Raw genomic sequence first — 369,508 nt, forward strand, 5'->3', positions numbered from 1 at the left:
AGACCTTGTCCAGCGGGATGCCGTCGAACAGCACCCGCATGTCCTCGATCGAGTCGATCGCCACACCGACCTTGCCGACCTCACCGGACGCGAGGTCGGCGTTGCTGTCGTACCCCATCTGGGTGGGCAGGTCGAAGGCGACCGACAGGCCCATGGTCCCGTTGGCGATCAACTGCTGGTAGCGGGCGTTGGACTCGACCGCGGTGCCGAAACCGGCGTACTGGCGCATGGTCCACGGCCGGCCCGCGTACATCGTCGGATGGACACCGCGGGTGAAGGGGTAGGCCCCCGGCTCGCCGAGCCTGCCCGCGGGGTCCCAGCCGTCGAGGGCGTCAGGCCCGTACACCGGCTCGACGGGCAGCCCTGATTCCGATGTGCGCATTTCTCGTTCCCCCGTGTTTCTGTTCCCCCGTGACCGCGAGCGCGGTCGCTCAGATGCGCGTGTCGAGGACGTACTTGCCCCTGGAGGCGCGCGTCTCCAGCAGTTCGTGGGCGTGCGCGACGTCCTTCAGCGGCAGCACCGTGGTGTCGACCCGCACCTCGCCGGCCGCCACGTGCGCGAGCGCCTGCTCCAGATGCGTACGCAGCAGTTCGGGAGCGCGGCCGGCGACGCCGCCCAGGTTGTAGCCCGCCAGCGAACTGTTCGTGTACCAGGGGTGGTTGCCCTCGAAGGTGACGTCGCTGTCGGCCGCGTTACCGAAGATCACATGCCGGCCGAACGCGGCGAGCAGGCCGGTCACCTCGGAGCGGAAGCTCCCGCCGACCGAGTCCAGGACGAGGTCGGCGCCCCGGCCGCCGGTGCGCTCGGCGACCTCGTCCGCCAGCTGCTCGTAGGGGACGACGCTGTCGTAGCCGAAGGTGCGCGCGTACTCCGCCTTGTCCGCGGAGCTGGTCGCGCCGATCACCGTGCCCGCGCCGAGGACGCGCGCCAGCTGGGCCGCGGCCGTACCGACACCGCCCGCGGCGGCGAGCACCACCACGGTCTCGCCCGCGGCCAGATGGCCCGCCGAGGTGAGCACGCCCAGCGCCGTCGTCACATTGCACAGCGCACCGGCGGCCGCCGCACGGTCGACACCGGCGAGGCGGCCGGTCAGCGGTACGACGTGCGCGGCGGGGACGGCCACCACGTCGGCGTTGCCGCCGCCGCCCAGGGTCAGCGCGGCCACCTCCTCGCCGACGGTGAGGCCGGTCACGCCCTCGCCGATCGCGCGGACGGTGCCGACGGCCTCCAGGCCCGGGAAGTGCGGCAGATCGACGGGGAACTGGCCCCGGCGGAACATCACTTCCGCGAAGTTGACGCCGGCGTAGCGCACGTCGACGGTGACTTCCCCGGCCTGCGGCTCGGGGGGCGTGAGTTCGGTGACGGCGAGGACCGAGGGGTCGCCGAAGGTGTCGAAGCGGACGACGCGTGACTGGCTCATCGGATGGTGATCTCTCCAAGTGTGGTGGCGGGCCCGTGCCCGGTGAGCAGGACCGTCTCCTCGGGGCAGAGCCGGGCTACTTCCCGTACCGAGACCTCGAGGCTCGCGGGGCTGGCGCCCGGGGCGTCCGCGCGGCCCCTGCCGGTGGCGAGCAGGGTGTCTCCCGTGGCGAGCAGCGGGCGGTCGCCGTCGAAGCGGAACATGCTGGATCCCCCGGTGTGGCCCGGTGTGTGCAGCACCGTGACCAGGCCGGCGGCGAAGGTCAACTCACCGCCCTGCGCGGGCAGTTCGCGGACCTCCTCCGGCTCCTGGTCGGGGTGTCCGACCAGGAGCTCCCGGGGGAAGGTGTCCGGCAGACCCTTGGCGGGGGCGCCGAACTGGTAGCGGTCGGCCGGGTGGATCCAGGCCGGGATGCCGTACCGCCGGGCGAGCGGGACGGCGTCCCAGGTGTGGTCCATGTGGCCGTGGGTGATCAGCACTGCTTCGGGTTCCAGGCGGTGCTCGCGCACGGCCCGCTCCACCGCGCCGGCGGCGTCGTGACCTGGGTCGACGATGAGACAGGGCTGCCCGGGGCCCGAGGCCACGATGTGGACGTTGGTTCCGAAGCGACCGGTGGTGGCAGACAGTGCGAGCATGCGCCCACCCTGCCCACCGCGACATTCATATGTCAACTGTCACCAGTAAAACAGAACTCTGTCTTATGGTCTAACACGAGTGACGAGCCGCGGGCGCGAACCGGATCCGCCCGCAGGGAGGTTGTGCAAGTGAAGGCAGTGGCCATCAACCAGTACGGCGGACCCGAGGTCCTGCAGCTCATGGACCTTCCCGAGCCCAAGCTGGGCCCGGACCTGGTCCTGGTGCGGGTCGCGTACGCGGGCGTCAACCCCGCGGACTGGAAGATCCGCGAAGGCTACATAGACGACTGGTTCGAGGCGCACTTCCCGATGGTGATGGGCTGTGACGTGTCCGGGGTGGTCGAGCGGACCGGCATCGGCGTGACCGAGTTCGCCCCCGGCGACGAGGTCGTCGGCTACGTCCGCTGCGACCACATGCAGCGCGGCACCTACGGCGAGCTGGTCGCCGCTCCCGTGCGCACCCTCGCGCACAAGCCGGCCGGCCTGGGCCTGCGGGAGGCCGCGGGCCTGCCCGCCGCCGGGCTCACCGCCTACCAGGCGCTCCGCCGCCATCTGCGCCTCGCGGCGGGCGAGGTGCTGCTGGTGCACGCGGCGGCGGGCGGGGTCGGTTCGCTGGCCGTGCAGATAGCCCGGGAGCTGGGGGCCACCGTCATCGGCACCGCGAGCGAACGCAACCACGACTACCTGCGTTCCCTCGGCGCCCTGCCGGTCACCTACGGTCCGGGCCTGGCCGAGCGGGTGAGGGCACTGGCGCCCGGCGGCGTGGACGCGGTGTTCGACCTGATGGGCGGGGAGACCCTGCAGGCCTCGCCGGCCCTGCTGCGGCCGGGCGGACGCCTGGCCTCGATCTCGGGCGACGTCGTCGCGCTGGGCGGCCACTACGTGTTCGTACGCCCCGACGCGGCCGACCTCGCCGAGCTGGCCGCGATGGCCGGACGGGAGGCGGTACGGGTGCACGTCAGCGCCGAGTTCCCGCTCGCGGAGGCGGCCCGGGCGCACGAACTCGTGGCGACCGGGCACGTCCGGGGCAAGGTGGTGCTGAACGTCGACGGGTGACACCGCCACCCGAACGTCAACAGGTCACCGCAGCCTGAACTTCTGCAAAGGGCCGTCCTCGCTCCGAGGACGGCCCTTCGTCGTGTCCGCGCAACCGGCAGGACACCCCGGTGGCCCCGGCCGGCCATGTTCCAGCGGTTCTTGAGTGAGTCTCCAGCAGCCCATACCGGGGTCCTCAGCCGTTCCCCGCGCGCTCTTCGATCAGGCACTGGGGGCGGCTGCCAGACTGGTCGTACGCCGCAGGGAGCCGCATCGGAGCGCCTCCCCCACGCCATGCAGAGCCCCTTTTCCGAGCCGCATGTGCGCCCGCGTGCCCCGCATCCCCCCAACCCGATATCCCCCCCAGATCCGAGATTCCCCACCCGAAATCCCCCCACCCGAAATCCCCCCCCCGCGATCCCGCCGATCCGAGTTCTCCCGATCCGAGTTCCCGAGTTCCGCGTTCCGAGTTCCCCCAAGTCGAACGGACTGCGTCATGCCCCTTGCCCAGCAGGAGCGAACCGTTGCGCCTGCGGCCCCACTCTCCTACCAGCGCCCCATGGACCGGGCACTGGTGCACCGCACCGCGGTGATGGAGGTGTTCGTCACGGACGCCGCCCGGCTGGGCGAGGACACCTTCGCGGTGGCGCTGCAGGGGCCGCGGGCACACGCCTACTACAACGACCACGCCTGGCGCCCCGAGCTGCTCGACCCGCTGTTCCTCCTCGAGGCCGCCCGGCAGGCGGTGACCGTCGTCGCCCACCAGTGGCTGGACGTGCCCTACGGCACCTCGTTCCTGATCAGCGAGTGGACGACCGGGTTCACCGACGTGGCGGCGCTGCGCGCCGACGGCGGGGCGCCCGCGGAGTTCGTCATCGAGGTCGCCGCCCGTGAGCTGAAGCGGCGCGGCACCCGGCTGCTCGCCGCGACGCTCGAGTGCGCCTTCGTCGTCGGCGGGCACCGCGTGGGCACGAGCACCGTGACCGCCGGATACCTCAGCGGCGACGGCTACCACGCCCACCGCGCGAAGAGCCGCGGCAGCGTCCCGCCGATGTCCTCGGCGATGCCCGCCGAGCGCGCCGGCGTGCTGGTCGACCCGGCTCTGGTGGGCCGGGAGCTGGCGCACAACGTTGTCCTGGTGGACTCCCGCAGCACCGCCGACGGCATCGAGGCCCGCCTCGACGTGCCGGTGCGGCACGCGGCGATGTACGACCATCCGCTCGACCACGTGCCCGCGATGGCCCTGTTGGAGGCGGCCCGGCAGATCGCCGTGCTCGCCGACGGCCGGGGTCCGGGCGACGTGTATCCGCACCGCTTCCACGCCGCCTTCCACCGGTTCGTGGAACTCGACAGCCCCGTCACGGTGCGCGCCCACCGGGACGGCGGGCAGGTGACCGTGGACTTCCACCAGGACGACGCCGTGCTGTGCACCGCCACGATCGGCGTCGCGGCCGCTGCGTCCGACGACGGGCGGTGAGGCCGGCATGGAGCTGACGTCCCCGCTCGGACTCGTCGCCGGGGCCTGGTACCCGCCCGAGTCGCAGACGGTGCAGGACGCGGTCGCCTGCGGCGACATCGACGCCCCCACCGCCCGCGACCTCGGCTACACCTCCCTGCCGGTGAGCACCGAGGTGGCCCCGCCCGACATGGCCACGGAAGCCGCCCGCGAAGTGCTGCTGCGCTGCGGCGCCCGGCCCGAGGAGCTGTCGCTGCTGCTGCACGCCAGCGTCCACCACCAGGGCCACGACGCCTGGTCGGCCCCGCACTACGTGGCCGAACGGCTCGGCGCGCACATGGCCGTGCCGATCGGGCTGCTGCAGCAGTGCAACGGCGGGGCCATCGGCATCGAGACGGCCGCCGCCCGGCTGCTGGCCGACCCGGCGGCGGGTCCCGCCCTGGTGACCACCGCCGACCGCTTCCTGATGCCGAGCTGGCACCGCTGGCGCAGCGACTACGGGATGGCGGCCGGTGACGCGGCCACCGCGGTCCTGGTCCACCGGGCCGACGGCGCGCTCCCGGCCGACCTGCTGCTGCACGCGATCGGCACCACGGTCGCCGCCGAGCTGGAGGTGATGCACCGCGGTGACGACGAGCTCAACGCCACCCCCATGGGGCACAGCCCGATGATCGACGTACGCCGCACCAAGCGCGCCTTCATCAAGGCCTACGGGGTCGAGCGGTTCACCAAGACCGCTCACGACCGCATCCGGGCCGCGGTGGACCTCTGCCTGCGGCGCGCCGGACTCGCCCCGGACGACCCCCGGCTGCGGTACGCCGTGATCCCGCGCCTGGGCACCAAGGCGATGGACGAGGCGTACCTCCCGCCGCTGCGCGAGTCGACCTCGGCCGAACCCCTCGACCTCGGCCGCGCCACCGGACACGTGGGCGCGGGCGATCTGAACGCCTCGCTCGCCGACCTGGCCCGGGGCGACCGGCTGGCCCCCGGCCAGTACGCGCTCGTGCTCAACGGCGGGGGCGGCTTCACCTTCACGGCCATGGCCGTGAGCCGGCCCTGACCGGGACACCGGCACCGACAGGACTCCGACACCGGGTGTCCTCTCCCATCCCATCCATCCCTGTTTCTCCCAGGAGTTGCACATGTCCGCCAACCAGGACCGCCTCTTCGCCCTCATCGTCGACAAGCTGGGCGTCGCGCTCGAGGAGCTGAACGCCGAAGCCACCTTCGACGCCCTGGACTTCGACTCGCTGGCCCTGATCGAGCTGAGCGTCGCCGTGCAGAAGGAGTTCGGCGTGCAGATCGACGAGACCGCGCTCACCCCGGAGAACACCATCGGTGACGTGCTGCGCAGCATCGACGCCGAGCAGGTGACCGTCTGATGCGAGCCGTCCGCACCGAGCGCTTCGACGTCGCGGTCACCGGCGTCGGCCTGGTCACCCCGGCCGGCATCGGCGTCGAGGCCAATGTCGAGCGGGTCTGGTCCGGCACCGCGACGGCCGCCCGCGATCCCGAACTGACCGGGCTCCCGGTCGACTTCAGCTGCCGTGTGCCCGGATTCGACGCCGGGGCGCTGCTGGGCCGGCGCACCGCGGTGCGGATGGACCCGATCAGCCACTTCGGGGTGGTCGCCGCCCGCCAGGCCGTGCAGGACGCAGGTCTGGACCCGGCGGCCTGGGACGGCGCCCGCGTCGGCGTCGTCATGGGTACGTCCCTGGGCGGCTGGTCCACCGTCGAGCGGGAGCACGGCAAGCACCTGTCCGACGGACCCGGATTCGTCTCGCCGCTGCTGATGGTGATGGGCCCGGTCAACATGACGGCCGGCTACATCGCGATGGACCTCAAGGCGCTCGGCCCCAACCAGGTCGTCTCCACCGCCTGCGCCTCCGGCAACACCGCGATCGGCTACGCCCGTGCGCTGCTGGAGTCCGGGGCGTGCGACATCGTCCTGGCCGGCGGCGCCGAGGCGGCGATGAGCCCGACCGCCATGGCCAGCCTGGCCCGCGCGGGCGCCCTGTCGACCCGCTCGGACGACCCGGCCGGCGCCTCCCGGCCCTTCGACGCCGACCGCGACGGGTTCGTGGCCGGCGAGGGTGCCGCGGTGCTGGTCCTGGAGCGGGTCGAGGACGCCCGGGTGCGCGGCGCCCGCGTCCGCGCCCGGATCAGCGGCTTCGGCGCCTCCGCCGACGGCCACCACGCCTCCGCGCCCGACCCGACGGGCGGGGGTGCCGAGCGGGCGATCCGGGCCGCGCTCGCCGACGCGCTCATCGAGCCGGGCGAGGTCGACCACGTCAACGCGCACGGCACGTCGACGCCCCTCAACGACAAGACCGAGTCGGGGGTCATCCGCCGGGTGTTCGGCGAGCGGCCCGCCGTCACGTCCACCAAGGGCGTGGTGGGGCATCTGCTGGGCGCCGCCGGCGCGGCCGAGGCCGTCTACACGGTGCTCGCCGTCGAGCAGGGCCTGGTGCCGCCCACCGCCAACCTCTCCTCCCTCGACCCCGAGGTGCAGGTGGACGTCGTCGCCAAGGAGGCCCGCCCGATGCGGATCGGCGCGGCGGTCAACAACTCCTTCGGCTTCGGCGGGCAGAACGCGGTGATCGCGGTGACGCCGGCATGACCGCGACCGACGCCCCCGGGGGCCGCTCCGTGCTGGTCACCGGGGGCAACCGGGGCATCGGCCTGGCCGTGGCCCGGGTGCTGGCCGCGCGGGGCGACCGGGTCGCCGTCACCTACCGCTCGGGCGAGCCGCCCGAGGGCCTGTTCGCGGTGCGCTGCGACGTCACCGACGAGGCGCAGGTCGAGCGGGCGTTCAAGGAGGTGGAGGCCGCGCACGGCCCGGTCGAGGTCCTGGTGGCCAACGCCGGGATCACCCGGGACCGGCTGCTGCTGACACTGGACGACGACGACGTCGACGCGGTGCTCGACACCAACCTGCGCGCGGTGATCCGGGTCGCCAAGCACGCGGCCCGCGCCATGCTGGGCCGCCGCTGGGGACGGATGGTCCTGATCTCCTCGGCGGTCGCCTTCACCGGGTCGCCGGGCCAGACCAACTACACGGCCGCCAAGGCCGGCCTGGTCGGTCTCGCCCGCTCCCTGTCCTGGGAGCTGGGCAGCCGCGGCATCACCGTCAACGTCGTGGCGCCCGGAATGATCGAGACCGACATGATCCAGGACCTGCGCCCGGCTCGCCGCGGCGAGTACCTGAGCATGACGCCGCTGGGGCGGACCGGCACTCCCGAGGACGTGGCCCACGCGGTGGCCTTCCTCACCGGCGAGCAGGCCTCCTACATCACCGGTGCCGTGGTGCCGGTCAGCGGCGGCCTCGGCATGGGCTACTGACGGCTCGCCGGCGCTTCCCGTACCGCATCAGCAAGCCACAACCATTAGGGGGACTTTCCATGGCCGTCGGTGTTCTGTCGATCGGCTCCCACACGCCCGACCGGATCGTCGACAACCAGCAGATCAGCGAGTGGACGGGCATGTCCGCCGAGTGGGTCGCCGAACGCACGGGCATCCTCGAGCGCCGCTACGCGGAGCCGGGCACCACCACCTCCGACCTCGCCCTGCCCGCGGCCCGCGAGGCGCTGGACGGGCTCGGCCCCGAGGTGCGCGAACAGCTGGCCGCCCTGATCGTGGCGACCTGCACCCCGGACGTGCCACAGCCGTCGACGGCTTCGATCCTCCAGCACAAGCTGGGCCTCGACGCCCTGCCCGCCTTCGACGTCAACGCCGTGTGCAGCGGCTTCCTGTACGGTCTCGCCGTCGCCGAGGGCCTGATCGCCACCGGGCGGCAGGGCTCGTACGCGCTGCTGGTCGGCGCGGACATGTTCTCCACCATCATGGACCGCGACGACCGCCGCACGGTGAGCCTGTTCGGCGACGGCGCGGGCGCGGTGCTGCTGGGCCAGGTGCCCGACGGCTACGGCCTGCAGTCGCTGCGGCTGGTCACCAACGGAGAGCTCAACCACTACGTGGGCGTGGAGGCGGGCGGCACCCGCACCCCGCTCGACCAGCGGGCCCGGGACGCCGGCGAGCACTTCTTCCGGATGGACGGGCGCGCGGTGCGCGACTACGCGCTGGGCGTGCTCGACAAGCTCGGCAACGAGGTGCTCGACGAGTGCGGGCTGCGCCTGGACGAGGTGGACCGGTTCGTCTTCCACCAGGCCAACACCCGGCTGCTGGAGACCTTCGTCGAGCGGGCCGGGATCGACCCGGAGCGGGTCGTCTACACCGCGCCCCACCTCGGCAACACGGTCGCCGCGTCGGTCCCCCTCACCCTGCACGCCGCGCACCGCGCCAAGCCCTTCACCCGCGGCGAGCGGGTGCTGCTCGCCTCGGTGGGCGGCGGCATGACCGCCGGGGCCGCCCTCCTGAACTGGTACTGACCCCAGTCCCCCCACTCACGAATGGAGGAGCCATGCGGCTCCACGGAAAGACCATCGTCGTCACCGGCGGTACCCGGGGACTCGGCCGGGCGATCACCGAGGCCTACCTGGCCGAGGGCGCCTCGGTGATCGCCGCCGCCCGCAACCCGTACGACATCAAGGAACTCGCCGACGAGCACGGCGACCGGCTCCGCTTCCACTACGCCGACGTCACCCACGAGGCCTCGGTCGCCGACCTGATGGCGGCGGCCGTGGAGACGTCCGGCCGGCTCGACGTGCTGGTCAACAACGCCGGCACCAGCCGCGACGGGAAGATCTCCCGGCTCAGCCTGGACGACTGGAACACCACGCTGGCCACCAACGTGACCGGGGTGTTCCTGTGCACGAGGGCGGCTGCGGGGCACATGAGCGCGCAGGGCGGCGGCCGGATCATCAACGTGTCGTCCTGCGTGGCCAGCCGGGCCGCGGTGGGCGCCGCCGCCTACAGCGCGAGCAAGGCGGCCGTGGAGATGTTCACCCGCACCTCGGCGGCCGAGCTGGCCCCGAAGAACATCGCCGTCAACTGCCTCTCGCCGGGTTACATCAACGAGGGCATGGGCAAGGACCTCGCGGCCAACGCCCGTGCCTGGGACACCTACCGGGGCCGCCTGCTGTCGGGCCGCCTGGGCGACCCGAAGGAGGTCGCGGACGCCGCGGTGTTCCTCGCCTCCCAGGAGTCCAGCTACGTCAACGGCAGTGTGCTGGAGGTCAACGGGGGCCTGATGTGGGCGGCCTGACGACCGGCCGGAACGTGCTGGTGGTCGGCGCGGGCCCGGTCGGCCTGCTGATCGCCTGTGAACTGCTGCAGCACGACATCCCGGTCCGGGTGGTGGACGCCGGGCGCGGCACCACCGCGCACTCGAGGGCCAACGTGGTGTGGCCGCGCAACCTCGAACTGCTCGACCGGATCGGGGTGACCGAGGAGCTGGTCTCCCGCGGCCACCGGCTGGCGGGCACCGCCTTCTACTCGCGCGGGCGCCGGCTGTCCACGGCCTGGATGAGCAGGCTCGCGGACGCCCCGTACCCCTTCGCGCTGACCATCCCCCAGCACGAGACCGAGCGGGTGCTGCGCGAGCGGCTCACCGAGCTGGGCGGCACGGTCGAGGAGGGGGTGCGGCTGACCGCTCTGGACAACTCCGGTCCGCTGCCCGTGGTCAAGCTGGAGCACGAGGACGGGCGGACGGAGCAGACGGAGCCGGACTGGCTGATCGGCGCGGACGGCGCCCACAGCACCGTGCGCAAGCAGCTCGGCATCGCCTACGACGGTCCGCCGGTGGACGTCTCCTTCGCCATCACCGACGCCCGGCTTTCGACCACCCTGTCCGAGGACCTGTCCCACTACTGCTACTCCCCGAGCGGCGCGATCGTGCTCGGCCCGATGGGCGGGGGCGTGCACCGCATCGCGCTGAATGTGCCGCACGACGCCTTCGACGAGGAGCACCCGCCGCCGGCCGAGCTGTTCCAGCGGATGGTCGACGAGCGGGCGGCCGGCCGCAGCCGGGTCGAGGAGCTGCTGTGGAGCGGCTCCTTCCGGGTGCGGGTGCGCATCGCCGCCCGGTTCCGCGCGGGCCGCTGCTTCCTGGCGGGCGACGCCGCCCATGTGATCAGCCCGGCCGGCGGCCAGGGCATGAACACCGGGATGCAGGACGCCTTCAACCTCGCCTGGAAGCTGTCCGGGGTGCTGCGCGGCGACTTCGGGGAGGAGATCCTCGGCTCGTACGACGCCGAGCGGCGCACGGTCTCGCACCAGGTGGCCCGCTCCACCGAACTGCTCACCAAGGCGGGTGTGGTCAGCACCCCGGCGAAGGTGGCGCTGCGGGACGCGGCGTTCTGGGCCGCCGACCGCACCGGGCTGTTCCAGCGCAAGGTCGCCCCCCAGCTCAGCCAGACCGATGTCAGCTACGGCGAGAAGCACCCGCGGCTGCCGGTCCGGTCGGCCGGCGGCCGGGCGGCCGGGCGCGGCACCTCGCCCTGGCCCGAGATCGACCGCGACCGGCCCACCGCCCTGCTGTGGCCCGGTACCCGCACTCCGCCGCCCGGCTGGGCCGGCACCCGGGACCGGCTGCGCGAGGCGCTGGCGCCCGCCCCGGTGGTGGAGCTGGACCGCGCGGTCGCCCCGGCGCTCGCCAGGGCGCTGGGACCGGCGCCCACCGTGGCGCTGGTCCGCCCGGACGGCCACCTTCTGTCGCGCGTCGACCCCGCCGATCCGCAGCGGGCGGCCGGCCTGCTGACGCGGGCGACGCACCGCACCACCCCGCAGCAACCTGGAGGAACACCACAGTGACGACCGATCCGTCCGGCCTGGCCGAGCCCTTCCACCCCGCCGCGCCCGACCGTCCCGTGGTGGCGTTCTTCGACGCCGACGAGACGCTGATCGCGATGAAGACCCCGTTCTCGCTGCTGCGCTACCGGCTCCGGCAGCAGGGCGACGTCTCGGGCGCGGAGTACGAGCGCCAGGTCGAGCCGCTTCGCCGGCTCGCCAAGCTGGGGGTGACCCCGGTGGAGGTGGTGTCCAAGTTCTACGAGCTGTTCGCGGGCGTGCCGTGGCAGGAACTGCGGGCGGACGCCCGCAACTGGTACGCCGAACTGCGCGCCCAGGGCTGCCCGTTCATCGAGCCGGTCGTCGCCCGGCTGCGCCGGCACCAGGCGGCGGGGCACCACACGGTGGTGATCTCCGGGTCCTGGCCCGCCACGCTGTACCCGATCACCGAGGACCTGGGCATCGACCTGGTGCTGTGCACCGAGCCGGACATCGACGCGCAGGGCCGGATGACCGGGGCGATCCGGCACGCGATGTTCGGGCCCGCGAAGGGCGACGCGATGCAGGAGGCGCTGGCGAAGTTCGGCGCGGACCCGGCCGACTGCCACGCCTACGGCGACGACCCCGGCGATCTGACCATGCTGCGCCGCGTCGGGCACCCCACGGTGGTCGGCGACCACCCGGCGATGCTGCGGACCGCCACGGACGAGGGCTGGGAGGTCCTCCCGGCCCGGCTGGCCGCGGGCACCCGGCGCCAGCCGGTGTGAGGGGCCTGCGACAAGGACCGGCCCCGAGGGCGCGCTGCGCCTTCGGGGCCGGTCGGCATGGGGGCGCGGGTCAGCGGACGCCGACCGCCGCCGGGAGGTCCGCGAGCCGTTCCAGGGCGGCGGGGGACAGCCGCAGGGAGCCGGCGGCGACGTTCTCCTCGAGGTAGCGGCGGGTCTTGGTGCCGGGGAGCACGGCCACGTGGTCGCCCTGCGCCAGCACCCAGGCCAGCGACACCTGGGCGACGGAGGCCCCGGTCTCCTCGGCCGCCTCGCGCACCCGCTCGATGATCGCCTGGTTGGCGGTGAGGGCCTCGGGCTGGTACCGGGCGAGCCCGTGCCGGCCGTCGGCCTTCGGCAGGTCCCCGGGGGAGGAGATGCGGCCGGAGAGGAAGCCGCGGCCCAGCGGGGCGAACGCGATGAAGGCGATGCCCTCGCCGCCGCAGTACTCCACCACCCCGTTGTCGAGCGACTCGCGGCTCCACAGCGACAGTTCGCTCTGCACCGAGGCCACCGGGTGAACGGCCTGCGCCCGCCGGATCTCCGCCACGGACGCCTCGGAGAGGCCGAGCGCACCGAGCTTGCCCGCGGCGACGAGTTCGGACAGCGCCCCCCAGCTCTCCTCCACCGGGACCTCGGGGTCGATGCGGTGGAGCTGGTAGAGGTCGATGTGGTCCACCCCGAGCCGGGTCAGGCTCGCCTCGACGGCGGCGCGCAGGTGCTCGGGGCGGCCGTCGCGGTGACTGCGGTAGGTGGCCGGGTCGTCGACGACGAGGCCGCCCTTGGTGGCCAGCAGCACCTGGTCCCGGCGTTCCTTCAGCGCCTTCAGGGCCTTGCCGACCAGGAGTTCGTTCGTGAAGGGGCCGTACTGGTCGGCGGTGTCGATCAGGTCCACGCCGAGCTCGACGGCCCGGTGGACGACGGCGATCGACTCCGCCTCGTCACGGCCGAGTTCGTCGTACCCCCACGACATGCCCATGCAGCCGAGCCCGACGCTCGCGAAGCTCCGGCCCCGGCCGCCCAGTTGTATCTCGCGCATCCCCGTGCGCACCGCCTTTCCTCTCCTGTGCCCGCATCCGCAAGACAGAGTCACATCCTTACACAGACCTCTGTCATACGCTATTGACACCGAGAACACACAGACCCTTAATCTATGACAGAGTTCTGTCTCAGCTGACGCCTTTACCTGGCTGCGCACTTGCCAGAGCACCCGTATTCACCAGAGAAGAGGAATCTCCGTGTCAACCGGCAACCCCCGGGCCACACTCGCCGCCGCGTGTGTCGTCGGCCCGCTGATGACCCTCGTGGTCACCGGACCCTCCGTCGCCGTCCCCGACATCAGCGCGGACCTGCACAGCTCCCTGTCCGCCGCCCAGTGGGTGGTGGACGGCTACATGCTCACGGCCTCCAGCAGCCTGGCCGCGATGGGCTCGCTGGCCGACCGGATCGGCCACCGCCGCATGTTCACCTGGGGCATGGCCTTCTTCGCCTTCTGGATGGCCGTCTCGGGCCTGTCGAACAGCATCCTGCTGCTCGACCTCTCGCGGGCCATCGCGGGCTTCGGCAGCGGCGCGGCCCTCGCCTCGATCACCGCGATCGTGGCCCAGTCCTTCGACGACGCCGCCCGCGCCAAGGCGTTCGGGCTCTTCGGCACGTTCCTGGGCGCGGGCCTGGCGTTCGGCCCGATGTTCGGCGGCGCGCTGGTCAACCTGTGGGGCTGGCGCTCGGTCTTCCTGGTCCTGGCCGGCGCCTCCGCCCTGGTGCTGCTGGCCACCCCCATGCTGCCCAGCCCCCAGCCGAACGGTGGTCAGCGCTTCGACTGGAGCGGCACGTTCGCCTTCAGCATCGGCATCGCGCTGTTCGTCCTGGCCCTGGTCGAGGGCCCCGCTCGCGGCTGGAGCGACCCGGCCGTGCTCGCCTCGCTGGCCGGCTTCGTGGTGCTGATGGTGGTGTTCGCCGTGATCGAGCGCCGCAGCGACAACCCCATGTTCGACCTGGGCCTCTTCGCCAACCGGCGCTTCCTGGCCGTGTGCCTGGTGCCGCTGGTCCTGGCCTTCAGCTTCGTCGCGCTGGTCATCGTGCTGCCGCCCTACCTCACCTCCGCCAGCGGCCTTTCCGCGTTCCGCATCGGCATGACCCTGCTGCTGCTCACCGGCCCCTCGCTGGTGGTGCCCGCCGTCACCGGCATGGCCGCGCAGAAGGTCTCCCAGCGCGCCCTGTTCGTGCTGCTGCTGTGCTTCTCGGCGGTCGGTGCCGCCTGGCTGACCGTGATCGAGCCCAGCTCCTCCACGCTCGCGCTGGCCGGTCCGCTGCTCTGCCTCGGCATCGGCTACGGCATCTCGCTGGGCATCCTGGACGGCGCGGCGGTCTCGGCCGTCGAGCCCGAGCGCATGGGCATGGCCGCCGGCATGTTCAACACCGTCCGGCTGACCGCGGACGCCGTGTCCATGGCCGGCCTGGGCGCCCTGGTCACCGTGCTCACCAAGAACGCGCTGGACTCGCACGCGGTGAGCGCCTACCCGGGCGGCGCCGACGAGCTGACCTCCCGCGCCCTGCAGGGCAGCCTGTCCGACGCGGCCGCCAAGGTGCCCGCGGGTGCCCGTGACGCCGTGGTGAAGGCCACCGCGGACGCCTACACCAGCGGACTGCACACCACCATGTGGATCGTCGCCGCCGCCTGCGCGGTGAGCGCGGTGGTCGTCGCCGCACTGCTGTCGGGCAAGAAGCAGGCCGAGGAGCCGGCCCTCGCCGCCGAGCCGGTCGCGGAGCCCACCGCCGTCACGACGGGCGCGGCCCAGTGAGCGTGACGGACACCGTGGCGCCCGCCACCCGGCTGGGACCGATCGAGGTGCTGCCCGACTACATCGGGCAGCAGCTGGTGGAGCGGCTCGGGATCGAGCTGACCGTCTGCCGGCCCGACCTCGTGGTCGCCACCATGCCGGTGGAGGGCAACCGGCAGCCGATCGGACTGCTGCACGGCGGCGCCAACGCGGTGCTCGCGGAGACGGTGGGTTCGATCGCGGCCTGGATGTACGCCGGCACCGACCGCATCATCGTCGGGCAGGAGCTGTCGTGCACCCACCACGCGGGGGTGCGCTCGGGGCTGGTCACCGCCACCTGCACGCCGCTGCACCTGGGGACGTCCTCGGCCACGTACGAAATCGTCATCACCGACGAGCGCGGTCGACGCACCTGCACCGCCAGGCTGACCTGCGCCATCCCCCCGGCACGCCGCAGGCGGGGGAAGTAGATGCCCGGAGTGCTTTATTTCGAGTTCTGCCATATACGAGAATACTGATATGGCGCAAACTACAGCGGAACAACTGGCCGCAGGCCGGCTGGGCCACACCATCAAGCGGGCCGAGCAGGCCCTGATCTCCCGCAAGACCCAGGCACTGCGGGAGTTCGACCTGACCGTGCCGCAGTACTCGATCCTGCTGCTGCTCTCCGTCTCCGACGGCATGTCGGCGGCGCAGCTGGCCCGCGAGTGCCTCGTCACCCCGCAGACCGTGGCCACCGTGCTGGCGAACCTGGAGAAGACCGGGCTCATCGCCCGCGAACCCTCCAAGCTGCACCAGAAGGTGGTCGTCAACCGGATCACACGGACCGGGAGGGCCGTGGCGAAGAAGGCCGACAAGGCGGCCCTCCAGGTGGAGGGGGCGCTCAGCGCCGCCTTCGAGCCCGAGGAACGTGCCCGCTTCGAGGAGTACCTGGAGCGAGCCATCGCCACACTGGCCGAGCTCGGGTGAACACGGCACGGGTCCTGGGGCCCGTGCCGTATCGCTTTGCGTCGGCCCCCGCAGCACAGGCGGGGGCTCCGACGACCTGTCTGCTCCAGGCCATGGGCCGTAGGTGAGATGTCTGTAACAGACAAATGAAAGATCTTGCAGCGTAACCGGTCAGGCCCATAGTTTGAATAACTAAGACAGACCTCTGTCATAGCAGCAGACGCTGTTCAAGAGGTATCACCTCCGCGCCCCCCGCGAGGCCGGCAGGCCCGGCCGGGGTGCCCGGGGTCGTCATAATGGGGGAACTGTGCACATACGAGTCCTCGGTCCGCTGACCGTCCTGGACGACGAGATGCGACCGATCCAGCTCGCACCCAAACCGAAACGACTCCTCGCCATGCTGGCCATGGACGCGGACCGGGCGATCTCCGTCCACTCCCTGGAACAGGAACTGTGGGGAGACGCGCCGCCACGCACGGCCACCGCCACCATCCAGACGTACATCGGACAGATCCGGCGCAGCCTGGCCACCGCTCTCGGCATCAGCGTCGCCGAGGCCGCCGAAACCATCCTCGTCACCGAAGGCAGCAGCTACCTCCTGTCCAGCGCCCGCACCACGCTCGACATCACGGAGTACGAGCGGCTGGCCGAGGCGGGTGCCCGGGCGGTCCGGCACGGTGACTACGCACGCGGCGCCGTCCTGCTGCGCGAGGCACTCTCCCTGTGGCGCGGGGCTCCCCTGGTCAACGTGGAGACCGGCGAGCTGCTCGGCGCCCGGGTCCTGCACCTGGAGGAGTCCCTGCTGTGCGCACAGGAGCACCGCATCTTCGCGGACCTGCAGTGCGGAGTGCACCGCAACCTGATCGCCGAGCTGTCCGAGCTGACGTCCCTTCACCCGCTGCACGAGAATCTCCACGGCCATCTGATGCTGGCGCTGTACCGCAGCGGACGGCGGGCCGAGTCGCTCGCCGTGGTGCGCAGACTCCGCCGCCGGCTGGTGTCCGAACTCGGCCTGGAGCCCTCGCCGTTCCTGCTGCAGATGGAACAGGACATCCTGCGCGGCGAGGCATCTCTCGACCCCACCCCGGCGTCCCGCACGACCTGCACCCAGGACCCCCACCGCTTCGAGCTGGCGCTCGCCTCCGCCGCGGGCTGAGCCCTTCCTGAGGCCGCACAAGGGGCCGGGCGCGGACCGTGTGTCCGCGCCCGGCCCTCACGGTGTACGGCCGGCCGACGGCACCCTCAGACCGTCGCGCCCACCAGCACACCGGACCAGGTGAACCCGGCCCCCGCGCTCACCACCAGGGCGTACTCGCCCCGGGAGAGCAGCCGCCCCGAACGGAGTTCGGCGAGGCTCGCCGCGAGGTCGCCCGCGCCCAGGTGCCCGGTGTCCTGCCCCACCCGCAGCAGTTCGGCACCGTCCAGCTCGCCGAGGACCGGGGCGTACGCCAGGTCGATGGTCTTGCGGCCGAGCCGGGGCGGCACGACGTACCGCAGCCGGGCGCCGGAGACCTGGAGAGCCGGGGCCTCGAGGCAGGCGGACGCCACCCGGCGCAGGGCCTCCGCGCTCGCCTTGCCGAATCCTTCGATCCCCTCGGCCTGAAGGAACGCCTTCTTGGTGCGCCGCACGTCGACGCGCTCGCTGATCGAGCGGGGGGCCGGGCCGAACGGGTCGTCCCCGCGGTGCATGCGCTCCAACTGGGGCGCGGCCACGGTGGCGATCGAGTGGAGCAGCAGGTCGGCCGGGCGCAGGCCGGGGTCGTGCAGGACGAGGGCGGTGGCGCCGTCGCCGTAGCCGATTCCGTAGTCACCGCTCCAGCGGTCGAAGCCGGGGTCGGCGAACCGGTCGGCCGTGGTGATCAGGGCGGCGCCCAGCTCCGGTTCGGCGAGCAGCCGGGCGGCCGCCAGCTCCAGGGCGGCCGCGCCGCCGTTGCACACCTGCTGGATGCCGATGGGTGTGGCGGCGTCGGCGTCGAGCCGGTCGGCTATGTAGTGGGGCGGAGACCACAGGTCGTGGCCCTGGTAGTGAATCCAGGCATGCAGCAGGAGGGCGACCGACCCGGCGTCCAGCCCGGCATCCGCCAGCGCGCGGCGCGCGGCCTCGACGGCCAGGTCGGGCGCGGCCTGATCGGCGACCGGCAGCGCACTGTGGCCGAGCTCCTCGGCCGTCTCGGAGTCGATCAGCCCCTGACGCACTGCCTCGGACGCGCTCTGGCGCCGCTCGGGGAGCCACAGCGTGGGACCGGAAATTCCGAAGGGACGGGAAAAGTGCATGTGACCATGAGTATCAGAAGTCTGTCACTCAATCTAGCCCTGTCGTAACCGGTGATCAGGCTGTATACCAGAACAATGACTCACTCATGACTTCGCCCGCAGTCACGAGACACCGGGTCGACAGGCACCCTGAGAGCTTCCTCACAGAAACAGGACGCCAAAACGACCACGGGCCGAGGGCCCCGGCCGCTGCGAGGCGCAAAGTGGCTGGATCACCGCAGTCGGTGGTCACTTGTTGCTCAAAGTAACGCCGCAAGGCAACGGCAGGTGACATCATCTGCGGTACTCGCGGCAGCCCTCTCCCTGCAGGCCTGCAGCGTGGGGGCTGGGCGCACACGCCGAGGGGGAGCCCGGCTCGCCCTCTGCTCGCCTGCGACGGTCCTACCTGTCCATGCACGACTTGGGGCCGTTCATGACCTGGTACCACCACAGCTGGCTCGCCGGATACGCGTTACCGGCCGCCCTCAGCGCCGGCGTCGCGTGGATCGGCTTAGCCCGCCATTCCGCCGGCAAGGGCCGGCTGCTGGGCAGCTGGAGATCCACCGGCCTGACGCTCCTGGTTCTCGCTCTGACAGGCGCAGTCGGGATCGCCGCCGGGCTGGCGCTTCCGCACCTGGCGAAGCTGCCTCCGATCGCCGCAGGCCTGGCCACCGGGATCACGACCATGCCGCGCAGGAGGCAGGACGACACGACTCAGCCCTACGTCAAGTTCATGACACTGGGCATTGCCTGGTTCAGGGAACGACTCGAGTACCGCATGCGGCTGGACGCTCGCCGCTGGTGTGACCAGTTCATGGACGGCTTCGAGAAGTCAACGCAGCTCCGTGTGTTCGTACACGAACTCAAGAACTACCTGGTGGACCGGCATCCCCAGCTCGCCAAAGCGGTCACCAACCTCTTCGACGCTGCCGACAAAGCCATGATCAACGCGCTTGAGGTGCAGACCAAGACAGATGAGGCCCGCCGTGAAATCCACATCGCCTGGATGCGGGAGCCGACCGAGGAAGAGGTCTATCAGTGCCGCAGTGCTTTCGGTGAAGCCGGCAACCGCTGCGGAGACCTGTTGCTGTACGCCTACGTGCACGGCCGCCGGACGGAACACGCCGATCTGGAGGCACTGCGCGCCAAGGCACTGTCCAACGATGCCTTCCACAGTTCCGCGCTGCCTCAGCAACGGCGAGGGTTCAGCCTCCGCCGCAGCCGCCCCTAGTGGCGGCAGTCGCCTCACCAGAGGCTCGCAAGTCCCTGGTCGGCAGCCGGACAGGCTCATCGATGCGTAGGGATGCCACTTCCACGCAAGGGCGAGGACTCTCCGCTGCCCGCAGACTGCCCCTCTGCGATGTGTGGGCGGCGGGGAGAAAACCTGATCTCGACGTCGGCGCCCAGCGCTTCCGCCGCCGCAGCCAACGTACGCACCGTCAGATTTGCGTCACCCGACATGATCTGACTGACCCGACCAGGGCTGACACCCATGGCCTTGGCGAGGTCCGAACGCGTCTTCCCCAGCCCTGCCAACAAGCCCGCGAGGGAAGCTGTTGCCTGCCGCGCCAACTGAGCGCCGGCTAATTCGGCGTTACTCTCACTGCGAGCGAAGAAGCTCATGGCATGACCCCCAACTCATGTAACGGCAGCGGATGTTGCCGCTGCCTCAAGGATGCCACCTTTAGGTCTAGCTAAACACTCAGTTCCCGCAAAATCCCCGGGTGTGACGACGCACATCACTCCGTCAGTGTGCCTTTGACCTGCGACTATGAGCTTCCCGTAGTAGTAGGTCCGTGGCTGGTTCAACATCACCCCAATGGGGGTGTGCGGTAACTCCAGCCCGGCGGGAGATCGTCAACGGCGCGACGCCGGTGGGCGTCGGGCAGCGTCCCTCACAGGCTGAGCAGGTACGCGCAGACTCGCCTTCGCCGCTACAGCAACACGCTGACATGCCCACGACCCGCCAAGCCCAGGTCGACGTCAGTGTCCGTCGACCGTGGAGTTGTCGCCTCCCCCATACGGTCAAGTACACGAAGGCCGAGGACGGCACGTGGCTTCTGGCCCACCGGGCAGCCCATCGTGCCCGGCAGGACGCCGGCCTCGACCGCCACACCAACAGCCTCCTAAAGGGCGACCACGCGCGCATCGGCCCGCGCTGCGCCGTGCGGCCCGATGCCCTTCCCTCCCCCGGCAGATGCGGCGCACCAGACGAATCCGGCTGCGGCCCCGAGCCCAGCCCGGTTGGCCCGCTCAAGATCAAAAAGTGGCTGGACACGCCGTCCCTCGGCGGCGAGCGACCACGCCGGCGCACCCACCATCGCCGTCAGACGAAAGAACCGAAGACCAGGACCCCGACCGGGCACCTCACACCCGCCGCCGCCCAGCCGGGCAAGCCCCCAGGTAACAGCACGACATCACTTGAAGAAAAGCCGTAGACCCCATCGGTGAGATGGCTCACCGATGGGGTCTCCCATGTCCGTTCCCAGGTGTGCGATCCCTCACAAACCCGGACACAACGAGAAACGGGCCCCTACCGTGACTTCCGTCACCGGTAGAGACCCGTTTCGTCGGTTTCTCTGTGCGCGAGGGGGGAGTTGAACCCCCACGCCCTTGCGGGCACTGGAACCTGAATCCAGCGCGTCTGCCTATTCCGCCACCCGCGCATTGGGTGTGTCTTCCGGCTCCGTCCCTTTCGGGCTGGCCCCTTCCGACACGCAGAACATTAGCACGTCGTACGGGGTGGGTTCACATCCCTTCCCGGCCGCCGGGACCCGCCCCGTACCCGGCCACGTTTCAGGGAGTCCCTGTTCACGTATCAACCTCGTACCGGTCCAGGGCATCTCCCCAGGAGGCGGACCGGGACCACAGCCGGGTGCGGGACACTGGTCAGTGCCCGCCTCTACGATCCTTGTCTGGAGGAGTTCGAAGGGGAGCGTCTCGGGGAACCGGCTGATTGCCGAGCGCGTAGATACGATCAGTAAGCAGTACCGGGCAAGACAGCGGCACAGAGCAGGGCTAAGGAAGCAGCGTCAGCGACGGAGGAGGTGCCCCATGGGAGTCCTGAAGAAGTTCGAGCAGCGTCTCGAAGGTCTGGTCAACGGCACCTTCGCCAAGGTCTTCAAGTCCGAGGTCCAGCCGGTCGAGATCGCCGGTGCGCTCCAGCGGGAGTGCGACAACAACGCCACCATCTGGAACCGGGACCGCACCGTGGTCCCCAACGACTTCATCGTGGAGCTGAGCGCGCCGGACTTCGAGCGCCTCAGCCCCTACTCAGGGCAGCTCGGCGACGAGCTGGCCGGCATGGTGCGCGACTACGCCAAGCAGCAGCGCTACACCTTCATGGGCCCGATCAAGGTCAACCTGGAGAAGGCGGACGACCTCGACACCGGTCTGTACCGGGTGCGCTCGCGCACCCTCGCCTCCTCCGCCAGCCAGCAGGGCGCGGCCCCCTCGGCTCCGGCCGGCCGCCCCGGCCAGGGCGGCTACGGCCAGCCGCCCGCCGCTCCCGCCGGAGCGCCTCCGATGCCGTCCGCGCCGCCGCCCGGCGCGCGGCCCGGCGGCTACGGCTACCCCCAGCCCGCCTCGCAGCGGCCCCCGGCCGCCCCGGCGAGCGGCGGACGCACCCGCTACTGGATCGAGATCAACGGCAACCGCCACCAGATCTCCCGCGCGACGCTGGTGCTGGGCCGCAGCACCGACGCCGACGTGCGGATCGACGACCCCGGCGTCTCCCGCCGGCACTGCGAGATCCGGACCGGAACGCCCTCGACGATCCAGGATCTCGGTTCCACCAACGGCATCGTGGTGGACGGGCAGCACACCACCCGCGCTACGCTCCGCGACGGCTCGCGGATCGTCGTGGGCAGCACCACCATCATTTACCGGCAAGCCGAAGGGTGAAGCGGGGGCAATGTCAGAGCTGACCCTCACGGTCATGCGGCTGGGTTTCCTGGCCGTACTGTGGCTGTTCGTGATCGTGGCCGTGCAGGTCATCCGGAGCGACCTGTTCGGTACGCGTGTCACCCAGCGCGGGTCGCGCAGAGAGGCCGCGCGTCCGCAGCAGGCGGCCCGGCAGCAGTCCGCGCCTCCGCAGCAGCGCGGCCAGCAGGGCGGCGGCGGGCGGCGGGGCCGCAACGCCCCCACCAAGCTGGTTGTGACCGAAGGCACACTGACCGGCACCACCGTCGCGCTGCAGGGCCAGACCATCAGCCTGGGCCGGGCACACGACTCCACGATCGTGCTGGACGACGACTACGCCTCCAGCCGCCATGCCAGGATCTACCCGGACCGCGACGGCCAGTGGATCGTCGAGGATCTCGGCTCCACCAACGGCACCTATCTGGACCGGTCCCGGCTGACGACCCCCACACCGATCCCGCTGGGCGCGCCGATCCGCATCGGCAAAACCGTCATCGAGCTGCGGAAGTAGTACGACAATGAGCGAGCGGAGCGAGCACGCAGCGGCAGGCCGCACCCCGGTCTCCGGCGCGCTCCCGACCGGAGGGTGGGCAGTGTGGCTCGACACGACCGGCTGTACCCGGAGCCGACTGGCGAGGTGCGCATGAGTCTGTCACTGCGCTTCGCCGCCGGATCGCACAAAGGCATGATCCGGGAGGGCAACGAGGACTCCGGTTACGCCGGTCCGCGTCTGCTCGCCATCGCCGACGGCATGGGCGGTCAGGCGGCCGGCGAGGTCGCCTCCTCCGAGGTCATCTCCACCCTGGTCACGCTCGACGACGACGTGCCCGGCTCCGACATCCTCACCTCCCTCGGCACCGCCGTGCAGCGCGCCAACGACCAGCTGCGCGCCATGGTCGAGGAGGACCCCCAGCTCGAGGGCATGGGCACCACCCTCACCGCCCTGCTGTGGACCGGGCAGCGGCTCGGTCTCGTGCACGTGGGCGACTCGCGCGCGTACCTGCTGCGCGACGGTGTGCTGACCCAGATCACCCAGGACCACACCTGGGTGCAGCGGCTCGTCGACGAGGGCCGGATCACCGAGGAAGAGGCCACCACCCACCCGCAGCGCTCCCTGCTGATGCGCGCCCTCGGCAGCGGCGACCACGTCGAACCCGACCTGTCGATCCGCGAGGTCCGGGCCGGCGACCGCTACCTGATCTGCTCCGACGGCCTGTCCGGCGTCGTCTCCCACCAGACGATGGAGGAGACCCTCGCCAGCTACCAGGGCCCGCAGGAGACCGTGCAGGAGCTGATCCAGCTCGCGCTGCGCGGCGGCGGCCCCGACAACATCACCGTCATCGTCGCCGACGTCCTCGACCTGGACACCGGTGACACCCTCGCCGGACAGCTGTCCGACACCCCGGTCGTGGTCGGCGCCGTCGCCGAGAACCAGCACCACCTGCACGACAACGGCATCATGCAGACCCCGGCCGGCCGCGCCTCCCACCTCGGGCGCCAGGGCCACGGACAGGGCGGCGGCGAGTTCGGCCCGCCCGGATCCGGCGACACCGGCTACATCCCGGGCGGCAGCTTCGGCGACTACACCGACGAGGACTTCGTCAAGCCGCGCAAGGGCCGCAAGTGGCTGAAGCGATCCCTCTACGGCGGCCTGGCCCTCGCGGTCATCGGCGGCGGCCTGTACAGCGGTTACCGCTGGACGCAGACGCAGTACTACGTCGGCACCAACGGCGAGCACGTGGCGCTGTACCGCGGCATCAGCCAGGACCTGGCCTGGGTGTCGCTCTCGGAGGTGGAGAAGGACCACCCCGAGATCGAACTCAAGTACCTGCCGCCCTACCAGCAGAAGCAGGTCAAGAACACGATCGCCGCAGGTGGTCTGCAGCAGGCCCAGACGAAGATCGAGGCACTGTCCGTGCAGGCCTCCGCGTGCAAGAAGCAGGCGGAACGCACGGCAGCGGAGACCGAGAAGAACGCCAAGACGGGCCAGGGCGAGGCCGGAGGCACCACGGGAACCACCCGTACCGCCTTCACGTCCAAGGCATCACCGACGCCGAACCCGTCGGCCTCCACGACGTCTCCCTCGTCCAAGTCCCCGACCCCGACCGCGACCGCCACGCCCAACCCCGGCCCGAGCCTCTCCGAGGATGAGCAGAAGGTCGTCGATCAGTGCGGCAAGCAGTAAAGCCGTGAGAGGCCCTGTCACACGATGAGCAGTACTTCGAATTCGTCGACCCACCACACGTCCACGATCGGCGCGATCGGCGCCCCGAGCCGCCGCAACACCGAACTGGCCCTGCTGATCTTCGCCGTGGCCATCCCGGTGTTCGCCTACGCCAACGTGGGCCTGGCCCTCAACGACCAGGTGCCCGCGGGCCTGCTGGCCTACGGCCTGGGCCTCGGCCTGCTGGCCGGCATCGCCCACTTCTGCGTGCGGAAGTTCGCCCCGTACGCCGACCCGCTGCTGCTGCCGCTGGCCACCCTGCTCAACGGGCTGGGCCTGGTCGCCATCTGGCGGCTCGACCAGTCCAAGCTGCTCCAGGGCATCGGCGTGGCCGGCGGCAAGGCGACCAACCAGCTGATCTACACCGCGATGGGCATCGCGCTCTTCGTCGCCGTGCTGTTCTTCCTCAAGGACCACCGCACGCTGCAGCGCTACACGTACATCTCCATGGCGGCCTCGCTGTTCCTGCTGCTGCTCCCGCTGGTCCCGGGCCTGGGCGCCGACGTCTACGGCGCCAAGATCTGGATCCAGGTCGGCAGCTTCACCATCCAGCCCGGTGAGTTCGCCAAGATCGTGCTCGCGGTGTTCTTCGCCGGCTACCTGATGGTGAAGCGGGACGCGCTGGCGCTGGCCAGCCGCCGCTTCATGGGCCTGTACCTGCCGCGCGGCCGCGACCTCGGCCCGATCCTCGTGGTCTGGGCGATCTCGATCCTCATCCTGGTCTTCGAGACCGACCTCGGTACGTCGCTGCTGTTCTTCGGAATGTTCGTCATCATGCTGTACGTCGCCACCGAGCGGACCAGCTGGATCGTCTTCGGTCTGCTGATGTCCGCGGCCGGCGCCGTCGGCGTGGCGAGCTTCGAGCCGCACATCCAGGTGCGTGTCCAGGCGTGGCTCGACCCGATGCACGAGTACGTGCTCAGCCGCACCCCGGGCGTCACCGGAGTCCACTCCGACCAGCTGCAGCAGGCCCTGTGGGCGTTCGGCTCCGGCGGCACCCTCGGCACCGGCTGGGGCCAGGGCCACTCCGAGCTGATCCGGTTCGCCGCCAACTCCGACTTCATCCTCGCCACCTTCGGCGAGGAGCTGGGCCTGGCCGGCATCATGGCGATCCTGCTGATCTACGGCCTGATCGCGGAACGCGGCGTGCGCACCGCCCTCGCCGCCCGCGACCCGTTCGGCAAGCTGCTCGCCATCGGCCTGTCCGGCGCCTTCGCCCTCCAGGTCTTCGTCGTGGCCGGCGGTGTGATGGGTCTCATCCCGCTGACCGGTATGACGATGCCGTTCCTCGCCTACGGCGGTTCCTCCGTGATCGCCAACTGGGCGCTGATCGGCATCCTGATCCGCATCAGCGACACCGCCCGCCGGCCGGCGCCCACGCCCGCAGCCAACCCCGACGCCGAGATGACCCAGGTGGTCCGCCCGTCATGAACAAGCCCCTGCGCCGGATCGCGATCTTCTGCGGGCTCCTCGTAATGGCCCTGCTGATCCGCGACAACTGGCTCCAGTACCTCAAGTCCGACGCGCTTCGCACCGACAAGAACAACCGTCGGGTCGCCATCGAGCGGTACGCGAACCCGCGGGGCGACATCATCGTCGACGGCGACCCGATAACCGGATCCGTCGAGTCCAAGAGCGGCGACTTCAAGTACAAGCGCACGTACAAGAACGGGCCCATGTGGGCCCCGGTCACCGGTTACTCCTCGCAGGCCTTCGACAGCAGCCAGCTGGAGAAGATCAACGACGGCATCCTCACCGGCAACGACGACCGGCTCTTCTTCCGCAACACCCTCGACATGATCACGGGCAAGCAGAAGCAGGGCGGCAACGTCGTCACCACGCTCAACGCGGCCGCGCAGAAGCAGGCGTACGAGGGCCTCAAGAGCCAGGGCGGCAAGGGCGCCGTGGTCGCCCTCGAACCGTCCACCGGCAAGATCCTCGCGCTGGCCTCGTACCCGTCGTACGACCCCTCGTCCTTCGCGGGCAACTCCACCGACGTGGACTCCAAGAACTGGACCAAGCTCCAGAAGAAGAACAACCCGGCCGACCCGATGCTGAACCGGGCGCTGCGCGAGACCTACCCGCCGGGCTCCACCTTCAAGGTGGTCACGGCCGCGGCCGCGCTGGAGAACGGGCTGTACAAGTCGGCGGACGAGAACACCGACTCCCCGCTGCCCTACATCATGAAGGGCACCACGACCGAGCTGAAGAACGAGGGGAACATCCCCTGCAAGAACGCCAACATGCGTGAGGCGCTGCGGGTGTCCTGCAACACCGTCTTCGGCAAGATCGGCGCCGACCTCGGCAACGACAAGATGCTGGCCGAGGCGAAGAAGTTCGGCTTCGACTCCGAGCAGTTCACCCCGGTGCGCGCCAACGCCTCGGTGTTCTCCGATCACATGAACTCCTCGCAGACCGCCCTGTCCTCCATCGGCCAGTACAACACCGCGGCCACCCCGCTGCAGATGGCCATGGTCGCCTCGGCCGTCGCCAACGACGGCAAGCTGATGAAGCCGTACATGGTCGACACGCTGGAGTCCTCCAACGTCGACCCGATCGCCAAGACCGAGCCGCATGAGCTGAGCCGGCCGCTGTCGCCGACGAACGCGCAGATCCTGCAGTCGATGATGGAGACGGTCGTCAAGAGCGGCACGGGTCAGAAGGCGCAGATCGGCGGCGGCGTCACCGTCGGTGGCAAGACGGGTACCGCCCAGCACGGTGTCGCGAACAGCGCGAACCCGTACGCGTGGTTCATCTCATACGCGAGGCTCAGCGACGGCAGCTCGCCGGTCGCCGTGGCCGTGGTGGTCGAGGACGAGAACGCCAACCGCGACGACATCTCCGGTGGCGGCCTGGCCGCCCCGATCGCGAAGAACGTCATGGAGGCGGTCATCAAGTCCCAGAAGTGACCCTGCACACGTCCCCTTCACATCGTTGCACGTTGCGATACCGGTCCTGTATCGGGTTACGGGCTTGGCCAGGTCACACAACGCGAGCCGGGTACGGTAGGCCCGGACGGCAGCCTTCGGCCGCACACGGACGTGCGCGGCCGAGACCGACGGAGAGGGCTGGTAGGTAGCTATGGAAGAGCCGCGTCGCCTCGGCGGCCGGTACGAGCTGGGCCAGGTGCTCGGCCGTGGTGGCATGGCGGAGGTCTACCTCGCGCACGACACCCGGCTCGGCCGCACCGTGGCGGTGAAGACGCTGCGCGCGGACCTCGCGCGCGATCCGTCCTTCCAGGCCCGCTTCCGCCGGGAGGCCCAGTCGGCCGCCTCGCTCAACCATCCCGCCATCGTCGCGGTCTACGACACGGGCGAGGACTACATCGACGGGGTCTCGATCCCGTACATCGTGATGGAGTACGTCGACGGCTCGACACTCCGTGAGCTGCTTCACTCCGGCCGCAAGCTCCTGCCCGAGCGCGCGATGGAGATGACCATCGGCATCCTCCAGGGCCTGGAGTACGCCCACCGCAACGGCATCGTCCACCGTGACATCAAGCCGGCGAACGTCATGCTGACGCGCAACGGCCAGGTCAAGGTGATGGACTTCGGCATCGCCCGGGCCATGGGCGACTCCGGCATGACCATGACCCAGACCGCGGCGGTCATCGGCACGGCCCAGTACCTCTCTCCGGAGCAGGCCAAGGGCGAGCAGGTCGACGCCCGGTCGGACCTCTACTCGACCGGCTGTCTCCTCTACGAGCTGCTGACGGTGCGGCCGCCCTTCGTGGGCGACTCCCCGGTGGCCGTGGCCTACCAGCACGTCCGCGAGGAACCGCAGGCCCCGAGCGTCTTCGACCCCGAGATCACCCCCGAGATGGACGCCATCGTCCTGAAGGCGCTGGTCAAGGACCCGAACTACCGCTACCAGTCGGCCGACGAGATGCGCGCCGACATCGAGGCCTGCCTCGACGGCCAGCCGGTCGCGGCGACGGCCGCGATGGGCGCGGTCGGCTACGGCGGCTACCCCGACGACCAGCCGACGACGGCACTGCGTCCGGGCGCCGACGCGGGAGCGACGACCATGCTCCCGCCGATGAACCCGGACGACGGCGGCTACGGCTACGACGACCGCCCCGACCGGCGCCGCCAGCAGAAGAAGAACAACACCTCCACGATCCTCCTCGTGGTCGCGGCCGTCCTGGTCCTGATCGGCGCGATCCTGATCGGGAAGTGGGTCTTCAGCCAGAAGAACACGGACGAGACGTTCCAGGCCCCGGACTTCGTCGGCAACAGCTACGCCACCGCCCAGAAGATGGCCGAGAACAGGGACCTGAAACTGGCGGACCCCATCCGCAAGCCGTGCGCGAACCAGCCCAAGGGCAACGTCTGCTCCCAGGACCCCAAGCCGCGTACGGACGTGAAGAAGGGCGACACGATCACCCTGGTGGTGTCGACGGGCGCGCCGAAGGTCGCAGTGCCGAGCGTCCTGGGCAAGAGCTTCGACGACGCCAAGGCGATGTTGGAGGGCGACAAGTACAAGTTCAATGTCGTGAAGAAGGAAGAGGTGTCCGCGGAGCAGGCGGGCACCGTCCTGAAGCAGAACCCGGAGCTCGGCACTGAGGTCCAGAAGGGCAGCACGATCACACTCACGGTCGCCAAGGCCGAGGAGAAGATCACGATCCCCAGCGACCTCGTCGGCAAGTCCTGCGACGACGCCAAGGCCGAGCTGCAGAACCTGGGCCTGGTGCCGACCTGCAACGACACCCCGACCAACAACCCCGACGACGACGGCAAGGTCCTCTCGACCAACCCGGCGGCGGGCGAGCAGGTCGTCAAGAACACCAACGTGGCGATCAACGTCGGCAAGGTGCAGGGCCAGCAGCAGACGCAGGTCCCGCAGGTCCAGAACCAGAAGCTCAAGGACGCCCGGAAGATGCTCGAGCAGGCGGGTCTTCAGGTCGCCGTCCAGGGCTCCCAGGACGACAACGCCGTCGTCGTCACCTCCAACCCGACCCCGGGCACCACGGTCAACCAGGGCGACACGGTCACCCTGTTCACGGTGGACCAGGGCGGCAACGGCAACAACGGCGGGACGATCTTCGGCGGCACCAACGGCTGACGCCCCGCACACGCGGACGGGCCCCTGCCGGGACTTCCCGGCAGGGGCCCTCTCGTCTCTGCGCAGTTCCTTCGGCGGCGTCCGCTCTGTCCGCACACGGGGGTCCTCACAGAACCCGAGTCAGCCGCGCAGCTCCGCCGGCAGCGTCCGCTTGCTGTCCACCTTCTCCACGCGGACCAGTTCGCCCCACACCACGTAGCGGTACTCGGACGTGTAGACCGGCGTGCACGTCGTCAGGGTGATGTAGTGGCCCGGCTTCTTCTTGCCGGACTCCTTGGGGATCTGGGAGATGACCTTGACGTTGTACTTCGAGGTCTCGGGGAGGATCGAGTACACCTTGTAGACGTACCAGTCGTCCTTCGTCTCGAAGACGATCGGGTCGCCCTTCTGCACCTTGTCGATGTTGTGGAACTTCGCGCCGTGGCCGTCCCGGTGGGCGGCGAGGGTGAAGTTGCCCTCCTTGCCGGTCATGGGGAGCGTGGCCTTGTCCGGGTCCGTGTAGTAGCCGGCCACGCCGTTGTTGAGGACGTCCGTGCCCGTGCCCTTCTCGACCAGGACCTCGCCGTTGCGCATCGCCGGCACGTGCAGGAAGCCGATGCCGTCCTTGGTGTCCAGCGCGCCGGGGCCCGAGTCGGTCGACCGGGCCCAGTGGTCGCGGACCTTGTCGGCCTGCCGGTCCGCCTTGCGGTCCGCTATCACGTTCGTCCACCACAGGGAGTAGACGACGAACAGCCCCAGCAACACCCCTGCCGTGATGAGGAGTTCACCGAAGACGCTGACCGCCAGGGCGATCCGGCCGGGGCGGCGGCGCGGGGCCGGGGCCGCGTCGGACGCGTCGGTGTGCTCTTCGGTCTCGTCGGCGGTCGCTGCCACTTGTTCCCTCTGCCTTACTCGATGAGCGCGTCCGGCTTGCCCTTGCTGCGTGGGCGTTCCTCGACCATCTTGCCCCAGACGATCAACCGGTACTTGCTGGTGAACTCCGGCGTGCAGGTGGTGAGGGTGATGTACCGGCCCGGCTCGGTGAATCCGGACCCCCTGGGGATCGGGTTCAGCACGCTGGTGTTGGACGGCGGGGTCACCGGCAGCATCGAGGTCACCTTGTACACGAAGTACGTGTCCTGCGTCTCGACCACGACGGCGTCGCCGGCCGCGAGCCTGTTGATGTACCGGAAAGGTTCACCATGGGTGTTGCGGTGCGCGGCCAGTCCGAAGTTGCCGGTCTTGGCGTCCGGCATCGCCGTCTTCAGCGCGCCCTCGCCGTAGTGCCCGACCATGCCCTTGTCGAGCACCTTCTTGTTGCTGACGCCCTCCGCGATCGGCGCCACCACGTCCAGCTTCGGGATGTGCAGGATGGCGAAGCCCTGCCCCGGCTCGAACACCCCGGGGGCCCGCTTGCCGCTGGCCCAGTCGTCCTGCAGCTGGTGGGTCTCGCTGCCCGCCTGCGCATGGGCGCGGACGTTCGTCCACCACAGCTGGTAGGTGACGAACAGCAGCATCAGCATGCCGGTGGTGATGAACACCTCGCCGATCGCCCGGCTCGCGACGACGGCCGGACTCGGCTTGCGCAGCCGCGCCTGGCGCCGGGCCTCGACACGGGAGAGCGGCCGCTGCGGCGCGGACTGCGAGGAGGTGTCCGGCCCGCCCGCCGGCCCTCGGGTCCCGCCATGGCGGCCGCCGCGCCGCTTGGCGGCCTTTCTGCGGGCCGCACGGCCGCCCGGTGTGGTTCCGGTGGTGGATGAGGCCGAGGAGGCTGCAGAGGCGCGCAGAGACCCGCTCTGCGGGCCCGGCGGCGGATCGGGGATCCGCAGCGCCACCGTCTCGTCGTCGATCGGCGGCAGCAGCGTGGTCGCCTGCTCGTCCACCGAAGCCGGCGCAGGCATCGCAGACGCCGGGTGCGCCTGATGTGCTTGAGGCACCTGATGTGCTTGAGGCGCCGAAGCCATCGGAGGCATCGGCGCCGTAGGAGGGTCGCCCGCGGCCGCGTACGGCGCAGAGCCGTAGGACTCGTACGGTGTCTCCCCGTACAAGTCCTCGCGCTCCGGGCGCAGCGCGGTCACGCCGTGGCCCTGCCCACCACCGGGGCGAGCCCCGCAGACCTCGCCACGGCACCCTGGTCGCCGCACTCCACCAGCCAGTTGGCCAGCATCCGGTGCCCGTGCTCGGTCAGCACCGACTCGGGGTGGAACTGCACGCCCTCGACCGGGAGTTCGCGGTGGCGCAGGCCCATGATGATGCCGTCGTGCGTGCGGGCCGTGACTTCCAGCTCCGCCGGGACGGTGGCCGGCTCGGCGGCCAGCGAGTGGTAGCGGGTCGCCGTGAAGGGCGAGGGCAGCCCGGCGAAGACACCCTTGCCCCCGTGCTCCACCGGGGAGGTCTTGCCGTGCAGCAGCTCGGGCGCCCGGTCCACCACACCGCCGTACGCCACCTGCATCGACTGCATGCCGAGGCAGACGCCGAAGACGGGGACACCGGTCGCGGCGCAGTGGCGGACCATGTCCACGCACACCCCGGCCTCCTCCGGAGTGCCGGGCCCGGGCGACAGCAGCACGCCGTCGAAGCCGTCCTGGGCGTGTGCCGTCGACACCTCGTCGTTGCGCAGCACCTCGCACTCGGCACCCAGCTGGTACAGGTACTGGACGAGGTTGAAGACGAAGCTGTCGTAGTTGTCGACGACGAGAATCCGCGCACTCACTGGTTGTCCACCGTCACATCGTTGAAGGGCAGCAGCGGTTCGGCCCAGGGGAAGACGTACTGGAAGAGGACGTAGATCACGGCCAGGACCAGTACGAGTGAGATCAGCGCCCTCACCCACGCGTTCCCCGGCAGATGCCGCCAGATCCAGCCGTACATGCCGTCCCTTCCGTTCCACCACGGCACCTGACTCACGCCGTACTGCACCAGACTAACGGCGCAGCGCCTTCGGTTCGCCTGACTCCACGGGCTGGGTGGAGTCCAGGTGCGCCCACACGATCAGCCGATGGCTGTGCCCCCATTCCGGATCGCACGTGGTCAGCGTCAGATACCGGCCCGGACGCGTGTACCCCGACTTACGTGGCACAGGGTCGATCACCTCAACGTCCGTCGGCACGGTTTTGTAGGGCCCTTTGTCGATCCGATACGTGAACCAGGTGGTTCCGTCCGTGAGCACCACCGCGTCGCCGGGCCGCAGCCGCGGGAAGTCCTTGAAGGGGTCGCCGTAGGTGCGCCGGTGGCCGGCGACCGCGAAGTTGCCCTCCTGGCCGAGCCGGGCGGTCCCGGTGTAGTGGGCGAGGCCCTTCTTCAGCACGTCGGTGCCCGTGCCCTCCAGCACCGGCTTGTTCCACGTGGAACCGAGCCGCGGGATGTACATGATCGCGAACGGCTTGCCGTAGTGGTACGCCGCCGGCTCCGCCGCGCTCGGCGCGGCCCCGCTGCTCCCCCCGGCGGGCTGGACGCTCCCCCTCGACCACTGCCGGTGCAGCTGATCGATCTGGTCGTTCATGACGCCGTCGGCCTGGACGCCGGTCCAGAACAGCACGTAGACGACGAAGAGCACGATCAGGGTGCCGACGGTGATGCACAGTTCGCTGACGGTCCGGACGATCACGCGCACCGGCGGCTCCTGACGGGGGGACCTACTCCACTGGCTTCGCGTAGTGCAGATCCACTGTGCCCGAGTAGCCCGGCAGAGTCACCGTCCCGTCCTCGGTGACTTTCCAGCCGAGGCCGTAGACGTTGACGTACACCATGTAGGTCTGGATCGCCTTGCTCTCGGCGAGCGCCTGCTGCAGCTTTCCGGGGTCCCCGATGGCGGTGATCTTGTACGGCGGTGAGTAGACGCGGCCCTGGAGGATCAGGGTGTTGCCGACGCAGCGCACCGCGCTGGTGGAGATCAGCCGCTGGTCCATGACCTTGATGCCCGTGGCGCCGCCCTGCCACAGGGCGTTGACCACGGCCTGCAGGTCCTGCTGGTGGATGACCAGGTAGTCGGGCTGCGGCTCGGGGTAGCCAGGGAGCTTGGCGGTCGCGTTCGGCGGGGCGTCGTTGAGGGTGACGGTGATCGCCTTGCCGGTGAGCTTCTGGGTGCCCGTGCTGTTCTCCAGCCCCTTGAGCTTCTCGTCCTGGGCCCTGGTGCTCCCGTCGTCGCTCTCGGCGAGCGCGTCCACACTGTCACGCAGCGTGGCGTTGGACTCGTCCAGCTCCTTGTTCTTGCGGCTGCGCTCCTGGATCAGGTCGGACAGCTTCAGCAGGGAGCCGTCCTGGCGGATGTCGGTGCCCTTGGCCGTGTTGAAGCTGGTGAAGAAGATGAGGCCGGCCAGCGCGAAGACGGCGATGGTGAGGAGCCGCACCGGGCGGAAGCGAAGTCCACGAGACGGGCCGGAACCCGTTGATCCCGTCCCGGGGGAGTCGGCAGAATTGCTCAACGTACCCTTATCTCCTTCGGCGCCGCGGAAGCACTACGCTAACGGACGCCCGGGGGAGCACTAAGTGTCCCCTTGTACGCTGCCCCGGACCGACCCAGTTACCTGCGCGGCCACGCAGCGCATCGACAGGAGAGACCCTCGTGCCGAAGTCACGTATCCGCAAGAAGGCCGACTACACGCCGCCGCCCGCGAAGCAGGCGCAGGCCATCAAGCTCACCAACCGCGCCTGGGTCGCGCCGGTCATGCTGGCCATGTTCCTCATCGGCCTGGCCTGGATCGTCGTCTTCTACGTGACGGACGGTTCGCTGCCGATCGACAGCCTGGACAACTGGAACATCGTGGTCGGCTTCGGCTTCATCGCCGCCGGGTTCGGCGTCTCCACACAGTGGAAGTAGCGGGTCCGCGCTAGCTCTGCCCAGGGCTGTTCACTGAGTTATCCACAGCCTCGATGCGTCGTCCACACCCTCCTGGGGAAAACACTACGATCTGTGGATAACCCATCGGGCGTTGACGCCGGTGTGACTGCCCTACTGCCCCTCATACATCCGTTCGCCCCCTGCCCGACCTGCGGAAACGCATCTGAGCGGCAGGGGGCACAGCTGTTTCCGCACAACGTGCACAAGATCCGGCACACACTGTGGACAACGGTTCGGTATCAGGTGAGCTGAGCGGTCCTGAGCAGCACCATGCCCACCACCACGGCCAGGACGAGCACACAGGTGCCGTACTGGACCAGGGTCCGCTTCTCGCGCGGGGCGTGGACCATGGCGTAGCCGGTGACGACGCCGGCGACGAGGCCGCCGATGTGGGCCTGCCAGGCGATGTTGTGGAAGCCGAAGGTGAAGATCAGGTTGATCACCAGCAGGGCGATGATCGGCCGCATGTCGTAGTTCAGCCGGCGCATCAGGACCGCGGTCGCGCCGAACAGGCCGAAGATCGCTCCGGAGGCGCCGAGCGAGGCCTCCGACGGGCCTGCGAGCAGATACGTCAGCGCACCGCCGGCCAGCCCGGAGACGAAGTACAGCGCCAGATAGCGGGCCCGGCCGAGAGCCGCTTCCAGCGGGCCGCCGATCCACCACAGGCTGAGCATGTTGAAGCCGATGTGCCAGGGCGCCTCGTGCGTGAACATCGACGTCACGAAGCGGTACCACTCGCCCTCGACGACGCCCATGGTCGGCTGGTACGGCTTCGGGGGCCACTGGCCGATCAGGACCAGGTCGTTCAGCAGCGAGCTCTTGGCCTGCACCGCGATGAACACGGCGATGTTGATCCCGATGAGGATCTTGGTGACCAGCCGCGGGTCGGCCGTGACCGTCCCGCCCGCCACCGTGCGCGGCCTGGCCGCGTCCGGGGCGTGCCCGGTGCCGGATCCGCTGCGGACGCACTCGGGGCACTGGAAGCCGACCGAGGCGCTGACCATGCACTCGGGGCAGATGGGGCGTTCGCAGCGGGTGCAGCGCACGCCGGTCTCGCGGTCCGGGTGCCGGTAGCACCCGGGCAGGCTCCGGGCGTCCTGCGTACTGCCTTCGGCCTGTTCCATGAGATCCCCTTGCTGGTCGTGGCCTGTCCCCCGGCCCATACCCCGTCCCGCTCTTCCCTACGGACGAGCGGGACGTTTGGTTCCCTGTGCTTCCCTTGGGGGCTTCCCTCGGTGATGCCGGGGGCGCCCGGGCTCAGCCCTCGCGCTTCTCCACGACGACCGTCTCGATGACGACGTCGTTGACCGGCCGGTTGTTCGGGAGGGTGGTCGGCACGGCGGCGATCGCGTCCACGACCTTCTGGCCGGCCCCGTCCGCGACCTCGCCGAAGATCGTGTGCTTGCGGTTCAGGTGCGGAGTGGGGCTGACCGTGATGAAGAACTGGGAGCCGTTGGTGCCCGGGCCCGCGTTGGCCATGGCGAGCAGATAGGGCCGGTCGAAGCGCAGGTCCGGGTGGAACTCGTCCCGGAACTCGTAGCCGGGGCCGCCGAGGCCGTTGCCCAGCGGGTCGCCGCCCTGGATCATGAAGCCGCCGATGACCCGGTGGAAGACCGTGCCGTCGTAGAGCTTGTCGTGGCTCACCGCGCCGGTGCCCGGGTGTGTCCACTCCCGCTCGCCCTGAGCGAGCTCGACGAAGTTTCTGACCGTCGCGGGCGCGTGGTTCGGGAACAGCCTGACCACGATGTCGCCGTGGCTGGTCTTCAGGGTGGCGTAGAGCTGCTCGGCCACGACATGCCTTCCGTTGTCCTCGTGTGACTCCCCGATCCTCGCACGGCGTGGGACCGGTGACGCCCGGCCGCCGTGAGTTCCGCCGTGAAGCGAGCGCCCGGCGGCGATTCGTGGCAAGGTCGACAGGAAGCCCTTGTTGCACCCATATGCCCGCCCTCGCATGACGCCCGGGCTGTGGGCAGGCATGATCCTCAAAAGGGTGGAAAGGCGAATTACCGTACGCCACCGAGGAGGAGGAAACCCGTGACCCGCATCGACAGCGTGCGCGCCGCGACCGGCTCGGCGAAGGACAGCGTGCTGCACGCCGCGGAAGTGGTGGCGCCCTACGCCGACACGGCCAAGGAGCGTGCCGCGTACTACGCGCAGGAGGCACGCGTACGGCTGGCGCCCGTCGTGTCCCAGGCCGCCGAACAGGCTCGTGTGCAGTACGACGTCCGGCTCGCCCCGCGACTGGAGCAGGCCCTCGCGCATGTGCCGCCGAAGGTGGACCTGGCGGCTCAGGAGGCCGCCGACCTGACCCGGAAGGCCGCCCGGCAGGCGGCCGAGTACTCCCGTCCGAAGATCGAGCACGCGATGGCCGCCGCCGCTCCGGTGGCGGACGAGGCCGCCGCGCGGGGTGCCGCCGCACTGGTCGCGCTGCGCGGTCAGGTCTCGGCACAGGAGATCCAGAAGCTGGCCCGCAGGAACGAGCGGCGCTCCCGCAGGGGCCGCACCCTGAAGGTGCTGGCGCTGCTCGGCCTGGTGGCGGGCGGTGCGTTCTGCGCCTGGAAGTGGTGGGACAAGCAGGCCAACCCCGACTGGCTGGTGGAGCCGCCCGCCGCGACGGAGGTCCCCGAGTCCGGCCGGCTGAGTTCGGTGGACGGCACCGGCCCCTCGGTGCTGGACCCGGAGGTCCAGGCGAAGCAGGCCGAGGAGGATTCGGGCGACCGCGACGACAAAGACTGAGGCGGGCCGGCACCGTCCGGGTGCCGGCTGAGGGCCGGTCGGGCCGTGGGGCGGACGACGTGCGGGTCGTCCGCCCCACAGCTCGTTCCGGCCGCCCTCGGCTCGTTTGCGGGCCCTGGCACGGCGGCCTCGTGCCAGGCGGCAGCACCTGTCCGGCTCCCGGCGCGGCGGTCGCGGCGCGGGCCGTCGCCGCTGCGGCCCGCATACGTGCCTTGAACGGATATCGACGGCGATATGCGACATAGTTGTACGGAAGGTGATCAAGAATCCGGAGAGGCGGCCCGGCCCGCCCCACCCTCCTGACAAGGACCGCCCCTTGAAGACCGTCGTCGTCACCGGAGCCACCAGCGGCATCGGCAAGGCCACCGCGCTCGACCTGGCCGCGCGCCGCTTCCACGTCATCGGCACCGCCCGCACCCCCGACAAGGCCGAGAAGCTCACGGCCGCCGCGGCCGAAGTCGGCCTCACCGTGCGCACCGTCCTCCTCGACGTGACGGACCCGCGCTCCTGCCAGGACGCCGTCACGGAGATCGACGAGCTGACGGAGGGGGGACCCTGGGCCCTGGTCAACAACGCGGGAATCGCACCGGTCGGCGCCTTCGAGGACGTGTCCGAGGAGGACGCCCGGGACGCCCTGGAGGTCAACCTGCTGGGCGTGGCCCGGATGACCCGTCTGGTGCTGCCGGGCATGCGGCGCCGGGGCGAGGGGCGGATCGTCCAGATGAGTTCGCTCGGGGGGCTGGTCTCCGTCCCGTTCACCGGCTGGTACTGCGCGAGCAAGCACGCGCTGGAGGCCCTGACCGACAGCCTGCGCATGGAGATCGCCGGCAGCGGCGTCCACGCCTGCCTGATCGAGCCCGGCTTCATCAACACGCCCATGCTCTCCAAGGGCCTCGCGGACTTTCCGGCCGACTCTCGGTACGCGCACGGCTACATGGCCGCCCGCCGGCTCGTCGCCTCGTGGTCACCGCCCGGCCCGGAGACCGTGGCCCGCACCGTGCGCCGTGCCCTCCTCGCGCAGAAGCCGCACCGCCGCTACCGCGTGGGTCCCGGTGCGGTGCCGGCCCCCCTGCTGCGCCTCGCGCCCGCCGCCGTCAGCGACCTCTTCGCCCGCACCGCCCTGCGCCTCGGCAAAGGGTGAGACGGCGCCCGGCGTGCGCTTCGGCTGATCTCGCCCCGGGCCCGCGACCGCTGCCGTCAGGCCGCCATGAAATGCCGGACGGCCTTGCCGGCAGGTGCCGCCGGAACGTCACGGCGTACCGATCTTCAAGATGCGCAGGAAGATCAGGGAACGCGACGACGCCCTGCACGGCACGGCCAACCCCAGCCTGCTGACGTACCGCTACGAGGCCCGCCACTGCAGCGGCCGTATGACGGAGCAGAACTGGACCTGCCCGTTCACGGCCCGCACCGGAGGCTGCCGCACCGAGGCACCGCGAAGGTGGCACTGGCAGTGACAGTCTCCGCGGGACTGCCGTCAAGTGGGATCTGGCTGTCCGCGGCCGTGCACCGGAGCCTGGGACGCATGACAACCGCTGACACCGCCACGACCCCTGCGGCCGCGCAGTCGACGCCGGTCCGGATGACCGGGCGCCAGGTCGCCGCCCTCGTGGTGCTCCTGGCCTCGCAGTTCATGATGGCCGCCGACTTCTCCGTCCTGAACGTCGCGCTGCCCGAGGTCGGGACGGCCCTCGGGTTCTCCACCGGAAGCCTGCAGTGGATCACCACGACGTTCGCCCTGTGCGCCGCCGGCTGCACCCTGGTCTTCGGCCGCGTCGGCGACTACGTGGGACGGAGGCGCATCTTCACCGCCGGAATGGTCGTCCTGTCCGTCTCCTCCCTCGTAGGCGGACTCGCCGGCTCGCCCACGATGCTGCTGATCGCCCGCACGCTCCAGGGCCTGGCCACGGCCGCCGTCACTCCGGCCGCACTCGCGCTGCTCACCACCGCCTTCACCGAGCCCTCCCTGCGCACCCGGGCGCTGGGCCTGAACAGCGTGATGATGAGCTCCGGGTTCAGCGTCGGCGCGATCCTCGGCGGCGTGCTCACGGATGTGTTCTCCTGGCGCTGGGCGTTCTTCATCAACATCCCCGTGGCCGTGGCCGCGATCCTCGTCGTGCCGCTCGTCGTCGACGAGAGCAGGGCCGAGCAGCGCAGCCGTATCGATCTGCCCGGCGCCGTACTGATCACCCTCGGCCTGTTCGCCGGGATCTACGGCGTCACTCACGCCGGCGAGAGCGGACTCGACCTCCCGGCCGTGGCCGCGCTGGTCGCCGCCGCCGCCCTGCTGGGTGTCTTCTGGGTCGTGGAGAGCCGGACGGCCGACGCCCTGGTCCCGGTGCGGGTTCTGAAGAAGCCCGACATCGCCCTGGGCAACCTGGCCGCCCTGTTCATCTTCGGCGGCGAGACCGCGCTGATCTTCTTCACCGGCCTGTACGTCCAGAACGTCCTCGGTCTGTCGTCCATGGTCGCCGGCCTGGTGCTGCTCGGTATCGGCGTCGGGCAGATCATCGCCGGCACGGTCGGTCCGCGGATCCTGCAGCGGGTCTCGCCGCGCACCATGCTCGGTGTCTCCCTGGCCCTCCAGGGCGCGTTCATGCTCCCTGCGCTGTGGGCCACCTCGGACCGGCACTGGCTGATCCCGCTGATCGCCACACAGTTCGTGAACGCCTTCTTCTCCATGACGGCGGCGCTGTCCTTCATGGTCATCGCCACCTCCTCCGTCGACTCCGACATGCAGGGCATGGCCACCGGCATGGCCACCCAGAGCCAGCAGGTCGGCATCGCGATCGGCATCCCGCTGGTGAGCGCGGTGTTCGCCACAACCATCGGCCACGGCACGGTGACCGCCGCCGAGGAACTCAGCGGCATCCACACGGCGATCGGGGTGGACGCCGTCTGCCAGATCGCCGTCGGCCTGCTCCTGTGGCTGGTGCTGCGCCGCACAGCCGCACAGCGGTAACACGGCACGAGGAAACCCGGTTTCCCCCAGACTCACGGCCGGGAGCGCGGCCCATCCCCCGTCCCGCGCTCCCGGCCGTGGCCGCATTGCCTCCCCCGCAGGGGACTTCATAATGAGAAGGGTGGAAGAGATCGTGAACACGGACCTCGGCAGCTATCTGCGGCAGATGCGTGAGCGCGTCCGTCCCGAACAGATGGGACTGCAGGCCCGCGGCTCGCGTCGGGTACCGGGACTGCGCCGCGAGGAAGTGGCCGCGCTGGCGGGTGTCAGCCAGACGTACTACACCCGACTCGAACAGGCACAGACGGCACACGCCTCACCGCAGGTCCTGCTCTCCATCGCCCGCGCCCTGCAACTGAGCGCCGACGAGCGGGACTACCTGCTCAAGATCGGTACGCCGGTGCAGAACCCGCAGCAGCCGGCGCCGCACGACGACCAGGTCAGCCCGTCCACGAGGATGCTGCTGGGATCGCTCGGCAACGTGGCGGCCGCCGTGCTGAACTACCGCTGCGACATCCTCAGCTGGAACGCCCTCTACCACCGGCTGTTCGCGCCACACCTCGACTTCGACGCCCCGGAACGCCCCGAACAGCGGCCGAACGTCATCAAGATGAACTTTCTCGACGACAACGTCCGGTCGCTGTACGCCGACTGGGCCACGGAGTCGGAGTCGAACGTCACGTATCTGCGGTTCATCTCCGGGGACCACCGGCACGATCCGCAGCTGGCCGAGCTGATCGGTGAACTGACCATCCAGAGCGAGGAGTTCGCCGCCCTGTGGTGCCGCCAGCGGGTGTCCAACTGCATCGAGGGCAGCAAGCTCTTCGACCATCCGGTCGTCGGTGAGCTGGAGTTGATGTACCAGTCGGCGGATCTTCAGGACGGCAACATCCTGAAGTTCTACCACGCGGAGCCGGACTCCCCGCACGAGGCGGCGCTGCAGCTGCTGATGGTGGATCTGGACTCGGTCCACCGTCACTGAACTGCGGAAACGCCGGCACCCCAGTCCTCACGGACTGGGGTGCCATTGACTGACGCGACGCGTCACGTCCGCTGGACGGCGGTCACTCCCCAGGTGAAGCCCGACCCGGCCGTGGCCACGATCACCAGGTCGCCGGAGGTGATCCGGTTCTCCCGCTCCAGCTCCTCCAGGGCCAGCAACGGGTCGGCCCCTCCGAGGTGGCCGTCCAGCTGGTACTGGAAGACACTGCGGGAGGCGTCCACGCCGAGTGCCGCCAGGTAGGCGCGGTGGGTGTCCTGGTTGCCGTGCGTGACCAGGAAGTACGCCACATCGGCCACCTCCCGCCCGATGTCGGCGAGGACCCTGTGCGTCAGCGTGGTGAAGTTGTCGAGGAACGCGTCGCCGAGCCCGTCGAGCTTCTCGCCCCGCTCGACCCTGACCTCGCCGTCCTTGATCTCCCCGTAGTACGAGTCCACCCACTGCGGGTCGGTGTGGTGCGCCGCCCCGAGGACCTCGTACTTGGCGTCCGCGGAGATCAGAACGGCGGCGGCGCCGTCAGCGAAGTTGAACAGCTCGATGTAGCCGGTGCCGTACTCGACGAGTTCGCTGAGCCGGTCCGCGATGATCACCAGCGCGTACTTGTGCGTGCCCGCCCGCACCTGGTCGTCCGCCAGTTTGACGGCAACCATGCCCGCGTTGCAGAAGTTGGAGACCTCGTAGCAGTGCGCCTGTGCGATGCCCAGTTCATGGGCGATCTTGGCCGCGGGCGACCAGAAGGGGGTGCCCCACTCACTGGAGCCCGCGTAGAGGACGAGACCGATCTCGTCCAGCGGCACCGCGTTCCGCTCCAGGATCCGGGCGGCGGCATCCCGGCCCAGGCTCCAGACGGTCTCGCCCTCGGCCAGCACCGAGAACTTCCCCGACGGCAGGATCTTGCCGAGCTTGTCGAGGCTGTACCCGGACTCCCGGCCGACCTCGTCGACGCTCCGCTTCCCGCTCGGCATCGCCAGCGCGTAGTCGGTTATTCCCACGGTTCCTCCACCTGCCAGTCAGACGTATTCCACGACGGCGTGCGGCACATAGGGCGCCTCGAGCCGGGTCAGTTCGGTGTCGTCGAGCGCCATGTCCAGGGCCGCGACCGCGTCCCTCAGGTGGTGCGGCCGGGTCGCGCCGACGACGGGGGCGGTGACCGCCGGTTGCCGCAGCAGCCAGGCGAGGGCCACCTGTGCCATGGGGCTGCCGCGTTCGGCCGCGATGTCCGCGACCACCCGTGCGACCGCCCGGTCGGCCTGCTCGGTCGGCCCGTAGAACCGCTCCTGGACCGGGTCGCCGGCGGTGCGCACCGACTCCGTGTCCCAGGGGCGGGCCAGCCGGCCGCGGGCCAGCGGACTCCACGGGGTGACGCCGACACCCTCCGCGAGGCAGTACGGGAGCATCTCCCGCTCTTCCTCGCGGTTGATGAGGTTGTAGTGGTTCTGCATGCTCACGAACCGGGTCCAGCCGTGCAGGTCGGCGGTGTACTGCGCCTTGACGAACTGCCAGGCGTGCATCGAGGAGGCGCCGAGGTAGCGGACCTTGCCCATGCGGACCACGTCGTGCAGGGCCTCCATCGTCTCCTCGATGGGCGTGTCGTGGTCCCAGCGGTGGACGATGTAGAGGTCGATGTAGTCGGTGCCCAGCCGACGCAGGCTCGCGTCGACCTCGCGCATGACCGCCGACCGCGACAGGCCTCCGGACAGGGGGTTGTCGGTGAGCTTCTCGTACACCTTGGTGGCGATGACCACGTCCTCGCGCCGGGTCAGCTTCCGCACCGCGCGGCCAAGGAACTCCTCGCTGGTGCCGAGGGAGTAGACATTGGCGGTGTCGAAGAAGTTGATGCCGAGATCGAGGGCCTGGGCGACGAAGGGGAGGCTGTCGTTCTCGGACAGCGACCACGGGTGGGTGCCTAGCCCGGGTTCGCCGTAGCTCATGCAGCCCAGCGCCAGCCGGGACACCTTGAGGCCGGACGAGCCCAGCCGCACGTACTGCAACGTTCTTCCTCTCGGGTCGTTCCGCGTGCGTGTCCTCAGCTGCCGACCTGGTCCTGCACCTCGGTCAGCCGGCCCCAGGAGGCGATGCCCTCGTCGAGCGGGATGTCCAGGCTGGCCAGGTACATGGCGGTCATGGCGCTGTGCCCGGCGAGGTGGGTGATCTCTGCGATCTCGTTCTGCGAGTAGAAGGCGCGCAGGGCACGGAACGCCTCCTCGCTCGCCTTGTGGTCGACCATGCAGTCGGTGACGTAGCGGACGAGCGCCGCGCGGTCGGCGGGCATCTCGTCGTAGCGGCCCTCCTCGATCGCCTTGATCTCGGTGTCGTCCAGGCCGGCCTGCCGGGCGAGCGGGTAGTGCAGCATGCGCTCGAACTCGCTGTCGCGCAGCTCGGCCACGCGCAGCACGATCACCTCGCGGTCCCGCAGGGTCAGCAGCCCGACGGTGAAGGTGGCGCCGAGCGCGAGGTGGGCGGCGGCCGAGTTCTTGGTCAGCAGCAGCGCACGGGTCAGGTTGGACTGGAACTTCTCGTACACCGCGCGCTGTTCGGGCGTCATGTCGGCGACGTCGGTGAGGGTGACACGGGGGGCCATGGGGATCTCCTTGTGCTGTGCGGGGTTCATGGTTCAGGCGGGTACGGCGGTGGGAGTCGCCGTGTCGTGCAGGTGGCGGGCGAGTGCCCTGGTCACCGTGTGCACGGCCGACTCGGGGTCGTCGTCGAGGGGTTCGAGGGCGTCGAGGTGGCCGTCGGGGCGGACCAGCAGGGCCCGGGCGGACGGGCCGAGCTTGGCGAGGAGCAGGCCGGGCGGGCGGCCGCCCAGGTCGGTGAGTTCGGCGCCGCTCACCTTGGCGCGCAGGGTGTTCACGGTCCTCGTCCAGCGCTCGTAGCGGTACTCCAGGCCCGGCCAGAGCAGCACCGTGTAGCGGTCGACGGCGAGGACCGGCTCGGTGCTGGTCGTGCGCCAGCCCAGGGGCAGCCGCTCGCCCGGTACCAGGGTGTGACGGCGGGGACGGGGCCCGTAATGGGTGTCGATCTGGGCGAGCTTCGGCGCCAGGACCTTCCCGAGGGCCCCGGTCGCCGTGCCGAGCCGGTACACGGCGTCACGGGCGAGGGTCTGGTGCCGGGTGCTGTACAGACCGATCCGGGCGAGCCGGGTGGACAGGCCCGCCACTTCGTCGACCGCGGGCCGGCGTTCGGTGTCGTAGCTGTCCAGCAGGTCCGGCCGGTAGTCGCCGCGCACCACCCCGGCGAGCTTCCAGCCGAGGTTGACCGCGTCCTGGATGCCGGTGTTCAGGCCCTGTGCTCCGGAGGGGCTCATCGCGTGCGCCGAGTCCCCGGCGAGAAAGACACGTCCGCGGCTGTAGGTGCTCGCGGAGCGGACGTGCGCGGTGAAGATGCCGCTGAACCGCATGTCGCCGAGCCGGCGCGCGCCCGGGACGCGTTCGGCCAGCAGCTTCTCGAAGAAGGCGCGGTCGGGGGTGTCGTCCGTGTAGTCGTCGGGCACGCTGGCGCCGACCCGGAAGATCCCGTCGCCCAGCGGCGCGAGCACCATGTTGCCGGTCCGGGTCAGGTAGTACGCCGCCTCACTGCTGGTGGTCTCGCCCAGGATCTCGGCATCGGTGATGGCCAGGCGGGTGCGCAGGGTCCGGCCCGCGAAGCGGAAGCCGAAGACCTCGCGGACGGTGCTGCCGTATCCGTCGACGCCGACGACGTAGTCGTACCGGCGCGTCCGTGTCTGTCCGTCGGGCAGCCGCAGCCGGCAGGTGACGCCGTCCTCGTCCTGGTCACCGTCGACGAACGTGGTGTCGTAGTCGATGGTGCCGCCGAGTTCGGTCAGGTGGTCCTCGAGGATCGCCTCGGTGCGCCACTGCGGGATGGTGATGGCGAACGGATAACCGACCCCCCGCAGCCGGTCGAACCGGACCAGGCCGATCATTTTCTTATTGGAGTAGTAGTTCATCTGGTCGAAGTAGTGACCACTCTCGACCAGCTTGCGGCCCACGCCCACGCGGTCCAGCAGCTCCAGGACCCGGGGCCACAGGATGGTGGCGCGGGAGTGCGGGCTCTGCCTGCGCAGCTTGGAGATGACGTCGGCCCGGACCCCGTACGCCAGCAGCTCGCAGGCGAGCACCATCCCGACGGGACCGGCGCCCACGATCAGGACGCGCGGTCGCTGCATGTCGCTCGCCACCGGTCAGCCGCCGAGGGGACGCAGGCGGTGGACCTGGGCGGGACGGGCGAAGGCACCGTCGGCCTCGGCAAGGAAGTCGGCGACGTACGCCTCCTTCATGTGCAGGTCGATGGCCTCCTGGTCGGCCCACTCCTCGACCAGTACGACCGCGTTCGCGTGCTCCTCCGACCGGAACGCGTCGAACCGCAGCGCGCCTTCCTCCTGCCGCGTGGCGGCGCACAGCTTCCGGAAGGCGGCCACGACCGACTCCATGCGGTCGGGCACGACGTCGAAGACGACGGTGATCTCGATGCTCATGTACGGGTCACTTCCTTGGCGGTGAGGTCGTCGAGGTCGACGAAGGGCAGGGGGTCGGGGGTGTGCCTCGGCTCGGCGCACTCCTGCGGGGCGACGTCCCACCGGCGCAGCGCGACGCGGGGGCGGCCCTCGGGGGTCCACCCGGTGTCCAGGCAGACCGCGCGGCAGGTACCGACCAGGACGTCGGGCAGGTCGTCGCGGTCGGCGGCCAGGGCCCGGGTCAGCAGGTTCAGCACGCCGCCGTGCGCAACCACCAGCACGAGCGCGGCCGCGGGCCCGGCGGTGACGACCTCGTGCAGCGCGCTGCCGAAGCGGGCCAGGGCGGCATGGCCGCTCTCACCGCCCGGCGGGGCGTAGGCGGGGTCGGTCAGCAGCCGCCGCATCGTGTCCGGGTGGCGCCGGGCGAACTCGGCGCGGTCCAGGCCGTCGAGCGTGCCGAGATGACGCTCGCGCAGCCCCTCGAGGCGGTGGTGGGGCACATCGAGCCGGCCGGCGGCGTAGGCGGCGGTCTGGGCGGCCCGGGACAGGGGCGAGGAGTACACCGCGGCCCAGCCGGTCGGTGGCAGCGAGCGGGCGGCTCGCTGCGCCTGTCGCGTCCCCTCGTCGTTGAGGGGGATGTCGGCCTGGGCCTGGAAGCGGTCGGCGGCGTTACGGTCGGTCTCTCCGTGCCGGAGCAGGACGACGCGCACCGGCTCAGGCCGCAGCCGGACCGGCGGCCGCCGGCGCGCCGAGCGTCTCGACCGCGTGTGCGGCCTCGTCGATGCTCTGCTGGGAGGTCAGCACGCCCTCCGCGATGGACACGCCGAGCCGCTTTTCCAGCAGCAGCGACATCTCCAGCAGGGCCAGGGAGTCCACCGCCAGGTCGTCGAAGACGGTGGTCCGGGAGACGTCCTCGGCGGGTATGTCGAACTTGCCGGTGAGAATCTCGATGATCATCGTGGACACGGAGCCGGTCATGGTCACCTCAACTAGTCGTCATTACGGTCGTTGTCGCGGTCGTCGTCGCGGTCGTCGATGCGGTCGTCGTCGCGGTCGTCGATGCGGTCGTCGATGCGGTCGTCGATGCAGGGGAACCGGAGCAGCGGTGCGGGTCTCAGCCGACCGGCAGCGCGGGCCAGGTCAGGGTGGCCGAGCCCCAGGTGGCGCCGCCTCCGAAGGCCGTCAGCAGCACCCGGTGTCCGGCGGTCAGCGTGCCGTCGGCGAGGCCGTCGGCGAGGGCGAGCGGTATGGAGGCGGCGGAGGTGTTTCCGACGCGGTCGATGTTCAGCACGGCGCGCTCCGGCGGCAGTCCCAGCTGTTCGGCAACGGCGTGGATGATGCGCGTGTTGGCCTGGTGGCCCACGAGCCGGTCGACATCGGCGACCTCCCAGCCGGTGCGGGCCAGCACCGTGCGCGAGGACTGGGCCATGCGGCGCACCGCGGCGAAGAAGACGGCCTTGCCGTCCATGCGGAAGTACCGGTCCTCCGGGCGTGGTTCCGCACCCCGGGAGCGCTCCTCGGCGCCGCCGCCGCGGACCGTGATCAGGTCGGCCATCGAGCCGTCGCTGCCGAGGTGCATGTCCAGGACGGCGCCCGGCTCCTCGGGCGTGCCCGCCCGCAGCAGGACGGCGCCGGCCCCGTCTCCGAAGATGACGGAGGTGGTGCGGTCCGTGGGATCCAGGATGGTACTGAACGACTCGGCCCCGACGACCAGCACCCGTTCGGCGAACCCGGAGGTCACGGAGGCCGCGCCGGCCTGGAGGGCGTAGAGGAAACCGGAGCACACGGCCGCCACGTCGTACGCCGGTACGTCGGTCAGGCCCATGCGGGCGGCGACGGTCGGGGCCGTGGCCGGGCAGGGACGGTCCGGTGTGGTGGTGGCGACGATCACCAGGTCGGCGCCGTCCGCACCGGCGTTCTTCAGCGCGCGCAGGCCGGCCTCGACGGCGAGGTCGCTGGTGGTCGTGCCCGCCTCGACGACGTGGCGTCGGGCGATGCCGGTGCGGGTGCGGATCCAGCTGTCGGAGGTGTCCAGGCGCTGGGCGAGTTCCTCGTTGGTCACCACCCGGGGAGGCACGTAGCCGCCCACGCCGGCGATCACTGCCGCTCGGGTCATGCCGCCACGCGCCCTTCCGGGAGCCGGTGCGTCACCGCGGAGCGCACATGGACACCGGCGAGCTCGCCCACCACGGTCAGCGTGCGCCAGGTGCCGTCCAACCGGTGCAGCAGGCCGGGCTCGTCCAGCCGGGTCGTGACCGGGATCGCCTCCGCGGGGCGGTCCGGGCGCGAGGCGGTCAGCGTGGTCTGCCGCATCCACAGGGTGTTGCTGTCCTGACGGCGGATGCCGTCGAGGTCGTACAGCATGATCTGGGCGAGCTGAAGGGCCGTCACGAAGGCGTCGATCACCGACACCGACGGCTGGTAGGCGCCTTCCAGTCCGGCCGTGGGCACGGGCGCCCCGTCCTCCTGGACGACGGCCAGCGCGGCATCGGCCCGCAGCACCCGGTGGTCCACCCGCACGTCGCGGATGAGCTGCCGCCGGGCGGTGAACCCGGTGCCGAAGTAACGATCCCCCGCCGGGCCGAGGAGCGCGTCGAGACCGGAGTACCGGGAAGCCTCCTGCCCGGACCGGACCGGCACCCGCCCGTGCTCGATCTCGCACCGCACCCGCATGGTGCCCACGGCACAGTCCACCACCGACACCACGCGCGCGGGGTCGCCCGCGACCGGTTCGGTACGGCGCAGCGTCGCCTCCGCCGGCAGCGCGTCGAGCTTCTCCTGCGGGCTGCTGCCGGCCGCCATCCGCACCGAGCGCAGCCAGGCGTCGCGCAGATCCGTGCCGGGCGCGCGCAGGCACGCCTCGGCCAGCTGGGCGGCGACGACGATCCCGTCGACGGTGCTGAAGTGCGGACGCAGATCGGTGCCCGCGGCCTTCTTCGACCAGTCGGACGGGTAGCGCACACCCACCGAGGTACGCGCCTGGGGCGAGCCGTCCGCCGTGCGGGCGAGGGACACCTCGCCGATGTCGTAGGCGACCCTGCGGAAGCCGCGGCCGAAGAACCGCTGCTCGGCCGGGCCGAGGTGGTCGTCGACGGAAGCCGACGCGGTCTGCGCTGAAGTGGAGGTCATCGGTGCTCCGTTCGTCGGGGAAGGTCCCGCGATGTGTGCCGGGAGGCTGCCGTGCGCGGGCCCGGTCTGCGGCCGCCGCCGCGCCGGATGGCACAGGTGAGCCGCGCCGTGCAGGTCCGGTTGCCGGAGTCGTCGGTGATGACGATCTCGTACGAGGCCATGGCCTGCCGCTCGGCCAGGGGCCGGCAGACGCCGGTGACGGTCCCCGAGGACACCCAGCGATGGTGCGTACAGGACAGGTCGACGCCCACGGCGTTCCCGTCGGGCCCCGCGTACAGGAAAGCGGCGACGGAACCCAGCGTTTCGGCGAACACGGCGTTCGCACCGCCGTGCAGAATTCCCACAGGCTGCCGATTGCCCGAGACGGGCATGCTGCCCACGACAAGTCCCGGCTCACAGGTGATGATTTCAATACCCATGCGCCGGGTGAGTTGCTCGCCTTCGTATGCGCTATCGACCCGAATTGGCCCCAGCATCATGTTCGGCATAACGCCCCCGTTTTTTTCGCGGCCCGCGTCGGCGGGCAATTGCGAGTCAAACACGGTGCCGGGCCCCCTGAAAGGTTCATGGCCTGTTGCTGCCATGCCGGTGACGCCTTCGCCGATTACAGGGAGGCTTGTACATGGGCGGTAACCCGCCCGAAACCTGGGAATGAAAGGAGCGCGGTCTCGGTGCAGCGCGTTTCGCTCGGCGGGCTCGATGTCACACGCATCGGACTCGGCGCCATGTCGATGTCCGACTACTACACGGGGGCGGGCAGCGACGAGGCGGAGGCCGTCCGTGCCGTCCGGCGGGCGCTGGACCTCGGCGTCGAACTCCTCGACACCGCAGAGATCTACGGTCCGTTCACCAACGAGGAGCTGGTCGGGCGGGCCGTCGCCGGCCGGCGCGACGACGTCGTGATCGCCACCAAGTTCGGTCTGGTCTCGCACGCGGGCGCGGGCCCGAACGTGCTCGACAGCTCACCGGCCAACGTGCGCACGGCGGTCGAGGGCTCGCTCAGGCGGCTGGGCACGGACCGTATCGACCTCTGCTACCAGCACCGCGTCGACCCCGGCACGCCGATCGAGGAGACGATGGGCGCGCTGGCCGAGCTGGTGCGGGAAGGGAAGGTCCGGTACGTCGGGCTGTCGGAGGCCGGGGCGGACACCATCCGCCGTGCGCACGCGGTGCACCCCGTGACGGCGGTGCAGACCGAGTACTCGCTGTGGTCCCGTCAGCCCGCCGAGTCGCTGCTGCCGCTCCTGCGCGAGCTGGGTATCGGGCTCGTCGCCTATTCGCCGCTCGGCCGGGGGTTCCTGACCGGCGCGATCCGCTCGAAGGGACAGCTCGACCCGGACGACTTCCGGCTGACCACGCCCCGGTTCGCCGAGGGCAACTTCGAGCGGAACCTCGGGCTCGTCGACGAGGTGGAGTCCGTGGCCGCCGACGCCGGTGCCACGCCCGCCCAGGTGGCCCTGGCCTGGCTGCTCGCCCGGAGCGACGACATCGTCCCGATCCCCGGCACCAGGCGCGTGGCCCGCGTCGAGGAGAACACCGCCGCCGACACCGTCGCCCTCACCCCCGAACAGCTCTCCCGCCTCGACACCCTCGCCCCTCCCATCGGCGAGCGCTACGCCGACCAGGACCTGGCCCGCACGGGGCTGTAGGCCCACGGGGCCCGTGCGTACGCCGGGTCGGTCGGGCCGTGCCGCCGGCGGAGCCGGCGTACGGACCCGTCCGCCATCCCGATGCGTGACCTGCAGCCGGAACCGCCGGCGGCGGCATCACAGGGACTCGAGACAAGAGAACCGCCACCGGCCCGGGTACGCCCCCACGCCAGGAAGGGCCGAGCCCCGTCCCGGAGGGCGGGGCATCCGAACCCTCCCGCCATCCCGGTGCGGGGCCGGTGCCGGCTACGGGACCGGGGCCGCGAAACCGTTCAGATCCAATCCCGTCGGGCCGCTTCCGCCCCCGCCTGGAAGCGGCTCTGGGCCCCCATCCTGGACATCACGCCCGCGATGGTCCGCCGGACCGTGCGGACGGAGAGCCCGGTCCGGCGGGAGATGCCCTCGTCGGTCAGCCCCTCGGCGAGGAGCGCCAGGGCCTCCCGCTCCCGCTCGTCCGGTGTGTCGCACTCCCCGGCGCCGAAGGGGGCGGCGGTGTGCACCCACACGTGGTCGAAAAGCGCCTGATAGACCCCCACCAGGGCCCGCCCGCGCAGCAGTGCGGCCGGGGCGTCGGTCAGGGCAGGGTCCGACGGGACGATGGCCAGGTCCCGGTCGGCGACGGCCATCCACACCGGCAGGTGCGGCAGGGCCCGCATCCGGGCGCCCGACGCGGCGATCCGCCGGGTGTCGAGGGCATAGGTGGGATCACGGGCCACGTCCGCCAGATGCAGGACGCGCACTTGCGCCCCACGGCCCACGAGTTCGGCGCTCAGCAGTGCGGCCCGCTCCCGCACCCGGCGGTCGTAGGGGCGCCGGGGGAGCGCGAGGCGCAGCTCGCGCACCGTGCGTCGGCGCAGGGCGTCCAGCAGGGCCACGAGGGAATCGGAATCGGTCAGGGGTTGGAGTGCTGTCCGGGCGGTGTCACATCCGATGAGTAATTCGTTTTCCATGTCACCATTCCGCAGCGAAAAATGTGCGCGGATTTAGCGCGGACGCCGCGCATCGTATGAGTCAACTCTCCGCGTGATCACCGTCGCTGAGTACAGTGACCGACCGCGACCGCTGGGCCACCGAGGCCCGCTGGACCGAGATTGCAGGCATCCCCGGAGCCTGTCAAGCGGCAAATATTTGCCGCTTTGCAGCGGCTTGAATGTGTGTACAGTGAATCTGGGGAGGGCGTCATCACGTCGGCATCAGCGCGACGAGACGGACGCCTGGACGGTAGGCGGGGAGGAGGACCTGGGCGGTGACAGCCAACTCGGTCTGCGAAACGTGGGGAAGTGACAGGCGGAAACATCCGCCCTGCCGAAACGCGATGATGCGTGGTCCGGCATCCCACAGCTCTCGGCACACAGGATCGCGCAGCGCGGTCGTCAGTAAATCCGTGAGCGTCGGGTCATCCGGCGTCCGGACCAGAGCGAATCTCAACTGGGCGAGGTACAGGGATGCCTGTCGTTTCCAGTCCACTATCCAGTTCCGCGACTCCGGGTTCTCCAGGACCCAGCGCATGAGATTGGCCTGCGACGCCCGGACCCAGGGAAACCACCGGGCCATCAGATCGTTGTAGGCGATGACGTTCCACGCGTGGTCGATGAGGTAGGTGGGAAACGTTGTCTGCGCGTCGACGAACTCCCTGAGCCGGGCGAACCTGCTGTCGCCGTTCCGCGGCGGCTGTTCGTCCGAGACCTCGCTCAGCCGGTACCAGTACAGCGCCGTACGTTCGTCCGGTCCGAGGTCCAGTGCGTCGGCGAGGCGGGTCAGCGTGTCCAGGGTGAGCGCGACCTGGGCCCCGCTCTCCAGGGCGCGGTACCAGCGCTCACTGACGCCCATCCGATGGGCGATCTCCTTCTGGGGCAGTGCCTTGTCGCGGCCGAGTTTCTCACCCGCCTCGGCACGCCAGGCACGCAGAAGTGCCGGCAGATCGGCGAATTCCAGTTGGTATTCGGCCGGTTCTGATTCCTCCGATTCCCATCGGCCGGTTTCTGCTCCACCCGGTCCGGTGCTAGGCGGCTCAGGTATGCCTGCTTCGCTCGATTCGGTCATGCCTGCCCCCGTTCGTACTGCACGTCGAATGAGCAACTCTAACCGGAGGCGTCATCGGCTCCCGCGGGTGCGACCGCGCCCGAAGCCTTGCCCGCCGAACGGTGTTCAACCATCCGCAAGAAGAAGACACGGAAATCTCACGGAACCGAAGGGAAAGCGTTTGCCATGGGGGACATGACGGACACGCGGGCAGCGGCCGGAATACGGCGCGTGGTGGTGACCGGACTGGGCGCGATCACCCCGCTTGGGGTGGGCGCCGGCACGCTGTGGGAAGGCCTCCTGGCCGGCCGCTCGGGCATCCGCCGGCTGGACGCACCCGAGTTCGCCGGCCATCCGGTCCGCATCGCGGGCACCGTGCCCGTCGATCCCGCCGAACTGCTGCCCAGGCCGCAGGCACGGCGCATGAACCGGGCCGCCCGGTTCGCGGTGCTCGCGGCTCACGAGGCGTGGCAGGACGCCGGGTTCGCCGAGGGCGGCACTCGCGAGAGCGACCTGGATCCGGAGCGGGTCGGCGTGAGTATCGGCACCATCATCGGCGGTGCCCCCGTACTCGTCGACGGCGACCGCACGCTGCGGAAACGGGGCGTTCGGGCCGTTCCGCCACTCACCGCGCCCATGACGGTGCCCTCCCAGGCGGCCTCGCAGATCTCACTCGCTCTGCACGTCACCGGGGAGGCCCGCACCGTCGTCAGCGCCTGCGCCTCCGGTACCGAGGCCATCGGGCAGGCCATCGACCGAATACGGTACGGCCGGCTGGACGTCGTGCTCGCCGGCGGAGCGGAGGCCGCCGTGACGCCCGAGGTCATGGCCGCGTTCACCGCCATGCGTGCGCTGTCCGCCCGCAACGACGAACCCGAGGCCGCGTCCCGCCCGTTCGCCAAGGACCGGGACGGCTTCGTGAACAGCGAGGGGGCCGGGCTGCTGGTGCTGGAGTCGGAGGAGCACGCGCTGGCTCGCGGCGCCCGTATCTACTGCGAAGCCGCCGGCTGGGGTCTGTCGGCCGACGCGCACCACATGGCCGCGCCGGAGCCGACCGGCCGCGGCATCGCGGCCGCGCTGCGGCGCGCCGTCGCGGACGCGGGCGCGGACAGCCGCGACGTGATGCACATCAACGCGCACGCCACCGCGACCGTCGAGGGCGACCGTGCGGAGGCGGCCGCCCTGAGCACCGTCTTCGGAGAAGCGGACGGGACCGTCGCCGTACCGGTCACCGCGCTCAAGGGGCACCTGGGGCACCTCCAGGGAGCGGCCGGCGGCGTGGAGGCCGTGGCGACGGCCCTGACCCTGCACCACGGAATCATCCCGCCGACGGTCAACTGTGACGACCTCGACGACGCGGTGCCGCTCGACCTGGTCAGGGCCTTCGCCCGTCCCCTTCCCGCACGCGGCGACCTCGCCCTGAGCAACTCGTTCGGCTTCGGCGGCCACAACGCGGTCCTGGCGCTGCGCCGCCGGTGACCCCTGCGACGCAGGCCGCCGACACGCTACGACCGCCGGGCGGACACGTGCAGGATGCGCCCCATGAACGAGTCGTCGGCCACCGCGTATCCGTGTTCGGCCGCGGCCCGGGACGCCGTCGACCGGTCGGTGTTCCATCCGAGTTCGTCCAGTTGGGCATCGGGGGCGGGCCGGTCGTCGGTGTGGACGAGGCGGGGCAGGTCGATGCCGATCGCCCGCATGCCCTCCGTCATGCCGGCGTCCGTCAGCACGCCCGCCATGTCCTGGATCGACTCGACGGCGAGTGCGCTGCCGGGTGCGGACAGCCGGTGCACGTCATGGAGCAGGCGCCGCTCGTCCTCCGGCGGCAGATAGGACAGCAGCCCCTCCGCGAGCCATGCGGTGGGACGCGCCGGGTCGAAGCCCGACGCACCGAGCGCGGCCACCCAGTCGTCGCGCAGGTCGACGCCGACGGGCCGGTGGTCACACGTCGGCTCCGCTCCTTCCGCCTCCAGCACCCGGAGCTTGAAGTCCAGCACCGCGGGCTGGTCCAGCTCGAAGCAGACCAGGCCGGGTGGCCAGGGCAGGCGGAAGGCCCGCGTGTCCAGGCCGGAGGCGAGCAGCACCACCTGTGCGGCGCCCCGGCCGACGGCCTCCCGGAGAAAGGAGTCGAAGGCATGGGTGCGCACGGCCAGGTTGATCCGCAGCACCTCCCACATCGCGGCCTGGGCTGCGCCGCTGCCGCGCGCACCGGCCGCCGTCGTGGGCAGCGCGAAGGCCGGCCGGGCCGTCTCGACGAAGCGGGCCGCGTAGGGGTCCCGCACCAGTGCCCCGGGGCTGTCGCTCTCGACGGCGCGGGCGGCCGCCACCATCAGGGCGGTCATGCCCACACCGGACACGATGTCCCACTGCTGGTCCGTACTCATCCGTGTCTCCGCATACGACTGGGTGTTCCGTGAGGGGCGAGGGTTTCGGGAGGGTCCGGGGCGGCGTCCCAGGGGGTGGTCCGGTCGAGGATGCCCGCGATCCGCAACGGCAGGGACACCGGGCCGCGCAGGACGACGTGCGGCCGGTAGCGGGGCGGCCCCCCGGCCGGCTCCGGTCCGACGACCCGCTGGGCGAAGCGGGTGAGCGCCAGCTCCGCCTCGATCCGGCCGAGCGGTGCGCCGAGGCAGTAGTGCGTGCCCAGCCCGAAGGACAGGTGGGGTGCCGCTTCGGTGCGCGTCGTGTCGAACCGGTGCGGGCAGCCGTACGCCGCGACGTCCCGGTTGGCCCCCGCGAGGAGCAGCACCATGGTGGTGCCGCGGGGAATCCGGGTGCCGCACACCTCCATGTCCTCGCGCGCGTGGCGGTGCACGAGCTGGAGCGGCGGCTGGAGGCGCAGGATCTCCTCCACCACCGCGGGCGCCGTCGCCGCGGGATCGGCCCGCAGGGCGGTCAGGGTCTCGGGGTGCTCCAGCACGGTCAGCAGACCGTTCGCGATGAGGCCGACCGTCGTCTCGTGCCCGGCGTTCAGCAGCAGGCGGCAGGTGCTGACGACCTCCTCGTCCGAGAGGGGTTCGCCGTCGATCTCGGCCGCCAGCAGCCGGGACATCATGTCCTCGCGTGGTGCGGCCCGCCGCTCGGCCGCCAACCGGGAGAAGAACCCGGTGAGTTCGGCCTCTGCCCGGCGGCGCCGCGCGAGACCGGGGGCGGACACTTGGAGAAACGCCGGATAAGGGTCGACCGCCCGGCCCAGCAGCGACGAGCGGGTGCGGTACCACCCCTGCTCCCCGGTGTCGACGCCGAGCACGCGGCAGATCACGGTCACGGGCAGCGGGGACGCGAGGTCCGCGACGCCGTCCAGCCGCCCCTTGGCCGCGGCCTCGTCCAGCAGATCGTCGATCAGCTCCTTGATCACGGGAACCAGCCGCCGGACGGCTCGCGGGGTGAAGCCGGGAGCGGCCAGCCGGCGCAGCGCGGTGTGCCGAGGCGGGTCCATGAACAGGAAGGACGGCAGTTCCACCGGGGGCCGTGCTGCCGCGGAGCCGCCGGCCGGGCCGGGTTGCCGGTGGAGCAGGGAGTGCCGGCGGTCGTTGCTGGCCCGCGGATCACGCAGGACGGCGGCACACGCCCGGTGGGAGGCGAACACCACCACGGGCCGGTGCGGCACCCACACGGGTTCCGCGGCCCGGATCTCCTCGTACACGGGATAGGGGTCCGGTCGGGACCGCGGGTCGAGAAGGCGCAGCAGGACGCGCGGCACCCCTTCCGCGTCCGCATCGACGCCCCGCAGCCCTGCCCCGGTGAGGGCTGAGCCCGCGGCGGTCGGCCCTGTCGCGGCGGCGCTCATCGTGCCTCCTCGAATCGCCGGACGGCCCAGTCCCCCGGAACCAGTCCGCGACGCGCGGCCAGGTCACCGAAGCGGCCGATGGCACGCAGCCCGTCAGCGGTGAGTCCGTAGCGCAACGTCCGGTAGTACGACAGCAGCTGCGCGGCGGTGAACCCGGAGCCCGGCGCGGCTTCGGCGGACACCTGCTCCAGCTCCGCCAGACCCAGGTCGCGCGCCGCGAGCAGCGCACGGTGCACGGCGGCCACGGTGTGCGGGTGCCGTTCGGCGTACTCGCGTCGTACCGCCCAGACGGCGAAGACCATGGGCAGCCCGGTCCACTCGGTCCACAGCGCGGCGGTGTCGTGCACGAGCGTGTGCCCTTCCCGCGGCAGGCCGCCGAAGTGGACGCGCAGCGCGGGGTCGCCGATGACGACGGCCGCGTCGCTGCGGCGCAGCAGGGCCGCCGGATCGGGCGGTCCGGTGAAGTAGCGGGGCGTCAGGCCGAACCGCTCCTCCAGCAGGAACCGGGCCAGCAGCACCGTCGTACGGCTGGTGGACGTCAGCCCCACGCGCGGGGTCGCCATGTCGTGCAGGGGACGACGGCTGACGATGCTGCACGACATGACGGGCCCCTCGGCCGCGATGGCCGGTCCCGGGAGCAACAGCAGGTCGTCGGTGTGCCGCAGGTATGCGGCGAGGCTGACCGGCCCCAGGTCGAGACCGCCGGCGACCAGGCGGTCCCCGGCCGCCTCCGGGCTGAGGGACACCAGGTCGAGGCCGGACAGGACACCGGAACGGCGCAGTCCCCACAGGATCGGACGGCAGTTGAGGAACGACAGGAGACCGACACGGGGCGGCCGCCCGGCGGCGCCGGCCCGGCGCGCTTCGGTGAGCTCGGTGGACGGCATGGGCGGCTACTTGTATCCCCAGGACTGCACCAGCGCGGGCGCCAGGTCCCAGAAGGTGTCGTCACACAACAGGGCGTAGAACTCGTCGAGTTCGTACGGGGTCACGTATCCGCCCGCGAGCAGCTGCTCGCGCGACATGTCGACGGTCAGCCGCCAGAAGTCGGCCAGCCTGGTCGCGCCCCGCAGGTTCTGCGTGACCGTGTGCGCGCCCACATCGCGGTAGCCGTAGTCGAGGAACGAACCCGGTTGGGTGCGGGACCACCAGCTGTCGGTGCCGAGCGTCCCGCAGATGAGTTTGCTCCAGCGCTGCATGACCCTGAGGTACGTGGGATGGGGTGAACTGTCGACCGGGAACCAGCAGAACGACTCGATCAGCACGAAACCCCCCGGCCGCAGCCACCGGAGCATGCGGCGCATGACCTCGTCGCGCTGCGGGAGATGGCTGAGCACCAGCCGGGCGTGGATGACGTCGAAGGAGTCGTCCGGGAACGGGTCGGTGGTGACGTCGTGCACCAGTCGGCGCAGCCGCGGCTCCGGCACGCTCTCCAGCAGCCTCAGATCCAGGTCGGTGGCGACCACCTCGCCGTCCTCGGCCTTCCCGCACAGCCACTTCGCGACGGAGCCGGAACCCGCCCCCACCTCCAGGCAGCGTGCGTCGGGCGCCACGCCGAGCATCTCCAGCGTGCGCGTGCACAAGGGGTCGAACACCTCGGCGAGCAATCGCAGCCGAATTTCCTCGGCCCGATCGAGCGCGAACAGGGTGTCGCCGTATTTCTCCATTGCGCGCCTTCCCGAAAACGTCGGCCTCCACGGAACTTTCAGCAGCCAAACATGTCGACGACGGCCGCGTTAAGTGCCGTCGGCGTACTGACAGCTTGCTGCCATTTCCCAGCCTGATGGTGTGCACCTGCGTCCGTCGGCCTACTTTCCCGATCGGGTCCTGACATTCCCTTCGGCAGAAGGAACAGGAGAGGAACACAGATGACGATCCGCCCCGTCTCAGCGGGAATTCAGCACGCCGGAAACCTTCTGGAGACCGCCGCACGGCAGGCCGGGGAGCACGGGGTGCGCTTTCTCTCCGCGGACCCGGCCCCCGGTGAGCGCGGCCGGGAGCAGACGTATCCGGAACTGCTCGGGCAGGCCCTTCGGCTGCTGGGCGCGCTGCGGGAGGCCGGGGTGGTTCCCGGGCGGGCGGTGGCGTTGCTGCTGGAGGACGCGGAGGCGCTCCTGCCCGCGCTGTGGGCCTGTCTGCTGGGCGGCCACCCGGTCTGCCCGCTGGCAGCGGTGACCGGTGATCCCGAGCGCTGGGCCGCCCAGCTCACCCATGTGGCCGGGCTCCTCGACGGCCCGCTGCTGATCACCGACGAGCGGACCCGCGGCACCCTGCCCGACGTGCCGGGCCTGGCCGTCACGGCGATCGAGGACCTGGGCAGGGTGGCCGCCCCGATCGACCCGGCCGCCGTACGACCGCACCCGTCCACCCGGGCCGACACGGCGCTGCTCATGCTGACCTCCGGGTCGACCGGTGCGTCCAAGGCGGTCGAACTGACCCACGGCAACCTGCTGGCCTCGCTGGCCGCGAAGGCCGAGGCCCGCTCGCTGACGGCGGCCGACACCACGCTCAACTGGATCTCGTACGACCATGTGGGCGCCCTGCTCGAGACGCACATGCTGTCGGTGCGGGCGGGCGCCCGGCAGCTACAGGTCCCGCCGGCAGCCCTGCTGACCGATCCGCTGCGGTTCCTCGAGCTGATCGACGCACACCGGGTGACGTCGACCTTCGCGCCCAACTTCCTGCTGGGACTGATCAACAAGGCCCTCGACCAGCCGGACCGGGCCCGCGACCTCGACCTGTCCTGCCTGCGCCACATCATCACGGGCGGGGAGGCCAACCCCGTCGCCACCGGCGTGACGTTCCTCGACCGGCTCGCCCCGTACGGGCTGCGCCGTGACGTCCTGTGGCCCGCGTTCGGCATGACGGAGACGTGCGCCGGCAGCATCTACCACCGCGAGTTCCCGCGGGCCGACCTGGGCGCCGAGTTCGCGGCCGTGGGCAGGCCCGTCACCGGAATGGAGGTGCGCATCGCCGCCGGGGACGGCGACGCGGCCGCCGAGCCGGGCGCGCTGGGCGAGGTGCAGGTCCGCGGACCGATGGTCACGCGCGGCTACCGCAACAACCCGGAAGCGACCGCCGCGGCCCTCACCGACGACGGCTGGTTCCGCACCGGCGACCTCGGCCGGCTCGACGAAGGCCGGCTGAGCCTGGTGGGGCGCAGCAAGGACTGCGTCATCGTCAACGGCGTCAACTACTTCAGCCACGACCTGGAGACCGTCCTCGACGAGGTCGAGGGAGTGGCGAGGTCGTTCGTCGCCGCCTTCCCCACCCGCCCCCGGGGCAGCGACACCGAGCAGCTGGTGGTCGCCTTCGCCCCGGCACCCGGCACGGCGTCGGACGACAACGCGCTGTACCGGACGCTCGTCGCCGTACGCAACAGCGTGGTCCTGCACTGGGGCTTCCGCCCCGCGCTGCTGCTCCCCCTGCCCGAAGAGGCGTTCCCGAAGACCAGCCTCGGAAAGATCCAGCGCTCGCTCATGCGCCGCCGCCTGGAGGAGGGCGCATACGACGACCACCGCAAGAGCACCGAGGAACTGATCACCCGCCAACTCGGCGGACACGTGGCTCCCGAGGGACCGACCGAGCGGCTGCTCGCCGAGCTGTACGCCGAACTCTTCGAGACCGACCCGGAGTCGATCAGTGCGACCGCCGGATTCTTCGACCTCGGCGGTACCTCACTGGACACCCTGCGCCTGAAGAACCTTGTCGAGCAGCGACTCCCCGGAACCGAGCTGCCGCTGATCAGTCTGTTCACCGCGCCCACCGTCCGCGACCTCGCCGCCCGCATCGAGGGCACCCGCGACGCCGGACAGTCCGGGTACGACCCGGTCGTCCCCCTGCAGACCAGCGGCACCGGAACACCGCTGTTCTGCATCCACCCCGGCGGCGGCGAAGTGCTCGTCTTCGTCAACCTCGCCAAGTACTTCGTCCACGAGCGGCCCTTCTACGCCCTGCGGGCCCGCGGGTTCGACGGCACGGCCGAACCCTTCGGCAGCTGGAAGGAGATGACGCGCTGCTACACGGAGGCGATCCGCAGGCGGCAGCCGCACGGACCGTACGCCGTCGCCGGCTACTCCTTCGGCGCGGCGGCCGCCTTCGAGGTGGCCAAGCAACTGGAGGCCGAGGGCGAGCGGGTGGACTTCGTCGGCAGCTTCGATCTGTCGCCGCACATCGTCGGGATGGACCGCTTCGACCACGCCGAGACCGCGGCGAACCTGGCCATGTTCCTCGGCCTGATCTCCCGGCAGCAGCTCGACGGACTGCCCGAACGGCTCCGTCCGCTGCCGAAGGAGGAACAGCACGCCCTGATCCTGGACATCTCCGACGCGCGCCGCGTCACGGAACTGGACGTGGACCTCGAAAAGCTCACGTCGTGGATGGACCTGGCGCACAGCCTGACGGAGCTGGCCCGCGTCCACCGGCCGTCCGGCCGGGTCGGCTCCGTGACCGTGCTGTACGCCACGCCGCTGCACGGCTCCAAGGACGAGTGGCTGCACAAGCACCTGAGGAAGTGGGACGACTTCACCCGCGGCGAGAACACCTATGCCGAGGTGCCCGGCGAACACCACACGATGCTCGACCCGCAGCACATCGGCGCCTTCCAGGCCGTCCTGCGGGCCGAGCTGAACCGCGCCCTGTCCGAGGGCTGACCGAGGAGACCCGGGCCGCCTCGCTTCCCCCGGCGGGGCGGCCGGTCCCACGGCCCGGGCGACCGGGCCGGGAAACGGAAGAGAGGACGAGGAGGATCGTGCGACCGCACATCACAGCGGATGCCGAACGGTGCTACGGGGCGGGCCTGTGCGTACTGACGGCACCGGAGGTGTTCGACCAGCGGGAGGAGGACGGCGTCGTGGTCCTGTTGGACCCCCACCCGGCCGCCCGCCTGTACGACGCCGTCGAGGAGGCGTCGCGGCTCTGCCCGGCGGCCGCCATCGGCCTCACCGCGGAGGCGACGCGGTGAACCGGTCCCGCACAGCCCCGACGGAGCCCGTCGCCTACCCCGGTCCGCGCGACCCCGGCCGTCCCTTCGACCCGTCGGTCGCTCATCTCCGGCTGCTGACGGAATCTCCCCTCGTCCGTGTGACGACCTGGAAGGGCGAGACGGCCTGGCTCGTCACCCGGCACGCCGACCAGCTGGCGCTGTTGAGGGACGGCCGGGTCGGCGCGGACAGCACCCGGCCCGGCTATCCGAGCATCAACGCCGTGAACGAGGCCTTCATCGCACACAACCGGACCTTCATCACGATGGACGGCGCGGAGCACCGGGACCAGCGCCGCCGCTTCGCCGGCTATTTCACCGTCCGCCGCGTGCAGGCCATGCGGCCCCGCATCCAGAGCCTGATCGACGACCTCCTCGACACCATGGAGTCGGCCGGGCCGCCCGCGGACCTGGTCACCGCCTTCGCGCTCCCCCTCCCCTCCCTGGTGATCTGCGATCTGCTCGGCATCCCCTACGAGGACCACGCCTTCTTCCAGCGCACCAGTGCCACGATGCTCAATGTGCGCAGCACCGCCGAGGAGTCCCTCGGCGCCTCCCGGGAGATCCTCGGCTACCTCGGCGATCTCCTCCGGGCCAAGCGGGAGAACCCCGCCGACGACCTGCTCGGCCACCTCGCCACCCACTACCTGGCAACCGGCCTGAGCACGGCCGACGAGTGCGCGAAACAGGCCCGTCTCCTCCTGGTGGCCGGTCACGAGACGACGGCAGGAATGATCGCGCTGGGCGTGTGCGCCCTGCTGCGGCACCCCGAGCAGCTCGCCGCGGTCCGCGCCGCCGACGCCGCGCAGACGGCGAACGCCGTCGAGGAACTGCTTCGCTACCTGTCCACCGCCCACACCGGCCGACGTCGCGTCGCACTGGCCGACATCGAGATCGGGGGACACCTCATCCGGGCCGGCGAAGGCATCATCTGCGCAGGTGAGCTGGCCAACCGCGACCCGGACGCCTTCCCCGCCCCCGAGCGACTCGACATCGCCAGGCAGGCACCGCACCGCCATCTCGCCTTCGGCTCGGGTCCGCACCAGTGCCTCGGCCAGAACCTCGCCCGCCTGGAACTCCGGCTCGCCTACCGAGCCCTGCTCGACCGCTTCCCGCACCTGCGACTGGCCCAGCCGCCCGACACCATCCCGTACCGCGCCGAGATGGCCTTCTACGGGGTGGACGAGCTGGCCGTCACCTGGTGAACCGCCAGAGAACCAGGGCATAAGCCCCGCTTCCGGTCGACTTCCCGCACCGCATACCTGCCGGATAGACCAATTGCGAAATTCTGCAATTGGTTAGATGCTGTGTTCGTCGTGCTCGCAAGCAAGGAAGTCGAGGGGCCATGTCGGTTCCGCTGTACCAGGCGAAGGCCGAGTTCTTCCGGATGCTCGGGCACCCCGTACGGATCCGGGTGCTGGAGCTGTTGCAGGACGGACCGCTGCCGGTGCGGGAGCTGCTGGCCGCCATCGAGGTGGAGCCCTCCGGCCTGTCCCAGCATCTGGCGGTACTGCGCCGCTCGGGGATCGTCAGCTCCACCCGCGAGGGTTCGACCGTCGTCTACGAACTCGCGGGCGGTGACGTCGCCGACCTGATGAAGGCCGCGCGCCGCATCCTGACCGAGATGCTCGCCGGACGGAACGAGCTGCTGGCCGAGCTGCGGGAAACCCCGGTCACCGCCCGATGAGCACGGCGTCGAGTACGGCGTTCGCCCGGACGGTCCGGGGGCGGATCGCCTCGCTGCTGCCCTCCCGCTCCGATCTGACCCGGATGCGGCGTGATCCGCGCCGGGACCTGCTGGCCGGGCTCACCGTGGCGATCGTCGCGCTCCCCCTCGCCCTGGGCTTCGGGGTCTCCTCCGGGCTCGGCGCCGAGGCGGGCCTGGCCACCGCGGTGGTCGCCGGCGCGCTCGCGGCCCTGTTCGGCGGGTCCGATCTGCAGGTGTCGGGGCCGACCGGGGCGATGACCGTCGTCCTCGTACCGATCGTCGGCCGGTACGGGCCCACCGGTGTGCTCGCCGTCGGGCTGATGGCGGGTGTCATGCTCGTCACCCTGGCCGCGCTGCGGACCGGGAAGTACATGCAGTATGTGCCCGCCCCCGTGGTGGAGGGCTTCACCCTCGGCATCGCCTGCGTGATCGGGCTGCAGCAGGTCCCGAACGCGCTCGGCGTGTCCAGGCCCGAGGGCGACCGGGTGCTCGTCGTCACCTGGCGGGCGGTCGAGGAGTTCGCGAAGGCGCCGAACTGGACCGCCGTCGGCCTCGCGGTCGCCGTGGCCGCGGTCATGCTGGCCGGTGCCCGGTGGCGGCCGGCGGTCCCCTTCTCCGTCGTCGCCGTGATCGCCGCCACCGTCGTCGCGCAGGCCGCCCGCCTGGACTCGGCCGAGCCGATCGGCGGCCTGCCGTCGGGGCTGCCCGCGCCCTCCCTGTCCTTCCTCGACCTCGGCTCGCTCGGCTCCCTGTTCACCCCCGCCGTGGCGGTCGCCGCGCTGGCCGCCCTGGAGTCCCTGCTGTCGGCGTCGGTCGCGGACGGCATGACGGTCGGGCAGAAGCACGACCCGGACCGTGAGCTGTTCGGACAAGGCCTGGCCAACATCGCCGCCCCGCTGTTCGGCGGTGTACCGGCCACCGGGGCGATCGCCCGTACCGCGGTGAACGTGCGCACCGGAGCGAGCTCCCGGCTGGCCGCGTTCACGCACGCCGCCGTCCTCACGGTGATCGTCTTCGCGGCGGCACCCCTGGTGGCGAAGATCCCGCTGGCGGCGCTGGCGGGCGTCCTGCTGGCCACCGCGATCCGCATGGTCGAGGTCGGCTCACTGAAGGCGATGGCCAGGGCCACCCGGTCCGACGCCGTGATACTCGGCCTGACCGCGGTCGCGACCCTCGTCCTCGACCTCGTCCACGCCGTCATCATCGGCCTGGTCGTCGCCGGCGCCCTCGCCCTGCGCGCCGTGGCCAAGCAGGCCCGCCTGGACCAGATGCCCCTCGACCGGGGCGACCACAGCGCCGAGGAGCACGCGCTGCTCGCCGAGCACATCGTGGCGTACCGGATCGACGGGCCGCTGTTCTTCGCCGCCGCGCACCGCTTCCTGCTCGAACTGACCGAGGTCGCGGACGTACGGGTCGTCGTGCTGCGCATGTCCCGGGTGTCCACGATGGACGCGACCGGCGCCCTCGTCCTCAAGGACGCCGTCGAGAAGCTGAACCGGCGCGGCATCCTCGTCCTGGCCTCCGGCATACGCCCGGGCCAGCGCCAGGTCCTCGAATCCGTCGGCGCCCTCGAACTGCTGCGGCACGAGGGCCGGGACCACGCCACCACGCCCGAGGCCCTCCGGGCCGCACGGAACCACCTGGAGCACGCCGGAGTCCTGCCCGCCCAGCCCGCCCCGGAGGCATGAGCCGATGGAGGCGGAAGCCCTGCCGCTGCGGCATGTGCTCACCCTGCCCGCCGTGTCGGCGGCGGTGCGCACCGCCCGGGAGACGACGGAACAGGTCCTGACGGAATGGGGGATCGGGCTGCGGCACCCCACCGTGGGCCCGGCCCTGCTGATCCTGAGCGAACTGGTGACCAACGGCGTCCGGCACGCCGCCGTGCTCTCCCCGCAGCTCACCGTGGTCTACGCGGCGAGCCGGGACTGCCTGGCCTTCGCCGTCCACGACCGTCACCCCTACCAGCCCCAGCTGTACGGCGCCCTGGCCGACACCAGGACCGGCGGGCTGGCCACCGTCATGGAGCTCACCCTCGGGCTGGGCGGCACCGCAGTCGTGCGCCCACACGCCGACGGCAAGGGGAAGGGCATCTGGATCACCTTGCCCCTGTGACCCCGGACCGCAGCCCCTCGCCGCCACCGCACAAGGAAGTTCCGCGGCGCCGGCCCGCCGAAGGCCGGCCCGCGTGACCCCCGCACGACATCCGTATCGGCTCACTGAATGAAAGAGACTGTTCCCATGAGCGAAAACCTCCCTTCTTGCCCCGAATGCTCCGGTGCGTACGCCTACGAGATGGGCGCACTCCTCGTCTGTCCCGAATGCGGCCACGAGTGGTCGACGTCCGAGGGATCGGCCGACGTGGGCGGGGACCGGGTGATCAGGGACGCGGTCGGCAACGTGCTGGCCGACGGCGACACCGTGACCGTGGTGAAGACGCTCAAGGTCAAGGGCAGCCCGACCGGCATCAAGGCGGGCACGAAGGTGCGCGGCATCCGGCTCGTCGACGGCGTGGACGGCCACGACATCGACTGCAAGGTCGACGGGTTCGGCGCCATGCAGCTGAAGTCCAGCGTGGTCAAGAAGGTCTGAACCGGAGCTCCCGGCACCCGTGCGGCCCGCCTCCTCGGTGCGGGTTCGGTTCTGCCGGTGCCGCGCGCGAGGATGGGTCGCATGTTCGTGACGAGTGGGTGGATGCGATGGCGAGTGGTCCGGCCGGTGGGACCGTGCCGCGCCGGGGAGGGGACGGCACGGTGAGTACGCCGCTCTACCAGATGAAGGCCGAGTTCTTCAAAACGCTCGGTCACCCGGCCCGCATCCGCGTCCTGGAACTGCTCAGCCGGCGCGAGCACTCGGTCGCGGAGATGCTGCCCGAGGTGGGGATCGAGCCCGCGCACCTGTCCCAGCAACTGGCCGTGCTGCGGCGGGCCAACCTGGTGCGGACCCGCAAGGAGGGCTCGAACGTGTACTACTCGCTGACCAGCCCGGAGGTGGCGGAACTGTTGCGGGTGGCGCGCACGATCCTGTCGGGCGTGCTGACGGGACAGGCGGAACTGCTCGCCGACCTGAAGGCGGCCCAGTCGGAGGGGAAGCAGCCGTAGCGCCGGCCCGGCGCTCGCGCCCACAGGAACGCGGGCCGCTCGCGCAAAAGACCCCTCCAACCGCGTTTCCGCAGGTCAGAGGGGTCATACAGTGTGGAGCCTAGGGGAGTCGAACCCCTGACATCCGCCATGCAAAGACGGCGCTCTACCAACTGAGCTAAGGCCCCGGAAAGGGAAGCGTCAGCCGGATCTTGCGTTCCGGCGGGCGCCGCAGACCAGAGTACCGGGTCACCCCCCGTATCCCGCAAAAAGATTGGGGGTCCCCGCGGATGACCACTCTCCGTAAGATGCTCGTCGTGGTTCGCTACAGCGAACCGCGGATTTTTTGGGGAAGCGATGGGGAGACGCAATGGACGCCGCACAGCAGGAAGCGACCGCGAGAGCGCGGGAGCTGCAGCGGAACTGGTACGGGGAGCCGTTGGGGGCGCTCTTCCGTAAGCTCATCGACGATCTCGGGCTCAACCAGGCCCGTCTCGCGGCGGTTCTGGGCCTGTCGGCCCCGATGCTGTCGCAGCTGATGAGCGGCCAGCGCGCCAAGATCGGCAATCCCGCGGTGGTCCAGCGGGTGCAACTGCTGCAGGAGCTGGCGGCACAGGTCGCGGACGGCAGCGTCAGCGCGGCCGAGGCGACCGACCGGATGGACGAGATCAAGAAGTCCCAGGGGGGATCCGTGCTCAGCAACACCACGCAGACCACGAGCGGTTCGGGGGCACCGACGGTCAAGCGCGTGGTGCGAGAGATCCAGTCGCTGCTGCGCTCGGTGGCCGCTGCCGGCGACATCATCGAGGCCGCCGACACTCTCGCCCCGAGCCACCCCGAACTGGCAGAGTTCCTCCGGGTCTACGGCGCCGGCCGCACCTCGGACGCGGTCGCGCACTACCAGTCCCACCAGAACTGACCCCGGGGCCCGGTTCCTCGGAGGGGGTCCGGGGCCGGGCCCAGGGGCGTAAGGGGGGATGCAGGGGGCACAGGGGGTAGAGGGGGTAGAGGGGGAACGCGAGGCTAGGGGGAGGAGCGGCGGACTGCCATGGGTGAGGTCTTCGCCGGCCGGTACGAGCTGGCCGACCCGATCGGGCGTGGCGGCGCGGGCGCCGTGTGGCGTGCCTGGGACCACCGGCGCCGGCGCTATGTGGCCGCCAAGGTGCTCCAGCAGCGCGACGCCCACTCACTGCTGCGCTTCGTACGGGAACAGGCGCTGCGCATCGACCACCCCCATGTCCTCGCCCCGGCCAGCTGGGCCGCCGACGACGACAAGGTCCTGTTCACCATGGATCTGGTCGGGGGCGGCTCGTTGGTCCACCTCGTCGGCGACTACGGACCACTGCCGCCGGCATACGTGTGCCTCCTGCTCGACCAGCTCCTGTCGGGGCTCGCCGCGGTGCACGCGGAAGGGGTCGTCCACCGGGACATCAAGCCCGCCAACCTGCTGCTCGAAGCCACCGGCACCGGCCGGCCGCGGCTCAGACTGTCCGACTTCGGCATCGCCATGCGGTTCGGGGAACCCCGGCTGACGGAGACCAACCTCGTGGTGGGCACGCCCGGTTACCTGGCGCCCGAGCAGATGCTGGGCGCCGACCCGGACTTCCCCGCCGACCTGTTCGCCGTGGGCCTGGTCGCCCTGTATTTGCTCGAAGGTGCCAAGCCCGACGCCAAGGCGCTGGTGCAGTACTTCGCGGAACACGGAACTCCCGGCCCGCCCAAGGGAGTTCCCGAGCCGCTCTGGCAGGTCGTCGCCACCCTGCTCCAGCCCGATCCGACGGCCCGTTTCCGCACCGCCACGGGAGCACGCAAGGCGCTCGCCTCCGCCGCCGAACTCCTGCCGGAGCCCGGCCCCGACGACGAGTTGATCGAGATCTTCGACCAACTCGGGCCGCTGCCCTCAGGGTTCGGCCCCGACGGCCCGCTCGAGCGGGCGTCCGGAGACCGGGTACGGGAAGCACAATCGGCCACGGACTCCGACAGCACCGAGGCACCGGCAGCCGACCCCCGCCCGAGCGACAGCGACTCGCAGCACTCCGCGCTTCCCGCGATGTCGGACACCGGCAGTTTCCACCTCCCGCCCCCACAGCCGACCCCGAGTCCCCAGCCGTACGCCCGGCAGGCACACCCCGGCGCCCAGCACGGCCTGCCCCCCGCCCCGGCAACCCCTCCGCCCCCGGTCCCTCAGGCGCAGCCGCTCGTCGACACCTCCACCGCTTCGTACACCGCGCAGGACCCGCGGGTTCCGCCTCCCGTGCGGCCGGCGGGAACACCCCGCGCGCGCGGCCGCCGGGGCCGCCGCGCCGCCCGCCGCCCCGGCCCCCCGGCCAAGGCGGCGATCCCGATCCTGCTTCTGGCGCTGGCCTGCTACGCCGTGGGCTTCTGGGCGCTGACCCGCGTCTGAGCCCGCCGGGCAGCCACGGTCCACACGCCCAGCACCAACAGCAGCGCGGTCCCGGTACCGATCCCCCCGACGGCGAGCGCCCGCATCGCGGTGTCACCGCCGCCCGTGCTCCCGGTCGCCGCCGCCTCCCGGTCCTGTTCCGTGATCGTGAAGACGTCGTCCGGTACGGGGCGCCCGGCGTACCCGGGCCCGCCCTGGGCCTGCCCGTCGAGCCGTACCCGCAGCGTCACGTCGAACGGCCCCTGCCCGAAGGTGTCGGCCATCTGCTCGCTGAGGTGCACGACCAGGTAGTAGTCACCGGCGAAGCGCATCGCGTTCTCCCCGGTGAACACGGCGTACCGGTTGGCGTACGAGACCGGCGGCAGCGGTGCGAGGGCGACGGGCTTCCGGGTGCCGGTGTAGCCGAGGGAGGCGTCGTCGACGAGCCCGCGGACCGGGTTGTAGAGCGACAGGTTCAGAGCGCCGCCGACATAGCCGTGGCCGCTCGTGGAGCCGGCCAGTTCGGCGACCGCGTGCACCCGGCGACCCCAGTCGACCGGCACCTTGTAGAAGAGGGTCCGCCCCGGAGTGATGCGGGTCCGCCAGACCCCTTCGCCCAGCAGCCGGGCGGTGGTGAAGCCGGTGCCGCCGGTCCGGTCGCGGGGGTCGCCGGCGAGCGGCTCGGGGGAGGCGGAGTCCCAGGCCCGGGGCGCGGTGGTGGGCCCGGCCTTCGCCAGGCGGGGTTCCGTGACCGGCTTGATCTCCAGGTCCCATGGCTGTGTCTGGCCCGCCGTACCGGAGTCGACGCGTTCCACGAGCACGTAGTACGTCCCCGCGCCCGGGCACAGCGTCCGGCCGGGCTCGCGCGCGGCCAGGGCCGTGACCGGACGGGGGCTCAGTGCGGCACCGAAGCGGGCGGAGGCGTTGGAGCAGGAGCCGCCTCCGGCGTCCCGGACCGAGACACGGATGCCGTCGGTGGCCGTGACCGTGGCGTGGGCGGGGGGTACGGCGGTGACCGGGACGTACGCCGTGGTGGTCGCGGTGGCGAGGTCGAGGCGGTAGAAGCGCCTGCCGTTGCTGGGAAGCGAACTGCGGTAGGTCCGGCCTGGCTCCAGCCGTGGGGCGTCGGCGGGGCTCGTCGCGCCGGTGACCGGCAGGGCATCCGGAGCGAAGGCGTAGGTCCCCGGATCGCCGGCTGCCGCGATCCCGCCCGGCAGCGCGGCCACGGCGCTGAGGACGGCGGTCACGACAGCCGCCCGGCCACCCCGCCGCCACCACGTCGTACGCCCTCGCCCCCGCACGTGCCACCCCTCCGCCGCCGCGTACCCGACCGTGGCCCATCCTGCCCCGGGCGCCCCTGCGCCATCCGTGGAATCCGTACGGCCGTCCGAAACACCCGCCCCGTGAGTCCCCGTGCCTCCGCGCCCCGCAGGAACGCGTACACCACCCGTCGAGGGCCCGCAACACGAGCCGTGCCGGGGGATCCGCCCGGACAACACAAAACCCCGACCGCGCAGGCGGCCGGGGTCTGATCAGATTCTGGATCGGTACTCACGAACCCGTGGGCACGGAGTCAGTCGCCTCCGTCCACAGATCCTGCTCGGCGCGATCCGCCTGGATCTGGCGGTACACGAGGAGCCCGCCGATGGCGGCCAGTGCGACCAGGAGCAGCTTCTTCACCGCGCGACCTCGTCTTTCTTTGACGTAGGGGACCTCTGCCGCCCGACTATACACACCGACCGATATCGATCGGTGACCTGCGTCGGCCCCCAACTCCCGCCCCCGGCAGCGCAATAGACCAGGTCGGCGCCGCTCCGATCGGAGGGTGATCACACCCCCACAGACCGTGACTTTGCTCCCCCTTCGCACTCCCTCACCTGGTTTTGGCGGTTTTCCGACCTTCTTACGCCCATCCGAGTGGTGTTCATCGGAACATCGACGCGCCACAGGCGGAGGTCCACCACTTCGCGAACCTCATACACATCATGAGGAAAGTACGCAAATCGCCCAACCCGAAAGTGAGGGGCCATGACCCAGAACAAGGTCATGAAGCTGTGGACCGCCATCGTCACCGCCTTCTTCGCGCTGTGCACGGCGCTCGGACTCGCCACCGCCACCACCGCGACGGCCGCACCCCGGACCGAGAGCCCGCGGGCCACCACCGCGCAGCGGACGATCCCGACGATCCCGGCGATGCACCACTGGTCCTGGTCCCATGGCAAGTCACTGCCCCCCACGATGAAGCAACGGATCCGGGCCGAGGCCCACGGAAAGTCCCCCAGCTGCCGGCACCGCCCCGTCGACGAGACGGAAGCGCAGACCGACCCGGCGGACCAGTCCACGGCACCCCTCGACTGCTGAGCCGCACGGCAGCACGCAGGACCGCAGACGTTTCGACATGACGGCGACTTGCGTACGCACCAGTCGACACGGACAGACCCCCGGCCGGGCCCGGCCGGGGGTCTCGCGCGTTTCACGGGACCACGACCGCCAGGTCGTCAGGTCCGCTTCAGGAGTCGTAGCCTGGACGCGTGCCCAGGGCCTACGAGGAGATCGCGGACGACAGGCCGCACGGGCGCGACACGTTCGTACGGCGTCCGCGCACCCGGGTGGTGCGCGACAGCGGCCGTCACCAGTGGGAGAAGGACCGGGCCCGGCAGCCCCGGACCACCCGGGCCGCGACCGGCGCCACGGAGCACGACAGCGGTCTGGTGCCGGCCGACCTCGTCTTCCTGGCGCGCTACCGCACGATCGAGGCACCCGGACCGCTCGCCGAGGTCTTCGGCGTGCCGGAGGGGACAACGCTCCTCGAACGCAGCTACCGCACGCGGTGCGCGGCGGAGACGGCCCCCTTCAGCCTCGTCACCTCCTATCTCCTGCACGCCGTGGCGGCGGCCAACCCCGACCTCCTGGACGTGTCCAACGAGCCCTGGCCCGGCGGCACCCACCACCAGCTCGCCACCGTGGGTGTGGAGATCGACCGCGTCGAGGAACGTTTCACCGCGCGTCCGCCGACCCCGGAGGAGACCCGGGAGCTGGAGCTGCCGGCCGGCACGGCGGTGATCCTGCTCCGGAAGACCTCGTACGACACCCGCGGCCGGGCCGTGGACGTCTCCGACGTCGTTCTTCCCGGCGACCGTACGGAACTGCTCTTCACCACTCGTCTGGAAAGGTGGTGAATGCCGCCGTGCCCCGGCGCATCACCGTAGTCACCGCTGTCCACGCCCCGTCCGCCCGCTTCCTGCCGGAGGCCTACAAGTCCCTGTGCGAGCAGTGGCTTCCGGACGGCTGGGAGTGGGACTGGGTGATCCAGGAGGACGGCACGACGGACGCGGTCCGCCCGTACGTCCCGCACGACGAGCGGGTGGGCTTCCGACAGGGCCGGCCGGGCGGGCCCGGTATCGCCCGCACGATCGCGCTGGCGCACGCCGCCGGGGAGTACGTGAAGGTCCTGGACGCCGACGACCAGCTCCCGCCCGGCACCCTCGCCCGCGACCTGGCCGTGCTGGAGGAGGACCGCACGATCGGCTGGACGACCTCCCGGGTCCTGGACCTGCTGCCCGACGGCTCCACGGCCGGCTTCCCCGGCGACCCGGACGACGGCCCGGTCGAGCGCGGGGCCGTCCTCCGCTTCTGGAAGGAGAACGGGTTCCGGGCCCAGGTGCATCCGGCGACGCTCTGCGTCCGCCGGGACCTGCTGACGGCCCTGGGCGGCTGGATGGCCCTGCCCGCCTCCGAGGACACGGGACTGCTGCTGGCGCTGAACGCGGTCAGCCGCGGCTGGTTCTCCGCCGAGGTGGGGCTGCTGTACCGGAAGTGGGAGGGGCAGGCGACCGGACAGGCCTCGCATGTCGACCCGGCCGAGCGGGAGGCGCGCATGGCCGTGGCGGAGGCAAGGGCGCGGGCGCTGGCGGACTTCGGGTGGACGTACCCCGCCGGTGGCTGACCGGGGCCCGCTCCGTCTCATCCGGTGAGCACGATGGCCTGCGAGGGGCACTTCTCGGCCGCCTCGCGCACCTGTGGATCGTCCCCGGACTCTTCCCGGCCGGGCCGGACCACGCCGTACTCGTCCTCGAACGCGAACACGGACGGGGCCCGGTGCGCGCACTCGGCGGAGCCGTAGCACACGGCACGGTCGACGGAGACCTTCATACGTCCTCCAGCCTCGACTGACTTTCAGGACGTCACTGCCCTGCGGGCCGCCCGGTGAACCGGTGGATCCTAGCCGCGCTGCGGCGCGCCCGCGGCGGCGAGCCAGTGGGCGACCCGGCGGACCGTCGGTTCGTCGAGCCGGTCGACCAGCGCCCGCACCGCCTCGGCGTCCTCGGGGGAGAGGTCGTACAGCCCCGCCTTGCTCAGACCTGCCATGAGCACCTGGTGGCGGCGGTCCGACATGCGCTCGGCGAGCTTGGCCGGCTCGTCGGGGTGTGCCGGGGACGGCTCGGGCGCGGACGGCCTGGCGGCCGGGGTGTCGAACCGGTGCCAGGCGCCGTCCTGCGGGCCCCACACCGCGACCGTCACCTCGTCTCCGCGCGCGCGTACGGTCTGGGCCATGTCTCCCACGGCGTACAGCACGGGGGTTCGGTCGGGGGACTCCGCGCCCAGCCGCCAGGAGGCCTGGGAGGGCTGGTAGAACATCGCGACCCAGCGCGGGGTACCGGGAGGTTGCGGGCAATCGGGACGATTCACCATGGCACTCACCCCTTCGGGAACGGCAGGCGGGCCGACCTTAGCTGACGGACCGTCAGGTTTCCAGGGCGATCCGCGGCACGCTTCTGGCCTCTTCGCGGCCGGCATGGCACCCTGCCCGCGCCCCGTCCCGACAGCACACGGAGCCGTCTCGGCAGAGGGAGACCGAAGATGAGCGGACTCGAAGAGGCAGTGACCGCAACCGCGGCGTCGGCGGCGCTGAGAAAGATCCACGCCGACCGCGCCCGCAGCGCGTACGACCGTGCCGCCGCCACCTGCCGCCATGCGGGCATCACCCAGGAGGCCGCCCAGCTCGTGCCGACGAGCCCCGTCGGCAGGGCCGCGGCCGCGCTGCGGCTGTCGGCCGGATCGCTCGACGCGCTGGCGGCGAGTGCGCCCGATCCCGCGGCGGACGCCCGCTGCGCCCGCAACGCCGCCGCGGCGGCCGCCCTGGCGGCCCAGGTGGCCGCCTCGCGCGACACCGCCGGCGCCGCCCCGGCCCTGCGCGCCGCCCTGACCGCCTCCCAGGCGGCGGCAACCGCCGCGGGCGGCACGGCACCCGGCCGGAACGCGGCACTGAACGCCACGGCCGACGAGGCCGAACACCATGCAGTCGCCGCCGCCCGCGCGGCGGGGTGGATCGTCTAGAAGGCAGGCGTCCAGGAGGTACCGGTACCCGACCCGTCCGGCACCGGCCCCTCCCCACGTGCGGGCCGGTGCCGAACGGAGCGGATGTCGTCGGTCCGTGCCGCGTCGGCGTGTCGGCACGGACCGAAGTGCATGTCCGTGATGTCGCTGGATGCCGTCGATGTCGCCGGCGCTCTCGGAGAAGTTGACCGAGAACGTTCGGCGCCCTGGGTGTCTTTCCGAGCGCTGAGCCGGTGGCCTGTCCGGACGGTGTGTGATGCGGCGGACACCGCGTCGTGATCCTGCCATTTGTCGTCCACGACGAGGAGGTTCCGGTCTCCGGACCCCGGTGTAACCGCAGGTCAGCCGTATAGGGTGAGTTTTCCGGTCCGGACGTCCAGACACGGTGGGAGTAAGGGGTGGGACCTTGGGTTCCGACTCAGGGGCACGCGTGGCCTTCGCCGAGCGTCTCGCGCTGCTCTACAAGGAGGCGGGCAACCCTCCCCTCAAGAGCGTGTCCGAGGCGGTCGTACGACTGCAGCGCGTGGACGAGCGCGGGCGCCCCGTGCGGGTGTCCGCCCAGCGCATCAGCGACTGGCGGCGCGCCAAGAACGTACCGGCCCAGTTCGCCGCCCTCGCGGCCGTCCTGCAGATCCTGATCCCGGAGGCCCGGCGCGCCCGGCCCGTTCCCGTCTCCAGTGGCCTGTACGACCTCGCACAGTGGCAGCGCCTGTGGGAGCGCGCGCTGGCCGACCCGGCCGGCGAGCGCCCCGCGGCGCCCCCGGAGGAGAACCGACAGGCGACGGCCGAGGCCCCGCCCGTCGCCGGCGGTGTGTGCCCCTACCGGGGACTGGCCCCCTACCGCCAGGAGGACGCCCGCTGGTTCTTCGGGCGGGAGCGGAGCACGGAGGCCCTCGTGGCCCAGCTGCGCGCGGCGGAACGGTCGGGCGGCCTGATCATGCTCGTCGGTGCCTCGGGGGCCGGGAAGTCGTCGCTGCTGAACGCCGGTCTGGTGCCCGCGGTGGAGAGCGGCGCGCTCGGGGACGGCGGCGGTCGGCCGAGCGCCGTGCTCCAGCTCGTGCCGGGCGCCGATCCGCTCGGCGAGCTGACCCGCCGCATCCCGGAACTCACCACCCTGGCCGCGAAGGCGCGGCAGGCCGAGGAGGACGCCGCGGAGAACCCGGCGGCGCCGGGATCCGACGCCCCGCACTTCGCCGAGGCGGTACGCGAGGCGGTCACGGCGTGGGCGCGCCGGGAGACACCCCCGGACGTGTCGGTCACCCCGGACGGCTCTGGCGGGGCCACGTCCGGCGACGCCTCGACGGCCACCCCTGCGGACGCGTCACCGGCGACCCGCCCGGTGATCATCGTCGACCAGTTCGAAGAGACCTTCACCCTCTGCCCCGACGAGCCCAACCGCCGTACCTTCCTCCAGTTCCTGCACGCGGCCTGCACCCCGCCCGCGGACTCGCCCGGCCCCGCGCCCGTCGTCGTGGTCCTCGGAATCCGCGCCGACTTCTACGAGCAGTGCCTCGTCTATCCGGAACTGGCCGACGCGCTGCAGCACCGGCACATGGTGCTCGGGCCGCTGACCACGGCCGAGCTGCGCGAGGCGGTGACCGGACCCGCCAAGGCCGTGGGACTGGAGCTGGAGCCGGGGCTGGCCGAGCTGATCGTGCGGGAGGTGAGCGCCGACGGCCCGCGCGGCGCACACGACGCCGGAGTGCTCCCACTCCTCTCCCACGCCCTGCTCGCCACCTGGCAGCGCCGCAAGTCGGGGCGGCTGACCCTGGCCGGCTACCGCGCGGCCGGCGGCATCCAGGGCGCGGTCGCGGCGACCGCCGAGCGCGCCTGGTCCAGCCTCGACCCCGCCGCCCGCACGGCCGCCCGGCTGCTCCTGCTGCGGCTCGTCCGGCTGGGCGAGGACACCCAGGCCACACGCAGGCGCGGCACACGGCGTCAGCTGGCGCAGGAGTCGGCGGACCCCGGCAAGACCGAGGAGTCGCTCGAAACCCTGGTCCGCGCCCGGCTGGTGACCCTCGACGCGGAGACCGTGGAGATCACCCACGAGGCGCTGCTGCACGCCTGGCCACGGCTGCGCCACTGGATCGACGAGGACCGCAGCGACCATCTGGTGCGCCAGCGGCTGGAGGAGGACGGCCGCGCCTGGGAGGCCTCGGACCGGGACAGCTCGCTGCTCTACCGCGGCTCGCGCCTGGAGCAGGCCCGCGGCTGGGCGAAGTCCGCCGGGGACACCTACCTGACCCGCAGCGCGGTGCAGTTCCTGGCCGCCTCCGTCCGGCTGCGCAAGCGGACGGTCCTGATCAGCCGCGGGGCCGTGGCGGCGCTGGTCGTCCTCGCCGTGCTGGCCGCCGGTTCGGCGGTGGTGGCGTGGCAGCAGCGGGACGACGCCGTGTTCGAACAGGTGCTCGCGGAGGCGGACCGGGTCCAGCACACCGACCCCTCGCTGGCCGCCCAGCTCGACCTGGTGGCCCACCGCCTGCGGCCGGGCGACGAGGGGACGTACAGCCGCCTCATCTCGATCGTGAACGCGCCCCTGGCCACCCCCCTGCTCGGCCACACCGGCGCCGTCTACCTCACCTCCTTCAGCCCCGACGGCAAGACACTGGCCACAGCCAGCTACGACCGGACCGTCCGCCTGTGGAACGTGGCCGACCGCAGCCGCCCCAAGCCACTCGGCAAGCCCCTCACCGGACACACCAGCTGGGTGAGCAGCGCGGTCTTCAGCCCGGACGGACACACCCTGGCCAGTGCCGGGGACGACGGCACCATCCGGCTCTGGGACGTGCGCGACCCCGCCCACCCGGTACCGCTGGGCCGGCCCCTGACCGGCCACACGGGCACGATCTACCTGGTCGCCTTCAGCCCCGACGGACACACGCTGGCCTCCGCGAGCGAGGACCGCACCGTCCGGCTGTGGAACGTGGCCGACCCGAGCCGGCCCAAGCCGCTGCGCACGCTGGGCGGCCACACGGCGGCGGTGCGCTGCGTGGCGTTCAGCCCCGACGGGCGCACACTCGCGGCGGGCGGCGACGACGACACGATCCGACTGTGGAACACCGCCGATCCGGGGCACGCCAAGGCCCTGCCCACGGTGCTGAGCGGCCACACGGACATCGTCCACTCGGTGGCCTTCAGCCCCGACGGGCACACGCTCGCCAGCGGCAGCGCGGACGACACCCTCCGGCTGTGGGACGTGTCCGACCCCGCGCACGCGGCACCGATCGGCTCACCCCTCACCGGGCACACCGGCCCCATCTGGTCGGTGGCCTTCAGCCCCGACGGCGGCCGGCTCGCCGCGGCGAGCGCGGACAGCACGGCGAGCCTGTGGAACGTCAGCGATCCGGCATCCCCGTCACAGATCGGCGCGCCGCTCGCGGGCAGCAGCGGCGAGATGTTCGCGCTGGGGTTCAGCCCCGACGGCCGCACCCTCGCCACCGGCAGCGGTGACAGCAAGGTCCGTCTGTGGTCGGTACCGACACGGGACATGATCGGCCGCAGTGGGGCCTTCCGCCCGGACGGCAAGATACTGGCCACGGCCGCGCGCGACGGCAGGGTCCGGCTGTGGAACGTGGCGGCGCCCGACCGGCCCGTGGCGCTGGGCAAGCGGTTCATGCGCGCCGACGGCGGCCACCGTTCGATGATGTTCTCCCCCAACGGCCGCACCCTCGCCGTACTGAACGGGACGGGGACGCTGTACCTGTGGAACGTCACCGATCCGGCCCGTCCGGTCCCCGCCGGGCCGCCCATCGCGCTGCGCACCCGCTTCGCGGGCTTCCACACGGTGGCGTACAGCCCGGACGGCCACACCCTGGCCACCGCCTACGAGGACCGCACCATCCAGCTGTGGAACGTCACCGACCCCTCCCGTACCGTCCCGCTCGGCAAGCCGCTCACCGGCCACCGGGGTTACGTCAACGCCCTCGCCTTCAGCCAGGACGGGCACACTCTCGCCAGCGGCAGCGCGGACCTCACCATCCGGTTGTGGAACGTGACCGACCCCGGCCACGTCACCCGGATCGGGCATCCGCTCACCGGTCACTCCGGCCCCGTCAACGCCCTCGCCTACAGCCCCGACGGTCGCACCCTCGTCAGCGGCAGCGACGACGACACCGTACGGCTGTGGAACGTCACCGACCCCCGGGCGGCGACCGCTCTCGGCTCCCCCCTCACCGGCCACACCGAGGCAGTCACCTCGCTGACGTTCAGCGCGGACGGCCAGACCCTGGCGAGCGGCGGCGACGACAACACGGTCCGGCTCTGGAACCTCACCCACCCTTCGTCGGCCACTCCCATCGGCCAGTCGATGAGCCCCTACGCCAAGACGGGCAACTGGCTGTCCTTCAGCCCCGACAGCCACGTCCTCGGGGTGTCCAGCGGCGCCGACACGATCCGCCTGTGGCGCCTGGACGCCGACGCGTCCATCCAGCACATCTGCTCGGTGACCAGGGACGTTCTGACCCCGCAGAGGTGGCACGAGTACCTCCCGCGCCTGTCGTACGACCCTCCGTGCGCCGACTGACCGATCAAGATCAGCCAACTACCCCAACCAACAGGCCCGTTATCTCCCGCAAGCGGCTCAACCTTGTTACCCTTGGCCATAGCCCGATCGCTGGTGCATCCCCCGTCGCCAGCGGTCGGGCCTTTTTTCGTACCGTGAAGCGGAAGCCGTGCGTTCCGCGAGGGTTCCGCAGGGTCGACCAACCGGCCCTGCGTGCTGGGCACCCGCTGGCCGGGCCTGCACGGTCGCCATCACGGTGGTACGGGCACAGGATGGAGATAACGGACCCCACAGCGACTCGGCCGTTCGCCGGGACGCGGCAGCCGGAAGGAGGCGCGACGTCATGCCCCAGTTCATGGATGTCCATCACGGGATGAACGGCATCACGGCCGACCAGCTGAAGCAGGCCCACGGGGCCGATCTCGCCATCGAGAAGGAAGAGGGCGTCCACTTCGAGAAGACCTGGGCGGACCCGGAGTCCGGCACTGTCTACTGCCTCTCTGAGGCCCCCTCCGCTGAAGCGGTCCAGCGCATCCACGAACGCGCTGGTCACCGGGCCGACGAGATCCACCAGGTCCCCCTGACTGCGTGAACAAAGCCCTCCGCCCACGAGAACCGCAGGCCTGGGGGCTCGTGCCACTTTTTTCCTGCCCGCGGTCTTGTCGGGGAAGAGAGTGCAGAGCAGTGAGAGTTGGCCCGCCCGATGGTTCCGTGACCGGAAAGCCCGGCAACAAAAGACCCCCGGACCAATGATCCGGGGGTCTTTTCGCTGGTGGGGCTAACAGGATTTGAACCTGTGGCCTCATCCTTATCAGGTCGATCACTGGGAGTCGGTAAGGTCGGCCAACCGACCGCTCTCCTTGGCCGACCGTCCGTTGCCATTCGGCGTCGGTCGGCGCTGTCCGCACCTGTTGGTGTCAGCCGTTGGTGTCAGTCGACCGAACCCCTCTTGACAGATTTCCTGTCAGTTCTTCTGGAAGGGGCGCAGCTGAGAAACTGTCCTCGTGATGGACAAGGCTGGTGGAGCTCGAGGTCAAACGGTGCACCCTGGAAAGTACGCCCGCGTCGAGAGGGAGAGACGATTCCTGCTAACTGAGCCTCCAACGGCATCATCAGTGACCGCCACCCGTGTGATCACCGATCGGTATCTGGTGGGAACACGTCTGCGGCTGCGACGTGCCGATTTCTCGGACGGCGGCTGCGAGCTCAAGCTGACCCAGAAGGTGCCGATGCGTCGTTCGGGCGCCGTTCAGGGCCTGATCACGAATACGTACTTGTCGTCGAACGAGTACGACCTGCTTGCCTCACTGCCAGCTGCGGTGCTCTCCAAGACGCGTTCCAGCGTGCCGCCCCTGGGCGTCGATGTCTTCGGCGGCCACCTCCAGGGCCTGATCCTCGCAGAGGCTGAGTTCACCACCGATGAGGAGGCGCAGTCCTTCGTCCCCCCTCCAGAATGCGTGGCAGAGGTGACCCACGATCTCCGCTTCACCGGAGGGCGCCTTGTTGAGGCATCTCGCCAAGACGTACTCGAATGGTTGAGCGAGTACGGGCTTCGCCCGGAGTGACATCTGACGCAAACGCTCGCCACCCGCATAAGCCAAAGCCGTCCCCCAGCTCCCATCCCGTCCGCCGTCGACCCACACACCGTGGAGCGGACGTGGTTCAGGGCGTCAAGGTGGAGCGCGCCACTGTACGAACGACCTTGACGCCCTGGGCCGCGTCCGCTCGGCTCTGCCTGGGTCGACGGCGGACGGGATGGGAGCTCCCCGCGCACGCCACTACGGACCCGCAGCCGGAAGCGGCGCCCCCTCCATCCCGGTGCCGGCCGATCCCCCGCCGGAGGCACTGTTCTGACCGTGGCCGTGATGTGCGGTGATCGACTCATGGCCACCGGCCTTATCCACCTGTGGGCGCGCGTCGGCGCAGCCCGCGCGGAGCGGGCCGAAGGCAGGAGCGTCGCGCGGAGCGGAGCCGGGAGCGTGCCCGGCGGAGCGGAGCGCAGCCGGGGCTTGATGAGGTAGAGAAACCTGTAACAGGCCGGGATCTTCGGTCGAAGATCAATCGCTCATAAGCGGGGCCAGCTTGCGGCCAAACGTGGTTGGGATGTGCGGCGCCTTGTCGCGTACGGCGTCCGTGATGCGGATCGCGTAGACCTCGGCCATCGCCGTCAGGGCCTGACTGCCTGGCGCTGAGCCGGTCCTAGATGGCGGCCTGATCGGTGGGAATGAGACGGCTAGTGAAGCCCTCGCGGCACAGGCGCTCGTACGCCTCCAGCACGTCGTCGGGCACAGCCTGACTGATCATGAATCCGCGCCCGGGGTAGATCAGCAAGCGCTGAAGCGCACCCACCAACATGTCGATGACCAGGCGGGCATCCCCGATGGAATCCACGTACTCCTCAAGCGTCATCGGCGTGGAGGCGCTGACGAACTCCACCTCAGGCCACTCCTTGCGGGCCGTGGCGTATGCGCGTCGCTCCTCGTACGGCTTGCTGATCAAGAGCACGGAGGACACATCCACTCCGGCCTCTTCCAGTACGGCCTTGGAGAAGCGGATGTTCTCGGCGGTGTTGCGGGCGTGCGGCTCGACAAGGACTGCGGAGCTGGGCACGCCGAGTTCAAGGGCTCGCTCGCGGTAGTGGACCGCCTCGCCCCTCGGCATGCGTTCCTGGGTTGTGGGGCTAGTGGCTCCGGTGAACACAAGCAGGGGCACCAGACCGCGCCTGTAGAGATCTACCGCCGTATCGGCCACACCCAGGTCGTGGCTGCCAAGTCCGATCGCAACCGAGCACGGCCGCAGGGTGTGGCCCATCTGGTGGTAGTCCCACAGGCGTCGCGTGTCGGCCCATGCCTGTGTCGAGATCATCACTGCCCCTTCTCGTCCTTCGCGGAGTCCGGCACCTTGAAGTCGTACTCCCACGCGAACCGCGACGCCGCGTGTACCCCGATGGCGAACTCGACCACTGTGTCAGAGGCCGTGTACGTCGTCCGATGCAACTCGACGACGGGTTCGCCCGGCGGCAGCTGTAGCAGCTTCACTTCATCGGGAGTCGGAGCCCTGGCGAAAAGCTCCTCCTTCATGTGGTCGATCTCGTACCCCGCGTCGTACAGCACCCGGAAGCCGCCGCCGCGGCCGGCCGGTCCGGGAGTCGGGTCTACGATGCGTGTCCCCTCGACGTGCTCGGGCCGGTAGTAGCTGGTCAGGGTGTGGGTCGGCTGGTCGCCTTCCTTCACGAGGCGTGCTCGTGCGTACACCTGTGCACCTTCAGGTAGACCATGCGCGGCTGCGACCGCTGGTGGGGCTTCCACCAGGCTGACGGTCTGGGTCTGCTCGTTCCGCCGGTAGCTACGCCCAGAGGCCACGCGGTCCGCGATGAACGCCACCTCGTCGCCATCCCGCCACTTGGCCTTGTCGTACCGGGCGATCCCGAGTCGCTTGAGCGGAACTCGCTCCCGCACGACGGTGCCGTGCCCACGAGACGAGGTCACCAGCCCTTCGGCCTCAAGAGCCTTGTAAGCCGCGTGGACGGTGGACTTGGAGCCCTCGCCCGCTGCAACCAACTCTCTGATCTGCGGCAACTGCTGGCCGGGGGCGTATTCACCTCGCTTGATCTGCTCAGCCAGCTTGTCCGCCAGCTCTCGCCACTTGGGCGTCATCGCGTGACTCCTCTCGATAGGTCCAGTACAGCACAGTCCCAGGACTGTTGACAGTCCCAGGACTGCGTGCCACAGCCTCCTTAAGCCGCTCGCAGTCCTGGGACTGCGACAGGAGAGGGTCTAGTTTGCGCTGCCCTCACACACCAACTCAGGGAGTGCTCCATGCCGTCCTTCAAGATCGACACGTCGACTGCCGTGGTGTTCGTGGCGACCGCGCCGACGCCGAAGCTGGCCAACGCCAAGACCGGTGAGCGGGCGATGGACCGGGAGACCGGCGCCGCCCTGTCGACGGTGGGCCTGCTGGTCTCGGATGAGGGTGAGGGAAACCTCTACCAGGTCACCATCCCGGAGACCGGTTATCCGGAGGGCTTGGCCCCGGGAATGCCCGTGAAGGTCATCGGCCTCAAGGCCCGTGACTGGGAGAACGAGTTCAACGGCCAGAAGCGCCACGGCATCTCGTTCCGCGCGGCCGCGATCACCTCGGCGGCCTGACCATGACCGATCTGTCCATGGTGCTGGAAGCCACAGGTGCTCTCGCAGGGGTCGGGGGTCTCGGCTACGCGAAGGTGCGGGCGCCGCGCGTGTACTGGTCTCTGGTCGGGCTGCCGGTCACCTGGGGCCGGTTCACCTTCACGTACCGCTCGACGATGGACGTGTGCGGGCTGACGGTACAGCCCTCGCGGATGCGGGCCTTCCTCGCCCGGAACGTGGCTCGTCGTGAGGTGTTGCCGGTCCCGCCGAAGGTCCGCCGCGTCCGTGGCACGTCGACCGGGCTTCGGGTGACACTGCGGCTTCCCGCCGGCCTGGAACCCGCCGATTTGATGGCCGCCTCCGAGCGGCTGCGGCATGCCTGGGGTGTGCACTCGGTCACCATCGCCGAGACCAAGCCGGGTTACGTCGAGCTGCGGATGACTGGCTATGACGTGCTGGGTCAGGTCAGGCTGCCGCGCGGGGCTCGCCCTGAGGGGCTGGCGGTGCCTGTGGCGCTGCGGGAGGACGGGACAGCTTTCGTCCGGGACTACCGCCAGGTGCCCATGGCGCTGACTCTGGGCGCCAACAGCTCGGGCAAGTCGGTGTATCAGCGGAACCTGGTCAAGGGGTTGGCGCGGCTGCCGGTGGCGCTGGTCGGGATCGACTGCAAGCGCGGTGTCGAGCACTCCGCCTATGCGCCTCGGCTGTCGGCTCTGGTCACCACCCCGGACGACTCGGCCTCGCTGCTGGATGTGCTGGTGGGGGAGATGGAGTCCCGCTTCGACCTGCTGAGTACGCATGGCGTCTCGGACATGTGGGACCTGCCCGAACGGTTGCGGCCGGTGCCCGTCGTCGTCCTGGTCGACGAGGTGGCCGAGTTGTTCCTGATCTCCTCGAAGAAGGACGAGGAGCGGCGGGAGCGGATCGTCACCGCGTTGATCCGGCTGGCGCAGATGGCCCGCGCGGTCGGGATCTACCTGGAGGTGTGCGGCCAGCGCTTCGGCTCCGAGCTGGGCAAGGGCGCCACCATGCTCCGCGCCCAGCTCACCGGCCGCGTCGTGCACCGCGTCAACGACAAGCAGACCGCCGAAATGGGCCTCGCCGACGTAGCCCCGGATGCCGTAGCGGCCGCCAGCCTCATCCCCGCCGAACGCCCCGGCACCGCCGTGGCGGCCGACTCCTCCGGCGGCTGGGCGAAGATCCGCACCCCCCACACGTCCCGCGATGAGGCGAAGGCGGCGTGCCGGGACTTCGCCCACCTGGTCCCGGACCTTCCCGCCCTGGACCGGTTCCGGCCGCACGTGCCCGCTGACGCCCCGAAGACGGGCCCGTCGCTGGTCAAGCCACGGCCGGTCACGGAGTAGGGGGATCGCCATGAATCGCTCGCTGCGCCCTGATGCCGTCCTCATCCAAGCCGTGATCGCCGGTGCTTTGTCCTTCGCGCACTTGCACGACTTGGCGGCGGCGGCCGGACAGTCGGGCTGGAAGGCGTGGGCCTATCCGGTCTCGGTCGACCTGTTGCTGGTTGCCGCCTGGCGTCGGCTGCGCGCCGGCCGGGACCGGTCCTCGTGGACCTGGTTCGCCATCGCCTTGGCGGCATCGCTCGGCGCCAACGTCGCCACTGCCGGACTCCTCAACTTGCACCAGGTGCCCGCCTGGCTGCGCATCCTCGTCGCCGGATGGCCCGCACTCGCCTTCCTCGGCGGCACCCTCCTCGTCCATGCCCCCGCCCCGGCTGCCGTGGAGCCGGAGCCGGACGAACAACCGTCCGCTCCGGACGTCGAGTTGCATCGCGTCCCCGCACCAGAACCGGTGCCCCCGGCCCCGGCCCCGGCTCCGGAACTGACCCCGGCGCCTGTGAAGCCTCCGGCCGCCGCGGCCGTTCCGCCGGCACTGCTCGACCACGCCCGTTCAATCGCCGACGCACACCGCACCAGCACCGGTGAGCAGATCACCGCCGACGCACTCACCGCCCGGCTCGGCCTGCCCGCCCCGACCTGCCAAGCCATCGCCGCCCAACTCCAGCTCACCTGACAACCAGGGAGGTCCACCCGTGCGCCCGAACCGCTTCTACAACGTGATCCGCATCGGCCCGGTCGAGGTCGGCACCTACAACAACGGCCGGGGCCAGACCAAGCACACCGCCGCCTGCACCGCCCCCGGCTGCGGCTTCTCCACCGAACACCGCGACCGCTCCGCCGCCGAACTCGCCGCCCGCACCCACCGCTGCACCGCCTGACAGGAGGAAGAGACCGTGTTCACACCGAAGTACCCGCCCCAGGACACCGCCGCCGCATCGGCACCGGTCACCGCTCAAGTCCCGGCGGCTCAGGCCCCGGCCCCCGTCGTCCCCGCGCCGGTCTCCCAGCGGCCGACCATTCAGCTGACCCCGGGCAGCGCGCTCGCCCTCGCGGCCGGTGGCGGCGCCGTCGTCCTCGTCGTCGGCGCGGTCCTGGTCTCCATGCTCCTGGCCGTCGCCATCACCGGCGTCTCCGTCGCCCTGGTCGCGGTCGTCCTGCGCCTGCTCCTCAAGGACCTGCACAACCACCGCTGAACGGCCCCCGGAGCGGCCTCGGTCGCCAAACTTCCGCCGCTCCGGGTGCCTTCCCACCTTCCAGATCCAACGGACCCGAAAGGCAAGCCCATGATGCCCCAGCACACGCCGCCCGCGCGGATCTGCCGCGACTGCGACGGCTTCGCCGCCGTCGCCATCACCACCGGCAGCCGCCACTGTGACGGTACCCGCGTCACCCTCCGCGTGACCTGCCCGGCCTGCAAGGGTTCGGGCACCGCGTCTGCCGCCCGCCTCGCCCGCGTCGGGAGGTGACCGCTGCCATGAGGACGCTCACTACCTCCGCCCACATGGAGCCGGACACCACCGCCCGCCTGAGCGTGTTCGCCCCCACGCCCGAGGACGAAGGCTTCGTCAGCCTCCGTGTCGGAGGCGAGTTCGTCGACATTGCGCTGATCGCCCGTCCGGGCACTGCCGACGCCCTGCGCGTCCTGGCCCGCGTCGCCGAGGAAGCCGCCGCAGTCCTCGACCAGCTCGCCGACACCGCTCTGGAGGGTTCCGCGTGACCGATGCCGCCACGATGGCGGGCCTGGACCCGGCCACCCTCGCCGACGTGCTGAGGCTGGCCGGGTCCACCGGCTTCGACCGCATCCAAGACCAGATCCGCCGCACCGGCGGCTGCACCGACCCGATCCGCCTGACGGGCACCACCGTCACCCGCGACGCGGCCACCGGCCACGTTCTGCACTCCTACTCGACCGACACCGAACCCGGCGGTGTCCTCCGCGTGGCCTGCGGCAACCGGCGGGCCTCACGCTGCCCGTCCTGCGCCTGGACCTACGCGGGCGACACCTACCACCTCATCCGCGCCGGCCTCGTCGGCGACCCCGCCAAGGGCACCCCCGAGACGATCCGCGACCACCCCCGCGTGTTCGCCACCCTCACAGCGCCCTCGTTCGGCCCGGTCCACAACCGGCCCGGCAACCGGCCGTGCCGCTGCGGCACCCACCACCAGGAGGACGCCCCCGAACTCGGCACCCCGCTCGACCCTGAGTCGTATGACTACGTCGGCGCGGTGCTGTGGAACAACCACGCCTCCGACCTGTGGCGCTACTTCACGATCTACCTGCGCCGCGAGATCGCCAAGCGGGCCGGGCTCACCCAGAAAGCCGCACACGAGCAGTCCCGCGTGTCCTTCGGCAAGGTCGCCGAGTACCAAAAGCGCGGAGCCGTCCACTTCCACGCCGTCATCCGCTTCGACGGCCCCGAAGGACCCGACTCACCACCCCCGCCCTGGGCCACCCTCGGACTCCTCACCGACGCCATCCAGGCCGCCGCTGACCGCGTCGCCGTCGACGTGCCCCCAGCCGGAGACCAACCCGCCCGCACCCTCCGATGGGGCGAGCAGATCGACGTACGGCCTATCCGAGCCTTCGGAGACGGTGCCGAGATCACCGAACAGGCCGTCGCCTCCTACGTCGCCAAGTACGCCACCAAAGCCGCCGAGACCACCGGCACCGTAGACCGGCGCATCGGCAACAAGGAGGCCCTGGCCCTCCTGGGCGTGCCCGACCACCCGGCCCGACTCATCGCGGCCTGCCTCGACCTGCACCCGCTCTACCCGGACCGGAAGCTCCGCGACTGGGCCCACATGCTCGGCTTCCGCGGCCACTTCTCCACCAAGTCCCGCCGCTACTCCACCACCCTCGGCGCCCTCCGCCAGGTCCGCGCCGACTACCGCGCCACCCAGCAAGGCCAAGCGCTCGGCCTGCCCGGCCCCGACGAGGAAGCGACCACGCTCACCCTCGCCCACTGGACCTACGCCGGTCACGGCCACACCCCCGGCGAATCCTGGCTCGCCGCCAACATCCGCCGCGACATCCAGCACAACCGCGAGATCGCCCGCGAAGAGCTACACGCCTCGAACGCCCTGGAAGGAGCCGACGCATGACCACTGCCGCCCCTGTCCTGCTGACCGTGCCCGAGGTCATGGCGCGGCTGAAGCTGGGCCGGACCAAGGTCTACGACCTGATCCGTACGCACCGCCTCACGTCCATCAAGGTCGACGGGTGCCGGCGCATCCCGGACCAGGCGCTGCACGACTTCATCAGGGCTCAGATCGGGGAGGCTGCCTGATGGCGAAGCGTCGGCCCAATGGTGGCGGCACGATCGCCAAGCGGTCCGATGGCCGGTACCAAGGTGCCGCGTACGTGACCGACACGGACGGCAACCGGGTGCGTAAGTACGTGTACGGCCGGACCTGGGACGAAGCCAACGAGAAGCTCGGCAAGCTTCAGGACCAGGAGCGCAACGGCATCCCGGTGCCGTCCCGGTCCTGGACGCTCGGCGAGTGGCTGGCCTACTGGCTGGAGCACATCGTCGCTCCGGAGCGCGAGCACAACACGTACGTCAAGTACGAGTCCAAGGTGAGGCTCTACCTCGTCCCTCACCTCAGTAAGAAGCCCCTGGTAAAGCTCACTCCGGCTCAGATCCGTGTCTTCATGGCCACGCTGGCGCGGGAGAAGGTCGGGGCCTCCGCCCGCTTCGAGGTCCTCCGCGTCCTCCGAAACGCGCTCAACCGGGCCATGCGTGAGGAGCTGGTCACGCGCAACGTCGCCCTGCTGGTCGACATGCCCAAGGTGACCAAGGACAAGGGCATGGCGTGGAACGCACGAGAGGCGATCGAGTTCCTTCGCTCCGTTCGCGCTCACCGCCTCTACGCGGCCTGCGTCCTCGTCCTGGTCCTCGGCCTCCGCCGCAGCGAGGTGCTCGGCCTGCGCTGGCAGGACGTCGACTTCGAGGCCGGCCACTTCACCCCGGTCAAGCAGGTGCAGCGGGTCAAGGGTTCGGGCCTCGTCCTGAAGGACCTCAAGACGGAGTCTTCCCAGGCCGTGCTCCCGCTCCCAGAGTTCTGCGCTCGCGTCCTGGAGGAGCGCCGGGAGCTCCAAGAGCTGGAGCGGAAGATTGCCGGTGACTGCTGGTCCCAGGAGCCGAATCAGGATCTGATCTTCTCCTCCGAGCACGGCGGCATGATCGACCCGGTCGGCTTCTCCCGGACCTTTGACCGCCTCGTCAAGAGGGCCGGTGTGCGGCGAATCACGGTCCGGCTCGCCCGCCATACCTGCGGCACCCTGCTCGCCTTCCTGAAGGTGCACCCCAAGGTCGCTCAGGCGATCCTGCGGCACAGTCAGATCAGCATGACCATGGACGTCTACACGCACGTTGTGGGCGACAGTGAGAGGGAAGCAGTGAGCCTGCTGGCCGAGCTTCTGGAAGACCCGCTCATCGGCTGATGTCAGCCATGGATGTCAAAGACCCCCAGCCGTTGCCGACTGGGGGTCTTTTCGCTGGTGGGGCTAACAGGATTTGAACCTGTGGCCTCATCCTTATCAGGGATGCGCTCTAACCAACTGAGCTATAGCCCCGCCGCGCTCTGCGGTGTGTGTCCCGCGCGCTGACTCCTGAAGATTAGCGCACGAGGGCGGCAGTCCCAAAATCGGTTGTCGGGGGACTGCCAGGAGAGCCCGGCAGGTGGGGTCACTCGTCCTCGGCCAGCGTCAGTTCGATGCCGCCCACGAAGCCCGCGGAGAGGTTGTAGATGAACGCGCCGAGGGTGGCCAGCGCGGTCGCGAGGACCACGTCGATCACCGCGATGATCGACGTGAACGTCAGGACGTGCGGGAGCGAGAGGAAGGCCTGGAGGTCGAAGCCGTTCGCCTCGTTGGAGCCGGTGGCCTCCGAGATCGTGCCGCCGACCGTGGAGAACACGCCCATCGCGTCCATGACCATCCACAGCACCGCCGAGGCGACGATCGTGCAGATGCCCAGCGCGATGGAGAGCAGGAAGCTGACCTTCATCACCGACCACGGGTCGGCCTTGGCGACCCGCAGCCGGGCCTTGCGGGTGCGCGGCGCCGTCTTCGCACCGGTGCGCGGCCGGCGCACCGCCCCGGCGGGAGCCTGCGCCGGATAGGCCTGCGGCGGGTGGTAGGGCTCCGCGGACTCGGGGCGCCGCTCACCGGGCAGCGGGGACGCCTGCTGCCGCTCGGCGGAGCCGGACTGGGTCTTCGGGCCGCGGGTGTCCGTCACAGTTCCCCCCTGGGATCCATCCGTGTCGGGCGAGGGCGAGTCGGCCGTGCCTGCCTCGATCTTGCGCAGTTGGGTCGTGTGCGGGTCCGCCGCACGCGCGGCGGAGCCACGGCCGCCGCCGTCCGTTTCCGTACCCACAGAGGTACCGGCCGATCCCGCGCCCGTGGCTCCGCTCACGATGACTCACTCCTCGTGCCTACTCGGCCGAGGGCGCCTCACCCTCGTCCGTGCCGGTGGTCGCGGCACCCTCGGCGGTCTCGTCGACGGCATCCTCGCCGTCGACCTCCTCCGCCTCGCGCCCCGCCTCGGCGTTACGTGCGATACCGACCACGGCATCGCGCTTGCCCAGGTTGATCAGTTGGACGCCCATGGTGTCACGGCCCGTCTCCCTGACCTCGTTGACTCGCGTACGAATCACACCGCCGGACAGGGTGATCGCGAGGATCTCGTCGTTCTCCTCGACAACCAGCGCGCCGACGAGAGAACCGCGGTCCTCCACGATCTTGGCGGCCTTGATACCGAGGCCGCCGCGACCCTGGACGCGGTACTCGTCGACAGCGGTCCGCTTCGCGTACCCGCCGTCCGTGGCAGTGAACACGAACGTACCGGGTCGAACAACATTCATCGACAGAAGTTCATCGCCCTCACGGAAACTCATCCCCTTGACGCCGGAGGTGGCGCGGCCCATCGGGCGCAGGGTGTCGTCCGAGGCGGTGAACCTGATCGACTGTGCCTTCTTGCTGATCAGAAGCAGATCGTCGTCGGCCGAGACCAGCTCGGCACCGATCAGCTCGTCGTCCGAGCCGTCCTCGCGCTCACGCAGGTTGATCGCGATCACACCGCCGGAACGGGGCGAATCGTAATCCTTCAGAGGCGTCTTCTTGACCAGGCCGGACTTGGTGGCCAGGACCAGGTACGGCGCCGCCTCGTAGTCGCGGATCGCGAGGATCTCGGCGATCGCCTCGTCCGGCTGGAAGGCGAGCAGGTTCGCCACGTGCTGGCCGCGCGCGTCCCGGCCGGCCTCGGGCAGCTCGTACGCCTTCGCCCGGTACACCCGGCCCTTGTTGGTAAAGAACAGCAGCCAGTGGTGCGTGGTGGAGACGAAGAAGTGGTCGACGATGTCGTCTTCCTTCAGCTTCGTGCCGCGCACGCCCTTGCCGCCGCGCTTCTGCGCCCGGTAGTCGTCCGTCTTCGTCCGCTTGACGTAACCGCCGCGCGAGACGGTGACGACGATGTCCTCCTCGGCGATCAGGTCCTCGATGGACATGTCGCCCTCGTACGGGATCAGCTTGGTCTGGCGGTCGTCGCCGTACTTCTCGACGATCGCGGCCAGCTCCTCGCTGACGATCCCGCGCTGGCGGACCGGGGAGGCCAGGATCTGGTTGTACTCGTTGATCTTCGCCTGGAGCTCGTCGTGTTCCTGGACGATCTTCTGGCGCTCCAGGGCGGCCAGCCGGCGCAGCTGCATCTCGAGGATGGCGTTCGCCTGGATCTCGTCGATCTCCAGGAGGCCCATCAGGCCGGTGCGCGCGACGTCGACGGTCTCACTGCGCCGGATCAGCGCGATGACCTCGTCGATGGCGTCCAGGGCCTTCAGCAGACCGCGCAGGATGTGGGCGCGCTCCTCGGCCTTGCGCAGCCGGAAGCGGGTCCGGCGGACGATGACCTCGATCTGGTGCGTCACCCAGTGGCGGATGAACGCGTCCAGGGAGAGGGTGCGCGGCACGCCGTCGACCAGCGCCAGCATGTTGGCGCCGAAGTTCGTCTGCAGGTCGGTGTGCTTGTACAGGTTGTTCAGGACGACCTTGGCGACCGCGTCCCGCTTGAGGACGATCACCAGGCGCTGGCCCGTACGGGACGACGACTCGTCGCGGACGTCCGCGATGCCGCCGATCTTGCCGTCCTTCACCAGGTCGGCGATCTTCTGCGCCAGGTTGTCCGGGTTGACCTGGTACGGCAGCTCCGTCACCACCAGGCACTGGCGGTTCTGGATCTCCTCGACCTCGACCACCGCGCGCATCGTGATGGAGCCGCGGCCGGTACGGTACGCCTCCTCGATGCCCTTGCGGCCCACGACGAGCGCACCGGTCGGGAAGTCCGGGCCCTTGATGCGCTCGATGAGCGCGTCCAGCAGCTCCTCGTGCGTGGCCTCCGGGTTCTCCAGGTACCACTGGGCGCCGGCCGCGACCTCGCGCAGGTTGTGCGACGGGATGTTGGTCGCCATGCCGACCGCGATACCGGCCGAGCCGTTGATCAGCAGGTTCGGGAAGCGGGAGGGCAGGACGGTCGGCTCCTGGGAGCGGCCGTCGTAGTTGTCCGTGAAGTCGACGGTCTCCTCGTCGATGTCACGGACCATCTCCATCGACAGCGGCGCCATCTTGCACTCGGTGTAGCGCATGGCGGCCGCCGGGTCGTTGCCCGGAGAGCCGAAGTTGCCGTTGGAGTCCACCAGCGGCATCCGCATCGACCACGGCTGGGCGAGGCGCACCAGCGCGTCGTAGATCGAGGAGTCGCCGTGCGGGTGGTAGTTGCCCATGACGTCGCCGACCACGCGCGCGCACTTGTAGAAGCCGCGCTCGGGGCGGTAGCCGCCGTCGTACATCGCGTACAGCACACGGCGGTGGACGGGCTTGAGACCGTCCCGGACGTCGGGCAGCGCGCGGGACACGATGACAGACATCGCGTAGTCCAGGTACGAGCGCTGCATCTCCGTCTCGAGCCCGACGGGCTCGATGCGCATCACGATGTCGCCGCCCTCTTCAGGGGTGACAGGAGTGTTCTCGTCGGCCATTGCTGGTGAAGATCCTTTCTGCTGCGGTCAGCTGAGACCGACTCAGATGTCGAGGAAGCGGACGTCCTTGGCGTTGCGCTGAATGAACGCGCGGCGGGCCTCGACGTCCTCGCCCATCAGGACCGAGAACAGGTCGTCGGCCTGGGCGGCGTCGTCGAGGGTGACCTGGCCGAGGACGCGGTGCTCGATGTCCATGGTGGTCACGCGCAGCTCCTCGGCGTTCATCTCGCCGAGACCCTTGAAGCGCTGGATCGAGTCCTCGCGGACCCGCTTGCCGCGCTGACGGCCCATCTCCAGCAGGGCGTCGCGCTCGCGGTCCGAGTACGCGTATTCGACGTCCTCCCGGCCCCACTTGATCTTGTACAGGGGCGGACGGGACAGGAACACGTGCCCGGCCTCGACCAGGGGCCGCATGAAGCGGAACAGGAAGGTCAGCAGCAGGGTGTTGATGTGCTGGCCGTCGACGTCGGCGTCCGCCATCAGGATGATCTTGTGATAGCGGAGCTTCTCGATGTCGAAGTCCTCGTGCACGCCGGTGCCGAAGGCGGAGATCAGCGCCTGGATCTCCTGGTTCTGCAGGATCTTGTCGATCCTGGCCTTCTCGACGTTGAGGATCTTGCCGCGGATCGGGAGGATCGCCTGGTACTGCGGGTTGCGGCCGGACTTGGCCGAGCCGCCGGCGGAGTCGCCCTCGACGATGAAGATCTCGCACTTGGTGGGGTCGTTGGACTGGCAGTCCGACAGCTTGCCCGGCAGGGACGCGCTCTCCAGCAGGCCCTTGCGGCGGGTCAGGTCGCGGGCCTTGCGGGCCGCCACGCGCGCGGTGGCCGCCTGGATGCCCTTGCGGACGATGTCCGCGGCCTCGACCGGGTTGCGATCCAGCCAGTCGTTGAGGTGCTCGTAGACCGCCTTCTGCACGAAGGTCTTGGCCTCCGTGTTGCCCAGCTTGGTCTTCGTCTGACCCTCGAACTGCGGCTCGCTCAGCTTGACCGAGATGATCGCGGTCAGACCCTCACGGATGTCGTCACCGGTGAGGTTGTCGTCCTTCTCGCGCAGCAGCTTCTTGTCGCGCGCGTACTTGTTGATCAGGCTCGTGAGGGCCGCGCGGAAGCCCTCCTCGTGCGTACCGCCCTCGTGGGTGTGGATGATGTTCGCGAAGGAGTACACGCCCTCGCTGTAGCCGCTGTTCCACTGCATGGCGACCTCGAGGGACAGGCTCTTGTCCTTGTCCTCGGCCTCCAGGTCGATCACGGTGGGGTGGACCGCGTCTCCCTTGCGGGAGTTGAGGTACTTCACGAAGTCGACGATGCCGCCTTCGTAGTGGTACGTGACGGTCTTGACCTCGGCCTTCTCGTCCGCGCCCGCCTCGTCCGCACCGCTGGTCGCCTTCGCCGACTCGCGCTCGTCGGTGAGCCGGAGGGTCAGGCCCTTGTTGAGGAAGGCCATCTCCTGGAAGCGCCGGGACAGCGTCTCGAAGGAGTACTCGGTGGTCTCGAAGATGTCGGGGTCGGCCCAGAAGGTGACCGAGGTGCCGGTCTCGTCCGTCGCCTCGTGCTGGTCGAGCGGGGCCGTCGGGACGCCGAGCTTGTAGTCCTGCGTCCAGCGGTGGCCGTCCGTCCTGATCTCGACGGCGACCTTCGTGGACAGCGCGTTCACGACGGACACACCCACACCGTGCAGACCGCCGGAGACGGCGTAACCGCCGCCGCCGAACTTGCCGCCCGCGTGCAGCACGGTCAGCACGACCTCCACGGCCGGCTTGCCCTCGGAGGGCACGATGCCCACGGGGATGCCACGGCCGTTGTCGACGACGCGCACGCCGCCGTCGGCGAGGATCGTCACGTCGATGGTGTCCGCGTAGCCCGCCAGCGCCTCGTCGACCGAGTTGTCGACGACCTCGTACACCAGGTGGTGCAGACCGCGCTCGCCCGTGGAGCCGATGTACATGCCGGGCCGCTTGCGGACCGCGTCCAGCCCTTCGAGCACGGTGATGGCGCTGGCGTCGTAGGACGCGGAGGCGGTGGCCTCGGCAGTCACGCCGGCGTCGGTGGACGGGATGTTCTCGTTGGGGTTGCCGGAATCGGCCACGAAGCGCCCTTTCTGGCACAGCACGAGCCGGGCTCGTCGGCGGGTTGCCGGAGCGGCTGCGGCATGTTGCGTTGGTAAGCCTTGATCAGCGTTGCTCAGCTTTTCCCGGGCGGTCCCCACGATTGGGGCGGGATTGGCTTCCAGTCTACCGGTAGCGCCGACAGTGATGGGGGTTTGCCGGTACCTGAGTCCTCATGTGCCGCCCTCAACCGGTCTCGGCCGGGTCCCGATATGCGGATGGGGGCTCCGAGGGGCTCACAGCGCCACTCAGCGCTTCGGGCCGTCAACCCTTGGCTACTGGGGGGTCAGCTCGCTGTCCACACCTGTGCACAGGGCTGCGACAAGGGGTACGACGGCACCACGCCCCGACCGCGCGACGTGAGGTACGTCACCCGTAGGTATCGCCCGGGCCCGTGCTTCCCGGAGCCCGCAGCGGACCGTAGCGCCGGGCGGGACCGCCGGGACCGTTGACCTTGAGCAGGCGGACCGTGCCGTGGCCGAGGTCCTCGTTGAGCCGGGCGACCAGGGTCGGGGCGAGCAGCCGCAGTTGGGTCGCCCACGCCGTCGAGTCGCACTGCACGGACAGCACCCGCTCGTCCTCGTCGTACCGCTGCGGCACACAGTGCTTCGCCAGGTCCTCGCCGACGATCTGCGGCCAGCGGCCCATGACACCGCCCACCGCGGCCGGCGTCTCCCAGCCGCGCTCGTTGAGCAACCGGTTGATCGCGGCACCGAGCGCCATCGGGTCACGCCCGTCGGCGCGCGCACCCGAGCGCAGACCGCCGCCGCGCCGCGCCTGCTTCTTCTGCCGCGCCGCGTCGCCACGCGCGCGTGCCTGCTCCTTCGCGGCGCGCAACGCCACGCGCGCGAGGTCGACACCGGAGGGCTCCGGAGACTTCCCGGGGTTCTTCGGGGTGGGTTCGTCGGTGCTCATACGCGCTCCACCGTCCCGTCGGCCACCGCATAGCGGGCGCCGACCAGTACATGCGGTACGTCGTCGTCCACAGCGGCGGTGACCAGCACCTGCTCGCCGGGCGCGACCAGCTCGGCCAGCCGCTCACGGCGGCGGGCGTCCAGCTCGGCGAACACGTCGTCGAGGATCAGCACCGGCTCGTTGCCCTCCGCGCGCAGCAGGTCGTACGAGGCCAGGCGCAGGGCGAGGGCGTAGGACCACGACTCGCCGTGGGAGGCGTAGCCCTTGGCGGGCAGCTCGCCGAGTTTGAGCATCACATCGTCCCGGTGAGGACCCACAAGGGTGACGCCCCGCTCGATCTCCTGCTTGCGCGCCTCCGTGAGCGCCGCCATCAGCTGGGCGTACAGGTCCTCGCGGGTGTGCGCCTCGCCGGGCGCGGACGGCTTGTACTCCAGCGCGATCGGACCGCCGCCCGGGGCCAGCTGCTCGTACGCCTTGTCGGCCAGCGGCTGCAGCGCGGCGACCAGGTCCAGGCGCTGGGCGAGCAGCTCGGCGCCCGCGCGCGCGAGGTGCTGGTCCCACACGTCGAGCGTGGACAGGTCCATCGAGCGGCCGCCGTGCCTGCGCGCGAGCGCCGCGGTCTTCAGGAGCGTGTTGCGCTGCTTGAGCACCCGCTCGTAGTCCGAGCGCACGCCCGCCATGCGCGGCGCGCGCGCGGTGATCAGCTCGTCCAGGAACCGGCGCCGCTCACCGGGATCGCCCTTGACCAGCGCGAGGTCCTCCGGAGCGAACAGCACGGTCCGCACGATGCCCAGCACGTCCCTCGGCCTGACCTGCGAGGACCGGTTGATGCGGGCGCGGTTGGCCCGGCCGGGGTTCAGCTCCAGCTCGACCAGCTGCTGCCGCTCGCCCTGTCTGACCTGCGCCCGGATGACGGCCCGCTCGGCACCCATGCGGACCAGGGGGGCGTCGGAGGCGACGCGGTGGCTGCCGAGGGTGGCGAGGTAGCCGACCGCCTCGACCAGATTGGTCTTGCCCTGCCCGTTGGGGCCGACGAAGGCGGTGACGCCCGGGTCGAGCGGGACCTCGACCCGGGCGTACGAGCGGAAGTCGGCCAGCGAAAGATGCGTGACGTGCATGGTCGTTCGCCGACCTCCCCCAGGGTTGTGGATCGCGGAGCGACCCTGTGGATTACTTCTTCTCTACGGCGTGGCCGCCGAACTGGTTGCGCAGCGCGGCGATCATCTTCATCTGCGGCGAGTCCTCCTGGCGGGAGGCGAACCGCGCGAACAGCGACGCGGTGATCGCGGGAAGCGGCACCGCGTTGTCGATGGCGGCTTCCACAGTCCAGCGTCCCTCACCGGAGTCCTGTGCATAACCGCGCAGCTGTCCGAGGTGCTCGTCCTCGTCCAGCGCGTTCACCGCGAGGTCGAGCAGCCAGGAACGGATGACCGTGCCCTCCTGCCAGGAGCGGAAGACCTCGCGGACGTTCTCCACGGAGTCGACCTTCTCCAGCAGCTCCCAGCCCTCGGCGTAGGCCTGCATCATCGCGTACTCGATGCCGTTGTGGACCATCTTCGCGAAGTGGCCCGCGCCGACCTTGCCGGCGTGCACCGAGCCGAAGTCACCCTCCGGCTTGAGCGCGTCGAAGACGGGCTGCACCTTGGCGACGTTCTCGGCGTCGCCGCCGTACATCAGCGCGTAGCCGTTCTCCAGGCCCCAGACGCCGCCGGAGACACCGCAGTCGACGAAGCCTATGCCCTTGGCGGCCAGCTCCTCGGCGTGCTTCTCGTCGTCCGTCCAGCGGGAGTTGCCGCCGTCCACGACCACGTCGCCGGGCTCCAGCAGCTCGCCGAGCCGGTCGATCGTGGACTGCGTGGCGTCGCCGGCCGGGACCATCACCCAGACCACGCGCGGACCGCTGAGCTTGCCCACAAGCTCTTCCAGGCTGTGGACATCCGCGAGATCGGCGTTGCGGTCGTATCCGATGACGGTGTGGCCCGCGCGGCGGATCCGCTCGCGCATGTTGCCGCCCATCTTGCCGAGGCCGACGAGACCGAGCTCCATCAGTTGTGTTCCTTAGGTTGCTGTGTGGCGTGTGGGGCACCTGCGTACCCGGGTCCGAGCCTAGTCCCGGACCCTCACGCACAGCTGTGGGCATACGCGCTCATACGTATGCCCTCACCTGGGGCTTTGTCCTGTGGATACCGGCGGCCGCGGCTCAGCCGCTGAGCCGCACCGGCATGATCAGGTACTTGTAGGCCTCGTCCGCCTCGGCGTCCAGCGCCGGCTTGCCGCTGAGCAGCGCGGGCTTGGTGGACGTCGTGAACGACAGCTGGGCCACCGGGGAGTCGATGGCGCTCAGACCGTCCAGCAGGAAGGTCGGGTTGAAGGCGATAGAGATGTCGTCGCCCTCCAGCTGGGCGTCGACCCTTTCCACAGCCTGTGCGTCGTCGCTGGAGCCGGCCTCCAGGATCAGCACGCCCTGCTCGAAGCTCAGCCGCACCGGGGTGTTCCGCTCGGCGACCAGGGCCACACGCTTGACGGCCTCCACGAAGGGGGCGGTCTCGATCACGGCGACGGAGTTGAACTCGGTCGGGAACAGCGTGCGGTACTTCGGCAGGTCGCCCTCGAGCAGACGCGTGGTCGTACGACGGCCCGCGCCCTCGAAACCGATGAGGCCCTCGCCCGCACCCGAGCCGGACAGCGCCAGCGTGACGCTGTCGCCCGCGCCGAGCGACTTGGCGGTGTCCAGGAGCGTCTTGGCCGGGACCAGGGCGACCGCGGAGGCGTCCGGGTTCTCCGGCTTCCACAGGAACTCGCGGACCGCGAAGCGGTAGCGGTCGGTGGAGGCCAGGGTGACCGTGTCGCCCTCGATCTCGATGCGCACACCGGTGAGGACGGGCAGCGTGTCGTCACGGCCGGCGGCGATGGCCACCTGGGACACGGCGGCGGCGAAGACCTCGCCGGGGACGGTGCCCGTCGCGGTCGGCATCTGCGGCAGCGCCGGGTACTCCTCCACAGGCAGGGTGTGGAGTGTGAACCTCGAGGAGCCGCAGACCACGGTCGCCCGTACACCGTCTGTGGAAATCTCCACCGGGCGGTTGGGGAGAGCGCGGGAGATGTCGGCGAGCAGGCGGCCGGACACGAGGACCGTGCCCTCCTCCTCGACCTCGGCCTCGACGCTCACGCGAGCGGAGACCTCGTAGTCGAAGCTCGACAGGCTCAGCTGGCCGTCCTCGGCCTTCAGCAGGAGGCCGGCGAGGACAGGCGCCGGCGGACGGGCCGGGAGGCTGCGTGCAGCCCACGCCACTGCCTCCGCGAGTACGTCGCGTTCCACCCGGATCTTCACCGTAAGCCGCCTCCTGCTGTTGCTACTGAGTCCTCCGACTCGGTGTCACCGCCCACTGCGAAGGGCAGGACACCGGGGACCAGTCTGACGCACCGCACTGACAGTAGGTGCCTGTCGGGGTCAAGTCGCTCCGACGGGCAGCCGGGCTCGAGAGCGCGAGTTGTGCACAGGCCCCGCTTCGAAACGGATTCCGAGCTCTCTCTAGTCGGGAGTAGTAGTAGGGGCTGTGGATACCGTGGATAACCACGTTTGCCCAGCTCAGAGCGGGAATTTTGTCCACTGACCCTGTGGGTGGAGGCGGTGGACAACCAGGGGTCTCTGTGGAGAACAGAAAGTTCTGCACACACCGCCCACAGCTCGAGGGCAGTTCTCCCCAGCTGTGTCCCCAGGTTTACCCACGTTTCCCACACCCCAATCCGGCAGCTTCGTGTGACGGCTTTCACTCGACGCGGTGAGAGGGTGCGTCGCGTTGCCGAACAGTGGACAGCCATGTGGAGAAGCCGGGGTTCACTGGGGACAACCGGGCTCAGCCTGTGGGCTTCCCGTGGAAAACCTCGTGCACAGCCTGTGGATCTCTGCTTCGTCCACAGGCTGTGGAGATCGTTCGTCCACGATTCCACAGGCAGCTGAGCTGGGCGGACGCCGCTTCCCCAGGCTCCCTGTGGATGCAGTTCGGGACAACTCGACAGTCCCCAGGATGTGGACGGAAGAAACTCACCGAATCTGTGGAGAGTGGCCGTAACCAGGCACTTAATCGAACACTCGGTGGCCGGGGAGGGACGCCCGCGGCACGGCGACGGGCCGTCGGCGGGACGCGATGAGCCGTCGGCAGGAGGCGATGACGGGTGCCGACGGCTGCCTGGGACGCGGAGGACGGTCGGCCGGGGATGCGGAGGACGGTCGGCCGGGGGCGCGAAGATCGGCCGCCGGGCATCCGAAGAACGGCGGCCAGGGTCGCGAAGATCGGCCGCCGGGGAAGTGGGAGCGGCTGCCAGAGGACCCGGACCCGGAGAACGGCCGCCGGGGACGCGAGAGAGGCTGCCCGGACGCGAAAAGGCGCCCTCGGGATGTCCTCCCGAGAGCGCCCTCAGTGCCTGCCTGCGGCTGCCGTCAGCCGTTCTTGATGCGGTTCGTCAGCTCGGTCACCTGGTTGTAGATCGAGCGCCGCTCGGCCATCAGCGCGCGGATCTTCCGGTCCGCGTGCATGACGGTCGTGTGGTCGCGGCCGCCGAAGTGCGCGCCGATCTTCGGCAGGGACAGATCCGTGAGCTCACGGCACAGGTACATGGCGATCTGGCGGGCCGTGACCAGCTGGCGGCCGCGAGAGGTGCCGCACAGGTCGTCGACCGTGAGACCGAAGTAGTCGGCGGTCGACGCCATGATGGCCGACGCGGTGATCTCGGGAGTCGAGTCCTCGCCCCCGGGGATCAGGTCCTTGAGGACGATCTCGGTGAGGCCCAGGTCCACCGGCTGCCGGTTGAGCGAGGCGAACGCCGTCACCCGGATCAGCGCGCCCTCCAGCTCACGGATGTTCCGCGAGATCCGGGAGGCGATGAACTCCAGTACCTCCGGCGGGGCGTTGAGCTGCTCCTGCACCGCCTTCTTGCGCAGGATCGCGATGCGCGTCTCCAGCTCGGGCGGCTGGACGTCGGTGATCAGACCCCACTCGAAACGGTTCCGCAGCCGGTCCTCCAGCGTCACCAGCTGCTTGGGCGGCCGGTCGCTGGAGAGCACGATCTGCTTGTTCGCGTTGTGGAGCGTGTTGAAGGTGTGGAAGAACTCCTCCTGCGTCGACTCCTTGTCCGCGAGGAACTGGATGTCGTCGACGAGCAGGATGTCCATCTCGCGGTAGCGCTTGCGGAAGCTGTCGCCCTTGCCGTCGCGGATGGAGTTGATGAACTCGTTGGTGAACTCCTCGGAGCTGACGTACCGCACGCGCGTGCCCGGGTAGAGGCTGCGCGCGTAGTGCCCGATCGCGTGCAGCAGGTGCGTCTTGCCGAGCCCCGACTCCCCATAGATGAACAGGGGGTTGTACGCCTTCGCGGGCGCCTCGGCGACGGCCACCGCGGCCGCGTGCGCGAACCGGTTGGAGGCGCCGATGACGAACGTGTCGAAGAGGTACTTCGGGTTCAGGCGCGCGGTCGGCTCACCGGGACCGCTCGCCGGCGCGGGCTTCGCGGCCGGCAAACCGGGCACACCGCTCCCGCCGGCCGGCGGCAGGTCCGGGCGGCCGGGGCCGCCGCGGTGCACCGGGCCGGCCCCGGCCGACTGGTCGGGCCGCTCACGGCGGACGGGGTCGCGCTGGTCGTACTCCGCGCGCGGAGAGTCGTAGTCCGGGCGCTCGTACTCCGAGCGGTCATAGTCCGGACGGTCGTAGTCCGGTCGGTCGTACTCCGGGCGCGGGGCGTCGTAGTCGCCGCGCTGCTGGTCGTACGACGGTCGCTCCATGCCCTTCGGGCGGTAGTCCTGGGACGGCGAGCCGTAGGTGTCCTGCCCCGGGGAGCCGTAGGAGTCCTGGGACGGCGAGGCGTACGGGTCGCGCTCGGGGAAGCCGAGGCGCGGCTGCTGCCAGCCGTACTCGTCCTGTCCGGGCCGCGGCCAGGCGCCGGGCTCGGGCCGCTGGTACTCGGACGGATACGCGGGCCGGGCGGTCGGCAGCTGGTCCCCGCGGGAGGCCGGCTCGCTGCCCGGGAGCGGTTCGGCGGCACGGTGCCGGCCGTAGCCCTCGTACGGTCCGGAGGGCAGCTCCGGCTCCTCGTAGCGCGGCTGCCGCTGCGGCTGGGCAGGGGGCGCCTGCGGGGCCGGCGGCTCGCCCGCGGAGTCGTCCACGGTGATCGCGATGCGGATGGGGCGGCCGCACTCGCGGCTCAGGGTCTCGCTGACGATCGGCGCGAGACGGCCCTCCAGTACGTTCTTCGCGAATTCGTTCGGTACGGCGAGCAGAGCGGTGTCGGCGACCAGCGCGAGCGGCTGGCAGCGTCGGATCCAGTGCTCGTCCTTCGCCTCGACACCCTGTCCGCGGCCCTCACCGAGGAGCTGCTCGAGTACTCGTGGCCACACTGCGGCAAGATCGGCAGGTACGTCAGCCACAGGGCACGCTCTCTCACAGGTCCCACGAACGTGTGGTTGTGGGACGGGTCGGGATGAAAATCGGGTCGGGCGGGGATAAGGGAACGAATCGGAGTCCAGCCACGGTAGTCAGCGCGGCGGGTACGGTTCAAGTTGTTGTCCCCAGCCTGTGGATAGTGTCTCTCGGCGCACCCCGGTTTGACCGGATGGCGTAGCCCCGCGTACCGTAACCAGGTCGAGTTGTCGATGGCTGCTGCCGCCTGCCTCCGAAGGGCACAGGTCACGTCAGGTGATCGGGAAGCGGTGCACTCGGGCGTGACGCGAGCTACTCGTGGGCGCACGGTGACAGCCAGGACGGCACCCGCCACCACCGATTTGATTTCTGGAGCCCCCGAGTGAGCAAGCGCACCTTCCAGCCGAACAACCGTCGTCGCGCGAAGACCCACGGCTTCCGCCTGCGGATGCGTACCCGTGCCGGCCGCGCGATTCTCGCGAACCGCCGTAGCAAGGGTCGCGCCAGCCTGTCCGCCTGATCCTGATCAGGTCATGACGTCGTGCTGCCTACCGAGCATCGGCTGAGGCGGCGCGAGGACTTCGCGACCGCGGTACGACGGGGTCGTCGGGCAGGCCGCCCGACTCTCGTCGTCCACCTTCGTAGCGGTGCCACGGACCCGCACGCGCCAGGGGAGAGCGCTCCCCCGACGCGTGCGGGTTTCGTCGTGAGCAAGGCTGTGGGTGGAGCGGTCGTGCGCAACAAAGTGAAGCGCAGACTGCGCCACCTGATGCGTGACCGAGTCGCCCTGTTTGCCCCCGGTAGCCTGGTAGTCGTACGAGCGCTGCCCGGAGCGGGCGACGCAGACCACGCACAGCTGGCCCGAGACCTGGATGCCGCCCTCGAGCGGCTGCTGGGAGGGGGCGCGCGATGAAGTACCCGCTGCTGGCTCTGATCAAGCTGTACCAGTGGACGATCAGTCCGTTGCTGGGGCCGGTGTGCAAGTACTACCCGTCGTGCTCCCATTACGGCTACACAGCCATCGACCGGCACGGTGCGATCAAGGGAACGGCACTCACCGCCTGGCGCATCCTCCGGTGCAACCCGTGGTCGCTCGGCGGTGTGGACCATGTTCCGCCGCGCAAGCGCCCGCGGTGGCACGAAATGCTGCGCAACGCTTGGCGCGCACGCAAGGGCGGGACCTCCGCCGCCGAACCGGCCATCGAGGAGAAGCCTCACTCCGAGCTTCCTTCGAGCCCGGCCGCAGAGACTTCGTCCCATGCCCAAGGAGCATGATTAGTGGACACGATTGCCAGCCTCTTCAGCTTCATCACGACACCTGTCTCCTGGGTCATCGTCCAGTTCCACACGGTGTACGGAGCCATCTTCGGCCCCGACACCGGGTGGGCCTGGGGCCTGTCGATCGTGTCCCTCGTGATTCTGATCCGCATCTGCCTGATCCCGCTCTTCGTGAAGCAGATCAAGGCGACCCGGGCCATGCAGACGCTCCAGCCCGAGATGAAGAAGATCCAGGAGCGCTACAAGAACGACAAGCAGCGTCAGTCCGAAGAGATGATGAAGCTGTACAAGGAGTCGGGCACCAACCCGCTCTCCTCGTGCCTTCCCATCCTGGCGCAGTCCCCGTTCTTCTTCGCCCTGTACCACGTGCTCAACGGCATCGCGTCCGGGCAGACCATCGGCGTCATCAACCAGTCGCTGCTGGAGAGCGCCCGTAAGGCGCACATCTTCGGGGCTCCGCTCGCCGCGAAGTTCAAGGACAGCGCCGAGACGATCCACGCTCTGGGCGCCTCGGTCGTCGACGTGCGTGTCGTGACCGTGGTCATGATCGTCATGATGTCGGCGTCGCAGTTCTACACGCAGCGCCAGCTGATGACGAAGAACGTCGACACCACGGTGAAGACGCCGTTCATGCAGCAGCAGAAGATGCTGATGTACGTCTTCCCCATCATGTTCGCCGTCTTCGGTATCAACTTCCCGGTCGGTGTCCTGATCTACTGGCTGACCACCAACGTGTGGACCATGGGCCAGCAGATGTACGTCATCCACAACAACCCGACCCCGGGTTCCAAGGCCCAGGCCGCCTACCTGGAGCGCCTCACCAAGCACGTCACGCACCACGGCAAGATCCGTCGCCGCAGCGAGAAGACCATCGTCAAGGCGATCGTCGCCAAGGGCCGCGACCGCAATGAGTTCGAGCGCAAGTTCATCAACGGCCTGAGCAAGGCGGGCCTCGCGGCCCAGACCGACGGCACCGTGGTGAAGAGCGAGAGCCAGGCCGTGGTGCAGACCGAGGACGGCACGACGGCGACCACCACCGCTGCCGCCCGGCGCCAGCAGCCCAAGCGTCAGACCAAGGCCCAGCGCCAGTCCGGCGGGACCAAGCCGGGCGACGAGACGTCGACCACCTCGCTGGAGAAGTCCGACGCCGACGAGCCGCAGGACGCCAAGCCAGCCGCTGCCAAGCAGCCTCAGAAGCCCGGCTCCGGCACCCGCAGCAAGGCCCAGTCCGGCCAGCGCAAGGGTGGCCCGCAGCGGCCCAAGTCCCCGTCCAAGAAGTAAGAAGGAGCCCATCCCGTGACGGAAGGCACCACCTCCGCTGCTGCCGAGGGTGCAGACACCCTCACCCGCCTGGAGCAGGAGGGCGAGATTGCGGCGGACTACCTGGAAGGTCTGCTGGACATCGCCGACCTCGACGGTGACATCGACATGGACGTCGAGGCCGACCGCGCCTCCGTGTCGATCATCAGCGACACCAGCAGCCGCGACCTGCAGAAGCTGGTCGGCCGCGACGGCGAGGTGCTGGAGGCACTGCAGGAGCTGACGCGCCTGGCCGTGCACCGGGAGACCGGCGACCGCAGCCGTCTGATGCTGGACATCGCGGGCTACCGCGCCAAGAAGCGCACCGAGCTGTCCGAGCTGGGTGCCAAGGCCGCCGCCGAGGTCAAGAACACCGGCGAGCCCGTGAAGCTCAAGCCGATGACCCCGTTCGAGCGCAAGGTCGTGCACGACGCGGTCAAGGCCGCCGGGCTGCGCAGCGAGTCGGAGGGCGAGGAGCCGCAGCGGTTCGTCGTCGTACTGCCCGCCTGATCGGTCCCTCACGTTTCACCGGCCCCGTCTGCCCGCAGACGGGGCCGAACTTTGTCAGCCTGGTAGTTCTGGTGGCCGGTGCGCGAAGCACCGGCGCTGTACGGAAGGACGGTCCCCGTGACGGAGGCAGCGGAGCTTCCCCCCGCGCCCGAGCAGGCTCGGGAAGTGTTTGGTGATCGCTTCGCCGATGCGGTCCGCTATGCGGAGCTGCTCGCCGAGGCGGGCGTGCAGCGTGGCCTGATCGGCCCACGCGAAGTGCCCCGTCTGTGGGAGCGGCACCTGCTGAACTGCGCGGTGCTCTCGGAGGCGGTCCCCGAAGGGGTGACGGTGTGCGACGTCGGCTCGGGCGCCGGCCTGCCGGGCATTCCGCTGGCCCTGGTCCGGGACGACCTGACCATCACCCTGCTGGAGCCCCTGCTGCGGCGCACCACCTTCCTCACCGAGGTCGTCGAGCTGCTGGGCCTGGATCACGTCACTGTGGTGCGTGGCCGGGCCGAGGAGGTCATGGGCAAGCTGCCGCCGGTCCATGTGGTGACGGCCCGCGCCGTGGCCCCGCTGGACCGTCTGGCCACCTGGGGCATCCCGCTGCTGCGCCCGTACGGCGAGATGCTCGCGCTCAAGGGGGACACTGCCGAGGAAGAGCTGAAGTCGGCGGCCACCGCGCTCAGCAAGCTCGGCGCGGTGTCGACCTCCATCCTGCATGTGGGCGAGGGCGTGGTGGATCCCCCGTCCACGGTCGTACGGGTCGAGGTGGGAGAGAGCCCGGGCGGTGTCCGTTTCGCGGCCAAGCGGGCCAAGGCGGCCCGGACGGGGCGGGCACGGCGACGTCGCTGACACGCGAGATCGGCGTTGCCGGCCCTGGAGGCAGGCGTCACTGATCCGCCCTGACGACGAGACGTACTCCACACAAGCTGCCAAACGTACGCAAGCCGGAGTGTCGCGAAGGTCAGGCCGCCGTCGCTGTGCATCGTGTTTCACGTGAAACGTCGCTCACTGCTGCACGGCATCATCAGTCGCGGCCGCGCCGCGGCCGAACCTCGCGACCGGAGGCCTCTCGGTTCACTCGGAGAGGCACCGGAGTTGTCCACAGAGGTGGATTTCTCCACAGAACACCAGGCCTCACTGGTTCACGACCCCGAAGACATGGGAGGCTCTGTTCATTGCGAGCCTGAAGTCGAGGAGAGTGAATCCGTGCGGTCCGACGCCAACATCGCGGGACCGATGACCGATCCGGTCCCCGGTCCCCGTACCGAGTCGATGGGGGCGGATGTTTCACGTGAAACACCGCCCCCGATGGACGACACTCCCATCGGTCGCGCTGCCCAACTGGCGGTGGAGGCTCTGGGCCGCGCCGGCGAAGGCCTGCCGCGCCCCGAGCAGACCCGAGTCATCGTGGTCGCCAACCAGAAGGGCGGCGTGGGCAAGACCACGACGACCGTCAACCTTGCCGCTTCGCTGGCTCTGCACGGCGGCCGCGTTCTGGTGATCGACCTCGATCCGCAGGGCAATGCGTCCACGGCGCTGGGTATCGATCATCACGCGGAAGTGCCATCCATCTACGACGTGTTGGTGGAGAGCAGGCCGCTCGCCGAGGTCGTTCAGCCCGTCCCCGATGTCGAAGGCCTCTTCTGCGCCCCTGCCACCATCGATCTCGCCGGTGCGGAGATCGAGCTGGTGTCCCTGGTGGCCCGTGAGAGCCGGCTGCAGCGCGCGATCCAGGCGTACGAGCAGCCGTTGGACTACATCCTCATCGACTGCCCGCCCTCGCTGGGCCTGTTGACGGTCAACGCGCTGGTCGCGGGCCAGGAGGTCCTCATCCCCATCCAGTGCGAGTACTACGCGCTGGAGGGACTGGGCCAGCTGCTCCGCAACGTCGACCTGGTGCGGGGGCACCTCAACCCCACCCTGCATGTGTCGACCATCCTGCTCACCATGTACGACGGCCGGACGCGTCTCGCCTCGCAGGTCGCCGAAGAGGTGCGTACCCACTTCGGTGACGAGGTGCTGCGGACGAGCATTCCTCGCTCGGTCCGTATCTCCGAGGCGCCGAGCTACGGGCAGACGGTGCTGACTTACGATCCTGGATCGAGCGGTGCCCTCTCCTATCTTGAGGCGGCCCGAGAAATCGCGCTGAAGGGCATTGGCATCAGCTATGACGCCAGTCAGGCCCACATCGGCGCCCAGAACGACCCGAGCATGGTGGAGGGGATCCAGTGAGCGAGCGACGGAGGGGGCTGGGCCGTGGACTCGGCGCGCTGATTCCTGCTGCCCCGACCGAGAAGAACCCGGCTTCGGCCGCGATGGGGAGCGGAACGCCCACGTCCCCGGCAGCGGTCCCGGTGCTGACGACCGACCGCGGGGTGGCCGCGGCGAAGGTGGCCACCCTGCCGCCTGTTTCACATGAAACCGAGGAGCCCTCGGTGAGCCCTGCCGCAGAGGCTCCCGCGCCTCCGGTGGGCGCCCACTTCGCCGAGCTGCCGCTCGACGCCATCACGCCGAACCCGCGCCAGCCGCGTGAGGTCTTCGACGAGGACGCGCTGCAAGAGCTGGTCACCTCCATCAAGGAGGTCGGTCTCCTCCAGCCCGTCGTCGTACGACAGCTGGGTCCCGGCCGCTATGAGCTGATCATGGGCGAGCGTCGCTGGCGGGCCTGCCGTGAGGCCGGCCTCGAGGCCATCCCGGCGATCGTCCGGGCCACCGATGACGAGAAGCTCCTCCTGGACGCCCTGCTGGAGAACCTGCACCGGGCGCAGCTGAACCCGCTGGAAGAGGCTGCCGCTTACGACCAGCTGCTGAAGGACTTCAACTGCACGCACGACCAGCTGGCGGACCGCATCGGGCGCTCCCGTCCGCAGGTCTCCAACACCCTGCGGCTGCTGAAGCTGTCGCCGGCGGTCCAGCGCAGGGTCGCCGCCGGGGTCCTCTCCGCTGGGCACGCCCGGGCGCTGCTGTCGGTCGACGACTCGGACGAGCAGGACCGGCTGGCGCATCGCATCGTGGCCGAGGGCCTCTCGGTGCGAGCCGTCGAGGAGATCGTGACCCTGATGGGTTCGCGGCCCCAGACGACCCAGCGCTCCAAGGGTCCGCGGGCCGGTGCCCGGGTCTCCCCGGCGCTGAGCGAACTGGCCACCCGTCTGTCGGACCGCTTCGAGACCCGGGTGAAGGTCGACCTCGGTCAGAAGAAGGGCAAGATCACCGTCGAGTTCGCCTCCATGGAGGACCTTGAGCGGATCCTCGGCTCACTCGCCCCGGGCGAGGGGCCGGTTCTTCAGAAGGGTCTCCACGACGGCGACTCCGAGGAGCAGGACGACTGAACCTCCGGCGGTCCCGCCGGAGGGTGCAGGGGAGCGGATCGCATCCGGTGTGTACCGGAACGCGGTCCGCTCTTTGCTTTGAGGCAGGTATCGAGGGAATCGCTTCGTGGATACGATGCGGATGGGGTATGGCGCATCCACCTGGCGGATCTCTGAGTGGGGAGACAGGGGCCATGCGATCGATGAGCCGCACCGGACTGGTGAGCGCTGGCCTGGGCCTTGGGGCCGTCGGCGGATTCGTCGGCAGCCTGCTCAGGGAACGCAGCGCTCTGACAGCCGCTCGCGACGCAGCGGGCGAAGGAAGCGAGGAACAGCCTTCATGGGGCGTCGGCTCGTACCGCTCACGCTGGACAACCTTCAGGACCTTCCCAAGCGCTGTCGCTCGTGCGTCTTCTGGGAGCTCGACCCCGTCAGCGGCGAAGCCGCGGTAAAGGCGGGCACCTCCGCGCTGGAGAAGGAGTCCTGGATCTCCGCCGTCCTGCTGGACTGGGGATCGTGCGGCCGGGTGGTCTACGTCGACGACGTCCCCGTGGGCTTCGTTCTCTACGCACCGCCGGCCTACGTCCCGCGCTCCACGGCGTTCCCGACGAGTCCGGTCTCACCGGATGCCGTCCAGCTCATGACGGCGTTCATCATGCCCGGCTACCGGGGGCAGGGGCTGGGCCGGGTGATGGTCCAGACGGTCGCCAAGGACCTGCTGCGCCGGGGCTTCAAGGCGATCGAGGCGTTCGGTGACTCCCGCTGGAGAGAACCCGCCTGTCTGCTGCCCGCCGACCATCTCCTGGCCGTGGGCTTCAAGACGGTCCGGCAGCATCCCACGCACCCCCGTCTGAGGCTGGAGCTGCGCTCGACGCTCTCCTGGAAGGAAGACGTGGAGATGGCGCTCGACCGGCTGTTGGGAGCCGTACAGAAGGAGCCGGTGCTGCGCCCGCTGTAGAGGTCGGTGTCAGCCGAAGGCCTCATACGAATGGGCCAACCCAGAGGGGTTGGCCCATTCGTGTTTCACGTGAAACGTCACTCGGCGATGAACTCGTCGAGGTCGCGCACCAGCGCAGCCTTCGGCTTCGCACCGACGATCGTCTTGACGACCTCGCCGCCCTGGTAGACGTTCAGGGTCGGGATGGACATGACGCCGTACTTGGCGGCCGTCCCCGGGTTCTCGTCGATGTTCAGCTTGACGATCTCGATCTTGTCGCCGTGCTCGGCGGCGATCGCCTCGAGGGACGGAGCGATCTGGCGGCACGGGCCGCACCACTCGGCCCAGAAGTCCACCAGGACGGGCTTGTCGTTCTTGAGGACGTCCTCGTCGAAGGACGCGTCGGTCGTGCTCTTCAGGGCCACGATGGGTTCCTTATCTTCTGCGGTGGGGCGGGGGAAGGGGAAGGTCAGACGGTGGCGGCGGCCTCGGCCTTGTCCTCGTCCGCGAGGGCGGAGAGGAAGCGCTCGGCGTCGAGGGCGGCGGAGCAGCCGGTGCCGGCCGCGGTGATCGCCTGCCGGTAGGTGTGGTCGACCACGTCACCGGCGGCGAAGACACCGGTCAGGTTCGTGCGGGTGGACGGGGCGGCGACCTTCAGGTAGCCCTCCTCGTCCAGGTCCAGCTGGCCCTTGAACAGCTCGGTGCGCGGGTCGTGGCCGATCGCGATGAAGAGGCCCGTCACCGGCAGGTCGGAGAGCTCGCCGGTCTTGACGTTGCGCAGCTTCAGACCGGAGAGCTTCTGGTCGCCCTGAATCTCGGCGACCTCGCTGTCCCAGACGAACTTGATCTTCGGGTCGCCGAAGGCACGCTCCTGCATCGCCTTGGAGGCGCGCAGGGTGTCACGGCGGTGGACGATCGTCACGGACTTGGCGAACCGCGAGAGGAAGGTGGCCTCCTCCATCGCGGTGTCGCCGCCGCCGATCACGGCGATGTCCTGGTCCTTGAAGAAGAACCCGTCACAGGTGGCGCACCAGGAGACACCGCGGCCGGAGAGCGCGTCCTCGTTCGGGAGGGCGAGCTTGCGGTGCTGGGACCCGGTGGTGACGATGACGGCCTTCGCCCGGTGCACCGTGCCCGCTGTGTCGGTGACGGTCTTGATCTCACCGGTCAGGTCGACGGAGACGATGTCGTCCGGGATCAGCTCGGCGCCGAAGCGCTCCGCCTGCGCCCGCATGTTGTCCATCAGCTCAGGCCCCATGATGCCGTCGCGGAAGCCCGGGAAGTTCTCCACCTCGGTGGTGTTCATCAGCGCGCCACCGGCGGTGACGGCCCCCTCGAACACCAGGGGCTTCAGCGACGCGCGCGCGGTGTAGAGCGCCGCCGTGTAGCCTGCCGGCCCGGAGCCGATGATGATCACGTTACGGACGTCGCTCACGGCTTGGTTCCTCGTCTCTGGTCTGCGTCAGTCGACCGGTGGGAGCCCCTTTCAGAACTCCCACCCCACCCAACGGATCCTAAGGGGCGCGCATTCCCGCTGTGTCCGGGCACACGGGGATCGCACACGGTACGGATGACCGCACAGACGGAGACGAATCCTCTCCGGACTCAGGTTCGAGGGAGGGACTGCCTGAGCAGGACCTTGCCGGCGGACGAGGGACCCTGGTGGACGCAGTCCGCGTCTACGACATAGGCCGTGACCCGGGTGCTGTTGCTGGCGTCGGGCATCACGACGAGATAGGCATTCCTGCCGGCATAGGTGCCGGTCTTGGCGCCGAGGACGTCGTCGCTGCTGTCGATCGCCTTCCGGACGCAGTCGGGAACAGAGGGCTGGGTCTGGATCAGGGTGTTCGCGCTCTGTGTGGACCCGGGGCTGTTCTGCTCGGAGCCGATGCCCGAGCGTGGCCGCTGGCTCGCGGAGCCCCGCTCCGTGCCCTGCTTCGTGGCGAGCAGATCCTTCACCTGGCTCTGCACGCTGTCCCCGGAGAACGCGCTGGCGGCCGGCGTCGGCCGACCGTGAGCCGTTGTATCGGAGCTGCCGCTGACGAGCGACTGAAGGACAAGGGACCCGGCCCCCAGGACGGCGGCGGTGAGAACGGCACCCAGAGCGACGGTCCTGCGGCGTCGGCCGCGCTCGCGTCCCTTCCGTCCCGGACCGGTAGATCCGCTGGGGCGCCCGAGGGGGCGGTCCGACGGGACCGATGTTTCACGTGAAACACGACCGCCGGTGCGGGCCGGCTCTTCGGAAACGAGGAGGGGTGCGTCCAGAGCTTCAGGTGCGGTGGAGGCCAGCAGCGCTTCGGCGGCGAGGGCGGCGTCGATACGCCCGGCGACATCCGCCGGCATCCGCGGCGGGCCCGGCATGGTGCCGAGCAGCCCTCGGATCTCCTCCAGCGAGGCAAGCACGTCCGCGCACAGCTCGCACCCGTCCAGGTGGCGCCGTACCTCAGTGGTTCGGTCCGGTGGGAGGAGGCCTTCGGTGAGGTCGGAGATCTCGGCGACGTCCGGGTGCCCGGCCGTGTCTGTCGAGGAAGTCACGCTCGCCCACCTCCGCCCTTCACTACGGTTGAATCGCTCGGACCCGTACGTCCGGGACCCTTGTCATGGGGACCCGACGCAGGTGGGACGGATTTCCCTTCCACCCGGTTCCGTCCCGGCTCGGGTTCTTTTTCGTCACCGGTGCTTCCGGGCCGCAGATGGGTGAGCAGCGGAAGGAGCCTGGCCCGGCCTCGGGCGCACCGGCTCTTCACCGTCCCCGTGGGCACATCAAGGATCCGGGCGGCCTCGGCCACCGGGTAACCCTGCATGTCCACGAGGACCAGAGCCGCACGCTGCTCATATGGAAGCGTGCCGAGCGCCTCGATGAGCTGGCGGTGCACATCGTTCCGCTCGGCGGGAGCGGAGGCCGACTCGTGCGGCTCCAGCAACTGCTCCAGCCGCTCGGTGTCGTCGACCGGAGCGGTCTTCCTGGAGGCGGCCTTGCGGGCCCGGTCCAGGCAGGCGTTCACGGTGATGCGATGCAGCCAGGTCGTGACGGCCGACTGCCCCCGGAAGGTGTGCGCGGCCCGGTAGGCGGACACCAGCGCATCCTGGACGGCGTCAGCGGCCTCCTCCCGGTCCCCCAGCGTCCGCAGCGCCACCGCCCAGAGCCGGTCCCGATGCCGCCGCACGATCTCACCGAAGGCATCGGGGTCGCCTTCCACATGGCGGGCGAGCAGATCCTGGTCGCTCACTCCGTCGTATCCGGCGCCCTCTGCCATCTGCCCCTCCCGAGTGGAGACCTCAGCTGGTCACCTTGATGTCTGCCACTCTGCCCCGCCAGTGGTCTCCCCCGTCCGAGGGCAGCTTGGTCAGCCACACCAGGAGGTACTGGGTCTTGAGGGAGGTGTCGGGCTTGAGTACCACCGTCGTGCCCGATCCGCTGGCAGCCTTGGTAAAGGCGTCAAGCGATGTCGGTTCCGACCCTGCGTCCGCGCTGGCGGCACGGAGCTCGACCGAAGTCTGCCCGACGAAGGTGATCGTCACCTTTCCGACCTGCTGGACCTTGCCGAGGTCGAGGACCATCCCGACGCCAGGCTTCAGATTGCCGAACTCCGGGCTCAGGTAGAAGCTCGTCTCCCAGTTGGTGGACGGGCTGTTGTCGAAGGCCTTCGTTATGTCGTCAGGGTTTTCAGAGTGGTCGTCGCTGAACGGGTCGAAGTCGCGGCCGCCCTTGATGGGGATGGGAGTGCCGGCGGTCGGCTTCTTCGGGCCCTTGTCGCCGCCGTCCTGAACCTGCGTCTTGTTGGTGTCGTCCGGCTTGCCGCCCTGGCCCATCAGGGCGTCCGCCAGCTGCCAGCTGCCCAGGCCCAGCGCGGCGATGAGGAGCGCCGAGACAGCCCACTTCAGAGCCTTGCCGGTGCGGCTCTGCAGCGGGGGCGGCGGGGCCGAGATCGGCTGCGTGGCACCGTGGTGCGCTGCGGGGCGGCCGTACGTGCCCTGCTGGTACGTCGTGCGCTGGTACTCCGGCGGGGCCGTGAACGCCGGCTCCGGCGGGCGGATGCGGGGCATCTCGCCGATCGCCTTGACCAGCTCCTCCGGCGTCGTGCACGGAGCCTCGTGCCGGGACGCGGTGGCCCCGTCGTTGACGAGGGCGCGCATGGCGAGTTCGGACAGGCCACGGTGGACCCCGGCGCGCACCTGGTCCGGGGCGATCAGGCCGATGTCCTTGGGCAGGCCGGACAGGCCGTAGGCGTCGTTCTCGTACGGCCAGCGCTGGGTCAGCGCCGCGTACAGCAGGGCGCCGATCGACTCGGTGTCGGTGCGTTGCGGGGTGTCGGAACTGATGCCGCGCAGCGCCGCGTTCACGGCGAGGCCGCGAATCCGCCACTGACCGGTGGAGGCACGCAGGACGGCGTTCGGGTTCAGCCGCAGATGGGCGAGGCCCTCGCGGTGTGCGGCGGCCATGGCGGAGGCGACCTGACTGACCATCTGGTACGCGTCGTGCGGCTCCAGTGGGCCGGCCGCGAGCAGCGCGGTCAGTTCGGTGGCATCGGGCAGCCACTCGTGCACGACGTAGACGAGGTCGTTCTCCTCGACGGCGTCCAGGACCTGGACGAAGCGCGGATCGCCGAGCAGCGCCGAGGAACGCGCGGCGGCCAGTACCGACCGGGCCCGCGCATGGTCCGCGGGCAGGATGTGGACGCCGACGGCGCGACGGAGTTTCTCGTCGACCGCACGCCAGCTGCTGAATCCGTCCAGACGGGTGACGCACTCCTCGAGACGGTAGCGTCTGGCGAGTTTGTGACCGCTGTGCAGTTCAGGCGGTGGGGCCTTCTTTCCGTGACCGTCCGTCCCGCCGCTCCCCTGCCTCTCGCTGTCCGTGTCCCGCTCCGGGTTCTGGGCCACCCCGTCGGCCGTGGACTGGTCCGCCTTGGCGGTCAGCGGCTGCTCGCCGCTGTTGTCTGCCACGTCGACGGCAGCCGTGCTCCGTTCCGCCACCGTCGTCCCTGCCTCCCCATCCGTTGCACGCTGTCCGACGCCGAATCCAATTGTGCCCACAGTCCGCCGCTATGCACGACACACAGCTGCGGACGATGGTTGTGCGCCTACCCCCGTCTCAGCGACCCAGACGCCCGCGCACCATGCCCACGAGCGAGTTGAGTTCGTCGATCCGCATCCGGCGGGCGGCCACGAAGAAGACGCCGAGCAGGACCGCACCGCCGACGACCAGCGCCGCGAAGGAACCGATGACGCCCTGGCCGAGGGTGTGCCCGATGCCATAACAGGCCGCGCCGCTGATCAGGGCCGCCGGCACCGAGGCGATGGCGAGCCGCGCGTACGTCCGCAGCACCCGTGCGCCGTCCAGGTCACCGCCGAGCCGCTTGCGCAGCCTCCGCCAGGCGACGCCCACACCGATCGCGTAGGCGAGGCCGTACGCGGCGGCCATGCCCGCGACCGCCCAGCGGGCCGGCAGCAGGAAGTAGCAGAGCGCGGAGGCAGTCGCGTTGACGGCCGCCACGATGACGGTGTTGTAGAAGGGCGTCCGGGTGTCCTCGTAGGCGTAGAAGGCGCGCAGGACCACGTACTGCACGGAGTAGGGGATCAGACCGAGGGCGAAGGCCATCAGCATGAAGCCCATGTTGGTGGCCGCATCGGTGCCCGCGGAGCCGAAGATCAGCGTGCACATCGGGATGCCGAGTGCGAGGAAGCCGAAGGAGATCGGGACGATGGCGACGGCGGTCGTCCGCAGGCCCTGGGAGATGTCGTCGCGGACGGCGCCCCCGTCGCCCTCGGCCGCCGAGCGCGAGATGCGCGGCAGCAGCGCGGCCATCAGGGAGACCGTGATGATGGCCTGCGGCAGACCCCAGATCAGCTGGGCGTTGGCGTAGGCGGCGAAGCCCGTGCCCTTGACGCCGGAGTCCTTGGCGGCCGCGGTGGACAGCTGGGTCACGATCATCGCGCCGGCCTGGTTCGCGAGGACGAACAGGACCGTCCACTTGGCGAGCATCGCGGCCTTGCCGAGGCCGTGGCCCCGCCAGTCGAAGCGCAGCCGGATCCGGAAGCCCGTCTCGCGCAGGTACGGGATCATCGCGAGCGCCTGCACGACCAGACCGAGCAGCACACCGACGCCGAGCAGCCGCTGGCCCTCCGGCGGAATGCTGGTGACGGTCATGTGGGAGTTGGCGGCGCTGCCGTAGACCCAGATGAACATGCCCAGCGTCACGATGATGACGATGTTGTTCAGGACCGGGGTCCACATCATCGCGCCGAACTTTCCGCGCGCGTTGAGGATCTGACCCATCACCACGTGGATGCCCATGAAGAAGATCGAGGGCAGGAAGTAGCGGGTGAAGGTGACGGCCACGTCGTTGGCCGCCGGGTTGGTGGCGATCGGGTTCGACAGCATGCGCACCAGCAGCGGCGCCGCGAGCATCGCGAGACCGGTCAGTGCGGCCAGGGCCACCATCACGAGGGTCAGCAGCCGGTTGGCGAAGGCCTCGCCGCCGTCCTCGTCCTCCTTCATGGAGCGCACCAGCTGGGGCACGAAGACGGAGTTGAGACCGCCGCCGACCGTGAGGATGTAGATCATCGTCGGCAGCTGGTAGGCCACCTGGAAGGAGTCGGCGAGGAAGCCGAGGCCCAGCGCGGCGGCGATCAGCGCGGAGCGGATGAAACCGGTGAGCCGGGACACCATCGTGCCCGCCGCCATGACGGCGCTGGACTTGAGCAGCCCGCCGGCCTTCCCGCCCTTCTTCGGGGCGGGAGCCGCGGGTGCGGAGGTCTCCGCGGGAGCGGACGCACCGGCGGGCTCGGGAGCCGCGGCCGGGGCCGGCACCGGCGGCTGGGCCGGCTGTCCGGCGGCGGGCGGACCGGCCTGGTAGGGCGTCTCGGCGTACTGGTTCGCGTACTGCGGGCTCTGGGCGTGCGGCGGCGCCGGGTACGGAGCCGCGGAGCCCTGCCCGGGGCCCGGCACGCCAGCCGGGCCGGGAACGGCCGGGGGATCCATCGGCGCGGGCGCACCGCCCTGCTGCTGGTCCCGGAAGAGGTGCGCGAAGGCGTCGGGCTGGTGGTACTCCTCGCCGGAGTGCGTCACCAGGTCGTCCACACCCACGAACTGGGTCGTACGGGGGTCGTCACCGTACGGCAGGTACTGGGCCGCACCCTCCGGCTCCGGCGCCGGCGTCTGCGCCCACACGCGCGGGTCGGGGGCGTACGGAGACTGGGCCGGAGGGCCGTACAGCGGCTGCTGCTGCTCGTACGTGCCCGGGGGCGGCGGGGGGTGCGCGGCACGGTCGTAGAGCGCCTCGGCGACCGGGTCCTGGGCGGCGAGATCGTGGTCGCGGTAGGGGTCCTGGTCGTAGGCGTCCTGGAGGTACATGTCCGCAGCGTGCTGCGGCGGCACCTGCCCGGGCTCGGGCGTCGGCTCGGGGTAGCCGGAGCCGGCCGCGCCCTGACCGCGGTCACCGTCGTACGGCGCGTTCATGGTTACCCCACCTCATCGTCCCGGGCCACACCGGCCACGACATCGCTCAACGGTCCACTCTCTCACCCGTCCCGGACGGGTCGGCGCTTTCCGGTGCGGTGTCCGGTGCAGGGTCACTCGGCTGCTCCGGGTCGTCTGCCCCGGAGGGGGCGTCCGACTCCTCCGGGAGACGGCCCCCGGGGGCGCCGGGGTTCCCGGGCTTCTCGCCGGTGTCCTCGCCCGCCGCGTCGGGGCCGTCGTCCTCGGCCTGACGGGCGGCCGCGCGCTTGCGCTGGGTGTACATCCGGAAGCCGGCCAGGACGAGGAGGAGCACGCCGCCACCGATGACCAGCATGACCGTGGGCGTGACCTCGGTGACCTTCACATCGAACTGGACGTAGTCGCCGTATTCCTGGCCGTCCTCGGTGTACAGCTGGGCGATGACCGCGACCCGGCCGTTGGCGTTGGCCGAGGTGGTGAACTTCACGGACTGGCTGTGGCCGCCGGAGACCTCGACGGGCTGCTCGTAGTAGGCCTTGCCGTGGATCTTCAGGCGGGTCGGGTTCGTCGAGGTGAGCCGCAGCACGAGGTGGTTCACGGGCTGGACGAGGTTGTTCTGGACGGTCACCGGGATGGTGGCGCTGCGCCCGGAGAGCTTGGTCTCGGACTTGTCGATCAGCTTGACCTGGTCGGCCAGCTCGTCGAGCCAGTTCTCCACGTCGCCCCGGAAGCTGTCCGCCTCGGTACTGCGGCCTCGCCACGACGTGGACATCTCACGGTTTATGGCCCGCCCGAACGGGGTGACCACGCGGGACTGATCGCTGAGGATCACCTTGAAGTTGTCGAGCTTGTCCTGCGTGCGCGCGATCTGCTCGAAGGCCGTCCTGGGCAGCTCCTGCTTGCGCAGCGAGGAGGGGTAGGCGGACGTGGACGGGATGCGCGTGGTGGCGTCCGGGTCGGGCTTGGCCTTGGCGGCCGCGGTGAGGTTCTGCGACTGCGACCAGGTGTCGTCCTGGAGCGTCTTCAGCGCCGTCGCCATCGCCTGGGCCTGGCTCGCCGACGGCATGCGCTGCGGAGCGACGACGATGCTGCGCTGCTCGTCCGTCTGCGCGTTCACCTCCAGGCTCTGCGCCAGGAACTCCTGCACGGCCAGCGTGGCCGAGTCCGCCTTGGTCAGATCGCCCTCGAAGGCCGTGGACAGCCGTGCGTCGGCCACCACCGCCGTCGTACCGCCGCCGACGGGGCGGGCGGCGGAGGGGGTGTAGGACAGCCCGGCGGTCTCCTGCAGGCTGTCGCTGCGGGCGATCACCCGGTCGGCGCCGCCCGAGGTGGCGACCTTCATGATCGACGGATCCACGGCGCCTTCGACCGGCCAGGCGAAGTCCGTGTTCGGTGTGACATGAAGCACGGTCTTCACAGTGGTGGCGGCGACGTCGGTGGCGTCCTTGAGGTGGCTGAGCGAGCCGGTGACGCTGGTGCCGTTGTGCGCGAGGGAGGCCAGGTCCGGGTCGGCGAAGGGCAGGGCGACGACCTCCTTGCCCACCACGGCCTTCTGCAGGTCGGCCAGCCACTGCTTGGCGACTGCCTGGTGGGTGCCGGCCGTGGTGGTGTTGCCGTCGCCCTGGACGCGGTAGTTGCCCGCCATCGCGTCCACCGACGCCAGCAGATCGGGGTCGATCACCCAGGTGACGTCGAGGTCCTTGCCCAGCTCCAGCATCTGCGCCAGCCGGCCGCCCGGGGCGATCTCCGTGGCCAGGTCGTCGTTGAGGAAGACCGGCGTCTGCAGCTCGCCGGCACCCGTCCTGGCCGTCATGTGGACCGGGGAGATCAACGGCCACAGGAACGTCGTCTTCGTCTTCGTGTCGGCCTCGGAGGGCTGCCACGGCAGGAACGTCCGCTGGACGCCGAGTACCTGCTCCCAGGGCTGTGCGGCGGTCTGGCCGGACAGGGCGACGTCGAACTCGTAGACGCCGTCGTCGCCGAGGTCGAGCTTGTCCACCGGGACCGAGATGCTGAAGTGCTCGGCGACGCCCGGGGCCAGCTTGGAGAACTGCTCCTCGTACTTTCCACCGACCTCGGTGCCGGTGCCGCTCTGGAGGTCGGTGGAGCGCTGAGCGATGCCGTCGATCGCCGAGCGCGTGTTCAGCATGCGACCCACCCGCAGGCCCACGTGGGCGCCGGTGACGGCCTGCTTGCCGTTGTTGGTCACCGTGCCGGATACGGTCAGCGTGTCGCCGTCCGTGGGGGCGCTGGGGCTGAGCGAGTCCACCGAGACGGACACGGCGTCCGAGGGGGCAGCCTGTGCGGGCCCCGCGGCGGGCAGCTGGAGAAGCCCGGCCAGGAGGGGCGCCCCGGCGAGCAGTCCTCCGGTGCGCCGCAGCCACCGGCGCACAGGTGAGGGACTGGTCCCCTGGAAGTCAGCCGCCTCGGCCACGCGCTCGCCCGTCCCTCGTCGTCGTCAGTGGTCGTCGGAATGTGCGTCCACGCATGGTAACGAGGCGCGCTGAGGGGAAGTGCCGCGGTCTGCTCCACAAGATCGGGGGACAGTAGCGACCCGTCCTCTATATCCAGTATCGAGGGGAGAGCGGATGTACGCCGTAAGCGCAGCCCTTGTGCGCTTATGGCAGGAGGCATCCGTGCCCGCCTAATCGAGGCGCCCCGGGTCGCCGGGGCCACGTACCCTCTTCTGTTGTGCCGAACCCCAACGATGACAATCCCTCTGCCCTGAGCCAGGCGCAGCAACGCGCTGTGAGCGAGCTGCTACGGGTGGCCCCCGTGGCTGACGACCTCGCCCGCCGTTTCCAGGAGGCCGGGTTCTCGCTCGCCCTGGTGGGCGGCTCGGTCCGCGACGCGCTGCTCGGCCGGCTCGGCAACGACCTGGATTTCACCACCGACGCGCGCCCCGAGGACGTACTGAAGATCGTGCGACCCTGGGCGGACGCCGTCTGGGAGGTCGGGATCGCCTTCGGCACGGTCGGGGCCCAGAAGGACGGCTACCAGATCGAGGTGACCACCTACCGGTCCGAGGCGTACGACCGCACCTCGCGCAAGCCCGAGGTGTCGTACGGCGACTCCATCGAGCAGGATCTGATCCGCCGGGACTTCACGGTCAACGCGATGGCCGTGGCGCTGCCGGAGAAGGAGTTCATCGACCCACACGGCGGTCTGGAGGACCTTGCGGCCCGCGTGCTGCGCACCCCCGGCACGCCCGAGGAGTCGTTCTCGGACGATCCGCTGCGGATGATGCGGGCTGCCCGGTTCGCCGCCCAGCTGGACTTCGCAGTCGCTTCCGAGGTCGTCACGGCGATGACGGACATGGCAGGGCGGATCGAGATCGTCTCGGCCGAGCGGGTCCGGGACGAGCTGAACAAGCTGATCCTCTCCGCGAACCCGCGCAAGGGTCTGAGTCTTCTGGTCGACACCGGGCTCGCCGATCACGTCCTGCCCGAGCTGCCGGCCCTGCATCTGGAGCGTGACGAGCACCACCGGCACAAGGACGTCTACGACCACACGCTGATCGTGCTGGAGCAGGCGATGGCGCTGGAGGAGGACGGCCCCGACCTCACGCTGCGCCTGGCCGCGCTACTGCACGACATCGGCAAGCCGCGGACCCGTCGCTTCGAGAAGGACGGCCGGGTCTCGTTCCATCACCACGAGGTGGTCGGCGCGAAGATGACCAAGAAGCGCATGACGGCCCTGAAGTACTCCAACGAGCTGGTGAGGGACGTCTCGCGTCTGGTCGAACTCCACCTGCGCTTCCACGGCTACGGCACCGGCGAGTGGACGGATTCGGCGGTGCGCCGCTACGTCCGTGACGCGGGCCCGCTGCTGGACCGCCTGCACAAGCTGACCCGCTCCGACTGCACGACGCGGAACAAGCGGAAGGCGGCCGCGCTGTCGCGGGCCTATGACGGCCTGGAGGAGCGCATCGGGCAGCTCCAGGAGCAGGAGGAGCTGGATTCGATCCGCCCGGACCTCGATGGCAACCAGATCATGGAGATCCTTGGCGTCGGTCCCGGCCCCGTCATCGGCAAGGCGTACAAGCACCTGCTGGAGCTGCGTCTGGAGAATGGTCCGATGGAGCACGATGCGGCGGTGGCGGCCCTCAAGGAGTGGTGGGCCGAACAGAGCTGAGCCTGTGGGAGAGGTCATGTTTCACGTGAAACATGACCGAGAACCTAGCGAGGGGGCGATGTTTCACGTGAAACATCGCCCCCGCTGCTGTCTCGGCGCCCTTCGAAGCGGGCCATCCCCACCGCGACCCCGCCATAGATCAGGGCGACGAACAACACCAACACCACTGAGCGGCCGTCCGACGGGAGCATCAGGGCGGCCACTCCGGCAGCGCCCACGAAGGCAACGTTGAAGAGGACGTCGTACACGGAGAAGATCCGGCCCCGGAAACCGTCATCGACCGATGACTGGACGATCGTGTCTGTGGCGATCTTGGCTCCCTGGGTGATCAACCCCAGGACGAAGGTCGCGACCATCAGGGGGCCGGTGGCGAACGGCAGACCCAGCGCAGGCTCCAGAACCGTGGCCGCGCCGGAGCAGACCACGATCCAGCGGCCGGGCCCGAGCCGTCCCACCGCCCACGGTGTCACCACGGCGGCCGCGAAGAAGCCCGCGCCGGACACCGCCACGGCGAGTCCGAGCAGCTGGAGTCCTTCGTCCGGGGTCGCGGCGAGGGTGTACCGGCACAGCATGAGGAGCAGGACGAGGAGCGCGCCGTAGCAGAAGCGCATCAGCGTCATCGAGGCCAGCGCCCAGGCTGCCTCCCGGCGCCGGGGCTCGGTCAGATGCCGCACGGCCGCGAGCAGATCGCGGGCGGTGTCGGCGACCGCGGTCGGTAGACGGGGCTGCGCCGGCAGTCGGTCGGGGCCCAGCAGTGCGGGAGCCATGCTCAGTGAGGTCAGCGCGGCACAGAGATAGAGGAAGGCGCCGAGCAGGACCACCGCGGCATCGGAGCCCGATGCCACGAGCCGTACGAGGAAGGCGAGGCCGCCGCCCGTGGTCGCGGCGAGTGTTCCGGCTGTCGGGGAGAGGGAGTTGGCGATCACCAGGCGCTCGGCGTCGACCACGCGCGGCAGGGCGGCCGAGAGCCCGGCGAGGACGAAGCGGTTGACGGCCGTGACGCACAGCGCGGACACGTAGAACAGCCAGTCCGGCACCGAGCTGACCATCAGCACGGCGGTGGCCGCCGCCAGCAGCGCGCGCAGCAGGTTGCCGTACACGAGGACCTGGCGGCGCCGCCAACGGTCCAGCAGGACGCCCGCGAAGGGACCGACCAGCGAGTAAGGCAGCAGCAGGACCGCCATCGCCGAGGCGATCGCCACGGCCGAGGTCTGTTTCTCCGGGGAGAAGACGACGTACGCGGCGAGCGCGACCTGGTAGACGCCGTCGGCGCCCTGCGAGAGGAGGCGTACGGACAGCAGGCGTCGGAAGTCCCGCAGACGCAGCAGGACGCGCAGGTCACGGACGACGGGCATGGAGCAAAGCCTCACATATGCCGAGGGTCCCCGGGTCAGGAAACCCGGGGACCCTCACAGCCCTGGCAGGAGCGTTCTGTGCGGTGCGCCTGGCTGGAGAGCTAGCGCACCGCGTGGTGCCGACTAGCGCTCGACTTCACCGCGGATGAACTTCTCGACGTTCTCGCGGGCCTCGTCGTCGAAGTACTGGACCGGCGGGGACTTCATGAAGTAGCTCGACGCCGACAGGATCGGGCCGCCGATGCCGCGGTCCTTGGCGATCTTCGCGGCACGCAGGGCGTCGATGATGATGCCGGCGGAGTTCGGGGAGTCCCAGACCTCGAGCTTGTACTCCAGGTTCAGCGGCACCTCACCGAAGGCGCGGCCCTCGAGGCGGACGTACGCCCACTTGCGGTCGTCCAGCCAGGCGACGTAGTCGGACGGGCCGATGTGGACGTTCTTCTCGCCGAGGTCCCGGTCGGGGATCTGGGAGGTGACGGCCTGCGTCTTGGAGATCTTCTTGGACTCCAGGCGGTCACGCTCGAGCATGTTCTTGAAGTCCATGTTGCCGCCGACGTTCAGCTGCATCGTGCGCTCGAGGCGCACACCACGGTCTTCGAACAGCTTTGCCATGACGCGGTGCGTGATGGTGGCGCCGACCTGGGACTTGATGTCGTCACCGACGATCGGGACGCCCGCCTCGGTGAACTTGTCCGCCCACTCCTTGGTGCCGGCGATGAAGACCGGAAGGGCGTTGACGAAGGCGACCTTGGCGTCGATGGCGCACTGGGCGTAGAACTTCGCCGCGTCCTCGGAACCGACGGGCAGGTAGCAGACGAGCACGTCGACCTGCTTGTCCTTGAGGACCTGGACGACGTCGACCGGCTCCTCGGCGGACTCCTCGATGGTGAGGCGGTAGTACTTGCCCAGGCCGTCGAGGGTGTGGCCGCGCTGGACCGTGACGCCGGTGTTCGGAACGTCGGCGATCTTGATGGTGTTGTTCTCGGAGGCGCCGATCGCGTCCGCGAGGTCGAGGCCGACCTTCTTGGCGTCCACGTCGAAGGCGGCGACGAACTCGACGTCACCGACGTGGTACTCGCCGAACTGCACGTGCATCAGGCCGGGGACCTTCGACGCCGGGTCGGCGTCCTTGTAGTACTCGACTCCCTGCACCAGCGACGCGGCGCAGTTGCCCACGCCGACGATGGCTACGCGAACCGAACCCATTCCGGTTGCTCCCTGTGTGTACGAGTGAGGCCCTGAGTGGGTCTCACGTGGCGGTGTCGCCGGGCGTATCCGTCCGGGGGGTTTCCCCGGGACGGGGCAGGCCGCCCGTCGCTCCAGTTGTGGTGTCCTGCTGAGCGGACCCCCCGGATGCGGAACCCTTCAGGTCCCGACCGGCCCGCTCGCTCTCGATGAGCTCGTTCAGCCAGCGCACTTCGCGCTCCACGGACTCCATCCCGTGGCGCTGGAGCTCAAGCGTGTAGTCGTCGAGGCGCTCCCGGGTGCGCGCCAGGGAGGCGCGCATCTTCTCCAGACGCTCCTCCAAGCGGCTGCGCCGGCCCTCCAGCACGCGCATGCGCACATCGCGCGACGTCTGCCCGAAGAAGGCGAATCGTGCGGCGAAGTGCTCGTCCTCGTACGCGTCAGGACCGGTCTGGGAAAGAAGCTCCTCGAAGTGCTCCTTACCTTCTGCCGTCAACCGGTACACGATCTTTGCTCGGCGTCCGGCAAGGGCAGCGGCAAGGGCGTCCTCATGGGTGCTGCCTTCCTCGATCAACCAGCCGTTGGCGACCAGCGTCTTGAGGCAGGGGTAGAGCGTCCCGTAGCTGAACGCCCGGAACACACCCAGAGACGTGTTGAGTCGTTTGCGCAGCTCATAGCCGTGCATCGGGGACTCGCGCAGCAGCCCGAGTACGGCGAACTCAAGGATGCCGGAACGCCGGCTCATGATCGCCTCCTCTCGGTCCGCAGCGTCTTTATCTCGCACTGATGTATCGACTCGATACATCACGACGATAGAACGGCCTTCCGTATGCGACAAGAGGGAGGACGGTGAACGGGATCACATCACCGATTCGTTGGAAGCGAGTTGCCTGTTTTGAGGTGAACTTCGGGGCTCGGCAGGTTTTGGCGGTGCGTAGTCTGTGCGGCATGCACGCCACCGGGAACCAAGTGACGCCTGGGGGGCGTCGTCGTCCCCGGTGCAGTACGGGTGAATGCGGAACCGACCACATCCGTACTTCGGGGGGACCGGAAACCAGCCGCCGTTTCCAGGCGCGCACGGGTGCGCCTGCCCGAGGAGTAATCGTTCGATGAGCGAGCACCGTCGCAAACCGCCGCCGCCGCAGGGAGGCGGACGTGCCGCGGCCCGACGCGGCCAGTCCGGCCCGTCCTCCGGCCGCCGTGCGGCACCGCGAGGCGCCACCGGGTCTTCTGCCGACTCCTATGGTTCCAGTTCCCATGGGTCGGGCTCCTATGGCTCGGGGGGTGAGGAGCGCCCCTACGGCAGCCGTGCCGAGGCCCGCCGGGCGGCGCAGAGAGGTGGCGGCAGGCGTCGTGCCGCCGACAACGGAGGTCCGGGCGGACCGACCGGGCCCGGACGCGGCAGAGGCCGTGCGCCGGCAGCGCCCGGCAAGAAGCGGTTCATCGACTACCCGCGGGCGGGCAAGTACGGCTGGCACCGCTGGGTGCCGTCCTGGAAGCTCGTCTCGGGTCTGTTCATCGGTTTCGTCGGCAGCCTCGTCGCCATGGTCGGCATCGGCTTCGCGATGGTGCAGATCCCCAGCGAGAACATCGCCGCCCAGTCGCAGAACAACGTCTACTACTGGGCCGACAACACTCAGATGGTGGCCACCGGCACCGGCGTCAACCGCCAGAACGTCACCATCGACAAGATCCCCGAGGCCATGCAGTACGCGGTGATCTCGGCCGAGAACAAGAGTTTCTACAAGGACTCGGGTGTCGACCCCATGGGTATCGTCCGAGCTCTGGCCAACATGGCGCGAGGCGGACAGACGCAGGGTGGTTCGACCATCACCCAGCAGTTCGTCAAGAACACGTACCTGAGCCAGGACCAGACCGTCACCCGCAAGTTCCGCGAGATGTTCATCTCCATAAAGGTGGGTGCCAAGCTCTCGAAGCCGCAGATCCTCCAGGGCTATCTGAACACCTCGTACTACGGCCGCGGTGCCTACGGCATCCAGGCCGCCGCTCATACCTACTACAACGTGGACGCGGTCAAGCTCACGCCGAGCCAGTGCGCCGTCCTCGCGGCGCTGCTGAAGGGTCCGACGTACTACGACCCGGCGGGCAATCCGGACCTCGACAAGTCGGCGACCCAGACTGACAACACCAAGCGCTCGAAGGAGCGCTGGGCCTGGATTCTCGGCGAGATGCACAAGGACAAGCACCTCACCGACGAGCAGTACCAGAAAGCCCTCGCGAGGTACCCCATGCCTCAGGGCCGCAAGGCGACCAAGGGCATGACCGGCCAGATCAGCTACCTGGCCGACACGGCGAAGAAGTACGTCCTGGCCCACTCCAAGATCACGGAGCAGGAGTTCGACCGGGGCGGCTTCCAGATCTACACGACCTTCAAGAAGGACAAGGTCAACGCCCTGAGCGCGGCGGTGAAGAAGATCCAGAAGGAGCGGTTGGACCCGAAGCACCGCAGCCTGGACAAGTACGTCCAGTTCGGCGCCGCGTCGGTGAAGCCCAATGACGGTGCGATCGTCGCTCTCTACGGTGGTGACGGCTACGAGAACGGCCACTTCACCAACAACGCCGACACCTCCGGTGTCCCCGTCGGCTCGACGTGGAAGCCGTTCGTGCTGGCCGCGGCCATGGAGTACGGCACGTACAAATCTCCCGGCACACCGGTCTCGCCGCTGAGCAAGTACAACGGCAACGACCACCTCAAGGTGATGAAGCCGGACGGGTCGTTCTACCTGAACAAGGACAACTCGACCTTCTTCCAGAACAACGAGGGCCCTCGCAAGTGGGGTTACATCACCCTGCGTAAGGCGATGGAGCAGTCCATCAACACGCCGTTCGTTCAGCTCGGCGTGGACGTTGGAATGACGCACGTGCGGGACGTCGCCAAGTCGGCCGGCATCCTCGACCAGAGCATGTCGAAGGACCTCAACCCGTCGTTCGCCATCGGTACGTCCACTCCCAGTGCGATCCGTATGGCCGACGCCTATGCGACCTTCGCGGCGTCCGGCAAGCAGGTGGATCCGTACTCGGTGACCGCCCTCAAGAAGGACGGCCAAGAACAGCCCGGCTTCCAAAAGCCCAAGGTCAAGTCGGCCATGGACGCGAACATCGCCAACAACGTCACGGACGTCCTGGAGAACGTGATCCAGAACGGTACGGCTCAGAACGCCAAGGCCCTGGGCCGTACGGCGGCCGGCAAGACCGGTACCACCGACAGCAACAAGTCGGCGTGGTTCGTCGGCTACACCCAGCAGCTGTCGACCTCGGTGGCGATGTTCCGCGAGAACCCCAAGGACCACGAGCTGCTCTCCATGAACGGCACGGCGGGCAAGGACTCCATCCACGGTGGTGACATCCCGACGCTGGTGTGGACCGAGTACATGAAGGCCGCGCTGAAGAACGCGAACGACTCGGGCTTCCCGGATGCCACCGAGATCGGCAAGGTCCAGGACGAGGCGGGCGCGCCTTCCCCGACCCCGTCGGTCACCATCACGCCGAGCCCGACGCCGGACGACTCGCCGAGCCCGTCGCCGAGCGAAACGGCCACGTCCCCGACTCCGACGCCGAGTGACTCCTGCCAGTTCGGCTGGGGCAACAACTGCAACAACACCGGCGGCGGCACAGGGAACGGTGGCACGGACGGCGGGACGACACCCACGCCGACAGCCACCGATACCACCGGTACCAGCACCGGCACCAGCAAAGGCAACGGCAACGGAGGCATCTTCGCAGGTCAGAACGGCTAGCCAGGCAGTCTGACCGATTGGCGGCCATATCGTTCGCCACGGGTGTTTCACGTGAAACGAGGGCCGCCGCACCCACGAGGTGCGGCGGCCCTCGGCGTATTCCTAGAGAGGTACGGCAGGATGTGGCCCATGCCCAGTGCAGAGATGACGCCCGCGAGCGTGCACGAGCCCGAGCCCGTGCGGCCTGCCGGTGCGGAGCCGGTGCGGCCGACCAGGGAGGACGAGGTCGCCGCGGCCGGGAGTGAGCTGATCGGTGGCCCCATCGGGCGGCGCGCCCTGCTCGGGACGACCTGGTGGACCCCCGTACGGGTCGTCGTGCTCGTCGCGATCGGCATGTTCGCGCTCGGCCTCTTCCAGAAGGCGCCCTGCTATCACAGCGCCTGGTTCTTCGGCGCGAGCTCGCAGTACACGCACGCCTGCTACTCGGACATCCCGCACCTCTATCAGGGGCGCGGCTTCGCCGACGGGCTGGTGCCGTACTTCGACAAGCTGCCGGGCGACATGGACTACCTCGAATACCCGGTGCTGACCGGTGTGTTCATGGAGGTGGCCGCCTGGCTCACGCCCGGCAGCGGCACCATCCAGCACCAGGAGCAGTGGTACTGGTTCGTCAACGCCGGGATGCTGATGGCCTGTGCGGCCGCCATCGCGGTCTGTGTGGCCCGCACCCACCGCCGGCGCCCCTGGGACGGCCTGCTGGTCGCTCTGGCGCCCGCCTTCGCCCTCACCGCCACCATCAACTGGGACCTGCTGGCGGTGGCTCTGACGGCCGCCGCGATGCTGATGTGGGCGCGGGGCCGTCCGCTGGCCTTCGGAGTCCTCCTGGGGCTCGCCACGGCCGCCAAGCTCTATCCCGTCTTCCTGCTCGGCCCACTGCTGGTGCTGTGCTGGAGGGCCGGTAAGTGGCGGGAGTTCTTCCAGGCCGTGGGCGGAGCCGTCGTCGCCTGGCTCGTCGTGAACCTGCCGGTGATGCTCTTCGCCTTCCAGGGCTGGTCGAAGTTCTACACGTTCAGCCATGACCGGGGTGTCGATTTCGGTTCTTTCTGGCTGATCTGGGCGCAGAACTCCAGCAACCCGCCCACCACGGACTTCGTGAACACCGCCGCCACCGTGCTGGTGGTGCTGTGCTTCCTCGGCATCGCGGCCCTCACGCTCACCGCCCCGCGCCGGCCGCGCTTCGCCCAGCTCGCGTTCCTGATGGTGGCGGCCTTCATCGTCACCAACAAGGTCTACTCCCCGCAGTACGTCCTGTGGCTGGTACCGCTGGCCGTTCTCGCCCGGCCCAAGTGGCGGGACTTCCTGATCTGGCAGGCGTGCGAGGTCGCGTACTTCCTGGGCATCTGGATGTACCTCGCCTACACGACCAGCGGAGACGCTCACAAGGGGCTGCCGACGCAGGGCTACCAGTGGGCGATCGCATTGCACCTGCTGGGCACGCTGTACCTGTGCGCCGTGGTCGTACGGGACATCCTCATGCCCGAGCGGGACGTGGTGCGCCGGTCCGGCGACGACGACCCCTCTGGCGGGGTGCTCGACGGCGCGGAGGACGTCTTCGTGCTCGGTGCGGCGGCCCATCCCCCGCGGCACGCCGCCCACTTCGACGCTCCTCGGGTGGACTGGGGAAGGCCGGAGCCGTCATCGCACGAGGACCGTTCGCTCTGAGCGAACATCCTCTCGGCGTCCCCCCGGCACCCCCTCGGGGCCCTCGGTGGGCACGAAGAAGGCCGTACACGAACATCGTGTACGGCCTTTCGCTTCGGCAGCCCGGACTAGCGGTCCACGATCCGGTCGAACTGCGTGGTGGTGTGCCGCAGATGGGCCACCAGCTCGTCCCCGACCGTCGGCTCGGGGGCGTCCGACGGGACGAACAGGATCGACACCTGCATGTGCGGCGGCTCGGCGAACCAGCGCTGCTTGCCGCCCCAGACGAACGGAGAAAGGTTCCGGTTCACCGTGGCGAGGCCGGCTCGTGCGACGCCCTTGGCGCGCGGCATGACGCCGTGCAGGGCCTTCGGGGCCTCCAGGCCCACCCCGTGGGACGTACCGCCCGCCACGACCACCAGGAAGCCGTCCGAGGCCGCCTTCTGCTGCCGGTAGCCGAAGCGGTCGCCCTTGGCCACGCGCGTGACGTCCAGAACGGCGCCGCGGTACTCGGTGGCCTCGTGGTCCCCCAGCCACAGCCGGGTGCCGATGCGGGCGCGGAACCGGGTCTGCGGGAACTGCTGCTGGAGCCGGGCGAGTTCCTCGGCCTTGAGGTGGCTGACGAACATGGTGTGCAGCGGCAGCCGGGCCGCGCGCAGCCGGTCCATCCAGCCGATGACCTCCTCGACGGCGTCCGAGCCGTCGGTGCGGTCCAGCGGCAGGTGGATGGCGAAGCCCTCCAGCCGGACGTTCTCGATGGCGGCGTGCAGCTGCGGCAGGTCCTGCTCGCTGATGCCGTGCCGCTTCATCGAGGACATCACCTCGATGACGACACGGGCGCCCACGAGGCCGTACACGCCGTCGATCGACGACACCGAGCGGACCACCCGGTCCGGCAGCGGGACGGGCTCCTCACCGCGCCGGTACGGCGTCAGCACCAGCAGGTCACCGCTGAAGTAGTCCTTGATGCGCGCGGCCTCGTACGTGGTGCCGACGGCGAGGATGTCCGCGCCCAGGCGCGTGGCCTCCTCGGCCAGTCGTTCGTGTCCGAAGCCGTAGCCGTTGCCCTTGCAGACCGGGACGAGGCCCGGGAACTGCTCCTGCACGTGCTTGTGGTGCGCCCGCCAGCGCGCGGTGTCGACGTAGAGCGTGAGCGCCATGGCCGGACCTGGAACCTTTCTCGTGGCTGCGGTGTATCAGTGGTGCGAAAGCTGTGAAGCCTATGGAATCAAACGCCCGCGGCTCAGCGGCGCGACATGTAGATGTCGAGCGCCTTGTGGAGCAGCTTGTTCAGCGGGAAGTCCCATTCGCCCAGGTACTCGGCCGCCTGCCCACCCGTGCCGACCTTGAACTGGATCAGGCCGAACAGGTGATCCGTCTCGTCCAGCGAGTCGGAGATGCCGCGCAGGTCGTAGACGGTGGCGCCGAGCGCGTAGGCGTCGCGCAGCATCCGCCACTGCATCGCGTTCGAGGGGCGGACCTCACGGCCGATGTTGTCGGAGGCGCCGTAGGAGTACCAGACGTGGCCGCCGACGATCAGCATGGTCGCGGCGGACAGGTTCACGCCGTTGTGGCGGGCGAAGTACAGCCGCATCCGGTTGGGGTCCTCGGTGTTGAGGGCCGTCCACATGCGCTGGAAGTACGACAGCGGGCGGGGCCGGAAGTGGTCGCGCACGGCCGTGATCTCGTACAGCCGCTGCCACTCGGCGAGGTCCTGGTAGCCGCCCTGGACGACCTCGACGCCGGCCTTCTCGGCCTTCTTGATGTTGCGGCGCCACAGCTGGTTGAAGTTCTTGTGGACCTCTTCCAGGGAGCGGTTGGCCAGCGGCACCTGGAAGACGTAGCGGGGCTGCACGTCGCCGAAGCCGGCCCCGCCGTCCTCACCCTGCTGCCAGCCCATGCGGCGCAGCTTGTCGGCCACCTCGAAGGCGCGCGGCTCGATGAAGTCGGCCTCCATGTCGCGCAGGCGCTTCACGTCCGGGCTCTGGATGCCCCGCTTGATGGTTTCCGCGTTCCAGCGGCGGATGATCACCGGCGGGCCCATCTTCACGGAGAAGGCACCCTGCTGCTTGAGGTGCGCCAGCATCGGCTGGATCCAGTCGTCCAGATTCGGCGCGAACCAGTTGATGACCGGCCCCTCGGGGAGGTAGGCGAGGTAGCGCTTGATCTTGGGTAGCTGACGGTAGAGGACCAGGCCGGCGCCGACCATCTCGCTGGTGCGCTCGTCGAACCAGCCGAGGTGCTCCGAGCGCCACTCCGCCTTCACATCGGCCCAGGCCGGGACCTGCATGTGGCTCGCCGCCGGCAGGCTCTGGATGTAGGCCAGATGCTGCTCGCGGCTGATGGTCCTCAGGGTCAGGCTCATGTCGGGGCGCTCCTCGGGCTGGTGTGTCCCCATGGGTTCAGGGGCTCCGGCTCTCGCGCCGAAGCCTACTGCGCCTTGCGAGCACCCCGACTGGGGCGTACGGCACCTTCGCCCCGGCTTCTGGCCGCCGAGGCGTTTTCACGGTGTCGGGGAAGGTGCCGGACCGACGGCCGGACGGGTCAGCCGATGAGGCCGCCGAACAGTCCGCCGTTCGCCATGCCGAGCATGAAGCCGACTCCGGAGGCACCGAGACCCAGGATCAGACCGGTCCGCTCCCGCGTGGTCTCCGAGATCCACTGCCCGTACATGCCGGTGATGATCCCCAGCAGGCCGGTCCAGGACGAGAGCAGGTGAAGGCCGTGGAAGAAGGACGTGATGAAGGCGATCAGGCCCAGGACCAGTGTCGCCACCGTCAGGGTGTCCTGGAGCGGATGAGGTTTGCCGTCGGTGGCGAAGAAGGATCCGGCGGTGTTGGGTCGCAATGCCTGCTGTGCCATGAGGCACCTCCTGCGGATCGCGGCGCACTGTAGCGCCATACACACCCGATGTGTACAGATTGAAGGGCCCCCACCGCCGGATTTCAACCGGAAGCACGTGTGCGGGTAGTCTGTACCGTCTGCACCGGTGTCTGCCCAGGCCGCTGCGGGGGATCCCTCCGAGGAGCCCCCGATTGTCAGTGGTGGCCGATACCGTTGCGTACGCATCACAACCCTCCTGCCACGGAACGACCGTGGCCGCTGAGTCCAAAGGAGGTGGGTTCCACATGCGTCACTACGAGGTGATGGTCATCCTCGACCCCGATCTGGAGGAGCGCGCTGTCGCCCCCCTGATCGAGAACTTCCTCTCCGTCGTCCGTGAGGGCAACGGCAAGGTGGAGAAGGTCGACACCTGGGGCCGTCGTCGTCTCGCGTACGAGATCAAGAAGAAGCCCGAGGGCATCTACTCGGTCATCGACCTGCAGGCCGAGCCTGTGGTCGTGAAGGAGCTCGACCGCCAGATGAACCTGAACGAGTCGGTCCTCCGGACCAAGGTCCTCCGCCCCGAGACCCACTGAGCTTTCCCGCTCAGCTGATCTCGGGATTCGAGTAGCAGCAACAAGCAGCCAGAGCAGCAAACCCGCCGAGAGGTTCCCCCATGGCAGGCGAGACCGTCATCACGGTCGTCGGCAACCTTGTCGATGACCCCGAGCTGCGCTTCACCCCGTCCGGTGCGGCGGTCGCGAAGTTCCGCGTCGCGTCCACTCCCCGCACCTTCGACCGCCAGACGAACGAGTGGAAGGACGGCGAGAGCCTCTTCCTCACGTGCTCGGTCTGGCGTCAGGCGGCGGAGAACGTCGCCGAGTCGCTCCAGCGAGGCATGCGCGTCATCGTGCAGGGCCGGCTGAAGCAGCGGTCCTACGAGGACCGTGAGGGCGTCAAGCGCACGGTCTACGAGCTGGACGTCGAGGAAGTCGGCGCCAGCCTGCGCAACGCCACGGCCAAGGTCACCAAGACCGCCGCCGGTGGCGCTCGCGGTGGCCAGGGTGGTTACGGCGGCGGTGGCGGCCAGGGTGGCGGCGGCTGGGGTGGAAACTCCGGTGGCGGCCAGCAGGGCGGCGGCGCTCCGGCCGACGACCCGTGGGCGACCGGCGCTCCCGCCGGTGGCAACCAGGGCGGCGGCGGCTGGGGCGGAGGCTCCGGCGGCGGTGGCGGCTACTCGGACGAGCCCCCCTTCTAGGGCTCGCATCCCCACTTCTTGATCACACAGGAGAAACACCATGGCGAAGCCGCCTGTGCGCAAGCCTAAGAAGAAGGTCTGCGCTTTCTGCAAGGACAAGGTCACGTACGTGGACTACAAGGACACGAACATGCTGCGGAAGTTCATTTCCGACCGCGGCAAGATCCGTGCCCGCCGCGTGACCGGCAACTGCACGCAGCACCAGCGTGACGTCGCCACGGCCGTGAAGAACAGCCGTGAGATGGCGCTGCTGCCCTACACGTCCACCGCGCGCTAAGGGAAGGGTGACCGACTAATGAAGATCATCCTCACCCACGAGGTCTCCGGCCTCGGTGCCGCTGGCGACGTCGTCGACGTCAAGGACGGCTACGCTCGCAACTACCTCATCCCGCGGAAGTTCGCTATCCGCTGGACCAAGGGTGGCGAGAAGGACGTCGAGCAGATCCGCCGCGCCCGCAAGATCCACGAGATCCAGACCATCGAGCAGGCCAACGCTGTGAAGGCCCAGCTCGAGGGCGTCAAGGTCCGCCTGGCCGTCCGCTCCGGCGACGCCGGCCGTCTCTTCGGTTCCGTCACCCCGGCCGACATCGCTTCCGCGATCAAGGCTTCCGGTGGCCCCGAGGTCGACAAGCGTCGCATCGAGCTGTCCGCCCCGATCAAGACCCTGGGCGCCCACGAGACGTCCGTGCGTCTGCACCCCGAGGTTGCCGCCAAGGTCAACATCGAGGTCGTCGCGGCGTGACGCTGCGCTCGTCTTGAGCAGCTGAGAGGGGCCGTCTCCTACGGGGGCGGCCCCTCTTCGCGTTCGGCGTCAGTGCGGCTGTGCGCCGGACGCTGCATGTTTCACGTGAAACGGTCAGCGCGTCGCACCCGTGACGATCCAGCGGCCCGAGCGGGCGCGGAGCCAGAGGGTCAGCATCCTGACCGTCATCATGAGCGTCATGGCCGCCCAGAGTGCGGTGAGGCCCCCGCCCAATGCGAGGACGAGCAGCGCCACCGGGGCGAACACCGCCAAGGTCGCCACCATCGCCCAGGCCAGATACGGCCCGTCCCCGGCGCCCATCAGGACACCGTCCAGCACGAAGACGATTCCGCAGACGGGCTGGGAGAGAGCCACCATCAGCAGTGCCGGAAGTGCCGCGTCCTTGACCACGGAGTCGCTGGTGAACAGCGGGAGGAACAGCGGCCGGGCGGCCACCACGAGGAGGCCCAGTACGACACCGGCGGCTATGCCCCACTGGACCATGCGGCGGCAGGCCTCGCGGGCGCCATGGGCGTCGTTCGCGCCGAGGTAGCGGCCGATGATGGCCTGCCCGGCGATCGCGATCGCGTCGAGGGCGAAGGCCAGCAGGCTCCACAGGGACAGGATGATCTGGTGGGCGGCGATGTCGGCGTCACCGAGGCGTGCCGCGACAGCCGTGGCGATCATGAGAATCGCCCGCAGCGACAGCGTGCGGACGAGCAGGGGAACTCCGGCCTGAGCCGAGGCCCGGATGCCGGCGGCATCCGGGCGCAGGGAGGCCCCGTGCTTGCGGGCCCCACGCACGACCACGGCCAGATAGACGGCTGCCATGCCGCACTGTGCGATGACGGTGCCCCAGGCGGATCCGGCGATGCCGAGTCCGGCGCCGTAGACGAGTCCCGCGTTGAGCACGGCGTTGGCGACGAAGCCTGCGAGAGCGACGTACAGCGGGGTCCTGGTGTCCTGCAGGCCGCGCAGGACACCGGTGGCGGCGAGGAGAATCAGCATGGCTGGTATGCCGAGTGCGGAGATGCGCAGATACGTCGTGGCATAGGGGGCAGCGGTGGCGGAGGCGCCGAAGAGGTGCACGATGCCCGGGGCCAGCGGGAGGACGAGGGCGATGACCGCCACTCCGAGGAGCAGGGCGAGCCAGATGCCGTCCATGCCCTGACGGATGGCTGCCTGGAGATCGCCGGAGCCGACGCGCCGGGCCACGGCGGCCGTAGTGGCGTAGGCGAGGAAGACGAAGACGCTCACGGCGGTGGTGAGGAGGGCCGAGGCGACGCCCAGACCGGCGAGCTGGGCGGTCCCGAGGTGGCCGACGATGGCGCTGTCGGCCATGACGAACAGAGGCTCCGCGACCAGTGCGCCGAAGGCCGGGACGGCCAGCGCGATGATCTCTCGGTCGTGCCGGCGGCGGGTGGCCTGGGGTATCGCTGGAGCCTGTGTCATGAGCACTAATCTAATCGTCCACAGGTAAGAGATGCAATCGCCGACTGACCCTTACTTTCGGTCTCGAACCGTGCACATGAGCGCACCGTTCGAGGCGATCTTGATCCGACTGGGGAAGTTTTTCTTCTGCACAGCCAGTGGACGGTAAAGGTGCAGGTCAGGGTGTTGCGCTCGGCGGGATCGAGGGCTTGTTCACAGGGCTGTCCACCGTGTCGTGCACAGGTTTCGGCAGGTTCTCCACAGCATCCGGGCCGTCGTCCACATGGCCTGTGGATAACCAGATTGGCTGACGGTGCCGACAGGCCTACCGTTGTCCGGCGCCCGCTCCTTCCCTCGGCCCGGGAAACGTCATAAAACCGACGCGCCAGAACCGGAGTTGGGCCTCTCAATTGTCAGTGTCGTGCCGTACAACAGAGGGCACGGCGAGGTCCGCCGTGCGGACGGGAGGAGGTGGCTCGGTGAGCATTTCCGAGCCCTTGGACGATCCGTGGGCCGACAGCGGACCCAGCGATCGTCTGCCCGCCTCCCGTCGCCGAAGCGACGGCGGCCGGGGCCGTGACGAGCAGCACGACCGGGGCCGGGAGAACGGTGACTGGGAAGGCGGCTCCTCCTTCGAGCGGGTGCCGCCGCAGGACCTGGACGCCGAGCAGTCCGTGCTGGGCGGCATGCTGCTGTCCAAGGACGCCATCGCCGACGTCGTCGAGGTCCTCAAGGGCCATGACTTCTACAAGCCCGCACACGAGACGATCTATCAGGCGATCCTTGACGTCTACGCCAAGGGTGAGCCGGCCGACCCCATCACCATCGCCGCCGAACTCACCAAGCGCGGCGAGATCAACAAGGTCGGCGGCGCGTCGTACCTCCACACCCTCGTCCAGACGGTGCCGACGGCGGCGAACGCCGAGTACTACGCCGAGATCGTCCACGAGCGAGCGGTCCTGCGCCGCCTGGTCGAGGCGGGCACCCGCATCACGCAGATGGGATACGCGGCCGACGACGACGTCGACGAGATCGTCAACCGCGCCCAGGCCGAGATCTACGCGGTCACCGAGCAGCGCACCAGCGAGGACTATCTGCCGCTCGGCGACATCATGGAGGGTGCCCTCGACGAGATCGAGGCGATCGGCTCGCGCAGCGGCGAGATGACCGGTGTGCCCACGGGCTTCACGGACCTGGACTCGCTGACCAACGGCCTGCACCCGGGCCAGATGATCGTCATCGCGGCCCGTCCCGCCATGGGTAAGTCCACGCTCGCGCTGGACTTCGCGCGTGCGGCGTCGATCAAGCACAACCTGGCCAGCGTCATCTTCTCCCTCGAAATGGGGCGCAACGAGATCGCGATGCGTCTGCTGTCGGCCGAGGCGCGCGTGGCCCTGCACCACATGCGCTCCGGCACCATGACGGACGAGGACTGGACCCGCCTGGCGCGCCGGATGCCCGAGGTCTCCTCCGCGCCGCTCTACATCGACGACTCCCCGAACCTGTCGATGATGGAGATCCGCGCGAAGTGCCGCCGGCTGAAGCAGCGCAACGACATCAAGCTCGTGATCATCGACTATCTGCAGCTGATGCAGGCCGGTGGTTCCAAGCGCTCCGAGAGCCGTCAGCAGGAGGTCTCGGACATGTCCCGTAACCTCAAGCTGCTGGCCAAGGAGCTGGAGGTCCCGGTGATCGCGCTCTCGCAGCTCAACCGTGGTCCCGAGCAGCGCACGGACAAGAAGCCGATGGTGTCCGACCTGCGTGAGTCCGGCTCCATCGAGCAGGACGCCGACATGGTCATCCTGCTGCACCGCGAGGACGCCTACGAGAAGGAGTCACCGCGGGCGGGCGAGGCGGACATCATCGTGGGCAAGCACCGTAACGGCCCCACGGCGACGATCACCGTCGCCTTCCAGGGCCACTACTCCCGCTTCGTGGACATGGCCCAGACCTGACGGTGCCGGCACCGTGGCCGTACCGGTTTCCTGGCCGTACCTGGTCACCCTCAGCCAGGTTGGAAGAATGCGAGCATTTTCTGGGCGGCGTCCGGCGACATCAGCAATTCCTTCATGTCCGCGGACATCCGGGCGGCAGCGCTGGTGCGTTCGAACATCTCGCGTTCGTACTCCTTGACGGCGGCGGGAAAGTCGTCCGGGTGCGCGGCCAGCGCGAGACCGAGCAGGGCGCCGTCGAGCAGCGCCATGTTGGCGCCCTCTCCCACCGGCGGCATCAGGTGCGCGGCATCGCCGAGCAGCGTGACGCCCGGCGTCGACGGCCAGGTCAGGCCGACCGGGAGAGCAGTGATCGACCGCGGCACGACCGTGTCGTCGCTGGCCGCGATCAGCGCGGTGAACCGTGAGTCCCAGCCGGGGAGCAGGTCGATCAGCCGCGCCCGGGCGGCGGCCGGGTCGTCGAACGGGATCCCGCTGGTGGCGAACCAGTCCTCGGCGGTGTTGTAGAAGCTGAGGCCGATGCGGACGCGGCCGTCGCCGTTGCGCTGCGCCGCCAGGGACAGTCCGTTGCCGAGCACCCAGTAGGTGCCGCGCCCGACCATCGCCGCGAGGTCGGGGTGTGTGCGATCGATGTCGGGAATGCCGATCTCGACGACGTTCTGGCCGATGTGCGCCGGACGGGCGTCGGTGAGCAGCGCGCGGACCCGGGACTGCGCGCCGTCCGCGCCGACCAGCAGGTCATACGTCGCACTGCCGCCGTCGGCGAAGTGCAGCAGGCCGTTGTCGGCGGATTCGTACGCGTGCCCCCAGCGCACCATGTCGTCGGGGAGGGAATCCAGCAGCAGGTTGCGCAGATCGGCGCGGTCGACCTCGGGTCGCTCCAGGGGGGCGTCGTCGGGCGTGTCCTCCTGGAGCAGCAGCGTGCCGTCCGGCTCGAGCAGACGCATGTCCTGGCCTTCACCACGGGCAATCGCGAAGAACTGCTCGATCAGACCGGCCTCGCGCAGCGCCCGCTGGCCGGAGTGGATGTCGAGCATGCCGCCCTGGCCGCGCGCACCGCGTGACGATTCACGTTCATACACGACGGCGTCGATGCCGTTCACGTGCAGCACCCGGGCAAGGGCCAAGCCACCCAAGCCGGCTCCGACGATGGCGATGGTCATGGTTACCTCTCCTCGATACGCCGTACTGGTCGATACACTGTATCGCTCGATGCGATGTATTGTTAGCGGCATGTTGGTGTGGGAGCGGCCGGAGCCACCGAATCGACCCGTGCCGGCCCCGTTGAGCCGGGAGCGGATCGTGCGAGCGGCGATCCAGCTGGCCGACGCGGACGGCCTGGATGCGGTGTCGCTGCGCAAGGTCGCCACCGCGCTGGACGTCCGTCCGATGCGGCTGTACGGCTACATCGCCAGCAAGGAGGAGTTGCTCGACCTGATGGTCGACGCCGCCCACGCCGAGATCCGGCCGGTCGGAGACGGCTGGCGGGAGGTGCTCCGGTCTCTTGCCGAAGCCACTCGGCACGCTGCTCACGAGCATGAATGGCTCGCCGATCTACTGGGTGGCCGACCCCAGCTCGGGCCGAACGCGCTGGCCAGTGGGGAGACCGTGGTGGCCGCACTGGACGACGTCGACGTGGATGCCGTCATGCCAGTGGTCGCCGCAGTCAACGCGTACGTGATCGGCGCGGTGCGTCGGGAGATCGCCGAGCGGCGTGCCGAGCGGGCCACCGGGATGGACGAGAAGCGTTGGCAGGCCTCACTCGGGCCCTATCTGGAGCGAACCTTCGCCACTGGCCGGTTCCCCGCGCTGGCCACGGTGGTGCACGATGCCGCCCACCTGGACGCCGACCACACCTTCCGGATCGGCCTCGACTTCCTGCTCGACGGCATCGAAGCCCGCCTCTCAAGGTGACGCGCGCGGCCGAAGGACCGGACCGGCCATAGCACCAGGGCGGCGCTGGCGCGTTGAGATGACGCAACCTCCCCAAAGCGCCCGGAGCCGGGGAAATGGACTCGACGCACGGCGCCCCAGCGGATGGACTGGGCCCATGACGACATCGCAAGAAGAGCTGCTCCCGGGCACCCGGCGGGCGTTGCTGCACCGGATCGCGGTCGCGCAGGCCGAAGGACGGGCGCCCTCGCTGGTCGCCGCTGTCGTGCGGGACGGGCGAGCCGTCTGGCACGGGTCGCGCACTTCGGTGGACGGGCACGGGCCGGACGAGAACGTGCAGTACCGGATCGGGTCGATCACCAAAACGTTCACCGCCGTTCTCGTGCTGCGGCTGCGTGACGAGGGTGCGCTCGATCTCGGTGATCTCCTGGAGAAGCATCTGCCGGGCACCGGAGCCGGCGAGGCGACGATCGCCGAACTGCTCGCACACACCGCCGGTTTGGCGGCCGAGTCACCTGCGCCCTGGTGGGAGCGGACCCCGGGCTCATTGCGCCCCGAGCTGAGCGACGTCCTCGGCGAACAGCCCCTCCTGCATCCCGTCGGCCGGCGCCACCACTACTCCAATCCCGGCTACACCCTGCTCGGCGCACTGGTGGAGGAGCTTCGGGGCGCCCCCTGGGAGGAGGTGCTGCGCAGCGAGGTGCTCGAACCCCTCGGCCTCCACCGCACCACCGCCCAGCCACAGGCGCCGCACGCGGGCGGCTGGGCGGTGCATCCCTGGGCCGACGCACTGCTGCCCGAACCACTGGAGGATCTCGGCCGGATGGCCCCCGCCGGACAGCTGTGGTCCACCACCGGTGACCTCGCGCGGTTCGCCGCCTTCCTGGCCGGGGGAGACGACCGGGTGCTGAGCGCGGAGTCGGTGCGTGAGATGCGGACACCCTCGGCGCCGGCCGAGGCCGCGGACGTGATGGACGGGGCGACGTACGGCCTGGGCATGCAGGTCCAGCGGCGGGACGGCAGGCTCCTCGTCGGACACTCCGGCTCGCTCCCCGGCTTCCTCGCGAACCTCACCATCAGCGTGGAGGACGACGTGGCGGCGGTGGTGCTGGCCAACTGCACCAGTGGCCCGCTGCTGGGAGCGGTCGGCGCCGATCTCGTCCGTATCGTCGCGGATGCGGAGCCGCGTATCCCCGAGCCGTGGCGTCCGCTGCGTGAAGTCGACCCGGACGTCCTGGAGCTGGCGGGGCAGTGGTACTGGGGGACGCACGCCTTCGCCCTGCGGGTGATGGCCGACGGGCTCCTCGCGCTGGGACCGCTGACCGGCGGCGGCCGCCGTGCCCGCTTCCGTGCGAACGGGGACGGGACGTGGACGGGCCTGGAGGGTTACTACGCCGGAGAGCTGCTCCGGCCCGTACGCCGACCGGACGGTTCCCTGGTCCATCTGGACCTAGGGTCGTTCGTGTTCACGCGGCAACCCTACGAGGAGGGGGCCGAGGTGCCCGGTGGGGTGGATCCGAAGGGCTGGCGGGGGATCGCGGAATAGGTGGCTCGTCGGCCGGGGGTGGGCGTTTCACGTGAAACACCCACCCCCGGCCGTTCTTTCAGAGCTGGAGCTTGAAACCCACATGCGAGGCGGTGAAGCCGAGGCGTTCGTAGAAACGATGGGCGTCCGTGCGGCTGCTGTCGGAGGTCAGCTGCACCAACTGGCATTTCTGGCGACGGGATTCCTCGACAGCCCACTCGATGAGCTGGGTGCCCAGGCCGCTGCCGCGCTCGTCGCCGTGGATGCGGACGGCCTCGATGATTGAGCGGGTCGCGCCCTTGCGGGAGAGCCCGTGGATGAGCGTCAGCTGGAGGGTGCCGATGACTCGGCCTTCCCGCACCGCCACGACGAGCTGCTGGTTCGGGTCCGCGTTCAGCCGGTCCAGCGCCGTGAGGTAGGGCGTCAGGTCGTCGGGTGACTCGCGCTGGGCACCCAGTGGATCGTCAGCGAGCATCGCGACGATCGCCGGCAGATCGTCCCCAGTGGCACGGCGTATTTCAAGATCTCCCATACCCGCACCCTATGCGGGCACGTTCAGGGACTCCACGACGCGTACCAGCGGGGCCAGTTCGGGGTTCCTGGCCGCCTCGTCCAGGGCCTCGCGCAGGGCGGCGTCATTGGTGGGCCGCGCCTCCTCCAGCAGCCGCAGACCCGCCTCGGTGACGTTGGTGTAGATGCCGCGACGGTCGGTGGGGCACAGGTAGCGCTCCAGCAGACCGCGGTCCTCCAGGCGGGTCACCAGCCGCGTGGTGGCGCTCTGGCTGAGCACGACCGCGTCGGCGACCTGCTTCATCTGCAGATGACCGCCCTCACCGTCGTGCTGCCGGCTGAGCACGTCGAGCAGGGAGTACTCGCGCACGCTCAGGTCGTGCCCGGTCTGCAGGGCGCGCTCGATGTGCGCCTCGATCCTCCCGTGCAGAAGAGCGAGGGCGGACCAGCCCTGAGCGAGGGCGGTGAGCGCGGGGTCCGTCGCTGTCATTGGCGTTTTCCTCCGTCCCGGAGCGGCTGGATCCAGAGTAGAGCACTCCCGCAATAGTCGGTGGTTGCACTTAGCCCGCGTCTGCAACTATTGTGGACGCACGCAAAGCGCTCCTGCAATCGTCTGGGAAGGTGTACCCCCACATGCCTCTCGCGCTTCTGGCCCTCGCGATCGGGGCCTTCGGGATCGGAACGACCGAGTTCGTGATCATGGGTCTGCTGCCCGAGGTCGCCGGAGACTTCGGGGTCTCCATCCCCACAGCGGGCCTGCTCGTGACCGGATACGCCCTCGGCGTGGTGATCGGCGCCCCGCTGATGACCGTGCTCGGCACCAAGGTCTCGCGCAAGCGGATGCTGATGCTCCTGATGGGCCTCTTCATCGCCGGAAACCTGGTCTCCGCCGTGGCCCCCACCTTCGCGATCATGCTGATCGGGCGAGTGATCGCCTCCCTCGCCCACGGTGCCTTCTTCGGCATCGGCTCGGTCGTCGCGGCCGAGCTGGTGGCTCCTGACAAGAAGGCCGGCGCCATCGCGATGATGTTCACGGGCCTGACCGTCGCCAACGTCGTCGGCGTCCCGCTGGGCACGCTCATCGGGCAGCATGTCGGATGGCGCGTCACCTTCGGCATCGTCGCCGCCCTCGGTCTCGTCGGCCTGGCCGGCATCGCCAGGCTGGTGCCCGAGATGCCCAGGCCCGAAGGCGTGCACCTGCGCCATGAACTGGCCGCCTTCAAGAACGCCCAGGTCCTGCTCGCCATGGCGATGACCGTGCTCGGCTTCGGCGGTGTCTTCGCCGCCATCACCTACATCGCGCCGATGATGACGCACATCGCCGGCTTCGCCGACGGGTCCGTGACCTGGCTGCTGGTCCTGTTCGGCCTCGGCATGGTCGGCGGCAACCTCATCGGCGGCAAGTTCGCCGACCGCGCCCTGATGCCGATGCTGTACGTCTCCCTGGGCGCCCTGGCCGCCGTCCTCGCGCTGTTCACGCTCACCGCGCACAACAAGATCGCCGCCGCCGTGACCATCGCCCTCATCGGCGCCCTCGGCTTCGCGACCGTCCCGCCGTTGCAGAAGCGCGTCCTCGACCAGGCCCACGGCGCCCCGACGCTCGCCTCGGCCGTGAACATCGGCGCCTTCAACCTGGGCAACGCCCTCTCCGCCTGGCTCGGCGGCATGGTGATCGCGGCCGGCTTCGGCTACACCGCCCCCAACTGGGTCGGCGCCGCCCTCGCCGCGGCCGCCCTGGTCCTCGCGGTCCTCTCGGCCGCCCTGGAGCGCCGGGACAGCGGGCGGAGCGCCGTGGTGGCCTCCGCAAGCGCCGCCGGGCAGCGGACACCCGTCCACCACTGAGCCCGCACCGTCCGCAGGGCATCAGCACCCGTACTTGACCGTCGACCGGACCGCTGGGGCGCAGGCCGTCCCCGGCCCGTGCGGCACCCCCGCACCTCACGCACACACCGCACCAAGGAGAACGTTCCATGAGCACCACCGCCGTCGCCCCGCTCACCATCGAGGACGCCGAGCTGCTCGTCGCCACGGCCCGTCGCGCGGCCGGGGAGGCCGGAGTCACCGTCAGCGTCACCGTCCTGGACGCCGGCGGCCACCTGCTCGCCTTCCGTCGGGACGACCGGGCCGTGCTGATCTCCGGGGAGACCAGCACCCGCAAGGCCTATACGGCGCTCCAGCTGAACGCGGCCACCGCCGACCTCGTCGACGCCGTCCAGCCCGGCGGCCTCTTCCACACGCTCCCCACGGCCCTCGACCGGCCCCTGCTCTTCATCGCGGGCGGTCTCCCCGTCCACCGGGACGGCCGGCTGATCGGCGCGATCGGCGTCGGCGGCGGTGCCCCGGACCAGGACCACGGCTTCGCCACCGCGGCCGTCCAGGCGCTCGCCTGAGCGCACGTCCCACGGCATGACAACGCCGGCCCTCACCGCCCTGGAGCGTGAGGGCCGGCGTCTGCCGTGCGACCGCTCAGCCCGCGGCGACCGTCAGCGGCGCGAACCGGCGCGTCCAGTCCCCCGGCAGCTCCGTGATGCCGTAGGCCATGACGGCATTGAAGGCCACGGACACCAGCCCCCGTGCCTTGGCCCAGGCCAGCAGCTCCTCGTGGCGTACGTCGATGTCGGTGCGCAGCGGGCGGTCCGTATGGGCCGCCAGCGCGGCGATGAGGGCCTGGGCCGTCTCGGTGTCCCGGGCGATCAGCGGGCCGACGACATGCGTGTCCATGTTGGGCCACGCGGCCGTGTAGCCGATGATCCGGCCGCCGTCCTCGGCCACGCGCAGCTGATCGGCGAAGGCGGGCAGGCGGGTGATGAGGGGAGTGCGGTCGACACCGAACACCTCCTCGTCGAGACGGAGGATCGAGGGCAGGTCCTCCGCGGTGGCCGCACGGGTCGCCACCCCGTGTTCCGGACCGCCGGGTACGAAGTGCCCCCGCAGCATCTCCGCCCGGCCCGTGGCCTTGAAGCCCAGTTCCTCGTAGAGCGGGCGTCCGTAGGGCGTGGCGTGCAGGGTCAGCGGCGTGGTTCCCATGGCGGCGACGACATGCTGCATCAGGCGGCGCCCGACACCCCGGCGGGCGTGGCGCTCGGCCACCAGGACCATGCCGATGGCGCCGAGGTCCGACCGCTCCCAAGAGCCGTACTCCGTGACGACACAGGCGGCGACGAGTCCTCCGTGGGGGTCGTCGATGCCGTAGCCCTTGCCGGCCGTGAGCAGGAAGCCCCACTTGTGTTCCTCGCGTGGCCACCCCCGATCTTCGGACAAGTCGGCGCAGGCGGTGAGATCGCGGAGCGTCAGACGGCGGACGGGCAGAGCAGCGAGGGAAGGAGTCGGCACGCAGGTCAGGCTGTCCGACCGGCACCCCTGACGTCCACCCGTTTCGATGCAGACGCAGGTGCTTTTGGCCATGTCGTGGCCGTTCGCACAGGCCGTCGACAGGCGTGCGTGTTTCACGTGAAACAGCGGGGAACGCGGCGGCGCCTCCCCTTAGCCTCAGCCCATGGCGAGACTTCATCTCTTCGACCTCGATGGCACTTTGCTGCATGGCACCACCGCTCCCGTGGAGCTTTCCCGCCAGTTGGGGAGGGAGGCGGAGACAGTGGCGCTGGACCGGGAGATCGCGGAGGGACGGATAGGTCCGCCGGAGTATGCGACCCGGGTGTACGACCTGTGGGCGGAGCTGCCCGAGGCACATGTGAGTGTGGCCTTCGAAGCGGCTCCTTGGCTGGCCCGGATCCGTGAGGTCTGGGCGGAGATCAGGGCCACGGGCGACTACTGCGCGGTGGTGTCCCTCTCCCCTTCCTTCTTCGTGGAACGCCTCCTGGGCTGGGGTGCACACGCGGCATACGGATCGCGTTTTCCCACCGTGCCGTTCACCGAGCCCGTGGACCCGGCCGGAGTGCTCAACGCCGCGGCGAAGGTGACCATCGCGGACCGGCTCTGCCAGGAATTCGGTGTGACCCGTGCGGACTGCGTTGCGTACGGCGATTCGCTGTCCGACAGGGAACTATTTGCTGTCGTACCGGTTTCCGTCGCGGTCAATGCGGACGGGCATCTCGCCGGACTCGCCACATACTCCTACACCGGCCGTGATCTGTGGGATGCCTATGAATTGGTGTACACGTCCGGTAGTTGAGGGAGTTCATGGTTCGCCCCTTGCTCGTTCCATGGGGATGCAAGGGGGGACTTGTGTGCATGGCGACGGCCGGTAGGGTCGACTCCGGTTCACGTCCGGGATGGAGTACACGCATCCCGTGCGGGCCGAGAGCAGGGCAGGCAGCCTAACGGGACGAAGAGATCGAAGACCCGCGTTTCCGGGTATACGGCCGCGGCATCCGGCCAGGATGGGATGCTGCGGAGAGTGCTACGGCTGGCCGCCCGCCGGGGGAAAGCATGCGCCTCCCGAGGAGGTGCGCAGACCGACCGAGAGATGTTCGAGGCGAGGGCACCCATGGACGCTCCGACCACCACGTCGGGGGAGAACGGCATAGCGGGCGGAGGCGGCTGGTTCACGCCGCACAAGACGCCTCCGACCCCGCCGCCGGGCGGTGATCAGGAGGCGGCCGAGGGACGCAGGCCCGCGGTGGTACGCCCGGTGGGCCGGCCGACCCGGGAAGGCACCGCCCGCCCCGCGTCCGACGCTCCCGCCGCCCACCCCACTCCTGCCGCTCCCGTCGAGCAGCCCACGCAGCCGCTCGCACAGGCCCCGCCCAGCAGCCCACCGATCCCCGAGCCCGCGGCGGCCTTCGAGCCTTCACACCCGGCCGCCGTGCCGACCGAGCCGGAGCGCGTGCCCCCTCAGCGCTCCGCTCCGCCCGTTGTCGAGGAGGCATCCCCGGACGCCCTCGCCATCCGGGGCACGATGGCCGAGATCGGCCCCGTCGCCGACAAGGTCACCTCCTATTTCTATGCGCTCCTCTTCGTTCGTCATCCCGAACTGCGTCCGATGTTCCCGCCGGCGATGGACACCCAGCGGGACCGGCTGCTGAAAGCATTGCTCACTGCGGCCGAGCACATCGACAACAAGCCGGTCCTCGTGGGGTACCTGCAGAATCTGGGCCGCGGACACCGGAAGTACGGCACGCGCGCCGAGCACTATCCGGCCGTGGGCGAATGCCTCATCGGCGCACTCAGCAAGTACGCGTCCGATATCTGGAACCCGGAGATCGAGGCCGCCTGGGTGCGGGCCTACACCACGATCTCCCAGGTGATGATCGATGCCGCGGCGGCGGACGAACTGCGCGCCCCGGCCTGGTGGTACGCCGAGATCGTCACGCACGACCTCAGGACCCCTGATGTCGCTGTCCTCACCGTCCGCCCGGACCAGCCCTACCCCTTCCTCGCCGGGCAGTACACCAGCGTGGAGACGCCCTGGTGGCCACGGGTCTGGCGGCACTACTCCTTCGCCTCGGCACCTCGCTCGGACGGCCTGCTGACGTTCCATGTGAAGGCCGTCCCGGCCGGCTGGGTCTCCAACGCACTCGTGCATCGCGCCCGGCCGGGCGACGTCATACGCCTGGGGCCGCCGGCCGGCTCGATGACCGTCGACCACGCCACCGACAGCGGGCTGCTCTGCCTGGGCGGTGGCACCGGCATAGCGCCCATCAAGGCCCTCGTCGAGGACGTGGCCGAGCACGGCCGGCGCCGTCAGGTGGAGGTGTTCTACGGCGCCCGCACCGACCACGACCTGTACGACATCGACACCATGCTCAGGCTCCAGCAGAGCCACCCGTGGCTCTCCGTACGGGCGATCATCGACCAGCTGGCCCATCTCCAGCTGCCCGATGCCGTACGGGAGTACGGCCCCTGGAACGAGTACGACGCCTACGTCTCGGGCCCGCCCGGCATGATCCGCAGCGGGGTCCACGCCCTGCGGGACATCGGCATTCCCTCGAACCGCATACGGCACGACTCGGTCGAGGAGCTGGTCGTCGTCGGCAACTGACCGGCGCCGGCCGGCTATCCGAGATCGGGGGCGTGCATGGCGCGGACGCCCTCGATGTTGCCGTCCAGGTAGTGCCGCAGCGACAGCGGTACGAGGTGGACGGAGGCGATGCCGACCCGGGTGAACGGGACGCGGACGATCTCGTACTCGCCCGCCGGCTCGTCCACTTCGGGGCCGTGCCGCAGCGACGGGTCCATGGACTCCAGCCGGCAGACGAAGAAGTGCTGGACCTTCACGCCGGTCGCGCCGCCGTCCTCGCCGATGTGCTCCACGGTGTCCACGAAGCAGGGCACGACGTCGGTGATCTTGGCGCCGAGCTCCTCGTACACCTCGCGGTGCAGGGCGTCGACGACGGTCGGGTCCGCGGCCTCGACCCCGCCACCGGGAGTGACCCAGTAGGGATCGACGCCGGGCTTGGTGCGCTTGATCAGGATCAGGTCGTCACCGTCCAGAAGAACGGCACGGGCGGTGCGCTTGACCACGGGTCGGACGGTCATGGGAGAAATGTGGCCCGGCTGGTTCCACGTGAAACATCCCACAGCGCCACCACCCGAGTGCACCGCGTAAAACCCCGGAGTGAGGGTTCAGCCCCAGCTGGCGGCCGCCCGCAGAAGCCACTCGTGCGCCCGTACGACATGCGGCATGGCGAGCGTTCCCGTGCGCACCGCCAGGAAGTACGTGCGCAGCGGTGGCACCGCGGGGTCGTGCAGCGTCACGATCTCTCCCCGCTCGAGACCAGGGGTGCACAGATAGCGGGGCAGCACCGCCAATCCGGCGCCCGCGGTCGCACAGGCGAGCACCGCGCGCAGATCGGGGACGATGACCGTGCCGGAGGCGGCCGGGCGCGAGTCGAAGACGGAGGCCCAGTAGCGCGAGACGAACGGCAGCGACTCGTGGACCTCGACGACCGGCAGGTTCTCCAGGGCGGGCGCCCCCTTGAGACGCAGCGCTCCCGGGCCGATCCGCTCGGCCCAGCGGGGGGCGGCGACGAGCATGTGCTCCTCGTCGCAGAGCGCGGTGGCGGTCAGGAGGGCGCCACGCGGCCGGACCGTGCTGATGGCCAGGTCGTGGTGTCCGGCGGCCAGCCCCTCCAGGGTTTCCTCCGCGGTACCGAAGGAGGCACGCAGGGCGAAACCCTGGCCGTCGTCACCGGTCAGCTCCGTCAGGACGGGAAGCGCGCGCTCGGCGGTGAACTCGGGAGGGCCGGCGAGATGCAGCGTCCGTAACGAGGACTCGTCGTCCAGGCCGCTCTCCGCTATCTCCACCAGGGCGTCGAGGTGCGGCGCGGCCTTGTGGGCGAGTTCGTCGCCGATGGTCGTCGGTGTCACCCCGCGGGCCTGCCGCAGGAACAGGGGGCGGCCCAACTGCCGCTCAAGGGTGCGGATCTGGGAGGTGACGGCCGGCTGGGAGAGGCCCAGCAGGGCAGCGGCGCGGGTGAAGGAACCGGCCCGGTGCACGGTGACGAACGTGCGCAGCAAGGCCAGATCCATGGCACGCCCCTCCCTCTCCCTGCCCTTCTCCGGCCCCCGAGGCAGGCACCAACTATAAATAAGTCGATAGGTCTCTGTCGCTACCGTGATTGGACACTGACAGAGAGTCAACTAGCCTTGTTCGCGCGGTTCTTCGCGCGCGGAACCGAAGGCGGTCCGAGCCACGAGGGGGGAGGCTCGGACCGCCGCAGAGCAGGTCGGGCGGCCCCTGATCCGGTCAGTCGGCGGACTCGTCCAGGGCCCGCAGGACATCCGCCACCAGATCCTCGGGATCCTCGGCGCCGACGGACATGCGGATGAAGCCCTCAGGGACGGGGTCTCCGCCCCAGCGGCCGCGGCGTTCGGCCGTGGAGCGCACACCGCCGAAGCTCGTCGCGTCCTCGACCAGGTGCAGCGCCTCGAGGAAACGCTCGGCACGCGCGCGTGTGGGCAGCGTGAAGGAGACCACGCAGCCGTAGCGGCGCATCTGCTGAGCGGCGACCTTGTGCGCGGGATCCTCGGGCAGCCCCGGATGGCGCAGCCCGGAGACCTCGGGCCGCTGCCGCAGGGCCTCGGCGACCGCGAGGGCCGTCGCGTTCTGCCGGTCGACGCGCAGCTGGAGCGTGGCGATGGAGCGGTGCGCGAGCCAGGCCTCCATGGGTCCGGAGATCGCGCCGACGATCTTGCGCCAGCGGCGTACGGCGGCCATCGCCTCGGAGTCGCGACCGGTGACGTAGCCCAGCAGGAGGTCACCGTGCCCGGTCAGCTGCTTGGTTCCGCTGGCCACGGAGAAGTCGGCGCCCAGCTCCAGCGGGCGCTGCCCGAGCGGGGTGGCGAGGGTGTTGTCGACGGCCACCAGGGCGCCCTTCGCGTGTGCCGCCCCGGCCAAACGCCGGATGTCGCACACGTCGAGCCCGGGGTTCGACGGCGACTCGATCCACAGCAGCCGCGCGCCGTCGAGGACCTCGAGCTGGGCGTCGCCGCCGGTGGGCGCGGTGCGCACCTCGATGCCGTATGCCTCCAGTTGGGAGCGGACCAGCGGCAGCGCCTGGTAGCCGTCGGAGGGCAGGACGACCGCGTCCCCGGCGCGCAGCTGGGAGAACAGCACCGAGGAGATCGCGGCCATGCCGGAGGCGAACACCAGCGTCTCGACGTCGTCCCGCCCCGGCGCCTCCAGCTCCCCGATGGCGCGCTCCAGCAGCGTCCAGGTGGGGTTGTCGTCCCGGCCGTAGGCGTACGGTCCGGTCACCTCGCCCGGCAGGTGGAAGTGCGCGGCGAACACCGGTCCGGGCAGCGTCGGCTCGTGCTTGACGGGCTCGGGGAGTCCGGCGCGCACCGCGCGCGTGCCGTCGCCGACGCGGTCCGCGTCCTTGCCGGTGTCGCTCATGCGGCCCGTCCCTCCAGATGCTCCCGTACGGCGGCGAGCAGACCGGTGCTCGCCGCCTCCACCATCTCCAGGCACTCCTCGAAGCCGTCCCGGCCCCCGTAGTAGGGGTCCGGTACGTCGAGGTCGTCGCCGGCCGCGGTGTCGTACGCGCGCAGCAGGCGCACCTTGCGGGCGTCCTCCTCGGTGGGCGCGAGGCGGCGCAAGGCCTTGAGATGACCGGTGTCGAGGGCGATCACCAGGTCGAGGCGGGTGAACCAGGAGGGCTGGAACTGCCGTGCGACGTGCTCGGTGCCGTAGCCGTGCTCGTCGAGAACCGAGACGGTACGCGGGTCGGCGGCATCGCCCTCGTGCCAGCCGCCGGTGCCGGCGCTGTCGGTCTCCACCAGGTCCGCGAGGCCGGCCTCTTCCACGCGCGCGCGGAAGACGGACTCGGCCATCGGGGAACGGCAGATGTTGCCGGTGCACACGAAACAGACGCGGTAGGTCATGGCGGGCTCAGTCCTCGTCGGGCAGGACGAGGTTCAGCGCCCACGAGACGACGGAGATGATCAGGGCGCCGAGCACGGCCGTCCAGAACCCCTCCACATGGAAGCTCAGGTCGAGCTTGCCGCACACCCAGGAGGTCAGCAGCAGCATCAGCGCGTTGACGATCAGGGTGATCAGTCCGAGGGTGAGGATGAACAGCGGGAAGGTGAGCACCTTCAGGATCGGCTTGACCAGGAAGTTCACCAGGCCGAAGATCAGCGCGACCACGATCAGCGTGCCGGCCTTCTTGGCCGTGCTGTCACCTGTCAGGGTGATCTTGTCGAGCAGCCACACGGCGACCGCCAGAGCGCCCGCGTTGGCGATCGTCTTGACTACGAAATTCTTCATGTGTCTGATCGTGGCAGACCAGATCGACGGCGAGCAGTGGGGCGAGGGCGGCAAACGGCGATGAAGGCATTCCGGCTGGACGAACTGGAGGCGGAGCGCGCCGCTAATGAAGGGGCCTACCTGCAGTTTCTGCGGGAACGGCACATGTCGGTCGGCCTGTACGCCCTCAACGCGGGCGAACACGACCCGCAGCGGCCGCACAACCAGGACGAGGTCTACTTCGTCGTCAGCGGCCGCGCATCGATCACGGTCGGCGAGGAGACCACCCAGGTGGCCCGGGGCAGCGTGGTGTACGTGCCGGCCGGCGTCGCCCACAAGTTCCACCACATCAGCGAGGATCTGCGGGTTCTGGTCGTCTTCTCTCCGCCTGAGGCCTGAGCCCGGCTCTCGGGGTTCCCTAGGGGGAGGGTCAGGGGAGGACAAGGGGTGCGAGGCCCCCGCGGGACCCTCTGGCGCCCTAGCATCGAGTGCAGACATCGAGAACTGCGTCCACGACAGCGCGCAGTACGCCGTGAACGCACCGGAACGCAAAGGACGAGGGCAATGCGAGAGATCTTCGCGGGGCTGCCGTGGTGGGTGAAGTGGGTCGCGGTGCCGGTCATCGCCCTGGTGGTCTTCGGCAGCCTGATAGCGACCGTGGTCGGCTTCGTGATCGGCCTGCTCTTCAAGGCGCTGATCTTCGTCGCCCTGGTCGGTGGACTGATCTATGTCGTGCGCAAGTTCATGTCGAACTCCTCGTCGCGCAGCGACTGGTGAGGGACACGGGAGCCGGTGACCGGTAACGGGAAATCACCGGTTCCCTCGGGCGAGGGAAGTTTCCCCGGCAGGCCGTCTGCACGCGGTGGCGGGCGGTTAGAGTCCGGAACCCCACGCGGGGCCGGGCCCCGCGGGCGGCGTACACCCCCACCCGTGCTTCCTCCGCACGGGCTGCCCCCACCCTCGCGCTACGGGAGTGACCCTTGGCCACGGTTGACACCGCACCGGCAGAACCCCACGCACCCCCCGCCCCGCCGCACTCCTGCACACCCCCCATGCAGCGGCCACCCTCCGCGGGCGTCCCGGGACAGCCACGCGCCGCGTCCCTCCCCGGACCCTCGCACTCCCCGGACGTTCCGGGTCAACCGTCCGCCGCGACCCTCATCGGATCCGTGCAGCGCGCGATGCGCCTGCTGGAGACCGTCGCGGCGCACGAGTACGGCGCCCCCGCCAAGCAGCTCGCCCGCGAGACCGGCCTCGCCCTGCCCACGACCTATCACCTGTTGCGCACCCTGGTGCACGAGGGCTATCTGCGCCGCGAAAAAGGGCTGTTCTTCCTCGGTGACGCGGCCGAGCGGCTGAGCAGCAGCGGAGCGCAGCAGAAACGTCGCAGCACGGTGGCCGACACCCTGGCGCACTGGCGCGATTCCATCGGTGTGCCGGTGTACTACGCGATGTACCGGGACGGCGAGATCGAGGTCATGTGCGTCGCCGAATCGCGGGAGGCCCCGGCGGTCGAGGAGTGGGCCGACTTCCGCGAGACGGGGCACGCGCACGCGATCGGCCAGTGCCTGCTCTCCCAGCTGGACGAGGACGCCCGCCGGGACCACCTGAGCCGCTATCCGGCGCAGTCCATCACCCCGTACACCGTGCGCGACAACCACGCCCTGTTGCGCCGGCTGGCCCGGATGCCGCGGATGGACCCGGTGGTGGAGCGTCAGGAGTACGCGCTGGGGACGGTCTGCGCGGCGATTCCGATCACGGTCGGCACCACGGCGGCCACGATGGCCATCTCGCTCCCCGCCCACCAGGCCGATCGTCTCCTGCCCGCCGCACAGCGGTTGCAGGGCGAGATCGGGCGCCATCTGGGCGCACTGATGCCCTCTATCAGTATCTGAAAACTCACTCCTTGTGATCTGTTGTGTACTTTCAGCAAGATTTGGCTACGGTCGAGGGATCAATCCCGGCCAGTCGATGTCATGTGACGGGGTAGGCGATGCGCGAATCCGTACAAGCAGAAGTCATGATGAGCTTTCTCGTGTCGGAGGAGCTCTCCTTCCGCATTCCGGTGGAGTTGCGCTACGAGACCTGTGATCCCTATGCGGTGCGGCTGACTTTCCATCTGCCCGGTGACGCCCCGGTGACCTGGGCCTTCGGTCGCGAGTTGCTGATCGACGGGGTCGGACGGCCGTGCGGCGAGGGGGACGTGCACATCGCCCCCGTCGACTCCGAGGTGCTGGGCGAGGTGCTGATCCGGCTTCAGGTCGGCGGCGACCAGGCCCTGTTCCGCTCCTCGGCTCCGCCGCTCGTGGCCTTCCTCGATCGCACGGACAAGCTCGTGCCGCTCGGGCAGGAGGGCGCGATGGCCGACTTCGACGCCCATCTCGACGAGGCCCTGGACCGCATCCTGGCCGAGGAGCAGAGCGCCGGCTGAGGTGTTGCGGCAACGGGGCGCCAGCCGCTCCGCTGTGCCGCGTACAGCTGTGCAGTAACGCTTCTTCACTGGCTTCCGATGGGCTTCCGGATGGGCTTCCGGCCTCTGCCGGACTCCCTCACCGCTTCCGGCGCCGGCCCCTGCCGCCGCGCGCCGGAGCGGGCTGTGCCCCGAAGGGGGCCGCCTTGTCCGGTGCCGTCCGGTCGGCCGACACCACCAGGGCGGCGAGCGCGGTGGTGACCGGTACGGAGGCGACCAGGCCGATCGAACCCACGAGCGTGCGCACGATCTCCTCGGCCACCAGCTCGCTGTTGGCGACCGTCCCCACGCTGCTCTGCGCGATCGAGAACAGCAGCAGCAGCGGCAGCGCGGCACCGGCGTAGGCGAGGACCAGGGTGTTGACCACCGAGGCGATGTGGTCGCGGCCGATCCGGATGCCCGCCCGGTACAACCCGCGCCAGCCCATTGCCGGATTGGCCTCGTGCAGTTCCCAGACCGCCGATGTCTGGGTCACCGTCACATCGTCCAGGACACCGAGCGAACCGATGATGACGCCGGCCAGCAGCAGACCGCTCATGTCGATCGACGGGTACAGGCCGTGGATCAGACCGGTGTTGTCGTCCGTGTTGCCGGTGAGTGCGGCCCAGTCGATGAACTCCGAGCCGAGGATGCCGATCAGCAGCAGGGAGGCCAGTGTGCCGAGCACCGCCACTGACGTACGGGCCGACAGCCCATGGCACATGTAGAGCGCGATGAGCATGATCGCGCTGGACCCGACGACGGCCACCAGCAGCGGATTCGAGCCCTGCAGGATCGCGGGCAGGATGAAGAGCGTCAGCACCAGGAAGCTCACGGCCAGCGCGACCAGCGCCATGAGACCGCGCATCCGGCCCACCACCACGACGGCGAGTGCGAAGATCCCCGCGAGCAGTGCCATCGGGAACTTACGGTTCACATCGGTGACGGAGTACTGCAGGTCCTTCGGTGCCGAGGGCTCGTAGGCGACCACGACCTTCTCGCCCTCGTGCAACTGCCGTGACTGGTCCGGCTGCACGATCTCGGTGAACGTACGGCCCTGGTCGTTGCCGGTGTCGACGCGGATCGTCGCCTTCCTGCAGGTGCCTTTCGCCTGTTGCTGCGCCGCGCTGCCCTCGGCGGTGGAGGTGTCGCTGGTCGAGGTGCCCCCCGACGCGTTCACCGACTTGCAGCTCACCTCGACCACCTTGGTGACCGTGGCCTGTTGTGTCTGGCGGTCGAAGCCGACGCCCGTCCGCTCGTGCGGCGGCGCTCCCCCGGGCCAGAGCACCATCAGGCCGACCACGACCGCGGCCGCGAACGGGATCAGGATCGCCGCGATGACCTTGCGCAGATGCTTCGAGACGGGCGCGGCGGGTCCGTGGCTGTGGCTGTGCCCGTGCGAGTGGCCGTGGCCGTGGCCGGTGCCCGGGCCGTGCTGGTGCCCGCGTCCGTGGCCGTCATGCCCGTGCTCGCCGCCCTGTCCGGACCCGCCTCCGCGCGGCGGTTCGGAAGGCGGGTACGGGTGCTGCTCCATGGTGGTCACCGCCAGATCATCGCAAGAACGCCAGGGGCCCCCTGTTCACCGCGCCCGAATTGACGCTAGCGTGGAGGCACCTTTGCACACGCGGGAGCTCGGAGCACCGGGCTGAGAGGGCGCTGACCTCCGTATTCGCGATGTTTCACGTGGAACGTGGTTTCACGGGAAACATCGGCAGACGGAAACCGCTGCGTCGACCGCCGAACCTGTTACCGGGTAATGCCGGCGTAGGGAGTAGGTCTCATGACCAACAAGGACGCACGCACGCCTGCCTCCGTTCCGGACGAGAAGTCCCAGGAGGCCGGGAAGTCCATCGGCTGGCACAAGGCGTACGTCGAGGGCACCCGCCCCGACCTGCGTGTGCCGGTCCGCCAGGTGCACCTCACCAACGGGCAGTCGGTCACGCTGTACGACACATCAGGCCCGTACACCGATCCACTCGTCGACACCGACGTCCGCAGGGGGTTGCCGCCGCTGCGGGAGAACTGGATCATCGCCCGTGGCGACACCGAGGAGTACGCCGGCCGTCCCGTCCGCCCCGAGGACGACGGGATCAAGCACACCTCACCGCGCGGCGGGCTGCGCAACCTGGACGCGGTCTTCCCCGGACGTCCTCGCCAGCCGCGCCGGGGCCGTGACGGCGCGGCGGTCACGCAGCTCGCGTACGCCCGTCGTGGCGAGATCACGCCCGAGATGGAGTTCGTGGCACTCCGCGAGAACGTTGATCCCGAGGTGGTTCGCGAGGAGATCGCGGCGGGCCGCGCGGTGCTGCCGGCCAACGTCAACCACCCGGAGATCGAGCCGATGATCATCGGCAAGCGGTTCCTGGTGAAGGTCAACGCCAACATCGGCAACTCCGCGGTCACGTCCTCCATCGAGGAGGAGGTGGAGAAGATGACCTGGGCGACCCGCTGGGGCGCCGACACGGTCATGGACCTCTCGACCGGCCGCAACATCCACACCACCCGCGAGTGGGTGCTGCGCAACTCCCCCGTCCCCATCGGCACGGTGCCGCTCTACCAGGCGCTGGAGAAGGTCGACGGCAAGGCCGAGGAACTGACCTGGGAGATCTACAAGGACACGGTCATCGAGCAGGCCGAGCAGGGCGTGGACTACATGACCGTCCACGCGGGCGTGCGCCTGCCGTATGTGCCGCTCACCGCCAACCGCAAGACCGGCATCGTCTCGCGCGGCGGCTCGATCATGGCCGCGTGGTGCCTCGCGCACCACAAGGAGTCGTTCCTGTACGAGAACTTCGAGGAGCTCTGCGAGATCCTCGCCGCCTACGACGTCACGTACTCGCTCGGCGACGGCCTTCGCCCGGGCTCGATCGCGGACGCCAACGACGAGGCACAGTTCGCGGAGCTGCGGACGCTCGGGGAACTCAACCGGATCGCCAAGCGTTTCAACGTACAGACCATGATCGAGGGCCCGGGACACGTCCCGATGCACAAGATCAAGGAGAACATCGACCTCCAGCAGGAGATCTGCGAGGAGGCTCCGTTCTATACGCTCGGCCCGCTGACCACGGACGTCGCCCCGGCCTACGACCACATCACCTCCGGTATCGGTGCCGCGATGATCGCCTGGTGGGGCACGGCGATGCTCTGCTACGTCACGCCCAAGGAGCATCTGGGCCTGCCCAACCGTGACGACGTCAAGACCGGCGTCATCACCTACAAGATCGCCGCCCATGCGGCCGACCTCGCCAAGGGGCACCCCGGTGCGCAGGAGTGGGACGACGCGCTGTCCGACGCCCGCTTCGAGTTCCGGTGGGAGGACCAGTTCAACCTCGCCCTGGACCCGGACACGGCACGGGAGTTCCACGACGAGACGCTGCCGGCCGAGCCCGCCAAGACGGCCCACTTCTGCTCCATGTGCGGGCCGAAGTTCTGCAGCATGAAGATCTCGCAGGACATCCGCCGTGAACACGGCGGTACCAAGACCGAGATCGAGGAGGGCATGGCCCAGAAGTCGAAGGAGTTCGCGGCCGCGGGCAACCGGGTGTACCTGCCGCTGGCGGACTGACGCACGCGGACGGGCGCTGTTCCTCGGGCCCGAGGCCCGGGGAACAGCGCCGACACCGGTCGGTGGAAAGGGGGTTGGGGGATGAGACCCGTGGAGTCGCTGGAGACGACGGCTCCGGCACAGTCGCTGGTCTGGCAGGACGACGGTCTGGTCGACCTGGTGGGCGGCCGCGCCTGGAACTCCGCCGGTGTGGAGCATCGGACGGTCACGGGCTACGGATCTGCGTTCGACAGAAGCGTCGTCTGCTCCTCCGGCCGCTACAGCGTCGTGTACGCCGAGCGCGGGACCAGGGCACTGCTGGTCCAGGGATCACGCGTCGTCCGTGAGCTGACGCGCAGCGATTATCACGCCGACGACTTCGACTACCCCGTCGCACTGGGAGTTCTGCCGGACGGGCGAGAGATCCTGGTTCACTGCCCCGAGGAGTACAACGTCCTCCACATCGAGGAGGTGGAGTCGGGTGAACGCCTCACTTCCGGCCCACGTGGAGACAAGGACGTCTTCCACTCCCGGCTGTCGGTGAGTCAGGACGGCAGGCATCTGCTCGTGGCCGGCTGGGTGTGGCATCCGTACGGCGTCGCGGAGGTCTTCGATCTGGAGGCCGCGCTGACGGACCCGGCCGCACTGGACGGGCCCGGAGTGCTGCCGATGGAGCCGGGCATCGACGCCGAGGTGGAGTCGGCGTGCTGGCTCGACCATGATCGCTTGGTGGTCGCGACCGGCGAGGAGTTCCTCGACGACGAAGAGGTGCCCGCTCTGGGTCCTCGGGAGCTCGGTGTCTGGTCCCTGTCCGAGCGTCGATGGATGCACCGGAGCCGGGTCGATTTCGAGGTCGGCACGCTGCTCGCGCAGGGCAGCAGAGTCATTTCGCTGTATGGGCATCCCCGGCTGATCGACATCACCACCGGCGCAGTCCTGGCGGAATGGCCGGAGGTGGCTGTGACACGCCGGGAAGGGGCGTACGGGGCCACCCACGTCCCGACCCCGGTCGCGGCGCTGCATCCCGACGGCACCCGCCTGGCAGTTGCTCAGACGGGAAGCATCGCGGTCATCCAGCTGCCGGATCCTGGCGACGGACAGGCACCGTAACGGAAGGAACACGATGCCGCCCGGGGCTCACAAGATCCCTAAGGTCTCCTGTGTGGGTGGGATCGATGTTGCCAACGGGGTGGTCGGTGCGGTCATCGGCATGCTGTTCGCGGTGCTCTTCCAACAGCCCTTGCAGGACGCGTGGTTCCGGGTGCGCAGACGCTCGGCGAGTGCGCTGCGGGGTCTGAGGAGCCGGGAGGAGTCGGGACCGGCGTGGCGGACGTTCTCGCTCGGGCCCCTGCAGACCTCGGCGCTGATCGTGGAGGGAGACGGCGAGACCCCGATCCCGGCAGAGACGATCTTCGTACACGTGCTCGACGAAGACGTCCGGCTCCCGGCCGACATGGAGCCTTGGCGGGACGAGATAGCCACCGAGAGCGAACACCTGCGCGCCGAGGGGCGTACCCCCCTGTGGAACGGGCCGCGTTATGCGGTCGAGTCGTTCGACATCTCCCGCACGTCACTGGACGAGACGCCGGAGGTGCACCTGCGGCTGCGGCCGACCGACTACTACACGTTCCTGACGGCTCAGCAGCTCGACCGCCGGCTGCCGGACGGTGCGACCCCCCGGTCGCGATACCTGGATCCCGAGCAGCCCCTGGCCGCCCCCGCGTTCCTCCAGTGCAGCTTCGCCGTCAACGTCGCTGTGGTCACCGCCGACGACATGCTCGTGGTGAGCCGTCGCAGCGAGCGGGTCAGGATGGCGCCCGGTGTGTGGAACTCCTCGGTCAACGAGGGCCTGTCCCGGCACATCGACTCGTCGGGACGGAGCGCGCCGGACCTGCACGCGGTGTGCCGTCGGGGAATGCGTGAGGAACTGGCCCTGGAGGCGCACGAGTACACACTCGACCTGCTGGCCTTTGTCCTGGACGTCGACAAGCGCCACTGGAGCGGCCACTACTTCGCCAGGCTCAAGGAGCTGAGGAGTTCCGACCTCCAGGCGCGGATGAGCAGGGGGGTGGCGGACCGCTGGGAGCATCAGACGATCGACTATGTGCCGTTCCGTCCGGCGTCCGTCATCAAATATCTGCTCCGGGAAGACCGTGTCCACCGCTGGGCGCCGCTGGCGCCCGCGTTGTTCCACCTCGCTCTCGTGCACGCCTACAGCCGAACGTCCGTCGAACGCGTCGAGGCGCAGATCGTCCGACGGCTGTAGCAGGACCCGGCCCGCTTCCGGCCGGGATTCGGCGTGTGCCCCGGGCGGGGCACACGCCTCACTCCGGCTGGTGTTCCGGGCCGCCGAAGTCGGGGCTCGTGTAGTCGGGGCTGGTGAAGCTCGGGCGGCCGGAGGCGGAGCCGTCGTCGGGGCTGCTGAAGCCGGGGCGGCCGTAACCCAGGCGCGGCATGCGGCCGGTCGGGGCCGGCGGGGCCGTGGGGTGCAGGGCGGCCGTGCCGGGCTGGGCGAGCGCGTCCCGCAGGAACGGCAGGATGCCGCGCTCCAGCAGGGCATCCCGCCAGGCCTCTCTGGCCCTGGCCACCTTCTCGCTCGCCGCGTCGTGGGTCGCGGCTTCCGCTGCGGCGCTGTTGCGCAGGGCGGTGAGCAGCAGCCCGACCGCGGCGACGAGGATCGCGGCCGCGGCCACGGCGCCGAACACCCAGCCCGCGGTGAGCATGGTCTGGGCGAAGGCCTGGCCGGGGGCCAGCATTCTCAGGATGTAGCCGACGAGCAGGAAGATCGCCGCGGCGGTCCCGGCGAGGACGGGGGCCAGCACCGCGATCACGGCGATGGCGCCCGCCCCGGTCGTCTCGGCGGCCTCGCCGAGGCTGGTGGCGAGCCCCATCGCGTCCGCACCCGGTTCGGCGGAACCGGAATCGCGGGCGGCCGAGGGGGTGGACGGCGCCGGGTGGCGCAGTTCCTCGCGGACCTTCACGTAGTGCTGGTACTCGGTCACCGCGGCCGCCGTGATGAGCGCGGTGGCGTTGAGGGCCATGGTGCGCAGTTGTTCGGGGTTCAGCCGCTGTCCGACAGCGGCCGGTTCCGGGCGGTGTGGTGCGGAGCGCAGCGCCTCATCGAGGATCCGCTCGAATTCCTGGCGGTCCTCGCTCAGCAGGTGCTGCGGAACGCTGTTCATGTGCATCCCCCGATGCTCCGTAGGGCTTGTGGCTCGCACGCCGGCGAGCCGTCGGGCAGAAACGGAGGGGAGCCTGCTACGGATAAGCCGATGGTAGAGCCGTGACGGCACGCGGTGACAGGGGGTTGCCGGAAATTGCGTGCCGACCTGCGCTCATACGGTATGGGGGCACCTGCCCCGCGAACGCTCAGATATCCAGAGGAAGTTGCTGGACCAGCAGCTTTCCGGCCATGGTCACGCCGCCATCCATGGCGATGGCGAGCCCTTCGGCGTAGACGTGCGGTCCCTCGACAACGGGTCCGCTGCCCTCCTCGTCGTCCTCGGATCCGACCTCGCCGAGCAGGTACGGAATGGGGCTGTGGCCGTGAACGATGCGGGTGCCGCCGTACGTATCGAGCAGGGAGCGTACGGCGTCGGCGCCGCCCTCGTCGCGGAAGGAGAAGCGCTTGGTGAACTTCCGGAACAGGTCCCAGCACTCGTCCGCGTCGTTGCGCGTGAGCGTCTCGCGGACTGTGTCGTTGACAGCCTCGATCGAGTCGCCGTAGTCGAGGTAGGCGGTGGTGTCGGAGTGCACGAGCAGGTAGCCGTCGACCTCCTCGACGGCGTCGAGGCGGGCCATCCACTGCAGGTGGTGGTCCTGGAGGCGGTCCATGTCGGTCTTCTGGCCGCCGTTGAGCAGCCAGGCCGCCTGGAAGGTGGCGGTGCCCGCGCCGGAGTTGACGGGGGTGTCGCCGAACCGCTTGGCGCCGAGCAGCAGCAGCTCGTGGTTGCCCATGAGGGCCTTGCAGTAGCCGCCGGCCGCGGCCGCCTCGGCGGACAGCCGCATCACCAGGTCGATCACGCCGATGCCGTCCGGGCCGCGGTCGGTGAAGTCGCCGAGGAACCACAGCCGGGCGGTGCCCGCGCACCACAGGCCGGAGGCGTCGATCAGCCCCTTCTCCTGCAGGGCGGCCACCAGCTCGTCCAGGTAGCCGTGGACGTCACCGACGACGTACAGCGCGCCGGGGCCGGTCGTGGGCTCTGCGGCGGGGGCTGCGGGGGCCGGTTCGACGGGGACCTGGAGCGTGTCGCCGCGGTTGATGACAGGCAGGTCGCGCTGGGTGGGCGTGTAGCCCTCGGGATAGGCCTCGTCCACGGCCGGGAGGGTGTCGCCGGACTGGGCGTGGACGTACGGACCGGTCTCGTGGACGTACGCGGGTACCCGGAAGTCGCGCAACGTCGCCGTCCGCTCCACCTCGGGTCCCTGACCGGCCCCCTGAGTCATCAGACCCCTCCACCATCGCGCCGCAGCTGCACCGCTTCGGACTGCCTGGTCGCAGCGGCCCGCGGTGTCGTGGGCCCATCATAGGAATGCGCGTCGCGCCGTGTGATGACCCAGGGGTGGTGAATCGGAGCAAGACTCCAGTTCACCGCGGCTTTCGCCCCGTTTGGGCAGGGGTTCGACCGGGTGCCGGTCCTGCGCCGGCCGCACGGCTGGACGGTCGACCGACCCGTTTGGGGCCCGCGGAACCGCGTGCCACGAGGCGGACGAGCCGTGGCGGCCGGGTTCGGCTCCCCACAGGGACCCCGCGGCCCCGCCCCCGGCCGCAGCGGGTGAACCGATCGCGCCACCCGCCGGGCTCCCGCCTGAGATCTCCCCGCTATCCCTCTTCCGGGGTTCGCGGCGGGCTGACGGTCGTGCGCGGGGAACGCCGCTGGGACGAGGTGCGCACGATCAGCTCCGTCGGTATCACCTGCTCGACGGGCTGGTTCGACTCGACGCCCTCGATGGCGTCGATGAGGAGCTGGACCACCGCGGTGCCGATCCGGCGCGGCTTCAGGGAGAGCGTGGTGATGGGCGGCTCGGTGTTGGCGTACACCGTGGACTCGCTGCAGCACACCAGCAGCAGGTCGTCCGGGACACGCAGGCCGTAGCGGCGGGCGGCGGCGAGCAGGTCGGTGCCGTTGGGGTCGAAGAGGCCGTAGACGGCGTCCGGGCGGTCGGGGCGGGCGAGCAGCCGGTCGGCGGCGACGGCGCCCGCGCACGGGTCGTGCGCCGGGTAGGCCTCGTAGACCGGATCCTGGCCGACTCGCTCGCACCAGCGCAGGTAGGCCGTGGTCGACAGATGGGTGTACGTGTCCGTCGTCGTACCCGTGAGCAGGCCGATCCGGCGGGCGCCCGCGTCGGCGAGGTGCTCCAGGATGCCGAGGACGGCGGCCTCGTGGTCGTTGTCGACCCAGGCGGTGACCGGGAGCGAGCCGGCCGGGCGGCCGTCGGAGACGACCGGCAGCCCCTGCCGGACGAGTTCGCTGACCACCGGGTCCTGGTCGGAGGGGTCGATGACGACCGTGCCGTCCAGGGCCACGTTCGACCACACGTCGTGGCGGGAGGTCGCGGGCAGGATGACCAGGGCGTAGCCACGGGCGAGCGCGGCCGAGGTGGCGGCCCGGGCCATCTCGGCGAAGTACGCGAACTCCGTGAAGGTGAAAGGTTCATCCCCGTACGTCGTCACGGTCAGGCCGATCAGTCCCGACTTGCCGGTACGGAGGGTTCGGGCTGCGGCCGAGGGGCGGTACCCCAGCCGGTCGGCGACCTCGCGGACGTGGCGCCGGGTGGCATCCGGGAGCCGGCCCTTGCCGTTGAGGGCGTCGGACACGGTTGTGATGGAGACCCCGGCGGCGGCGGCCACGTCTCTGATGCCCGCTCGGCCCGGCCGACTGCCTCGACGTGAGGTTTCCGCGCGGCTCACCTGGTGCTTCCCTGCTGCTGTCATGGCGAGCCGATAGTAGGGCTCATGCGGTGGGGTAGTGCGGACGCATATGCACGCGTTGACAGGTACGTTTCTGCATGGTCATTACGGCTCAACTACCTTAGAAAGTAAGGAAGTTGAGCGCTCTCATGGTGAGACGTGACTTGTCGACGCGCATGGGCCTGCCAAGTGCTCGATGTCTCGAAGAGGTCTCAACTCACCTGCACGGGTGATGCGCGCCACGGCGCGAGCCACCGGCGCGTAGATATATGTGCAGCGCGCCCCCCGATACGTACGCCTTCGTCTGGCGATGCCCCTGATGCCTGTGAGATCGATGAGGTTCGCCTCTTGGTGTCCCGCACCTGTTCGCAGGGGCGCCGAATCCTCATAAGGTGTGGAGTATTGAAAGCCGGCGGCGTCGACGGTCCGCCGGTGGTCGCGAGGAGGACTGCGGTGAGCGAGACGAGCCCGAAGCTGCGCGCCGAGCTGGCGGGTATTCCCACCTACAAGCCGGGCAAGCCCGCTGCAGCCGGCGGGCCGGTCGCCTACAAGCTGTCCTCCAACGAGAACCCGTATCCGCCGCTGCCCAGCGTGATGGAGAGCGTGACCGCAGCCGCCTCCAACTTCAACCGCTACCCGGACATGGCCTGCACGGGCCTGATGAACGAGCTGTCGGAGCGCTTCGGTGTCCCGCTCTCCCACCTGGCCACCGGCACCGGCTCGGTGGGTGTCGCCCAGCAGCTGATCCAGGCCACCAGCGGTCCCGGCGACGAGGTGATCTACGCCTGGCGGTCCTTCGAGGCGTACCCGATCATCACGCAGATCAGCGGCGCCCGGTCGGTGCAGGTGCCGCTCACTCCGGGCGATGTGCACGACCTGGACGCGATGGCGGAGGCGATCACCGACCGGACGCGTCTGATCTTCGTTTGCAACCCCAACAACCCGACCGGCACGGTGGTGCGTCGCGCGGAGCTGGAGCGGTTCCTCGACCGGGTGCCCGGCGATGTGCTGGTGGTGCTGGACGAGGCCTACCGGGAGTTCATTCGCGACCCCGAGGTGCCCGACGGCGTCGAGCTGTACCGGAACCGGCCCAACGTCTGTGTCCTGCGCACGTTCTCGAAGGCCTACGGTCTCGCCGGGCTGCGCGTCGGTTTTGCGATCGCGCACGAGCCGGTGGCGGCGGCGCTGCGCAAGACGGCGGTGCCCTTCGGCGTCAGCCAGCTCGCGCAGGAGGCGGCGATCGCCTCGCTGCGGGCCGAGGACGAGCTGCTGGGCCGGGTCGGCTCGCTGGTGTGCGAGCGCACGCGCGTGGTCGACGGACTGCGCGCCCAGGGCTGGACGGTCCCGGAGACCCAGGCCAACTTCGTGTGGCTGCGGCTGGGGGAGCGCACGGTCGCGTTCGCGGCAGCCTGTGAGGAGCACGGTGTGGTGGTCCGGCCGTTCCCGGGCGAGGGTGTGCGGGTGACGATCGGCGAGACCGAGGCGAACGACATCTTCCTGAAGGTGGCGGAAGCGTTCCACAAGGAGATCTGAGCGGGCTCCGTCGGGGGCACCGAAGCGGTTCCGGGTGGGCCTCGCGTGCGCGGGGCCTACTCGTCTATCAGTGCCTACTCGTGGATCAGTTCCACGCGTACGGGGTCGCCGTCCCGCACGGTCGCCAGGACTGCGGCGTCCCCGTCGAGTCGGCCCAGGATGTTGCACGGGCTCGCGAGCCGGCACTCGTCACCCAGTGAGATGGGCGTGGGCCCATAGGGGAGGGCGAGGGCGTCCCCGTCCGTCCAGAAGGCCACCGTGCCCGGCTCCACGACCTGCCGGGCATCCGTTTCACGTGAAACGGAAACACCTGTGTCGAAATACACCTCCTCGCCCCAGGTGTGGGCGGTGGAAGCGAGCGGCAGGGCCCCCAGGGCCTGGGTGGTCGGTGTGTCGTCGAGGGTCGCGGTGATGTTGCCCGCGGGCCAGGAGATCCGTATCTGCATGGCGCGCAATTCAACAAGATGTTGAAGTCGCTGCCAAGACCTTGACGGCGCGGCGAAGGGGGGACCCCCCGTTGGTTGCCGAAAATCAGTACGTCATAATGGCTTGTGAATGTGAACGCGTTCACAAGCGCATCCCGTTTGCTCCTCTATGTACGTGACAAGAGGGGCAAACCGCCGCAGTACCACGGCGTAGTAAGGAGAGTGATGACGTGGACCTGGCTCTGGCGCCGGAGACACTGGCGCGCTGGCAGTTCGGCATCACCACCGTCTACCACTTCCTGTTCGTCCCCCTGACGATCTCCCTGGCCGCCCTCACGGCCGGGCTCCAGACGGCCTGGGTGCGCACGGAGAAGGAGAAGTACCTCAGAGCGACGAAGTTCTGGGGCAAGCTCTTCCTGATCAACATCGCGATGGGTGTGGTCACCGGCATCGTGCAGGAGTTCCAGTTCGGTATGAACTGGTCGGACTACTCACGCTTCGTCGGTGACATCTTCGGTGCCCCGCTCGCCTTCGAGGCCCTGATCGCCTTCTTCTTCGAGTCCACCTTCATCGGGCTGTGGATCTTCGGCTGGGACAAGCTGCCCAAGAAGATCCACCTGGCCTGCATCTGGATGGTCTCGATCGGCACGATCCTGTCGGCGTACTTCATCCTGGCGGCCAACTCCTGGATGCAGCACCCCGTCGGCTATCGGATCAACAAGGCGAAGGGCCGGGCCGAGCTCACGGACTTCTGGCATGTCCTGACCCAGAACACCGCGCTCAGCCAGGCCTTCCACACCCTCTCCGCGGCCTTCCTGACCGGCGGCGCCTTCATGATCGGCATCTCCGCCTATCACCTGGCCCGTAAGCGGCACATCCGGGAGATGAAGACCTCGCTGCGGCTCGGCCTGATCACGGTGGTCATCGCCGGCCTGCTCACCGCGGTCAGCGGTGACGTGCTCGGCAAGGTCATGTTCAAGCAGCAGCCCATGAAGATGGCCGCCGCCGAGGCGCTGTGGGACGGGCAGAAGCCGGCACCGTTCTCGATCTTCGCCTACGGAGACGTCGAGAAGGGCCACAACACCGTCGCGATAGAGATCCCGGGCCTGCTGTCCTTCCTCGCCAACGACGACTTCACCTCGTACGTCCCCGGCATCAATGACGTCAACAAGGCCGAGCAGCAGAAGTTCGGTCCAGGTGACTACCGGCCCAACATCCCGGTGGCCTTCTGGGGCTTCCGCTGGATGATCGGCTTCGGCATGGCCTCCTTCGCCATCGGCCTCGCCGGACTGTGGCTGACCCGGAAGAAGTTCATGCTGCCGCAGCACCTGAGGGTCGGCGAAGACGAGGTGCCGCACCTGGTGCTGTTCCGGAACAGGGCGCTCGGCCCGAAGCTGACCACCTGGTACTGGCGCATCGCGATCTGGACCCTGGCCTTCCCGCTGATCGCCAACTCCTGGGGCTGGATCTTCACCGAGATGGGCCGTCAGCCGTGGGTCGTCTACGGCGTCCTGCAGACCCGGGACGCGGTCTCCCCCGGTGTCTCCCAGGGTGAGGTCCTCACCTCGATGATCGTCTTCACCGCGCTCTACGCGATCCTCGCCGTAGTGGAGGTCAAGCTGCTGGTGAAGTACGTCAAGGCCGGCCCGCCCGAGCTGACCGAGGCCGACCTCAACCCGCCCACGAAGATCGGCGGCGACACTCGTGACGCCGACAAGCCGATGGCCTTCTCGTACTAGGCCGGGGGAACAGTCATGGAACTTCACGACGTCTGGTTCGTCCTCATCGCCGTCCTGTGGACCGGCTACTTCTTCCTGGAGGGCTTCGACTTCGGGATCGGCATCCTCACCAAGCTGCTCGCCCGGAACCGGCCCGAGCGCCGCGTGCTGATCAACACCATCGGGCCCGTCTGGGACGGCAACGAGGTGTGGCTGCTCACGGCGGGCGGCGCGACCTTCGCCGCCTTCCCGGAGTGGTACGCCACCCTCTTCTCGGGCTTCTATCTGCCGCTGCTGGTCATCCTGGTCTGCCTGATCGTTCGGGGCGTGGCCTTCGAGTACCGGGCGAAGCGGCCCGAGGAGAACTGGCAGCGCAACTGGGAGACGGCCATCTTCTGGACCTCGCTCATCCCGGCGTTCCTGTGGGGCGTGGCCTTCGGCAACATCGTGCGGGGGGTGAAGATCGACCAGCACTTCGAGTACGTCGGCACCGTCGGGGACCTGCTGAACCCCTACGCCCTGCTCGGCGGCCTGGTGACGCTCACGCTCTTCACCTTCCACGGGGCGGTCTTCACGACGCTGAAGACCGTCGGGGACATCCGGCTGCGGGCACGGAAGCTGGCGCTGCGGGTCGGTCTCGTGACGGCTGTCCTGGCACTCGCCTTCCTGCTGTGGACGCAGGCCGACAACGGTGACGGCAAGAGCCTGGTGGCCCTGATCGTGGCGGTCGTCGCCCTGGTGGCCGCTCTGGTTGCCAATCAGATGGGGCGCGAGGGATGGTCGTTCGCGCTGTCCGGCGTGACCATCGTGGCGTCGGTGGCGATGCTCTTCCTGTCGCTCTTCCCGAACGTCATGCCGTCCACGCTCAACGGGGACTGGAGCCTGACGGTCACCAACGCCTCGTCGAGCCCGTACACCCTGAAGATCATGACGTGGTGCGCGGCCATCGCCACGCCGCTCGTCCTGCTCTACCAGAGCTGGACCTACTGGGTGTTCCGCAAGCGGATCGGCACGCAGCACATCGCTCCTGACGCTGCCGCACACTGAGTCCGCCGAGGGTGTGTTTCACGTGAAACACACCCTCTGGACCGAAGGGCATGTTTCACGTGAAACCAATCGATCCGCGCCTTCTGCGCTACGCCCGTGCCACCCGCCTCTTCCTGGTCGCGGTAGTCGGTCTCGGGGCCGTCGGGGCCGGGCTGGTGATCGCCCAGGCCATGCTCATCGCCGAGGTGGTGGTCGGCGCCTTCCAGCACGGGCAGTCGGTCGCCGAACTGCGCACTCCCCTGGTGCTGTTGGCGGCCGTGGCCGTGGGGCGATCGGTTGTCGCGTGGCTCACCGAACTCGCGGCACACCGCGCGAGCGCGGCCGTGAAGTCGGAGCTTCGGGGGCGGCTGCTGGAGCGCGCGGCCCAGCTGGGCCCCGGGTGGTTGAGCGGACAGCGGACCGGCTCGCTGGTCACCCTGGCCACCCGTGGAGTCGATGCCCTCGACGACTACTTCTCTCGCTATCTCCCGCAGTTGGGCCTCGCGGTCGTCGTCCCGGTGGCCGTGCTGGCGCGGATCGTCACCGAGGACTGGGTGTCGGCGGCGATCATCGTCGGCACCCTGCCGCTGATCCCCCTGTTCATGATGTTGATCGGCTGGGCCACGCAGTCCCGGATGGACCGGCAGTGGCGGCTGCTGTCCCGGCTGTCGGGCCACTTCCTGGACGTGGTCGCCGGCCTGCCCACGCTGAAGGTGTTCGGCCGGGCCAAGGCGCAGGCCGAGTCCATCCGCCGGATCACCGGCGAGTACCGCCAGGCCACCATGGGGACCCTGCGGATCGCGTTCCTCTCCTCGTTCGCCCTGGAACTGCTGGCCACACTGTCGGTCGCACTGGTCGCCGTGACGATCGGGATGCGTCTGGTGCACGGCGACATGGATCTGTACATCGGCCTGGTCATCCTGGTGCTGGCGCCCGAGGCGTATCTGCCGCTGCGCCAGGTGGGCGCGCAGTACCACGCGGCGGCGGAGGGGCTCGCCGCGGCGGAGGAGATCTTCGCCGTACTGGAGACGCCGGCACCGGTGGCCGGCACCGCGGCGGTGCCCGAGGGCCCGCTGGCCTTCGACGGGGTGACGGTTCGCTACCCGGGGCGGTCGGCGGACGCCGTGAGCGAGGTGTCGTTCAGCGTCGAGCCCGGCGAGACAGTGGCGCTGGTCGGACCGAGCGGTGCGGGCAAGTCGACGCTGCTGAACGTGCTGATGGGGTTCGTACGGCCCGTGGAGGGCCGGGTGCGGGTCGGGGGAGCCGATCTCGCGGACGTCGACCTGGCGGAGTGGCGGTCACGGATCGCGTGGGTGCCGCAGCGGCCGCACCTGTACGCCGGGACCATCGCGGAGAACGTCCGGCTGGCCCGGCCCGACGCGGACGACACCGCTGTACGCCGAGCCCTGCGGGACGCGGGCGCGCTGGAGTTCGTGGACGCGCTGCCCGAGGGGGCCGACACGGTGCTCGGCGAGGACGGGGCCGGGCTGTCCGCGGGGCAGCGGCAGCGGCTCGCGCTGGCTCGGGCCTTCCTCGCGGACCGGCCCGTGCTGCTGCTGGACGAGCCGACGGCCGCGCTGGACGGGGCGACCGAGGCCGACGTCGTGGCGGCGGTACGGCGACTTGCGGCGGGACGCACGGTGCTGCTCGTGGTGCACCGGCCGGCGCTGCTGGAGGTTGCCGATCGGGTGGTGTGCATGGAGGGCTCGGAGTCTCTGGCGCAGCGGTCCGGCGGTCGCCCTCCCGGGGGGCTCCGCCCCCTGGACCCCCGTCCTGGCCCACCCGCCATCCGACTCGGTCACTCGGTAAGCGGCCCGAAAGAGCGGCCCGCGGCACGCACTCGGAGTGCGCTCGCCCGGGTTCAGGGTCTCGCCGGGCCCCGGCGTGGCCGGCTTCTGCTTGCGCTGCTGCTCGGGAGTCTGGCGCTCGGCAGCGCTGTCGGGCTGATGGCCACCTCCGGCTGGCTGATCTCGCGGGCCTCGCAGCAGCCGCCGGTGCTGTATCTGATGGTGGCCGTGACGGCGACGCGGGCCTTCGGGATCGGGCGGGCCGTCTTCCGGTACGCCGAGCGGCTGGTGTCGCACGACGCCGTGCTGCGGATGCTGGCCGACACCCGGGTCGCCGTCTACCGGCGGCTGGAGCGGCTGGCGCCCGCGGGGCTGCGCACGGCCCGCCGCGGTGATCTGCTCACTCGGCTGGTCGCCGATGTGGACGCGCTCCAGGACTACTGGCTGCGCTGGCTGCTGCCGGCCGGCGTCGCGGTCGCCGTCTCCACCGCCTCCGTCGCCTTCACGGCCTGGCTGCTGCCCGAGGCCGGAGCTGCCCTCGCGGCCGGGCTCCTCGCGGCCGGCGTCGGCGTCCCCCTGGTCACCGCGGCCGCGGCCCGGCGGGCCGAGCGTCGGCTGGCGCCCGCCCGCGGACAGCTCGCGACCCGGGTGACCGACCTGCTCACCGGCACCGCCGAACTGACCGTCGCCGGCGCGCTGCCGGCCCGTACGGACGCGGCCCGGCAGGCCGACGGCACGCTCACCCGGATCGCGTCGCGCTCCGCCGCCGTCACCGCGCTCGGTGACGGGCTCACCGCGCTGCTCTGCGGCCTGACCGTCACCGCCGGCGCCCTGCTCGGCGTCCAGGCGGTGGCGGCCGGTCGGCTCGGGGGTGTGGCGATGGCCGTGGTGGTCCTCACCCCGCTGGCCGCCTTCGAGGCCGTACTGGGGCTGCCGCTCGCCGTGCGCTACCGGCAGCGGGTACGCCGGAGCGCGGAGCGAGTGTTCGAGGTGCTGGACGCCCCGGAGCCCGTACACGAGCCGGAGGGGCCCCGGCAGGCGCCCGCCTCGCCCTTCCCGGTCGTGCTCAGCGGCCTGGGTGCCCGGCACACGGGGCAGCACCGGGACGCGCTCGCCGGACTCGACCTCACGCTGGAGCAGGGTCGGCGGATCGCCGTGGTCGGTTCTTCCGGATCCGGCAAGACGACCCTCGCCCAGGTGCTCCTCAGGTTCCTCGACCCGCAGGCGGGCTCGTACACGCTCGCCGGTGTGGACGCGTACGCCCTGGCCGACGACGACGTGCGACGGCTCGTCGGACTGTGTGCCCAGGACGCGCACCTCTTCGACAGCAGCGTGCGCGAGAACCTGTTGCTCGCCCGGAAGGACGCCACCGAGGCCGACCTGCGCGACGCGCTGGCCCGGGCCCGGCTGCTGGACTGGGTGGACGGGCTGCCGGACGGGCTGGACACACTCGTCGGCGAGCACGGGGCGCGGCTGTCCGGCGGCCAGCGACAGCGCCTCGCGCTGGCCCGCGCGCTCCTCGCCGACTTCCCGGTGCTCGTTCTGGACGAGCCCGCCGAGCATCTGGACCTGCCGACGGCGGACGCGCTCACCGCGGATCTGCTGGCCGCCACGCAGGGCCGTACGACCCTGCTGATCACCCACAGGCTGGCCGGGCTCGACGCGGTCGACGAGGTGATCGTGCTCGACGCCGGCCGGGTGGTGCAGCGGGGGCGGTACGCGGAGCTGGCCGCCGTGGACGGGCCGCTGCGGGACATGGTGCTGCGGGAGACGGCGGCGGAGGAGTTGGTGGGAGCACGGTGACGGGCGCGCGGGTGGAGCGCCCGCGTTCACGGGTGCCTCGCCCGAGCGTCCGCGGCAAAAGGGACTGATTACGCTCGGGGCGCGCCCGTCGCACCAGGCTCTGAGCCGTCGTCAGACGCGTTCGGCGATCATCCGCTCGATCACGACCGCGACGCCGTCGTCGTTGTTGGCGACCGTGCGGCCCGAGGCGGCGGCGATGACGTCCGGGTGGGCGTTGCCCATCGCGTACGACTGGCCGGCCCAGGTCAGCATCTCGACGTCGTTGGGCATGTCCCCGAACGCGACGACCTCCTCGGGCGTGATGCCGCGCTCGGCGCAGCACAGGGCGAGAGTGCTGGCCTTGGAGACGTCCGGGCCGCTGAGTTCCAGCAGCGCGCTGGGGCTGGACCGCGTGACGTTGGCGCGGTCGCCGATCGCGAGACGGGCGAGGGCGAGGAAGGCGTCCGGGTCGAGCTCGGGGTGGTAGGCGAGGATCTTGAGCACGGGCTGGTCGGCGTCCGGGCCGTCGGCGGCGAGGAGGTTCTCGGCGGGCAGGAGGTTGTCCGGTATCTCCATGTGCAGCTTGGGATAGGCCGGTTCCTGGTGGAAGCCGTACGTCTGCTCGACCGCGAACACCGTGCCGGGTACCGCGTCACGCAGCAGTCGTACGGCGTCCAGCGCGTTCTCCCGGGCCAGTTCGCGCACCTTCACGAAGCGGTGGGTGCCGGGGCCGCCGTGCAGGTCGACCACGGCGGCGCCGTTGCCGCAGATCGCCAGGCCGTGGCCGTGGACGTGGTCGCTGACGACGTTCATCCAGCGGGCCGGGCGGCCGGTGACGAAGAAGACCTCGATGCCCGCGGCCTCGGCGGCCGCCAACGCGGCGACCGTCCTCGGGGAGACCGACTTGTCGTCGCGCAGGAGAGTGCCGTCGAGGTCGGTGGCGATCAGCCGCGGCGGTAGAGCGGCGGCCGTGGTCCCGGGCTGTCTGGTCGCTGAGGTCACCGGGTCATTCTCGCGCATATGCCAGCACGCCCGTGCGGAAGTCCGCACAGATGAGTCCACAGACACATCGGAGATGGCCGACGGGTGACGTCTGTCACTGAGTCACGCCAGCTGGGCGGGCGCCTCCATGGCGATCCGCTCGAAGACCTTCTCGTCCGCGGCGAAGTCCGAGTCCGGGATGGGCCAGTGGATCACGATCTCGGTGAAGCCCAGCTCCTGGTGGCGGCCGGCGAAGTCCACGAAGGCGTCCAGGGATTCGAGCGGCCGGCCGCGATCCGGGGTGAAGCCGGTGAGCAGGACCTTCTCCAGCTCGGTCACGTCCCGGCCGATCGACGCGCAGGTCTCGGACAGCTTCTCCAGCTGTCCGCGCAGCGCCTCGACCGACTGCTCCGGTGTGCCGTTCTCGTACAGCTTCGGGTCGCCGGTGGTCACCCACGCCTGGCCGTGCCGTGCGGCGAGCTTGAGTCCGCGCGGGCCGGTGGCCGCCACGGCGAAGGGCAGCCGGGGCCGCTGCACACAGCCGGGGATGTTGCGTGCCTCGTGCGCCGAGTAGAACCGGCCCTCGTACGTCACCGCGTCCTCGGTGAGCAGCCGGTCGAGCAGCGGCACGAACTCGGCGAACCGGTCGGCGCGCTCGCGCGGCGTCCACGGCTCCTGGCCGAGGGCGGTCGCGTCGAAGCCGGTGCCGCCGGCACCGATGCCGAGGGTGATACGGCCGCCGGAGATGTCGTCCAGCGAGATCAGCTCTTTGGCGAGGGTCACCGGGTGCCGGAAGTTCGGCGAGGTGACCAGCGTGCCGAGGCGGAGTCGGTCGGTGGCGGCCGCTGCGGCGGTCAGCGTCGGTACGGCGCCGAACCACGGGCCGTCGCGGAAGCTGCGCCAGGACAGGTGGTCGTAGGTGTACGCGGTGTGGAAGCCGAGCTGCTCGGCCCGCACCCAGGCCGAACGACCGCCCTCGCTCCAGCGGCGGTACGGCAGGATCACGGTGCTCAGACGCAGACTCATGCGTCCGAGGGTACGGGGCCCCACTGGCATGGGCCGAAATCGATCAAGAGAACCGCAGGTAGCGGGGTGGTACCTCCTTGGTGAGCCACACCCCGTTCGCGCTGACGTGGAAGACGTGGCCGTCGCGGTGCATGGCGCCGGCGTCCACGGCGAGCACGACGGGGCGGCCGCGGCGGGCGCCGACCCGGGTCGCGGTCTCGCGGTCGGCCGAGAGGTGTACGTCGTGCCTGCTCATGGGCCGGAGACCCTCGGCGCGGATCGCGTCCAGGTGTCCGGCCACGGTGCCGTGGTAGAGGTACGGCGGCGGGGTCGCCGGGGGCAGGCCGAGGTCGATCTCGATGCTGTGGCCCTGGCTGGCGCGGATTCTCGTGCCCTCGATCGCGAAGCGCTGCTTGTCGTTGGCGGCCACCACATGGTCGAGCTCCTCACGGGTGAACCGGAACCCGTGTGCGGCGGCCGCGCTGATCAGTGTGTCGATCTCGACCCAGCCGCCCGGGTCGAGTGTCAGGCCGATGCGCTCGGGCTGGTGGCGGAGGTGTTTCGAGAGGTACTTCGACACCTTCACGGTGCGTCTTTCTTCCATGCCTCCAGGGTGCTGGAGAGACGCGGATCACGCAGGTTGTTTTCTCTCCCGGGTTTGATCCACAAGCAAGTGTATTTATCCACAGGGGAATTGAAGAAGTTGTGGACAACTGGCGTGCAATTTAGGGTGATTCGCCAAGTTCGCTGCGGACGCGCTTCGGTGTGGCCAGGTCGTCCAAGGCCTGTGCTCTGAGCTCTCGTTCGGCGGCCAGTGCGATGAACGCGGACGTGTGTTCGCGGCCAACGAGGTGCTCCACAGCGGTGATCGTCTCCGTGGGCAGGTCGACGGAACGCGTTCGACCGCGCTGCTCGGGCGGATCATCGGCACCGAGGCGTCTTCGCAGGTGCTGGATCGCGAACACGCGCATGGCCCGGGCGAGTTCGGCGTCCACGGTCTGCTGGGCGAGGGGGCGGAGGCGGCGTACCAGTGAGGCCGCTTCCGCCGCGTGGGCGTCCGTGCGGTGGGTGGGGTCGTCGAGGTAGCGGGCGAAGACGTACTCGGTGGTGAACTCCAGGAAACGGGCGGCTATGTGCTCCACCTGGCCCCTCAACTCCCTGAGGTGACCCGAGATCGCGGAGAGCGGAACTCCGGCGGCGTGCAACTCCGCAGCCACGGACAGCTCTTGGGGGCTCGGTACCAGGAAGGTGTCGGGGTCGCCGTCCACCGGTTCCAGCACGCCGAGTTCGACCGCCTCGGCCACGGCGTCCTCGTCGGGGGCGCCGCCGAAGCGGGCGTCCAGCTCGGTGCGGGTGATGCGGGCCGGCTCCTCGTCGGTCCACGGGCCCTCCACCTCGGTGACCAGGCCGAGGACACCGCCCAGGCCGCGGCCGGTGTCCCAGGCGTCCAGGAGTTCCTTGATCGAGGCGAGGGTGTAGCCGCGGTCGAGGAGGTGGGCGATCTGATGGAGACGGGTGAGATGGATGTCGGCGTAGAGGTTGGCGCGGCCCTGGCGCTCGGGGCGGGGGAGGAGGCCTTTGTCCTGGTAGGCGCGGATGGTTCTGACGGTGGTGCGGGTGCGGTGGGCGAGGTCTTCGATGCGGTAGGTCTTTTGGGGCGGGGGGTCGGTCATGTGGGGGTTCCTTGGAGGGACACCGGAGGCTTCACAACTTCGGCTCCACCCGTGCAATCCCCCTCAACACCCCCGGCATGAACCGCGACAGAAGGTGCGCGCCCCTTGCCTCAGGTGTCACCGGTACCACCGCCTTGTTGTGGGTCACCGCGTCCAGGACGGCCTTGGCGACCTTCTCCGGCGGGTAGTTGCGCAGGCCGTAGAGGCGGGCGGAGTGCTTCTGGCGGCGGCGCTGCTCGGCCTCGTCGACTCCGGTGAAGCGGGCCGTGGAGGTGATGTTGGTGTTGACGAAACCGGGGCAGATCGCTGTGACTCCGATGTCCTGTCCGGCCAGTTCGGCGCGCAGGCACTCGGAGAGCATCAGGACCGCCGCCTTGGAGGTGCTGTAGGCGGGCAGCGCGCGGGAAGGCTGGTAGGCGGCCGCCGACGCGATGTTGACGATGTGGCCGCCCTGGCCGCGCTCGGCCATGCGCGCGCCGAAGAGGCGGCAGCCGTGGATCACGCCCCAGAGGTTGACGTCCAGGACCTTGCGCCAGTCCTCGGTCGTGGTGGTGAAGAACGAGCCCGACAAGCCGATCCCCGCGTTGTTGACCAGCACGTCCAGCACGCCGTACTCGCGGTGCACCTTCTCGGCGAGCTTCTCCATGGCTTGTTCGTCGGAGACGTCCGCCGTCTCCGCCCACGCCTCGGGGGCGCCGACCAGCCGGGACAGCTCGGCGGTGCGGGCGGCGGCCTCGGCGTCGCGGTCGACGGCCACCACGCGCGCGCCCGCCTCCGCGAAGGCGAACGCCGTGGCCCGGCCGATACCGCTGCCCGCTCCGGTGACCAGCACCAACTGCCCGCCGAACCGGTCCGCGTGGCGACCGGCGGCCTTGGGCTCCGGCCGACCGCCCTCGACGCTCGTCACGAACTCCTCGATCCAGGCGGCCACCTGGTCGGGGCGCGTGCGCGGGATCCAGTGCTTGGCCGGGAGCGTGCGCCGGGTCAGCTGCGGCACCCACTGCTCCAGGTCGTCGTACAGGCGCTCCGACAGGAACGCGTCCCCCTGGGGCGTGATGAGTTGCACGGGCGCGTGTGCGAACGCGTCCGGGCGGGGCCTCAGCAGCCGGGCGCGGACGTTGTCCCGGTACAGCCAGGCGCCGTGCGCCGCGTCGGAGGGGAGGGAGGGGGTCGGGTAGTCGCCGGCGGGGACCCCTTCGGTCCGCTGGAGGATCTTCGGCCAGCGCTTGCCGAGCGGTCCGCGCCAGGCCAGTTCCGGCAGAGCGGGGGTGTGCAGCATGTAGACGTACCAGGACTTGGCGCCCTGTCCGAGGAGCTGGCCCACCCGGCGGGGCGTGGGACGCTTCACGCGCGCGTTGATCCAGTGCCCGAAGTGGTCCAGGGAGGGGCCGGACATCGACGTGAAGGAGGCGATACGACCCTCCGTGCGGCCCACGGTGACGAACTCCCAGGACTGCACCGAGCCCCAGTCGTGCCCGACGACGTGCACCGGGCGGTCCGGGCTCACCGCGTCCACGACCGCCAGGAAGTCGTCCGTGAGCTTCGCCAGGGTGAAGCCGCCGCGCAGGGGCTGCGGTGCGGTGGAGCGGCCGTGGCCCCGGACGTCGTACAGGACGACGTGGAAATGGTCGGCGAGGCGGACGGCGACCTCCGACCAGACCTCCTTGCTGTCCGGGTAGCCGTGCACCAGCACCACCGTCGGCTGCTCCGGGTCACCCAGCTCGGCCACGCACAGCTCGACCCCGCCGGTGTGCACCCGGCGCTCACGCGCACCCTTCAGCGTCACTTCGCCTCCGCCCAGCGCCGCACGTGCGGCAGATCGTCGTCCAGCCAGAACGCGCTCTGCTCGGGGTCCCGGGAGTCGGTGACCACCAGGATCTCCTCGAACTTCGCGCCCGTACCCCGGAAGCCGAGGTGGGGTTCGACCGCCCACAGGCCCGGCTGCGGCGGGTGGTCGGAGAAGCGGTACGGCGACCACAGGGGCGACCAGCCCTCGCGGTGGCCGTGCAGGGCGTCGGCGGCCAGGCCCTTCAGGGACTGCGTGCCGAACCCGAACAGATGGGGTGACCAGCGGCGCTGCTTGACCCGGTCCACCTTGTGGGCGATCACGCCGAACGGGTACGCCCGGTGCCGGTTGGCGTAGCCCTGGCGGACCATGAGGCGGTCCACGTCCTCGTAGATCTCGCGCAGCGGCCGCCGCTCGCGCACCTCGCGAAGGATCAGCTCGCGGTGCGCCTCCAGGTCGGCCATCAGCCGGTCCTGCACCGGGTTGACGCCGAGGGAGCCCGAGTAGCCGATGTCGGCCGTGTATCCCTCGTGGACCGGGGCCATGTCCAGGATGAACGGCATCCCGGGCTCCAGGGCGCGGTCGGTCGGGAAGAACTGCAGCGGGATGCGGAAGTTCACGAACGCCGTGCGGTCGCCGAACCAGGCGAAGGGCAGGTGGAACCAGTCCCGCACCCCCCGCTCGCGCAGCCACTCGCGCTGCATCCGCGCCGCCTCGCGCTCGGTCACACCCGGTTCGAGGCGTGCCGCGATCGCCTCCGCGCACTCGTAGGCGAGGCGCTGCACCCGCCTGAACCCCTTCAACTCCACGGAGAGTTCGCTGCTCACTGCCGTCGTCATGCCGCCCCGTCCCGTCGACTGCGGTACGCGTCCGTAACTTGACACTGGTGAATGTGACAGTTGTTAGAGGCGGCGTCAATAGGCGGGATCAAGGCTGGGGACAACGCTCGGCGAGCTGCTGTGGATGAGTCTCTGGCAGGGGATCCCTCAGGGGTCCGTAATACTCGAGTCTGACGCGAAGACGGCTCTGAGGTCTGACGACCGGCGTGGTCCGGATCACTACCTTCGATGACGTGACTGTGATCGCGACCGAAAGCCTGAGCAAGCGGTTCCCCCGGGTGACCGCGCTCGACCGGCTGTCCGTGGACATCGGACCCGGTGTGACCGGACTCGTCGGAGCCAACGGCGCCGGCAAGTCCACCCTGATCAAGATCCTGCTGGGTCTGTCCCCCGCCACGGAGGGCCGCGCCGAGGTGCTCGGCCTCGACGTGGCCACCAAGGGCGCCGCCATCCGCGAACGCGTGGGCTACATGCCGGAGCACGACTGCCTGCCGCCCGACGTCTCGGCCACCGAGTTCGTCGTCCACATGGCCCGCATGTCCGGCCTGCCGCCCACCGCGGCACGCGAGCGCACCGCGGACACCCTGCGCCATGTCGGTCTGTACGAGGAGCGCTACCGCCCCATCGGCGGCTACTCCACCGGCATGAAGCAGCGCGTGAAGCTCGCCCAGGCCCTGGTGCACGACCCGCAGATGGTCTTCCTGGACGAGCCGACCAACGGCCTCGACCCGGTCGGCCGCGACGAGATGCTCGGCCTGATCCGCCGCATCCACACCGACTTCGGCATCTCGGTCCTGGTCACCTCCCACCTGCTGGGCGAACTCGAGCGCACCTGCGACCACGTCGTCGTCGTCGACGGCGGCAAGCTGCTGCGTTCCAGCTCCACCACGGACTTCACCCAGACCACGACGACCCTCGCGATCGAGGTCACCGACAGCGACGAACACCCCGACGGCACCCGCGCGGTCCGCGAGGCGCTCCACGCGCTCGGGGTGGACACCGACGACAGCAGCGGCCTCCCCGGCGCCGGGCACATCCTGCTGCTCACCGCGCAGGGCGAGGAGACGTACGACCTGGTGCGCGACACCGTCGCCGAGCTGGGCCTCGGGCTGGTGCGCATGGAGCAGCGCCGGCACCACATCTCGGAGGTCTTCACGAGCGAGGAAGAGCAGCGGAAGGAGGCGGCCGTCCATGGCAGTTGAACAGCCCATGCCGACACCCGTCGCACCGTCGGGTGACCAGACCCGGATCCACAACATCGGCTACCGCAACTACGACGGCCCCCGCCTCGGCCGCTCCTACGCCACCCGCTCGCTCTACTCGCAGTCCCTGCGCGGCGCGTACGGCCTCGGCCGCTCGGTCAAGTCCAAGGTGCTGCCGATGCTGCTGTTCGTGGTGATGTGCGTGCCCGCGGCCATCATGGTCGCCGTCGCGGTCGCCACGAAGGCGAAGGACCTGCCCGTCGACTACACGCGCTACGCGATCCTCATGCAGGCCGTCATCAGCCTGTACGTCGCCTCGCAGGCGCCCCAGTCGGTCTCGCGCGACCTGCGCTTCAAGACCGTGCCGCTGTACTTCTCGCGGCCGATCGAGACCGCGGACTACGTGCGCGCGAAGTACGCGGCGCTGGCCTCGGCGCTGTTCGTCCTCACCGCGGCCCCGCTGCTCGTGCTCTACATCGGCGCGCTGCTGGCCAAGCTCGACTTCGCCGACCAGACCAAGGGATTCGCACAGGGAATCGTCTCCGTGGCACTGCTCTCGTTGCTCTTCGCCGGCATCGGTCTGGTCATCGCCTCGGTGACCCCGCGGCGCGGCTTCGGCATCGCGGCCGTCATCGCCGTCATGACGATCTCCTACGGCGCGGTCTCCACGCTCCAGGCCATCGCCGAGGCGCAGAACAGCACGGGTGCCATCCCCTGGATCGGCCTCTTCTCGCCCGTCACGCTCATCGACGGAGTGCAGTCCGCGTTCCTCGGCGCGAGCTCGTCGTTCCCCGGAGCGGTCGGCCCCACCGACGGGGAGGGCGTGGTCTACGTCCTCGTCGCCCTTGGCCTCATCGCCGCCAGCTACGGCCTCCTCGTGCGCCGCTACCGGAAGGTGGGACTGTGACCACACTGTCCATCGACCACGTCTCCCGCTGGTTCGGCAACGTGGTCGCCGTCAACGACATCACCATGACCATCGGCCCCGGCGTCACCGGCCTGCTCGGTCCGAACGGCGCCGGAAAGTCCACCCTCATCAACATGATGGGCGGCTTCCTGGCCCCCTCCACCGGCACCGTCACCCTCGACGGCCGGCAGGTGTGGCGCAACGAGGCCATCTACAAGCACATCGGCATCGTCCCCGAGCGCGAGGCGATGTACGACTTCCTCACCGGCCGCGAATTCGTCGTCGCCAACGCCGAGTTGCACGGCCTGGGCGCCAAGGCTGCCCAACGGGCGCTGGCCACCGTCGAGATGGAGTACGCGCAGGACCGCAAGATCTCGACGTACTCCAAGGGCATGCGCCAGCGCGTGAAGATGGCGAGCGCCCTGGTGCACGACCCGTCGCTGCTCCTGCTGGACGAGCCCTTCAACGGCATGGACCCGCGCCAGCGCATGCAGCTCATGGAGTTGCTGCGGCGCATGGGCGACGAGGGCCGCACAGTGCTGTTCTCGTCCCACATCCTCGAAGAGGTCGAGCAGCTCGCCTGGCACATCGAGGTCGTCGTCGCCGGGCGGCACGCGGCCAGCGGCGACTTCCGCAAGATCCGCCGCCTGATGACCGACCGCCCGCACCGCTACCTGGTGCGCTCCAGCGACGACCGCGCACTCGCGGCCGCGCTGATCGCCGACCCGTCGACGTCCGGCATCGAGGTCGACCACGCCGAGGGCGCCCTGCGCATCCAGGCCGTCGACTTCGGCCGCTTCACCACCCTGCTGCCCAAGGTCGCCCGCGATCACGGCATCCGGCTGCTCACGGTCTCGCCGTCCGACGAGTCCCTCGAGTCCGTCTTCTCGTACCTGGTCGCGGCGTAGGAGGCCGAAGATGTACGACCCCACAGTCGCCCGGCTCACTTATCGGGCCCTGCTCGGCCGTCGCCGGGCCCTCATCCTGGGCGCCCTGCCGCTCCTGCTGATCGCGATCTCCGTCGTCGTCCGCGGCCTCGCGGGCGCCGACGACCAGACGGCCGCCGACCTGCTGGGCGGGCTGGCGCTCGCCACGATGGTGCCGATCATCGGCGTCATCGCGGGCACGGGCGCGATCGGCCCGGAGATCGACGACGGCTCCGTCGTCTACCTGCTGGCCAAGCCGGTGAAGCGCCCGACGATCATCTTCACCAAGCTGATCGTGGCGATCGCCGTGACGATGGTGTTCTCGGCCCTGCCGACGCTCGTCGCGGGCTTCATCCTCAACGGCAACGGTCAGCAGATCGCCGTCGCCTACACGGTGGCCGCACTGGTCGCGTCGATCGCCTACGCGGCGATGTTCCTGCTGCTCGGTACGGTGTCCCGGCACGCGGTGGTGTTCGGCCTCGTCTACGCCCTCGTCTGGGAGGCCCTGTTCGGCTCCCTGGTGTCCGGCGCCCGCACCCTGAGCGTCCAGCAGTGGTCGCTCGCCGTCGCCCACAAGGTGGCCGGCGGGGACCTGGTGACCTCGGACGTCGGACTGCCCACGGCGACGGTCCTGCTGGTCGTGGTCACCGTGCTCGCCACCTGGTACGCGGGCCAGAAACTGCGGTCGCTGACGCTCGCCGGCGAGGAGTGACAGGTCACGGCCTTGACGGGGGCTTCACCTCGGTCCGGGCACACTGGGCAGAGCGGATGTACGGCTGGCAGGCGGTGCACGGCTGGGAGGCCGGAGATGGCAGAGGAGATCCCGCAGTACGAGGGACGAGGGCGGACCGGCGGCGACGTCTGGGACGAGCTGGTCCTGGACGAGGACTTCGTGCGGGCCGCCGAGACCTCCGAGCCGTCCGCCCGGGCCCGGATGCTCGCAGCCCGCTGGCGCGCCGAGGAGCCGGAGCCGCAGCCGTGGCGGTCCGACGACCCGCCGGCGGGCTGGTTCTTCAGCAAGGCGCGTCGGCGCAGGTGGCGCCGCCGCTAGTGGCGGCCCCCGGTTAATTCGGTGGCGCCCGACTCGGTGGCGGGGCACAGTGGTTGTGCCCCATCCGCCGGGAGTGTCCCGGCGCCGCGTTCTGGGAGAGGAGTTGGGCGATGTCCATGCACGGCAGTACGTCCAGCTCCCCACAGGGCAGCCTGAGCCGGGCTCCGGAGTGATCCCTACCGCTCCGTAGAGCTCATGGGAGCTGCCCGGGGCGGCCGCTTCGAGCACGCGAAGTGTCTCTCGCGTGGGCCGCCCACCCGGAGGATTGGCCGAGTGGTAAGGCACCGGCTTGCTAAGCCGTGGTCGGGGGCAACCCCGCGCACGTTCGATCCGTGCATCCTCCGCAGAAGAAGCTGAAAGCTCGGCGCAGAAGAGACCGAACGCTCAGCCCAGCAACCGCTCCAGCACCATCGCGATCCCGTCCTCCTCGTTGGAGGTCGTGACCTCGTCCGCCACTGTCCTGAGCTCCTCGTGGGCGTTGGCCATCGCCACCCCGCGGGACGCCCAGGCGAACATCGGGACGTCGTTGGGCATGTCGCCGAAGGCGATCGTGTCGGCGGCCTTCAGACCCAGGCGGCGGGCCGCCAGGGACAGGCCCGTGGCCTTGGACAGGCCGAGGGGCAGCAGCTCCACGATGCCCTCGCCCGCCATGGCGACCGTGACGAACCCGCCGGCCGCCCGGCGGGCCGCCTCCACCAGCTCGTCGTCGCCCAGTGTCGGATGCTGTATGTAGATCTTGTTCAGCGGGGCGGTCCAGAGGTCGGACGCGTCCGTGAAGGGGGTGGCGGGAAGGGTGCCCTTGACCGCGTAACCCGGCCCCACCAGCACCTCGCCGTCCAGGCCGTCCCGGCTCGCCGCCAGGTACAGCGGACCCACCTCGGCCTCGATCTTCGCCAGGGCCACGCCTGCCAGCTGCCGGTCCAGGGTCACGGACGTCAGCAGGCGGTGTGCCCCGGCGTCGTACACCTGCGCGCCCTGGCCGCAGACGGCGAGGCCGTCGTAGCCGAGGTCGTCGAGGATGTGCCGGGTCCAGGGGACCCCGCGGCCGGTGACGACGATGTGCGCCGCGCCCGCCGCGGTGGCCGCGGCGAGCGCCTCACGGGTGCGCTGCGAGACCGACTCGTCGGAGCGCAGGAGCGTTCCGTCGAGGTCGGTGGCGATGAGTCGGAACGGGAATCCGGCGCTCACTTGGCGACCGGCTCCAGGACCTCCCGGCCGCCGAGGTACGGACGCAGCACCTTGGGCACGTACACGGAGCCGTCGGCCTGCTGGTGGTTCTCCAGGATCGCCACGATCGTGCGCGGTACGGCGCACAGCGTGCCGTTGAGCGTGGCCAGCGGCTTGACCTGCTTGCCGTCACGGACGCGGATCTGCAGCCGGCGGGACTGGAACTCGGTGCAGTCCGAGGTCGAGGTCAGCTCGCGGTACTTGCCCTGGGTCGGGATCCACGCCTCGCAGTCGTACTTACGGGAGGCCGAGGCGCCGAGGTCGGCGGACGCGACATCGATGACGCGGAACGGCAGCTCCAGCGAGGTCAGCCACTGCTTCTCCCACTCCAGCAGGCGCTTGTGCTCCTGCTGCGAGTCCTCGGGAGCGACGTACGTGAACATCTCGACCTTGTCGAACTGGTGCACGCGGAAGATGCCTCGCGTGTCCTTGCCGTGCGAGCCGGCCTCGCGGCGGAAGCACGGGGAGAAGCCCGCGTAGCGCAGCGGCAGCCGGTCGGCGTCGATGATCTCGTCCATGTGGTACGCCGCCAGCGGGACCTCGGAGGTGCCGACCAGGTACAGGTCGTCCTTGTCGAGGTGGTAGACGTCCTGGGCCGCCTGGCCGAGGAAGCCGGTGCCGGCCATGGACTGCGGGCGCACCAGCGCCGGGGTGAGCATCGGCGTGAAGCCGGCCTCGGTGGCCTGCGCGATCGCCGCGTTCACCAGGGCCAGCTCCAACAGGGCGCCGACACCGGTGAGGAAGTAGAAGCGGGAGCCGGAGACCTTGGCGCCGCGCTCGACGTCGATCGCGCCGAGGAGCTGGCCCAGCTCCAGGTGGTCCTTGGGCTCGAAGCCCTCGGCGCCGAAGTCGCGGATCGTGCCGTGCGTCTCCAGCGTGACGAAGTCCTCCTCGCCGCCGACGGGCACGTCGGGGTGGACGAGGTTGCCGAGCCGGAGCAGCAGCTGCTGGGTCTCGGCGTCGGCGGCGTCACGCTCGGCGTCGGCGGCCCTGACGTCGGCCTTCAGCTGCTCGGCACGCGCCAGCAGCTCGGCCTTCTCGTCCGGGCCGGCCTTGGGGATCAGCTTGCCGAGCTGCTTCTGCTCGGCGCGCAGCTCGTCGAAGCGGACGCCGGAGGACCTGCGCCGCTCGTCGGCAGACAGGAGGGAGTCGACGAGCGCGACGTCCTCTCCACGGGCGCGCTGGGACGCGCGCACACGGTCGGGGTCCTCACGAAGCAGGCGAAGGTCAATCACGAGGCCAAGGCTACCGGTGCGAGCTCCCAGGCCACGACCCACTATTGCGACTCGCGACTTACGTGCCGTTATGGGTCAATTGCGCAGAGTGTCCAGCGTGTCAATAAAGACCGTCTCATTCCCTGGAACGAGGCAGTCGGCCGACCCCTGGTTGACCGGATTCCCTTGTGGAGAGCGGGACTTGGCGGGCCGGTTGTCCACAGGAATCCAGGCGCCCGGAAGAGTTATCCACAGGCTGTGCGGAAAGTCTGTGGACTTCGGAATTGATCACTCCGGAAGTTCCGGCCGGACTGAAGAATTCCCGGTTCAAACAGGGGTGACACCCACTTTCGGGTGGAAAGAGGTCGCTCCAAAAGATGAACCAAAGGAAACGAGTGGACGAAGGGTGACCTGCCGGACGGTGGCCGCATCTGGGACTTCCAGGGCGATTTGTCGACCAGGTGGCACTGCCTTGTCGACTTGTCCCCAGGTCGAGAAGCGGACCTGTGGATAACTTCTGTGGATAACGAAGATATGCAGGTACGACTGGCTAGAACCGGCCGTCCTGGCAGCGCGCGACCCAGTCCGCGGCCGCCACGAACTCCTCGTCCGAGGTCCCCGGCAGGGTGGCCCGGGCCTCGCCGGGCTTGATGTCCGCACGCGGATAGGAACCGAGGAAACGAACCTGCAGACAGATCCGCTTCAGACCCATCAGCGCCTCGGCCACCCGCCGGTCGGAGATATGGCCCTCGGCGTCGATGCAGAAGCAGTAGTTGCCGATGCCGGCGCCGGTCGGCCGGGACTGCAGCAGCATGAGGTTGATGCCGCGGGTGGCGAACTCGCCGAGCAGGTCGCGCAGGGCGCCGGGGTGGTCGTCCCGCTGCCACAGCACCACCGAGGTCTTGTCGGCACCGGTCGGCGCGGCGGGCCGGGCCGGGCGGCCGACCAGCACGAACCGGGTCTGCGCGTTCTCCGCGTCATGGATCCCGGTCTCCAGGGCCTCGAGGCCGTACCGGGCGGCGGCGAACTCGCCCGCGAACGCGGCGTCGTACTGGCCCTCCTGGACCAGCCGTGCGGCGTCCGCGTTCGAGGCGGCCGACTCCCAGTGCACGTCCGGGAGGTTCTTCTTGAGCCAGTTGCGAACCTGCGGCTGGGCGGCCGGATGCGCGGAGACCGTCTTGATGTCGGACAGTGCGGTGCCCGGGCGGACCAGCAGCGCGAAGGTGATCGACAGCAGCACCTCGCGGTAGATCATCAGCGGCTCGCCCGCGACCAGCTCGTCCAGGGTGGTGGTGATGCCGCCCTCGACGGAGTTCTCGATCGGCACGAACGCGGCCTCGGCCTCGCCGGCCCGCACCGCGTCCAGCGCGGACTGCACCGACACGTACGGGATCAGCTCGCGGGTGGCCGCCTCCGGAAGCGTGCGCAGGGCGACTTCGGTGAAGGTGCCTTCGGGACCGAGATACGCATAGCTCGCTGGCATGTCCTCACCCTAATGGGCGCCGGCGAACGCGGCCCTCGCATCTCACGGACGCCACTCGACCGGGTGGTTTGAAACCCGGAATCACCCCTCCAGCAGTCGCTGTCCCACGTACTCTCCCTCGGCCGCACCGCCGGGCACCGCGAACAGGCCGCTCGACTCGTGCCGGATGTACTTCGACAGCGCGTCCCCCCGGTCGAGCTTGCGCTGCACCGGTACGAAGCCGCGCAGCGGGTCCGCTTGCCAGCAGACGAACAGCAGCCCGGCGTCCGGCGTCCCGTCCGTGTCGATGCCGTCGTGGTAGGAGAACGGGCGCCGCAGCATGGCCGCGCCGCCGTTCCGGTCGGGCCGGGTGATCCGGGCGTGGGCGTTGACCGGGACGACGTACTCGCCCTTGGCGTCCGCCTTCTCCAGGTCCATCGGGGTCGTCTCACCGCCGCCGGACAGCGGCGCCCCGTCGGCCTTCCGGCGCCCGATGACCGCCTCCTGGGCCGTGAGCGACAGCTTCTCCCAGTCGTCGAGGAGCATGCGGATACGGCGTACGACGGCGTAGGAGCCGTTCGCCATCCACGCGGGCTCGCCCGAGGCGGGCACGAAGATCCGCTTGTCGAAGTCGGCGTCGGCCGGCTTGGGGTTGCGGGTGCCGTCGAGCTGGCCCATGAGGTTGCGGGCCGTCATGGGGTGGGCGGTGGCGCCGGGGGTGCGGTTGAAGCCGTTCATCTGCCAGCGGACCCGGGCCGCGCCGCCGGCGTCCTTCTGGATCGCGCGCAGCGCGTGAAAGGCGACCAGGGCGTCGTCGGCGCCGATCTGCACCCACAGGTCGCCGTCGCTGCGTCCCTTGTCGAGGTGGTCGGAGGAGAAGTCGGGCAGCGGGTCGAGGGCGCTCGGCCGCTGCTTCTCCAGACCGGTCCTGCCGAAGAAGCTGTGACCGAAGCCGAAGGTGATCGTCAGCGCGGACGGGCCCGCGTCCCGCGCCACATCGGTGTCGTCGTGCGGCGCCGCCTCGCCCGCCATGAGCCGCTCGGCCGTCACCGACCAGCGGCGCAGCAGGGCCGCCGCCTCCTTGCGGCCCGCGCCCGCCGCCAGGTCGAAGGCGACGAGGTGGCCGCGGGCCTGCAGTCCCTCGGTGATGCCGGGCTGATGTTTCCCGTGAAACATCGCCCGGTCGGAGCCCACCGAGGTCAGCGGGGTGGCCTGGGCGGGCGCGGTCGCGTAGCCCACGGCTCCGCCGGCCGCGCCGAGCACGAGCCCGGTGGCCCCGGCGGTGCCGATCAGCGCGCGCCGGGAGATGCCGCGGCTGCCGTCGGCCGCGGGCTCCCGCACCGCGGACTCGGGCGTACGGGCCTGGGGAAGGGACTGGTCGGGCATGGTGGGGTTCAGCCGATCTGCGCGTTCTTGGAGACGGTCACCTGGTCGATGTCGGAGGTCCGCACGGTCACGGCGATCTTCCAGTCGCCCGCCATGGGGATCTGCACGCTGCTCGCCGACCAGTGGCCGGTGGTGATGTGGTCGGGGGTCACCGGAAGCGGCCCGATCTTCTTCGCCGTGAGGGTGAAGGCGACCTTCACCTCGGGGATGTCGAAGGCGCGCCCGTTGGGCCGCTGGACGTAGACGTGCATCTCGTTGCCGCCCACGCGCGCGGGGTCGAGGTCGACCCGCACGAGGCCCTTGCCGTCGGTGCCGCCGGTGTCGAAGGGCATGTCCAGGGTCAGCGTGCCGGAGGAACTCGACGAGGAGGACGAGGAGGACGACGAGGAGGACGACGTGGCCGCCTTGGCCTCCAGCTCGGTGCGGCCCGGCTCGGTCTGGGTGAGCCAGGTGGTGACGGCGAGCAGCACGACCGCGACGCCCGCCTCGGCGAGCACCGAGCGGCGCAGACCGAAGCGGTTCGCGTCGGCGTCCCGCAGCCGCTTCTGCCGGGCGGTGTCCACCGCGGCCCGCTGCCGGGCGAGCTGGGCGGCGCGCTTGTCGTCACCGGAGACGGCACCCTTGCCGGTGTTCTTCCCGCTGCCCTTGCCGGCGGCCTTCGACGCGGAGACGTGCTCCTTCTCACGCTCCTTGGCGCGTTCCTTCTCGGGCTGCTTCGCCTTCTTGGCGGCGGTGACCGTGTCCGTGGTGTCCGCCAGGCGTCCCGTCCAGCGCCGCGAGATCCATGCGATGCCCACCAGCAGTGCCACCAGCCCGATCTTGACCAGCAGCAGCTGCCCGTACCGGGTCTCGGTGAACGCGGACCAGGAGCCGAGCTGGCGCCAGGACTGGTAGGTGCCGGTGGCGACCAGGGCGAGGACGGAGCCGAACGCGAGGCGGGAGAACCGGTGGACGGCGGCCGCCTCGAGCGGCGTGTCCGCGGGTGCCCGGTACAGGGCGACGAGCAGGGCAGTCAGACCGCCCAGCCAGGCGGCGACGGCCAGCAGGTGGAGGACGTCGACGGGCATGGCGATGCCCGGCTGGAGCCCGGTGGAGGCGTGCTCGGCCATGGCCCAGCTCGCGGCGAGCCCGGCTGCCACGACCACTCCGCCGATGGCGAGCCCGAAGGTCAGGTCACGCTTCTCCTCGCCCTCCTCCCGCCGGTTGTAGGCGCCGAAGAGGACGGCGATGAACAGTGCGGCGGCGGCGAGCAGAAGCAGCCGGGAGACCAGCGCGGCGCCGGTCTTGGTCTGCAGCACCTGGCCTAGCAGGTCGAGATCGAAGACGTCCCCGAACTTCCCGGAGGAGGTGTAGGAGCCGCGCAGGAGCAGCAGCCACAGGGTGGCCGCGGTGAGCGCGAGCCAGCCGCCGCCCACGAGCCGCTGCAGGGCCCGTACGCCCGAGCCGCGCTGCCAGCAGGCCAGCACGAAGGCGGCGCCGCCCGCCAGCACGATGAAGCCGGCGTACGAGACGTACCGCCCGAACGCGTAGAGCCAGCCGACGACCGTGTCGCCCGCCGCGGTCCCCACTCCGGAGACGACGGTCTGCGAGGGCGCCCCGATGGAGAAGGTGAAGGCGCCGGAGACGGGGTGGCTGTCCGCCGAGACGACCTGGTAGGCGACCGTGTAGGTGCCCTTGGCCAGGCCGCTCTTCAGCTTCACCGCGTACGTCGTCCCGCTCAGGTTGGCGGGCGAGCCGACCTCGACCTTCTTGCCCTTGGGGTCGAGGACCTGCAGCGAGTCGTCGTTCATCGCCACCTTCTCGGAGAAGGTGAGCGACACCTGGGTGGGCGCCTTGTCGACCACCACCCCCTGAGCGGGGTCGCTGCCGGTCAGTGCGGCATGCGCGGATGCCGGTCCGGCGCCCGCGAGCAGCGCGCCGGCGACGGCGAGAAGCAGCAGCACCAGGGTCCGCAGGCGGGGGGTGATGGTCCGCGTCAAGGTGGTCCCTCCCTCAGTGGCCGGTCGACGGGTTGTACGTGGCGGACTCCACCGGCATCTCGACGGTGAGGGGCCCGGACTTGGCGAAGGTGAGCTTCAGGGTGACCTTCTGCCCCTGCTCCGGCCTGTGCTTCAGCTTCTCGAACATCAGATGGTTGCCACCGCTCTTGAACACGAGTTGACCATGCGCCGGGACGGCGAAGGAGGTCTTCTCCTCCATGGCCCCGCCGACGGTGCTGTGCATGGTGACCTGGTCGGCGACGTCGCTGGTGACCGAGGTCAGCTCGTCCTTCGCACCGCCCTGGTTGGTGATCGTCAGGAACCCGGCGGCCATGTCGGCGGAGACCGGCTGGGGCATGTAGGACGAACTCACCGACAGCTCGGCCCTGGAAGAGCCGGAGTCGGAGCCGGTGCCGCAGCCGGCCAGTGCGAGGGCGCCCGCCAGCGCGACTGCGGTCAGGACGGCACGCCTCACGGCTTGGCTCCCTCGACGAGCTTCGGCAGGTCCTTGGTGTAGTCGTCGACTGTGGCGTCCTCGCCGTAGAGGACGTAGCCCCCGTCGGTCTTCGGCGAGAACGCGATGACCTGGGTGCCGTGCACCGAGACGACCTTGCCGTTCTTGTCCTTCGTCGTCGGCTCGATGGAGATGCCGAGAGAGCGGGCGCCGGCCTGGATGGTGGAGAAGTCGCCGGTCAGGCCGATGAACTGGGTGTCGATGCCCTTGAGCCACTTGCCCAGTTCGGCGGGGGTGTCGCGGTCGGGGTCGGTGGTGACGAAGACGACCCTGAGGTCGTTCTGCGCGGCCTTGGGCAGCGCCTTCTTGGCCACTGCGATGTTGCTCATCGTCGTCGGGCAGATGTCGGGGCAGTGTGTGTAGCCGAAGTAGACCAGGGTCGGGTGGCCCTTGGTCTCGGCGCGCAGGTCGTACTTCTTGCCGTGCGTGTCGGTGAGGACCAGGTCGGGCTTCTCGAACGGCTGGTCGAGGACGGTCGCGGCCTTGCCCGAGTCGGTCTCCTCGGAGACCACGGCGACGGGCGACTTTCCGTCGTCACCGCTGCCGCAGGCGGAGAGGGTCAGGGTGGCGGCGGCGAGCAGCGCGGCCGCGGCGAAGGTCTTCTTGCGCATAGAAAAATGTCCCAGATGTGAGAACTCCGGTGCGCACCGGGGTCGTACGACAGCCTCGCACGACCCCGGTGCGCATGCGGAACGGTGGATCAGGCGGTCCGGCGGCGGCCGGCGAGGACGCCGTAGGCCACGCCCGCGACACCGATGACGATGCCGACCACGCCGAGCACACGCGCGGTGGTGTCGCTGCCGCCCTTCGCGTCCTCGTCGGCGGCCGTCGTCTCGTTCTTGCCGCCGGCCTTGCCCTCGGACTTGTCGGAGGCGTCCTCGGCGGTCGAGGCGCCGTGGTGGTCGCCGGTGGCTGCGGACAGCTCCAGCACCGGGGCCGGGTTCTCCGGCTCGGCCTGGCCCTCCTGCGGCACCTCGATCCAGCGCACGACCTCCTTGTCGGAGTACGTCTGGATCGCCTTGAACACGAGCTGGTCGGTGTCCTCGGGCAGGGCGCCGACGGAGAGCGGGAACTTCTGGAAGTAGCCGGGCTCGATGCCCTTGCCGTCGGCGGTCCAGGTGACCTTGGTGACGGCCTCGTCGATCTTCTCGCCGTGCAGGGTCAGCGGCTTGTCGAGCTTGGACTTGGTGACCTTGACTTTCCAGCCGGCGAGGGGCTCGGGCATGACGGAGGCCAGCGGGTGGTCGGCGGGGAAGGTCACCTCGACCTCGGTGGTCGAGGAGTCGTCCCGCTCGTTGGGGACCTTGAAGTCGACGACCGCGTAGCCGCCCTTGGCCGCGGTGCCTTCGGGCTGCACGCTGACGTGCGCGAAGGCGGGGGCGGACAGCGTGAGAACGGCCGTGCCCGCGACGGCAGCGGCGGCGGCGATACGAGAAGCCTTCATGGCGGGGAGCACTCCACTCCGAGTGAGTTCCGGTGGTGATCAGGAGTACGCGTGCGTGTGGCGGCACCACTCGTGGTGCCACGTGTCCGATGTGCGCACGCGCGCGTGCCGCACGACGGCGGCCCCTCCTGTCCGGTTCTCCGTCTCCGGCTCCGGTGGAGTGATGGTCGCGTCGTGTCAGGCGGCGAGGAGGAACGCGGCGGCGGGCGGGCCGCGCCGGATCACCGTGTGCTGGAGTGCGGTGGTGTGCGGGGCGGGTTCCTCGTCCCGGTCGGTACGACGGCCCGGCGGGCCGGGCTCGGCCGCGGGCAGCAGCCCGGCGCACAGGGCGTGCGCCAGCGCGAGCGCCCCACGCAGGGATCGTACGAGCGCCCCCTCTGCGACTCCGTGCGCCGACAGCTCGATCAGCCGCAGCACGGCCAGGTCGCCGCGGCGCAGCAGCCATCCGGCGGCGAGGGCCGCGAGGACGTGGCCGAGCAGCATCGGCAGGGAGGGCAGCAGCGACGCCGAGGAACCGGTGGCGTCGGCCATGTGGTGCGCGGCCGGCGTGGCGCCCACGGCCCGGCCGGAGGGGTCGATGAGGTGCGCGTTGAGCAGGAGCCGGTAGGCGTGTCCGGGGGTGAGCGCCGAGGGGCTGGACCCGCACACCAGCCGGGCGGCCCGTTCGACGAGTGCGCCGCTGCTCAGCGACACATCCGTCGAGCTCATCGGCATCGCGCCGGTCGCCCCGTGCTGGCCCAGCCCGAACAGCGTGTGCAGCACGGTCTGGCCGAGCGCGAGGAGCGCGGCGATGCCGGGCAGCGAGCGCTGCCGTCCGGCGAGCGGTGCCACCAGCAGTAGAGAGCCCAGGAATCCCGCGCCGAGCGTCCACAGCGGCACGCGCGCGCAGGAGGCCAGTGTGTGCCCGGCCGCGGCCAGCGCGACGCAGACCGCGGCGAACACCGCGGCCCGCAGGAACCGGAGCCCGGCTCCGGGGCGCGCCGTGCGCGGGTGGGGGGCAGTCATGGCGGCCTCATCATCGCACTGGCCTTACCCGGTTCCTACGGCAGGGCACGGGATCCGGCCCCGGCGAAAAAGATCACCAGAAAGAATGGAAGATCATCCTCCGCCCGGGGACCTGCCCTCATACACCGATTCCTCCCGGGACGCATCGACCGTATGGGCGGAGTCACGTCAACGGAGTGCTTACAGCCGTGCACGGGCGGCAATAGGTAACGGTATGTCGAGCCGCGGCCAGGAGGCTGGAGCATGAGCATCTGGTGGTCACTCCATCTGCGGCGCGAGGCTGCGAGCGTCCCGCTCGCCCGGCGGCTGCTGATCGGCACGATGGAGACGGCGGGCGTCGACCCGGATGTCTCCTACGACCTGTCCGTCGCCCTCAGCGAGGCCTGCGCCAACGCGGTCGAGCACGGCGGAGGCTCGCGCGACGGCTCCTCGGAGGCCTACCGGGTGACCGCCTACCTCGACGGCGAGAAGTGCCGGATCGAGGTGGCCGACTCCGGGCCCGGGTTCACCCGCACCCACGACATCAGACCAGCCCGCGCGGACGCCGAGCACGGCCGCGGGCTCTGCCTCATCCGGGAACTCGCCGATCACGTGCACATCGGCGCCAAGCCGGGCCGGGGCGGGACGGTGGTGAGCTTCGACAAGATGCTCAAGTGGAAGAAAGATCCTTCCCTGCTTACGGCATGACGGTCCCTCTCAGGAGTCCGCGCCGCTATGGTGCGCGCATGCATGGCAGACACATGGAATTGCAGCACGAGAAAATAGCGGGCGGAGTGATCCTGCGTCCGCTCGCCGCGGCCGACGCTTTCGCTCTCGCCTCCGCCTATACGGAGAACCGTAAACACCTGGAACCGTGGGAACCGGTCAGACCGGAATCCTTCTTCACCGCCGAGGGTCAGGCGGAGCGCATCGACGGGCTGCTGCGACAGTTCGCCGAGGGCGCCTTGGTGCCGTGGGTGTTCGAGGCTCCGGACGGCCGGATCGTCGGGGCGATCACCTTGTCCGGTATTTCGCACGGCCCTTTCTGCAGTTCCTATCTCGGGTACTGGGTGGCCGCCGACCAGCAGAACAAGGGGCTGGCCAGTTCCGCGGTGGAGCAGGTCTGCCGTATCGCCCGGGACACGGTCGGGCTGCACCGTATCGAGGCGTCCACGCTGACCGATAACACCGGTTCGCAGCGGGTTCTGGCGAAATGCGGATTCGAGGTGATCGGACTTGCGCCCGATTACCTGCACATCAACGGGGAATGGCGGGACTGCCGGCTCTTCCAACGCGTGCTGCACGACCACGCCCCGGTCCCGTAAGGGTGCGTTCTCGCCCAAGAGTGCGTTTTCGGCCTTCTTCTCGAACTTCCCATCTTTCACAGTGCTTTCCCAGGTCATGCCCATCGGACTGACAAGCGGCGTTCCTAACTTCCTCGGCCATGACGGGAAAACACAGAAACACCTCGATCACCCGGCGCCGGGCCCTCGCGGTCACCGGCGGCACGGTGGCGGCGGGTGGCCTCGCAGTCGCCGGTTAACCAGGGGCTCTGCCGTCTCCGTCAAGTTCGGGGCCGCGGGCGCGCGAGGTGAGGCACGGGCCGGGTTTCCGCATGTGCGGCGGGCGTTGGACGCGTTGGGCGCGGCGCGGGCGGGCGGTGCCGACGAGGTGCGGGCCCGGCTGGACGCCCTGCTCACCGTGATGTCCACCCTGCAGGACACCGAACTGCTGCACACCGCGGGCCCGATCGGCCTGCGGCAGGTGCAGGCGGGTGCCCGCGCCGTCCTGGGTCTGCTCGCGAGGGCGTTGTTCCTGGACGCGTTGCCGGTCAGCCCACGAGCGCCGACTCGGTGACCGCCCGCTCGGCACGGCCGGCGGCCCACCGGGCCGCCGGCCCCATCGCACAGGCCGCCGCCGGCATCAGCGCGCCCAGCAGCAGCCAGCCCGGGGTGCCCCAGCCCATGAGCAGCGAGGTCACCACCAGTGGCCCCAGGGTGCGGGCCACCGTGACACCCGTGCCGAAGAAGCCCTGGTACTCGCCCATCCGGTCGGCCGGGGCCAGATCGAAGGACAGCTGCCACGAGCCCGCCGACTGCTGCATCTCCGCGACGACCTGCAGCACCGCGCCGGCCACCAGGATCACCGCCGCGGGCCACGCGGACCGGCCCGCCGACAGCGCGAACACCGCGCAGGACGCGAACATCACCACCCCGGACCGGCGCAGCACCCGTACCGCCGTGGCCGGCCCGGTGACGGCTCGGGCCGCCCGCACCTGGAACAGCGTGACCGCCCCGGTGTTGAGGACGAACAGCACCGAGGCCAGCCAGGCCGGCGCCCCGGTCCGCTCCGTGATCCACAGCGGCAGCGCGAGGCTCAGCAGCGGCAGACGCAGCAGCAGTACGGCGTTGAGCAGCGCGAGGAGCGCGTACGGCCGGTCGCGCAGGACGGCGAACCGTTGCTCCCGGCGCCCGCCCGCCACTGCCGTCGCCGTCCCCGGCGCCACCGCCGGCAGCCGCAGCAGGATCAGCGCGCACATCACGAAGCACACCGCGTCCAGGATCAGCACCGCCCGGTACGCCCCCGCCGTACCGGCGTTCAGCGCGAGCCCGCCGAGCGCCGCGCCGACCGCCAGCCCTCCGTTCAGCGTCGACTGCAGCCGCGCCAGCAGCCCCGTCCGCTCCCCGGCCGGCACCAGCCCCGCCAGCAGCGCCTGCCGGGCCGCCGCCAGACCCGACTGCGCCGAGGCGTAGGCACAGGCGGCGAGGACGAAGGGCACGAACCCCCGCACCAGGAGGAACGCCCCGACCGCCGCCGCGGTGCCCAGCGCCAGCAGCACCGCCGTCCCGCGCGCCCCACGCCGGTCCGCGAGCCGCCCGAGCGGCACCCCGACCAGCGAGCCGACTGCCCAGGCGAGCGTCAGCCCGAGCCCCACGCGCGCGGGCGCGAGGCCGACGACCCTGGTGAAGTACAGCGCCGAGGTGACGTAGAAGGCGCCGTCCCCGACGGAGTTGGCGAGCTGGGCGAGGGCCAGGAAGCGCTGCGGGCGGAACGTCATACCGATGACGCTAGAGGCCTATTGGCTCCGTCATCAGGCCCAATCCGCTGCTGCTTCACTGGCCCACTTCAGGCCTCCAGGACCTTCGCCAGCACCTCCAGCGCCTCCGGATACGCCCGCTCGCGGGGGGTGCCGTAGCCGACCACCAGGCCCTGCGGCCGGCCGTCGGCGGGGGTCTGCCAGTGGCTGCCCAGACGGCCGACGGCGAGTCCCTCCGCCTCGGCGCGGGCCAGCACCTCGGCCTCGTCGGGGACGTCGATCAGCGCGTGCAGCCCGGCCGCGATGCCGCGCACGTTCCGCCGCGTCCCCAGCCGGTCCAGCAGCTGGTCCCGGCGGCGCCGGTAGCGCAGCCGGCACGCGCGCACGTGCCGGTCGTAGGCGTGGCTGTCGATCAGCTCGGCGAGCGCCAGCTGCCCGATGGTCTCGGTGTGGTGGTCGCTGTGCAGCTTGGCGTCGGCGACCGCGTCGACCAGCTGCGGCGGCAGCACCATCCAGCCGAGCCGCAGCGCGGGGCCGAGGGTCTTGGAGGCGGTGCCCAGGTAGACGACCTGGCCCGGGGCCATGCCCTGCAACGCGCCCACCGGCTGACGGTCGTAGCGGAACTCGCCGTCGTAGTCGTCCTCGACGATGAGTCCCCCGCGCGCACGTGCCCAGTCGGTGAGCGCCCGGCGCCGCTCGGGGTGCAGGGTCACACCGGTCGGATACTGGTGGGCCGGGGTGACCACCACCGCGGCCGCCTCGCCCAGTTCTGCGGGACGGACCCCGCGCTCGTCCACCCGTGCCGGCAGCACGGTCCCGCCGTTGCGCCGCACCACCTCCCGGTGGAAGGGCAGCCCCGGGTCCTCCATCGCGATCGAGGCGCCGTCCAGCACGCGCGTGAGGAGCGCGAGTCCCTGGACGTACCCGGAGGTGATCACGATCCGGTCCGGTGGTGCGAGCACCCCGCGTGCCCGCCCCAGGTAGCCCGAGAGCGCGGTGCGCAGCTCGATCCGGCCGCGCGGGTCGCCGTAGTCGTACGCCAGTGAGGGCGCCGTCGCTATGGCCCGGCGCAGCGCGCGCAGCCAGGCCGCGGCCGGGAACGCGCCCACGTCGGGACTGCCCGGCCGGAGGTCGAAACGCGGCGCCCGTGCGTGTGGCGCCGTTCCCGGCGCCTCCTCGCGCAGGGCGGGCAGCTCGGCGACCCGGGTGCCGGAGCCCTGCCGGGCCGTGAGATAGCCCTCGGCGACGAGCTGGTCGTACGCCGACTTCGCCGTGCCGCGCGAGATGCCGAGTTCCGTCGCGAGCCGCCGGGTGGCCGGCAGCCGGGTGCCGGGTGCCAGCCGCCCGTCGCGTACGGCGTCCCTGAGCGCCCGTTCCAGACCGACCCGGCGGCCGTCGGCCGCGTCGGGTTCGAGATGCAGGTCCACGCCCACACCGGACCAGAAGTCGTCCACGAAAACCCTCCCCCTAGGCACGTGAATCCTGCGCACACGTACGGACACGCCGATGGCCGGGCACCTTCCGGGTGCCCGGCCATCAGTGTCTTATCAGCCCTTGAGGGACGCCATCCAGGCCTCCACCTCGTCGGATCGGCGCGGCAGGCCGTCCGAGAGGTTCCGGTTGCCGTCCTCGGTGACGAGGATGTCGTCCTCGATGCGGACGCCGATGCCCCGGTACTCCTCGGGGACCGTCAGGTCGTCGGCCTGGAAGTACAGGCCCGGCTCCACGGTGAGCACCATGCCCGGCTCCAGCGTGCCGTCGACGTACGTCTCGGTCCGCGCGGCCGCGCAGTCGTGGACGTCCATGCCGAGCATGTGGCCGGTGCCGTGCAGGGTCCAGCGGCGCTGCAGGCCCAGCTCCAGGACGCGCTCGACCGGGCCCTCGACCAGGCCCCACTCGACGAGCTTCTCGGCGAGCACACGCTGGGAGGCGTCGTGGAAGTCGCGGTACTTGGCGCCCGGCTGCACGGCCGCGATACCGGCCTCCTGGGCCTCGTACACCGCGTCGTAGACCTTCTTCTGGATCTCGCTGTACGTGCCGTTGATCGGCAGCGTGCGCGTGACGTCGGCGGTGTACAGCGTGTGCGTCTCCACGCCCGCGTCCAGCAGGAGCAGGTCGCCGGAGCGGACCGGGCCGTCGTTGCGGACCCAGTGCAGCGTGCAGGCGTGCGGGCCGGCCGCGCAGATGGAGCCGTAGCCGACGTCGTTGCCCTCCACGCGCGCGCGGAGGAAGAACGTGCCCTCGATGTAGCGCTCGCTGGTCGCCTCGGCCTTGTCGAGGACCTTCACGACGTCCTCGAAGCCGCGCGCGGTGGAGTCGACGGCCTTCTGCAGCTCGCCGATCTCGAACTCGTCCTTGACCAGCCGGGCCTCGGAGAGGAAGACCCGCAGCTCCTCGTCGCGCTCGGCGGTGACCTTGTCGGTCAGGGCGGCCTCGATGCCGGCGTCGTGGCCGCGGACGACCCGCACCGGGCCGGTGGCCTCGCGCAGCTTGTCGGCCAGCTCGCGCACGTCGGAGGCCGGGATGCCGTAGAGCGCCTCGGACTCGGTCAGGGAGTGGCGGCGGCCGACCCACAGCTCGCCCTGGCCGGAGAGCCAGAACTCGCCGTTCTCGCGGTCGGAGCGGGGCAGGAGGTAGATCGTCTCCTTGTGGCTGCTCTTCCCGTCCGGGGAGTCGGTCGGCTCCAGGACCAGGACGCCGTCCTCGGTCTGGTTGCCGGTGAGGTACGCGTACTCGACCGAGGCGCGGAAGGCGTACTCGGTGTCGTTCGAGCGGGTCTTCAGGTTGCCCGCGGGGATGACGAGGCGCTCGCCCGGGAAGCGCGCGGAGAGCGCGGCGCGGCGACGGGCGGTCTCGGCGGCCTGCGGGATCGGCTGCAGGTCGTGCAGCTCGGTGTCGGCCCACCCGGACTTCATGTTCTCGGCCAGCTCGTCGGAGACGCCCGGGTACAGGCCGTTCTTCCGCTGCTTGATGGGCTCCTCGGACTCAGCTTCCGGGGTCTCCGGGTTGAGCTCGTCGGACACGTGATCCTCCTCGGTACGGCATGTGATCTCCCCCCGGGCCCGTGACGCTCGCGCTCGTGCCCGAGCAGGGGACCTCCATCATCGTACGGTCGTACACAAAGCGACCCGGGGCCGGAAGACCTGTTATGCCCACCCATGCAGGCGGTGCGGGAGCGCTCTCAGTCGAAGCGGGCCGCCAGCAGGACCACGTCCTCCTCGCTGTCGGCCGTGTCCAGGCCGTCGGGCAGGACGGTGCGCAGCACGTGGTCGGCGACCGCCCCCGGGTCGCGGCGCAGGGTGCGCGGGATGCTCGCGGCGGCCGCGTGCAGCCGGGCGAAGGCGCGGTCCATGGGGTCGCCGGTACGGTGCAGCAGCCCGTCGGTGTAGAGCAGGACGGTTTCTCCTGCCTCGGCCTGGATCTCCACGCTCGGCGCCTCCCAGCAGGCCAGCATGCCGAGCGGCGCGGAGACGGAGGTCTCGGCGAACTCGGTGCGGTGCTCGCCGATCAGCAGGGGCGGGCTGTGCCCGGCGCCGGCCAGGGTGATCTTGCGCAGGGCCGGCTCGCAGTAGGCGAACAGAGCGGTGGCCGAACGGGCGGGCTCGGTCAGGCGCAGCAGCAGCTCCAGGTCGGACAGGACGGCGACCGGGTCCTCGCCCTCCATCACGGCGTACGCCCGCATGGAGGCGCGCAGCCGGCCCATGGCGGCCACCGCGCTGGGTCCGGAGCCGGTGACCGAGCCGACGGAGAGGCCGAGGGCGGCGTCGGGCAGCGGCAGCGCGTCGTACCAGTCGCCGCCGCCGCGCGGACCGGTGCGGTGCCGGGCGGCGAGCTGGACGCCGGCCACCCGCGGCAGCCGGGAGGGGAGCAGTTCCTCGGCGAGGGTCGCCGCGCACGCGCGCGTGCGCTCCACTTCCGCCAGCAGGGCGAGGTGTTCGGCGGCGTGCCGGACGTACAGGCCGATCAGGTGACGGTGGTGCTCGTCCGGCTCGGCGGGCTCGTCGTACAGCCACACGGCGGCGCCGAGGCGGCCGGCGGACTCGGCGGTCAGCGGGAGGGCGTAGCTGGCGGCGTAGCCGAGGCGGGCGGCCACCTCGCGGTGGCGGGGGTCGAGGCCGTCCTCGGCGAACAGGTCGGCGTGCACGATCTCGGCGCTGCCGGCGCCGGTGTCGAGGAGGGGGCCGTAGGGCTGCGAGCCCCGTGGCACGGTCTCCAGGTGGCCGAGGTCGGCGCGGCCGAGGCCGAGGCCGAGGGAGGTGCGGGGGCCGAGTCCGTCGGCGGGTTCCAGGACGACCAGGCCGCGGCGGGCGCCGACGAGCGCGGATCCGGCGCGCAGCAGCTCCTCGAGGGCGGGCTCGAGTGCGTCCGTGCGGGACAGGCGTTCGGTGAGTTCGTGGAGGGTCGTGAGGTCCGAGACCCAGCCGGCCAGCCGGTCCTGGAGCAGGGTGCCGGGGGCGGGGCCGGCGGGGGCGGGGGTGTTCTTGACCGGAAGTGCGGTGTCCGGGGAGGGGGCGGCGGGTGTGGGCGCGACAGTGTGTGCGGGTGGGGGAACCGCTGGATCGATTCCAGCCACTTTCGGAGGGTGCGGGGCGTTCATGGCGTCCGGCTTTCAGACCGGTGCGTATTGCTCAGAAGCATCGCAAACCCCCATGTCATTCTGCACCGCTAGCAGTGTCTCCACATGTACACGCACTCGTGAGGGGATGTCCAGCATTGTCCTGCAGGGATTCCTGGTGTCCACGGGTCTGATGTGGGTTTCTTCCGAAACCCTTGCCTTACTGCCAAGTTGGCTTAAAACTGCCTCAGGTATCGGTCCATTGCGGTCGACTGGCCTTGCTCCACGGAGCGTCACAGCGGTCGTGATGGGTACGTACTCGGTGAAGGCCAGGGGTGGTTGGGGGCCACCCGGAACCTGGCGACGGACCCGGGCGTCATAGCCACCGACGGCCGAGCCCCATCCTCCCGTGGCGGAGGCGGAGAGAAATACGCGCGACGGCAAAACGCCAGACTTCGCCACCCCCACGCCGCACCCGTGCTTTTGATAGACGCACTATGGACGCGGCCAACGCTCGACCCTTTGGGGTTCCCCATGCCATGCGCAGGGGTGTGATGCGCCAACAGGTACGCACAGTGAAGTGATCGACACGTGATGTGATGTGGTCCACGGTGTTGCCAGCGGTGCAACGGAAAGGAACGAGCGCTCATGCGCGAGATCCTCGGAAGGCGACGCAGGCTCCTGTCCAGGCGGAAAGGCGGGAGGCCTGAGCTGATCAGCGCGGCCCTGACCTTCGCGACGGAATGGCAGTGGCCCGTGCTCCCGGGCGTGGCCCCGGACCCGCAGGGACGGGCCCGCTGCGCCTGCCCCGACCCGGAGTGCACGGTGCCCGGTGCGCACCCCTTCGACCCCGGCCTGCTCGCCGCCACCACCGACGCGCGCATGGTGCGCTGGTGGTGGACCAACCGGCCGGGCGCGCCGATCATCCTCGCCACCGGCGGCGACGCGCCCTGCGCGGTCAGCCTGCCGGCGCCCGCGGCGGCCCACGCCCTCGACCTGCTCGACCGGCGGGGCATGCGCCTCGGCCCGGTGATCGCTGCACCGACCCGCTGGTCGGTGCTCGTCAAGCCGTACTCCATGGAGCAGCTCGGCGAGCTGCTCTACGCCAAGGACTTCGTACCCGGCTCGCTGCGCTTCCACGGCGAGGGCGGCTACCTCGCCCTGCCCCCCTCCGAGACCGGCCACGGCGCCGTCCGCTGGGAGCGTGCGCCGCTGCCGGGCTCGGCCTCGCCCTGGGTGCCCGACGTGGAGGCCGTGGTGGACGCGGTGGTCGACGCCCTCACTCGTACGGGTGTGAGCGCACCCGAGTTGTAGGGGTGTCGGGCGCGGGCGCCGCCCGATGTCCGCCCGTGGTCGTTATCTTCCGCTACATGCTGCGCATTTCTGGGGGCCAGGGCACTCGTTCGCCGCACCGCGGCGGGCCGGACCCCCGAAGGCTTCGTCTGCTCGCCCTCGCGGGCGTCGTGGTGGCCGCCGTCGTGCTGCCGCTGGCCGTGGCGTCCGCGGGGCAGGTGGGCGACGCCGCGGGGCGCTCGGCGGCGGGCGGCCGGTCCGGCGCACACGCGCCGTCGTCCAAGGCGTCCAAGTCGTCCCCGGCCTCGTCCTCGGACGGTGACGCGAAGATGCCCGCCATCGATCCCACGCGCTCCCCGCTGCTGCTCGGTCTGGGCCTGGCCACCGCCGCCCGCTGCGGACCGGAGCTCTCCTCCCCCGAGGGCGTCGAGGCGCAGACCTGTGTGCTGACCCAGGGTGAGGACACCTGGGCGCGCACCTACTACCGCAACACCACCGGCGAGGCCCTGAAGGCCGTGCTGAGCCTGATGGAGCCGGGCGGCCGGACCGTGCAGACGCACTGCGCCACGGATGCCGACGACGAGCCCGCCACTTGTGAGACACCCCGCGAACGCACCCGGGGCTCGCTGGACGGCTACACCGCCGTCGCCGAGTTCGCCGCACACGGTGCCGGCGGGCCGCTGCTGCTGCACTCGGGCAGCAACTCCGAGGAGACGAACGGGAGTTGACGCTCCCCGACGCGCTGTACACCGGACGCGGACATGAAAAGGCCCGGTTGCTGGCGACGGGGGATGCACCAGCAACCGGGCTACTGGAACGGTAACAAGAGATCGGCGGTTCGCAAATTCGATCTCGGCTATTCGGACACCGATTTACCTGTCACGACGGGGAGTTGTGACAGGAGTCACCTATTTCGGGCACGCTGTCACGGCTGACCGACCGTTCAGCCGTGACACGTGCCCTCGGGGCCGGTCAGCTGAGCGTGACCTGCCGGTTGGTCAGTCCGCCGCGCGCGCGGCGCTCGTCGGCCGTGAGCGGCTCGTCGGCCGCGAGGGCGGCGGCGAGCCGCTCGGCGAACTCGGCGGCCGGCTTCTCCACGTCCTCGGCCGTGACCCCGCTCGGCAGGTCCCAGACCGGCACCGTGAGGCCGTGAGCACGGAAGGAGCCCACCAGTCGGGTGCCCTCGCCGAGGCTGGAGCGGCCGGCCGCGTGCAGCCGGGCGAGAGCGTCCAGAAGCTGCTCCTCCGGGTGCGGCATGACCCAGCGCAGGTGGTTCTTCTCCGGGGTCTCGCACCAGTAGGCGGCGTCCACGCCGGACAGCTTCACGGTCGGGATGGCCGCGGCGTTGGCCCGCTCCAGGGAGGCGGCCACGTCCGGTGTGGCGTTCTCCGCGTCCGGCACCCAGAACTCGAAGCCGCTGTGCACAACTGGCTCGAACGCGCCTTCCGGGTCGAGCAGGTCCTGCAGTCGCGGACCCTCGGCAGGGGCGCGGCGGCCCTCCACCGGCGTGCCGGGCGCGGCCTCCAGCGCACGCTGGAGCGTGTCGGCGAGGTCGCGGCTGATGTCGCCGGAGGGCGTGTCGTTCTGCAGGCCGAGCAGGACCGAGCCGTCGTCGCGGCGCAGCGCGGGCCAGGCCATCGGCAGCACCGTGGCGAGCGTGACCGACGGGACGCCCTCGGGCAGGCCGCTGTTGAGGGTCAGCTCCACCGTGGCGGCCGGCACCAGCTCGCGCAGCGCCACCCAGTCGCACTCGCCCGGGAGGCCCTCGAACGGACGCTGCACCAGCTCGGTCGCGGCGTGCGCGGCGGCCCGGCCATGGCACGCCTTGTAGCGCCGGCCGCTGCCGCAGGGGCAGGGCTCGCGGGCGCCGACAACCGGGATCTCTCCGTCTGTGATCTGCGGCTTGGCCTTCGTCTGGGGTCGCTTCTTGGCCATCGTGGGGTCTCCCGGTTACGGCGCGTCTGGTACGGGCGGGAGCCTAGCCGTTCGCGCCACGGCCGACGGGAACCTGTGGACAACGGACACTTGGACGACGCCGACGGGGTGAATCTGCGGACAGCTCCCGTGCCTGCGTCCGGCGCGGGCGGTCCGGGTCCGCGGGTCCCCGCCGCGCTCAGTCCAGGTTGTCGAACGCGTCCGCGAAGTCCAGTTCGGCCATGGCCGGAACCGCGGGGGAGGTGACGCGCGTAGCGAAACCGTCGGAGCGGCACCCGGCATCCGGATCATGGACGTCCTCGTTGACCACGACCCAGACCGTCACTTCGCCGTGGATGTCGTCCCGGACACCCCAGTCGTCGGCCAGGGCCGTGATGATGTTCAGCCCGCGGCCGCCGTGCGCGGTGACCGACGGGGTGGCCGGAGCCGGGCGGGTAGGGCCGCCGCCGTCCGTCACCTCCACGGTGAGCCGCCCGCGCGCGTCCACCCGCCAGGCGGCGCGTACGTCGCCGTCCCCGGGCGGAGCATCGCCCAGGGGCCGCCCGTGTTTGCAGGCGTTGCTCAACAGCTCCGAAAGGATCAGTACGGCATCGTCGATGACCGATTCCGACACCCCGCCGCTGCGCAACTGCGCACGCATCCGGTGTCTCGCCCTCCCCACGCCCGCAGGGCCATGGGGTACGGCCATGCTCGACGACGTGGGCACCTCCTGTGCCACCACCAACGCCACCCCCGAGACCTCCTTTGCCCCACGCCACGGTGTGGATGCCCCATTGGCCTGTACCGGAAACCGGCCAATCCTCTTCCGGTGACGCATTCGCAACGACCGCATACGGAACGAATGCGCCGGAGCACTCCCTGTGACGGGCCTGTCATCGTGTGGCTGGAATTCAGTGGTGTGGCCGAGAATGGAGGATGGTCGAGCCGGGCAGCAGGGTCAAGGGGTGTGCACCGGTCCTTACCCGGCTCTTGAGGCTCGCTTCCCCGCTCAGCGACCCAGTCGCCGCAACACCGCGCGCGGGCGGTTGGTGATGATGGCGTCGATGCCCAGCTCGACACAGAGGTCGACGTCCTCGGGCTCGTTCACGGTCCAGACGTGGACCTGGTGGCCGGCGCGCTTCAGCCGTTCCACGTACGCCGGGTGGTTGCGCACGATACGGATCGAGGGGCCCGCGATCCGCACGCCCGCCGGCAGCCGTCCGTCGCGCAGCCGGGGTGAGAGGAACTGGACCAGGTAGACCGTCGGCAGTGTCGGTGCCGCGGCCCGCACGCGGTGCAGCGAGCGCGCCGAGAAGCTCATGACCCGCACCTGCGACTCTGCGGCCGAGGCCGGGGCGTCCAGTCCGAACCGCTTCAGCAGGAGCAGCAGCCGCTCCTCCACCTGCCCGGCCCAGCGTGTGGGGTGCTTGGTCTCGATGGCCAGTTCCACCCGCCGCCCGGAGTCCGCGACCAGCTCCAGCAGCCGCTCCAGGGTGAGTACGGAGGTGTCCGCCGGGTCCTCCGGACGGTGCTCCCAGTCGGGCTCCTCGTCGCGTCCGCGCCAGGCATCGCGCGTCTTCCGGGAACCGAAGTCCAGGGCGGCGAGATCGGCCAGCTCCAAGGCGGAGACGGCCCCGCGGCCGTTGGAGGTGCGGTTCACCCGCCGGTCGTGGACGCAGACCAGATGGCCGTCGGCGGTCAGCCGTACGTCGCACTCCAGGGCGTCCGCGCCGTCCTCGATCGCCTTCTTGTAGGCGGCCAGGGTGTGTTCGGGCGCGTCCTCGGAGGCCCCCCGGTGGGCGACGACCTGGATCGGGTGCTGTGGTGCGTGGGTCACCGCGTCATGGTGCCACCCGCGCGGGGTACGTGGGGCGGCGCGGGAGCGTCCGTGCGACGAACGTGGGCATCCTTAATGCACTTTTATGTAGCTTTTGCAAGAAAGGTCCCATGTAAAGGATGACCCTGGACCCACAGCCACCGCTTATGGTGCTCTGACGGCCCGTGGGAAAAGCTGACTGCATACAAGCACGACGCAGGACCATGCACAGCTGTTCGCAACGGACCGACGACAGCGTGAACGAGCGTGACCGAGTGCGACCTATGACAACAGCCGTGGATCGAGGAGAAGAGCTGTGAGCACCGAGAACGAGGGCAACGCGGTACCCCCGGCGCCGTCCGTACCTCCCGTGCCGGTGGCATCTCCTGCAGCCTCCCCGCAGGGCCCCGCGCCCGACGGGGCGCCGACGGCCCAGCTTCCGCCGGTGCCCGCGGGCGCGCCCGAGCAGGGCCCGGCGCAGGCCGCACCGGCCCACGAGAATCCGGCCGACGGACACCAGCCCCCCGCCGGCTACCCCGGCCAGGCCCCCGACGGACACCAGACCCCGGCCGGCTACCCCGGCCCCGCCCCCGACGGCTCCTGGCCGCCTCCGGCCACGCCTGCCTACGCCGACGCCGGCTCCGGTGGCTCCGGCACCGTCTGGGGTGCGTCGTACCAGCAGCCCGCCCCCAAGCCCCGCAGCGGGCGCGGTGGGCTGGTCGCCGCGGTCCTGGTGGCCGCGCTGGTCGCGGGCGGTCTGGGCGGCGGCCTCGGCTACACCCTGGCCAAGGACAACGACAGCAACGGCTCCACCACCGTCTCCGCCTCCGACAGCAGCGCCTCCCAGGTAAGGCGCGCCCCCGGCACGATCGCCAACGTGGCCGCCAAGGCTCTGCCGAGCACGGTCACCATCGAGGCGGAGAGCACCAGCGGCGAGGGTGGCACGGGCACCGGGTTCGTCTTCGACAAGCAGGGTCACATCGTCACCAACAACCACGTGGTGGCGGACGCGGTGGACGGCGGCAAGCTCACGGCCACCTTCCCGAACGGCAAGAAGTACGACGCGGAGATCGTCGGCCACGCCCAGGGCTACGACGTCGCCGTCATCAAGCTCAAGAACGCCCCCTCCGACCTCAACCCCCTCACCCTCGGCGACTCGGACAAGGTGGCCGTCGGCGACGAGACCATCGCCATCGGCGCCCCCTTCGGGCTGTCCAACACGGTCACCACGGGCATCATCAGTGCCAAGAACCGCCCTGTGGCCTCCAGCGACGGCAGCTCGTCCAGCAAGGCGTCCTACATGAGCGCCCTGCAGACCGACGCGTCCATCAACCCCGGCAACTCGGGTGGCCCGCTGCTGGACGCCTCCGGCTCGGTCATCGGCATCAACTCGGCGATCCAGTCCACCGGCAGCGGCGGATTCGGCTCCGGCCAGTCCGGTTCGATCGGCCTCGGCTTCGCGATCCCGATCAACCAGGCCAAGTACGTCGCCCAGCAGCTGATCAAGACCGGCAAGCCGGTGTACGCCAAGATCGGCGCCTCCGTCTCCCTGGAGGAGGCCAGCAACGGCGCGAAGATCACCGACCAGGGCGCGGGCGGCGCCGCCGCGGTCGAGTCGGGCGGCCCGGCCGACAAGGCCGGCCTCAAGCCCGGGGACGTCATCACCAAGCTCGACGACAACGTGATCGACAGCGGCCCGACCCTGATCGGCGAGATCTGGACCCACAAGCCCGGCGACAAGGTCGCGATCACCTACACGCGGGGCGGCCAGGAGCACACGGTGGACCTCACCCTCGGCTCCCGGGCGGGCGACAGCTGACCCGCACACGCGCGCAGGGGCGCGACCTCTCGGGAAAGCCCCGCCGGCCCGGCGCAAGATCGGCCGACGACGGCTCCTGAGCGGACCACGCCCCACGGCCCGCCCCGCTCCCGGTACGCTGTACCCGCTCCGCCCCCGGATGGGTGGAGGCCGAGGTGGGTTGCCCGAGCGGCCTAAGGGAACGGTCTTGAAAACCGTCGTGGCGCGAGTCACCGTGGGTTCAAATCCCACACCCACCGCGTAGTTGAACGGCCCTGGACCGGGCGAACCGGTCCGGGGCCGTCGCCGTTGCCCCAGAGGACGGGTATCTCGGTTCTGGCCTGTGCACGTCACATGATCCGTGCGTGGTGACGGCACTGTCCCGAGTTCGTGACACGGGCTGTTCCGGCGGTGCGGTGAGCACGGACAGGGCATTACGGTCCCCATCCGGGAGCGGCCGGTCGGGCCGCCCGTGATCAGGGGGGACGTCCCAGATGAATGCCCATCGCCTCAGACCCGTTGTCGTCGCGCTCACGGCCGTCGCGCTGGCCGCCGTACTCACCGGATGCCAGGGGGACGACACCGCCGCGGGGGCCTCCGACGCGCCGAAGGCCGGGGCCACGGCCGGTTCGGCGACGCCCGGCACGGCAGGCGGCACCGACAAGGGCGCCGGCACCGGCACGGGAAGCGGCAAGGGCACCGGTACCGGCAAGAGCGGCGGGAGCACGGCGGGTTCGGGCGCCACCGCGGCCGCGACGCCCGCCGGCAAGGGCACCGGATCGGGCAAGACCGCGGCACCGGCCGCCGACTGCGTCACCAAGGCCCCGGACCCGGACCACTACGACCCCGACGAATTCGCCCTGTACCGCATCGAGGAACTCCCGGGCAGCACCGGCAAGGTGAACCTCGTCATCCAGCACGGCGCCTGGGGATGCGCAGGCAAGGACAGTGACGGCAAGCCGTTCGTCGTCAGCGGCGAGGAGGCCCGCTGGGCCATGGACCAGGCCGCGTACGTCACCGCCACCAACCCCGTCACCGGCAGCAGCACGAACCAGCGCATCGGCGTGGGGGAGCTGATGGACTGGGTCAAGGCGCACCCCGACTCCGGCCTGGTGTTCAAGTACGAGACCGGCGCCGACGGTTCCATCGACCGGCTGGAGCAGGTCTACACGCCGTAGGCACCCCGGCCCCGCCCTGGTTCCCCCGTCTCACGCCCGGTGTCCCGTCATCCGGGCCGCCGACGCGATCGTCGCGCGGGCCTCGCCTTCGGCCAGGCCGGTGTGGACGGCCGCCTCGGCCAGGGAGTCGAGCAGGGCAGGGCCGAGCCCGTTCTCGTAGGCGCGGCAGGCCGCCCAGAACAGGCGGGTGTTGCGCTGGCCCGCGTGTGCGGTCAGGACGAACTGGACCAGGCCGCGGCCGTGGTCGTCGGTGGCCGTGGTCGCCGGGCGGGTGGCGCGGGGCGGGGGCAGCAGCAGTCGTAGCAGCGCCGGCGGGCAGGCGGCGGGGGCCAGATGAGCGGTGCCGGGCGCGGCGGCGTACACGCCGTGGGCGGTGCGGGAGCCGGGGCCCACGAGGTAGCCGCCGGCGCCCCGGATGTCGATGCCGGGGGCCAGCCGGCCGGCCGAGTTGGGGACGACGACGTCCGGCGGGCCGGTCAGCCACAGGTGGCGGCCGCCGCTCGGGGTGAGGACGACGACCGTCTCGGGGATCGTGAACAGGTGTCGCAGGGCCAGTTCGCGCAGTGCGGCCGAGGAGTCCGTGCCGGACTTGGTGTCGAGGTCGACGCCGATGAGGTGGTGCGGGGGCAGCCCGCAGGCGATGCCGTAGCCGGTGGCCCAGGGCGCGGCGGCGAACAGCTCGCGGATGCGGACCGGGTCGGTGGAGGCGTCGTACACGCCGTGGCCGAAGCGGCCGCACTCGCCGTGACAGGGCGGCCCCACCGGTTCCGGGGCGTCGCGGTGCGGGGAGCGCAGGGCCGGGAGTTTGGTCCTGGACAGGGGGATGACGGCCAGTCCGCGTTCGGCGGCTGACAGGGCGTGCGCGAGGGCCAGCGTCGTGGCCTGCCGGTCTGTGGTGGCCATGGCTCCATGTTCGTACTCGTGTTCGAAAAAGGGAAGAGGAGGCCGCGGTGACGCGCCGGGTCGACAAGATTGGCCGGAAATGCGCCGGAACGATTCGCCTCCCGTGGTGCTTGATTCGTGAAGGTCTGGTCTGTGCCGTGTTGTGACGTGAGGTGACCAAAGGTGGCGATAGGGGTTTATCGACTTGTCATCACGCTTGCGTGCGAATCGGGTCTTCCGGGGTGGTTCGCCGGGGATTCGGTGGGCAACTCTGGATGCGCGACGTCGTTCACGAAAACCCGAGGCGGTCGGCCAACTGCCTTGGTCCAAGCCTTAAATGACGCATCCTCGGCCTCGGCGCCGAGAGTGTTCTGTTCTGGAGGAACAAACATGGCAAGCATCCGTACCGCCCGCGTCCTCGCCGCCGTCTCCGCTCTTCCGCTCGCAGCCGCCCTCTTCACCGGTGTCGCTGCCGCGGACAACGGCGCCTTCGCGGACAACGGATCGAACGCCGGCGTGGCGAGCGTCATCGGCAGCGGTGTCGGCCACGACAACAAGGGAAACTCGTCCACCACCCAGCAGAACGCGGTCGGCTCCGGCGCCTCGAACCAGAGCAACACCGCACAGGTCAACGGCTCCGCCTGGACGGCCCTCCAACAGGGCAACGAGAACGTCGCCGTCCACTTCACCAAGCTGTGGTGAGCCGGGGCCGAGGCCTCTCTCGCTGAGGGTCCTCGTGGGGTGTGCTTGGGGTCGTAACGCGTCTGCGCGGCGGTGCTTCGGTGCCGCCGCGCAGGCGTTTTCCGGTGCGCGGTTCCGAGCAGACGACCTTGACAGGGAGCAGTATCTGACGGACAGTCAGAAACCGTCCCGTCAGGCAAGCGAGGCCGGGAGGGCCCGCCGTGCACCTCGCCCCCACCGAGCGGCAGCAGCGGCTGCGTGCCGAACTCCGCGCCTACTTCCGGACCGTGCTGCCCGAGGCGGGCGAACCCGCCGACGGGCGCGCCCTGTTGCGCCGCATCGGCGCCGACGGCTGGCTGGGACTCGGCTGGCCGGTCGAGTACGGCGGTCAGGGGCGGGGCGCGGACGAGCAGTTCGTGTTCTTCGACGAGGCGTACCGGGCCGGCGCCCCCGTCTCCATGGTCACGCTCAACACGGTCGGGCCCACGCTGATGAAGTACGGCAGCGAGCGCCAGAAGGCCCACTTCCTGCCCCGGATCCTCGCCGGTGACCTGGTCTTCGCGATCGGTTACACCGAGCCCTCCGCCGGTACCGATCTCGCCTCGCTGCGGACCCGGGCCGTACGGGAGGGCGACGGCTGGCGGATCGACGGGCAGAAGATCTTCACCTCGGGCGCCCAGCACGCCGACTGGATCTGGCTCGCCTGCCGCACCGACCCGGACGCGCCCAAGCACCGCGGCATCTCCCTCCTCCTGGTCCCCACCGACGCCCCGGGGTTCTCCTGGACGCCGATCGAGACCGTGGGCGGGCAGACGACGACGGCCACGTACTACGACGGTGTCCGCGTCCCCGCCCGGAACCTGGTCGGCGCCGAGAACGAGGGCTGGTCGCTGATCACCAGCCAGCTCAACCACGAACGGGTCGCCCTCGCGGCCATCGGCATGCAGGCCGAGGAGTTCTGCGCGGCGGCGCTCGCCGCCGCCCGCACCCCCGATCGGGTGACCGGCAGGCGCCGGATCGACGAGCCGTGGGTGCGTTCTCGACTGGCCGAGGTGCATGCCCGGCTGGCGGCATCCCGCCTGCTCAACTGGCGTTTGGTGGGGGATGTGGGGGCGGGGCGACTGGCCCCCGGCGACGCCAGCGCGGTGAAGGTCGCGGGAACGGAATCGGCTGTCGCGACGTATCGCATGTGTCAGGAGATCGTCGGTGATGCGGGACTCGTCCGCTCGGGATCGCCGGGGACGTTCGAGGGTGGCGAACTGGAGCGGCTGAACAGGGCGGCACAGATCAACACGTTCGGGGGCGGGGTGAGCGAGGTGCAGCGGGAGATCGTCGCGACGATGCGGCTCGGGATGACGAGGGGGCGGCGGTGAGCGAGCGGACGGACGAGGTGGACAGGCGGCTCAAGGCGTACGAGGGCCGGCCCGCCGCCGTCGCCGGGGTGGGCAGGGACCCGGTGAACGCGCCGATGATCCGGCACTGGTGCGAGGCGATGGGCGACACCAGCCCGGCGTACCGCGGACCCGACGCCATGGCCCCGCCCACCATGCTCCAGGCGTGGACGATGGGCGGCCTCTCCGGCCACGAGGGCCGCGCCGGTGCCTACGACGAACTCCTCGCCCTGCTGGACGAGTCGGGCTGCACGTCCGTGGTGGCCACCGACTGCGAGCAGGAGTATCTACGGCCCTTGCGCCCGGGCGACGAGGTCACCTTCGACGCGGTGATCGAGTCGGTCTCCGACCGCAAGACGACGAAGCTGGGCACGGGGTACTTCGTCACGACCCGCATGGACGTACGGGTGGACGGCGAACTCGCCGGCACCCACCGCTTCCGCATCCTCAAGTACGCCCCGGCCCGCCGCACACCCCCGGCCGAGCGCCCCCGGCGCCCCCGCCCGGTGGTCAACCGGGACAACGCGGGCTTCTGGGAGGGCGTGGCCGGGCACCGGCTCCTGATCCAGCGCTGCACGGGCTGCGGCACCCTGCGCCACCCCTGGCTGCCGGGGTGCAACGCCTGTGGCTGCCCGGACTGGGACACGGTCGAGGCGAGCGGCGCGGGCACGGTCTACTCGTACGTGGTGATGCACCACCCGCCCTTCCCGGCCTTCGAACCGCCTTACGCGGTCGGCCTGATCGAACTCGCCGAGGGCGTGCGGATGGTGAGCAACGTGGTGGGGGTGCCGTACGACAAGGTGTGCATCGGCCTGCCGGTCCGGGTGGAGTTCACGTCCTACGAGGACGAGCAGGGCGTACTGGTCCTGCCGGTCTTCCGGGTCGTCGAAGGCGAGGGGTGACATGGACTTCACGCCCACCGAGGCCCAGGCCGAGGCCCGTGACCTGGCCGCGCGGATCTTCGGCGACCTCGCCACCCACGAGCGGCTGAAGGCCGCCGGCACCGGCAGCGACCCCGAGCTGTTCAAGGCCCTGTGCACGGCGGGCCTGGTCGGCGCCGTGACCGAGCTGGGCCTGCTGGGGCTCGTGCTGCTCCTGGAGGAACAGGGGCGTACGACGGCCCAGGTGCCCTATGCGGCGACGTGCGTGTACGGCCTCCTGGCGGTCGCCTCCCACGGCACGCCCGAGCAGCGGGAACGGCTGCTGCCGGGCATCGAGGACGGCTCGGTGGTGATCGCGGGCGCGCTTCCCGCACAGGGAGGTGTACGGGCCGCCGCGCGAGGCGAGCTGACCGGATCCGTCCCCGTGGTCCCCTGGCTCCGGGACGCCACCCACGTCCTGGTCGCCGACGCCGGCCGGCACCTGTGGCTGGCCCCGCTCGGCGAGGGCACCGGGAGCACGCCGGTGGAGCTGACGGCGCCCTGGTCCGCGGCCCGTCTCACCCTCGACGGGGCCCCGGCGGAACCCCTCGGCGGCCCGGGCGCCGCCGCCTGTGCCGACGTCCTCGCCACCGCCCGCACCGCCTTCGCCGGGCTTCAGGCCGGGGTGTGCGCCGGGTCGCTGGCACGGGCGGTGGCGCACACGAACACCAGGGAGCAGTTCGGGCGCCCGCTCGCCACCCGGCAGGCCGTCCAACTCCGCGCGGCCGACGCCCACATGGACACCGAGGCGATACGGGTGACGGCGTACGAGGCCGCCTGGCGGCGGGACGCGGGGCTGCCGTACGCCACGCACGCGCTGACCGCCGCCTGGTGGGCCTCCGAGGCGGGGCAGCGGGTCGTCCACACCGGCCAGCATCTGCACGGCGGGACCGGAGCCGACCTCGACCATCCGGTGCACCGGCACTTCCTGTGGGGGCGGCAGCTGGACGCCTACCTGGGATGCGGAGCCGAAGTGCTGCAGGAACTGGGGGAGTTGATCGCGCATGGGGAGTGAGCCGCGGGCACCACGGGCGGTGGTGGGCGCCGAGCTGCCGCCGCTGGAGATCCCGATCACCCGCACGCTGATCGTCGCCGGGGCGATCGCCTCCCGGGACTACCAGGACGTGCACCACGACGCGGAGCTGGCCCGGCAGAAGGGTTCCCCCGACGTCTTCATGAACATCCTGACGACGAACGGACTGGTCGGCAGGTACATCACGGACCACTTCGGCCCCTCCGCAGTGCTCCGCAAGGTCGCCATCAGGCTGGGGGCGCCCAACTATCCGGGGGACACGATGGTGCTGACGGGCAGGGTCGAGGAGGTCGACGGCGACACGGCGACGGTGCGTGTGGTCGGGGCCAACGCCATCGGCCGGCATGTGACCGGCACGGTGACGGTCAGCGTCCCGGCACCCGCACCGTCGTCGGCACCGGACTCGGTACTGGCACCGGCCCCGGAGCGGGAGGCCGCGTCATGAGCGTGCGCACCCGGGACTCCCTCGGCGGCCGGGCGGCGATCGTCGGCATCGGGGCCACCGAGTTCTCCAAGGACTCCGGCCGCAGCGAGCTCCGGCTGGCGGTGGAGGCGGTGGGGGCCGCGCTGGACGACGCGGGGCTCACCCCGGCGGACGTGGACGGTCTGGTGACGTTCACGATGGACACCAGCCCGGAGATCACCGTGGCCCAGGCCTGCGGGATGGGTGAGCTGTCCTTCTTCTCCCGCGTCCACTACGGCGGCGGGGCGGCCTGTGCGACCGTCCAGCAGGCGGCGCTCGCGGTGGTGACCGGTGTGGCCGAGGTGGTGGTCTGCTACCGGGCCTTCAACGAGCGGTCGGGCCGCAGATTCGGCGCGGGCGTGCAGCACCGGGAGCCGTCGGCGGAGGGCGTGGCGCTCGGCTGGGCGCTGCCGTTCGGGCTGCTCACCCCGGCCTCCTGGGTGGCGATGGCGGCCCAGCGGTATCTGCACACCTATGGGCTGACCCCCGAGGCGTTCGGGCACGTGGCCGTGGTGGACCGGAAGTACGCGGCGACGAACCCGGCGGCCTACTTCCACGGCCGCCCCGTCACCCTCGCCGATCACGCCGCCTCCCGCTGGATCGTGGAGCCGCTCAGGCTGCTGGACTGCTGTCAGGAGACCGACGGCGGCCAGGCCCTGGTGGTGACGTCCCTGGAGCGGGCCCGGGACCTGCCGCATCCGCCCGCCGTGATCGCGGCGGCCGCCCAGGGCGCCGGCCGCGCGCAGGAGCAGATGACCAGCTTCTACCGGGACGACCTGACCGGCCTGCCGGAGATGGGCGTGGTGGCCCGCCAGTTGTGGCGGACGTCGGGACTGCGCCCGGCCGACATCGACGTGGGGATCCTGTACGACCACTTCACACCGTTCGTACTCATGCAGCTGGAGGAGTTCGGGTTCTGCGGGAAGGGCGAGGCGGCAGATCTGGTGGCCGAGGAGCGACTGCCCGTCAACACGCACGGGGGCCAGCTCGGGGAGGCCTATCTGCACGGGATGAACGGCGTGGCAGAAGCGGTGCGCCAGCTGCGGGGCACGGCGGTGAACCAGATACCGGGGGCGGCCCGGACCCTGGTGACGGCCGGCACGGGGGTGCCGACGTCGGGGCTGGTCCTGGCGGCCGACGGGTGAGCGCCCTCAGGGGTGAACCCGCAGACGCGGTCACCCCGCAGTCCACCTTCAGGAGGTGTAGGCAGCCCCACCCGTACAACCTGAGGGGGACGCTGCTTCGGGACCTGGGGCCGATCCGCCGGAGTGCGGTCCGCTCCTAGCGTGGAGCCATGACCACACCCGTCTGCACCAGCGCCTCGGCCGCCGCCGCACCAGCGCGGCAGACCCATGCATACCCGTCGTTCTCCTCGTACGTGAGGGCCCGCCAGCCGGTCCTGCTGCGTACCGCGCGCTCGCTGACCGCGAACCCGAGTGACGCCGAGGACCTGCTGCAGACCGCGCTCACCAAGACTTACGTGGCGTGGGAGCGGATCGAGGACCACCGGGCGCTCGACGGCTATGTGCGCCGGGCCCTGCTGAACACGCGGACCTCGCAGTGGCGCAAGCGCAGAGTGGACGAGTACGTCTGCGACGAGCTGCCCGAGCCGGAGCCCGTACCCGGCGAGGACGACCCGGCCGAGCGGCAGGCGCTGCACGACGCCATGTGGCGGGCGATCACCAAGCTGCCCGCGCGGCAGCGGGCGATGGTCGTCCTCAGGTACTACGAGGACCTCAGCGAGGCCCAGACGGCCGAGGTGCTCGGGGTCTCGGTGGGCACGGTGAAGTCGGCGGTCTCCCGGGCCCTGAGCAAGTTGCGCGAGGATCCCGAGCTGGGACTGGTGCGCTAGGCCTCAGTTTCGCCTCCCCTAGTGACATACCGCGCGGTATGTGCGCAGAATCAGCGCAACCTCTACTCCCGCGTAGGCAATGTCGCCATGGAGGACGCCGTGCTGAGCACCATGCAGGACGTACCGCTGCTGATCTCGAGGATCCTGACCCACGGGGCGACGGTCCACGGAACGTCGCGGGTGAGCACCTGGACCGGCGAGGGCGAGCCGCAGCGCCGCACCTACGCCGAGGTCGGCGCTCGTGCGGCCCGGTTGGCGCACGCCCTGCGGGACGAACTCGGCGTCCGGGGCGACGACCGGGTCGCGACGCTGATGTGGAACAACGCCGAACACGTCGAGGCCTACTTCGCGATCCCCTCCATGGGCGCGGTCCTGCACACCCTCAACCTCCGCCTCCCGGCCGAGCAGCTGGCGTGGATCGTCAACCACGCCGCCGACCGCGTGGTCATCGTCAACGGCTCGCTGATCCCGCTGATCGCACCGCTGCTGGCCAAGCTGCCGACGGTGCAGCACATCGTCGTCTCGGGTCCCGGTGACCGTTCCCCGCTCGAGGGCGCCACCGCGCGGGTGCACGAGTACGAGGAGCTGATCGCCGGCCGGCCCACCGCCTACGACTGGCCCGAGCTGGACGAACGCCAGGCCGCAGCGATGTGCTACACCTCCGGCACGACCGGCGACCCCAAGGGCGTGGTGTACAGCCACCGTTCGATCTACCTGCACTCCATGCAGGTGAACATGACCCAGTCGATGGGCCTGACCGACCAGGACACCTCGCTGGTCGTGGTCCCCCAGTTCCACGTCAACGCCTGGGGCCTGCCGCACGCCACCTTCATGAGCGGCGTCAACCTGCTGATGCCCGACCGCTTCCTGCAGCCCGCCCCGCTCGCCGAGATGATCGAGGAGGAGCGGCCGACGCACGCGGCCGCCGTCCCCACCATCTGGCAGGGGCTGCTCGCCGAACTCACCGCCCGCCCCCGGGACGTCTCCACCCTCGGCCAGGTCACCATCGGCGGCGCCGCCTGTCCGCCCGCCCTGATGGCGGCCTTCGACAAGCTCGGTATGCGGGTCTGCCACGCCTGGGGCATGACGGAGACCTCCCCGCTCGGCACGGTGGCCCGCCCGCCGGCCCACGCGGTCGGCACCGAGCAGGAGTTCGCCTACCGCATCACCCAGGGCCGCTTCCCGGCGAGCGTCGAGGCCCGCCTCACCGGCCCCGGCGGCGAACGCCTGCCCTGGGACGGCGAGGCGGCGGGCGAGCTGGAGGTGCGCGGCCCCTGGATCGCGGGCGCCTACTACAACGGCCCCGACGCCGAACCGCTGCGCCCCGCCGACAAGTTCAGCGAGGACGGCTGGCTGAAGACCGGCGACGTCGGCACCATCTCCCCCGAGGGTTTCCTGACGCTCACCGACCGAGCCAAGGACGTCATCAAGTCCGGCGGCGAGTGGATCTCCTCGGTCGAGCTGGAGAACGCGCTGATGGCCCACCCGGATGTCGCCGAGGCCGCCGTGGTCGCCGTACCCGACGACAAGTGGGGCGAGCGCCCGCTGGCCACGGTCGTCCTCAAGGAGGGTTCCGCCGTCGACTTCGAGACCCTGCGCACCTTCCTCGCCGAGGAGGGGAAGATCGCCAGGTGGCAGCTCCCCGAGCGCTGGACGATCGTCGAGGCGGTGCCGAAGACGAGTGTGGGCAAATTCGACAAGAAGGTGCTGCGCCGACGGTACGCGGAGGGGGAACTGGACGTCACCAGCCTCTGACCGAGGAGGTCACCGGCCTCTGACCGAGGAGGTCACCGGCCTCTGACCGGACGAGGGGTGGGCGTCCGCACGGCAGGTGCGGGCCTCAGCGCCGTACCGCCGTGGTCGCCCACCCCAGCACCAGCCACACCCCCGCCACCGCGCTGACCCCGCCCCAGCCCCAGTGGCTGAAGGCCAGGCCCGCCAGGGTCGAGGCGAGGGCGCCCCCGGTGAAGCCGGCGACCACGTAGGCGGTGTTGGCGGTGGCCGGGGCGGAGGTGGTCGTCAGGGCCAGCGTCTGGTTGGCGACATGGGAGGCGACCAGGGCGGCGTGGATGGCGACGGCGGCCACGAACAGCGCGGCCGGCACGTGCCCGCCGAGCCAGAACAGCGGCACGGACACGGCCGCGAGCAGATACGCGGACCGTACGACCTTCGCGGCGCCGAAGCGGTCGACCAGGCCGCCCGCGAGCGGGGCCACCGCGGTGGCCGTGAGGCCGAAGAGGCCGAACAGACCGGCGGTCGCGGTGGACAGGCCGTACGCCGGGCCGGTCAGCAGCAGGGCGAGCGAGGTCCACAGGGCGCTCCAGGCGCCGAACATCCCGGCCTGGCGTATGCACGCCCGCCACAGATCGGGTGAGCGGCGGACGAGTCCGGGCAGCTCGGCGATGCCCGAGAACAGCGCTCCCGCGCGGGGGCGCCGCTCCGACGGCAGGGCCAGCGCCGTGGCCAGACCCAGGACGAGGGTCAGCGCGCCGGACCCGGCGAACACCCAGCGCCAGCCGAAGGCCTGCCCGGCGAGTCCGCCGACCACCCGGGCACCGACGATGCCCGTGAACAGTCCGGCGATGACCGCCGCGACATGGCGGGCACGGTGGTGGGCGGGGGCGCGCTCGGCGACCAGCGGGACGAGCAGTTGGGGGATGACGGTGGCCGCCGCGGCGACGAAGACGGCGACCGCGAGGGCGGCGGTGCCGGTCGCGGTCGCGCCGAGCCCCAGCGCGGTGGCCGTGGCCACCGAGAGCAGGGCGACCAGCGGGCGCCGGTTGACGCGGTCGCCGAGCGGGGCGAAGAAGAGCAGGCCGGCCGCGTAGCCGAACTGGGCGACCGAGGCGATCCAGGTGACGGCCGAGGGGACCGTGCCGAAGTCGTGGGCGATCAGGGGGAAGAGCGGGGCCGCGAGGTAGATGTTGGCGGCCGTGACGGCGGTGCAGACGGCGATGAGCAGGAGGAAGAGCCGCCCGGAGGCGGGCTGTTGCCGGGTGGGGACCCGGACTTCGGGTTCCCGGTGGGTGGTGCTGGTCGCTGACGGCATGGGCGGAGCTACTCCTTCGAGCCGACTCTCACAACTAACTGGTTGGTTGGATGCCTCAACAGAGTGCGCCTTCTCGGAATTCCCTGTCAACCAAACGGTTGGTTACTTGTCCGGTTACGCTGGCCGCATGGCAGCAGTCAGGGACCCCGAGGCCACCAGGGCCCGCATCTTCGACGCGGCGGTCGCCGAGTTCGCCCGGCACGGCGTCGCGGGCGCCCGCATCGACCGCATCGCCGCCGAGGCCAAGGCCAACAAGCAGCTGATCTACGCCTACTTCGGCAACAAGTCGGAGCTGTTCACGCAGGTCCTGGAGAAGTCGATGCTCGACCTGGCCGTCGCCGTCCCCGTCGACCCCGATGACATCGAGGGCTGGGTCGACCGCGTGATCGACTACCACGCCGCCCATCCCGAGGTCCTCCGCCTGCTCTTCTGGGAGGGCCTGGAGTACGGCGCGAGCGCCGAACTGCCCGACGAGAGCGAGCGCCAGGAGCACTACCGCAAGAAGATCGACGCGCTGCGGGACGGCCAGGAACGGGGCGTGATCACCGACGCGATCCCGGCCCGCGACCTGCTCTTCCTGCTCATCGCCCTGGCCAACTGGGCCGCCGTCGTCCCCCAGATGCGCCGCATCGTGGTGGGCGCCGAGGACGCCGACCGGGACCGCCTGCGCGCCTCGATCAGAGAGGCGGCCCGGCGGCTGATCGCACGCTGACCCCGGCGCCCGAAAAGAGGGACTAGTTGGTCCCGATCCGCGCGAGCAGGTCCACGATCCGGCCCTGCACCTCGTTGCTGGTGGACCGCTCCGCGAGGAACAGCACCGTCTCGCCCGAGGCCAGCCGCGGCAGGTCGGCCGGGTCGACGGCGGCGGTGTAGACGACCAGCGGGGTGCGGTTGAGCTGCCCGTTCGCGCGCAGCCAGTCGATGATCCCGGACTGCCGCCGGTGCACCTGCATCAGGTCCATCACCACGAGGTTCGGCCTGAGCTGCCCCGCGAGCGTCACCGCGTCGTCGTCGCTCGCGGCCCGCGCCACCTGCATCCCACGCCGCTCCAGCGTCGACGTCAGCGCCAGCGCGATCTCCGCGTGCTCCTCGATCAGCAGCACCCGCGGCGGATGCTGCTCGCTGTCGCGCGGCGCCAGCGCCTTCAGGAGTACGGCGGGATCGGCGCCGTACGCTGCCTCGCGCGTCGCCTGTCCGAGCCCGGCCGTGACCAGCACCGGCACCTCGGCCGCGACCGCCGCCTGGCGCAGCGACTGCAGCGCGGTACGGGTGATCGGCCCGGTCAGCGGGTCCACGAACAGTGCGGCCGGGAAAGCCGCGATCTGCGCGTCGACCTCCTCACGGGAGTGCACGATGACCGGCCGGTAGCCGCGGTCGCTCAGCGCCTGCTGGGTCGTCACGTCCGGCGCGGGCCACACCAGCAGCCGGCGCGGGTTGTCCAGCGGCTCCGGGGGCAGCTCGTCGTCCATCGGCTGCGGCCGCGGCATGTCCGCGACCTCGATCGCCCCACCGGGACCGTCCAGCGGCTCGGGCCCCTCGGCCGCGTTCGCGTCCGGGGCGCCTATGGCGTACGACCGACCGGCACCCTCGGTGGCCGGGGCGAGCCGGGACTGCCCCGCGAGCGAGGGCTGCGCGGGCACCGGTTCGGCCTGCGGATGCGGACGGGCCGCCTGCTCCGGCTGCGACTCCTGGCGCGCGGCCGGGTCGGGCGGCGTGCCCAGCTTCCGCCGGCGGCCGGAACCGCCCGGTGCGTGCGGGGGCGGCGTCGCCGTCGGCTGCTGCACCTGCGCGGCCTGCCGCGCGAACGGCACGCCCTGCCCCAGTGTGCGGACACTGATCGCCCGGCCCTGGGTGGAGTTGGGGTCGACCGCGGGCCCCGCGGCCTCGGCGGGCAGGGGCTGAGCCGTCGCCCGCCGGCCACCGGTGTGCTCCGGCGGGAGGGGGGTGCCGGGAGCCGGGGTGGCGGTCCGGGGTGCCGGGACACCCGCACCGGAGGTGTCGTCGGCGCCGGGCCACTGCTGGGGGACCGCGGCCGCGGGGGTGCCTGCGGCCGGCGTCGGCGCACCCTGGCCTGCCGGCACCTGACCGGGAGCCGCCTCCGCCGGGAGCGGCTGACCGGGCTGGGGCACGGCCGGGGTACCGGCGGGCGGGGTGGTCTGTCCTGCCGGGACGGGGGCGGCGGGGGGCTGCTGGGCCTGGGGGGCCTGCGCCTGGGCGGGTACCGGCTGAGCGGGCACGGGCTGTGCGGGTGCCGGCTGTGCGAGTACGGGCTGGCCGGAGGCGGCCTGCGCGGGCACGGGCCGGCCGGGCGTCATCTGCGCCGGAACCGGCTGTCCCGGCGGAACCGGTACGCCCTGACCGACGGTGCCCTGCGCGGGCACGGCGGCGTTGGGCACGGCCACCGGCTGCCCGGGGGCGGCCTGGACTGCCATGCCGGGCTGAGCTGCCATACCGGGCTGAGCTGCCATGCCGGGCTGAGCCACGACACCGGCCGGCGCCGCGACACCGGTCGGCGCGACGACGCCGGGCTGACCCGCAGCCCCCGTCGGCGCGCCCGTACCCTGCGCTGGAATCCCGTGCCCCGGGGTCGGCTGACCCGCGGCGACCTGAGCAGCCTGCGGAACCTGGCCGGGCTGCACCGGCTGCCCGGGAGCGGCCGGCACGGGAGTCGCCTGAGCCGGGAGCGCCGGAACGGCCTGGCCAGGGGCGCCGGGAGCGGCAGCGGCCAGCGGGGTCACCGGCTCCGTGGGCTCGCCGGGACGGGCCACGGCCCGCCGACGGCGGCCGGTCGGTGCGGTCGTGGGGTGCGCCTGGGGCGGGGTGTGGTCCTCGGCCTGGTCGAGCGGTACGGCGTCATGCCGTCCGTCGTCGCCGGGAACTCCCTCCGCGGCCCCCTGCGCCTGACCCGGTACCTGGGCAGCCGCGCCCGGAGCCACGGCCGCCCCCGCACCGGCCGCCGCGTCGGCGGAGTCGGGTGAACGGTCGGCCTCGGCCGGGGGCAGTGCGAAGACCGTACGGGCCCCCGCCTCCTGCGCGGCGGCCCGCTCCGCCGCGGCGGCCAGCGCACGCCGGCGCCGCCCGGTCGGCTGCTCGTCCCCGGCCGCCTCGGCCGGAACAGGCTGTGCGGGCTCGCTGCCGGCCGCGGGCAGCGCGGGCGGCAGGGCGGCCTGCGGTGCGCCGGAGTCCCGCCGGGCCCGGCGGCCCGTGGGCGCGGGCACGCCCTGCGGCGGCACGGTGCCGCCGAGTCCGTTGCCCATGGCGGCGGTGCCCGCGGCATGCTCGGCCGCGGTCACCACGGCACCCTCGGACACGCCGTCCTGTTCCGTCCCGGCGTCGGTTTCGGCGGGCCGTCCGCGCCGCCGCCCGGTCCCGCCGGACGCGGTCTCCACAGCCTCAGCGACGACCGGAGGAGCCGCCTCGACGGCGGCCGCCGCACGCCTGCGGCGCCGCCCGGTCGGCACGGGCGCCTCCGCCTCGCCGTCACCCGACTCGGCGGACTCGACGGGGGTGTCGCTCTCCAGGAAGGCGTCGGTGGAGGCCCGCCGGGCCCGCCGCCGCCCGCCGCCGGTGGTCTGCCCGTCGGTTCCGGCAGCATCGGCAGCGGTGTCCTCGGGGTCCGCGGCCTGCGCGGCGACCGCCCCGGCGCCACCGCCGAGCGGCACTTCGAGGACGTACGCGCTGCCGCTCATGCCCGGCACCTCGTGCGTCTGCAGCACACCGCCGTGCGCCCGGACGATCCCGCGCACCATCGGCTCGTGCACCGGGTCTCCCCCGGTGTAGGGCCCGCGTACCTCGATACGCGCGACCTCACCGCGCTGCGCTGCCGCGACCACCACGGTGTTGTCCAGGTAACCGCCCGCGGACACGGGCGTGTTGCCGGTGGCGTCGACGCCCGCCACGTCCGCGACGAGATGCGCGAGCGCGGTGGCGAGCCGCTGCGGGTCCACCTCGGCCTCGATGGGCGGCGCGTGCACGGCGAACTGGACGCGCCCCGGCCCGATCAGCTCGACGGCCCCGTCCACACCGGCGGCGACGACGGCGTCGAGCATCACTTTCGTACGGGTGATGTCCTCGGTGCCCGCGTCCAGCCGCTGGTAGCCGAGGACGTTGTCGATGAGGGTGGTGATGCGTGAGTAGCCGGCCGAGAGGTGGTGCAGCACCTGGTTGGCCTCGGGCCACAGCTGCCCGGCGTCGTCCGCGGCCAGGGCGGACAGCTCGCGCCGCAGCTCGTCCAGCGGTCCGCGCAGGGACTGCCCGAGCAGCGTCAACAGCTGCTCGTGCCGCCCGGAGAGGGCCTCGTACCGGTCCTTCTCCCGCTCGGCGAGCGCGGCGTACCGCTCCTCGCCGGCCGCCAGCTCCTCCTGGTGCTGCTCGCGCAGTTCGTCGACTTCGGTGACGTGCTTCTGGCGCAGCGCGGTCAGGTCGGAGGCGTGCTCCTCGGAGAGTCGCTCCAGCTCCTCGGCGTGCGCCTTCTCCTGCGCGTCCTTCTCCTCGGCGAGGGCGTCGTACGGCCGCCGGTCCGTGAAGGTCATGACGGCGCCGACGAGCTGGTCGCCGTCGCGCACGGGGGCGGTGGTCAGGTCGACGGAGACCTTCTTCTCGCCCTTGGACCACAGCACCTGCCCGCGCACCCGGTGCTTGCGCCCGGAGCGCAGGGTGTCGGCGAGGGGCGACTCCTCGTACGGGAAGGGGGAGCCGTCGGCACGGGAGTGCAGTACGAGGGTGTGCAGCTCCTTGCCGCCCAGCTCACCGGCCCGGTAGCCCAGTATCTGGGCGGCGGCCGGATTGACGAGCACGATCCGCCCGTCGGTGTCGGTGCCCACGACACCCTCGGCCGCGGCCCGCAGGATCATCTCGGTCTGCCGCTGCGAGCGGGCCAGCTCGGCCTCGGTGTCCACGGTCCCGGACAGGTCCCGTACGACGATCATGAGCAGCTCGTCGCCGGTGTAGCCGTAACCGTCGTACGCCTGCTGCCCGTTCTCCAGGTTCGCGCTCGTGACCTCGACCGGGAACTCGGATCCGTCGGTCCGCCGCGCGATCATCCGCGTGGGCTTGGTCCGCCCGTGCGGATCCATGTGATCGGGGCGCCGCATGGAGCCGGGGATGAGCCGGGAGTCGAACTGCGGCAGCAGATCGAGCAGCCCTCGCCCGACGAGGGCGGTGCCCGGTGCCTCGAAGGCCTCCAGGGCGATGGTGTTGGCGTTGACGACGGTTCCGTTGGCGTTGACCAGCACCAACGCGTCGGGCAGCGCGTCGAGTATGGCTGCGAGGCGAGCAGCGCCTCGGGATGGCCTGCTGCTCACGAGACGCTTCCTCCCTGTTACCGCTTTCCGACCGCTCGGGCCATCTTGCCAACCGGCCCGCAGCGTGTCACGCGAGGGAGTCTAAAGGCACGGGTTGCGCTTGCGACGCCGGATGAGAGGGAGGTCGCACGAGGAAGTGACGGCGAACATGTGACCGAATGCCCGGTGGGCGCCCCGGTTCCGGCCCCGGCTCCCCAGGACCTTCGCGGGACCTTTACGAGGCCGGTGATTCCGCCAAGAAACGGATGAGAAGCACCGAAGCCCCTACTGAAGCGAATCCGAGGGCGAACCCGAACCCGAACCCGAAGCCGAAGCCGAAGCCGAAGCCGAACCGAGCCTCGGCAGCAGGGGCACCATCCGGTCCCACCGCCCGATCTCGCACCCGTTGCTGCGGTCGTACGAGGCGTCGACCGGACGTCCGGCCCAGGTGCCGGTGACGTGGGCGGTGGCCGGGCCGCCGTAGATCATGGTGCAGCTGCTGCCGGAGGCCACCGGCGCGAAGGTGTCCCGCCCCCAGCGCGTGTGCGAGTCGAGCACCCGGCAGGCCCCCGCCACGTCCGGGTGATTCCCGGCCCCGGGATGACAGGACACCTCGTACGTCCCGTCCCGCCCCGCGCCGGCGTGCTCCACGACGACGGTGAGGTGATCACCGCCCCGGTCCTCGGGCCGCACGGGCGGGGGCAGGGCCGGAGCGGCGGGCGCGGCTGCGGCGGCGGGTGCGGCGGCCGGGCCGACCAGTGACAGGACCGAGAACGAGACCGAGGCGGCGGCAGCGGCGGCGGTGCGGGACACCACCAGCGCGCCCCGCGGGACGGCCGACAGGAGAGAGACCATGCCTGCCCAACGCTCGCGCCCCCCGGATGTTGCGCAGGGCCCCGGACCTGCCGCCCCGCCGGGCGAAGCCCTTTGCCCTGTGGCCCCCGCGCCTAGTACCGTGGGAGCCGATTGGTGACACCACACTCGACTGTGTCATCATCTGCACGCACCAATCGCGCGCTCGCGTGAGTGGTTGTGCTGGAGGCGTCGCCTAGTCCGGTCTATGGCGCCGCACTGCTAATGCGGTTTGGGTCTTAAAGCCCATCGAGGGTTCAAATCCCTCCGCCTCCGCACCGATCCCGAAGCCCCGGTCCCCAGGACCGGGGCTTCGGTGTTCCCGGGGTGTTCCTCGGAGTGCTCCAGGACCGCCCGAGGATCTTCCTCATCCCCGCCCGAACCTTGTTTCCGCAGGTCACAACGGGTATGCGAATCGGATTTCACATGACGGCGGCAGTCATGTAATGTTCTTCCTGTCGCCGCGAGCGGGCCGAAAGGGCCGGGAGCGAAGACGAAAAACAAGCACTCGTAGCTTAACGGATAGAGCATCTGACTACGGATCAGAAGGTTGCAGGTTCGAATCCTGCCGAGTGCACACAGGTTGAAGGCCCCGGAGAGATCCGGGGCCTTCGGCGTTTCAGGGGCGTACCACGTGTGCCACATGCTGGGCGGCCAGGGCGTGGGCCAGACCATGGGCCTCTACTCGTGCTGCGACGAGGGCCCGGAGGGGAGCCTCCGGGCCCTTCGCCGGGCGTTCCAGGACGCCGTCGTGGAGGTCAGGGCTGGATCGAGCCCTCGGGCGAGCACTCCATCGCGTGGTACTTCGGGATCGTGCCGCAGATGGTGATCGTGGTGGGCGGAGCCCCGTCGGTCACGGCGAGCATGCTCGTGTACGTGTCGCGGTCCACGCGGATCGTGGCGGACTGCTGGAGGTCGTACTTGTCCTTGATGGTGACGGAGTCGCCCACCGCGCCGTTCTCGATGCGCCCCCAGACCGCACCGCAGGCCCGGCTGTAGCGCAGCTCTATGTGCATGCCGCGCAGCCAGGTCTCCCGGGCGGTCGTCGCGTCCCACTGGCAGTCCATGGCCTGGGGGTCGCGCCGCAGGCAGGTGTCATGGGAACAGCCGGCGCTCGGGGGCTTCGGGCTGTGCTGGGTGAGGTTCTGTCCGCTGGCGGCGGAGTCCGTGCCGCCCGAGCGGGAGGTGGCCTGCACTCCGGTCAACACGGCCACGGTGACCAGGCTGCCCGCGAGGGCCCCGGTGGCGACGAGCCCGGCCCGGCGGAGGTTGGTCCGCCAGGTCAGGGTGGTGGCTTTCCCGTCCCGGTCGGCGGGCGCGGGCTCGGACTCGGAGGTCGGTTCCGGTAGTGGTCCGTCCACCGGGGTGTCGTCCGCCGGGGCCTTGTCGGCGGAGGTCCCGGCGGGCGAGGTCTCGATGTCCGTGGTGGTGGCGGTCGCCGGTGTCCCGGCCGGCGGGACCCCTTCGGGGGGACTCTCGTCCCCCGCGGTCTCGTCGCCGAAGTCTCCTGCTCCCGTGGCTTGTTCCAGTAGTCCTGTCAGGTACTCGGCGTCCGTCTCCATGACGGCCGCGAACTCCTGCAGGGCGACCGAGGTCGGCAACTGCTTCCCGTTCAGGAAGCGTTCCCAGGACGAACGGCTGTAGTGGGTCCTGTCGGCCAACCGCCCGAAGCTGAGCCCGGACTCCTGCTTCAGCCGCCGCATCTCGGCGGCGAGCCGTTCTCTGCCGGACGGCTCGCCGCCACCCCCCTGATCACCAGGCATCTGCTGTCCCCCTGTTTCAGTCACGACCAGTTTTCGGTCACTATCAGTGCAGTTGAGCGGGGAGATTATCGCGCGTAGGTGAAGGGACCGATCAGCCGCGCGGGCGTGACGCCCTCCTCTTCCGGTGTCTCTCCTCACTCCCTCCCCGGCCGTCTCAGGGACGTCCCGCCCGTATGCGGGACGTCGTCGGCCGTCTCGGGACGCCTCGCGGCGGGGCAACTCCCGTCCGCTGACCCAGCATTCGAGGCCGCGAGCCCCCGTGCAGCCGTTCGACCAGGCTGCCCGCCCGCCGCGTTCGTGCGGCGCGGGCCGCTCGTTGCTCACTCCTGGCAGGCCCCTTCTTCAGCAGGCCAACTCCCCTTTGGTGGCGAACATGTCAGTGTGAGGTCCTTCGTTCGACGAGGTCGTGGCCGCTTCCGTGTCGCGTCGCCACGTCCTGGCCGGCGGTACCGCGGCCCTCGTCGCCTTCCTCGGCCTCTCCGCTCCCGCTCCCGCCTCCGCCGCGGCGCAGCCGGAGCGATCGGGCAGAGCGAGAGGGCGCGTGGGTTTCGCCGCGGTCCCGGCGAGCACGGCGGACACCGTGACCGTGCCGACGGGCTACTCGGTGCAGACGCTCGCGTCCTGGGGGCAGCCGGTGCGCGGACACAGCCCGCGCCGGCGCGCCGACGGCGGCGGTGGCCGATGAGCGCGGCGCCCCACCAGCGGGCCGGGGAGACCAGGGGTCAGCTACAGGAGTGCCCAGTGGTCCGCCACCAGGACGGCTCCGAAGCCGAGGACCAGCGACGCGGGGTGGGCGAAGAGCGCCACGGTGCGGTGGGCGGGCTCCGAGGGGCTCAGCACTCCTCTTCCGGGTCGTTCCGGTTCAGCTTCTCCAGGTACTCGTGGGCCAGCGCCGTCGCCCGGGTGAACCAGTCCGTGATGATCGCCAGCTCCTCGGGGGAGTAGTCGGCGAACAGGGTCGTGAGGCGCTTGTAGTGGCCCGCGTACACGGCCTCGACGCGGGTCACGGCGGCCGGTACGGCGGCCACGCGCACCCGGCGGCGGTCCGCGGGGTCGGGGCGGCGGGTGACGTAGCCGGCGCGTTCGAGGCGGTTGAGGATTCCGGTCACCGCGCCCGTGGTCACATGGGCGCGGGCCGCGAGGTCGCCGGCCGTGAGCAGGTCCTCGCCGGCCTCCAGGACGAAGGCGAAGCAGGTCAGGTCGGTGACGTTCAGTCCCAGCCGCCGGGCCAGTTCCTGTTGTCCGATCAGGTGGGCGGCGATGAGGTGGTCCATCGCCGACAGCGCCCGGGCCGGGGTGGCGGGCGGTCGGGGGGTGCCGTCCATCTTTCGTAATCCCTTAGCTCGTGAGATATTCGGGTGATAAATGTCTTAGCCCGTGAGGGATCTTGCCCTGGAGGCGGTTCCATGAGTCTGTACGACGAGGGTCACACGATCGCCGGTTGGACCGGCTTCGGCATCGCTGCCGTCGGAAGCGGCGTGGTGGGGTGGGGGGTGTGCACGGCCTCCGTGCCGCCCGTCGTGGGTGGACTGGCGATCGTGGCTGTGAGCGTCCTGGTCACCTGGCTCCTGCACCTGTCCGGCTGGGGCAAGCCGCCGGGCGTGCGGCCACGGGACCAGTGGGGGATGCGGGTCCGGGACACCCGGGCCCGGGAAGGGCACGCCGGGTGTGTGGGGTGCCGGCTGGCGGGGCGGGGGCGAAGTGCCGCGAACACGGCGCCGGTGCCCGTGGCGCAGGGCGCTGTCAGTGGTCCCCTCTACCCTCAGGAGTGATGGCACACAGGTGGAGATGTTCCGGACTGCGCTGGACGCCGGACGGCCCCGTGCTGGTGTGGGACGGCGGGCGGCGCAGTGCGCTGCCGTGGGGGAAGCGGGTCGCGTTCGGTGTCGCCGAGGGCTCGGTGCGGCAGTGCGTGGGGGCACGGGGGCATGTGTGTCCGGTGGGGGCCGTGGTGTCGGGGCGGAGTACGGGGGCCCGGTGCGAGGAGTGTGCCCGGCTGGACCGGGCGCACTCCGTGGCCGCGGACACCATGGCCGATGATCCGCGGCCGTACCACGTCTATCTGGCCTGGTTCGGGCCCGGCATGGTCAAGGTCGGCATCACCGCCGTCGAGCGCGGTTCGGCGCGGCTGCTCGAACAGGGTGCGGTCTGCTTCAGCTGGCTGGGCGCCGGTCCGCTGATGGCGGCCCGGCGCACCGAGGAGCTGCTGCGCGCCGCCCTCCAGGTCCCGGACCGGATTCCGTACGCCGAGAAGCGTGCGGTGCGGGCGGTGCTGCCGGAGACGGAGGAGGAGAGGGCCCAGGAAGTGCGGGAGGTGCATGCGCGTGCCGTCGTACTCGGCGGCTGGCCCGAGTCGTTGACCCGCGAGCCGTGTCGACCCGTCGATCACGGCAGGCACTTCGGACTCTCCCGCCCACGGGCCGCCTTCGGTGACGTCGTCGAGCTGGTCCCGGGCGGGGCCGTCAGCGGTGAGCTGGTCGCTGCCGCCGGGCCCGATCTGCATCTGGCGGTCGACGGGCGTGGGGTCGTCGTCCTCGACACCCGGCTCATGACCGGGTGGGAGCTGATGCCGCTGCCGAGGGAAGTCAGCGCTTTCACCGTCCCGGCAAGGGAGTTCAGGAGGGAGCAGGACGGACTCTTCTGACCCGCGGCTCGAAGGTCAAGACTTGGATCCCGTGCGGATCCCTTTGGGCAAGGTCCATGGACCCCCGCCACCGCCCACGGGCATCGTGGCCGACATGAGCGAAAACCACCTTGCCCCTGTCGCCCCCGTCCCCAGCCCCGCCCCTCCCGCCGAACCCCCTTACTACGCCGTCGTGTTCACCTCCGCCCGCACCGACCTCGACCCCGACGGCTACACCGACACCGCCCGCCACCTCTCCGACCTCGTCCGGAGCATCCCCGGCTTCCTCGGGGAGGACTTCGCCCACACCCCCGGCGGACTCGCGATCTCCGTCGCCTACTTCCGGGACCTCGCAGGGATCGAGGAGTGGCGCCGGCACCCCGAGCACCTGGACGCCAAGCGGCGCGGGCGGGAGCGGTGGTACGAGCGGTACGTGATCCACATCGCCCGGGTCGAGAGCAGCCACGGGTTCGCGCGTGCGTGAGTGGTTCCCAGGCATTCCCTGAGAGGCGCCTGTGTGTTTCTTAGGGAAATCACAGATTCGTGAAAGCGTGTTCTCAGAGGACCCCGACATGGTGTCCACCATGACCACGACCTCGCCCCAGGGGCGCACCGAACTGCTGAGGCCGGACGGGAGCCCCGTCCGAGTGCTTGTGGTGGACGACGAGCTGTCGATCACCGAACTGCTGAGCATGGCCCTTCGATACGAGGGCTGGCAGATCAGGAGTGCGGGTGACGGCCAGGGGGCCATCCAGACGGCCCGTGAGTTCCGGCCCGACGCCGTCGTGCTGGACATGATGCTGCCGGACATGGACGGGCTGACCGTCCTCGGGCGGCTGCGCCGCGAACTGCCCGACGTGCCCGTCCTCTTCCTCACCGCCAAGGACGCCGTCGAGGACCGTATAGCCGGCCTCACCGCCGGCGGCGACGACTACGTCACCAAGCCGTTCAGCCTGGAAGAGGTCGTGGCACGGCTGCGGGGGCTCATCCGCCGGTCCGGGGCCGCCGACCGGCGGTCCGACTCCGTGCTCGTCGTGGGGGACCTGACCCTGGACGAGGACAGTCACGAGGTCTCGCGGGCCGGGGAGTCCATCCACCTCACCGCCACCGAGTTCGAGCTGCTCCGCTTCCTCATGCGCAATCCGCGGCGCGTGCTCAGCAAGGCGCAGATCCTGGACCGCGTGTGGTCGTACGACTTCGGCGGGCAGGCCAACGTGGTCGAGCTGTACATCTCGTATCTGCGGCGGAAGATCGACGCCGGGCGTGAGCCCATGATCCACACCCGGCGTGGAGCCGGATACCTGATCAAGCCCGCCGCGTCATGAGCGGGCGACGACGGCCGCGTCCGCAGAAGCGGCATGGGGGTCCCCTCGCTCGAGCGAAGTCGAGAGTGGGGGAGGGACAACCGCGCACCCTGCGGACGCGGCTCGTCGTCGCGTCCGTGGTGCTGATCGCCGTGGTCTGCGCGGTGATCGGCACCGTGACGACGCTCGCGCTGCGCACCCATCTGTACGACCAGCTGAACGGCAAGGTCGACGACATCGCCATGCGCGCGGCGGGCGGCCGGCTGCCGGGGGGTACGGAACCGGGCGGCCCGACGGCACCCGAATCACCGTCCAAGACCAGCACCACGCCGAGCGAACGGATCGAGCACCTCCTGACCTTCGGCCCGACGCAGCCCAACACCGTCGCGGCGTACGTGCAGAACGGCTCGATCGCCAGCGCCGGCAAGGCCGTGCAGCTGAACGACAGTTACAACCGGTTCCGCAAGATGAGCGCCGTCGGTCTCACCGCCGCGCAGAAGCGGGCGCTGGCCACGGTGCCGAAGGACAACAAGGCGCACACGGTGGAACTCCCCGGTCTCGGGGACTACCAGGCCGAGTACAAGGTGAGCCCCGACGGCAGCGAGGCCTACTACGTCGCCCTGCCCACCAAGGACGTCGACGACAACATCGACACCCTGATCGTCGTCGAGGTCTGCGTCACCGTGGCGGGGCTGATCGCCGCCTCCCTCGCCGGCTTCGTCATCGTCGGCGTGGCCACCCGCCCCCTGCGCAAGGTCGCCGCCACCGCCACCCGCGTCTCCGAACTCCCCCTGCACACCGGCGAGGTGAACCTCAGCGAGCGGGTCCCCGAGTCGGAGTGCGACCCGCACACCGAGGTCGGTCAGGTCGGCGCCGCGCTCAACCGGATGCTCGACCATGTGCACGGCGCCCTGCACTCCCGCCAGCAGAGCGAGATGCGGGTACGGCAGTTCGTCGCCGACGCCAGTCACGAACTGCGGACTCCGCTCGCCTCCATCCGCGGCTACGCCGAGCTGACCCGGCGCGGACGGGAACAGGTCGGGCCCGACACCCGGCACGCGCTGGGGCGGATCGAGTCCGAGGCCGGACGGATGACCCTCCTCGTGGAGGATCTGCTGCTCCTCGCCCGGCTGGATGCCGGCCGACCGCTGCAGTTCGAGCAGAGCGACCTCATCCCGCTCGTCGTGGACACCATCAGCGACGCCCGCGCGGCCGGCATGGACCACAACTGGCGGCTCGACCTGCCCGACGAGCCCGCGCTCGTGTCCGCGGACGCTGCCCGGCTGCAGCAGGTGCTCGTCAATCTGCTGGGCAACGCCCGCAACCACACCCCGCCGGGTACGACCGTCACCGCGCGTGTGCAGCGGCGCGGGCCCTGGATGTGCATCGAGGTCGAGGACAACGGGCAGGGGATTCCGCCCGAACTGCTCCCGCACGTCTTCGAGCGGTTCGCGCGCGGGGACTCGGCGCGCTCCCGTGCCACCGGCTCCACCGGACTCGGCCTCGCCATCGTGCAGGCCGTCGCGGCCGCGCACGGCGGTGCCGTGACCGTGGACAGCGTGCCCGGACGGACCGTGTTCACGGTGCATCTGCCGGCCCTCGCCCCGCAGCCGGAAATGAGCTGGCAACAGCACTCACAGGCGCAGCACAGTGCCACCACATGGGTGCAACAGGGCGCTTGACGAGAGTCGGTTCCATGCGAACCGACTCTTCTCCCGGCACCCTGCCGGCGCGGGAGCACCTCCCGGCCGGAAACGCCGGTACGCCTGTCCTGGACGTAGTGATCCCCGTCTACAACGAGGAGAAGGACCTCCAGCCGTGCGTGCTCAGACTGCACGATCACCTCACGCGCACCTTCCCGTACGCCTTCCGCATCACGATCGCGGACAACGCGTCCACGGACAGCACCCCGCTGGTGGCGGCGCGGCTGGAGGCGGAGATCCCCGAGGTCGCCAACTTCCGGCTGGAGCAGAAGGGCCGTGGACGCGCCCTGAGGACCGTGTGGTCCGCGTCCGACGCGCCGATCCTCGCGTACATGGACGTCGACCTGTCCACCGACCTCAACGCCCTGCTGCCGCTGGTGGCGCCGCTGATCTCGGGCCACTCGGACCTTGCGATCGGCTCCCGGCTCGCCCGTACCTCCCGGGTCGTGCGCGGTCCCAAGCGTGAGTTCATCAGCCGGGCCTACAACATGATCCTGCGCGGCTCGCTGCAGGCCCGCTTCTCGGACGCGCAGTGCGGCTTCAAGGCCATCCGCCGCGATGTCGCCCAGGTGCTGCTGCCGCTGGTGGAGGACACCGGCTGGTTCTTCGACACCGAGATGCTGGTGCTCGCCGAGCGGGCGGGGCTCAGGATCCACGAGGTGCCGGTCGACTGGGTCGACGACCCCGACTCCACCGTGCACATCGTCAAGACGGCCACCGACGACCTCAAGGGCGTGTGGCGGATCGGCAAGGCGCTGGCCGGCGGTTCGCTGCCGCTGGACCGGCTCACCCGACCCTTTGGCGACGACCCGCGTGACCGCGACATCCAGGACGTGCCCAAGGGGCTGGCCCGCCAGCTCGTCGGCTTCTGTGTGGTCGGCGGCCTGTCGACCCTCTTCTACCTCGTGCTCTACAGCGTCTTCCGGCAGTTCTCCGGCGCGCAGGTCGCCAACGCGCTCGCCCTGCTGGTCTCGGCGATCGCCAACACGGCCGCCAACCGCCGGCTGACCTTCGGGGTGCGCGGCCGGGGCGGCGCCGTCCGGCACCAGGCGCAGGGTCTGGTCGTCTTCGGCATCGGACTCGCCCTGACCAGCGGCTCCCTGGCCGCCCTGAACGCGGCCACCGGCGACCCGGCGCACTCCACCGAGCTGGCGGTGCTCATCGCCGCCAACCTCGCGGCGACCGTCCTGCGCTTCCTGCTCTTCCGCGCCTGGGTGTTCCCGGACCGCCGGGAGTCCGGCCGGGAATCGACGGTGGTGGCGACGCACCACCCGTCCACGCCCACCTACAGCACGACGGCTCCGTACGCACCGCTCCCGCAGCGCCCGGTGCCGTACCAGCAGCCGTACCAGACCATCCAGGTCCGCGCCGGTGAAGCCGCGGACGGCAGCTGGAGGGACGCCACCATGCGGCTGCAGCCGGTGCGCCCTCACGACACCGACCCGGGGGACCCCCGATGACCACCCACTACGATCAGCCGACCACCCGGCAGGACGGTCCCGGCGCCTGGGGCCCGCCGCCGACCGCTCCCCCGCAGGCCGGTGAGCCGCGGCAGCCCCTCGTACGCAGACTGTGGCGCGGCCGCCCCGAGGACCCGCGCTGGGCACGCCCGGCGCTCCTAGGCCTGCTGGCCCTCACGCTCGTCACCTACCTCTACAACCTGAGCGCCTCCGGCTACGCCAACTCCTTCTACTCGGCGGCCGTCCAGGCGGGCAGCAAGTCCTGGAAGGCGTTCTTCTTCGGCTCGCTGGAGCAGGATCAGGAAGGCCTGCAGCGTCTTGGAGAGGAACGCGAAGCCGATCGCGGCGCCCGCCCACACCAGCCACCTGGTCCGCCCGTCCTCGACGGCACGGACGACGAAGTAGCAGGCCAGCGCCATCAGCAGGGCCAGCAGCGCGTCCGGGTTGTTGAACCGGAACATCAGCGCCGCGACGGGGGTGAACGCGAGCACCGCACCCGCGATCAGTCCGGCCGCGGGGCTGGACCGGCGCCGTACACCCGCGTACACGACCGCCACCGTGCCGACGCCCATGAGGACCTCGGGGGCGAGGATCGCCCACGAGTTCAGGCCGAAGATCCGCACCGACAGCTCCATCGGCCACATGAAGGCCGAGGGCTTGTCGACGGTGATGGCGTTGCCCGCCGCTGGCCGTCGTCTACGCGGTCTGCGGTCCGGTGAAGCTGCGCAAGCGGCTGGTGCAGCTGGGCCTGGCGACCGTCGCGCTCGTCGTGGCCGGCGGCTGGTGGGTCGCGATCGTCGAGCTGTGGCCGGCCTCCTCCCGCCCCTACATCGGCGGTTCGCAGAACAACAGCTTCCTGGAGCTGACCTTCGGCTACAACGGCCTCGGCCGGATCAACGGCGACGAGACCGGCAGTGTCGGCGGCGGTGGCGGCGGCAACGGCTCCGGCCGCTGGGGCGCCACGGGCTGGGACCGGATGTTCAGCTCCGAGATCGGCAGCCAGATCTCCTGGCTGCTCCCGGCCGCGCTGATCCTGCTGGTCGCGGGCCTGTGGGCGACCCGCAAGGCACGGCGTACGTCCGTCACGCGCGCCTCGTTCCTGGTGTGGGGCGGCTCGCTGCTGATCACCATGGTGGTCTTCAGCTACATGGCGGGCATCTTCCACCAGTACTACACGGTGGCCCTCGCCCCCTACATCGCGGCCGTCACCGGCATGGGCACCGGGCTGCTGTGGGAGAAGCGGAAGGAGACCTGGGCGTCGCTCACGCTCGCCGCCGCCGTGGTGGCCGCGGCCGCCTGGGGTTACGTCCTGCTCAACCGCACCTCCGGCTATCTGCCCTGGCTGAAGTGGCTGGTCCTGATCGGCGGGCTCGCGGCCGCGTTCGGACTGGTCTTCGCGGGCCGCCTCTCGCGGCAGCTCGCCCTCGGTGCGGCGGCGGTGGGCCTGGTGGCCGCGCTCGCCGGTCCGACGGCGTACACCCTCAGCACGGTGAACTCCGCGCACACCGGCTCCATCCCGACGGCCGGCCCGGCGGGCGCGAGCATGATGGGCTTCGGCGGCGGACGTCCGGGCGGCGGAACGGGCGGCGGCTTCGGCGGCGGAATGCCGGGCCGGCAGAACCAGCAGGGCCAGGGCCGGCAGAACGGCAACGGGAACATGCCGGGCGGCCAGGGCCAGGGCTTCCCCGGCGGCGGAATGCCCGGCCAGAACGGCAACAGCCAGGGGCAGGGCCAGGGCCAGAACCAGCAGAACGGCAACGGCTTCCCGGGCGGCGGCGGGCTCGGCGAAGGCGGTCGTATGGGCGGCGGAGGTGGCGCCGGCGGCCTGCTGAACGGCGCGAACGTCAGCTCCGCGGCCAAGAAGCTGCTGGAGAAGGACGCGGACAAGTACACCTGGGTCGCGGCCTCCATCGGCTCCCAGAACGCCGCGAGCTACCAGCTGGCCACCGGGGACCCGGTGATGGCGATCGGCGGCTTCAACGGCACCGACCCGTCCCCGACGCTCGCCCAGTTCAAGAAGTACGTGACGGACGGAAAGATCCACTACTTCATCGCCGGCGGCGGCATGGGCGGTGGCATGGGCGGCAGCAACAGCGGTACGTCGTCCCGGATCACCTCGTGGGTCGAGAGCAACTTCAAGAAGGTGACGGTCGGTTCGGCCACCTTCTACGACCTCACCCAGAAGGCCCGGTGACTGAGGGCCGGTAGCGGACAGAAACCTGGTGCAGTCCGGGCTGCTGCTCACCGCGGGCAGCGCCGCCGACCTCCCCCACCAACTGCCGGGCTCGGGGCCGGGAAGTTGGTGGGGGAGGTTGCTGTGCTGGTGGGGGGGACTGGTGGCAGCGGCGTTGTTGCGGCGGGCGGAGCGGGTGGTCGCGGGTGGTCGCCTAAGAGCTCGGGGGGATGGGTATGCGTGCGGCTGCGGGTGCGTCGTGGTCGTTCGCGCAGTTCCCCGCGTCCCTGGGGTCGGCTGCGGATCTGGCATCTTGAGAAGTGGCCGCAGGTTCAGAGAGGTGGGTTGATGGCGAAGGGTGATGCGCGGTCGGTGCGGGCCAGTGTGTGGTTGGAGGGGAAGGCGCGGCGTGGCGGGCGCAGCGCGCAGCCCTCGGGGCTCGACCGGGAGCGGATCACCGCCGTGAGTGTGCGGCTGCTGGACGCCGAGGGGCTGGCGAAGTTCTCCATGCGGCGGCTCGCCGGTGAGCTGAACGTCACCGCGATGTCCCTGTACTGGTACGTCGACACCAAGGACGATCTGCTCGAGCTCGCCCTGGACGCGGCCTACGGCGAGCTGCGGCTGCCCGTGTCGCAGGACACCGCCGACTGGCGGGAGGAGCTGCGGGCGCTGGCGGCCGAGTACCGGGCGCTGCTGGTGCGCCACCCCTGGATGTCGCCGCTGGCCGGCCGGTACCTCAACATCGGCCCCGAGTCGCTCGCCTTCTCGCGCAGTGTGCAGCGGGTCATCCGGCGCGCAGGGCTGCCCGCGCACCGGGTGACGAGCGCCATCTCGGCCGTGTTCCAGTTCGTGTACGGCTACGGCACGCTGGAGGGCCGGTTCCTGTCCCGGATCGCCGACTCCGGGCTGCCCCCGGACGACTACTTCCAGCAGGCCATGAGCTCGGCCCGGCAGGACCCCGAGGCCGCGGACTACCTCCAGGAGACCAAGGAGATCAGGGACGCCCGCGGCGGCGACACGGTCGCCGAGATGCTGGACCGTGACTTCACCTTCGCCCTGGACCTGCTGGTGGCCGGGATCGAGGCGATGGTCGAGCGCGGCTGACTATTCCGAGACCAGCCGTGCCGGGAAACCGCCCGTTGCCACCGGCCCCCACCGTTGCGGAGTGACCCGGACGATCGACTTGCCCTGCTTGACCATCGCCTCCCGGGCCCCTTTTTGTCTGCGCTCCTCGCACTGCTTCGCAGGCTTCGGAGCGCTGCGCCGGACTCCGTCCGTCGGTCTGTGCCGGGCTGGGCCGTCTACCCCTCAGCCACCAGCCGCGCTGGAAATCCCCCGGTCGCCACGGGCCCCCACCGTTGCGGAGTGACCCGGACGATCGACTTGCCCTGCTTGACCATCGCCTCCCGGTACTCGTCCCAGTCGGGGTGCTCGCCGGCGATGTTGCGGTAGTACTCGACCAGGGGCTCGACCGAGTCGGGGGCGTCGACGACCTCGGCCGTGCCGTCGATCTGGACCCAGGGGCCGTTCCACTCGTCGCTCAGGACGATCAGGCTGACCCGAGGGTCGCGCTTGGCGTTGCGGGTCTTGGCGCGCTCGGGGTAGGTGGAGACCACGATCCGGCCCGAGTCGTCCACGCCGCAGGTCAGCGGGGAGCCCTGGGGGCTGCCGTCGGTGCGGCGGGTGAGCAGGATGGCGCGGTGGCGGGGGCGTACGAAGTCCAGCAGTTCGGCCAGCGAGACCTGGGTGTTCGTCGCGATGTTGGGTGCCATGGCCGCAGCCTAGAGCGAGCAGGGCCCGGTGAGCCTGACCCTGCCGGGCTCAGGCTCACCGGCGTGCCTCAGGCGGCGGGCAGTGCGGCGCCCTGGACCGCCTGGATGTCCAGCTCGACCTTGAGCGTCGTGCCGATGGCGGCGATGCCCGCCTGGAGGACCTGGTTGTAGTTCATCGCGAAGTCCTCGCGGTGGAGTTCGGTGCTGGCGCGGAAGGCGGCGCGGGTGCCGCCCCACGGATCGGCGCCGGTGCCGAGGTAGGCCAGGTCCAGGCCGACCGGCCGTACGACTCCGTGCATCGCCAGTTCGCCGTGGACCGTCCAGCGGTCCGGGCCGGCCTGGGTCAGGCCGGTGGAGCGGAAGGTGATCTCCGGGTGCTGCTCGACGTCGAGGAAGTCGGCGGACCGCAGATGCGTGTCGCGCATCTCGTTGCCGGTGTCGACGGAAGCCGCCCGGATCACCGCTTCCACGCGCGACTTGGTGACGTCGTCGGGGGCGATCTCGATGGATCCGCCGAACTCCGTGAACCGGCCGTGCACGCTGGAGATGCCCAGGTGCTGGGCGACGGCGGCGACGGAGGAGTGCACCGGGTCGATGGTCCAGGGGCCGGGCGGCGGCAGTTCGGTGCCGCCCTGCCGGGCCAGGGTCACGGTGCCGACCTCGGCCCGTCCGCTCGCGGTGACGATCGCACTGGAGGCGGCGGGCGCGTACCCGACGGCGGTCACGATCACCGTGTACGCCCCCGGCGCCAGCCCGGTGGCGTCCCGTACGGCACCCTCGGCGTCCGCCTCGGCCCGCAGCACCTGCGTGCCGGTCATGTCGGTCACCGTGACGACCGCGTGCGACACGGCCCATCCGTCGCGGGTACGGATCCTCGCGGTCAGTCCCATCCCGTTTTCTCCCTGCAAGGAATTACAAAGGCTTACAAATTGGTCGTATGAAACCGGCCCGTGGCGCGCGCATGGCGGTGCGCGCGCCACGGGCCGGGGCCGAACTACTCGCCGGGGTGGGCGAGTTCGATGTCGTGGCCGTCGACTCCGGTGCCGGAGAGGGTCAGGGCGGTGGCCGCCGGCGGGTAGCCCGTCGCGATGACGGTGTACTCGCCGTTGTCCAGGTCGGCGAAGGCGTACGCCCCGTCCGTCCCGGTGGTGGCGGTGCCGACCACGTTGCCCGCCGCGTCCACGAGGGTCACGCGGGCGTCGGCCAGCGGGCCGTGCGGGGCTCGCACGACACCCTGCAGCTGGGCGCCGGCGTCCAGGTCGAGCCCGATCCGGGTGATGCCGGTGGCGCCGATCTCGACCGGCAGGGCGCGCGGACGGAACCCGGCCGCGTTCACCGCGACGGTCACCACGCCCGGCACCAGCTCGGTGAAGGCGAACTCGCCCTGCTCACCGCTGGCCGCGGTGGCCAGCAGGTCCCCGCGCACGTCGGTGACGATCACCATCGCGTCCTTGACCGGCAGCGCGCTCCCGGCCGCCCGCACCACACCGCTCAGCCCGCTGGTGCCGCTGAGCAGGATGTCGTACGACAGCGGCTCCTCGCCCACCACGATCGTGGAGGCCTGCGGCTGGTAGCCGTCGGCTGAGGCGATCAGCACGTACGAGCCCGTGCCCGGTGCGTTCAGGCCGTAGGAGCCGTCGACGTGGGCGACCGCGCGGCCCAGCTGGCGGCCGGCGAGGGAGATCAGGGTGACCGCGGCCTGCGGGACCGGGGCGCTCTCGGCGCCGCGGACGAAGCCGTGGACCGGGGTGCCGCCGGAGGAGCCCGCCGCGTCAGCGGCAGTTGCCGACGCGTCGGGGGCGGGCAGGGTGGCGACGGCGGTGAACTGATCGGTGGCGGTGGCCTCCGTACCGTCCTGCGTGCTCACGACCGGGGCGGCCCAGCTGGGCACCTTCTCCTCGGCGGGGGCGGTCTGCGCGGCGGCGGCCGGAGCCTCGGCCTTGTCGGCCTCGGCGGCCTGGGCCAGGGCGCCCGTCGTGCGCAGCGGGACCTCCTTGATGAACAGGGTGACCAGGAAGGCGAGGAAGGCGATCGGCGCGACGTACAGGAAGATGTCGGCGATGCCGTGCCCGTAGGCGCCCTCCAGCCAGGCGCGGATGTGCGTGGGCAGCAGGTCCATGTCCGGCAGCTGACCGGAGCCGCTGGCCTTGGCGGCCGCCAGCTGCTCCTTGGGGCTCAGCTGGCCGATCGTGTCCTTGGCGTAGTGGGTGATCCGGGTCGACATCACGGAGCCGAGCGCCGAGACGCCCACCGCGCCGCCGAGGGAGCGGAAGAAGGTGACGACCGAGCTGGCGGCGCCGAGTTCGTGCGGGGCGACCTGGTTCTGGGTGGACAGGACCAGGTTCTGCATCATCATGCCGATGCCGAGGCCCATGACCGCCATGAAGATCGCGATCTTCCAGTAGTCGGTGTCGTACCGCATGGTGCCGAGCAGACCCAGACCGGCCGTCAGCAGCACACCGCCGGTGACCAGCCAGGCCTTCCACTTGCCGGTCTTGGTGATGACCTGGCCGGAGACGGTGGAGGAGACGAACAGGCCGGCGATCATCGGGATCGTCATGACACCGGACATCGTCGGGGACTTGTCGCGCGCCAGCTGGAAGTACTGGCTGAAGAACACCGTGCCGGCGAACATCGCGATGCCGACGAAGAGGGAGGCGACCGAGGCCAGCGCGATGGTGCGGTTCTTGAAGAGGCGCAGCGGGATGATCGGCTCGCTGGCCTTCGTCTCGACGAAGAGGAAGATCAGGGCGAGGAGGAGCGCGCCGCCGACCATCGTGTAGGTCTGCCAGGACAGCCAGTCGTACTTGTCGTCGGCGAAGGTGACCCAGACCAGCAGCAGGCTGACGGCGGCGGTGATGAAGAAGGCGCCGGCCCAGTCGACCTTGACCTTGCGCTTGGTCTCCGGCAGGTGCAGCGTCTTCTGCAGCACGAGCAGGGCGATCAGCGCGAAGGGGATGCCGACGAACAGGCAGTAGCGCCAGCCGAGCCAGTCGGCGTCGGTGATGACACCGCCGACGAGCGGGCCGCCGACGGTGGCGACGGCGAAGGTCGCGCCGAGGTAGCCGGAGTACCGGCCGCGCTCACGCGGGGAGATCATCGCGGCCATGATGATCTGGGCCAGCGCGGTCAGACCGCCTGCGCCGAGGCCCTGGATGACCCGGGCGCCGATCAGCATGCCCGGGTTCTGTGCCAGACCGGCGACGATCGAGCCCGCTATGTAGATGACCAGGGCTATCTGGACGAGCGCCTTCTTGCTGACCAGGTCGGCGAGCTTGCCCCAGAGCGGGGTCGAGGCGGTCATCGCCAGCAGCGCGGCCGTGACGACCCAGGTGTAGGCGCTCTGTCCGCCGCCGAGGTCCTGGATGATCTCGGGCAGGGCGTTGGAGACGATGGTGGACGACAGGATGGCGGCGAACATGCCGAGCAGCAGCCCGGAGAGCGCCTCCATGATCTGCCGGTGGGACATCGGGGCGTGCCCGGAGGCGCCTTGGGAGCCTCCCCCGTGCTTGGCGTGAGCCCGCACACCGGCTGGTGTGGTCGTTGCCATGGGCTTCCTTTGCTTACGTGCTTGCGGGTGTACGGGTGGTTTCTGCGACTACGGGTGCGGGCAGCCGTGGCGGGGCGGACCGGCAGTCGCCGAAGCTGGCGCGCAGGCGCGTCATCAGCCGGATGAGCTGGCCGACCTCCTCGTCGGTCCAGTCGCTCAGCCGGTCGGCGAGCAGTTGGGTGGTCCGCCGGGACAGCTCGTCGAGCTGCTCCAGGCCCGTGGACGTCAGGCGCAGGATGCGCGAGCGCTTGTCCGCGGGGTCCGGTGACCGCTCGATCCAGCCACGTGCGGCGACGTGCGCGACATGCCGGCTGGTGACCGACATGTCCACGGCGAGCAGCTCGGCGAGCTTGCTCATGCGCATGTCGCCGTGGCGACCGAGCAGGGTCAGCACGGCGGCCGAGCCGGCCGGGCACTCGGGCGGCAGGATCCGCCCCATGTCCCGTTTCACGGCTCCGACGGCACTGAGCTGACGCGCCAGCTCTTCGTACTGCGCCTGCTCGGCCATCACACCTCCCGTATTCGTTGCTTGGGGCAACCATAGATCTGTTGGTTGCTGCAGGCAAACAAATCGGGGCGGGCGGGCGCAAAAACTTGGCAAAGGCAAGTATTGCAACCGTAAACACGCAGGTGGCGGCGGGTGGCCTGCCCCCCTCTGTCCCGGTGGCCCCGCACTTGGGTCGGTCACCTGGATTCGCTAGTGTCTCGGGCCATGGCTAACACCCAGGGCCCCCAGGGCAACTACGACCCCGCCGGCAGCACCCAGATGTTCCGCGCGTTCGTCGAGGAGGCTCCTCAGGGAGGCCGACAGCAGGCGGCCACCTCCTCCGGCCCGCGCATCGGTCTGATCATCGGCGTCGTGGTCGCCGTGGCCGTCGTCGCCGCGGTGGCCTGGCTGGCGATCAAGTAAGGGCGCGACCCCCGGGCGGGGTCACTCGCTCCACCGGACGGACACGTCCCGCGTCTCGATGTGCATGCCCAGCGGGACGCGCCAGGCGTCGACGCACACCGTCCAGGTGTGGTCCGTGCGCGCCCTCGGTCCGATCGGCACCGGGAGGTCCACGGTCGACTCGACCGTCCCCCAGTCGATGCCGAGTGCGCCGATGATGTGCGTCCCGAACGTCACCGTGCCCGAACGCACCGACGTACCGCCGGAGTTGTGAAAGCCGACGGTCACCTTCTCGCACCACCGCTTGTCCGTGTCCTTGCGCGAGGGGTCGCCCCAGCTGAGATCGGCGGGCGCGGGAGGCTTGGTGGGGCCGGGAGTTGGGGCGGGGGACGATGGCTGCTCCGGGGCGGTCGTGCCCTCGCCGGTGGTGCTCGGTGAGGTGTCCGCGGGGTCGGGTGCGGCGCTCTCGTCGGCCGACGGGGCGTTTGGCGGGGTCACATCGGAGGGCGGATCCGAAGCGGACGCGCCCGACGACGAGTTGGAGGCTGCGGTCGGCCCGTCCAGCGGGACCATCCGTACCGCTCCCGTCGGAGCCCCTGCCGAACCTGCCGGGCTCGGTACGCCGCCCACCGCCACGTATCCGTCCCGGCCACCGCCTCCGCACGCGGCCAGGGTCACGCCCAGGCACACGACGGCCGCCGACGCTGCCGTGACGGCGCCTCGGCGGCCCTGTGTCCCTGTCGTCGTGCGAAGCGTCCGGGTACGAGGCATCCGGCCATGGTGGCTGACGCTCCGTCAGATGGGAAGCCTCGTGCGGGGTAGGGGCGCGGGGAACTGCGCGAGCAGCCACGACGGTGCAGCACATCCCGGCACTTCCCGTCGCGGCGCCCCCAGCGGAGCGCTAGTCGGAGATGAGCCCCTCGCGCAGCTGGGCCAGGGTCCGGGTCAGCAGGCGGGAGACGTGCATCTGGGAGATGCCGACCTCCTCGCCGATCTGGGACTGGGTCATGTTGGCGAAGAAGCGCAGCATGATGATCCGGCGCTCCCGAGGCGGCAGCTTGGCCAGCAGGGGCTTGAGGGACTCGCGGTACTCCACGCCCTCCAGCGCGGTGTCCTCGTAGCCGAGCCGGTCGGCCAGGGAGCCCTCGCCGCCGTCGTCCTCGGGGGCCGGGGAGTCGAGCGAGGAGGCGGTGTAGGCGTTGCCGACCGCGAGGCCGTCGACCACGTCCTCCTCGGAGACGCCGAGGACCGCGGCCAGTTCGGTCACCGTCGGGGAGCGGTCCAGCTTCTGGGACAGCTCGTCGCTGGCCTTGGTGAGGGCCAGCCGCAGCTCCTGCAGCCGGCGCGGGACCCGCACCGACCACGAGGTGTCGCGGAAGAAGCGCTTGATCTCGCCCACGACCGTCGGCATCGCGAACGTCGGGAACTCCACGCCCCGTTCGCAGTCGAAGCGGTCGATCGCCTTGATCAGGCCGATGGTGCCGACCTGGACGATGTCCTCCATCGGCTCGTTGCGCGAGCGGAAGCGGGCCGCCGCGTAGCGCACGAGCGGGAGGTTCAGCTCGATCAGGGTGTCCCGGACGTAGGCCCGCTCGGGGCTGTTCTCGTCGAGTGCGGCGAGCCGCAGGAACAGGGAGCGGGACAGGGTGCGGGTGTCGATGTCCGCCGTGGCCGGGACGGCCGGGGCGGCATCGGGAGCCTGTACGGGCGGGGCCGGCACGGTCTCGAGGGACGTGACGTCGTCGAGCACGTCGATGGCGTCGAGCTGCTTGGGCGCTGCCTCGCTCGTGGGCGTGAGCACCTTCGAGCTGCCCTGGTGTGCGGACATGCCACCCCCTTTGGGTCGCGGGACGGTCGCGGCGGCGATGCCTTTCGAGCAACGCAGCCTTCACCTGAATACCGGAGCCGGAGGTCCGGCAAACGCGCTTCCCGCAGAATGTCACATGTCGGCAACACGCTGTAGTGACATGTCGACATGCGAGATGTGAATCGGCCCTGGAAAGAAGGGGTCTGACGGTTTTTCGGCGCACAACTGTCGGGAACCGCCCTGGTGAGCGATTCGCTCTCACCGGTTACCGATCGATCCTGCTTGCGAACCGGTGCGAGCTGGTGTGTTCCGGTCCGTGCCCCCGTGCGCCGGTTATGCCTCGATCCGATTCGCGGAACGCAGCCGCTGGAAGCTACGCGCGAGTAGTCGGGAGACGTGCATCTGGGACACGCCGAGTTCCGCGCTGATCTGAGACTGGGTGAGATTGCTGTAGTAGCGCAGGAGAAGGATTCTCTGTTCGCGTTCGGGGAGTTGGACGAGGAGATGGCGGACCAGGTCGCGGTGTTCCACGCCGTCCAGGGCGGGGTCCTCGTAGCCGATGCGGTCCAGCAGGCCCGGCAGCCCGTCGCCCTCCTGTGCGGCCTCCAGGGAGGTCGCGTGGTACGAGCGCCCGGCCTCGATGCAGGAGAGCACCTCGTCCTCGCTGATCCGCAGGCGCTCGGCGATCTCGGCGGTCGACGGCTGGCGCCCGAAGGCCGTGGTGAGATCCTCGGTGGCGCTGTTGACCTGTACCCACAGCTCGTGCAGCCGGCGCGGCACGTGGACCGTGCGGACGTTGTCCCGGAAGTACCGCTTGATCTCGCCCACGACGGTCGGCATCGCGAAGGTCGGGAACTGTACGCCCCGGTCGGGGTCGAAGCGGTCGATGGCGTTGATCAAGCCGATGGTGCCGACCTGGATGACGTCCTCCATCGGCTCGTTGCGCGAGCGGAAGCGGGCCGCCGCGTAGCGCACGAGCGGGAGGTTGGCCTCGATGAGCGCCCCGCGTACGCGGTTGTGCTCCGGGGTGCCCGGCTTGAGGTCCTTCAGCTCGCCGAAGAGCACCTGGGTCAGGGCGCGGGTGTCGGCGCCGCGGCGCTTCTCGGGGGCGGGAGGGGCCGTGGCGAGGCCGGGGGGAACGGGCACGGGGGCTGGGGCGGGCGCCTCGTCCTGGGGCGGCGCAGTACTGGCCGACACGGTCAACGCCACCTCTTCATCGGTCAATCATCCGTCAAAAGCGGTCATAGCATCACAAGACATGTGCACTGTGTGCAAGCACCGGATAACACCGTGTTGTGGTCAGGCAGCGCCAAGTTGGGTCACGAGACGCACGAAAGCCCCCCGCCGTTCCCGGCGGAGGGCTCCCGGAGCGAGGGGCTCAGAACTCGTAGTCGGCGATCACCCACGTGGCGAACTCCCGCCACAGTGCGACACCCGCCTGATGGGCCGGGTGCTCCAGGTAGCGCCCCAGCGCGTCCGTGTCCTCGACCGCCGAGTTGATCGCGAAGTCGTAGGCGATCGGTCGGTCGCTGATGTTCCAGGCGCACTCCCAGAAGCGCAGCTCCTCGATCTGGCCGCCGAGCGCCCGGAAGGCGGCGACGCCCTCGACGACCCGCGGATCGTCGCGCTCGACGCCCTCGTTGAGCTTGAAGAGGACCAGGTGGCGGATCATGGGGGTGTACCTCAGCTCTCTCGGCTTTCCGCTCAGCTCTTTGCTCCGTCGGCGAGCCAGGTCATGAAGTCACCTATGGCCTTGGCCGCGTCCGATATGCCCTCGAAGGCTATCTGGACGTAGTCGGCCGCCTTGGCCGGATCCGTGATGATCACGTACAGCGCGAAGACCACGAGCACGTACACGGCGATCTTCTTGGCGTTCACCGTCACCGCGGCCTCCCCTGTGCCTGTGTGCCCCGTGGGACCCCTGTTGCCGGCGGCGAGTGTAACCTTCACGCCCCCTGCGGGGGCCAACGGCCCGCCCGCCGAGGTTCTTTGCCGGGTTCCTGCCCGGTCACGCAGGAAGGGCCCCGTCTTGCGACGGGGCCCTTCTTCAGCGGTAGCGGAGGGATTTGAACCCTCGGTGACTTGCGCCACACTCGCTTTCGAGGCGAGCTCCTTCGGCCGCTCGGACACGCTACCGAGGGAGACCTTACAGCAAGGTGGGGCATGGTTTGAAATCGGTATTCAGCGGCCTCGGAAAAACTCCGTGAGAATCCGGGCGCAGTCCTCGGCCAGGACGCCCTCGATCACCTCGGGCCGATGATTGAGCCGCCGGTCGCGCACGACGTCCCAGAGGGAGCCGGCCGCCCCCGCCTTTTCGTCGCGGGCGCCGTAGACCACCCGGTCCACGCGGGACTGCACGAGCGCGCCCGCGCACATCGTGCAGGGCTCCAGGGTGACCACCAGCGTGCAGCCGGTCAGCCGCCACTCGCCCGCCCGTCGCACACCACCGCCCTTGTCGGAGGCGCTTCGCGCCGCAGAATCTCTCAAACTGGCCGCGGCCCGCCGGATCGCGAGGACCTCCGCGTGGGCCGTGGGGTCGCCGGTGGCCTCGCGCTCGTTGTGCCCGGCCCCGAGCACCGTCGTGCCGTCCGGGGACAGCACGACGGCGCCGACGGGGACGTCCCCGCCCCGGACGGCCAGCTCGGCCTCGTCCAGGGCGAGTCGCATCGCGGCCCGCCAGCGGTCGCGTACCGGGTCCGGCGTGCCCTCCGTGTGCGAAGCGGTCAGCGGACGGTCTCCAGGACCTCCGAGGCGCCCAGGGCCTCGGCGATCTCGGCCAGCGCCTCGTTCGGGTCCAGGCCGCGCAGTTCCTTCTCGCTGATGCCCAGATCGTCGAGGATGCTGCCGTCGCCCACCGGGCCGTGCGGCACCGCGCCGACGGCGGTCTCCTCGTTGTCGTCCTCGTCCTCGTCCTCGGACTCGCCGTCCTCGGTGCCGTCGAGGTCCAGGGAGTCCAGGTCGGTGCCGTCGTCGGCGCCGGGCTCCCGGCCGAGCAGCTCGTCGGTGAGCAGCAGCTCACCGTAGGCGCTGCGGGCGGCGGCGGCCGCGTCGGAGACGAAGATGCGAGGGTCCTCCTCGCCGTCCACGCGGACGAGACCGAACCAGGAGTCCTCCTGTTCGATCAGGACGAACACCGTGTCCTCGTCGGGAGTGGCTTCCCGGGCCAGGTCGGCCAGATCCGACAGGGTCTCCACATCGTCGAGCTCTGTGTCGCTCGCTTCCCACCCGTCTTCGGTGCGCGCGAGCAGTGCGGCGAAGTACACCGTGACTCTCCCACTGGTCATAGGCGTGCCGGTTGGGGGTCCCCCCGGCGGAGGTTCTGGGCGGGGAGAGCTGTGCTCCGAGCCCCGCCCACTCGGAATCGTGGCAGAAACAAGGCGTTCAGGGGACGTCTTCGGCTCCCTGTGTCTGGCTGTTTTGATCGTGTGTCCGCATCCCGGGGGAAAAGGACTCACCAGCGCACTCGTTGCCGCCACCTGCGGATCGTACGCGGCTTTTCCAGGCACCCACGCACGCCCACCTCCCAAACGCCGGAGCAGGCACGGATCTTCCTCACCTGGATCTCACCTTGACGTCGCCCGTTCACCGGACTTCGCCTACCAGCGGAAGGTCCGCATGCGCATGGCGTGGCGCAGTCGGGCGGCCTTGGCGCGTCGGGGCTGGACGCGTTCGCGCAGCGCGCGGGCCTCGGCGAGTTCGCGCAGGAACTGGGCGCGGCGGCGCCGGCGCTCGGCGTCGGTCTCGGGCTGTTCCGGTCCGACGGCGTCCTTGGCGGCGTCGCTCTTGCGGTCAGGCAGGTCAGGCACAGTCACACCACCCCTGGTCCGTCCCTCCCACTTTCCCTCGGACGGGCGGTTTGATGCCAGAGCGAGGGGCCACCGAGCGCGGTTACTGTTAGGGGCATGCGTCTCCACGTCGTCGACCACCCCCTGGTCGCCCACAAGCTCACCACGCTGCGCGACCAGCGCACCGACTCCGCGACCTTCCGGCGGCTCGCCGACGAACTGGTCACCCTGCTCGCCTACGAGGCCACGCGGGACGTGCGCACCGAGCAGGTCGACATCCGGACGCCGGTCGCGCAGACCACCGGCGTCAAACTCGCCCGCCCGCGTCCGCTGGTCGTGCCGATCCTGCGCGCCGGTCTCGGCATGCTGGACGGCATGGTCCGGCTGCTGCCGACCGCCGAGGTGGGCTTCCTGGGCATGATCCGCAACGAGGAGACGCTGCAGGCCTCCACGTACGCCTCGCGCATGCCCGAGGACCTCTCGGGCCGCCAGGTGTACGTGCTGGACCCGATGCTGGCCACCGGTGGCACGCTGGTCGCGGCCATCCAGGAACTGATCAAGCGCGGTGCGGACGATGTGACCGCGGTGGTCCTGCTCGCCGCGCCCGAGGGCGTGGAGGTCATGGAGCGCGAGCTGGCGGGCACGCCGGTGACGGTCGTCACGGCTGCGGTCGACGACCACCTCAACGAGCACGGGTACATCGTGCCCGGGCTCGGGGACGCGGGAGACCGGCTGTACGGCGCGGCCGAGTAGGGCCGAGCGCCTTGGCGCCGCAGGGGGCGGTTGCGCCCCTTTGGGGCGCCTTCTCAGCAGCTCTTCTTCGTCGTGGTCGCCGCCGGCTCGGGGTTGGTCAGCTCGACCAGGGCCTGGTCGGCGGCCGTTCGCCGATTCAGGGTCTTGAAGCCGTCACCGATGATCAGGTCGAGGTCGGTGCCCTTGCGGGCCGCGTCGGTGCGGTGTTCGGCGGCGGGCAGTTGGGTGGCGAGCACCGGCAGTGAGGTGTTCAGTGCGGAGGCGGGGCCGAGGAGTATCCCGGCGCCCTTGACCTTCTTGTCGAACTCCTTGGACGCGTTGCCCACGTCACCGATCTTGAAGCCGCGCTTCTTCAGCTCGTCCGCGGTGTCCTTGGCGAGCCCGGTGCGCGCGGTGGCGTTGTAGACGTTCACGGTGATCTGGCCGGGCTTGGGCAGCGCCTTCACCTGGGCGGCGGTGTTACTCGCCTTCGTGCGGCAGTGCGACTTGGTGCCGGACGCCGAGGTCTTCTCGTCGCCGCCGGTGAAGACGTCGATGAGCTGCAGCGTGCCCCAGCCGACCAGGCCGAGCACGGCGACGGACGCCACTACGGCGAACGCGAGCCTGCCGCGTCGCCGGGGAGGGCGCATCCGAGGGTATTTGTCCCCCGTGATCCGGTACTGGCCGCCCATGCCGGGAGGAGTCAGCATGCTCATGGGCGCAGCGTAGTGCGCCTGGGCGGCGATGCCTATTAGATGATCAGTAGACGCCGCTCAGCGGAACCCGAAAGGGTCAACGCCGTGTCGTGCCGCGGTCAGTCGAGTTCGAGCACGCGCGCGTGCAGCACCTGGCGCTGCTGGAGGGCGGCGCGGACAGCGCGGTGGAGGCCGTCCTCCAGGTACAGGTCGCCCTGCCACTTCACGACGTGCGCGAAGAGGTCGCCGTAGAACGTCGAGTCCTCGGCCAGCAGGGTCTCCAGGTCGAGCTGCCCCTTGGTCGTCACGAGCTGATCGAGGCGGACCGGGCGCGGCGCGACATCCGCCCACTGCCGGGTGCTTTCCCGGCCGTGGTCGGGGTACGGCCGGCCGTTTCCGATGCGCTTGAAGATCACACGGAAAGCCTACCGGTCAAGACGTTCCGGGCGCAGCCAAGGCGACGGAGTGCGACGCTGAAAAAGCCGTGTCGAAACGGATCATAGCGGGGCCTATCGGGAACAGGGGTCGGAGATGAGTGACAGCGAAACGCTCCCCGCCGAGGCCCGGCAGATCGCGGCCGGGTACGCCTTCTCCGGTCCCGCGCTCGACCTCGGCGCCCTCCTCTGGGACGGCGGCTGTCACCCGGGCGCGCCGGTCCGCATCCCGCTCCCGGTGCTGAACCGGCACGGTCTGGTCGCGGGCGCCACCGGCACCGGCAAGACCAAGACGCTGCAGCTGATCGCCGAGCAGCTGTCGGCGCAGGGCGTGCCGGTGTTCCTCGCGGACATCAAGGGCGACCTGTCCGGCATCGCCCGGCCGGGGCAGCCGAACGAGCGGGTCCAGGGGCGCGCCGCCGAGGTGGGCCAGCAGTGGACGCCGGCCGGCTTTCCGGCGGAGTTCCTCGCGCTCGGCGGGCTCGGCCACGGCATCCCGGTGCGGGCCACGATCACCAGCTTCGGCCCGGTGCTGCTGTCGAAGGCGCTCCGGCTCAACCAGACCCAGGAGCAGTCCCTCGGCCTGATCTTCCACTACGCCGACACCAAGGGCCTGGAGCTGATCGACCTCAAGGACCTCAGGGCGGTCGTCGCGTTCCTGACCTCCGACGAGGGCAGGGCCGAGCTGAAGAACATCGGCGGCCTGTCCACCGCCACGGCCGGGGTGATCCTGCGCTCCCTGACCGCCTTCGAGGCGCAGGGCATGGCGGACTTCTTCGGCGAGCCGGAGTTCGACACGGCCGACCTGCTGCGTACGGCGCCGGACGGGCGGGGAGTCGTCTCGGTCCTGGAACTCCCCGCCGTCCAGGACAAGCCGCTGCTCTTCTCGACGTTCCTGATGTGGCTGCTCGCCGATCTCTTCCACGACCTGCCCGAGATCGGCGACGCCGACAAGCCCAGGCTGGTCTTCTTCTTCGACGAGGCCCACCTGCTGTTCAGCGACGCCTCCAAGGCGTTCCTGGAGTCGATCACGCAGACGGTGCGCCTGATTCGCTCGAAAGGAGTGGGCGTCTTCTTCGTGACGCAGACCCCGAAGGACGTACCGTCCGACGTCCTCGCCCAGCTCGGCAACCGGGTCCAGCACGCGCTCAGGGCCTACACGCCGGACGACCAGAAGGCGCTGCGGGCGACCGTGAAGACGTTCCCGAACTCCGCCTACGACCTGGAGGAACTCCTCACCGGACTGGGTACCGGCGAGGCCGTGGTGACGGTGCTCGGCGAGAAGGGCGCACCGACCCCGGTGGCCGCCACCCGGCTGCGCGCGCCGGAGTCCCTGATGGGCCCGGTGGACGGGGCCGAGCTGGACCGCGCGGTGCGGGAGTCCGCGCTCCACGGGCGTTATGCACAGGCTGTGGATCGCGAGTCGGCGTACGAGAAGCTGAGCGCCGAGCAGCCGCAGGCTCCCCGGGCCCCGGAGACCGGGAAGGCCGGGAAGGCGGCGCAGGTTCCCAAGGCTCCCAAGGCTCCCAAGGAGGAGCCGTCCCTCGTCGAGCAGGTCGTCGGCAGCGGGATGTTCAGGTCCCTGGCCCGCTCGGTCGGCACCCAGATCGGCCGCGAGATCACCCGCTCCCTCTTCGGCACGGCCCGGCGCAGGCGGTGAGCCCGGGCAGGTGGTGAGCTCGCGCATGCGTTGACCCCGAGGATGCGTTGACCCCGAGCACGCGCTGACCCCGAGCATGCGGTGATCCGGCGGAGGCGGTGGTCCGCCCCCGCCGGGGGCTCAGCGGCCGTCGTCCTTCGCCGCCGGCTGCTGTGGTTGCGGGTTCTTCCGCTCCGGCTGGGGCGGTGCGCTGCGTCTGGCCTCCGCGCGCAGCAGGGCGCGCAGGACCGCGTACGGGTCTGTGGGCATGGTCGGTTCCTTGCGTCGAGCTGACTGTCCTGGGGGAGGGCACGGTCAGCAGCGCAGGACCACCGTCCGGAGCAGCGGTACGGCGTACGGCGGCCGGGGTGCGGCGGGGCACGGGCGCAGCGCCGGGCGGACGGGCGCCGGCGGGTCGGGCAGGGGTGCGGTGCGCTCGGGCGCGTCGGTCTGGTGGAGGGCGCGCGCGGGCGGCCGCAGCAGCGTGTCGAGGACGTCGTGCTCTGCGGTCTCGGCCGACGCGGCCGGGGCGAGCGCCGCCTGGGCCTGCAGATGGGCGCAGGGCACCCACAGGGCGAGGAGCAGCACGAGCACCCGCAGCCAGGTACGGCTCCGGGCGGGGCTCGGGGTCCTGCTCACGGCGGTTCTGTGCCCGCCCGGCAGCCGTACCGCATCGCGCGGCCGGCGAGATTCGCCCGCTCGGCGTACCGAGGGGGTCACGCCGTGCCGTACCACGGGGCTCACACCGTGCGCGGAACCTGCCGGGCGCGGCCGCGGACGCGGAACGCGGTGACGATCTCCACGACGCCGACGACCACCAGCCACCAGCCGCCGACCAGGGTCAGCACGGCGACCGACCTGAACGGTGAGTCGATCAGCACGATCCCGGCGATGAAGGTGACGATCCCGAGGAAGATCTGCCAGCCCCGGGCGGGCATGCGTTTGTCGGAGGCGGCGGCCAGGGTCTGGGTGATCCCGCGGATCACCCAGCTGATGCCGATCCACAGGGCGAGCAGCAGGATCGACTGCATGGGCCCGCGGAAGCAGAACAGGCCCAGCACGATCGACAGGGCGCCGCTGATGAAGGCGAGCACGCGCAGCGAGGTCGTCTTGTGGGTGCCGAAGGCGGAGACCAGCTGGAAGATGCCGCTGACGAGGAGGTAGACGCCGAACAGGACACCCACGGCGACCAGGGAGGGGCCCGGCCAGATCAGCACCAGGATGCCCAGGACCAGCGAGGCGATGCCGGTGAGCAGGACGACCTGCCAGGCGGCCCGGGACAGGGCGTGCAGGGGGCCTTCGAAGGGGGGCTCGGGCTCGTGGTGCGCCTGTGGGCCCCCTCCCGCGTGGATGTTGCGGTCGTCGTACTCGCGCCCCCAGGAGGGGTCACCGCCGGGTGCCTCGGTCATGCTCCATGCTTGGCCCGCCCGGGCGCGTCCGGCCACCCGAGTGGGCCAGGTGGCTGAGCCTGTACCGGCCCGTGCGGGCTCCCGCCACCCGGTCGAGCCCTACTTCGCGGCGGCCTTCGCGGCCTTGGCCGCCGCCTTCGTCTCCTGCTTGTGGGCGCGCACCTTGGCCAGCGACTCGGGCCCGGTGATGTCGGCGACGGACCGGAAGGACTTCGCCTCTCCGTAGGCCCCGGCGGCCTCCCGCCACCCCGTGGGTGCGACGCCCAGCTGCTTGCCGAGCAGTGCGAGGAAGATCTGCGCCTTCTGCTTGCCGAACCCGGGCAGGTCCTGGAGCCGCTTCAGCAGCTCCTTCCCGTCCGCGACGCCCTTCCAGACCAGCTCGGCGTCTCCGTCGTAGTGCTCGACGAGGTACTGGCACAGCTGCTGGATCCGCTTGGCCATCGAGCCCGGGTAGCGGTGCACGGCGGGCTTCTCGGAGAGCAGCGCGGCGAAGGCCTCCGGGTCCATGACGGCGATCTCGTGCGCGTCCAGGTCCTCGGCGCCCATCCGGCGGGCGATGGTCGCCGGCCCCTTGAACGCCCACTCCATCGGAACCTGCTGGTCGAGCAGCATGCCGGTCAGCGCGGCGAGCGGACTGCGCCCGAGCAGCGCGTCGGCCTCGGGGTCCTGGGCGAGGTGCAGAGTGACGTCCATGGGTCGATGATCGCGCCTGCGGCGTCAGGACGCGCGCCAGTACCCCAGGGCGTGCACCCGGGTCCTGGGCAGGCCCAGTTCCTTGCGCACGTACGCGGCCGGCGTGCGGGTGGTGGCAGTGTCGCAGGCGATCCAGACGTACGGGTCGGGGGCGCCGTCGAGTACGACGGGCAGCTCGGCGCGGACCCGGTCGGCGAGGCGGGCGCCCGCCTCGCGGCGGGGCACCTCGCGGATCTCGTGTCGGGCCGGGTCGGCGTGGCAGGGGAGTCCGTCCGGGGTGCCCTCGGACCAGATCGTCGCCGGGGCGCAAGCCAGGGCCCCGAGCAGGGAGTTGATCGCGGGCAGCGAAGCCGGGTCGCCGATGGCGACGACGTGCGAGGGGGCTGGATCGGGATGCCGGAATTCGGTGCCCTGGACGGTCGCCTCGACAGTGTCCCCGGGCCGCGCCGCCCGCGCCCAGTCGGCGGCGCACCCGTCGTGAAGGGCGAACTCCAGGCCGAAGGTGCCGGTCGCGGGGTCCGGGTCGACCAGGGTGTAGGCCCGCTCGTACGGGCGGCCGGCGTCGGAGAACCACAGGCGTACCCACATCGTGGGGTGCCGGTCGCGGCGAGCAGTCCGCCGTCGGTGAGCCGCAGCCGCCGGTAGTGCGGGGTGACGTCCTCGGCTCCGGTGACCGTGCACACGAAGTCCTTGGCGCGCAGCAGTCGTAGGACCGCTCCCTCTCAGCCCCGCCCCTGCCCCATCGCGTCCCCATCCCCTCGCGTACGATTCCTGCCCTGCGAACTTAGGCAAGGCTTACCTAAAATGAAGGGGTGTCCCAGGGTGACCACCGAGACCTACCGCGATGCCTGGGGCATCCCCCACCTACGCGCTTCCGGCATCCGTGCCCTCTCTCACGCCCAGGGCCGTGTCACCGCCCTGGACCGCGCCTGGCAGCTGGAGGTCGAACGGCACCGCTCCCAGGGCACCTCGGCCGCCTTCCTCGGCGCGGCCGCCCTCCCCTGGGACGTCTTCGCCCGCCGCGCCCGCCTCGACGACACCGCGAGACGCTGCTTCACCGCACTGGAGAGCCGGGACCGGGAGACGGCGGACTGGGTCCGGGCGTACGTGGACGGGGTCAACGAGGGCCTGGCGGAAGGGGCCCGCCGCGCCCCCGAGTTCACCCGGACCGGCCTCACGCCCACCCCCTGGCAGCCGTGGACCCCGTTGGGTATCTGGCTCGGCACGCACATCCTCTTCGCGGGCTTCCCGGCCAAGCTGTGGCGTGAGGAGGCGATACGGCACCTCGGCCCGGAAGCGGTCGGCCTGTTCGCCACCGACGGCCCCGGCACGGCGGGCAGCAACGGCTGGCTCCTCTCGGGCGAGCGCACCGTCACCGGTCTGCCTCTCCTCGCCGGCGACCCCCACCGCTTCATCGAGGCCCCCGGTGTCTACCAGCAGATCCGCCTCTCCTGCCCCGAGTTCGACGTCGTCGGCCTGGCCGTCCCCGGAGTCCCGGGCATCGCCCACTTCGGCCACACCGGCACGGTCGCCTGGTCCATCACCAACGCCATGGCCGACTACCAGGACCTCTACCGCGAACGCCTCCGCCGCACGGGCGCAGGCGTGGAGGCACTCGGCCCCGACGGCACCTGGCACCGCGCCCAACGCCACACGGAGACCGTGGAGATCGCGGGGGAGACCCCCCTGGAGATCGAGATCATCGAGACGGACCGGGGCCCGCTGATCGTCGGGGGCCCGGAGGGCCTGGACACCACGGAACCGAGGCGGGCCACCGACGGCGAAGCCGAGGCGGCCCTGGCCCTCCGCTACCCACCCCGCGTCACGGAAGACCTCGGCTTCAGCACCCTCCTCCCCCTCCTCCGAGCCCGCCGGGTCACCGACATCGACGCCGCCTTCGACACCTGGGCCGAGCCCGTCAACGTCGTACAGGCAGCCGACACCGAGGGCGCCACCCTGCACCGAGTCGCGGGCCGGGTCCCCGTCCGCTCGGAGGCCAATCGCACGCGCCTGGTCCCCGCCTGGCAGCCCGGCCACGAGTGGCACGGCTGGCACGAGATGCCCCGAGCCGGCCTGACCGACGGCATCGCGGTGATGGCCAACCAGCGCGGCCCGGCCACAGAACTCGGCACCGAGTTCGCCCCACCGCACCGCGCCACCCGCATCCGCACCCTCCTCGAAGCGCGCCCCGCCTGGTCCGCCGCCGACCTGCCCGCGATCCACATGGACACCCACCTCGCCTCCGCCACGCCCCTCCTGGACCACCTGGCCGAGCTCGACGACCTCACCCCCGAGGCCGCCCGGCTCAGGGACCGCCTCCTGGCCTGGAACCGCCGCATGGACGCGGACAGCGCCGACGCGGCGGCGTACGCGGCGGTGCGCGGCGCGGTCGTACGGCACCTCGCCGCACACCCGGCGTTCGCCGCGCTGACCGAGGTGCCCGCCTACCCGGAGGTCCTCCTCCCGTGGCTCGCCCTCCTCCCGCGCCTCGGCTTCGCCCTCGAACACCTGCTGAGTGCCGAGGATCTGTACGGCGTCGACCGGCCCGCCGCGGTACGTGCCGCCGTCGAGGAGGCCGCCGCCGGAGCGCCGACGGGCCCGTGGGGCGCCACCCACCGCCTCGCCCCCTGGCGGGCGCTGCCCGACGGGTCGTACGACGAGCCAGGCCTGTCCGGCGACCACGACTGCGTGCTGTGCACCTCCGCCGTGCCCGGTCTGACCGACCTCGCCGCCCGCGGCCCGGCGGCCCGTTACGTCTGGGACCTGGCCCGCCGTGAGGACAGCCGGTGGGTGGTGCCCTTCGGCGCGTCCGGAGTCCCCGGCTCACCGCACCACCGTGACCAACTCCCCCTGTGGCTCGGGGGAGAGCTCGTTCCCGTCGTCACCGACTGGGACCGCCTGGAGAAGGAGACCGATGTCCGACCCGCACGTCCATGAACAGGTGATCGACGGCTACGGCACCGTCCGCATCCGCCCCCTCGACCCGGCGGCCGACGCGGAGGTGGTCCACGCCTGGGTGAGCGACGAGCGCGCCGCGTTCTGGGGCATGACCGGCCTCACCCGGGACCAGGTGGCCGAGATCTACGCCCACCTGGCCGGCCTCGACACCCACCACGCCCACCTCGTCAGCAAGGACGGCGAACCGGCCGCCCTGCTCCAGACCTACGAGCCCGACGCCGACCGGGTCGGCGAGTGCTACGAGGTCCGCCCCGGCGACATCGGCGTCCACCTCCTCGTCGCGCCCGCCGCCGCGGACGGCCCGCGCCCCGGCTGGACCGCGGCCCTGCTGACCGCGATGACGTCGTACGTCCTGCTGGACCTGGACCGCCGCCGGGTCGTGGTCGACCCGGACGTGCGCAACACCAAGGCGATCGCCCGCTTCGAACGCCAGGGATTCCGGCGCGGCCCCGAGGTGGTCCTCCCCGAGGTCGACATCCCGGACGTGTACCTGCCCGAGAAACGTGCCCAACTGGCCTTTCTGGAGCGGGAGGTAGCCTTCCCGGGTGATCACGCCTGACGAGCTGATCGCCCTCCCCCATTGCCTCGAGGGCATGGTGCCCCCATCGGCCTGGAGCCGATCTCGTGCGCCGGCAGTCGGATTGGCTCGATGGTGTGATGGTCATCTTGCGACCGTTCGGGGTGTGCCGGTGAGGGGAGTGCTCCCGCTCGTTGCCGAGGGACGGTACGAGCACGGCGACTCGGCCGTGTCGACCGCGTGTCACCCGGTCGAAGTGGCCCGCTGCACGGAGCTGTTCACCCGTGAGCGGGCTCTCTCCGTCGAGGCCGGCCCGGCCCGCCCCCGGTCACGCCACTGCCGCGCCGCCAAGGCCGCCGTCGTCATGCACGCCCGCGCGGCCGCCCTGGGGTACGGTCCCCACGGCATCCGCGTCAACTCGGTCTCGGCCGGCCTCATCGACCGGGAGGGCCTGGCCCGGGCCTGGCCGGACGGCGTGCGCCGCCGGCTCGACGCCGTCCCACCGGCCGCCCGGGCCGGGCGCGGGACGTGGCCGACGCGTGCGTGTTCCTCGCCTCGCCCCTCGCCCCTGATCACCGGCCACGTTCCGGTGGTGGACGGCGGGGTGTCGGCGCGGCCGACATGGTGAGCGCGGCGGCCGATCCTTCCGTACCTGTACGGAGGACCAGTGGGACGGAGGGGTGAGGTGCGCGACGAACACCGGTGGCTGCGACGGCTGACCGTCCTCGGCGCGGGACTGCTCCTGCTCCTCCTCGGCGCGACCGCCCCCGCCTCGGCCCACGCGGCCCTGCGCGGGACGGACCCCGCCGACGGAGCCGTCCTCAAGTCGGCGCCCCGCGAGGTCACCCTGGCCTTCACGGAATCGGTCGGCCTGCTGACCGACTCCCTGCGCGTCTACGACCCCGAGAACCATCGCGTCCGCACCGGCGAGGCGGACCACGCCGCCGGCCGCTCCGACACCGTCCGGGTCTCCCTGCCCGCCGAGCTGGGCACCGGCACCTACACGGTGGCCTGGCGGGTGGTGTCGGCCGACAGCCACCCGGTGTCCGGCGCGCTCACCTTCTCGGTCGGCAAACGCACGGCGACGGCGACGAGCGTCGTCCCGGACCCTGCGGAGAACCCGGCGACGACCAGCCTCTACAACATCGCGCGTTACATCGCCTACCTGGCCGTGGCGCTCCTGCTGGGCCCGGCCGCGTTCGTGGCGTACTGCCGCCCGCCGCGGCCGACCCACCTGCGCACACCGCTGGCGGCAGCCTGGGGCATCCTGTTCGCCTCGACGATCGCCCTCTTCCTCCTGAGGGCCCCGTACGAGGAGGGCACCGCCCCGACGACGGCGTTCGCCCTCTCCTCCCTCACCCGTACGGCCTCGACCCGGCCCGGCGAACTCCTCCTCACCCGCCTGGCCCTGCTGCTCCTGGCCGGAGCCTGCGCACTGGCCCTGCGCAGATGGCGCCGCCGGATCCCCCGCCGAGCAGCCCTCGCGACCGCCGCGCCCCTCTCCGTCGCCCTCGCCCTGACCTGGGCGGCCTCGGAACACGCCTCGGCGGGCCTCCAGGTCCCCCTGGCGATCACCTCCGCCACACTCCACCTGCTGGCGATGGCGGCCTGGCTGGGCGGCCTGACGGCCCTGGTGCTGACGCTGCGCCGCGCCTCACCGGACCCGGCCGCACCGCTGGTCCAGGCCGTCACCCGCTTCTCCCGCCTGGCCTTCGCCTCGGTGACGGTCCTGGTGGCGACCGGTGTCTACCAGTCCTGGCGAGGCCTCGGCTCCTGGCAGGCGCTCACCGACACGACGTACGGGCGCCTGCTGCTGGCGAAGCTGGCAGCGGTCACCCTCCTGCTCGCGGCCGCGTCCGGCTCCCGCCGCTGGACGACCCGCCTGGCGACCCGGCCCACGGCACGTGAACGGGCCCGGGTCCCGCAACCGGCCGGCGGCCCCCCGCTCCCCCCGGAGCCGAACCCCGCACCGGCCCCCTCCCCGCACCCCCACAACCTCCGCCGCTGGGTGCTGGCCGAGCTGGCGGTGGGCACCCTGGTCCTCGTCCTGACAACCCTCCTGACGAGCACGCTGCCGGGCCGGGCAGCGGCCGAGGCGGCGGAGTCGGCACCGGCGCCGGCCGGCATCCAGGCAGCCTCGGTCACCACGATCCCCTTCGACGTCGGCACCCCCGGCGGCCACGGGAGGGTGCAGATCACCCTGGACCCCGGCCGGGTCGGCACGAACTCCGTCCAGGCGGTGGTCTACGGCCCCGACGGCGGCCTCTCCGCGGTTCCCGAACTGCGCATCACCTTCACCCTCCCGGCCCAGCGGATCGGCCCCCTGGACACCAAGGTCACCGACCGGGGCGGCTACTGGGCCGCCGACGCCTTCAACCTGCCGATCCCGGGAACATGGACGATGAAGGTGACGGTACGGGTGTCGGAGGTGGACCAGGTGACGGTGTCGAAGGCCGTGCGGGTGGTGCGCTAGCGGTGGTGACCGAGCGCGTGCTGATCGAGGGCGTGGAGTTCGACGCCGCCCTGACCATCCGGTCGGACATCGGTCTGCTGGCCCTGCACGGCAGCAGGGAGGGCGGCACGGCGGAACTGGCCCACGAGGTCGCGGCCCGCACGGGCGCCAGCTGCCTGGTCTTCACCCAGCCCACCGGCGACCCGGTCCACATCCCCTCGCACCGCATGTCCGTCCCCACCTGCGCGGCCCTGCAGCAGTTCCTGTCCCACGTCACCCTGACGATCTCCCTGCACGGCCACCTGAGACGCGAGACCCCCCGCGCGATCTTCCTGGGCGGCGGCAACCGCGCAGCGGCCGACACCCTGGCCCACAGCCTCACCCTCCTCGCCCCGGCCTTCGAGCCCGTCACCGACCTGAACCACATCCCACCCGGCCTACGCGGCCTCGGCCCCCACAACCCGGTGAACCTGACCCCGGCCGGCGGAGTCCAGCTCGAACTCCCCCTGAGTGCCCGGACCCAGGGCCCCCGGCGGACCCTGGGGGCCCCGGACGTGCCTCCGCCGGTGGTGACGGCGGCGCTCACGGCCGGGGTGCAGCGGCTGATGGAGACTTCGGCCGGTCCTCGGCGGAGTGTGCAGAAGCGGTAGACGCCGAGGCGGGCGCTGTTGCCGGGCCCCGTGTCGACGAGGGGTGTCAGGTGGTCGTCGGCGAAGCCCGTCGGCTCCTCCACGGTGCGTATGCCGACGGACGTGTGTTCACGCGTATGGTCACGGCCCCAGGCTCCATCTACGCTATTCCATGGATTTATGGAGGATGGCGAGGGCGGGTGGGATGGGAAAGACGACGGCCGGCACGAAGGCGCGGCTCTACGACGCGTTCGCAGCCAGCGGCAAGGCGCTGGCCAGCGGAAAGCGCCTGGAACTGCTCGACCTGCTGGCCCAGGGCGAGCGCACCGTCGACGCCCTGGCCAAGGCGGCGGGGCTCAACCTGACGACGGCCTCGGCGCACCTCCAGACCCTCAAGCAGGCCGGTTTCGTCGCCACCCGGCGCGAAGGCGTGCGCATCCACTACCGGCTCGCCGGCGACGACGTGGCCCAGCTGTTCGCACTGCTGCGCAAGGTCGCCGAGGCCCACCAGGCCGCCGTCCCCGCGGCCCGCGACGCCTACCTCGGCGCGGACGGCGCGGCACAGGTCAGCCGCGCGGAACTGCGCGCCCGTGTGGCGGCGGGCGACGTGGTGGTGCTGGACGTGCGGCCGGTGGAGGAGTACCAGGCCGGACACATCCCCGGCGCGCGCTCCATCCCGGTCGACGAACTGGCCTACCGGATCGACGAGTTGCCCGAGGAGACGGAGATCGTCGTGTACTGCCGCGGCGAGTACTGCGTCCTCGCCCACGACGCGGTACGGCTCCTGACCGACCGCGGCCGCCGTGCGATCCGCCTCGACGACGGGATGCTGGAGTGGCGCCTGGCCGAACTGCCGGTCGACGCGGGCGACTTGGGATGACGGCTGCCGTGTACCCGGGACCGGCCGCCGCCCCTGCCGACGCCGGGGGTTTGGGATGACGACGGTCGTGCATCTGCCCTTGGCTGGCCCTGCTCCTGTCGGCGCCGGGGGTTTGGGATGACGACGGTCGTGCATCTGCCCTTGGCTGGCCCTGCTCCTGTCGGCGCCGGGGGTTTGGGATGACGACGGTCGTGCACCTGCCCTCGGCTGCCCCCGCTCCTGCCGGCGCCGGGCACCTGGCATGACCGCCGTACGCCCGGGGCCGGCCGGCAGACCGGTCCACCTGGACTGCAGCGCCACCACGGCCCCCTGACGCCACCCACTGCCACCGGAAGAGAGACATGACCCGAGCCGAACCCGCCGCCCCTGCCTCCCTGCCCGGCATACCCGACGCCGCCCAGGCACAGCGCCGCATCCTGCGCGTCCTGGTCGCCTCCCAGATCCTGAGCGGTGCCGGTCTCGCCGCCGGTGTCACCGTCGGCGCCCTGCTCGCCCAGGACATGCTCGGCACCACCAGCCTCGCCGGACTGCCCAGCGCCCTGTTCACCGCCGGCTCCGCGCTCGCCGCCGTCGCCGTGGGCCGTATCTCCCAGGCCCGCGGCCGCCGCCCCGGACTGGCCATCGGCTACCTCACCGGATCCGTCGGCAGCGCCGGCGTCATCACAGCCGCCGTACTCGACAGCCCCGTCCTGCTGTTCCTCGCCCTGTTCGTCTACGGCGCCGGCACCGCCACCAACCTCCAGGCCCGCTACGCCGGAGCCGACCTGGCCGACCCCGCCCACCGCGCCCGCGCCGTCTCCACGGTCCTGGTCGCCACCACCCTCGGCGGCGTCGCCGGCCCCAACCTCGCCGCGCCCACCGGCGACTTCGCCGAAACCCTGGGCATCCCGAACCTGGCCGGCCCCTTCCTGCTGTCCGGAGCGGCCTACGCTCTCGCGGCCGTGGTCCTGGCCACCAGCCTGCGCCCCGACCCGCTGCTCACGGCCCGCGCCCTCGCCGACACCGAGCAGGCCGACCGGGCGCGGACACCCGCGGCCTCCGCGCATGAGGGCCGAGGCGGTGTGGTTCTGGGCGCACTCGTCATGGTGCTCACCCAGCTCGTCATGGTGGCGATCATGACGATGACGCCCGTCCACATGCACGACCACGGCCACGGCACCGCCGCCTCGGGCCTCGTCATCGCCATCCACATCGGCGCCATGTACCTGCCGTCACCGCTCACGGGGCGCCTCGTGGACCGCTACGGCCGTATGAAGATCGCCGCCGCCTCCGGCCTCACTCTCCTGGCCGCCGGCATCCTCGCCGCCCTGGCCCCCGCCGACTCCGTCGCGCTGCTGGCGCTCGCCCTGGCCCTCCTGGGACTCGGCTGGAACTTCGGCCTCGTCTCCGGCACGGCGATCATCACCGACACGGTGCCCCTCGCCACCCGCGCCAGGACCCAGGGCATGGTGGACGTCTCCATAGCGATCGCCGGCGCCACCGGCGGTATCAGCTCCGGCGTCATCGCCACCGCGGCCGGCTACCCCACCCTCGCCCTCACCGCCGGGATCCTGGCCCTGGCCGTCCTGCCCGCCGTCGCGGCGACCGCGTACCGCCGCTGACGGCCGACGGCAGCCCGCCCCGGCCTTCACGGCCGACGGCTGCTCCGCCTCCGCAAGGCGATCGACGGGGCCGAGCCGGGCAGCGTGGTCCACGTCATCGTCCCCGCCCCCGGCCGACCAACGCCTCACCGCCGCCCCGCGCTTTGTGAGCCATGCGGGGGAAACCACGTCCCGCACCCTTCGGACCCGGGCATGGATGGCCGTGTTGATCATCTACGGCTTCAGGGGAGCACGTATGTCGAACATTCCGGCTGGGCTTCGGTACGCCGATACGCACGAGTGGGCGCGCAGGGAATCGGACGGCACGATCACCGTGGGCATCAGCGACCATGCCCAGAAGGCACTCGGTGACGTCGTGTTCGTGGAGCTGGCCGACGTCGGCAAGGTCTTCGAGGCGGGCGAGGCCGCCGGTGTCGTGGAGTCGGTGAAGGCCGCGACGGAGATCTACGCGCCGGTCGGCGGCGAGGTGATCGCGGTCAACGAGGAGCTGTCCGACAGCCCGGAGCTGATCAACGAGGAGCCCTACGACAACTGGATCTTCAAGCTCAAGCCGTCCGAACGGCCGGAGTTCGACAGCCTCCTCGACGCCGCCGGCTACAAAACCGCGATCGGCGAGTGACCCACGCCCCAGTGGCCCGGCTCACTGCCGATACGGAGAGCCGATGTGGGTGCTAAGCCGCCTTGGGCCGCGCCGCACGTACGCCCGAGGCGGGCTCCCGTGCGTCCTCCGGCGGCAGGGTCTCGTCTTCCTCGAAGACAGGGGCCTGGAAGGGGTTGGTCGCCGGAGGCGGCGACGCTGCAGCGGAGCGGCGGGGTTGCCCCTCCAGGGCGGAAAACAGCGACGTCAGATCGATGAGAGGACTCTCTTTCGTTGCAGGTCCCTGAAGGGGCCTGGTGTGCCGTGACCGGGCACAGCGGTTCTACAGTCTGGTCATCTTGGCGTACGGGCTCAAGATCCGCATTTGCGCCGAGCCGAAGTCCACGAGCGCCGCGATTCCGTCCTCGATGCCGATCACTCGGCCGAGGCCGTACACGTCGTGGGTGACCTGGTCGCCCACGGCGAAGTGCTTGGGAGCCGGTGTGACCGGGGCCTTGAAGGGGCTGGTGGGCAAATGACGCTTCGGCGCAGCGGGCTTTGTCATGGCTCAGTATGAGCCTACGTCTGTCCCGTTTGCTGTGGCCGTCGGCACAGATCCTTACGGGAACAACCGCTTCATGCCACTGACCTGGGGTTTCGAGACCTGGTAAGGCAAAACCGGACCGTAGGTCCCCTTCGCTGGCCGTGGCTGACCCCCGCATCTATTGACCCGAACCGGTGAAAGTGCGATGGGCGCCTTCGCCATGGGGGGACGCACACCACATGGCCGAGGAAGCACCCCGCGCCCCGCGCCCGGGGCGGCAGCGAAATGTTCGGGAGATCGACTCCACCCTTCGGGCCACGGCGACCGCGGCCGCAGCCGGGACGCTCGTGATCTGGTGGCCCGCTTTCACGCTGGGTGCGTACGACGCGGTTTTCTTCGACAGCGTGCTCGGTCTTTGGGCAGTGGCTACCGCCGTACTGCTCTCGGGCGTGGTGCTCCGGAACAGGGGTGCGCTGCCTTGGGGCGGCTGGATCGCGTTGTCCTTGCCCTCGGTCTGGATCGCCTTGGCCATCGTGGCGCCGAGGGGCCACGGCTTTCCCTACCTCCACTACTTCGAGGTTGTTCTGACCCTCCTGGGGGCCCCGATGCTCACCTGGCTGCTCGCGCGCATCCTGGTGGCCGATTACGAGGCGCTGCCGGTGTTCCAGCGCCTCGCTGCCGTCGCTGTCACGGTCCTCATCGGCGTTCTGGCTTTTCTGCTGGGCAAGTTCAACTACCTGTTCCTCACTTGCTCCGACTTCGACGTGAGCGGCAACAACACACCTGTCGGCTGCGCCCATGGTCCGGCGTTCCATCGACGCTGACGTGCGAAGGGCGGATGCGAAGCATGATGAGCCGTCATTGATGAGCCGTGGCAGCCAATCGTGTCAGTGTCGCGTCTATCCGTTTCTGGGAGCTTCGCTCTCTCGACAATGGGTCGGTGACAGTCAAGGGACGTCGGGTGTCCGTCGCGGTGCCCCTGCTGGGACAGTTGCGCCGCTCTTCGTGGCGCGGCGTGCGGGGAGATCTCGTGGCCGGGTTCGCGGTCGCGGTGACCCTGGTGCCGCAGGCCCTGGGGTACGGGCAGGTGGCGGGGCTGCACCCGGTCGTCGGTCTGTACACCACGGTGGCGGCGACAGCCGTGTTCGCCCTGCTGACCTCCACCCGCCTGGTGGCCGTCGGCCCGTCCTCGACCACGGCGATCATGAGCTATACGGCTGTGAGCGGCCGGGCCCACGGGGACGCGCACCAGGCGGTGGCGTTGACCGCATGCCTGGCGTTGCTCACCGGTGTTCTGCTCCTGCTCCCGGGGCGGCTGCGGGGGCTCGCCACCTTCATGTCGGGACCGGTGGTGCTCGGGTATCTGGCGGGTACGGCCGTACAGGTCATGGCCGGTCAGGTGCCCCCGCTGCTCGGAGTGCACGTCTCCAGCAACCGTTCCATGGTGAAGCTGTGGCAGGTGCTCACCCATCTGGACACGGTGCATGTGGTGACCGCCGTGGTGGGCGTGGGGTCACTGGTCCTGCTCATCGTCCTGAAGAAGACACTGCGCGCCGTGCCCGTGCTGCGTGCCGCCCCGACGCCGGTGGTGTGCGTCGCCGCCATCGTGGTGTCGGGCGTGGCGGACCTGGCGGGTCATGGCGTGGCGTTGATCGGTGGGGTTTCAGGTGGGCTGCCCGTCCCGGCGTGGCCGGACGTCAGCGCCGGGGACGTCTGGGAGCTGCTTCCCACCGCCGCCGGGATCGCCATGGTCGCCTCCATCGAGGGCGTGGCCGTACTGCGCAGGACAGGGCCCGTGGAAGGGCAGGTCTCCCTGGTCAGAGAGTCGGTGGCCATCGGCGCGGCCAGCGCGGCCTCCGGCTTCCTCGGTGGCTTCGCGCCGATGCCCAGCACCCAGCGCACCCTCTCCGCCCGGAGCTCGGGGGCGCACTCCCAGCTGTACCAGCTGGCATGCGCCGGCTTGGTGGTCGTCGCCCTGCTGACCACCGGGCCGGTCATCGCGCTGCTGCCGAAGGCGGCGCTTGCCGCTCTCGTCATCGTGTCGGCGTCGCGCCTCATCGACGTCGCCGGGTTCAAAGAACTGTGGTGGGGCTGGCACACGGAGGCCCTGCTCGCGCTGGCAGCCATGGTCGCGGTGGTGGGCCTCGGGGTGCTGCACGGGCTGCTGGTGGCCGTCATTCTCGCGCTGCTGCAACTGCTCCGCCGTGTCGCCTGGCCCCACGACGCGGTACTCACCGTCACCGATGACGGTGCGCCTCGTGAGGCCGCACCGGACGAGTCCGCCGACCCCGACGTGCTGATCTACCGGGTGGACGCTCCACTGTTCTTCGCCAACGCCAACCGCGTCCACCAGCGGATTCTGACCCTGGCGGCGGCCCGGTCGCCGTATCCGCGCTACCTCGTGCTGGACACCGAGGCGGTGTTCCACGTGGACGCCACCGCGGCCGAGGTGCTGGCCCGGCTCACCGCTGACCTGCGGGAACACCACTGCGAGCTGGTCCTCGCGTGCCCTCGGGAGACGGTCACGGCCACCCTGCGCGCCAACCCGTACGAGGACGGGGCCACTCGTCAGTTGCGCGCGTTCCCCACCGTAGGAGAGGCCTACGCCGCGCTGCGGGCGTGCTGACCGCCGCCGTGTCGTCACGCGCGCCACGCCGCCGCTGCCCCAGAATCGGAATGGTCGATTCCCCGGGGAGGCCGGATGACGTCCGACAGCGAGGTGCGTTCCGTCTGCTGTGGCCCGTCGCGGCAGGGGCCTGCCGCAGCACCGGTTCGATCGACGTCGGTCCCCGGGGCCGGCCCGGACCGAGCGGGCATGGTGCGTCTGGAAGCCGCCACCTTCCTGATGGGCTCCCAGGACCGCTGGGCGGTCCCAGGAGACGGTGAAGGGCCGGTCCACAAGGTGACCGTGGGCGCCTATTGGATCGACCGGGTCGCCGTCTCGAATGCCGACTTCGGTGGCTTCACGGCCGCCACCGGCTACGAGACGGAGGCCGAGCGGTACGGCTGGTCGTTCGTCTTCGCCGGGCTGCTGCCGTCCGGCTTCCCCGACACCCGGGCCGTGGCCGCAGCCCCCTGGTGGCGTCAGGTGCACGGTGCAAGCTGGCGCCGTCCCGAGGGGCCGGGCTCCGGCCTCGCCGGCCGTGCCGACCACCCGGTGGTGCACGTGTCCTGGAACGACGCCCGTGCATACGCCGCATGGGCGGGCAAGCGGCTACCGACCGAGGCGGAGTGGGAGTACGCCGCCCGCGGCGGCCTGGAGCAGGCGGTGTTCCCCTGGGGAGACGAACCGGAGCCTGGCGGCGAGCGGCGGATGAACGTGTGGCAGGGCCGCTTTCCCGACCACCACACGCGCCCTGACGGCTGGTACGGCACCACCCCGGTGGCCGCCTACCCGCCCGGCGGCCACGGCCTGTACAACGCGTGCGGCAACGTCTGGGAGTGGTGCGCCGACTGGTACGCGTCGGACTACTACGCGCGCAGCCCTCGCGAGAACCCTTCGGGTCCGGTGCTCGGCTCGTCCCGGGTGATCCGGGGCGGCTCGTATCTCTGCCATGCCTCCTACTGCCGCCGCTACCGGGTGGCCGCCCGCAGCTCCAGCACCCCGGACAGCAGCACCGGTCACCAGGGCTTCCGCTGTGCCGCGGACGCCGGGCCCCTCGACAGCCGATGAGGTGCCCGACGCGCGAGGCTGCTGTCAGTCGCGGTGGAACATGCCGATGAGTTCCTTCTCCACGTCCGCGAAGGGCTCTCCGGTGACGTCGACCACCACCTGACGGATCGTGCCGCCGAGGAACTCGAACGGCGGGTCGTAGTCGCCGGAGACCGGCTGGCTGGCGTCACGGCCGACCGCCAGGCCCTCGCCGACCAGGGAGAAGTTGCCTGGCTGGGTCTTGATGTCGGACTGGGCGACCTGGCGGTCGTCCATGTACAGGGCGAGCGTGCCGTGCGTGCTGCCCTGCTGGTCACGCTCGCCGGCCCGGAACACCACCGAGAAGGTGTGGTCCCCGGGGCCGACCCGCTCCGACGAGCTGACCTTCTGCTCCATGCGGCCCAGCCAGTTGTAGACGTAGTGCACGTGCCCGTCCATGAGGTACAGGCTGTGGCCGCCGAAGCGCCCACCGTGGGAGAAGAGCACTCCACGGGCCTCGGGCGTGTCCAACCGTACGTCGGCGACGATGGTGTAGGACCGTCCGCGGATGTTGACGGCCACCACCTCGGGGACGCCGGCGCCGCCCGGGTAGTAGACGTACCGGTCCCGGGGCTTGGAGAGCTGGGGCCGGGGCGTGTTCAGGATCTCCATGGGGCTGCGGTCGTCCAGCGGCAGCCCGTGGTACTTCTCGGCCTCCGCCGACCACAGACGCTTGAGCTCTTCGAGCTTCTCGGGGTGCTGTGCGGCCAGGTCGCGGTTCTCGGAGCGGTCCTCGCGCAGGTTGTACAGCTCCCAGACGTCCTGCTCGAAGTGGCTCCAGTTGGACGGCGCCGGCGGGTGCGCGGTCGCGGCGTGCCAGCCGTCGTGCCAGATCCCGCGCGTGCCGAGCATGGTGTAGAACTGCGTCGGCCGCGGTTCGGGTGCCTGGGCGTCCTCGATCACCTTGCGGAAGCTGGCGCCTTCGATGGGGCTCTGCTCGACGCCCTTGACCACGCCCGGGGGCGTGATGCCGAGCATGTCGTAGATGGTCGGCACGATGTCGATGGCGTGGACGTACTGGTGGCGGGTCTCACCCTTGTGCTTGATGCCCTTGGGCCAGGCGATGATCATCGGGTCGGCGATGCCGCCCTCGTACGACACCCACCGCTTCCAGTACTTGAACGGGGTGTTGAACGCCCACGCCCACCCGCTGGGGTAGTGGTTGTACGTCTTCGGGCTGCCCATCTCGTCGAGGTGGCGCAGGTTCTCCGCCATGTCGTCGGGTACGCCGTTGAAGAAGTTCATCTCGTTCATCGAGCCGTTCGGCCCGCCCTCGGCGCTGGCGCCGTTGTCGGAGACCGCGACGATGATCGTGTTCTCCAGCTGTGCGGACTCCTCCAGGTAGTCCAGGAGCCGTCCGATCTGCGCGTCGGTGTAGGAGACGAAACCGGCGAAGACCTCGGCCATCCGGGCGAACAGGCGCTTCTCGTCGTCGCTCAGCGACTCCCACGGGCGCACGAAGTCCGTGAGCGGCCACGGCTGCCCCGAAGGCCCGGTGGCCTCCGGCTCCCCGTGGGGGTTGATCGGGGTCAGCTCGGTTCCCTCGGGCATGATGCCCAGCTCGATCTGCCGCTGCAGCGTCATCCGGCGGTAGACCTCGTAGCCGTCGTCGAACTTCCCCGCGTACCTGTCGGCCCACTCCTTGAAGATGTGGTGCGGGGCATGGCCCGCGCCCGGGCAGAAGTACGTGAACCAGGGCTTCTCCGGGGCGATGACCTTGGCATCCCGGATGAACTCGATGGTCCGGTCCACCAGGTCCTTCGACAGGTGGTAGCCCTGCTCCGGGGTGTACGGCGGGTCGACCGGGTGGTTGTCGTAGAACAGGTCGGGGTAGTACTGGTCGGCCTCGCCGCCGAGGAAGCCGTAGAAGCGCTCGAATCCACGGCCGAGCGGCCAGTGACGCTTCGAGGACGCCAGGTTGGCCTCGTCCGAGGGGACGAGGTGCCACTTGCCCAGGGCGTAGGTGTTCCAGCCCCGCTCCACGAGCACCTCGGCCAGGCTCGCGTTCTCGAACGGGATCCGGCCGTTGGACCCGGGAAAGCCACTGGTCATCTCCGCGACACAGGCCATGCCGTTACTGGTCGCGTTCCGCCCCGTCAGCAGGCACGAGCGCGTCGGGGAGCACAGTGCGGTGGTGTGGAAGTTGGTGAACTTCACCCCCGTCTCGGCGAGCCGCCGCATCGCCGGCGCCTCCACCAGCCCGCCGAACATGTCGAAAGTACCGAAACCGACGTCGTCCCACACCACGTACAGGACGTTCGGTGCACCGTCCGGGGCCTGCGGCTGCTTGTACGGCTCCCAGTCGGGCACCGACTGCCGGATGTCCTCCTGGATCACGCCCTTGAAGGGAATGGCCATCCTCGGTGTCTCCTCAGTCTTCTCCCAGCGCCGCACGTGGCGGCCTCTGCCAGGAGGAACGTCCCCGGTCGGGCGGAGCCGATAGACCGGCCGGGCGCCAGGTCATCCCATCGGCCGTCTTCGGCTCGCCGATCGGCGGGCAGCTGGGCCCGAACACCGACTTTCCCGTCTGGAAACTTCTCCGACGGACAACGTCGAAGGGCCCCACCGCAAGCGGTGGGGCCCTTCGACATCGTGCCCGGTGAGGCTGGCGGAGGATACGAGATTCGAACTCGTGAGGGGTTGCCCCCAACACGCTTTCCAAGCGTGCGCCCTAGGCCTCTAGGCGAATCCTCCGCCGGAAACATTACATGACCGAGGGGAGTGCTCGCGAACTCGTTCCCGCAGGCCGTCATCGGGTGCAGTGCTCGGGCCGCGATCGGGTACTGTGGGGCCCAGCCCCTCACGCGGCGCTATCTGACTGAACTCCCCCAGGGCCGGAAGGCAGCAAGGGTAGGTCGGCTCTGGCGGGTGCGTGGGGGGCGCTTGCGTTTGCCGGGCGGAAGCCTTCGGCGGGGTGGGTTGTCAGTGGACGCCTATAACCTCGTATGCGTGTCGTCTCTCGCGCTGTACCGCCGCTATCGCCCGGAGACCTTTGCCGAGGTCATCGGGCAGGAGCATGTCACCGACCCGCTGCAGCAGGCGCTGCGGAACAACCGGGTCAATCACGCGTACCTGTTCAGCGGGCCGCGTGGCTGTGGCAAGACGACCAGCGCACGGATCCTGGCGCGCTGCCTGAACTGTGAGCAAGGTCCCACGCCGACCCCGTGCGGGGAGTGCCAGTCGTGCCGGGACCTGGCGCGGAACGGGCCCGGGTCCATCGACGTCATCGAGATCGACGCAGCGTCGCACGGTGGTGTGGACGACGCCCGTGAGCTGCGCGAGAAGGCCTTCTTCGGGCCCGCCTCCAGCCGGTACAAGATCTACATCATCGACGAGGCCCACATGGTCACGTCGGCCGGCTTCAACGCGCTGCTGAAGGTCGTCGAGGAGCCGCCGGAGCACCTCAAGTTCATCTTCGCCACCACCGAGCCCGAGAAGGTCATCGGGACGATCCGGTCGCGTACGCATCACTATCCGTTCCGGCTGGTGCCCCCGGGGACGCTGCGGGACTACCTGTCCGAGGTGTGCCGGCGGGAGGACATCCCCGTCGAGGAGGGTGTGCTGCCGCTCGTCGTGCGGGCCGGCGCCGGCTCCGTGCGTGACTCCATGTCCGTCATGGACCAGCTCCTCGCCGGTGCACGGGAAGAAGGTGTGACCTATGCCATGGCCACCTCCCTCCTCGGCTACACCGACGGCTCGCTCCTCGACTCCGTCGTCGAGGCCTTCGCCACCGGCGACGGCGCCGCCGCCTTCGAGGTCGTGGACCGGATCATCGAGGGGGGCAACGACCCGCGTCGTTTCGTCGCCGATCTGCTGGAGCGGCTCCGGGACCTGGTGATCCTCGCCGCCGTGCCGGACGCGGTGGAGAAGGGGCTCATCGACGCCCCGGCCGACGTCCTGGAACGCATGCAGGCCCAGGCCGGCACCTTCGGCGCGGCCGAGCTGAGCCGCGCCGCGGACCTCGTCAACGAGGGCCTCACCGAGATGCGCGGCGCCACCTCGCCCCGTCTCCAGCTCGAACTCATCTGCGCCCGCGTCCTGCTCCCCGCGGCCTACGGGGACGAGCGGTCCGTGATGGCCCGCCTCGACCGGCTCGAGCGCGGCGTCAACTTCGTGGGCGCGGGCGCCGCACCCGCCATGGGGTACGTCCCCGGACCCGAGGCCCACGCGGGCATGCCCCAGGGCGGTGCGCCCGTGCCGCCCGGCGGTGGGCCCGCCGCCGCTCGTGCGGCCGTACGGGCCCCGGGTGCGCAGGGTGGACCAGTCGGCCCGAGCGGCTCCGGTGGCCCGGCTGCAGGGGCGCCTACGGCCCCTGAGCCCGCCCCGGCACCGACGCCGGTACCCCCGGCGACCGCTCCGGCGGCCGTTGCCCCGGCTGCCCCTGCCCCGGCAACCCCTGCCCCGACGGCAGCCTCGGCTCCTCCCGCCGCTCCCGCCCCCGGCGCCTGGCCCACCGCGGCCCAGGCCGGCGGCGGCCGGCGCCCCGGCGGCTGGCCCACGGCCGCGCCGGCGGGCGGCGCCCCGCAGAGCCCCGCGCCTGCCCAGCCCCAGGCCCAGTACCAGGCACCTGCTGCCCCGTCGGCACCCCCGGCCCCGGCTCCGGCCGCCGCTCCCACCGGCGGCCTCGACCCCCGGATGCTCTGGCCGAACATCCTGGAGGCCGTCAAGAACCGCCGCCGCTTCACCTGGATCCTGCTCAGCCAGAACGCCCAGGTGGCCGGCTTCGACGGCACCACCCTCCAGCTCGGTTTCGTCAATGCCGGCGCCCGCGACAACTTCGCGAGCAGCGGCAGCGAGGACGTGCTGCGGCAGGCCCTGGCCGAGCAGTTCAACGTGCAGTGGAAGATCGAGGCGGTCGTCGACCCCTCGGGCGGCTCGGCGCCCCTGCCGTCCGGTGGTTCCGCGGGCTTCGGCGGTGGCGGTGGCGGTGGCTACGGCGGCGCGCCCGCCGGCGGTGGCTACGGCGCCCCCTCCGCACCTCGCCCCGCGGCACCCCAGCCGTCGGCCCCCGCGCCCGCCGCACCCCAGGGACCCGCCCCGGCCCAGCCGCAGTACCAGGCACCCGCTGCCCCGCAGCCGGTCTCGGCCCCCGAGCCGCCCCCCGTCGCCCCCGAGGACGACATCCCCGAGGACGACGACCCCGACCTCAACGAGTCGGCCATGTCCGGCCACGAACTGATCGTGCGGGAGCTGGGGGCGACGGTGGTGGAGGAGTTCTCGAACGAGTAGGCGCGTGGACGGGAGCGGCCCGTCCGGCGTTCGAGGACGAGGCCGTTCAGGCCGAAGCAGGGGTCTGGGGGCGACAGCCCCCGGGCAGGGACCCACACCGGCACCCACCCCGTTCGTAGGAACGCACAGCTTCCCCGCCCCCCGACCTTCGGCAACCTTGCCATTAGGCTGACCCCCGTGAAGGTCCTCGTCATCGGTACCGGCGCCCGCGAACACGCCCTGTGCCGCTCCCTGTCCCTCGACCCCGACGTCACCGCGCTCCACTGCGCCCCCGGCAACGCCGGCATCGCCGAGGTCGCCGAGCTGCACCCGGTCGACGCGCTCGACGGCAAGGCCGTGGCCGCGCTGGCCGGGCGGCTCGAAGCCGACCTCGTCGTCGTCGGCCCGGAGGCCCCGCTGGTCGCCGGTGTCGCCGACGCCGTGCGCGAGGCGGGCATCCCGGTGTTCGGCCCCTCCGGGGAGGCCGCGCAGCTCGAGGGGTCCAAGGCCTTCGCCAAGGACGTGATGGCGGAGGCCGGGGTGCCCACGGCCCGGTCGTACGTCTGCACCACGGCGGAGGAGGTCGCCGAGGCCCTCGACGCCTTCGGTGCCCCCTACGTCGTCAAGGACGACGGGCTGGCCGCCGGCAAGGGTGTCGTCGTCACGGACGACCTCGAGGCCGCCAAGGCCCACGCCGCCGGGTGCGTGGGGGCACCTCCCGCGCCTTCCGGGCAGCGGGGGAGAGTCGTCATCGAGGAGTTCCTCGACGGGCCCGAGGTGTCCCTGTTCGCCATCACCGACGGCCGTACCGTCGTGCCGCTCCAGCCCGCGCAGGACTTCAAGCGCGCCCTGGACGGCGACGAGGGCCCGAACACGGGCGGCATGGGCGCGTACTCGCCGCTGCCGTGGGCGGACCCGAAGCTGGTCGAAGAGGTGCTGGAGACGGTGCTGCAGCCGACGGTGGACGAGCTGCGCCGCCGTGGCACGCCCTTCTCGGGTCTGCTCTACGCCGGGCTCGCGATCACCTCGCGCGGCGTCCGGGTCATCGAGTTCAACGCCCGCTTCGGCGACCCCGAGACCCAGGTCGTGCTGGCCCGCCTGAGGACCCCGCTGGCCGGTGTCCTGCTGGCCGCGGCGAACGGCACCCTCGACGACCTGGAGCCCCTGCGCTGGAGCGAGGACGCGGCCGTCACGGTGGTCATCGCCTCGCACAACTACCCCGGCACCCCGCGCACCGGCGACCCCATCACGGGCCTGGACGAGGTGGCCGCCGAGGACGCCCCGCACGCCTACGTCCTGCACGCCGGGACGAAGCGGGAGGGTGACGCGATCGTCAGCGCGGGCGGCCGGGTGCTGTCCGTCACGGCGACCGGCGAGGACCTCGCCGCGGCCCGCGAGCGGGCGTACCGGGCGGTGGCCCGTGTCCGCCTGGACGGTTCGCAGCACCGCACGGACATCGCGGCGAAGGCTGCGGGCGCAAAGGAAGCCGAGTCCGCCGGGGAGTCGGCGGAGGCGTAAAGCCGCCGGTCGCACGCATTCCGTACCCACCCAGGCCCCGGACGAGAATCCGGGGCCTGATCTTTGCTGCCTGTCATCCACCTCTGACCAAAGCCATTCCATCGAGTGAGCAATCGCCCATCCGGCTGACGGAGGCCGAGGCCCCAACTAGGGTGCGGCGCAAGCATTCCGGCACTTGGCCCACCGGCATTGCGATGTCGGTGGCGGGTGCCACAGTGGGGGAGTGAGCAACGCCAGGACAGCTTGGGATCCGCAGGGAGGGGGTGAGGTCCGCTCGTGACCGGAATCGGTGTGGAGGTGGGTGCGCAGGCCGCGCGCTCGCGGGCCCTCGCCGTGCTGCGCATCCGTGGCCGGGCACTGGCCGTGGCCGTGCTGCCGGCGGCCGCCGAGGTGATCCTGCTGACCGGCGGTTCCACCGGCCATTTCGTCGGCCCGGTCTGGTCCGCCGCCCGCTGGGTCGTGGGCGTGCTGGCCGTGGTCGTGCTGCTGGCCGCCGCCGGTATCGCCCTGGTCGTGGCCCGTGCCCGTCCCGCCGTGACCCCCACGGTCCCGATCCCGGAGGACTCCGCCCCGGACCTGTACCGGCTGGTGCGCGACCTCGCCGACCGGCTCGAAGTCCCCGCGCCCTCGGCCATAGCGCTCACCCCGGACTGCGACAGCTGGCTGGAGGACCGCACCCACCCGGCCCACGGCCCGCCCCCGCGACCGGTGCACGACGAGCTGGCGGGCCCCGGCCAGGGATCCGGTTTCGGCGCCCACCGCCGAGCCGTCACCGCCCCGGTCCTCGTCATAGGCTCCCCGTTCCTGTGGTGGATGCGCGTCGGCGAGCTGCGCGCGGTCCTCGCCCCGGTCGTCGCCGGTACGGGCCCCTCCGCGCACCCGGACATAGCCGCCGCCCGCCGCTTCGTGCGCGGTCTGGACGCGGCGGTCGGCGTGGCCTCGACGCCCGGCCGCTGCCCGCTCACCCGGGCCGTGTGCGCGGCCGTCGGCTGGGTCGCCCGGCTGATGCTGCGCGGTTGCCGCGAGCACGCGGCCCTGATGGAGCGCGGGGTCGCGGCGGCGGCGGCCGAGCGCGCGCAGGCCGTGGACTACGGACTGCGGATCGTCGCCCAGGAGCAGGTCGGTCTCGCCTACGCGGGCTGGGACCGGCTGCTGACCCGGGTGGCGCTGCCCGCCTGGCGGATGGGCCGCTGGCCCGCCCGGCTGGACGCGGGCGTCGTGGCCGCGCTCACCGAGCTGTCCCGGCGCGACCGGCTGGCCGAGGGCTTCGCCTCCCGCCTCGGCGAGCGTCCCGCCTGCGACCTCCTGGAGGAGCCGGGCACGGTGGACGAGGCCGCCTCCCTGCTCGCCGCCCGCCTCTTCCACGGCGGCCCGGCCGAGTGCGGCCCGGACTGGGCCCCGGTGGACTGGCAGGCGTACCCGGAGGAGGTCGTCGACCGCACCTGGCGCGCCGACGCGGCCCGCCTGCACCGCGTTCTGGACTCCCTGGGCGTGCGCACCACCGCCGACCCTGCGGCCCCCGAGCCCGCCGGCCCCACCCTGGCCCGCGTCCTGGACCACCTGACCGAGCCAAGCACCCACGACATCCCGCTGGGCGCCGACGGCGAGTACCCCCCACCGGGGCCACCCGCACCCGACGACGGAATCCGCGCGGGCGGTGCGGGTGCGGACCGAATCCCCGCCGGAGGCGAAGCCGAGGCGGACCCGCCCGAGGACACCGACCCCGGCACAGAACGCAGCGCCGCCCTGGCCGCGGTCCTGACCGCCGCGCTGGCCCGCGAGGAGGCCGCCGTGCCGAGAGGCGCGACCGCCGCCGGCCAGGGCCCCGACAGCGCCCTGTGGGACGACGGCGCGCTCCCCCTGTTCCCGTTGCAGCCGCCGCGTACGGCCCGTGACCTGCTCGCCGATCACGTCACGGCGATGGTGTGCTGCGCCGCCGTCGACACGGCCGGGGCGGCCCCCGGTCTCGACTGGCTCGACGGCCCCTCCCTGCTGCTGGGCGGCGAGCGAGCCGCCGACCTCGCCCCCAAGGTGCTCAGCCTGATCGAGGAGGGAGACCCGGGCCCGCTGCGCGACTGGCTGGCCGCGTCCGGGATACGCCTGGAGAAGCCGGTGCGGCTCGTCTGATTCCGGCCAGAACCGAAAGCCGTGGTCTACCCGGCGGCCTGGGCGTTGTAACGGAGAAGCGTCTTCCACTTCAGGTCAATTAGCAACGAATAGTGACCAGACCCATGCGTTATGTGATGTGCTGGGGACCGACCTCGCACATGGCAAGCGCATGCGACATACGACAGCACGACCGAGCACCACACCGCACCACCGTCAGAGCGACACGGGGGCATGAGGGAGGGGAGCGACCATGGCCTCGGACCACATCCGCCGCTGGGAGTCCGGAGCACTCGCGCACGCTGTCACGGACCCCTTCGGCCTGGGCCCGGTCCCCTGGCTGCGCGGCAGTGAGACCTACTTCGACGACACGGGACACGTCGTGCCCTGGTACGTCGACCCGAGCCCGCAGCAGCCGGCCGGGGAGCGGTCTCGCGTCCCCGCGCCGCGCTCGGCCGGCTCCGGCCCCCGCTCGGCCGACGACGTGCACCGGCAGATCAAGGGCTTCGCCTCCACCGGCGCGGTCACGCCCGGCGCGGCGATCGACTTCCACATCACGGTCGACCCGCCCCAGCAGTTCAGCGTGGACATCTACCGCATCGGCCACTACGGCGGCGACGGCGCTGCCAAGATCACCACGAGCCCCCGGCTCTCCGGCATCGTCCAGCCCACGCCGCTGGCCGCCGACCGTACGGTCTCCTGTCACCACTGGTGGCTGTCCTGGCGCCTCCAGGTGCCCTCCCACTGGAGCATCGGCGCCTACGTGGCCGTCCTGACCACCGTCGACGGCTACCGCTCCCACGTGCCGTTCACGGTCCGCGACGACCACCCCGCCGACCTGCTCCTGCTGCTGCCCGACATCACCTGGCAGGCGTACAACCTCTACCCGGAGGACGGCCACACCGGCGCCAGCCTCTACCACGCCTGGGACGAGAAGGGCAGCCTGCTCGGCGAGGCGGACGCGGCCACCACGGTCTCCTTCGACCGCCCGTACGCGGGCGCGGGCCTGCCCCTGCACGTCGGCCACGCCTACGACTTCATCCGTTGGGCCGAGCGCTACGGCTACGACCTCGCCTACGCCGACGCGCGCGACCTGCACGCCGGCCGCGTCGACCCCAGCCGGTACCGGGGCCTGGTCTTCCCCGGTCACGACGAGTACTGGTCGGTGCCGATGCGCCGCGCCGTCGAGGACGCCCGCGACCGCGGCACCTCACTGGTCTTCCTCTCCGCCAACACCATGTACTGGCAGGTGGAGTTGGGCCCCTCCCCGTCCGGCGTCCCCGACCGGCTGCTGACCTGCCGCAAGCGCAAGGGCCCCGGAAAGCCGGTGCTGTGGCGCGAGATCGACCGGCCCGAGCAGCAGCTGGTCGGCATCCAGTACGCGGGCCGGGTCCCCGAGCCGTACCCGCTGATCGTCCGCAACGCGGGCCACTGGCTGTGGGAGGCGACCGGCGCGCACGAGGGCGACGAGATCGAGGGCCTGGTCGCCGGGGAGGCCGACCGCTACTTCCCGCGCACCCCGCTGCCCGAGCACGAGGAGCGCATCCTGCTCGCGCACTCCCCCTACACCGACAACGACGGCGTCCTGCGCCACCAGGAGACCTCCCTCTACCGCGCTCCCTCCGGCGCCTGGGTGTTCGCCTCCGGCACCTTCGCCTGGTCCCCGTCCCTGGACCGCCCGGGCCATGTGGACCCCCGCATCCAGCGGGCCACGGCGAACCTGCTGGACCGCATCTGCAAACGGGACTGAGCCCCGGCGGACCTCCACCGCCCCCCTGGCCGAAACCGATCGCCCCCATAAGGGAGAATCGAGGCACTTGGACAGAACCACGGGGAGGAACCGTGTCCGGATTCGTAGAAAAGCCCGAGCCGATCCAGGTTCCGGGCCTGGTGCACCTGCACACCGGAAAGGTGCGCGAGCTGTACCAGAACGAGGCGGGCGACCTCGTGATGGTCGCCAGCGACCGCATGTCCGCGTACGACTGGGTGCTGCCCACGGAGATCCCCGACAAGGGCCGCGTCCTCACCCAGCTCTCCCTGTGGTGGTTCGACCAGCTGCGCGACCTGGCCCCCAACCACGTGCTGAGCACCGAGCTCCCCGAGGGCGCCCCCGCCGACTGGGCGGGCCGCACGCTGGTCTGCAAGTCCCTGAAGATGGTCCCGGTGGAGTGCGTGGCCCGCGGCTACCTCACCGGCTCGGGCCTGGTCGAGTACGACGAGTCCCGGACCGTCTGCGGCCTGGCCCTCCCCGAAGGCCTGGTCGACGGCTCGGAACTGCCCGGCCCGATCTTCACGCCGGCCACCAAGGCCGAGGTCGGCGAGCACGACGAGAACGTCTCCTACGAGGAGGTCGCCCGCCAGGTCGGCGCCGAGACCGCGGCCCAGCTGCGCCAGGCCACCCTCGCCGTGTACTCCCGCGCCCGGGACATCGCCCGCGACCGGGGGATCATCCTGGCGGACACCAAGTTCGAGTTCGGCTTCGAGGGCGACACGCTCGTCCTCGCCGACGAGGTCCTCACCCCGGACTCGTCCCGCTTCTGGCCGGCCGACCAGTGGCAGCCGGGCCGCGCGCAGCCGTCGTACGACAAGCAGTTCGTCCGCGACTGGCTGACCTCGGCCGAGTCCGGCTGGGACCGCAGGAGCGAGCAGCCCCCGCCGCCGCTGCCGCAGCACGTCGTGGACGCGACCCGGGCGAAGTACGTGGAGGCGTACGAGCGCCTGACGGGCACCGGCTGGGCCTAGGGCCTGACGCGAAAGGCCCCCGGTGAGAACCGGGGGCCTTCGTTGTGGAGCGGACGACGAGGCTCGAACTCGCGACCTCAACCTTGGCAAGGTTGCGCTCTACCAACTGAGCTACGTCCGCATTGCGCCGTGGCGCGAGGCCAACTATACCCAACCTCGGGCGCGTGCGAGACGCACTGCCGCATGGCGGTTCTCCGCACCGAGCTTCGTGACGGCCGAGGAGAGGTAGTTCCGTACGGTTCCCGGCGACAGCGCGGCCCGCTCGGCGATCTCCGCGACCGGCGCGCCGTCGGCCGCCAGCTCCAGCACCTCGGCCTCCCGCGCGGTCAGCGGGGAGTCCCCGGCGGAGATCGCGTCGGCGGCCAACTCCGGGTCGACGTAACGGTTTCCCGCGTGCACGGTCCGGATGATCTCGGCGAGCCGCAGGGCGCTCACCGTCTTCGGGACGAACCCCCGCACACCGGCCGCGAGCGCCCGCTTCAGGTGCCCGGGCCGACCGTGACCGGTGACGATCAGTACCTGGCAGCCGGGCAGTTCGGCGCGCAGAGATGTGGCGACCTTCACACCGTCGGCGCCCGGCATCTGGAGATCGAGCACGGCCACGTCGGGTTCGTGTGCCCGCGCCATCGCCAGCGCCTCCGGCCCGCTCGCCGCCTCCGCGACGACGATCAGGTCGTCCTCCAGTGAGAGCAGGGCGGCCAGCGCGCCCCGGATCAGATGCTCGTCGTCGGCGAGCAACAGCCGTACCGGGCTGCTCATGAGGCGACTCCGCTCACTTCCTGTTTCACCGGTACCTCGGCCACCAGCCGGAACCGGTCCTTGCCGACGAGCCCGGCCTCCAGCGTCCCGTCCACGGCGGCCAGCCGTTCCCGCAGCCCGGCGAGTCCCGAGCCGCCGCTGCCAGTTGGATCCGCCGCCCCGTCGTTCTCCACCGTCAGCACCACACGCCCCTCCCGCACCTGCAGCCTCAGCGCACACCGCCCCGCGTCCCCGTGCCGCAGCACGTTGGTGGCCGCCTCGCGCACCACCCAGCCGAGCGCGGACTGCACCTCGGCGGGCAGTCCGTCGGCCTCGGCGCGTACCTCGCAGACGATCCCGGCGGCCGTCAACACGCCCTGCGCCCCGGCGAGTTCGACCAGAAGATCGGCCTCTCGGTAACCGCGTACGACGTCCCGCACCTCCCGCTGCGACTCCTGGGCGATGCGCTGCACCTCGATCATCTGCTCCACGGCCTCCGGCCGCCCGCGCCGGGCGAGTTGTACGGCCAGCTCGCTCTTCAGCGAGATGACGGAGAGGTTCCGCCCCAGCACGTCGTGCAGGTCCCGGCCGAAGCGCAGCCGTTCCTCGGCGACGGCGAGCCGGGCCTCGATCTCCCGGGCGCGTTCCGCCTCCCACAGCACGGCGAGGGTCCAGGCGCCGCAGCGGCCCGCGAGCAGTGCGAAGACCGCCTGGAAGACGATGATCGCGGCGGTCGCCACCAGGCCGACGCCGTCGCGGTCGGCGAGCCCGACGGCAGCCGTGAGCAGGACCGTGAACACCGCCGACCGGCGCAGGAACACCCCGACCGGGACCGTGAGCCCGTAGAGCAGCGCGAACGGCAGCAGCAGGCCGCCGATCGAGAACCGGATCGCCATCGGGGGGGCCGCGTCCAGCCCGGCGAGCGCCACGAGCAGCGCCAGGGCCAGCCCCAGCAGGACGGCCGGGGTGCGGTACGTGCCGGCCGGCAGCTCGGCGCGCCCGAGGTAGTGGTCGAGCGCGGTCCTGGTGAGCTTGTTCGAGAGGGCGCACTGCAGGATCCCCAAGAGGGCGACCAGGGCGCCGAGGACGACCGCCACGGGCCGGAGGGCGAGACCGCCGACCAGCGGCAGCAGCAGCCAGCAGGCCATCATGAACCAGACCGTGCAGTACCAGGTGAGGACGCTGTACAGCTCGACCCGCTCGGCCTTGCTCCGCTCTCCCCAGTGCCGCTGCTGCCACCGCCGTATCCGCCCGACCATGTGTGCCCCCGTGCTCAGCGCCGCGGCTCCCACCGGAACCACCGCCGTACAGCAAACACCGCCACGACGGTCCAGGCCAGCGCGGTCGCCACGGCGCCCAGCACCTGGTACGCGCTCAACTGGCCGGTCCAGCCCGCGCGGACCAGCCGGATCGCGGGGGACAGCGGAAGGAGTTCGCAGACGGAGGCGAGCCGGTCGGGCAGTACCTCGGTCGGGATCGCGATGCCGGAGCCGATCATCGAGAAGAGCACCAGCGGCAGCGCGGTGACCTGTCCGCTCTCCACGCTTCGGGTGAAGGTCGCGGTGAGCGCGGCCAGCGCGGCGCTCAGCACGAGCCCCGCCACCAGCCCCAGCAGGGTCAGGTACGGCGCCTTGGGGGCTCCGGTGTGCAGCAGCACCGCGCAGCCCGCGCACAGCAGCAGGGCCTGGGCGAGGCCGAGGCCGACGGCCGGCAGGGCGGTGCCGGTGAGGATCTCGGCGTCGGAGAGTTCGCCGGTGCGCAGCCGCTTGAGGACGAGTTCCTCGCGGCGGGCGACGTAGGCGTTGACCAGGGAGGTGTAGACGGCGAAGAGGAAGGAGAAGCCGACCGCGGCCGTCATCATCACCGCGCCGATGGAAAGCCCTTCCTTCTTCAGGTCTATCTGGTCGAGGGCCGGACGCACGCTGAACGGCAGCGCGAGCGGCATGACGAGCGCGGTGAGGACGACGCCGCGGTTGCGGCCGAGAAGGGCGAGTTCGGCGCGGGCGAGCGCCCGCAGCCGCCGGCCCGCCGGTGCCCAGACGGGGGTGCTCATGCCATGACCTCCTGCTCCTGCGCGATCCCGAGGAACGCCTCCTCCAGCGAGGCCGAGCGCACATCGAGCCGGCGCAGCTCGACCCCGGCCCGCTCGGCCCAGGCCAGCACCCCGGTGGCGGTTCGCTGCAGCTCCCGGGTGCGCAGCCGTACGAGGCGGCCGTCGCTCTCGTGCCCGCAGACGCCGAGGTCGGCGAGGGGCGGCAGATCGCCGAGGAAGTAGCCGTCGGGCAGCTCGAAGGACATCCGGGAGGGCCGGCCCGCGGTGACCTCGGCCGGGGTTCCGGAGGTGGCGATGCGCCCCTCGTGCAGGATGGCGAGCCGGTCGGCGAGGCCCTCCGCCTCCTCCAGGTAGTGCGTGGTGAGCAGCACGGTCGTGCCCGCCGCCCGCAGCCCGCGCACCAACTCCCAGGTGTCCCGGCGGCCTTCGGCGTCGAGCCCGGTCGTCGGCTCGTCCAGGAACAGCACTTCGGGGTCGCCGAGCAGGGCGAGCGCCAGGTCCAGCCGCCGCCGCTCGCCACCGGACAGCTGCTTGACCCGTACGTCGGCCTTCCGGGCCAGCCCGACCAGCTCCAGCACCTCCGCCTCGGTTCGCGCCCCGCTGGTGCAGCCCGCCCACATCCGGGCGGTCTCGGCGATGGTCAGGTCGGAGGGGAAGCCGCCCTCCTGGAGCATCACCCCGGTCCGCGGGCGTACGGCGGCCCGCTCCCGGTAGGGGTCGTGGCCGAGGACGCGGACCTGGCCGCCGGCCGGTGCCGCGAGGCCTTCCAGCAGTTCGACCGTCGACGTCTTGCCCGCGCCGTTGGTGCCCAGCAGGGCGAAGATCTCCCCGCGTGCCACGGAGAAGGTGATTCCGCGTACGGCCTCGAACCCGCCCCCGTAGACACGCCTGAGGTCGGTGACCTCGATCACGTGCTCGTGTCCGTTGGTGTTCATGCCTTCAGCGTCCCGGCGTGCGGGCCGGAAGAGCAGTGCGCGGTGTCATCACCCGGCATGACAAATGTCAGACGGTGCAGGGCACACGAAAAGACCCCGGTCCAAATGGACCGGGGTCTCATTCCCGAGCGGACGACGAGGCTCGAACTCGCGACCTCAACCTTGGCAAGGTTGCGCTCTACCAACTGAGCTACGTCCGCACTGCTCCCGACCGGCTCCCACCGATCGGTGCGAGCACCAGCCTACCTGATCCACATGAGTGGTCGTGACGGCCGGTGCCAGAGCGGGTGACAGGAATCGCACACTGCGCCTTCCCCCTGGAAGGGGGATGTTCTACTACTGAACTACACCCGCACGGTCCGTGGGATCCGGCCTTTCGGCCTCGCCCCTCGGCGTGTCCCAGACATTAGCTGATCAGCAGGGGGGTAGCGCAAGTCGGTTCCCGGCGCGGCCAAGTGCACGGTCCTCAGGGCTCGCTGACGAACCCTGAGGACCGCCCCTTCGCGGGCTTCACTGCGCGGCGCTGAACGCCTCGTAGACCTTCTTCGGGATGCGTCCGCGCGCCGGCACGTCCATCTTGTTCGCCTGGGCCCAGGCCCGGACGGCCGCCGGGTCGGGAGCGACCTCCGTCTGCTTGTACGCCTTGCCGGAGCGCGAGCGCTTGCGGCCGGCCTCCACGTAGGGCGCGAGCGCCTTGCGCAGTTTCTTGGCGTTGGTTTCGTTCAGGTCGATCTCGTACGACTTGCCGTCGAGTCCGAAGGCGATCGTTTCCGCCGCTTCCGAGCCGTCGATGTCGTCAAAGAGAGTGACCACGACCTTTTGCGCCACGAATATCGGTCCCTTCGTGCGGCACGTCGATACAGCTCATCGGCGATGACGTGCCGAGTATCGGCTATTGCCAATTCATTTGTACAGTGCCCGGCATTGCAAAGTGAAGCCCGACTAAATCCGTCAGCGTGTCCCAGTGCAATAGGCGTCGTGGCGGACCCGTGGAACTTTCCCAGAACTTTTCGCGAGAGCGCCCGCCTGTCACCCGATCGTGATGCGCCTCACGTAGTTTCCTACAACTCTACCCGCGTAGAAATTTTGTGCGGGTAGTCTGAAGGAACCTGCTCAGCACCACACACCGGGAGTGCCAGTGGCACGCGTCGTAGTCGACGTCATGCTCAAGCCGGAGATCCTCGACCCCCAGGGCCAGGCGGTCCAGCGTGCGCTGCCGCGCCTGGGTTTCGAAGGGATCTCGGACGTACGTCAGGGAAAGCGTTTCGAACTGGAAGTTGACGGGCCGGTTGACGAGGCCGCGCTCGCCCGCATCCACGATCTTGCGGAATCCTTCCTCGCCAACACCGTGATCGAGGACTTCACCGTCAAGGTGGAGGAAGTCGCGGAGGCCGCGAAGTGACCGCTCGTATTGGCGTCGTCACTTTCCCGGGGAGTCTCGACGACCGGGACACCCAGCGCGCGATCCGCCTCGCGGGCGCCGAACCGGTCGCTCTCTGGCACAAGGACAAGGACCTCAAGCAGGTCGACGCCGTGGTGCTGCCCGGCGGTTTCTCCTACGGCGACTATCTGCGGGCCGGTGCCATCTCCCGGTTCTCGCCGGTTATGGAGTCCGTCATCGAGCAGGCGAAGGCCGGACTTCCGGTCCTCGGCATCTGCAACGGCTTCCAGGTCCTCACGGAGGCCCACCTTCTTCCGGGCGCGATGCTCGGCAACGACCACCTCCACTTCATCTGCCGCGACCAGAAGCTGCGGGTGGAGAACGCGGGGACGGCCTGGACCAGCGACTACCGCGAGGGCCAGGAGATCCACATCCCGCTGAAGAACATGGACGGCCGGTACGTCGCCGACGAGTACACGCTCGACAAGCTGGAGGCGGAGGGCCGGGTCGTCTTCCGGTACCTCGTCCGCGGCGAAGCCGCTGATGGATACGGCAACCCGAACGGCTCGCTGCGGGACATCGCCGGCATCACCAACGAGGCCGGGAACGTCGTCGGCCTCATGCCGCACCCCGAGCACGCCGTCGAGCCGCTGATCGGTACGGGCCGTACCGACGGCCTCCCGTTCTTCACCTCGATCCTCAAGAAGCTGGTCAACGCATGAGCCGGACGCCTCTGGACACGGTCGAGCACGCGGCCGCGACCCCCGACGTCGAGCTGCCCTGGGCCGAACTCGGTCTGAAGAAGGACGAGTACGAGCGGGTCGTGGAGATCCTGGGCCGCCGCCCCACCGGCGCCGAGCTCGCCATGTACTCGGTCATGTGGTCCGAGCACTGCTCGTACAAGTCGTCGAAGGTGCATCTGCGCCAGTTCGGCGAGAAGGCCCCGCAGTCCGACGCGCTGCTCGTGGGCATCGGCGAGAACGCCGGTGTCGTCGACGTCGGCCAGGGCTACGCGGTCACCTTCAAGGTCGAGTCGCACAACCACCCGTCCTACGTCGAGCCCTACCAGGGCGCGGCCACGGGTGTCGGCGGCATCGTGCGCGACATCATCGCGATGGGCGCGCGTCCGGTGGCCGTGGTCGACCCGCTGCGCTTCGGCGCGGCCGACCACCCCGACACCAAGCGCGTCCTGCCGGGCGTCGTCGCCGGCATCGGCGGCTACGGCAACTGCCTGGGTCTGCCCAACATCGGCGGCGAGGTCGTCTTCGACGCCTGCTACCAGGGCAACCCGCTGGTCAACGCGGGTGCCATCGGTGTGATGCGGCACGAGGACATCCACCTCGCCAAGGCCTCCGGCGCGGGCAACAAGGTCATCCTGTACGGGGCCCGGACCGGCGGCGACGGCATCGGCGGCGCCTCGATCCTGGCCTCCGAGACCTTCGACGACGCCAAGCCCTCGAAGCGCCCGGCGGTCCAGGTCGGCGACCCCTTCCAGGAGAAGCTCCTCATCGAGTGCACCCTGGAGGCCTTCCGGGAGAAGCTGGTCGTCGGCATCCAGGACCTCGGTGCGGCGGGCCTGTCCTGCGCCACGTCCGAGCTGGCCTCCAACGGCTCCGGCGGCATGCGCGTGACCCTGGACGACGTACCGCTGCGCGACTCGACTCTCTCGCCCGAGGAGATCCTCATGAGCGAGTCGCAGGAGCGCATGTGCGCGGTGGTCGAGCCGGCGAAGGTCGACCGCTTCCTGGAGATCTGCGCCAAGTGGGACGTCATCGCCACGGTGATCGGCGAGGTCACCGACGGCGACCGTCTTGAGATCTACTGGCACGGCGGCAAGATCGTCGACGTCGACCCGCGGACCGTGGCCCACGAGGGCCCGGTGTACGAGCGCCCGTACGCCCGCCCGTCCTGGCAGGACGAGCTGCAGGCCGACGACGCGAACAAGCTCGCGCGGCCGCAGACCGCCGAGGAGCTGAAGGACCAGGTCCTGAAGCTGGTGGGCTCGCCCAACCAGGCGTCCAAGAAGTGGATCACCTCGCAGTACGACCACTTCGTGCAGGGCAACACGGTGCTGGCCCAGCCCGAGGACTCGGGCATGATCCGCGTCGACGAGGAGACCGGCCTCGGCGTCGCCATCGCGACGGACGGCAACGGCCGCTACGCCAAGCTCGACCCGTACACGGGTGCCCAGCTGGCGCTGGCGGAGGCCTACCGGAACGTGGCGACGACCGGTGCCAAGCCGCTCGCCGTCTCGGACTGCCTGAACTTCGGCTCGCCCGAGGACCCGGCGGTCATGTGGCAGTTCGCGGAGGCCGTGCGCGGTCTCGCCGACGCCTGCCAGCAGCTGGGCACACCGGTGACCGGCGGCAACGTCTCCCTCTACAACCAGACGGGCGAGGCGGCCATCCACCCGACCCCGGTGGTGGCCGTGCTGGGCGTCATCGACGACGTCGCCCGCCGCACGCCGGTCGCCTTCCAGGAGGAGGGCCAGCTCATCTACCTCCTCGGCGACACCCGGGAGGAGTTCGGCGGCTCGGCCTGGTCCCAGGTGGTCCACGACCACCTCGGCGGCCTGCCCCCGCGGGTCGACCTGGAGCGTGAGCGCCTGCTGGCCGAGATCCTGATCTCCGCCTCCCGCGACGGCATGATCGACTCCGCGCACGATCTGTCCGACGGCGGTCTGGTCCAGGCGGTCGTGGAGTCGGCGCTGCTCGGCGGCAAGGGCGCGCGTCTGGTCGTACCGGACGGGCTCGACGCCTTCACCTTCCTGTTCTCCGAGTCGGCCGGGCGTGCGATCGTCGCGGTGCCGCGCTCGGAGGAGGTCCGCTTCAACGACATGTGCGGTGCCCGGGGTCTCCCGGTCGCCCGCATCGGTGTCGTGGACGGCACTGCGGCCGATTCCGATGCAGTGGTCGAGATCCAGGGCGAGTTCGCGCTGACCCTGGCCGAGCTGCGCGAGGCGCACGAGGGCACGATCGAGGCGCTGCTCGCCTAGGCGATGGCACGACGAGGGCCCGCCCGGATCCGTCCGGGCGGGCCTTTCGCCGTCCGCGGCGCGCCGCGCGGTCACCGTGGGAGGCCGGCGCCGATCGTCCGCCGCTGACTCACGAGGCCCGAGTGCCGTGCCGGGCGTCCGCGGCGCCGGACGGGACCTGGCCCTCGGCGCGGAGCCCGCGGGCCGTGCCCGTCTCCGGCAGCGCGACCGGAGCCTGCGCCGGCCGGGACCGCGGCAGGCGCAGCGCCAGCACCAGGCACAGGGCCATCACCGCGGCCCCGCACAGGAACACCGAGTCCATCGCGGAGACGTACGCGGCCACTCCCCGGGCGTGTGCGGTACCCCGCAGCGCCGCGAGCGAGCCGATGTCGCCGGGGCCGTCGTACAGGCGGCCCAGGAGGGTGCCGAAGAGGGCGGCGCCGAGGGCCGTGCCGAGGGTCTGGAAGAAGCGGATCGCGGTGGTGGCCACGCCGAGCTGGTGGCGGGGCGCCGCGTCCTGCACCAGCTGGATCAACTGGCCGAGCAGCTGGCCGAAGCCGATGCCGACGAGCAGCAGGGCGGCACACAGCTGCCACAGCGAGGTGTTCGTGCCGGTGGTGGCGAGAAGCAGGAAGGCGGCCGCTGTGACCACGGACCCGCTGATCACGAAGGTCCGCTCGGACCAGTCGCGTTCGGTGAGCCGGCCGGTGACGACGCCGACCGCCATGATCCCGGCCGCCATCGGGATGAGGAACAGCCCGGCGGAGGAGCTGGCGATGCCACGGGCGACCTGGAGGTAGACCAGGACGTAGTACATCGCGCCGGTCATGGCCATACCCATCAGCCCCTGGATCGCGAAGCCCAGGCGCAGCTCGGGAACGCGGAACAGCGAGGGCGGCAGGATCGGTTCGGCGGCGGTGGACTGGCGGTGCAGGAAGAGGGCGAGCGCGGCTGCCGAGGCCAGGCCCAGGGTGAGGATCTGCGGCGAGGCCCAGGCGTACTGCTTGCCGCCCCACTCGGTGACCAGCAGCAGCGTGGTGGAGAACGCGGCGGCGAGGGCCGCGCCGGGGAAGTCGATGGCGCGGCTGTGCGTGTCGCGCGGGAGCCTGAGGACCACGACCGCGGTGGCGAGGGCCGCGACACCGAGCGGCAGGTTGATGTAGAAGGCCCAGCGCCAGCTCGCGTGGTCGGCGAGGAAGCCGCCGAGCCAGGGGCCGACGGCCATGCCGCCGCCGGCGACGATCCCGCCGGTGCCCGCGCCCTTGTTCTTCTTCTCGCCGGGCCCCTTCAGCTGTGCGATCACCACCATCGTGACGCTCATCAGCCCGCCCGCCCCGACTCCCTGCACGGCCCGGGAGGCGATCAGCCAGCCGATCGAGGGGGCCGCGCCGCACAGCGCCGAGCCGGTCAGGAAGGCGCCCAGGGCGCCGAGGAAGACCCGCTTGGCACCGAGCACGTCGCACAGCCGGCCGTACAGGGGCAGCACCGCGGCCGACGCCAGCGAGAAGGCGCTGACCAGCCACGGGATCTTGTCGATGCCGTGCTCCGGATCGAGGTCCCGGACGATCGGCACGGTCGCCGCGGACACGATCTGTATATCCAGGACGGCGAGAACGATCGTGACGAGGCAGACGAGGAAGCCGATCTTGCGCTGGGTTTCGGTCATGGGCATCACCATGCCGTGGCTTTGTGGACCCAGTCAATATTTCGGCTGAGGCTAAGCTTCATCTCGGCATAAATTTCATCGCGGTAAGGTGTCCGCATGGCTGAGGCGATGGGGCTGCGCGAGCGCAAGAAGCTGCAGACGGCGATGCGGATCTACCAGGTCGCGATCGGTCTGTTCGTCGAGCGGGGCTTCGACAACGTCTCCGTACAGGAGATCGCCGACGCCGCCGAGGTCTCCAAGATGACCGTCTTCAACTACTTCGGCACCAAGGAGGACCTGGTCTTCCGGCCGATGGAGGAGCACTTCGGCGACACGGCCCGGGCCGTGCGCGAGCGGCAGCCGGGCGAGTCCGCCGTGGCCGCCGTCCGCCGGCAGTTCCTGGAGATGGTGGAGAGCCGCGACCCCTCGGTCGGGCTGAACCCCGAGCCGTTCGCCCGCCAGGTGCGCGAACTCGTCAGGGAGACCCCGGTGCTGATGGAGCGTGCCTTCGTCGCCGCGCAGAAGGGCACCCGGGAGCTGGCCGCCCTGCTGGCCGCCGAGACCGGCGACCTGATGCAGGCCACGATCGCGGCCGCCACGCTCAGCGCCGCCCGCAACGCCCTGATCGAGGAGCACCACCGTCGGATCGCCGAGGGCGAGAGCGCCGACCAGGTCGCCGCCGACGCCGCCGAGCGCGTCCGCGTCGCCTTCGCCCTGGTCGAGAACGGCCTGAAGGACTACGCCGTGAAGCAGTAGACCGCCCTCGTGAGAAGAGCCGGAGGGCCTGCGCGGTGAGCCGAAAACCGGCTGAAGCAGCGCCCTCCGCAGGCATAGGCTCACCGCCATGCCACCGGCCAAGAAGCGCGCCCGCAGCTACGACCCCGCCAAGACCCGCGCCGCGGTCCTCGCCCAGCTCGGCAACGTACGGGAGGCCGTACGCGGTCTCACCCCCGAGCAGCTCGCCCTGCCCACCCGGCTCGGCGACTGGACCGTACGGGAGCTGGTCGCGCACATCGGCATGGCCGTCACGGCCGTGCACCGGTCCCTGGACCTGCCGGCCCCGCCGAAGCAGGACGTCCAGGTGGTCGAGTGGCCCTTCGCCACCGCCGCCAACTCCGCCGCGATCGCCGACTTCACCCGGAACCTCGCCGCCGAGCACCCCGACCTCGACGCCTACCTCGCCGACGTCGACCGGAGCCTGCGCGCCCTGCTCGACGCCCATCCCGGCAGCCGGCTCCTGCGGACCAACGCGGGTGCGCTGCCCCTGGACGACTACCTGGTCACCCGGACCGTCGAGCTCGTCGTCCACACCGACGACCTCAACGCCGCCGTCCCCGGCCTGGAGGTGCCGTACGACCGCCAGGCCCTGGCCGCCGCCACCCGGCTCCTCGCCGACGCCCTCGCCGTGAAGGCGCCCGGCGGCTCCACCGAGGTGCGCGTGCCGCCGTACGCCGTCGTGCAGTGCGTCGAGGGGCCCCGGCACACCCGCGGCACCCCGCCCAACGTCGTGGAGACCGGCCCGCTGACCTGGATCCGGCTCGCCACCGGCCGCGTGGCCTGGACGGACGCCGTCGAGGAGGCCGAGGTGAGCGCGAGCGGGGAGCGCGCGGACCTCGGGGACCTGCTGCCGCTCATGTCGTGACGGAACCGGCGGCCCGGGCGGGCCGTCGAATCCGTATGAACCGGTACGAGCGACTGAACCGGCACGACCGACCGAACCGGTACAAGCAGCGCATGACCCTGACGGCGGCCGCCGTGCTCGTCCCGCTCACGCTGGCCTGCGGCAGCAGCCGGGGTGGGCAGGCGGACAGCGGCGCGCCCGGCGTACGGCAGCCCGTGACCGGCGTCGACTGGCGGGTGGACAGCCTCACCGCCGAAAGCACCACCTTGCAGGCGCCCGCCACGGCCCGCATCCGGATCCGCGCGGACGGCCTGGCGGCCGGCAACCTCGGCTGCAACCAGTTCGGCGCCCGGGCCACCGTACGCGGCGACCGGATCACGATCGGGGACGTGCGCGCCACCAAGATGGCCTGCGCCCCGGAGCGGATGGACTTCGAGCGCGCCTTCGCCCGCACCCTCACCACCGGCACGCTCACCGCCCGGGCCGACGACGGGAAGCTGACGCTGACGGACGGCGACGGCGACGTCGTCCGGCTCAGCCGCGGCGCACCAGAATGATGTGCGACACCTCACTCATGCATACGGCGATCGGGCCCCGGGTCGCCGCCCACAGGGCCGCCGCCGGCCGCTCAGGCCGCCCCGGCGCCTTGCTGACCTGCGGAAACGAAGAAACCACCAAGGTGATCGGCAAGCCCTGACCCGTTAACGCCGTGTATCCCCAATTCGGACCAGTGGTCGACCTCGCCTACACTCGGTGCCGTGCCACGTGGTGACGGTCGACTCAATCACGATCTGCTTCCCGGCGAAAAAGGCCCCCAGGACGCTTGCGGCGTCTTCGGTGTCTGGGCTCCGGGTGAAGAGGTCGCAAAGCTCACGTACTTCGGGCTCTACGCCCTCCAGCACCGGGGTCAGGAATCCGCGGGAATCGCGGTCAGCAACGGCTCCCAGATCCTCGTCTTCAAGGACATGGGCCTGGTGTCCCAGGTCTTCGACGAGACCTCTCTCGGTTCGCTCCAGGGTCATATCGCGGTCGGACACGCCCGCTACTCGACCACCGGTGCCTCCGTGTGGGAGAACGCCCAGCCGACGTTCCGTGCCACCGCGCACGGCTCGATCGCGCTCGGCCACAACGGCAACCTGGTCAACACGGCGCAGCTCGCCGAGATGGTCGCCGAACTCCCGAACGACAACAACAGCCGCTCCACCCGGGTCGCGGCCACCAACGACACCGACCTGCTGACGGCCCTGCTGGCCGCCCAGGTCGACGAGGACGGCAAGCCGCTGACCATCGAGGAGGCCGCCCACACGGTCCTCCCGAAGGTCCGGGGCGCCTTCTCCCTCGTCTTCATGGACGAGCACACCCTCTACGCCGCCCGTGACCCGCAGGGCATCCGCCCGCTGGTCCTCGGCCGGCTGGAGCGCGGCTGGGTGGTCGCCTCCGAGAGCGCCGCCCTGGACATCTGCGGTGCCAGCTTCGTCCGCGAGATCGAACCGGGCGAGTTCGTCGCCATCGACGAGAACGGTCTGCGCACCTCCCGCTTCGCGGAAGCGAAGCCCAAGGGCTGTGTCTTCGAGTACGTGTACCTGGCCCGCCCGGACACCGACATCGCCGGCCGGAACGTGTATCTCTCCCGGGTCGAGATGGGCCGCCGCCTGGCCAAGGAGGCCCCGGTCGAGGCCGACCTGGTCATAGCGACCCCGGAGTCCGGCACCCCGGCCGCCATCGGCTACGCGGAGGCCTCCGGCATCCCCTTCGGCGCCGGTCTGGTCAAGAACGCCTACGTGGGCCGCACCTTCATCCAGCCCTCGCAGACCATCCGCCAGCTGGGCATCCGCCTGAAGCTGAACCCGCTGAAGGAAGTCATCAAGGGCAAGCGCCTGGTCGTGGTCGACGACTCGATCGTGCGCGGCAACACCCAGCGGGCCCTGGTCCGCATGCTGCGCGAGGCCGGCGCCGCCGAGGTCCACATCCGGATCTCCTCGCCGCCCGTGAAGTGGCCCTGCTTCTTCGGCATCGACTTCGCCACCCGCGCCGAGCTGATCGCCAACGGCATGACCATCGAGGAGATCGGCACCTCGCTCGGCGCCGACTCGCTGGCGTACATCTCCATCGACGGCATGATCGAGGCGACCACCATCGCCAAGCCGAACCTGTGCCGCGCCTGCTTCGACGGCGAGTACCCGATGGAGCTGCCGGACCCGGAGCTGCTCGGCAAGCAGCTGCTGGAGACCGAGCTGGCCGCAGGTCCGGCCGCCACGGCCGCGGCCGACGCGATCCGTCGCCCGTAAGCCCCCGTAGGACGACACGAAAGTTCTCAAGGTCATGTCAGCTGAGTTTGATCAGCGTGCCCCGCACGCGGGCAGTGGTGCCAGCTACGCGAGCGCGGGCGTCGACATCGAGGCGGGCGACCGCGCCGTAGAGCTGATGAAGGAGTGGGTGAAGAAGACCCAGCGCCCCGAGGTCCTGGGCGGCCTCGGCGGTTTCGCCGGGCTCTTCGACGCCTCCGCCCTCAAGCGCTACGAGCGCCCGCTGCTCGCCTCCGCCACGGACGGCGTCGGGACGAAGGTCGACGTCGCGCGCCGGATGGGTGTCTACGACACCATCGGCCACGACCTGGTCGCCATGGTCATGGACGACATCGTGGTGTGCGGTGCCGAGCCGCTGTTCATGACCGACTACATCTGTGTCGGCAAGGTCCACCCCGAGCGGGTCGCCGCGATCGTCAAGGGCATCGCGGAGGGCTGTGTGCTGGCCGGCTGCGCCCTGGTGGGCGGCGAGACGGCCGAGCACCCCGGTCTGCTGGGCGAGGACGACTTCGACGTCGCCGGCGCCGGTACGGGCGTCGTGGAGGCCGACCGGCTGCTGGGCGCGGATCGTATCCGTACGGGTGACACCGTGATCGCCATGGCGTCCTCCGGGCTTCACTCGAACGGGTACTCCCTGGTCCGTCACGTCCTGCTGGACCGCGCGGGCCTGGCCCTGGAGTCGGAGATCGCGGAGCTGGGCCGCACGCTCGGCGAGGAGCTGCTGGAGCCCACCAAGATCTACTCGCTGGACTGCCTGGCGCTGACCCGCACCACCGAGGTGCACGCGTTCAGCCACATCACCGGCGGCGGGCTCGCGGCCAACCTGGCCCGGGTGATCCCGGACGAGCTGCACGCGACCGTCGACCGGGCCACCTGGACCCCGGGCGCGATCTTCGACCTGGTCGGCAGGACCGGGAACGTCGAGCGCCTGGAGCTGGAGAAGACCCTGAACATGGGCGTCGGCATGATCGCGATCGTGCCCCAGGCGTCCACGGACGTGGCCCTCGCGACCCTGGCCGACCGCGGGGTCGACGCGTGGGTCGCGGGCGAGATCACCGACCGGGGCGACAAGGAGACCGGCGCGGAGCTGGTCGGGGACTACGCCGTCTGAGCCTGCGGGTAGCACAGAACCCGGTCGGTGGCTGTGCCACCGACCGGGTGAGTGCTCAATGCAAGGTCAAGCGCCGCGACGGTGTTGTGAGGGACCTTCGTCCTCGTCCTCGTCGTCGTCCTCATAGAGGTCGGCGTACCGAGAGTAAAGATCGTCCTCGTCATGCTCATCGTCCTCGAACGGCTCGCCGTTCGGCGGCTGGCTCGAAGTCGATGCGCCCAGTTCATTGGCCAGACGTGACAGGTCAGTCCCACCGCTGTTGTACTTCAGCTGGCGGGCGACCTTTGTCTGCTTGGCCTTGGCCCGGCCGCGCCCCATGGCTCGACCCCCTCGGTGACGGGGCTTGACGGCCCCAGAGTCTGACACGCGTTCATGATCCGGAACGGACCCTCCGCAGAGAGGCCGGTCCGTAGGGCTTCCACGGTACCTGAGCCCGCGCCCATACGGTACGTCGCCCGCAGCACGCGCGTGTGCCCAGGACCCTCGAGGCGCCCTGTCCTCGCTGGTCAGTGGCGATTTTAACCACTTATCGGGGTACGACCCGCCGGTGGAAGTGAGAGTTCTCTCGAAGTTCCCGCCGGCGGGTACCGCTCAAGCGTGCGATCGGACACCCGATCGCGGCCGTCAGCGTGCCGCGCGGGCCTCGGCCATGCGCTGCTCGGCGATCCGGTCGGCCGCGGCGGCCGGCGGAATCCCGTCCTCCTTCGCACGTGCGAAGATGGCCAGCGTGGTGTCGAAGATCTTCGCCGCCTTCGCCTTGCACCGCTCGAAGTCGAACCCGTGCAGCTCGTCGGCCACCTGGATCACGCCACCGGCGTTCACCACGTAGTCCGGCGCGTAGAGGATCCCGCGGTCGGCGAGGTCCTTCTCCACGCCCGGGTGGGCGAGCTGGTTGTTGGCGGCACCGCACACCACCTGGGCGGTCAGCACCGGCACGGTGTCGTCGTTCAGGGCGCCGCCCAGGGCGCAGGGGGCGTAGATGTCGAGGCCCTCGACGCGGATGAGCGCGTCGGTGTCCGCGACCACCTGCACGGTCGGGTGCTGGTCGGAGATCCGCCCGACGGCCTCCCGCCGTACGTCCGTGATGACGACCTCGGCGCCCTCGTCGAGCAGGTGCCGGACCAGGTGGTGGCCCACCTTGCCGACGCCCGCGATGCCGACCTTGCGGCCGCGCAGCGACGGGTCGCCCCACAGGTGCTGGGCGGAGGCGCGCATGCCCTGGTAGACGCCGAAAGCGGTGAGCACCGAGGAGTCGCCGGCGCCGCCGCTCTCGGGCGAGCGGCCGGTGGTCCAGCGGCACTCGCGGGCCACGACGTCCATGTCGGCGACGTAGGTGCCGACGTCGCACGCGGTGACGTAGCGCCCGCCGAGGGAGGCGACCATGCGGCCGTAGGCGAGCAGCAGTTCCTCGGTCTTGTCGCGCTCCGGGTCGCCGATGATCACGGCCTTGCCGCCGCCGTGGTCCAGGCCGGCCATGGCGTTCTTGTACGACATGCCGCGCGCGAGGTTGAGGGCGTCGGCGACGGCCTCTGCCTCGGTCGCGTAGGGGTAGAAGCGCGTTCCGCCGAGGGCGGGGCCCAGGGCGGTGGAGTGGATGGCGATCACGGCCTTGAGACCGCTGGCGCGGTCCTGGCAGAGCACGACCTGCTCATGGCCGCCCTGGTCCGAGTGGAACAGGGTGTGCAGGACATCAGCAGATGCGCCGGTTACGTCGGTCACTGTGGTGACTCCTGTGTAAATAGCGGCGAGTGGGGCTCAGCTCCCGTGCGGGTGGCGGGTGCTGTGGCATGAGCGTAGAGCCTGTGCCCACCAGCCATCCTCGCAGTGTTCAGGATCACTCTGCCGTGCCTTTGGTGCACGCATGACCGTGGGACGATTTGCAGTGGTTTCGAGCCGGGTCCGATGGGGAGGGAGCAGGCGTGCCCAAGGTGTCCTCCGTGGTCGTCCCCTATGCCGCGTACCTGCGCGTCTACGAGCCGCTGGCCGCCTTCCCGGAGCCGGAGCGCACCCACTGGGCGCGCTACGCCCGGCGCCCCGACCGTCCCTCCTACCAGGACGAACTGCGCCGCTCGCTGGTCGACTTGCTGCCCACCCCGCCGATCCCGGTGCCGGTCCACGAGAGCAGCGACGCCTTCGTGCTGGACGTCGACGGAGTCGTCTGCGTCTGCCCCTGGCGGACCCGGCTGCGCGGCTGGCAGGCGCTGGGCGAGCTCGCCGAGGAGCTGCCCGCTTCGGTGCTGGACGCGGTGCTGCCGCCGCTGGTGCGCCGCCAGGCCGCCCAGGACTACGAGCGCTGGCTCGCCCGCAACCCGGACGCCCGCCCCTGGATCCGCACGGCGACCTGGCAGGTCCCGCTGAACTGGTTCGTGCTGGTCTCCGACGAGGAGCGCCGGTACGAGAAGGGGTCCGGCGAGGTGCCGCCGATGCTGCGCTACCGCACCCCGATGGTGCAGGCCAGGCGCCGGGTGGCGCGGGCGCTGCGCACGCTGAGGGACACCATCGAGGAGGGGCCGCTGATCGACGGCCTGGTGGACGTCGGCCGCTGGCTGGAGGAGTTCCACCCGCGCTCGCTGGTGGAGCTGGACTACGGCGGCCTGGTGCACGCGGTGCCGGCCGGCGAACTGGAGGGCGACCACTCGGCGGCGGACGTCGCCGACGGCATCGAGGCGCTGCGCCGGGGGGACGGGATGGCCGCCGGGGAGGCCTACGGGCGGCTGGTGGAGCGGTGGCGGGCGGTGCGGGACCGACGCTCCGCGAACTGAGTGACCTACGTCACGGTCAAAACAGCCCTGAACAACGTACGGTCTACCGCACTTGACCACCTGACGGGGCGTAGGTCCCGATCCGGGCTTTTGTCCCAAGGGTGATGGACGGCACTTACACGGCTCTTGCGCCGCTTGCCGCCCCTCGTGCCAAAATAGGACAAGGAGTCCGGGGAGGGCTCCGTCCGTCCAACTATGCTCCACTGTGGGCGGAATCTCCGCATTGCTCGCTTTGGGGGGTCTGGTGCCTCCTGATCGTCCTGTGACTGATCGTCACAGTGGCGTGACTGTCCGCTATGGCATGGTCCATCGGCTTCCGCGGCTGATGAACACCTGGGAGGGCAATTCCATCGGTTTGGCCGACGTGGCTGGACAGATGGTGTAGTTGTAGTGCCGAGGACAAGCCGTTCGTCCTATAACCGACTCGGCCCGCGTCCGCCATTTCGGGCAACGCGGGTCAAGGTGCAGAATTTAGAGGAAAGAACCGAGAAGGTTCGGTTCTCCCGAGGAGGCCGCTCATGACCGCTCGCACCCCTGATGCCGAGCCGCTGCTGACCCCGGCTGAGGTCGCCACGATGTTCCGCGTGGACCCGAAGACGGTCACGCGGTGGGCGAAGGCCGGCAAGCTCACTTCGATCCGTACGCTCGGCGGCCATCGCCGCTACCGCGAGGCCGAGGTCCGCGCTCTGCTCGCGGGCATCCCGCAGCAGCGCAGCGAGGCCTGAACAACTGAATAACCGGGCAAACCGGCTGGTCCCCCAACTGACCGAGGTGCCCGGAACCCAAGCTCCAAGCGACGCGGGACCTGCCCCAACAGGGCCCACGCCCAAGCCGAAAAGAACGTTGTAGGCAGCGACACAGGGTGCGTCGTAGATCGCGCTGGACTCCGCCGGGTCCAGCGCGATCTTTTTTGTGCGCTGGTCGTGGGGGTGCCGGGTCGCTGTGAGCGGCCTTGTCGGAGTCTGGGGAGGGCTGTCGGAACTTCTGTGCACGCCCCCTGAGACAGGTGCAATTGCACATATTAAATTGACCACTTGTAGGAGGGTGGTAAGTTCCGCCGTTTCAAAAAGTCATGCGGTGACTCCCGTCACATGCCAGGGATCTTGTTGCCTCCGGCACGGGTGCGGTAGTGGAACCACCCCTTCCAGCGTGCCACGTCCGGACGGGTGTTGGGCCCGGCGTCGGTCACGCGCTCCGGGGACTTTCGTCCTCCAGGGCCTCTTCGCTCGCGTCCTCGGGTCGTGGGCCGGTGTCCATCGCCAGCCGCAGCAGGCGATGACAGATCGGGCAGTGGCGGGTGAGGTGCCGGTAGGACGAGGCGGCCGACAGATGCGCCCTGAGCAGCGCCCGCGTCTCGTGCCTGGCCGATGCCGTCATACGCCACCTCCAGGGGCCGCACAGGGGGGCGGGCCCTGGTTTCTGGGTACCGGCGGAATGTGACGTCGTCAATCCCCCGCGGGGCAGGCCGAGCGCAAGAAGAAGGCCCCCATCCGGATCGGATGAGGGCCTTCTCTGTTGCGGTCCTGACGGGATTTGAACCCGCGGCCTCCACCTTGACAGGGTGGCGAGCACTCCAAACTGCTCCACAGGACCAGGTTTCGCTGCGCTTGGCTTGCTGCGTTGCGCTGCGAGAAGGACTGTACAGGAGGGTGAGGGTCCTGGTCGAACTCACCCTCTGTACGGTCGTGGTTACGGTGCGACCGCGTCGATCGCCTTCACGATCCGCTTGTCGGAGATCGGGTACGCCGTGCCCAGCGCGTGGGCGAAGTAGCTGACCCGGAGCTCCTCGAGCATCCAGCGGATGTCCAGGACCTGCTGCGGTACCGGCCGGCCCTGCGGGAGCTGTTCCAGCAGCCAGGCGTACTCGTCCTGCATCTCGTGGACCTTCTCCATGCGCGTGGTGTCCCGCTGGACGCTCGTCGGCATCTGCTGCAGACGCCGGTCCGCGGCCACCAGGTAGCGCATGAGGTCGGGCAGGCGGCCGATCCCCGCCCAGGTCACGAAACCGGGCTTCACAAGGGCGTCCAGCTGCTTGCGGACGTCCGTCAGGTTCGCCAGCAGGACGGGGCTGCGTACGGCCTTCAGACGGCGCTCACAGGCCTGCCAGGCGGCGAGGACCTGCTGCACCTGGGCGACCGTACGGACCGTGGTGTCGACGATCTCCGCCCGCACCTTGTCGTACAGCTTCCGGTACGACTCCTCGTCCCACACCGGCCCGCCGAAGTCCGCGATCAGCTTGTCGGCCGCGGCCATCGCGCAGTCGTCGAAGAGGGCCTGGATCGAGCCGTGCGGGTTGGCGGAGAGCGCCAGCTTCTGGGCGTTCGTGAGCTTCTCGGATGCGAACTTCGCCGGGTTCACCGGGATGTTGCGCAGGATGAGGCGGCGGGTGCCCTTCCACATGGCTTCCGCCTGCTCGGCCTCCGTGTCGAAGAGACGGACCGAGACCGTGTCGCCGTCGTCCACCAGCGCCGGGTACGCCTTCACCGGCTGCCCGGCCCGGCGGGTCTCGAAGACCCGGGTGAGCGTGCCGATCGTCCAGTCGGTGAGGCCCTTGCGCTCCAGGGACTCCCCGCCCTCGCGGGAGGCCGTCGCGGCCGCCGCCTGGGACAGGGCCTTGCGCGCCTTCGGCTTCAGCTGGAGCTTCAGCGCCTGGAGGTCCTTGTCCTCGGCGAGCTTGCGCCGCCGCTCGTCCACGATCCTGAAGGTGATCTTCAGATGGTCGGGGACCTTCGCCCAGTCGAAGTCGTCCGCCTCGAAGGGGACGCCGACCATGCGCTTCAGCTCGCGGGCCATGGTGACCGTCAGGGTCTCCTGCAGTGGCACCGCGCGCTCCAGGAACGCCTTCGCGTAGTTCGGCGCGGGCACGTAGTTGCGGCGGATCGGCTTGGGGAGGGTGCGGATCAGCTCCGTCACCACTTCCTCGCGCAGACCGGGGATCTGCCAGTCGAAGCCCTCGTCCGTGACCTGGTTGAGGACCTGGAGCGGGATGTGGACGGTGACACCGTCCGCGTCCGCGCCCGGCTCGAACTGGTAGGTCACCCGGAACTTGAGCTGCCCCTGCCGCCAGCTGTCCGGATAGTCGGCCTTGGTGACCGCCTCCGCCGACTCCCGGATGAGCATCTCCCGCTCGAAGTCCAGGAACTCGGGCTGCTCGTGCCGCTTCTGCTTCCACCAGGAGTCGAAGTGGGCGCCGGAGACGACGTGGTCGGGCACCCGCTGGTCGTAGAAGTCGAACAGCGTCTCGTCGTCCACGACGATGTCCCGGCGCCGCGCCCGGTGCTCCAACTCCTCGACCTCGCTGAGGAGTCTGCGGTTGTCCGCGAAGAACTTGTGGTGCGTGCGCCAGTCGCCCTCGACGAGCGCGTTGCGGATGAACAGCTCCCGGGAGACCTCGGGGTCGACCCGGCCGTAGTTCACCTTCCGCTGGGCGACGATCGGGACGCCGTACAGCGTGACCTTCTCGTACGCCATCACGGCCGCCTGGTCCTTCTCCCAGTGCGGCTCGCTGTACGTCCGCTTCAGGAGGTGGCCGGCGAGCGGCTCGACCCACTCCGGCTCGATCTTCGCGTTGACCCGGGCCCACAGCCGGGACGTCTCCACCAGCTCGGCGGACATCACGAAGCGGGGCTGCTTCCGGAACAGCGCCGAGCCCGGGAAGATCGCGAACTTGGCGTTGCGGGCGCCCAGGTACTCGTTCTTGTTGCCGTCCTTCACGTCCTTCATCCCGATGTGGGAGAGGAGGCCGGCGAGGAGGGAGACATGGACGCGGTCGGTGGGGGCGTCGTCCTCGTTGAGGTGGATGCCCATCTGCTTGGCGACCGTGCGCAGCTGGGTGTAGATGTCCTGCCATTCGCGAATGCGCAGGAAGTTCAGGTACTCCTGCTTGCACATGCGGCGGAAGGAGCTGGACCCCCGCTCCTTCTGCTGCTCGCGGACGTACCGCCACAGGTTCAGGTAGGCGAGGAAGTCGCTGGTCTCGTCCTTGAAGCGGGCGTGCTGCTGGTCGGCCTGGGCCTGCTTCTCGGCCGGGCGCTCGCGCGGGTCCTGGATGGACAGCGCGGCCGCTATGACCATGACCTCGCGGACACAGCCGTTCCTGTCGGCCTCCAGGACCATCCGGGCCAGGCGCGGGTCGACGGGCAGCTGGGCGAGCTTGCGGCCGTTGTCGGTGAGCCGCTTGCGCGGGTCCTTCTGGGCCGGGTCCAGCGCGCCCAGCTCCTGCAGCAGCTGCACGCCGTCGCGGATGTTGCGGTGGTCCGGCGGGTCGATGAAGGGGAACTTCTCGATGTCGCCGAGGCCGGCCGCGGTCATCTGGAGGATGACGGAGGCCAGGTTCGTGCGGAGGATCTCGGCGTCCGTGAACTCCGGGCGGGCGAGGAAGTCGTCCTCGGCGTAGAGCCGGATGCAGATGCCGTCGGAGGTACGGCCGCAGCGGCCCTTGCGCTGGTTGGCGCTGGCCTGGGAGATCGGCTCGATGGGCAGCCGCTGGACCTTGGTGCGGTGGCTGTACCGGCTGATCCGGGCGAAGCCGGGGTCGATGACGTACTTGATGCCGGGGACGGTGAGGGAGGTCTCGGCGACGTTGGTCGCCAGAACGATCCTGCGCCCGGTGTGCGGCTGGAAGACGCGGTGCTGCTCGGCGTGGGAGAGGCGGGCGTAGAGCGGCAGGATCTCCGTGAAGCGGTACTGCTTCTTGGTGAGCGCGTCCGCGGTGTCCCGAATCTCCCGCTCACCGGAGAGGAAGACGAGGACGTCGCCCTGCCCCTCGGCCATCAGCTCCTCGACGGCGTCGGTGATCGCGGTGATCTGGTCCCGGTCGGCGTCCTCGGAGTCCTCCTCGAGCAGCGGCCGGTAACGGACCTCGACCGGATAGGTGCGGCCGCTGACCTCGATGATCGGGGCGTCGCCGAAGTGCCGGGAGAAGCGCTCCGGGTCGATGGTCGCCGAGGTGATGACGACCTTGAGATCGGGCCGCTTCGGGAGCAGCTGGGCGAGGTAGCCCAGCAGGAAGTCGATGTTGAGGGACCGCTCGTGCGCCTCGTCGATGATGATCGTGTCGTAGGCGCGCAGCTCGCGGTCGGTCTGGATCTCGGCGAGCAGGATGCCGTCCGTCATCAGCTTGACGAAGGTGGCGTCCGGGTTCACCTGGTCGGTGAAGCGGACCTTCCAGCCGACGGCCTCGCCGAGGGGGGTCCGCAGCTCCTCCGCCACCCGCTCGGCGACGGTACGGGCGGCGATGCGGCGGGGCTGGGTGTGCCCGATCATGCCGCGGACGCCGCGGCCCAGCTCCATACAGATCTTGGGGATCTGCGTGGTCTTACCGGACCCGGTCTCGCCTGCGACGATGACGACCTGGTGATCGCGGATGGCCTCGGCGATCTGGTCCTTCTTCTGGCTGACGGGGAGCTGCTCGGGGTACGTGACGGCGGGCACGCGGGAGCGCCGCTCGTCCATCCGGGCCTCGGCCTTGGCGACCTCTGCCTCGATCTCGGCGAGGACGGCGGCGCGGGCCTCCGGCTTACGGATCTTGCGCGCGCCCTCGAGCCGCCGACCGAGGCGGTGCGCTTCGCGCAGCGACAGCTCGGTCAGGCGGGGGGCGAGGGTGCCGAGGGCGGGGGCTGGGTGCGTAGACATACGCGGTCCAGGATCGCACCTCGGGGAAATCACTGGCGAACGATTTGCCCCGGGGCGCTCAGGGCGTGCGCTGAGCGGGTGGCGCCGGCTCCGTGCGCTGCCGGCCCGACACGTCCCCGAGGGCGATCGACTTCGCGGTGTTGGACACGGCCTTGATGCCCAGGTAGGCGGTGGTCAGGCTGCTCACCGCGGTGAAGGCGGCGGTCAGCACACCGACGATCACGGCCTTGTCCCCGTTGAGCCGCCACACCCCGAAGATCGCGACTCCGGCGATGGCGAGATTGCTCACGACGACCGCGAGCAGCCCGTACCGCGCCCGGTCCTTCTCCAACTCGGTGTCCCGAATGGCTCTGGCCTCGTCCCGGCTCATCGTCCTGTCCCCCCGACGGTCCCGCCCGATCATCCAGAACGTAGCGCTGCCGGGGGCACCTGCCAAGGAGACCGCCTGGTCAGCTCCGCAGCTCCGCCAGCCGGGTGTCCACCTGTGCCCGGTCGTACCCCCGTCGGACGATGTCGAACGCGGGCGGTGTGCCGGGGGCCGTGCCGGCGGCCAGCCGGGTCAGGTAGGCGTCGACCTGTGCCCGGTCGTATCCCCGTCGCACGATGTCGAAGCCCCGGAAGTCCTCTGCCACCCTTGCCTCCCCCAGTGCCGAAACGGCGAAGGCCCCGTTCACTGAACGGGGCCTTCTGGTTGTGGCTGGGGCCGGGGTCGAACCGGCGACCTATCGCTTTTCAGGCGATCGCTCGTACCAACTGAGCTACCCAGCCACGAGGCTTCCGAGGAAACCTCAGCGGTCCTGACGGGATTTGAACCCGCGGCCTCCACCTTGACAGGGTGGCGAGCACTCCAAACTGCTCCACAGGACCAAGCTCTGCGTGCAACAGTGTCGCACACGATCTTGCGTGCCCCCAACGGGATTCGAACCCGTGCTACCGCCTTGAAAGGGCGGCGTCCTAGGCCGCTAGACGATGAGGGCTATCGGCCCGCCTGGGCGCTTCTCAGCGCGTCGGGGACGTGAGAAGCATATGGGATGGCGGGGAGTATCGCCAAAACGGTTTTACGACCCCGATGGCGAGGGCGTGGCCGGGGACGGTTTCGCGCCCGGGAGCCGGTGGCGGAGCCGCTGATCAAACACTTCCTCGGGCAGGTGGCGGCTGACCTCGGCCGTCGTCAGGCCCAGGCCGCCGAGTCTGATCTCGTCCCAGGCCTGGAGGCGGCGGGTGTCGCGGTCGAAGTAGAGGATCGAGGCCTCGATCGGGTCGGGGTACTTGCCCTCCACGGCGCGCAGACCGCTGCCGCCCGTCGAACCCTCGATGCGCAGACGTGTGCCGTACTTCATGACCTCCGTGCCCTCGTGGTGGAGGTGGCCCGCCAGGACCAGCGGGACCGCGCCGTCCGTCTCGCGCGCGGCGGAGGGCTCGTGCGCGATCGCCACGTCGACCGGGGTGCCCGCCGCCCGCTGGTCGCGCAGGGCGCCGGCCAGGCGGTCGCCCGCCAGCACCTCGGCCGCGTCCCCGCCGGGCGACACCGAGCGGTCGGGGGTGAACTGGGGGTCGCCGATGCCCGCGAAGCGCAGGCCGGCGATCGTCTCCGCCCGGCCGTCGTCCAGGACGTGCACGTTCCTCATGTGCCGCAGGTGGCGCTGGGTGGTCCTGGAGTCGTGGTTGCCCCGGACCCAGACGTACGGCACGCCCAGGTCCGCGATCGGGTCCAGGAAGCCGTTCTCCGCGGCCGTGCCGTGGTCCATCGTGTCGCCCGAGTCCACGATCACGTTCACCTTGTACTGCTCCACCAGCGAGGCGATGATCTTCCAGCTCGCCGGGTTGAGGTGGATGTCGGAGACGTGCAGGACCCGCAACGTGGCAGGGTCCGGCTGGTAGGCCGGGAGCGTGGACGTGACGTCGTACAGCTTCGTCACGTTCGTCACCAGGCGCGCCAACTCCTTCTGGTAGACGTCGAATTCGGTGACGATGCTGCGCGCGTTGCCGACCAGGGAGGGCGCGGAGGAGAGCAGGCCGGAGAATTTCGGCTCCAGGACCGACCTGGGGTTCCAGGTGGCGTACGCCGTCGCCCCGGAGGCGGCGAGGAGGGCCAGCGCCAGGCCGCCGGCCGTCAGGGCGCGGCGCGGGCGGCGGTAGACGGCGAGGCCCAGGGCGGTCGCGCCGGAGACCACGGCGACGCAGGAGCGTACGGCCAGGTCGAGCGTGCCGCGCTCGACGTCCCGGGCCACCTCGTCCTGGAGCCCGGAGAGCCGCTCGGGGTGGTCGACGAGGGCCTGGGAGCGGAGCGGGTCGAGCTGGTCGACGTTGACGTCCAGGCGGACCGGGGCGACATGGCTGTCCAGGGTGAGCGCGCCCAGCGGGGAGACGTTGATCTTCGTGCCGCCGGTGAGGGACGGGCGCAGCGCCATCGTCGTGTCCATCGGGCCGACCGGGACCCGGACGTTCCCGACGATCAGCAGGCCCAGCCAGGCGCCGACCAGGACCACCGCGGTGAGGCCGAGGGCGCGCAGCCAGGGGTTGGGGCGGGCCGCCAGTTCCAGGGCCGGAAGGGCGGGGGCGGCTTTGCGGGCACGGCGGGTGCGCAGGGTGCGGAGGGCTGCGGCGGTGGCGCGGGCGCTGGCCATTGGGGGCGTATGCCCACGGCCGGGCGTGGATATGCGGCGGATATGCGACGGTTCGCCAGCCTCGTGCGGGCCTCCCGTGCCGGACAATGACCGTGTGCTGGAGATGACGCGCGAGGAGTTCGAGGAACTGGTCGCCGAGGCGCTCGACCGGATCCCGTCGGAGCTGACGCGGCTGATGGACAACGTCGCGGTGTTCGTCGAGGACGAACCGCCCGCGGACGATCCCGAGCTGCTCGGGCTGTACGAGGGGATGCCGCTGACCGAGCGGGGCGAGTGGTACGCGGGTGTGCTGCCGGACCGGATCACCGTCTACCGGGGGCCGACGCTGCGGATGTGCGACAGCCGCGAGGACGTCGTCGCCGAGACCGAGGTCACCGTGGTGCACGAGATCGCCCACCACTTCGGCATCGACGACGCCCGGCTGCACGCGCTCGGGTACGGGTGATCGGGCGGGGCACACCGATGCGGGCGGGGCGCGTGTCCTCTTGCGGGCGGCGGGAGTTGGGCAGGTTGACTCCCATCCTCGCTTCCGGAGGTGGCCGCCGTGCGCCCCTTGTACGTACCCGTCCGTCTGGCCGCCACGGTGCTGGCCCTCACGGCCGCCGCCGGCTGTGTGAGCGTGGGTGACGACGCCGACGGCCGGGCCGGGCCCTCGCACTCGGCGGGGCAGCGCGGTGGCGAGGCGCCCGACGGGGGGCCGGTGGAGGGTGGTGGCGGCTTCGGCTACGGCGGTGGCGGTCGCGGGGACGGCAAGCACGAGCACGGGGGCAAGAAGAAGCGGGGGGAGTCGGCCGCGCCCTCGGCCACGCCGTCCGTCCCGGGCAGCGCGTCGGTGGCACCGCCGAAGTCGGGGAAAACCACGAATCCGGCCCCCACACAGACGGTCGAGCCGACCCCCACCCAGACGGCCGAGCCGCAGCCGACGCCCACCGAGGAGCCGACGCCCGCCTCGCCACCGCCGCCGTCCGCCGAGCCGTCCTCCTCGGCCCACGAGGAGACGGGGACCCAACTGGCCCAGCGGGAGCCGGCGCCCGCGGCGGGGACTCCGGCGTAGGACGTGACCAGCGTCTCCTGGGTTCGGTTTGCCTTGGGGGGCGTTGGGTGCGTATGGTGGTAGATCGTTTGATCCCATTTGCCCGGCGCCACTGCAGAGCGCGCCGTGTGGCGCGTACTCTCCCTTGCCGTGGCGGACCGCATTGAGGCGGTCGTGAGCGATTCACGGAGTTGACGGGCGCGTGCCGAAGAGACTCCGGAAGGTTTCGCATTCGCATGTCCGTGTCCAGTACTGATCAGATCGTCATGCCCGAGAACGACAACGAGCTCGTGGACGTGACGACCGAGGTCACCGAGGCCGTCGAGGCCGCTGACACCACCCCCCAGATCACCGAGGCCGTCGAGGCCGCTGACACCACCCCCCAGATCACGTTCGCCGACCTCGGCCTCCCCGAGGGCATCGTGCGCAAGCTCGCGCAGAACGGCGTCACCACCCCCTTCCCGATCCAGGCCGCGACCATCCCGGACGCCCTGGCCGGCAAGGACATCCTCGGCCGTGGCCGCACCGGCTCCGGCAAGACCCTCTCCTTCGGTCTGCCGACCCTGGCCACGCTGGCCGGCGGCACCACCAAGAAGCACAAGCCCCGCGCGGTCATCCTCACCCCGACCCGTGAACTGGCCATGCAGGTCGCGGACGCCCTCCAGCCGTACGGCGACGTCCTCGGCCTGAAGATGAAGGTCGTCTGCGGCGGTACGTCGATGGGCAACCAGATCTACGCCCTGGAGCGCGGCGTCGACATCCTCGTCGCCACCCCGGGCCGCCTGCGCGACATCATCAACCGCGGCGCCTGCTCCCTCGAGGACACCCGGATCGCCGTTCTCGACGAGGCCGACCAGATGTCCGACCTGGGCTTCCTGCCCGAGGTCACCGAGCTGCTCGACCAGGTCCCGGCCGGCGGCCAGCGGATGCTGTTCTCCGCGACCATGGAGAACGAGATCCAGACCCTCGTCGACCGCTACCTGAACAGCCCCGTCTCCCACGAGGTGGACGCGGCCCAGGGCGCGGTGACGACCATGTCGCACCACATCCTCATCGTGAAGCCCAAGGACAAGGCGCCGGTCACTGCCGCGATCGCCTCCCGCAAGGGCCGCACGATCATCTTCGTCCGCACCCAGCTGGGCGCCGACCGCGTCGCCGAGCAGCTGCGCGAGGCCGGCGTGAAGGCCGACGCGCTGCACGGCGGCATGACCCAGGGCGCCCGCACCCGGACGCTGGCCGACTTCAAGGACGGCTACGTCAACGTGCTCGTCGCGACCGACGTCGCCGCGCGCGGTATCCACGTCGACGGCATCGACCTGGTCCTGAACGTGGACCCGGCCGGCGACCACAAGGACTACCTGCACCGTGCGGGCCGTACCGCGCGTGCCGGTCGTACCGGCACGGTCGTCTCGCTGTCCCTGCCGCACCAGCGGCGCCAGATCTTCCGCCTGATGGAGGACGCCGGCGTCGACGCCGCGCGCCACATCATCCAGGGCGGTGCCGCCTTCGACCCGGAGGTCGCCGAGATCACCGGCGCCCGCTCCATGACCGAGGTCCAGGCCGAGTCCGCGGGCAACGCCGCCCAGCAGGCCGAGCGCGAGGTCGCCCAGCTCACCAAGCAGCTGGAGCGCGCCCAGCGCCGGGCCACCGAGCTGCGCGAGGAGGCCGACCGGCTGGTCGCCCGGGTCGCCCGCGAGCGTGGCGAGGACCCGGAGACCGCGGTGGCCGAGGCCCAGGCAGCCGCGGCGGAGGCCGTGGTCGAGGCGGCCGTGGCCCAGGAGCCGGCGGAGCGCGAGACCGAGCGCGAGGAGCGTCCGGCGGCTTCGGCGCCGTACGAGCGCCGGGAGCGGCGTTCCTTCGACCGGGACCGTGGTGAGCGCGGCGAGCGTGGCTTCGAGCGCCGTGAGGACCGTGGTGACCGCGGTGGCTTCCGCCGTGACCGTGACGAGCGTCGTCCCTTCGACCGTGACCGGGACCGTGAGCGCGGCTTCGAGCGCCGTGACGAGCGTGGTGACCGTGGCGGGCGTTCCTTCGAGCGCCGTGACGAGCGTCGGCCGTTCGACCGTGACCGTGAGCGTGGCTTCGAGCGTCGCGACGACCGCGGTGGCCGTGGCTTCGAGCGCCGTGACGAGCGTGGTGACCGTGGCGGGCGTTCCTTCGAGCGCCGCGACGAGCGTCGCCCCTTCGACCGCGACCGTGATGGCCGCTCCTTCGAGCGTCGTGACGACCGTGGTGGCTTCCGCCGCGACGAGCGCGGTGCCGGGCACCGGGGCAGCGACCGTCCGTTCAACCGTGACCGTCGTGACGACCGCCCGGGCTTCCTCCCCCACTCTCGACGTCCCTCGAGCGGTGGGACCCCCACCGCCGGTCACGACCGCCCCTACGGCCGTCGTGACGACCACCGCGGCACCGGCTCCTTCGGCCGCCGCGACGACAAGCCGCGCTGGAAGCGCAACGGCTGACGAACATGAGTGACCGGCACCTTCGCCGGTGACCGAAGACGGCTGCGGGCCCCGGAACATCCGGGGCCCGCAGCCGTTTCGCTGTCAGCAGGTGGACAAGGGGGAGCGGACCGCGTGCCGGGTGCGCTGCAGACGCAGGGCGAGCTGCACCTCCAGCGCCCGCATGGGTTCCTGCCAGGTGGAGCCGAGCAGGTCGGTGATCCGTTCCAGGCGCCGGGAGACGGTGTTGGGGTGCACATGGAGGGCCTCGGCGGCCCGGCGGGGGCTGCCGCCGGACGCGAACCAGGCTTCCAGGGTGCGGACCAGATCCGTGCAGTGCCGGCTGTCGTAGGTGATCACCGGGCCGATCGTGGTGTGCACGAAGGCCGTGATGTCGGGGCTGTCCGCGAGCAGCAGCCCGAGGAAGCCCAGTTCCTGTGCCGAGGCGCTGCCGCCGTCGGTGCCGAGAGCGGTCAGCGCCTCCAGGCAGCGCCTGGCCTCCTGGTAGGTGCCGTGGACCGGGCCCGGATGCGCGACCGGCCCGGCCGAGCCGACCGTCACCCGGCGGCCGGTCACCGTGGACAGCTCGGCGGTGACCGCCCGCCCCGCGGCCCCCGAGTCCGTGCCCGGGACCAGCAGCACCAGGCAGTCGTCCACGATGGTCTGCAGTCCCGCCATGCGGTGGGCGTACGACGACGCCCAGACCAGGGCCCGGCCGCTCGCCCCGCCGTCCGGCCGGGCGATCAGCACCACGTGCGGGTCGTCGAGGGCGACGCCGAGGCGCCGGGCGTGCACCGCGAGCTGCTCGGGCGCGCGGGGCGAGTCGCCGATCAGGTCCTGGAGCAGCCGGCTGCGGCCCCCGTCGGGGGACGTCTCGGCGCCGGCCTGGATGCGCAGCAGGACCGCGGTGGACTGGGCCGTGGCCCGCAGCAGCCGGAGCTGGTAGTCGATGGCCGGGCCGTCCGTGGCCAGGATCAGGGTGCCGAGCACCTCGCGGCCCGCGGTGGCCGGACACAGCCACAGGCCGTCCGCCGAGCGGATCGGGGCGAGTTCGGTGTGGGCGTCCAGGGTCCGCTGGAAGAGTTCCGCCTCGTCGAAGTCCGGGAAGCCCTCGGTGACCGCGAGGGTGCGGCCGGTGGCGTCGCGCACCATCAGGGCCCCGCCGAGTTCGGCCGCGGCGCGGGCCGCCACCTCGTTCAGTCCGTTGCCGCTCAGCACCATGTCGATGAGCCGGGTGTGGACGCCGCTGACCAGACGCTCCGTGGTGGAGGAGTCCAGTGCCCGGGACACGTCGAGTTCCAGTTCGCTGACTTCGGACCGGGTCTGGGCGAGCAGCCGGGCCTTCTTGATGGCCAGCGAGGCGAGGTCGCCCAGCGAGGACATCAGCGTGATCTCGTCGGGTGTGAGGTGGCGCACCGAGCGGTCGGCGCCGTAGAGGGCGCCGAAGGTGTCGCCGCCCTCCTTCAGGGGCACCGCCATCAGACCGTGCAGGCCTTCCGCGGTGACCACCTCGTCGGTGGCCGCGGAGTGCGGGAAGCGGTCGTCGGTGAGGTAGTCGGCGGTCCAGAAGGGTGCGGAGCGGTCGAAGGCCGCGTTGCCGACGCCGCCCTGGGCGGGGACCACGAACCCCGGGGTGATGGTGGAGGCGTGGCCGTCGGATATGCGTACGTAGGAGCGGCCGTCGGCGGGGTCCCTGAGGGTGATCCACGACATGTCGAAGTTGAGGAGCAGCCGGGCCCGGCGGGTGATCACCTGCAGCAGCGCGTCGACCTCGTACGGGAGGGTCAGTTCCCGTGCGGTGTCCACGAGTGCCGCCAGGGCGGCCTCGCGCTGCTGGCGGCGGGCGAACAGGCCGTGGATGTCCAGGGCCAGGGCCCGCGCGCGGTCGAGGAGGGCCAGGGACTCGGCCGACACCGGTTCGTCGGAGTCGACGTCGGGGGGTGGTTCGAAGCGGTGGGGCGGAGCCTCGGTGGCGAGCAGTTCGAGAAGTCCGAGTAGTTCGTCCCGTACGAAGTCGTCCGTGTGCCGCATGGACCTCACCCCCAGTTGATCTGCGGCGCCTGCGGCGCGTGGCTCTGCCGAGCCTTCGCGAACCTAGATTGCGTGCACGACAGGCGTCAACGATGGCTTGAACCAGTACCGTTGAGGTGACCTTTGGCCGAAACCACATGCCAGAGCCTGCCGCACGGTGACCGGAACACCGCCCGGCCGGTGTGCAGCGGTTACCCCTGCACATTCCCCTGTCGCGTTCGGTAACCCGACAATAAGCCCTGACAGCGTGCCGGGAAGCGGACGGCGCCGCGGTCGCGGAGCGTCCGGCGGGGGGACAGAGACATGTCGGGAACGCAGAGTTTCGTACGGTCGCTGGAGCGCAGCCGGTTGTCGCTGACGCGTCCGGACCGGCCGGCCGAGTTCGAGCTGTTGGGCTTGCGATGGGACCTTCTTGACGAAGTGTTTGCTCCGGTGTTCTCGCCGTCGACCGCGATGGCGCTCGAGCTGCTGGGGCTCGCCGAGGCGGGTCCGGGCGACCGGTCGGGTTCGTTCCTGGAGATCGGCTGCGGGACGGGGGTCATCGCCGTGCGCAGCGCGCTCGCCGGGTGCGAGCGGGTGGTCGCCGCCGACGTGAACCCCCTGGCGGTCGAGAACGCGGCGCTCAACGCCGCGCGGCACGGGGTGGGGGACCGGGTGCGGGCCGTGCGGAGCGATCTGTTCTCCGCGCTTCAGCAGGAACGTTTCGACATGGTCTTCTGGAGTTCCAACTACGTACGCGCGCCTGAGGACTACACCTACCGGTCCATGCACGAGCGGGCCTACGTCGATCCGGGCTACCGCACGCATCGACGCTATCTGGCCGAGGCCCCGCGGATGCTCGCCCCGGGCGGCCGGGCGCTGCTGCACTTCAGCAGCCGCGGCGTCCTCGGGGAGCTGCACGAGATCGCCCGGGAGTGCGGTCGGGAGCTGCGCGTGGTGCGGTCCGTGGAGCTGGTGGAGAAGGAGTACGGCGCCGACGCCGTCGAGCACCTGCTGCTGGAGATCCGCGTCGCGGACGGCGGCGACGGTCGCGACGGACGGGGCGAGGTGTCTGGGTGATGGCCGCCGAGGGCGCGATCCGGACCGGCTCCCCGGGTGGCCTGCCGGCCGCCGGGGTGGGTGCCGGTGCCGCGCGGGAGGCGGCCCCGTGACCGCCGGGGCGGGGTGCACCTGCCCCGGTGACGGTCGCTCAGGGAGCAGTTGGACGCGGGCACGGTGGAGCGGGGAGCAACCGCCGGGGTCCGCCGAGGGGGGAAAGTGGTGTCGTGGTGACCCTCTCCGGGCGGGACGCCTTTCGCAGTGAACTCACCGAGGTCGCCGGGCGGGACCGCCGGGTGGTCTGTCTGGAGACGCTGGCCCGCAGGAAGGACCATCCGTTCGAGGCGGCCCACCCGGACCGCTTCTTCTCGCTGCCGAACGTGGGCACGGTGCTGACGCAGATGGTGACGGGCCTGGGGGCGGCCGGGTTCAGGCCGTTCGTGGTCGTCGCGCCGGGTCCGGTGGAGGGGCGGGCGGTGGCGCCCCGGTCGTTGTGGCGCGACTGTCTGGAGGCCGGGGCGACCGTGGTGATGTCGGCCGAGGACTTTCCCGACGGGTACGACGAGGTGCGGCGGATGTCCGGCGTACCGCTCGCGATGCCCTGCGGGGAGGAGGAGACGCGGGCGGTGGTGCGGCACGCCGCGCGGTCCTCGCGGCCGCACTGTCTGGTGCTCGGGGAGGGGCCGGGGGCGGATCTCTCCTGGGAACCGAGCGAGCCTTCGGCGGCCACGGCGCGGTTGATCTCCGTCGGTGAGGCCGGCACCCGGCTGGCGGTCGCCGCGCGTGCGGCCGCACCTGGGCTCGGGCATGCGCACCTCGTCTATCTGGACGATGCCCGGCTGTCCGCCGCGGCCGTGGAACTCGCCACGTGGACGGGGAAGTCGGTGGTGACCGCGGCGCCCCGGCTGCTGGGACCGGTGCTGGAGACGCTGCGGTCGCGATTGCCGGGGGGTGCGGTGCTGGGGGTTCCGGCGCCGTTCCGGGCCGGGCGCGCGGATGTGGAGCAGGTGCTGGCCGCTGCCGCGGCGTAGCGGGTGCCTCGACTTCGCCTTCGGCCGCCATTTGCGTTCCCACCCGCACCACCCGTGCGGCTTTCGTCGTCGGGTGCGGGTGGCTCCTGTGGGGCGGATTCTGCGTCGGCGGCTGCGGGTTCGTGGGGGTGGTGAGGGGGGGGCGGTCAGCCGTCCATGTCCTCCAGGAGGCGGGACTGGGCCAGGGCGTAGGCCAGTTGGGCTCTGCTCTTGCTGTTGAGGGCCTCTGCCGCGCGGCCTATGTGGGTGGAGACGGTGCGGGCGCTGATGCCCAGGCGCTTGGCTATCGCCGCGTCGGTGTGGCCCTCGATCATGAGGCGCAGGACGGTGCGCCGGGTCTCGTCGGTCATCAGCGGGGGGCGCGCCTGCTCCTGGGTGATGCTGAGGGGTTCCGCGCGCTGCCAGGCGTGGTCGAAGACCGTGGCCAGGTAGTGGACGATGGCGGGGTGTTCGATCGTCAGGGCCGTTGTCCTGAGGTCGTGCCGGGGGTCGGGGATGAAGGCCGTCCTGCGGTCGAAGATGATCAGGCGGTCGAAGAGTTCGTTGAGGGTGCGTACCTCGACGCCGACCGCGGTGACCTGCTCGATGTAGGCGAGCGTGGGGCCATGGGTGCGCACCGAGTGCTGGTAGAGCGTCCGCTGGCGGATGTCCCGTTCGGACAGTTCCAGGGTGCGGCGCAGTGCCTTGCTGAGGAGTGCGGTGGCCCGGCCGCCGCCGGGCTGGGCGGTCAGGAGTTCCGCGCGGCAGGCGTCGGCCGACTTCTGCAGCGCCGCGCTGATGACGTCCTCGCCGTGCAGCAGACGGATGTCGGCGGAGGCGGTGCCCTGTTCCTCTCGGTAGACGTCCTCCGCGGCGCTCAGCGCCTCGCGGACGGCCGCCACGGCCTGCTGCTGGACGAGAATGGCGCGCTCGATGGGGCGGCAGAACTCGCTCACCGCGATGTCGGGCGGCACCACGCCCATGATCAGCGGGTTTTCGGCCAAGGGCCGCATGAGACCCAACTCGACGAGGCAGTCCGGGACATCGCCATCAATCGGACCTTTTGAGAGCGCTTCCCGGTAGCGGGCCAGACCTTCGTCGCAGAGCCTGACCACATTGGTATGGGAGAGATTGTCCGACTTTCTGCACATTCGTTCCCCCTTCAGAAATGCGCAATGCGCGATCACGAGGCTACCAAGCGAAGAAATCCGGCTGCTGGCTGAGGCATGCTTCTTGCGGCGGAGGCAACAGTGCCTATCAGCCACCTGGGAGGGAATCCACATGAATTCCAAGGGAACGACTTCCAAGCGATTCAGCGCGATATTCGCCCTCATGCTCCTCCTCGGACTCGGCGCCCAGTCGGCCGAGCAGGCCCTGCAGGGCAAGTCGATCGCCCAGACGGCCAACATCCCCGACCACGACCCGGAATGGGGCTGACCGAAGGCCCGGGGGGACGTCCGACGAACTCATAGGGGGAAAGCGAACGTGCCTCGTCGGAATCCGGAGACCGTAGGAATCATTCTCGCGGGCGGCAGAGGCGAGCGGGCGAAGCCCATCACTCTGGAATCGTCCGACTACATTCGCAGCAAGGCTCTTATTCCGTTCGTCGGAAGGCGGCTCATCGAATGGGTCGTCGAAGCCTGCCGGGACCAGGGCATCCGTCGCTTCTACGTGGTCGCCCACGGTCTGGAGAACCGTAACCAGATCAAGCTGCTGCTGGGCCACGGCGAGCGGCACGGAGTGGACGTCAGGTACTCCCGCTCGCGCCTGGACCGCTACAACGTGGGCTCGGCCGGAGCCACCCTCCACAACCTCGAACAGTGGGACCTGCAGGGCCAGGCCCTGGTGCTGCCGGTCGACTCGCTCTTCGACTTCGACCTGCGGGAACTGCGGGCCACGCACGAGGCGCGCGGCGCCGTGGTGACGGTGGCCGCGGTGGAACGGACCGCGCGGGAGATCGCCGGCAAGTACGGCGTGATGCGCACCGACGCGCGGGGGCTGGTGACGGGCTTCGTCGAGAAGCCGGCCGTCGCCCGGCTGCGCGAGCTGTTCCCGGGCGCGGTCGCGGACGAACGGGCGACACTGCCCACCAACGCCGGGATGTACCTGGTGGACTGCGGCCGGCTGCGGCTGCTGGCCCGGGAACCGGAGCTGTTCCGGCAGTCCCACCAAAGGCTCGACTGGGGCGGGGACCTGCTGCCCTGGCTGGCCGGGCACGACCACCCGGTCGCCACCCATGCCATCGGCAGGCTCGGCGACCTGGGCAACGTACAGGACTATCTGCACACGCTGCGGCTCGTGCTCGACGGCGCGTACGAGCAGATGAACCGGCTCATGGCGCGGTCCGGGCAGGCCGGACCGCAGGGCTGGATCCACGAGAGCAGCCTGCTGACGAAGGACGACCTGACCGGCACGACCCTCGCCCAGAAGATCGAGGAGGGGTCGGTGCTGATCGGCCCCGGCGTGCGTATCGGTCACGACGTCGAGATCGGGCCGGGCGTGCGGCTGGAGCACACGGACGTCGGCGACGGGGCCGAGATCCGTGAGGGCAGCACGCTCGTGCACTCCGCCGTGGGCGAGTCCGCGGTGATCGGCGCCCACGCCGACCTCTCGGAGTCCTACGTCGGACCGATGGCGGTGATCCATTCGGAGCGTGGCCGGCCCACCCGGCTCGAAGGGCACACGGCGATCGGCGACGGGGCCGTGCTGCGGCCCGGGTCCCGGTTCCGCGGGGTCACCGTCTATCCGCGGCTCAGGGTGCCCACGCTGACCGGCGTGCCCGCCGCGACCGAGCTGACGAGTGCCGACGACGTCCTGCGCTGGGTGTGATCCGGCCGGGGCCGACAGGCCTCAGAACACATAGGGGGAATCATGCACATGCACGGCCCCATAGCGGTGATCGGCGGAGCGGGCCGGCTCGGCTCTCTCGTGACCAGGAGACTGGCCGAGGCGGGCGAGCGGGTCCGCGTGGTGAGCCGGCACCCGGAGCGAGGAGCGACCCCGCCGCCCGGCACCGAGCTGTGGCAGGCGGACGTACGGTACGCGGACACGCTGGGGCCCGCGCTGCGCGGCTGTGCCGCGGTGGTGTTCAGCGTGGAGCCGGGTACCGCCGACTCCGGACCGGACAGCCCGGAGACCACGGTCTACAGCGGTGTGCGCAACGTGCTGGCGGCGGCCGCGGAGTCCGCGCCGCGGCCCCGGATCGTGCTGGTGAGCCAGATCTTCGTGACCCGGCGCGAGCACCCGATGAACGCCTACGGGCGGCTGCTGGACTGGCGGCTGCGCGGCGAGGACGCGGTACGGGACTCGGGCTTCATCTACACGGTGGTGCGGCCCGGCTGGCTGACCGACGACGGCAGTGCGGGCGCGGGTGTCCGGCTGGAGCAGGACGACCGCGGTGACGGCTGGGTCTCGCGCGCCTCGGTGGCCGAGGCCTGTGTCCGGGCGCTCGGCTCCGCGGCGGCCGCGGGCCGCACGTTCGAGGTCTACAACGAGCCGGGCGCGGCGCCCAAGGACTGGGAACCGCTGTTCCGCGGGCTGACCCCGGACCGCCTGCTGACCCTGCGCCCGTAGCGCCACGGCCCCGGTTCGGGCCGTACGGACGACGTGGCGGGTCCACCCCCGACCGCCCGCCCCGTCCCCACACCCGTCGGCTCCCCCCGGCCGGCGGGTCCCTGCCGGGGCCGGCGCCCCGGCGGACGCACACCGCGTCCGCGGCGCCGGCCCCGGGCGAAGAACCTCACGTATTCCAGAGAGGGCTGAGTCATGCCCGGCGAACGTCAAATCGTGGAGTCCGCCGAGATTTCCGAGAACGTGGTCTCCGAGATCATTTCCCGCACGTTCAGATCAATTCCGCGCAGTGACCAGAGGCGTTGGGGCGAGCTTTATGTGAGAGGCCTGCTCTCGGTTTCCGGGAGGAAGACCATGCGGGCGATCGCCGACGGTGCCGGCGGCGGAGTGGAGCAGAGCCTCTACCAGTTCATCACCAAGTCCCCGTGGGCCGCCGAGCCGGTCCGCCGGGAGCTGGCGGACCTGCTGCTGCGCCTGGAGCCGCGCGCCTGGGTGGTCCATCCCCTGGTGATCGCCAAGGTGGGGCAGCACTCGGTGGGCGTGGAGCGGCGGTGGGTCTCGGAGTTCGGACGGGTCGTCAACTGCCAGCAGGCGATCGGGGTGTGGCTGGCCGCCGACCGGGCGTCGTGTCCGGTGGACTGGCGGCTCGCCCTGCCGGAGAGCTGGGCGGGCGAGGCGGCGCTGCGGCGCCGGGCCTGCATCCCGGAGGACGTCGGCTCCTGCCCGCCCGAGCAGTGCGCGGTGGAGGCCGTGTCCGCGATGGCCGGGGACTGGGGCCTGCCGCACCGGCCGGTGGTGATGGACCTGCGGGAGAGCGACGCGTACGGCATCTGCTCGGTGCTGCTGGAGCGCCGTATGCCCTTCGTCGTCCGGATCGACCCCGCGGCCCGCGGACTGGCGCTGCGGGCGCTGCGGCCCGCGCCGCGCCCGGGACTGCCGGAGCCGGTGTCCGAGGACACGGGGGCGCCGTGCCCGCCCGGTTCGCCGCTCGCCCTGGTCCCGGAGCTGAGCCGGCAGTGCCTGCCGGTGGAGTGGTACGACCACGAGGCGGACGCCCTGCGGGCGACGTCGGTCGGCGCCGCCCGGGTCCTGCTGCGCCGGACGGGCCCCGACGCCCCCCGGCCGGTCCCCGCCGACCAGCAGGAACTCATCCTGGTCGGCGCCTGGCGGGATCCGGGGCGGCGCACCCCCAGCGAGTACTGGCTGTCGAACCTGCCGCAGTCCCAGCTCGGCACGGTCTACCGCACCGCCATGCTCGCAGGCCGGGTCACCCGCGACCTGACGCAGGTCAGCGAGGGGCTCGGCATCCGGGACTTCGAGGGCCGTTCGTTCCGCGGCTGGCACCACCACATGACGATGGTGTCGCTGGCCCACGCGGCCACGGTCCTGTCCGCGGCACCACACACCGAGGCCTGGCCGACGCCGGTGCGGATGCCGGTGTCCCGCGAGCGGGTGGGGGTGCGGGCCGCGTGAGCGTTCTTGCGGACACGGAGCGGGAGCGGGTGCGCATCGGGCTCGGTCGGCTGCCGGGTGGGTGTCGGTTCGTGGGTGCGTGGGGCGGGGTCGGGTCGCTGTCGGTGTGGATGCGGGTGTGTCGGGCGCGGGTGGGGGTGCGGGTCGGATGAGCGTTCTTGTGGACACGGAGCGGGAGCGGGTGCGTACGGCGCTGGATGGGCTGCTCGCGGCGTGGCTGCCCGGCCGGCGCTGGTTCGCGGGCAAGGACACCGGGGCGCCGGCCGTCACCACCCGGCTCCTGGAGCGGGTGCTGCCGGGCGATCCGGCGCTCCTGGTCGCGGTGTTCGACACCGGCGCCGACGGCCCGTACCAGGCACTGATCGGGATGCGCCGGGGACCGGCACCGGTGCCGTCCGAGGCGGTGATCGGCCGGCTGACCGCACCCGGCGGCCCGGCCCTGACACTGTACGAGGCCACGCAGGACCCGGAGTTGATGACCAGGCTGCTGGAGCGCTTCGGCACCGACGAGCAGGGGCCGGTGCGCTTCGAGCGCCTGCCCGGCAGCGACCTGCCCTTCGGGGTGCCCGGAGTGGCGAGCACGGCGGAGCAGTCCAACACCTCGGTGGCCTTCGCCGACCGGGCGATGTTCAAGGTGCTGCGCCGGCCCGTGCCCGGGACCAGCCCGGAGCTGGAGCTGCTCGGCGCGCTGCAGCGGGCCGGCTCGGTGCCGAGCGCGGCGCCGCTGGCCCAGGTGCGCACCACGGGCGAGTCCCCGGTGGGCGCTTTCACGCTCGGCATCGTGCAGGAGTTCGTGCGCTCGCGCGGGGACGGCTGGGCGGCGGCCACCGGCCAGGCCCGCGCGTGCCTGGCGGCCGGGCGCGGCATCGAGGCGCCGCTCGGCGGCTTCGCCGAGGAGTCGTACGCGCTGGGCCTGGCCACCGCCCGGGTGCACACCGCGCTCGCCGAGCAGCTCGGCAGCCGGCCCCTCACCGGGCCGGAGAGCGCGGCCCTGCTCGACCTGCTGGGCGAGCGCCTGGCGGAGGGACTGCGGTCCGTTCCCGAACTGGATCCGTACGCCGTCGCGTTGTGGGAGTTGCACGAGGAGCTGCGCGGCAGCGTCCTGGGCGGCCGGGCGCCGCTGGTCCAGCGGATCCACGGCGATCTGCACCTGGGACAAGTGCTGCGCACCGAACAGGGCTGGGTGCTCATCGACTTCGAGGGCGAACCCGGGCACTCGCCGCAGGAGCGCCGCAGGCCGCAGCCGGCCCTGCGCGATGTCGCCGCGATGCTGCGCTCCTTCGATTACGCGGCCCACCACGCCCTGACCGAGGTGCTGGACCGCCCGCCGGGCGAGATGCCGCCCGACGACCCGCACGCGGCCCGGCTGGCGCGCCGGGCCACGGCCTGGGCGGTGCACAACCGGCAGGCGTACTGCGCCGGTTATGCCGCCGGGGGCGGCCAGGACCCGCGCCGCGAACCGTTGCTGGTGCGCTCCTTCGAGGCGGACAAGGCCGTGTACGAGGCGGTGTACGAGGCCCACAACCGGCCCGAATGGCTGCCCATCCCGCTCCTCGCGGTCCGCCGGCTGACCGAAGAAATCCGTCAGCAGAATTGAAAGTTCAGGAAGTCCGTGACCGCTCTTTGTCGGTGAGATACGGGCCCGTTGAAGATGTGACACGTTCGCGAAATGTCAAGAACGGGAGATTCGATGGTTCATCAGTCCCGGACGAATTCAAAATCATAATGCGAAGGGTGTGACCATGTCCGACACCGTCAACTTCACGTTCTCCGACACCATCGCGGGCCGGGTGGCCGGATTCGACCGCGAGGCGCGCGTCTTCACCCTCGTCACCGCCGACGGCCGCCGCTTCGACGTCTCCCTGGACGGCGGGCCCGGCGCCGAGCTGCTGCACAACCTCGGGGAGCCCTACCAGGACGCCACCGGCCACATCGACTCACTGCTGGAGGAGGGCCGCTACGTCCTGGCGTACGGCATCTTCTACCCGCAGGCCGACGGGCTGCGGTTCGAGGCCAAGCGGCTGGTCTTCACCGGCCGGCAGGCGGACGACCACCGGTTCGAGGAGGCCGGCTGGTGGATCCGGCAGATCCGCGAGATCGCCGGCTTCTACCGCAAGGCCCAGTTCGGCGACGGGCCGATCGACTTCTCGCAGTACCGCACCGAGATCCGGCTCAGCGGCGACAAGACCGCGAGCCACGTCCAGGAGACGGACACCATCTCCCGGCTGGTGTACGGCATGGCCTCCGCGTTCCTGCTGACCGGCGACGACGAGTACCTGGAGATCGCCGAGCGGGGCACCGAGTACCTGCGCGAGCACATGCGGTTCGTGGACGCCGACGAGAACGTCGTGTACTGGTACCACGGCCTCAAGGTCGACGGCGACATCGAGACCAAGCTGTTCACCTCGGAGTTCTCCGACGACTACGACGCACTGCCCGCCTATGAGCAGATCTACGCGCTGGCCGGCCCGATCCAGACGTACCGGATCACCGGCGACCCGCGCATCAAGGCCGACGCGGACGCCACCATCCGGCTCTTCGACCGGTTCTACCTGGACCCGGAGCACGGCGGGTACTTCTCGCACATCGACCCGATCCTGCTCAGCCCGGAGCACGAGTCGCTCGGCCCCAACCGGGCCCGCAAGAACTGGAACTCCGTCGGTGACCACGCACCGGCCTATCTGATCAACCTGTACCTGGCCACCGGTGAGAAGACGTACGCCGACATGCTGGAGTACACCTTCGACACGATCGTCGGCCGGTTCCCCGACCCGGAGCACAGCCCCTTCGTGCAGGAACGGTTCCACAAGGACTGGTCCCACGACACCACGCACGGCTGGCAGCAGAACCGCGCGGTCGTCGGCCACAACCTCAAGATCGCCTGGAACCTGCTGCGGATGCACTCGCTGCGTCCCAAGCAGAGCTATCTGGAGCTGGCCACCACCCTCGGCGAGACCATGCCCGAGTGGGGCGCGGACCGGCAGCGCGGCGGCTGGTACGACGTGGTGGAGCGGATCCGGGTGGCCGGCGAGGACCGGCACCGGTTCACCTGGCACGACCGCAAGGCGTGGTGGCAGCAGGAGCAGGCGATCCTCGCCTACCTCATCCTGCACGGCATCACGGACCGCGCGGACTTCCAGGGCGAGGCCCGGGACGCCCAGGCCTTCTACAACGCCTTCTTCCTCGACCACGACGAGGGCGCCGTCTACTTCAACGTGCTCGCGAACGGGCTGCCGTACCTGCTCGGGGTCGAGCGGCTCAAGGGCAGCCACTCGATGTCGATGTACCACTCGGCCGAGCTGTGCTATCTCGCGGCCGTCTACAACAACCTGCTGCTGGGGGGCAGCGCCATGGACTTCTGGTTCAAGCCCGACCCCGCGCTGATCGAGGGCCGGGTGCTGCGTGTGGCGCCGGACCTGCTGCCGCGCGGATCCGTACGCATCGAGTCCGTCGAGATCGACGGCGAGCCGCACGGCGCCTTCGACGCCGAGGGCCTGCTCGTGCACCTGCCCGAGACGTCCGGGCGGGTCAAGGTCAAGGTCCGGCTGGCCCCGGTAACCCGGACGGAGGTGGCGGCATGACCGTCAAGCTCAGCTCCCGCACCGAGGGCGACACCGCGGTGGTCGTCCTCGAAGGAGAGATCAACTCCACCACGTCCGGCGGGCTCCAGGCCCAGCTGCTGCCGTTCGTCGGGCAGGGCAGCCGCCTGCTGATCGACCTCAGCGGGGTCAGCTACGTCTCCAGCGCGGGCCTGCGCACCCTGCTGATCGTGCACCGCAGGGCCCAGCAGCTGCAGACCGCGGTGATCCTGGTGGGCCTGTCGGAGGAGGTCCGGTTCGTGATGTCGGCCACCGGGTTCCTGGACTTCTTCCAGATCGAGGAAGACCTGGACGCCGCACGGGAACACACGGGCCGATGACCGTCCAGGAGACACGTGAGCGCGTCGACGCGTTCCCCACCCGCCGGATCGGCGGCTACCGGGTCCGGGCCGGACGGCCCTTCCCGTACGGTGCCCATCCGGTCCCGGGGGGAATCAACTTCTCGGTCTACTCCGACCGGGCCACCGCGATGCGGCTGGTCCTCTTCGAGCGGGGCGCCCGCCGGCCCACCGCCGAACTGGAGTTCCCACCGGAGTTCCGCATCGGCAGCGTGTACGCGATGACGGTCTTCGGACTGGACGCGGAGAACCTGGAGTACGGCTTCCGCGCCGACGGCCCCTTCGACCCGGAGGCCGGTGACCGGTTCGACCCGGGCAAGGTGCTCAGCGACCCCTACGCCCGGCTGGTCTCCGGCCGGGACGTGTGGGGGCGGGAGCCGGACTGGGACGACGTCTACCCCTACCGCGCGAAGGTGCTCGACGACGACTTCGACTGGGGCGACGACACTCCGCTCGGCATCCCCACCGAGGACCTGGTCGTCTACGAGACCCACGTCCGGGGCTTCACCCGCCACCCCTCGTCCGGGGTGAGCGCCCCGGGCACCTACGCCGGCCTGCGGGAGAAGATCCCCTACCTGAAGGACCTCGGCGTCAACTGCGTCGAGCTGCTGCCCGTGTTCGAGTTCGACGAGCTGGACAACCCGCGCACCGACCCGGCCACCGGCGGACGGCTCCACAACTACTGGGGCTACAACACCGTCTCGTTCTTCGCACCCAAGGCCGGGTACGCGGCCACGGGCCGGTTCGGGATGCAGGCCGACGAGTTCAAGACCCTCGTCAGGGAGCTGCACCGGGCCGGCATCGAGGTCATGCTCGACGTGGTGTTCAACCACACCGCCGAGGGCAACGAGCACGGCCCGACCATCTCGTTCCGCGGCCTGGACAACGCCACGTACTACATGCTCACGCCGCGGGGCGAGTACTACAACTTCAGCGGGACCGGCAACACCGTCAACTGCAACCACCCCGTGGTCCGCGACTTCGTGCTGTCCTGTCTGCGCTACTGGGTGTCCGAGTACCACATCGACGGCTTCCGCTTCGATCTCGCGGCCATCCTCGACCGGGCGCCCGACGGCACCCCGCTGCCCAACCCGCCCCTGCTGGAACAGCTGGCCCACGACCCGATCCTGCGCCACACCAAGCTGATCGCCGAGGCCTGGGACGCGGCCGGCCTCTACCAGGTGGGCGCGTTCCCGAACTACGGCCGCTGGTCGGAGTGGAACGGCCAGTACCGGGACAGCGTGCGCCGCTTCGTCAAGGGCGAGCCGGGCCTGGTCGGCGAGCTGGCCACCCGTATGGCCGGCTCCCCCGACCTGTACCGGGGCCGCACCGCCTCGGCGTCGGTCAACTTCGTCACCGCGCACGACGGATTCACCCTCAACGACCTGGTGTCGTACAACGACAAGCACAACGAGGCCAACGGCGAGGGCAACCGCGACGGGGGGAACGACAACCACAGCTGGAACTGCGGCGAGGAGGGACCCAGCGCCTCGGCGCACGTCCGGGACCTCAGGACGCGCCAGATGAAGAACCTGCTGGGCATCCTCCTCACCAGCCAGGGTGTTCCGATGGTCCTGGCCGGGGACGAGGTCGGGCGCACCCAGCTCGGCAACAACAACGGCTACTGCCAGGACAACGAACTCTCCTGGTTCGACTGGGGGCTCGTCGAGGCCAACGCCGAACTGCTCGAGTTCTCCCGGCGCCTGATCGCCTTCCGGCACGCCCACCCGGTCCTGCGCTCCGCCGACCACCCGGTCGGCTCCGACCGGGTGGGCAGTGGTTATCCCGACATCAGCTGGCACGGGGTACGGGCCTGGCACCCGGACTGGTCCGCGCACAGCAGGGTGCTCGGGCTGATGCGGTGCGGCCGGCACGCCAAGGGCGGCACCGTCGCCGACGACCACGTCTACATCGCGGTCAACGCCCACTGGGAGTCGCACGACCTGGAGCTGCCCGGCCTGCCCGAGGGACAGGCGTGGCATCTGTTCGCCGACACCGGACTCGCCGCCCCGCACGGCCTCGCCGAGGTCGGCGGCGAGCGCGAGCTGCACCATCCGGGCCGCTACCACCTCGGCCCGCACGCGCTGGTGATCCTCGTCGGCCGCGACCGGCGCACCGGCTGATCCGCCGTACGCACGCCTCGCAGACGGAGGCCCCACAGAAGGAGAGCTGTTCATGTCGTTCGACGGAAAGCTGAGCGTGTCCGAGGGCATCGCGACGATCGAGATCAAGGGCGAGCTCGACGCGTCCACCGCGCCCCGCTTCCACGACCTGGTCGACCAGGCCGCCGAGCAGGGCGCGGTGCGGCTGGAGATAGACGCCCGATCCCTCGACTACCTGTCCAGCGCGGGGCTGCGCTCGCTGGTGTTCGCCCGCCAGAAGATGGGCGACGAGGTGCGCATCGCCGTGATCGGGGCCACGGAGCCGGTGAGCCGGACCATCCGGCTGGCGGGCTTCGACCACAGCATCGAGCTGATCGACGCCTGAGAGGGGCGCAAGATGGCGATCGACTCCGGAGCCGCCTCGGCCGGACCCACCGCCGGACAGGAGTGGTGCGAGGCGGGCTGCGCCGGTCAGCCGCTCGCCGGGACCACGGCGGGGCTGAGGATCGCGGCCGACCTCGAATCCCTGGACCTGGTCGCCCGGTTCGTCCTCGAACTCGGGCGGTCGGGCCGGCTGACCAGCAGCGAGACCTACCGGTTGCGGCTGGCCGCCGACGAGCTGGCGACCAACATCGTCATGCACGGGTACTGCGGGGCACCGGGCGACATCTGCGTGGACGGCGGGGTCACCCCGGACCGGGTGTGGGTGCGTTTCTCCGACGACGCCCCGCCCTTCGATCCCCGCGGCGGCATGAAGGCGCCCGACCTGGAGGTACCGCTGGCCCGGCGCGCCGTCGGCGGACTCGGGGTCTTCCTGGCGCTGACGGCGGTGGACCGCTTCGACTACGAGCTGGTGGCGGGGCGCAACGTCAGCATGCTGACGATCCACCGCGACCACCACGGATAGATGAGACGAGATGTCACACACGAAGGTGCTGCTCCTTGACGAACACCGTCAGGCCCCGGCCGAGTTGCTGGCCACGCTGGAGGCGCTGCGGTTCGAGGTCCGCCGCCGTACCCCGGGCGAGGCGCTCGTACTGGCGCCGGGCGAGCTGGGCGAGACCGAGGTGCTGCTCGTCTCCGCCCGGCTCGCACCGGCCACGGTGAGAGCGGTCGTACGGCGGCTGGACGACGAGGGACGGCAGCCGACCGTCGTGGCGTTCGCCGACCACGACCTGCACTTGCTCGGCGGGCACGTCCAGGCCGGCTCCGACTACCTCGTACCGCCGTTCCATCCCGAGCTGGTCCGTGCCCGGCTGCGCAACTGCCATGAGCGCGCCGAGTTCAGCCGCACCCTGGAGGACGTGGCCGCCCACGCCGAACTGCTCAGCTACGAGCGGGAGCTGGAGATCGGCCGGGAGATCCAGCTCGGGTTCCTGCCGGACGCCCTGCCCAGCCCCGACGGCTGGGAGATCGACGTCCGCTTCCGGCCGGCCCGGACCGTCGCCGGGGACTTCTACGACGTCTTCGAACTGGTCAACCGGCGCAGGCTGGCCCTCGTGGTGGCCGACGTCTGCGACAAGGGCGTGGGTGCCGCCCTGTTCATGGCGCTGATCCGCAGCCTGCTGCGGCACACCGCCGAGCAGAGCGGGCTGCAGAACCTGATCGCCGCCGACGTGCTGAACGAGTCCACCGTCTGGGAGGAGCAGACCCGCGCGATCCCCGTCGTGGGAGCCACCCCGCTGCTGAACGCGGTGGTGGGCACCAACAACTACCTGACCCGCAACCACATCAGACAGGGCTACTTCGCCACCCTGTTCTTCGGTGTCCTCGACCCGGTCACCGGCAACCTCGTCTACATCAACGGCGGCCACAACCCGCCGGTCCTGGTCAGTGCCGACGGCTCCGAGCCGGTGCTCCTGGAGCCCACCGGGCCGGCCGTCGGCGTCATCCCCGACGTCACCTTCTCGCTGGGCTACGCGCAGATCAGCCCGGGCGACACCCTCTTCATCTACACGGACGGGGTCACCGAGGCGCGCTCCGGGACGGGACGGTTCTTCGGGAACGACCTGATGCTCAAGCAGCTGGCCGAGGCGGCGGTGCGCGGCGAGGAACTCCTCGACCACATGGACGGCGTGCTCAACGAGTTCGTCGGCCCCGCCGAGCAGTCGGACGACATCACCATGATGGCCGTGCACCGACGCGCCTCCTGACGGAATCCCGGGTGGAGACCATGTCGCAGATCATCACCGTGCACTCGTACCGGGGCGGTACGGGGAAGTCCAGCACGGCCGCCAACCTGGCGGTGCTGCTGGCCTCCTCCGGACACCGGGTCGCACTGGTGGACACCGACATCCAGACGCCTGCCCTGGACGTCATGTTCGGCGACGCGCTCGGCACGGTCCGGCGCTCCCTGAGCGACTACCTGATCGGGCGCTGCGAGATCGAGGACGCCGCCTACGCCGCGGAGGCGGACGCCGGGCACGACGGCTTCTTCGTGGTGCCGGCCCGCAGCCGGGCCGCGGGCATCAACGAGATCATGGGGCGGGGCTACGACGTCGGGCTGCTCCGCGAGGGCTTCGACCGGCTGATCGACTCGCTCGCCCTCGACGTGCTGCTCCTCGACACCCACGCCGGGTTCAACAACGAGACGGTCACCTCGATGGCCAGCTCGGACGCCCTGGTGGTGGTCACCCGGGCGGACCGGCTGGACATGGCGGGTGCCGCCGAGACGATGTCGCTCGCCGGTCGCCTCGGCTGCGGGCAGCTGAGCGTGGCGGTGAACCAGGTGCCGGCCGGAACGGCACCGGAGCCGTTGCGCGCGAAGGTGGAGAACGCCTTCGGCACCCCGATCACCGTGGCGCTGCCCTACGCCCCCGAGATGGCGTCACTGGCCGGCGAGCGGCTGTTCAGCACGGCCTATCCGCACCACCCGCTGGTGGCCGGTTACCGCCGCATCATCGCCGACGTGAGCAACGGGACCACGGCGCTGCGCCGGCCCGCGCCGCATCCCCATTCCCTGCCCTGACCCCGGTCCGCGCAACATCCGGCGCAACATCCGGGTCCACGACCGTACTTCGGTGCCAGGAGGCATGACCATGCAAGGCAAGCCCGACGTCCGTCGGCCGGCCCCCACCGTCGGCCGGATACCCGTGCGGGACGTCCGCCCCCAGGTGGACGCGGGCCGCCGCCCCGTCCGTGCCGTGCCGGGCGAGCTGTTCGAGGTGTCCGCCACCGTCTTCCGGGAGGGACACGACGCGGTCGCCGCGAACGTCGTCCTGACCGGTCCGGACGGTGTGCCCGGACCCTGGACGCCCATGCGGCTGCTGGCCCCCGGCACCGACCGGTACGCCGCGCAGGTCTCGGCCGGCCGGGAGGGCGAGTGGACGTACCGGGTCGAGGCGTGGACCGATCCCCTGGCCACCTGGCGGCACACCGCACGCATCAAGGTCCCGGCCCGGATCGACGTGGAGCTGGTCCTGGCGGAGGGGGCGCTGTTGCTGGAGCGGGCGCTGCACAAGCTGCCGGCCGGCGCTCCGGAGCGGGCCCGTGAGGTGCTCGAGACGGCGCGCGACCGGCTTCTGGACGGCAGACTCGCCCCCGACGACCGGCTCACCGCCGCACTCGACGCCGAGGTGACCGGCATCCTGGCCGCTCATCCGCTGCGCGAGCTGGTGACCTGCTCCGAGGAGCTGCCGCTGCGCGTCGACCGGGAGCGGGCGCTGTCCGGGTCCTGGTACGAGTTCTTCCCGCGCTCCGAGGGGGCCGTGCCGGCCACGGTGAATGCCGAGGGCGTGCTGGAGCCGCCCCGCTCGGGGACCCTGCGCACCGCGGCGGAGCGGCTGGAGGCCGTCGCCGCGATGGGCTTCGACGTGGTGTACCTGCCGCCCGTCCATCCCATCGGCACCACCCACCGCAAGGGCCGCGGCAACACCCTGGCCGCGGGCCCGCACGACCCGGGATCGCCGTGGGCGATCGGCTCCGCGGACGGCGGCCACGACGCCGTCCACCCGGACCTCGGCACCCTGGACGACTTCGACCACTTCGTCGCCCGGGCCGCCGAACTCGGCCTGGAGGTGGCGCTCGACTTCGCGCTGCAGTGCTCACCGGACCACCCCTGGGTCACCGAGCACCCGGAGTGGTTCCGGCACCGGCTCGACGGCTCGATCGCCTACGCCGAGAACCCGCCGAAGAAATACCAGGACATCTATCCCCTCGACTTCGACACCGAGCCCGAGGGGCTGTACGCGGAGTGCCTGCGCGTGCTGCGCCACTGGATGGCCCACGGCGTGCGGATCTTCCGCGTGGACAACCCGCACACCAAGCCTGTCTGGTTCTGGGAGCGGCTCATCGAGGACGTGCACTCCACCGACCCCGACGTGCTCTTCCTCGCCGAGGCGTTCACCCGTCCCGCGATGATGCACAGCCTGGCCCGGGTCGGCTTCCACCAGTCGTACACGTACTTCACCTGGCGCAACTCCAAGGAGGAGGTCGAGTCCTACCTCTCCGAACTGGCCGGGCTCGGCGGCGAGGAGAGCGCGGCCTATCTGCGGCCGAACCTCTTCGTGAACACCCCGGACATCCTCAACGCCTTCCTGCAGTACGGCGGCCGCGCGGCCTTCGCGGTGCGCGCCGTGCTCGCCGCGACGGCGGCCCCGACCTGGGGGGTCTACGCGGGCTACGAGCTGTACGAGAACGTGCCCGCCGGACCCGGCAGCGAGGAGTACCTCGACTCGGAGAAGTACCAGTACCGGCCCAGGGACTGGAAGGCGGCGGACGCCTCCGGCGACACCCTCGCCCCGCTGATCACCACGCTCAACCGGCTGCGCCGCGACCACCCCGCCCTGCACCAGCTGCGCAACCTGCGCTTCCACCGGGCGGACAACGACGCGGTGGTCTGCTTCTCCAAGCGGGTCGGGGACGACTGGGTGCTGGTGGTCCTCAACCTCGATCCGCACAGCGTGCGGGAGGCGACGGTCCATCTCGACCTGCCGGCCCTCGGCCTCGACCGCGCCGACACCTTCGACGCGCACGACGCGCTGTCCGGCGAGACGTACCGCTGGGGCCGCGAGAACTACGTACGCCTCGATCCGGAGCACCAGGTCGCCCACATCATCACGGACAGGACGCACCTCTCGTGAACCCGCCGGTTTCCCCCCACCCCGTCCGGACGGCCCCCGCACGGCTGCCGGCCACCGACCTCAAACGCCTGACCACCGGCGAGTCGAGCGATCCGCACGCACTGCTCGGTCCGCACCAGGGACCCGAGGGTGTGACCCTGCGCGTTCTCAAGCCGCTCGCGGAGGCGGTGTGGGCGATCGGCCCGGCCGGGGAGGTCCTGGCCGAGCTGCGCCACGAGGGCGGCGGCGTCTTCGCCGGGCTGCTGCCCGACGACAGGTCCGACTACCGGCTGCGGGTGCGGTACGCCGAGTGCGACTGCGAGACGGACGACCCGTACCGCTTCCCGCCCGTGCCGGGGGAGCTGGACCTGTACCTGATCGCCGAGGGCCGGCACGAGCGGCTGTGGACGGTACTGGGTGCCCAGGTGCGCGAGCACCGTTCCGTCACCGGCACCGCGTTCGCGGTCTGGGCGCCGAACGCCCGCGCCGTCCGGGTCGTCGGGGACTTCAACCACTGGGACGGCACCGGGCACCCCATGCGGTCGCTGGGCGCCTCCGGCGTGTGGGAGCTGTTCGTGCCGGGCGTCGGCGACGGGTGCCGGTACAAGTTCGAGATCCTCGGACCCGACGGCACCTGGCGGCAGAAGGCCGATCCGCTCGCCCGCTCCGCGGAGGCCGCGCCCGGCACCGCCTCCGTCGTCTTCGCCTCCCGCCACCGGTGGACGGATGCCGAATGGATGGCGGCACGCGGCCGGCGGCGCGCCGAGCGGGCGCCGATGAGCGTGTACGAACTGCACCTCGGCTCCTGGCGGCCGGGCCGGACCTACCGGCAGCTGGCCACCGAACTGCCCGGCTACGTCAAGGCGCTGGGCTTCACCCATGTGGAGTTCCTGCCCGTCGCCGAGCACCCGTTCCGTGGCTCCTGGGGCTACCAGGTCACCTCGTACTACGCGCCCATGGCCGCGCTCGGCACCCCCGACGACTTCCGGTACCTGGTCGACGCGCTGCACCGGGCGGACATCGGCGTGATCCTCGACTGGGTGCCGGCCCACTTCCCGAAGGACGACTGGGCGCTGGCCCGGTTCGACGGCGCCGCCCTGTACGAGCACCCCGACCCGCGGCGCGGCGAACACCCCGACTGGGGAACCCTCGTCTTCGACTACGGACGCGAGCAGGTGCGCAACTTCCTGGTCGCCAACGCCCTGTACTGGTGCACCGAGTTCCACATCGACGGCCTCAGGGTGGATGCCGTCGCCTCCATGCTCTACCTCGACTACTCGCGCCCCGAGGGCGGCTGGCTGCCCAACGCGTACGGCGGCCGGGAGCACCTGGAGGCGGTGGAGTTCCTGCAGGAGATGAACGCCGCCGTCTACCGCAGCTGCCCCGGGGTGGTCACCATCGCCGAGGAGTCCACCGCCTGGGAGGGCGTGACCCGGCGCACCGACCACGGCGGGCTCGGCTTCGGGTTCAAGTGGAACATGGGCTGGATGCACGACTCCCTGGTCTACATGGGCAAGGACCCCGTGCACCGGCAGTACCACCACCACGCGCTGACCTTCCCCATGGTGTACGCCTACGCGGAGAACCACCTGCTGCCGATCAGCCACGACGAAGTGGTGCACGGCAAGGGCTCGTTGCTCGGGAAGATGCCCGGTGACCCCTGGCAGAGGTTCGCGGGCGTGCGGGCCTATCTGGCCTTCATGTGGGGCTTTCCCGGCAAGCATCTGCTCTTCATGGGGCAGGAGTTCGCCCAGTCGAGCGAGTGGTCGCACGACACGGGGCTGGACTGGGCGGCGCTCGGCCACGCTCCCCATGCGGGCGTGCGCGACCTGGTGCGCGACCTCAACGCGCACTATCTCGGGCTCCCCGCCCTTTGGGACCTGGACGCCGCCCCCGAGGGATTCCGCTGGCTGGACGCGGACGCGGCCGAGGACAACGTGTACTCCTTCGTCCGTCACGACGCCGACGGCACCCCCCTGGTGTGCGTGCACCACTTCCAGCCGAGCGTGCGCCACGGCTACCGCATCGGCCTGCCCGCCGGCGGTGAGTGGACCGAGATCCTCAACACCGACGCGGACCGCTACGGCGGCTCGGGCGTGGTCAACTCCGAGCCGCTGCAGGCCGGTCCGGTCCCCTGGCAGGGCCAGGGGTGGAGCGCCGAGGTCACTCTGCCGCCCCTGGGCGTCATCTGGCTGCGGCCGCGGCGCTGGGCCGCGGGCGGGGAACGACACGAAGAGGGGACGTACGCGTGAGCGACTACCTGTGGGACGAGTACCGGCGCATCCTCGGCGGGGCCCGCACGATCGCCGTGGTGGGCGCCTCGGCGGAGCCCGGCAAGGCCGCGCACGAGATCCCGGCCTACCTCCAGGGCAAGGGCTTCAACGTCATCCCGGTCAACCCGCACCACCGCGAGGTGCTGGGCCGGCCGGCCTTCGCCACGCTGCTCGACATCGGCGAACCGGTCGACATCGTCGACGTGTTCCGGCCGGCGCCCAAGACCCCCGCCGTGGCCCGGCAGGCCCTGGAGATCGGGGCGCGGGCCCTGTGGCTGCAGCTCGGCATCGTCTCCGACGAGGCGCGCGACATCGCCGAGGCGGGCGGCCTGCGCGTGGTCATGAACCGCTGCCTCGGGGCGGTGTACGCGGAGCTGGAGCTGGCCGGGGCACTGAGCCGGACGACTTGAGAAGGGGACGGACGCATGAGGCTCGTCGACACCATCGTCGTGGGGGGCGGCCCGGCCGGTCTGTCCGCGGCGCTCTACCTGGCCCGCTACAACCGCGAGGTCCTGATCTTCGACACCGGCCACGGGCGCTCGACGCACCACCAGACCAACCACAACTACCTCGGCTTCCCCGAGGGCATCCCCACCGTCGACCTGCGGAAGCTCGGCCGGGAGCAGCTCGGCCGCTACGCCAACGCCCGGGTCCTGCACCACCTGGTCACGCACGCCGAGGGCGATGCCGAGCGGGGCTTCACGGTCCGCTCCCAGGGGCACGCCTGGCGGTCCCGGGCGCTGGTGCTGGCCACCGGCGTCCTCGACCACTTCCCCCACTTCGAGGGCTGGGAGTCGTACGTCGGCCGGTCGATGTTCTGGTGCATCACCTGCGACGGGTACGAGAACCGGGGGCGGAGCATCCTGGTCGTCGGGCACACCGACGCGGCCGCCGGTGAGGCCATGCAGCTGCACAGCCTCACCGAGCGGGTGCGGGTGCTGACCAACAGCGGTAGCGACGAGATCAGTCCGAAGTTCCGCCGTCGTCTGGAGCGCGCCGGCATCCCGGTGGTGCACGACCGGATCGGGGAGGTCGAGGGCGCGGACGGGATGCTTTCAGCCGTGCTGACCCGCGAGGGTCGGCGGCTGGAGCTGGACGCGCTGTTCTCCATCCAGGGCGCCACCCCCGAGACCACGCTCGCCCGGCAGCTGGGCGTCCGGCTCGCCGCCACCGGATATGTCGAGGTGGATTCCGAGCAGAAGACCAGCGTGCCGGGCGTCTACGCGGCCGGCGACCTCACCGCGTTGCACTCCCACCAGGTGACGGCCGCCGTCCACGAGGGAGCGCAGGCGGCGTCGGCCGCCAACTACTTCCTGCATCCGCCGGAGCTGAAGGCGGACTGAGCACGGGGGCGGGTCAGCGGCGGGCGCCCTGGATCTGGGCGGCCGCCTCGGCCAGGCGGGACAGGTCGTCGGCGGTCAGCGCGATGTCCGCGGCGGCCGTGTTCTGCTCCAGGTAGCTGATCCGCTTGGTGCCCGGGATCGGAACGATGTCGGCGCCCTGCGCGTGCACCCAGGCCAGCGCGATCTGGCCGGGCAGCACGTCGCGGGCGGCGGCGATCTCCCGGATCACGTCGACGACCTTCTGGTTGGCGTCCAGGTTGTCCTGCGAGAACCGCGGCAGGTTGCGGCGCATGTCGTTCGAGGCCATGGTGTCCCGGCTGGTGACCGCGCCGGTGAGGAAGCCCCGGCCGAGCGGGGAGAACGGGACCACGCCGATGCCCAGCCGGCGGGCGGCGGGCAGGACCTCGGCCTCGATCTCGCGGCTCCACAGCGAGTACTCGCTCTGCACGGCGGTGATCGGGTGCACGGCGTGGGCGCGCTCCAGTTCGTCCGCGGACACCTCGGAGACGCCGATGTAGCGGACCTTGCCGGCCTGCACCAGCTCCGCCATGGTGCCGATGGACTCCTCGATGGGCGTCTTCGGGTCCACCCGGTGCAGGTAGTAGAGGTCGACGTGGTCCACGCCGAGGCGCTCCAGCGACTCGTCGATGCAGCGGCGGATGTAGTCCGGGTCGGCCTGCAGCAGCATGCCCGCACCGGGCTTCACGTCGACGATGCCGCACTTCGTGGCGAGGGTCACCTCGTCCCGGCGCTCCCGCAGCGCGTACCCGACCAGCTTCTCGTTTGCGCCCACGCCGTACAGGCCGGTCGCCCCATACACGTTGGCCGTGTCGATCAGGGTGACGCCCAGATCGAGGGCCCGGTGGATGGTCCTGATCGACTCCTCGTCGTTGCCGACTCCGTACGACTGGCTCATGCCCATGCAGCCGAGTCCCTGTGCGGAGACCTGCAGACCCTGGCTGCCCAGAGCGACCTGACGCATCAGTGTTTCCCTTCGTGGTGATGGAACCAGTGGCTGAGCCGGCGGCCCACCGCATGGCCGCCGGTCAGCAGGTAGAACGCGTGCGCGAGCCCGGTCCGCCGGCCGTGCCGCACCCACAGGAAGTGGTGGTGGGGCCGGCTGTCGTGCGGGTTCGGAAGTGCATAGACCAGGACGAACGACACCAGCGTAAGCGCCGCCATGAGCAACAGGGCTGATTGATAGGCGACTTGGTAACGGCTTGACGCTGTGGCCGCGCCCGGGCGGGCGCCCAGGACGGAGAAGACCGTACCGATCCCGGCCACCCCGAGAGCCTGGCCGATCTGGAACGCGGTGGTCAGGGCACCCGAGGCGGAGCCCTTGTCGGAGGGACGGATACCGGTCAGGACGACACCGATCAGCGGGGACATCGTCAGGCCCTGGGCCGTGCCGATCAGCAGCAGCGGCAGGGCCAGCTCGACCGCCGACAGGCCGGAGCCGGCGCCGTGCACGGTGGCCCACGCGGCGATCAGACCGCCGAGCAGCAGCACGTGCCCGAGCACCAGCACGGACCGGCCGAGTCGTGGGACGAGCCGGGGCACCACCAGGGACGAGGCGAAGAACGCGATGCCGACCGGGGCGAACGCGAGCCCCGCCTGCAGCGGGTCGAGTCCGAGGCCGACCTGGAAGGTCAGTGAGGTGTAGACGGCGAGGCCGACGATGGTGATGAAGTACAGGACGCCGATCGCGATGCCCACGCCGAACGCCCGCTGCCGGAACAGGGACGGGCGCAGCAGCGGGGTGCGGCCGGTCCGGTCCAGGCGCTGCTCGTACCGGATGAACAGGGTGAACCCGGGGACGGCGGCGGCGAACATCACCCAGGTCCACCAGGCCCAGCCCACGCCGGGACCGATCAGCAGCGGCAGCACGAGCAGCAGCAGGGCGCCGCCGAGCAGGCCGGTGCCGGCGAGGTCGATGTGGGGGCGGCCGGCGGGTTCGTCCCGGGCCATGACCCGGCGGCCGGTGAGCAGCGCGGCGGTGCCGAGCGGGACCAGCACCAGGAACGCGGGGCGCCAGGCCAGCCCCGCCAGGTTGAGCTGGATCAGCGCGCCGCCGACGAGCTGGCCGACGACGATGGCGACGCCGATGGTGGCGCCGAACAGGCCGAGCGCGAAGTTGCGTTCGGCGCCCTCGAAGGTGTCCTGGATGATCGACAGGATCTGCGGGTAGATCAGCGCGGCGCCGAAGCCCTGCACCAGGCGGGCGCCGATGAGCACGGGCGCGTTGGGCGCGAGGCCGCTGACCAGCACGGCGGCGGTGAACAGCACCAGACCGGCGAGCAGCACGCGGCGCCGGCCCAGTACGTCGCCGAGCCGGCCGCCCGTGATCAGGAAGACGGCGTACACCAGCCCGTACCCGGCCACCACGAACTGCACGGCCCCGAACCCGACGTGCAGGGTCTCCTGGAGGGACGGCATCGCGAGGTTGGCGATGGACACGCCGCCGACGACCAGGAAGGTACAGGTGAGTCCGACGGCGAGGACGAACCAGCGGGCGCGGCCTGTGGGTGCGGCGGCGAGGGGCGCGTACGGATCGGCTGCCCCGACCGCCTCCCCGGTCGTCGGTGACGTCATGCGGACGCCAGGGCCAGGACCGTCGCCACGGCCGTGTCCGTGGCCGAGGCCGGGTTCTGTCCCGTGACCAGGCGGCCGTCGGTCACCGCGTGGGCGGCGAACTCGGGGGCGCTCTCGTGCTTGCCGCCCAGCTCCTCCAGGGCGGTCTGGAGCGCGAAGGGAACGATGTCGGTCAGGCCCATCGCGGCCTCCTCGGCGTTGCTGAACCCGGTCAGCCGCTTGCCCTCGACCAGCGGGCGGCCGTCGGAGAGCCGCACCCCGACCAGCGCCGCCGGGCCGTGGCAGAGCGCCGCGACCACACCGCCCGCCTCGTAGACGTCCCGGGCGAGCGCGGCCAGGGCCGGATCGCCGGGGAAGTCCCACATGGTGCCGTGGCCGCCCGCGAAGAAGACCGCGTCGTAGCCGGCCGGGTCCACGTCCCCGACGCGGAGCGTGTCGGCCAGCTTCGCCCTCATCTCCGGGTCCTCCAGGAAGGCCTTCTGGACCCTGTCGTTCAGGTCGACGCCGGAGGCCGGGGGGCGGCCGCCGCGCACCGACGCGAGGTCGACGCGGTGGCCGGCCTCGCTGAACACCTGCCAGGGGTGGGCGACTTCGGGCATGTAGTAGCCGGTGGAGCGGCCGGTGTCACCCAGCTCCGCGTGGCTGGTGAGGACGATGAGGATCGTCTTCGTACGGGACATGGTCGATCTCCTGAGGGGGGCGTCAGGCCTGGGGAGCGGCGAGGTTGCGGAAACGGGGGCCGTAGAACACCGGCCGGTCGAGGTCGGTGTAGTTGTGCAGGAAGCCGAACTCGGCCGGGTACAGGCGCGGCAGGTCGTCGACGAGCGCGGGCGGGATCTGGCGCTGCATGAAGGTGAAGGAGGAGAACACCCGCAGCTTCATCATGTTGTGGACCGCCTCGCCGAAGGTCGGCCACTGCTGCTCGGGATCGCCGTTCCACATCGCGTCGAGGTGGGCCATCATGTCGGTGTAGTCCTGGTCGAAGACGAGCAGCGCCTCCGTGATCTCCTTGCCGTCCGGGTCCTCGGCCAGCAGCTTGTCGTAGCCGTCCGCCGGGACCGCGAGGGTGTTGATCACCGAGGGCCAGTCGATCTTCGCGCCCTGGAAGTGCACGGCCTCGGTCTCGGGAGTCAGCTCGACCGCCGGCTCGGGCTCACGGTAGGTGCGCCCGTACCAGAGTTCCGCGAACTTCCCGTAGTGGGACTCCTCGTGCTGGTAGGCGGCGCCGGCCCGGATCGTCCCGCTGGCCGCGCCCTCCCCCTGCTGCAGGATCTCGTCGATGCCCTCGAGCAGCTGGTCCACCGGGTCGACCCCCGGCGTCGGCACGATGGTCTTGAAGCCGATGTTGTCGCCGACCTGGTTGGCCACCCCGCCGCCCTGCACGGCGGCGCGGAGCTCGGCGGCGTTGGCGACGATGGCGTCCTTGATCTGGGCGTAGAGCTTGCCGATGGTCGGGAAGTCCTCGTGGCCGTACTCCTCCGGCAGCAGGAAGAGCGGGGCCTCGAGCCGCATGAAGTTGCGCAGCTGCGGCTTGGAGAGCCTGGCGAGGCCGATGTGCAGGTCCGGCTCCACACCGCCGGGCAGGCCGTGCGACGGGAACTTCGGGTCGAGGTCCTTGATCCTGGGCCGGCCGCCGATCGCGGCGAGCATGTTGGCGGCGATGGACATGTGCACCATCTCCTCCATCAGCACACTGCGGATCGTGTTGTAGCTGGTGAAGTTCTGCACCTCCAGCGAGAGCATCGCCGAGGTGTAGATGGGCAGGGTGGAGTGCTCCAGCTCGATCGCCGTCTGGAGTGCGGAGCGGATCCAGGCGACGTTGCGCCGGACCGGGGCCTTGACGGGCTCGTCCTGGGCGGTGGTCATGGCTCGCTTCCTTTCATCGGGTGGGTCGGGCGAGGGGAAGGGGTGTGTGCCGCCCGGTCGTTCAGGCGTCCTGCGTGGCCTTCGCCCGGCTGAGCAGGCCCACCAGGAGCAGCGAGCCGAGGCCGAGCACGAGGACGGCGAGGCCGATCCGGTGCATCGAGACCAGCGTCCCGAGTACGGCGACGCCCAGCGCCGAGCCGGCCTGGCGGGAGGCGTTCAGCGCCCCCTGGGCGGTGGCGGCGAAGCGCTGCGGCGCGGCCGTCGCCATGTCGGCGGTCGAGGCCGGGATCGACGTGGTGGCGCACAGGGCGAGGGCCAGCTGGGCCGCGACGAGGAGCGCGAGGGGGGTCTCGGTCCCCGAGAAGGACAGGATCAGGCCGGAGAGGGCACCGGCGGAGAGACCGAAGAGGACCAGCGGCCGGGTTCCGATCTTCGCGACCAGGCGGCCGGTGAAGAACGGCAGCACCGCGAGCGGCAGCGTCATGGGCAGGAACGCGAGCCCGGTCTGGAGCGCCGACATCTCCCGTTCCTCGACCATCCACTGGGTCATCGCGAACAGCAGCCCGTAGAAGGCGAACGAGGCGGCGGAGCCGGCCACCAGGTCGGCTCGCACCCGGGACAGCGAGAGCAGCGCCGGGGGCAGTGCCGGGTCCTGGGCGCGGCGTTCCACGAAGGCGAGCGCGACGAAGGCCAGCACGGCGATCGCGATGGCGGCCACCGGCACGGCACGCGCCCAGCCGTCGGTGCCGCCGTCGACCAGGCCGAAGGTGAGTGAGCCCAGGCCGACGACGGACAGCAGCAGGCCCGGGTAGTCGATCGGCCGGTGGGTGGCGGGCCGGTCGGCCGACAGGTTCCGCGCCAGGACCACGGTGATCAGCGCGATCGGCGGGTTGACGAGGAAGACCAGCTGCCAGCCGCCGAGGGCGACCAGGGCACCGCCGAGCACGGGTCCCGAGACCAGACCGAGCGCGCTGATCGCCGCCCAGGCACCGACGGCGCGGGAGCGTTTGGCGGGGTCCGGATACAGCCCGGCGAGCAGGGCCAGCGAGGCGGGCACCAGCCCCGCCGCGGCGACGCCCAGCAGCGCACGTCCGGCGATGAGCAGCCCGGCGGAGTCCGCCGCCGCGCACAGCGCCGAGACGACGCCGAACGAGATCAGGGCCGCGCGGTAGATCCGGCGCGGTCCCCAGCGGTCCGCGATGGAACCGGCGGCCAGCATCAGACCGGCGAACACCACGGTGTACGCGTCCACCGTCCACGGCAGCGCACTTGCCGAGGCGTGCAGATCGTCACGCAGGTCCGGCACCGCCACGTTCAGGATGGAGGCGTCGAGCAGGACCAGGAAGTTGCCCACGACGATGCCCGCGAAGCGACCCGCCGTGCGCGTGCTCCGCCGTGCCCGCCGGCTCTCGCCGGCCGGCCGAGTCAGCAGCTCAGAGCTCTCAGAAGTCATGGCGCCAGGCTTCCCGGCCCGCGTGCGGGCGGCCAGAAACCCGGATGGACTTCGTGAACTCGGCCTGATGCGCGTGCGGTCGGCAGCCGTCGCCGCAGCTCCGACCGTCGTGCCGGATGCGGCTGCGAACCGTGCGGATCGGAAAGCGCCGCCGAGTTCAGGAAGTAGCCGCGGGAGGCTCTGAGGATATTCCGGGGCGCGCTAGCTTCGCCACCAGAGACCGGAAATTCCGTGCAGCGCCCGAACATTGGGCGAATGCCGCGGGCCGGTAATCCGGAGTGGAGCGGAGAAGGATTCCATGACTGAGATCAAGAGCATCGGAGTGCTCGCGTACGACCGCTGCAGCGAGTCGGACACCATCATTCCCTGGGAGATCCTGATCGGTGTCGCGGTCTATCTGAAGGAAACGACCGGCGAGGACATCGAGGTCAAGCTGGTGGCCCTGGAAGAGGGTCCGGTCACCATGCAGATGGGCGCGAAGGTCGAGCCGCACGCGGTGCTCCAGGACGACGACCTCTACGACGTGCTGTACATCCCGGGTGGCCGCGGCTCCGGTGTCGCCACGAAGAACGAGCGGATCCTCGACACGATCCGGCACCACCACGTCAACGGCAAGTTCATCGGCGCCAACTGCGTCGGCGTCGGCATCCTGCAGCGTGCCGGAATCCTCGGCAAGACCCCGGTGACCTGCAGCCCGCCCATCTCCCGCCGGCTCAAGGAGGAGGGCGCCAACGTCGTGGAGCCGCGCCGGATGTGGCTCGGCGCGCCGGAGGACCGCATCTGGACCACCGCCGGTGCCGCGTCGATCAACGCCGGCACCCTCGCGATGGTCAACCACCTGTTCGGCGACGAGGTCGGCCGGGAGATGTCGATGTGGTTCGACACCCGCGCCGCCGAGGGCCACGCCCTGTTCGGCCCGGTGGGCACCGAGCTGTTCGGATACCCCGAGGCCGAGGCCAAGATCCAGGACGAGACCGCGGACATCCTGCTGCCGCCGCTGCACTGACACCCCGCCGGCCGAGCAGACTGGAGGACCAGTGATCACGTGCACCACCGTCCTGGACGTCGCCGAGGGCAGTGAGGAGCCCTTCGAGAGGGTGCTCAAGCTCCTGGTGAAGCAGGTCAGGGAGAACGAGCCCGGCACCCCGGTGTTCGAGTTCGTACGCCACCGGACCACGCCCCGCCGGTATCTGGTCGTCGAGCAGTACGTGGACGACGCGGCTCTCGCCGAGCACAGCGCCAAGGAATACCTCAAGGAAATCGTCCCGGAAATGCTGACGTACCTCGCGCAGCCGCCGCAGCTCGACGCGTACGACCCGGTCGACCAGTGAACGGGAAATTCAGGGAGCGGAGATGAGCGAGCAGCCCTACTTCCACATCGGTGTGGTCGTGCCCGATCTGGAGGCGGCGATCGAATACTACTCGCGGATACACGGGCTCGAATTCACCAAGCCCGCGCACGTGACGAATCCGCGACTCGAGGATCCGCACCCGCACGAGCAGGTCGTGCATGTGGCCTTCTCGAAACAGGGCCCGCCGTACTACGAGTTGATCGAGTCCGACGGGGACGAGGGGATCTTCTCGTCCGCCAAGGAGGGCCGGATTCTCTATCTGGGGCTGTGGGAGCCGGACATGGAAGGCCGGCTCGAGGCCCTCCAGGCCGAGGGGATCGCCGTCGAAGCGGCCTCCCGGAGCGCGGAGGGCGCCACCCCGGGCTGGATCATCACGGAGCCCGACGCCCTGGGGGTCCGGTACGAGTACGTCGATCTCGCGGAGAAGCCGGCCATCGAGACCTGGATCGAGACCGATGAGTTCCCGGGTCTGTGAACCCGGACCCCGGTAGCGGTTCGGAGAGGGAGAACCCATGAAGTATGACCACATAGTCGTCGGCGCGGGCTCCTCGGGTGCCGTGCTCGCGAGCCGACTCACCGAGGACCCCGGCGTCAACGTCCTGCTCCTCGAAGCCGGACCCGACTGGGCGGACGTCTCCCAGATCCCCGGCGACATCACGAACGCGCGGACCGTGTCCGTGGAGGACCACGACTGGGGCTACACGGCCGAGGCCGTGCCGGGCCGTTCGCTGACGTACGCCCGCGGCAAGGTGGCCGGCGGCTGCTCGGCCGTCAACGGCGCCATCGCGCTGCGTGGCATCCCGGCGGACTACGACGAGTGGGCCCAGCTGGGCAACGACTCGTGGTCGTGGAACGAACTCCTCCCGTACTTCCGCCGGATCGAGGACGACCAGGACTTCGACGGCCCGTTCCACGGCAAGGGCGGCCCCACCCCGATCGTCCGGCACACCCGGGACCAGCTGGTGCCGTTCCAGGCGGCCTACCTGGAGGCCTGCATCGACCAGGGCTTCGGCTACGTCGAGGACCACAACGACCCGGAGTCCACCGGTGTCGGCATGATCCCCATGAACCGCCGCGGCGACCTGCGGATCTCGACCGCCGTCGCCTACCTCACCGAGGCCCGCAGGCGGAAGAACCTCACCATCCGCTCGGGCGCGACCGTGCACCGGGTGCTCTTCGAGGGCACCAGGGCGGTCGGCGTCGAGGTGGAGACCGGCGGCCGGCTGGAGAAGATCAGCGCCGACCATGTCACGCTCTCCGCCGGTGCCCTCAACTCGCCCGCGATCCTGCTGCGTTCCGGCGTCGGCCCGAAGGAGCAGCTGCGCGCCCTCGGCATCGAGGTCGTCCTCGACCAGCCGAACGTCGGTGAGAACCTGATCGAGCACCAGCAGATCACGGTGGGCCTGCTGCCCAGGGGCGGCGTCACCGACCCGGACGACCCGGACGTCCAGGTCCTGGTCCGGTACACCAACCCGGGCTCGCAGAACTTCAACGACATGCAGATGTACTTCGTCAGCCGCTATGTCGAGGTCACCCACCGGCCGATCAGCGTGATGAGCGTGCTGCAGAAGCCGGAGTGCCGTGGCCGGGTCTCGCTCAGCAGCGCCGACCCCACGGTGCAGCCGGACATCTTCCTCAACTCCTACGGCACCGACGCCGACCGCAGGATCGCCCTGGACGGGGTCCGGCAGGCCTGGGACATCGCCAACTCCAAGCAGATCCGCGACCTCTCCAGCGGTCTGTCCGAGAAGCTGACGCAGCGCCAGGTGAACGACGACGCCCTGCTGCTGCAGTACATCCGGGAGAACTCCGCCACCCTGTGGCACCCGGTCGGCACCACGAAGATGGGCCCGAGCAGCGACGAGAGCGCGGTCGTGGACCAGCGGCTGCGGGTGCACGGTCTCGAGAACCTGAGCGTGGTCGACGCCTCCGTGATGCCCACGCACGTCAGCGCCAACCCCAACCTGACCTGCTACGTCATCGGCGAGCGCGCCGCCGAGTGGTTCCTCGCGGACGCCTGAGCGCACGCCCGGACCACCCGGCCGGGTCCGGACCGCCGGCGCAGTCCCGGGCGGTCCGGACCCGGTAACCCCATGAAGCCAAAGGAGTTGACCCATGGCCGAACCTTCCGACGAGGGCTCCAAGCTCGTCCGGACGTACTACGAGCAGTTCCTGACCGCCCCGGGCGACCTGAAGATCGCGGACGAGATCCTCGCCCCCGACGTGGTGTTCGACAACCCGATCTCCCCGGACGGCATCCACGGCCTGCCGGCGTACAAGGAGTTCGCGCTGCGCTGGTACGGCGGTTTCCCGGACCGTGTCTTCACCATCGACGAGCTGCTGGAGCAGGGGGACAAGGTCGCGGCGTCCTTCACCATCACCGGCACCCACGACGGTGTGTTCATGGGCGCGGCGCCCACCGGCGAGCACATCACGGTCCGCGGCGCGAACATCTTCCGGATCGAGGAGGGGCGCATCAAGGAGGTCCACGCCTTCTTCGACCCGCGCCAGCTGCTCGGCCCGCTCGGCCTGGGAGCGTGAACCGGTGCCGGCGCCCAAGGGCCGGATCGCGGTCCTGATCGAGGAGCACTTCGACCCGTCGGAGTTCCGCGACTTCAACGCGTACTTCCCCGCGCAGGGCTACGCCGTCGACTACGTCTCGCACCTGTGGGGCCAGCCCTCGCTGTCCTTCGGCAGCAACCCCGACAACGGCTATGTCGAGGAGCACGTCACCGTCACCATCGAGGTGGGCTCGCTGGACCTGGCCGACTACGCGGGCGTGATCCTGATCGGCGCCTACGCCATGGACCGGCTGCGCTACCAGGTCGAGGTGCCGGGGCCGGGCAGCCGCAACAAGGCGCCCGCCGTGGAGTTCCTGCGCGCCGCGATGGCCGCGCCGGGCTTCAAGGTGGGCACCATCTGCCACTCGCTGTGGCTGCTGTGCGCCGACCGCGCCCTGCTGGCGGGCCGCAGGGTGACCTGCGCCCACAACATCGTCTGCGATGTGGAGAACGCCGGCGCCGAGATCGTCTACGCGGGCAACGGGACCGCGGACCTGGTGATCGACGGCGATCTGATCACGGCCAAGCACCCGCAGGTGACGGGGGAGTTCATGGCCGCCTTCGTGCGCGAGATCGAGGCGGCCGTCTGACTCCGACGCCCCCACATCCACGTACCCACGCAACCATGTACGGAGAAGTGTCATGCCAGAGCAGCAGCAGATCCGCGCCGCCGTCGAGGGGTACGCGGAGAGTTTCACGAAGCAGGACCGGGAGCGGTTCGCCGCCCTGCTCGCCGAGGACGTGGTCCAGTACGAGCCGGTCGGCGGGCCCGCGGGCCGTGGCCGGGCCGCGGTGACCGCCTTCTTCGACGGTGTCTTCGAGGTCATCGACCGCGTGGAGTTCCGCGTCACCGACCTGGTGATCACCGGGGACGAGGCCGCGTTCACCTTCCACATCACCGCCCACAAGAAGGACGGCGGGATCGTCGAGGACCGCGGCATCGACACCTTCCGGGTCGGCGACGACGGCCTGATCACCGAGATCAAGGGCTACCACGACGACGCCCACACCCAGGTCGCCGGGGGCTGATCGGCGTGCGGGGGGTGGCGGGCGCGCCGGAGGCGGGCGTGGCGCGCGGCACGTACACCGGCAAGGTGCGCCTGCACCGGGGGCGGGTGCGGCTCAGGGTGCCGGAGGAGGGGCACCACCGGGCCGCCTCGCCCCTGGAGCTGTTCTTCGACCTGGTCTTCGTGGTGGCCGTCGCGGAGCTGACCGAGGTCCTGCTGCACGCCCCGACCTGGGCGGGGGTGCTCCGCTTCGGGGCGCTGTTCGTCCCGATCTGGTGGGCCTGGGTCGGCTACTCCTTCTATGCCGACCGGTTCGACAACGACGACCGGATCTACCGGCTCATCATGATCATCGCGATGATGTCGGTCCTGTCGGTGTCGGTGGCCGTACCCCAGGCCTTCACGGGCACCGCCGGGGCGAAGCGCTTCGCCCTCGGCTACTTCCTCGTACGCCTGATCCTGCTGGGCCTCTACCTGCGGGCCCACTACCACGTGCCCCGGGCCCGCACCCTGACCCGCCGCTTCCTCCAGGGCTACGGTCTCGGCGCCACGGTCTGGGGAGCGTCGGCCCTCCTGCCGGCCCCCTACTGCTACGCCCTGTGGGCCGCGGGCCTGCTGGCGGAGCTGCTCACGCCCATCCTGTCCTCCTCGGCGGTGGCCCGGGTGCCGTTCAACGCCTCGCACATCCCGGAGCGGTTCGGCCTGTTCACCATCATCGTGCTGGGGGAGGTCGTGGCCCTCAACGCGACCGGGATAGCCGCCAGCGGGCTGCGGCCCGAAACCCTCGCCGTGGTGGCGGGCTCCTTCCTGATCGCCGCCTGCCAGTGGTGGCTGGTCTTCGACCACGTCGACGCCTCGCCGCTGCGCAAGTGGCGGCTGACCGGCCAGGCGTACGTCTACGGGCACCTCTTCGTGCACGGCGGCATCACCGTGACCGGTGTCGGCGGACTGCTCGCCGCACAGGCGGCCAACGCCCGCGGCCACGGCCACGCGGCCCTGGCCGGCGGTCCGGTGCTGTGCTTCGGCATGGCCGTGTTCCTGCTCGGGGTGGGCGGCATCCATCTGACCAACGTGGGCGTGCGGGGCGACCTGCGCGCCTGGTCCCGCCTCGGTCTGGCAGCGGTGTTCACGCTGTTCGGCGTGGCCGGCGGAGATCTGCCGGCATTGCTCCTGGAAGCGGTGCTGGTGGTGGGCCTGTCCTGCCAGATCCTGATCGAGACCCGAGCACCGGCGGTACCCGACAAGCTGCACAACGCCTGAAACCACCCCACCCCAGCCCGAGGAGGGCGGCCCCCGGCGCCCCTTCCTCGGGCTGCCCTCGTCCCCGAAGACCCCTCACCCACACCCGCGGACGACGAGCTGACCGCACGAGGCTGCCCGGCCTCTCGTGTCCGGTGGCGGTGGGTTCGCTGCACGAGGTTGCCCGGCTTCTCGTGTCCGGTGGCGGTGGGTTCGCTGCACGAGGTTGCCCGGCTTCTCGTGTCCGGTGGCGGTGGGTTCGCTGCACGAGGTTGCCCTGCTACTCGCGCCCGGCGACGGCGCGTTCGCCGCACGAGGGCACCACGCCACCCGCACCCGCCGACGGCGAGCCCACCCCACCAGGGCCACCCGCACCCGACGACGATTGCTGCACGGGTGGTGCGGGTGGGAACCCGAACCCGGCCGGAGGCCGGGTGGCAGGTGTCCACCCACCCGCACCGCTCGTCAGACCAGCACCCCCCGATAGACGTCCAACACCCTCTCGGCTGCCGCCCGCCACGAGAACCGCTCCCGGGCCCGCACCCGCCCCGCCTCCCCCATCGCCCGCGCTCGCTCCGGCTCCCCGAGCAACCGGTTCACCGCAGCGGCGAACTCGGACGCGAACCGCTTGGGATCCAGCGGGGTCCCGGTACCGTCCCGCTCCTGCTCGACCGGCACGAGCAGACCGGTCACCCCGTCGTCCACCACCTCCGGTATCCCCCCGGTGGCGGTGGCCACCACGGCCGTACCGCAGGCCATCGCCTCCAGATTGACGATGCCCATCGGCTCGTACAGCGAAGGACACACGAACACACACGCATGGGTGAGCAGTTGCCGCAGCGAGACCGTGTCGAGCATGCCGTCGATGCGCACGACACCCCCTCTGCTCCGCCGCAACTCGTCGACCAGCGCGGCCGTCTCGGCCGCGATCTCCGGGGTGTCCGGCTGCCCGCAGCACAGCACCAGCTGGGCCGCGGGGTCCAACTCGAAGGCGGCGCACAGCAGATGGGGCAGCCCCTTCTGCCGGGTCACCCGCCCCACGAAGAGCACGATCGGCCGGTCCGGGTCGATGCCGTACCGCTCCAGCGCGGCCGTGCCCGGGTCCGGCCGGTGCACCTCGGTGTCGATGCCGTTGTGCACGACGTGGACCCGCTCCGGGTCGACCTCCGGATACACGCGCAGGACGTCCTCGCGCATTCCGTGCGACACGGCGATCACCGCGTCCGCCGTCGTCACGGCGGTGCGTTCCACCAGCGAGGACAGCCGGTAGCCGCCCCCCAGCTGCTCCGCTTTCCACGGCCGCAGGGGTTCGAGGCTGTGCGTGGTCACCACGTGCGGGATGCCGTACAGCGTCCGGGCCAGCTGGCCCGCGGAGTTCGCGTACCAGGTGTGGCTGTGCACCAGGTCGGCTCCCTCGCAGCCGGCGCCCATCTCGATGTTCGTGGCGAGGGTGCGCAGTACGGGGCTGGCGCCGTCCTTCAGATGCGGTTCCCGGTACGCCGACACCCCCGGCTCCGGGCGCGGCTCGCCGAAGCAGCGCACCCGCAGGTCCACCAGGGCGCGCAGCTGCCGGGCGAGTTCCGTGACGTGCACACCGGCTCCGCCGTAGACGGCGGGCGGGAATTCCTTGGTGAGCAGATCCACACGTGTGTTCATCCGTACTTCCTGACGTCTGCGGCCGTGAGCGGCGGTTTCCGTGCATGCCGAGGCCCGGTCTCCGAGAGGGAGGCGCGGGGCGGAGCGCGGGAAGGGGCAGGTCTGTGCCTGGTGGTGCCCGGTGTGACCAGGGAATCCGCGGCCTCGCGACGACGGGGGTCGGCTTCGGAGGCCGCGGACCCCGAATCCACGCTAGAGCGAGACGGGTGTGGCGCATGTCACGCCATCTGAGAGGGAATCGCTGGGGACATGACAGATGACGCAAGAGCGAGCACGGGAGCGGCCGGGCTGTCCGACGAGGAACGGCTGGCCCAGCTCGGTTACACCCAGGTCCTCGCCCGCCGCATGTCGGCGTTCTCGAACTACGCCGTGTCCTTCACGATCATCTCGGTCCTGTCCGGCTGTCTCACCCTGTACCTCTTCGGCATGGTCACCGGCGGCCCCGCGGTGATCACCTGGGGCTGGGTGGCGGTCGGCCTGATGACCCTGTTCGTGGGCCTCTCGATGGCCGAGATCTGCTCCGCCTATCCGACCTCGGCGGGCCTGTACTTCTGGGCCCACCGCCTCGCGCCCCCGCGTTCGGCGGCGGCCTGGGCGTGGTTCACGGGCTGGTTCAACGTGCTGGGCCAGGTGGCGGTGACGGCGGGCATCGACTTCGGCGCGGCGTCCTTCCTCGGCGCCTACCTGAACCTCCAGTTCGGCTTCGTCGTGACTCCCGGCCGCACGGTGCTGCTGTTCGCGGCCATCCTGCTGCTGCACGGCCTGCTGAACACCTTCGGCGTCCGCATCGTCGCGTTCCTGAACAGTGTGAGCGTGTGGTGGCACGTCCTGGGAGTCGCGGTGATCGTCGGTACCCTCGCCCTCATCCCCGACCACCACCAGTCGGCGTCCTTCGTCTTCACGAAGTTCGTCAACGGGACGGGCTGGGGCAGCGGCCTCTACGTGGTCCTGCTGGGCCTCCTCATGGCCCAGTACACCTTCACGGGCTACGACGCCTCCGCCCACATGACGGAGGAGACCCACGACGCGTCCACGGCGGGCCCGAAGGGCATCGTCCGCTCGATCTGGACCTCCTGGATAGCCGGCTTCGTCCTCCTGCTCGGCTTCACCTTCGCCATCCAGTCCTACGACAAGGAGCTGGCGTCCCCGACCGGCGCGCCCCCCGCCCAGATCCTCCTGGACGCCCTGGGAGCGACGACCGGCAAACTGTTGCTGCTGGTCGTGATCGGCGCCCAGCTCTTCTGCGGGATGGCCTCGGTCACCGCCAACAGCCGCATGATCTACGCCTTCTCCCGCGACGGCGCGCTGCCCTTCTCGCGCATCTGGCACACGGTCAGCCCCCGCACCCGCACCCCCGTGGCCGCGGTCTGGCTGGCTGCATTCGGCGCCCTCGTCCTCGGACTTCCGTACCTCATCAACTCCACGGCCTACGCGGCGGTGACCTCGATCGCGGTGATCGGCCTCTACATCGCCTACGTCATCCCGACCCTCCTGCGCGTGCGCAAGGGCGAGGCCTTCGAGCGCGGTCCCTGGCACCTGGGCCGTTGGTCGGTCCCGATCGGCATCGTGTCCGTCACCTGGGTCGTGGTGATCACGATCCTCTTCATGCTCCCCCAGGTCTCCCCGGTCACCTGGAAGACCTTCAACTACGCCCCGGTCGCCGTCCTGGTCGTCCTGGGCTTCGCCGCCACGTGGTGGCTGGCCTCGGCCCGCCACTGGTTCCTCGATCCGGCCCGCACCCGGTCCCCCGAACTGGTCGAAAGGTAACCTTCACCCTCCCGACGCGGCCGCGTCCTCGATACCCGATCGGCGACACGGCCTCGTCCGGCTATGCTCGGACGAGCAACATCGCCTGGGCCCTTAGCTCAATTGGCAGAGCAGTGGACTTTTAATCCATTGGTTGTGGGTTCGAGTCCCACAGGGCCTACGGCTGCGGGGGAGGGTTGATCCCCTCTGACCTGCTACGCAGCGCCCGGGTCGGCTTCGGCCGGCTCGGGCGCTGCGTCGTTCTCGGGCATCGCCGTCATCGTCCACGACAAGGCCACGGACCGCGTCGTCCTCCTCCGGCGCGGCCAGGACGCCGAGTTGGCCCAGGTCCGCAGGCAGGTACCATCGCGGGGTGAACTCCTACTGGCACGTCGTTCTGCCGCCGCTCTGCGCCTGACCGGGCGCGGACACTGACGGTTTGACTCCTGGCCCCGGCCGACCCGCAGGGCGGCGAGGGGGGCCTGTCGTGCGCCCGTTTCGGATCCAGTCCCAGACGACATTCGACGACGGAAGTTCACGACCGTGCCGAACCGCACCACCCCTCTGACTCCCGCGCGCCCGGCCGCCCCCGGCCCGCGTCCTTCTCGCACGGGGCTTCTCGGTGGCCCCGCTCCCATCCTGATCTCGGCCGTGCTGTGGGGCACGACCGGGACCGCCAGTTCGCTGGCGCCGGCCGGCGCACCGGCGGCGGCCATCGGCTGCGCCGGGCTCGCCCTCGGCGGCATCCTGCTGTTCCTCACCTCGCGCGGCGCCCGTTCGCTGCCCGCCTCCTGCACGCGCGCCGAGCGGTGGCTGCTCGCCCTCGGCGCGCCGGCGGTGGCGGGTTATCCGGTCACCTTCTATCCGGCGGTGGCCCGGACCGGCGTGGCCGTGGCCACCGTGATCGCGCTGGGCAGCGCGCCGGTCTTCGCCGGACTGCTGTCCTGGATCACCGGACAGGCCCGGCCGACCGCACGCTGGACCGGCGCCACCGTGGCCGCGGTGCTCGGCTGCACCCTCCTGGTGCTGGGGCCCGAGCTGACCGGCCGTGCCACGCCGATGGATCCGACGGGCGTCGTCCTCGCCGCGTGCGCCGGACTGTCGTACGCCGTCTACTCGTTGATCGGCGGCAGGCTCATCACCCGCGGGCACCCGTCCGGCGCGGTGATGGGTGTGCTGTTCGGCGCGGCCGGGCTGCTCGTCCTGCCGCTCGTCGTGTTCGCCGGTACAGGGTGGCTCGCCTCCACCCGGGGCGCGGCGGTCGCGGTGTACCTCGCCGTGTTCACCGTCCACCTGGCCTACCGGCTCTTCGGGTACGGCCTGCGCCGCACCCCGGCATCGGTGGCCACCTCGCTGACCCTGGCCGAGCCCGCCGTGGCCGCGGTCCTGGGCGTCACCGTCCTCGACGAACGCCTGCCGGCCGCCTCCTGGGGCGGGCTGGCCGTCCTGGGTTCGGGCCTGGTTCTTCTGGCCGTTCCCGTGGGCGCCCGCAGTCGGGGCCGGTAGGCACCGGGCACTTCTTCGGTCCGGTCCCGGTCATTCCGGGGCCGGACCCGGCAGGGCGCCGGGCGGCAGGTGGACCGTCATGATCAGGTGGCAGGCTTCGGTGCCCGAGCCGCGGTAGGTGTGCGGGGCGTCGCCGTCGAACGTGGCGGTCTGTCCGGCTTCGACGGTGTGCTCCGTGCCGTCGACGATCAGGGTCATCCGGCCGGAGGTGACACTGACGGTCTCCACGACTCCGGCCTGGTGCGGGTGGCTCGGGTACTCCTCGTCCGGTTCCAGCCGCCAGCGCCAGACCTCCACGGGGGCGGGGCCCGAAGTCGTCAGCATGAGCCGGGCCTCGCTGCCCCGCTCCCCGGTCCACAGCGGGGCGACGGAGTCGGCGGCCACGACCCGGACACGGCCCTTTGGCGGTCCCTGCATCAGGGCGGACACCGAGATGCCGAGGGCGTCGGCCAGCCGGACCAGGGTGGCCAGGTTGGGGTTGCCCTGGGCCTTCTCCAGCGCGACCAGGGCCCCCTTGCTGACCTGGGCGCGCCTGCTCAGCTCGTCCAGGGAGAGGCCCGCGCGGGTGCGGGCCGCCCGGACGTTGTTCGCGACCGTCCGCAGGGCTGCGGCCGTCTCGGCCATCTGGTCTCCGTTTCTCACCACGGGATCACTTTCTCACCGCTGGATCACCGGGTCACTGGAATGCACCGTGCGGTCGTTTGGTTGACATGGGGCGGTCGATCCGTTGTACGGTTTGGTCGTTCCATTGTAGTGAAGGATGTGCTGTGATCGCTCTGCTGCTGGCCCTGGGCAGCTCACTCGCGTACGGATGTGCCGACTTCCTCGGCGGCCTCGGCGCCCGGAAAGCCCATGTGCTGCGGACCGTGATGGTCGCGGCTCCGGCCAGTCTCGCGGTCGAACTGCTGTTGTGGCCGGTGCTCGGTGCCTCGTTCGACACCGCGGCCCTCGGCTGGGGCGCCGCCTCGGGAGTCGCCTCGGCCGCCGCGTTCGCCCTGCTCTACCGCACCCTGGCGATCGGCCCGATGAACGTGCTGTCGCCGGTGACCGCGCTCGTGTCCGCCGCGCTGCCCGTCGGTGCCGGCCTGCTGCAGGGCGAGCACCTGACCGCCGCCGGCCTGCTGGGGCTGCCGCTCGCGCTGGTGGCGGTGGTGCTGGTCAGCGCCGGACACGGCGCGGGTTCGGCCCGCCCTTCCCGTACGGCGCTGCTGCTGGCCCTCGGCGCGGGTGGCGCCATCGCCCTCCAGCTGATCTTCCTGCACCAGGCGCCGTCCGACAGCGGGGTCGCACCGCTGATCGTGGGCCGGGCGGTCTCCTCCGCCGTCACCCTGGCCGCGGCAGGGGTGATGCACCGCAGGCTGGGCCCCGAACGGCCCGCTTACGCGATGTCGGCGGCCGCGGGCGTCCTGGACTCGCTGGCGAACCTGCTGTTCCTGCTCGCCGCCCGCAGCGGGGACCTCACCGTCGTCGCCGTGATCACCGCCCTCTACCCGGCGGGCACGGTCCTGCTCGCCCGCGGCGTGCTCGCCGAACGCATCCACCGGGGCCAGCTCCTCGGCCTCGGCACCGCCGCCGTCGCCGTCGGCCTCCTCGCCCTGACCTGAGCAGCCCCGCAGCCGCAACCACGCAAGGAGAACCGCATGTTCATCCAGCCCTGGGACGCCGGCCTGGACGAAGCCGAATGGCAGTCCTGGATCGCCGAAGGCCACGACTTCGGACAGCTGAGCGTCAACGGCCTGCCCGGCCACCCGCCCGCCGTCGTCCCCACCCATTTCACCTGCGACGGCGACCACCTGCTCATCCACCTCGCCCGGCCCAACCCGGTCTGGCAGGCGATCGAGCACGACCCGAACGTCACCTTCACCGTCATCGGCGACTACGCCTTCATCCCCGGCCCCTGGCGCGCCAAGTCAGGTACCCCGCCCACCGACGGCGTGCCCACCAGCTACTACGCGGCCGTCCAGTTCACCTGCCGGGCCGCGATCGTCGACGACCCCGAGGCCAAGGCGGAGCTGCTGCGCCGTCAGCTCGCCCACTTCCAGCCCGACGGCGACCACGCACCCGTCGCCGTCGACCAGCCCCCGTACGGCCGGATGCTGTCCGGCATCCGCGGCCTGCGCCTGGAAGTCACCGGCGTACGGGCCAAGTTCAAGTACGACGACCACAAGCCGGTCGAGCACCGCGCCGCTGTCGCCGGCCGCCTCACCGAGCGCGGCCAGGGCCTGGACGTGCCCACCGCGCGTCGGCAGCTCCGCCGCCTGGACCGCATCGGCCCCTGGAAGCCCTGACCCCGTCCTTCAGTCGCACGCAGGAATCGGAAACCCGCCCATGCTCGCATTCCGTATCGCCCCCGCCGTCGCGGACGCCTTCCCCGACACCCTCATCGCCCTGGTCACCGTCACCGGTCTGCGCGGCCGCGACCCCTGGCCGCACACCGCCACGGCCCTGGAGCAACTGGAACAGCAACTCGCCGACGGCACCTGGCACCCCGCCGACGAGTGCGACCCCCGCATCGAGGCCTGGCACACCGCCTACCGCTCCTTCGGCAGCAACCCCCGCCGCGTCCGCCCCAGCGTCGACGCCCTCGGCCGCCGCCTCGCCAAGAGGGGCAGCCTGCCCCGCATCAACCCGGCCGTCGACTCCTACAACGCCGTCTCCGTCCGGCACGGCCTGCCCTCCGGCGCGTTCGACCTGGACCACGTCACCGGCGACATCGACATCCGTCCCGCGGACGGCACCGAGACGTTCACCCCCCTCGGTGAACCCGGCACCGTCGAGAACCCCAAGCCCGGCGAGATCATCTACGCGGACACCACCGGCGTCCTCACCCGCCACTGGAACCACCGCGACGCCCACCGCACCCGCGTCACCGAGGACAGCACCCACGTGGCCTTCGTCCTCGAAACCCTCCACGCCACCCGCGACGGCGACCTCCTCAAGGTCGCGGCGGACGAACTGCAGGGCCTCCTCGCCCCGCACTCCGAACAGAGCGCCGTGCACTACCTGAGTCCCGCACAGCCGCAGGTCACCGCCTGAGGGGGCCGAGGCCCCTCACCGGGTTCCGTGCGCCCGCGGCCGGCTCGCGGTTCAGCCCGCGCTCAGCTCCGTCAACTCCCCCAGCGGCAGCGTGTGCTGGGTCTGCAGGACCTTGGCGCGCAGGTAACGGACGTTGTGGGCCGTGGTGAAGACGCCGGTCGGCACCCGGTCCCGTACGACGACACCGAGCGAGCGCAGCTGCTCCGCCTTGTCGGGGTTGTTGGACAGCAGGTCCAGCTCCCCGATGCCGAGGGCGCGCAGCATCTGCCCGGCGGCCGTGTAGTCGCGGGCGTCCTCCGGGAGGCCGAGCGCGGCGTTCGCCTCGTAGGTGTCGAGACCCTGGTCCTGGAGGGCGTAGGCGTCGAGCTTGTTGTAGAGGCCGATGCCGCGCCCCTCCTGGCGGAGGTAGAGCAGGACGCCCCCGCGCTCGGCGATCCGCTCGACCGCCTCGCGCAGCTGGGGACCGCAGTCGCAGCGGGCCGAGCCGAAGACGTCCCCGGTGAGGCACTCGGAGTGCAGCCGGACCAGCGGGACGGGGCCGGGGTCGCCGAGGACGACGGCCAGGTGCTCCTGGCCGTCGGCCAGTCCGTGGAAGGTGACGAGTTCGGCGTCGACGCGGTAGCCGTCGTGGAAGTGCAGCGGTACCCGGACGCGGGCGCGCTGCGTGGCGGCGGGGGTGTCGGGCATGCGGGTCCTCCGAATGGGCTTGCTTCACATTTGAAGCAGTCGGTCGCAGGGACCCTACCCCATGCTTAAAAGTTAAAGCAATTGGTCTTGCGTGCGACTCAGGATTCGGCCGGCCGGGACGAGGAGCAGGACGACCGGCGCCGCCACGGGACGTCGCCCGCTCCGGCCTCGGTGTCGTCGCCCTGCAACCCGCGCGTGATCCCCGTGCAGATCTCCTCCAGCTGTCCCACCTGCTCGGGCGTGAGCCGGTCGAACAGGGTCGCGCGGACCGTCTCGACATGCCCGGGCGCCGTGCGCTCCAGCACGGCCGTCCCCGCGTCCGTCAGCACCGCGAGACTGCTGCGCTTGTCCGAGGGGCACTCCTCCCGCCGCACCAGCCCGTCCCGCTCCAGCCGGGTCACCGCGTACGTCAGCCTGCTGCGCGTGATCTTCAGCGTCTCGGCGAGATCGGTCATGCGCAGGCGCCGGTCGGGGGCCTCGGAGAGGTTGGCCAGCACGGAGTAGAACAGGTGGGGCATGCCGGCCTCCTGCTGGAGCTGCCGGTCGATCGCGTCCTCCAGAAGCTGGGAGGCGGCGATGTAGGCGCGCCAGGCGCGCTGCTCCTCGGGGGTGAGCCAGCGGGTCGTCATGACGCCAGTGTAAGTTTGTTTCAAACTTGAACCAAGACCACCAGCTCGTGACCGCTCGCCAGGGAGACCGCGCCGATGCCGTACCCGTACGTCCTGCTGTCCGCCGCCGTCTCCCTCGACGGCTACCTGGACGACACCGGCCCCGACCGGCTCCTGCTCTCCAGCCCGGCCGACTTCGACCGGGTCGACGAGGTACGGGCCTCGGTCGACGCCATCCTGATCGGCGCCGGCACCATCCGCGCCGACAACCCGCGCCTGCTGGTGAACTCGCCCGAGCGAAGGGCGGCCCGCACCGCCGAGGGCCGGCCCGCCTACCCGCTGAAGGTCACCGTCACCGCCTCCGGCGACCTCGACCCGGCCGCCAACTTCTGGCACACCGGCGGCGAGAAGCTGGTGTACACGACGGACAAGGGCGCCGAGCAGGCCGCCCGTGCCCTCGGCCGGACCGCCGATGTGGTCTCCCTCGGCCCCGACCTCGACTGGCGCGCCCTGCTGGAGCACCTGCACGACGTGCGCGGGGTGCGGCGACTGATGGTCGAGGGGGGCGGCACCGTCCACACCCAGCTGCTGCAGCAGGGCCTGGCCGACGAACTCCAGCTGGTCCTCGCCCCGCTGTTCGTCGGCGACCCGGCGGCTCCGCGCCTGTTCGGTCCGGGGGCGTACCAGGGCGGCCGGCTCCGCCTCACCGAGACCCGCCGGATCGAGGACGTCGTCCTCATGCACTACGAGCCCACCGCCCCCGGCACCGGCCCGGAACCCGTCGCCGCCGACCGCCACTGGCTGCGCACCGCCTGTGAACTCGCCGCCCTGTGCCCGCCCTCGCGGACCGCCTTCAGCGTCGGCGCCGTGGTGGTCGCGGCCGACGGCACGGAGCTGGCCCGCGGTCACTCGCGCGAGGGCGGCGACCCCGTGGTGCACGCGGAGGAGGCGGCCCTCGCGAAGATCGACCCCGCCGACCCGCGGCTGCCCGGCGCCACCGTCTACAGCAGCCTGGAGCCCTGCACCCGGCGCGCCTCCCGCCCCGCCCCCTGCGCCGAGCTGATCCTGCGGGCGGGCGTACGGCGGGTGGTCACGGCCTGGCGGGAGCCGGACACCTTCGTGACGGCGGCGGACGGAACCGGGGTGCTGCAGAGCGCGGGCGTGGCGGCCGTGGTGCTGCCGGAGTACGAGGCCCTGGCGAAGGAGCCGAACGCCCACCTGCTGCTCTGAGCGACACCCCACGGCTACCTGTGTGCATCGTGTCCTGCGGATGGCGTATGCTTGAGACACAACGACGCGGGGTGGAGCAGCTCGGTAGCTCGCTGGGCTCATAACCCAGAGGTCGCAGGTTCAAATCCTGTCCCCGCTACTGAAGGCTCAGGGCCGGAATCCAGCAATGGATTCCGGCCCTGAGTGTTTCCCGGCATCCTTCGGCGGAACACCGAGGTGCCTTTCGACGGAACACCGAGTGGCATACGTCACAGTCGGTCATCCGCTCGGTCCACAGCAGTCGCCCGCCCTCCCCGCTCCCGCCACGCTGGACGTAGGTCAAGGACACGGGAGACGAGCAGTGCGCCCTGGTGAGCTGGAGGAGAGCCCGTACGCCAGGGCCGGCGGCCGACTCCCGCGCGACCCCGCCCCAGTCCCCGGCCTCGGTGCGGACCGCTCACCCCTGTCACCGGACAGACGCCGCGGCCGCCGCCCCACCTCGCGCACCCTGGCCCGCGCCCTGCCCGCCCTCCTGATCGCCGCCGGGGTCGGGTACGACCTGCTCACTCCGCGCGCCTTCACCGCCGTGCCCTTCTTCACGGCCGCCCCGCTGATCGCCGCGCCCCTGTCCTCGCTGCGCACCACGCTCCTCACCGGCCTGGCCGCCCTGGTCGCCACCGTCGTCGTCTGCACCCAGTTCGGTCCCGCTGTGGACGTGCACACGATCACCGAGATCGTCACCGTGGCCACGGTCGCCGTGCTGGCCGCCGCCATCAACCGCGTCCTGCGCCTCGGCGACCAGCGGCTCGCCTCCGCCCGGGAGATCGCCGAGGCCGCCCAGCGGGCCGTCCTGCCCGAACCGGACGACCGCATCGCCGGCTTCGACATCGCGGCCCGGTACGAGGCGGCACAGGAGGGCGCCTTCATCGGCGGTGACCTGTACGCGGTGCAGGACAGCCCGCACGGCGTGCGGCTGATCGTCGGGGACGTACGCGGCAAGGGCATGGGCGCGGTCGCCGCCGTCGCCGTGGTCATCGGGGCGTTCCGGGAGGCCGCCGAGCAGGAGACCACGCTGGAGGCGGTGGCCGCGCGGCTGGAGCGGGCGCTGGCCCGCGAGGGCACCCGGCGGGACGGCATCGACGCCTTCGAGGGCTTCACCACCGCCGTCCTCGCCGAACTCCCGCACGGCGGCGGCGACGGTGTGGTCCGGATCGTCAACCGCGGCCACCCGCCACCGCTGCTCCTGCACGACGACGGCACCCTGCGCACCCTGGCCGCGCACGAACCCGCGCTGCCGCTCGGCATGGCCGACCTCGGCCTGTGGCCCGACCGCGCGACCGAGTCCGGCTTCCCGAGCGGCGCCACCCTGCTGCTCTACACCGACGGCCTGTCCGAGGCCCGCGACGCCCACGGCCGCTTCTACGACCCCCTGCGCCGGCTCGCCGGACGCCGCTTTCCCGATCCGCGCTCGCTGCTCGGCCGCCTCGCCGCGGAGGTGCGCCGGCACTCCGGGGGCGGGATGACGGACGACATGGCGCTGCTGGCCGTACGGCGTCCCTGACGCCCCGCCAGTGTCACCCAAGGTGATCGGACGGGCGCCCTCCGCATAACATCTGAGACACCATCAAAACCGCCGAGACTCCTGGACGCCGGTCAACTCGCCCGTTTTCCACCGGTCGTGACACCTATGTCCGCCCTGAAATCCGTTAATGATCAAGTAGAACAGCTTGGAATCTGACGTCCGGGTCTATTAACGTTCGATAACGCAGCGCGGTCGTCCCAGCCGTCACAAGAGGCGGCTCCGTGCGCACGCGCCGAATCCCGCAAGGGAACCGGGGAACCACCACCTTGGGGTGAATCACGCGGATGCCGCCGTGGAAGCACGGCAGGTATACGCGCGTAGGAGACCTTCCTGCTCCGAACCCGTCAGCTAACCCGGTAGGCGGAGGAAGGAAAGGAGTGCGCCTTCGTGGCGTCCAACCGGCCTGCCCCAGAAGCCCCGTTCATGCCGAGCGAGACCGAGACCTTCGGATACTTCGGCGCTCAGCACACCGACGAGGGCCCCTGGGAGGAGTGGAACCCCACCGAGGAGTCCATACGGCCGGTACGCGGTCGGCACCGCGTGGCCAAGCAGCGTGGCGGCGGACTCGCCCGCAGCTCCACGGTCCTCGGCGTCGGTGTCATCGCCGCCGTCGGCGCGGGCGGCATGGCCAGCGCCCACACCGGCAAGCCGCCGGTCTCCATCTCCATGCCCGACCTGGACTCCGTCAGCTCCCTGTTCGACGGCTCCTCCTCCGACGCGTCCAAGGCCGCCGATGCGTCGCTGAGCAACGTCGGCACGACCGACGCCGACAGTGACCAGGGCGACGCGGGCGAGGCCCTGCGCAACCGCATCATGGCCCAGGCCGAGCAGCAGCAGAGCAAGGCCGACATCAAGGCCGCCGCGTCGGCGGCGGCCGCCGCCGAGAAGCAGGCCGCCGACGCGGCCGCCAAGGCGCAGAAGGAAGCCGCAGCCAAGGCCACCGAGGCCAAGAAGGAGGCGGAGGCCGCGGCCAAGAAGAAGGCCGAGGAAGAGCGCCTGGCCGCGCTGGCCAAGCAGTACAGGCTGCCGGTCGTCTCGTACACGATCACCGGCACCTTCGGCCAGCCCGGATCGATGTGGTCCTCCGGCTACCACACCGGCCTCGACTTCGCCGCCCCCACGGGCACCCTCATCAAGGCGATCCACAGCGGCACCATCACCGAGGCGGGCTGGGCCGGCGCCTACGGCTACCGCACGATCCTCACCCTCGACGACGGCACCGAGCTGTGGTTCTGCCACCAGTCCTCGATCGGCGTCTCCGTAGGTCAGAAGGTCAGCACCGGCGACGTCATCGGCCGCGTCGGCGCCACCGGCAACGTCACCGGCCCGCACCTCCACCTGGAGGTCCACCCGGGCGGCCAGGCCACCGGCATCGACCCGATGACGTGGCTGCGCGGCAAGGGCCTGACCCCCTGAGCGGCTCACCGACCCGCTCCTGACCCACCCCTCATCCGGTCCCCGGCAGCCCTGACGACACCCCCCCGACGTCAGGGCTGCCGGTCGTGCCTTCCCCCGCCTGCTCACCCACCCGTACCCACACCTGTTCACACCCCGTTCGCAGCAATCCTGGAATGGGTGGGACGGGAGTGATCGTTGAACTGAAGCATGACCGACTCTCATGCTTCCCTGCGCACACTCGGCTCCTCCGACCTTCGGGTCTTCCCTCTCGCCCTCGGCGGCAACGTCTTCGGCTGGACCGCCGACGAGGAGACCTCCTTCGCCGTCCTCGACGCCTACACGGCCGCCGGCGGCAACTTCGTCGACACCGCCGACTCCTACTCGGCGTGGATCGAGGGCAACAAGGGCGGGGAGTCCGAGACGATCATCGGCAAGTGGGTCAAGGCCCGCGGCAACCGCTCCGACGTCGTCATCGCGACCAAGGTCAGCCAGCACCCCGAGTACCAGGGCCTGACCGCCGCCAACATCAAGGCGGCCGCCGACGCCTCCCTGCGCCGCCTGGACACCGACTACATCGACCTCTACTACACCCACTTCGACAAGCCCGAGGTGCCGGTCGAGGAGATCATCGGCGCGCTCGACGAGCTGGTGAAGGCGGGCAAGGTCCGGCACATCGCCGCCTCGAACATCTCGCCGGAGCGCCTCCAGGCCTCCCTGGACTTCTCCAGGCGCGAAGGCCTGGCCCGGTACGTCGCCCTCCAGCCCCACTACAACCTGGTCTCCCGCGACACCTACGAGGGCCCGCTGCAGGACCTCGCCGCCCGTGAGGGCCTCGCGGCGGTCCCGTACTTCGCCCTCGCCTCCGGCTTCCTCACCGGGAAGTACCGCCCCGGTACGACGGTCGAGAGCGCCCGCGCCGGTTCGGCCGCCAAGCACCTGGAGTCCGAGCGCGGCCAGAAGGTCCTCAGGGCCCTGGACGAGATCGCCACCGCCCACGAGGCCCCCGTGGCCACGGTCGCCCTCGCCTGGCTGGCCGCCCAGCCGACGGTGACGGCCCCGATCGCGTCGGCGCGGACGGTGGAGCAGCTGCCGGCGCTGCTGGGAGTGGGAGAGCTGGAGCTGACCAAGGAGGAAGTGGACCGCTTGACCGAGGCTTCCGTCTGACCTCTCCGTCTCCGCCGCGACGGCGCTCGGCCACGACGGCGCTCGGCCACGACGCCGTGAACCGGCGGTGCCGAACTCTCCACGACCGGTACGGCTAGGACCGGTACGGGTTGTGGGCAGGGTGGGGTGCCGCCGGACGGCCGTACCAGTAAGGCACCGGCACCGGCGCTCCGTACAACGGCCGAGCCGGCGCGGCCACCCTCGCCGCGTACTCCAGGGCCGGCCGAGCGACGCTCCTGCGCTGCCACAGCTCGGCGAGCAACTCCTGCTCCCGTAGGACGAAGTCGGCCCCGGCCCGCCCGCGCCGCCCCCGGTGCCGCAGGAACGCCAGCGAGGTGGCGTACGCCTCGTACTGCGCCACGGCCCGGGCCGCGGGCCGCCCTCCGAAGTGCTGCCGGGCGTGTTCCCGGGCCGTCCGCCGTGCCCGCATCGACCCGAGTGCGAACGGCTCGGCCGGCCCCAGCCACCCGGCGTACACATACGCCGGCAGCTCCTCCCGCACGGTCCGCAGCTCTCGTTGCCGTGTCCAGATCGCGAGCCACGTGAGCAGCCCGAAGGCGGGCACCATGAAGGCGCCGTAGACGGCGAAGAACCCGAACTCGCCGAAGGCCGAGGAGCCGTTCCAGAAGGCGTGCATGCTCATCGCGAGCAGCAAGCCGCCGAGCGGAACCAGGACGCGCCGGGCGTGCTGCCGTTCCGAGGAGAGCGCGGCGATCCCGAAGCCGATGCCGGTGAGCACGGTGAACAGGGGATGCGCGAACGGGGACATCACGATGCGCACGAAGAAGGTGGCGGCGGTGACGGAGGCGATGCCGCGGTCGCCGGTGAGCTGGTCGGTACCGAAGGCCGTGCCCAGGTAGAGGATGTTCTCGGTGAACGCGAACCCGGTGGCGGTGACCCCGGCTATCACGACGCCGTCGACGATCCCGGTGAAGTCGCGTCTGCGGAAGAGGAAGACCAGCAGCACGGATGCGGCCTTGGCGGACTCCTCCACTATGGGCGCGATCACGGTCGCGCCGAGGGTGTCGGCGCCGGCGGGGTCGGCGGTCGAGGTGGCGATCCACTTCGTGGCGAAACTGTTGGCGACGATGGCGATCAGCGCCGCCGCACAGGCGCCCCAGGCGAACGCGAAGACCAGATTCCGCCAGGGGCCCGGTTCGACCCGGTCCAGCCACCGGAAGGCGGCTATCAGCCAGGGCACGGGCAGGACGGCGAGGCCCAGCCCGACCAGGAAGCCCTCCGTGCCGGTCTGCCGGCGCACCAGCGCGAGGATCACCAGGCCGGACAGCGCAAGTAGCGTGATCAGCGCCCCGTAGCGCACCCACCGGCGCTGCCACCAGTGCGGATGCGCACCGCTTCCGGGGCCGGGGGAGTAGGTCGGGTACGGAGGACTGATGGCCACGGCATCGACCCTAACGATGACAGGACGAAGGGGGCTGCTACTGCTGCTGATGCGGTACGCGACGGAACAGCAGATCGTTCACCACATGTCCCTTGTCCAGTCCCTGCCCCTCGAAACGGGTCAGCGGCCGGAACTCGGGACGCGGCGAGAAACCGCCGTCGGCCTGGGTGTTCTCGAAGTCCGGATGCGCGGTGAGCACCTCGAGCATCTGCTCGGCGTACGGCTCCCAGTCCGTCGCGCAGTGCACGATCGCCCCGGGCTTCAGCCGGGTCGCGGCCAGCGACAGGAACTCGGGCTGGATCAGCCGCCGCTTGTGGTGCCGCTTCTTGGGCCAGGGATCCGGGAAGTACACGCGCAGCCCGCCGAGCGCGTCGGGCCGGAGCATCTCCCGGAGCAGGATGATCGCGTCGCCGTTCCCGACCCGGACGTTGGACAGCCCGTTCCGGTCGGCGAGGTTGAGCAGGTTCCCCTGGCCCGGCGTGTGCACGTCCACGGCGAGGATGTTCGTGTCCGGGTCCCCGGCGGCCATCTGCGCGGTGGCCTCGCCCATCCCGAACCCGATCTCCAGCACGACGGGCTTGTCGTTCCCGAACAGCTCGCCGAGATCGATGACACCCTGCCCGTCGATGTCCAGCCCCCACTTGGGCCAGAGCCGCTGCAGCGCGTCCGCCTGCCCGGCGGTCACCCGGCTCCGGCGCGGCTGGAAACTCCGGATCCGCCGCTCGAAGTGCGACCCGGCGGGATCGGCCCTGGGCCCGTCCGGAAACCGCGGCTCCCCCTTGGCCCGGTTGTGCCGAACGGACACACCGGGAACATGCGACGACACCGGCTCGGCAGCACCGGACCGGGGGGCTTCGGGGGCGTTAAGGGAGTCAGACACAGTGCCTCGATTTTACGGCGCCTCTCCGCCCGCCCGAGCCGGGCCGGTCCGGGACGGCACCTTCTCGACCCAGCGAGTCGGGTGGGTGGGCAAGACGGGGGTCCAGGGGGCGCAGCCCCCTGGGACGGCACTACAGCGAGCCGAGCATGGACAACGCGCGCCGCCCGACCTCCCTACCGATCGGCAGCGAAGCGGTAGCCGCAGGAGACGGCGCGTTGAGCACATGCACAGCCCGAGCCCCCTCCCGAATCAGAAAGTCGTCCACCAGCGTCCCGTCCCGCAGCACCGCCTGTGCCCGCACTCCGGCAGGGGCCCGCACCAGATCCTCCTCCTGCGCCGCAGGCAACAACCTCCGCACCGCCTGCAGAAACGCTCCCTTGGACACCGACCGCCGCAGCTCCCCCGCCCCGTACCGCCAGTGCCGCCGAGCGATCACCCAGGACCCCGGCCACGCCACCGTCCCGGCCAGCTCCCGGGGCCGTACGACCCCCCACGCGTACCCCTCCCGGGCCAGCGCCGGCACCGCGTTGGGCCCGATGTGCACGCCCCCGTCGATCCCGCGCGTCAGATGCACGCCGAGGAACGGGAACGCCGGATCCGGCACCGGATACACCAGCCCCCGCACCAGCTCGGGCCGGGCCAGCTCGTAGTACTCCCCCCGGAACGGCACGATCCGCACCTCGGGGTCGTCCCCGGTCAGCCGCGCCACCTCGTCGCAGTACAACCCGGCGCAGTTCACCAGCACCCGCCCGCGCACGACGTCCCCGTCCGCGGTGAGCACGGCCACACCCCGCTCCGGCCGCCGGTCCACCCGTACGACCTCGGCCCCGTACCGGATCTCCGCCCCCGAGGCCCGCGCCAGCTGCCGGGCGACGCCCACGAAGTCACACACCCCGGTCGTGCCGACGTGGATGGCCGCGAGTCCCCGGACCTCCGGCTCGTACTCGGCGATCTGCGCGGCGCCCAGCTCCCGCACCGGGATCCCGTTCTCCCGCCCGCGCTGGACGAGCGCGTGCAGTCGCGGCAGCTCCTCCCGCTCGGTGGCGACGATCAGCTTGCCGGTGACGGCGTGCGCGATGCCGTACTCGGCGCAGAACTTGACCATCTCGGCCGCGCCCCGCACCGCGTACCGCGCCTTGAGCGAGCCCGGCCGGTAGTAGATCCCGCTGTGGATGACCCCGCTGTTGCGCCCCGTCTGGTGCCGGGCCGGGCCCGGCTCCTTCTCCAGCACGGTCACCCGTGTCCCCGGCGCGGCCCGCGTGATCGCATACGCCGTGGACAGCCCGACGATCCCACCCCCGATCACGAGCACATCACAGTCGTACGCCCCGACCCGCACCGTGCACCACCTCCCACCTCGATAGTGCACTGCGCCACTGACAGTGCCTTCAAACGCAGGAAGAGTGTCGCGCGCCTACGCCGGAGCCATCAGCAACGGCCTGGCCCGCTCCCGCAGCTCCACCACCCTCGGCTCGTCCCCGTACGGCTCCAGCCGATGCAGAAGATCCTTCACGTACTCGGTGGTCCGGGCGGACGAGATCCGACCGGCCACCTCCACGGCTCGCACCCCCTGTTCGCACGCCGCATCCAGATTCCCCGACTCCAGCTCGGCGACGGCAGAAACGACGAGCCGCAGTCCGTGCGACCGCACGAACTCCTCCGTCGGCTTGGACAACGCCTGCTCGGTGAACCTCCGCACCTGCCGAGGCGCCTTCAGATCCCGGTAGCACTCCGCAGCATCAGCGGCAAAACGGTCGTATCCATAGAAACCAAGCCAAGATGGATCGTTGTCACCCTCCCGTGACCGCTCGAGCCACCCCTCGGCGGCCTTCAGCGCAGTGCCGGCGGCCTGCGCATCCCCCGCGCGTGCGTGTGCCCGCGCCTCCACCAGCCGGAAGAAGCTCATCGTGCGCGCGGTCGCCAGCCCCCGGTTGCGCTCCAGGGCGGCCTGCGCCAGATCGACCCCCTCGTCGCCGAAGCCCCGGTACGTCGCCTGCAGCGACATGGAGGCCAGCACATAGCCCCCGAGCGGGACGTCCGCGGCCGCGCGCGCGAGCCGCAGCGCCTGGATGTAGTACCGCTGCGCCGCCTCCTGCTGACCGGTGTCGAAGGCCATCCAGCCCGCGAGCCGGGTGAGTTCGGCGGTGGCCCCGAACAGGGCGCGGCCGACCTCGTCGGAGTACGAGCCGAGCAGCAGCGGCGCCGCCTCCACCCTTAAGCACTCCGGCACCATCGACGAACGCCAGTCGCCGCCTCCGTACTTGGAGTCCCAGCGCCTGGCGTCCTCCGCGGCCTCCCGCAGCTTCTGCACATCGCTGTGGCCGACTTTGATCGGTGCACCGGATCCCTCGGCAGAGTTCGCCTCCCGCGCGACCGAGCTGTCGGCGGGGGTTATCAGCCATCGCGAGGCAGGCGTTGCGTATGCGGTCACTGCGAACGACCCGGCGAGCGACTGCCAGATGCCCCCGGAGCCGGCCCGGCGCCCTGCGAGGTCGAGCCGGTACAGCTCAGTGGCCGACTTCACCGCCTGCCCCACGTCTCTGGGGAAGGCGAGACCCACTTCGGGTGCGGGGTCCGCGTCCGCCAGGCCTATCTCGTGGAGCGGCACCGGGCGGCCGAGCTTCTGGCCGATGGCGGCCGCGATGAGGTGCGGCGCCGCTCCCTGCGGCACCATCCCCTTCGACACCCAGCGCGCCACCGAGGTCTTGTCGTAGCGAAGCGTCAACCCGCGTTGAGCGCCAAGATCGTTGACGCGTCGCGCGAGTCCTGCATTGCTGATTCCCGCGAGGGCGAGAACGGTGCCGAGTTTTTCGTTCGGCCCGCGTTGCTCCCTGGACATGCGCCACCCCTCGACACAGACGGCTGCCGCACTGGCATAACCGTGCGGCATTCGTAAACCCAGCGTAGTTCGCCGCATCCCAAGCGTTAAGGGGCATTGTTCCGGTTGGCGGGATTGTGGTCCGTACGCGAGTGCGGCCCTGTACGCACCGTGCACACGCTGTTGCGGCGTGCCCCCGCCCGTGTGGCCGTGCGCCCGTCCGTGCGCTCTTCTCCGGCCATCGGGGGAGCGGTTCCATGGCTGATGCGTGGGTCGGCCCGCTGTACTGGATCCAGCGGGCTGGGGGACACCGCCACCTTCATCCCCGCGGGTGGCGGACCGGTCCGGGAGGCGATGCCCGCCTCCCGGACTGTGCGCGTTGCGGTGCCGCCGGGTGCTCCGCAGGCCTGTACGGAGCGTGCTCGACTTCGCGCGGCCGCCGCCAATTTGGCTGAAAATCGACCCCGTCCTCAGGGGGTGATTTCCGCTCCCACCATGGGACTTGAGGGCGTGAAGGGCGTTTTCGGGGCGCATATCGGGGGCGCATTCGCGTCGCACCCACCTGGAGCTCTGCCGCCATCCGCCGCGAGTCGTACGGGCGTTCCGTCGCTCACCCCTCGCCCTCCCGCGCGGCCTCCCCTCGGCGTTCGCCCGACGTTCCCTCGATCGAAGGCGGCGTCACCGCCCCTCCACACCGCGTTCTTCATGGCAGCATGGGGACCCGGTTTCTGCGGTGCACTGGTTGTCCACAGGCTGTGGAGGTGTCGATGCGGTGGTTGGTGGGTTGGAGCAGCACCGCCGCGGGCGCTTCCGGAATCGGTTCCGCGGGCGCCACCGGGTACGACGGCGAGACCCTGCACCCGGTCGGCTCCCAACTCCTGTGGGGCGACCCCGATCCCCTGTGGGCCGTCGGCGACTGGCGCCCGGACGAGGTGCGCGTGGTGAAGGCCGACGCGCAGAACCGGATCGCCGTCCTCGGCACCTGCGGGGCGACCGACGAGGAGCTGCGGCGCGGACTGTTCACCGCGCGCGGTGGCGCACTGCGCCATCTGACCACCTGGCCCGGCAGTTACACGGCCGTCGTCCAGGTGGGCCGGAGGATCACCGTCTGCGGCGATCTCGCGGGCGCCCGCCCGGTGTTCCACACGCCCTGGGCCGGCGGTACGGCCTACGCCACCGCCGCGCTGCCGCTCGCCGACCTCATCGAGGCCAACCTCGACTTCGGCCACCTGGCGGCCCTGCTCGCCGCCCCCGACGTACCGGCCGCCCTGCGGGACACCACCCCGTACGACGGCGTACGGCGCATTCCGCCGGGGCATGCCCTCGTCCTGCGCGCCGGAGCGCGCGAGATCGCCGGGTACGAGCCGGTCGCCTCCCTCGCGGTTGCGGCGCCCCCGGCGGACCCCGGCCGCGCCGTGGACGCCGTACGGGACGCACTCGTCGAGGCGGTGCGCGCGCGGCTGTCGGCGCCGCGGCACGTGCCCGACCTCGACCCCGGGCCGGTGCCGGGCATGGGCCCCGCGGAGCGGCGGGCCGCGCGCGGGATGCCGGTGCCGGGGATCGGCGCCGACCTGTCCGGCGGGCCCGCCTCCGGCACGCTGGCGCTGCTGGCGGCCGGACTGCCTGGCCGGCCGGGCACGCTGCTCGGCCACGGCACGGGCGCCGGGGAACGGCTGCTCGCCGTCACCTTCAACGACCTGGCCGTCGGCGGCCGCGAGGCCGAACTGGAGCGCGCGGGAGCCCTCGCGGCCAACCCGCGGCTGCACCACGTGGTGGTGACCGGCGGCGAGGAGACCCTGCCGTACGCCGACCTCGACGGCCCCCTCACCGACGAGCCGGGCCCCTCCCTGGTCACCGCCGCCCGCCACCGCGCCCGGCTCGCCGCCGGCAGCGCCGACCACTTCACCGGCCACGGCGCCCGCCAGGTCCTGGACGCCCACCCCGCCCGCCTCGCTGACCTCCTCATGGACCGCAAACGACGCCACCTGGTACGGCCGGTCGCGGCGCTCGCCCGGGCCGACGGCTCGGTGATGGTCCCCGCGCGCGTGTACGGCGCGGCCCGGCGGCTGGCGCGCACTCCGTACCGGGCGGGCCTGGAACTGCTCGCCGAGCGGCTGATCCGGCACCGCTTCGACGAGCCCGGGGGCGCCGTCGGCGCGTCCCTCGCCGCACTGACCTGGGGGAGACCGGGGCCGGCGGCGCGCTGGCTGACGGGGGAGGCACTGGCTGAAGTATCGGTTCTGCTCCAGAGTGAGGCGGAGCGCTCCCCCGGGGGCTCCGCCCAGCGCCCCGGCGAGTTCCGCGCGCGTGCCGTCCTGGCCCGCCACGCGTCCGACCTGCGCGTCCTCGAACAGGCCGTCGAGATCCGCTCGCAGCGCCTGCACGCGCCCTTCCTCGACAACCAGGTCGTCCGCGCCTGCCGCGCCCTCCCCGAGGCCCTGCGCGTCCAGCCCGGAGCCCGCTCCGCCGTCCTGCGGACGGTCCTGGAGGGCGCCGGCGTCGCGGGCCTCCCGCCCGGCTGGGGCACTCCCTCCCACGGCTCCTCCGCGGCGGCCGCGCGCGCGGGCCTGCGCGTGGCGGCGGACTCCCTGGTGGACCTCTTCTCCACCCCCCTCCTGGCCGAGGCCGGTCTGGTGGAGGCCCGAGTGGTCCGCAAGGCCCTCCGGTCGGCGGCAGAGGGCGAACCGCTCCCCCTGGACGGCCTGGCCGACCTGATCTCCCTCGAACTCTGGCTCCGCCGCCTCCTCTCCCGCCGGGGCACCTGCTGGACCGGCACACCCGCTCGCGCGCGTGCCGTACCCGGAGGCATCGCACCGCGCCGGGGCGCCCTGGGCGCGGGAGCCGCGGGAGCCGCGGGACTGAGCGGCTAGGCCGCCGTACGCCCCCGCGCGGGGCGCACGCAAACCCCCGTGCCTCCGTTCCCGCCTCCGGCGACAATGTGCCGGTGCGGTACAGAATCCTGGGCGTCACCCAGGCGGAGGACGACCAGGGAACCGTCAAGGCGGTCGGCGGCCCCCGCCTGCGCGCGCTGCTCGCCGCACTGGCGCTTCGCCCCGGGCGGGTCACCGCCCCGCAGACCCTGATCGGCGAGGTCTGGGCCGACGATCCGCCCGAGGACGCCCCGGCCGCCCTCCAGGCCCTGGTGGGCCGGCTCCGCAGGGCCCTCGGCAAGGACACGGTGGGCTCGCAACCCGGCGGCTACCGCCTCGCCGCCACCGAGGACGACGTGGACCTCTTCGTCTTCGAATCCCTGGTGCGTACGGCCATGGCGGCTCTGGACCGCGGCGACGCCCGGACCGCGTCAAGCGGCCTGGACGAGGCGCTCGCCCTGTGGCACGGCCCCGCCCTCGCCGACCTCCCGGACCGCACCGCCGCCGCCCGCCCGGACGCACTCCGCCTGGAGGCGCTCCGGGGCCGCGCCGAGGCCCGGCTGCGGCTGGGCCGTGCCCAGGACGTCGTACCGGACCTGACGGAACTGACCACCGCCCACCCGTACGACGAACCCCTGCACGCGCTCCTCATCCGCGCCCTGCGCGACACCGGCCGCACCGCCGACGCCCTCGCCGCGTACGAGTCCGCCCGCCGCACCCTCGCCGACACCCTCGGCACCGACCCCGGCCCGGAACTCCAGGCCCTGCACGCCTCGTTGCTGCAGCAGGAGCCGCCCGCGGCCGCCCCCATCCGTCCCCCGGAGCGGACGGGCAACCTCCGCCCCCGCCTGACGTCCTTCGTCGGCCGGGAACCCGAACTCGAAGCCATTCGTTCCGATCTGCACAGGGCCCGCCTGGTCACCCTCACCGGACCGGGCGGCTCGGGGAAGACCCGCCTCGCCGAGGAGGCCGCCGCAGGGCTGCCCCAGGCATGGCTGGTCGAGCTGGCCCCGCTCGACCGGTCCGAGGCGGTGCCCGGCGCCGTGGTGAGCGCCCTCGGTCTGCGCGAGACCGTGCTCCGGGCCAACGACCTGACGACACCGCAGGCCGACCCCACGGCCCTGCTGATCGAGTACTGCGCCCCGCGCAGCCAACTCCTGATCCTCGACAACTGCGAACACGTCATCGGCGCGGCCGCCGCCCTCGCCGAGACCCTCCTCACCCACTGCCCCGGGCTCACGGTCCTCGCCACCAGCCGTGAACCCCTGGGCGTCCCCGGCGAGTCGGTGCGCCCGGTCGAACCCCTCGTCCCCGAGCAGGCCCACCGCCTCTTCGCGGAGCGCGCGCAGGCCGTCCGTCCCGACGCCGACGCGGTGCTCCGCGACACCGAGGCCGTCGCGGAGATCTGTCGCCGCCTGGACGGACTGCCGCTCGCCATCGAGCTGGCCGCGGCCCGGCTCAGACTGCTGACCCCGCGCCAGATCGCCGACCGGCTGGACGACCGCTTCCGCCTGCTCACCTCCGGAAGCCGCACGGTCCTGCCCCGCCAGCAGACCCTGCGCGCGGTCGTCGACTGGTCCTGGGACCTGCTGGCCGAGCGGGAGCGGACGGTGCTGCGCGAGGTGTCGGTGTTCGCCGGCGGCTGGGACCTCACGGCGGCCGAGGCCGTCTGCACCGGCCCGGCGGCGGAGCTGATCGGCGCCCTCGTGGACAAGTCCCTCGTCGTGGCCGCCCCGGACGGCCCGGACCCCTTCGGCGGTATGCGGTACCGGATGCTGGAGACCATCCACGAGTACGCCACCGAGCGAGCCGCCGAGATCCCCGAACTGCGCGCGGCGGCCGAGCGGCGCCACCGCGCCTGGGCGCGCGCACTCGTCGAGCAGGCCGAGCCCCGGCTGCGCTCGGCGGCCCAACTGCCCTGGATCGGCCGCCTGGAGAACGAACTCGACAACATCCGCGCGGCCCTGGACCGCGCGCTGCGCGCCGGCGACGAGGCGGAGGCGGGCGCGATCGCCCTGGCGATCGGCTGGTTCTGGTGGCTGCGCAACTACCGCCAGGAGGCGATGGAGTGGGTGCAGCTCGTGCTGCGCCTGGGCGTCGCCCGCGACACCCTGCCCGAGGGCGCGGGGCAGACCGGTCTCGTCGCGCTGACGGAGTCGGCCGACCCGGTCGGCGCCTTCCTCGCCGCACCCGACGGCGAGGCGGGCCACCCGCTGCGCGAGCTGCGCATGGACCTGCGGATGCTCGACCTGTTCCTGACCTCGGAGTCGAGCACGGCGACCCTCGCGGCCGACCCTCGCGCCCCGGAGTACATCGCCCGCGTGCGGGCCGGCTTCGAGCACGGCGGTCCGCAGTCCGCCCGCCTGCCCGGCATCGTCTGGCCGCTGACCGCCTACTACCTGGGCGGCCCGGCCGACGTGCGACCCGACATGGCCGCCGCCGTCGCCAACTGCCGCAGATACGGCGGGGACTGGGAGATCGGCGTCTCCCTGATGTACCGCACCCATGTGGTCGTCGACTCGCCGGGCAACCTGCGGGGCGTCGACGAGGACCTGGCGGAGCTGCGGGCGCTCAGCCGGCGCGTCGGGGACCGCTGGATGCGGGCGCAGGTGTGCAGCGCGGCCGGTGAGGCGGCCATGGCCCGCGGCAGGTTCATGGAGGCCCGCGCCGAGTACGAGGAGGCGCTGCGGCTCGCCTACGAGGTGGGCGCCTACGCCGAGTCGCCGTTCCTCATGGCCCGGCTCGCCGAGATCGCCTACCGCTCGGGGGACCGCACGAGCGCCCTCGCCGTCCTGGACGACGCCGGCACGGCCGCCGACGTGTACGGGGTGGCGGAGTCCCGGGCGTTCATCCTGATGATGCGGGCCCACATCGCCGCGAACGACGGCGACCTGGCCCATGCGCGCGAGCTGTACGACATGACCCGCGCGGTCGCGGCGGGCGGCACCCCGCCACCGCAGTTCACGGCCGCCCTGAGCACGGTCGAGGCTCTGATCACGGCCGGCGAGTCCGGTCCCGGGCCCGCCCTGCCGATCGTGGCGGGGGCACTGCGCGAGGCGGTGGAACGGCGCTGCGCCGAGTCGATCACGGCGGGGCTGGTCGACGTCGGCGCCGTCCTGCTGGCCGGGATCGGCGACCTGGCGGGCGCCGTCCGGCTGTTCGCGGCCGCCGGGCACTGGCGCGCCGGCCACCCGCGTCCCGAGCCGGAGCACACCCAGGCCGAGCGGATCGACACCGCGGCCCGCACGGCACTGACCCCGGACCGCTACGCGGCCGAGCGGGCCCGGGGCGCTTCCCTCACCACGGAGGACGTCCTGCGGGAACTGGAGGCACCGGCGCCCACCCGCGCCCGTGAGCCCCGCTAGCGGCAGGTGAACCGGGATTCGGCCCAGTCCGCCAGCGCGCCCCGGTCGATGACGTTGCTGTGCGGTTCCACGACGAGCCGTACGGTCCTGCGCCCGGTCAGATCGACATGGACGGGCACGGCCGCGTCCCAGCCCTTGACCATCCCGGACCGCCACAGCCGGACCCCGTCGGCGTAGACCGAGAAGGAGACCTTGCCGAGCCCGAGGGTCATGTCGTCCACACCGGCCAGGGCGTCGTAGGCCGTGCACTGGCGGTTGAGGTCGATGGTGACGGAGGACTTGCCGTGCACGGTGACCCCGCGCGGGTATTGCTTGCCGGCGATCGACATCCCGTACCGCTGCCACACCCAGCTGCTCTCGTGCAGCCGCATCTCGGGCGCGGTGCCGTCGCCGTTGACGTCGTAGCGCAGATCGCTCCACTCGTAGACGACGGGAGCCGGCGGCGGAGTGGGGGTGGGTGTGTGCGTTGGGGTCGGCTTGGGCGTCGGCGTCGGCGTCGGGGCGGGCGTGGGGGGCGGCGTCGGGGTGGGTGTGGGCGTCGGTGTGGGAGCAGGCGTCGGTGTGCGGGCCGGCTCGGGAGCCAGCGCCACCGGCACCGGAGCGGGCTTCTTCTTGCTCGGCGTAGGTGTGGGCGAGGGCGTGGCTGCCGACGGCTGCGGCTGTGGCTGCTCGACGGCGGGCGGGGACTGCGCCGGCTTGGCCACCTCCTTGGTCGGGTGGCTGTCGTTCAGCAGCGCCATGGACACCGCGGCGACGGCCACCGCGACCACACCGGCCGCGATCCCGGCCTTCACCGGCGCCCCGAGCCCTTCAGAGGCAGCGGCGCCGGCACTCGCACCCGAGCCGCCGGAGGACCCGCCGGCGGCGGCCGCACCACCCCCTGCACTGCTGGAGGAACCGCCGGCAGCGGCCGCGGCACCCGCCGCACCCACCCCGGCGCCACCGGCGATGATCCCGAGCGCCTTCGCATACCCGGCGGCCCCGAACCAGCCGATGACCGCGACCGGCACCACCGCGGGGATCCCGCTCGCGACTTCCTCGATCTGCGCGGCCGCCAGCCGGCATCTGGCGCACTCGTCCAGGTGCATGCGCAGACCCCGTTCGGCACGGATGCGCAGCTTGCGGCGGGCGTAGGTGCCGAGCTGGTCCGCGTAGCGGGAGCACTCCTCGTCGCCGACGAGCGAGGCGCTGACGTGAGCCTGCAGATAGGCCTGCCTCAGCCCCTCGCGGGCACGGCTCGCCAGCACCCGGGTGCCGTTGGCGTCCAGCCCGAACAGGACGGCCACCTGGCTCGGCGACTCGTCCTCCACCTCGGTGTGCCACAGCACCGCCTGCCAGCGCTCGGGCAGCGAGCGGAAGGCCTGCATGGCCATGGACTGCTCGGCCTCGTGCAGGGCCCGCACATCGGCACCGGGATCCAGGGCGGCGTCGTCGGACACCTCGGACCCACGCGAGGCCTGCTGCGCGAACACGGCGAAGTCGTCCACGAGCTGCTCGCGCCGCGCCGACCTGCTCCAGTGCGCGGCGACGCGCCGCACGGAGGTCAGCAGATAGGCCCGTACGGCGTGTTCGGGCCCCGACCCGCCACGCACCGCCTGCAGCATGCGGGCGAACACCTCGGCGGTGAGGTCGTCCGCGGTGTGCCCGTCACGGCAACAGGTACGGGCGTACCGGCGCACCGCATCCGCGTGCCGCCGGTACAGCTCCTCGTAGGCGGAGTCGTCCCCCGCCCGCATCCGCTCGATCAACTCACCGTCGGCGGGCGGCATCTCCCGGGGCGGCAGCACACTTCCGCCCCGCTGAGCGGGCACGCTCTGATCCGCGGCCGTCCTGCCCCGCCCGCCCTGACTCGGCACCTGCGGCGAGGTCAGCCCTCCGGTCTCGGAGTCACCGTCACCGCGTGACTCGTCCCACCCGTCAACGCCCATCGCGCAAAGCCCCCGACCCCGGCCCAGCCCAACCCGTCACCGGCTCAGGGTGCCACATTGTCTTTCGTTCAAGTACAGCCCGTACGCCCCATCCACTCATCCGAGCGCACTTGTCACCCCCAGCAACCGAACAAGCCCCCACGCGGGCGACAGCTCCGCCCCGGCCCACCCATGACGGCGAGCCCCGAGACCCGGCACCCGCCCATGGCGCTGACACCGCACAACAGCCACGCGTATTCAGCGGCCCGCACCCCACCGCAAGCCGACCGATCCCACGGCCCGCCACGCCCAGCCGACGCTGACGCTGCAAAGGCCCCGCACGCACCACCGAGACCCCACACGGGGCCCGCTACGTGGGCGGTCGGCCCCATGGCTCAACACCCGTAGTCGGTGCTTATGCCCCGTTGGGGCCGCGGCGCACCAGCTGCCTGCGGTAGGCGCATGGGGCTCGCCGCATGACGATCGGTCCCATGGCTCAACACCCGTAGTCGGTGCTTATGCCCCGTTGGGGCCGCGGCGCACCAGCTGCCTGCGGTAGGCGCATGGGGCTCGCCGCATGACGATCGGTCCCATG

At 70.9% G+C, this 369,508-nt stretch carries 335 protein-coding genes, 18 tRNA genes, 1 other RNA gene, 8 pseudogenes and 2 riboswitches; of the genes and pseudogenes, 198 read left to right on the plus strand and 164 right to left on the minus strand.

All coding sequences use genetic code 11. The features are described from left to right. The 3 genes from ACIF83_RS27105 to ACIF83_RS27115 all read right to left on the minus strand — a co-directional run. Positions 1 to 382, minus strand: a 382-nt coding sequence (locus ACIF83_RS27105) for a methylmalonyl-CoA mutase family protein (protein ID WP_399730741.1), incomplete at its 3' end; no start/stop codon positions are given. 49 nt (positions 383 to 431) lie between these two features. Then, positions 432 to 1,421, minus strand: coding sequence for a zinc-binding alcohol dehydrogenase family protein (locus ACIF83_RS27110; RefSeq protein ID WP_393474975.1), 990 nt, complete (start codon positions 1,419 to 1,421; stop codon positions 432 to 434). Then, positions 1,418 to 2,056, minus strand: coding sequence for an MBL fold metallo-hydrolase (locus tag ACIF83_RS27115; protein WP_393474972.1), 639 nt, complete (start codon positions 2,054 to 2,056; stop codon positions 1,418 to 1,420). The genes ACIF83_RS27110 and ACIF83_RS27115 overlap by 4 nt, the downstream gene beginning before the upstream one ends. Before the next feature lie 129 nt (positions 2,057 to 2,185). Here ACIF83_RS27115 and ACIF83_RS27120 point away from each other — a divergent pair, with 129 nt between their 5' ends. The 10 genes from ACIF83_RS27120 (at position 2,186) to ACIF83_RS27165 (ending at position 12,001) form a co-directional block, all read left to right on the plus strand. Next, on the plus strand, positions 2,186 to 3,112 hold the full coding sequence (locus tag ACIF83_RS27120) for an NADP-dependent oxidoreductase (RefSeq protein WP_393474969.1): 927 nt from the start codon (positions 2,186 to 2,188) through the stop codon (positions 3,110 to 3,112). A 538-nt stretch (positions 3,113 to 3,650) separates the two neighbouring features. Further along, on the plus strand, positions 3,651 to 4,568 hold the full coding sequence (locus ACIF83_RS27125) for a ScbA/BarX family gamma-butyrolactone biosynthesis protein (RefSeq protein ID WP_399730746.1): 918 nt from the start codon (positions 3,651 to 3,653) through the stop codon (positions 4,566 to 4,568). A 7-nt stretch (positions 4,569 to 4,575) separates the two neighbouring features. Beyond that, on the plus strand, positions 4,576 to 5,607 hold the full coding sequence (locus ACIF83_RS27130; RefSeq protein WP_398138800.1) for a ketoacyl-ACP synthase III family protein: 1,032 nt from the start codon (positions 4,576 to 4,578) through the stop codon (positions 5,605 to 5,607). A gap of 82 nt (positions 5,608 to 5,689) precedes the next feature. After that, positions 5,690 to 5,929 carry an acyl carrier protein gene (locus tag ACIF83_RS27135; RefSeq protein WP_393474961.1) on the plus strand — a complete coding sequence of 80 codons (240 nt, stop codon included), beginning with the start codon at positions 5,690 to 5,692 and terminating at the stop codon, positions 5,927 to 5,929. Next, positions 5,929 to 7,167: a beta-ketoacyl-[acyl-carrier-protein] synthase family protein gene (locus tag ACIF83_RS27140; RefSeq protein WP_398138799.1), complete on the plus strand. Its 1,239-nt coding sequence runs from the start codon at positions 5,929 to 5,931 to the stop codon at positions 7,165 to 7,167. The genes ACIF83_RS27135 and ACIF83_RS27140 overlap by 1 nt, the downstream gene beginning before the upstream one ends. Continuing rightward, positions 7,164 to 7,889: a 3-oxoacyl-ACP reductase FabG gene (gene fabG / locus ACIF83_RS27145; protein ID WP_393474956.1), complete on the plus strand. Its 726-nt coding sequence runs from the start codon at positions 7,164 to 7,166 to the stop codon at positions 7,887 to 7,889. Before ACIF83_RS27140 ends, fabG begins: the two co-directional genes overlap by 4 nt. Positions 7,890 to 7,948: 59 nt before the next feature. Next, entirely contained in the window at positions 7,949 to 8,935 is a 987-nt protein-coding gene (locus tag ACIF83_RS27150; RefSeq protein WP_398138798.1) for a 3-oxoacyl-ACP synthase III family protein, read from the plus strand. Between the two features lie 32 nt (positions 8,936 to 8,967). Beyond that, the gene (locus tag ACIF83_RS27155; protein ID WP_393474950.1) at positions 8,968 to 9,711 is read left to right on the plus strand and encodes an SDR family NAD(P)-dependent oxidoreductase; all 744 of its coding nucleotides are present in this window, start codon (positions 8,968 to 8,970) and stop codon (positions 9,709 to 9,711) included. Beyond that, positions 9,699 to 11,258 (plus strand): FAD-dependent monooxygenase, encoded by a 1,560-nt coding sequence (locus tag ACIF83_RS27160; RefSeq protein ID WP_393474947.1) that lies wholly within the window; start codon positions 9,699 to 9,701, stop codon positions 11,256 to 11,258. The genes ACIF83_RS27155 and ACIF83_RS27160 overlap by 13 nt, the downstream gene beginning before the upstream one ends. Continuing rightward, positions 11,255 to 12,001 (plus strand): HAD family hydrolase, encoded by a 747-nt coding sequence (locus ACIF83_RS27165; protein ID WP_393474945.1) that lies wholly within the window; start codon positions 11,255 to 11,257, stop codon positions 11,999 to 12,001. Before ACIF83_RS27160 ends, ACIF83_RS27165 begins: the two co-directional genes overlap by 4 nt. Before the next feature lie 70 nt (positions 12,002 to 12,071). Here ACIF83_RS27165 and ACIF83_RS27170 read toward each other — a convergent pair whose 3' ends face one another. Continuing rightward, positions 12,072 to 13,049, minus strand: coding sequence for an aldo/keto reductase (locus ACIF83_RS27170; protein ID WP_393474943.1), 978 nt, complete (start codon positions 13,047 to 13,049; stop codon positions 12,072 to 12,074). A gap of 187 nt (positions 13,050 to 13,236) precedes the next feature. Between ACIF83_RS27170 and ACIF83_RS27175 the strand changes: the two genes are divergently transcribed. The 4 genes from ACIF83_RS27175 to ACIF83_RS27190 all read left to right on the plus strand — a co-directional run bounded on the left by ACIF83_RS27175 (position 13,237) and on the right by ACIF83_RS27190 (position 16,882). Next, positions 13,237 to 14,799, plus strand: coding sequence for an MFS transporter (locus tag ACIF83_RS27175; protein WP_393474940.1), 1,563 nt, complete (start codon positions 13,237 to 13,239; stop codon positions 14,797 to 14,799). Between the two features lie 2 nt (positions 14,800 to 14,801). Beyond that, the gene (locus tag ACIF83_RS27180) at positions 14,802 to 15,248 is read left to right on the plus strand and encodes a hotdog fold thioesterase (RefSeq protein ID WP_393474937.1); all 447 of its coding nucleotides are present in this window, start codon (positions 14,802 to 14,804) and stop codon (positions 15,246 to 15,248) included. Between the two features lie 49 nt (positions 15,249 to 15,297). Further along, positions 15,298 to 15,747 (plus strand): MarR family winged helix-turn-helix transcriptional regulator, encoded by a 450-nt coding sequence (locus ACIF83_RS27185; protein WP_393474934.1) that lies wholly within the window; start codon positions 15,298 to 15,300, stop codon positions 15,745 to 15,747. Positions 15,748 to 16,033: 286 nt separating this feature from the next. Then, positions 16,034 to 16,882, plus strand: coding sequence for a BTAD domain-containing putative transcriptional regulator (locus tag ACIF83_RS27190; protein ID WP_393474931.1), 849 nt, complete (start codon positions 16,034 to 16,036; stop codon positions 16,880 to 16,882). An 86-nt stretch (positions 16,883 to 16,968) separates the two neighbouring features. Here the strand turns inward: ACIF83_RS27190 and ACIF83_RS27195 are convergent, their stop codons facing one another. After that, the gene (locus tag ACIF83_RS27195; RefSeq protein WP_393474928.1) at positions 16,969 to 18,000 is read right to left on the minus strand and encodes a 3-oxoacyl-[acyl-carrier-protein] synthase III C-terminal domain-containing protein; all 1,032 of its coding nucleotides are present in this window, start codon (positions 17,998 to 18,000) and stop codon (positions 16,969 to 16,971) included. Positions 18,001 to 18,412: 412 nt separating this feature from the next. On the opposite strand from ACIF83_RS27195, the gene ACIF83_RS27200 reads away from it, so the two are divergent. Continuing rightward, positions 18,413 to 19,210: a hypothetical protein gene (locus ACIF83_RS27200; protein ID WP_393474926.1), complete on the plus strand. Its 798-nt coding sequence runs from the start codon at positions 18,413 to 18,415 to the stop codon at positions 19,208 to 19,210. 56 nt (positions 19,211 to 19,266) lie between these two features. On the opposite strand, the gene ACIF83_RS27205 is transcribed toward ACIF83_RS27200, so the two are convergent. Further along, on the minus strand, positions 19,267 to 19,602 hold the full coding sequence (locus tag ACIF83_RS27205) for a helix-turn-helix domain-containing protein (protein WP_393474923.1): 336 nt from the start codon (positions 19,600 to 19,602) through the stop codon (positions 19,267 to 19,269). 959 nt (positions 19,603 to 20,561) lie between these two features. Further along, a tRNA-Leu gene (locus ACIF83_RS27210) sits at positions 20,562 to 20,645 on the minus strand. A gap of 388 nt (positions 20,646 to 21,033) precedes the next feature. Here ACIF83_RS27210 and ACIF83_RS27215 point away from each other — a divergent pair. From ACIF83_RS27215 to pknB, 6 genes are all read left to right on the plus strand, one after another. Then, positions 21,034 to 21,882: an FhaA domain-containing protein gene (locus tag ACIF83_RS27215; protein ID WP_393474918.1), complete on the plus strand. Its 849-nt coding sequence runs from the start codon at positions 21,034 to 21,036 to the stop codon at positions 21,880 to 21,882. A gap of 10 nt (positions 21,883 to 21,892) precedes the next feature. Next, positions 21,893 to 22,411 (plus strand): FHA domain-containing protein, encoded by a 519-nt coding sequence (locus ACIF83_RS27220; RefSeq protein WP_393474915.1) that lies wholly within the window; start codon positions 21,893 to 21,895, stop codon positions 22,409 to 22,411. Between the two features lie 132 nt (positions 22,412 to 22,543). Then, positions 22,544 to 24,085 (plus strand): Stp1/IreP family PP2C-type Ser/Thr phosphatase, encoded by a 1,542-nt coding sequence (locus ACIF83_RS27225; RefSeq protein ID WP_393474912.1) that lies wholly within the window; start codon positions 22,544 to 22,546, stop codon positions 24,083 to 24,085. Between the two features lie 24 nt (positions 24,086 to 24,109). Then, positions 24,110 to 25,555 carry an FtsW/RodA/SpoVE family cell cycle protein gene (locus ACIF83_RS27230; RefSeq protein WP_393474909.1) on the plus strand — a complete coding sequence of 482 codons (1,446 nt, stop codon included), beginning with the start codon at positions 24,110 to 24,112 and terminating at the stop codon, positions 25,553 to 25,555. Further along, positions 25,552 to 27,033, plus strand: a complete 1,482-nt coding sequence (locus ACIF83_RS27235) for a penicillin-binding transpeptidase domain-containing protein (protein WP_399730761.1) — start codon at positions 25,552 to 25,554, stop codon at positions 27,031 to 27,033. Before ACIF83_RS27230 ends, ACIF83_RS27235 begins: the two co-directional genes overlap by 4 nt. Before the next feature lie 172 nt (positions 27,034 to 27,205). Further along, positions 27,206 to 29,188, plus strand: a complete 1,983-nt coding sequence (gene pknB, locus ACIF83_RS27240; protein ID WP_393474903.1) for a Stk1 family PASTA domain-containing Ser/Thr kinase — start codon at positions 27,206 to 27,208, stop codon at positions 29,186 to 29,188. 120 nt (positions 29,189 to 29,308) lie between these two features. Here the strand turns inward: pknB and ACIF83_RS27245 are convergent, their stop codons facing one another. The 6 genes from ACIF83_RS27245 to ACIF83_RS27270 are packed head-to-tail and all read right to left on the minus strand — an operon-like array spanning position 29,309 to position 33,591. Continuing rightward, positions 29,309 to 30,061, minus strand: coding sequence for a class E sortase (locus tag ACIF83_RS27245; protein WP_393474900.1), 753 nt, complete (start codon positions 30,059 to 30,061; stop codon positions 29,309 to 29,311). Between the two features lie 14 nt (positions 30,062 to 30,075). Then, the gene (locus ACIF83_RS27250) at positions 30,076 to 31,245 is read right to left on the minus strand and encodes a class E sortase (RefSeq protein WP_393474897.1); all 1,170 of its coding nucleotides are present in this window, start codon (positions 31,243 to 31,245) and stop codon (positions 30,076 to 30,078) included. Continuing rightward, on the minus strand, positions 31,242 to 31,880 hold the full coding sequence (locus ACIF83_RS27255) for an aminodeoxychorismate/anthranilate synthase component II (RefSeq protein WP_393474894.1): 639 nt from the start codon (positions 31,878 to 31,880) through the stop codon (positions 31,242 to 31,244). The genes ACIF83_RS27250 and ACIF83_RS27255 overlap by 4 nt, the downstream gene beginning before the upstream one ends. Continuing rightward, positions 31,877 to 32,074 (minus strand): hypothetical protein, encoded by a 198-nt coding sequence (locus ACIF83_RS27260; protein WP_186581498.1) that lies wholly within the window; start codon positions 32,072 to 32,074, stop codon positions 31,877 to 31,879. Before ACIF83_RS27260 ends, ACIF83_RS27255 begins: the two co-directional genes overlap by 4 nt. Positions 32,075 to 32,090: 16 nt before the next feature. Beyond that, a complete protein-coding gene (locus ACIF83_RS27265) occupies positions 32,091 to 32,780 on the minus strand; it encodes a class E sortase (RefSeq protein WP_393474891.1) in 690 nt (229 codons plus the stop codon). A 22-nt stretch (positions 32,781 to 32,802) separates the two neighbouring features. Next, complete coding sequence (locus ACIF83_RS27270; protein WP_393474889.1) at positions 32,803 to 33,591, minus strand: DUF881 domain-containing protein; 789 nt, start codon at positions 33,589 to 33,591, stop codon at positions 32,803 to 32,805. 140 nt (positions 33,592 to 33,731) lie between these two features. On the opposite strand from ACIF83_RS27270, the gene crgA reads away from it, so the two are divergent. Beyond that, positions 33,732 to 33,986 (plus strand): cell division protein CrgA, encoded by a 255-nt coding sequence (gene crgA / locus ACIF83_RS27275; protein WP_053711550.1) that lies wholly within the window; start codon positions 33,732 to 33,734, stop codon positions 33,984 to 33,986. A gap of 260 nt (positions 33,987 to 34,246) precedes the next feature. Here the strand turns inward: crgA and ACIF83_RS27280 are convergent, their stop codons facing one another. Then, entirely contained in the window at positions 34,247 to 35,131 is an 885-nt protein-coding gene (locus ACIF83_RS27280) for a rhomboid family intramembrane serine protease (RefSeq protein ID WP_398138760.1), read from the minus strand. Between the two features lie 133 nt (positions 35,132 to 35,264). After that, positions 35,265 to 35,798 carry a peptidylprolyl isomerase gene (locus tag ACIF83_RS27285; protein ID WP_393474883.1) on the minus strand — a complete coding sequence of 178 codons (534 nt, stop codon included), beginning with the start codon at positions 35,796 to 35,798 and terminating at the stop codon, positions 35,265 to 35,267. A gap of 243 nt (positions 35,799 to 36,041) precedes the next feature. Here ACIF83_RS27285 and ACIF83_RS27290 point away from each other — a divergent pair, with 243 nt between their 5' ends. From ACIF83_RS27290 to ACIF83_RS27310, 5 genes are all read left to right on the plus strand, one after another. Further along, on the plus strand, positions 36,042 to 36,743 hold the full coding sequence (locus tag ACIF83_RS27290; protein WP_398138759.1) for a DUF5324 family protein: 702 nt from the start codon (positions 36,042 to 36,044) through the stop codon (positions 36,741 to 36,743). Positions 36,744 to 37,059: 316 nt separating this feature from the next. Next, the gene (locus ACIF83_RS27295; RefSeq protein ID WP_393474877.1) at positions 37,060 to 37,884 is read left to right on the plus strand and encodes an SDR family oxidoreductase; all 825 of its coding nucleotides are present in this window, start codon (positions 37,060 to 37,062) and stop codon (positions 37,882 to 37,884) included. A gap of 130 nt (positions 37,885 to 38,014) precedes the next feature. After that, the gene (locus tag ACIF83_RS27300; RefSeq protein WP_393474874.1) at positions 38,015 to 38,200 is read left to right on the plus strand and encodes a hypothetical protein; all 186 of its coding nucleotides are present in this window, start codon (positions 38,015 to 38,017) and stop codon (positions 38,198 to 38,200) included. A gap of 68 nt (positions 38,201 to 38,268) precedes the next feature. Further along, positions 38,269 to 39,705 carry an MFS transporter gene (locus tag ACIF83_RS27305; protein ID WP_393474871.1) on the plus strand — a complete coding sequence of 479 codons (1,437 nt, stop codon included), beginning with the start codon at positions 38,269 to 38,271 and terminating at the stop codon, positions 39,703 to 39,705. 121 nt (positions 39,706 to 39,826) lie between these two features. After that, a complete protein-coding gene (locus ACIF83_RS27310; protein ID WP_393474868.1) occupies positions 39,827 to 40,687 on the plus strand; it encodes a helix-turn-helix transcriptional regulator in 861 nt (286 codons plus the stop codon). 62 nt (positions 40,688 to 40,749) lie between these two features. On the opposite strand, the gene ACIF83_RS27315 is transcribed toward ACIF83_RS27310, so the two are convergent. The 10 genes from ACIF83_RS27315 to ACIF83_RS27360 form a co-directional block, all read right to left on the minus strand. Next, complete coding sequence (locus tag ACIF83_RS27315; protein ID WP_393474865.1) at positions 40,750 to 41,697, minus strand: 3-oxoacyl-ACP synthase III family protein; 948 nt, start codon at positions 41,695 to 41,697, stop codon at positions 40,750 to 40,752. Between the two features lie 18 nt (positions 41,698 to 41,715). After that, positions 41,716 to 42,696 (minus strand): aldo/keto reductase, encoded by a 981-nt coding sequence (locus ACIF83_RS27320; protein ID WP_399730773.1) that lies wholly within the window; start codon positions 42,694 to 42,696, stop codon positions 41,716 to 41,718. Between the two features lie 35 nt (positions 42,697 to 42,731). Continuing rightward, positions 42,732 to 43,286 carry a carboxymuconolactone decarboxylase family protein gene (locus tag ACIF83_RS27325; protein WP_393474859.1) on the minus strand — a complete coding sequence of 185 codons (555 nt, stop codon included), beginning with the start codon at positions 43,284 to 43,286 and terminating at the stop codon, positions 42,732 to 42,734. Between the two features lie 33 nt (positions 43,287 to 43,319). Beyond that, entirely contained in the window at positions 43,320 to 44,873 is a 1,554-nt protein-coding gene (locus tag ACIF83_RS27330) for an FAD-dependent oxidoreductase (RefSeq protein ID WP_399730777.1), read from the minus strand. Positions 44,874 to 44,888: 15 nt separating this feature from the next. After that, the gene (locus ACIF83_RS27335; RefSeq protein WP_393474854.1) at positions 44,889 to 45,182 is read right to left on the minus strand and encodes a putative quinol monooxygenase; all 294 of its coding nucleotides are present in this window, start codon (positions 45,180 to 45,182) and stop codon (positions 44,889 to 44,891) included. Beyond that, positions 45,179 to 45,871, minus strand: a complete 693-nt coding sequence (locus tag ACIF83_RS27340; RefSeq protein WP_393474852.1) for a histidine phosphatase family protein — start codon at positions 45,869 to 45,871, stop codon at positions 45,179 to 45,181. The genes ACIF83_RS27335 and ACIF83_RS27340 overlap by 4 nt, the downstream gene beginning before the upstream one ends. Before the next feature lie 4 nt (positions 45,872 to 45,875). After that, positions 45,876 to 46,139, minus strand: a complete 264-nt coding sequence (locus ACIF83_RS27345; RefSeq protein ID WP_386572682.1) for a phosphopantetheine-binding protein — start codon at positions 46,137 to 46,139, stop codon at positions 45,876 to 45,878. A gap of 136 nt (positions 46,140 to 46,275) precedes the next feature. Then, on the minus strand, positions 46,276 to 47,277 hold the full coding sequence (locus ACIF83_RS27350) for a beta-ketoacyl-ACP synthase III (RefSeq protein WP_393474849.1): 1,002 nt from the start codon (positions 47,275 to 47,277) through the stop codon (positions 46,276 to 46,278). After that, positions 47,274 to 48,290, minus strand: a complete 1,017-nt coding sequence (locus ACIF83_RS27355; protein WP_398138754.1) for an AvrD family protein — start codon at positions 48,288 to 48,290, stop codon at positions 47,274 to 47,276. Before ACIF83_RS27355 ends, ACIF83_RS27350 begins: the two co-directional genes overlap by 4 nt. Then, positions 48,287 to 48,874, minus strand: coding sequence for a hotdog fold thioesterase (locus ACIF83_RS27360; protein WP_393474845.1), 588 nt, complete (start codon positions 48,872 to 48,874; stop codon positions 48,287 to 48,289). The genes ACIF83_RS27355 and ACIF83_RS27360 overlap by 4 nt, the downstream gene beginning before the upstream one ends. An 87-nt stretch (positions 48,875 to 48,961) precedes the next feature. Between ACIF83_RS27360 and ACIF83_RS27365 the strand changes: the two genes are divergently transcribed. Beyond that, entirely contained in the window at positions 48,962 to 49,939 is a 978-nt protein-coding gene (locus ACIF83_RS27365; RefSeq protein WP_399730783.1) for an aldo/keto reductase, read from the plus strand. A 272-nt stretch (positions 49,940 to 50,211) separates the two neighbouring features. Here ACIF83_RS27365 and ACIF83_RS27370 read toward each other — a convergent pair whose 3' ends face one another. Together ACIF83_RS27370 and ACIF83_RS27375 are read right to left on the minus strand one after the other, a co-directional pair. Continuing rightward, positions 50,212 to 50,814 (minus strand): LuxR C-terminal-related transcriptional regulator, encoded by a 603-nt coding sequence (locus ACIF83_RS27370; protein WP_398138752.1) that lies wholly within the window; start codon positions 50,812 to 50,814, stop codon positions 50,212 to 50,214. A 307-nt stretch (positions 50,815 to 51,121) separates the two neighbouring features. Next, a complete protein-coding gene (locus tag ACIF83_RS27375; RefSeq protein WP_393474836.1) occupies positions 51,122 to 51,982 on the minus strand; it encodes a helix-turn-helix domain-containing protein in 861 nt (286 codons plus the stop codon). A 192-nt stretch (positions 51,983 to 52,174) separates the two neighbouring features. Here ACIF83_RS27375 and ACIF83_RS27380 point away from each other — a divergent pair. Further along, positions 52,175 to 53,440, plus strand: a pseudogene (locus tag ACIF83_RS27380) (beta-ketoacyl-[acyl-carrier-protein] synthase family protein); the annotation flags it as partial. Between the two features lie 26 nt (positions 53,441 to 53,466). Here the strand turns inward: ACIF83_RS27380 and ACIF83_RS27385 are convergent. The 4 genes from ACIF83_RS27385 to ACIF83_RS27400 are packed head-to-tail and all read right to left on the minus strand — an operon-like array spanning position 53,467 to position 57,418. Continuing rightward, complete coding sequence (locus ACIF83_RS27385; protein ID WP_399730788.1) at positions 53,467 to 54,345, minus strand: SAM-dependent methyltransferase; 879 nt, start codon at positions 54,343 to 54,345, stop codon at positions 53,467 to 53,469. Beyond that, a complete protein-coding gene (locus tag ACIF83_RS27390) occupies positions 54,342 to 55,751 on the minus strand; it encodes a cytochrome P450 (protein ID WP_399730791.1) in 1,410 nt (469 codons plus the stop codon). Before ACIF83_RS27390 ends, ACIF83_RS27385 begins: the two co-directional genes overlap by 4 nt. Further along, positions 55,748 to 56,638, minus strand: coding sequence for a menaquinone biosynthetic enzyme MqnA/MqnD family protein (locus ACIF83_RS27395; RefSeq protein WP_399730793.1), 891 nt, complete (start codon positions 56,636 to 56,638; stop codon positions 55,748 to 55,750). The genes ACIF83_RS27390 and ACIF83_RS27395 overlap by 4 nt, the downstream gene beginning before the upstream one ends. Positions 56,639 to 56,644: 6 nt before the next feature. Further along, positions 56,645 to 57,418: a methyltransferase domain-containing protein gene (locus ACIF83_RS27400; protein ID WP_393474824.1), complete on the minus strand. Its 774-nt coding sequence runs from the start codon at positions 57,416 to 57,418 to the stop codon at positions 56,645 to 56,647. A gap of 201 nt (positions 57,419 to 57,619) precedes the next feature. Here ACIF83_RS27400 and ACIF83_RS27405 point away from each other — a divergent pair, with 201 nt between their 5' ends. The 8 genes from ACIF83_RS27405 (at position 57,620) to ACIF83_RS27440 (ending at position 65,538) form a co-directional block, all read left to right on the plus strand. Continuing rightward, the gene (locus ACIF83_RS27405) at positions 57,620 to 60,403 is read left to right on the plus strand and encodes an AMP-binding protein (protein ID WP_399730796.1); all 2,784 of its coding nucleotides are present in this window, start codon (positions 57,620 to 57,622) and stop codon (positions 60,401 to 60,403) included. A 98-nt stretch (positions 60,404 to 60,501) separates the two neighbouring features. Further along, positions 60,502 to 60,714 carry a ferredoxin gene (locus tag ACIF83_RS27410; protein ID WP_393474818.1) on the plus strand — a complete coding sequence of 71 codons (213 nt, stop codon included), beginning with the start codon at positions 60,502 to 60,504 and terminating at the stop codon, positions 60,712 to 60,714. Between the two features lie 119 nt (positions 60,715 to 60,833). Further along, positions 60,834 to 61,937: a cytochrome P450 gene (locus tag ACIF83_RS27415; protein ID WP_399730801.1), complete on the plus strand. Its 1,104-nt coding sequence runs from the start codon at positions 60,834 to 60,836 to the stop codon at positions 61,935 to 61,937. A 140-nt stretch (positions 61,938 to 62,077) separates the two neighbouring features. Next, the gene (locus ACIF83_RS27420; protein ID WP_393474812.1) at positions 62,078 to 62,419 is read left to right on the plus strand and encodes an ArsR/SmtB family transcription factor; all 342 of its coding nucleotides are present in this window, start codon (positions 62,078 to 62,080) and stop codon (positions 62,417 to 62,419) included. Continuing rightward, positions 62,416 to 64,128 carry a SulP family inorganic anion transporter gene (locus ACIF83_RS27425; RefSeq protein WP_398138745.1) on the plus strand — a complete coding sequence of 571 codons (1,713 nt, stop codon included), beginning with the start codon at positions 62,416 to 62,418 and terminating at the stop codon, positions 64,126 to 64,128. Before ACIF83_RS27420 ends, ACIF83_RS27425 begins: the two co-directional genes overlap by 4 nt. A 4-nt stretch (positions 64,129 to 64,132) precedes the next feature. Next, positions 64,133 to 64,552 (plus strand): ATP-binding protein, encoded by a 420-nt coding sequence (locus ACIF83_RS27430; RefSeq protein ID WP_399730806.1) that lies wholly within the window; start codon positions 64,133 to 64,135, stop codon positions 64,550 to 64,552. Between the two features lie 126 nt (positions 64,553 to 64,678). Continuing rightward, the gene (locus ACIF83_RS27435) at positions 64,679 to 65,029 is read left to right on the plus strand and encodes a zinc ribbon domain-containing protein YjdM (protein WP_393474804.1); all 351 of its coding nucleotides are present in this window, start codon (positions 64,679 to 64,681) and stop codon (positions 65,027 to 65,029) included. A 161-nt stretch (positions 65,030 to 65,190) separates the two neighbouring features. Next, the gene (locus ACIF83_RS27440; RefSeq protein WP_393474801.1) at positions 65,191 to 65,538 is read left to right on the plus strand and encodes an ArsR/SmtB family transcription factor; all 348 of its coding nucleotides are present in this window, start codon (positions 65,191 to 65,193) and stop codon (positions 65,536 to 65,538) included. A gap of 94 nt (positions 65,539 to 65,632) precedes the next feature. Here ACIF83_RS27440 and ACIF83_RS27445 read toward each other — a convergent pair. After that, positions 65,633 to 65,705: transfer RNA gene (locus ACIF83_RS27445), tRNA-Ala, on the minus strand. 182 nt (positions 65,706 to 65,887) lie between these two features. On the opposite strand from ACIF83_RS27445, the gene ACIF83_RS27450 reads away from it, so the two are divergent. Further along, positions 65,888 to 66,436 (plus strand): helix-turn-helix domain-containing protein, encoded by a 549-nt coding sequence (locus ACIF83_RS27450; protein ID WP_393474798.1) that lies wholly within the window; start codon positions 65,888 to 65,890, stop codon positions 66,434 to 66,436. A gap of 129 nt (positions 66,437 to 66,565) precedes the next feature. Further along, positions 66,566 to 67,921 carry a serine/threonine-protein kinase gene (locus ACIF83_RS27455; protein WP_399730811.1) on the plus strand — a complete coding sequence of 452 codons (1,356 nt, stop codon included), beginning with the start codon at positions 66,566 to 66,568 and terminating at the stop codon, positions 67,919 to 67,921. On the opposite strand, the gene ACIF83_RS27460 is transcribed toward ACIF83_RS27455, so the two are convergent. Then, positions 67,885 to 69,147 carry a hypothetical protein gene (locus ACIF83_RS27460; protein ID WP_399730814.1) on the minus strand — a complete coding sequence of 421 codons (1,263 nt, stop codon included), beginning with the start codon at positions 69,145 to 69,147 and terminating at the stop codon, positions 67,885 to 67,887. The two genes, ACIF83_RS27455 and ACIF83_RS27460, sit on opposite strands and share 37 nt — an antisense overlap. 304 nt (positions 69,148 to 69,451) lie before the next feature. Continuing rightward, positions 69,452 to 69,580, minus strand: a complete 129-nt coding sequence (locus tag ACIF83_RS27465; RefSeq protein WP_003999697.1) for a DLW-39 family protein — start codon at positions 69,578 to 69,580, stop codon at positions 69,452 to 69,454. Between the two features lie 348 nt (positions 69,581 to 69,928). On the opposite strand from ACIF83_RS27465, the gene ACIF83_RS27470 reads away from it, so the two are divergent. From ACIF83_RS27470 to ACIF83_RS27480, 3 genes are all read left to right on the plus strand, one after another. Continuing rightward, the gene (locus tag ACIF83_RS27470; RefSeq protein WP_393474789.1) at positions 69,929 to 70,261 is read left to right on the plus strand and encodes a DUF6344 domain-containing protein; all 333 of its coding nucleotides are present in this window, start codon (positions 69,929 to 69,931) and stop codon (positions 70,259 to 70,261) included. A gap of 170 nt (positions 70,262 to 70,431) precedes the next feature. After that, the gene (locus ACIF83_RS27475) at positions 70,432 to 71,079 is read left to right on the plus strand and encodes a UTRA domain-containing protein (protein ID WP_393474785.1); all 648 of its coding nucleotides are present in this window, start codon (positions 70,432 to 70,434) and stop codon (positions 71,077 to 71,079) included. Then, positions 71,076 to 71,846 (plus strand): glycosyltransferase family 2 protein, encoded by a 771-nt coding sequence (locus ACIF83_RS27480; protein ID WP_399731211.1) that lies wholly within the window; start codon positions 71,076 to 71,078, stop codon positions 71,844 to 71,846. Before ACIF83_RS27475 ends, ACIF83_RS27480 begins: the two co-directional genes overlap by 4 nt. A gap of 17 nt (positions 71,847 to 71,863) precedes the next feature. Here ACIF83_RS27480 and ACIF83_RS27485 read toward each other — a convergent pair whose 3' ends face one another. Both ACIF83_RS27485 and ACIF83_RS27490 read right to left on the minus strand, forming a co-directional pair. Continuing rightward, positions 71,864 to 72,052 carry a ferredoxin gene (locus tag ACIF83_RS27485; protein ID WP_393474779.1) on the minus strand — a complete coding sequence of 63 codons (189 nt, stop codon included), beginning with the start codon at positions 72,050 to 72,052 and terminating at the stop codon, positions 71,864 to 71,866. 69 nt (positions 72,053 to 72,121) lie between these two features. Beyond that, positions 72,122 to 72,592, minus strand: coding sequence for a hypothetical protein (locus ACIF83_RS27490; protein ID WP_393474776.1), 471 nt, complete (start codon positions 72,590 to 72,592; stop codon positions 72,122 to 72,124). 168 nt (positions 72,593 to 72,760) lie between these two features. Here ACIF83_RS27490 and ACIF83_RS27495 point away from each other — a divergent pair, with 168 nt between their 5' ends. The 4 genes from ACIF83_RS27495 (at position 72,761) to ACIF83_RS27510 (ending at position 79,303) form a co-directional block, all read left to right on the plus strand. Beyond that, complete coding sequence (locus tag ACIF83_RS27495; protein ID WP_399730818.1) at positions 72,761 to 73,237, plus strand: hypothetical protein; 477 nt, start codon at positions 72,761 to 72,763, stop codon at positions 73,235 to 73,237. Positions 73,238 to 73,643: 406 nt separating this feature from the next. Then, complete coding sequence (locus ACIF83_RS27500) at positions 73,644 to 77,759, plus strand: AAA family ATPase (protein WP_399730821.1); 4,116 nt, start codon at positions 73,644 to 73,646, stop codon at positions 77,757 to 77,759. A 322-nt stretch (positions 77,760 to 78,081) separates the two neighbouring features. Then, on the plus strand, positions 78,082 to 78,330 hold the full coding sequence (locus ACIF83_RS27505; protein WP_390772584.1) for an SCO4226 family nickel-binding protein: 249 nt from the start codon (positions 78,082 to 78,084) through the stop codon (positions 78,328 to 78,330). A 523-nt stretch (positions 78,331 to 78,853) separates the two neighbouring features. Further along, on the plus strand, positions 78,854 to 79,303 hold the full coding sequence (locus ACIF83_RS27510; RefSeq protein WP_399730824.1) for a hypothetical protein: 450 nt from the start codon (positions 78,854 to 78,856) through the stop codon (positions 79,301 to 79,303). 634 nt (positions 79,304 to 79,937) lie between these two features. Here the strand turns inward: ACIF83_RS27510 and ACIF83_RS27515 are convergent. Then, positions 79,938 to 80,603, minus strand: a complete 666-nt coding sequence (locus ACIF83_RS27515) for a YdcF family protein (protein WP_399730827.1) — start codon at positions 80,601 to 80,603, stop codon at positions 79,938 to 79,940. Then, positions 80,603 to 81,394 (minus strand): GntR family transcriptional regulator, encoded by a 792-nt coding sequence (locus ACIF83_RS27520; RefSeq protein ID WP_399730830.1) that lies wholly within the window; start codon positions 81,392 to 81,394, stop codon positions 80,603 to 80,605. The genes ACIF83_RS27515 and ACIF83_RS27520 overlap by 1 nt, the downstream gene beginning before the upstream one ends. Positions 81,395 to 81,556: 162 nt before the next feature. Here ACIF83_RS27520 and ACIF83_RS27525 point away from each other — a divergent pair, with 162 nt between their 5' ends. From ACIF83_RS27525 to ACIF83_RS27570, 10 genes are all read left to right on the plus strand, one after another. Further along, complete coding sequence (locus tag ACIF83_RS27525; protein ID WP_399730833.1) at positions 81,557 to 81,886, plus strand: hypothetical protein; 330 nt, start codon at positions 81,557 to 81,559, stop codon at positions 81,884 to 81,886. A 2-nt stretch (positions 81,887 to 81,888) separates the two neighbouring features. Further along, on the plus strand, positions 81,889 to 83,229 hold the full coding sequence (locus tag ACIF83_RS27530) for an FtsK/SpoIIIE domain-containing protein (RefSeq protein ID WP_399730836.1): 1,341 nt from the start codon (positions 81,889 to 81,891) through the stop codon (positions 83,227 to 83,229). A 10-nt stretch (positions 83,230 to 83,239) separates the two neighbouring features. After that, a complete protein-coding gene (locus ACIF83_RS27535; protein ID WP_399730839.1) occupies positions 83,240 to 83,899 on the plus strand; it encodes a DUF2637 domain-containing protein in 660 nt (219 codons plus the stop codon). 19 nt (positions 83,900 to 83,918) lie between these two features. Beyond that, on the plus strand, positions 83,919 to 84,104 hold the full coding sequence (locus ACIF83_RS27540; RefSeq protein ID WP_399730842.1) for a mobile element transfer protein: 186 nt from the start codon (positions 83,919 to 83,921) through the stop codon (positions 84,102 to 84,104). A 15-nt stretch (positions 84,105 to 84,119) separates the two neighbouring features. Continuing rightward, complete coding sequence (locus ACIF83_RS27545; RefSeq protein WP_399730845.1) at positions 84,120 to 84,419, plus strand: SpdD protein; 300 nt, start codon at positions 84,120 to 84,122, stop codon at positions 84,417 to 84,419. Positions 84,420 to 84,512: 93 nt separating this feature from the next. Further along, on the plus strand, positions 84,513 to 84,692 hold the full coding sequence (locus ACIF83_RS27550) for a hypothetical protein (RefSeq protein WP_399731214.1): 180 nt from the start codon (positions 84,513 to 84,515) through the stop codon (positions 84,690 to 84,692). An 8-nt stretch (positions 84,693 to 84,700) separates the two neighbouring features. Next, on the plus strand, positions 84,701 to 84,943 hold the full coding sequence (locus ACIF83_RS27555) for a hypothetical protein (RefSeq protein WP_399730848.1): 243 nt from the start codon (positions 84,701 to 84,703) through the stop codon (positions 84,941 to 84,943). Then, positions 84,940 to 86,328 carry a replication initiator protein RepSA gene (gene repSA, locus ACIF83_RS27560; RefSeq protein ID WP_399730851.1) on the plus strand — a complete coding sequence of 463 codons (1,389 nt, stop codon included), beginning with the start codon at positions 84,940 to 84,942 and terminating at the stop codon, positions 86,326 to 86,328. Before ACIF83_RS27555 ends, repSA begins: the two co-directional genes overlap by 4 nt. Next, the gene (locus ACIF83_RS27565; RefSeq protein ID WP_399730854.1) at positions 86,325 to 86,513 is read left to right on the plus strand and encodes a helix-turn-helix domain-containing protein; all 189 of its coding nucleotides are present in this window, start codon (positions 86,325 to 86,327) and stop codon (positions 86,511 to 86,513) included. The genes repSA and ACIF83_RS27565 overlap by 4 nt, the downstream gene beginning before the upstream one ends. Positions 86,514 to 86,587: 74 nt before the next feature. Continuing rightward, positions 86,588 to 87,670, plus strand: a complete 1,083-nt coding sequence (locus tag ACIF83_RS27570; protein ID WP_399730857.1) for a tyrosine-type recombinase/integrase — start codon at positions 86,588 to 86,590, stop codon at positions 87,668 to 87,670. 55 nt (positions 87,671 to 87,725) lie between these two features. Here the strand turns inward: ACIF83_RS27570 and ACIF83_RS27575 are convergent. The 9 genes from ACIF83_RS27575 to dnaA all read right to left on the minus strand — a co-directional run bounded on the left by ACIF83_RS27575 (position 87,726) and on the right by dnaA (position 100,700). Further along, positions 87,726 to 87,802: transfer RNA gene (locus tag ACIF83_RS27575), tRNA-Ile, on the minus strand. A gap of 112 nt (positions 87,803 to 87,914) precedes the next feature. Next, positions 87,915 to 88,643: a DUF3566 domain-containing protein gene (locus tag ACIF83_RS27580; protein ID WP_393474763.1), complete on the minus strand. Its 729-nt coding sequence runs from the start codon at positions 88,641 to 88,643 to the stop codon at positions 87,915 to 87,917. 19 nt (positions 88,644 to 88,662) lie between these two features. Beyond that, positions 88,663 to 91,257, minus strand: coding sequence for a DNA gyrase subunit A (gene gyrA / locus ACIF83_RS27585; RefSeq protein ID WP_393474760.1), 2,595 nt, complete (start codon positions 91,255 to 91,257; stop codon positions 88,663 to 88,665). A 42-nt stretch (positions 91,258 to 91,299) separates the two neighbouring features. After that, positions 91,300 to 93,369, minus strand: coding sequence for a DNA topoisomerase (ATP-hydrolyzing) subunit B (gyrB, locus tag ACIF83_RS27590; RefSeq protein ID WP_393474758.1), 2,070 nt, complete (start codon positions 93,367 to 93,369; stop codon positions 91,300 to 91,302). A 364-nt stretch (positions 93,370 to 93,733) separates the two neighbouring features. Continuing rightward, positions 93,734 to 94,279 (minus strand): DUF721 domain-containing protein, encoded by a 546-nt coding sequence (locus ACIF83_RS27595; protein ID WP_145878975.1) that lies wholly within the window; start codon positions 94,277 to 94,279, stop codon positions 93,734 to 93,736. After that, entirely contained in the window at positions 94,276 to 95,397 is a 1,122-nt protein-coding gene (gene recF / locus ACIF83_RS27600) for a DNA replication/repair protein RecF (protein WP_393474753.1), read from the minus strand. The genes ACIF83_RS27595 and recF overlap by 4 nt, the downstream gene beginning before the upstream one ends. 52 nt (positions 95,398 to 95,449) lie before the next feature. Further along, the gene (gnd, locus tag ACIF83_RS27605) at positions 95,450 to 96,325 is read right to left on the minus strand and encodes a phosphogluconate dehydrogenase (NAD(+)-dependent, decarboxylating) (RefSeq protein WP_393474750.1); all 876 of its coding nucleotides are present in this window, start codon (positions 96,323 to 96,325) and stop codon (positions 95,450 to 95,452) included. A gap of 154 nt (positions 96,326 to 96,479) precedes the next feature. Continuing rightward, positions 96,480 to 97,610, minus strand: coding sequence for a DNA polymerase III subunit beta (dnaN, locus tag ACIF83_RS27610; RefSeq protein ID WP_389179031.1), 1,131 nt, complete (start codon positions 97,608 to 97,610; stop codon positions 96,480 to 96,482). A gap of 1,110 nt (positions 97,611 to 98,720) precedes the next feature. Continuing rightward, positions 98,721 to 100,700, minus strand: coding sequence for a chromosomal replication initiator protein DnaA (dnaA, locus tag ACIF83_RS27615; RefSeq protein ID WP_399730864.1), 1,980 nt, complete (start codon positions 100,698 to 100,700; stop codon positions 98,721 to 98,723). 374 nt (positions 100,701 to 101,074) lie between these two features. Between dnaA and rpmH the strand changes: the two genes are divergently transcribed. The 9 genes from rpmH to ACIF83_RS27660 all read left to right on the plus strand — a co-directional run bounded on the left by rpmH (position 101,075) and on the right by ACIF83_RS27660 (position 108,030). Then, positions 101,075 to 101,212, plus strand: coding sequence for a 50S ribosomal protein L34 (gene rpmH, locus ACIF83_RS27620; RefSeq protein WP_005482975.1), 138 nt, complete (start codon positions 101,075 to 101,077; stop codon positions 101,210 to 101,212). Positions 101,213 to 101,233: 21 nt separating this feature from the next. Further along, positions 101,234 to 101,605: a ribonuclease P protein component gene (rnpA, locus tag ACIF83_RS27625; protein ID WP_393474744.1), complete on the plus strand. Its 372-nt coding sequence runs from the start codon at positions 101,234 to 101,236 to the stop codon at positions 101,603 to 101,605. After that, entirely contained in the window at positions 101,602 to 101,967 is a 366-nt protein-coding gene (gene yidD, locus ACIF83_RS27630) for a membrane protein insertion efficiency factor YidD (RefSeq protein ID WP_393474741.1), read from the plus strand. The genes rnpA and yidD overlap by 4 nt, the downstream gene beginning before the upstream one ends. A 3-nt stretch (positions 101,968 to 101,970) precedes the next feature. Beyond that, positions 101,971 to 103,251 carry a membrane protein insertase YidC gene (yidC, locus tag ACIF83_RS27635; protein WP_399730869.1) on the plus strand — a complete coding sequence of 427 codons (1,281 nt, stop codon included), beginning with the start codon at positions 101,971 to 101,973 and terminating at the stop codon, positions 103,249 to 103,251. A 15-nt stretch (positions 103,252 to 103,266) separates the two neighbouring features. Next, a complete protein-coding gene (locus ACIF83_RS27640; RefSeq protein ID WP_393474735.1) occupies positions 103,267 to 103,779 on the plus strand; it encodes a protein jag in 513 nt (170 codons plus the stop codon). Between the two features lie 117 nt (positions 103,780 to 103,896). Next, positions 103,897 to 104,613 (plus strand): 16S rRNA (guanine(527)-N(7))-methyltransferase RsmG, encoded by a 717-nt coding sequence (rsmG, locus tag ACIF83_RS27645; protein ID WP_393474732.1) that lies wholly within the window; start codon positions 103,897 to 103,899, stop codon positions 104,611 to 104,613. A gap of 309 nt (positions 104,614 to 104,922) precedes the next feature. Continuing rightward, positions 104,923 to 105,996 (plus strand): ParA family protein, encoded by a 1,074-nt coding sequence (locus tag ACIF83_RS27650; protein WP_094218891.1) that lies wholly within the window; start codon positions 104,923 to 104,925, stop codon positions 105,994 to 105,996. Continuing rightward, entirely contained in the window at positions 105,993 to 107,093 is a 1,101-nt protein-coding gene (locus tag ACIF83_RS27655) for a ParB/RepB/Spo0J family partition protein (RefSeq protein WP_393474729.1), read from the plus strand. The genes ACIF83_RS27650 and ACIF83_RS27655 overlap by 4 nt, the downstream gene beginning before the upstream one ends. 319 nt (positions 107,094 to 107,412) lie before the next feature. After that, the gene (locus tag ACIF83_RS27660) at positions 107,413 to 108,030 is read left to right on the plus strand and encodes a GNAT family N-acetyltransferase (RefSeq protein WP_398138736.1); all 618 of its coding nucleotides are present in this window, start codon (positions 107,413 to 107,415) and stop codon (positions 108,028 to 108,030) included. A 77-nt stretch (positions 108,031 to 108,107) separates the two neighbouring features. Here ACIF83_RS27660 and trxA read toward each other — a convergent pair whose 3' ends face one another. The 7 genes from trxA to ACIF83_RS27695 all read right to left on the minus strand — a co-directional run bounded on the left by trxA (position 108,108) and on the right by ACIF83_RS27695 (position 117,884). Next, positions 108,108 to 108,437 (minus strand): thioredoxin, encoded by a 330-nt coding sequence (gene trxA, locus ACIF83_RS27665; protein WP_393475384.1) that lies wholly within the window; start codon positions 108,435 to 108,437, stop codon positions 108,108 to 108,110. A 41-nt stretch (positions 108,438 to 108,478) separates the two neighbouring features. After that, a complete protein-coding gene (trxB, locus tag ACIF83_RS27670; protein WP_393474723.1) occupies positions 108,479 to 109,444 on the minus strand; it encodes a thioredoxin-disulfide reductase in 966 nt (321 codons plus the stop codon). Between the two features lie 170 nt (positions 109,445 to 109,614). Continuing rightward, positions 109,615 to 110,544 carry an anti-sigma factor family protein gene (locus ACIF83_RS27675; protein WP_393474720.1) on the minus strand — a complete coding sequence of 310 codons (930 nt, stop codon included), beginning with the start codon at positions 110,542 to 110,544 and terminating at the stop codon, positions 109,615 to 109,617. Further along, positions 110,541 to 111,266 carry an RNA polymerase sigma factor SigM gene (gene sigM / locus ACIF83_RS27680; RefSeq protein WP_393474718.1) on the minus strand — a complete coding sequence of 242 codons (726 nt, stop codon included), beginning with the start codon at positions 111,264 to 111,266 and terminating at the stop codon, positions 110,541 to 110,543. Before sigM ends, ACIF83_RS27675 begins: the two co-directional genes overlap by 4 nt. Before the next feature lie 22 nt (positions 111,267 to 111,288). Beyond that, on the minus strand, positions 111,289 to 112,986 hold the full coding sequence (locus tag ACIF83_RS27685) for a serine/threonine protein kinase (protein WP_399730875.1): 1,698 nt from the start codon (positions 112,984 to 112,986) through the stop codon (positions 111,289 to 111,291). 118 nt (positions 112,987 to 113,104) lie between these two features. Beyond that, the gene (gene murJ / locus ACIF83_RS27690; protein ID WP_399730878.1) at positions 113,105 to 115,471 is read right to left on the minus strand and encodes a murein biosynthesis integral membrane protein MurJ; all 2,367 of its coding nucleotides are present in this window, start codon (positions 115,469 to 115,471) and stop codon (positions 113,105 to 113,107) included. Between the two features lie 46 nt (positions 115,472 to 115,517). Continuing rightward, entirely contained in the window at positions 115,518 to 117,884 is a 2,367-nt protein-coding gene (locus tag ACIF83_RS27695) for a DUF6049 family protein (RefSeq protein ID WP_393474709.1), read from the minus strand. A 257-nt stretch (positions 117,885 to 118,141) separates the two neighbouring features. Between ACIF83_RS27695 and ACIF83_RS27700 the strand changes: the two genes are divergently transcribed. Continuing rightward, a complete protein-coding gene (locus ACIF83_RS27700; RefSeq protein WP_399730882.1) occupies positions 118,142 to 119,584 on the plus strand; it encodes a CCA tRNA nucleotidyltransferase in 1,443 nt (480 codons plus the stop codon). A 44-nt stretch (positions 119,585 to 119,628) separates the two neighbouring features. Here ACIF83_RS27700 and ACIF83_RS27705 read toward each other — a convergent pair whose 3' ends face one another. From ACIF83_RS27705 to ACIF83_RS27715, 3 genes are all read right to left on the minus strand, one after another. Next, on the minus strand, positions 119,629 to 120,939 hold the full coding sequence (locus ACIF83_RS27705; RefSeq protein WP_399730885.1) for an MFS transporter: 1,311 nt from the start codon (positions 120,937 to 120,939) through the stop codon (positions 119,629 to 119,631). Between the two features lie 123 nt (positions 120,940 to 121,062). Further along, complete coding sequence (locus ACIF83_RS27710; RefSeq protein WP_393474701.1) at positions 121,063 to 122,145, minus strand: inositol-3-phosphate synthase; 1,083 nt, start codon at positions 122,143 to 122,145, stop codon at positions 121,063 to 121,065. 43 nt (positions 122,146 to 122,188) lie between these two features. Further along, the gene (locus tag ACIF83_RS27715; RefSeq protein ID WP_393474699.1) at positions 122,189 to 122,869 is read right to left on the minus strand and encodes a helix-turn-helix transcriptional regulator; all 681 of its coding nucleotides are present in this window, start codon (positions 122,867 to 122,869) and stop codon (positions 122,189 to 122,191) included. 364 nt (positions 122,870 to 123,233) lie between these two features. Here ACIF83_RS27715 and ACIF83_RS27720 point away from each other — a divergent pair, with 364 nt between their 5' ends. Further along, a complete protein-coding gene (locus ACIF83_RS27720; RefSeq protein ID WP_399730888.1) occupies positions 123,234 to 125,882 on the plus strand; it encodes a transglycosylase domain-containing protein in 2,649 nt (882 codons plus the stop codon). Between the two features lie 129 nt (positions 125,883 to 126,011). Next, a complete protein-coding gene (locus ACIF83_RS27725) occupies positions 126,012 to 127,544 on the plus strand; it encodes a glycosyltransferase family 87 protein (RefSeq protein ID WP_399730891.1) in 1,533 nt (510 codons plus the stop codon). Between the two features lie 107 nt (positions 127,545 to 127,651). Here ACIF83_RS27725 and ACIF83_RS27730 read toward each other — a convergent pair whose 3' ends face one another. The 3 genes from ACIF83_RS27730 to ACIF83_RS27740 all read right to left on the minus strand — a co-directional run bounded on the left by ACIF83_RS27730 (position 127,652) and on the right by ACIF83_RS27740 (position 130,385). Then, positions 127,652 to 128,683, minus strand: a complete 1,032-nt coding sequence (locus ACIF83_RS27730; protein ID WP_393474692.1) for an alanine racemase — start codon at positions 128,681 to 128,683, stop codon at positions 127,652 to 127,654. Positions 128,684 to 128,766: 83 nt separating this feature from the next. Continuing rightward, entirely contained in the window at positions 128,767 to 129,888 is a 1,122-nt protein-coding gene (gene femX / locus ACIF83_RS27735) for a peptidoglycan bridge formation glycyltransferase FemX (RefSeq protein ID WP_393474689.1), read from the minus strand. A 179-nt stretch (positions 129,889 to 130,067) separates the two neighbouring features. After that, entirely contained in the window at positions 130,068 to 130,385 is a 318-nt protein-coding gene (locus ACIF83_RS27740; protein WP_398138729.1) for a hypothetical protein, read from the minus strand. 266 nt (positions 130,386 to 130,651) lie between these two features. On the opposite strand from ACIF83_RS27740, the gene rpsF reads away from it, so the two are divergent. The 4 genes from rpsF (at position 130,652) to rplI (ending at position 132,346) form a co-directional block, all read left to right on the plus strand. Beyond that, positions 130,652 to 130,942, plus strand: coding sequence for a 30S ribosomal protein S6 (gene rpsF, locus ACIF83_RS27745; protein ID WP_369390496.1), 291 nt, complete (start codon positions 130,652 to 130,654; stop codon positions 130,940 to 130,942). A gap of 80 nt (positions 130,943 to 131,022) precedes the next feature. Continuing rightward, positions 131,023 to 131,604: a single-stranded DNA-binding protein gene (locus ACIF83_RS27750; RefSeq protein WP_399730896.1), complete on the plus strand. Its 582-nt coding sequence runs from the start codon at positions 131,023 to 131,025 to the stop codon at positions 131,602 to 131,604. Between the two features lie 40 nt (positions 131,605 to 131,644). Beyond that, the gene (rpsR, locus tag ACIF83_RS27755) at positions 131,645 to 131,881 is read left to right on the plus strand and encodes a 30S ribosomal protein S18 (RefSeq protein WP_003949403.1); all 237 of its coding nucleotides are present in this window, start codon (positions 131,645 to 131,647) and stop codon (positions 131,879 to 131,881) included. 18 nt (positions 131,882 to 131,899) lie between these two features. Next, positions 131,900 to 132,346 carry a 50S ribosomal protein L9 gene (gene rplI / locus ACIF83_RS27760; RefSeq protein ID WP_067000461.1) on the plus strand — a complete coding sequence of 149 codons (447 nt, stop codon included), beginning with the start codon at positions 131,900 to 131,902 and terminating at the stop codon, positions 132,344 to 132,346. 114 nt (positions 132,347 to 132,460) lie between these two features. Here the strand turns inward: rplI and ACIF83_RS27765 are convergent, their stop codons facing one another. After that, the gene (locus tag ACIF83_RS27765) at positions 132,461 to 133,798 is read right to left on the minus strand and encodes an MATE family efflux transporter (protein ID WP_399730899.1); all 1,338 of its coding nucleotides are present in this window, start codon (positions 133,796 to 133,798) and stop codon (positions 132,461 to 132,463) included. A gap of 458 nt (positions 133,799 to 134,256) precedes the next feature. On the opposite strand from ACIF83_RS27765, the gene dnaB reads away from it, so the two are divergent. Beyond that, entirely contained in the window at positions 134,257 to 135,732 is a 1,476-nt protein-coding gene (gene dnaB, locus ACIF83_RS27770) for a replicative DNA helicase (RefSeq protein ID WP_145878923.1), read from the plus strand. A gap of 50 nt (positions 135,733 to 135,782) precedes the next feature. On the opposite strand, the gene ACIF83_RS27775 is transcribed toward dnaB, so the two are convergent. Further along, positions 135,783 to 136,892 (minus strand): FAD-dependent oxidoreductase, encoded by a 1,110-nt coding sequence (locus ACIF83_RS27775; protein ID WP_393474677.1) that lies wholly within the window; start codon positions 136,890 to 136,892, stop codon positions 135,783 to 135,785. Between the two features lie 70 nt (positions 136,893 to 136,962). Between ACIF83_RS27775 and ACIF83_RS27780 the strand changes: the two genes are divergently transcribed. Beyond that, positions 136,963 to 137,643, plus strand: coding sequence for a TetR/AcrR family transcriptional regulator (locus ACIF83_RS27780; RefSeq protein ID WP_393475381.1), 681 nt, complete (start codon positions 136,963 to 136,965; stop codon positions 137,641 to 137,643). Positions 137,644 to 137,779: 136 nt separating this feature from the next. Then, positions 137,780 to 139,168 (plus strand): serine hydrolase domain-containing protein, encoded by a 1,389-nt coding sequence (locus ACIF83_RS27785; protein WP_399730902.1) that lies wholly within the window; start codon positions 137,780 to 137,782, stop codon positions 139,166 to 139,168. A 58-nt stretch (positions 139,169 to 139,226) separates the two neighbouring features. On the opposite strand, the gene ACIF83_RS27790 is transcribed toward ACIF83_RS27785, so the two are convergent. Both ACIF83_RS27790 and ACIF83_RS27795 read right to left on the minus strand, forming a co-directional pair. After that, positions 139,227 to 139,679: a GNAT family N-acetyltransferase gene (locus tag ACIF83_RS27790; RefSeq protein ID WP_393474672.1), complete on the minus strand. Its 453-nt coding sequence runs from the start codon at positions 139,677 to 139,679 to the stop codon at positions 139,227 to 139,229. A gap of 9 nt (positions 139,680 to 139,688) precedes the next feature. Continuing rightward, positions 139,689 to 140,147 (minus strand): MarR family winged helix-turn-helix transcriptional regulator, encoded by a 459-nt coding sequence (locus ACIF83_RS27795; protein WP_393474669.1) that lies wholly within the window; start codon positions 140,145 to 140,147, stop codon positions 139,689 to 139,691. Between the two features lie 143 nt (positions 140,148 to 140,290). Here ACIF83_RS27795 and ACIF83_RS27800 point away from each other — a divergent pair, with 143 nt between their 5' ends. Continuing rightward, positions 140,291 to 141,499, plus strand: a complete 1,209-nt coding sequence (locus tag ACIF83_RS27800) for an MFS transporter (protein WP_399730907.1) — start codon at positions 140,291 to 140,293, stop codon at positions 141,497 to 141,499. Positions 141,500 to 141,627: 128 nt separating this feature from the next. Continuing rightward, on the plus strand, positions 141,628 to 142,047 hold the full coding sequence (locus ACIF83_RS27805; protein WP_393474663.1) for a heme-binding protein: 420 nt from the start codon (positions 141,628 to 141,630) through the stop codon (positions 142,045 to 142,047). A 76-nt stretch (positions 142,048 to 142,123) separates the two neighbouring features. Here the strand turns inward: ACIF83_RS27805 and ACIF83_RS27810 are convergent, their stop codons facing one another. Continuing rightward, positions 142,124 to 142,990 (minus strand): GNAT family N-acetyltransferase, encoded by an 867-nt coding sequence (locus tag ACIF83_RS27810; RefSeq protein WP_399730911.1) that lies wholly within the window; start codon positions 142,988 to 142,990, stop codon positions 142,124 to 142,126. Between the two features lie 163 nt (positions 142,991 to 143,153). On the opposite strand from ACIF83_RS27810, the gene ACIF83_RS27815 reads away from it, so the two are divergent. Both ACIF83_RS27815 and ACIF83_RS27820 read left to right on the plus strand, forming a co-directional pair. Continuing rightward, the gene (locus tag ACIF83_RS27815) at positions 143,154 to 143,789 is read left to right on the plus strand and encodes an HAD family hydrolase (RefSeq protein WP_399730914.1); all 636 of its coding nucleotides are present in this window, start codon (positions 143,154 to 143,156) and stop codon (positions 143,787 to 143,789) included. 294 nt (positions 143,790 to 144,083) lie between these two features. Continuing rightward, positions 144,084 to 145,598 (plus strand): globin domain-containing protein, encoded by a 1,515-nt coding sequence (locus ACIF83_RS27820; RefSeq protein ID WP_399730917.1) that lies wholly within the window; start codon positions 144,084 to 144,086, stop codon positions 145,596 to 145,598. Positions 145,599 to 145,612: 14 nt separating this feature from the next. Here ACIF83_RS27820 and ACIF83_RS27825 read toward each other — a convergent pair whose 3' ends face one another. The 5 genes from ACIF83_RS27825 to ACIF83_RS27845 all read right to left on the minus strand — a co-directional run bounded on the left by ACIF83_RS27825 (position 145,613) and on the right by ACIF83_RS27845 (position 149,327). Continuing rightward, positions 145,613 to 146,095 (minus strand): NUDIX domain-containing protein, encoded by a 483-nt coding sequence (locus tag ACIF83_RS27825; RefSeq protein WP_393474651.1) that lies wholly within the window; start codon positions 146,093 to 146,095, stop codon positions 145,613 to 145,615. Between the two features lie 87 nt (positions 146,096 to 146,182). Then, positions 146,183 to 147,088: a LysR family transcriptional regulator gene (locus ACIF83_RS27830; RefSeq protein ID WP_398138721.1), complete on the minus strand. Its 906-nt coding sequence runs from the start codon at positions 147,086 to 147,088 to the stop codon at positions 146,183 to 146,185. A gap of 217 nt (positions 147,089 to 147,305) precedes the next feature. Next, complete coding sequence (locus ACIF83_RS27835; protein WP_393474645.1) at positions 147,306 to 148,454, minus strand: cystathionine gamma-lyase; 1,149 nt, start codon at positions 148,452 to 148,454, stop codon at positions 147,306 to 147,308. Next, positions 148,451 to 148,942: a low molecular weight protein-tyrosine-phosphatase gene (locus tag ACIF83_RS27840; protein ID WP_393474642.1), complete on the minus strand. Its 492-nt coding sequence runs from the start codon at positions 148,940 to 148,942 to the stop codon at positions 148,451 to 148,453. The genes ACIF83_RS27835 and ACIF83_RS27840 overlap by 4 nt, the downstream gene beginning before the upstream one ends. A 7-nt stretch (positions 148,943 to 148,949) precedes the next feature. After that, a complete protein-coding gene (locus ACIF83_RS27845) occupies positions 148,950 to 149,327 on the minus strand; it encodes a phage holin family protein (protein ID WP_393474639.1) in 378 nt (125 codons plus the stop codon). A 60-nt stretch (positions 149,328 to 149,387) separates the two neighbouring features. Between ACIF83_RS27845 and ACIF83_RS27850 the strand changes: the two genes are divergently transcribed. From ACIF83_RS27850 to ACIF83_RS27865, 4 genes are all read left to right on the plus strand, one after another. Beyond that, entirely contained in the window at positions 149,388 to 149,705 is a 318-nt protein-coding gene (locus ACIF83_RS27850; protein ID WP_094218692.1) for a cupin domain-containing protein, read from the plus strand. Positions 149,706 to 149,870: 165 nt separating this feature from the next. Then, entirely contained in the window at positions 149,871 to 150,083 is a 213-nt protein-coding gene (locus ACIF83_RS27855; protein WP_145878899.1) for a DUF5326 family protein, read from the plus strand. Positions 150,084 to 150,286: 203 nt separating this feature from the next. Further along, the gene (locus tag ACIF83_RS27860; RefSeq protein WP_399730925.1) at positions 150,287 to 151,201 is read left to right on the plus strand and encodes an IclR family transcriptional regulator; all 915 of its coding nucleotides are present in this window, start codon (positions 150,287 to 150,289) and stop codon (positions 151,199 to 151,201) included. Between the two features lie 98 nt (positions 151,202 to 151,299). Beyond that, positions 151,300 to 151,737: an SsgA family sporulation/cell division regulator gene (locus tag ACIF83_RS27865; RefSeq protein WP_393474634.1), complete on the plus strand. Its 438-nt coding sequence runs from the start codon at positions 151,300 to 151,302 to the stop codon at positions 151,735 to 151,737. Between the two features lie 118 nt (positions 151,738 to 151,855). Here the strand turns inward: ACIF83_RS27865 and ACIF83_RS27870 are convergent, their stop codons facing one another. Then, complete coding sequence (locus ACIF83_RS27870) at positions 151,856 to 153,298, minus strand: YibE/F family protein (RefSeq protein WP_399730928.1); 1,443 nt, start codon at positions 153,296 to 153,298, stop codon at positions 151,856 to 151,858. 71 nt (positions 153,299 to 153,369) lie between these two features. Next, positions 153,370 to 153,543: riboswitch (TPP riboswitch) on the plus strand. Between ACIF83_RS27870 and thiC the strand changes: the two genes are divergently transcribed. From thiC to ACIF83_RS27885, 3 genes are all read left to right on the plus strand, one after another. Next, positions 153,536 to 155,320 carry a phosphomethylpyrimidine synthase ThiC gene (gene thiC, locus ACIF83_RS27875; protein WP_399730931.1) on the plus strand — a complete coding sequence of 595 codons (1,785 nt, stop codon included), beginning with the start codon at positions 153,536 to 153,538 and terminating at the stop codon, positions 155,318 to 155,320. Its footprint overlaps the riboswitch before it by 8 nt. An 81-nt stretch (positions 155,321 to 155,401) precedes the next feature. Continuing rightward, positions 155,402 to 156,409, plus strand: a complete 1,008-nt coding sequence (locus ACIF83_RS27880) for a hypothetical protein (RefSeq protein ID WP_399730934.1) — start codon at positions 155,402 to 155,404, stop codon at positions 156,407 to 156,409. A 52-nt stretch (positions 156,410 to 156,461) separates the two neighbouring features. Beyond that, positions 156,462 to 157,565 carry a hypothetical protein gene (locus ACIF83_RS27885; RefSeq protein ID WP_399730936.1) on the plus strand — a complete coding sequence of 368 codons (1,104 nt, stop codon included), beginning with the start codon at positions 156,462 to 156,464 and terminating at the stop codon, positions 157,563 to 157,565. Between the two features lie 58 nt (positions 157,566 to 157,623). Here the strand turns inward: ACIF83_RS27885 and ACIF83_RS27890 are convergent, their stop codons facing one another. The 3 genes from ACIF83_RS27890 to ACIF83_RS27900 form a co-directional block, all read right to left on the minus strand. Continuing rightward, positions 157,624 to 158,487: a hypothetical protein gene (locus tag ACIF83_RS27890; RefSeq protein ID WP_399730939.1), complete on the minus strand. Its 864-nt coding sequence runs from the start codon at positions 158,485 to 158,487 to the stop codon at positions 157,624 to 157,626. A 181-nt stretch (positions 158,488 to 158,668) separates the two neighbouring features. Further along, positions 158,669 to 159,745 carry a metallophosphoesterase gene (locus ACIF83_RS27895; protein WP_399730942.1) on the minus strand — a complete coding sequence of 359 codons (1,077 nt, stop codon included), beginning with the start codon at positions 159,743 to 159,745 and terminating at the stop codon, positions 158,669 to 158,671. A 376-nt stretch (positions 159,746 to 160,121) separates the two neighbouring features. Continuing rightward, positions 160,122 to 161,234, minus strand: coding sequence for a LacI family DNA-binding transcriptional regulator (locus ACIF83_RS27900; RefSeq protein ID WP_399730945.1), 1,113 nt, complete (start codon positions 161,232 to 161,234; stop codon positions 160,122 to 160,124). Between the two features lie 429 nt (positions 161,235 to 161,663). Here ACIF83_RS27900 and hisC point away from each other — a divergent pair, with 429 nt between their 5' ends. Then, entirely contained in the window at positions 161,664 to 162,743 is a 1,080-nt protein-coding gene (gene hisC, locus ACIF83_RS27905; protein ID WP_393474612.1) for a histidinol-phosphate transaminase, read from the plus strand. Positions 162,744 to 162,817: 74 nt separating this feature from the next. Here hisC and ACIF83_RS27910 read toward each other — a convergent pair whose 3' ends face one another. Then, positions 162,818 to 163,189: a cyclophilin-like fold protein gene (locus tag ACIF83_RS27910; RefSeq protein WP_399730948.1), complete on the minus strand. Its 372-nt coding sequence runs from the start codon at positions 163,187 to 163,189 to the stop codon at positions 162,818 to 162,820. Between the two features lie 209 nt (positions 163,190 to 163,398). On the opposite strand from ACIF83_RS27910, the gene ACIF83_RS27915 reads away from it, so the two are divergent. Genes ACIF83_RS27915 through cydD form a run of 3 tightly spaced genes read left to right on the plus strand, consistent with a single transcriptional unit; the run spans position 163,399 to position 169,502 of the window. Beyond that, on the plus strand, positions 163,399 to 164,907 hold the full coding sequence (locus tag ACIF83_RS27915) for a cytochrome ubiquinol oxidase subunit I (RefSeq protein ID WP_393474607.1): 1,509 nt from the start codon (positions 163,399 to 163,401) through the stop codon (positions 164,905 to 164,907). Between the two features lie 15 nt (positions 164,908 to 164,922). Then, entirely contained in the window at positions 164,923 to 165,933 is a 1,011-nt protein-coding gene (gene cydB, locus ACIF83_RS27920) for a cytochrome d ubiquinol oxidase subunit II (RefSeq protein WP_399730951.1), read from the plus strand. Between the two features lie 59 nt (positions 165,934 to 165,992). Then, complete coding sequence (gene cydD, locus ACIF83_RS27925) at positions 165,993 to 169,502, plus strand: thiol reductant ABC exporter subunit CydD (RefSeq protein WP_399730954.1); 3,510 nt, start codon at positions 165,993 to 165,995, stop codon at positions 169,500 to 169,502. A gap of 111 nt (positions 169,503 to 169,613) precedes the next feature. On the opposite strand, the gene ACIF83_RS27930 is transcribed toward cydD, so the two are convergent. The 6 genes from ACIF83_RS27930 to ACIF83_RS27955 form a co-directional block, all read right to left on the minus strand. Continuing rightward, positions 169,614 to 170,501, minus strand: a complete 888-nt coding sequence (locus ACIF83_RS27930; protein WP_393474600.1) for a Cof-type HAD-IIB family hydrolase — start codon at positions 170,499 to 170,501, stop codon at positions 169,614 to 169,616. A gap of 84 nt (positions 170,502 to 170,585) precedes the next feature. Continuing rightward, complete coding sequence (locus tag ACIF83_RS27935; protein WP_393474597.1) at positions 170,586 to 171,488, minus strand: LLM class flavin-dependent oxidoreductase; 903 nt, start codon at positions 171,486 to 171,488, stop codon at positions 170,586 to 170,588. A 43-nt stretch (positions 171,489 to 171,531) separates the two neighbouring features. Next, positions 171,532 to 172,071 (minus strand): RNA 2'-phosphotransferase, encoded by a 540-nt coding sequence (locus tag ACIF83_RS27940; RefSeq protein WP_399730957.1) that lies wholly within the window; start codon positions 172,069 to 172,071, stop codon positions 171,532 to 171,534. Between the two features lie 121 nt (positions 172,072 to 172,192). Further along, a complete protein-coding gene (locus tag ACIF83_RS27945) occupies positions 172,193 to 173,140 on the minus strand; it encodes a MerR family transcriptional regulator (RefSeq protein ID WP_399730960.1) in 948 nt (315 codons plus the stop codon). Positions 173,141 to 173,171: 31 nt separating this feature from the next. Beyond that, entirely contained in the window at positions 173,172 to 174,926 is a 1,755-nt protein-coding gene (locus ACIF83_RS27950; protein ID WP_393474589.1) for an SDR family oxidoreductase, read from the minus strand. Beyond that, entirely contained in the window at positions 174,923 to 175,765 is an 843-nt protein-coding gene (locus tag ACIF83_RS27955) for a M24 family metallopeptidase (RefSeq protein WP_393474586.1), read from the minus strand. Before ACIF83_RS27955 ends, ACIF83_RS27950 begins: the two co-directional genes overlap by 4 nt. 239 nt (positions 175,766 to 176,004) lie before the next feature. Here ACIF83_RS27955 and ACIF83_RS27960 point away from each other — a divergent pair, with 239 nt between their 5' ends. The 6 genes from ACIF83_RS27960 to ACIF83_RS27985 all read left to right on the plus strand — a co-directional run bounded on the left by ACIF83_RS27960 (position 176,005) and on the right by ACIF83_RS27985 (position 180,195). Next, complete coding sequence (locus ACIF83_RS27960) at positions 176,005 to 176,967, plus strand: ABC transporter ATP-binding protein (protein WP_393475378.1); 963 nt, start codon at positions 176,005 to 176,007, stop codon at positions 176,965 to 176,967. Next, positions 176,957 to 177,874: an ABC transporter permease gene (locus tag ACIF83_RS27965; RefSeq protein WP_393474583.1), complete on the plus strand. Its 918-nt coding sequence runs from the start codon at positions 176,957 to 176,959 to the stop codon at positions 177,872 to 177,874. The genes ACIF83_RS27960 and ACIF83_RS27965 overlap by 11 nt, the downstream gene beginning before the upstream one ends. Continuing rightward, on the plus strand, positions 177,871 to 178,782 hold the full coding sequence (locus ACIF83_RS27970) for an ABC transporter ATP-binding protein (RefSeq protein WP_398138710.1): 912 nt from the start codon (positions 177,871 to 177,873) through the stop codon (positions 178,780 to 178,782). Before ACIF83_RS27965 ends, ACIF83_RS27970 begins: the two co-directional genes overlap by 4 nt. Before the next feature lie 10 nt (positions 178,783 to 178,792). Continuing rightward, positions 178,793 to 179,512, plus strand: a complete 720-nt coding sequence (locus ACIF83_RS27975; RefSeq protein WP_386572573.1) for an ABC transporter permease subunit — start codon at positions 178,793 to 178,795, stop codon at positions 179,510 to 179,512. Positions 179,513 to 179,608: 96 nt separating this feature from the next. Next, positions 179,609 to 179,851, plus strand: coding sequence for a hypothetical protein (locus tag ACIF83_RS27980; RefSeq protein ID WP_393474576.1), 243 nt, complete (start codon positions 179,609 to 179,611; stop codon positions 179,849 to 179,851). Positions 179,852 to 180,110: 259 nt separating this feature from the next. Continuing rightward, positions 180,111 to 180,195, plus strand: a tRNA-Ser gene (locus tag ACIF83_RS27985). 40 nt (positions 180,196 to 180,235) lie between these two features. Here ACIF83_RS27985 and ACIF83_RS27990 read toward each other — a convergent pair. The 9 genes from ACIF83_RS27990 to ACIF83_RS28030 all read right to left on the minus strand — a co-directional run bounded on the left by ACIF83_RS27990 (position 180,236) and on the right by ACIF83_RS28030 (position 190,082). Then, positions 180,236 to 181,039 (minus strand): HAD family hydrolase, encoded by an 804-nt coding sequence (locus ACIF83_RS27990; RefSeq protein WP_393474573.1) that lies wholly within the window; start codon positions 181,037 to 181,039, stop codon positions 180,236 to 180,238. Next, the gene (gene serS / locus ACIF83_RS27995) at positions 181,036 to 182,313 is read right to left on the minus strand and encodes a serine--tRNA ligase (protein WP_393474570.1); all 1,278 of its coding nucleotides are present in this window, start codon (positions 182,311 to 182,313) and stop codon (positions 181,036 to 181,038) included. Before serS ends, ACIF83_RS27990 begins: the two co-directional genes overlap by 4 nt. 529 nt (positions 182,314 to 182,842) lie before the next feature. Continuing rightward, positions 182,843 to 183,775 (minus strand): prephenate dehydratase, encoded by a 933-nt coding sequence (gene pheA, locus ACIF83_RS28000; protein WP_393474567.1) that lies wholly within the window; start codon positions 183,773 to 183,775, stop codon positions 182,843 to 182,845. A gap of 81 nt (positions 183,776 to 183,856) precedes the next feature. Beyond that, positions 183,857 to 185,140, minus strand: a complete 1,284-nt coding sequence (efeB, locus tag ACIF83_RS28005; RefSeq protein ID WP_398138709.1) for an iron uptake transporter deferrochelatase/peroxidase subunit — start codon at positions 185,138 to 185,140, stop codon at positions 183,857 to 183,859. 8 nt (positions 185,141 to 185,148) lie between these two features. Continuing rightward, positions 185,149 to 187,119 carry a copper resistance CopC/CopD family protein gene (locus ACIF83_RS28010; protein WP_399730968.1) on the minus strand — a complete coding sequence of 657 codons (1,971 nt, stop codon included), beginning with the start codon at positions 187,117 to 187,119 and terminating at the stop codon, positions 185,149 to 185,151. A 13-nt stretch (positions 187,120 to 187,132) separates the two neighbouring features. Then, complete coding sequence (locus ACIF83_RS28015; RefSeq protein WP_399730971.1) at positions 187,133 to 187,594, minus strand: copper chaperone PCu(A)C; 462 nt, start codon at positions 187,592 to 187,594, stop codon at positions 187,133 to 187,135. Continuing rightward, positions 187,591 to 188,244, minus strand: a complete 654-nt coding sequence (locus ACIF83_RS28020; protein ID WP_393474556.1) for an SCO family protein — start codon at positions 188,242 to 188,244, stop codon at positions 187,591 to 187,593. Before ACIF83_RS28020 ends, ACIF83_RS28015 begins: the two co-directional genes overlap by 4 nt. Positions 188,245 to 188,333: 89 nt before the next feature. After that, positions 188,334 to 189,077 (minus strand): YcnI family protein, encoded by a 744-nt coding sequence (locus tag ACIF83_RS28025; RefSeq protein WP_399730974.1) that lies wholly within the window; start codon positions 189,075 to 189,077, stop codon positions 188,334 to 188,336. 177 nt (positions 189,078 to 189,254) lie between these two features. Next, positions 189,255 to 190,082: a hypothetical protein gene (locus ACIF83_RS28030; protein ID WP_399730977.1), complete on the minus strand. Its 828-nt coding sequence runs from the start codon at positions 190,080 to 190,082 to the stop codon at positions 189,255 to 189,257. A 243-nt stretch (positions 190,083 to 190,325) separates the two neighbouring features. Between ACIF83_RS28030 and ACIF83_RS28035 the strand changes: the two genes are divergently transcribed. From ACIF83_RS28035 to ACIF83_RS28045, 3 genes and pseudogenes are all read left to right on the plus strand, one after another. Further along, a complete protein-coding gene (locus tag ACIF83_RS28035) occupies positions 190,326 to 190,769 on the plus strand; it encodes an ATP-binding protein (protein WP_393474547.1) in 444 nt (147 codons plus the stop codon). Positions 190,770 to 190,807: 38 nt separating this feature from the next. Continuing rightward, positions 190,808 to 191,386 carry a GNAT family N-acetyltransferase gene (locus ACIF83_RS28040; RefSeq protein ID WP_399730980.1) on the plus strand — a complete coding sequence of 193 codons (579 nt, stop codon included), beginning with the start codon at positions 190,808 to 190,810 and terminating at the stop codon, positions 191,384 to 191,386. 208 nt (positions 191,387 to 191,594) lie between these two features. After that, a pseudogene (locus ACIF83_RS28045) lies at positions 191,595 to 191,918 on the plus strand (triphosphoribosyl-dephospho-CoA synthase); the annotation flags it as partial. Here ACIF83_RS28045 and ACIF83_RS28050 read toward each other — a convergent pair. The 4 genes from ACIF83_RS28050 to ACIF83_RS28065 all read right to left on the minus strand — a co-directional run bounded on the left by ACIF83_RS28050 (position 191,893) and on the right by ACIF83_RS28065 (position 197,695). After that, on the minus strand, positions 191,893 to 193,119 hold the full coding sequence (locus ACIF83_RS28050; protein WP_393474541.1) for an MFS transporter: 1,227 nt from the start codon (positions 193,117 to 193,119) through the stop codon (positions 191,893 to 191,895). The pseudogene ACIF83_RS28045 and the gene ACIF83_RS28050 overlap by 26 nt on opposite strands. A gap of 68 nt (positions 193,120 to 193,187) precedes the next feature. Beyond that, positions 193,188 to 194,552: a PLP-dependent aminotransferase family protein gene (locus ACIF83_RS28055; protein WP_393474538.1), complete on the minus strand. Its 1,365-nt coding sequence runs from the start codon at positions 194,550 to 194,552 to the stop codon at positions 193,188 to 193,190. A 93-nt stretch (positions 194,553 to 194,645) separates the two neighbouring features. After that, entirely contained in the window at positions 194,646 to 196,121 is a 1,476-nt protein-coding gene (locus tag ACIF83_RS28060; protein WP_393474535.1) for an aminopeptidase P family protein, read from the minus strand. 158 nt (positions 196,122 to 196,279) lie between these two features. Further along, positions 196,280 to 197,695 (minus strand): SpoIIE family protein phosphatase, encoded by a 1,416-nt coding sequence (locus ACIF83_RS28065; RefSeq protein WP_399730985.1) that lies wholly within the window; start codon positions 197,693 to 197,695, stop codon positions 196,280 to 196,282. A gap of 606 nt (positions 197,696 to 198,301) precedes the next feature. Here ACIF83_RS28065 and ACIF83_RS28070 point away from each other — a divergent pair. Next, positions 198,302 to 198,967, plus strand: a complete 666-nt coding sequence (locus ACIF83_RS28070; protein WP_393474529.1) for a bifunctional DNA primase/polymerase — start codon at positions 198,302 to 198,304, stop codon at positions 198,965 to 198,967. 56 nt (positions 198,968 to 199,023) lie between these two features. Further along, complete coding sequence (locus tag ACIF83_RS28075; protein ID WP_393474527.1) at positions 199,024 to 199,674, plus strand: hypothetical protein; 651 nt, start codon at positions 199,024 to 199,026, stop codon at positions 199,672 to 199,674. A gap of 244 nt (positions 199,675 to 199,918) precedes the next feature. On the opposite strand, the gene ACIF83_RS28080 is transcribed toward ACIF83_RS28075, so the two are convergent. The 3 genes from ACIF83_RS28080 to ACIF83_RS28090 form a co-directional block, all read right to left on the minus strand. Then, positions 199,919 to 200,881 (minus strand): DUF5926 family protein, encoded by a 963-nt coding sequence (locus tag ACIF83_RS28080; RefSeq protein WP_398138701.1) that lies wholly within the window; start codon positions 200,879 to 200,881, stop codon positions 199,919 to 199,921. Between the two features lie 178 nt (positions 200,882 to 201,059). Next, entirely contained in the window at positions 201,060 to 201,698 is a 639-nt protein-coding gene (locus tag ACIF83_RS28085) for an ATP-binding protein (RefSeq protein ID WP_393474522.1), read from the minus strand. A 171-nt stretch (positions 201,699 to 201,869) separates the two neighbouring features. Further along, a complete protein-coding gene (locus ACIF83_RS28090; RefSeq protein WP_398138699.1) occupies positions 201,870 to 202,697 on the minus strand; it encodes a glycerophosphodiester phosphodiesterase in 828 nt (275 codons plus the stop codon). Positions 202,698 to 202,992: 295 nt separating this feature from the next. Between ACIF83_RS28090 and ACIF83_RS28095 the strand changes: the two genes are divergently transcribed. The 3 genes from ACIF83_RS28095 to ACIF83_RS28105 all read left to right on the plus strand — a co-directional run bounded on the left by ACIF83_RS28095 (position 202,993) and on the right by ACIF83_RS28105 (position 205,652). After that, the gene (locus tag ACIF83_RS28095; protein WP_393474516.1) at positions 202,993 to 204,495 is read left to right on the plus strand and encodes a trypsin-like peptidase domain-containing protein; all 1,503 of its coding nucleotides are present in this window, start codon (positions 202,993 to 202,995) and stop codon (positions 204,493 to 204,495) included. A 154-nt stretch (positions 204,496 to 204,649) separates the two neighbouring features. Then, positions 204,650 to 204,734 (plus strand) — tRNA-Ser (locus ACIF83_RS28100). A gap of 234 nt (positions 204,735 to 204,968) precedes the next feature. Then, complete coding sequence (locus tag ACIF83_RS28105; protein WP_399730991.1) at positions 204,969 to 205,652, plus strand: hypothetical protein; 684 nt, start codon at positions 204,969 to 204,971, stop codon at positions 205,650 to 205,652. 30 nt (positions 205,653 to 205,682) lie between these two features. Here ACIF83_RS28105 and ACIF83_RS28110 read toward each other — a convergent pair whose 3' ends face one another. Beyond that, entirely contained in the window at positions 205,683 to 206,555 is an 873-nt protein-coding gene (locus ACIF83_RS28110) for a bifunctional DNA primase/polymerase (protein WP_393474511.1), read from the minus strand. Positions 206,556 to 206,924: 369 nt separating this feature from the next. Here ACIF83_RS28110 and ACIF83_RS28115 point away from each other — a divergent pair, with 369 nt between their 5' ends. From ACIF83_RS28115 to ACIF83_RS28150, 8 genes are all read left to right on the plus strand, one after another. Further along, positions 206,925 to 207,236 (plus strand): hypothetical protein, encoded by a 312-nt coding sequence (locus tag ACIF83_RS28115; protein WP_393474508.1) that lies wholly within the window; start codon positions 206,925 to 206,927, stop codon positions 207,234 to 207,236. A gap of 200 nt (positions 207,237 to 207,436) precedes the next feature. Beyond that, positions 207,437 to 208,588, plus strand: a complete 1,152-nt coding sequence (locus ACIF83_RS28120) for an acyl-CoA dehydrogenase family protein (protein WP_399730994.1) — start codon at positions 207,437 to 207,439, stop codon at positions 208,586 to 208,588. Beyond that, positions 208,585 to 209,508 (plus strand): bifunctional MaoC family dehydratase N-terminal/OB-fold nucleic acid binding domain-containing protein, encoded by a 924-nt coding sequence (locus ACIF83_RS28125; protein WP_393474499.1) that lies wholly within the window; start codon positions 208,585 to 208,587, stop codon positions 209,506 to 209,508. Before ACIF83_RS28120 ends, ACIF83_RS28125 begins: the two co-directional genes overlap by 4 nt. 1 nt (position 209,509) lies before the next feature. Beyond that, positions 209,510 to 210,541 (plus strand): acyl-CoA dehydrogenase family protein, encoded by a 1,032-nt coding sequence (locus ACIF83_RS28130; RefSeq protein WP_399730997.1) that lies wholly within the window; start codon positions 209,510 to 209,512, stop codon positions 210,539 to 210,541. After that, positions 210,531 to 211,004, plus strand: a complete 474-nt coding sequence (locus tag ACIF83_RS28135) for a MaoC family dehydratase (RefSeq protein WP_399731000.1) — start codon at positions 210,531 to 210,533, stop codon at positions 211,002 to 211,004. The genes ACIF83_RS28130 and ACIF83_RS28135 overlap by 11 nt, the downstream gene beginning before the upstream one ends. Continuing rightward, positions 211,001 to 212,167 carry a lipid-transfer protein gene (locus tag ACIF83_RS28140; protein WP_398138695.1) on the plus strand — a complete coding sequence of 389 codons (1,167 nt, stop codon included), beginning with the start codon at positions 211,001 to 211,003 and terminating at the stop codon, positions 212,165 to 212,167. The genes ACIF83_RS28135 and ACIF83_RS28140 overlap by 4 nt, the downstream gene beginning before the upstream one ends. Before the next feature lie 149 nt (positions 212,168 to 212,316). Continuing rightward, positions 212,317 to 212,874 (plus strand): SigE family RNA polymerase sigma factor, encoded by a 558-nt coding sequence (locus ACIF83_RS28145; RefSeq protein WP_393474487.1) that lies wholly within the window; start codon positions 212,317 to 212,319, stop codon positions 212,872 to 212,874. A 99-nt stretch (positions 212,875 to 212,973) separates the two neighbouring features. Beyond that, positions 212,974 to 214,629, plus strand: a complete 1,656-nt coding sequence (locus ACIF83_RS28150; RefSeq protein WP_399731005.1) for a long-chain fatty acid--CoA ligase — start codon at positions 212,974 to 212,976, stop codon at positions 214,627 to 214,629. An 85-nt stretch (positions 214,630 to 214,714) separates the two neighbouring features. On the opposite strand, the gene ACIF83_RS28155 is transcribed toward ACIF83_RS28150, so the two are convergent. Next, a complete protein-coding gene (locus ACIF83_RS28155; RefSeq protein ID WP_399731008.1) occupies positions 214,715 to 215,923 on the minus strand; it encodes an MFS transporter in 1,209 nt (402 codons plus the stop codon). A 127-nt stretch (positions 215,924 to 216,050) separates the two neighbouring features. Between ACIF83_RS28155 and ACIF83_RS28160 the strand changes: the two genes are divergently transcribed. Then, positions 216,051 to 216,635 carry a TetR family transcriptional regulator gene (locus ACIF83_RS28160; RefSeq protein WP_399731011.1) on the plus strand — a complete coding sequence of 195 codons (585 nt, stop codon included), beginning with the start codon at positions 216,051 to 216,053 and terminating at the stop codon, positions 216,633 to 216,635. Positions 216,636 to 216,657: 22 nt separating this feature from the next. On the opposite strand, the gene ACIF83_RS28165 is transcribed toward ACIF83_RS28160, so the two are convergent. After that, positions 216,658 to 221,226: a PAS domain-containing protein gene (locus ACIF83_RS28165; protein ID WP_399731013.1), complete on the minus strand. Its 4,569-nt coding sequence runs from the start codon at positions 221,224 to 221,226 to the stop codon at positions 216,658 to 216,660. A gap of 264 nt (positions 221,227 to 221,490) precedes the next feature. After that, on the minus strand, positions 221,491 to 222,060 hold the full coding sequence (locus tag ACIF83_RS28170; RefSeq protein ID WP_399731016.1) for an SSI family serine proteinase inhibitor: 570 nt from the start codon (positions 222,058 to 222,060) through the stop codon (positions 221,491 to 221,493). 182 nt (positions 222,061 to 222,242) lie between these two features. Between ACIF83_RS28170 and ACIF83_RS28175 the strand changes: the two genes are divergently transcribed. Both ACIF83_RS28175 and ACIF83_RS28180 read left to right on the plus strand, forming a co-directional pair. Next, positions 222,243 to 222,333 (plus strand) — tRNA-Ser (locus ACIF83_RS28175). A 228-nt stretch (positions 222,334 to 222,561) separates the two neighbouring features. Continuing rightward, a tRNA-Arg gene (locus ACIF83_RS28180) sits at positions 222,562 to 222,634 on the plus strand. A 181-nt stretch (positions 222,635 to 222,815) separates the two neighbouring features. On the opposite strand, the gene ACIF83_RS28185 is transcribed toward ACIF83_RS28180, so the two are convergent. After that, a complete protein-coding gene (locus ACIF83_RS28185) occupies positions 222,816 to 223,820 on the minus strand; it encodes a helix-turn-helix domain-containing protein (protein WP_398140584.1) in 1,005 nt (334 codons plus the stop codon). 406 nt (positions 223,821 to 224,226) lie between these two features. Between ACIF83_RS28185 and ACIF83_RS28190 the strand changes: the two genes are divergently transcribed. Continuing rightward, positions 224,227 to 224,505: a hypothetical protein gene (locus tag ACIF83_RS28190; RefSeq protein WP_399731019.1), complete on the plus strand. Its 279-nt coding sequence runs from the start codon at positions 224,227 to 224,229 to the stop codon at positions 224,503 to 224,505. Between the two features lie 148 nt (positions 224,506 to 224,653). Here ACIF83_RS28190 and ACIF83_RS28195 read toward each other — a convergent pair whose 3' ends face one another. Then, positions 224,654 to 225,145, minus strand: coding sequence for a MarR family transcriptional regulator (locus tag ACIF83_RS28195; protein ID WP_393474455.1), 492 nt, complete (start codon positions 225,143 to 225,145; stop codon positions 224,654 to 224,656). 81 nt (positions 225,146 to 225,226) lie between these two features. Here ACIF83_RS28195 and ACIF83_RS28200 point away from each other — a divergent pair, with 81 nt between their 5' ends. From ACIF83_RS28200 to ACIF83_RS28230, 7 genes and pseudogenes are all read left to right on the plus strand, one after another. Continuing rightward, positions 225,227 to 225,592, plus strand: a complete 366-nt coding sequence (locus ACIF83_RS28200) for an HGxxPAAW family protein (RefSeq protein WP_398140585.1) — start codon at positions 225,227 to 225,229, stop codon at positions 225,590 to 225,592. Beyond that, complete coding sequence (locus ACIF83_RS28205; protein WP_399731022.1) at positions 225,592 to 226,464, plus strand: DUF2797 domain-containing protein; 873 nt, start codon at positions 225,592 to 225,594, stop codon at positions 226,462 to 226,464. Before ACIF83_RS28200 ends, ACIF83_RS28205 begins: the two co-directional genes overlap by 1 nt. Positions 226,465 to 226,558: 94 nt before the next feature. Then, positions 226,559 to 226,927, plus strand: a complete 369-nt coding sequence (locus ACIF83_RS28210) for an antibiotic biosynthesis monooxygenase family protein (protein WP_398140587.1) — start codon at positions 226,559 to 226,561, stop codon at positions 226,925 to 226,927. A gap of 100 nt (positions 226,928 to 227,027) precedes the next feature. Next, entirely contained in the window at positions 227,028 to 227,768 is a 741-nt protein-coding gene (locus ACIF83_RS28215; protein ID WP_150134013.1) for a response regulator transcription factor, read from the plus strand. Further along, a complete protein-coding gene (locus tag ACIF83_RS28220) occupies positions 227,765 to 229,429 on the plus strand; it encodes an ATP-binding protein (protein WP_393474445.1) in 1,665 nt (554 codons plus the stop codon). The genes ACIF83_RS28215 and ACIF83_RS28220 overlap by 4 nt, the downstream gene beginning before the upstream one ends. Positions 229,430 to 229,443: 14 nt before the next feature. Then, entirely contained in the window at positions 229,444 to 230,910 is a 1,467-nt protein-coding gene (locus tag ACIF83_RS28225; protein WP_399731027.1) for a glycosyltransferase, read from the plus strand. Continuing rightward, positions 230,907 to 231,203: pseudogene (locus ACIF83_RS28230) on the plus strand (glycosyl transferase); the annotation flags it as partial. The gene ACIF83_RS28225 and the pseudogene ACIF83_RS28230, both read left to right, overlap by 4 nt. Here ACIF83_RS28230 and ACIF83_RS28235 read toward each other — a convergent pair. After that, positions 231,204 to 231,593: pseudogene (locus ACIF83_RS28235) on the minus strand (glycosyltransferase family 39 protein); the annotation flags it as partial. Here ACIF83_RS28235 and ACIF83_RS28240 point away from each other — a divergent pair. Then, positions 231,590 to 233,104, plus strand: a pseudogene (locus ACIF83_RS28240) (glycosyl transferase); the annotation flags it as partial. The pseudogenes ACIF83_RS28235 and ACIF83_RS28240 overlap by 4 nt on opposite strands. 327 nt (positions 233,105 to 233,431) lie before the next feature. Then, positions 233,432 to 234,187, plus strand: a complete 756-nt coding sequence (locus tag ACIF83_RS28245; RefSeq protein WP_398140591.1) for a TetR/AcrR family transcriptional regulator — start codon at positions 233,432 to 233,434, stop codon at positions 234,185 to 234,187. Here the strand turns inward: ACIF83_RS28245 and ACIF83_RS28250 are convergent. The 5 genes and pseudogenes from ACIF83_RS28250 to ACIF83_RS28270 all read right to left on the minus strand — a co-directional run. Beyond that, positions 234,188 to 234,292 (minus strand): annotated as a pseudogene (locus ACIF83_RS28250) (PPOX class F420-dependent oxidoreductase); the annotation flags it as partial. It lies immediately after the preceding gene. A gap of 92 nt (positions 234,293 to 234,384) precedes the next feature. Further along, positions 234,385 to 234,855 (minus strand): PPOX class F420-dependent oxidoreductase, encoded by a 471-nt coding sequence (locus ACIF83_RS28255; protein ID WP_393474434.1) that lies wholly within the window; start codon positions 234,853 to 234,855, stop codon positions 234,385 to 234,387. Between the two features lie 68 nt (positions 234,856 to 234,923). Beyond that, complete coding sequence (locus ACIF83_RS28260) at positions 234,924 to 235,745, minus strand: YceI family protein (RefSeq protein WP_393474431.1); 822 nt, start codon at positions 235,743 to 235,745, stop codon at positions 234,924 to 234,926. Between the two features lie 104 nt (positions 235,746 to 235,849). Then, positions 235,850 to 238,405 carry an MFS transporter gene (locus ACIF83_RS28265; protein WP_398140594.1) on the minus strand — a complete coding sequence of 852 codons (2,556 nt, stop codon included), beginning with the start codon at positions 238,403 to 238,405 and terminating at the stop codon, positions 235,850 to 235,852. 13 nt (positions 238,406 to 238,418) lie between these two features. Further along, a complete protein-coding gene (locus ACIF83_RS28270) occupies positions 238,419 to 238,913 on the minus strand; it encodes a MarR family winged helix-turn-helix transcriptional regulator (protein WP_399731032.1) in 495 nt (164 codons plus the stop codon). A gap of 204 nt (positions 238,914 to 239,117) precedes the next feature. Between ACIF83_RS28270 and ACIF83_RS28275 the strand changes: the two genes are divergently transcribed. Next, positions 239,118 to 239,315: a hypothetical protein gene (locus ACIF83_RS28275; protein ID WP_393474423.1), complete on the plus strand. Its 198-nt coding sequence runs from the start codon at positions 239,118 to 239,120 to the stop codon at positions 239,313 to 239,315. Between the two features lie 21 nt (positions 239,316 to 239,336). On the opposite strand, the gene ACIF83_RS28280 is transcribed toward ACIF83_RS28275, so the two are convergent. The 9 genes from ACIF83_RS28280 to ACIF83_RS28320 all read right to left on the minus strand — a co-directional run bounded on the left by ACIF83_RS28280 (position 239,337) and on the right by ACIF83_RS28320 (position 244,898). Then, complete coding sequence (locus tag ACIF83_RS28280) at positions 239,337 to 240,065, minus strand: hypothetical protein (RefSeq protein ID WP_399731035.1); 729 nt, start codon at positions 240,063 to 240,065, stop codon at positions 239,337 to 239,339. Positions 240,066 to 240,195: 130 nt separating this feature from the next. Beyond that, entirely contained in the window at positions 240,196 to 241,122 is a 927-nt protein-coding gene (locus ACIF83_RS28285) for an RNA polymerase sigma factor SigF (protein WP_393474417.1), read from the minus strand. Between the two features lie 312 nt (positions 241,123 to 241,434). Next, the gene (locus tag ACIF83_RS28290; RefSeq protein WP_393475372.1) at positions 241,435 to 242,304 is read right to left on the minus strand and encodes an RNA polymerase sigma factor SigF; all 870 of its coding nucleotides are present in this window, start codon (positions 242,302 to 242,304) and stop codon (positions 241,435 to 241,437) included. 175 nt (positions 242,305 to 242,479) lie between these two features. Next, positions 242,480 to 242,773 carry a Dabb family protein gene (locus ACIF83_RS28295; protein ID WP_393474415.1) on the minus strand — a complete coding sequence of 98 codons (294 nt, stop codon included), beginning with the start codon at positions 242,771 to 242,773 and terminating at the stop codon, positions 242,480 to 242,482. A gap of 32 nt (positions 242,774 to 242,805) precedes the next feature. Beyond that, positions 242,806 to 242,985, minus strand: a complete 180-nt coding sequence (locus ACIF83_RS28300; RefSeq protein WP_393474412.1) for a hypothetical protein — start codon at positions 242,983 to 242,985, stop codon at positions 242,806 to 242,808. 167 nt (positions 242,986 to 243,152) lie between these two features. Then, positions 243,153 to 243,237 (minus strand) — tRNA-Ser (locus ACIF83_RS28305). A gap of 45 nt (positions 243,238 to 243,282) precedes the next feature. Further along, entirely contained in the window at positions 243,283 to 243,768 is a 486-nt protein-coding gene (locus ACIF83_RS28310) for a nucleoside deaminase (RefSeq protein ID WP_399731040.1), read from the minus strand. Positions 243,769 to 243,824: 56 nt separating this feature from the next. Continuing rightward, positions 243,825 to 244,364: a hypothetical protein gene (locus ACIF83_RS28315; RefSeq protein ID WP_398140659.1), complete on the minus strand. Its 540-nt coding sequence runs from the start codon at positions 244,362 to 244,364 to the stop codon at positions 243,825 to 243,827. Positions 244,365 to 244,697: 333 nt separating this feature from the next. Next, complete coding sequence (locus ACIF83_RS28320) at positions 244,698 to 244,898, minus strand: hypothetical protein (RefSeq protein ID WP_393475366.1); 201 nt, start codon at positions 244,896 to 244,898, stop codon at positions 244,698 to 244,700. Between the two features lie 105 nt (positions 244,899 to 245,003). Between ACIF83_RS28320 and upp the strand changes: the two genes are divergently transcribed. After that, positions 245,004 to 245,639 (plus strand): uracil phosphoribosyltransferase, encoded by a 636-nt coding sequence (gene upp, locus ACIF83_RS28325; RefSeq protein ID WP_399731043.1) that lies wholly within the window; start codon positions 245,004 to 245,006, stop codon positions 245,637 to 245,639. A 53-nt stretch (positions 245,640 to 245,692) separates the two neighbouring features. Here upp and ACIF83_RS28330 read toward each other — a convergent pair whose 3' ends face one another. Together ACIF83_RS28330 and ACIF83_RS28335 are read right to left on the minus strand one after the other, a co-directional pair. Next, the gene (locus tag ACIF83_RS28330; protein ID WP_399731048.1) at positions 245,693 to 246,334 is read right to left on the minus strand and encodes a LytR C-terminal domain-containing protein; all 642 of its coding nucleotides are present in this window, start codon (positions 246,332 to 246,334) and stop codon (positions 245,693 to 245,695) included. A gap of 98 nt (positions 246,335 to 246,432) precedes the next feature. Further along, positions 246,433 to 246,729: a type II toxin-antitoxin system VapB family antitoxin gene (locus ACIF83_RS28335; RefSeq protein ID WP_003999914.1), complete on the minus strand. Its 297-nt coding sequence runs from the start codon at positions 246,727 to 246,729 to the stop codon at positions 246,433 to 246,435. 115 nt (positions 246,730 to 246,844) lie between these two features. On the opposite strand from ACIF83_RS28335, the gene ACIF83_RS28340 reads away from it, so the two are divergent. Beyond that, positions 246,845 to 248,407, plus strand: a complete 1,563-nt coding sequence (locus tag ACIF83_RS28340; protein ID WP_399731054.1) for a helicase HerA-like domain-containing protein — start codon at positions 246,845 to 246,847, stop codon at positions 248,405 to 248,407. Between the two features lie 120 nt (positions 248,408 to 248,527). On the opposite strand, the gene ACIF83_RS28345 is transcribed toward ACIF83_RS28340, so the two are convergent. The 5 genes and pseudogenes from ACIF83_RS28345 to ACIF83_RS28365 form a co-directional block, all read right to left on the minus strand. Next, complete coding sequence (locus ACIF83_RS28345) at positions 248,528 to 248,656, minus strand: hypothetical protein (protein WP_393474397.1); 129 nt, start codon at positions 248,654 to 248,656, stop codon at positions 248,528 to 248,530. A 45-nt stretch (positions 248,657 to 248,701) separates the two neighbouring features. Further along, positions 248,702 to 249,025, minus strand: a complete 324-nt coding sequence (locus ACIF83_RS28350; RefSeq protein ID WP_398140599.1) for a hypothetical protein — start codon at positions 249,023 to 249,025, stop codon at positions 248,702 to 248,704. Positions 249,026 to 249,126: 101 nt separating this feature from the next. Continuing rightward, positions 249,127 to 249,795 carry an HdeD family acid-resistance protein gene (locus ACIF83_RS28355; protein ID WP_393474391.1) on the minus strand — a complete coding sequence of 223 codons (669 nt, stop codon included), beginning with the start codon at positions 249,793 to 249,795 and terminating at the stop codon, positions 249,127 to 249,129. Positions 249,796 to 249,894: 99 nt separating this feature from the next. After that, the gene (locus ACIF83_RS28360; RefSeq protein ID WP_393474388.1) at positions 249,895 to 250,488 is read right to left on the minus strand and encodes an HhH-GPD-type base excision DNA repair protein; all 594 of its coding nucleotides are present in this window, start codon (positions 250,486 to 250,488) and stop codon (positions 249,895 to 249,897) included. A 24-nt stretch (positions 250,489 to 250,512) separates the two neighbouring features. Next, a pseudogene (locus ACIF83_RS28365) lies at positions 250,513 to 251,192 on the minus strand (siderophore-interacting protein). 118 nt (positions 251,193 to 251,310) lie between these two features. Here ACIF83_RS28365 and ACIF83_RS28370 point away from each other — a divergent pair. The 8 genes from ACIF83_RS28370 (at position 251,311) to gcvH (ending at position 260,144) form a co-directional block, all read left to right on the plus strand. Next, positions 251,311 to 253,425, plus strand: coding sequence for a penicillin acylase family protein (locus ACIF83_RS28370; protein WP_399731059.1), 2,115 nt, complete (start codon positions 251,311 to 251,313; stop codon positions 253,423 to 253,425). Further along, positions 253,403 to 254,005, plus strand: a complete 603-nt coding sequence (locus tag ACIF83_RS28375; protein WP_399731062.1) for a GNAT family N-acetyltransferase — start codon at positions 253,403 to 253,405, stop codon at positions 254,003 to 254,005. The genes ACIF83_RS28370 and ACIF83_RS28375 overlap by 23 nt, the downstream gene beginning before the upstream one ends. A gap of 130 nt (positions 254,006 to 254,135) precedes the next feature. Next, positions 254,136 to 254,591 (plus strand): SDR family oxidoreductase, encoded by a 456-nt coding sequence (locus ACIF83_RS28380; RefSeq protein ID WP_399731065.1) that lies wholly within the window; start codon positions 254,136 to 254,138, stop codon positions 254,589 to 254,591. Positions 254,592 to 254,678: 87 nt separating this feature from the next. Beyond that, positions 254,679 to 256,436, plus strand: coding sequence for a copper resistance protein CopC (locus ACIF83_RS28385; RefSeq protein ID WP_398140660.1), 1,758 nt, complete (start codon positions 254,679 to 254,681; stop codon positions 256,434 to 256,436). Between the two features lie 5 nt (positions 256,437 to 256,441). Continuing rightward, positions 256,442 to 257,065 (plus strand): poly-gamma-glutamate hydrolase family protein, encoded by a 624-nt coding sequence (locus ACIF83_RS28390; protein ID WP_393474373.1) that lies wholly within the window; start codon positions 256,442 to 256,444, stop codon positions 257,063 to 257,065. Between the two features lie 184 nt (positions 257,066 to 257,249). Continuing rightward, positions 257,250 to 257,924, plus strand: coding sequence for an ArsR/SmtB family transcription factor (locus tag ACIF83_RS28395; protein WP_393474370.1), 675 nt, complete (start codon positions 257,250 to 257,252; stop codon positions 257,922 to 257,924). Between the two features lie 341 nt (positions 257,925 to 258,265). Next, on the plus strand, positions 258,266 to 259,525 hold the full coding sequence (locus ACIF83_RS28400; protein ID WP_393474368.1) for an MFS transporter: 1,260 nt from the start codon (positions 258,266 to 258,268) through the stop codon (positions 259,523 to 259,525). A 235-nt stretch (positions 259,526 to 259,760) separates the two neighbouring features. After that, positions 259,761 to 260,144, plus strand: coding sequence for a glycine cleavage system protein GcvH (gcvH, locus tag ACIF83_RS28405; protein WP_393474365.1), 384 nt, complete (start codon positions 259,761 to 259,763; stop codon positions 260,142 to 260,144). A 301-nt stretch (positions 260,145 to 260,445) separates the two neighbouring features. On the opposite strand, the gene ACIF83_RS28410 is transcribed toward gcvH, so the two are convergent. Then, positions 260,446 to 260,667, minus strand: a complete 222-nt coding sequence (locus ACIF83_RS28410) for a hypothetical protein (RefSeq protein WP_393474363.1) — start codon at positions 260,665 to 260,667, stop codon at positions 260,446 to 260,448. Between the two features lie 218 nt (positions 260,668 to 260,885). On the opposite strand from ACIF83_RS28410, the gene ACIF83_RS28415 reads away from it, so the two are divergent. From ACIF83_RS28415 to ACIF83_RS28425, 3 genes are all read left to right on the plus strand, one after another. Further along, the gene (locus ACIF83_RS28415) at positions 260,886 to 261,470 is read left to right on the plus strand and encodes a hypothetical protein (protein ID WP_399731070.1); all 585 of its coding nucleotides are present in this window, start codon (positions 260,886 to 260,888) and stop codon (positions 261,468 to 261,470) included. Between the two features lie 116 nt (positions 261,471 to 261,586). Further along, positions 261,587 to 263,272: a SulP family inorganic anion transporter gene (locus ACIF83_RS28420; protein WP_399731073.1), complete on the plus strand. Its 1,686-nt coding sequence runs from the start codon at positions 261,587 to 261,589 to the stop codon at positions 263,270 to 263,272. Positions 263,273 to 263,461: 189 nt separating this feature from the next. Further along, complete coding sequence (locus ACIF83_RS28425; RefSeq protein ID WP_399731076.1) at positions 263,462 to 264,319, plus strand: formylglycine-generating enzyme family protein; 858 nt, start codon at positions 263,462 to 263,464, stop codon at positions 264,317 to 264,319. A gap of 24 nt (positions 264,320 to 264,343) precedes the next feature. Here ACIF83_RS28425 and ACIF83_RS28430 read toward each other — a convergent pair whose 3' ends face one another. Next, entirely contained in the window at positions 264,344 to 266,695 is a 2,352-nt protein-coding gene (locus tag ACIF83_RS28430) for a sulfatase-like hydrolase/transferase (RefSeq protein ID WP_399731080.1), read from the minus strand. Positions 266,696 to 266,943: 248 nt separating this feature from the next. Next, a tRNA-Ser gene (locus ACIF83_RS28435) sits at positions 266,944 to 267,031 on the minus strand. 97 nt (positions 267,032 to 267,128) lie between these two features. Here ACIF83_RS28435 and ffs point away from each other — a divergent pair. From ffs to ACIF83_RS28465, 6 genes are all read left to right on the plus strand, one after another. Continuing rightward, positions 267,129 to 267,227: signal recognition particle sRNA small type (ffs, locus tag ACIF83_RS28440), an RNA gene on the plus strand. 59 nt (positions 267,228 to 267,286) lie between these two features. Further along, entirely contained in the window at positions 267,287 to 269,566 is a 2,280-nt protein-coding gene (locus ACIF83_RS28445; RefSeq protein WP_399731083.1) for a DNA polymerase III subunit gamma and tau, read from the plus strand. 177 nt (positions 269,567 to 269,743) lie between these two features. Further along, the gene (purD, locus tag ACIF83_RS28450) at positions 269,744 to 271,063 is read left to right on the plus strand and encodes a phosphoribosylamine--glycine ligase (protein ID WP_398140610.1); all 1,320 of its coding nucleotides are present in this window, start codon (positions 269,744 to 269,746) and stop codon (positions 271,061 to 271,063) included. A gap of 276 nt (positions 271,064 to 271,339) precedes the next feature. Further along, a complete protein-coding gene (locus tag ACIF83_RS28455) occupies positions 271,340 to 273,190 on the plus strand; it encodes a hypothetical protein (protein ID WP_399731086.1) in 1,851 nt (616 codons plus the stop codon). Between the two features lie 232 nt (positions 273,191 to 273,422). Further along, on the plus strand, positions 273,423 to 274,919 hold the full coding sequence (locus tag ACIF83_RS28460; protein ID WP_399731089.1) for a N,N-dimethylformamidase beta subunit family domain-containing protein: 1,497 nt from the start codon (positions 273,423 to 273,425) through the stop codon (positions 274,917 to 274,919). Between the two features lie 92 nt (positions 274,920 to 275,011). Continuing rightward, positions 275,012 to 275,911, plus strand: coding sequence for a phosphoribosylaminoimidazolesuccinocarboxamide synthase (locus ACIF83_RS28465; protein WP_393474340.1), 900 nt, complete (start codon positions 275,012 to 275,014; stop codon positions 275,909 to 275,911). Between the two features lie 45 nt (positions 275,912 to 275,956). Here the strand turns inward: ACIF83_RS28465 and ACIF83_RS28470 are convergent. The 8 genes from ACIF83_RS28470 to ACIF83_RS28505 form a co-directional block, all read right to left on the minus strand. Then, positions 275,957 to 276,032, minus strand: a tRNA-Gly gene (locus ACIF83_RS28470). Positions 276,033 to 276,055: 23 nt separating this feature from the next. Continuing rightward, positions 276,056 to 276,670, minus strand: a complete 615-nt coding sequence (locus ACIF83_RS28475) for a response regulator (RefSeq protein ID WP_393474337.1) — start codon at positions 276,668 to 276,670, stop codon at positions 276,056 to 276,058. Further along, complete coding sequence (locus ACIF83_RS28480) at positions 276,667 to 277,908, minus strand: sensor histidine kinase (protein ID WP_399731092.1); 1,242 nt, start codon at positions 277,906 to 277,908, stop codon at positions 276,667 to 276,669. Before ACIF83_RS28480 ends, ACIF83_RS28475 begins: the two co-directional genes overlap by 4 nt. Before the next feature lie 14 nt (positions 277,909 to 277,922). Continuing rightward, positions 277,923 to 278,702, minus strand: a complete 780-nt coding sequence (locus tag ACIF83_RS28485; protein WP_399731095.1) for an ABC transporter permease — start codon at positions 278,700 to 278,702, stop codon at positions 277,923 to 277,925. Continuing rightward, positions 278,699 to 279,637, minus strand: coding sequence for an ABC transporter ATP-binding protein (locus ACIF83_RS28490; protein WP_393474328.1), 939 nt, complete (start codon positions 279,635 to 279,637; stop codon positions 278,699 to 278,701). Before ACIF83_RS28490 ends, ACIF83_RS28485 begins: the two co-directional genes overlap by 4 nt. A 127-nt stretch (positions 279,638 to 279,764) precedes the next feature. Then, positions 279,765 to 279,837 (minus strand) — tRNA-Gly (locus tag ACIF83_RS28495). A gap of 82 nt (positions 279,838 to 279,919) precedes the next feature. Further along, positions 279,920 to 279,991: transfer RNA gene (locus ACIF83_RS28500), tRNA-Gly, on the minus strand. A 156-nt stretch (positions 279,992 to 280,147) separates the two neighbouring features. Next, on the minus strand, positions 280,148 to 280,465 hold the full coding sequence (locus ACIF83_RS28505) for an Lsr2 family protein (protein ID WP_031164632.1): 318 nt from the start codon (positions 280,463 to 280,465) through the stop codon (positions 280,148 to 280,150). A gap of 310 nt (positions 280,466 to 280,775) precedes the next feature. Between ACIF83_RS28505 and purS the strand changes: the two genes are divergently transcribed. The 3 genes from purS to purL are packed head-to-tail and all read left to right on the plus strand — an operon-like array spanning position 280,776 to position 284,013. Continuing rightward, positions 280,776 to 281,039 (plus strand): phosphoribosylformylglycinamidine synthase subunit PurS, encoded by a 264-nt coding sequence (gene purS, locus ACIF83_RS28510; RefSeq protein WP_015659417.1) that lies wholly within the window; start codon positions 280,776 to 280,778, stop codon positions 281,037 to 281,039. Next, positions 281,036 to 281,740, plus strand: coding sequence for a phosphoribosylformylglycinamidine synthase subunit PurQ (gene purQ, locus ACIF83_RS28515; RefSeq protein ID WP_393474325.1), 705 nt, complete (start codon positions 281,036 to 281,038; stop codon positions 281,738 to 281,740). Before purS ends, purQ begins: the two co-directional genes overlap by 4 nt. Further along, a complete protein-coding gene (purL, locus tag ACIF83_RS28520; protein ID WP_393474322.1) occupies positions 281,737 to 284,013 on the plus strand; it encodes a phosphoribosylformylglycinamidine synthase subunit PurL in 2,277 nt (758 codons plus the stop codon). Before purQ ends, purL begins: the two co-directional genes overlap by 4 nt. 109 nt (positions 284,014 to 284,122) lie before the next feature. On the opposite strand, the gene ACIF83_RS28525 is transcribed toward purL, so the two are convergent. Further along, the gene (locus tag ACIF83_RS28525) at positions 284,123 to 285,658 is read right to left on the minus strand and encodes an MFS transporter (protein ID WP_393474319.1); all 1,536 of its coding nucleotides are present in this window, start codon (positions 285,656 to 285,658) and stop codon (positions 284,123 to 284,125) included. A 96-nt stretch (positions 285,659 to 285,754) separates the two neighbouring features. Here ACIF83_RS28525 and ACIF83_RS28530 point away from each other — a divergent pair, with 96 nt between their 5' ends. From ACIF83_RS28530 to purM, 5 genes are all read left to right on the plus strand, one after another. Further along, positions 285,755 to 286,393 carry a TetR/AcrR family transcriptional regulator gene (locus ACIF83_RS28530; protein WP_393474317.1) on the plus strand — a complete coding sequence of 213 codons (639 nt, stop codon included), beginning with the start codon at positions 285,755 to 285,757 and terminating at the stop codon, positions 286,391 to 286,393. 88 nt (positions 286,394 to 286,481) lie between these two features. Further along, a complete protein-coding gene (locus tag ACIF83_RS28535; RefSeq protein ID WP_393474314.1) occupies positions 286,482 to 287,279 on the plus strand; it encodes a sterol carrier family protein in 798 nt (265 codons plus the stop codon). Positions 287,280 to 287,371: 92 nt separating this feature from the next. Beyond that, the gene (locus tag ACIF83_RS28540; protein ID WP_399731102.1) at positions 287,372 to 287,815 is read left to right on the plus strand and encodes an META domain-containing protein; all 444 of its coding nucleotides are present in this window, start codon (positions 287,372 to 287,374) and stop codon (positions 287,813 to 287,815) included. A gap of 201 nt (positions 287,816 to 288,016) precedes the next feature. Then, a complete protein-coding gene (purF, locus tag ACIF83_RS28545) occupies positions 288,017 to 289,546 on the plus strand; it encodes an amidophosphoribosyltransferase (protein ID WP_386580405.1) in 1,530 nt (509 codons plus the stop codon). 34 nt (positions 289,547 to 289,580) lie between these two features. Beyond that, positions 289,581 to 290,675, plus strand: a complete 1,095-nt coding sequence (purM, locus tag ACIF83_RS28550) for a phosphoribosylformylglycinamidine cyclo-ligase (protein ID WP_398140617.1) — start codon at positions 289,581 to 289,583, stop codon at positions 290,673 to 290,675. 66 nt (positions 290,676 to 290,741) lie between these two features. On the opposite strand, the gene ACIF83_RS28555 is transcribed toward purM, so the two are convergent. Next, entirely contained in the window at positions 290,742 to 290,993 is a 252-nt protein-coding gene (locus ACIF83_RS28555) for a DUF3073 domain-containing protein (protein WP_393474305.1), read from the minus strand. Between the two features lie 306 nt (positions 290,994 to 291,299). Next, positions 291,300 to 292,394 (minus strand): Leu/Phe/Val dehydrogenase, encoded by a 1,095-nt coding sequence (locus tag ACIF83_RS28560; RefSeq protein ID WP_393474302.1) that lies wholly within the window; start codon positions 292,392 to 292,394, stop codon positions 291,300 to 291,302. A gap of 200 nt (positions 292,395 to 292,594) precedes the next feature. Between ACIF83_RS28560 and ACIF83_RS28565 the strand changes: the two genes are divergently transcribed. Further along, on the plus strand, positions 292,595 to 293,437 hold the full coding sequence (locus ACIF83_RS28565; protein ID WP_393474300.1) for a hypothetical protein: 843 nt from the start codon (positions 292,595 to 292,597) through the stop codon (positions 293,435 to 293,437). Between the two features lie 518 nt (positions 293,438 to 293,955). Then, positions 293,956 to 294,162, plus strand: coding sequence for a developmental transcriptional regulator BldC (gene bldC, locus ACIF83_RS28570; protein WP_003949541.1), 207 nt, complete (start codon positions 293,956 to 293,958; stop codon positions 294,160 to 294,162). 460 nt (positions 294,163 to 294,622) lie between these two features. Here bldC and ACIF83_RS28575 read toward each other — a convergent pair whose 3' ends face one another. The 9 genes from ACIF83_RS28575 to ACIF83_RS28615 form a co-directional block, all read right to left on the minus strand. Beyond that, entirely contained in the window at positions 294,623 to 294,814 is a 192-nt protein-coding gene (locus tag ACIF83_RS28575; RefSeq protein WP_393474297.1) for a DUF6274 family protein, read from the minus strand. Between the two features lie 141 nt (positions 294,815 to 294,955). After that, a tRNA-Asp gene (locus ACIF83_RS28580) sits at positions 294,956 to 295,030 on the minus strand. 96 nt (positions 295,031 to 295,126) lie between these two features. After that, positions 295,127 to 299,071, minus strand: a complete 3,945-nt coding sequence (gene hrpA, locus ACIF83_RS28585) for an ATP-dependent RNA helicase HrpA (protein ID WP_399731108.1) — start codon at positions 299,069 to 299,071, stop codon at positions 295,127 to 295,129. 58 nt (positions 299,072 to 299,129) lie between these two features. Beyond that, positions 299,130 to 299,441, minus strand: a complete 312-nt coding sequence (locus ACIF83_RS28590) for a hypothetical protein (RefSeq protein ID WP_393474291.1) — start codon at positions 299,439 to 299,441, stop codon at positions 299,130 to 299,132. Positions 299,442 to 299,520: 79 nt separating this feature from the next. After that, positions 299,521 to 299,703 carry a DivIVA domain-containing protein gene (locus tag ACIF83_RS28595; RefSeq protein WP_399731112.1) on the minus strand — a complete coding sequence of 61 codons (183 nt, stop codon included), beginning with the start codon at positions 299,701 to 299,703 and terminating at the stop codon, positions 299,521 to 299,523. Between the two features lie 62 nt (positions 299,704 to 299,765). Further along, positions 299,766 to 299,839: transfer RNA gene (locus ACIF83_RS28600), tRNA-Phe, on the minus strand. A 24-nt stretch (positions 299,840 to 299,863) separates the two neighbouring features. Then, positions 299,864 to 299,938 (minus strand) — tRNA-Asp (locus ACIF83_RS28605). Positions 299,939 to 299,975: 37 nt separating this feature from the next. Beyond that, positions 299,976 to 300,048 (minus strand) — tRNA-Glu (locus tag ACIF83_RS28610). An 81-nt stretch (positions 300,049 to 300,129) separates the two neighbouring features. Next, complete coding sequence (locus tag ACIF83_RS28615; RefSeq protein ID WP_399731115.1) at positions 300,130 to 301,698, minus strand: metallophosphoesterase; 1,569 nt, start codon at positions 301,696 to 301,698, stop codon at positions 300,130 to 300,132. A 94-nt stretch (positions 301,699 to 301,792) separates the two neighbouring features. Here ACIF83_RS28615 and ACIF83_RS28620 point away from each other — a divergent pair, with 94 nt between their 5' ends. From ACIF83_RS28620 to ACIF83_RS28630, 3 genes are all read left to right on the plus strand, one after another. Then, positions 301,793 to 302,143: a metallopeptidase family protein gene (locus tag ACIF83_RS28620; RefSeq protein ID WP_393474283.1), complete on the plus strand. Its 351-nt coding sequence runs from the start codon at positions 301,793 to 301,795 to the stop codon at positions 302,141 to 302,143. Between the two features lie 99 nt (positions 302,144 to 302,242). Next, entirely contained in the window at positions 302,243 to 302,752 is a 510-nt protein-coding gene (locus tag ACIF83_RS28625; RefSeq protein ID WP_399731119.1) for a hypothetical protein, read from the plus strand. Positions 302,753 to 302,967: 215 nt separating this feature from the next. Then, positions 302,968 to 305,193, plus strand: coding sequence for a DEAD/DEAH box helicase (locus ACIF83_RS28630; protein WP_393474278.1), 2,226 nt, complete (start codon positions 302,968 to 302,970; stop codon positions 305,191 to 305,193). An 84-nt stretch (positions 305,194 to 305,277) separates the two neighbouring features. Here ACIF83_RS28630 and ACIF83_RS28635 read toward each other — a convergent pair whose 3' ends face one another. Then, complete coding sequence (locus ACIF83_RS28635) at positions 305,278 to 307,203, minus strand: helix-turn-helix domain-containing protein (protein ID WP_399731123.1); 1,926 nt, start codon at positions 307,201 to 307,203, stop codon at positions 305,278 to 305,280. A 303-nt stretch (positions 307,204 to 307,506) separates the two neighbouring features. On the opposite strand from ACIF83_RS28635, the gene ACIF83_RS28640 reads away from it, so the two are divergent. Beyond that, the gene (locus tag ACIF83_RS28640; protein ID WP_399731126.1) at positions 307,507 to 308,262 is read left to right on the plus strand and encodes a methyltransferase domain-containing protein; all 756 of its coding nucleotides are present in this window, start codon (positions 307,507 to 307,509) and stop codon (positions 308,260 to 308,262) included. 206 nt (positions 308,263 to 308,468) lie between these two features. After that, positions 308,469 to 309,272 (plus strand): hypothetical protein, encoded by an 804-nt coding sequence (locus ACIF83_RS28645; protein ID WP_393474270.1) that lies wholly within the window; start codon positions 308,469 to 308,471, stop codon positions 309,270 to 309,272. Between the two features lie 146 nt (positions 309,273 to 309,418). Here ACIF83_RS28645 and ACIF83_RS28650 read toward each other — a convergent pair whose 3' ends face one another. Further along, positions 309,419 to 310,264, minus strand: coding sequence for a LuxR C-terminal-related transcriptional regulator (locus ACIF83_RS28650; protein ID WP_393474267.1), 846 nt, complete (start codon positions 310,262 to 310,264; stop codon positions 309,419 to 309,421). Between the two features lie 268 nt (positions 310,265 to 310,532). Here ACIF83_RS28650 and ACIF83_RS28655 point away from each other — a divergent pair, with 268 nt between their 5' ends. The 16 genes from ACIF83_RS28655 to ACIF83_RS28730 all read left to right on the plus strand — a co-directional run bounded on the left by ACIF83_RS28655 (position 310,533) and on the right by ACIF83_RS28730 (position 329,009). Beyond that, on the plus strand, positions 310,533 to 310,688 hold the full coding sequence (locus ACIF83_RS28655) for a hypothetical protein (protein WP_393474264.1): 156 nt from the start codon (positions 310,533 to 310,535) through the stop codon (positions 310,686 to 310,688). A 48-nt stretch (positions 310,689 to 310,736) separates the two neighbouring features. After that, positions 310,737 to 312,080 (plus strand): sugar phosphate nucleotidyltransferase, encoded by a 1,344-nt coding sequence (locus ACIF83_RS28660; RefSeq protein ID WP_399731131.1) that lies wholly within the window; start codon positions 310,737 to 310,739, stop codon positions 312,078 to 312,080. A gap of 48 nt (positions 312,081 to 312,128) precedes the next feature. After that, positions 312,129 to 312,824, plus strand: a complete 696-nt coding sequence (locus ACIF83_RS28665) for an SDR family oxidoreductase (RefSeq protein WP_393474259.1) — start codon at positions 312,129 to 312,131, stop codon at positions 312,822 to 312,824. A 192-nt stretch (positions 312,825 to 313,016) separates the two neighbouring features. Continuing rightward, entirely contained in the window at positions 313,017 to 314,294 is a 1,278-nt protein-coding gene (locus ACIF83_RS28670) for an IS701 family transposase (RefSeq protein WP_393474256.1), read from the plus strand. 148 nt (positions 314,295 to 314,442) lie between these two features. Continuing rightward, positions 314,443 to 315,891 (plus strand): maltokinase, encoded by a 1,449-nt coding sequence (locus tag ACIF83_RS28675; protein ID WP_393474253.1) that lies wholly within the window; start codon positions 314,443 to 314,445, stop codon positions 315,889 to 315,891. 145 nt (positions 315,892 to 316,036) lie between these two features. Continuing rightward, positions 316,037 to 317,875 (plus strand): AGE family epimerase/isomerase, encoded by a 1,839-nt coding sequence (locus tag ACIF83_RS28680; protein ID WP_399731135.1) that lies wholly within the window; start codon positions 316,037 to 316,039, stop codon positions 317,873 to 317,875. Continuing rightward, positions 317,872 to 318,213, plus strand: coding sequence for an STAS domain-containing protein (locus ACIF83_RS28685; protein ID WP_145885149.1), 342 nt, complete (start codon positions 317,872 to 317,874; stop codon positions 318,211 to 318,213). The genes ACIF83_RS28680 and ACIF83_RS28685 overlap by 4 nt, the downstream gene beginning before the upstream one ends. Continuing rightward, positions 318,210 to 320,354, plus strand: coding sequence for a glycogen debranching protein GlgX (glgX, locus tag ACIF83_RS28690; protein ID WP_393474247.1), 2,145 nt, complete (start codon positions 318,210 to 318,212; stop codon positions 320,352 to 320,354). The genes ACIF83_RS28685 and glgX overlap by 4 nt, the downstream gene beginning before the upstream one ends. A gap of 52 nt (positions 320,355 to 320,406) precedes the next feature. Then, positions 320,407 to 320,718: an STAS domain-containing protein gene (locus ACIF83_RS28695; RefSeq protein WP_393474245.1), complete on the plus strand. Its 312-nt coding sequence runs from the start codon at positions 320,407 to 320,409 to the stop codon at positions 320,716 to 320,718. Between the two features lie 12 nt (positions 320,719 to 320,730). Next, positions 320,731 to 321,240 carry an ATP-binding protein gene (locus ACIF83_RS28700; protein WP_393474242.1) on the plus strand — a complete coding sequence of 170 codons (510 nt, stop codon included), beginning with the start codon at positions 320,731 to 320,733 and terminating at the stop codon, positions 321,238 to 321,240. Positions 321,241 to 321,250: 10 nt separating this feature from the next. After that, complete coding sequence (locus tag ACIF83_RS28705) at positions 321,251 to 322,486, plus strand: PP2C family protein-serine/threonine phosphatase (RefSeq protein WP_393474239.1); 1,236 nt, start codon at positions 321,251 to 321,253, stop codon at positions 322,484 to 322,486. 20 nt (positions 322,487 to 322,506) lie between these two features. Continuing rightward, positions 322,507 to 323,301, plus strand: a complete 795-nt coding sequence (locus ACIF83_RS28710) for a MinD/ParA family protein (RefSeq protein ID WP_393474236.1) — start codon at positions 322,507 to 322,509, stop codon at positions 323,299 to 323,301. A 70-nt stretch (positions 323,302 to 323,371) separates the two neighbouring features. Beyond that, entirely contained in the window at positions 323,372 to 325,414 is a 2,043-nt protein-coding gene (locus ACIF83_RS28715) for a maltotransferase domain-containing protein (RefSeq protein WP_399731221.1), read from the plus strand. Further along, positions 325,411 to 327,645 (plus strand): 1,4-alpha-glucan branching protein GlgB, encoded by a 2,235-nt coding sequence (gene glgB / locus ACIF83_RS28720; protein ID WP_399731140.1) that lies wholly within the window; start codon positions 325,411 to 325,413, stop codon positions 327,643 to 327,645. Before ACIF83_RS28715 ends, glgB begins: the two co-directional genes overlap by 4 nt. After that, a complete protein-coding gene (locus tag ACIF83_RS28725; protein ID WP_398140627.1) occupies positions 327,642 to 328,076 on the plus strand; it encodes a CoA-binding protein in 435 nt (144 codons plus the stop codon). Before glgB ends, ACIF83_RS28725 begins: the two co-directional genes overlap by 4 nt. A gap of 15 nt (positions 328,077 to 328,091) precedes the next feature. Then, complete coding sequence (locus tag ACIF83_RS28730; protein WP_399731144.1) at positions 328,092 to 329,009, plus strand: NAD(P)/FAD-dependent oxidoreductase; 918 nt, start codon at positions 328,092 to 328,094, stop codon at positions 329,007 to 329,009. Between the two features lie 13 nt (positions 329,010 to 329,022). On the opposite strand, the gene ACIF83_RS28735 is transcribed toward ACIF83_RS28730, so the two are convergent. The 5 genes from ACIF83_RS28735 to ACIF83_RS28755 form a co-directional block, all read right to left on the minus strand. Then, positions 329,023 to 329,991 (minus strand): aldo/keto reductase, encoded by a 969-nt coding sequence (locus ACIF83_RS28735; RefSeq protein WP_393474225.1) that lies wholly within the window; start codon positions 329,989 to 329,991, stop codon positions 329,023 to 329,025. Continuing rightward, on the minus strand, positions 329,991 to 331,601 hold the full coding sequence (locus ACIF83_RS28740; RefSeq protein WP_393474222.1) for an MFS transporter: 1,611 nt from the start codon (positions 331,599 to 331,601) through the stop codon (positions 329,991 to 329,993). The genes ACIF83_RS28735 and ACIF83_RS28740 overlap by 1 nt, the downstream gene beginning before the upstream one ends. Beyond that, positions 331,598 to 332,281, minus strand: coding sequence for a type 1 glutamine amidotransferase domain-containing protein (locus tag ACIF83_RS28745; protein WP_399731148.1), 684 nt, complete (start codon positions 332,279 to 332,281; stop codon positions 331,598 to 331,600). Before ACIF83_RS28745 ends, ACIF83_RS28740 begins: the two co-directional genes overlap by 4 nt. A gap of 22 nt (positions 332,282 to 332,303) precedes the next feature. Beyond that, positions 332,304 to 333,467: a ferritin-like protein gene (locus ACIF83_RS28750; RefSeq protein WP_393474216.1), complete on the minus strand. Its 1,164-nt coding sequence runs from the start codon at positions 333,465 to 333,467 to the stop codon at positions 332,304 to 332,306. Positions 333,468 to 333,528: 61 nt separating this feature from the next. After that, the gene (locus tag ACIF83_RS28755; protein ID WP_399731151.1) at positions 333,529 to 334,920 is read right to left on the minus strand and encodes an MFS transporter; all 1,392 of its coding nucleotides are present in this window, start codon (positions 334,918 to 334,920) and stop codon (positions 333,529 to 333,531) included. A 298-nt stretch (positions 334,921 to 335,218) separates the two neighbouring features. Here ACIF83_RS28755 and ACIF83_RS28760 point away from each other — a divergent pair, with 298 nt between their 5' ends. The 8 genes from ACIF83_RS28760 (at position 335,219) to ACIF83_RS28795 (ending at position 341,100) form a co-directional block, all read left to right on the plus strand. Beyond that, positions 335,219 to 335,926 (plus strand): DJ-1/PfpI family protein, encoded by a 708-nt coding sequence (locus tag ACIF83_RS28760; RefSeq protein ID WP_393474210.1) that lies wholly within the window; start codon positions 335,219 to 335,221, stop codon positions 335,924 to 335,926. A gap of 31 nt (positions 335,927 to 335,957) precedes the next feature. After that, positions 335,958 to 336,251 carry a putative quinol monooxygenase gene (locus ACIF83_RS28765; RefSeq protein WP_393474208.1) on the plus strand — a complete coding sequence of 98 codons (294 nt, stop codon included), beginning with the start codon at positions 335,958 to 335,960 and terminating at the stop codon, positions 336,249 to 336,251. 22 nt (positions 336,252 to 336,273) lie between these two features. After that, the gene (locus tag ACIF83_RS28770; protein WP_393474206.1) at positions 336,274 to 336,747 is read left to right on the plus strand and encodes a VOC family protein; all 474 of its coding nucleotides are present in this window, start codon (positions 336,274 to 336,276) and stop codon (positions 336,745 to 336,747) included. A gap of 37 nt (positions 336,748 to 336,784) precedes the next feature. Further along, positions 336,785 to 338,293 carry a mycofactocin system GMC family oxidoreductase MftG gene (mftG, locus tag ACIF83_RS28775; RefSeq protein ID WP_399731155.1) on the plus strand — a complete coding sequence of 503 codons (1,509 nt, stop codon included), beginning with the start codon at positions 336,785 to 336,787 and terminating at the stop codon, positions 338,291 to 338,293. 94 nt (positions 338,294 to 338,387) lie between these two features. Continuing rightward, the gene (locus ACIF83_RS28780) at positions 338,388 to 338,813 is read left to right on the plus strand and encodes an ester cyclase (RefSeq protein ID WP_145885131.1); all 426 of its coding nucleotides are present in this window, start codon (positions 338,388 to 338,390) and stop codon (positions 338,811 to 338,813) included. Between the two features lie 4 nt (positions 338,814 to 338,817). Continuing rightward, on the plus strand, positions 338,818 to 339,423 hold the full coding sequence (locus ACIF83_RS28785) for a DJ-1/PfpI family protein (protein ID WP_393474201.1): 606 nt from the start codon (positions 338,818 to 338,820) through the stop codon (positions 339,421 to 339,423). A 52-nt stretch (positions 339,424 to 339,475) separates the two neighbouring features. Next, a complete protein-coding gene (locus ACIF83_RS28790) occupies positions 339,476 to 339,862 on the plus strand; it encodes a nuclear transport factor 2 family protein (protein ID WP_393474198.1) in 387 nt (128 codons plus the stop codon). 38 nt (positions 339,863 to 339,900) lie between these two features. Beyond that, positions 339,901 to 341,100, plus strand: coding sequence for a low temperature requirement protein A (locus ACIF83_RS28795; protein ID WP_393474195.1), 1,200 nt, complete (start codon positions 339,901 to 339,903; stop codon positions 341,098 to 341,100). Between the two features lie 444 nt (positions 341,101 to 341,544). Here the strand turns inward: ACIF83_RS28795 and glgA are convergent, their stop codons facing one another. Then, positions 341,545 to 342,735 carry a glycogen synthase gene (gene glgA / locus ACIF83_RS28800; protein ID WP_399731160.1) on the minus strand — a complete coding sequence of 397 codons (1,191 nt, stop codon included), beginning with the start codon at positions 342,733 to 342,735 and terminating at the stop codon, positions 341,545 to 341,547. 249 nt (positions 342,736 to 342,984) lie between these two features. Here glgA and ACIF83_RS28805 point away from each other — a divergent pair, with 249 nt between their 5' ends. The 4 genes and pseudogenes from ACIF83_RS28805 to ACIF83_RS28820 all read left to right on the plus strand — a co-directional run bounded on the left by ACIF83_RS28805 (position 342,985) and on the right by ACIF83_RS28820 (position 345,987). Further along, positions 342,985 to 344,502: an amino acid permease gene (locus ACIF83_RS28805; protein WP_399731163.1), complete on the plus strand. Its 1,518-nt coding sequence runs from the start codon at positions 342,985 to 342,987 to the stop codon at positions 344,500 to 344,502. Between the two features lie 87 nt (positions 344,503 to 344,589). Beyond that, positions 344,590 to 344,662, plus strand: a tRNA-Lys gene (locus ACIF83_RS28810). Between the two features lie 89 nt (positions 344,663 to 344,751). Continuing rightward, positions 344,752 to 344,847 (plus strand): annotated as a pseudogene (locus ACIF83_RS28815) (DNA mismatch repair protein MutT); the annotation flags it as partial. 177 nt (positions 344,848 to 345,024) lie between these two features. Next, positions 345,025 to 345,987 carry a DMT family transporter gene (locus ACIF83_RS28820; RefSeq protein WP_393474186.1) on the plus strand — a complete coding sequence of 321 codons (963 nt, stop codon included), beginning with the start codon at positions 345,025 to 345,027 and terminating at the stop codon, positions 345,985 to 345,987. A 30-nt stretch (positions 345,988 to 346,017) separates the two neighbouring features. Here ACIF83_RS28820 and ACIF83_RS28825 read toward each other — a convergent pair whose 3' ends face one another. Continuing rightward, entirely contained in the window at positions 346,018 to 346,611 is a 594-nt protein-coding gene (locus ACIF83_RS28825) for a helix-turn-helix domain-containing protein (protein WP_399731167.1), read from the minus strand. Between the two features lie 143 nt (positions 346,612 to 346,754). Between ACIF83_RS28825 and ACIF83_RS28830 the strand changes: the two genes are divergently transcribed. From ACIF83_RS28830 to ACIF83_RS28840, 3 genes are read left to right on the plus strand one after another with little or no spacing between them, the layout of a single operon-like run. Next, positions 346,755 to 347,591 (plus strand): EamA family transporter, encoded by an 837-nt coding sequence (locus ACIF83_RS28830; protein ID WP_393474180.1) that lies wholly within the window; start codon positions 346,755 to 346,757, stop codon positions 347,589 to 347,591. 36 nt (positions 347,592 to 347,627) lie between these two features. Then, complete coding sequence (locus ACIF83_RS28835; RefSeq protein ID WP_393474177.1) at positions 347,628 to 348,275, plus strand: FMN-binding negative transcriptional regulator; 648 nt, start codon at positions 347,628 to 347,630, stop codon at positions 348,273 to 348,275. A 40-nt stretch (positions 348,276 to 348,315) separates the two neighbouring features. Continuing rightward, complete coding sequence (locus ACIF83_RS28840; protein WP_399731171.1) at positions 348,316 to 349,023, plus strand: B3/4 domain-containing protein; 708 nt, start codon at positions 348,316 to 348,318, stop codon at positions 349,021 to 349,023. A gap of 51 nt (positions 349,024 to 349,074) precedes the next feature. Here the strand turns inward: ACIF83_RS28840 and ribA are convergent, their stop codons facing one another. Beyond that, positions 349,075 to 349,710: a GTP cyclohydrolase II gene (ribA, locus tag ACIF83_RS28845; RefSeq protein ID WP_399731174.1), complete on the minus strand. Its 636-nt coding sequence runs from the start codon at positions 349,708 to 349,710 to the stop codon at positions 349,075 to 349,077. Positions 349,711 to 349,808: 98 nt separating this feature from the next. Next, on the minus strand, positions 349,809 to 350,339 hold the full coding sequence (locus tag ACIF83_RS28850; protein WP_393474168.1) for a MarR family winged helix-turn-helix transcriptional regulator: 531 nt from the start codon (positions 350,337 to 350,339) through the stop codon (positions 349,809 to 349,811). Positions 350,340 to 350,414: 75 nt separating this feature from the next. On the opposite strand from ACIF83_RS28850, the gene ACIF83_RS28855 reads away from it, so the two are divergent. From ACIF83_RS28855 to ACIF83_RS28875, 5 genes are all read left to right on the plus strand, one after another. Beyond that, positions 350,415 to 351,548 carry a dihydrofolate reductase family protein gene (locus ACIF83_RS28855; RefSeq protein ID WP_393474165.1) on the plus strand — a complete coding sequence of 378 codons (1,134 nt, stop codon included), beginning with the start codon at positions 350,415 to 350,417 and terminating at the stop codon, positions 351,546 to 351,548. A gap of 65 nt (positions 351,549 to 351,613) precedes the next feature. Continuing rightward, a tRNA-Met gene (locus ACIF83_RS28860) sits at positions 351,614 to 351,687 on the plus strand. Between the two features lie 201 nt (positions 351,688 to 351,888). Further along, positions 351,889 to 353,088 (plus strand): PP2C family protein-serine/threonine phosphatase, encoded by a 1,200-nt coding sequence (locus ACIF83_RS28865; protein WP_399731178.1) that lies wholly within the window; start codon positions 351,889 to 351,891, stop codon positions 353,086 to 353,088. A 241-nt stretch (positions 353,089 to 353,329) separates the two neighbouring features. Continuing rightward, positions 353,330 to 353,489: riboswitch (cyclic di-AMP (ydaO/yuaA leader) on the plus strand. A 7-nt stretch (positions 353,490 to 353,496) separates the two neighbouring features. After that, on the plus strand, positions 353,497 to 354,525 hold the full coding sequence (locus tag ACIF83_RS28870; protein WP_393474159.1) for a M23 family metallopeptidase: 1,029 nt from the start codon (positions 353,497 to 353,499) through the stop codon (positions 354,523 to 354,525). A 189-nt stretch (positions 354,526 to 354,714) separates the two neighbouring features. Continuing rightward, entirely contained in the window at positions 354,715 to 355,671 is a 957-nt protein-coding gene (locus ACIF83_RS28875; RefSeq protein WP_398140654.1) for an aldo/keto reductase, read from the plus strand. Positions 355,672 to 355,765: 94 nt separating this feature from the next. Here the strand turns inward: ACIF83_RS28875 and ACIF83_RS28880 are convergent, their stop codons facing one another. The 4 genes from ACIF83_RS28880 to ACIF83_RS28895 form a co-directional block, all read right to left on the minus strand. Beyond that, positions 355,766 to 357,073, minus strand: a complete 1,308-nt coding sequence (locus ACIF83_RS28880; protein ID WP_399731182.1) for a PrsW family intramembrane metalloprotease — start codon at positions 357,071 to 357,073, stop codon at positions 355,766 to 355,768. Between the two features lie 37 nt (positions 357,074 to 357,110). Then, positions 357,111 to 357,953 carry a tRNA (guanosine(46)-N7)-methyltransferase TrmB gene (trmB, locus tag ACIF83_RS28885; protein WP_393474151.1) on the minus strand — a complete coding sequence of 281 codons (843 nt, stop codon included), beginning with the start codon at positions 357,951 to 357,953 and terminating at the stop codon, positions 357,111 to 357,113. 130 nt (positions 357,954 to 358,083) lie between these two features. Beyond that, positions 358,084 to 359,292 carry an L-2-hydroxyglutarate oxidase gene (gene lhgO, locus ACIF83_RS28890; RefSeq protein WP_393474148.1) on the minus strand — a complete coding sequence of 403 codons (1,209 nt, stop codon included), beginning with the start codon at positions 359,290 to 359,292 and terminating at the stop codon, positions 358,084 to 358,086. A gap of 75 nt (positions 359,293 to 359,367) precedes the next feature. Continuing rightward, the gene (locus ACIF83_RS28895; RefSeq protein ID WP_399731187.1) at positions 359,368 to 360,792 is read right to left on the minus strand and encodes an MFS transporter; all 1,425 of its coding nucleotides are present in this window, start codon (positions 360,790 to 360,792) and stop codon (positions 359,368 to 359,370) included. Positions 360,793 to 361,538: 746 nt separating this feature from the next. Here ACIF83_RS28895 and ACIF83_RS28900 point away from each other — a divergent pair. Next, positions 361,539 to 363,641, plus strand: a complete 2,103-nt coding sequence (locus ACIF83_RS28900) for an asparagine synthase-related protein (protein WP_399731190.1) — start codon at positions 361,539 to 361,541, stop codon at positions 363,639 to 363,641. 74 nt (positions 363,642 to 363,715) lie between these two features. Further along, positions 363,716 to 367,006, plus strand: a complete 3,291-nt coding sequence (locus ACIF83_RS28905) for a BTAD domain-containing putative transcriptional regulator (RefSeq protein ID WP_399731193.1) — start codon at positions 363,716 to 363,718, stop codon at positions 367,004 to 367,006. Here the strand turns inward: ACIF83_RS28905 and ACIF83_RS28910 are convergent. Beyond that, a complete protein-coding gene (locus ACIF83_RS28910; protein ID WP_399731196.1) occupies positions 367,003 to 368,934 on the minus strand; it encodes a sigma-70 family RNA polymerase sigma factor in 1,932 nt (643 codons plus the stop codon). The genes ACIF83_RS28905 and ACIF83_RS28910 overlap by 4 nt on opposite strands. Positions 368,935 to 369,508: the final 574 nt, after the last annotated feature.

The sequence above is a fragment of the Streptomyces sp. NPDC085866 genome (assembly GCF_044541035.1).
GTDB lineage: Bacteria > Actinomycetota > Actinomycetes > Streptomycetales > Streptomycetaceae > Streptomyces.

What these genes read in the sequence shown, in the direction of transcription:
- ACIF83_RS27110 (WP_393474975.1), bottom strand. Translation starts at nt 1,421, where the DNA reads ATGAGCCAGTCACGCGTCGTCCGCTTCGACACCTTCGGCGACCCCTCG.
- ACIF83_RS27115 (WP_393474972.1), bottom strand. Translation starts at nt 2,056, where the DNA reads ATGCTCGCACTGTCTGCCACCACCGGTCGCTTCGGAACCAACGTCCAC.
- ACIF83_RS27125 (WP_399730746.1), top strand. Translation starts at nt 3,651, where the DNA reads ATGGACCGGGCACTGGTGCACCGCACCGCGGTGATGGAGGTGTTCGTC.
- ACIF83_RS27130 (WP_398138800.1), top strand. Translation starts at nt 4,576, where the DNA reads ATGGAGCTGACGTCCCCGCTCGGACTCGTCGCCGGGGCCTGGTACCCG.
- ACIF83_RS27135 (WP_393474961.1), top strand. Translation starts at nt 5,690, where the DNA reads ATGTCCGCCAACCAGGACCGCCTCTTCGCCCTCATCGTCGACAAGCTG.
- ACIF83_RS27140 (WP_398138799.1), top strand. Translation starts at nt 5,929, where the DNA reads ATGCGAGCCGTCCGCACCGAGCGCTTCGACGTCGCGGTCACCGGCGTC.
- fabG (WP_393474956.1), top strand. Translation starts at nt 7,164, where the DNA reads ATGACCGCGACCGACGCCCCCGGGGGCCGCTCCGTGCTGGTCACCGGG.
- ACIF83_RS27150 (WP_398138798.1), top strand. Translation starts at nt 7,949, where the DNA reads ATGGCCGTCGGTGTTCTGTCGATCGGCTCCCACACGCCCGACCGGATC.
- ACIF83_RS27155 (WP_393474950.1), top strand. Translation starts at nt 8,968, where the DNA reads ATGCGGCTCCACGGAAAGACCATCGTCGTCACCGGCGGTACCCGGGGA.
- ACIF83_RS27185 (WP_393474934.1), top strand. Translation starts at nt 15,298, where the DNA reads ATGGCGCAAACTACAGCGGAACAACTGGCCGCAGGCCGGCTGGGCCAC.
- ACIF83_RS27195 (WP_393474928.1), bottom strand. Translation starts at nt 18,000, where the DNA reads ATGCACTTTTCCCGTCCCTTCGGAATTTCCGGTCCCACGCTGTGGCTC.
- ACIF83_RS27200 (WP_393474926.1), top strand. Translation starts at nt 18,413, where the DNA reads ATGACCTGGTACCACCACAGCTGGCTCGCCGGATACGCGTTACCGGCC.
- ACIF83_RS27205 (WP_393474923.1), bottom strand. Translation starts at nt 19,602, where the DNA reads ATGAGCTTCTTCGCTCGCAGTGAGAGTAACGCCGAATTAGCCGGCGCT.
- ACIF83_RS27215 (WP_393474918.1), top strand. Translation starts at nt 21,034, where the DNA reads ATGGGAGTCCTGAAGAAGTTCGAGCAGCGTCTCGAAGGTCTGGTCAAC.
- ACIF83_RS27220 (WP_393474915.1), top strand. Translation starts at nt 21,893, where the DNA reads ATGTCAGAGCTGACCCTCACGGTCATGCGGCTGGGTTTCCTGGCCGTA.
- ACIF83_RS27225 (WP_393474912.1), top strand. Translation starts at nt 22,544, where the DNA reads ATGAGTCTGTCACTGCGCTTCGCCGCCGGATCGCACAAAGGCATGATC.
- ACIF83_RS27230 (WP_393474909.1), top strand. Translation starts at nt 24,110, where the DNA reads ATGAGCAGTACTTCGAATTCGTCGACCCACCACACGTCCACGATCGGC.
- ACIF83_RS27235 (WP_399730761.1), top strand. Translation starts at nt 25,552, where the DNA reads ATGAACAAGCCCCTGCGCCGGATCGCGATCTTCTGCGGGCTCCTCGTA.
- pknB (WP_393474903.1), top strand. Translation starts at nt 27,206, where the DNA reads ATGGAAGAGCCGCGTCGCCTCGGCGGCCGGTACGAGCTGGGCCAGGTG.
- ACIF83_RS27280 (WP_398138760.1), bottom strand. Translation starts at nt 35,131, where the DNA reads ATGGAACAGGCCGAAGGCAGTACGCAGGACGCCCGGAGCCTGCCCGGG.
- ACIF83_RS27300 (WP_393474874.1), top strand. Translation starts at nt 38,015, where the DNA reads ATGCGCAGGAAGATCAGGGAACGCGACGACGCCCTGCACGGCACGGCC.
- ACIF83_RS27305 (WP_393474871.1), top strand. Translation starts at nt 38,269, where the DNA reads ATGACAACCGCTGACACCGCCACGACCCCTGCGGCCGCGCAGTCGACG.
- ACIF83_RS27325 (WP_393474859.1), bottom strand. Translation starts at nt 43,286, where the DNA reads ATGGCCCCCCGTGTCACCCTCACCGACGTCGCCGACATGACGCCCGAA.
- ACIF83_RS27330 (WP_399730777.1), bottom strand. Translation starts at nt 44,873, where the DNA reads ATGCAGCGACCGCGCGTCCTGATCGTGGGCGCCGGTCCCGTCGGGATG.
- ACIF83_RS27335 (WP_393474854.1), bottom strand. Translation starts at nt 45,182, where the DNA reads ATGAGCATCGAGATCACCGTCGTCTTCGACGTCGTGCCCGACCGCATG.
- ACIF83_RS27345 (WP_386572682.1), bottom strand. Translation starts at nt 46,139, where the DNA reads ATGACCGGCTCCGTGTCCACGATGATCATCGAGATTCTCACCGGCAAG.
- ACIF83_RS27350 (WP_393474849.1), bottom strand. Translation starts at nt 47,277, where the DNA reads ATGACCCGAGCGGCAGTGATCGCCGGCGTGGGCGGCTACGTGCCTCCC.
- ACIF83_RS27355 (WP_398138754.1), bottom strand. Translation starts at nt 48,290, where the DNA reads ATGACCTCCACTTCAGCGCAGACCGCGTCGGCTTCCGTCGACGACCAC.
- ACIF83_RS27360 (WP_393474845.1), bottom strand. Translation starts at nt 48,874, where the DNA reads ATGGCAGCAACAGGCCATGAACCTTTCAGGGGGCCCGGCACCGTGTTT.
- ACIF83_RS27375 (WP_393474836.1), bottom strand. Translation starts at nt 51,982, where the DNA reads ATGACCGAATCGAGCGAAGCAGGCATACCTGAGCCGCCTAGCACCGGA.
- ACIF83_RS27385 (WP_399730788.1), bottom strand. Translation starts at nt 54,345, where the DNA reads ATGAGTACGGACCAGCAGTGGGACATCGTGTCCGGTGTGGGCATGACC.
- ACIF83_RS27390 (WP_399730791.1), bottom strand. Translation starts at nt 55,751, where the DNA reads ATGAGCGCCGCCGCGACAGGGCCGACCGCCGCGGGCTCAGCCCTCACC.
- ACIF83_RS27395 (WP_399730793.1), bottom strand. Translation starts at nt 56,638, where the DNA reads ATGCCGTCCACCGAGCTCACCGAAGCGCGCCGGGCCGGCGCCGCCGGG.
- ACIF83_RS27400 (WP_393474824.1), bottom strand. Translation starts at nt 57,418, where the DNA reads ATGGAGAAATACGGCGACACCCTGTTCGCGCTCGATCGGGCCGAGGAA.
- ACIF83_RS27405 (WP_399730796.1), top strand. Translation starts at nt 57,620, where the DNA reads ATGACGATCCGCCCCGTCTCAGCGGGAATTCAGCACGCCGGAAACCTT.
- ACIF83_RS27420 (WP_393474812.1), top strand. Translation starts at nt 62,078, where the DNA reads ATGTCGGTTCCGCTGTACCAGGCGAAGGCCGAGTTCTTCCGGATGCTC.
- ACIF83_RS27425 (WP_398138745.1), top strand. Translation starts at nt 62,416, where the DNA reads ATGAGCACGGCGTCGAGTACGGCGTTCGCCCGGACGGTCCGGGGGCGG.
- ACIF83_RS27430 (WP_399730806.1), top strand. Translation starts at nt 64,133, where the DNA reads ATGGAGGCGGAAGCCCTGCCGCTGCGGCATGTGCTCACCCTGCCCGCC.
- ACIF83_RS27435 (WP_393474804.1), top strand. Translation starts at nt 64,679, where the DNA reads ATGAGCGAAAACCTCCCTTCTTGCCCCGAATGCTCCGGTGCGTACGCC.
- ACIF83_RS27450 (WP_393474798.1), top strand. Translation starts at nt 65,888, where the DNA reads ATGGACGCCGCACAGCAGGAAGCGACCGCGAGAGCGCGGGAGCTGCAG.
- ACIF83_RS27455 (WP_399730811.1), top strand. Translation starts at nt 66,566, where the DNA reads ATGGGTGAGGTCTTCGCCGGCCGGTACGAGCTGGCCGACCCGATCGGG.
- ACIF83_RS27470 (WP_393474789.1), top strand. Translation starts at nt 69,929, where the DNA reads ATGACCCAGAACAAGGTCATGAAGCTGTGGACCGCCATCGTCACCGCC.
- ACIF83_RS27485 (WP_393474779.1), bottom strand. Translation starts at nt 72,052, where the DNA reads ATGAAGGTCTCCGTCGACCGTGCCGTGTGCTACGGCTCCGCCGAGTGC.
- ACIF83_RS27490 (WP_393474776.1), bottom strand. Translation starts at nt 72,592, where the DNA reads ATGGTGAATCGTCCCGATTGCCCGCAACCTCCCGGTACCCCGCGCTGG.
- ACIF83_RS27495 (WP_399730818.1), top strand. Translation starts at nt 72,761, where the DNA reads ATGAGCGGACTCGAAGAGGCAGTGACCGCAACCGCGGCGTCGGCGGCG.
- ACIF83_RS27505 (WP_390772584.1), top strand. Translation starts at nt 78,082, where the DNA reads ATGCCCCAGTTCATGGATGTCCATCACGGGATGAACGGCATCACGGCC.
- ACIF83_RS27515 (WP_399730827.1), bottom strand. Translation starts at nt 80,603, where the DNA reads ATGATCTCGACACAGGCATGGGCCGACACGCGACGCCTGTGGGACTAC.
- ACIF83_RS27520 (WP_399730830.1), bottom strand. Translation starts at nt 81,394, where the DNA reads ATGACGCCCAAGTGGCGAGAGCTGGCGGACAAGCTGGCTGAGCAGATC.
- ACIF83_RS27525 (WP_399730833.1), top strand. Translation starts at nt 81,557, where the DNA reads ATGCCGTCCTTCAAGATCGACACGTCGACTGCCGTGGTGTTCGTGGCG.
- ACIF83_RS27530 (WP_399730836.1), top strand. Translation starts at nt 81,889, where the DNA reads ATGACCGATCTGTCCATGGTGCTGGAAGCCACAGGTGCTCTCGCAGGG.
- ACIF83_RS27535 (WP_399730839.1), top strand. Translation starts at nt 83,240, where the DNA reads ATGAATCGCTCGCTGCGCCCTGATGCCGTCCTCATCCAAGCCGTGATC.
- ACIF83_RS27550 (WP_399731214.1), top strand. Translation starts at nt 84,513, where the DNA reads ATGCCCCAGCACACGCCGCCCGCGCGGATCTGCCGCGACTGCGACGGC.
- ACIF83_RS27555 (WP_399730848.1), top strand. Translation starts at nt 84,701, where the DNA reads ATGAGGACGCTCACTACCTCCGCCCACATGGAGCCGGACACCACCGCC.
- ACIF83_RS27565 (WP_399730854.1), top strand. Translation starts at nt 86,325, where the DNA reads ATGACCACTGCCGCCCCTGTCCTGCTGACCGTGCCCGAGGTCATGGCG.
- gyrA (WP_393474760.1), bottom strand. Translation starts at nt 91,257, where the DNA reads ATGGCCGACGAGAACACTCCTGTCACCCCTGAAGAGGGCGGCGACATC.
- ACIF83_RS27595 (WP_145878975.1), bottom strand. Translation starts at nt 94,279, where the DNA reads ATGAGCACCGACGAACCCACCCCGAAGAACCCCGGGAAGTCTCCGGAG.
- recF (WP_393474753.1), bottom strand. Translation starts at nt 95,397, where the DNA reads ATGCACGTCACGCATCTTTCGCTGGCCGACTTCCGCTCGTACGCCCGG.
- gnd (WP_393474750.1), bottom strand. Translation starts at nt 96,325, where the DNA reads ATGGAGCTCGGTCTCGTCGGCCTCGGCAAGATGGGCGGCAACATGCGC.
- yidD (WP_393474741.1), top strand. Translation starts at nt 101,602, where the DNA reads ATGAAGTACCCGCTGCTGGCTCTGATCAAGCTGTACCAGTGGACGATC.
- ACIF83_RS27650 (WP_094218891.1), top strand. Translation starts at nt 104,923, where the DNA reads ATGGGAGGCTCTGTTCATTGCGAGCCTGAAGTCGAGGAGAGTGAATCC.
- ACIF83_RS27660 (WP_398138736.1), top strand. Translation starts at nt 107,413, where the DNA reads ATGGGGCGTCGGCTCGTACCGCTCACGCTGGACAACCTTCAGGACCTT.
- sigM (WP_393474718.1), bottom strand. Translation starts at nt 111,266, where the DNA reads ATGGCAGAGGGCGCCGGATACGACGGAGTGAGCGACCAGGATCTGCTC.
- murJ (WP_399730878.1), bottom strand. Translation starts at nt 115,471, where the DNA reads ATGAACGCGCCGTACGACGGTGACCGCGGTCAGGGCGCGGCCGGCTCC.
- ACIF83_RS27705 (WP_399730885.1), bottom strand. Translation starts at nt 120,939, where the DNA reads ATGCCCGTCGTCCGTGACCTGCGCGTCCTGCTGCGTCTGCGGGACTTC.
- ACIF83_RS27710 (WP_393474701.1), bottom strand. Translation starts at nt 122,145, where the DNA reads ATGGGTTCGGTTCGCGTAGCCATCGTCGGCGTGGGCAACTGCGCCGCG.
- ACIF83_RS27715 (WP_393474699.1), bottom strand. Translation starts at nt 122,869, where the DNA reads ATGAGCCGGCGTTCCGGCATCCTTGAGTTCGCCGTACTCGGGCTGCTG.
- ACIF83_RS27720 (WP_399730888.1), top strand. Translation starts at nt 123,234, where the DNA reads ATGAGCGAGCACCGTCGCAAACCGCCGCCGCCGCAGGGAGGCGGACGT.
- ACIF83_RS27725 (WP_399730891.1), top strand. Translation starts at nt 126,012, where the DNA reads ATGCCCAGTGCAGAGATGACGCCCGCGAGCGTGCACGAGCCCGAGCCC.
- ACIF83_RS27730 (WP_393474692.1), bottom strand. Translation starts at nt 128,683, where the DNA reads ATGGCGCTCACGCTCTACGTCGACACCGCGCGCTGGCGGGCGCACCAC.
- femX (WP_393474689.1), bottom strand. Translation starts at nt 129,888, where the DNA reads ATGAGCCTGACCCTGAGGACCATCAGCCGCGAGCAGCATCTGGCCTAC.
- ACIF83_RS27740 (WP_398138729.1), bottom strand. Translation starts at nt 130,385, where the DNA reads ATGGCACAGCAGGCATTGCGACCCAACACCGCCGGATCCTTCTTCGCC.
- rpsF (WP_369390496.1), top strand. Translation starts at nt 130,652, where the DNA reads ATGCGTCACTACGAGGTGATGGTCATCCTCGACCCCGATCTGGAGGAG.
- ACIF83_RS27750 (WP_399730896.1), top strand. Translation starts at nt 131,023, where the DNA reads ATGGCAGGCGAGACCGTCATCACGGTCGTCGGCAACCTTGTCGATGAC.
- rpsR (WP_003949403.1), top strand. Translation starts at nt 131,645, where the DNA reads ATGGCGAAGCCGCCTGTGCGCAAGCCTAAGAAGAAGGTCTGCGCTTTC.
- rplI (WP_067000461.1), top strand. Translation starts at nt 131,900, where the DNA reads ATGAAGATCATCCTCACCCACGAGGTCTCCGGCCTCGGTGCCGCTGGC.
- ACIF83_RS27765 (WP_399730899.1), bottom strand. Translation starts at nt 133,798, where the DNA reads ATGACACAGGCTCCAGCGATACCCCAGGCCACCCGCCGCCGGCACGAC.
- ACIF83_RS27775 (WP_393474677.1), bottom strand. Translation starts at nt 136,892, where the DNA reads ATGACCATCGCCATCGTCGGAGCCGGCTTGGGTGGCTTGGCCCTTGCC.
- ACIF83_RS27780 (WP_393475381.1), top strand. Translation starts at nt 136,963, where the DNA reads ATGTTGGTGTGGGAGCGGCCGGAGCCACCGAATCGACCCGTGCCGGCC.
- ACIF83_RS27785 (WP_399730902.1), top strand. Translation starts at nt 137,780, where the DNA reads ATGACGACATCGCAAGAAGAGCTGCTCCCGGGCACCCGGCGGGCGTTG.
- ACIF83_RS27790 (WP_393474672.1), bottom strand. Translation starts at nt 139,679, where the DNA reads ATGGGAGATCTTGAAATACGCCGTGCCACTGGGGACGATCTGCCGGCG.
- ACIF83_RS27795 (WP_393474669.1), bottom strand. Translation starts at nt 140,147, where the DNA reads ATGACAGCGACGGACCCCGCGCTCACCGCCCTCGCTCAGGGCTGGTCC.
- ACIF83_RS27800 (WP_399730907.1), top strand. Translation starts at nt 140,291, where the DNA reads ATGCCTCTCGCGCTTCTGGCCCTCGCGATCGGGGCCTTCGGGATCGGA.
- ACIF83_RS27805 (WP_393474663.1), top strand. Translation starts at nt 141,628, where the DNA reads ATGAGCACCACCGCCGTCGCCCCGCTCACCATCGAGGACGCCGAGCTG.
- ACIF83_RS27815 (WP_399730914.1), top strand. Translation starts at nt 143,154, where the DNA reads ATGGCGAGACTTCATCTCTTCGACCTCGATGGCACTTTGCTGCATGGC.
- ACIF83_RS27820 (WP_399730917.1), top strand. Translation starts at nt 144,084, where the DNA reads ATGTTCGAGGCGAGGGCACCCATGGACGCTCCGACCACCACGTCGGGG.
- ACIF83_RS27825 (WP_393474651.1), bottom strand. Translation starts at nt 146,095, where the DNA reads ATGACCGTCCGACCCGTGGTCAAGCGCACCGCCCGTGCCGTTCTTCTG.
- ACIF83_RS27830 (WP_398138721.1), bottom strand. Translation starts at nt 147,088, where the DNA reads ATGGATCTGGCCTTGCTGCGCACGTTCGTCACCGTGCACCGGGCCGGT.
- ACIF83_RS27835 (WP_393474645.1), bottom strand. Translation starts at nt 148,454, where the DNA reads ATGAGCGACACCGGCAAGGACGCGGACCGCGTCGGCGACGGCACGCGC.
- ACIF83_RS27840 (WP_393474642.1), bottom strand. Translation starts at nt 148,942, where the DNA reads ATGACCTACCGCGTCTGTTTCGTGTGCACCGGCAACATCTGCCGTTCC.
- ACIF83_RS27845 (WP_393474639.1), bottom strand. Translation starts at nt 149,327, where the DNA reads ATGAAGAATTTCGTAGTCAAGACGATCGCCAACGCGGGCGCTCTGGCG.
- ACIF83_RS27850 (WP_094218692.1), top strand. Translation starts at nt 149,388, where the DNA reads ATGAAGGCATTCCGGCTGGACGAACTGGAGGCGGAGCGCGCCGCTAAT.
- ACIF83_RS27855 (WP_145878899.1), top strand. Translation starts at nt 149,871, where the DNA reads ATGCGAGAGATCTTCGCGGGGCTGCCGTGGTGGGTGAAGTGGGTCGCG.
- ACIF83_RS27865 (WP_393474634.1), top strand. Translation starts at nt 151,300, where the DNA reads ATGCGCGAATCCGTACAAGCAGAAGTCATGATGAGCTTTCTCGTGTCG.
- thiC (WP_399730931.1), top strand. Translation starts at nt 153,536, where the DNA reads ATGACCAACAAGGACGCACGCACGCCTGCCTCCGTTCCGGACGAGAAG.
- ACIF83_RS27880 (WP_399730934.1), top strand. Translation starts at nt 155,402, where the DNA reads ATGAGACCCGTGGAGTCGCTGGAGACGACGGCTCCGGCACAGTCGCTG.
- ACIF83_RS27890 (WP_399730939.1), bottom strand. Translation starts at nt 158,487, where the DNA reads ATGCACATGAACAGCGTTCCGCAGCACCTGCTGAGCGAGGACCGCCAG.
- ACIF83_RS27895 (WP_399730942.1), bottom strand. Translation starts at nt 159,745, where the DNA reads ATGACTCAGGGGGCCGGTCAGGGACCCGAGGTGGAGCGGACGGCGACG.
- ACIF83_RS27900 (WP_399730945.1), bottom strand. Translation starts at nt 161,234, where the DNA reads ATGACAGCAGCAGGGAAGCACCAGGTGAGCCGCGCGGAAACCTCACGT.
- ACIF83_RS27910 (WP_399730948.1), bottom strand. Translation starts at nt 163,189, where the DNA reads ATGCAGATACGGATCTCCTGGCCCGCGGGCAACATCACCGCGACCCTC.
- cydB (WP_399730951.1), top strand. Translation starts at nt 164,923, where the DNA reads ATGGAACTTCACGACGTCTGGTTCGTCCTCATCGCCGTCCTGTGGACC.
- ACIF83_RS27930 (WP_393474600.1), bottom strand. Translation starts at nt 170,501, where the DNA reads ATGCGCGAGAATGACCCGGTGACCTCAGCGACCAGACAGCCCGGGACC.
- ACIF83_RS27935 (WP_393474597.1), bottom strand. Translation starts at nt 171,488, where the DNA reads ATGAGTCTGCGTCTGAGCACCGTGATCCTGCCGTACCGCCGCTGGAGC.
- ACIF83_RS27940 (WP_399730957.1), bottom strand. Translation starts at nt 172,071, where the DNA reads ATGGAAGAAAGACGCACCGTGAAGGTGTCGAAGTACCTCTCGAAACAC.
- ACIF83_RS27945 (WP_399730960.1), bottom strand. Translation starts at nt 173,140, where the DNA reads ATGACCGACCCCCCGCCCCAAAAGACCTACCGCATCGAAGACCTCGCC.
- ACIF83_RS27955 (WP_393474586.1), bottom strand. Translation starts at nt 175,765, where the DNA reads ATGACGACGGCAGTGAGCAGCGAACTCTCCGTGGAGTTGAAGGGGTTC.
- ACIF83_RS27965 (WP_393474583.1), top strand. Translation starts at nt 176,957, where the DNA reads ATGGCAGTTGAACAGCCCATGCCGACACCCGTCGCACCGTCGGGTGAC.
- ACIF83_RS27975 (WP_386572573.1), top strand. Translation starts at nt 178,793, where the DNA reads ATGTACGACCCCACAGTCGCCCGGCTCACTTATCGGGCCCTGCTCGGC.
- ACIF83_RS27980 (WP_393474576.1), top strand. Translation starts at nt 179,609, where the DNA reads ATGGCAGAGGAGATCCCGCAGTACGAGGGACGAGGGCGGACCGGCGGC.
- pheA (WP_393474567.1), bottom strand. Translation starts at nt 183,775, where the DNA reads ATGCCAGCGAGCTATGCGTATCTCGGTCCCGAAGGCACCTTCACCGAA.
- efeB (WP_398138709.1), bottom strand. Translation starts at nt 185,140, where the DNA reads ATGCCCGACCAGTCCCTTCCCCAGGCCCGTACGCCCGAGTCCGCGGTG.
- ACIF83_RS28020 (WP_393474556.1), bottom strand. Translation starts at nt 188,244, where the DNA reads ATGCGCAAGAAGACCTTCGCCGCGGCCGCGCTGCTCGCCGCCGCCACC.
- ACIF83_RS28025 (WP_399730974.1), bottom strand. Translation starts at nt 189,077, where the DNA reads ATGAAGGCTTCTCGTATCGCCGCCGCCGCTGCCGTCGCGGGCACGGCC.
- ACIF83_RS28030 (WP_399730977.1), bottom strand. Translation starts at nt 190,082, where the DNA reads ATGACTGCCCCCCACCCGCGCACGGCGCGCCCCGGAGCCGGGCTCCGG.
- ACIF83_RS28035 (WP_393474547.1), top strand. Translation starts at nt 190,326, where the DNA reads ATGAGCATCTGGTGGTCACTCCATCTGCGGCGCGAGGCTGCGAGCGTC.
- ACIF83_RS28040 (WP_399730980.1), top strand. Translation starts at nt 190,808, where the DNA reads ATGCATGGCAGACACATGGAATTGCAGCACGAGAAAATAGCGGGCGGA.
- ACIF83_RS28050 (WP_393474541.1), bottom strand. Translation starts at nt 193,119, where the DNA reads ATGACGTTCCGCCCGCAGCGCTTCCTGGCCCTCGCCCAGCTCGCCAAC.
- ACIF83_RS28065 (WP_399730985.1), bottom strand. Translation starts at nt 197,695, where the DNA reads ATGAACGCCCCGCACCCTCCGAAAGTGGCTGGAATCGATCCAGCGGTT.
- ACIF83_RS28070 (WP_393474529.1), top strand. Translation starts at nt 198,302, where the DNA reads ATGCGCGAGATCCTCGGAAGGCGACGCAGGCTCCTGTCCAGGCGGAAA.
- ACIF83_RS28075 (WP_393474527.1), top strand. Translation starts at nt 199,024, where the DNA reads ATGCTGCGCATTTCTGGGGGCCAGGGCACTCGTTCGCCGCACCGCGGC.
- ACIF83_RS28080 (WP_398138701.1), bottom strand. Translation starts at nt 200,881, where the DNA reads ATGGCCAAGAAGCGACCCCAGACGAAGGCCAAGCCGCAGATCACAGAC.
- ACIF83_RS28085 (WP_393474522.1), bottom strand. Translation starts at nt 201,698, where the DNA reads ATGCGTCACCGGAAGAGGATTGGCCGGTTTCCGGTACAGGCCAATGGG.
- ACIF83_RS28105 (WP_399730991.1), top strand. Translation starts at nt 204,969, where the DNA reads ATGAATGCCCATCGCCTCAGACCCGTTGTCGTCGCGCTCACGGCCGTC.
- ACIF83_RS28110 (WP_393474511.1), bottom strand. Translation starts at nt 206,555, where the DNA reads ATGGCCACCACAGACCGGCAGGCCACGACGCTGGCCCTCGCGCACGCC.
- ACIF83_RS28115 (WP_393474508.1), top strand. Translation starts at nt 206,925, where the DNA reads ATGGCAAGCATCCGTACCGCCCGCGTCCTCGCCGCCGTCTCCGCTCTT.
- ACIF83_RS28130 (WP_399730997.1), top strand. Translation starts at nt 209,510, where the DNA reads ATGGACTTCACGCCCACCGAGGCCCAGGCCGAGGCCCGTGACCTGGCC.
- ACIF83_RS28135 (WP_399731000.1), top strand. Translation starts at nt 210,531, where the DNA reads ATGGGGAGTGAGCCGCGGGCACCACGGGCGGTGGTGGGCGCCGAGCTG.
- ACIF83_RS28140 (WP_398138695.1), top strand. Translation starts at nt 211,001, where the DNA reads ATGAGCGTGCGCACCCGGGACTCCCTCGGCGGCCGGGCGGCGATCGTC.
- ACIF83_RS28145 (WP_393474487.1), top strand. Translation starts at nt 212,317, where the DNA reads ATGACCACACCCGTCTGCACCAGCGCCTCGGCCGCCGCCGCACCAGCG.
- ACIF83_RS28155 (WP_399731008.1), bottom strand. Translation starts at nt 215,923, where the DNA reads ATGCCGTCAGCGACCAGCACCACCCACCGGGAACCCGAAGTCCGGGTC.
- ACIF83_RS28160 (WP_399731011.1), top strand. Translation starts at nt 216,051, where the DNA reads ATGGCAGCAGTCAGGGACCCCGAGGCCACCAGGGCCCGCATCTTCGAC.
- ACIF83_RS28170 (WP_399731016.1), bottom strand. Translation starts at nt 222,060, where the DNA reads ATGGTCTCTCTCCTGTCGGCCGTCCCGCGGGGCGCGCTGGTGGTGTCC.
- ACIF83_RS28185 (WP_398140584.1), bottom strand. Translation starts at nt 223,820, where the DNA reads ATGCCTGGTGATCAGGGGGGTGGCGGCGAGCCGTCCGGCAGAGAACGG.
- ACIF83_RS28195 (WP_393474455.1), bottom strand. Translation starts at nt 225,145, where the DNA reads ATGGACGGCACCCCCCGACCGCCCGCCACCCCGGCCCGGGCGCTGTCG.
- ACIF83_RS28200 (WP_398140585.1), top strand. Translation starts at nt 225,227, where the DNA reads ATGAGTCTGTACGACGAGGGTCACACGATCGCCGGTTGGACCGGCTTC.
- ACIF83_RS28205 (WP_399731022.1), top strand. Translation starts at nt 225,592, where the DNA reads ATGGCACACAGGTGGAGATGTTCCGGACTGCGCTGGACGCCGGACGGC.
- ACIF83_RS28210 (WP_398140587.1), top strand. Translation starts at nt 226,559, where the DNA reads ATGAGCGAAAACCACCTTGCCCCTGTCGCCCCCGTCCCCAGCCCCGCC.
- ACIF83_RS28215 (WP_150134013.1), top strand. Translation starts at nt 227,028, where the DNA reads ATGACCACGACCTCGCCCCAGGGGCGCACCGAACTGCTGAGGCCGGAC.
- ACIF83_RS28220 (WP_393474445.1), top strand. Translation starts at nt 227,765, where the DNA reads ATGAGCGGGCGACGACGGCCGCGTCCGCAGAAGCGGCATGGGGGTCCC.
- ACIF83_RS28225 (WP_399731027.1), top strand. Translation starts at nt 229,444, where the DNA reads ATGCGAACCGACTCTTCTCCCGGCACCCTGCCGGCGCGGGAGCACCTC.
- ACIF83_RS28245 (WP_398140591.1), top strand. Translation starts at nt 233,432, where the DNA reads ATGGCGAAGGGTGATGCGCGGTCGGTGCGGGCCAGTGTGTGGTTGGAG.
- ACIF83_RS28255 (WP_393474434.1), bottom strand. Translation starts at nt 234,855, where the DNA reads ATGGCACCCAACATCGCGACGAACACCCAGGTCTCGCTGGCCGAACTG.
- ACIF83_RS28260 (WP_393474431.1), bottom strand. Translation starts at nt 235,745, where the DNA reads ATGGGACTGACCGCGAGGATCCGTACCCGCGACGGATGGGCCGTGTCG.
- ACIF83_RS28265 (WP_398140594.1), bottom strand. Translation starts at nt 238,405, where the DNA reads ATGGCAACGACCACACCAGCCGGTGTGCGGGCTCACGCCAAGCACGGG.
- ACIF83_RS28270 (WP_399731032.1), bottom strand. Translation starts at nt 238,913, where the DNA reads ATGGCCGAGCAGGCGCAGTACGAAGAGCTGGCGCGTCAGCTCAGTGCC.
- ACIF83_RS28275 (WP_393474423.1), top strand. Translation starts at nt 239,118, where the DNA reads ATGGCTAACACCCAGGGCCCCCAGGGCAACTACGACCCCGCCGGCAGC.
- ACIF83_RS28280 (WP_399731035.1), bottom strand. Translation starts at nt 240,065, where the DNA reads ATGCCTCGTACCCGGACGCTTCGCACGACGACAGGGACACAGGGCCGC.
- ACIF83_RS28285 (WP_393474417.1), bottom strand. Translation starts at nt 241,122, where the DNA reads ATGTCCGCACACCAGGGCAGCTCGAAGGTGCTCACGCCCACGAGCGAG.
- ACIF83_RS28295 (WP_393474415.1), bottom strand. Translation starts at nt 242,773, where the DNA reads ATGATCCGCCACCTGGTCCTCTTCAAGCTCAACGAGGGCGTCGAGCGC.
- ACIF83_RS28310 (WP_399731040.1), bottom strand. Translation starts at nt 243,768, where the DNA reads ATGCGACTCGCCCTGGACGAGGCCGAGCTGGCCGTCCGGGGCGGGGAC.
- upp (WP_399731043.1), top strand. Translation starts at nt 245,004, where the DNA reads ATGCGTCTCCACGTCGTCGACCACCCCCTGGTCGCCCACAAGCTCACC.
- ACIF83_RS28330 (WP_399731048.1), bottom strand. Translation starts at nt 246,334, where the DNA reads ATGAGCATGCTGACTCCTCCCGGCATGGGCGGCCAGTACCGGATCACG.
- ACIF83_RS28340 (WP_399731054.1), top strand. Translation starts at nt 246,845, where the DNA reads ATGAGTGACAGCGAAACGCTCCCCGCCGAGGCCCGGCAGATCGCGGCC.
- ACIF83_RS28345 (WP_393474397.1), bottom strand. Translation starts at nt 248,656, where the DNA reads ATGCCCACAGACCCGTACGCGGTCCTGCGCGCCCTGCTGCGCGCGGAG.
- ACIF83_RS28355 (WP_393474391.1), bottom strand. Translation starts at nt 249,795, where the DNA reads ATGACCGAGGCACCCGGCGGTGACCCCTCCTGGGGGCGCGAGTACGAC.
- ACIF83_RS28360 (WP_393474388.1), bottom strand. Translation starts at nt 250,488, where the DNA reads ATGGACGTCACTCTGCACCTCGCCCAGGACCCCGAGGCCGACGCGCTG.
- ACIF83_RS28375 (WP_399731062.1), top strand. Translation starts at nt 253,403, where the DNA reads ATGTCCGACCCGCACGTCCATGAACAGGTGATCGACGGCTACGGCACC.
- ACIF83_RS28395 (WP_393474370.1), top strand. Translation starts at nt 257,250, where the DNA reads ATGGGAAAGACGACGGCCGGCACGAAGGCGCGGCTCTACGACGCGTTC.
- ACIF83_RS28400 (WP_393474368.1), top strand. Translation starts at nt 258,266, where the DNA reads ATGACCCGAGCCGAACCCGCCGCCCCTGCCTCCCTGCCCGGCATACCC.
- gcvH (WP_393474365.1), top strand. Translation starts at nt 259,761, where the DNA reads ATGTCGAACATTCCGGCTGGGCTTCGGTACGCCGATACGCACGAGTGG.
- ACIF83_RS28410 (WP_393474363.1), bottom strand. Translation starts at nt 260,667, where the DNA reads ATGACAAAGCCCGCTGCGCCGAAGCGTCATTTGCCCACCAGCCCCTTC.
- ACIF83_RS28415 (WP_399731070.1), top strand. Translation starts at nt 260,886, where the DNA reads ATGGCCGAGGAAGCACCCCGCGCCCCGCGCCCGGGGCGGCAGCGAAAT.
- ACIF83_RS28425 (WP_399731076.1), top strand. Translation starts at nt 263,462, where the DNA reads ATGGTGCGTCTGGAAGCCGCCACCTTCCTGATGGGCTCCCAGGACCGC.
- ACIF83_RS28430 (WP_399731080.1), bottom strand. Translation starts at nt 266,695, where the DNA reads ATGGCCATTCCCTTCAAGGGCGTGATCCAGGAGGACATCCGGCAGTCG.
- ACIF83_RS28460 (WP_399731089.1), top strand. Translation starts at nt 273,423, where the DNA reads ATGGCCTCGGACCACATCCGCCGCTGGGAGTCCGGAGCACTCGCGCAC.
- ACIF83_RS28475 (WP_393474337.1), bottom strand. Translation starts at nt 276,670, where the DNA reads ATGAGCAGCCCGGTACGGCTGTTGCTCGCCGACGACGAGCATCTGATC.
- ACIF83_RS28480 (WP_399731092.1), bottom strand. Translation starts at nt 277,908, where the DNA reads ATGGTCGGGCGGATACGGCGGTGGCAGCAGCGGCACTGGGGAGAGCGG.
- ACIF83_RS28485 (WP_399731095.1), bottom strand. Translation starts at nt 278,702, where the DNA reads ATGAGCACCCCCGTCTGGGCACCGGCGGGCCGGCGGCTGCGGGCGCTC.
- ACIF83_RS28490 (WP_393474328.1), bottom strand. Translation starts at nt 279,637, where the DNA reads ATGAACACCAACGGACACGAGCACGTGATCGAGGTCACCGACCTCAGG.
- purL (WP_393474322.1), top strand. Translation starts at nt 281,737, where the DNA reads ATGAGCCGGACGCCTCTGGACACGGTCGAGCACGCGGCCGCGACCCCC.
- ACIF83_RS28525 (WP_393474319.1), bottom strand. Translation starts at nt 285,658, where the DNA reads ATGACCGAAACCCAGCGCAAGATCGGCTTCCTCGTCTGCCTCGTCACG.
- ACIF83_RS28530 (WP_393474317.1), top strand. Translation starts at nt 285,755, where the DNA reads ATGGCTGAGGCGATGGGGCTGCGCGAGCGCAAGAAGCTGCAGACGGCG.
- ACIF83_RS28535 (WP_393474314.1), top strand. Translation starts at nt 286,482, where the DNA reads ATGCCACCGGCCAAGAAGCGCGCCCGCAGCTACGACCCCGCCAAGACC.
- ACIF83_RS28540 (WP_399731102.1), top strand. Translation starts at nt 287,372, where the DNA reads ATGACCCTGACGGCGGCCGCCGTGCTCGTCCCGCTCACGCTGGCCTGC.
- purM (WP_398140617.1), top strand. Translation starts at nt 289,581, where the DNA reads ATGTCAGCTGAGTTTGATCAGCGTGCCCCGCACGCGGGCAGTGGTGCC.
- ACIF83_RS28555 (WP_393474305.1), bottom strand. Translation starts at nt 290,993, where the DNA reads ATGGGGCGCGGCCGGGCCAAGGCCAAGCAGACAAAGGTCGCCCGCCAG.
- bldC (WP_003949541.1), top strand. Translation starts at nt 293,956, where the DNA reads ATGACCGCTCGCACCCCTGATGCCGAGCCGCTGCTGACCCCGGCTGAG.
- ACIF83_RS28575 (WP_393474297.1), bottom strand. Translation starts at nt 294,814, where the DNA reads ATGACGGCATCGGCCAGGCACGAGACGCGGGCGCTGCTCAGGGCGCAT.
- hrpA (WP_399731108.1), bottom strand. Translation starts at nt 299,071, where the DNA reads ATGTCTACGCACCCAGCCCCCGCCCTCGGCACCCTCGCCCCCCGCCTG.
- ACIF83_RS28590 (WP_393474291.1), bottom strand. Translation starts at nt 299,441, where the DNA reads ATGAGCCGGGACGAGGCCAGAGCCATTCGGGACACCGAGTTGGAGAAG.
- ACIF83_RS28615 (WP_399731115.1), bottom strand. Translation starts at nt 301,698, where the DNA reads ATGGCCAGCGCCCGCGCCACCGCCGCAGCCCTCCGCACCCTGCGCACC.
- ACIF83_RS28630 (WP_393474278.1), top strand. Translation starts at nt 302,968, where the DNA reads ATGTCCGTGTCCAGTACTGATCAGATCGTCATGCCCGAGAACGACAAC.
- ACIF83_RS28635 (WP_399731123.1), bottom strand. Translation starts at nt 307,203, where the DNA reads ATGCGGCACACGGACGACTTCGTACGGGACGAACTACTCGGACTTCTC.
- ACIF83_RS28640 (WP_399731126.1), top strand. Translation starts at nt 307,507, where the DNA reads ATGTCGGGAACGCAGAGTTTCGTACGGTCGCTGGAGCGCAGCCGGTTG.
- ACIF83_RS28650 (WP_393474267.1), bottom strand. Translation starts at nt 310,264, where the DNA reads ATGCGGCCCTTGGCCGAAAACCCGCTGATCATGGGCGTGGTGCCGCCC.
- ACIF83_RS28655 (WP_393474264.1), top strand. Translation starts at nt 310,533, where the DNA reads ATGAATTCCAAGGGAACGACTTCCAAGCGATTCAGCGCGATATTCGCC.
- ACIF83_RS28665 (WP_393474259.1), top strand. Translation starts at nt 312,129, where the DNA reads ATGCACGGCCCCATAGCGGTGATCGGCGGAGCGGGCCGGCTCGGCTCT.
- ACIF83_RS28670 (WP_393474256.1), top strand. Translation starts at nt 313,017, where the DNA reads ATGCCCGGCGAACGTCAAATCGTGGAGTCCGCCGAGATTTCCGAGAAC.
- ACIF83_RS28675 (WP_393474253.1), top strand. Translation starts at nt 314,443, where the DNA reads ATGAGCGTTCTTGTGGACACGGAGCGGGAGCGGGTGCGTACGGCGCTG.
- ACIF83_RS28680 (WP_399731135.1), top strand. Translation starts at nt 316,037, where the DNA reads ATGTCCGACACCGTCAACTTCACGTTCTCCGACACCATCGCGGGCCGG.
- ACIF83_RS28685 (WP_145885149.1), top strand. Translation starts at nt 317,872, where the DNA reads ATGACCGTCAAGCTCAGCTCCCGCACCGAGGGCGACACCGCGGTGGTC.
- glgX (WP_393474247.1), top strand. Translation starts at nt 318,210, where the DNA reads ATGACCGTCCAGGAGACACGTGAGCGCGTCGACGCGTTCCCCACCCGC.
- ACIF83_RS28695 (WP_393474245.1), top strand. Translation starts at nt 320,407, where the DNA reads ATGTCGTTCGACGGAAAGCTGAGCGTGTCCGAGGGCATCGCGACGATC.
- ACIF83_RS28700 (WP_393474242.1), top strand. Translation starts at nt 320,731, where the DNA reads ATGGCGATCGACTCCGGAGCCGCCTCGGCCGGACCCACCGCCGGACAG.
- ACIF83_RS28705 (WP_393474239.1), top strand. Translation starts at nt 321,251, where the DNA reads ATGTCACACACGAAGGTGCTGCTCCTTGACGAACACCGTCAGGCCCCG.
- ACIF83_RS28710 (WP_393474236.1), top strand. Translation starts at nt 322,507, where the DNA reads ATGTCGCAGATCATCACCGTGCACTCGTACCGGGGCGGTACGGGGAAG.
- ACIF83_RS28715 (WP_399731221.1), top strand. Translation starts at nt 323,372, where the DNA reads ATGCAAGGCAAGCCCGACGTCCGTCGGCCGGCCCCCACCGTCGGCCGG.
- ACIF83_RS28730 (WP_399731144.1), top strand. Translation starts at nt 328,092, where the DNA reads ATGAGGCTCGTCGACACCATCGTCGTGGGGGGCGGCCCGGCCGGTCTG.
- ACIF83_RS28735 (WP_393474225.1), bottom strand. Translation starts at nt 329,991, where the DNA reads ATGCGTCAGGTCGCTCTGGGCAGCCAGGGTCTGCAGGTCTCCGCACAG.
- ACIF83_RS28740 (WP_393474222.1), bottom strand. Translation starts at nt 331,601, where the DNA reads ATGACGTCACCGACGACCGGGGAGGCGGTCGGGGCAGCCGATCCGTAC.
- ACIF83_RS28745 (WP_399731148.1), bottom strand. Translation starts at nt 332,281, where the DNA reads ATGTCCCGTACGAAGACGATCCTCATCGTCCTCACCAGCCACGCGGAG.
- ACIF83_RS28750 (WP_393474216.1), bottom strand. Translation starts at nt 333,467, where the DNA reads ATGACCACCGCCCAGGACGAGCCCGTCAAGGCCCCGGTCCGGCGCAAC.
- ACIF83_RS28755 (WP_399731151.1), bottom strand. Translation starts at nt 334,920, where the DNA reads ATGACTTCTGAGAGCTCTGAGCTGCTGACTCGGCCGGCCGGCGAGAGC.
- ACIF83_RS28760 (WP_393474210.1), top strand. Translation starts at nt 335,219, where the DNA reads ATGACTGAGATCAAGAGCATCGGAGTGCTCGCGTACGACCGCTGCAGC.
- ACIF83_RS28770 (WP_393474206.1), top strand. Translation starts at nt 336,274, where the DNA reads ATGAGCGAGCAGCCCTACTTCCACATCGGTGTGGTCGTGCCCGATCTG.
- mftG (WP_399731155.1), top strand. Translation starts at nt 336,785, where the DNA reads ATGAAGTATGACCACATAGTCGTCGGCGCGGGCTCCTCGGGTGCCGTG.
- ACIF83_RS28780 (WP_145885131.1), top strand. Translation starts at nt 338,388, where the DNA reads ATGGCCGAACCTTCCGACGAGGGCTCCAAGCTCGTCCGGACGTACTAC.
- ACIF83_RS28790 (WP_393474198.1), top strand. Translation starts at nt 339,476, where the DNA reads ATGCCAGAGCAGCAGCAGATCCGCGCCGCCGTCGAGGGGTACGCGGAG.
- glgA (WP_399731160.1), bottom strand. Translation starts at nt 342,735, where the DNA reads ATGAACACACGTGTGGATCTGCTCACCAAGGAATTCCCGCCCGCCGTC.
- ACIF83_RS28805 (WP_399731163.1), top strand. Translation starts at nt 342,985, where the DNA reads ATGACAGATGACGCAAGAGCGAGCACGGGAGCGGCCGGGCTGTCCGAC.
- ACIF83_RS28825 (WP_399731167.1), bottom strand. Translation starts at nt 346,611, where the DNA reads ATGGCCGAGACGGCCGCAGCCCTGCGGACGGTCGCGAACAACGTCCGG.
- ACIF83_RS28835 (WP_393474177.1), top strand. Translation starts at nt 347,628, where the DNA reads ATGTTCATCCAGCCCTGGGACGCCGGCCTGGACGAAGCCGAATGGCAG.
- ACIF83_RS28840 (WP_399731171.1), top strand. Translation starts at nt 348,316, where the DNA reads ATGCTCGCATTCCGTATCGCCCCCGCCGTCGCGGACGCCTTCCCCGAC.
- ribA (WP_399731174.1), bottom strand. Translation starts at nt 349,710, where the DNA reads ATGCCCGACACCCCCGCCGCCACGCAGCGCGCCCGCGTCCGGGTACCG.
- ACIF83_RS28850 (WP_393474168.1), bottom strand. Translation starts at nt 350,339, where the DNA reads ATGACGACCCGCTGGCTCACCCCCGAGGAGCAGCGCGCCTGGCGCGCC.
- ACIF83_RS28855 (WP_393474165.1), top strand. Translation starts at nt 350,415, where the DNA reads ATGCCGTACCCGTACGTCCTGCTGTCCGCCGCCGTCTCCCTCGACGGC.
- ACIF83_RS28875 (WP_398140654.1), top strand. Translation starts at nt 354,715, where the DNA reads ATGACCGACTCTCATGCTTCCCTGCGCACACTCGGCTCCTCCGACCTT.
- ACIF83_RS28895 (WP_399731187.1), bottom strand. Translation starts at nt 360,792, where the DNA reads ATGTCCAGGGAGCAACGCGGGCCGAACGAAAAACTCGGCACCGTTCTC.
- ACIF83_RS28900 (WP_399731190.1), top strand. Translation starts at nt 361,539, where the DNA reads ATGCGGTGGTTGGTGGGTTGGAGCAGCACCGCCGCGGGCGCTTCCGGA.
- ACIF83_RS28910 (WP_399731196.1), bottom strand. Translation starts at nt 368,934, where the DNA reads ATGGGCGTTGACGGGTGGGACGAGTCACGCGGTGACGGTGACTCCGAG.